Annotated in this window: 415 protein-coding genes, 10 tRNA genes, 8 pseudogenes and 2 riboswitches (2 of these 435 only partly in view); of the genes and pseudogenes, 270 read left to right on the plus strand and 163 right to left on the minus strand. The window is 60.1% G+C overall.

Annotated features, from left to right (window positions below; all coding sequences use genetic code 11):
- From dnaX to QMK52_RS14935, 5 genes are all read left to right on the plus strand, one after another.
- On the plus strand, positions 1 to 774 hold the 3' end of the coding sequence (gene dnaX, locus QMK52_RS14915) for a DNA polymerase III subunit gamma/tau (protein WP_194438914.1). 1293 nt of this gene lie to the left of the window's left edge; 774 of the gene's 2067 nt are visible here — the last part of the coding sequence; the start codon falls outside the window, past its left edge; it ends in the stop codon at positions 772 to 774.
- Positions 775 to 817: 43 nt separating this feature from the next.
- Entirely contained in the window at positions 818 to 1156 is a 339-nt protein-coding gene (locus tag QMK52_RS14920; protein ID WP_003193199.1) for a YbaB/EbfC family nucleoid-associated protein, read from the plus strand.
- Positions 1157 to 1295: 139 nt separating this feature from the next.
- Positions 1296 to 2330, plus strand: a complete 1035-nt coding sequence (locus QMK52_RS14925) for an NADP-dependent oxidoreductase (protein ID WP_194438913.1) — start codon at positions 1296 to 1298, stop codon at positions 2328 to 2330.
- 66 nt (positions 2331 to 2396) lie between these two features.
- A complete protein-coding gene (gene recR, locus QMK52_RS14930; protein ID WP_005790294.1) occupies positions 2397 to 2999 on the plus strand; it encodes a recombination mediator RecR in 603 nt (200 codons plus the stop codon).
- Positions 3000 to 3197: 198 nt separating this feature from the next.
- Positions 3198 to 4346 carry an acyl-CoA dehydrogenase family protein gene (locus tag QMK52_RS14935; protein WP_228308824.1) on the plus strand — a complete coding sequence of 383 codons (1149 nt, stop codon included), beginning with the start codon at positions 3198 to 3200 and terminating at the stop codon, positions 4344 to 4346.
- A gap of 109 nt (positions 4347 to 4455) precedes the next feature.
- Here QMK52_RS14935 and QMK52_RS14940 read toward each other — a convergent pair whose 3' ends face one another.
- Both QMK52_RS14940 and fnr read right to left on the minus strand, forming a co-directional pair.
- The gene (locus QMK52_RS14940) at positions 4456 to 5004 is read right to left on the minus strand and encodes an adenine phosphoribosyltransferase (RefSeq protein ID WP_320403020.1); all 549 of its coding nucleotides are present in this window, start codon (positions 5002 to 5004) and stop codon (positions 4456 to 4458) included.
- 78 nt (positions 5005 to 5082) lie between these two features.
- Positions 5083 to 5817, minus strand: coding sequence for a fumarate/nitrate reduction transcriptional regulator Fnr (gene fnr / locus QMK52_RS14945; RefSeq protein WP_005790290.1), 735 nt, complete (start codon positions 5815 to 5817; stop codon positions 5083 to 5085).
- A gap of 155 nt (positions 5818 to 5972) precedes the next feature.
- Here fnr and QMK52_RS14950 point away from each other — a divergent pair, with 155 nt between their 5' ends.
- Complete coding sequence (locus tag QMK52_RS14950) at positions 5973 to 6434, plus strand: hypothetical protein (protein ID WP_005790288.1); 462 nt, start codon at positions 5973 to 5975, stop codon at positions 6432 to 6434.
- 6 nt (positions 6435 to 6440) lie between these two features.
- Here the strand turns inward: QMK52_RS14950 and hemN are convergent, their stop codons facing one another.
- The 6 genes from hemN to ccoG form a co-directional block, all read right to left on the minus strand.
- The gene (gene hemN, locus QMK52_RS14955; RefSeq protein ID WP_005790287.1) at positions 6441 to 7823 is read right to left on the minus strand and encodes an oxygen-independent coproporphyrinogen III oxidase; all 1383 of its coding nucleotides are present in this window, start codon (positions 7821 to 7823) and stop codon (positions 6441 to 6443) included.
- A gap of 103 nt (positions 7824 to 7926) precedes the next feature.
- Positions 7927 to 8610: a sulfite exporter TauE/SafE family protein gene (locus QMK52_RS14960; RefSeq protein ID WP_122732174.1), complete on the minus strand. Its 684-nt coding sequence runs from the start codon at positions 8608 to 8610 to the stop codon at positions 7927 to 7929.
- Complete coding sequence (gene ccoS, locus QMK52_RS14965; RefSeq protein ID WP_320403021.1) at positions 8603 to 8815, minus strand: cbb3-type cytochrome oxidase assembly protein CcoS; 213 nt, start codon at positions 8813 to 8815, stop codon at positions 8603 to 8605. The genes QMK52_RS14960 and ccoS overlap by 8 nt, the downstream gene beginning before the upstream one ends.
- Before the next feature lie 22 nt (positions 8816 to 8837).
- Positions 8838 to 11288 carry a heavy metal translocating P-type ATPase gene (locus QMK52_RS14970; protein ID WP_320403022.1) on the minus strand — a complete coding sequence of 817 codons (2451 nt, stop codon included), beginning with the start codon at positions 11286 to 11288 and terminating at the stop codon, positions 8838 to 8840.
- A gap of 8 nt (positions 11289 to 11296) precedes the next feature.
- Positions 11297 to 11836, minus strand: a complete 540-nt coding sequence (locus QMK52_RS14975) for a FixH family protein (RefSeq protein WP_005790281.1) — start codon at positions 11834 to 11836, stop codon at positions 11297 to 11299.
- Between the two features lie 15 nt (positions 11837 to 11851).
- A complete protein-coding gene (gene ccoG / locus QMK52_RS14980; protein ID WP_005790280.1) occupies positions 11852 to 13267 on the minus strand; it encodes a cytochrome c oxidase accessory protein CcoG in 1416 nt (471 codons plus the stop codon).
- A 569-nt stretch (positions 13268 to 13836) separates the two neighbouring features.
- Between ccoG and QMK52_RS14985 the strand changes: the two genes are divergently transcribed.
- Positions 13837 to 14334 carry a hypothetical protein gene (locus QMK52_RS14985; protein WP_005790277.1) on the plus strand — a complete coding sequence of 166 codons (498 nt, stop codon included), beginning with the start codon at positions 13837 to 13839 and terminating at the stop codon, positions 14332 to 14334.
- Positions 14335 to 14429: 95 nt separating this feature from the next.
- Here QMK52_RS14985 and QMK52_RS14990 read toward each other — a convergent pair.
- The 9 genes and pseudogenes from QMK52_RS14990 to ccoN (QMK52_RS15030) all read right to left on the minus strand — a co-directional run.
- Positions 14430 to 14542, minus strand: a pseudogene (locus tag QMK52_RS14990) (VapC toxin family PIN domain ribonuclease); the annotation flags it as partial.
- Between the two features lie 65 nt (positions 14543 to 14607).
- Positions 14608 to 15585, minus strand: a complete 978-nt coding sequence (ccoP, locus tag QMK52_RS14995) for a cytochrome-c oxidase, cbb3-type subunit III (protein ID WP_005790276.1) — start codon at positions 15583 to 15585, stop codon at positions 14608 to 14610.
- Positions 15582 to 15767: a CcoQ/FixQ family Cbb3-type cytochrome c oxidase assembly chaperone gene (locus tag QMK52_RS15000; RefSeq protein WP_005790274.1), complete on the minus strand. Its 186-nt coding sequence runs from the start codon at positions 15765 to 15767 to the stop codon at positions 15582 to 15584. Before QMK52_RS15000 ends, ccoP (QMK52_RS14995) begins: the two co-directional genes overlap by 4 nt.
- A gap of 5 nt (positions 15768 to 15772) precedes the next feature.
- Positions 15773 to 16381, minus strand: a complete 609-nt coding sequence (gene ccoO / locus QMK52_RS15005; RefSeq protein ID WP_003193167.1) for a cytochrome-c oxidase, cbb3-type subunit II — start codon at positions 16379 to 16381, stop codon at positions 15773 to 15775.
- Positions 16381 to 17823: a cytochrome-c oxidase, cbb3-type subunit I gene (gene ccoN / locus QMK52_RS15010; RefSeq protein ID WP_005790273.1), complete on the minus strand. Its 1443-nt coding sequence runs from the start codon at positions 17821 to 17823 to the stop codon at positions 16381 to 16383. The genes ccoO (QMK52_RS15005) and ccoN (QMK52_RS15010) overlap by 1 nt, the downstream gene beginning before the upstream one ends.
- A 417-nt stretch (positions 17824 to 18240) precedes the next feature.
- On the minus strand, positions 18241 to 19188 hold the full coding sequence (gene ccoP / locus QMK52_RS15015) for a cytochrome-c oxidase, cbb3-type subunit III (RefSeq protein ID WP_005790271.1): 948 nt from the start codon (positions 19186 to 19188) through the stop codon (positions 18241 to 18243).
- The gene (locus tag QMK52_RS15020) at positions 19185 to 19385 is read right to left on the minus strand and encodes a CcoQ/FixQ family Cbb3-type cytochrome c oxidase assembly chaperone (RefSeq protein ID WP_005790270.1); all 201 of its coding nucleotides are present in this window, start codon (positions 19383 to 19385) and stop codon (positions 19185 to 19187) included. The genes ccoP (QMK52_RS15015) and QMK52_RS15020 overlap by 4 nt, the downstream gene beginning before the upstream one ends.
- Before the next feature lie 3 nt (positions 19386 to 19388).
- Positions 19389 to 19997 carry a cytochrome-c oxidase, cbb3-type subunit II gene (gene ccoO / locus QMK52_RS15025; RefSeq protein WP_003193159.1) on the minus strand — a complete coding sequence of 203 codons (609 nt, stop codon included), beginning with the start codon at positions 19995 to 19997 and terminating at the stop codon, positions 19389 to 19391.
- 10 nt (positions 19998 to 20007) lie between these two features.
- A complete protein-coding gene (gene ccoN / locus QMK52_RS15030; RefSeq protein WP_005790268.1) occupies positions 20008 to 21432 on the minus strand; it encodes a cytochrome-c oxidase, cbb3-type subunit I in 1425 nt (474 codons plus the stop codon).
- Positions 21433 to 21511: 79 nt separating this feature from the next.
- On the opposite strand from ccoN (QMK52_RS15030), the gene QMK52_RS15035 reads away from it, so the two are divergent.
- Positions 21512 to 22198, plus strand: a complete 687-nt coding sequence (locus QMK52_RS15035; protein WP_194438907.1) for an alpha/beta family hydrolase — start codon at positions 21512 to 21514, stop codon at positions 22196 to 22198.
- Positions 22199 to 22259: 61 nt separating this feature from the next.
- Here the strand turns inward: QMK52_RS15035 and QMK52_RS15040 are convergent, their stop codons facing one another.
- Positions 22260 to 22712, minus strand: a complete 453-nt coding sequence (locus QMK52_RS15040; protein WP_032803668.1) for a hypothetical protein — start codon at positions 22710 to 22712, stop codon at positions 22260 to 22262.
- A gap of 49 nt (positions 22713 to 22761) precedes the next feature.
- Positions 22762 to 23583: a hypothetical protein gene (locus QMK52_RS15045; protein ID WP_194438906.1), complete on the minus strand. Its 822-nt coding sequence runs from the start codon at positions 23581 to 23583 to the stop codon at positions 22762 to 22764.
- 140 nt (positions 23584 to 23723) lie between these two features.
- Here QMK52_RS15045 and QMK52_RS15050 point away from each other — a divergent pair.
- Positions 23724 to 23819, plus strand: a pseudogene (locus QMK52_RS15050) (alpha/beta hydrolase); the annotation flags it as partial.
- A 306-nt stretch (positions 23820 to 24125) separates the two neighbouring features.
- Here the strand turns inward: QMK52_RS15050 and QMK52_RS15055 are convergent.
- Both QMK52_RS15055 and QMK52_RS15060 read right to left on the minus strand, forming a co-directional pair.
- Complete coding sequence (locus QMK52_RS15055; protein ID WP_005790260.1) at positions 24126 to 25691, minus strand: methyl-accepting chemotaxis protein; 1566 nt, start codon at positions 25689 to 25691, stop codon at positions 24126 to 24128.
- Positions 25692 to 25842: 151 nt separating this feature from the next.
- Positions 25843 to 26634: a CPBP family intramembrane glutamic endopeptidase gene (locus tag QMK52_RS15060; RefSeq protein WP_005790258.1), complete on the minus strand. Its 792-nt coding sequence runs from the start codon at positions 26632 to 26634 to the stop codon at positions 25843 to 25845.
- 420 nt (positions 26635 to 27054) lie between these two features.
- Here QMK52_RS15060 and QMK52_RS15065 point away from each other — a divergent pair, with 420 nt between their 5' ends.
- Positions 27055 to 27915, plus strand: coding sequence for a DMT family transporter (locus tag QMK52_RS15065; protein ID WP_320403023.1), 861 nt, complete (start codon positions 27055 to 27057; stop codon positions 27913 to 27915).
- 83 nt (positions 27916 to 27998) lie between these two features.
- Here the strand turns inward: QMK52_RS15065 and QMK52_RS15070 are convergent, their stop codons facing one another.
- The gene (locus tag QMK52_RS15070; RefSeq protein ID WP_320403024.1) at positions 27999 to 28883 is read right to left on the minus strand and encodes a DMT family transporter; all 885 of its coding nucleotides are present in this window, start codon (positions 28881 to 28883) and stop codon (positions 27999 to 28001) included.
- A gap of 153 nt (positions 28884 to 29036) precedes the next feature.
- Here QMK52_RS15070 and aceK point away from each other — a divergent pair, with 153 nt between their 5' ends.
- The 5 genes from aceK to QMK52_RS15095 all read left to right on the plus strand — a co-directional run bounded on the left by aceK (position 29037) and on the right by QMK52_RS15095 (position 37107).
- Entirely contained in the window at positions 29037 to 30746 is a 1710-nt protein-coding gene (gene aceK / locus QMK52_RS15075) for a bifunctional isocitrate dehydrogenase kinase/phosphatase (RefSeq protein WP_005790253.1), read from the plus strand.
- Positions 30747 to 30856: 110 nt separating this feature from the next.
- Complete coding sequence (gene hrpA, locus QMK52_RS15080; RefSeq protein WP_005790251.1) at positions 30857 to 34768, plus strand: ATP-dependent RNA helicase HrpA; 3912 nt, start codon at positions 30857 to 30859, stop codon at positions 34766 to 34768.
- 252 nt (positions 34769 to 35020) lie between these two features.
- Positions 35021 to 36142: a beta-ketoacyl-ACP synthase III gene (locus QMK52_RS15085; protein WP_005790250.1), complete on the plus strand. Its 1122-nt coding sequence runs from the start codon at positions 35021 to 35023 to the stop codon at positions 36140 to 36142.
- A gap of 123 nt (positions 36143 to 36265) precedes the next feature.
- Positions 36266 to 36880: an RNA polymerase sigma factor gene (locus tag QMK52_RS15090; protein ID WP_005790248.1), complete on the plus strand. Its 615-nt coding sequence runs from the start codon at positions 36266 to 36268 to the stop codon at positions 36878 to 36880.
- Positions 36874 to 37107 carry an anti-sigma factor family protein gene (locus QMK52_RS15095; protein ID WP_005790246.1) on the plus strand — a complete coding sequence of 78 codons (234 nt, stop codon included), beginning with the start codon at positions 36874 to 36876 and terminating at the stop codon, positions 37105 to 37107. The genes QMK52_RS15090 and QMK52_RS15095 overlap by 7 nt, the downstream gene beginning before the upstream one ends.
- Before the next feature lie 40 nt (positions 37108 to 37147).
- On the opposite strand, the gene QMK52_RS15100 is transcribed toward QMK52_RS15095, so the two are convergent.
- Positions 37148 to 38470, minus strand: a complete 1323-nt coding sequence (locus QMK52_RS15100; RefSeq protein WP_320403025.1) for a putative porin — start codon at positions 38468 to 38470, stop codon at positions 37148 to 37150.
- Between the two features lie 284 nt (positions 38471 to 38754).
- Here QMK52_RS15100 and QMK52_RS15105 point away from each other — a divergent pair, with 284 nt between their 5' ends.
- Entirely contained in the window at positions 38755 to 39888 is a 1134-nt protein-coding gene (locus tag QMK52_RS15105; RefSeq protein WP_194438902.1) for a GNAT family N-acetyltransferase, read from the plus strand.
- Positions 39889 to 40006: 118 nt separating this feature from the next.
- On the opposite strand, the gene aqpZ (QMK52_RS15110) is transcribed toward QMK52_RS15105, so the two are convergent.
- From aqpZ (QMK52_RS15110) to QMK52_RS15130, 5 genes are all read right to left on the minus strand, one after another.
- A complete protein-coding gene (gene aqpZ, locus QMK52_RS15110; RefSeq protein WP_005790241.1) occupies positions 40007 to 40708 on the minus strand; it encodes an aquaporin Z in 702 nt (233 codons plus the stop codon).
- Positions 40709 to 40882: 174 nt separating this feature from the next.
- The gene (locus QMK52_RS15115) at positions 40883 to 42715 is read right to left on the minus strand and encodes an ABC transporter ATP-binding protein (RefSeq protein ID WP_320403026.1); all 1833 of its coding nucleotides are present in this window, start codon (positions 42713 to 42715) and stop codon (positions 40883 to 40885) included.
- Positions 42716 to 42797: 82 nt separating this feature from the next.
- Positions 42798 to 43394, minus strand: coding sequence for a peptidylprolyl isomerase A (locus QMK52_RS15120; protein ID WP_005790238.1), 597 nt, complete (start codon positions 43392 to 43394; stop codon positions 42798 to 42800).
- A 3-nt stretch (positions 43395 to 43397) separates the two neighbouring features.
- A complete protein-coding gene (locus QMK52_RS15125; protein WP_248161955.1) occupies positions 43398 to 44201 on the minus strand; it encodes an alpha/beta fold hydrolase in 804 nt (267 codons plus the stop codon).
- Positions 44202 to 44215: 14 nt separating this feature from the next.
- Positions 44216 to 45139, minus strand: a complete 924-nt coding sequence (locus tag QMK52_RS15130; RefSeq protein ID WP_005790234.1) for a LysR family transcriptional regulator — start codon at positions 45137 to 45139, stop codon at positions 44216 to 44218.
- A 49-nt stretch (positions 45140 to 45188) separates the two neighbouring features.
- On the opposite strand from QMK52_RS15130, the gene QMK52_RS15135 reads away from it, so the two are divergent.
- From QMK52_RS15135 to QMK52_RS15145, 3 genes are all read left to right on the plus strand, one after another.
- On the plus strand, positions 45189 to 45503 hold the full coding sequence (locus QMK52_RS15135; protein WP_032803666.1) for a hypothetical protein: 315 nt from the start codon (positions 45189 to 45191) through the stop codon (positions 45501 to 45503).
- A 151-nt stretch (positions 45504 to 45654) separates the two neighbouring features.
- Entirely contained in the window at positions 45655 to 46254 is a 600-nt protein-coding gene (locus tag QMK52_RS15140) for an FMN-dependent NADH-azoreductase (protein WP_103733652.1), read from the plus strand.
- 203 nt (positions 46255 to 46457) lie between these two features.
- Positions 46458 to 47321 carry a carboxylate/amino acid/amine transporter gene (locus QMK52_RS15145; protein ID WP_320403027.1) on the plus strand — a complete coding sequence of 288 codons (864 nt, stop codon included), beginning with the start codon at positions 46458 to 46460 and terminating at the stop codon, positions 47319 to 47321.
- Here QMK52_RS15145 and QMK52_RS15150 read toward each other — a convergent pair.
- On the minus strand, positions 47284 to 48306 hold the full coding sequence (locus QMK52_RS15150) for an NADP-dependent oxidoreductase (protein ID WP_320403028.1): 1023 nt from the start codon (positions 48304 to 48306) through the stop codon (positions 47284 to 47286). The genes QMK52_RS15145 and QMK52_RS15150 overlap by 38 nt on opposite strands.
- Before the next feature lie 63 nt (positions 48307 to 48369).
- The gene (locus tag QMK52_RS15155) at positions 48370 to 49158 is read right to left on the minus strand and encodes an SDR family oxidoreductase (protein WP_320403029.1); all 789 of its coding nucleotides are present in this window, start codon (positions 49156 to 49158) and stop codon (positions 48370 to 48372) included.
- Between the two features lie 127 nt (positions 49159 to 49285).
- Between QMK52_RS15155 and QMK52_RS15160 the strand changes: the two genes are divergently transcribed.
- Positions 49286 to 49852, plus strand: a complete 567-nt coding sequence (locus tag QMK52_RS15160; RefSeq protein WP_005790224.1) for a TetR/AcrR family transcriptional regulator — start codon at positions 49286 to 49288, stop codon at positions 49850 to 49852.
- Between the two features lie 16 nt (positions 49853 to 49868).
- Here QMK52_RS15160 and QMK52_RS15165 read toward each other — a convergent pair whose 3' ends face one another.
- Complete coding sequence (locus QMK52_RS15165) at positions 49869 to 51161, minus strand: mechanosensitive ion channel family protein (RefSeq protein ID WP_005790221.1); 1293 nt, start codon at positions 51159 to 51161, stop codon at positions 49869 to 49871.
- A 192-nt stretch (positions 51162 to 51353) separates the two neighbouring features.
- On the opposite strand from QMK52_RS15165, the gene QMK52_RS15170 reads away from it, so the two are divergent.
- Positions 51354 to 52700: a DEAD/DEAH box helicase gene (locus QMK52_RS15170; RefSeq protein ID WP_005790219.1), complete on the plus strand. Its 1347-nt coding sequence runs from the start codon at positions 51354 to 51356 to the stop codon at positions 52698 to 52700.
- Between the two features lie 47 nt (positions 52701 to 52747).
- Here the strand turns inward: QMK52_RS15170 and QMK52_RS15175 are convergent, their stop codons facing one another.
- Positions 52748 to 53023, minus strand: a complete 276-nt coding sequence (locus tag QMK52_RS15175; protein ID WP_005790217.1) for a hypothetical protein — start codon at positions 53021 to 53023, stop codon at positions 52748 to 52750.
- A gap of 154 nt (positions 53024 to 53177) precedes the next feature.
- On the opposite strand from QMK52_RS15175, the gene QMK52_RS15180 reads away from it, so the two are divergent.
- On the plus strand, positions 53178 to 53579 hold the full coding sequence (locus QMK52_RS15180) for a hypothetical protein (RefSeq protein ID WP_005790216.1): 402 nt from the start codon (positions 53178 to 53180) through the stop codon (positions 53577 to 53579).
- Between the two features lie 39 nt (positions 53580 to 53618).
- Here QMK52_RS15180 and QMK52_RS15185 read toward each other — a convergent pair whose 3' ends face one another.
- The 3 genes from QMK52_RS15185 to QMK52_RS15195 all read right to left on the minus strand — a co-directional run bounded on the left by QMK52_RS15185 (position 53619) and on the right by QMK52_RS15195 (position 55670).
- Positions 53619 to 54488 carry a DUF6279 family lipoprotein gene (locus QMK52_RS15185; RefSeq protein WP_005790214.1) on the minus strand — a complete coding sequence of 290 codons (870 nt, stop codon included), beginning with the start codon at positions 54486 to 54488 and terminating at the stop codon, positions 53619 to 53621.
- 66 nt (positions 54489 to 54554) lie between these two features.
- Positions 54555 to 55277 carry a TorF family putative porin gene (locus QMK52_RS15190; RefSeq protein ID WP_005790212.1) on the minus strand — a complete coding sequence of 241 codons (723 nt, stop codon included), beginning with the start codon at positions 55275 to 55277 and terminating at the stop codon, positions 54555 to 54557.
- Between the two features lie 213 nt (positions 55278 to 55490).
- Positions 55491 to 55670: a hypothetical protein gene (locus tag QMK52_RS15195; protein ID WP_003193095.1), complete on the minus strand. Its 180-nt coding sequence runs from the start codon at positions 55668 to 55670 to the stop codon at positions 55491 to 55493.
- A 322-nt stretch (positions 55671 to 55992) separates the two neighbouring features.
- Between QMK52_RS15195 and QMK52_RS15200 the strand changes: the two genes are divergently transcribed.
- Positions 55993 to 56829 (plus strand): S1 RNA-binding domain-containing protein, encoded by an 837-nt coding sequence (locus tag QMK52_RS15200; RefSeq protein WP_019820451.1) that lies wholly within the window; start codon positions 55993 to 55995, stop codon positions 56827 to 56829.
- Positions 56830 to 56898: 69 nt separating this feature from the next.
- Entirely contained in the window at positions 56899 to 57297 is a 399-nt protein-coding gene (locus QMK52_RS15205; RefSeq protein WP_032803665.1) for a DUF2177 family protein, read from the plus strand.
- On the opposite strand, the gene QMK52_RS15210 is transcribed toward QMK52_RS15205, so the two are convergent.
- Positions 57241 to 58419: an MFS transporter gene (locus QMK52_RS15210; RefSeq protein WP_005790208.1), complete on the minus strand. Its 1179-nt coding sequence runs from the start codon at positions 58417 to 58419 to the stop codon at positions 57241 to 57243. The genes QMK52_RS15205 and QMK52_RS15210 overlap by 57 nt on opposite strands.
- 104 nt (positions 58420 to 58523) lie before the next feature.
- On the opposite strand from QMK52_RS15210, the gene ptrR (QMK52_RS15215) reads away from it, so the two are divergent.
- Both ptrR (QMK52_RS15215) and QMK52_RS15220 read left to right on the plus strand, forming a co-directional pair.
- Positions 58524 to 59417: a putrescine utilization regulator PtrR gene (ptrR, locus tag QMK52_RS15215; protein WP_320403030.1), complete on the plus strand. Its 894-nt coding sequence runs from the start codon at positions 58524 to 58526 to the stop codon at positions 59415 to 59417.
- A gap of 142 nt (positions 59418 to 59559) precedes the next feature.
- Positions 59560 to 59682, plus strand: coding sequence for a PA1414 family protein (locus tag QMK52_RS15220; protein ID WP_003193089.1), 123 nt, complete (start codon positions 59560 to 59562; stop codon positions 59680 to 59682).
- Positions 59683 to 59778: 96 nt separating this feature from the next.
- Here the strand turns inward: QMK52_RS15220 and QMK52_RS15225 are convergent, their stop codons facing one another.
- Complete coding sequence (locus tag QMK52_RS15225; RefSeq protein WP_320403031.1) at positions 59779 to 61161, minus strand: sodium:solute symporter; 1383 nt, start codon at positions 61159 to 61161, stop codon at positions 59779 to 59781.
- Between the two features lie 131 nt (positions 61162 to 61292).
- Positions 61293 to 62243: an agmatinase gene (gene speB, locus QMK52_RS15230; RefSeq protein WP_005790202.1), complete on the minus strand. Its 951-nt coding sequence runs from the start codon at positions 62241 to 62243 to the stop codon at positions 61293 to 61295.
- 149 nt (positions 62244 to 62392) lie between these two features.
- Between speB and QMK52_RS15235 the strand changes: the two genes are divergently transcribed.
- From QMK52_RS15235 to QMK52_RS15265, 7 genes are all read left to right on the plus strand, one after another.
- Entirely contained in the window at positions 62393 to 63286 is an 894-nt protein-coding gene (locus tag QMK52_RS15235; protein ID WP_320403032.1) for a LysR family transcriptional regulator, read from the plus strand.
- A 7-nt stretch (positions 63287 to 63293) separates the two neighbouring features.
- Entirely contained in the window at positions 63294 to 63899 is a 606-nt protein-coding gene (locus tag QMK52_RS15240; protein ID WP_320403033.1) for a tRNA-uridine aminocarboxypropyltransferase, read from the plus strand.
- A gap of 231 nt (positions 63900 to 64130) precedes the next feature.
- On the plus strand, positions 64131 to 65033 hold the full coding sequence (gene cysM / locus QMK52_RS15245) for a cysteine synthase CysM (protein WP_320403034.1): 903 nt from the start codon (positions 64131 to 64133) through the stop codon (positions 65031 to 65033).
- Positions 65033 to 66385: a 23S rRNA (uracil(1939)-C(5))-methyltransferase RlmD gene (gene rlmD, locus QMK52_RS15250; protein ID WP_320403035.1), complete on the plus strand. Its 1353-nt coding sequence runs from the start codon at positions 65033 to 65035 to the stop codon at positions 66383 to 66385. The genes cysM and rlmD overlap by 1 nt, the downstream gene beginning before the upstream one ends.
- Positions 66386 to 66506: 121 nt before the next feature.
- Positions 66507 to 68750 carry a GTP diphosphokinase gene (gene relA / locus QMK52_RS15255; RefSeq protein WP_005790193.1) on the plus strand — a complete coding sequence of 748 codons (2244 nt, stop codon included), beginning with the start codon at positions 66507 to 66509 and terminating at the stop codon, positions 68748 to 68750.
- A gap of 140 nt (positions 68751 to 68890) precedes the next feature.
- Entirely contained in the window at positions 68891 to 69724 is an 834-nt protein-coding gene (mazG, locus tag QMK52_RS15260; RefSeq protein WP_005790191.1) for a nucleoside triphosphate pyrophosphohydrolase, read from the plus strand.
- Positions 69725 to 69749: 25 nt separating this feature from the next.
- Positions 69750 to 70295 (plus strand): DUF2058 domain-containing protein, encoded by a 546-nt coding sequence (locus QMK52_RS15265; RefSeq protein WP_005790189.1) that lies wholly within the window; start codon positions 69750 to 69752, stop codon positions 70293 to 70295.
- Between the two features lie 93 nt (positions 70296 to 70388).
- Here QMK52_RS15265 and QMK52_RS15270 read toward each other — a convergent pair whose 3' ends face one another.
- The 4 genes from QMK52_RS15270 to purM all read right to left on the minus strand — a co-directional run bounded on the left by QMK52_RS15270 (position 70389) and on the right by purM (position 73384).
- Positions 70389 to 70577 carry a hypothetical protein gene (locus tag QMK52_RS15270; RefSeq protein ID WP_003193064.1) on the minus strand — a complete coding sequence of 63 codons (189 nt, stop codon included), beginning with the start codon at positions 70575 to 70577 and terminating at the stop codon, positions 70389 to 70391.
- Between the two features lie 376 nt (positions 70578 to 70953).
- Positions 70954 to 71667, minus strand: a complete 714-nt coding sequence (locus QMK52_RS15275) for a DUF3108 domain-containing protein (protein ID WP_122732135.1) — start codon at positions 71665 to 71667, stop codon at positions 70954 to 70956.
- Between the two features lie 8 nt (positions 71668 to 71675).
- A complete protein-coding gene (gene purN, locus QMK52_RS15280) occupies positions 71676 to 72326 on the minus strand; it encodes a phosphoribosylglycinamide formyltransferase (protein ID WP_005790184.1) in 651 nt (216 codons plus the stop codon).
- On the minus strand, positions 72326 to 73384 hold the full coding sequence (gene purM / locus QMK52_RS15285; protein ID WP_005790182.1) for a phosphoribosylformylglycinamidine cyclo-ligase: 1059 nt from the start codon (positions 73382 to 73384) through the stop codon (positions 72326 to 72328). Before purM ends, purN begins: the two co-directional genes overlap by 1 nt.
- Before the next feature lie 355 nt (positions 73385 to 73739).
- On the opposite strand from purM, the gene QMK52_RS15290 reads away from it, so the two are divergent.
- The 5 genes from QMK52_RS15290 to QMK52_RS15310 all read left to right on the plus strand — a co-directional run bounded on the left by QMK52_RS15290 (position 73740) and on the right by QMK52_RS15310 (position 78341).
- Positions 73740 to 74780, plus strand: coding sequence for a DUF2066 domain-containing protein (locus tag QMK52_RS15290; protein ID WP_005790181.1), 1041 nt, complete (start codon positions 73740 to 73742; stop codon positions 74778 to 74780).
- Positions 74781 to 74835: 55 nt separating this feature from the next.
- Positions 74836 to 75909 (plus strand): AI-2E family transporter, encoded by a 1074-nt coding sequence (locus QMK52_RS15295; RefSeq protein ID WP_005790179.1) that lies wholly within the window; start codon positions 74836 to 74838, stop codon positions 75907 to 75909.
- Positions 75910 to 76113: 204 nt separating this feature from the next.
- On the plus strand, positions 76114 to 76818 hold the full coding sequence (gene hda / locus QMK52_RS15300) for a DnaA regulatory inactivator Hda (RefSeq protein WP_005790177.1): 705 nt from the start codon (positions 76114 to 76116) through the stop codon (positions 76816 to 76818).
- 209 nt (positions 76819 to 77027) lie between these two features.
- A complete protein-coding gene (locus tag QMK52_RS15305) occupies positions 77028 to 77657 on the plus strand; it encodes a C40 family peptidase (protein WP_005790175.1) in 630 nt (209 codons plus the stop codon).
- Between the two features lie 144 nt (positions 77658 to 77801).
- Positions 77802 to 78341, plus strand: a complete 540-nt coding sequence (locus QMK52_RS15310) for a C40 family peptidase (RefSeq protein WP_005790173.1) — start codon at positions 77802 to 77804, stop codon at positions 78339 to 78341.
- A gap of 68 nt (positions 78342 to 78409) precedes the next feature.
- On the opposite strand, the gene QMK52_RS15315 is transcribed toward QMK52_RS15310, so the two are convergent.
- Positions 78410 to 79723, minus strand: coding sequence for a PQQ-dependent sugar dehydrogenase (locus QMK52_RS15315; RefSeq protein ID WP_005790171.1), 1314 nt, complete (start codon positions 79721 to 79723; stop codon positions 78410 to 78412).
- Positions 79724 to 79822: 99 nt separating this feature from the next.
- Positions 79823 to 80069, plus strand: a riboswitch (cobalamin riboswitch).
- Positions 80070 to 80147: 78 nt separating this feature from the next.
- Here QMK52_RS15315 and cobO point away from each other — a divergent pair.
- The 13 genes from cobO to QMK52_RS15380 all read left to right on the plus strand — a co-directional run bounded on the left by cobO (position 80148) and on the right by QMK52_RS15380 (position 91632).
- Positions 80148 to 80759, plus strand: coding sequence for a cob(I)yrinic acid a,c-diamide adenosyltransferase (gene cobO / locus QMK52_RS15320; protein WP_005790169.1), 612 nt, complete (start codon positions 80148 to 80150; stop codon positions 80757 to 80759).
- Entirely contained in the window at positions 80756 to 82147 is a 1392-nt protein-coding gene (locus QMK52_RS15325; protein ID WP_320403036.1) for a cobyrinate a,c-diamide synthase, read from the plus strand. Before cobO ends, QMK52_RS15325 begins: the two co-directional genes overlap by 4 nt.
- The gene (gene bluB / locus QMK52_RS15330) at positions 82144 to 82794 is read left to right on the plus strand and encodes a 5,6-dimethylbenzimidazole synthase (RefSeq protein WP_320403037.1); all 651 of its coding nucleotides are present in this window, start codon (positions 82144 to 82146) and stop codon (positions 82792 to 82794) included. Before QMK52_RS15325 ends, bluB begins: the two co-directional genes overlap by 4 nt.
- The gene (gene cbiB, locus QMK52_RS15335) at positions 82791 to 83699 is read left to right on the plus strand and encodes an adenosylcobinamide-phosphate synthase CbiB (RefSeq protein ID WP_320403038.1); all 909 of its coding nucleotides are present in this window, start codon (positions 82791 to 82793) and stop codon (positions 83697 to 83699) included. The genes bluB and cbiB overlap by 4 nt, the downstream gene beginning before the upstream one ends.
- Positions 83692 to 84681 (plus strand): threonine-phosphate decarboxylase CobD, encoded by a 990-nt coding sequence (gene cobD / locus QMK52_RS15340; protein ID WP_320403039.1) that lies wholly within the window; start codon positions 83692 to 83694, stop codon positions 84679 to 84681. The genes cbiB and cobD overlap by 8 nt, the downstream gene beginning before the upstream one ends.
- Positions 84678 to 86129 (plus strand): cobyric acid synthase, encoded by a 1452-nt coding sequence (locus tag QMK52_RS15345; RefSeq protein WP_320403040.1) that lies wholly within the window; start codon positions 84678 to 84680, stop codon positions 86127 to 86129. Before cobD ends, QMK52_RS15345 begins: the two co-directional genes overlap by 4 nt.
- A gap of 214 nt (positions 86130 to 86343) precedes the next feature.
- On the plus strand, positions 86344 to 86865 hold the full coding sequence (gene cobU / locus QMK52_RS15350) for a bifunctional adenosylcobinamide kinase/adenosylcobinamide-phosphate guanylyltransferase (RefSeq protein ID WP_005790157.1): 522 nt from the start codon (positions 86344 to 86346) through the stop codon (positions 86863 to 86865).
- Complete coding sequence (gene cobT / locus QMK52_RS15355) at positions 86862 to 87917, plus strand: nicotinate-nucleotide--dimethylbenzimidazole phosphoribosyltransferase (protein ID WP_320403041.1); 1056 nt, start codon at positions 86862 to 86864, stop codon at positions 87915 to 87917. Before cobU ends, cobT begins: the two co-directional genes overlap by 4 nt.
- Positions 87914 to 88489 carry an alpha-ribazole phosphatase family protein gene (cobC, locus tag QMK52_RS15360; RefSeq protein WP_103733674.1) on the plus strand — a complete coding sequence of 192 codons (576 nt, stop codon included), beginning with the start codon at positions 87914 to 87916 and terminating at the stop codon, positions 88487 to 88489. Before cobT ends, cobC begins: the two co-directional genes overlap by 4 nt.
- 2 nt (positions 88490 to 88491) lie before the next feature.
- A complete protein-coding gene (locus QMK52_RS15365; RefSeq protein WP_320403042.1) occupies positions 88492 to 89220 on the plus strand; it encodes an adenosylcobinamide-GDP ribazoletransferase in 729 nt (242 codons plus the stop codon).
- A gap of 42 nt (positions 89221 to 89262) precedes the next feature.
- Positions 89263 to 89667, plus strand: coding sequence for a MarR family winged helix-turn-helix transcriptional regulator (locus QMK52_RS15370; protein WP_005790150.1), 405 nt, complete (start codon positions 89263 to 89265; stop codon positions 89665 to 89667).
- Between the two features lie 63 nt (positions 89668 to 89730).
- A complete protein-coding gene (locus tag QMK52_RS15375; RefSeq protein ID WP_320404198.1) occupies positions 89731 to 90930 on the plus strand; it encodes an MFS transporter in 1200 nt (399 codons plus the stop codon).
- A gap of 150 nt (positions 90931 to 91080) precedes the next feature.
- The gene (locus QMK52_RS15380; RefSeq protein ID WP_005790144.1) at positions 91081 to 91632 is read left to right on the plus strand and encodes a glutathione peroxidase; all 552 of its coding nucleotides are present in this window, start codon (positions 91081 to 91083) and stop codon (positions 91630 to 91632) included.
- Positions 91633 to 91697: 65 nt separating this feature from the next.
- Here QMK52_RS15380 and QMK52_RS15385 read toward each other — a convergent pair whose 3' ends face one another.
- From QMK52_RS15385 to QMK52_RS15400, 4 genes are all read right to left on the minus strand, one after another.
- Positions 91698 to 92975, minus strand: a complete 1278-nt coding sequence (locus QMK52_RS15385) for an OmpP1/FadL family transporter (RefSeq protein ID WP_005790143.1) — start codon at positions 92973 to 92975, stop codon at positions 91698 to 91700.
- Positions 92976 to 93121: 146 nt separating this feature from the next.
- Positions 93122 to 93604 carry a hypothetical protein gene (locus QMK52_RS15390; RefSeq protein WP_320403043.1) on the minus strand — a complete coding sequence of 161 codons (483 nt, stop codon included), beginning with the start codon at positions 93602 to 93604 and terminating at the stop codon, positions 93122 to 93124.
- A 275-nt stretch (positions 93605 to 93879) separates the two neighbouring features.
- Positions 93880 to 94104, minus strand: coding sequence for a hypothetical protein (locus QMK52_RS15395; protein ID WP_005790139.1), 225 nt, complete (start codon positions 94102 to 94104; stop codon positions 93880 to 93882).
- 442 nt (positions 94105 to 94546) lie between these two features.
- Positions 94547 to 94852, minus strand: coding sequence for a hypothetical protein (locus QMK52_RS15400; protein ID WP_032803664.1), 306 nt, complete (start codon positions 94850 to 94852; stop codon positions 94547 to 94549).
- A 457-nt stretch (positions 94853 to 95309) separates the two neighbouring features.
- Between QMK52_RS15400 and QMK52_RS15405 the strand changes: the two genes are divergently transcribed.
- Positions 95310 to 95633, plus strand: coding sequence for a hypothetical protein (locus tag QMK52_RS15405; protein ID WP_005790136.1), 324 nt, complete (start codon positions 95310 to 95312; stop codon positions 95631 to 95633).
- 175 nt (positions 95634 to 95808) lie between these two features.
- Positions 95809 to 97173 carry a DNA recombination protein RmuC gene (gene rmuC / locus QMK52_RS15410; RefSeq protein WP_177464428.1) on the plus strand — a complete coding sequence of 455 codons (1365 nt, stop codon included), beginning with the start codon at positions 95809 to 95811 and terminating at the stop codon, positions 97171 to 97173.
- 61 nt (positions 97174 to 97234) lie between these two features.
- On the opposite strand, the gene QMK52_RS15415 is transcribed toward rmuC, so the two are convergent.
- The 3 genes from QMK52_RS15415 to QMK52_RS15425 form a co-directional block, all read right to left on the minus strand.
- Positions 97235 to 100705, minus strand: a complete 3471-nt coding sequence (locus QMK52_RS15415; RefSeq protein ID WP_005790132.1) for a PAS domain-containing hybrid sensor histidine kinase/response regulator — start codon at positions 100703 to 100705, stop codon at positions 97235 to 97237.
- 118 nt (positions 100706 to 100823) lie between these two features.
- Positions 100824 to 101207: a YbaN family protein gene (locus tag QMK52_RS15420; RefSeq protein WP_032803663.1), complete on the minus strand. Its 384-nt coding sequence runs from the start codon at positions 101205 to 101207 to the stop codon at positions 100824 to 100826.
- Positions 101208 to 101227: 20 nt separating this feature from the next.
- The gene (locus QMK52_RS15425) at positions 101228 to 101815 is read right to left on the minus strand and encodes a YecA family protein (protein WP_005790129.1); all 588 of its coding nucleotides are present in this window, start codon (positions 101813 to 101815) and stop codon (positions 101228 to 101230) included.
- Between the two features lie 275 nt (positions 101816 to 102090).
- Here QMK52_RS15425 and recQ point away from each other — a divergent pair, with 275 nt between their 5' ends.
- Together recQ and QMK52_RS15435 are read left to right on the plus strand one after the other, a co-directional pair.
- Positions 102091 to 104220: a DNA helicase RecQ gene (recQ, locus tag QMK52_RS15430; RefSeq protein WP_320403044.1), complete on the plus strand. Its 2130-nt coding sequence runs from the start codon at positions 102091 to 102093 to the stop codon at positions 104218 to 104220.
- Positions 104221 to 104341: 121 nt separating this feature from the next.
- Positions 104342 to 104776 (plus strand): MarR family transcriptional regulator, encoded by a 435-nt coding sequence (locus QMK52_RS15435; protein WP_003193007.1) that lies wholly within the window; start codon positions 104342 to 104344, stop codon positions 104774 to 104776.
- Between the two features lie 127 nt (positions 104777 to 104903).
- Here the strand turns inward: QMK52_RS15435 and QMK52_RS15440 are convergent, their stop codons facing one another.
- Positions 104904 to 107093: a patatin-like phospholipase family protein gene (locus QMK52_RS15440; protein ID WP_320403045.1), complete on the minus strand. Its 2190-nt coding sequence runs from the start codon at positions 107091 to 107093 to the stop codon at positions 104904 to 104906.
- Between the two features lie 84 nt (positions 107094 to 107177).
- Between QMK52_RS15440 and QMK52_RS15445 the strand changes: the two genes are divergently transcribed.
- Positions 107178 to 107465: a SelT/SelW/SelH family protein gene (locus QMK52_RS15445; protein ID WP_005790123.1), complete on the plus strand. Its 288-nt coding sequence runs from the start codon at positions 107178 to 107180 to the stop codon at positions 107463 to 107465.
- 34 nt (positions 107466 to 107499) lie between these two features.
- Here QMK52_RS15445 and QMK52_RS15450 read toward each other — a convergent pair whose 3' ends face one another.
- From QMK52_RS15450 to QMK52_RS15460, 3 genes are all read right to left on the minus strand, one after another.
- Positions 107500 to 107781 (minus strand): hypothetical protein, encoded by a 282-nt coding sequence (locus QMK52_RS15450; RefSeq protein WP_005790122.1) that lies wholly within the window; start codon positions 107779 to 107781, stop codon positions 107500 to 107502.
- Positions 107782 to 107911: 130 nt separating this feature from the next.
- Positions 107912 to 108796 (minus strand): DMT family transporter, encoded by an 885-nt coding sequence (locus QMK52_RS15455; RefSeq protein WP_005790120.1) that lies wholly within the window; start codon positions 108794 to 108796, stop codon positions 107912 to 107914.
- Between the two features lie 99 nt (positions 108797 to 108895).
- Entirely contained in the window at positions 108896 to 109645 is a 750-nt protein-coding gene (locus tag QMK52_RS15460) for an AraC family transcriptional regulator (RefSeq protein ID WP_005790118.1), read from the minus strand.
- A gap of 138 nt (positions 109646 to 109783) precedes the next feature.
- Here QMK52_RS15460 and QMK52_RS15465 point away from each other — a divergent pair, with 138 nt between their 5' ends.
- Complete coding sequence (locus tag QMK52_RS15465) at positions 109784 to 110593, plus strand: UDP-2,3-diacylglucosamine diphosphatase (RefSeq protein WP_005790116.1); 810 nt, start codon at positions 109784 to 109786, stop codon at positions 110591 to 110593.
- A gap of 64 nt (positions 110594 to 110657) precedes the next feature.
- Here QMK52_RS15465 and QMK52_RS15470 read toward each other — a convergent pair whose 3' ends face one another.
- The 3 genes from QMK52_RS15470 to phhA form a co-directional block, all read right to left on the minus strand.
- Entirely contained in the window at positions 110658 to 111851 is a 1194-nt protein-coding gene (locus QMK52_RS15470) for an amino acid aminotransferase (RefSeq protein ID WP_194438872.1), read from the minus strand.
- Positions 111851 to 112207, minus strand: a complete 357-nt coding sequence (locus QMK52_RS15475; protein ID WP_005790113.1) for a 4a-hydroxytetrahydrobiopterin dehydratase — start codon at positions 112205 to 112207, stop codon at positions 111851 to 111853. The genes QMK52_RS15470 and QMK52_RS15475 overlap by 1 nt, the downstream gene beginning before the upstream one ends.
- Positions 112208 to 112305: 98 nt before the next feature.
- Entirely contained in the window at positions 112306 to 113097 is a 792-nt protein-coding gene (gene phhA / locus QMK52_RS15480) for a phenylalanine 4-monooxygenase (protein ID WP_043049667.1), read from the minus strand.
- A gap of 257 nt (positions 113098 to 113354) precedes the next feature.
- On the opposite strand from phhA, the gene QMK52_RS15485 reads away from it, so the two are divergent.
- Positions 113355 to 114908 carry a sigma-54-dependent phenylalanine hydroxylase transcriptional regulator PhhR gene (locus tag QMK52_RS15485; RefSeq protein ID WP_005790109.1) on the plus strand — a complete coding sequence of 518 codons (1554 nt, stop codon included), beginning with the start codon at positions 113355 to 113357 and terminating at the stop codon, positions 114906 to 114908.
- A 66-nt stretch (positions 114909 to 114974) separates the two neighbouring features.
- Here the strand turns inward: QMK52_RS15485 and QMK52_RS15490 are convergent, their stop codons facing one another.
- Complete coding sequence (locus tag QMK52_RS15490; RefSeq protein WP_320403046.1) at positions 114975 to 115952, minus strand: hypothetical protein; 978 nt, start codon at positions 115950 to 115952, stop codon at positions 114975 to 114977.
- 586 nt (positions 115953 to 116538) lie between these two features.
- Here QMK52_RS15490 and QMK52_RS15495 point away from each other — a divergent pair.
- From QMK52_RS15495 to QMK52_RS15670, 36 genes are all read left to right on the plus strand, one after another.
- Positions 116539 to 117279, plus strand: coding sequence for a flagellar basal body rod protein FlgF (locus QMK52_RS15495; protein ID WP_032880052.1), 741 nt, complete (start codon positions 116539 to 116541; stop codon positions 117277 to 117279).
- A gap of 62 nt (positions 117280 to 117341) precedes the next feature.
- Positions 117342 to 118127: a flagellar basal-body rod protein FlgG gene (gene flgG / locus QMK52_RS15500; RefSeq protein WP_005790105.1), complete on the plus strand. Its 786-nt coding sequence runs from the start codon at positions 117342 to 117344 to the stop codon at positions 118125 to 118127.
- 53 nt (positions 118128 to 118180) lie between these two features.
- The gene (flgH, locus tag QMK52_RS15505; RefSeq protein WP_005790104.1) at positions 118181 to 118876 is read left to right on the plus strand and encodes a flagellar basal body L-ring protein FlgH; all 696 of its coding nucleotides are present in this window, start codon (positions 118181 to 118183) and stop codon (positions 118874 to 118876) included.
- 6 nt (positions 118877 to 118882) lie between these two features.
- Entirely contained in the window at positions 118883 to 119992 is a 1110-nt protein-coding gene (locus QMK52_RS15510; RefSeq protein ID WP_413817847.1) for a flagellar basal body P-ring protein FlgI, read from the plus strand.
- A gap of 4 nt (positions 119993 to 119996) precedes the next feature.
- A complete protein-coding gene (flgJ, locus tag QMK52_RS15515) occupies positions 119997 to 121262 on the plus strand; it encodes a flagellar assembly peptidoglycan hydrolase FlgJ (RefSeq protein WP_320403047.1) in 1266 nt (421 codons plus the stop codon).
- 10 nt (positions 121263 to 121272) lie between these two features.
- Positions 121273 to 123318 carry a flagellar hook-associated protein FlgK gene (gene flgK, locus QMK52_RS15520; RefSeq protein WP_005790099.1) on the plus strand — a complete coding sequence of 682 codons (2046 nt, stop codon included), beginning with the start codon at positions 121273 to 121275 and terminating at the stop codon, positions 123316 to 123318.
- A gap of 14 nt (positions 123319 to 123332) precedes the next feature.
- A complete protein-coding gene (locus QMK52_RS15525; protein WP_320403048.1) occupies positions 123333 to 124943 on the plus strand; it encodes a flagellar hook-associated protein 3 in 1611 nt (536 codons plus the stop codon).
- A 276-nt stretch (positions 124944 to 125219) separates the two neighbouring features.
- The gene (locus QMK52_RS15530) at positions 125220 to 126149 is read left to right on the plus strand and encodes a ketoacyl-ACP synthase III (protein WP_320403049.1); all 930 of its coding nucleotides are present in this window, start codon (positions 125220 to 125222) and stop codon (positions 126147 to 126149) included.
- A gap of 398 nt (positions 126150 to 126547) precedes the next feature.
- On the plus strand, positions 126548 to 128230 hold the full coding sequence (locus QMK52_RS15535; protein ID WP_102666518.1) for a flagellin: 1683 nt from the start codon (positions 126548 to 126550) through the stop codon (positions 128228 to 128230).
- Positions 128231 to 128302: 72 nt separating this feature from the next.
- A complete protein-coding gene (locus QMK52_RS15540; protein ID WP_282399263.1) occupies positions 128303 to 128647 on the plus strand; it encodes a flagellar protein FlaG in 345 nt (114 codons plus the stop codon).
- Positions 128648 to 128730: 83 nt separating this feature from the next.
- Entirely contained in the window at positions 128731 to 130101 is a 1371-nt protein-coding gene (fliD, locus tag QMK52_RS15545; RefSeq protein WP_102666520.1) for a flagellar filament capping protein FliD, read from the plus strand.
- A 121-nt stretch (positions 130102 to 130222) separates the two neighbouring features.
- On the plus strand, positions 130223 to 130612 hold the full coding sequence (fliS, locus tag QMK52_RS15550) for a flagellar export chaperone FliS (protein ID WP_102666521.1): 390 nt from the start codon (positions 130223 to 130225) through the stop codon (positions 130610 to 130612).
- A 25-nt stretch (positions 130613 to 130637) separates the two neighbouring features.
- Positions 130638 to 130934: a flagellar protein FliT gene (locus tag QMK52_RS15555; protein WP_194438870.1), complete on the plus strand. Its 297-nt coding sequence runs from the start codon at positions 130638 to 130640 to the stop codon at positions 130932 to 130934.
- A gap of 169 nt (positions 130935 to 131103) precedes the next feature.
- The gene (locus tag QMK52_RS15560) at positions 131104 to 132576 is read left to right on the plus strand and encodes a sigma-54 dependent transcriptional regulator (RefSeq protein ID WP_005790087.1); all 1473 of its coding nucleotides are present in this window, start codon (positions 131104 to 131106) and stop codon (positions 132574 to 132576) included.
- A 110-nt stretch (positions 132577 to 132686) separates the two neighbouring features.
- The gene (locus QMK52_RS15565; protein WP_005790086.1) at positions 132687 to 133898 is read left to right on the plus strand and encodes a sensor histidine kinase; all 1212 of its coding nucleotides are present in this window, start codon (positions 132687 to 132689) and stop codon (positions 133896 to 133898) included.
- Between the two features lie 7 nt (positions 133899 to 133905).
- Positions 133906 to 135282, plus strand: a complete 1377-nt coding sequence (locus tag QMK52_RS15570; protein WP_005790084.1) for a sigma-54-dependent transcriptional regulator — start codon at positions 133906 to 133908, stop codon at positions 135280 to 135282.
- Between the two features lie 131 nt (positions 135283 to 135413).
- Positions 135414 to 135743 (plus strand): flagellar hook-basal body complex protein FliE, encoded by a 330-nt coding sequence (gene fliE, locus QMK52_RS15575; RefSeq protein WP_005790083.1) that lies wholly within the window; start codon positions 135414 to 135416, stop codon positions 135741 to 135743.
- Positions 135744 to 135759: 16 nt separating this feature from the next.
- A complete protein-coding gene (gene fliF, locus QMK52_RS15580) occupies positions 135760 to 137535 on the plus strand; it encodes a flagellar basal-body MS-ring/collar protein FliF (protein ID WP_005790081.1) in 1776 nt (591 codons plus the stop codon).
- Complete coding sequence (gene fliG / locus QMK52_RS15585) at positions 137528 to 138544, plus strand: flagellar motor switch protein FliG (RefSeq protein WP_003192957.1); 1017 nt, start codon at positions 137528 to 137530, stop codon at positions 138542 to 138544. The genes fliF and fliG overlap by 8 nt, the downstream gene beginning before the upstream one ends.
- 10 nt (positions 138545 to 138554) lie before the next feature.
- On the plus strand, positions 138555 to 139319 hold the full coding sequence (gene fliH, locus QMK52_RS15590) for a flagellar assembly protein FliH (protein ID WP_194438868.1): 765 nt from the start codon (positions 138555 to 138557) through the stop codon (positions 139317 to 139319).
- Positions 139309 to 140667 (plus strand): flagellar protein export ATPase FliI, encoded by a 1359-nt coding sequence (gene fliI / locus QMK52_RS15595; protein WP_122732104.1) that lies wholly within the window; start codon positions 139309 to 139311, stop codon positions 140665 to 140667. The genes fliH and fliI overlap by 11 nt, the downstream gene beginning before the upstream one ends.
- A 3-nt stretch (positions 140668 to 140670) precedes the next feature.
- Positions 140671 to 141120, plus strand: a complete 450-nt coding sequence (gene fliJ / locus QMK52_RS15600) for a flagellar export protein FliJ (RefSeq protein ID WP_005790077.1) — start codon at positions 140671 to 140673, stop codon at positions 141118 to 141120.
- A gap of 86 nt (positions 141121 to 141206) precedes the next feature.
- Positions 141207 to 141512 carry an STAS domain-containing protein gene (locus QMK52_RS15605; protein WP_005790075.1) on the plus strand — a complete coding sequence of 102 codons (306 nt, stop codon included), beginning with the start codon at positions 141207 to 141209 and terminating at the stop codon, positions 141510 to 141512.
- Positions 141509 to 143227: a fused response regulator/phosphatase gene (locus tag QMK52_RS15610; RefSeq protein WP_320403050.1), complete on the plus strand. Its 1719-nt coding sequence runs from the start codon at positions 141509 to 141511 to the stop codon at positions 143225 to 143227. Before QMK52_RS15605 ends, QMK52_RS15610 begins: the two co-directional genes overlap by 4 nt.
- Before the next feature lie 30 nt (positions 143228 to 143257).
- Positions 143258 to 143614, plus strand: a complete 357-nt coding sequence (locus QMK52_RS15615; protein ID WP_005790072.1) for an Hpt domain-containing protein — start codon at positions 143258 to 143260, stop codon at positions 143612 to 143614.
- Between the two features lie 69 nt (positions 143615 to 143683).
- Positions 143684 to 144982: a flagellar hook-length control protein FliK gene (locus QMK52_RS15620; RefSeq protein WP_228308795.1), complete on the plus strand. Its 1299-nt coding sequence runs from the start codon at positions 143684 to 143686 to the stop codon at positions 144980 to 144982.
- Positions 144983 to 145192: 210 nt separating this feature from the next.
- Positions 145193 to 145696 (plus strand): flagellar basal body-associated protein FliL, encoded by a 504-nt coding sequence (gene fliL, locus QMK52_RS15625; RefSeq protein ID WP_005790069.1) that lies wholly within the window; start codon positions 145193 to 145195, stop codon positions 145694 to 145696.
- A 9-nt stretch (positions 145697 to 145705) separates the two neighbouring features.
- A complete protein-coding gene (gene fliM, locus QMK52_RS15630) occupies positions 145706 to 146674 on the plus strand; it encodes a flagellar motor switch protein FliM (RefSeq protein WP_005790068.1) in 969 nt (322 codons plus the stop codon).
- Positions 146675 to 146717: 43 nt separating this feature from the next.
- On the plus strand, positions 146718 to 147185 hold the full coding sequence (gene fliN, locus QMK52_RS15635; protein WP_005790067.1) for a flagellar motor switch protein FliN: 468 nt from the start codon (positions 146718 to 146720) through the stop codon (positions 147183 to 147185).
- A 1-nt stretch (position 147186) separates the two neighbouring features.
- Positions 147187 to 147621 (plus strand): flagellar biosynthetic protein FliO, encoded by a 435-nt coding sequence (gene fliO, locus QMK52_RS15640; RefSeq protein ID WP_320403051.1) that lies wholly within the window; start codon positions 147187 to 147189, stop codon positions 147619 to 147621.
- Positions 147621 to 148364: a flagellar type III secretion system pore protein FliP gene (fliP, locus tag QMK52_RS15645; protein WP_103733688.1), complete on the plus strand. Its 744-nt coding sequence runs from the start codon at positions 147621 to 147623 to the stop codon at positions 148362 to 148364. Before fliO ends, fliP begins: the two co-directional genes overlap by 1 nt.
- A gap of 4 nt (positions 148365 to 148368) precedes the next feature.
- Complete coding sequence (fliQ, locus tag QMK52_RS15650; protein WP_003192936.1) at positions 148369 to 148638, plus strand: flagellar biosynthesis protein FliQ; 270 nt, start codon at positions 148369 to 148371, stop codon at positions 148636 to 148638.
- Positions 148639 to 148642: 4 nt separating this feature from the next.
- Positions 148643 to 149428, plus strand: a complete 786-nt coding sequence (fliR, locus tag QMK52_RS15655; protein ID WP_005790062.1) for a flagellar biosynthetic protein FliR — start codon at positions 148643 to 148645, stop codon at positions 149426 to 149428.
- 3 nt (positions 149429 to 149431) lie between these two features.
- Positions 149432 to 150568, plus strand: a complete 1137-nt coding sequence (gene flhB, locus QMK52_RS15660) for a flagellar biosynthesis protein FlhB (RefSeq protein ID WP_228308792.1) — start codon at positions 149432 to 149434, stop codon at positions 150566 to 150568.
- Positions 150569 to 150987: 419 nt separating this feature from the next.
- Positions 150988 to 151212, plus strand: coding sequence for a hypothetical protein (locus QMK52_RS15665; RefSeq protein WP_032880067.1), 225 nt, complete (start codon positions 150988 to 150990; stop codon positions 151210 to 151212).
- Positions 151213 to 151230: 18 nt separating this feature from the next.
- Positions 151231 to 151434: a cold-shock protein gene (locus QMK52_RS15670; RefSeq protein WP_032880068.1), complete on the plus strand. Its 204-nt coding sequence runs from the start codon at positions 151231 to 151233 to the stop codon at positions 151432 to 151434.
- Positions 151435 to 151546: 112 nt separating this feature from the next.
- Here the strand turns inward: QMK52_RS15670 and QMK52_RS15675 are convergent, their stop codons facing one another.
- Positions 151547 to 151801 (minus strand): DUF6124 family protein, encoded by a 255-nt coding sequence (locus QMK52_RS15675; protein ID WP_005790053.1) that lies wholly within the window; start codon positions 151799 to 151801, stop codon positions 151547 to 151549.
- A gap of 404 nt (positions 151802 to 152205) precedes the next feature.
- Between QMK52_RS15675 and flhA the strand changes: the two genes are divergently transcribed.
- From flhA to yegS, 15 genes are all read left to right on the plus strand, one after another.
- Positions 152206 to 154320, plus strand: a complete 2115-nt coding sequence (gene flhA, locus QMK52_RS15680; RefSeq protein ID WP_032803656.1) for a flagellar biosynthesis protein FlhA — start codon at positions 152206 to 152208, stop codon at positions 154318 to 154320.
- 11 nt (positions 154321 to 154331) lie between these two features.
- Positions 154332 to 155648, plus strand: a complete 1317-nt coding sequence (flhF, locus tag QMK52_RS15685; RefSeq protein ID WP_005790047.1) for a flagellar biosynthesis protein FlhF — start codon at positions 154332 to 154334, stop codon at positions 155646 to 155648.
- Positions 155649 to 155753: 105 nt separating this feature from the next.
- Positions 155754 to 156587, plus strand: a complete 834-nt coding sequence (gene fleN, locus QMK52_RS15690) for a flagellar synthesis regulator FleN (RefSeq protein ID WP_003192912.1) — start codon at positions 155754 to 155756, stop codon at positions 156585 to 156587.
- Positions 156584 to 157324 carry an RNA polymerase sigma factor FliA gene (gene fliA / locus QMK52_RS15695; protein ID WP_005790042.1) on the plus strand — a complete coding sequence of 247 codons (741 nt, stop codon included), beginning with the start codon at positions 156584 to 156586 and terminating at the stop codon, positions 157322 to 157324. The genes fleN and fliA overlap by 4 nt, the downstream gene beginning before the upstream one ends.
- A gap of 167 nt (positions 157325 to 157491) precedes the next feature.
- Positions 157492 to 157866, plus strand: a complete 375-nt coding sequence (locus tag QMK52_RS15700) for a chemotaxis response regulator CheY (protein ID WP_005790040.1) — start codon at positions 157492 to 157494, stop codon at positions 157864 to 157866.
- Between the two features lie 18 nt (positions 157867 to 157884).
- Positions 157885 to 158673 (plus strand): protein phosphatase CheZ, encoded by a 789-nt coding sequence (locus QMK52_RS15705; RefSeq protein WP_005790038.1) that lies wholly within the window; start codon positions 157885 to 157887, stop codon positions 158671 to 158673.
- A gap of 11 nt (positions 158674 to 158684) precedes the next feature.
- Positions 158685 to 160862 carry a chemotaxis protein CheA gene (locus tag QMK52_RS15710; protein ID WP_005790037.1) on the plus strand — a complete coding sequence of 726 codons (2178 nt, stop codon included), beginning with the start codon at positions 158685 to 158687 and terminating at the stop codon, positions 160860 to 160862.
- 48 nt (positions 160863 to 160910) lie between these two features.
- Entirely contained in the window at positions 160911 to 162041 is a 1131-nt protein-coding gene (locus QMK52_RS15715; RefSeq protein ID WP_194438859.1) for a protein-glutamate methylesterase/protein-glutamine glutaminase, read from the plus strand.
- Positions 162041 to 162781, plus strand: a complete 741-nt coding sequence (locus tag QMK52_RS15720; protein ID WP_005790033.1) for a flagellar motor protein — start codon at positions 162041 to 162043, stop codon at positions 162779 to 162781. Before QMK52_RS15715 ends, QMK52_RS15720 begins: the two co-directional genes overlap by 1 nt.
- A 15-nt stretch (positions 162782 to 162796) precedes the next feature.
- Positions 162797 to 163684: a flagellar motor protein MotD gene (gene motD, locus QMK52_RS15725; protein WP_005790031.1), complete on the plus strand. Its 888-nt coding sequence runs from the start codon at positions 162797 to 162799 to the stop codon at positions 163682 to 163684.
- Positions 163685 to 163735: 51 nt separating this feature from the next.
- The gene (locus QMK52_RS15730; protein WP_005790028.1) at positions 163736 to 164524 is read left to right on the plus strand and encodes a ParA family protein; all 789 of its coding nucleotides are present in this window, start codon (positions 163736 to 163738) and stop codon (positions 164522 to 164524) included.
- On the plus strand, positions 164524 to 165315 hold the full coding sequence (locus tag QMK52_RS15735; RefSeq protein ID WP_005790027.1) for a CheW domain-containing protein: 792 nt from the start codon (positions 164524 to 164526) through the stop codon (positions 165313 to 165315). Before QMK52_RS15730 ends, QMK52_RS15735 begins: the two co-directional genes overlap by 1 nt.
- A 79-nt stretch (positions 165316 to 165394) precedes the next feature.
- A complete protein-coding gene (locus QMK52_RS15740; RefSeq protein ID WP_005790025.1) occupies positions 165395 to 165877 on the plus strand; it encodes a chemotaxis protein CheW in 483 nt (160 codons plus the stop codon).
- Positions 165878 to 166270: a DUF2802 domain-containing protein gene (locus tag QMK52_RS15745; protein ID WP_320403052.1), complete on the plus strand. Its 393-nt coding sequence runs from the start codon at positions 165878 to 165880 to the stop codon at positions 166268 to 166270. It begins immediately after the preceding gene.
- A gap of 643 nt (positions 166271 to 166913) precedes the next feature.
- Complete coding sequence (yegS, locus tag QMK52_RS15750) at positions 166914 to 167834, plus strand: lipid kinase YegS (RefSeq protein ID WP_005790021.1); 921 nt, start codon at positions 166914 to 166916, stop codon at positions 167832 to 167834.
- On the opposite strand, the gene QMK52_RS15755 is transcribed toward yegS, so the two are convergent.
- From QMK52_RS15755 to QMK52_RS15765, 3 genes are all read right to left on the minus strand, one after another.
- A complete protein-coding gene (locus tag QMK52_RS15755) occupies positions 167793 to 168452 on the minus strand; it encodes a response regulator transcription factor (RefSeq protein WP_005790019.1) in 660 nt (219 codons plus the stop codon). The two genes, yegS and QMK52_RS15755, sit on opposite strands and share 42 nt — an antisense overlap.
- Positions 168449 to 169342: a sensor histidine kinase gene (locus QMK52_RS15760; protein ID WP_005790017.1), complete on the minus strand. Its 894-nt coding sequence runs from the start codon at positions 169340 to 169342 to the stop codon at positions 168449 to 168451. The genes QMK52_RS15755 and QMK52_RS15760 overlap by 4 nt, the downstream gene beginning before the upstream one ends.
- Before the next feature lie 324 nt (positions 169343 to 169666).
- A complete protein-coding gene (locus tag QMK52_RS15765) occupies positions 169667 to 170116 on the minus strand; it encodes a hypothetical protein (protein ID WP_194438857.1) in 450 nt (149 codons plus the stop codon).
- Between the two features lie 548 nt (positions 170117 to 170664).
- On the opposite strand from QMK52_RS15765, the gene QMK52_RS15770 reads away from it, so the two are divergent.
- Entirely contained in the window at positions 170665 to 171600 is a 936-nt protein-coding gene (locus QMK52_RS15770) for a chemotaxis protein CheV (protein WP_005790014.1), read from the plus strand.
- A gap of 38 nt (positions 171601 to 171638) precedes the next feature.
- Positions 171639 to 172445 carry an MOSC domain-containing protein gene (locus QMK52_RS15775; RefSeq protein ID WP_005790011.1) on the plus strand — a complete coding sequence of 269 codons (807 nt, stop codon included), beginning with the start codon at positions 171639 to 171641 and terminating at the stop codon, positions 172443 to 172445.
- A 48-nt stretch (positions 172446 to 172493) separates the two neighbouring features.
- Here the strand turns inward: QMK52_RS15775 and QMK52_RS15780 are convergent, their stop codons facing one another.
- The 8 genes from QMK52_RS15780 to QMK52_RS15815 form a co-directional block, all read right to left on the minus strand.
- Positions 172494 to 172775: a pyrimidine/purine nucleoside phosphorylase gene (locus tag QMK52_RS15780; protein ID WP_005790009.1), complete on the minus strand. Its 282-nt coding sequence runs from the start codon at positions 172773 to 172775 to the stop codon at positions 172494 to 172496.
- A gap of 64 nt (positions 172776 to 172839) precedes the next feature.
- Positions 172840 to 173382: an exonuclease domain-containing protein gene (locus QMK52_RS15785; RefSeq protein ID WP_005790007.1), complete on the minus strand. Its 543-nt coding sequence runs from the start codon at positions 173380 to 173382 to the stop codon at positions 172840 to 172842.
- A gap of 75 nt (positions 173383 to 173457) precedes the next feature.
- On the minus strand, positions 173458 to 175341 hold the full coding sequence (locus tag QMK52_RS15790; RefSeq protein WP_320403053.1) for an acetyl/propionyl/methylcrotonyl-CoA carboxylase subunit alpha: 1884 nt from the start codon (positions 175339 to 175341) through the stop codon (positions 173458 to 173460).
- A 109-nt stretch (positions 175342 to 175450) separates the two neighbouring features.
- Positions 175451 to 176212: an enoyl-CoA hydratase/isomerase family protein gene (locus QMK52_RS15795; RefSeq protein WP_320403054.1), complete on the minus strand. Its 762-nt coding sequence runs from the start codon at positions 176210 to 176212 to the stop codon at positions 175451 to 175453.
- Entirely contained in the window at positions 176209 to 177366 is a 1158-nt protein-coding gene (gene atuD, locus QMK52_RS15800; RefSeq protein WP_320403055.1) for a citronellyl-CoA dehydrogenase, read from the minus strand. The genes QMK52_RS15795 and atuD overlap by 4 nt, the downstream gene beginning before the upstream one ends.
- A gap of 17 nt (positions 177367 to 177383) precedes the next feature.
- Positions 177384 to 179000: a geranyl-CoA carboxylase subunit beta gene (atuC, locus tag QMK52_RS15805; RefSeq protein ID WP_320403056.1), complete on the minus strand. Its 1617-nt coding sequence runs from the start codon at positions 178998 to 179000 to the stop codon at positions 177384 to 177386.
- 4 nt (positions 179001 to 179004) lie between these two features.
- The gene (locus tag QMK52_RS15810; RefSeq protein WP_320403057.1) at positions 179005 to 179877 is read right to left on the minus strand and encodes an SDR family oxidoreductase; all 873 of its coding nucleotides are present in this window, start codon (positions 179875 to 179877) and stop codon (positions 179005 to 179007) included.
- Between the two features lie 12 nt (positions 179878 to 179889).
- Complete coding sequence (locus QMK52_RS15815; RefSeq protein ID WP_005789996.1) at positions 179890 to 181668, minus strand: acyclic terpene utilization AtuA family protein; 1779 nt, start codon at positions 181666 to 181668, stop codon at positions 179890 to 179892.
- A gap of 153 nt (positions 181669 to 181821) precedes the next feature.
- On the opposite strand from QMK52_RS15815, the gene QMK52_RS15820 reads away from it, so the two are divergent.
- The 3 genes and pseudogenes from QMK52_RS15820 to QMK52_RS27415 all read left to right on the plus strand — a co-directional run.
- On the plus strand, positions 181822 to 182445 hold the full coding sequence (locus QMK52_RS15820; RefSeq protein WP_005789994.1) for a TetR/AcrR family transcriptional regulator: 624 nt from the start codon (positions 181822 to 181824) through the stop codon (positions 182443 to 182445).
- 92 nt (positions 182446 to 182537) lie between these two features.
- The gene (locus tag QMK52_RS15825) at positions 182538 to 183326 is read left to right on the plus strand and encodes a substrate-binding periplasmic protein (protein ID WP_005789993.1); all 789 of its coding nucleotides are present in this window, start codon (positions 182538 to 182540) and stop codon (positions 183324 to 183326) included.
- Between the two features lie 40 nt (positions 183327 to 183366).
- Positions 183367 to 183456 (plus strand): annotated as a pseudogene (locus QMK52_RS27415) (outer membrane lipoprotein carrier protein LolA); the annotation flags it as partial.
- 14 nt (positions 183457 to 183470) lie between these two features.
- Here the strand turns inward: QMK52_RS27415 and QMK52_RS15830 are convergent.
- Complete coding sequence (locus QMK52_RS15830) at positions 183471 to 184022, minus strand: RNA polymerase factor sigma-70 (protein WP_005789991.1); 552 nt, start codon at positions 184020 to 184022, stop codon at positions 183471 to 183473.
- A 301-nt stretch (positions 184023 to 184323) separates the two neighbouring features.
- On the opposite strand from QMK52_RS15830, the gene QMK52_RS15835 reads away from it, so the two are divergent.
- A complete protein-coding gene (locus QMK52_RS15835; protein ID WP_194438851.1) occupies positions 184324 to 185076 on the plus strand; it encodes a thioesterase II family protein in 753 nt (250 codons plus the stop codon).
- A gap of 51 nt (positions 185077 to 185127) precedes the next feature.
- On the plus strand, positions 185128 to 198024 hold the full coding sequence (locus QMK52_RS15840; RefSeq protein WP_320403058.1) for a non-ribosomal peptide synthetase: 12897 nt from the start codon (positions 185128 to 185130) through the stop codon (positions 198022 to 198024).
- A 115-nt stretch (positions 198025 to 198139) separates the two neighbouring features.
- Here QMK52_RS15840 and dsbG read toward each other — a convergent pair whose 3' ends face one another.
- The 3 genes from dsbG to dsbD are packed head-to-tail and all read right to left on the minus strand — an operon-like array spanning position 198140 to position 201449.
- Entirely contained in the window at positions 198140 to 198901 is a 762-nt protein-coding gene (gene dsbG, locus QMK52_RS15845; RefSeq protein WP_032880097.1) for a thiol:disulfide interchange protein DsbG, read from the minus strand.
- On the minus strand, positions 198877 to 199722 hold the full coding sequence (locus tag QMK52_RS15850; RefSeq protein WP_005789983.1) for a TlpA disulfide reductase family protein: 846 nt from the start codon (positions 199720 to 199722) through the stop codon (positions 198877 to 198879). The genes dsbG and QMK52_RS15850 overlap by 25 nt, the downstream gene beginning before the upstream one ends.
- Positions 199722 to 201449: a protein-disulfide reductase DsbD gene (gene dsbD, locus QMK52_RS15855; protein ID WP_005789981.1), complete on the minus strand. Its 1728-nt coding sequence runs from the start codon at positions 201447 to 201449 to the stop codon at positions 199722 to 199724. Before dsbD ends, QMK52_RS15850 begins: the two co-directional genes overlap by 1 nt.
- A gap of 176 nt (positions 201450 to 201625) precedes the next feature.
- On the opposite strand from dsbD, the gene QMK52_RS15860 reads away from it, so the two are divergent.
- From QMK52_RS15860 to QMK52_RS15880, 5 genes are all read left to right on the plus strand, one after another.
- On the plus strand, positions 201626 to 202306 hold the full coding sequence (locus QMK52_RS15860; protein ID WP_005789979.1) for a response regulator: 681 nt from the start codon (positions 201626 to 201628) through the stop codon (positions 202304 to 202306).
- Positions 202306 to 203625 (plus strand): ATP-binding protein, encoded by a 1320-nt coding sequence (locus QMK52_RS15865; RefSeq protein WP_005789977.1) that lies wholly within the window; start codon positions 202306 to 202308, stop codon positions 203623 to 203625. The genes QMK52_RS15860 and QMK52_RS15865 overlap by 1 nt, the downstream gene beginning before the upstream one ends.
- A 123-nt stretch (positions 203626 to 203748) precedes the next feature.
- Complete coding sequence (locus QMK52_RS15870; protein ID WP_005789975.1) at positions 203749 to 204516, plus strand: N-acetylmuramoyl-L-alanine amidase; 768 nt, start codon at positions 203749 to 203751, stop codon at positions 204514 to 204516.
- 179 nt (positions 204517 to 204695) lie between these two features.
- Positions 204696 to 206093 (plus strand): aspartate aminotransferase family protein, encoded by a 1398-nt coding sequence (locus QMK52_RS15875; RefSeq protein ID WP_005789974.1) that lies wholly within the window; start codon positions 204696 to 204698, stop codon positions 206091 to 206093.
- 82 nt (positions 206094 to 206175) lie between these two features.
- Positions 206176 to 206400, plus strand: a complete 225-nt coding sequence (locus tag QMK52_RS15880) for an MbtH family protein (protein WP_005789972.1) — start codon at positions 206176 to 206178, stop codon at positions 206398 to 206400.
- Between the two features lie 410 nt (positions 206401 to 206810).
- Here the strand turns inward: QMK52_RS15880 and QMK52_RS15885 are convergent, their stop codons facing one another.
- The 7 genes from QMK52_RS15885 to minC all read right to left on the minus strand — a co-directional run bounded on the left by QMK52_RS15885 (position 206811) and on the right by minC (position 213588).
- The gene (locus QMK52_RS15885) at positions 206811 to 208988 is read right to left on the minus strand and encodes a mechanosensitive ion channel family protein (protein WP_320403059.1); all 2178 of its coding nucleotides are present in this window, start codon (positions 208986 to 208988) and stop codon (positions 206811 to 206813) included.
- A gap of 72 nt (positions 208989 to 209060) precedes the next feature.
- A complete protein-coding gene (locus tag QMK52_RS15890; protein ID WP_005789968.1) occupies positions 209061 to 209237 on the minus strand; it encodes a hypothetical protein in 177 nt (58 codons plus the stop codon).
- 153 nt (positions 209238 to 209390) lie between these two features.
- Complete coding sequence (locus QMK52_RS15895) at positions 209391 to 210680, minus strand: M18 family aminopeptidase (protein ID WP_005789967.1); 1290 nt, start codon at positions 210678 to 210680, stop codon at positions 209391 to 209393.
- Positions 210681 to 210851: 171 nt separating this feature from the next.
- On the minus strand, positions 210852 to 211487 hold the full coding sequence (locus QMK52_RS15900) for an RluA family pseudouridine synthase (protein ID WP_005789965.1): 636 nt from the start codon (positions 211485 to 211487) through the stop codon (positions 210852 to 210854).
- A 93-nt stretch (positions 211488 to 211580) separates the two neighbouring features.
- The gene (minE, locus tag QMK52_RS15905; protein WP_003175252.1) at positions 211581 to 211835 is read right to left on the minus strand and encodes a cell division topological specificity factor MinE; all 255 of its coding nucleotides are present in this window, start codon (positions 211833 to 211835) and stop codon (positions 211581 to 211583) included.
- Between the two features lie 3 nt (positions 211836 to 211838).
- Positions 211839 to 212651, minus strand: a complete 813-nt coding sequence (minD, locus tag QMK52_RS15910; RefSeq protein ID WP_003192835.1) for a septum site-determining protein MinD — start codon at positions 212649 to 212651, stop codon at positions 211839 to 211841.
- Between the two features lie 199 nt (positions 212652 to 212850).
- Positions 212851 to 213588 (minus strand): septum site-determining protein MinC, encoded by a 738-nt coding sequence (gene minC, locus QMK52_RS15915; RefSeq protein WP_005789962.1) that lies wholly within the window; start codon positions 213586 to 213588, stop codon positions 212851 to 212853.
- 119 nt (positions 213589 to 213707) lie between these two features.
- On the opposite strand from minC, the gene QMK52_RS15920 reads away from it, so the two are divergent.
- Positions 213708 to 214643, plus strand: coding sequence for a lipid A biosynthesis lauroyl acyltransferase (locus QMK52_RS15920; protein ID WP_005789961.1), 936 nt, complete (start codon positions 213708 to 213710; stop codon positions 214641 to 214643).
- Between the two features lie 29 nt (positions 214644 to 214672).
- Positions 214673 to 215821 (plus strand): patatin-like phospholipase family protein, encoded by a 1149-nt coding sequence (locus QMK52_RS15925; protein ID WP_320403060.1) that lies wholly within the window; start codon positions 214673 to 214675, stop codon positions 215819 to 215821.
- A 111-nt stretch (positions 215822 to 215932) separates the two neighbouring features.
- Here QMK52_RS15925 and QMK52_RS15930 read toward each other — a convergent pair whose 3' ends face one another.
- The 8 genes from QMK52_RS15930 to puuE all read right to left on the minus strand — a co-directional run bounded on the left by QMK52_RS15930 (position 215933) and on the right by puuE (position 223050).
- On the minus strand, positions 215933 to 216718 hold the full coding sequence (locus QMK52_RS15930) for an outer membrane protein OmpK (RefSeq protein ID WP_005789957.1): 786 nt from the start codon (positions 216716 to 216718) through the stop codon (positions 215933 to 215935).
- 23 nt (positions 216719 to 216741) lie between these two features.
- The gene (locus QMK52_RS15935) at positions 216742 to 217113 is read right to left on the minus strand and encodes a hypothetical protein (RefSeq protein ID WP_143508472.1); all 372 of its coding nucleotides are present in this window, start codon (positions 217111 to 217113) and stop codon (positions 216742 to 216744) included.
- 44 nt (positions 217114 to 217157) lie between these two features.
- On the minus strand, positions 217158 to 218501 hold the full coding sequence (locus QMK52_RS15940; RefSeq protein WP_005789955.1) for a nucleobase:cation symporter-2 family protein: 1344 nt from the start codon (positions 218499 to 218501) through the stop codon (positions 217158 to 217160).
- A gap of 116 nt (positions 218502 to 218617) precedes the next feature.
- Positions 218618 to 219901 carry a urate hydroxylase PuuD gene (locus QMK52_RS15945; RefSeq protein WP_003192825.1) on the minus strand — a complete coding sequence of 428 codons (1284 nt, stop codon included), beginning with the start codon at positions 219899 to 219901 and terminating at the stop codon, positions 218618 to 218620.
- Positions 219902 to 219952: 51 nt separating this feature from the next.
- On the minus strand, positions 219953 to 220456 hold the full coding sequence (locus tag QMK52_RS15950) for an ureidoglycolate lyase (RefSeq protein WP_005789953.1): 504 nt from the start codon (positions 220454 to 220456) through the stop codon (positions 219953 to 219955).
- A 118-nt stretch (positions 220457 to 220574) separates the two neighbouring features.
- Positions 220575 to 221570, minus strand: a complete 996-nt coding sequence (alc, locus tag QMK52_RS15955; protein ID WP_005789952.1) for an allantoicase — start codon at positions 221568 to 221570, stop codon at positions 220575 to 220577.
- Positions 221571 to 221611: 41 nt separating this feature from the next.
- Positions 221612 to 222127 (minus strand): 2-oxo-4-hydroxy-4-carboxy-5-ureidoimidazoline decarboxylase, encoded by a 516-nt coding sequence (gene uraD / locus QMK52_RS15960; protein WP_005789950.1) that lies wholly within the window; start codon positions 222125 to 222127, stop codon positions 221612 to 221614.
- Positions 222124 to 223050, minus strand: a complete 927-nt coding sequence (gene puuE, locus QMK52_RS15965) for an allantoinase PuuE (RefSeq protein ID WP_005789948.1) — start codon at positions 223048 to 223050, stop codon at positions 222124 to 222126. Before puuE ends, uraD begins: the two co-directional genes overlap by 4 nt.
- 441 nt (positions 223051 to 223491) lie before the next feature.
- Between puuE and uraH the strand changes: the two genes are divergently transcribed.
- Positions 223492 to 223845 carry a hydroxyisourate hydrolase gene (gene uraH / locus QMK52_RS15970; protein WP_005789947.1) on the plus strand — a complete coding sequence of 118 codons (354 nt, stop codon included), beginning with the start codon at positions 223492 to 223494 and terminating at the stop codon, positions 223843 to 223845.
- Between the two features lie 154 nt (positions 223846 to 223999).
- Positions 224000 to 229234: a dermonecrotic toxin domain-containing protein gene (locus QMK52_RS15975; protein ID WP_320403061.1), complete on the plus strand. Its 5235-nt coding sequence runs from the start codon at positions 224000 to 224002 to the stop codon at positions 229232 to 229234.
- Here the strand turns inward: QMK52_RS15975 and QMK52_RS15980 are convergent.
- Together QMK52_RS15980 and QMK52_RS15985 are read right to left on the minus strand one after the other, a co-directional pair.
- Positions 229218 to 229856 carry a LysE family translocator gene (locus QMK52_RS15980; protein ID WP_005789943.1) on the minus strand — a complete coding sequence of 213 codons (639 nt, stop codon included), beginning with the start codon at positions 229854 to 229856 and terminating at the stop codon, positions 229218 to 229220. The two genes, QMK52_RS15975 and QMK52_RS15980, sit on opposite strands and share 17 nt — an antisense overlap.
- Before the next feature lie 12 nt (positions 229857 to 229868).
- The gene (locus QMK52_RS15985; RefSeq protein ID WP_005789942.1) at positions 229869 to 231215 is read right to left on the minus strand and encodes an NCS2 family permease; all 1347 of its coding nucleotides are present in this window, start codon (positions 231213 to 231215) and stop codon (positions 229869 to 229871) included.
- Positions 231216 to 231522: 307 nt separating this feature from the next.
- Between QMK52_RS15985 and QMK52_RS15990 the strand changes: the two genes are divergently transcribed.
- A complete protein-coding gene (locus QMK52_RS15990; RefSeq protein WP_005789940.1) occupies positions 231523 to 232125 on the plus strand; it encodes a glutathione S-transferase family protein in 603 nt (200 codons plus the stop codon).
- A gap of 42 nt (positions 232126 to 232167) precedes the next feature.
- On the opposite strand, the gene QMK52_RS15995 is transcribed toward QMK52_RS15990, so the two are convergent.
- A complete protein-coding gene (locus tag QMK52_RS15995; protein WP_005789938.1) occupies positions 232168 to 233064 on the minus strand; it encodes a LysR family transcriptional regulator in 897 nt (298 codons plus the stop codon).
- A 110-nt stretch (positions 233065 to 233174) separates the two neighbouring features.
- Here QMK52_RS15995 and QMK52_RS16000 point away from each other — a divergent pair, with 110 nt between their 5' ends.
- The 3 genes from QMK52_RS16000 to QMK52_RS16010 are packed head-to-tail and all read left to right on the plus strand — an operon-like array spanning position 233175 to position 236111.
- Positions 233175 to 234467 (plus strand): citrate:proton symporter, encoded by a 1293-nt coding sequence (locus QMK52_RS16000; protein ID WP_320403062.1) that lies wholly within the window; start codon positions 233175 to 233177, stop codon positions 234465 to 234467.
- 1 nt (position 234468) lies between these two features.
- Positions 234469 to 235794, plus strand: a complete 1326-nt coding sequence (locus tag QMK52_RS16005) for an acyclic terpene utilization AtuA family protein (protein WP_194438841.1) — start codon at positions 234469 to 234471, stop codon at positions 235792 to 235794.
- Entirely contained in the window at positions 235791 to 236111 is a 321-nt protein-coding gene (locus QMK52_RS16010) for a hypothetical protein (RefSeq protein ID WP_005789932.1), read from the plus strand. The genes QMK52_RS16005 and QMK52_RS16010 overlap by 4 nt, the downstream gene beginning before the upstream one ends.
- 61 nt (positions 236112 to 236172) lie before the next feature.
- Here QMK52_RS16010 and QMK52_RS16015 read toward each other — a convergent pair whose 3' ends face one another.
- The 5 genes from QMK52_RS16015 to QMK52_RS16035 form a co-directional block, all read right to left on the minus strand.
- Positions 236173 to 236544: a glutaredoxin family protein gene (locus QMK52_RS16015; RefSeq protein WP_320403063.1), complete on the minus strand. Its 372-nt coding sequence runs from the start codon at positions 236542 to 236544 to the stop codon at positions 236173 to 236175.
- A gap of 101 nt (positions 236545 to 236645) precedes the next feature.
- On the minus strand, positions 236646 to 237191 hold the full coding sequence (gene folE, locus QMK52_RS16020; RefSeq protein ID WP_005789928.1) for a GTP cyclohydrolase I FolE: 546 nt from the start codon (positions 237189 to 237191) through the stop codon (positions 236646 to 236648).
- 76 nt (positions 237192 to 237267) lie between these two features.
- Positions 237268 to 237825, minus strand: a complete 558-nt coding sequence (locus tag QMK52_RS16025; RefSeq protein WP_005789925.1) for a Smr/MutS family protein — start codon at positions 237823 to 237825, stop codon at positions 237268 to 237270.
- Positions 237826 to 237900: 75 nt separating this feature from the next.
- The gene (locus QMK52_RS16030) at positions 237901 to 238221 is read right to left on the minus strand and encodes a hypothetical protein (RefSeq protein WP_005789923.1); all 321 of its coding nucleotides are present in this window, start codon (positions 238219 to 238221) and stop codon (positions 237901 to 237903) included.
- A 136-nt stretch (positions 238222 to 238357) separates the two neighbouring features.
- Positions 238358 to 238948, minus strand: a complete 591-nt coding sequence (locus QMK52_RS16035) for a cysteine hydrolase family protein (RefSeq protein ID WP_032880134.1) — start codon at positions 238946 to 238948, stop codon at positions 238358 to 238360.
- A 239-nt stretch (positions 238949 to 239187) separates the two neighbouring features.
- On the opposite strand from QMK52_RS16035, the gene prmB reads away from it, so the two are divergent.
- Positions 239188 to 240096, plus strand: a complete 909-nt coding sequence (prmB, locus tag QMK52_RS16040) for a 50S ribosomal protein L3 N(5)-glutamine methyltransferase (protein ID WP_005789919.1) — start codon at positions 239188 to 239190, stop codon at positions 240094 to 240096.
- A 59-nt stretch (positions 240097 to 240155) separates the two neighbouring features.
- On the opposite strand, the gene QMK52_RS16045 is transcribed toward prmB, so the two are convergent.
- Entirely contained in the window at positions 240156 to 240959 is an 804-nt protein-coding gene (locus tag QMK52_RS16045; protein ID WP_005789918.1) for a hypothetical protein, read from the minus strand.
- A gap of 99 nt (positions 240960 to 241058) precedes the next feature.
- Entirely contained in the window at positions 241059 to 242021 is a 963-nt protein-coding gene (locus QMK52_RS16050; protein WP_005789916.1) for an alpha/beta hydrolase, read from the minus strand.
- A gap of 143 nt (positions 242022 to 242164) precedes the next feature.
- Here QMK52_RS16050 and aroC point away from each other — a divergent pair, with 143 nt between their 5' ends.
- The 4 genes from aroC to QMK52_RS16070 all read left to right on the plus strand — a co-directional run bounded on the left by aroC (position 242165) and on the right by QMK52_RS16070 (position 245501).
- Positions 242165 to 243256 (plus strand): chorismate synthase, encoded by a 1092-nt coding sequence (aroC, locus tag QMK52_RS16055; protein WP_005789914.1) that lies wholly within the window; start codon positions 242165 to 242167, stop codon positions 243254 to 243256.
- A gap of 75 nt (positions 243257 to 243331) precedes the next feature.
- Positions 243332 to 244495, plus strand: a complete 1164-nt coding sequence (locus tag QMK52_RS16060) for an MFS transporter (protein ID WP_005789912.1) — start codon at positions 243332 to 243334, stop codon at positions 244493 to 244495.
- A complete protein-coding gene (locus tag QMK52_RS16065) occupies positions 244492 to 245022 on the plus strand; it encodes a 1,2-dihydroxy-3-keto-5-methylthiopentene dioxygenase (RefSeq protein WP_005789910.1) in 531 nt (176 codons plus the stop codon). Before QMK52_RS16060 ends, QMK52_RS16065 begins: the two co-directional genes overlap by 4 nt.
- A gap of 209 nt (positions 245023 to 245231) precedes the next feature.
- The gene (locus tag QMK52_RS16070; RefSeq protein ID WP_005789909.1) at positions 245232 to 245501 is read left to right on the plus strand and encodes a response regulator transcription factor; all 270 of its coding nucleotides are present in this window, start codon (positions 245232 to 245234) and stop codon (positions 245499 to 245501) included.
- Positions 245502 to 245559: 58 nt separating this feature from the next.
- Here QMK52_RS16070 and QMK52_RS16075 read toward each other — a convergent pair whose 3' ends face one another.
- Positions 245560 to 245838 carry a DUF3509 domain-containing protein gene (locus tag QMK52_RS16075; protein WP_003172952.1) on the minus strand — a complete coding sequence of 93 codons (279 nt, stop codon included), beginning with the start codon at positions 245836 to 245838 and terminating at the stop codon, positions 245560 to 245562.
- A 405-nt stretch (positions 245839 to 246243) separates the two neighbouring features.
- Here QMK52_RS16075 and QMK52_RS16080 point away from each other — a divergent pair, with 405 nt between their 5' ends.
- The 5 genes from QMK52_RS16080 (at position 246244) to QMK52_RS16100 (ending at position 252038) form a co-directional block, all read left to right on the plus strand.
- A complete protein-coding gene (locus QMK52_RS16080) occupies positions 246244 to 248070 on the plus strand; it encodes a long-chain-acyl-CoA synthetase (protein ID WP_194438835.1) in 1827 nt (608 codons plus the stop codon).
- Positions 248071 to 248176: 106 nt separating this feature from the next.
- Positions 248177 to 248692 (plus strand): ankyrin repeat domain-containing protein, encoded by a 516-nt coding sequence (locus QMK52_RS16085; RefSeq protein WP_005789906.1) that lies wholly within the window; start codon positions 248177 to 248179, stop codon positions 248690 to 248692.
- Positions 248693 to 248732: 40 nt separating this feature from the next.
- Positions 248733 to 249263: a hypothetical protein gene (locus QMK52_RS16090; protein ID WP_005789905.1), complete on the plus strand. Its 531-nt coding sequence runs from the start codon at positions 248733 to 248735 to the stop codon at positions 249261 to 249263.
- A 68-nt stretch (positions 249264 to 249331) separates the two neighbouring features.
- Positions 249332 to 249523 (plus strand): PLDc N-terminal domain-containing protein, encoded by a 192-nt coding sequence (locus tag QMK52_RS16095; RefSeq protein ID WP_003172956.1) that lies wholly within the window; start codon positions 249332 to 249334, stop codon positions 249521 to 249523.
- Between the two features lie 427 nt (positions 249524 to 249950).
- The gene (locus QMK52_RS16100; protein ID WP_320403064.1) at positions 249951 to 252038 is read left to right on the plus strand and encodes an LTA synthase family protein; all 2088 of its coding nucleotides are present in this window, start codon (positions 249951 to 249953) and stop codon (positions 252036 to 252038) included.
- A 56-nt stretch (positions 252039 to 252094) separates the two neighbouring features.
- On the opposite strand, the gene QMK52_RS16105 is transcribed toward QMK52_RS16100, so the two are convergent.
- The gene (locus QMK52_RS16105; RefSeq protein WP_003192767.1) at positions 252095 to 252247 is read right to left on the minus strand and encodes a DUF3309 family protein; all 153 of its coding nucleotides are present in this window, start codon (positions 252245 to 252247) and stop codon (positions 252095 to 252097) included.
- A 596-nt stretch (positions 252248 to 252843) separates the two neighbouring features.
- On the opposite strand from QMK52_RS16105, the gene QMK52_RS16110 reads away from it, so the two are divergent.
- Complete coding sequence (locus tag QMK52_RS16110) at positions 252844 to 253659, plus strand: SDR family oxidoreductase (RefSeq protein ID WP_194438833.1); 816 nt, start codon at positions 252844 to 252846, stop codon at positions 253657 to 253659.
- A 127-nt stretch (positions 253660 to 253786) separates the two neighbouring features.
- A complete protein-coding gene (gene csrA / locus QMK52_RS16115; protein ID WP_005789902.1) occupies positions 253787 to 253990 on the plus strand; it encodes a carbon storage regulator CsrA in 204 nt (67 codons plus the stop codon).
- A 9-nt stretch (positions 253991 to 253999) separates the two neighbouring features.
- On the opposite strand, the gene QMK52_RS16120 is transcribed toward csrA (QMK52_RS16115), so the two are convergent.
- The 5 genes from QMK52_RS16120 to mnmC all read right to left on the minus strand — a co-directional run bounded on the left by QMK52_RS16120 (position 254000) and on the right by mnmC (position 261247).
- Positions 254000 to 254227 carry a YheU family protein gene (locus QMK52_RS16120; RefSeq protein WP_194438832.1) on the minus strand — a complete coding sequence of 76 codons (228 nt, stop codon included), beginning with the start codon at positions 254225 to 254227 and terminating at the stop codon, positions 254000 to 254002.
- Positions 254228 to 254302: 75 nt separating this feature from the next.
- A complete protein-coding gene (locus tag QMK52_RS16125; RefSeq protein ID WP_005789901.1) occupies positions 254303 to 255487 on the minus strand; it encodes an osmoprotectant NAGGN system M42 family peptidase in 1185 nt (394 codons plus the stop codon).
- A gap of 103 nt (positions 255488 to 255590) precedes the next feature.
- Positions 255591 to 257336 carry an N-acetylglutaminylglutamine synthetase gene (gene ngg / locus QMK52_RS16130; protein WP_005789900.1) on the minus strand — a complete coding sequence of 582 codons (1746 nt, stop codon included), beginning with the start codon at positions 257334 to 257336 and terminating at the stop codon, positions 255591 to 255593.
- 3 nt (positions 257337 to 257339) lie between these two features.
- Entirely contained in the window at positions 257340 to 259112 is a 1773-nt protein-coding gene (locus tag QMK52_RS16135) for an N-acetylglutaminylglutamine amidotransferase (protein ID WP_194438831.1), read from the minus strand.
- A gap of 134 nt (positions 259113 to 259246) precedes the next feature.
- Entirely contained in the window at positions 259247 to 261247 is a 2001-nt protein-coding gene (gene mnmC / locus QMK52_RS16140) for a bifunctional tRNA (5-methylaminomethyl-2-thiouridine)(34)-methyltransferase MnmD/FAD-dependent 5-carboxymethylaminomethyl-2-thiouridine(34) oxidoreductase MnmC (protein WP_320403065.1), read from the minus strand.
- A gap of 212 nt (positions 261248 to 261459) precedes the next feature.
- On the opposite strand from mnmC, the gene QMK52_RS16145 reads away from it, so the two are divergent.
- From QMK52_RS16145 to QMK52_RS16160, 4 genes are all read left to right on the plus strand, one after another.
- A complete protein-coding gene (locus tag QMK52_RS16145) occupies positions 261460 to 266295 on the plus strand; it encodes an NEL-type E3 ubiquitin ligase domain-containing protein (protein ID WP_320403066.1) in 4836 nt (1611 codons plus the stop codon).
- Between the two features lie 101 nt (positions 266296 to 266396).
- A complete protein-coding gene (gene pap / locus QMK52_RS16150; RefSeq protein WP_005789896.1) occupies positions 266397 to 267911 on the plus strand; it encodes a polyphosphate:AMP phosphotransferase in 1515 nt (504 codons plus the stop codon).
- Between the two features lie 108 nt (positions 267912 to 268019).
- Positions 268020 to 269204: a thiolase family protein gene (locus QMK52_RS16155; RefSeq protein WP_005789895.1), complete on the plus strand. Its 1185-nt coding sequence runs from the start codon at positions 268020 to 268022 to the stop codon at positions 269202 to 269204.
- Positions 269205 to 269927: 723 nt separating this feature from the next.
- Positions 269928 to 270884, plus strand: coding sequence for a DMT family transporter (locus QMK52_RS16160; protein ID WP_005789894.1), 957 nt, complete (start codon positions 269928 to 269930; stop codon positions 270882 to 270884).
- Here the strand turns inward: QMK52_RS16160 and QMK52_RS16165 are convergent.
- Entirely contained in the window at positions 270881 to 272263 is a 1383-nt protein-coding gene (locus QMK52_RS16165; protein ID WP_032880155.1) for a class II fumarate hydratase, read from the minus strand. The two genes, QMK52_RS16160 and QMK52_RS16165, sit on opposite strands and share 4 nt — an antisense overlap.
- A gap of 195 nt (positions 272264 to 272458) precedes the next feature.
- On the opposite strand from QMK52_RS16165, the gene QMK52_RS16170 reads away from it, so the two are divergent.
- The 4 genes from QMK52_RS16170 (at position 272459) to QMK52_RS16185 (ending at position 279287) form a co-directional block, all read left to right on the plus strand.
- Positions 272459 to 272977, plus strand: coding sequence for a DUF2059 domain-containing protein (locus QMK52_RS16170; protein ID WP_003175221.1), 519 nt, complete (start codon positions 272459 to 272461; stop codon positions 272975 to 272977).
- Between the two features lie 6 nt (positions 272978 to 272983).
- The gene (locus QMK52_RS16175) at positions 272984 to 273277 is read left to right on the plus strand and encodes a BolA family protein (protein WP_005789892.1); all 294 of its coding nucleotides are present in this window, start codon (positions 272984 to 272986) and stop codon (positions 273275 to 273277) included.
- A gap of 147 nt (positions 273278 to 273424) precedes the next feature.
- Positions 273425 to 276175, plus strand: coding sequence for an RHS repeat-associated core domain-containing protein (locus QMK52_RS16180; protein ID WP_320403067.1), 2751 nt, complete (start codon positions 273425 to 273427; stop codon positions 276173 to 276175).
- Between the two features lie 124 nt (positions 276176 to 276299).
- Complete coding sequence (locus QMK52_RS16185; RefSeq protein WP_320403068.1) at positions 276300 to 279287, plus strand: RHS repeat-associated core domain-containing protein; 2988 nt, start codon at positions 276300 to 276302, stop codon at positions 279285 to 279287.
- Positions 279288 to 279448: 161 nt separating this feature from the next.
- Here QMK52_RS16185 and QMK52_RS16190 read toward each other — a convergent pair whose 3' ends face one another.
- From QMK52_RS16190 to QMK52_RS16205, 4 genes are read right to left on the minus strand one after another with little or no spacing between them, the layout of a single operon-like run.
- Complete coding sequence (locus tag QMK52_RS16190) at positions 279449 to 284032, minus strand: SpvB/TcaC N-terminal domain-containing protein (RefSeq protein WP_320403069.1); 4584 nt, start codon at positions 284030 to 284032, stop codon at positions 279449 to 279451.
- Entirely contained in the window at positions 284029 to 284436 is a 408-nt protein-coding gene (locus QMK52_RS16195) for a hypothetical protein (protein ID WP_413817810.1), read from the minus strand. Before QMK52_RS16195 ends, QMK52_RS16190 begins: the two co-directional genes overlap by 4 nt.
- 37 nt (positions 284437 to 284473) lie before the next feature.
- Complete coding sequence (locus tag QMK52_RS16200) at positions 284474 to 288865, minus strand: neuraminidase-like domain-containing protein (RefSeq protein WP_320403070.1); 4392 nt, start codon at positions 288863 to 288865, stop codon at positions 284474 to 284476.
- 44 nt (positions 288866 to 288909) lie between these two features.
- Positions 288910 to 291699 carry a Tc toxin subunit A gene (locus tag QMK52_RS16205; protein WP_320403071.1) on the minus strand — a complete coding sequence of 930 codons (2790 nt, stop codon included), beginning with the start codon at positions 291697 to 291699 and terminating at the stop codon, positions 288910 to 288912.
- Between the two features lie 200 nt (positions 291700 to 291899).
- Between QMK52_RS16205 and QMK52_RS16210 the strand changes: the two genes are divergently transcribed.
- From QMK52_RS16210 to QMK52_RS16235, 6 genes are all read left to right on the plus strand, one after another.
- The gene (locus QMK52_RS16210; RefSeq protein WP_320403072.1) at positions 291900 to 294806 is read left to right on the plus strand and encodes an RHS repeat-associated core domain-containing protein; all 2907 of its coding nucleotides are present in this window, start codon (positions 291900 to 291902) and stop codon (positions 294804 to 294806) included.
- Between the two features lie 131 nt (positions 294807 to 294937).
- Entirely contained in the window at positions 294938 to 295879 is a 942-nt protein-coding gene (locus QMK52_RS16215; protein ID WP_005789885.1) for a rhodanese-related sulfurtransferase, read from the plus strand.
- Positions 295880 to 295882: 3 nt separating this feature from the next.
- Positions 295883 to 296518, plus strand: coding sequence for a DsbA family protein (locus tag QMK52_RS16220; RefSeq protein ID WP_005789884.1), 636 nt, complete (start codon positions 295883 to 295885; stop codon positions 296516 to 296518).
- Entirely contained in the window at positions 296511 to 298313 is a 1803-nt protein-coding gene (locus QMK52_RS16225; protein WP_005789883.1) for an ABC transporter ATP-binding protein, read from the plus strand. The genes QMK52_RS16220 and QMK52_RS16225 overlap by 8 nt, the downstream gene beginning before the upstream one ends.
- Positions 298314 to 298384: 71 nt before the next feature.
- Entirely contained in the window at positions 298385 to 300847 is a 2463-nt protein-coding gene (locus QMK52_RS16230; RefSeq protein WP_005789882.1) for an EAL domain-containing protein, read from the plus strand.
- 78 nt (positions 300848 to 300925) lie between these two features.
- Positions 300926 to 301705, plus strand: a complete 780-nt coding sequence (locus tag QMK52_RS16235; RefSeq protein ID WP_413817848.1) for a TenA family transcriptional regulator — start codon at positions 300926 to 300928, stop codon at positions 301703 to 301705.
- A 21-nt stretch (positions 301706 to 301726) separates the two neighbouring features.
- Here the strand turns inward: QMK52_RS16235 and QMK52_RS16240 are convergent, their stop codons facing one another.
- Positions 301727 to 302653 carry a GGDEF domain-containing protein gene (locus QMK52_RS16240; protein ID WP_005789880.1) on the minus strand — a complete coding sequence of 309 codons (927 nt, stop codon included), beginning with the start codon at positions 302651 to 302653 and terminating at the stop codon, positions 301727 to 301729.
- Between the two features lie 408 nt (positions 302654 to 303061).
- A complete protein-coding gene (gene lldD / locus QMK52_RS16245; protein ID WP_194438814.1) occupies positions 303062 to 304198 on the minus strand; it encodes an FMN-dependent L-lactate dehydrogenase LldD in 1137 nt (378 codons plus the stop codon).
- 100 nt (positions 304199 to 304298) lie between these two features.
- Here lldD and QMK52_RS16250 point away from each other — a divergent pair, with 100 nt between their 5' ends.
- Positions 304299 to 305195, plus strand: coding sequence for a LysR family transcriptional regulator (locus tag QMK52_RS16250; RefSeq protein WP_320403073.1), 897 nt, complete (start codon positions 304299 to 304301; stop codon positions 305193 to 305195).
- 60 nt (positions 305196 to 305255) lie between these two features.
- Positions 305256 to 305331: transfer RNA gene (locus tag QMK52_RS16255), tRNA-Asn, on the plus strand.
- A 106-nt stretch (positions 305332 to 305437) separates the two neighbouring features.
- Here the strand turns inward: QMK52_RS16255 and QMK52_RS16260 are convergent.
- From QMK52_RS16260 to QMK52_RS16270, 3 genes are all read right to left on the minus strand, one after another.
- The gene (locus QMK52_RS16260) at positions 305438 to 305803 is read right to left on the minus strand and encodes a BrnA antitoxin family protein (protein WP_122734455.1); all 366 of its coding nucleotides are present in this window, start codon (positions 305801 to 305803) and stop codon (positions 305438 to 305440) included.
- A gap of 3 nt (positions 305804 to 305806) precedes the next feature.
- Positions 305807 to 306088: a BrnT family toxin gene (locus QMK52_RS16265; protein WP_194438812.1), complete on the minus strand. Its 282-nt coding sequence runs from the start codon at positions 306086 to 306088 to the stop codon at positions 305807 to 305809.
- A 382-nt stretch (positions 306089 to 306470) separates the two neighbouring features.
- Positions 306471 to 307355: a LysR family transcriptional regulator gene (locus QMK52_RS16270; RefSeq protein ID WP_005789877.1), complete on the minus strand. Its 885-nt coding sequence runs from the start codon at positions 307353 to 307355 to the stop codon at positions 306471 to 306473.
- 273 nt (positions 307356 to 307628) lie between these two features.
- Between QMK52_RS16270 and QMK52_RS16275 the strand changes: the two genes are divergently transcribed.
- Positions 307629 to 308834 (plus strand): MFS transporter, encoded by a 1206-nt coding sequence (locus QMK52_RS16275; RefSeq protein ID WP_005789876.1) that lies wholly within the window; start codon positions 307629 to 307631, stop codon positions 308832 to 308834.
- Between the two features lie 277 nt (positions 308835 to 309111).
- Here QMK52_RS16275 and QMK52_RS16280 read toward each other — a convergent pair whose 3' ends face one another.
- Positions 309112 to 309285, minus strand: coding sequence for a hypothetical protein (locus tag QMK52_RS16280; RefSeq protein WP_194438810.1), 174 nt, complete (start codon positions 309283 to 309285; stop codon positions 309112 to 309114).
- 136 nt (positions 309286 to 309421) lie between these two features.
- Here QMK52_RS16280 and QMK52_RS16285 point away from each other — a divergent pair, with 136 nt between their 5' ends.
- Both QMK52_RS16285 and QMK52_RS16290 read left to right on the plus strand, forming a co-directional pair.
- Positions 309422 to 310096 carry a response regulator transcription factor gene (locus QMK52_RS16285; RefSeq protein WP_078821902.1) on the plus strand — a complete coding sequence of 225 codons (675 nt, stop codon included), beginning with the start codon at positions 309422 to 309424 and terminating at the stop codon, positions 310094 to 310096.
- Positions 310089 to 311399, plus strand: a complete 1311-nt coding sequence (locus tag QMK52_RS16290) for a HAMP domain-containing sensor histidine kinase (RefSeq protein ID WP_320403074.1) — start codon at positions 310089 to 310091, stop codon at positions 311397 to 311399. Before QMK52_RS16285 ends, QMK52_RS16290 begins: the two co-directional genes overlap by 8 nt.
- Positions 311400 to 311527: 128 nt before the next feature.
- On the opposite strand, the gene QMK52_RS16295 is transcribed toward QMK52_RS16290, so the two are convergent.
- Entirely contained in the window at positions 311528 to 313390 is a 1863-nt protein-coding gene (locus QMK52_RS16295; protein ID WP_320403075.1) for a DUF3857 and transglutaminase domain-containing protein, read from the minus strand.
- Between the two features lie 435 nt (positions 313391 to 313825).
- Here QMK52_RS16295 and QMK52_RS16300 point away from each other — a divergent pair, with 435 nt between their 5' ends.
- On the plus strand, positions 313826 to 314887 hold the full coding sequence (locus tag QMK52_RS16300; RefSeq protein ID WP_320403076.1) for an NAD(P)-dependent oxidoreductase: 1062 nt from the start codon (positions 313826 to 313828) through the stop codon (positions 314885 to 314887).
- 23 nt (positions 314888 to 314910) lie between these two features.
- Here QMK52_RS16300 and QMK52_RS16305 read toward each other — a convergent pair whose 3' ends face one another.
- Positions 314911 to 315351, minus strand: coding sequence for a hotdog fold domain-containing protein (locus tag QMK52_RS16305; protein ID WP_005789870.1), 441 nt, complete (start codon positions 315349 to 315351; stop codon positions 314911 to 314913).
- 135 nt (positions 315352 to 315486) lie between these two features.
- Between QMK52_RS16305 and QMK52_RS16310 the strand changes: the two genes are divergently transcribed.
- From QMK52_RS16310 to QMK52_RS16330, 5 genes are all read left to right on the plus strand, one after another.
- Complete coding sequence (locus tag QMK52_RS16310) at positions 315487 to 316104, plus strand: TetR/AcrR family transcriptional regulator (RefSeq protein WP_320403077.1); 618 nt, start codon at positions 315487 to 315489, stop codon at positions 316102 to 316104.
- A 719-nt stretch (positions 316105 to 316823) separates the two neighbouring features.
- On the plus strand, positions 316824 to 318035 hold the full coding sequence (locus tag QMK52_RS16315; protein ID WP_005789868.1) for a YeeE/YedE family protein: 1212 nt from the start codon (positions 316824 to 316826) through the stop codon (positions 318033 to 318035).
- On the plus strand, positions 318025 to 318558 hold the full coding sequence (locus tag QMK52_RS16320) for a GNAT family N-acetyltransferase (RefSeq protein WP_005789867.1): 534 nt from the start codon (positions 318025 to 318027) through the stop codon (positions 318556 to 318558). The genes QMK52_RS16315 and QMK52_RS16320 overlap by 11 nt, the downstream gene beginning before the upstream one ends.
- 91 nt (positions 318559 to 318649) lie before the next feature.
- Entirely contained in the window at positions 318650 to 319192 is a 543-nt protein-coding gene (locus QMK52_RS16325) for a cysteine hydrolase family protein (RefSeq protein WP_005789866.1), read from the plus strand.
- A gap of 4 nt (positions 319193 to 319196) precedes the next feature.
- A complete protein-coding gene (locus QMK52_RS16330; RefSeq protein ID WP_005789865.1) occupies positions 319197 to 320192 on the plus strand; it encodes a GlxA family transcriptional regulator in 996 nt (331 codons plus the stop codon).
- Here QMK52_RS16330 and QMK52_RS16335 read toward each other — a convergent pair.
- Positions 320164 to 320334 carry a DUF2986 domain-containing protein gene (locus tag QMK52_RS16335; RefSeq protein WP_005789864.1) on the minus strand — a complete coding sequence of 57 codons (171 nt, stop codon included), beginning with the start codon at positions 320332 to 320334 and terminating at the stop codon, positions 320164 to 320166. The two genes, QMK52_RS16330 and QMK52_RS16335, sit on opposite strands and share 29 nt — an antisense overlap.
- A gap of 154 nt (positions 320335 to 320488) precedes the next feature.
- On the opposite strand from QMK52_RS16335, the gene panB reads away from it, so the two are divergent.
- The gene (gene panB, locus QMK52_RS16340) at positions 320489 to 321304 is read left to right on the plus strand and encodes a 3-methyl-2-oxobutanoate hydroxymethyltransferase (RefSeq protein ID WP_005789863.1); all 816 of its coding nucleotides are present in this window, start codon (positions 320489 to 320491) and stop codon (positions 321302 to 321304) included.
- Here the strand turns inward: panB and QMK52_RS16345 are convergent.
- Entirely contained in the window at positions 321292 to 322686 is a 1395-nt protein-coding gene (locus QMK52_RS16345) for a PLP-dependent aminotransferase family protein (RefSeq protein ID WP_320403078.1), read from the minus strand. The genes panB and QMK52_RS16345 overlap by 13 nt on opposite strands.
- A 23-nt stretch (positions 322687 to 322709) precedes the next feature.
- Entirely contained in the window at positions 322710 to 323738 is a 1029-nt protein-coding gene (locus QMK52_RS16350) for an alpha/beta hydrolase family protein (protein WP_194438800.1), read from the minus strand.
- Between the two features lie 232 nt (positions 323739 to 323970).
- On the opposite strand from QMK52_RS16350, the gene QMK52_RS16355 reads away from it, so the two are divergent.
- Together QMK52_RS16355 and QMK52_RS16360 are read left to right on the plus strand one after the other, a co-directional pair.
- Positions 323971 to 325305 carry a hypothetical protein gene (locus QMK52_RS16355; RefSeq protein ID WP_320403079.1) on the plus strand — a complete coding sequence of 445 codons (1335 nt, stop codon included), beginning with the start codon at positions 323971 to 323973 and terminating at the stop codon, positions 325303 to 325305.
- A 73-nt stretch (positions 325306 to 325378) separates the two neighbouring features.
- Positions 325379 to 325502 (plus strand): annotated as a pseudogene (locus QMK52_RS16360) (MerR family transcriptional regulator); the annotation flags it as partial.
- A 74-nt stretch (positions 325503 to 325576) separates the two neighbouring features.
- On the opposite strand, the gene QMK52_RS16365 reads toward QMK52_RS16360, so the two are convergent.
- Positions 325577 to 325882, minus strand: coding sequence for a DUF6124 family protein (locus QMK52_RS16365; RefSeq protein WP_194438796.1), 306 nt, complete (start codon positions 325880 to 325882; stop codon positions 325577 to 325579).
- Between the two features lie 611 nt (positions 325883 to 326493).
- Here QMK52_RS16365 and QMK52_RS16370 point away from each other — a divergent pair.
- The 3 genes and pseudogenes from QMK52_RS16370 to QMK52_RS16380 all read left to right on the plus strand — a co-directional run.
- Positions 326494 to 326868 carry an addiction module antidote protein gene (locus QMK52_RS16370; RefSeq protein WP_032803654.1) on the plus strand — a complete coding sequence of 125 codons (375 nt, stop codon included), beginning with the start codon at positions 326494 to 326496 and terminating at the stop codon, positions 326866 to 326868.
- Positions 326869 to 327190: 322 nt separating this feature from the next.
- Positions 327191 to 327826: a lytic polysaccharide monooxygenase auxiliary activity family 9 protein gene (locus QMK52_RS16375; protein WP_005789853.1), complete on the plus strand. Its 636-nt coding sequence runs from the start codon at positions 327191 to 327193 to the stop codon at positions 327824 to 327826.
- A 40-nt stretch (positions 327827 to 327866) separates the two neighbouring features.
- Positions 327867 to 328868: pseudogene (locus QMK52_RS16380) on the plus strand (chitinase); the annotation flags it as partial.
- A 196-nt stretch (positions 328869 to 329064) separates the two neighbouring features.
- Here QMK52_RS16380 and gudD read toward each other — a convergent pair.
- Together gudD and QMK52_RS16390 are read right to left on the minus strand one after the other, a co-directional pair.
- The gene (gudD, locus tag QMK52_RS16385) at positions 329065 to 330390 is read right to left on the minus strand and encodes a glucarate dehydratase (protein ID WP_194438789.1); all 1326 of its coding nucleotides are present in this window, start codon (positions 330388 to 330390) and stop codon (positions 329065 to 329067) included.
- A gap of 20 nt (positions 330391 to 330410) precedes the next feature.
- Positions 330411 to 331772 (minus strand): MFS transporter, encoded by a 1362-nt coding sequence (locus tag QMK52_RS16390; RefSeq protein ID WP_005789849.1) that lies wholly within the window; start codon positions 331770 to 331772, stop codon positions 330411 to 330413.
- 327 nt (positions 331773 to 332099) lie between these two features.
- On the opposite strand from QMK52_RS16390, the gene QMK52_RS16395 reads away from it, so the two are divergent.
- The 7 genes from QMK52_RS16395 to QMK52_RS16425 all read left to right on the plus strand — a co-directional run bounded on the left by QMK52_RS16395 (position 332100) and on the right by QMK52_RS16425 (position 339649).
- Complete coding sequence (locus tag QMK52_RS16395; RefSeq protein WP_320403080.1) at positions 332100 to 332813, plus strand: FadR/GntR family transcriptional regulator; 714 nt, start codon at positions 332100 to 332102, stop codon at positions 332811 to 332813.
- Between the two features lie 10 nt (positions 332814 to 332823).
- On the plus strand, positions 332824 to 333519 hold the full coding sequence (locus QMK52_RS16400) for a tRNA (adenine(22)-N(1))-methyltransferase (protein WP_005789844.1): 696 nt from the start codon (positions 332824 to 332826) through the stop codon (positions 333517 to 333519).
- Between the two features lie 67 nt (positions 333520 to 333586).
- Positions 333587 to 334213 (plus strand): glutathione S-transferase, encoded by a 627-nt coding sequence (locus QMK52_RS16405; protein ID WP_320403081.1) that lies wholly within the window; start codon positions 333587 to 333589, stop codon positions 334211 to 334213.
- 201 nt (positions 334214 to 334414) lie between these two features.
- On the plus strand, positions 334415 to 336145 hold the full coding sequence (locus tag QMK52_RS16410) for an OPT family oligopeptide transporter (RefSeq protein ID WP_005789840.1): 1731 nt from the start codon (positions 334415 to 334417) through the stop codon (positions 336143 to 336145).
- A 110-nt stretch (positions 336146 to 336255) separates the two neighbouring features.
- Entirely contained in the window at positions 336256 to 336996 is a 741-nt protein-coding gene (locus QMK52_RS16415; RefSeq protein WP_005789839.1) for a BPL-N domain-containing protein, read from the plus strand.
- 138 nt (positions 336997 to 337134) lie between these two features.
- Complete coding sequence (locus QMK52_RS16420) at positions 337135 to 338541, plus strand: amino acid permease (RefSeq protein WP_032880200.1); 1407 nt, start codon at positions 337135 to 337137, stop codon at positions 338539 to 338541.
- Between the two features lie 22 nt (positions 338542 to 338563).
- Positions 338564 to 339649 (plus strand): GlxA family transcriptional regulator, encoded by a 1086-nt coding sequence (locus tag QMK52_RS16425; protein ID WP_194438786.1) that lies wholly within the window; start codon positions 338564 to 338566, stop codon positions 339647 to 339649.
- 70 nt (positions 339650 to 339719) lie between these two features.
- On the opposite strand, the gene QMK52_RS16430 is transcribed toward QMK52_RS16425, so the two are convergent.
- Positions 339720 to 340088: a cupin domain-containing protein gene (locus tag QMK52_RS16430; RefSeq protein ID WP_005789834.1), complete on the minus strand. Its 369-nt coding sequence runs from the start codon at positions 340086 to 340088 to the stop codon at positions 339720 to 339722.
- A 184-nt stretch (positions 340089 to 340272) separates the two neighbouring features.
- On the opposite strand from QMK52_RS16430, the gene QMK52_RS16435 reads away from it, so the two are divergent.
- Positions 340273 to 340992 carry a class I SAM-dependent methyltransferase gene (locus tag QMK52_RS16435; protein WP_005789832.1) on the plus strand — a complete coding sequence of 240 codons (720 nt, stop codon included), beginning with the start codon at positions 340273 to 340275 and terminating at the stop codon, positions 340990 to 340992.
- A 10-nt stretch (positions 340993 to 341002) separates the two neighbouring features.
- Here the strand turns inward: QMK52_RS16435 and QMK52_RS16440 are convergent, their stop codons facing one another.
- The 3 genes from QMK52_RS16440 to QMK52_RS16450 form a co-directional block, all read right to left on the minus strand.
- On the minus strand, positions 341003 to 341368 hold the full coding sequence (locus tag QMK52_RS16440; RefSeq protein WP_005789830.1) for a hypothetical protein: 366 nt from the start codon (positions 341366 to 341368) through the stop codon (positions 341003 to 341005).
- A 741-nt stretch (positions 341369 to 342109) separates the two neighbouring features.
- The gene (locus QMK52_RS16445; protein WP_320403082.1) at positions 342110 to 342364 is read right to left on the minus strand and encodes a hypothetical protein; all 255 of its coding nucleotides are present in this window, start codon (positions 342362 to 342364) and stop codon (positions 342110 to 342112) included.
- 32 nt (positions 342365 to 342396) lie between these two features.
- On the minus strand, positions 342397 to 342939 hold the full coding sequence (locus QMK52_RS16450) for a GNAT family N-acetyltransferase (protein ID WP_320404200.1): 543 nt from the start codon (positions 342937 to 342939) through the stop codon (positions 342397 to 342399).
- A gap of 165 nt (positions 342940 to 343104) precedes the next feature.
- Between QMK52_RS16450 and QMK52_RS16455 the strand changes: the two genes are divergently transcribed.
- Positions 343105 to 343338 carry a hypothetical protein gene (locus QMK52_RS16455; protein ID WP_003192651.1) on the plus strand — a complete coding sequence of 78 codons (234 nt, stop codon included), beginning with the start codon at positions 343105 to 343107 and terminating at the stop codon, positions 343336 to 343338.
- 6 nt (positions 343339 to 343344) lie between these two features.
- Here the strand turns inward: QMK52_RS16455 and QMK52_RS16460 are convergent, their stop codons facing one another.
- Entirely contained in the window at positions 343345 to 343839 is a 495-nt protein-coding gene (locus QMK52_RS16460; RefSeq protein ID WP_320403083.1) for a GNAT family N-acetyltransferase, read from the minus strand.
- Positions 343840 to 343958: 119 nt separating this feature from the next.
- On the opposite strand from QMK52_RS16460, the gene QMK52_RS16465 reads away from it, so the two are divergent.
- Positions 343959 to 344474, plus strand: a complete 516-nt coding sequence (locus QMK52_RS16465; protein ID WP_320403084.1) for a GNAT family N-acetyltransferase — start codon at positions 343959 to 343961, stop codon at positions 344472 to 344474.
- A 159-nt stretch (positions 344475 to 344633) separates the two neighbouring features.
- Positions 344634 to 345626 carry a DUF4238 domain-containing protein gene (locus tag QMK52_RS16470; protein WP_320403085.1) on the plus strand — a complete coding sequence of 331 codons (993 nt, stop codon included), beginning with the start codon at positions 344634 to 344636 and terminating at the stop codon, positions 345624 to 345626.
- 285 nt (positions 345627 to 345911) lie between these two features.
- On the opposite strand, the gene QMK52_RS16475 is transcribed toward QMK52_RS16470, so the two are convergent.
- From QMK52_RS16475 to QMK52_RS16485, 3 genes are all read right to left on the minus strand, one after another.
- Positions 345912 to 346547 carry a hypothetical protein gene (locus tag QMK52_RS16475; protein ID WP_320403086.1) on the minus strand — a complete coding sequence of 212 codons (636 nt, stop codon included), beginning with the start codon at positions 346545 to 346547 and terminating at the stop codon, positions 345912 to 345914.
- Complete coding sequence (locus QMK52_RS16480) at positions 346544 to 348577, minus strand: DEAD/DEAH box helicase (protein ID WP_320403087.1); 2034 nt, start codon at positions 348575 to 348577, stop codon at positions 346544 to 346546. The genes QMK52_RS16475 and QMK52_RS16480 overlap by 4 nt, the downstream gene beginning before the upstream one ends.
- A gap of 437 nt (positions 348578 to 349014) precedes the next feature.
- Complete coding sequence (locus tag QMK52_RS16485) at positions 349015 to 349248, minus strand: DUF6124 family protein (protein WP_320403088.1); 234 nt, start codon at positions 349246 to 349248, stop codon at positions 349015 to 349017.
- A 525-nt stretch (positions 349249 to 349773) separates the two neighbouring features.
- Here QMK52_RS16485 and QMK52_RS16490 point away from each other — a divergent pair.
- Together QMK52_RS16490 and QMK52_RS16495 are read left to right on the plus strand one after the other, a co-directional pair.
- Positions 349774 to 350376, plus strand: coding sequence for a hypothetical protein (locus tag QMK52_RS16490; RefSeq protein WP_057024612.1), 603 nt, complete (start codon positions 349774 to 349776; stop codon positions 350374 to 350376).
- A gap of 63 nt (positions 350377 to 350439) precedes the next feature.
- Positions 350440 to 350961: a DUF2846 domain-containing protein gene (locus QMK52_RS16495; RefSeq protein ID WP_124412728.1), complete on the plus strand. Its 522-nt coding sequence runs from the start codon at positions 350440 to 350442 to the stop codon at positions 350959 to 350961.
- Between the two features lie 87 nt (positions 350962 to 351048).
- On the opposite strand, the gene QMK52_RS16500 is transcribed toward QMK52_RS16495, so the two are convergent.
- From QMK52_RS16500 to QMK52_RS16510, 3 genes are read right to left on the minus strand one after another with little or no spacing between them, the layout of a single operon-like run.
- Positions 351049 to 353277 carry a GMC family oxidoreductase gene (locus QMK52_RS16500; RefSeq protein WP_320403089.1) on the minus strand — a complete coding sequence of 743 codons (2229 nt, stop codon included), beginning with the start codon at positions 353275 to 353277 and terminating at the stop codon, positions 351049 to 351051.
- Entirely contained in the window at positions 353274 to 353765 is a 492-nt protein-coding gene (locus tag QMK52_RS16505) for a hypothetical protein (protein ID WP_005789806.1), read from the minus strand. Before QMK52_RS16505 ends, QMK52_RS16500 begins: the two co-directional genes overlap by 4 nt.
- Before the next feature lie 4 nt (positions 353766 to 353769).
- Complete coding sequence (locus QMK52_RS16510; protein ID WP_005789805.1) at positions 353770 to 355110, minus strand: hypothetical protein; 1341 nt, start codon at positions 355108 to 355110, stop codon at positions 353770 to 353772.
- A 324-nt stretch (positions 355111 to 355434) separates the two neighbouring features.
- Between QMK52_RS16510 and QMK52_RS16515 the strand changes: the two genes are divergently transcribed.
- On the plus strand, positions 355435 to 355998 hold the full coding sequence (locus tag QMK52_RS16515) for a nucleotidyltransferase family protein (protein WP_005789804.1): 564 nt from the start codon (positions 355435 to 355437) through the stop codon (positions 355996 to 355998).
- A 67-nt stretch (positions 355999 to 356065) separates the two neighbouring features.
- Here the strand turns inward: QMK52_RS16515 and chrA are convergent, their stop codons facing one another.
- Positions 356066 to 357262: a chromate efflux transporter gene (chrA, locus tag QMK52_RS16520; protein ID WP_320403090.1), complete on the minus strand. Its 1197-nt coding sequence runs from the start codon at positions 357260 to 357262 to the stop codon at positions 356066 to 356068.
- 164 nt (positions 357263 to 357426) lie between these two features.
- On the opposite strand from chrA, the gene tspO reads away from it, so the two are divergent.
- Genes tspO through QMK52_RS16535 form a run of 3 tightly spaced genes read left to right on the plus strand, consistent with a single transcriptional unit; the run spans position 357427 to position 359277 of the window.
- Positions 357427 to 357867 (plus strand): tryptophan-rich sensory protein TspO, encoded by a 441-nt coding sequence (tspO, locus tag QMK52_RS16525; RefSeq protein WP_003192600.1) that lies wholly within the window; start codon positions 357427 to 357429, stop codon positions 357865 to 357867.
- Positions 357867 to 358796 (plus strand): alpha/beta hydrolase, encoded by a 930-nt coding sequence (locus QMK52_RS16530; RefSeq protein ID WP_194438780.1) that lies wholly within the window; start codon positions 357867 to 357869, stop codon positions 358794 to 358796. The genes tspO and QMK52_RS16530 overlap by 1 nt, the downstream gene beginning before the upstream one ends.
- A complete protein-coding gene (locus QMK52_RS16535) occupies positions 358786 to 359277 on the plus strand; it encodes a GNAT family N-acetyltransferase (RefSeq protein ID WP_005789801.1) in 492 nt (163 codons plus the stop codon). The genes QMK52_RS16530 and QMK52_RS16535 overlap by 11 nt, the downstream gene beginning before the upstream one ends.
- Positions 359278 to 359860: 583 nt before the next feature.
- Here QMK52_RS16535 and QMK52_RS16540 read toward each other — a convergent pair.
- From QMK52_RS16540 to QMK52_RS16555, 4 genes are all read right to left on the minus strand, one after another.
- Complete coding sequence (locus tag QMK52_RS16540) at positions 359861 to 360625, minus strand: ABC transporter ATP-binding protein (protein WP_005789799.1); 765 nt, start codon at positions 360623 to 360625, stop codon at positions 359861 to 359863.
- Positions 360622 to 361626: a FecCD family ABC transporter permease gene (locus QMK52_RS16545; RefSeq protein WP_005789798.1), complete on the minus strand. Its 1005-nt coding sequence runs from the start codon at positions 361624 to 361626 to the stop codon at positions 360622 to 360624. Before QMK52_RS16545 ends, QMK52_RS16540 begins: the two co-directional genes overlap by 4 nt.
- The gene (locus QMK52_RS16550; RefSeq protein WP_005789796.1) at positions 361623 to 362633 is read right to left on the minus strand and encodes an ABC transporter substrate-binding protein; all 1011 of its coding nucleotides are present in this window, start codon (positions 362631 to 362633) and stop codon (positions 361623 to 361625) included. The genes QMK52_RS16545 and QMK52_RS16550 overlap by 4 nt, the downstream gene beginning before the upstream one ends.
- A gap of 114 nt (positions 362634 to 362747) precedes the next feature.
- Positions 362748 to 362942: riboswitch (cobalamin riboswitch) on the minus strand.
- Between the two features lie 22 nt (positions 362943 to 362964).
- Entirely contained in the window at positions 362965 to 363894 is a 930-nt protein-coding gene (locus QMK52_RS16555; protein WP_032803649.1) for a DNA/RNA non-specific endonuclease, read from the minus strand.
- A gap of 136 nt (positions 363895 to 364030) precedes the next feature.
- Between QMK52_RS16555 and QMK52_RS16560 the strand changes: the two genes are divergently transcribed.
- A complete protein-coding gene (locus QMK52_RS16560) occupies positions 364031 to 365092 on the plus strand; it encodes a M4 family metallopeptidase (RefSeq protein ID WP_005789792.1) in 1062 nt (353 codons plus the stop codon).
- A 29-nt stretch (positions 365093 to 365121) separates the two neighbouring features.
- A complete protein-coding gene (locus tag QMK52_RS16565; RefSeq protein WP_005789790.1) occupies positions 365122 to 365427 on the plus strand; it encodes a protealysin inhibitor emfourin in 306 nt (101 codons plus the stop codon).
- Between the two features lie 17 nt (positions 365428 to 365444).
- Here the strand turns inward: QMK52_RS16565 and QMK52_RS16570 are convergent, their stop codons facing one another.
- Positions 365445 to 366839 (minus strand): aldehyde dehydrogenase family protein, encoded by a 1395-nt coding sequence (locus QMK52_RS16570; RefSeq protein ID WP_320403091.1) that lies wholly within the window; start codon positions 366837 to 366839, stop codon positions 365445 to 365447.
- 103 nt (positions 366840 to 366942) lie between these two features.
- Between QMK52_RS16570 and ptrR (QMK52_RS16575) the strand changes: the two genes are divergently transcribed.
- Complete coding sequence (gene ptrR / locus QMK52_RS16575) at positions 366943 to 367815, plus strand: putrescine utilization regulator PtrR (RefSeq protein ID WP_194438778.1); 873 nt, start codon at positions 366943 to 366945, stop codon at positions 367813 to 367815.
- Between the two features lie 106 nt (positions 367816 to 367921).
- On the opposite strand, the gene QMK52_RS16580 is transcribed toward ptrR (QMK52_RS16575), so the two are convergent.
- Both QMK52_RS16580 and QMK52_RS16585 read right to left on the minus strand, forming a co-directional pair.
- Entirely contained in the window at positions 367922 to 368131 is a 210-nt protein-coding gene (locus QMK52_RS16580) for a hypothetical protein (protein WP_005789784.1), read from the minus strand.
- A gap of 101 nt (positions 368132 to 368232) precedes the next feature.
- Complete coding sequence (locus QMK52_RS16585) at positions 368233 to 369429, minus strand: amino acid aminotransferase (RefSeq protein WP_194438777.1); 1197 nt, start codon at positions 369427 to 369429, stop codon at positions 368233 to 368235.
- 343 nt (positions 369430 to 369772) lie between these two features.
- On the opposite strand from QMK52_RS16585, the gene uvrB reads away from it, so the two are divergent.
- From uvrB to QMK52_RS16630, 9 genes are all read left to right on the plus strand, one after another.
- On the plus strand, positions 369773 to 371788 hold the full coding sequence (gene uvrB / locus QMK52_RS16590) for an excinuclease ABC subunit UvrB (RefSeq protein WP_005789781.1): 2016 nt from the start codon (positions 369773 to 369775) through the stop codon (positions 371786 to 371788).
- A 186-nt stretch (positions 371789 to 371974) separates the two neighbouring features.
- Positions 371975 to 373456: a glutamate--tRNA ligase gene (gene gltX, locus QMK52_RS16595; protein WP_005789780.1), complete on the plus strand. Its 1482-nt coding sequence runs from the start codon at positions 371975 to 371977 to the stop codon at positions 373454 to 373456.
- 147 nt (positions 373457 to 373603) lie between these two features.
- Positions 373604 to 373679: transfer RNA gene (locus tag QMK52_RS16600), tRNA-Ala, on the plus strand.
- Positions 373680 to 373758: 79 nt separating this feature from the next.
- Positions 373759 to 373834: transfer RNA gene (locus tag QMK52_RS16605), tRNA-Glu, on the plus strand.
- 50 nt (positions 373835 to 373884) lie between these two features.
- Positions 373885 to 373960 (plus strand) — tRNA-Ala (locus tag QMK52_RS16610).
- 80 nt (positions 373961 to 374040) lie between these two features.
- Positions 374041 to 374116: transfer RNA gene (locus QMK52_RS16615), tRNA-Glu, on the plus strand.
- 182 nt (positions 374117 to 374298) lie between these two features.
- The gene (locus QMK52_RS16620) at positions 374299 to 374838 is read left to right on the plus strand and encodes a TetR/AcrR family transcriptional regulator (protein WP_005789779.1); all 540 of its coding nucleotides are present in this window, start codon (positions 374299 to 374301) and stop codon (positions 374836 to 374838) included.
- Between the two features lie 87 nt (positions 374839 to 374925).
- Positions 374926 to 375360: an acyl-CoA thioesterase gene (locus QMK52_RS16625; protein WP_005789778.1), complete on the plus strand. Its 435-nt coding sequence runs from the start codon at positions 374926 to 374928 to the stop codon at positions 375358 to 375360.
- Between the two features lie 55 nt (positions 375361 to 375415).
- The gene (locus tag QMK52_RS16630; protein ID WP_005789777.1) at positions 375416 to 376396 is read left to right on the plus strand and encodes a tRNA dihydrouridine synthase; all 981 of its coding nucleotides are present in this window, start codon (positions 375416 to 375418) and stop codon (positions 376394 to 376396) included.
- Here the strand turns inward: QMK52_RS16630 and QMK52_RS16635 are convergent.
- Together QMK52_RS16635 and QMK52_RS16640 are read right to left on the minus strand one after the other, a co-directional pair.
- Positions 376335 to 379655: an EAL domain-containing protein gene (locus tag QMK52_RS16635; RefSeq protein WP_005789776.1), complete on the minus strand. Its 3321-nt coding sequence runs from the start codon at positions 379653 to 379655 to the stop codon at positions 376335 to 376337. The genes QMK52_RS16630 and QMK52_RS16635 overlap by 62 nt on opposite strands.
- Positions 379656 to 379721: 66 nt before the next feature.
- On the minus strand, positions 379722 to 380612 hold the full coding sequence (locus tag QMK52_RS16640; protein ID WP_005789775.1) for a LysR family transcriptional regulator: 891 nt from the start codon (positions 380610 to 380612) through the stop codon (positions 379722 to 379724).
- Positions 380613 to 380752: 140 nt separating this feature from the next.
- On the opposite strand from QMK52_RS16640, the gene leuC reads away from it, so the two are divergent.
- From leuC to QMK52_RS16750, 22 genes are all read left to right on the plus strand, one after another.
- Positions 380753 to 382171, plus strand: coding sequence for a 3-isopropylmalate dehydratase large subunit (leuC, locus tag QMK52_RS16645; RefSeq protein ID WP_005789773.1), 1419 nt, complete (start codon positions 380753 to 380755; stop codon positions 382169 to 382171).
- A gap of 10 nt (positions 382172 to 382181) precedes the next feature.
- Positions 382182 to 382826, plus strand: a complete 645-nt coding sequence (gene leuD / locus QMK52_RS16650) for a 3-isopropylmalate dehydratase small subunit (RefSeq protein ID WP_005789771.1) — start codon at positions 382182 to 382184, stop codon at positions 382824 to 382826.
- Positions 382827 to 382970: 144 nt separating this feature from the next.
- A complete protein-coding gene (locus QMK52_RS16655) occupies positions 382971 to 383792 on the plus strand; it encodes a class I SAM-dependent methyltransferase (RefSeq protein WP_413817811.1) in 822 nt (273 codons plus the stop codon).
- Positions 383789 to 384871: a 3-isopropylmalate dehydrogenase gene (gene leuB, locus QMK52_RS16660; protein ID WP_005789768.1), complete on the plus strand. Its 1083-nt coding sequence runs from the start codon at positions 383789 to 383791 to the stop codon at positions 384869 to 384871. Before QMK52_RS16655 ends, leuB begins: the two co-directional genes overlap by 4 nt.
- 64 nt (positions 384872 to 384935) lie before the next feature.
- Entirely contained in the window at positions 384936 to 386048 is a 1113-nt protein-coding gene (asd, locus tag QMK52_RS16665; RefSeq protein ID WP_005789767.1) for an aspartate-semialdehyde dehydrogenase, read from the plus strand.
- A gap of 251 nt (positions 386049 to 386299) precedes the next feature.
- Positions 386300 to 387310, plus strand: coding sequence for an aspartate-semialdehyde dehydrogenase (locus tag QMK52_RS16670; RefSeq protein ID WP_005789764.1), 1011 nt, complete (start codon positions 386300 to 386302; stop codon positions 387308 to 387310).
- A gap of 161 nt (positions 387311 to 387471) precedes the next feature.
- Positions 387472 to 389979 (plus strand): FimV family protein, encoded by a 2508-nt coding sequence (locus QMK52_RS16675; RefSeq protein WP_194438774.1) that lies wholly within the window; start codon positions 387472 to 387474, stop codon positions 389977 to 389979.
- A gap of 183 nt (positions 389980 to 390162) precedes the next feature.
- A complete protein-coding gene (gene truA / locus QMK52_RS16680; protein ID WP_005789756.1) occupies positions 390163 to 390987 on the plus strand; it encodes a tRNA pseudouridine(38-40) synthase TruA in 825 nt (274 codons plus the stop codon).
- A gap of 63 nt (positions 390988 to 391050) precedes the next feature.
- Positions 391051 to 391683 (plus strand): phosphoribosylanthranilate isomerase, encoded by a 633-nt coding sequence (locus tag QMK52_RS16685; protein WP_005789755.1) that lies wholly within the window; start codon positions 391051 to 391053, stop codon positions 391681 to 391683.
- A 244-nt stretch (positions 391684 to 391927) separates the two neighbouring features.
- Positions 391928 to 392848, plus strand: a complete 921-nt coding sequence (gene accD, locus QMK52_RS16690) for an acetyl-CoA carboxylase, carboxyltransferase subunit beta (protein WP_005789754.1) — start codon at positions 391928 to 391930, stop codon at positions 392846 to 392848.
- Positions 392845 to 394152, plus strand: coding sequence for a bifunctional tetrahydrofolate synthase/dihydrofolate synthase (gene folC / locus QMK52_RS16695; protein ID WP_005789753.1), 1308 nt, complete (start codon positions 392845 to 392847; stop codon positions 394150 to 394152). Before accD ends, folC begins: the two co-directional genes overlap by 4 nt.
- Positions 394136 to 394792, plus strand: a complete 657-nt coding sequence (locus QMK52_RS16700) for an SPOR domain-containing protein (protein WP_005789752.1) — start codon at positions 394136 to 394138, stop codon at positions 394790 to 394792. Before folC ends, QMK52_RS16700 begins: the two co-directional genes overlap by 17 nt.
- A gap of 249 nt (positions 394793 to 395041) precedes the next feature.
- Positions 395042 to 395599: a CvpA family protein gene (locus QMK52_RS16705; protein ID WP_005789751.1), complete on the plus strand. Its 558-nt coding sequence runs from the start codon at positions 395042 to 395044 to the stop codon at positions 395597 to 395599.
- Positions 395600 to 395640: 41 nt separating this feature from the next.
- Positions 395641 to 397146: an amidophosphoribosyltransferase gene (purF, locus tag QMK52_RS16710; RefSeq protein WP_005789750.1), complete on the plus strand. Its 1506-nt coding sequence runs from the start codon at positions 395641 to 395643 to the stop codon at positions 397144 to 397146.
- 65 nt (positions 397147 to 397211) lie between these two features.
- Positions 397212 to 398423, plus strand: a complete 1212-nt coding sequence (locus QMK52_RS16715; RefSeq protein WP_005789748.1) for an O-succinylhomoserine sulfhydrylase — start codon at positions 397212 to 397214, stop codon at positions 398421 to 398423.
- A gap of 11 nt (positions 398424 to 398434) precedes the next feature.
- The gene (locus QMK52_RS16720) at positions 398435 to 399199 is read left to right on the plus strand and encodes an SDR family oxidoreductase (RefSeq protein ID WP_005789747.1); all 765 of its coding nucleotides are present in this window, start codon (positions 398435 to 398437) and stop codon (positions 399197 to 399199) included.
- Positions 399200 to 399299: 100 nt separating this feature from the next.
- Positions 399300 to 399375 (plus strand) — tRNA-Val (locus QMK52_RS16725).
- Between the two features lie 55 nt (positions 399376 to 399430).
- A tRNA-Asp gene (locus QMK52_RS16730) sits at positions 399431 to 399507 on the plus strand.
- Between the two features lie 105 nt (positions 399508 to 399612).
- Positions 399613 to 399689: transfer RNA gene (locus QMK52_RS16735), tRNA-Asp, on the plus strand.
- A gap of 384 nt (positions 399690 to 400073) precedes the next feature.
- Entirely contained in the window at positions 400074 to 402905 is a 2832-nt protein-coding gene (locus QMK52_RS16740; RefSeq protein WP_005789746.1) for a xanthine dehydrogenase family protein molybdopterin-binding subunit, read from the plus strand.
- A complete protein-coding gene (locus tag QMK52_RS16745) occupies positions 402898 to 403437 on the plus strand; it encodes a (2Fe-2S)-binding protein (RefSeq protein ID WP_005789732.1) in 540 nt (179 codons plus the stop codon). The genes QMK52_RS16740 and QMK52_RS16745 overlap by 8 nt, the downstream gene beginning before the upstream one ends.
- Positions 403438 to 403439: 2 nt before the next feature.
- Complete coding sequence (locus QMK52_RS16750; protein WP_005789730.1) at positions 403440 to 404675, plus strand: c-type cytochrome; 1236 nt, start codon at positions 403440 to 403442, stop codon at positions 404673 to 404675.
- A 63-nt stretch (positions 404676 to 404738) separates the two neighbouring features.
- On the opposite strand, the gene QMK52_RS16755 is transcribed toward QMK52_RS16750, so the two are convergent.
- Positions 404739 to 406022 (minus strand): NAD(P)/FAD-dependent oxidoreductase, encoded by a 1284-nt coding sequence (locus tag QMK52_RS16755; protein ID WP_248090329.1) that lies wholly within the window; start codon positions 406020 to 406022, stop codon positions 404739 to 404741.
- 184 nt (positions 406023 to 406206) lie between these two features.
- Between QMK52_RS16755 and QMK52_RS16760 the strand changes: the two genes are divergently transcribed.
- The 5 genes from QMK52_RS16760 to QMK52_RS16780 all read left to right on the plus strand — a co-directional run bounded on the left by QMK52_RS16760 (position 406207) and on the right by QMK52_RS16780 (position 409783).
- Positions 406207 to 406283 (plus strand) — tRNA-Val (locus tag QMK52_RS16760).
- A gap of 638 nt (positions 406284 to 406921) precedes the next feature.
- Positions 406922 to 407638 (plus strand): DUF969 domain-containing protein, encoded by a 717-nt coding sequence (locus QMK52_RS16765; RefSeq protein WP_320403092.1) that lies wholly within the window; start codon positions 406922 to 406924, stop codon positions 407636 to 407638.
- Positions 407635 to 408585 carry a DUF979 domain-containing protein gene (locus QMK52_RS16770; protein ID WP_320403093.1) on the plus strand — a complete coding sequence of 317 codons (951 nt, stop codon included), beginning with the start codon at positions 407635 to 407637 and terminating at the stop codon, positions 408583 to 408585. The genes QMK52_RS16765 and QMK52_RS16770 overlap by 4 nt, the downstream gene beginning before the upstream one ends.
- A gap of 7 nt (positions 408586 to 408592) precedes the next feature.
- Positions 408593 to 409207 carry a pyroglutamyl-peptidase I gene (gene pcp / locus QMK52_RS16775; protein ID WP_005789720.1) on the plus strand — a complete coding sequence of 205 codons (615 nt, stop codon included), beginning with the start codon at positions 408593 to 408595 and terminating at the stop codon, positions 409205 to 409207.
- 78 nt (positions 409208 to 409285) lie between these two features.
- A complete protein-coding gene (locus tag QMK52_RS16780; protein ID WP_005789718.1) occupies positions 409286 to 409783 on the plus strand; it encodes an anti-virulence regulator CigR family protein in 498 nt (165 codons plus the stop codon).
- Positions 409784 to 409795: 12 nt separating this feature from the next.
- On the opposite strand, the gene QMK52_RS16785 is transcribed toward QMK52_RS16780, so the two are convergent.
- From QMK52_RS16785 to QMK52_RS16795, 3 genes are read right to left on the minus strand one after another with little or no spacing between them, the layout of a single operon-like run.
- Entirely contained in the window at positions 409796 to 411196 is a 1401-nt protein-coding gene (locus tag QMK52_RS16785; RefSeq protein ID WP_320403094.1) for a heavy metal sensor histidine kinase, read from the minus strand.
- Positions 411193 to 411864 carry a heavy metal response regulator transcription factor gene (locus QMK52_RS16790; RefSeq protein ID WP_122734617.1) on the minus strand — a complete coding sequence of 224 codons (672 nt, stop codon included), beginning with the start codon at positions 411862 to 411864 and terminating at the stop codon, positions 411193 to 411195. Before QMK52_RS16790 ends, QMK52_RS16785 begins: the two co-directional genes overlap by 4 nt.
- A 42-nt stretch (positions 411865 to 411906) precedes the next feature.
- Complete coding sequence (locus QMK52_RS16795) at positions 411907 to 412167, minus strand: DUF2790 domain-containing protein (RefSeq protein ID WP_320403095.1); 261 nt, start codon at positions 412165 to 412167, stop codon at positions 411907 to 411909.
- Positions 412168 to 412383: 216 nt separating this feature from the next.
- On the opposite strand from QMK52_RS16795, the gene QMK52_RS16800 reads away from it, so the two are divergent.
- On the plus strand, positions 412384 to 413061 hold the full coding sequence (locus tag QMK52_RS16800) for an HAD-IA family hydrolase (RefSeq protein ID WP_320403096.1): 678 nt from the start codon (positions 412384 to 412386) through the stop codon (positions 413059 to 413061).
- A gap of 14 nt (positions 413062 to 413075) precedes the next feature.
- Here QMK52_RS16800 and QMK52_RS16805 read toward each other — a convergent pair whose 3' ends face one another.
- A complete protein-coding gene (locus tag QMK52_RS16805; protein ID WP_078821843.1) occupies positions 413076 to 413336 on the minus strand; it encodes a hypothetical protein in 261 nt (86 codons plus the stop codon).
- Positions 413337 to 413555: 219 nt separating this feature from the next.
- Positions 413556 to 413741, minus strand: coding sequence for a carbon storage regulator CsrA (gene csrA, locus QMK52_RS16810; protein ID WP_320403097.1), 186 nt, complete (start codon positions 413739 to 413741; stop codon positions 413556 to 413558).
- Between the two features lie 261 nt (positions 413742 to 414002).
- On the opposite strand from csrA (QMK52_RS16810), the gene QMK52_RS16815 reads away from it, so the two are divergent.
- A complete protein-coding gene (locus QMK52_RS16815) occupies positions 414003 to 414368 on the plus strand; it encodes an SPOR domain-containing protein (RefSeq protein WP_320404201.1) in 366 nt (121 codons plus the stop codon).
- A gap of 31 nt (positions 414369 to 414399) precedes the next feature.
- On the opposite strand, the gene QMK52_RS16820 is transcribed toward QMK52_RS16815, so the two are convergent.
- The 3 genes from QMK52_RS16820 to QMK52_RS16830 all read right to left on the minus strand — a co-directional run bounded on the left by QMK52_RS16820 (position 414400) and on the right by QMK52_RS16830 (position 416600).
- Positions 414400 to 415089 (minus strand): endonuclease, encoded by a 690-nt coding sequence (locus QMK52_RS16820; RefSeq protein WP_005789706.1) that lies wholly within the window; start codon positions 415087 to 415089, stop codon positions 414400 to 414402.
- Positions 415090 to 415091: 2 nt separating this feature from the next.
- Positions 415092 to 415343, minus strand: coding sequence for a DUF1654 domain-containing protein (locus QMK52_RS16825; protein WP_005789704.1), 252 nt, complete (start codon positions 415341 to 415343; stop codon positions 415092 to 415094).
- 168 nt (positions 415344 to 415511) lie between these two features.
- Entirely contained in the window at positions 415512 to 416600 is a 1089-nt protein-coding gene (locus QMK52_RS16830; protein ID WP_005789702.1) for an asparaginase, read from the minus strand.
- A 554-nt stretch (positions 416601 to 417154) separates the two neighbouring features.
- On the opposite strand from QMK52_RS16830, the gene QMK52_RS16835 reads away from it, so the two are divergent.
- Genes QMK52_RS16835 through QMK52_RS16865 form a run of 7 tightly spaced genes read left to right on the plus strand, consistent with a single transcriptional unit; the run spans position 417155 to position 424120 of the window.
- On the plus strand, positions 417155 to 418111 hold the full coding sequence (locus QMK52_RS16835; RefSeq protein ID WP_005789700.1) for a sugar ABC transporter substrate-binding protein: 957 nt from the start codon (positions 417155 to 417157) through the stop codon (positions 418109 to 418111).
- A 57-nt stretch (positions 418112 to 418168) separates the two neighbouring features.
- Positions 418169 to 419722: a sugar ABC transporter ATP-binding protein gene (locus QMK52_RS16840; RefSeq protein WP_005789698.1), complete on the plus strand. Its 1554-nt coding sequence runs from the start codon at positions 418169 to 418171 to the stop codon at positions 419720 to 419722.
- A complete protein-coding gene (locus QMK52_RS16845) occupies positions 419719 to 420696 on the plus strand; it encodes an ABC transporter permease (protein ID WP_003192502.1) in 978 nt (325 codons plus the stop codon). The genes QMK52_RS16840 and QMK52_RS16845 overlap by 4 nt, the downstream gene beginning before the upstream one ends.
- Positions 420697 to 420699: 3 nt before the next feature.
- Positions 420700 to 421722, plus strand: a complete 1023-nt coding sequence (locus QMK52_RS16850; RefSeq protein ID WP_005789696.1) for a LacI family DNA-binding transcriptional regulator — start codon at positions 420700 to 420702, stop codon at positions 421720 to 421722.
- Positions 421723 to 421745: 23 nt separating this feature from the next.
- A complete protein-coding gene (gene rbsK / locus QMK52_RS16855) occupies positions 421746 to 422663 on the plus strand; it encodes a ribokinase (protein ID WP_005789694.1) in 918 nt (305 codons plus the stop codon).
- The gene (gene rbsD, locus QMK52_RS16860) at positions 422660 to 423064 is read left to right on the plus strand and encodes a D-ribose pyranase (protein ID WP_005789692.1); all 405 of its coding nucleotides are present in this window, start codon (positions 422660 to 422662) and stop codon (positions 423062 to 423064) included. The genes rbsK and rbsD overlap by 4 nt, the downstream gene beginning before the upstream one ends.
- A 27-nt stretch (positions 423065 to 423091) precedes the next feature.
- Entirely contained in the window at positions 423092 to 424120 is a 1029-nt protein-coding gene (locus QMK52_RS16865) for a nucleoside hydrolase (protein ID WP_005789691.1), read from the plus strand.
- A 34-nt stretch (positions 424121 to 424154) separates the two neighbouring features.
- Here QMK52_RS16865 and QMK52_RS16870 read toward each other — a convergent pair whose 3' ends face one another.
- Positions 424155 to 424355 carry a hypothetical protein gene (locus QMK52_RS16870; RefSeq protein ID WP_005789689.1) on the minus strand — a complete coding sequence of 67 codons (201 nt, stop codon included), beginning with the start codon at positions 424353 to 424355 and terminating at the stop codon, positions 424155 to 424157.
- 152 nt (positions 424356 to 424507) lie between these two features.
- On the opposite strand from QMK52_RS16870, the gene QMK52_RS16875 reads away from it, so the two are divergent.
- Positions 424508 to 424813: a hypothetical protein gene (locus tag QMK52_RS16875; protein ID WP_005789687.1), complete on the plus strand. Its 306-nt coding sequence runs from the start codon at positions 424508 to 424510 to the stop codon at positions 424811 to 424813.
- Positions 424814 to 424957: 144 nt separating this feature from the next.
- Positions 424958 to 425278: an I78 family peptidase inhibitor gene (locus QMK52_RS16880; protein WP_005789685.1), complete on the plus strand. Its 321-nt coding sequence runs from the start codon at positions 424958 to 424960 to the stop codon at positions 425276 to 425278.
- A 72-nt stretch (positions 425279 to 425350) separates the two neighbouring features.
- Here QMK52_RS16880 and QMK52_RS16885 read toward each other — a convergent pair whose 3' ends face one another.
- Positions 425351 to 425563, minus strand: a complete 213-nt coding sequence (locus QMK52_RS16885) for a cold-shock protein (RefSeq protein WP_003234260.1) — start codon at positions 425561 to 425563, stop codon at positions 425351 to 425353.
- Positions 425564 to 425852: 289 nt separating this feature from the next.
- Entirely contained in the window at positions 425853 to 426191 is a 339-nt protein-coding gene (locus tag QMK52_RS16890) for a hypothetical protein (RefSeq protein WP_087945258.1), read from the minus strand.
- A gap of 366 nt (positions 426192 to 426557) precedes the next feature.
- Between QMK52_RS16890 and thrS the strand changes: the two genes are divergently transcribed.
- The 15 genes and pseudogenes from thrS to QMK52_RS16965 all read left to right on the plus strand — a co-directional run bounded on the left by thrS (position 426558) and on the right by QMK52_RS16965 (position 438972).
- Positions 426558 to 428480, plus strand: coding sequence for a threonine--tRNA ligase (gene thrS / locus QMK52_RS16895; protein WP_005789682.1), 1923 nt, complete (start codon positions 426558 to 426560; stop codon positions 428478 to 428480).
- Positions 428480 to 429031 (plus strand): translation initiation factor IF-3, encoded by a 552-nt coding sequence (gene infC, locus QMK52_RS16900; protein ID WP_169851780.1) that lies wholly within the window; start codon positions 428480 to 428482, stop codon positions 429029 to 429031. Before thrS ends, infC begins: the two co-directional genes overlap by 1 nt.
- Positions 429032 to 429091: 60 nt before the next feature.
- On the plus strand, positions 429092 to 429286 hold the full coding sequence (gene rpmI / locus QMK52_RS16905; protein ID WP_002553160.1) for a 50S ribosomal protein L35: 195 nt from the start codon (positions 429092 to 429094) through the stop codon (positions 429284 to 429286).
- Positions 429287 to 429316: 30 nt separating this feature from the next.
- Positions 429317 to 429673: a 50S ribosomal protein L20 gene (rplT, locus tag QMK52_RS16910; protein WP_005789679.1), complete on the plus strand. Its 357-nt coding sequence runs from the start codon at positions 429317 to 429319 to the stop codon at positions 429671 to 429673.
- Positions 429674 to 429782: 109 nt separating this feature from the next.
- Positions 429783 to 430799 carry a phenylalanine--tRNA ligase subunit alpha gene (pheS, locus tag QMK52_RS16915; RefSeq protein ID WP_003192486.1) on the plus strand — a complete coding sequence of 339 codons (1017 nt, stop codon included), beginning with the start codon at positions 429783 to 429785 and terminating at the stop codon, positions 430797 to 430799.
- A gap of 26 nt (positions 430800 to 430825) precedes the next feature.
- On the plus strand, positions 430826 to 433204 hold the full coding sequence (gene pheT / locus QMK52_RS16920) for a phenylalanine--tRNA ligase subunit beta (RefSeq protein WP_320403098.1): 2379 nt from the start codon (positions 430826 to 430828) through the stop codon (positions 433202 to 433204).
- 3 nt (positions 433205 to 433207) lie between these two features.
- Entirely contained in the window at positions 433208 to 433510 is a 303-nt protein-coding gene (gene ihfA, locus QMK52_RS16925) for an integration host factor subunit alpha (protein WP_002553164.1), read from the plus strand.
- Positions 433491 to 433847: a MerR family transcriptional regulator gene (locus QMK52_RS16930; RefSeq protein WP_003174972.1), complete on the plus strand. Its 357-nt coding sequence runs from the start codon at positions 433491 to 433493 to the stop codon at positions 433845 to 433847. Before ihfA ends, QMK52_RS16930 begins: the two co-directional genes overlap by 20 nt.
- A gap of 90 nt (positions 433848 to 433937) precedes the next feature.
- Positions 433938 to 434014: transfer RNA gene (locus QMK52_RS16935), tRNA-Pro, on the plus strand.
- A gap of 309 nt (positions 434015 to 434323) precedes the next feature.
- A complete protein-coding gene (locus QMK52_RS16940) occupies positions 434324 to 435073 on the plus strand; it encodes a zeta toxin family protein (protein WP_320403099.1) in 750 nt (249 codons plus the stop codon).
- Positions 435074 to 435342: 269 nt separating this feature from the next.
- A pseudogene (locus QMK52_RS16945) lies at positions 435343 to 435601 on the plus strand (helix-turn-helix domain-containing protein).
- A gap of 71 nt (positions 435602 to 435672) precedes the next feature.
- Positions 435673 to 435798: pseudogene (locus QMK52_RS16950) on the plus strand (transposase domain-containing protein); the annotation flags it as partial.
- A 613-nt stretch (positions 435799 to 436411) separates the two neighbouring features.
- On the plus strand, positions 436412 to 436891 hold the full coding sequence (locus tag QMK52_RS16955) for a hypothetical protein (RefSeq protein ID WP_320403100.1): 480 nt from the start codon (positions 436412 to 436414) through the stop codon (positions 436889 to 436891).
- Between the two features lie 11 nt (positions 436892 to 436902).
- Entirely contained in the window at positions 436903 to 438288 is a 1386-nt protein-coding gene (locus QMK52_RS16960; protein WP_194438762.1) for a hypothetical protein, read from the plus strand.
- 39 nt (positions 438289 to 438327) lie between these two features.
- On the plus strand, positions 438328 to 438972 hold the full coding sequence (locus QMK52_RS16965) for a 2OG-Fe(II) oxygenase (protein WP_194438760.1): 645 nt from the start codon (positions 438328 to 438330) through the stop codon (positions 438970 to 438972).
- 58 nt (positions 438973 to 439030) lie between these two features.
- On the opposite strand, the gene QMK52_RS16970 is transcribed toward QMK52_RS16965, so the two are convergent.
- Positions 439031 to 439564, minus strand: coding sequence for a GNAT family N-acetyltransferase (locus QMK52_RS16970; protein WP_194438758.1), 534 nt, complete (start codon positions 439562 to 439564; stop codon positions 439031 to 439033).
- Positions 439565 to 440077: 513 nt separating this feature from the next.
- The gene (locus QMK52_RS16975; protein WP_242462619.1) at positions 440078 to 440461 is read right to left on the minus strand and encodes a hypothetical protein; all 384 of its coding nucleotides are present in this window, start codon (positions 440459 to 440461) and stop codon (positions 440078 to 440080) included.
- A gap of 190 nt (positions 440462 to 440651) precedes the next feature.
- Between QMK52_RS16975 and QMK52_RS16980 the strand changes: the two genes are divergently transcribed.
- The 4 genes from QMK52_RS16980 to aqpZ (QMK52_RS16995) all read left to right on the plus strand — a co-directional run bounded on the left by QMK52_RS16980 (position 440652) and on the right by aqpZ (QMK52_RS16995) (position 443016).
- Complete coding sequence (locus tag QMK52_RS16980) at positions 440652 to 441011, plus strand: hypothetical protein (protein ID WP_242462618.1); 360 nt, start codon at positions 440652 to 440654, stop codon at positions 441009 to 441011.
- Positions 441012 to 441496: 485 nt separating this feature from the next.
- Entirely contained in the window at positions 441497 to 441694 is a 198-nt protein-coding gene (locus QMK52_RS16985; RefSeq protein WP_032880294.1) for a hypothetical protein, read from the plus strand.
- 129 nt (positions 441695 to 441823) lie between these two features.
- The gene (locus tag QMK52_RS16990; RefSeq protein WP_194438756.1) at positions 441824 to 442087 is read left to right on the plus strand and encodes a hypothetical protein; all 264 of its coding nucleotides are present in this window, start codon (positions 441824 to 441826) and stop codon (positions 442085 to 442087) included.
- 236 nt (positions 442088 to 442323) lie between these two features.
- On the plus strand, positions 442324 to 443016 hold the full coding sequence (aqpZ, locus tag QMK52_RS16995; protein ID WP_005789647.1) for an aquaporin Z: 693 nt from the start codon (positions 442324 to 442326) through the stop codon (positions 443014 to 443016).
- A 143-nt stretch (positions 443017 to 443159) separates the two neighbouring features.
- On the opposite strand, the pseudogene QMK52_RS17000 reads toward aqpZ (QMK52_RS16995), so the two are convergent.
- The 3 genes and pseudogenes from QMK52_RS17000 to QMK52_RS17010 all read right to left on the minus strand — a co-directional run.
- Positions 443160 to 443429 (minus strand): annotated as a pseudogene (locus QMK52_RS17000) (aliphatic sulfonate ABC transporter substrate-binding protein); the annotation flags it as partial.
- A complete protein-coding gene (locus QMK52_RS17005; protein ID WP_320403101.1) occupies positions 443426 to 444757 on the minus strand; it encodes an LLM class flavin-dependent oxidoreductase in 1332 nt (443 codons plus the stop codon). The gene QMK52_RS17005 and the pseudogene QMK52_RS17000, both read right to left, overlap by 4 nt.
- A 1-nt stretch (position 444758) precedes the next feature.
- Complete coding sequence (locus QMK52_RS17010) at positions 444759 to 446951, minus strand: TonB-dependent receptor (protein ID WP_320403102.1); 2193 nt, start codon at positions 446949 to 446951, stop codon at positions 444759 to 444761.
- Positions 446952 to 447151: 200 nt separating this feature from the next.
- Between QMK52_RS17010 and QMK52_RS17015 the strand changes: the two genes are divergently transcribed.
- The 12 genes from QMK52_RS17015 to gspD all read left to right on the plus strand — a co-directional run.
- Complete coding sequence (locus QMK52_RS17015) at positions 447152 to 448192, plus strand: LacI family DNA-binding transcriptional regulator (RefSeq protein ID WP_320403103.1); 1041 nt, start codon at positions 447152 to 447154, stop codon at positions 448190 to 448192.
- Positions 448193 to 448447: 255 nt separating this feature from the next.
- Positions 448448 to 450115, plus strand: coding sequence for a GspE/PulE family protein (locus tag QMK52_RS17020; RefSeq protein ID WP_320403104.1), 1668 nt, complete (start codon positions 448448 to 448450; stop codon positions 450113 to 450115).
- Complete coding sequence (gene gspF, locus QMK52_RS17025; protein WP_320403105.1) at positions 450112 to 451308, plus strand: type II secretion system inner membrane protein GspF; 1197 nt, start codon at positions 450112 to 450114, stop codon at positions 451306 to 451308. Before QMK52_RS17020 ends, gspF begins: the two co-directional genes overlap by 4 nt.
- A 20-nt stretch (positions 451309 to 451328) precedes the next feature.
- Positions 451329 to 451739, plus strand: a complete 411-nt coding sequence (gspG, locus tag QMK52_RS17030; protein ID WP_087945255.1) for a type II secretion system major pseudopilin GspG — start codon at positions 451329 to 451331, stop codon at positions 451737 to 451739.
- 7 nt (positions 451740 to 451746) lie between these two features.
- The gene (locus tag QMK52_RS17035) at positions 451747 to 452172 is read left to right on the plus strand and encodes a type II secretion system protein (protein ID WP_320403106.1); all 426 of its coding nucleotides are present in this window, start codon (positions 451747 to 451749) and stop codon (positions 452170 to 452172) included.
- Positions 452169 to 452501: a prepilin-type N-terminal cleavage/methylation domain-containing protein gene (locus QMK52_RS17040; protein WP_320403107.1), complete on the plus strand. Its 333-nt coding sequence runs from the start codon at positions 452169 to 452171 to the stop codon at positions 452499 to 452501. The genes QMK52_RS17035 and QMK52_RS17040 overlap by 4 nt, the downstream gene beginning before the upstream one ends.
- The gene (locus QMK52_RS17045; RefSeq protein ID WP_320403108.1) at positions 452498 to 453106 is read left to right on the plus strand and encodes a prepilin-type N-terminal cleavage/methylation domain-containing protein; all 609 of its coding nucleotides are present in this window, start codon (positions 452498 to 452500) and stop codon (positions 453104 to 453106) included. The genes QMK52_RS17040 and QMK52_RS17045 overlap by 4 nt, the downstream gene beginning before the upstream one ends.
- Positions 453103 to 453804: a type II secretion system minor pseudopilin GspK gene (locus QMK52_RS17050; RefSeq protein WP_320403109.1), complete on the plus strand. Its 702-nt coding sequence runs from the start codon at positions 453103 to 453105 to the stop codon at positions 453802 to 453804. Before QMK52_RS17045 ends, QMK52_RS17050 begins: the two co-directional genes overlap by 4 nt.
- Entirely contained in the window at positions 453801 to 454793 is a 993-nt protein-coding gene (locus QMK52_RS17055; RefSeq protein ID WP_320403110.1) for a PilN domain-containing protein, read from the plus strand. The genes QMK52_RS17050 and QMK52_RS17055 overlap by 4 nt, the downstream gene beginning before the upstream one ends.
- Positions 454768 to 455370 carry a type II secretion system protein GspM gene (gspM, locus tag QMK52_RS17060; protein WP_005789622.1) on the plus strand — a complete coding sequence of 201 codons (603 nt, stop codon included), beginning with the start codon at positions 454768 to 454770 and terminating at the stop codon, positions 455368 to 455370. Before QMK52_RS17055 ends, gspM begins: the two co-directional genes overlap by 26 nt.
- Positions 455367 to 455867, plus strand: coding sequence for a hypothetical protein (locus QMK52_RS17065; protein ID WP_320403111.1), 501 nt, complete (start codon positions 455367 to 455369; stop codon positions 455865 to 455867). The genes gspM and QMK52_RS17065 overlap by 4 nt, the downstream gene beginning before the upstream one ends.
- Before the next feature lie 5 nt (positions 455868 to 455872).
- A protein-coding gene (gene gspD, locus QMK52_RS17070) for a type II secretion system secretin GspD (protein ID WP_320403112.1) crosses the window boundary here: on the plus strand, positions 455873 to 456377 show its beginning. Its footprint extends 1622 nt past the window's final position; 505 of the gene's 2127 nt are visible here — the first part of the coding sequence; the start codon lies at positions 455873 to 455875; its stop codon lies off the right edge, out of view.

The following is a 456377-nucleotide window of genomic DNA, read 5'->3' on the forward strand; positions in this document are numbered from 1 at the left end:
GTCGACCTGCCCTGGAACGATCCGGTCGAAGCAGAGGCTGAGCCCGAGCCTGAGCAACAGCCCGCCGTGGAACCCGTACTGGAAACTGCCGGCGAGCAGCCCGAGCTGACGCCGATGCCTGCGCCGACCCCGGACAGCGTGGTGCCGGATGCCCCTGAGTGGGTATCGGCGCCGGTTCCCGAGCCGACGGTAGCCCAGGTCGAGGCCGCGACCCCCGGCATCGACCTGGACGACGAACCGCCGCTGGACGAAGACTACATCGAGCCGGACATGGATTCGGCCTACAGCTACCTGGACGAATTGGCCAGCGAGCACACCGCCGAACCGGCACCCGAGCCCGAAGCCGAACCGGCTGCGGCGCCGGCTACCGGCCTGGCCCTGCAATGGCTGGAATTGTTTCCGAAATTGCCGATCTCCGGCATGACCGGGAGTATCGCCGCCAACTGCACACTGATCTCCATCGAGGGCGACCATTGGCTGCTGCACCTGGACCCGGCCCACAGCGCCTTGTTCAATGCGACCCAGCAGCGTCGGCTCAACGATGCGCTCAACCAATACCATGGGCGCACGCTGACCATCGCCATCGAACTGATCAAGCCGGAGCAGGAAACCCCGGCCCAGGCCGCGACCCGTCGGCGTCTGAACCGCCAGCGCGAGGCTGAGGATTCGATCCACGCTGATCCGCTTATCCAACAAATGATGCAACAGTTCGGTGCGGTCGTCCGCCACGATACTATTGAACCTGTCGAAGCCCCGGTGCCCCAAGCGTCATGACACCGGGCTATTTATTGATCCACGTACTTTTGAGGTGATTCCCATGATGAAAGGTGGCATGGCCGGCCTGATGAAGCAGGCACAGCAGATGCAGGAAAAAATGGCCAAGATGCAGGAAGAACTGGCCAACGCCGAAGTCACCGGTAAAGCCGGTGGCGATATGGTCAGCGTGGTGATGACCGGTCGCCACGATATCAAGCGTGTCAGCATCGACCCGAGCGTGTTGCCTGGCGTGGGCGAAGATGACCTGGAAATGCTCGAAGCGTTGTTCGCCGCAGCCGTCAACGATGCTGTGCGCAAGATCGAAGCCAATAGCCAGGACAAAATGTCCGGCGTGACGGCTGGCATGCAACTGCCACCGGGCATGAAACTGCCGTTCTGATACAAACCTTGGCTAGACTCAAATGCCGGGCATTGCGCCCGGCATTTTTTTTGCGCGCACGAAACATCGAACCCCGGCCCGTTGCTCATGGTCTGCACCCTATACCGCTGAATTCTCATCGATAAAAGGAGCCCCGCTGATGCCTCAAGACATGACGCTCAACCAACGCATCGTTCTGGTCTCACGCCCTCAAGGCGCACCCACGCCGGAAAACTTCCGCCTGGAACGTGTAAGCCTGCCCGATCTGGCAGACGGTCAGGTGCTGCTCAAGACGCTGTACCTGTCTTTGGACCCCTACATGCGTGGACGCATGAGTGACGCGCCGTCCTACGCCGCGCCTGTGGAAATCGGCGAAGTGATGACCGGTGGTGCTGTCAGCCGTGTCGAGCAATCACGCAACCCGAAATTCGAGGTAGGTGATCTGGTGGTCGGTGCCACCGGCTGGCAGAGCCACAGTATCTGCGACGGCAAGAACCTGATGCCTTTGCCCAAGGGGCTTGCGAGCCCGTCGATGGCCCTGGGCGTGTTGGGTATGCCAGGCATGACCGCTTACATGGGCCTGATGGATATCGGTCAGCCGAAGGCCGGGGAAACCCTGGTGGTGGCGGCTGCGTCCGGCGCGGTGGGCTCGGTGGTGGGGCAGGTGGCCAAGCTCAAGGGCTTGCGCGTGGTAGGGATTGCTGGCGGTGCCGACAAGTGCCGCTATGTGGTGGATGAGCTGGGCTTTGACGCCTGTATCGACCACAAGAGCGCGGACTTTGCCAACGAATTGGCCCTGGCGTGTTTCAAAGGCGTGGACATCTACTTCGAAAACGTTGGCGGTAAGGTCTTCGATGCGGTGCTGCCGCTGCTCAACGCCAAGGCGCGCGTGCCGCTGTGCGGGTTGATCGCCGGTTATAACGCCCATGAAACCCCCAGCGGCCCTGATCGCCTGCCGGCACTGCAGCGCACCTTGCTGACCAAGCGTGTGCGTATCCAGGGCTTTATCGTGTTCGACGACTATGGCGACCGCCAGCCGGAATTCCTCAGCGCTATGGCGCCGTGGGTGCGCGATGGCAAGATCAAGTTCCGCGAGGATGTGGTCGATGGCCTGGAGCAAGCGCCTGAAGCCTTTATCGGCTTGCTGGAGGGACGCAACTTCGGCAAGTTGGTGGTGCGCGTCGCGCAAGATTGAGTATTTGACGCTAATCCGGGGCGCGGGTATAAACCGCGTCTCGTTGTTTTGTCGGACCCTTCGCCCATGAGCTTCAGCCCCCTGATTCGCCAACTGATCGACGCCCTGCGTACCTTGCCAGGTGTTGGCCAGAAAACTGCCCAGCGCATGGCGCTGCAACTGCTGGAGCGTGATCGCAGTGGCGGCACCCGCCTGGCCCAGGCTCTGAGCCAGGCCATGGAAGGCGTGGGCCACTGCCGTCAGTGCCGCACCCTCACCGAAGAAGAACTTTGCCCGCAATGCGCCGACCCCCGTCGCGACGACACGTTGCTCTGCGTGGTGGAGGGGCCGATGGATGTGTATGCAGTGGAGCAGACCGGTTATCGCGGCCGCTACTTTGTGCTCAAGGGCCACCTGTCGCCGCTCGACGGTTTGGGGCCGGAAGCCATCGGTATCCCGCAACTGGTCGCGCGCATTGAAGAACAGGGCACCTTTAGCGAAGTGATCCTGGCGACCAACCCGACGGTGGAAGGTGAAGCCACGGCGCATTACATCGCCCAACTGCTGACCAATAAAGGCTTGATCACTTCAAGGATCGCCCACGGCGTGCCGTTGGGTGGCGAGCTGGAATTGGTGGACGGCGGTACCTTGGCGCACTCGTTCGCAGGCCGCAAGCCGATCGCCCTCTAACGCCCATTGCAGCCCCCAATGTGGGAGCTGGCTTGCCTGCGATAGCATCACCACGGTGTAACTGAAAAACCGAGGCGCTTGCATCGCGGGCAAGCCCGGCTCCCACATTGGTTTTGTGGTGTCGGTGAAAATCGTGTACAGCTTGAAAACCAAGCAAGCGCTTGGTAAGTTCGCTCCATCTCGCCATGGAGCTTGCCGATGTCTGCCTATCAGGAATACTTCGACCCCAGCCACCAATTGGTCCGCGACAGCGTGCGCCGGTTTGTCGAGCGTGAGATGTTGCCGGGCATCGAGCACTGGGAGGAGGCTGAGAGCTTTCCTCGTGAGCTTTACCTCAAAGCCGGAGCGGCGGGCATTCTCGGGATCGGTTACCCCGAGGCATTGGGTGGAAGCCACGAAGGCGATCTGTTCGCCAAGGTCGCCGCCAGCGAAGAACTGATGCGTTGCGGTTCCGGTGGTGTGGTGGCCGGGCTCGGCTCCCTGGATATCGGCCTGCCGCCCATCGTCAAATGGGCCCGGCCTGACGTGCGGGAGCGTATAGCGCCCCTGGTGCTGGCCGGCGAGAAGATCATCGCCCTGGCGGTTACCGAACCGAGTGGCGGCTCGGATGTCGCCAACCTGCACACCCGCGCCGTGCGTGACGGTGAGCACTACCGTGTGAGCGGTGCCAAGACCTTTATCACCAGCGGCATTCGGGCGGATTTCTATACTGTGGCGGTGCGCACCGGCGGGCCGGGCTTCGGCGGTATCAGCCTGTTGCTGATTGAAAAAGACACCCCCGGTTTCACCGTTGGCCAGCCGTTGAAGAAGATGGGCTGGTGGGCGTCGGACACGGCCGAGTTATTTTTCGACGACTGCCACGTGCCCGTCGGCAACCTCATCGGCGCTGAAAACATGGGGTTTGCCTGCATCATGGGCAACTTCCAGAGCGAGCGCCTGGCGCTGGCGCTGATGGCCAACATGACCGCGCAACTGGCCCTGGAAGAAAGCCTCAAGTGGGCCGCCCAGCGCGAAGCGTTCGGTAAACCCATCGGCAAGTTCCAAGTGCTCAAGCATCGCCTGGCGGAAATGGCCACCGCCGTGGAAGTGTCCCGCGAGTTCACTTACCGTCAGGCGGCGAAGATGGCCGCTGGCAAGAGCGTGATCAAGGAGATTTCCATGGCCAAGAACCTGGCCACGGATACAGCTGACCGGGTGACCTATGACGCGGTGCAGATGTTGGGCGGGCAGGGGTACATGCGGGGTAGCCTGGTGGAGCGGCTGTATCGGGATAATCGCATTCTGTCGATCGGGGGCGGGACGCGCGAGGTGATGAATGAAATCATCAGTAAGCAGATGGGGTTATGAACCGGGGTGTTCTCTCGGGCCTCATCGCGGGCAAGCCCGGCTCCCACAGGGGAATGCATTCCAAGGTGGGAGCCGGGCTTGCCCGCGATGACGGCAGTACTGACGACCCTTACCTTTCGGTCAGCCCAAACTGCGTCAGGCAAAACGTGGGAATCCCCATGTCTTCCAACCGCTGCGAACCACCCAGTTCCGGTAAATCAATAATCGCCGCCGCTTCAAAGATCTGCGCGCCCATGCGCCGTACCAGGTTGGCCGCAGCAATCAGGGTGCCACCCGTGGCGATCAGGTCATCGAATATCAGCACCGAATCACCTTCGCAGAGGCTGTCGGCGTGTACTTCCAGTAAGGCTTCGCCGTACTCGGTCTGGTAACCCTCGGCCAGCACATCCGCCGGCAGCTTGCCTTGCTTGCGAAACAGGATCAGCGGCTTGTTGAGCTGGTAGGCGATGATCGAACCTATCAGGAAACCGCGGGCATCCATCGCACCGATATGCGTGAAATCGGCTTCGACATAGCGCTGGGCAAAGCTGTCGGCTACCAGGCGCAGGGCGCGGGGTGATTGGAACAGCGGGGTGATGTCACGAAAGATAACCCCAGGCTTGGGGAAGTCGATGACAGGGCGAATCAGGGATTTGATGTCGAACGAATCGAAGGTCATCGTCGCAGAGTCCTGGGCGGAAAACGGACTCGAAGTATACCTGCGGCCTTGCCGATTGGCGCGGCCGCAGTGTCTGGATCAGACCTCCAGTGAGCCACCGGCCAATGCGCACAGCTGGATCGGGTCGAGGATATGCACTTCCTTGCCCTCGGCAGCAATCAACTGGTTCTGCTGGAAGCGGGTAAACACGCGGGACACAGTCTCAACCGCCAGGCCCAGGTAATTGCCGATTTCATTGCGCGACATGCTCAGGCGGAACTGGTTGGCCGAGAAGCCACGGGCACGGAAGCGCGCCGACAGGTTGACCAGGAACGTTGCGATGCGCTCGTCGGCGGTTTTCTTCGACAGCAGCAGCATCATTTGTTGATCGTCACGAATCTCGCGGCTCATCACGCGCATCAACTGGCGGCGCAGTTGTGGCAATTGCAGGGCCAATTCGTCCAGGCGCTCGAAAGGAATTTCGCACACCGACGTCGTCTCCAGGGCCTGGGCCGACACCGGGTGAATCTCGGTGTCCATTCCCGACAGCCCGACCAACTCGCTGGGCAGGTGGAAGCCGGTGATTTGTTCTTCGCCGCCGTCGCTGAGGCTGAACGTCTTCAATGCGCCCGAACGTACTGCATAGACGGAATCAAACTTGTCGCCCTGGCGAAACAAAAACTCGCCTTTTTTCAGTGGGCGGCCGCGTTTGACGATGTCGTCCAGCGCATCCATGTCTTCCAGATTCAACGAAAGTGGCAGGCAGAGGGGAGCCAGGCTGCAATCCTTGCAATGGGCCTGGCTGTGAGCGCGCAGTTTAACTGGCTCGGACATTTCTTAAATCCTTGTGGGAAAACACACATAAGACGTAAGGGTAACGCACTGGGGGGTATGGAGGCCAGCGTGTACAAAAAACCTGCCGGTATATAAAGATCTGGCTAAAACCGCCGATAGTACTGCCATCGACTACAAACACGGTGGCTCAAACCATGTTAGCCCTCAGTACCCAACTCGCTTCGCGTACTCAGATCCAGGCACAACCCGAAACCAAGAAAGCTGCCGATTCCGATGTCGCCGCGATTCCGACGGCGGATGAAGCCAAGCCTGCCGTTTCGGTGACCATTTCCGGCGCCGCGATGAAAGCTGCCGCGGCGGAAAAAACCTCAAACAGTGACATCGACGAAAGCGGCCTGGCGGACAACGTCAAGAATCTGCTCAAGATGATTCGTGAGATCAAAAAGCAGATTGCCGAGAAACAGGCTGAGATGGCAGCGGTAATGGCCGACAGAAGTCTCAGCCCTGAACAGGCCCGTGCCCGGCTTTCCGGGCTGCAATCGGCCTTGGGTGCGCTGCAAGCCAGCTTGACCAGCGCCCAGGCGTCTCTCACCAAGGCGATGAAAGACATGAGCGCGGGTGATGCAGCCAAGGCCGCGACCCTGGCCATGAAGTAAGACCGTCTAGATGACCCGCGAAAATCGTTGCCTGTTCTGGTGCTCCAGATAGGCATCGAACACCATGCACACTGAACGCACCAGCAAGCGCCCGGCCGGCAGCACACGAATGCCCTGGGCGTCCAACTCGATCAGGCCGTCGGTGGCCATCGTCTCCAACTGCGACCATAAATCGGCAAAGTAGCCACGAAAATCGATGTTGTACGCCTGTTCGATCGTCTCGAAGCCCAGGCTGAAATTGCAGATCAACTGCTGGATCACTTCCCGTCGCAGGCGATCGTCGGTGGTGCAGACCAAACCACGGCTGGTCGCCAGTTGTGCGCCCGCCAAGGCGTTCTGGTATTGGGTGAGGTCGCTGCTGTTCTGGCAATACAAGTCGCCAATCTGGCTGATCGCTGAAACGCCCAACCCAATCAGATCGCAATGCCCGTGGGTGGTATAGCCCTGGAAGTTGCGCTGCAGCTTGCCTTCCTCCTGGGCGATGGCCAGTTCGTCGTCCGGCAGGGCAAAGTGATCCATGCCGATATAGCGGTAGCCGGCCTGGGTCAGTTGTTCAATGGTGGTTTGCAGCATCAGCAGTTTTTCGGCCGGCGAGGGCAGCTCGTCGGTGTTGATCCGCCGTTGGGGCATGAAACGTTCCGGCAGATGGGCGTAGTTGAATACGGACAAGCGGTCCGGCTGCAAGCGGATGACTTCTTCCACAGTACGCGCGAAGTTCAGCGGTGATTGCTTGGGCAAGCCGTAGATCAAATCGATATTGATCGAGCGAAATTGCAGGGTACGCGCCGCATCGATCACTGCGCGGGTCTCTTCCAGGCTTTGCAGGCGATTGACCGCTCGTTGCACCTCGGGGTCAAGGTCTTGCAGGCCGATGCTTACGCGGTTGAAACCCAGCTCGCGCAGCAGGCCCATGGTGGCCCAGTCGGCTTCGCGAGGGTCGATTTCAATGCCATAGTCGCCCGAATCATCATCGAGCAAATTGAAATGCTGGCGCAGGCAATTCATCACCTGGCGCAGTTCATCGTGGCTGAGAAAAGTCGGTGTGCCGCCGCCAAAGTGCAATTGCTCCACTGGCTGCTTCGGATCGAGGTGGCAGGCCACCAGCTGGATTTCCTGCTGCAGGCGTTGCAAGTAGGCCTGGGCGCGACCACGGTCCTTGGTGACCACCTTGTTGCAGGCGCAGTAGTAGCAAATGTTGGCGCAGAACGGTACGTGCACATACACCGATAACGGCCGTACCGCCTTGCGGCTTTCGCGCAGGGCGTGGAGCAGGTCGAAGGTGCCGACCTGGCTGTCCAACTGGACGGCGGTAGGGTAGGACGTGTAGCGCGGCCCCGCCAAGTCGTAGCGGTGAATCAGATCTGTGTCCCAACGAATGGCGTCGAGCATGCGGGCGGTCCCCCGGATTGGCTAGTGGGCCGAGTCTAGGGGCAGGGCTGGCAAGGCATGTTGATTTGCATCAACGGGGAGCGGCGCTATGCCACAGGGGCTTTCAATGACCCATGAGCCAGTGCTGATGCGGGCCCGGCAAGGTCCAGATACCGAAGATGATCACCAACAGGCCGCCGGCCATGCGCACGCTGCGTTTACGCAAGAGCGCGGTGACACGCTCCGCCGCCAGCCCGGTGGCCAGCAGCACCGGCCAGGTGCCGAGGCCGAATGCGAGCATCAGCAACGCGCTGTCCAGCGCATTGCCCTGGCTCGCGGCCCACAGCAGGGTGCTGTAGACCAACCCGCACGGCAACCAGCCCCACAGCGCGCCCAGCAGCAAGGCGCGCGGCAGGCTCGACACCGGCAGCAAACGGTTGGCCAGCGGCTGGATATGCCGCCACAGGCCGCGTCCGAGGCTTTCGATGCGGGTCAGGCCGCTCCACCAACCGGCCAGGTACAGGCCCATGCAAATCAGCAGTAACCCGGCGAGCACGCGCATGAACATCGCCGCCGGGCTGTTGGCCACCGCCCAGCCGGCCAGGCCGATCAGCAGCCCTGCCGTGGCATAGCTGAGGATGCGCCCCAGGTTGTACGCCAGCAGCAGGCGAAAGCGGCGGCTGCGTTGCTCCTTGGGGATCGCCAGGGTCAGCGCGCCCATCAACCCGCCGCACATGCCCAGGCAATGGCCGCCGCCGAGCAGGCCCAGAATCAATGCCGAAACCAGCAGGGGCGCCAGCTCAAGCATGAGGTGGGTCCTTGGGCGGTTGTTCGGGGCCGTTGGCTTCGTCAATGGCGGCCAGGTGGTTAGGGTCCTGGTCGTCAAACAGCGCGCTGTGGGCCGGGCCATCGAGATCTTCGTACTGGCCGCTGTCCACGGCCCAGAAGAAGATATAGATGGCCACACCCACTAACAGCAGCGCCGCTGGAATCATTACGTATAAGGCTGGCATCTGCACTCCATGCCCACGCGGCTCAGGCCGGCAGCGGGCGGGTTACTGGGGCGGTACCTTTAGCGTGTGCGCTCGGCAGGCGAGTCAGGCGCAATGCGTTAAGTACCACGGTCAACGAACTGAGGGACATACCGATGGCTGCCCAGATTGGTGTGATCCAGCCCAGGGCCGCAAACGGCAGCATAAGGCCATTGTACAGCCCGGCCCACAGCAGGTTTTCAATGATCACTCGACGGGTGCGCCGCGCCAGGCTGAAGGCTTGCACCAGTGCCTCCAGGCGGTTGGACAACAGCACTGCGTCGGCGCTGGTTTTCGCCAGATCAGTGGCCGAGCCCATGGCCACGCTGATATCGGCGGCGGCCAGCACCGGCACATCATTGACGCCATCGCCCAGCATCAGCACCTTGTGGCCTTGCCTATGCAGGTTTTGCAGCACCTGCAACTTGTCATCAGGGCGCAGGCCGCCGTGGGCTTCGTCGATGCCCAGCTCAAGGGCCACACTGGCGACCATCGGTGAGCTGTCGCCCGAGAGCAGCAGCGTACGCCAGCCGCGTGCCTTGCACGCTGCGAGCAGGGCAGGGGCGTCGCTGCGCAGGCGGTCGTCGAGTACGAACCAGGCGAGGGCGCCGCTGTTGTCACCCAACAGCAGCCATTGCCCGGCGTCGTCCGGTGAGGCGGGAATCGCGCAGCCACTGAGTTCGCAGACAAAACCCGGTTGGCCGATACGCAACAGGCGGTCCCCCACCCGACCCTCCAGGCCCAGGCCAGGGGTGCTCAACACTTCATCAGCGGCCAGTGGCGCACGCCCAAAGGCTCGAGCAATCGGGTGTTCCGAGCGGTTCTCCAGGGCGGCAGCGAGACCCAGGCACTGGTCGCTGTCCAGCGCGCCCAGGAGGCGGATGGCGCGCAACGCCAGGCGCCCTTCGGTGAGGGTGCCGGTCTTGTCGAAAATTACTGTGTCGATCTGGTTCAGGCCTTCAAGCACATGGCCACGGGTCAGTAGCAACCCCAGGGTGTGCAAGGTGCCGGTGGCAGCGGTCAGGGCGGTTGGGGTGGCCAGGGACAGTGCACACGGGCACGTCGCCACCAGCATCGCCAACACAATCCAGAATGCGCGTGACGGGTCCAGTTCCCACCACAGCAGGCCGATCAGCACGGCGGCGATCAGCGAGCACAGCAGGAACCACTGCGCGGCACGGTCGGCGATTTGCGCCAGGCGTGGTTTCTCGGCCTGGGCGCGCTCCAGCAGGCGCACAATGGCGGACAGGCGCGTGTCGTGGCCCAGGGCGCGCACCTCGACGGTCAGTGCGCCCTCGACATTCAGCGTGCCAGCCGTAACGCTGTCGCCGACCCGCCGCGGTTGTGGCAGGTACTCGCCGGTCAGCAGGGATTCATCGATGCTGGATTGGCCGTCGAGGATCACGCCATCCGCCGGCAGCACCGCGCCGGGATGCACCAGTACACGATCACCCAATGCCAGTTCACTGAGCAGGATGCGTTCGCTCTGGCCATCGTCTTTGAGGCGCAAGCAGGAGGCGGGCAACAGGTTGACCAATTGAGCGGTGGCTGCGGCGGTGCGCTCCCGGGCACGGCGCTCAAGGTAACGCCCGGCCAGCAGGAACAGCGCAAACATGCCCACGGCATCGAAATACAATTCGCCCACGCCGGTGATCGCGGTCCAGATGCCCGCCAGGTACGCACCGCCAATTGCCAGGGATACCGATACGTCCATGGTCAGGTGTCGCGTGCGTATGTCACGCAGCGCCCCTTTGAAGAACGGCGCGCAGCTGTAGAACACGATGGGTGTGGTGAGAAACATCGCAACCCAGCGCAGGATCACGTGCAACTCCGGGCTCAGGTCGATATTGAATTCCGGCCAGGTCGCCATGGTTGCCATCATCGCCTGGAACCACAGCAAGCCGGCAACCCCCAGTTGACGCAGGGCCAGGCGGTTTTCGCCGGCCAATTGTTCGGCGGCCCGGTCGGCCTGGTAGGGATGGGCGGCGTAACCGATATGGCGCAGTTCGCTGAGCAGTTGGCTCAACGGCAATTGCCCATCGGCCCAGCGCACATGCAGGCGATGGTTGGACAGGTTCAGCCGCGCCTCGGCCACCGCGGGCAGGCTGCGCAGGTGTTTCTCGATCAACCAGCCGCAGGCGGCGCAGCTGATGCCTTCCATCAACAGGGTGGTTTCGGCCAAGTCGCCTTGATGGCGCACAAAGGGTTTTTGCACATCGGCGCGGTCGTACAGCGCCAGCTCATCCACCAGTTGCACCGGGAGCGCCTCGGGGTTGGCCGAGGCTTCGCTGCGGTGCTGGTAATAGCTTTCCAGCCCACCGGCCACAATCGCTTCAGCCACGGCCTGGCAGCCGGGGCAGCAGAGTTCGCGGCGTTCGCCGAGGATCCGGGCGGTGAACCGGCTGCCGGGCGGGACGGGCAGGGCGCAGTGGTAGCAGGGGATTGGGCTGGTCATGGGCGCTGCTATTTTTTCAGGTCTTCGGCACCCTGCAATGGTTCGTCACCCAACAGCAAGTCTTTGTCGTGGCTGACCTCTTCTTCCTCGAACATCCTCCAGGTGTTGCTGCCTTCCACGCCAAGCAGTTCCACGAAACGCCGGCCCTCGACCTTGTCGGTGACCTGGCCGATGTAGCGGCCCTGCTCGCTATCACTGCGGGCCAGGACGATCTTGCGATCCTTCTCCGGCTGGGTCGGGGAAATCAGGTTCAGTTCCAGGGTTGCAGGGCCGCTGTTGCCGGTCAGGTGCAACTCGACTTCGCCGGTCAGTTCATCCAGGTGCAACCTGGCACGCAGTTGCAGGGTCTGGGCCAGGCGTTCACGGTCCAGGGAGCGGTTGATGCCTTTGCCGGCCTCGTAGTAATTGTCGTTGACCAGGTTGTCCGGGTTGTTGACCGCGATGGTCACCATGGACAGGGTCAGCGTCACCGAGCAGGCCAGGATCGCGATGATGATCCAGGGCCAGAGGTGCTTGTACCAAGGGCTTGCAGCAGTGGTTGCGGGCATTCTTGTGTTCCCTGTTTAACGAACTTGTGGGCCGATGAATCGGCTCTTGGCTTCAATATGAACGCTGGTGTCATCGGCATCTTTGAGGATGAACGTCACCTCGTTGGTGCTCGACGGCAGTTGCTCCGGCGCACTCGACAACTCCACCGGCATACTGACGATATCGCCGGCGGCCACCTTGATTTCGCGTCGCCCCTGCAACTTGAGGTCCGGCAGGCCGGCGGCGTCGAGCACGTAGGTGTGGTCGTGCTGGTCCTTGTTCATGATCTTCAGGCTGTAGACGTTTTCGATGCGCCCTTCGGCGTTTTCCCGGTACAGCACGCGGTCCTTGCTGACATCGAAACCCACCAGCGAGCGCATGAAGAATGCGCCGACCAGCAAGCCGATCATCGCCAGCAGCACCAGCGCGTAGCCGATCAGCCGTGGGCGCAACTTGTGGGTCTTCTGTCCGGACAGGTTGTGCTCGGTGGTGTAGCTGATCAGGCCGCGTGGGTAGTCCATCTTGTCCATGATGTTATCGCAGGCATCGATACAGGCGGCGCAGCCGATGCACTCGATTTGCAGGCCGTCGCGGATATCGATGCCGGTCGGGCACACCTGCACGCACATGGTGCAATCGATGCAGTCGCCCAGGCCCTGGGCCTTGTAGTCGACGCCCTTTTTACGCGGGCCGCGCACTTCGCCACGGCGCGGGTCATAGGAAACGATCAGGGTGTCTTTGTCGAACATTACGCTCTGGAAGCGCGCGTAAGGGCACATATAGATACACACCTGCTCGCGCAGCCAGCCGGCGTTGCCGTAGGTGGCGAGGGTGAAGAAGCCGACCCAGAAATACGACCAGCCGTCGGCCTGGCCGGTGAAGAAATCGAACACCAGCTCGCGGATCGGCGAAAAGTAGCCGACGAAGGTCATGCCGGTGGCGAAACCGATCAACAGCCACAGCGTGTGTTTGCTGAACTTGCGCAGGAACTTGTTGGCGCCCATGGGCGCCTTGTCCAGCTTGATGCGCTGGTTGCGGTCGCCTTCGGTGACCTTCTCGCACCACATGAAAATCCACGTCCACACGCTTTGCGGGCAGGTATAGCCGCACCACACCCGTCCGGCGTACACGGTGATAAAGAACAGGCCAAAGGCCGCAACAATGAGAATGCCCGAGAGCAGGATGAAATCCTGGGGCCAGAAGGTGGCGCCAAAAATGAAGAACTTACGCTCCGGCAGGTTCCACCACACCGCCTGGTGGCCGCCCCAGTTCAGCCACACGGTGCCGAAGTAAAGCAGGAACAGGCCGGCGCCACCGAGCATGCGCAAATTGCGGAACAGGCCGGTGAAGGCACGGGTATAGATTTTCTCTCGCGAGGCGTAGAGGTCGACGCTGTTGCTCGCGTTTTTGGCAGGCGGGGTAACGTCATGTACCGGTATCTGGTTGCTCATCATTGCATCCCACGGCGGTGGAGATTTGCCTCGGCCAGTACGTGCCAGCCAGGGTCAAATGGGGGGTGTTGCAGTGGCCTAATGATACGCCCCCGATGTTGTGCAAAGGGTGCGACCTTTGGTCGCGTTGGGAGAAATCAAATGATGGTGTACGTGACCTGGATCAATTGACTTGTGAAGTATGGACGGTTTTGGTTGGTGTGCCGGTCATTCGTCCCTCGGGTCAATCAGTGGCGCGCCGCTGGGCCAGAAGTCGCTGATGTGGCGTGAGCAGGGTGAGTCACGGAAAAGCGCAGATCAAGTTTGGCAATATTTTTATATTGCCGTGTCAGGCTGGCTCGGCTGTTTTATAGCCATGGCATAAATTGTAAATATATAGGCAAGCATCAAGTGCGATTGGTTGCTTACTATTTGCTCCGCTTGAAGTTTCCACTGATGGCCAGTCGCCAAGCATGTATACATGCATTTACATGTTTTTGCTCTGCGGATTGAACTGTTTGGTAAGTGGTATTCACTAATGGGTGTGTGGTTTGTTTTTTTCTGGTCTTATCTGCTTTTTGAGGTGTTAGATGATAAGTGATAATGTTTTTACTGCTCCAAGTTCCGGGGTTTTTAATCTGCGCTCTATCTTGGGGCTGCCAACTTCAGATCATGCTGTACCCGCGAGCGCGATGACGTTGCGTAGTTTTGCCGTTCAACCATCCTTTGCTGGCAATCGAGTGCCTGATGACTCGAAGGTGATAGAGGGCGAGGTGGTGGAACGACTGCTGCAAAACTTCAACGTGTTTGAAGATCCAGGCTCTCCAGGACGCATTACGGTTGGGAGTTTGGTTGAAGTGCTTTGCGGGTTTAAGCCTGAGGTGTCGGAAAGGAACGTCGAGTTGGTTAAGATGATTTTTCTAATGCCCGGACTTTTGAATAAGCTTTGTAGTGCCCAGGGTGTTGATAAAGTAGGTGCTCCCTCATCGGATGGCAGTATTGATAAGTTTGATTTGGAACGGCTGGATAATTTTCATGCGCCGTTGCGTAATCGCCGACGGGAATTTAATAAGATGGTTATGTATTAATCTCAGCGAGCAGAGCGAATGATCTGTTGCAGTTGGTGTACGTTGTCTCGATCAATTGACTTGTGAAGTACGGACGGTTTTTGCTCGCAAGACGGTCATTCGCCCCATGGATTGATCAGCGCAACGCCGCTGGACTTGAAGTCGCTGACGTTGCGTGTGACCACGGTAAGCCATGAACCAGAGCGGTTGCGGCAATCGACGAGTCACTCGGAAGCCAGAAACAAAAAAGCCCCGCCAGTTTTCGCTGGGCGGGGCTTTTTTGTGTGCGAGGATTTATTGCTCTTCTGCCTTCTTATCCCCATGGGACAGGCTGTACACATACGCCGCCAGCAAGTGCACTTTGTCATTGCCTTGCAGCAACTCCTGCGCAGGCATCTGGCCTTGACGGCCGTAACGAATGGTCTGCTGCAGTTGCGCGAAGCTTGAACCGTAGATGAATGCGCCCGGGTGCGTCAGGTCGGGGGCGCCCATGGCTGGCGTGCCTTTACCGGCCGGGCCGTGGCACGCCACGCAGTTGGCGGCGAAAAGTTTCTCGCCGTTGGCAACGTCGGCCTTGGCGCCTTCGGGCAGTTTGCGGCCATCGAGGTTGGTCACCACAAAGCCTGCTACGTCAGCCACGCCTTGCTCGCCGATGACTTCGGCCCAGCCTGGCATTACTGCGTGGCGGCCTTGCATGATGGTTTGCTTGATGGTCTCTGGCTCGCCGCCCCAGCGCCAGTCAGCGTCGGTCAGGTTAGGGAAACCGTAGGCGCCTTTGGCGTCGGAGCCGTGGCACACCGAGCAGTTGGAGGCAAACAGGCGGCCTCCCATCTTCAGGGCTTGCGGGTCCTTGGCCACCTCTTCAATGGGCATCGATGCGAATTTGGCGAAGATCGGCCCGAACTTGGCTTCCGATCTGGCCATTTCCTTTTCCCATTCGTGCACGCCGGTCCAGCCGGTCTGGCCGTTGGCAAAGGCGGTTTGCTTGTCGTTGTCCAGGTAGTTATAGCCCGGCAGCAGGCCCTTCCAGTTACCCAGGCCGGGGTAGAGCACCAGGTAGCCGAGGGCGAAGACGATGGTGCCGACAAACAGCATGAACCACCATTTGGGCAGTGGGTTGTCGTACTCCTCGATGCCATCGAACGAGTGGCCGACGGTCTCGTCCGTCTGCTCGGTGCGCTGGCCCTTGCGGGTCGACAGCAGCAGCCAGGTCAGGGCGAAGATGGTACCCAGACTGAGGACTGTGACGTACAGACTCCAGAACGTAGTCATTCTTTGTTACTCCTAGAAGCTTGCTCGACGTGCTTGATGGCTTCGGGATCATCTGCAAAGGGCAGCATGGTCGCGTCGTCAAACTCCGACTTGCGCCGCGGGCTGAACACCCACAGCGCCAGGCCGACAAAGGCCACCATCACCACAACGGTGCCCAGGCCACGAATCATCCCGATATCCATGTAGGTCACCGTTTGCTTTTGATGATGGTGCCAAGGCCTTGCAGGTAGGCCACCAATGCGTCCATTTCGGTCTTGCCCTTCACAGCGGCCGCTGCACCGGCGATGTCTTCGTCGGTGTAGGGCACGCCCAGGGTGCGCAAGACTTCCATCTTCTTCGCGGTGTCCTTGCCGTCGAGCTTGTTTTCCACGAGGAACGGGTACGCCGGCATTTTCGACTCCGGCACCACGTTGCGCGGGTTGTACAAGTGCGCACGCTGCCAGTCATCGGAGTAACGCCCGCCCACACGGGCCAGGTCCGGGCCGGTGCGCTTGGAGCCCCACAGGAACGGGTGGTCCCACACGCTTTCACCGGCGACCGAATAGTGGCCGTAGCGTTCGGTTTCGGCGCGGAACGGGCGAATCATCTGCGAATGACAGCCCACGCAACCGTTGGCGATGTAGACGTCACGGCCCTCCAGTTCAAGGGCGGTGCGCGGCTTCATGCCTTCGACCGGCTTGTTGGTCACGTCCTGGAAAAACAGCGGGACGATCTGGGTCAGGCCGCCGATACTCACGGCAATGACCATGAAGAAGGCCAGCAGGCCGATATTCTTCTCGACTACTTCATGCTTCATCAGTGGGCTCCCACAACGGCGATCTTGGCGGCGGCTTCGGCTTCTACAGGGTCAGAGGCACGCACGGTGCGCCAGACGTTGTAGGCCATCAGCAGCATGCCGCTGGCAAAGAACGCTCCGCCCAGGGCTCGCACGATAAAGCCCGGGTGGCTGGCTTGCAGCGCTTCGACGAAGGAGTAGGTGAGGGTGCCGTCATCATTGATCGCACGCCACATCAGGCCCTGGGTGATGCCGTTGACCCACATCGAAGCGATGTAGAGCACGGTGCCGATGGTCGCCAGCCAGAAGTGCGCATTGATCAGCCCGACGCTGTGCATCTGAGCGCGGCCGAACAGTTTGGGGATCATGTGGTACAGCGCGCCGATGGAGATCATCGCTACCCAGCCCAGTGCGCCGGCATGTACGTGGCCGATGGTCCAGTCGGTGTAGTGGGACAGCGAGTTGACGGTCTTGATCGCCATCATCGGCCCTTCAAAGGTCGACATGCCGTAGAACGCCAGCGACACCACCAGAAAGCGCAGGATCGGGTCGGTGCGCAGCTTATGCCAGGCGCCCGACAGGGTCATCATGCCGTTGATCATGCCGCCCCAGCTTGGTGCCAGCAGGATGATCGACATCGCCATGCCCAGGGACTGTGCCCAATCCGGCAAGGCGGTGTAGTGCAGGTGGTGGGGGCCGGCCCAGATGTACAGGGTGATCAGCGCCCAGAAGTGCACGATGGACAGGCGATAGGAGTAGATCGGGCGCTCGGCCTGCTTGGGCACGAAGTAATACATCATCCCCAGGAAGCCGGTGGTGAGGAAGAACCCGACGGCGTTGTGGCCGTACCACCATTGGATCATCGCATCCGTCGCGCCCGAGTAGGCCGAATAGGACTTGAACAGGCTGACCGGCAACGAGGCGTGGTTGACGATGTGCAGCATCGCCGTGACCAGGATAAACGCACCGTAGAACCAGTTACCCACATAGATGTGCTTGGTCTTGCGCTTGACGATGGTGCCGAAGAACACCACCGCGTAGGTCACCCAGACGATGGCGAGCAGAATCGCGATCGGCCATTCCAGCTCGGCGTATTCCTTGGTGGTGGTGTAGCCCAGCGGCAGGCTGATGATGGCGCCGACGATAACCGCCTGCCAACCCCAGAAAGTGAACGCGGCCAGGCCATCGGAGATCAATCGCGTCTGGCAGGTGCGTTGCACCACGTAGTAGGAGGTGGCAAACAGTGCACAGCCACCGAAGGCGAAGATCACCAGGTTGGTGTGCAGCGGGCGCAAACGACCGAAGGTCGTCCAGGGCAGGTCGAAATTCAATTGCGGCCAGACCAGTTGCGAGGCGATGAACACCCCGAGCCCCATGCCAAGGATCCCCCAGACCACCGTCATGATGGCGAACTGGCGGACTACCTTATAGTTATAAGCAGTCGGACTGATTGCTGTGCTCATTCTAAGGTTCCACGGTTTAGGTTTTTTTATAGGTAAAATCGGTCGCAAGTATGTAGAAAGCGAGGGGCCATTGCAACGCAATGGCTGACCTGTATCAATGCGTTCCACGCCAGATTCTGCGCCCTTTCCATGTTTGGCGTAAGGATTAAATCCGAAATAGAAAGCTGATCAAGTGGACAGGAATTTTAGGGGGCGCAACGGATACCGTCGCCTACGCCAGAATTGCTCCACTGTGGGAACAAGCGTAGACCCGAATATGAGGGGGGGAAAGTTGGGTGTCGCGAGGGTGCGACACTTGGTCGCGACTTATGCCTGTGGCGAGGGAGCTTGCTCCCGCTGGGCTTCGCAGCGGCCCCAAGATCTTGGGAGCGCTTCGCACTCCAGCGGGAGCAAGCTCCCTCGCCACAGGTAGAGCTTTTACTGCGGTTGGCTGTCTGGCGTTGCACCATCAGCATTATGGGACAGGCTATACACGTACGCCGCCAGCAGATGCACCTTGTCATTACCCTGCAGCACTTCCTGGGCCGGCATCTGGCCCTGGCGACCATGGCGGATGGTCTGCTGCAACTGCGCCAGGCTGGTGCCGTAGATAAACCCGCTTGGTTCGGTCAGGTTCGGCGCGCCCATGGCTTCCACGCCGTGGCCTTGTGGGCCGTGGCAAGCCACGCAGGTGGTGCTGAATGCGGCTTGGCCCGCGGCCAGGTCAGCGGTGTTGTCCGCCGGCAAGGGCAGCTTGGCCAGGTCGTGGCGCACATAGGCGGCGACGTTTTTCACCCCGTCCTCACCCAGCACTTCACCCCAGGCCGGCATGGCCGCGTGGCGACCGGCCATGATGGTAGCCTTGATCGCTTCGGCCGAACCACCCCAGCGCCAGTTGCTGTCTGCCAGGTTCGGGAAGCCATAGGCGCCCTTGGCATCCGAGCCGTGGCACACCGCGCAGTTGGAGGCGAACAGGCGACCGCCCATCTTCAACGCTTGTGGGTCCTTGGCGACTTCTTCCACGGGCATCGCCGCGAACTTGGCGAAGATCGGCCCGAACCTGGCGTCGGCTTTGGCCATTTCCTTGTCCCATTCCTTGGTCTGGGTCCAGCCATCTTCATAGCCCGGCAGCACGCCTTTCCAGTTGCCCAGGCCCGGGTAGAGAATCAGGTAGCCGACGGCAAATACCAGCGTGCCGGCGAACAGCATGAACCACCACTGGGGCAGCGGGTTGTCGTACTCCTCGATACCGTCGAAGGCATGGCCCATGGTCTGGTCGACGCTACCCTTGGTTTCGCCCTTGCGGGTGCCGACCAACAGCCAGGTCAGGCCGATCAGGCTGCCGAGGGTCAATACGCAGATCCATGTACTCCAAAAAGTAGTCATGGCCGAGTGCTCCTTGTTGCTGGCTCTGCTTGAGCGTCGGTTGGGGAGGGTTCATCGGCAAACGGCAGCATGGTCGCATCCTCAAACTCCGACTTGCGCCGTGGGCTGAACACCCACAGCGACAGGCCGATAAAGGCGATGGCGACCACCAGCGTGCCGAGGCCGCGGATGGTGCCCGCATCGAATTCAAATCCCATGGCTCACCTCTTGCTCTTGATGGCAGTGCCGAGCACTTGCAGGTAGGAAACCAGCGCGTCCATCTCGGTCTTGCCCTTGAGGCTGGCGACCGCGCCGTTGATGTCGTCGTCGGTGTACGGCACGCCGAGGGTGCGCATCACTTTCAATTTGGTCTCGGTGTGGCTGCTGTCGACGGCGGCGGTGACCAACCACGGATAGGCCGGCATTTTCGACTCCGGCACCACGTTGCGCGGGTTGTACAAATGCGCGCGGTGCCAGTCGTCCGAGTAGCGCGCGCCGACGCGGGCCAGGTCCGGCCCGGTGCGCTTGGAGCCCCACAGGAACGGATGGTCCCACACGCTTTCGCCGGCCACCGAGTAGTGACCGTAGCGCTCGGTCTCGGCGCGGAACGGGCGGATCATCTGCGAGTGGCACTGCACGCAGCCTTCGCGGATGTAGATGTCGCGGCCCTCCAGCTGCAGCGCGGTGTAGGGCTTCATGCCTTCCACCGGCTTGTTGGTCACGTCCTGGAAGAACAGCGGGACGATCTGGGTCAGGCCGCCGATGCTCACGGCGAGCACCATCAGCAGCATCAGCAGGCCGACGTTTTTTTCAATCGTTTCGTGTTTCATCATCGACTCCTCAGGCCATCTGCGCTGCGGCGCTGATTTCGGCTGGCTGCGCCGAACGCACGGTGCGCCACGTGTTGTAAGCCATCAGCAACATGCCGGTGAGGAAGATCGCACCGCCCACCAGCCGCACGATGAAGCCAGGGTGGCTGGCCACCAGGGTTTCGACGAAGGAGTAGGTCAAGGTGCCGTCTTCGTTGACCGCACGCCACATCAGGCCCTGGGCGATGCCGTTGACCCACATCGAGGCGATGTAGAGCACGGTGCCGATGGTGGCCAGCCAGAAGTGCGCGTTGATCAGGCCGAGGCTGTACATCTGCTCGCGACCGAAGACTTTCGGGATCATGTGGTACAGCGCGCCGATGGAGATCATCGCCACCCAGCCCAGCGCCCCGGCGTGTACGTGGCCGATGGTCCAGTCGGTGTAGTGGGAGAGAGCGTTGACGGTCTTGATCGCCATCATCGGACCTTCGAAGGTCGACATGCCGTAGAAGGCCAGGGACACAACGAGGAAGCGCAGGATCGGGTCGCTGCGCAACTTATGCCAGGCACCCGAGAGGGTCATCATGCCGTTGATCATGCCGCCCCAGCTTGGCGCCAGCAGCACCAGTGACATCACCATGCCCAGGGACTGCGCCCAGTCCGGCAAGGCGGTGTAGTGCAAGTGGTGAGGGCCGGCCCAGATGTACAGGGTGATCAGCGCCCAGAAGTGCACGATGGACAAGCGATAGGAATACACCGGACGCTCGGCCTGCTTGGGTACGAAGTAGTACATCATCCCCAGGAAGCCTGCGGTGAGGAAAAAGCCTACCGCGTTATGCCCATACCACCACTGCACCATGGCATCCGTCGCACCGCCGTACAGCGAGTAGGACTTGGTCAGGCTGACCGGGATTTCCAGGTTATTGACGATATGCAGGATGGCCACGGTGATGATGAACGCACCGAAGAACCAGTTACCGACGTAGATGTGCTTGGTCTTGCGCTTCATGATCGTGCCGAAGAACACGATGGCATAGGCGACCCAGACGATGGTGATCAGGATATCGATCGGCCATTCCAGCTCGGCGTATTCCTTGGAACTGGTGTAGCCCAGCGGCAGGCTGATTGCGGCCAGCAAAATTACCAGCTGCCAGCCCCAGAAGCAGAACGCAGCCACTTTTGGTGCGAACAGCTGAGTCTGGCAGGTACGTTGTACCGAGTAGAAGGAGCTGGCGAACAGCGCGCAGCCACCGAAGGCGAAAATCACCGCATTGGTGTGCAACGGGCGCAGGCGGCCGAAGCTGGTCCAGGGTAAATCGAAGTTGAGCGCAGGCCAAACCAATTGGGCGGCGAGAAAAACCCCGAGCCCCATGCCGACGATGCCCCACACCACCGTCATAATGGCGAATTGGCGGACCACCTTGTAGTTATAGGCGGTACTTAAAGTAGTGTTCATGGTTCCCCATCCACGGTTCAACCCAAGCAAGTGCGGCACTTGGGCTGGAGTTATAGGCAGACTAAAAAGCGAGGCAAGCATGGGCAAAGAGCACAAGGCCAGTATTGACGGGGATCAATGGGCGCAGTGTGTGCGTGAACGCGGCTGGCTGTGGGATGTCGCCACGGGCACGGCTTCGGGCGAGCCGGTCACGCTGATCCTGGCCCACGGCGCCGGGGCACCGATGGACTCGGCGTTCATGAACGACATGGCGGCACGCCTTGCCGGGCATGGCGTGAGCGTGTTGCGCTTCGAGTTCCCGTACATGGCCCAGCGCCGTGTGGATGGCGGCAAGCGCCCGCCGAATCCGGCGCCGAAACTGCTGGAGGCGTGGCGTGAGGTGTATGGCGAGGTGCGACGTCATGTCGCTGGGAAACTGGCAGTTGGCGGCAAGTCCATGGGCGGGCGGATGGCGAGTCTTTTGGCCGATGAGTTGGGTGCTGACGGGCTGGTGTGCCTGGGTTATCCCTTCTATGCAGTGGGTAAACCGGAGAAACCACGGGTCGAGCATCTGGCCGGGTTGAAGACGCCGACGTTGATTGTGCAGGGTGAGCGCGATGCGCTAGGCAATCGAGCGGCGGTTGAGGGGTATGACTTGTCGCCGAACATCGAGCTGATGTGGCTGGTGGCGGGGGATCATGATTTGAAGCCGTTGAAGGCGTCGGGCTTCAGTCATGAGCAGCATTTGGAGACTGCGGCCGTCAAAGCGTCAGGATTTCTAGGCTGACGCTTCGCGGCGCTCTGTGGTCTAGGGGCATCCGGGGAGCACTTCTTGTGAGGTGCACACCTTAGCGATCCTTGATTAATGTGAAGCTTCCCTGTGGATGGAGAGCGCTGTACTCGCCGCTGAAAGTGGCATTGAAGGTGCCGCTGGCGGTGCCTTCAGCCGGATTAAGCTTGATGGCAAGTTCTGCGCGGACTGCGCTGACAACTCTGATTCCAGGTTGCCCAGCAGGGCCCGCGATGCTGTGGTGATACTTGAACAGGCTGCCCAGTTCATAGATCGTGTCTATCGGGTTTTCATCTATATAGGGAATGAAAAATTGAAACGCAAATAAGTTTCTTTGACTGGTATGTCCTACTGATCCCATGAATAACCATAATTTCTCATGTGTTAAATGGCCAAATACAGTTTGTTCCGCAGTTATGACGACGGGGGAACCGTTCACTGTCCAATTAAATTCATTGTCAGTGTTTTGGCGTTTGGCAGCATCAGGGAAGAAAATATATTCTCCGTTCATCGTCTAGTCCTTCTCATAGAAGTTGAGGGATTGATTTTTAAATCGGTTTTCAGTTTTCGGAGGGCGCAGTATAAAAATTACCATGAGTCATACTTACAACGTCCCTGATTGTGTGCTGGAAGACGGCTTTACATTGCAGAGGATCTTGAGTCAATGTGAGGGTGATGTTGTATTCACCTTCGTAACCACCTCCAAAATAGGGGAAGTAGAAAAAGTTTGACTTTCCGTCAAGGTGCACAAAGGTTTTATCAGTGATCGTTGCGTTTTCATCGTTGCTATAAATTATGATTGCCCAATCACGGTAATCATGTGTGTCCGGTTGTCCCTCTTCGCCGACTAGATACCATGCGCCACCTCCGTTGGGCTGCTCACTGTAGAATAGCCAACCTTCTGATTCATATTGGATGTCTCCCTCTTTCCAGCGGAAAACTGCAGAAATTTGCGATGTGGTAGTTTCTCCACTCCACTCGCAGCGGCCTTTGATTTCACGTAATCCTGATTGTTTCTCGATGATGCTGCATACGAAGTCTAGCGTTGTCCGGCCAGTCATTTCGTCAATGTTTATCTTGAATTCGCCTGGCAGTCCCAAGTGCTCCTCAGTCTCCGCGCAATTATTATTTGTGTGCAGGATGTGGATGTATTCGAAGCGGTCAGGATTTTGCTTGAGTGTTTGAGGGGGAAAGGGGCTTTTCAATAGTAATGAGTGTCGGGTGTCTGGACCCTGAAGTGTTATCTTCATGCAATATTGATTGTCGTGTGACTGATGTATTGGCATGGCCCAACCTTTCAGTGGGGTTGTTCCGTGTTGTTTTTCTCTCAATTGTACGTGGCCGATTGTCCTAGAGAGTGGTTTCAGTGACGACTGAGACATGGGCTTTTACTCTTTTTGGCGTGATGCCGTAGAGTAAGAGCGCAGAGAGGGGGCGGTAACCTGTGAATAATGACAGTTTGATAGACTGTTTGGTGATAGGTCGTTCGAGTGTATATGGCCGTTGATAATATGCGCTTCAGGATCATGACTTGAAGCCATTGAAGGCGTTCGGGTTCAGTCATGAGCAGCATTTGGAGGCTGCGGCGGTGCAAGTGGCTGGGTTTCTCGGCGCCTGTTCCATGGCGGATTACGGGCACACCGAGCCTAAGCGAGGTGCCGAGTGGTGGGGCAAGAGCGTTTGCTTACTTTGGCCTGGGCCGGCATCCCGGCTTTTGCAAAGTGAGCCGCCGTCAGGGCGGAACCAATAGCTTCCGTTGCCGCAGGAATGGCTATGTACTCGGTCGGATCCGAAATCCTGGTCGGCCCTGAGGCCGCCATCGGGAGCAAGTCGAATCGTCGCACCGCCCCTCCCACAGGTACAGCGCCATACCAGAAGTTGTGTAGATACCTATGTCTATCGGGGGCTTGCCCCGATAGCGGGTCTACCGGTTAAAACGCTCCACCAGCGAGTACTGAGTATTCGCCGTATGAGTCAGCTCTTCACTCAACTGCGCCGAGTTCATGGCCTGCTCTGAAGTCTGATCCGCCAACAGCGCAATGGTGCTGATATTGCGGCTGATCTCCTCGGCCACGGCGCTTTGCTCTTCGGTAGCAGCGGCAATCTGGGTGGTCATGTCGGTGATATTGGCCACCGCCTCACTGATGCCCACCAACGCCTGATCCGCTTCCATCACCCGCGCTACACCCTCTTCAGCCTGGCGATGCCCAGCGTCCATGGTTTGCACAGCTGCAGCCGCCGTGTGTTGCAGCTTGGCGATCAGGGTATGGATCTGCCCGGTGGATTCGGCCGTACGCTGTGCCAGTTGGCGCACTTCATCGGCGACCACTGCAAATCCACGGCCCATCTCACCGGCCCGCGCGGCTTCGATAGCGGCATTGAGCGCCAGCAGGTTGGTCTGGTCGGCGATGCCTTTGATCACATCGACCACGCCGCCGATTTCATCGCTGTCCTTGGCCAGTTGGGTGACGGTCACACCCGTCTCGCCCACCGCAACCGACAGCCGCTGAATCGCCTCGCGGGTTTCCCCGGCGATATCGCGGCCGCGACCGGTCAGGCGGTTGGCTTCCTGGGTGGCATCGGCGGTGCGCTGCACATGGCTGGCGACTTCCTGGGTGGTCGCGGCCATCTGGTTGACCGCAGTGGCCACCTGTTCGGTCTCCACGCGCTGGCGTTCCAGGCCGCTGGAGCTGTTGTGCGCCAGGGTGTTGGAGCGCGCCGCCTGGTCGTTGAGGTGTTCGGCGGTGTCCTGCAAGCGTGTAAGACAGGTCTTCAGACGCGCTTCCTGGCTGAGGATCGACATTTCCAGTCGGGCCTGGGCGCCACGGCTGTCGGTGTACATCTGCGCGATCAACGGATCGGAGGTGGTCTGCTCGGCCAGGCGCAGCAAGCGCTTGAGGCCGCGCTGCTGCCAGCTCAGGCCCAGCAGGCCCAACGGCACCGACAGCGCTGCCGCCAGGGCAAAGCCCCACTGGGAGGTGAGGGTGGCGCCGATCATAAAGCTCAGTTGGCTGACCAGGATAAACGGCAGCCAGTCCTGTAGCACCGGCAGCCATTTGTCGCGCTGGGGGATGGCCGACTTGCCCTGGTTGATGCGTTGATAGAGCGCCTCGGCCCGGCGGATCTGCTCGGCGGTGGGCTTGATGCGCACCGATTCGTAGCCGATCACCTGGTTGCCGTCGAACACCGGAGTCACATAGGCGTTAACCCAGTAATGGTCACCGGTCTTGCAGCGATTCTTGACAATGCCCATCCATGGCAAGCCTTGTTTGAGCGTGGACCACATGTGCGCGAACACGGCCGAGGGCACATCCGGGTGGCGCACCAGGTTGTGCGGGGCACGGATCAGTTCGTCGCGGGTGAACCCACTGATTTCGACAAACGCGTCGTTGCAGTAGGTAATGACACCCTTGGCATCTGTGGTGGAGATCAACCGTTGCTGAGCGGGGAAGGTACGTTCGCGCTGGGTAACGGGTTGGTTATTACGCATGATTGTTCAATCCGCAAGGCTTTCAGGGGGTATCGGCCATGGCGGGCATTTATTTAACTTATTTTTGCAACAATCCTGGGAGCAGTGGGCTGGCTGTGGCGAGGGAGCAAGCTCCCTCGCCACAACAGCTCGCTCCTACAGTAAGAAAGGCTCAGCCGGCCAGCATCGGGTAGGTGAACAGCCCGAAGTGCAGCAGATTCAAGCCAAAGTGCGTGGCAATCGCTGCGCCCAGCCCGCCAAAGCGATACGCCAGGCCGTAACCGACCCCGGCAATACTCGCCAGCATTACCCACTGCCAACCCGCACCAAAATGCGCCAGGCCGAATAACAGCGAGGCCAGCAGCAGCGCGAGGTTCTCGCCGTAGGGCAGGTGTTTGAAACGCTGGCTCAGGCCACCCTGAACATAGCCACGAAACAGCGCTTCCTCCACCAGCGTCACCAGCAGCAGGTTATTGAGCACCCACAGCCATGCCTGGTCCGGCCATTTGGGGGCCCAACTGATCATCCCCATCAGGGCCGCGCCACCCAGGGCAGCGATGGCGGTCAGGGTCAGTGCCAGGGTGGTGACGCAGATCGACAGGCGCAATGAGCGTCGCGCCACAATCCACGGGCAGGCCAGCAACAGCCAGAAGCCGATCAGGGGTTTGTCCTGGTTCAGGTACATCGAGAAGGGCACCGAGTCCGGAGTGAAACGCTGGGGCGCAATACCTCGGCCATTGTAGAAACCCGGCAGCCAGTGCATCGCCAGCCCCAGGGCCAGGACGATAAACAAGCCGTGGCCCAGGTAGCGTGCCCAAGGAGTGCGTTGCTGGCGTACGGCGTAGCCGGCCACCAGCAACAGTGCTACTGACACCGCCGCCAGTATGCCCAGTTGGCCGTAGATCAAGGCCGTGACATAGCCAATGCAAAGTAGTGTGAGGTACAGCCAGGGCAGAGCAATCATGTGAAATCCTTAACAAAAACAGGGCGGCATTATAGCGAGTGGTCTGGTTCGAGGGCATGAAAACGCCTCCACGTACGAGGCAAGGGGGAAAGGATTGCAAAGTATGTTTGCGGCTGGTTATAGTCGTCGCGTCTTTCTCCCTTCAAAAGATCAGCACATGCCAGCTTCCCAGCGCATAGCGGTAGTCGATTCAGCGGTCAACGCTGTGGTCGTGCCGTGCGGCGCAAAGCAGCCTGCGCAGATCAGTCACTACCCCCCACCTGTCAGTAGCACGCCGGTGTACGCAGTCGTATCACCGCCGGGCGTTGGCATTTCGGGCTGATCAGCTGTTTGCTGTTGCCCTGTGCCTGCCTGAAAAAAACCTACTGAAATTCAGTCCTTACTGAATCGGCTTTTTTGCCTGATAACAGGTGGTAACTCATGTCTGTTCTTTCGAAACAATCCGTGGCCGCGGCGGCCTCGACGAGCTTGTTTGTCTTGCTGTGGAGCAGCGGGGCGATCTTCTCCAAGTTGGGCCTGGCCCATGCTTCGCCCTTTGCCTTTCTGCTGATCCGCTTTGCCATCGCCCTGGTGGGGTTGGTGGTGCTGGTGCCGATCCTCAAGTTGAAGCTGCCACGTCCCGGCAAGCCCATGCTGTATGCGGCGGCGACGGGCATGGTGTTGTTGGGGGCCTACCAGATTTTCTATCTGCTGGCCCTGGACCTCAAAGTCACCCCCGGAGTGATGGCGACCATCATGGGCGTCCAGCCGATCCTCACCGTGGTGCTGATGGAGCGTCAGCGCTCGTTACGCCGGCTGTTCGGCCTGGGGTTGGGCCTGGCCGGGTTGATCATGGTGGTGTACCAGGGCATCGGGCTGGCGGGCATGTCCCTGGCCGGGATGCTCTTCGGGCTGCTGGCGCTGGCGAGCATGACGTTCGGCTCGATCATGCAAAAGCGCATCACCGACAACCCCTTGGGCACATTGCCGCTGCAATACCTGGCCGGGATGCTGTTGTGTGCGGTGTTCGTGCCGTTCCAGCCCTTCCATTTCGAGCACAATTGGGGCTTTTACCTGCCGGTGCTGTGGATGGGGTTGGTGGTATCAGTACTGGCGACGCTGTTGCTGTATCGGCTGATCGCCCGCGGCAACCTGGTGAATGTCACCAGTTTGTTCTATCTGGTGCCGGCGGTGACGGCGGTGATGGACTACCTGATCTTCGGCAACCGCCTGGCGCTGTTGAGCCTGTTGGGCATGGCGCTGATCATCGTCGGTTTGGTGTTTGTATTCCGTAAACACTAACCCCCTGTAGGAGCAAGCTTGCCGTGGCGAGCAAGCTTGCTTGCGCTGGGGGGCGAAGCATCCCCGGGAGCAGGGGGACGCTCCTATAGTTTTTGCGGGCGCAGCACCAACCACAACGCCCCGGCAATCAACACCCCGCCATACAGGTGAGCCATGGACAGTGGCTCATCCAGCAGCAACGCCCCCCACAATACGCCGAACGGCGGGATCATGAAGGTCACGGTCATCGACTTGACCGGGCCGATGGATGACAGCAGGCGGAAGTACAAAATGTAGGCGAACGCCGTACACACCAGCCCCAGGCCCAGCAGCGACGCCCACACCTGCCAGCCGCCCCAACTTGCCGGTGGATGGCTGATGGCGCTGTAGGCAAAGAGCGGCAATAGAAACAAGGTAGCGCCGAGCATACTGCCCAAGGCCGACAGGCGACTGTCCAGCCCGCCGCGCTGATCCAGCCAGCGTCGTGCCAGGAAACCGGCAAACCCGTAGCAGGTGGTTGCCAGCAGGCACGCCAGCGCGCCCATCAACAATTGCAGATCAAAGGCCACTGGCCCCGCACGCGTGAGCACGGCGACGCCAAACAGCCCCGAGGCAACGCCCGCTATTTTCGACGGTGTCAGGCGCTCGCTGAAAAACAACCCGCCAATCAGCACGCCCATCAGCGGCGTGGTGGCGTTGAAAATTGCCGAATAACCCGCCGGCAGTACCTGGGCCGCCACCGAGTACATGGTCGCTGGGATCCCGGAGTTGATCACCCCCAACAGCAAAACGGTCTTGAACTTGCCCTGGAAATCCCAGCTCACGCGCAGCATCGCCAGAATCGCCAGCAACCCGGCGGCGGCGATCGACACGCGGAAAAATGCGGTCGGCACGGTGCCGATTTCCGGCGCGATGATGCGCATAAACAGGAAACTCGCGCCCCAGATGGCAGCCAATCCCAGCAAGTAGAGGGTGTCAACAGGTCTCACGGAAAACTCCTACGCCAATCAGGCGGGGAGTGTTGCCCAGCGCTCAGGCCGACACAATCGCTAACTACGACTGCCCCTTAAAAATCCTCCTTCTCCTGCCAGCGTTCACTGGCTAAGCTCTGAGCTTCCCGCTACCCGTTCGAGGTTTTCCGCATGTCGCAGCCCGCCCTCGCTATCGCCCGGATGATCCTCGACGGTTTCGACGATTACCGTGAGCACTTTCGCCAGATCACCGATGGGGCCCGCGAGCGTTTCGAGAAGGCCCAATGGCAGCAAGGGCAGGCGGCGTCTGCGGCACGCATCAACCTGTATGAAGAGAAAGTTGCCGAGGTCACTGCCCGCCTGCGCGCCGGTTTCGAAGCGGGTGCGCTGCAGGACATCGAGCTGTGGCCCCTGGTGAAAAGCGCGTATATCGGCCTGATCGACCTGCGCTTTGACGATGAATTGTCCGAGACCTGGTACAACTCGATCTTCTGCGGCCTGTTCAGCCATGACCTGATCAGCGACGGCTGCATGTTCATCCACACCACCCGGCCGAGCCTGCGCCGGGCGCGGGCGGCGCAAACCCGGGTCTACACGCCGGCCGGTAAAATATCAGACATGCTGGCGCAGATTTTCTCTGACTACAGCTTCAGCGAGCCTTACGCCGACCTTCCTGCCGACCTGCGTCGCCTCGAAGCCCAACTGCGGGAAAACCTGCCGGATTGGGTGTGCAAGGACCCGGACCTCAAGGTCGAGCTGTTTTCCTCCGTGCTCTACCGCAACAAAGGCGCCTATCTCGTGGGGCGCATTTATACCCGCGACGAACAGTGGCCGTTGGTCATCCCGCTGCTGCACCGCGAAGGGCGCGGCATCCAGATCGATGCGTTGATCACCGACGAAGCCGACGTGTCGATCATCTTTTCGTTCACCCGCTCCTATTTCATGGTCGACGTACCGGTACCTGCCGAATTCATCGGTTTTCTCAAGCGCATCCTGCCGGGCAAGCACATTGCCGAGCTGTACACCTCCATTGGTTTCTACAAGCACGGCAAGTCCGAATTCTACCGCGCACTCATCAACCACCTGGCCACCACCGACGATCAGTTCATCATGGCCCCCGGCGTGCGCGGCATGGTCATGAGCGTGTTCACGCTGCCGGGATTCAACACCGTGTTCAAGATCATCAAGGACCGTTTTTCACCGTCGAAAAACGTCAACCGCGCCACGGTGATCGAGAAGTACCGGCTGGTTAAAAGTGTCGACCGGGTAGGGCGCATGGCTGACACCCAGGAATTCGCCGACTTCCGTTTCCCCTTGAGCAAGTTCGAGCCCGAGTGCCTGGCCGAGCTGCTGGAAGTCGCGGCCGGCACGGTCGAAGTGGAAGGCGACAGCGTGCTGATCCGCCACTGCTGGACCGAGCGGCGCATGATCCCGCTCAACCTCTACCTCGACAACGCCAACCCCGCCCAGGTGCGCGAAGCCCTGGAAGACTACGGCCTGGCAATCAAGCAACTGGCGGCGGCGAATATCTTCCCCGGCGACATGCTGCTGAAAAACTTCGGCGTCACCCGTCATGGCCGCGTGGTGTTCTACGACTACGATGAAATCTGCTTTCTGACCGAAGCCAACTTCCGCCATATTCCCGCACCGCGCACCCCCGAGGACGAAATGGCCTCAGAGCCCTGGTACTCAATCGGCCCGCTGGATGTGTTCCCCGAAGAGTTCCCGCCGTTCCTGTTTGCCGACGCCGGGCAACGCAGGTTGTTCGATGAGCTGCATGGCGAGCTGTACAACGCCGATTACTGGAAGGGCCTGCAGGACGCGATTCGCGCCGGCAAGGTTATCGACGTATTCCCCTATCGCCGAAAAGACCCGCTGTAAGGCTTTCTCTTGTGGGAGGGCTTGCTCCCACATGTTTGACCTGCCAGATAAGTCGATTTTCTGCCACACTTGCCGGCCGCGCATAACATAGATGACCGTCGAAGTAGCTGATGACTGACCAAGCACCCACCATCGACCAACTGCTCAAAACCCTCGATCACGCCATGCTCGCCGACCGCCACCGCTTGCGCCGGCAGTTGCTTGAGCTGCGCAAGAAACCCGATGAGGACAAGCTGGCGCAGTGGGTGGCGCGGATGCAGGCATCCTGTGCCCAGGTCACGGCGCGGCGCGCCAGCCTGCCGGTGATTCGCTACGACGACAGCCTGCCGATTGCCGCCAAGCGCGATGAGATCAAGGACGCGCTGCTCAAACACCAGGTGTTGATCATTGCCGGCGAGACCGGCTCGGGCAAGACCACCCAGTTGCCGAAAATCTGCCTGGAAATCGGCCGCGGCCAGTACGGCCTGATCGGCCACACCCAGCCGCGCCGGATCGCAGCGCGCAGCGTCGCCAGCCGTGTCGCTGAAGAGCTGACCACGCCATTGGGCGCCTTGGTCGGCTATCAGGTGCGTTTCGAAGACCAGAGTGATTCCAACACCCTGATCAAGCTGATGACCGACGGCATCCTGCTGGCCGAAACCCAGAACGACCGTTATCTGGAACGCTACGACACGATCATCGTCGACGAAGCCCACGAACGCAGCCTGAACATCGACTTCCTGCTCGGCTACCTCAAGACCCTGTTGCCGCGTCGCCCCGACCTGAAAGTCATCATCACCTCGGCGACCATCGACCTGGAGCGCTTTTCCAAGCACTTCGACGATGCGCCGATTGTCGAGGTCTCGGGCCGTACCTTCCCGGTGGACACCTGGTATCGCCCACTGACCCTGGAACAGGACGAAGAGGGCAACCGCGTCGAGGATGACTTGACCGTCGACCAGGCGATCCTCGCCACTCTCGATGAAATCGCCGCCTATGAGCGCAGCGAGCGACGCAGCCCCGGCGATGTGCTGGTGTTTCTGCCCGGTGAGCGCGAGATCCGTGATGCCGCCGACATGCTGCGCAAGGCCCAGCTCAAGCACACCGAGATTTTGCCGTTGTACGCACGGCTGTCACCGGCCGAGCAACAGCGCATTTTCCAATCCCACCCAGGCCGGCGCGTGGTACTGGCGACCAACGTTGCGGAAACCTCGCTGACGGTGCCGGGCATTCGCTATGTGATCGACAGCGGCACGGCGCGCATCAGCCGCTACAGCTACCGCGCCAAGGTGCAGCGCCTGCCGATCGAGGCGATCTCCCAGGCCAGCGCCAACCAGCGTAAAGGCCGTTGCGGCCGAGTTGAGCCGGGTATTTGCGTGCGCCTGTACAGCGAAGAAGATTTTATCGGGCGCCCGGAATTCACCGACCCGGAAATCCTGCGTACCAACCTCGCCGCCGTGATCCTGCAGATGCTGCACCTGCGCCTGGGCGAAATCACTGATTTCCCGTTTATCGAACCGCCAGATGGCAAGGCGATCAGCGACGGTTTCAACCTGCTGCAGGAACTCTCGGCGGTGGACCGTAACAGCCAACTCACGCCGTTGGGTCGCCAGCTTGCACGCTTGCCGGTGGACCCGCGCATGGGCCGCATGTTGCTCGAAGCGGCCAAGCTGGGCAGCTTGCAGGAAGTGCTGATCGTCGCGAGCGCCATGTCTATCCAGGACCCGCGCGAGCGGCCACCGGAGCGTCAACAAGCCGCCGACCAGGCCCACGCTCAGTGGAAGGATCCGGATTCGGACTTCGCCGGGCTGGTCAACCTGTGGCGTGGCTTTGAAGAGCAGCGCCAGGAACTGACCGCCAGCCCGCTGCGCAACTGGTGTCGCAAGAACTTCCTCAACTACCTGCGCCTGCGCGAGTGGCGCGACTCCCATCGCCAGTTGAGCCTGATCTGCCGCGACATGCAGCTGAACATCAATAAAGAGCCGGCGGACTTCCCCAAACTGCACAAGGCGGTGCTGTCCGGCCTGCTCAGCCAGATCGGCCAGAAGACCGAAGACGGCGATTACCTCGGTGCGCGGCAGCGGCGTTTCTGGATCCACCCCTCCTCCGGTATCGGCAAGAAGCGCCCGCAATGGCTGATGACCGCCGAACTGGTGGAAACCACCAAGCTCTATGCGCGCATGGTGGCGAAGATCGATGCCGACTGGATCGAGCCGCTGGCCGGGCACCTGATCAAGAAAAACCACTTCGAACCCCATTGGGAGAAGAAGCGCGGCCAGGTGGTGGCGTTTGAGCAGATCACCCTGTTCGGGCTGATTGTGGTCGGGCGCCGGCCGGTGCATTACGGGCCGATTGACCCGGTGGTGTCCCGCGAGTTGTTTATCCGGGAAGGCCTGGTACGCGGTGAGATTCAGTCCCGCGCCAAGTGCCTGACAGCCAACCAGCGCCTGCTGGAGCAACTCGACGAATTGGAAGCCAAGGCCCGCCGTCGCGACATCCTCGCCGACGAAGAAACCCTCTACGCGTTCTACGATGCGCGCCTGCCAGCGGAGATTCACCAGACCGCCACGTTCGACAGCTGGTACAAGGTCAACAGCCAGAAAGACCCGCACCTGCTGATCATGCGCGAAGAAGATGTGCTGGCCCGCGAGGCCAGTGAGGTTACCGCTGCGCATTATCCGGACACCTTGCACCTGGGTGACCTGGCGTTGGCCTTGAGCTACCACTTCGAACCCAACCACCCTCGCGATGGCGTCACCCTGCGTGTACCTGCGCCGTTGCTGCCGGCGTTGCCGGCCGAGCGCCTGGAGTGGCTGGTGCCGGGCGTGATCGAAGCCAAATGCATCGCGTTGGTACGCAACCTGCCCAAGGCATTGCGCAAGAACTTCGTGCCGGTGCCGGACTTCGTCAAGGCGGCGCTGCAACGCATCGAATTCGGCCAGGGCTCGCTGCCCCAGGCGCTGGGGCGCGAGTTGCTGCGCATGACCGGTGCGCGGGTCAGCGATGAAGCCTGGGCTGAAGCGGCGCAGCAGGTAGAAAGCCACCTGAAGATGAACCTGGAAGTGGTCGACGGCCAAGGCAAGTTCCTTGGCGAAGGCCGCGACCTGGCCGAACTGACCGCACGTTTTGCAGAGGCCAGCCAGGCCGCGTTGGCCGTACCGCAAACCGCGAAAAGCCAACAGCCGGTAGAAGCCAAGGTGTTCGCGGCGGTGGCTGAAAAGACCCAGCAAAACATCGCCGGCCTGTCGATGACGGTGTACCCGGCGCTGGTGGAAGAGAACGGCACGGTCAAGGAAGGGCGTTTCTCCACCGCCGCCGAAGCCGAGTTCCAGCATCGCCGCGCGTTGCAGCGCCTGCTGATGCAACAACTGGCGGAACCGGCGAAATTCCTGCGCGGCAAATTGCCGGGCCTGACCGAGCTGGGCTTGATGTACCGCGAACTGGGGCGTATCGACGCGTTGGTGGAAGACATTCTGCTGGCCAGCCTCGACACCTGTGTACTTGAGGGCGAAGAAAGCCTGCCGCGTGATGGCGCGGGCCTGGCTGCCCTGGCCGAGCGCAAGCGTGGCGGTTGGACCGAACACGCCGAGCGCCTGGCACGCCTGACCCTGGAGGTGCTGAAACTCTGGCACGGCCTGCAAAAGCGCTTCAAGGGCAAGATCGACCTGGCCCAGGCGGTGGCCTTGAATGATATCAAGCAGCAACTGAGCAACCTGGTGTACCCAGGTTTTGTGCGCGAAACCCCGGCGCAATGGTTCAAGGAGCTGCCGCGCTATCTCAAGGCAATCGAACTGCGCCTGGAAAAACTGCCGAGCCAGGTGCAAAAGGATCGCGTGTGGAGCAGCGAATTGGGCGGCCTGTGGGCGCAATACCAGAACCGCTTGAACAAACACGCCCAGGAAGGCAAGCGTGACCCACAGTTGGAGCTTTACCGCTGGTGGCTGGAGGAATACCGGGTGTCGTTGTTTGCCCAGCAGTTGGGCACCAAGGTACCGATTTCCGATAAACGCTTGAGCAAGCAGTGGAGCCAGGTAGAGCCCTGAACCTTTCCCGGTTTCCCGATCCGGGCAGGGCCAAATGTGGGAGGGAGCAAGTCGAATCGTCGCACCGCCCCTCCCACATTCAAGGTGTTTGTCTAGCCTATAGCGCCAAATCTCCAGGGTTGTGGCAAACTTCGCGGTTACAAGATTGAATAAAGCATCGCCAGTTTGATGCCTGCTGGACGGAATCAAACGACTTTAAGTTTGGTACGACGGTACCAATATCTTCTGCCTGACAGATTTAGAGGAACGACCGTGCATAACGTCGTCATCAGCGGCACTGGCCTGTACACCCCGGCCAACAGCATCTCCAACGAAGAGCTGGTGCAGTCTTTCAATGCCTATGTGCAACAGTTCAACGCAGACAACGCCGCCGCCATCGAGCGTGGCGAGGTGCAGGCGCTGACGGAGTCGAGCGCGGCATTCATCGAAAAGGCATCCGGCATCAAGAGCCGTTTTGTGATGGACAAGGACGGCATCCTCGATCCGCAGCGCATGGCGCCACGCCTGCCCGAACGTAGCAACGACGAATGGTCGGTGCTCTGCCAGATGGCGGTCGGTGCCGCCGAACAAGCCCTGCAACGTGCCGGCAAGACCGCCGCCGACATTGATGGCGTAATCGTTGCCTGTTCCAACCTGCAACGTGCCTACCCGGCGATTGCCATTGAAGTCCAGGAAGCCTTGGGTATCCAGGGCTTCGGTTTTGACATGAACGTGGCGTGTTCTTCGGCCACCTTCGGCATCCAGAACGCGGCCAACAGCATCCAGTTGGGCCAGGCCCGGGCGATCCTGATGGTCAACCCGGAAGTCTGCACCGGCCACCTGAACTTCCGCGATCGCGACAGCCACTTCATCTTCGGTGACGCCGCCACTGCGGTGATCCTGGAGCGCGCTGACCTGGCGACGTCCGAGCACCAGTTCGATGTGGTGAGCACAAAGCTGCTGACCAAATTCTCCAACAACATCCGCAATAATTTCGGCTTCCTCAACCGCACGGCGGAAGAAGGTGTCGGTGCCCCCGACAAGCTGTTCGTGCAGGAAGGCCGCAAGGTGTTTCGCGATGTCTGCCCGATGGTGGCCGAATTGATCGGCGCGCACCTGGCGGAAAATCAGTTGAGTGTGACCGATGTGAAGCGCTTCTGGCTGCACCAGGCCAACCTGAGCATGAACCACCTGATCGTGAAAAAGCTGCTGGGGCGCGACGCGTCGGTGGAAGAAGCGCCAGTGATCCTCGATACTTACGCCAATACCAGCTCGGCCGGCTCGGTGATTGCGTTTCACACTTACCAGGATGACTTGCCCAAGGGCTCGGTTGCCGTACTCAGCTCCTTTGGCGCCGGGTATTCGATTGGCAGTGTGATCCTGCGCAAACGCTGATTGTGTGGGGGCTGGCTTGCCTGTGATGGCATCACTGTGGTGTGACTGATACACCGAGGTGTCTGCATCGCAGGCAAGCCAGCTCCCACAGGACCGGGTGTGCACTTTTAAATAGAGGTTTGAATGGCAGCAGCGGACGACGCGCACCTGCTTGAACGCCTGCTCAAGGGTGAGCAGCGGGCCTATAAGGAATTGGTCACCACTTACCAGAGCGCAATGCGGGCGGTGGCCTACGCCATCGTCGGTCAGCGCCACGCCGACGAAATCGTGCAAGACGCCTGGGTTTCGGTCGTACGCAACCTGGCCAGATTCGAAGGGCGATCGAGTCTCAAGACATGGTTATTGACCATTACCGCCAACGCCGCCAAGGGACGTTACAAACAGAATCGTCGGGAAGTGCTGCTCGACGATTTGCCTTCGCCCCACGGCACCATTGGTGATGATCGCTTCAGCCCGGATGATGGCCATTGGGCTGTCGCACCGTATGCCTGGCACCAGGACACCCCTGAAGCGCTGCTGACCGAAGATGAACTGCGCAAATGCCTGGAGCATACGATTCTGAGTTTGTCCGAACTGCAAAGCAGCGTGCTGGTGTTGCGTGAACGCCAGGGTCTGGAACTGGAGGAAATCTGTAATCTTCTGAGCCTTTCGCTCTCCAACGTTCGTGTGCTCCTGCATCGAGCACGGCTTAAAGTCTTTGCTACGGTGGAGCATTTTGAGGAGACGGGCGAATGTTGACCTGTAAAGAGCAAGTAGCGCGCTCCAGTGACTATCTGGATGGTCAATTGACCTTCCGTGAACGTCTGATGGTGCGTCATCACTTGATGTTCTGCCCGAACTGCCGACGGTTTATCCGGCAGATGCGCCTGTTGCAGGCGACGCTCAAGCGTATGCCGCAGGAGCCGGTGGACGGTGCTGATGCGCTGGCTGAACAGTTGGTGGCCGAGCGCCGTAAGGATATGTAGGAGCGAGCTCACCATCGCAAGCTCGCTCCTACAGTAACGGTTAGAACTTGGCTTCAGCATCCAGCTGCAGGGTGTTGGTGTTGGCATCCCGCTGGGTACGGCTGGCGTAGTCCGCCTTGGTCAGGAAGTAGGTGGCGCCCAGGGCGAAGTTCTTGTCGATGTCGTAGCTGACCTTCATCTTGTGGCCGCGCGAACCGGTGGTACCGTTGGCGAAGTCCGAATCGGTGAACGCGCCTACGACGGCATTACGCTGAACATCGCGGTAGTTGTAGTCCAGGTTGAAACCGAACACCTTGGACTTGGCACCCAGCAACCACGCGGTGTCCTGGTCGGTCACGGCATCGTTGTTTTTCACGTATTGGCCGTAGAACGACAGTGGCACTGCCAGGCCGCCGATGTCTGCCTGGGCAAAACCTTCATACAGGCGGAACTCGTTGTTGGCCGAGTTGCCGTTGACCGCCAACGCGCAAGGCGTGGTGGTGGTTGTGCAGCGGCTGTCCTCGTCATTTTTGTAGGCGTAGACGCTGCCGCCCACGGTCATTTTCAGGTTGTCGGTGACCGAGAAACGCGTACCCAACTGGCCGGACGTCAGGCGCAGGTCGTGGCGGAACTGCACGCCGTCGCCGTCGACGTTGTCCTTGAGGTTGTAGTTACCCAGGCTGCCGAACAGTTCGGCGCTGCTGCCCAGTGGGTATTTGTAGGTGACGGCCAGGCCTTCAGGGTTGATATCGCTATCCCAGATCACGTCGCCCATGTTTACCCAAGGCTGAAGCATCTTGCCGCCGATCACGTGCAGGTTCTTGATCTGGTCCGGGTGGTAGTCGATGTAACCGAGGTCCAGCCAGATCGATTTTTTATCGAAGTAGCCGTCCTGATCCTGGTTGGTAGAACGCGCATCGTCACCACCGCCGGTGGCGATACGGATACCGGTGTCCACCTGCGGGTTGATTTCGGTGTAGGCACCCAGGCGGGCGCGGATACGTTGACGGTCTTTGTCACGCCCACCGTTGTTGGGTTCGCCATCGATCTTGATGGTTTCCTGGCGGAAGCGTACATCACCCTTGAATTGAGTCTTGGCGGCCCAGGCCAGCTTTTGGTCGAAGCTGCTCAGCTCGTTGGTTTTTTTCGCAGTGGCTGCGATCTGCTCGTTGGTCTCTTGTTGAGCTTGGCGTGCGATCTGCTGTTCTTTCTGGTCCTTGGCCAGTTCCGCTTGCAGTTCGGTGTACTGCGACGCGGTGATCTGGCCGTTGGCCTTGAGCATGTCGAGCAATTTAGCGTCGACTGCAGCGCTGGCCGGTACGCTCAGGGCCAGCAACAGGCCGCCGCACAGGAGCGCCGCAGTTTTAGTGGAAGCAAGACGCATATCAATCTCCGAAAGTGAGGAGGGATGGCAAACCATCCAGGACACAACCGACCCATGACGGACGGAAAAAATGTCGCCCGGTAGATCCGGACGCTCTAAAAACTGGCGTCAGTATCGCGACCGTTTATGACGGAGTAGTGGCTAAGTGATTTCATGTAGATGACAGCTTGTAACGGGAAGGAACTAACGCTTGCGCGGTCTGTCGGCGCGTTTTGCAGATGTACGCCAGGCTGCGATAAGCGATACTGCCCAGGCTTTCATGCCGTGAAACAATGAGGATGTCGATGCCACTGCAACGCCTGGACAGCCTGTCCGCAATCGCTGCTCACACTTGGGATGCCCTGGTGCCGCAGGCCCAGCCTTTTGTGCGGCATGGGTTCTTGAGCGCGCTGGAAGACAGCGCCAGCCTGGGCCCGCATACAGGCTGGCAGCCGGAACATCTGCTGCACTGGGAAGGCCCGCGCTTGGTGGCGGCATTACCCAGTTACCGCAAGTGGCACTCTTATGGCGAGTACGTGTTCGACCATGGCTGGGCCGACGCCTGCGAGCGTGCCGGCATTGATTACTATCCGAAGCTGCTGACAGCCGTGCCGTTCAGTCCGGTCAGCGGGCCGCGTTTACTGGCCGCCAGTGCCGAAGACGGCTTTGAGTTGCTCAAAAGTTTGCCGGGTTACCTGGAAATCGAAGGGCTCTCCAGCGCCCATATCAATTTCACCGACGCTTTGGCCGATGATGCCTTGGCCCGGCAGCCCGACTGGATGCAACGCCTGGGCTGCCAGTTTCATTGGCAGAACCGTGGCTATCGCGACTTCCAGGACTTCCTTGATGCCTTGAGTTCACGCAAGCGCAAGCAGATGCGCAAAGAGCGTGAACAAGTGGCCGGGCAGGGCATCGAGTTCGAGTGGCTGCAAGGTCATCAATTGAGCGAGGCCCAATGGGATTTTGTTTATGCCTGCTATGCCAACACCTATGCGGTGCGCCGCCAAGCGCCCTACCTGACGCGGGCGTTTTTCAGCCTGTTGGCCGAACGTATGCCCGAGGCGATCCGCGTGGTGTTGGCCAAGCAGGGCCAGCGTCCGGTGGCCATGGCGTTCAGCCTGATCGGTGGCGACAGCTTCTACGGCCGCTACTGGGGCTGCCTGGGGGCGTTCGACCGGCTGCATTTCGAAACCTGTTTCTACCAGGGCATGGACTATGCCATCGCCCACGGCCTGCAACGCTTTGATGCCGGGGCCCAGGGCGAGCACAAATTGATTCGCGGGTTTGAGCCGGTGATCACGCGGTCCTGGCACTACCTGCGCCATCCGGGGCTCAAGAGTGCCGTGCACGACTTTCTTGAACGTGAACGGGTGGGGATTCTGGCGTATGCCGAAGAGGCGAGGGCGGCTTTGCCTTATCGGCAACCTGACAGCAAGTGAAACACCTTGTAGGAGCGAGCTTGCTCGCGAAGAACGCGTAGGCGAAGCTGGCTGCATCTGGATGCCTGCGTCATCGTTGACGTTTTTCGCGAGCAAGCTCGCTCCTACAGGGATTGGGTCAGGCAGGCTTTTCTGCGCCCAACCATCGGTACGTAATGCCACCGATCACCGCGCCCAGGATCGGCGCAAGCCAGAACAGCCACAACTGTTCGAGCGCCCAGCCGCCGACAATCAACGCGGGCCCCGTGCTGCGGGCCGGGTTGACCGAGGTGTTGGTGACCGGGATCGAGATCAGGTGGATCAGCGTCAGCCCCAGGCCAATGGCGATGGGGGCAAAGCCCGCGGGGGCACGGCGGTCGGTGGCGCCCAGGATGATCAGCACGAACATCGCCGTCATCACCAGTTCACAGACCAACCCTGCTGCCATCGAGTAACCACCGGGTGAGTGTTCTCCATAGCCGTTGGAGGCCAGGCCGCTCGCCAGTTCAAAGCCGGGTTTGCCGCTGGCAATAAAGTACAGCAGCGCAGCGGCGATGGTGGCACCGATCACCTGAGACACGATGTAGGCCGGCAACTCTCTGGCTGGAAATCTTCCGCCCACCACCAACCCCACCGAAACGGCCGGGTTAAGATGACAGCCGCTGATGTGTCCGATGGCAAACGCCATGGTCAGCACTGTGAGCCCGAAGGCCAGGGCCACGCCGAGCAGGCCGATTCCGACATTGGGGAACGCTGCGGCCAGCACCGCACTCCCGCAACCGCCCAACACCAGCCAAAACGTACCCAGCCCTTCCGTTACGGAACGTTTGAACAGTGACATGAACACTTCCTTAGATTGCTCTATCTGATTAACGGTCTGTGAAGCTTCCCTGCCGCCTAAATCAGAGCCCTCCTGGGGCCTGATTGCAGTACAGCAGGATTGTGTCGCAAGACCAGTTCGATAGAGAAAACTGTCAGAATTGTTCGGAATTGCCCGGGCACCTATCCAATGAAATCAGTCTATTCCGACGAATCCGCCGGTCTGGTGCTGCCATAACCGCGAATAAAGCCCGCCCTGCGCCAGCAACTCGGCATGGCTGCCGCTTTCGGCAATCTGGCCTTTCTCCAGCACTACCAAGCGGTCCATTCGTGCGATGGTCGACAACCGGTGGGCGATCGCAATCACGGTCTTGCCCTGCATCAGGGTTTCCAGGCTCTCCTGGATTGCCGCTTCCACTTCCGAGTCCAATGCCGAGGTGGCTTCGTCCATGATCAGGATCGGCGCGTCCTTGAGCAGCACGCGGGCGATGGCGATACGTTGCCGCTGACCGCCAGAGAGTTTCACCCCGCGCTCACCGACATGGGCGTCCAGCCCGGTGCGGCCCTCGGAATCCGACAACAGCGGGATGAACTCATCGGCGCGAGCCTTGTGCACCGCAGCCCAGAGTTCGTCCTCAGTTGCGTCGGGCTTGCCATACAGCAGGTTGTCACGGATCGAACGGTGCAGAAGCGATGTGTCCTGGGTGATCATGCCGATCTGTGCGCGCAGGCTTTCCTGGGCCACTTCGGCGATGTTCTGGCCGTCGATCAGGATGCGGCCGCCTTGCAGGTCGTAGAGGCGCAGCAGCAGGTTGACCAGGGTCGACTTGCCCGCGCCGGACGGGCCGATCAAACCGATCTTTTCCCCGGCCTTGATGTTGAGGTTGAGGCCGCCAATGATCCCGCTCTTCTTGCCGTAGTGGAAATCCACCTGCTCAAAGTGCACTTGGGCATTGGGGACTTTCAGGCGCGGGGCGTTTTCACGGTCGGTCACGGCCAGTGGCTGGGCGATGGTTTTCAGGCCGTCCTGCACGATGCCGATATTTTCGAAGATGCCATTGACCACCCACATGATCCAACCGGACATGTTGACGATGCGGATAACCAAGCCGGTAGCCAGGGCAATCGCACCGACGGAAATCAGCGACTGCGTCCACAACCACAGGGCCAGGCCGGTGGTGGTCACAATCAGCAGACCGTTCAAGATACAGATCACGGTGTCCATGCTGGTGAGCACACGGGCGGCCAGTTGGGTTTTTTCGGTCTGCTCGATGATCGCTTGCTTGGCGTATTCCTGTTCATTCTGCGTATGGGCGAACAGCTTCAAGGTGGTGATATTGGTATAGCCGTCGACAATGCGGCCCATCAATTTGGAGCGCGCCTCCGAGGAAATCACCGAGCGCTCCTTCACGCGCGGTACGAAGTAACGCAGGGCCAGGCTGTAGCAGACGATCCAGGTGATCAGCGGGATCATCAGCCGCCAGTCGGCCTCGGCAAACAGCACCAGGGCGCTGATGGCATAGATCGACACGTGCCAGATGGCTTCTGCCGTCGCCACTGCCGAATCACGCAAGGAGTTGCCGGTTTGCATGATCCGCTGGGCGATGCGCCCGGCGAAATCGTTCTGGAAAAAGTTCAGGCTCTGCTTGAGCACGTAGCTGTGGTTCTGCCAGCGAATCAGGCTGGTCATGCCGGGGTTGATGGTCTGGTGCACCAGCAAGTCATGCAGGCCGTTGAAAACCGGGCGCAGCAGCAGGGCGACCACGGCCATCCAGATCAGCTCGGCGCTGTGGATCTGGAAGAAATTCGCCGGTGGTGTGCCCTGGGCCAGGTCGATGATGCGGCTCAGATAGCTGAACAGCGCCACTTCGATAAGCGCACCGACCAGCCCCACCACCAGCAGTGCGGCGAAGCAGGGCCAGACCTGGCGCAGGTAATAGAGATAGAAGGGCAGGACTTTTTCGGGAGGGGCCGCGCTGGGAGCGTCGCGGAAAATATCGATCAGTTGTTCAAAGCGACGATAGAGCATTGGGTTTGACGCCCGCCGGGCGGGCTCTCCTTTCAAATGCGCGCGGTGCCGTGTGGGCACCACGCGAAGCTACCTGCAGACCTCAGTCGATGCGCTTGGCCGACTTGATCAACACAGGATCGATTGGCACGTTCTGCATGCCTTGTTTGGTGGTGGTCTGGGAGTTGACGATGATGTCGACCACATCCATGCCCTTGACCACTTTGGCGAACACGGCGTAACCGGCATCGCGGCCCGGGTCGAGGAAGGCATTGTCGGCTACGTTGATGAAGAACTGGCTGGTGGCCGAGTTCGGGTCATTGGTGCGGGCCATCGACAGCGTGCCGCGCACGTTATGCAGGCCATTGCTGGCTTCGTTCTTGATCGGTGCTTCAGTCGGTTTTTGCGACATCTGCTGGGTGAACCCGCCGCCCTGGACCATGAAGCCCGGGATCACGCGGTGGAAAATCGTGTTGGTGTAGAAACCCTTGTCGACATAGGCGAGGAAGTTCTTGGTGCTGATCGGCGCCTTGACCGGGTCCAGTTCGATTTCAATGTCGCCATTGGTGGTGCTGATCAGCACGTGAGGCGCGGCGGACTTGGCCGGTGCGGCAGGTTTCACCGGTGCAGCAGCGGTGGCGGCCATCAGGTTGGCGGCAAACAGAAAGGAGCCGGCAAAGAAGGCGATTTTTTTCAGCATGGGTCAGTGATCCTGGGTAGTGGTTTCGACTGTCTTTAGAAAATCGAGCAAGGTCGCGTTAAAGACTTCGGGTTGATCCAAGGGCGTGGCATGGCGGGAATCTTCGATCACCACCAGTCGCGCATCGGGCAGCAGTTTTACATAGATTTCTTTCTGCGCCACGGGGGTGTAGTCGTGGTCGGCGCTGATGACCAGGGTTGGACAGGTAATTCGCGAAAGTTGTTCCTGCACGCCCCAGCCCACAATCGCGTCGAAGCTGGCGAGATAAGCACGTTTGTCGTTGCTTGCCCAGCGTTCGGCCATCTTGCGGCGCAGGTCGGCCTGGGCAGGTTTGGGAAACAGTCGTTCGCCCAGGGCGTTGCCGATGGTGCGCAGGCTGAGTACGCGGGCCAGGGTCCAGCGTTTGGCCCACTGCCAATAGTCACTTGCGCTGTGCACCTTGACTTCGGGCGCGCTGTTGACGATGCACAGGCTTCTGACTCGCGCAGGGTCGTCCACCGCCAGTTGGAAGGCGATCATGCCGCCCATGGATAAACCCACAACGTGGGCGGGCGGCAGGTCCAGGTGCTCGATCAGGGCGAGCAGGTCGAACGTGAAGCCCTGGATGCTGTAGCGCTCGCGGGGCTTATCGGAGCGGCCATGCCCACGCACGTCGACCACGATCAGGCGATAGTGCCGAGCCAGTACCGGCACTTGCAGCTCCCAATCCTGGCTACTGGAGCCCAGGCCGTGGATCAGGATCAGCGGCGCGCCGTGGCCGTATTCCTCGTAGTGCAGGCTGCAGCCTTCGTGGTCGAACCAGGCCATGGATGAACTCCGTTTCAGGCTTGTCGGGGAGCGGCGAAAGGCGCGTCCAGGGGAGCGGTGTCAAACGTGCGCAGCAGCTCCACGAGAATCTGCGTCGCCGGCCCCAGGGGTTTGTCTTTGTTGGAGTAGAGATAGAACGTCGGGTGACGGCTGCCGCCTTGTTCCAGGGGCAGTTGCTTGAGTACACCTTCGGCCAGTTCGCGCTCGATCATGTGCCGTGGCAGCCAGGCAAAGCCCAGGCCGCTGCCCACGAAGGCGGCGGCGGTAGCCAGGCTGCCGACGGTCCAGCGCTGTTCGGCGCCCAGCCAACCCACGTCGCGCGGTTGCTGGCGGCCGGAGTCGCGGATAACCACCTGCATCTGGCTTTCCAGGTCCTGGAAACTCAGCTCGCGATTCATGCGGTGCAACGCATGTTCGGGGTGGGCCACGGCGATAAATTCCACATCGCTCATTTCGGTGCCCAGGTAACCGGGGATACTGAAACCGCAAATTGCCAGGTCGGCTACGCCTTCGATCAGCAGCTCTTCGACGCCGGACAACACCTCTTCACGCAAGCGCACGCGGCAGCCGCGACTCTGCGGCATAAACGCAGTCAGGGCGCGCACCAGGCGCGCATTGGGATAGGCCGCATCCACTACCAGGCGCACTTCGGCCTCCCATCCCTGTTCCATATGATGGGCAAGGTCCTCAAGTTGACTGGCGTTCTTCACCAACTGCCGGGAGCGACGCAGCAGCACTTCACCTGCCTCGGTCAGCACCGCCTTGCGCCCGTCGATGCGCAGCAGCGGCACACCGAGTTGATCCTGCATACGAGCCACGGTGTAGCTCACCGAGGATTGCGAACGGTGCAGCGCTTCAGCCGCCTGGGCGAAGCCGCCATGGTCAACCACAGCCTGCAACGTGCGCCATTGATCGAGGGTAACGCGGGGCGCTTTCAAGATGAGCTCCTCTTGTCCTAAGCTGGCGGTCCTTATTGGAGACTGCCGAATGAGAAAATTGTGTTGTGTGTTGCTGGCGCTGCTGCCGATGAGCGTATTTGCCTACCCTATCGACGTGACGAAAAAGATCGATGGCGTCAGCATTGATTACACCGCCTCCGACGTGGACGCAGACATCAGCTCGATTCAGCTGAACAACTACGGCACCCAGGATGCTGTGTGTTCGGTAATCTTCACCAACGGCCCGGAATCGCCGCGCCGTCGCACCGTGAGCGTGCCAGCAGGCAAAAGCACCAACACCACGGTCAAGTTCAACCGCGCCATCATCAAGATGCGCATTGCCTTGAACTGCAGCCCCAAATAAAGCGATAGCGGAGCCTGTCCACAGGAGTACTCCGCTTATAAACAAATTTATAGATGGGTTATAGCAGTTTTTTGCGCTTTTTTATCGAATGAGCCCTGGTTAATCTTTTCTCCATCGACTTACAACATTCACCGATGGAGCCTACATAGCCATGTCCAACGTTCTGATCATCGAAAGCAGTGCGCGCCAGCAGGATTCTATCTCTCGCCAGCTCACCCAACAGTTCATCAGCCAATGGCGGGCTGCCCACCCAGCCGATCAGATCACCGTGCGCGACGTGGCGCTCAACCCGGTTCCACACCTGGACGCCAATTTGCTTGGCGGCTGGATGAAACCTGAAGATCAGCGTAACGACAGCGAACAGGTATCCCTGGAGCGTTCCAACGCATTGACCGACGAATTGCTCGCCGCCGATGTGTTGGTAATGGCTGCACCGATGTACAACTTCGCCATCCCCAGCACCCTCAAAGCCTGGCTGGATCACGTACTGCGCGCCGGCGTAACGTTCAAGTACACCGCCACCGGGCCGCAAGGCTTGCTGACCGGCAAACGTGCCATTGTGCTGACCGCCCGTGGCGGCATTCACACCGGGGCCACCTCGGACCACCAGGAACCCTACCTGCGCCAGGTGATGGCCTTTATCGGCATTCACGATGTGACGTTCATTCACGCCGAAGGGGTGAACCTGAGCAGCGACTTTCAGGAAAAAGGCATCAACCATGCCAAAGCCCTGCTCGCACAGGTGGCGTGATCCGTTAATCGCCAGATAATCGCGGGCTGTTTATATAACGCCACGCCAACCCTTCAAGTACGCGTATCGAACCTCCCTTTGCACTTGTTGCTCCTGAGTGCTCCTGCCCGACTGCCGCTTTAGCGAGGTCGGGTTTTTTTTGCCCCGTGTTTCTTCAAGGCTGGAAAAGCTTTAATGTCGCGCCCATTCGAAACGAGGCGCGCATGGGCTATTTACTGGTTGTCACCCTGATTCAGGCATTTTCCTTCAGCTTGATCGGCGAATACCTCGCCGGTCACGTCGACAGCTACTTCGCAGTGCTGGTGCGCGTGGTGCTGGCCGGGCTGATCTTTATCCCACTGACGCGCTGGCGCTCGGTGGAGCCTGCGTTCATGCGCGGCATGTTGATGATCGGTGCATTGCAGTTCGGCGTGACCTACGTATGCCTGTACTTGAGCTTTCGCGTGCTGACGGTGCCGGAAGTGCTGCTGTTCACCATCCTCACACCGCTGCATGTGACCCTGATCGAGGACGCGCTTAATCGGCGCTTCAATCCTTGGGCACTGGTCGCGGCCCTGGTGGCGGTGGGCGGTGCGGCGGTGATTCGTTTCGATCAGATCACCCCGCACTTCCTGATGGGATTCTTGCTGCTGCAATTGGCCAACTTCACCTACGCCGCCGGGCAAGTCATGTACAAGCATCTGGTGGCGCGTTATCCCAGTGACCAACCGCACTTCCGGCGTTTCGGCTATTTCTACCTGGGCGCCTTGTTGGTGGTGTTACCGGCGTTCCTGCTGTTCGGCAAGGCTGACTTCTTGCCGCAAGCGCCGCTGCAATGGGGCGTGCTGGTGTTCCTTGGTTTGGTCAGCACCGCGCTGGGTATGTACTGGTGGAACAAGGGCGCCTGTCTGGTCAATGGTGGCACCCTGGCGGTGATGAACAACCTGCATGTACCGGTGGGGCTGCTGTTGAACCTGCTGATCTGGAATCAGCATGAGCCGCTGGGCCGTCTGGCCCTGGGCGGCCTGGTGATTCTGGGCGCGGTGTGGATCAGTCGGCTCGGCGCGCGCCAGGCGGCGTCATCGTGATCACCACTTTGCCTTTGGCGCGGCCTTGTTCGACATAGCTCAGGGCTTGGGCTGTGAACTCGAAAGGGAAGGTGCGGTCGATCACCGGCTTGATAATGCCGGCTTCCACCAGCGCGGTCAGTTCATCCAACTGGGCGCCGCTGGCGCGCATGAAGAGGAAGTCATAACGCACGCCTCGTTTGCGCGCTTTGCGGCGTATACCGCTGCTCAACACACCCATGACCAGGCCCAATAGCCACGACAGCTGCTGCTCGCGAGCAAACGCCTGGGTCGGTGGCCCGGAGATGGAGATGAGTTGACCGCCCGGTTTGAGAATGTCGAGTGACTTTGCCAGTGCGTCCGGACCGAGACTGTTCAAGACGACGTCATAATCATTGAGCAGGGTTTCGAAGTTTTGCTGCTTGTAGTCGATCACTAGATCGGCACCCAGTGCCTTGACCCACTCGACATTGGCGGTGCTGGTCGTCGTTGCGACAAATGCGCCCAAATGCTTGGCAAGCTGGATGGCGATACTGCCGACTCCGCCGGAACCGGCATGAATGAAGACCTTCTGGCCTTTTTTCAGCCTCGCTGTTTCAACCAGTACTTGCCATGCCGTCAATGCGACCAGAGGCAGGGCGGCGGCTTGCTCCATCGTGATGTTTGCAGGTTTGCGTGCCAGTGCGTCCTCGCGTACCGCAATCAGCTCGGCGAACGTGCCGATACGCTGCTGTGGAGGGCGGCCATACACTTCGTCACCCGGCTTGAAGCGTCGCACCGCGGCCCCGACGCTGAGTACCACGCCAGCCAGGTCATTGCCCAGTATCAACGGCAACGCATACGGCAGAATCAGTTTGAATTCGCCCTTGGCGATTTTTGCATCCAGCACGTTGACGCTGCTGGCATGTACTTGAACCAGCACGTCATGCTCACCCACCACTGGTGTTGGCGCTTCGGTGATGCGACCGGCCTGTTTGCCGTAACGTTCGATGGAAAATGCCTTCATGGTTCAACGCTCATCGCTTCGAGAGGAAGGGCAGGCGCATAGTGCGCGCCTGCAACAGGTTGATCAGGCTTCGGTCAGGTACCGCTCCGCAACCTCGGACTGCCTGATCTGCGAGAGCAAGCCTTGTCGGGCTGCCTGCAAGGCATCCCAGCGTGCGCCGTCCTGCAAGGGCGGGATGGTCACGGGCTCACGACGGTCGAAACCGACCAGCGCCGCATCCACCAGGTCACCTACTTCCATCACGTCCGTGAGGGTGTTGATGTCAATGCCCGCCCGGTCCCAGATCTCGGTACGCGTAGCGGCCGGTAGCACGGCTTGCACATAGACACCTTTGGCGCCCAACTCCAGGCTCATGCCCTGGGACAGGAACAGTACGAATGCCTTGGTCGCGCCATATACGGTCATGCCGAACTCCGGCGCCAGGCCCACTACCGAGCCAATGTTGATGATAGCGCCATTGCCTGCTGCCGCCAGGCGTGGGGCAATGGCGCTGGCAAGCCGTACCAGCGCCGTGGTGTTGAGCGCGACCAATTGAGCGACGCTGTCGGTGGACTGTTCGATGAAGCTGCCGGACTGTGCGGCACCGGCATTGTTGACCAGCATACCGATGCTGGAATCTTCGCGCAGGCGTGCTTCGACCGCTGCCAGGTCAGCGATCTGGGTCAGGTCAGCGGGGAGGATATCAACAGTGATGGCGTGCTCTTCACGCAGACGTGCAGCGAGCGCTTCCAGGCGCTTGGTATCGCGGGCGACCAGAACCAGGTCGTGACCACGCTGGGCAAAACGTTCGGCGTAGGCGGCACCAATGCCGGTCGAGGCGCCAGTGATGAGAACGGTCTTGGAAGTGCTCATGGTGTGATGCTCAGTGAGTGCAGGGAGGTTTTATGATGTCGATCATAATCAAAGCTGTCAACGGTTTTGATTATGATCGACATCATAGTAAGATCCCTCTATCGCAGGGCAGCAGGAGCGCATAGAAATGAAGATCACCAAGACGCAATCACAGAACAATCGGGCGCATATCGTCGCGACGGCTTCCGCGCTGTTTCGTGAACGCGGTTTCGATGGGGTAGGTGTGGCCGAACTGATGGCTGCCGCTGGTTTTACCCAGGGCGGCTTCTACAAGCACTTCGGCTCCAAGGCGGATTTGATGGCAGAAGCGGCCGCCAATGGCCTGGCGCAGTCGCTCGCCAGCAGCGTGGAGATGGAGGCGGGGGAGTTTTTCGAGGTTTACCTGTCCAGGCAGCACCGCGATCATCGCGGCGGCGGGTGCACGTTGGCGGCGTTGTGTGCAGACGCTGCGCGTCAATCAGGGACCCTCAAGGAAACCTTTGCCAACGGCTTGGAAAACACGCTGCAAGCGCTGGAGGCAAAGTACAACACGACGCAGGACGAGCCACAGCAAGACGTGCGCGCGAAAATGCTCAACAGGATGGCCCATGCCATTGGCGCAATCATGTTATCGCGGGCGTGCCCGGATGATTCCGCTTTGGCTGATGAAGTGCTTGAGGTTTGCCGCCAGGAGATTACGGCATCACTGCCGTAATCCCGTTCGGATCACTTCACGCCGTTTCGATGGCGGGTAGTTGCGCGGCCCCGGCCAACGCCGGCAATACGCCGGCGCGCAGGTCGTTGCCACTCGGCTGCTGATACAGGCTCAATCCGAACTCCGGCAACACTGCCAGTAGATAATCGAAAATATCCCCCTGGATCCGCTCGTAATCCGCCCACGCGGTGGTGCGGGTAAAGCAGTAGATCTCCAGCGGTACGCCCTGGGCGGTGGTTTGCATCTGGCGCACCATGCAGGTCATGTTCGGCTGGATGTCCGGGTGGCTTTGCAGATACGCCAGGGCATAGGCGCGGAACGTGCCGAGGTTGGTCATGCGCCGGCGGTTGGCCGACAATTGCGCGCTGTGGCCCTGGGCCTCGTTCCAGGCCTTGAGTTCGGCCTGTTTGCGACTGATGTAGCCGGTGAGCAGGTGCACCTGGGTCATGCGCACTTCTTCGTCATCGCGCAAAAAGCGCACGCCGCTGGCATCAATGTACAGGCTGCGCTTGATGCGCCGCCCGCCGGAGGCCTGCATACCGCGCCAGTTCTTGAACGACTCGGACATCAAGCGCCAGGTCGGGATGGAGACGATGGTCTTGTCGAAATTCTGCACCTTGACCGTATGCAGGGTGATGTCCACCACATCGCCGTCGGCGCCGACCTGGGGCATTTCGATCCAGTCACCAACCCGCAGCATGTCGTTGCTGGTCAATTGCACACTGGCGACGAACGACAGCAGCGTGTCCTTGTACACCAACAGAATCACCGCCGACATCGCACCCAGGCCCGACAGCAGCAGCAGCGGCGAACGGTCGATCAGGGTGGCGACGATGATGATTGCGCCAAACACGAACAACACCATTTTTGCCAACTGCACATAACCCTTGATCGAGCGGGTGCGTGCGTGTTCGGTGCGTGCGTAGATATCCAGCAGCGCATTGAGCAGGGCACTCATGGCCAGCACCATAAACAGAATGGTGATCGCCAGGGCCACATTGCCGATAAACAGAATGGCGGTCTTGCTCAGGTCAGGTACCAGGTACAGGCCGAACTGGATCACCAGGGACGGTGTCATTTGCGCCAGCCGATGGAAGACTTTGTTATGTCGCAGATCGTTCAGCCAGTGCAGGGCCGGTTGCCGGCCAAGCAATTTGACTGCGTGCAGGATGAGGTAACGCGCTACCCGTCCAACCAGCAATGCCACCACCAGCAGCACCAGCAAGCCGAGGCTGGAATGCAGGACCGGGTGTTCATCGAGGGCGCCCCAAAGGTCTTGGACGTTGAGCCAGAGCTGTTTGATATCCATGAGTGAACCGATTCTTCTGTAAGACAACACGGGGCGATTAGAGCATTTAAGTGCAACAAAGTTGACGCTCTGGACAAAATCGCTCACAAAAAAGCAGCTGATTAACCCTGTTCGCGTAAAGAAACTCGGTTTGGCCGCCCGAAACCGGTAACCTATGGCGCTGATATTTTGTATTTCTTCGAGGTAGCACCCGTGTTTTCCCAATTCGCCCTGCACGAACGCCTGCTCAAAGCCGTGGCCGAGCTTAAATTTGTCGAGCCTACGCCTGTGCAAGCCGCGGCCATCCCGCTCGCGCTCCAGGGGCGTGACCTGCGGGTGACGGCTCAAACCGGCAGCGGCAAGACCGCCGCTTTCGTCTTGCCGGTTCTGAATCGTCTGATTGGCCCGGCCAAGGTCCGCGTCAGCATCAAGACCCTGATCCTGCTGCCGACCCGTGAGCTGGCCCAGCAGACCCTCAAGGAAGTCGAGCGCTTCTCGCAGTTCACCTTCATCAAGTCCGGCATCATTACCGGCGGCGAAGACTTCAAGGTCCAGGCTGCCATGCTGCGCAAGGTGCCGGACATCCTGATCGGTACCCCGGGGCGCATGATCGAGCAACTCAATGCCGGCAACCTCGACCTCAAGGAAGTCGAAGTACTGGTGCTCGACGAAGCCGACCGTATGCTCGACATGGGCTTTGCCGATGACGTGCAGCGCCTGGTCGCTGAATGCGTCAATCGCCAGCAGACCATGCTGTTCTCCGCCACCACCGGCGGTTCAACCCTGCGCGACATGGTTGCCAAGGTGCTGAACAATCCTGAGCACTTGCAGGTCAACAACGTCAGTGACCTGAACGCCACCACGCGTCAGCAGATCGTGACCGCTGACCATAACGTGCACAAAGAACAGATCCTCAACTGGTTGCTGGCCAACGAGACCTACCAGAAGGCCATCGTGTTCACCAACACCCGTGCCGCCGCCGACCGCATTTACGGGCGTCTGGTCGCGCAGGAATACAAGGCGTTCGTGCTACACGGCGAGAAAGACCAGAAGGACCGCAAGCTGGCCATCGACCGCCTCAAGGCAGGCGGCGTGAAGATCCTGGTAGCCACCGACGTCGCTGCCCGTGGCCTGGACGTTGATGGCCTGGACCTGGTGATCAACTTCGACATGCCCCGCAGCGGCGACGAATACGTGCACCGTATCGGCCGTACCGGGCGTGCCGGCAACGATGGCCTGGCCATCTCGCTGATCTGCCACGGCGACTGGAACCTGATGTCGAGCATCGAGCGCTACCTCAAGCAATCGTTCGAGCGCCGTACCATCAAGGAAGTCAAAGGTACTTACACCGGGCCGAAGAAGGTCAAGGCGTCGGGCAAGGCCGTTGGCGTGAAGAAGAAAAAGACCGACGCCAAGGGCGACAAAAAGAAAACCGGCGCCAAATCGCCGACCAAGCGCAAGATCGCCAACCGGCCGAAGACCGACAACCTGTCGCTCGTCAGCAAGGATGGCATGGCGCCACTCAAGCGCCGCAAGCCAGAAGCGCCTGCTGCCGAATAAGCAGCCAGGCAGAAAAAAACCGGACATTGTCCGGTTTTTTTTCGCCATCAGTTTTTGACTTTGGAGGCGGCTTCTTTCAGTTCTTTGAGCCTTGCGTCGATCAGCTGGCATTTGTCGGGAAACTCGGCGCTTTCGGTGTCCAGGTCCATTTTCTGCAATTGGGCATTCATCTCCTTGGCCTTCTGCGGATTCTGCTCCGTTAGCTGGGTCACTTGCCTGGCCAGTTCTTCGCGTTTGGCCGTGGCCTCTTCAGGCGTGCAAGCCCAGGCGGGCAGGGCGCTCAACAGTGTGGCGGCAATCGCCAGGTTCATCAGGGTTTTCATGGTCGGACCTCCTTGGCGGTATAGGCAGTTGAGGCGGCGAACGTCTGGAAAGTTCAGAGAAATGACGCCCGTCTATCCGGGTGAACGGCCAGTGCCCCCACGTGTCACTACCTATGACGGGCTAATTTTCCATCGGCCTGCAGGAGGAATCAGGATGACGACTTACAACTGGGATCTGATCGAACGTCTGCTGCATGAAGTGCAGAACGGCGAGGGCAGCTTCGCCCCGCGTAAATACGCCGAGCAGGAAGCCGCTGATAAGGCGACGGCTGGCGAGGACACCGGGAACCTGGATACGCTGAAAAGAACCGCTGCGGATTACGAGGCGTTGTTGTTCAAGCGCGGGTTTATTGAGTCGCGCCCCGAAGAGGAAGGCGGCAATGGTGAAAACTTCATCTTGACCGCGCGCGGTGCAAGCCTGCTGGCGTTGATTGACAGTTCGATTCCTGGCCATGAGCACCCCCGTCAAGTGATGGACGAGCAGGAGGACGCGCTGGAGAAGGCGACCTTCGATCAAGTCTCTTCCAAAGCTGCGATTGCCGGTGGCACTATCTAACCCCTGAATCCAATGTGGGTGGGAGCCCTGCTCCCCTCCCTATTGATTTGCGCCGGCTTTGAGGCATTTAAGCGCTTTGAAATCGCCTCGTACGCCGTCGATTTTTTGCCTCAGCTTCTTACGCTGTTGCTCGGTGCTCTCAGCCATCAGGTCCACGATCAGACTGCGCGCCGCCGCTTCGGTCTGGGCATAGGCAGCGCGGTATTCAGGCGTCCATAGGCTCTCTCTGTCCACCAGCAAACGTTGCATTTTCTGCGGGAAGTCGGCGTCGTGGCGGTGCTCGACGGCCTCGATAAACTGCGCCTGCCAATGGGCGCGGTTGCCGATCCACGCCTGGTTCTGTTCGCCCAAAGCGTTGGACCACGCCGTTACGCGGTTTTGCTGGCTGGCGCTCAGCGGGCCGATCCAGGCATCCAGGCGCTTGCTCATGCGCTCGGCGCGTTCCTTGATCTGCTGGGCCAGCGGCGGCTTGAGGTATTCATCCTGGCGTTTGCGCAGGTCCTTGGCCAGGGCGTCGCTCATGTCCTTGACCTGCTGATCGTCCAGGCCTTGCAGCAATTGCACGGCGGAGGGGGTGATTTCCCGCGCAATCTCGGCAATTGCCTGTTTGGCTTCGACAGTACGGGTTTGCAATGCGGCGTCGGTGACCTGGTTACTGTCGACCATCTGCTGCAGGCGGTCGAGCCAGTCCAGGTAGCCCGGCAATTGCGTGGTGCAATGCCAGGCCAGGTGTTCCTTGAGGGTGTCGTTGAACCAGCTCTTCTGCCCGGCATTCATGTCCAGGTAGTCGTTGAGGGTCCAGGGGATGATCACGTCGAGATTACGGTAGGCCAGGCCCACGCGATTGCAGCCGGCGAGCACCAGGCTCAGGGTCAGCAGTACCATCAGGAGTTTGAGCCGGCGCAACATGGGCGAGTCCTTGCACGGATGGGGTTAATGCATGTGAACCTGCGCGGGGTGCGACAGTTCAGCCCATCAATAAAACGGCCGGACGGCCTTCAAGGTCAACAGGCCGTCGCATTGCGAGTTGTGTCCGGAGTAGGCCGAGCAGTCACCGCCGCTGAGGCTGGAGTCGCTGTAGATCAGATCCAGGTCGATGCCTTTCCAGGCCCGGGAGAATTGCACCGACCAGTCGCTGAAACTGCTGATGGCGCCGTTTTCTACCGACACCGGTGTGCCCAATTGGTGGGTGGTGTATTTCATGCTGACGCCGATACCGAACGGCTGGGTGCCGCCGAGGTCGGCGAACAGGGTGCTGTCCTGGCGGTCGGGGTCGTTGCTGAAGGACACGCCGAAGCGGTTGCCCAACAGGTTCAGGCCGCCGTAGAACTCCTGGCTGTCGAGGGGGCTGACCTTGGGGTAGCTGTAGTGAATCAAGCCCACTTCATAGCCCAGGGTCTGGTCGAAAGGGCGTTTGAAACCCAGGTAGGAGTCAACTTCGAGATTGTTGGCCGACGACAGGCCCATATTCGGTGAAAACTGGCCGAAATACAGGCCGCTGTCGTGGGTAAGGTCCAGGCCACCGTGGAACGAGTCACTGCCAGGAGAGGTGGGCTTGACCAGACCCTGGGCCATGCTACGGCTGGGGGTGGTGCCCAATTTCAGGTCGAAGTCGCCCAGTTCACGCTGAAAAATCTGCGCTTCGGCCAAAGGGCTGGCGATCAGAATGCTGACCAGGAAAATACAGCGTTTAAGCATGCTTCACTCCATGAAAAGCGAGGAGCAGTAACGGACGGGTTCGAGCAGATGCCCGTGCTAGACGTGTGCAAGGATACCGGCGAATGCCAGGCATTGAGGCCCGTTCGTCGATTAGCTTGATATTGAAGGGGGTACGAGGGTGTTTCCAACTCTAGTCCTAGCGCCTTGAAGGCAAGACGCTTAGGGACCAGATGCAGTGCGCAGGCAGGACGATTACTTCTTGCCCAGGCTGATCTGCTTGGACGGGCCGAAAGTCTGGCCGCTCACGCCCTTGGCAATTTGCTGGATTTCGCCGCCGGACTTGAGGAAAGCAGCAATCTGGCTATTGATCGATTCGCTGGTTTCAACGGCGGGAGCTGGCTTTGCTTTGCTGTTGGATGCTTTTACACGCATGGCGGCCACTAACCTGTAGAGAATTAACTTGGCCAGGCATCGTACAGGAAATACTTGACAATTGCTTGGCAAATATCCCCTGAGAATATAGACCAGGCTGGGAAAGAGCCCAGGTTTAATGATGAAATAAGCCGCTAACTTACTGTTTTAGCTCGAAACCATGGGCGTATGCGAGGTTGGCGGCCCGGAAAAATTCAACCGATTGATCAGACGAGCGGGGCGATGCTAGTAGAACGCCATGCCAGCCCGCGATTTTTCAGGCGCGCGCGCGTGCAGGGCCCAACTCGGGTAGAATGCCGCCCACGCAATGAGGGTATTGGAAATGGCTTTAGTCGGGCGCTACAACAGCTTGCAAGTGGTCAAGCACACTAACTTTGGTTTGTACCTCGATGGTGCGCAAGATGGCGAAATCCTCTTGCCTAATCGGTATATCCCTAAAGATATTCCCAGTGAAGATGAAGACTGGCTCAATGTTTTCATTTACTTGGACAGCGATGACAAACTTATCGCCACCACTGAAAAACCCAAAGTTCAAGTCGGCGAATTTGCCAGTTTGAAAGTTGTGGAAGTCAACAGTATCGGGGTGTTCCTCGACTGGGGCCTGCCAAAGGATCTGCTGCTGCCGTATTCGGAAGAAAAGCGCCAGCTGACAGCGGGTGAATATTGCGTGGTGCACGTCTACCTCGACAAGCACACCAAGCGCATCACCGCCACCGCACGCCTTGACCGTTACCTGGACAAGACGCCGGCCAACTATCAGGTGGGCCAGGAAGTCGATCTGCTGGTGGCTGAAGCCACGGACATGGGCTTCAAGGCAATCATCAACAACAAGCACTGGGGCCTGATCCACAAGAACGAAGTGTTCAAGTTCCTGCGCCCGGGCAAGGAAGAAAAAGGCTTCATCAAGGAGATTCGCGCCGATGGCAACATCAGCCTGAGCCTGCAACCGGTCGGCCAGGAAGCGGCCTCCAGCCTCAACTCCAAGATCCTCGCCAAGTTGCGTGACAACAACGGCACCCTGCCGGTCAGCGACAAAAGCGATCCGGCGGTGATCAGCAACTTGTTCGGCGTCAGCAAAGGCAACTTTAAAAAGGCCATTGGTGCGCTCTACAAGCAAGGCCAGATCGTGATTCACGCCGACCGCATTGAACTAAGCTGATCGCGCCTGGCTCTCTGTAGGAGCGAGCTTGCTCGCCACAACAAGCTCGCTCCTACAAAGGCTCGTGTCATGTCCAAGAGACCGCTCTTCGCCTACCTCGGCACCTTGCTCGCCTTCCTGCTCCTCGACGGCCTCTGGCTCGGCGTGCTGATGGGCCCCACCTACAAATCCCTGCTCGGCCCGCTGATGCTTGATCAGCCGCGCCTGTTGCCTGCGGTGTTGTTTTATCTGCTGTATGTCCTCGGTTGTGTGGTGTTCGTGGTCTTGCCCAGTGCCAGTTGGCAACGTGCTGCGCGGTTGGGCGCACTGCTGGGCCTGGTGGCCTATGGCACTTATGATTTGAGCAATTGGGCCACGCTTCAGGGCTGGTCCGCCGGGCTCGCGGTGATGGACATGGCGTGGGGCACCTGTTTAACCGCCCTGTGCTGCACCGTCGGCCACCTGTGTGCACGGCGTGTGCATCGGTAGTTGGCGGTTGATCAAGACCGAGCCTGCCACCAACAACCCGGCACCGGCGACGATCAACGCCGGGTGCAGACCACCACCGAGGTGACTGCTCATCGAGGCCAGTAGCGGACCGCTCAGTTGGCCGATGGCAAAGCTGGCGGTCAGTAGCCCTGTGCTGCGTTGGTAGCCGTTGGGTGCAACCTCGCGCAGGCGCGCCATTACCAGTTGCATGCAGGCCAGGAAGGGCGCGCCGCACAACAACACGCCCAGCGCCAGGCCCCAACCGTTACCGAGCAGGCAGGCGAAGACCCCGGCCGCTTGCAGCCACAAGGTCACGATCAGCCAGCGGCGCGTGGTGTCCGGGCTCTTGCGGCGCAGGCTTGCCACCACCACACCTACAGCGGCAGCCAGGCCGAAGCAGGGCCAGAACAGATCGGCCTGCCAGGCTCCGTTGAACTGTGCGTTGGCCATCTGCGACAGAAAGGTCGCGGGGATGATGTAGCCCAGGCCGAACAGGAAATAGATCCAGCACAGATGCGCGATGCTGCCGTTGTTGCTTGCACGGGTTTCAGCAGGCGCCGTGAGGGTTGGCTTGGGTAAAAAGGGCAGGATCGCCAGCAGCATCACCAGGGCAACGATGCCGTAGACCAGCCACAGCATGGCGGAGCCTTGCCCCAGCAAGTTCGAGCCCAGCGCCAGCAGCCCCGTCAGCGCAATCCCCAGTCCCGGCCCGGCAAATACCAGCGCACCCAGACGCGGCCGGCCGGCGGCGATCGCCAGCGGCTGGCTCAGGCTGGTAATCATCACCAGGGCCCAGGCGCTGGCCACGCCGGTTCCGAAGCGCAACAGCAAGTGCGGCCAGAACCCATGGGCCCAGTACGACGCGAGCGTCAGCAGTACGCAGAGCCACAACCCGCCATAAAGGCGGCCGCGTACATGATGATGGCTGCGAGCAAAGATCGAATCCACCGCGCCCACAAAGTAGCCCAAGTAATTGGCGGCCGCGATCAGCCCGGCATCCGCCAGGTCGACCTGACCTTCGCTGAGCAAATGCGGCATTTGCGGGGTCAGGGCGAAGCGGCCAATGCCCATGGCCATCATCAGGGCGATAAAGCTGGCAAGTAAACGAATCTGCGGTGACATGCTTAGGTTTCCTACAGGAAAGCGAATGACTTGTAGGCTAAGGCGGATTGACTTTCTGTAAAATTGAATAATAGTGAGTAACTTGTTCAGTTTTGGAGAAAGGTATGGAGTTCAGTCAATTGCGGATTTTCCAGGCCGTGGCGGAAGAGGGCTCCATCACCCGCGCCGCCGAACGTTTGCACCGCGTGCCATCGAACTTGTCGACCCGCCTCAAGCAGATGGAGGAGCAGCTGGGGGTCGAGCTGTTTGTGCGTGAGCGCCAGCGGTTGCAGCTTTCTCCTGCGGGTAAAGTGCTGCTGGACTACAGCACCCGGCTGCTGGCGCTGCATGACGAAGCTCACGGCGCCGTACAAGGCGGTCAACCGGCTGGTGATTTTGTGCTGGGCAGCATGTACAGCACCGCCGCGGTTCACTTGCCCAAGCTGCTGGCGCGCTATCACAGGACTTACCCCATGGTGAACCTGCAAGTACAGTCGGCGCCCAGCGGGGAGTTGCTGGAAGGTTTGATTACCGGGCGGCTGGATGCAGCGTTTGTGGACGGTCCGCTGACCATCGCGACTCTGGATGGCGTACCGCTGTGCGAAGAGCGCCTGGTATTGATTTGCGAAGCCGATCACCCACCGGTGCGCGGGCCCCGGGACGTTGCCGGGCGACCGGTGTTCACGTTCCGACGCAGTTGCGCCTATCGCACGCGCCTGGAAACCTGGTTTTCCCACGAGCATGTGGCCATGGGGCGGGCTATCGAGATCGAGTCCTATCAAGGGATGCTCGCGTGTGTGATCGCCGGTTCGGGGGTGGCGTTGATGTCGCAATCGATGCTCGACAGCCTGCCAGGCAAGGACAGCGTGTCCGTTCATCCGCTGACCGGGCCTTTTGCCACTGCGACCACCTGGCTGATGTGGCGAAAGGGTATGCTCGGCGCTAACCTTAATGCATGGATCGACCTGCAGCACGAGGACAGCCCGGCAAGCCTGGCAGATACGCGCGCCATCGCTTGAGCGATCCGTCAGGATTTGGATCAATCCAGTAATAGTTAGTTGTGGTTTCGTTCAAGCATTACCCAGGACTTAGGGCTACTATCTCTGTAGGAAACGGCGACAAAACTCACGCCGACCAGCACTACCCTCAAAGGGGGCAACCATGAAAGAGAAAATCCAAAACTGGCTCCACGATCTTGGCGTTGCGCTGGGCTTGATCGAGCCACCGCTGCAACCGGTGCCGATCCGTACGGATGATGAGCAGCGTCGGCCCCGTCGCCGCTAATTACTCGCTCTCGCACTTGTTTGTTCAAGGCGAAAAAAACGGGCGCGACCTCCGACGTCGTGCCCGCTGAAGAAACTCGCTAAATCCTTTTATAGCTCAAACTGTCCGAGCCGCCACTGTATCCGGTCGGCGCGACGCTAAGCTCACCAGCACAAAACTCACCAGGGCTACCGCCAGGCTGCAGTAAATCGGTGTGTTTGCATCCAACCCATCCTTGAACATAAACACCAGCGCGGTTACGAAACCCAGCGCCATGGACGTGATCGCGCCCGAGGTGGTGGCTCGCTTCCAGAATATCGCGCCAATCAGAGGTACCAACATACCGCCCACCAACAGGTTATAGGCCAGGGTCAGGGCGCTGATCACGTCATTCACCACCAGCGCGATGCCCAATACGGCAACACCGGTCATCAGGGTGAACAAGCGGTTGATGCCCAGGCTCGATTGCCTGCCACCGCGCAGCCGTGGTAGCAGGTCTTCGGTCAACACGGTGGACGCAGCGAGCAGGCCGGCGCTGGCGGTGGACATCATCGCCGCCAGGGCAGCCGCAATCACCAGGCCACGAATACCGTCCGGTAACGAGGCTTTGACGATGGCGGCAAAGGCATTGTTGACGTTATCCAGATCCGGGATCAGCACGTGAGCCGCCATGCCAATCAGGGCGCACGCCAGGCCGTAGAGAATGCAGTAGACGCCGGCGAAAGTGCCCGCGTACTGGGCGACCTTTTCATCACGGGCGGTGAACACTCGTTGCCAGATATCCTGGCCGATCAGGATGCCGAAGAAGTAGATCATGAAGTAAGTGATGATCGTGTCCCAGCCGATCGCGGTAAAGCTGAAGTTCGACGCCGGCAGCTTGGCCACCAGTTCATCCCAGCCGCCGACGCGGTACAGGCAGATCGGCAGCAGGATGAACATCAGGCCGACGGTCTTGATCACAAATTGCACGATATCGGTCAGGGTCAGCGACCACATGCCACCGATGGTTGAATACACCACCACCACACCGCCGCCTACCAGCACCGACATCCAGAAGGGCAAGTCGAACAGCACTTGCAACACGGTGCCGATGGCCAGGATCGAGGTCACGCCGATCATCAGTGCATAGGCCAGCATGATCACCGCGCTGGCCTGTCGCGCCATGGGGTTGTAGCGTTTTTCCAGGACCTGGGTCACGGTAAAGATTTTCAGCTTCAGCAGCGGCTTGGCCAGGAACAGGTTCAGCGCAATGATCCCGGCGCCCAGCGCGGCGCACAGCCAGAAACCTGAAATGCCGTGCACATAACCCAGGCGCACGGTGCCGACGGTGGAGGCGCCGCCCAATACCGTGGCGGCCATGGTGCCCATGTACAGCGACGGGCCGAGGTTACGGCCCGCCACCAGATAGTCTTCGTGGGTTTTGGCGCGGCGCATACCGTAGTAGCCGAGCACGAGCATACCGGCGGCGTAGATGAGTACGACGAATAAATCCAAAGCCATGACGGTGATTCTCCGATTATCTTTTTTATGGGCGATCAGGCGGCAGCCGGCTCGGTCAATACGCGAGCGAAGGTCAGGTACATCGTTGGATGGGGATCTGCGCGATCCCCTTGATTGTTATCGTGAAGGCATCAGCGATGCGCGACGCCAGGCAATACGCAGAGCATCTCGTACAGCAAGTTGGCGCCCAGCAGCGAGGTGTTGCCGGTGGTGTCGTAGGGCGGCGAAACTTCCACCAGATCACAACCAATCAGATCCAGGCCCTGGCAGCCACGGATGATCTCGATCGCCTGGATGGTGGTCAGCCCGCCGATTTCCGGGGTGCCGGTGCCGGGTGCCCAGGCGGGATCGATGCCGTCGATGTCGAAGCTGAGGTACACCGGGCCGCCGCCGACTTTTTCCCGCACTTGGGCCATCAACGGCGCCAGGGATTGGTGCCAGCATTCTTCGGCCTGGACTACGCGAAAGCCTTGCTTGCGGCTCCAGTTGAAATCTTCGGCGGTGTAGCCCTGGGCACGCAGGCCGATCTGCACCACGCGGTCGCAATCGAGCAAACCTTCTTCCACGGCGCGGCGGAAGGTGGTGCCGTGGGCGATTTTTTCGCCGAACATATGGTCGTTGACGTCGGCATGGGCATCGATGTGCACCAGCCCGACCTTGCCGTGTTTCTTGTGGATCGCCCGCAGGATCGGCAGGGTGATGGTGTGGTCGCCGCCCAGGGTCAGGGGGATCACGTCATGCTCAAGAATTTCATCGTAGGCTTCTTCGATGATGCGCACGGCGTCGAGCAGGTTGAAGGTATTGATCGCCACGTCGCCGATGTCGGCCACTGACAGTGAGTCGAACGGTGCAGCGCCGGTGGCCATGTTGTAGGGGCGGATCATCACCGACTCGGCGCGGATTTCCCGAGGCCCGAAGCGTGTGCCGGCGCGCAGCGAGGTGCCGATATCCAGGGGCACGCCGATAAAGGCAGCGTCCAGACCCTTGGCCGTTTGCAGGTGGGGAAGGCGCATCATGGTGGCGATGCCGGCGAAGCGCGGCATTTCGTTGCCGCCCAGTGGTTGGTGGAAAATCTTGTCCACGGGATTGCCTCATCGTTGTTTTGTTTATTGATGGCCGATTCTGCGAAAAGCCTGGGGCAGGAAGAATCGGCAGGGGCAAATACTTAGTTCAGATTTTTCTAAACTAATGCAGGGAGGTAGACTGCACGCATCCCTGTCCGGAGCCGACCATGGCCAACGCCTTGCCCGACCTGAAACTCCTGCGCATCTTCGTCAGCGTCGTGCGCCACCAGGGGTTCGCCAATGCCCAGCACGAACTCAACCTGTCGACGTCGGCCATCAGCACGTATATGAGCCAACTCGAATCCGCGCTGGGCCTGGTGCTGTGCCATCGAGGACGTGGCGGCTTCAGCCTGACCAGCAAAGGCGAGCTGTTTCATCAGGAAACCCTGCGCCTGTTGGGCGAGCTCGAGGGCTTCGAGCAATACGCTGCCGCGCTCAAAGGCGAGTTGCGCGGTACGCTCAAGCTGGGCGTGCTTGATTCCACCGTCAGCGACAAGGCCCTGCCGTTCGCCGAAGTGATTGGCGCCTACAGCCTGGAACATCCGGCGGTTCACCTGAATCTGTCGGTGATGAGCCCCTACGAACTGCAACTGGGCGTACAGGACAACCGCCTGGACCTGGCAATCGGTGCGTTCTCCAACCGTATGAGCGGGCTGATCTATATGCCGCTGTACCGCGAACAGCACTGGCTGTATTGCAGCAACCGGCACCCGCTGTTCAGCGAGCGGCGTATTCCCGAACAGGTCATCACTCAGCAACGTATGGTCGGCCGCGGCTACTGGAGCCAGGCCGAGCTGGCGCGCCAGGGCTTCAAACACAGCGCCGCGACCGTGGAAAGTATGGAAGCGCAGTTGATCCTGGTATTGTCCGGCGCCTACATCGGTTACCTGCCCGAACACTACGCCCAGGCCTGGGCCGACAAGGGTGACCTGCGCGTGTTACTGCCGGCGACCTTCGGCTACCAGGCGCCGTTCTCGATGATCATGCGCCGTGGCCGTAGCCGTGAACCGCTGATCCAGACCTTCCGCGACTTGCTCAAGACCCAGCTCAACCAGGCCTGAAAAAACCATGCCCAGACCCCAATGCCCGCAATGCTTGCGGCCGACCACTCATTGCCTCTGTGCACTGATCCCGACCCTCGACAGCCGCACCCGCGTGTTGCTGTTGCAGCACCCGAGCGAGGTCGGCCATGCGCTCAATACCGCGAGGTTGGCGGCGTTGGGCTTGAATAATGCGCAGTTGGTGGTGGGGGAGGTGTTTGATGATCTGGCGACGTTATTAAACCCGCCTGGTTATCGGGCGCGATTGTTGTTTCCGGCCGATGATGCCGAGCCGCTGCACGCTTACGCACCTGACGATCAGCCATTGTTATTGGTGGTTCCCGATGGCACCTGGCGCAAGGCGCGCAAGCTGTTGCACCTCAACCCTTTGCTGGCGGCGTTGCCCCGGGTGAGATTGGCCCTAGGCGGCGTTTCCCGCTATCGCTTGCGCAAGGCGCCGGGGCCTGGCGCCTTGTCAACGGTCGAAGCAATCGTGCAAGCGCTGCAGGTACTGGAAGCGCCGGTATCGTTCGAGCCGCTGCTCAAACCCTTTGAAGCACTGATCGAAGGGCAGATTGCGGCGATGGGGGAGAAGGTTTTTCAGAAAAATCATGGCGGCGGGCGGCGGGAGTAGCAGGTTTATCGAGGTGCGGCCATCGGGAGCAAGCCCCCTCCCACAGTCGACCGTATTCTCATGTTGGAACGCGATCAACTGTGGGAGGGGGCTTGCTCCCGATGGCGTCCCAACCGGCGCCACTTTATTAGCTTATTCCTATAAGCCATAAGCACCACACTTTGCGTGATATGGCCCGCCGGCCTTTCCCGGTATGATGTCCGCCCCCGCAGTCTGGATTGCGAATACGCCATGACCTTGCAGTACCCAACAATCGCCGATTGCGTCGGCAACACGCCCCTGGTCCGCTTGCAACGCATGGCGGGTGAAACCAGCAATACCCTGTTGCTCAAACTCGAAGGCAACAACCCGGCCGGCTCGGTCAAGGACCGCCCGGCGCTGTCGATGATCGCCCGCGCCGAGTTGCGCGGGCAGATCAAGCCAGGCGACACCCTGATCGAAGCCACCTCGGGTAACACCGGCATCGCCCTGGCCATGGCCGCGGCGATCAAGGGCTACAAGATGGTGTTGATCATGCCCGACAACGGCAGTGCCGAGCGCAAGGCGGCGATGACCGCTTACGGTGCCCAGCTTATTCTGGTGAGCCAGGAAGAAGGCATGGAAGGCGCCCGTGACCTCGCCGAGCGTATGGCCGCCGAAGGCCGTGGCGTGGTGCTGGACCAGTTCGCCAACGGTGACAATCCCGAAGCGCACTACACCAGCACCGGCCCGGAAATCTGGCACCAGACCCAGGGCACCATTACCCATTTCGTCAGTTCCATGGGCACCACCGGCACCATCATGGGCAACTCGCGCTACCTGAAGGAGCAGAACCCTGCGATCCAGATCGTCGGTCTGCAACCGATGGAAGGCGCGGCCATCCCCGGTATCCGCCGCTGGCCCGAAGAGTACTTGCCGAAGATCTACAACGCGACGCGCGTAGACCGCATCATCGACATGGCCCAGCGCGAAGCCGAAGACACTACGCGCCGTCTGGCCCGTGAAGAAGGCATCTTCTGCGGCGTGTCCTCCGGCGGCGCCGTGGCCGGTATGTTGCGCTTGTCCAAAGAAGTGGAAAACGCGGTGATCGTCGCGATCATCTGTGACCGAGGCGACCGCTACCTGTCGACCGGCATCTTCGACGAACCCAACTGATGGCCAAGCACGAGAGAGGCCTGCGCTTCCAGCCGACAGGCGGCAGCCGGGCCCCGCAGATCCCGGTGGGCAAGAAACAGCGCCTGACCATCGAACGCCTGGCCAATGATGGCCGTGGCATTGTGTTCTTTGAAGGCCGCACCTGGTTTGTGAATGGCGCGCTGGCCGGCGAAGAAGTCGAAGCGCGGGTGTTGGGCGCCCACGGCAAAGTGGTTGAGGCCCGCACCGAGCGGGTGTTCAAGGCCAGTGAGCTACGGCGCCCGGCACCCTGCGCCCACGTTGGCCGCTGCGGCGGTTGCAGCGTGCAGCATCTGCCCCATGACCAGCAACTTGCCCTGAAACAGCGCATGCTCGCCGAACAACTGTCGCGGGTGGCAGGTGTCGAACCGCAAGAGTGGGCGCCGCCGTTGAGCGGGCCGGAGTTCGGTTACCGGCGTCGCGCCCGTGTGGCCGTACGTTGGGACGCCAAGGCGAAGAAACTCGAAGTGGGTTTTCGCGCCGTGGCCAGTCAGGACATCGTCGCTATCAACGACTGCCCGGTGCTGGTACAAGCCTTGCAACCGATCATGCAGCGCTTGCCGAATATGCTGCGTCGCCTGAGCAAACCGCAGGCGCTGGGGCATGTGGAGCTGTTCAGTGGTTCGTCCATCGCTGTGTTGCTGCGGCATATGGCACCGCTGTCCGAAGCAGACCTGCTGATCCTGAAAGAATTCTGCACCTTCCATGAAGCCCAATTATGGCTGCATGGCGAGGGTCAGCCGGAACCTGTCGAGCCCGACCAGGCCCTGGGGTTTCGCCTGGATGCCTGGAATCTGGAACTGGCTTACCGGCCGGGAGATTTTGTGCAGGTCAACGCCGGGGTCAATCAGGCGATGGTTGCCCAGGCATTGGAGTGGCTCGCGCCACAAGCCGACGAACGGGTGCTGGACCTGTTTTGCGGCCTTGGCAACTTCGCCTTGCCGCTGGCGCGCCAGGTGCGCGAAGTGGTGGCGGTAGAGGGTGTGCAGACCATGGTGGACCGTGCGGCACTCAATGCCGCGAGCAACCATTTGCCTAACGTGCAGTTCTTTCAGGCCGACCTGTCTCAACCTTTGACTGACGCACCATGGGCCAAACAGGGCTTTTCTGCGGTACTCTTGGACCCACCCCGCGATGGTGCCCAAGAGGTTGTGCGCAAGCTCGCCACCCTTGGAGCCAAGCGCCTGGTGTATGTGTCCTGTAACCCAGCCACGCTGGCGCGGGACACGGTTGAGTTGGTCAAGCAAGGCTACCGGCTAAAGCGTGCCGGGATTCTCGACATGTTTCCGCAGACTGCGCATGTCGAGGCCATGGCGTTATTTGAAGCGGGCTAGGATGCCCGTTTAATCCGACTGGCCTGCGTTCTCCAAGGCCTTGGTACTGCTACGGAGCTCGCAGTAAAAGTCGGCGATGATTTTGGCGCATCAAAGGTGCGTCGTAGGGAAGGTAAGCAAGATGGTACAGGTGAGAGCACACCAGCCGATCAACACCGACGGCAGTATCAATCTCGAGGCATGGCTGGATCATGCCGTCAGTGTCGACCCGGCACTGGACCGTGAAGCCTTGAAAGCAGCCTGCGAGTTCGCTCGTGAGTCTGAGCAGCAAGACAATGCGGCCAAGAACCTGTGGGCCGAAGGCACTTCAAGCTTTCGCACCGGGTTGGAAATCGCCGAGATCCTCGCCGATCTCAAGCTGGACCAGGATTCGCTGATCGCCGCCGTGCTGTATCGCGGCGTGCGCGAAGGGCATATTCCGTTGGCCACGGTTGGCCAGCGTTTCGGTTCGGTGGTGGCCAAACTGATTGACGGCGTGCTGCGCATGGCGGCCATCAGTGCCAGCCTCAGCCCACGCCAGTCGATGGTGCTGGGCACCCAGGGCCAGGTGGAAAACCTGCGCAAGATGCTGGTGGCGATGGTCGACGACGTGCGCGTCGCCTTGATCAAGCTGGCCGAGCGTACCTGCGCGATCCGTGCGGTGAAGACCGCCGACGACGAAAAGCGCAACCGCGTCGCCCGCGAAGTCTTCGACATCTACGCGCCGCTGGCCCACCGCCTGGGCATCGGCCACATCAAGTGGGAGCTGGAGGACCTGTCCTTTCGCTACCTGGAGCCGGACCAATACAAACAGATCGCCACGTTGCTGCACGAGCGGCGCCTGGATCGCGAGCGCTTTATCAGCGACGTGATGGGCCAACTGCGTTCCGAGCTGCAGGCAACCGGCGTAGACGCCGACATCAGCGGCCGCGCCAAGCACATCTATTCCATCTGGCGCAAAATGCAGCGCAAGGGCCTTGCCTTCAGCCAGATCTACGACGTGCGGGCGGTGCGCGTGCTGGTGCCGGAAATGCGCGACTGTTACACCGCGCTGGGGATCGTCCACACCCTGTGGCGCCACATCCCCAAGGAGTTCGACGACTACATCGCCAACCCCAAGGAAAACGGCTACCGCTCGCTGCACACTGCGGTGATCGGCCCTGAAGGCAAGGTGCTGGAAGTGCAGATCCGCACCCACGCGATGCACGAAGAGGCCGAGCTGGGCGTGTGCGCGCACTGGCGCTACAAGGGCACCGACGTCAAGGCCGGGTCCAACCAGTACGAAGAGAAAATCTCCTGGCTGCGCCAAGTGCTGGAATGGCACGAAGAACTCGGCGACATCGGCGGGCTGGCCGAACAGCTGCGGGTGGATATCGAGCCGGACCGGGTCTATATCTTCACCCCTGACGGCCATGCCATTGACTTGCCCAAGGGCGCCACGCCGCTGGATTTTGCCTACCGCGTGCACACCGAAATCGGCCATAACTGCCGGGGCGCCAAGATCAACGGGCGCATCGTTCCGCTCAACTACAGCCTGCAAACCGGTGAACAGGTCGAGATCATCACCAGCAAGCACGGCACGCCGAGCCGCGACTGGCTGAACCCGAACCTGGGCTATATCACCACCTCGCGGGCGCGGGCGAAGATCGTCCACTGGTTCAAACTGCAAGCGCGCGACCAGAACGTCGCCGCCGGCAAGACCCTGCTCGAACGCGAACTGGCGCGCCTGGGCCTGCCTCAGGTGGACTTCGACAAGCTGGCCGAAAAGGCCAACATGAAGATCGCCGAAGACATGTTCGCCGCCCTCGGTGCCGGTGACCTGCGCCTGGCGCAACTGGTCAACCTGGCCCAGCAACTGGTCGAGCCCGAGCGCGGCAACGAACAGCTGGAACTGATCCCACGCAAGGCCACCGGCTACAAACCGGGCAAGCGTGGCGATATCCAGATCCAGGGCGTGGGCAACCTGATGACGCAAATGGCCGGCTGCTGCCAGCCGTTGCCGGGCGACGCCATCGTCGGCTATATCACCCAGGGCCGTGGCGTGAGCATTCACCGCCAGGACTGCGCCTCGGTGCTGCAGCTGGGCGGGCGCGAGCCGGAGCGGATTATCCAGGTCAGTTGGGGGCCGGTGCCGGTGCTCACTTACCCGGTGGACATCATCATCCGTGCCTACGATCGTTCCGGCTTGCTGCGTGACGTCTCGCAAGTGCTGCTCAACGAGCGGATCAACGTGCTGGCGGTCAACACCCGCTCGAACAAAGAGGACAACACGGCGTTGATGTCCCTGACCATCGAGATTCCGGGCCTGGATGCGCTGGGGCGGTTGCTTGGGAGGATTTCCCAGTTGCCGAACATCATCGAGACGCGGCGTAACCGTACCCCATGAGTAACTGGGTGAACGCCGTTTAAAGTGTGGGAGGGGGCTTGCTCCCGATAGCTGCCTATCAGTTGATACATCTGGTGACTGAAACACCGCTATCGGGAGCAAGCCCCCTCCCACATTGGATCTTCAGTGGAAAGAGATTGATGTATTCACTAGATGACCTGCTGCACCTGATGAACCGCCTGCGCGACCCGCAATACGGCTGCCCGTGGGACATCAAGCAAACCTACGCAACAATCGTCCCGCATACCCTCGAAGAAGCCTACGAAGTGGCCGACGCCATCGAGCGTGGCGATTTCGATCACCTGCAAGGCGAGTTGGGCGACCTGTTATTCCAGGTGGTGTATTACAGCCAGTTGGCCCGAGAAGAAGGGCGCTTCGAATTTGCCGGGGTGATCGACAGCATCACGCGCAAGCTGATTCGACGCCATCCCCATGTGTTTCCCACTGGCGATCTGTATGCACCGCTGGATATTCCGCAATTGAGCGAAGAACAGGTCAAGGAGCGCTGGGAGCAGATCAAGGCCGAGGAGCGTGCGGAAAAATCCGACGCACCTGAGCAACTTTCCCTTCTGGATGATGTGCCAACGGCCTTGCCTTCACTGTCCCGTGCGGCCAAATTGCAAAAGCGCGCCAGCCAGGTCGGTTTCGACTGGCCAGCCGCCTTGCCGGTGGTGGACAACGTGCGTGAAGAGTTGGATGAAGTGCTCGAAGCCATGGCCGATAACGATCCGCAGGCCATTGCCGATGAAGTCGGTGACCTGCTGTTTGCCGCCGTCAACCTGGCCCGTCACCTCAAGGTTGACCCGGAAACCGCACTGCGCGATGCCAATGCCAAGTTCGAACGACGTTTCCGATTTATCGAACAGGCATTGCGCGATACGCACCAACCCATAGAAGATTGCACCCTCGAAGAGTTGGACGCCCTGTGGGGCGAAGCCAAACGCCAGGAAAAGAATGTGTCCAGCTGCGGTTGAGCAGCTGCCTAAGTGAGTAAGCACCATGAGCCTTTCCCTTCGCGACCAGTTGCTCAAAGCAGGTCTGGTCAACCAAAAGCAGGCCAAGCAGGTCGGCAAAGAGAAGCAGAAGCAGCAGCGTCTGGTCCACAAGGGCCAGGCCGAAGTCGATGATACCCAGGCACGCCTGGCCGCTGAGGCACACGCCGAGAAGGTCAAGCGTGACCAGGAGCTCAACCGCCAGCAGCAGGAAAAAGCCGAGGCCAAGGCGCGTACTGCCCAGGTCAAGCAGTTGATCGAAACCTCGCGCTTGCCCAAGTTGACCACCGAGGACTACTACAACTTTGTCGATGACAAGAAGGTCAAGCGCCTGTCGGTCAACACCTTGATGCGCAACAAGCTGAGCAACGGCTCCTTGGCGATCGTGCACCACGGTGGCGGCTATGAGGTGATCCCGCGTGAAGCGGCGCTGAAGATCCAGGAGCGGGCGCCGGAACGTATCGTGCAGATGAACATCCTCACCGAAAGCCAGGTGCCGGATGAGGATGATCCGTACGCCGCGTACCAGATCCCGGATGATCTGATGTGGTAAGGCTGTAGAAACAACAAACCCCGCTCAAAGGCGGGGTTTTTGTGTGTAGACGGCCCGGCTGCGTGGGCCGGGCGTCCACATGATTTCAGTGTTTCAGGAGCTTTTTGCCTGGCGTTGCAGTTCGAGAGTCTCGAGCTCGTTTTTATAATTGTGGGCGTCGCTCTCGTTGTGGAACATGCCGACCAATACGTCTTGCTGATGGACATCCCAGATGTGAATCCCGTGGCCTACTGCTTCATGGGACATATGCTCATCGTCGCGTTCAGTTACTTTTACAGTCATCTGCTTGCTCCAATCTCTGGTTGATCTGCGGCAAGTCGTCGCAGGCCTTTGTTATATAATTTGTTAGCTTGCTAAGTAAATGGGTTTTGCGCGCAACAATTCATTGCAGGAAACGCAACAATCGCGCAGGCCGCTAAACCCGTGGCATTCGGTCGCAGGGGCATGAGTTTTATGACAAAAGTTTCATGTTTGCTTCTAGCAATAAGACCTTTGTCGGCCCTACCACCGCTATCGGGAGCAAGCCCCCTCCCACATTTGAAATGCATTCCACTGTGGGAGGGGGCTTGCTCCCGATAGCGTCATAAGCTTCACAGTAAAATTTCCAGGCAAAAAAAAGCCCCGCATTCAGCGAGGCTCTTTTCCAGCACATCTGCAATCAGCTGCCCTTGACGGCCTGGCCATCAACGGTGCCATCCTGCAGCATGATGTTGTATTCCTTGCCATCGGTCTCAACCTGGCGCAGGGCAACCAGAATGCCGCCCTGGTCCTTGGCAAACCACATCTGCGTGATGCGCTTGCTCTGGGAGGGATCACGTACGCGTTCAACTTTGATCGCGTCAATGGAGCCTACCTTGGTCTGAACCTTTTCCGGGCCAATCACACGGAAGTCATAGGTATCGACATCAGTGCCTTCGGCCACTCGGTAGCTCATGCTCTTCTTGCCGGCAGCCACGTCGCGCTGAAGGGCGAGCTGATACGTGGACTTGTCGAGCATGCCGCTTTCGAGGGTGACGTTGACCGGATCCTTGTTTTCAAAGCCGGTGATTTTCTTGTTCGCCTGGTCGAAATCCAGGTTGATCTTCTTGGCCTTGCCCAAACCGCCGCGCTCGAAGCTGTAGCTCTTGGGTTGCAGGGTGTCCTTGTCGAACAGGATCACACTGGTTTCGGTCAGGCTGGCAATCATCATCGAGGCCTTGAAGTTCAAGGTCCAGGTGCCGTCGCCGTTTTTGGTCAGGCTGCGTTCAGCCGAACCACTCATGGGCAGTTGCTTCCAGTCGGCGGTGTAGCTGACGGAGAAAGGGTGAAGGTCTGCCGCTTGTACGGCAGGCAAAGCGAACAGCGCAAAAGCGAAGAGCAGGGCGCGACGCATAAAATCTCCTAGGTTCGAATCAAGTGGCCGCTGGCCGCGAGTAACTGACCGTCCAATAATGCACCCTGGTCGCCAAGAATCAACCGTCCCTCGGCAAACCAGCGAACAGCCAGCGGGTAAATCCTGTGTTCCTGGGTATGAACCCGTTGCGCAAGCGTCTGCGCTGAGTCGCCTGACTCTACCGGAACCACTGCCTGTACGACCAGAGGCCCGCCATCGAGTTCCTCGGTGACAAAGTGCACGCTGCAGCCATGCTCGCTGTCGCCGGCGTCGAGGGCGCGCTGATGGGTGTGCATGCCTTTGTACTTGGGCAGCAGGGAAGGGTGGATATTGAGCAGGCGCCCTTCGTAGTGCCGCACGAAATCAGCACTGAGGATGCGCATGAAGCCGGCAAGCACGACGAGCTTGGGATTGAAGGCGTCGATCAGTTCGACCAGGGCGCGGTCGAAGGCCTCGCGGCCGTCGAACGCCTTGTGATCCAGCGAGCGGGTGTCGATACCCGCGTCCCTGGCGCGTTGCAGGCCGTAGGCGTCGCTGCGGTTGGAAATCACCGCAGCGATGCGCACCGGGCTGTCGCCGCTGCGCGTGCTATCGATCAGGGCCTGCAAGTTACTGCCGGTGCCGGAGAGCAGCACCACGACATCACAGGTTGCAGGCATCAGTGCGCCTTAAGGTTCTTCAGTTCAACCTGGGCTGCGCCTTCCGGAGCAGTGGCGATCTGGCCGATGACCCAAGGTTGCTCGCCGGCTTCACGCAATACGTTCAGCGCGGTTTCAACGTGCTCTTGCGCCACGCAGATGACCATGCCCACACCGCAGTTCAGCACGCGGTGCATCTCGGTTTCGTTGACGTTGCCTTTCTCTTGCAGCCAATCGAAGACTGCCGGGCGCTGCCAGCTGGCCACGTCGACAATCGCCTGGGCGCCTTTTGGCAGGACGCGCGGGATGTTGTCCAGCAGGCCGCCGCCAGTGATGTGGGCCATGGCCTTGACGGCACCGGTGTCCTTGATCAGCTTGAGCAGTGGCTTGACGTAAATGCGGGTCGGGGCCATCAGCAGGTCGGTCAGAGGCTTGCCGTCGAGCTGGATGTTCTCGATGTCGGCGCCGGACACTTCGATGATCTTGCGGATCAGCGAGTAACCGTTGGAGTGCGGGCCGGACGATGGCAGGGCGAGCAGGGCGTCGCCGGCAGCCACTTTGGAGCCGTCGATGATCTCGGCCTTTTCCACGACGCCGACGCAGAAACCGGCCAGGTCGTAGTCTTCGCCTTCGTACATGCCTGGCATTTCAGCGGTTTCGCCGCCGACCAGCGAGCACCCCGACAGTTCGCAGCCGGCGCCGATGCCGGTGACCACCTGGGTTGCGGTTTCGACATTGAGCTTGCCGGTGGCGTAGTAGTCGAGGAAGAACAACGGCTCGGCGCCGCACACCACCAAGTCGTTGACGCACATGGCAACCAGGTCGATGCCGATGCTGTCGTGCTTGTTCAGGTTCAGGGCCAGGCGCAGCTTGGTGCCTACGCCGTCGGTGCCGGACACCAGTACAGGCTGCTTGTAGCCGGCCGGGATTTCGCAGAGGGCGCCAAAACCGCCCAGGCCGCCCATGACTTCAGGGCGCGCAGTGCGCTTGGCGACGCTCTTGATGCGTTCGACCAATGCTTCACCGGCGTCGATGTCTACACCGGCGTCCTTGTAGCTCAGGGAGGGTTGCTTGCTCATGATCCAGGCCTTTAGGGGGGGATTCAGGGGTAACGACCGAGCGGGCGGGCGCTTTTTAAAAAGGCCGCTGCCGTTGACGGTCTGCGAAGGCGCGCGATTTTATCAGGCTTGAAGGGCAGCGGCCATCCTCGGGCCGACGGGCAGGGCCATATAGATTAAAAAAGCCGGTTAAAAAATGCTGATCGGCTCTGCCAAGCGGCGTATTAAGGTATAGCCTTGAACCCGCTATCGTTATGACAGTACAAAAACTTACCGAGGCCCTGTGAATGTTTTGCCGGGTGCTGTGGTCACAGCCTGGCTAAACCGATTCACGCGGTCTGTTCCAGCCGCTAAATTTGTCGTTCGGGAATCTTCCATGCGTCTGTGTAAATTCTTCTTTGTGGGCTGTTTGTCGTTGGTCAGCCTGGCGAGTCATGCCGAAACCCTCAATGGCCTCTATCAAGTGCTCGAACCGGTCAGCAGCCAGTCGCCCCAGGAGCGTGACCAGGCCACCCAGCGCGCCGTGCAGACCCTGGTGATCCGCCTCACCGGCGACGCCAAGGCCGCCGACGGCCCGGGCCTGGCGGCAATCCGCAAGGACCCGCAACAAATCATCACCCAATATGGCTACGACGCGGGCCCGCCCGAGAGCCTGCAAGTGGACTTCGACCCGGTCAGCACCGACCGCGCCTTGCGTGATGCCGGCCTGTCGATCTGGGGCAGTAATCGGCCGTCGATTCTCGGTTGGTGGCTGAACGATTCCACCGAAGGCAGCAGCCTGGTCGGCGATGGCCAGGCGGTTGCCCAGACACTGCGCCGCGCCGCGCAACACCGTGGCTTGCCGTTGCGCCTGCCGCTGGGCGACCTGGATGAGCAAGTGGTTGCCACTGCGCCGAATCTGGAAAGCGCGGACGCTGCGCCCTTGCGTGCAGCCTCCGAGCGCTACGGAGCCGATGCGTTGCTGGCTGTGCATGCGCGCCAGGAAGGTAATCAGTGGCAGGCCAAATGGCGTCTGTGGCTGGGCGATAAGTCTGAGCAAGGTACCGTCCAAGGCGCTGATACTGCCGCACTGGCAGATGCTGTATTGCTGGAGGTCAGCCAAAAGCTGGCGCCGCGCTTTGCGGTCAAGCCCGGCGTGAGCAGCGAGCAGCTGCTTGAAGTGCAAGGCATGAACCTGGAGCGATACGCCGCCCTGGGCCGGTTGCTGGAACCCTTTGGCGGTCAGCCGCAGTTGGTGGATGGCAATCGCATTGTGTATCGCGTCAACGGTAGTGCTGAGCAGTTGCGTACCCAATTGAGCCTGGCCAAGTTGCAGGAAGTTCCCGCAGGTGAAGTCCCGGCCCAGCAACCTGTGGTCGATGGCACGCAACCGGCTGCTGTACCTGAGCCTCAGGCGCAACTGCGTTTTCGTTGGTAAATAGTGTTCCTTCTTCTATATAGAAGAAGGGCGTCGATAATAGATGGAGTGGTTTATGGCGGATACGCGTCGTTGGGTGTGGCTTGGCGGGATAGTCCTGCTGTGCGGTTTTGTGTTCTTGCTGCATTCGATCCTGACGCCGTTTCTGGTGGCGCTGTTGCTCGCCTATCTGTTCGATCCCGTGGTGGATCGCCTGGAAAAAGCCGGTATGTCGCGTACTTTGGGCGTGGTCACGGTGTTCGCACTGTTCACGCTGATTATCACCGCGCTGGTGTTGATACTGGTGCCGATGCTGGCCAAGCAGCTGTTTCGCCTCTACGAGCTGGCGCCGCAGATGCTCGACTGGTTGCAGCACACGGCAATGCCGTGGGCTCAGTCCAAGTTCGGGTTGGCGGATGGGTTCTGGAAGTTCGACAAGGTCAAGGCGGCCATCAGCGAGCATATGGACAAGACCACCGATATCGTTACGGTGGTGCTCAGCCAGGCAACCGCTTCGAGCCTGGCACTGATCGGCTGGTTGACCAACCTGGTGCTGATCCCGGTGGTGGCGTTTTACCTGCTGCGTGATTGGGACATCATGATGGCCAAGATCCGCAGCCTGCTGCCCCGTGACCGTGAAGAACGCATCGTCTCCCTTGCTGCAGAATGCCATGAAGTACTGGGGGCATTCGTTCGCGGTCAGTTGCTGGTGATGCTGGCGCTGGGGGTGATCTACGCAGCTGGCTTGATGGCCATCGGCCTGGAGCTGGGGCTGTTGATCGGCTTGATCGCAGGCCTGGCAGCCATCGTGCCGTATATGGGCTTTGTGATTGGTATCGGTGCGGCGCTGGTGGCCGGTCTGTTCCAGTTTGGCGGCGACCTCTACCCAATGCTGGGGATTGTCGCGGTGTTCATGGTCGGCCAGGCATTGGAAGGCATGGTGCTGACGCCGTTGCTGGTAGGCGATCGGATTGGCCTGCACCCGGTGGCGGTGATCTTTGCGATCCTGGCGGGTGGCGAGTTGTTCGGGTTTACCGGCATTCTGCTGGCGCTGCCGGTGGCGGCGGTGATCATGGTGCTGGTGCGTCATGTTCACGACTTGTACAAGGATTCGGACGTGTATACGGGCGTTGATGAGCCCGAGTTGTAATCGCAATGTCACAAACCCGGCCAAGGCCGGGTTTGTTGTTTGTGGGGCAGGGGGCGTCAAACAATCCGCGTAAAACCGCCAGGTTAACGCAAACCTTTGATTTTGCTTGTGGTCTGCTGCATTGTGCACCCGGCGTCACGGGTATAAACTTTGCAAACTTTACACAGAGGCCACTAACGGTTCGATGGGAGCCGTTCAGTCAGCATGAAACCGATTCAGCTGCCCCTAGGTGTGCGTCTGCGTGATGACGCTACCTTTATCAATTACTACCCAGGCGCCAATGCCGCTGCACTCGGCTATGTGGAGCGGCTTTGCGAAGCCGACGCCGGGTGGACTGAAAGCCTGATCTATCTGTGGGGCAAGCATGGCGTGGGGCGTACCCACCTGTTGCAGGCCGCGTGCCTGCGTTTCGAACAGATGGGCGAGCCGGCAGTGTATTTGCCCCTGGCCGAGTTGATGGACCGCGGTGTCGGCATCTTCGACAACCTTGAGCAATACGAACTGGTGTGCCTGGACGACTTGCAGGCGGTGGCCGGCAAGGCGGATTGGGAAGAAGCGCTGTTTCACCTGTTCAACCGCCTGCGCGACAGCGGTCGTCGTTTGCTGATCGCCGCTTCCACATCGCCTCGTGAGCTGCCGGTGAAGCTGGCCGACCTCAAGTCGCGCCTGACCCTGGCGCTGATCTTCCAGATGCGCCCGTTGTCCGATGAGGACAAGTTGCGTGCCCTGCAGCTGCGTGCTTCCCGACGTGGCCTGCACCTGACCGACGAAGTCGGGCACTTTATCCTGACTCGTGGCACCCGCAGCATGAGCGCGCTGTTCGATTTGCTTGAGCAGCTTGACCAGGCCTCCTTGCAGGCGCAAAGAAAATTGACGATTCCTTTCCTCAAAGAAACACTGGGTTGGTAAGGCGTTGATTTGCCAGCAATCGGCAATTTACGGGCGCCAGAAAACCTGCGTTTGAGCCCAGCGGGCCACGCAAGTGCAGTGATAAATGGAATTACGGCTTAGATGGCATAGTCCAAACAATAAGTCACATAGATCACGATTGAATTTGCAAATCGATGTGATAGAGGGCATAGTCTCGGCTTCTTTACACATCAGCCACGGTCGTGCCCATGCTAAATCGCTTCGCACCCCTCGTGCCTCTCGCACTCGTTACCCTATTGTTTGGTTGCGCCTCCCACCCTCAACAGGTGGCAGAACAGCCCAAACCACAGGTTCAAAATCAGGCCAAGTTCGTTGCTGCACAGTCTGCTTCTGTTTATGAAGAAGAGATGGCAACCGAAAAAGAACTCGCCGAGTTTTCAGACAGCAAGCCTTACCAGCTGCCCCTTCTGGCCGACAGCATTCTTGAACGCGGCAAGTCCCTGATCGGTACTCGTTACCGTTTTGGCGGCACCTCTGAAGCCGGTTTCGATTGCAGCGGTTTCATCGGTTATCTGTTTCGTGAAGAAGCTGGCATGAACCTGCCTCGCTCCACCCGCGAAATGATCAACGTGGATGCACCGTTGGTCGCACGCAACAACCTCAAGCCGGGCGATCTGCTTTTCTTTAGTACCAGTGGCCGTGGTCGTGTCAGCCACGCCGGTATCTACCTGGGCGATAATCAGTTTATCCACTCCAGCAGCCGCCGCAGCGGTGGTGTTCGGGTCGATAACCTGGGCGACAGCTACTGGAGCAAAACCTTCATCGAAGCCAAGCGCGCACTCGCCATGGCCCCGACTACGGTTACCGCTAGTAAGTAAAGTTAAAGTGATACTTGAAGTTTGACGTGTAAGCGCTAGAATCCCTGGACATTGTTGTTATCCGTTCGCGCGAGCTTTGCTTGCGCGTTCTGGTTTTCAACGTTCGGCAGCGAAAGCCGCATCCAGACCAGGATTGTTCTGCACATGTCGACCTCGGCCCGCCTGATGCTCATTGTTTGCGCCGCGCTGCTCAGCGCCTGCGCCAGCCGCCCACCGCCGCCCGCGCCTGTAGCGGTCAAGCCCAAGCCGGTATTCAACTACGCCACCCAGAATTTTTCGCCGGCTGCCGAAGACGTGCTCTTCCGTGCGTTGGGCCTGGTCGGCACGCCTTATCGCTGGGGCGGCAACACACCGGATTCGGGGTTTGATTGCAGTGGCCTGATCGGCTTTGTGTTCCGCGACGCCGCCGGCATTTCCCTGCCGCGCACCACCCGCGAACTGATCGTGATGCGTGGCCAGGACGTCAGCGAGCAGAACCTGCAAACCGGTGACTTGCTGTTCTTCGCCACAGGCGGTGGTTCACGGGTCAGCCATGCGGGAATCTATGTCGGGGAAGGGCGCTTTGTGCATGCGCCGCAAACCGGCGGTACGGTTAAGCTCGACACGCTATCCAAAGCGTATTGGCAGAATGCCTACCTGAGTGCGAAACGGGTTTTACCGGGGAATCTGGCACGCAACCCTTGAGTCGTACATAGATCCAAATGTGGGAGGGGGCTTGCTCCCACATTATTTTGTGGTGTGTTTGAGGTGAGTTATTTGGCTGCCGACACCTGCCACACCTTATTGCCCACATCATCAGCCACCAGCAAATCCCCTTGCTGGTCGATCACCACGCCCACCGGCCGGCCCATGGCTTTCTCGTCGCTGTTGAGAAACCCCGTCAGCACATCCACCGGCTGTCCTTTCGGCTGGCCTCCTTCAAACGGCACAAAAATCACCTTGTAACCACTGTGCGGCTTGCGATTCCACGAACCATGCTGGCCGATAAACGCGCCGTTGCTGAATTGCGCAGGCAACTTGCTGCCCTCGGCGAAGGTCAGCCCCAGTGAAGCGGTGTGCGGGCCTACCGCGTAGTCTGGCGTGATGGCTTTGGCAACCAAATCCAGGTTTTGCGGCGTGACGCGCACATCCACATGCTGGCCGTAATAGCTGAAGGGCCAGCCATAGAAGCCGCCATCCTTGACTGAGGTGATGTAGTCCGGCACCAGGTCGCTGCCGATTTCATCGCGCTCGTTCACCGCAGTCCACAGTTTGCCGCTCTGTGGCTCCCAGGCCATGCCGTTGGGGTTGCGCAGGCCGGAGGCGAAAATGCGGTGTTGGCCGGTGGCGCGATCAACTTCCCAGATGGCCGCGCGGCCTTGTTCGGCGTCCAGGCCATTTTCACCGACGTTGCTGTTGGAGCCGACGCTCACATACAACTTGCTGCCATCCTTGCTGGCCACCACATTTTTCGTCCAGTGGTGGTTCAAGGGGCCACCTGGCAACTCCACGACTGTTGTGCCTGGGGATGTGATTGCGGTTTCACCTGGCTGATAAGGAAAACGCAGCAACTTGTCCGAGTCCGCCACGTACAGGTCGTTGCCCACCAGTGTCATGCCAAACGGCGAATTCAGATTTTGCAGAAATACCGTACGCGTTTCGGCCACGCCGTCATGATCGGCATCGCGCAACAACGTAATGCGGTTCGGGCTCGGCACACCGGCACCGGCGCGGCCCATGACTTTTTCCATCACCCAACCCCGCACGCCTTTGGTGTCGTCTGGCTTGGGTGGCGCATTGGTCTCGGCCACCAACACGTCGCCGTTGGGCAGTACGTAGAGCCAGCGTGGATGCTCCAGGCCCTCGGCGAATGCGGCCACTTGGGTGCCGGCGGCAGCCGTTGGCTTGGCGCCTTCAGGCCAACCGATCGCCGGGGCGATGTTGACGGTGGGAATCAGCGTCTTGTTCGGCTCCGGCAGTTTGGGCGAGGGCCCGGTGCCATCGGAGACTTGCAAGGTGGAGCTTTCGCCGCAGGCGGCGAGGCTGCCGGTGAGCATGATCAGTAAGGCCAGTCGGGTTTTAGGCATGGTTTTCTCCTTGATACCTGTAAGGGTAGAGAAGCACGCTGTACGGATGGTTCAAGTACAAGGCCAGCTTTAATTGACGCTCCACCCCCAACCCACTAACCTTCGCGGCTTGTTCCAGGTGCTCTGTGGCGTGCGCGTCGACAGGGTGAAACAGGGAAGCCGGTGAGCGAGCGCACTTGTACACAGTGCTGCCGCGATTCCGGCGCTGCCCCCGCAACGGTAAATGAGTCAAGACGGTGCTGTTTGCCACTGTATCGCCCGCGATATGGGAAGGCGCGCCCTCGGCTGCTTCGACAAGACGCGCCACTCATGAGTCCGGAGACCGGCCTTGAACATTCAACAGCATCACGGTGGGCGATGCTTGGCTGTCTGTTTTTTCTTTTTCCTGCCCGCCGTTTTTGTCCAGCCCCAACGGAGAGCTGCCATGACCGATTCCCCCGACCGCGACGAACGCCACCTGGCGCGCATGTTGCGCAAAAAAGCCGTGATCGACGAGCGCATCGCCAATTCGCCGAATGAGTGCGGCTTGTTGCTGGTATTGACCGGCAACGGCAAAGGCAAGAGCAGTTCGGCCTTCGGCATGTTGGCCCGCGCCATGGGCCACGGCATGCAGTGCGGTGTGGTGCAGTTCATCAAGGGCCGCAACAGCACAGGCGAAGAGCTGTTCTTCCGGCGCTTCCCCGAGCAAGTTCGCTTCCACGTCATGGGCGAAGGCTTCACCTGGGAAACCCAGGATCGTCAACGCGATATCGCCGCCGCCGAAGCAGCCTGGGCGGTGTCGCGGGCAATGCTCAATGACCCTTCCATTGGCCTGGTGGTGCTGGATGAACTGAACATCGCTCTCAAGCACGGCTACCTCGACCTGGACCAGGTGCTAAGCGACCTGCAAGCCCGCCCGCCGATGCAGCATGTGGTGGTCACTGGCCGTGGTGCCAAGCCTGAATTGATCGAAATGGGCGACACCGTCACCGAAATGGGCATGCTCAAGCACGCGTTCCAGGCCGGTATCAAGGCACAGAAGGGCGTTGAACTTTGAATCAGCCCCGCCAATGCCCAGCCGTCTTGATCGCCGCTCCGGCGTCCGGCCAAGGCAAAACCACGGTCACCGCTGCGCTGGCCCGTTTGCATCGCAACCTGGGGCGCAAGGTGCGCGTGTTCAAATGCGGGCCGGACTTTCTCGACCCGATGATCCACGAGCGTGCCAGCGGTGCGCCGGTGTATCAATTGGACATGTGGATGGTGGGCGAGCAGGAAAGTCGTCGTCTGCTGTGGGAAGCGGCCGGGGAGGCCGACTTGATCCTGATCGAAGGCGTGATGGGGCTGTTCGACGGCACCCCCTCCAGCGCCGACCTGGCGCGGCACTTCGGCGTGCCAGTGCTGGGGGTGATCGACGGGACTGCCATGGCCCAGACCTTTGGTGCCCTGGCCCTGGGCCTGGCGCGCTATCAGCCCGACCTGCCGTTCGCCGGCGTGCTGGCCAACCGTGTCGGCACCTTGCGCCATGCCCAGTTGCTCGAAGGCAGCCTCACCGAGGGCTTGCGTTGGTACGGCGCGTTATCCCGCGAGACCGGTATCGAACTGCCGAGCCGCCACCTGGGCCTGGTGCAAGCCAGCGAACTCAATGACCTCGATGTACGCCTGGATGCTGCTGCCCAGGCATTGGGCAGTAGCTGCGAAGTGGCCCTGCCGCCGCCCGTGACCTTTGCCGCGCCCGAAGTGATCAAGGCTGAACCGTTACTTGCCGGTGTGCGTATCGCCGTCGCCCGTGACGAAGCCTTTGCCTTTACCTATGGCGCCAGCCTGGATTTGCTGCGGGCCATGGGCGCAGAGCTGACATTCTTCTCACCTATTCATGATCGCCAACTGCCGCAGGCAGACAGCCTTTACCTGCCAGGCGGATATCCGGAACTGCACCACCAGGCGCTGTCGGCAAACACCTCGATGCTGGAGGCCATCCGTGCTCATCACGCCGCCGGCAAGCCACTGCTCGCCGAATGTGGCGGCATGCTCTATCTGCTCGATTCGCTGACGGATGTAGAGGGCGACAGAGCCGAACTGGTTGGCGTGCTGCCAGGCGATGCGGTGATGCAAAAGAAACTCGCGGCCCTGGCCCTGCAAAGTGTCGAATTGCCGGAAGGCACGTTGCGCGGGCACACCTACCACCACTCCTTGACCAGCACCGCATTGGCGCCGATCGCCCGTGGCCTGAGCCCTAACGGCGGGCGCGGGGCTGAAGCGGTTTACCGACAAGGGCGGCTGACCGCTTCCTACGTGCACTTTTATTTTCCGTCGAATCCTGGCGCGGTGGCCGCGTTGTTCGCGCCAGACCTTGAGACCGCTATCGCAGGCAAGTCAGCTCCCACAGTTGACCGAGTTGAAACCCAATCCAATGTGGGAGGGGGCTTGCCCCCGATGAGGCCATGACTGACAACGCCTTCCCCGAGGCCGACCGCCAGGCCGTTTACCGCGCCATCGCCGAACGCCGCGACATGCGCCACTTCACCGCCGGCAGCGTTGCTCCGGAACTGTTGCACCGCTTGCTCCAGGCCGCGCACCAGGCACCCAGTGTAGGTCTGATGCAGCCATGGCGTTTTATCCGTATCAGCGACCGCCGGTTGCGCAGCCAGATCCAGCAGTTGGTGGAAGAAGAGCGCGTGCGCACCGCGCAGGCCCTGGGCGAGCGCTCCGATGACTTCATGAAGCTCAAGGTCGAAGGCATCAACGACTGCGCCGAGGTACTGGTGGCTGCACTGATGGATGATCGCGAGCGCCACATCTTCGGGCGCCGCACCTTGCCGGAAATGGACATGGCGTCTCTATCTTGCGCAATCCAGAACCTGTGGCTGGCGGCGCGCGTGGAAGGCCTGGGCATGGGCTGGGTGTCGCTGTTCGAACCCCAGGCGTTGGCCGAACTGCTGGGTCTGCCACCCGGCGCGAAACCCCTGGCCGTACTGTGCCTGGGGCCGGTGGCTGAGTTCTACCCGGCACCGATGTTGCAGCTCGAAGGCTGGACCGAGCCGCGGCCGCTGAGTGACATGCTGTATGAAAACACGTGGGGAGTGAGTCAATGAGTGTGGCCTTGCTGTGTGTCGCTGCGGTGGCGCTGGATGCGCTGCTGGGTGAGCCCAGGCGCTGGCATCCGCTGGTGGCGTTCGGCAACTTCGCCGGGCGCATCGAGCAGCGTTTCAATAGCGGTGGGCGTGGCTGGCGCAGCCATGGCGTGACCGCGTGGTTTATCGCAGTGGTGCCTCTGACCTTGCTGGCCACCGCGTTATCGTGGGCGCCTTATATCGGCTGGCTCCTGGAAATCCTGGCGTTGTACTGCGCCTTGGGCATGCGCAGCCTGGGCGAGCATGTGACGCCGGTGGCCCAGGCCCTGCGCAGCGATGATCTGGATGAGGCACGCAAACGCGTGAGTTACCTGGTCAGCCGCCAGACCAGCGAACTGGACCGCACCGAAGTTGCGCGCGCCGCAACCGAGTCGGTGCTGGAGAACGGCAGCGATGCGGTATTCGCCGCGTTGTTCTGGTTTGTGGTGGCAGGCGTGCCAGGCGTGGTGCTTTATCGCCTGAGCAACACCCTCGACGCCATGTGGGGCTATCGCAACGAGCGCTTTGAGCGTTTTGGCTGGGCGGCTGCAAAGATCGACGATGTGCTCAACTACATTCCTGCGCGACTGGTGGCCTTGACCTACGCGCTATTGGGCAAAACCCGCCTGGCCCTCAAATGCTGGCGCACCCAGGGCCCGACGTGGGACAGCCCTAACGCCGGTCCGGTGATGGCTGCCGGTGCCGGTGCGTTGGGCGTCGAACTCGGTGGCGCAGCGATTTATCACGGCGAGGTGCATCAGCGCCCGCAGTTGGGCGAAGGCCCGCCGGCCGATGCCGCCTCCATTGATCGTGGCTGGCAACTGGTGCAGCGCGGCGTATGGTTGTGGCTGCTGGTCTTGTGCGTAGGGGCGCAAATCTATGCTTGAACACGGTGGCCGGCTGCGAAAGGCCGCGATTGAATACGGGATTGCCGAAGCGGATTGGCTTGATCTGTCCAGTGGCCTGGCGCCCTGGCCGTGGCCGATTCCCGAGATCCCGCTGCGTGCCTGGGCCCGCTTGCCGGAAACCGATGATGGCCTGGAGAAGGCCGCCTGCGAGTATTACGGCGCCGCCCAGTTGTTGCCGGTGCCGGGCTCCCAGGCCGCGATCCAGTTGCTGCCGCGTCTGCGCCGCTCCGGCAAGGTCGGCGTGCTTTCGCCTTGCTATGCCGAGCACGCCGAAGCCTGGCGCCGCGCCGGTTATGTGGTGCGTGAAGTGCAGGAGCAGGAGGTCGACTTCTTTCTCGACAGCCTCGACGTGCTGGTGGTGGTCAACCCCAACAACCCCACGGGCCTGAGCCTGCCCCCGCAACGCTTGCTGGACTGGCACGCGCGGCTGGTCCAGCGCGGGGGCTGGCTGGTGGTGGACGAAGCGTTCATGGACGTGACCCCCGATTCAAGCCTGGCGAGCCATGCCGATCAGGTCGGTTTGATCGTACTGCGTTCGTTCGGCAAGTTTTTCGGCCTGGCCGGTGTACGCCTGGGCTTTGTGCTGGCCGAACGCAAGTTGCTCAAGTTGCTGGCCGAACAGGTCGGGCCCTGGGCAGTCAGCGGGCCGACGCGGGTATTGGGCCAAGCGTGCCTGCGCGATACGGATGGGCACACCCGCCAGCGCAATCGATGCATCGAAGCGGGCCAGCGCTTGTTCGAACTGCTTGAGCGCAGAGGCTTTCAACCCCACGGCGGCTGCGCATTGTTCCAGTGGCTGATCACGCCTCATGCCGAGCGCCTGCACGAATTCATGGCCCAGCGCGGCATCCTGCTGCGCCTGTTTGTGCACGACAGCAGCGTGCGTTTCGGCTTGCCCGACACCGAAGCCGACTGGTTGCGGCTGGACGAGGCTTTGGCCGCTTACAAGGAAGCCACATGAGTACGCTGATGGTGCAGGGCACTACCTCCGACGCCGGCAAGAGTACCCTGGTGACCGCGTTGTGCCGTTGGCTGGTGCGCCAGGGTGTCGCGGTGGCGCCGTTCAAGCCGCAGAACATGGCGCTCAACAGCGCGGTGACGGCCGAAGGCGGCGAGATCGGCCGCGCCCAGGCGGTGCAGGCCCAGGCCGCCAACCTGGCACCCCACACCGATATGAACCCGGTGCTGCTCAAGCCCAACAGCGACACCGGCTCGCAAGTGATCATCCACGGTCGCGCCGTGACCAGCATGAATGCCGTGGCCTATCACGACTACAAAGCCATTGCGATGCAGGCGGTGTTGGCTTCCCACGCACGTTTGAGCCAAGCCTACCCGGTGGTGATGGTCGAAGGTGCGGGCTCCCCGGCCGAGATCAACCTGCGCGCCAATGACATCGCCAACATGGGCTTCGCCGAAGCGGCGGATTGCCCGGTGCTGTTGATCGCCGATATCAATCGCGGCGGCGTGTTTGCCCATCTGGTCGGTACCCTGGAATTGCTGTCGCCCAGCGAGCAGGCACGGGTCAAGGGCTTCATCATCAACCGTTTTCGCGGTGATATCGCGCTGTTGCAGCCTGGCCTGGATTGGCTGGAGGCGCGCACCGGCAAGCCGGTTGTCGGCGTGTTGCCCTATGTGATGGACCTGCACCTGGAGGCGGAAGACGGCATCGACCAGCGCCAGATCGACAAGGCCGCCCACGTGCTCAAGGTGGTGGTGCCGGTGTTGCCGCGGATCAGCAATCACACTGACTTTGACCCGCTGCGCCTGCATCCTCAGGTGGATTTGCAGTTTGTCGGGCCGGGCCAGGCGATGCCTGCGGCTGACCTGGTCATCCTGCCTGGCTCCAAAAGCGTACGCAGCGATCTGGCCTTCTTGCGCGCCAATGGCTGGGATGCGGCCGTGGCGCGGCATCTGCGTTATGGCGGCAAGGTGCTGGGGATTTGCGGCGGTTTGCAGATGCTGGGTGAGCAGGTGCATGACCCGCTTGGGCTGGAGGGGGTGGCCGGGTCCAGTGCCGGCCTCGGGCTGCTGGCGTTTACTACAACGCTGGAGGAGCAGAAACAGCTGCGCAATGTGCGCGGACGCTTGGTGCTCGAAGATGCTGAAGTGAGTGGGTATGAGATTCACGCGGGTGTGACATCAGGCGATGCCCTGCTCAGCGCTGCGGTGCTGCTGGACGATGGTCGCAGCGATGGCGCGCTGAGTGCTGACGGGCAGATTCTCGGCACCTACCTGCACGGGCTGTTCGAAACACCGGCGGCGTGCAGTGCCTTGCTGCGGTGGGCCGGATTGCAGGAGGTGCAAGAGGTGGATTATCACGGGTTGCGCGAGCGTGATATCGAACGGTTGGCGGATCTGGTTGAACACCATTTGGACACCGATTTGTTGCGCAACCTATGTGGGATTTAACAGTGTGTACGCGATGCAAATGTGGGAGGGGGCTTGCTCCCGATGGCGGCCTGTCGGTGTACATATCCATTGCTGCGTTCGGCCAGCGTGGTTTAACGGGGCGCCTGAGATCAAAAGCAAAATCAAGAGCGGCTCGCTGCGCATCGTGGTTACGTAAAGCGCCGCATTCATTCTGGTTTTGCGCTCCACCTTTGACTTTTACAGGGCTAATTCCATGCTCCAACTGATCTTGGGTGGTGCCCGCTCGGGCAAGAGTCGCCTGGCTGAAAAGCTCGCCTGCGACAGCGCTTTGCCGGTCACTTATATCGCCACCAGCCAGCCGCTGGATGGTGAAATGAATCAGCGGGTGGCGCTGCATCGCGAACGTCGCCCGGATCATTGGGGGCTGATTGAAGAACCCATCGAGCTGGCGCATGTGCTGCGTGAAAACGCCGCTACCGACCGCTGCCTGTTGGTGGATTGCCTGACGTTATGGCTGACCAATCTGCTGATGCTCGACGATAGCGATCGTCTGGTGTTCGAGCGCGATCAACTGCTGCAAACCCTGGCCTCGCTGCCAGGTGAAATCATTTTTGTCAGCAACGAGACCGGTCTGGGTGTCGTGCCGCTGGGCGAATTGACTCGCCGCTATGTGGATGAAGCCGGTTGGCTGCATCAAGCCTTGGCCGAGCGGTGTCAGCGTGTGGTGTTGACGGTTGCCGGCCTGCCCCTGACTTTGAAAGGTACTGCGTTATGACGGACTCCTGGTGGCTCAACCCCTGCAAGGCCATTGATGCCGCTGCTCATGAGCAGGCGCTGGCGCGTCAGCAACAATTGACCAAGCCCGCCGGTTCCCTCGGCCAGCTGGAAGCGCTGGCGGTGCAACTGGCGGGTTTGCAGGGCCAGGTCAAGCCGTCGGTGGAGCAACTGTGGATCGCGATTTTTGCCGGTGATCACGGTGTGGTCGCCGAAGGCGTGTCGGCATTTCCCCAGGAAGTGACCGGGCAGATGCTGCAAAACTTCGTCAGTGGTGGTGCGGCGATCAGCGTGTTGGCGCGGCAACTGGATGCGCAACTGGAAGTGATTGATCTTGGCACAGTGACGCCCTCGCTGAACTTGCCCGGCGTGCGTCATGTGAATATCGGCGCGGGCACGGCCAACTTTGTTGATGGCCCGGCGATGACCCAGGCTCAGGGGCTGTTGGCATTGCAAGCCGGCCGAGACAGCGCGCACCGCGCTCTGGAACGCGGTGCGCAGGTGTTTATCGGCGGCGAGATGGGTATCGGCAATACCACCGCGGCCAGCGCGTTGGCCTGTGCATTGCTGGATTGCCAGGTGAGCGACCTGACTGGCCCGGGCACAGGTTTGAATGCAGCGGGCGTCAGCCACAAGGTCGCGGTCATCGAGCGCGCTTTGGCGCTGCATGCCGGGCAACGGGGTGATGCGTTGCAAACGCTGTTCAATCTCGGCGGTTTTGAAATTGCCGGGTTGGTTGGCGCTTACCTGGCCTGTGCGCAGGCAGGTATCGTGGTGCTGGTGGATGGGTTTATCTGCAGCGTTGCGGCGCTGGTGGCGGTGCGCTTGAACCCGGCGTGCCGCGAATGGCTGGTGTTCGGGCATCGCGGTGCCGAGCCGGGCCATCGCCATGTGTTGCACAGCCTGGATGCCGAACCGCTACTGGAACTGGGCTTGCGCCTGGGCGAAGGCAGCGGCGCGGCGCTGGCGGTGCCGTTGTTGCGTTTGGCCTGTGCGTTGCACGGGCAGATGGCAACCTTCGCCGAAGCGGCCGTGGCAGATCGCCCCGCATGACCTTGCACCTGGACCTGCTGCGCCACGGCGAAACCGAGCTGGGCGGCGGCCTGCGCGGCAGCCTGGACGATGCCTTGACCGCCAGGGGCTGGGCGCAGATGCGAGCCGCGGTGGTGGGGCAGGGGCCATGGGATCGGTTGATCGGCTCACCGTTGCAACGCTGCGCCTTGTTTGCCCAGGAGCTGGGAGCACAGCTCGGCCTGCCGGTCAGCCTTGAGCCGGCTTTGCAAGAACTCCACTTCGGTGCCTGGGAAGGCCAGAGCGCCGCGGCGCTGATGGAGACCGATGCCGAAGGGCTGGGTTTGTTCTGGGCCGATCCCTATGCGTTCACGCCGCCCCAAGGCGAGCCTGTCAGTGCATTTTCCGAGCGGGTGCTCGGCGCGGTGTCACGCCTGCATCAGGCTTACGCCGGCCAGCGCGTGTTGTTGGTCAGCCATGGCGGCGTGATGCGCCTGCTGCTGGCCCGGGCGCGTGGGATGCCGCGCGAGCAACTGCTGAACGTCGAGGTCGGCCACGGCGCGCTTTTCAGCCTGCAGGTCGGTGCCGACGGCGTACTGAAAGAAGGATCGTGACGATGTTGCCGTTCTGGATTGCCCTGCAATTTCTCAGCTGCCTGCCGATCCGCTTGCCGGGTATGCCGCAGCCTCAGGAGCTAGGCCGTTCGTTACTGTTTTATCCGCTGGTGGGACTGCTGTTCGGTCTATTGCTGTGGGGGTTGAACCTGGTATTGATGGGCGCGCCCTTGCTGCTGCACGCCGCGCTGTTGCTGACGGCCTGGGTGCTGCTCAGCGGTGGCCTGCACCTGGATGGCCTGGCGGACAGCGCCGATGCCTGGTTGGGTGGCTTTGGTGATCGCGAACGCACGCTCAGTATCATGAAAGATCCGCGCAGCGGGCCGATTGCGGTGGTTACCCTGGGCTTGGTGCTATTGCTCAAGTTCAGCGCGTTGGTGGCCTTGATCGAGCAGCATAATGGCGCCGCCCTGATCCTGGCGCCGTTGATCGGACGGGCTTCGATGCTGGCGCTGTTTCTTACCACGCGCTATGTGCGGGCAGGAGGGTTGGGCCAGGCCTTGTCGGACTACTTACCGCGGATTGTCGGCCAGCAGGTGCTGATCCTCAGCGGATTGACCTGCATCCTGATCGGTGGTTTCAACGGTGGCATTGCGGTATTGCTGGCGGTGCTGTGCTTTGTGTGGCTGCGTCACTTGATGATCAGGCGCCTTGGCGGTACCACGGGCGACACGGCAGGCGCGCTATTGGAACTACTGGAAGTCGCTGTCCTGGTCGGGTTGGCGCTGTAACGCTTTCTTGCAATTCCTTAACTCCGGGTATATACACGCTCTATGCTTGCTTCCCAATGTTTATGCACCAACCTGCGACGCGCCGCCCGTGGCGTCAGCAGGCATTACGACGGCGCTCTCGACGGCTTCGGGATCAACGTCGCCCAGTATTCTTTGCTGTGTAACCTGCAGCGCCTCGACCAACCGAGCATTTCCAGCTTGGCCGAAGCCATGGGCCTGGATCGCAGCACCCTGGGGCGCAACCTGCGTGTCCTGGAAGGCGAGGGGTTGGTGCAATTGGTCGAGGGCGATGACCTGCGAAACCGCCTTGTGCTGTTGACTGAAAGTGGCCAGCAGCGATTGGCCGCCGCGTTGCCGGCATGGGAAGCGGCGCAACAGAAGCTGATTGATAAGCTCGGCGCTGAAAAGCGCGAAACCTTGTTGGCCTTGCTGGATGAACTCGCCTGAACGGCGGTTTGTTCGACTACAAGCGGGTATATACCCGCGAGCGGAGAATAAAAAATGACCTCGATGTGGCGCACCAGCGGTTGGATCCTTGTGGGGAGTGCGCTGATCCTGGCGTTGTCCTTGGGCGTACGGCATGGCTTCGGCCTGTTTCTGGCGCCGATGAGCAGCGAATTCGGCTGGGGGCGTGAGACCTTCGCCTTCGCCATTGCCTTGCAGAACTTGATCTGGGGCCTGGCGCAGCCGTTTACCGGCGCCTTGGCCGACCGTTTCGGCGCAACCAGAGCGGTGTTTGTCGGCGGCGTGTTGTACGCCGTGGGCCTGGTGCTGATGGGGATGTCCGACTCCGCGTGGTCACTGTCCCTGAGTGCAGGCTTGCTGATTGGCATCGGCCTGTCCGGTACCTCGTTTTCAGTGATTCTCGGTGTGGTCGGTCGCGCCGTACCGCCGGAAAAACGCAGCATGGCCATGGGCATTGCCAGCGCCGCCGGGTCCTTCGGCCAGTTCGCCATGGTGCCCGGCACCCTCGGCTTGATCGGTTGGCTGGGCTGGTCCGCAGCGTTGCTGGCGTTGGGCTTGATGGTGGCGTTGATCCTGCCGCTGGTTGCCATGCTCAAGGACCGGCCGTTGCCGGTCACGGTCGGTCAGCAAACCCTGCGCGAAGCGTTGAAGGAAGCCTGCTCTCACTCCGGGTTCTGGCTGCTGTCTTTTGGTTTTTTTGTGTGCGGGTTCCAGGTTGTGTTTATCGGTGTGCACTTGCCGGCGTACCTGGTCGACCAACATCTGCCGGCCACGGTGGGCACCACGGTGCTGGCCTTGATCGGTCTGTTCAATGTGTTTGGCACCTATACCGCTGGCTGGCTGGGCGGGCGCATGTCCAAGCCGCGCTTGCTGACTGGTCTGTACCTGCTGCGGGCGGTGGTGATTGTGTTGTTCCTGTGGGCGCCAGTCACTGAAGTGACGGCCTATCTGTTTGGCATGGCGATGGGGTTTCTGTGGTTGTCCACCGTGCCGCTGACCAACGGCACCGTCGCGACGTTGTTTGGTGTACGCAACCTCTCGATGCTCGGTGGGATTGTGTTCCTGTTCCATCAACTCGGCTCGTTCCTAGGCGGCTGGCTGGGCGGGGTGGTCTATGATCGAACCGGCAACTACGATTTGATCTGGCAGGTGGCGATTCTGCTCAGCCTGCTCGCCGCGGCCTTGAACTGGCCGGTGCGTGAGCGGCCAGTGGCGCGTGTGCAGGCGCAGATGGAGGTGGCATGAGGGTAGCGGTGCGCTTGATGGTGATGGCGGCAGGGTTGCTTCTGTTGCTACTGGCCTGGTGGGGTTGGCAGCAAGGTGGCCTGGCGTTGATGCAACTGGGCATGGCGATCTGTTAAGTTCAATGCCTGAACTGACTCAAGGACTTTGATCATGTTGATGCGCTGGCTCGCTGTACCCGTCCTCATGGCTGTTGGCAGCGTGGCCATGGCCGCCAGCTGCCCGTCGCTGCTTACGGGCCAATTGCCCAAACTGCGGGCCAAGGAATCCATTGACCTGTGCCAGCAATTCGCTGGCAAACCCTTGGTGATCGTCAATACGGCGAGCTTCTGCGGCTTTGCCCCGCAGTTCAAGGGCCTGGAAGGCTTATATCAACGCTATAAGGGCGAAGGCCTGGAAGTGATTGGCGTGCCGTCCGATGACTTCAAGCAGGAAGCCAAGACCGGGGAGGAGACCGCCAAGGTCTGTTACGTGAATTATGGCGTGACCTTCACCATGACCGAGCCGCAGAAGGTCAAGGGGCCGGATGCGGTGCATCTGTTCAAGGTCCTTGCCGAGCAGGCCGACGCGGCGCCGAAGTGGAACTTCTACAAGTATGTGGTTGACCGCCAGGGCAATGTTGTCGCCAGCTTTTCCAGCCTGACCAAGCCGGACAGCCCGGAGTTGATCAAGGCGGTCGAGCAGGCGATAGCATCCAAACCCTGATAACCAGCCACTGAAAAGCCCCGCCTCCTTCACAGGAGAGCGGGGCTTTTTTATACGGTCGCGGTTTAGAACTTGTAGGTCATGCCCAGGCCGAAACCGTTGGCACTGTTTTCATACTTGGCGTTGTAGCTGGCCAATTGGTTAGAGCGCGAAACCTTGACGTCTTCTTCCTTCAGGTAGGAGTAGGCCAGGTCGATGGTCATGTTCGGCATGACCTCGTAGCCCAGGCCCAGGCTGAAGATCGTGCGGTCGCCGGTCGGGATGCGTGGCGAACGATCCGTGTTGTTGGTAGGCGACTGGTCGAAAGTCAGGCCGGTACGCAACACCACTTGCTTGGTGAGCTGATACGAAGTACCCACGGCATAGGCCCAGGTATCGTGCCAGTTCTGGTCTTCCTTGATAGTGCCTACCAAGGCAGGGGCGAGCGCGCCGCCTGTTGCGCCGGACACGCCGTCGTTCTTGACGGTGATGTCTTTCAAGCGGCTCCAGCGTGTCCAGGTTGCACCTGCATAGAGTTTCCAGGCGTCGGTCAGGTCTTGGGTCACCGACAGGTCGTAGGACTCAGGCGTATCGATCTTCAGCGACGCATCGTAGCGATTGCTGCGCAGGGCGGCAGCGGTCGCGGCTGGTGCGGTGACTTCGGTGTGGCCGTCCAGCTTGTAGCTGACCTTGGAGTGATAGGTCAGGCCGACGCGGGTGGTATCGGTGGCTTGTACCAGCACGCCGATGTTGAAGCCCAGCGCGGTGTCGTCACCCTTGATCTTGATGTTGGTGTCTGGCGCGAGAGCGTTCAGCGTCAGGTCTGATTCCAGGGTGCCGGCGATGCGGTTGATGGTCGGGCCAAAACCAACGGAAACACGGTCGTTGAAGGCGTAGCTGACCGTTGGCTGGAAGGTGATGACTTTCACTTCACTCTTGCTGCCAAAGCCACGGCCCTGGAAGCCGCTTTCGTAGTCGGTTACCAGGCCGAACGGTGCATAGACACCGAAGCCGACAGCCCACTGATCGTTGAGTTTATTGGTGTAGAAACCGAAAGGGACGGCGGTGAATGGCACCATGTCACCTTTGTTGCTGCCGCGGGAGCGGCCGCTGACGTCGCTGATATCAGTAGAAGCATCAATGGCTGCAACGCCGCCGGTGATCTGTTGACCTTCCAGGCGTGCCATACCGGCAGGGTTACCGAACACAGTGCTTGCATCATCGGCAGAAGAAGATCGACCTGCAAAACCAGTACCCATCCCGCTGACGCTCTGTTCGTTCAGGGCAAAGCCGCTGGCGAATAGTTGGGAGGATGCCATGGCAACGGCGAGGCTAAGTGTGGTCTTGAGCATTACTTTTTTCATTATTAGAACTCCGAGGTGATCACCGCAGCGGAAAGTAACAATAAATTTGCGATCGCGCTATAGGGTGTAATGCAGGAGATAGAGCGGTTTTGTAGGACAATCCGACCAGATTCGCTGTTTTTTGCCGAATCTTGCAATTTGCCCGGTCAGCAGATCACCTGTTTTATGGATGGGGCGCAGCTTTGCCAGGCTTGGGTAAAATCCCGCAGCCTCCCTTGAGGGTGGAATATTTCTTTCCAGATACGCGCCATGGCCAATACGTCGCCTGGGGCGGGCAGTGCCGGGCGGTGTTGTTCTACCAGCAACCAGGCGATTGCCGTGGCGTATCGCAGGTTTACCGTCAACTCCACCTGGGGCGCACTCAGAAACGCATGTTGGCTGGCCAGCCCGCGCACCAGGCTTGCGCGTTCCGGGTCCAGCGCCAGGTATTCGTCCCAGAGGGCACGGTGGCGGGGTTCAGTGATGCTATAGAGGCCATGGCCGCGCCGATCATGCAGGGCCGACCCCAGTTCCGACTGGCTGGCGGCGATGCCCAGTAACAAGGACTCGGCTGTTGGGTTATGGCAGCCGAGGTAGGTCAAGGTCGGCCTGATCACATAACGACACAATTCGCTGGCGGCAATACCCATACAAGCCTCAGTCCATAAATGGGGTGGACGAGCCTGAGAAGGAGGGCTTGGCAGCGGTGAATCGGATCTCAGGCCCGTCGCAAGCGGACGATGCCGCTTGAGTTGAAGTGTAGTGTCATATTCATGATGTAAAGGACTGTTTTTAAAACATCTTGTCTATTCAGTTATAACGTTTATATCTATCGGTGCTTAGTAAATACAGGCCCGCGCCAAATTTCAGGCAATAAAAAACCCTGTTTTTCAGACAGGGTTTTTGTTTTCAGCGACTCGGTCGATCAGGCAGTCAGTGCCTGACGGGTACGCTCGATCACGGCCTGCAGCGGTTCTGCGCTGGAGTATTGATCGGGGTACAGGCGTTCGCTGTGACGAGCGATACCGTGTTCATTGACCAGGGTGAAGCTGAAGCAGCCTTTGCGAGCGGCCATGATCAGGCAGTTCATTGGGGCAAAAGCGTTAGTGAGGGTGCGAATGGCATCCTGAGTGTGGATTTGAGCGTTCATATTATTGGTGTTCCTACAAATGACACGGATAAGAACCGTGCAACGTTAAAACGTTCCAGTAACGCTGATCACCATTGATCAAGCGAAGAACCTGACTGGAACAAAGCAGCCAGTTTGAAGCGCTAATAATTTAGGCGCGCTTGGGCTGGCAGGTAGGTACTTAGGAGGGCAGGCAACACAACAGGGGCAAAGGTTCTGAGCCCGGGGTGAAGATCCTGATCAATTTGCAGGTTGGTTCGGTCAGAGTATGTAAACTTCGCGACACCCTTTGCTTGTTCAAAGGCAGTGTCGTCGCAAGCGATACCTGGAAACCATCGAGGTGGTCGATCCCGTGTGGTTCAGGGGACTTGTTCGACCAGAATTGACTTTCAGCTTGGTACTAACGCCGCGGATAGTAACGGAATGAAACAGGAAAGGGAAGGGGGGTGGCAAAAAACTTTAATCAGCCGCCGAGCAATCCACGATAGACCAGTACGGTCACAGACGCAGCCAGGGCGCAGCCCAGTGCGTAGGCGGCGAGCGTCAGGCGCAAGGACTGGCCGGTCTCGATCAGTTGCATGACCTCGTGCAGATCATTGATCCGGCCGTCACTCAGTTCGATGCACAGGCTCGCGGCGGTAAAGGCGGCCGAGAGCAAAATCGCGATGGCAAACAACGCGCCGTCCGGAGAGGGTAGCGCGGCATTGATTCCCAACGATGTCGCGCAGATGGCCAACAGCAGCATGGCGAAAAGCAGAATTCCTTTCATCGGCCCTACAGAGTTGCGTTGACGGTGGCGCAGTGTGGCGAGCCGGGGCAGATTTGAAAAGCCCTCGGGTTTGTCCGCTCAGTAACATGTTTAACGCGTGTTGAATCAAAAAACGCCGGCGTTATAACCCGCGAATAGGTACTTGTGCACATTAGTTGCGGCGTGTGTAACCCTCCTTTCACTCACCGTGAAGCGCATCCGTTTGCCTGTAATCAAAATTTAAGTCAATGAAAAATCTGGCTTTTTTTTATTGGTGAAAAAATCGTCAGTTTGACCGGGGGCCCCGTTCCATGGGCCTTTGCGCGAGTTCAAGGAGGGTTGTCCACTGAGTTATCCACAGCTTCTGTGGATTGTCCCAAGCGCTTGCTCTAGGACGGGCGTGCAGGTTTTTTTCAGCTTTACCTGTACGAAAAAAAGAGTAGAGTGGCGCGCCTTCCGTTCTGTCCCACAGTGCTTTATGAAGTTTCGCTCAGTATCACCTTCTGTTACCGACACTACTCAAACTGTTACCGCACCCAAGCGTTTTTCCTTGAAGGTCGCTCTGTGGCTGCTCGACAGCCCGCGTCTGGGCCAGAGCAGCAACGTCAAGCACTTCGCCGGGCGCTTGCTCAAGCAGCCTGCCCGGGAAGGCGTGGTGGCCGCACAGAGTCGTCTCGGCCAACTGATGTGCCGTGAGTGCGGAAACGCCCGTGATCGGCGCATTGGTCATGATCTATTACGCTCGGCCGCTCGCGCCGGCGATCGTCGCGCCCAGCGTGAACTGGGCCAGGTCGAAGACTGAGCTGTCTTCGCGCCCTGTGCTTGGTTACCCTTGATCTTTTTTGGTGATGGCAGAAATGGCTATGGTTTTTGACTGGACCAGTATTGCCTTGGGGCTCGTTGGCGCAGCCGTACCGTTACTGGCGCTGTGCTGGCAGATTCAGCGGCGCTTGAACGCGCGTAACACCGGCTGGGAACTGCTGGAAGAACGCCTGGCAAACGCGCAACTGGCCCAGGAAGGGCTCGCCGCCCAACTGGACGCCAGTCGCGATGAAATCAGCGACCTGAGCCAGGCCAACGCCGCCAAACAAGCCGACCTGGCGGCACTGGGCCGCGAAGTCGAACTGTTGCAGATCGACCGCGATAACGCCCGCGATGCCGCCCATGCCTGGAACCTCGATCGCAGCGCCAAGGAAACCGAACTGCGCCGTCTCGATGCCTTGGCCGCAGCCCTGAGCGCGGAATTGCGCGAGCAGCAGGAGAGCCATCAGCAGCGCCTCACTGACCTGCAAGGCTCACGGGACGAGCTGCGTGCTCAGTTCGCCGAGCTTGCCGGTAAAATCTTCGACGAGCGTGAACAGCGCTTCGCCGAAACCAGCCAGGAACGCCTGGGCCAGTTGCTCGACCCGCTCAAGGAGCGCATCCAGTCCTTCGAGAAACGCGTTGAAGAAAGCTATCAAAACGAAGCCCGTGAGCGGTTCTCCCTGGCCAAGGAGCTTGAGCGCCTGCAGCAACTGAACCTGCGCCTGTCGGACGAAGCCACCAACCTGACCCGCGCCCTCAAGGGGCAGAAAACCCAGGGCAACTGGGGGGAACTGATTCTTGAGCGGGTGCTGGAACACGCAGGCCTGGAAAAAGGCCGCGAATACCAGACCCAGGTCAGCCTCAAGGGCCCGGATGGCGAGCGCTTCCAGCCGGACGTGCTGATCATGTTGCCGGGCGACAAGCAGGTGGTGGTCGACTCCAAGGTCAGCTTGACCGCCTATCAACAGTACGTCGCGGCAGATGACGAAGTGATTGGCCAGGCGGCGTTGAAGCAGCATGTGCTGTCTTTGCGCAATCACGTCAAGGGCTTGGCCGGCAAGGACTACAAGCGCCTGGAAGGTTTGCACAGCCTGGATTTCGTTCTGCTGTTCGTACCGATCGAGGCGGCTTTTTCCGCGGCCTTGCAGGCTGAACCGAATTTGTTCCAGGAAGCCTTCGATCGCCATATCGTGATTGTCAGCCCCACCACCTTGCTCGCCACCCTGCGGGTGATCGACAGCCTGTGGAAGCAGGAGCGTCAGAGCCAGAACGCCCGGGAAATCGCCGAGCGTGCCGGTTGGCTGTACGACAAGTTCGTGTTGTTTATCCAGGACCTGGACGAAGTGGGCAACCGGCTGCAGCAGTTGGACAAGGCTTACAGCGCGGCGCGCAACAAATTGACGGACGGGCGTGGGAATCTGGTCAGCCGTACCGAGCAGTTAAGGTTGCTCGGCGCCCGAGCCAGCAAGAGCCTTCCGGCGGATTTACTGGAGCGAGCGATGACAGATTCGGATGGCGTGGCGCATCTCCCCGAATAGAGGTGGGGCCAAATGCGGGAGTGGGCAAGCCCCTCCCACATTTTGACCACGCACGACCCTTTTACAAGGGCAGGTGCCTGCTCAACAGTGCCCTCAACGCCGCCGGCTTCACCGGCTTGGCCAGGTAGTCCAGCCCCGCCCCATGCACCTGCGCCACCATCTCCGGGCGCCCGTCGGCACTGATCACCACGCCGGGAATAGGCTCGGCCAATTGCGCTCGCAGCCAGCCCATCAGTTCGGTGCCGGTTTCGCCGTGGTCCAGGTGATAATCCACCAGCGCCAGTTGCGGTCGCATACCGTCGGCCAGCAGCGCTGCGCACTCGGCCTGGTCGGTGGCGGTCCAGACTTCGCAGCCCCAGCGTGTCAGCAGGCTGCGCATACCGATCAGGATGCTTTCCTCATTATCCACGCACAGCACCCGCGCACCGCTCAGGGGCAGGCCGTTCTCCACGGCGGCTTTTGGCTGCGGGCTGGTCTGGTTGCGCGCCAGCGGCACGCATACGCTAAACACGCTGCCCTTGCCCGGCCACGAGCGCACGCTCAGGCGATGGCCCAACACGCGGCACAGGCCGTCGGCAATCGCCAAGCCCAGGCCCAGGCCCTTCTCGGCGCGGGTCTGGTGGCTGTCCAGGCGCTTGAATTCTTCGAAGATCACTTTTTGCTTGTCCGGCGGAATGCCCGGGCCGCGGTCCCATACTTCCAGGCACAGTTCGCCCTGACGTCGACGTACGCCCAGCAGCACGGGCCCGTCGGCATAACGGAAGGCATTGGTCAGAAAGTTCTGCAACACCCGCCGCAGCAACTTGATGTCGCTGTCCACTCGCAGGCGGCTGCCGCGCCAACGGAAGCGCAAACCTTGCTCATGGGCCAGCGCCTTGAATTCTGCGCCCAGGGTGTCAAATAGCTCATTGAGTACAAAGGGCTGGCGTTGTGGGTTGATCTTGCCGTTTTCCAGGCGCGAGATATCCAGCAAGTCGCTGATCAGGTCTTCGGCTGAGCGCAACGAGCTATCCAGATGCTGCACCAGTTGCCGCGCCTCGTCGGACAGGCCGTCGTGCTGGTGGGAGAGGGCGGCGGAGAACAGCCGCGCCGCGTTCAAGGGTTGCATCAGGTCATGACTGACTGCCGCCAGGAAGCGGGTCTTCGACTGGCTGGCAGATTCGGCCACGCCTTTGGCGTCGGTCAGCGCCACGTTGAGCTGCGACAACTCATGGGTGCGCTCGGTCACTCGTTGTTCCAGGCCTTCGTTTGCCTCGGTCAGTGCCTGTTCGGCTTCGCGGAACGCGGTGATGTCGGTGAAACTCATGACAAAACCGCCACCGGGCATCGGGTTGCCGATCAACTCGATCACCCGGCCATTGGGGAACAGGCGCTCGGAGGTGTGCGCGCGGCCCTGGCGCATCCAGTGCAAGCGTCGCGCCACATGTACTTCGGCTTCACCCGGCCCGCACAGGCCGCGCTCGGCGTTGTAGCGAATAATGTCGGCAATCGGCCGGCCAACGCTGATCAAACCGTCCGGGTAGTTGAACAGCTCCAGGTAGCGTCGGTTCCAGGCCACCAGCTTGAGCGACTGGTCCACCACGCTGATGCCCTGGGTAATGTTCTCGATAGCGCCTTGCAGCAGGGCGCGGTTGAATTGCAGCACCTCGGAGGCTTCGTCGGCGATGCGTACTACGTCCTCCAGCTGCATTTCCCGCCCTTCGATCGCGGCTTTCACCACTGCCCGCGTCGAGGAGGCGCCGAGCACGCCGGCCAACAAACGCTCGGTATGGGCAATCCAATCGTTGTCGGCATTCTGGTTGGGGTTGAAGCCTTTACCCTGGCGATAGGCAAAGCGAATGAAGCTCTGCTGGGCACGTTCTTCGCCGACGAAACGTGCAGCCAGGCTGAGCAGGTCGCTGATCTGCACCGACAACATGGAACGAGCATTGGCGCGCTGGTTGATTTCCTGGCCGATAAACCGGCCGGCCTGCCAGTGCTCGGAAACCCGCGTGCGCGACAGCATCGATACCCAGACGAAGAGGGTGAAGTTACCCGCCAGGGAGAACACTGTACCCAAGGTCAGCGACGTCACCGACAGCCCGAATGGGTGGGAGTGCATCCAGGTCAGGCCGGGGAAAAGGCTGAGCGACCAGCCAAGGCTTTTCGCCGTCACCGGTAGGACCAAGGTGTAGAACCACAGGAATGTACCGGCAGCCAGGCCGGCAAATACACCGCGTCGGTTGGCCTGCTTCCAGTAGAGCGCACCGAGCATCGCCGGGGCCAGTTGGGTCACGGCGGCAAAAGCGATCTGGCCGATGGTGGCCAGGCTGGCAGTCGAGCCGAGCAGACGGTAGCTCACATACGCCAGCAGCAGAATGATCACAATGCTCACCCGGCGTACCGAGAGCATCCAGTGGCGGAATACTTCGAACGGCCGCTCGGCGCTGGAGCGGCGCAGCAACCAGGGCAACAGCATGTCGTTGGAGACCATGGTCGACAACGCGATGCTGGCCACGATGACCATGCCGGTGGCTGCCGAAGCCCCGCCGATGAACGCCAGCACGGCGAGGGCCGGGTGGGCCTGGGCCATCGGCAGGCTGATCACGTAGGAGTCGGGCAGCACCGAACCGGGCAACAGCATTTTGCCGCCCAGGGCGATCGGTACCACGAACAACGCGGCGAGGATCAAGTACGCCGGGAATACCCACTTGGCCAGGCGCAGGTCCTGCGGGTCAATGTTCTCAACGACGGTCACATGGAATTGCCGGGGCAGGCAGATGATCGCCATCATGGCGACGCCAGTCTGCACCACCATTGATGGCCAGTTGATCGTTTCTTTCCAGTATTCCTCCAGGCGCGGTGCGAGCATGGCCTGGCTGAACAGATCGCCGAAACCGTCGTACAAGCCGTAGGTCACAAACGCACCGACCGCGAGGAATGCGAACAGCTTGACCAAAGACTCAAAGGCAATCGCCAGCACCATGCCCCGGTGGTGTTCGGTGGCATCGAGGTTGCGCGTACCAAACACGATAGTGAACAGCGCCAGCACCAGCGATACGATCAAGGCCGTGTCCTGAGCCCGGGTACCGGTGGTGTCGGGGCCGGCGCCGATCAACAGGTTTACGCCCAGCACGATGCCTTTGAGTTGCAGCGCGATATAGGGCAGCACGCCGACCAGACAGATCAGCGCGACCACCACCGCCAGGGATTGGGATTTGCCATAGCGAGCGGCGATAAAGTCGGCGATGGAGGTGATGTTTTCCTGCTTGCTGATCAGGATCATCTTCTGCAGCACCCAAGGCGCCAACACCAGTAACAGCACCGGCCCCAGGTAGATCGGTAAAAATGCCCACAACTGCTCGGCGGCTTGGCCTACCGCTCCAAAGAACGTCCAACTGGTGCAGTACACCGCCAGCGACAAGCTATAGACCCACGCACGCACCCGGGGTGGCAGCGGCGCATGGCGGCGGTCACCGTAAAAGGCGATGGCAAACATAATGGCCATATAGGCCAGGGCAACGGCGGCGATCAGCCCGCTGGACAGCGTCATGGTAACTCCGAGCATAAGAACACCCGGGCATTCCGGGCCCGGTTGGACAGTCTCGCATGATGCCTGTTGTTAGTCAGTGTCGACCAAGGTCGCGTGGGATCTAATGTCGCAGGTGCATTCAGCGCGGGGGCAGGGTTTTCTGGCGCAGGATGTAGATCGTCACCAGCACGGCGCTGGTCAGCATGAAGCCGCGAGCCCACGGCAACGGCACCAGGTAACAGGACAGCGCGATGCTCAGCCACATCAGGCCGATGGCGTAGACCTTACCCTTGAGTGGAATGCCGTTGCCATCCAGGTAATCACGAATCCATGGGCCCAGCCGTGGGTGTTCCACCAGCCAGTGATAGAACCGCGGGGAGCTTCGAGCGAAGCAGGCGGCGGCCAGCAGTAGAAAGGGCGTGGTCGGTAATACCGGCAGGAAAATGCCAATCACTCCCAGCGCTACGCTCAGCCAGCCGATGGCCAGTAGTACGTAGCGCAGGAGCAGTGAGCGGTTGCCCATGGGTGCCACGGGCAAGCGACTCAGTGGTGACGTGGCTTGAGGATCGCCGGTTTTTCGTCAGGCGCGTTGCACAGCAGGTACAGCGCGGTCAGGGCTTCCGGGATCTGCACGATCATGTCGTCCATCAGGTTGGCATCGGCGGCGATGTCGGAGAACTCTGCTTCTTCTTCGAACAGGCCCGAACCAACCATGATCGGCAGGAGCATTTCGCTGACTTCTTCTTCGGCGGTTTCGAACCAGGCGGCTTCACGCAGGAACACGCCTTCCATGAAACCGATGCACCAGCCGCGCAGGTCGGAGTCATCCGGGTCGTCGCCCAGGTCGAGGTCGCATGGCAGCTCGAACTCTTCGTCGGAGGCCAGTTGGCGCGCAATGTGGGCCTTGAGGGCGATCAGGGTGGATTCGATTTCTTCGCGCTGGGCGGCGTCGCTGTAATGAGGCTCTTCAGCGAACAGCGCGTCGATCCATTCACGGTCCGGGACGGTTTCGGAGCAGATCGACAGGGCGGTCAGGTAGCCGTGGGCGGCCACGTAGTCCAGCGCCTCGTCATGCAGCTCATCGGCGTCGAGGAAGGCTTGCAGGCGGGTTAGTTGCTCAGCGAAGGACATTGAAGGGCTACCTTGGGAATAAACGATGCTGAATTCTAGGCTTTCTTGAGCGCCCAGGCCAGCCGCACGGCATATTTGCCCGGTTTTAGAGCGGGCGTCTATTCGTCAGTCGCGCCCTTTGGCCGATGACGGTCGGGTATACTGCCGCGTTTTGTGATGCCCCTGCAGGCTTAGCGCCAATCCGGGAAAACTTCGCTTACGGATTATTTTCCGTGAAAGCGTATTTTTTCGGCCAGCCTGTACAGAGGGATTTCGGCACCATTTTGGAGTTTTACATGCTCGAGCAGGCTCAACGCGTCCTCAAGGACATCTTCGGCTACGACAGTTTTCGTGGCCGCCAGGGTGCGATCATTGAGCGTGTGGCCAGCGGCGGCGATGCCCTGGTGCTGATGCCTACCGGTGGCGGCAAGTCGCTGTGCTTCCAGGTACCTGCGCTGTTGCGCAACGGCCTGGCGGTGGTGGTGTCGCCGCTGATCGCGTTGATGGACGATCAGGTTGCCACCCTCGAAGAGCTGGGCGTCGCCGCCGCTTCCCTGAACTCCACTCTCAGCGCCGAGCAGCAGCGCGACCTGGCCGCACGAATCAAGCGCGGTGAAGTGAAGATGTTGTACCTGGCGCCGGAGCGTCTGGTGCAGCCACGCATGTTGGCCTTTTTGCAGAGCCTGGAAATCGCCCTGTTCGCCATCGACGAAGCCCACTGTGTATCGCAGTGGGGCCACGATTTCCGCCGCGAATACCTGCAGCTTGGTCAATTGGCGGAGCTGTTCCCCGACGTGCCGCGCATCGCCCTGACCGCCACCGCCGACAAACGTACCCGTGAAGAGATCGTCGAGCGCCTGCATTTGCAGAATGCCGAGCGCTTCCTGTCCAGCTTTGACCGGCCGAATATCTTCTATCGCATCGTACCCAAGGAGCAGCCACGCAAGCAGTTGCTCGCGTTCCTGTCCGAGCGGCGCAGCGATGCGGGTATTGTCTACTGCCTGTCACGCAAGAAGGTCGATGAAGTCGCTGCGTTCCTGTGCGAGCAAGGCTACCCGGCGCTGCCTTACCACGCCGGCCTGCCCAATGAAACGCGCTCTGCGCACCAGAAACGCTTCCTCAACGAGGAAGGCCTGATCATGGTGGCGACCATCGCCTTCGGCATGGGCATCGACAAATCCAACGTGCGTTTCGTGGCGCACATGGACCTGCCCAAGTCCCTTGAGGCCTATTACCAGGAAACCGGTCGTGCCGGCCGAGATGGCCTGCCGGCGGATGCCTGGATGGTCTACGGCCTGCAGGACGTGGTGATGCTCAAACAGATGCTGCAGAACTCCGAAGGTGACGAGCGCCACAAGCGTCTGGAGCAGCACAAGCTCGACGCCATGCTTTCGTTGTGCGAAGAAACCCGCTGCCGCCGTCAGACGCTGCTGGCGTATTTCGACGAAGACATGCCGCAACCCTGCGGCCACTGCGACAACTGCATCGACGGCGTGCAAACCTGGGACGCTACCGAGCCTGCGCGCCAGGCGTTGTCGACGATCTATCGCACTGGCCAGCGCTATGGCGTGGGCCATCTGGTGGATGTGTTGCTCGGCAAGGACAATGAAAAAGTGCGCAGCTTCGGCCACGAAAAACTGTCGGTCTATGGCGTCGGCAAGGCCCGTGCCGAGGGCGAATGGCGTTCGCTGTTTCGCCAGATGGTTGCCCGTGGCCTCGTCGACATTGATATCGAAGGCTATGGCGGGCTGCGCCTGAACGACAGTTGCCGGCCGTTGCTCAAGGGTGAAGTCAGCCTGGAACTGCGCCGCGACCTCAAGCCGCAGGCCAGCGCCAAAAGCAGCAGCACCAGCCAGGCCAGCCAGTTGGTGCGGGGCGAGGAGCGCGAGCAGTGGGAGGCGTTGCGTACCCTGCGGCGCAAATTGGCGCAGGAACACAGCGTGCCGCCCTACGTTATCTTCCCAGACTCCACCTTGCTGGAAATGCTCCGCGAGCAACCGACCACCATGGCCGAGATGGCTCGGGTCAGTGGCGTGGGTGCGCGCAAGCTGGAGCGTTATGGCCAGGCCTTCCTCGAAGTGCTCGGCGGCCAGGCAGAAGCGCCGAAGGAAATCGCCGATATTCGCCACGAACTGATCAGCCTGGCCCGCGCTGGCATGACCCCGATCCAGATCGCCGGCCAACTGCAATGCTCGGAAAAAAATGTGTATACCCTGCTCGCCGAAGCCATTGGCAAGCAACAGTTGTCGCTGGATCAGGCCCTTGATTTGCCTGAGGATTTACTTGGCGAAATCCAGGATGCCTTCCTCGACGGAGAAGGCGAATTGCCACCTGTGGTGGAGATCGCTCCGTTGTTCACCGGGCGTGTTCCCGAGGGTGTTTTGTACTGCGTGCGGGCCGCTTTGCAGTCGGAATTCGAAATTTAGTGTGGCAATTACGACAATGTAACGAATCAGTACATACCGGGCCTTGCCTACTGGCATGGCTCATGCTTAGCTGACTAATAATTAGCCACACTTTATTTTCAGTCTTAAACATGAGTTTTTTATGCCGTTAACCGATCAACACCGTTTTGGCATGCAGTTGGCGCAAATGTCCCGAGGTTGGCGCGCCGAGCTGGACCGTCGTTTGGCGGGGCTAGGGTTGTCCCAGGCGCGCTGGCTGGTGTTGCTGCATCTGGCCCGTTTTGTCGAAGCACCTACCCAACGTGAACTGGCACAAAGTGTCGGCGTCGAAGGGCCGACCCTGGCGCGCCTGCTCGACAGCCTGGAAGGCCAGGGCCTGGTGCAACGCCAAGCCGTGGTGGAAGACCGCCGTGCCAAACGCATTTTGTTGTGTGATACCGCTCAACCGCTGATCGACCAGATCGAGACCATCGCCACGGCCTTGCGGCATGAGCTGTTCGTTGGGGTGAATGAAGAGGATCTGCGCGTGTGCATGCGTGTGCATGAGCACATCCTGGCGAACCTGGAAAAGTCCTGACTCCTGATTCGCCGAGAACCAAATGTGGGAGGGGGCTGCTCCCGATTGCGGTGGGCCAGCTACAGAGTTGTTGACTGACACCCCGCCATCGGGAGCAAGCCCACTCCCACATTAGTTCTGTGTTGTGTCAGAAGGTCTGGCCTAGATTCAAGTACACAGCCTTCTGATTATCATCATTGAACCCATAGCTGAAATTCAGCGGCCCCAGTGGCGTATCAAATCCCAGGAAAATACTCGCGGCATTGATATACCCGCTGTCGAATTCGTTGTCGTTGTTCCACGCCCGGCCCCGTTCCAGTGAGGCACCCAGGTACAACGGGAAGTCCAGTGGCAGGTACGAGCGAGGGGTCAGCCGGCGGAAGTACACCGCGCGCATCAGGCTGACGTTCTGGCCCGAAATCGCATCCTGGCGAAAGCCCGACAATTGCCGCGCCCCACCCAGCAGGAAGCTGGAGATCACCACGTCGGAATTATCCAGCGTGCGTCCATAGCGACCGCCGAGTATCAAAGTGTCCGGGCCATGGCTCATGGCCTTGTCCAGTTTGAACTCCCACTGACGGTAGCGCTGGTCCGAACCCAGTCCGGGTTCGAATTCGCGAAAGGCCAGGCCTATGTCTTCGCCGCTGTGTGGGAAGTAGACGTTGTCGAGGGAGTCGAAGGAATATTTAAGCTCATAGAACCCTTCGCTGAAACTCACGCTCGGCAGGTCGCGCTCGCCGATACGCACGTCCGCCTTGCCCCACGCCTCACCTACGCCGAAGCGGATCTCGCCGCTGTTGCCGATCTGGCGTCCTAAGTTCAAGCCAAAGCCATAGCGTTCCAGGCGGTATTCGGAGATGGGGTCGTTGTCCAGGATCAGCTCAACGTTCTGCGCCTCGGCTCTGATATAAGGCGCGACGAAGTAGCGTGAGCCGGTGTCCATCGGTTGGTAGAACTCGCTGTACAACTCCTGTCGATCACCGATCTGCACCCGCGTCAGCCATTCCGCGCCGAGGCGGTTGATGCCGTTCACTCGATAGCTGGCGCCAAGGTTGAACGCGCTGTCCCCGCGCATGTCATCCGACAGGTTCAAGCCCAGGCGCAGGTAGTCGGTGCCGCTGCGCTTGCCCCGCGCGCTGATCACCAGGGTGTTGTCCTGGCCCTTTTTGACCACGCGGTATTGCACCTGCTCGAAGTAATCCAGACCGTACAACGTGCCCATGTCCGACTGCAGGCGGCCCAGGTTCAACGGTTCTCCCAGCCCCTGGCGGATGTAATAGCGGATCACGTCGTCGCTGACTTTGGAGTCGTTCTCCACCTTGATAGCGGTGATCACCGGGGTGCGCTCGCCCGGCGTGCGTGCAGCCACCAGTTGCGCGTCGATGGGCTCGACCGGACGCAGGTTCGCCAGGCGCACATCCAGGGCGCGGGTGGCGCGGTAACCGGCGTCGATCATGTCTTTGGCGCGGCCGAAGTCGGTCACGCCATAGGCGGCCAGAGGCGGTTGGATCAGCACATCCTTGGGGTTCAGAGCCTTGAGTTGCTCCTCGGAATTGCGCCGGGTCATCAGGGTGATGGACTGGTTGAGCACGTCCACCACGGTCGCCAATTGCTTGCGCGAGCGCAGCGGGGTGCCGATGTCGACCACGATGGCAATATCGACGCCCATCTCCCGCGCCACATCCAGCGGGATGTTGTCGGTCATACCGCCGTCCACCAGCAGGCGGCCGTCCAGTTCCACCGGGGCGAACACGGCGGGGATCGACATGCTGGCGCGTATCACCTGGGGCAGGTGGCCCTTGCTGAACACGACTTTTTCGCCGGTGGTAATGTCGGTGGCCACTGCGCGGAACGGGATCGGCAGCTTGTCGAAGTTACGCGTGTTGCTGCTGTGGGCAAACATGCTTTCCAGCAGCAGCGCCAGGTTCTGGCCCTGGATCACACCCAGTGGCAGGCCCAGGCTGCCGTCGTCGCGGAAACTGAGTTTCTGCTTGACCAGGAAATCCCGGTCGTCCTGTTTGCGCCGAAACGGTACGTCTTCGCGTGGTGGGGCGTCCGACAGGGCCTGTTGCCAGTCGATGCCCAGCGCCAGCTTCTCCAGTTCGTCGATCTTGTAGCCCGATGCGTACAGCCCGCCAATTACCGCACCCATGCTGGTGCCGGCAATCGCATCAATATGGATGCCCTGTTCCTCAAGGGCCTTGAGCACACCGATATGCGCCAGGCCACGGGCGGCACCACCGGACAACACCAGGCCGATTTTAGGGCGGGGTGCTTCCAAGGCTTCGGCAAGCAGGGGGACCAGGCACAGGAACAGGCAAGACAGCAGGCGGCGCATCATCAATCTCGAGGCTGGGCGATAAAGGCCGCTATTATAGCCACTCGATTCGCTGGGCCCGTCATGTCAGGAGCCGCTTAAATTATGTCTGCAAGCAAACCCGAGATCGTTATCACTTATTGCACCCAGTGCCAGTGGTTGCTGCGCGCCGCGTGGCTGGCCCAGGAGTTGCTCAGTACATTTGCCGATGACCTGGGGCGCGTGGCGCTGGAGCCGGCCACCGGTGGCGTCTTTCGCATCACCTGTGATGGCGGGCAGATTTGGGAACGCAAAGCCGACGGCGGCTTTCCCGAGGCCAAGGTACTAAAACAGCGGGTACGCGATCAGATCGACCCGCAGCGCGATCTGGGCCATAACGATCGTACGCAATGAAAGTCACCGCCACAGAGGGGCGGTGACCCTACCGCTACTTGGCAGCGAGCTTTTGTTTGATAAAACCGACGGCCCACGTCAATACCAACCCACCGACGCCACCGCCGACAATATTGCTGCCGACCGCGGCAACATCCAGCGCTTCGCCGCTGGTGGTGCCCGTGAGTGCGGCGACAATCTGGCCCAGCACCAAGCCGCCGACTCCGCCGAGAAAGGTATTGAGCCCTGTCCCCAGGCTCTGTTTGGTCATGCCGGCGATGTTGCCACCGACGGCACCGCTGATGATCTGGACCAGCAAGCTGATGAGCATTTCCATGATGAAACTCCTGCATCGCATTGAGGGATGACCACTCGCTTGCAGCAACTTCAGAAAGCACCATGGCTGTCGTCGAGGAGTCTTTATCCGTTGAACGACTACAGACTGTTGCGGACGTTTAAAGTATAGATCAGGCTGTGGCTGCCGGTTGTTTGGCCTGGCCGGCGCTGCCCATCAGGCCGGAAAGCACGATGGCGAGGATGATCAAGGCGCCGCCCAGCAACATGCGCAAGGTCGGGGTTTCGGCAAACAACAGCCAGGCCACGGTGATGCCGTAGACAGGTTCCATGGCAAACACCACCGAGGCGGTGCGCGCCTTGATCACGGCAAGGCTGGCGACAAACAGGCTATGGGCAAGACCAGTACAAAACACTCCCAGCAACCCGATCCACAGCCAGTCAATCCCACGTACATCCGCCAGCCCTGGTGCGGCCACCGGCAGCAGGCAGGCCGCGACCACCACGTTCTGGCACAGCGCGGCCTGTACCGCAGGAATGCGCCCGGAGCTGGCGCGATTGTTCAGCGATAGCAACGAGAACAACAGCCCCGAGGCGATCCCCCACAGTAGGCCGCCCGTGGCCTCGCTGGCGAGGTTGAAATCCGGGGTCACCAGCACCAGGCCAACGGTGACCAGGGCCACTAGCAGCACTTCATTGGCGCGAATGCGCTCGCGGAAGATCAACCCTTCAAGGATCACGGTAAAGGCCGGAAAGGCGGTAAACCCCAGGGTCGCCACGGCCACGCCGGCGACTTTGACGGCAATAAAGAACGTCACCCAATGCGCGGCCAGCAACACACCGCTGACCAGCAGGCGGCGCCAGTCGCGCATCTCCAATGTCTTCCAGGGCGCGTTGCTGGCAAAGCGGGCAAATACCGCCAGGGCGAGCACAGCAAACGCGGCGCGACCAAACACGATGATGGCAGGGGAGGCCGCCGCCAGCTTGCCGAATACGCCGGTGAGGCCAAACATCAATGCGCCGATATGCAGGGCGCCAAGGGCTGAACGGGGAGTCATTGCGATCCTTGAAGCAACGGGGGTAACAGCCTCGCAGTCTAGAGACTTGGTTCGCGGGCGTCTGTCGCCGGCCTCGCGATTTTTAGCGTGGGACTCTTGTCAGTCGGCCTGACGCAGGGCGCTGGGCGTGGCGCCAAACTCGCGCAACATGGCGGCACTGAATGCGCTTTGCGAGGCGTAGCCGACGCGCTCGGCAACCTCACCAATGGCAAGCGGTGTGCCGCGCAAAAGCCCCAGCGCCATGTGCAAGCGACGACTGCGAAGATAATCCATCGGCGTTTGCCCGCATTCGGCCATGAAGCGTGCATGCAGGCGCGCCACGGAAAGCCCGGCGATGCGCGCCAGGTCGGCCACCTGCAAAGGGCGCGCAGCATGGCGCTGGATATGGGCATTGAACGCTGCATAAGGCAGGCGCCGGCCTGGCTGCGGTTTAGCCTGGAGATGATTGAGGCTGGCCAGTAACAGCACCGCACCTTGCTGGACGATCAGCGGATCGTCCACCGGGCTGTGCGCCAGCCACTGCACCAGTTGGCTTTGCCGCGGATCCAGCGTCAGTCGCGCCGGTTGCCCCAGCAAGCGGCGACTGGCATCGGCATGCTCGCCCAAAGATTGCACCACCCAATGTTCGGTCGGCACATCCAGCACCAGGCAGCGGCTGCCATCGCGGCTGCCACAGGCATGGTGGGTGGAGAAGGGCAGCACCATCACACTGCTCTCGCGCACTTGGCTGCCACGGCCATCGACTTCCAGCTCCAGGTGCCCGGACAGGCCGAACACCAACTGCGCATGATCATGGCTATGGGCGATGGGGGCTTCGAGGTAGTGGCGTAGCGTGAGGCTCGGGCTCATCGCGGTCTCCAGTGGCAGCAGGCCGCCAGTCTACAACGCTTCATACGCAATGAGCGCTGTCATCAGACTGACGCACAGCTGTCATGGGCTATTAATCGCCAAGGCGCAAGCTCGCGAAAACAGCGTCGAGGGATGCCCATGACCCATGCCGAGTTCACCAAGCCCAGCCGCAAGCAACGGGTGCGAACCCTGTGGATTTCCGACGTGCATCTAGGCACCCGGGATTGCCAGGCCGAGCACTTGTCGCAGTTTCTCAAGGGCTACCACGCCGACAAGGTCTACCTGGTGGGCGATATTATCGATGGTTGGAAAATGCGCGGCGGCATGTATTGGCCCCAGGCCCACACCAACGTGATCCGTCGCTTGCTGACCATGGCCAAGCGCGGTACCGAGGTGATCTACGTCACTGGCAACCATGATGAATTTTTACGACGCTATTCCAAGCTGATCCTGGGCAATATCCAGTTGGTCGATGAGGCGGTGCATGTGACTGCCGATGGTCGGCATCTATTGGTGATCCATGGCGACCAGTTCGATGTGATCACCCGCTATCACCGTTGGCTGGCGTTCCTCGGCGACTCGGCTTACGAATTCACCCTCACGCTTAACCGCTGGCTCAACCATTGGCGCGCGCGCTACGGTTATGGCTACTGGTCGCTGTCGGCGTACCTGAAGCACAAGGTGAAAACCGCCGTGAGCTTTATCAGCGATTTCGAAGAAGCGATTGCCCACGAAGTCACCAGGCGCGAACTGCATGGGGTGGTGTGCGGGCATATCCACCATGCCGAGATTCGCAAGGTGGGGGAGGTGGATTACCTCAATTGCGGAGATTGGGTGGAATCGTGCACCGCGCTGATCGAGCACTGGGATGGGCATATCGAGTTGTATCGGTTGGCGGATGTGCAGGCCAGGGAGGCGCAGCTCAAGGCTGAAATGGTCACTGGCTAAAAACCTTGCCTCGGTAAAAATGTGGGAGGGGGCATGCTCCCTCCCACATTTAGTCCCGGGGTTTTCAGTTGGAAACGTCGGCGATAGCTTCGGCCAGCAGCGTCAAACGTGTCGCATCCACCCCGGCCACGTTGGCCCGGCCTGAACTGACCATATACACGCTGTGCTTCTCGCGCAGTAGCTTGACCTGCTCGGCACTCAAACCGGTATAGGAAAACATCCCGCGCTGCGCGCCGATATGGGCAAACTTCTCGGCCAAGCCATGGGGCTTCAAGGCTTCCACCAACCCGGAACGCAAGTGCGCGATCCGCGAGCGCATGGCCTCGACTTCCTCGCTCCACAGTTTTTTCAGCTCGGTATCACCGAGGATGGTCGCCACCACGGCAGCGCCATGATCCGGCGGCGTCGACCACAGGTTGCGGGCGATGTTCGCCAGTTGGCTGCGCACATCGGTGAGCTTTTCGGCATCCGCAGCACACAGGATCAGTGCGCCGACCCGGTCGCGATACAGACCGAAGTTCTTCGAGCAGGAACTGGTGACCAGCACTTCCGGCAACTCGGCTGCAAACAGGCGCACCGCCCACGCGTCCTGCTCCAGGCCATCACCAAAGCCCTGGTAAGCAAAGTCGATCAGCGGCAGCAACTGGCGTTCCCGCACGATCTGCAACACCTGGCGCCAGTCATCCTGGGTCAGGTCGAAGCCGGTCGGGTTATGGCAGCAGGCATGCAGCAGCACCACGTCACCCTTGGGTATCGTGGACAGGGTCGCAAGCATCGCCGCCACATCCAGGCGATTGTCGCTGCCTACGTAAGGGTAGTGACTGACCTTAAGCCCGGCCTTGGCAAAAATGGTCTCGTGGATCGGCCAGGTCGGGTTGCTCAACCACACGCCACGGCCAGGCAGGCTCTGGGCGATAAAGTCAGCGCTCAGGCGCAGGGCGCCGGTACCGCCTGGGGTCTGGGTGGCGCCGGCGCGGCGTTCGCGCAACAAGGCCGAATCGGCACCGAGCACCAGCTCACTGATCAGGGTGCCGAAAGCCGCGTCACCATGACCACCGATGTAGGTCTTGGTCACCTGGGTATCAACCAGGCGCTGTTCCGCCAGCTTCACCGAGTGGGGAATCGGGGTCAGGCCCTGGTCGTCCTTATACACGCCCACGCCCAGGTCGAACTTGTTCGGGTTGGCATCCTGGGCATACAGGTCCATCAGCCCGAGGATCGGGTCACCGGGCACGCGGCCAATCGCATCGAAGTGCATTACTTGCGGCCCTCGGCAGTCTTGGCCACTTCGTCGGTGCGCGCAGCCATGATGAAGTCGTTGCGGTGCAGGCCCTTGATGGAGTGGCTCCACCAGGTCACGGTGACTTTGCCCCATTCAGTGAGCAGGCCAGGGTGATGGCCTTCGGCTTCGGAGATTTCACCCATGGCGTTGGTGAAGGCCAGGGCGAACTTGAAGTTCTTGAACAGGAAGACCTTTTCCAGCTGCATGACGCCGTCGCGCACTTCGATGTTCCAGTCAGGGATCTGCTTGAGCAGCACCGGCAGTTCTTCATCGCTGACTTGCGGGGCATCGGCGCGGCAGGCTTCGCAGTGGGCTTGGTTCAAGGTGGTCATGGGAGGTGTCCTGAATTCGAATGTTTGAAGGTCAGTGGCGTTACCCTAAAGCAACGCGCGGCCAGGGAACAGACTCACCTGGCCTAAAAAGGCACAGCTCAAGCAGCCTTGGGCTTTGGCGGGAATTTCGGTGCGTGCAAGCCCAATTCCATACCGCGCTCGACCATGCCCATGATGTCTTCCTGCGCCACGTCGAACAGGCGCTTGAGTTCGGGCAATACGAAGTACAGCGGTTGCAGGATGTCGATACGATAAGGGGTGCGCATCGCTTCCAGCGGATCGAAGGCTTGGTGCTCGGGCTCATCCGACAAGCAATACACGCTTTCTTTAGGCGAAGACAGAATGCCGCCACCGTAGATGCGCCGCCCTTGGGGTGTGTCCACGAGGCCGAACTCGATGGTCATCCAGTACAGGCGCGCCAGGTACACCCGTTGCTCCTTGGTAGCCGCCAGGCCGAGCTTGCCGTAGGTGTGGGTGAATTCGGCGAACCAGGGGTTGGTCAGCAGCGGGCAGTGGCCAAAGATCTCGTGGAAAATATCCGGTTCTTGCAGGTAGTCCAGCTCTTCACGGGTACGAATAAAGGTCGCCACCGGAAATTGCTTGCTGGCGAGCAATTCAAAAAAGGTCTGGAAGGGAATCAGTGCGGGTACCCGCGCGACTTGCCAGCCGGTGGTTTCGGCCAGCACCTTGTTGATTTCGCCCAACTGAGGGATGCGGTCCAACGGCAGGCCGAGCTTGTCGATGCCGTCCAGGTATTCCTGGCAGGCACGGCCTTCGATCACTTTGAGTTGGCGAGTGATCAGCGTGTTCCATACCGCGTGTTCTTCTGGCGGGTAATGGATAAAACCTTGCGCATCGGGCTCGCGGGCCACGTAGTGCGTCTGCTTCATACGGCTCTCCTGCTAGGCATTCGTTCTTGTTATGTCCTGCGATGTACCTATTGATAACCCGAACAGGCCTGGATTCCGTCGCTGTCTTGTCTGGGTGCGTAGGAAAAATTACCGGTTTTTGTAAAGTATTCGTTACGGGTGTAGCCCTTATCCGTGTCTTGGGCTGTGAAAAGGTGACGCGCTGTCACATAATCTTGACGACTATCTGCGCCCAGCGGCAAAAAGACGCGGCGCCTCTCTACTTTTCGAGCCTTTCCATGCGTATCAAAGTGCATTGCCAGAACCGCATCGGCATCCTGCGGGACATCCTCAACCTGTTGGTGGAGTACGGCGTCAACGTCGCCAAGGGCGAGGTCGGCGGTGAGCATGGCAATGCCATCTACCTGTTTTGCCCGAACCTGGTGAACATGCAATTCCAGGCATTGCGCCCGCAGTTCGAGGCGATTGCCGGCGTATTCGGCGTCAAAAGGGTAGGGCTGATGCCGAGCGAGCGGCGGCATATGGAACTCAATGCGCTGCTTGGCGCCCTGGAATTTCCGGTGCTGTCCATCGACATGGGCGGTTCCATCGTCGCTGCCAATCGCGCAGCGGCACAGTTACTCGGCGTGCGGGTGGATGAGGTGCCGGGTATTCCACTGTCGCGCTATGCCGAGGACTTCGATTTGCCGGAACTGGTGCGTGCCAGCAAATCGCGGATCAACGGCTTGCGGGTCAAGGTCAAAGGTGACGTGTTTTTGGCGGATATCGCCCCACTGCAATCCAGTGAGCATGACGACAGTGAGGCCATGGCCGGTGCCGTGCTGACCTTGCATCGCGCTGACCGTGTGGGTGAGCGCATCTACAACGTGCGCAAGCAAGAGCTGCGCGGCTTTGACAGCATCTTTCAAAGCTCCAAAGTGATGGCTGCGGTGGTCCGCGAAGCACGGCGCATGGCACCGCTGGATGCGCCGCTATTAATAGAAGGCGAAACCGGCACCGGTAAAGAACTGCTGGCCCGTGCGTGTCACCTGGCCAGCCCGCGAGGGCAGTCGCCTTTGATGGCCCTCAATTGTGCGGGCTTGCCCGAGTCGATGGCCGAAACTGAACTATTCGGCTACGGCCCCGGTGCCTTTGAAGGGGCGCGAGCGGAGGGCAAGCTCGGGCTGCTGGAGTTGACGGCGGGCGGTACCTTGTTTCTTGATGGCGTTGGCGAAATGAGCGCGAGATTGCAGGTGAAATTGCTGCGTTTCTTGCAGGATGGGTGTTTTCGTCGGGTCGGCAGTGATGAAGAGGTGTATCTGGATGTGCGGGTGATCTGTGCGACCCAGGTGGACTTGTCGGAACTCTGCGCCCGGGGTGAGTTTCGCCAGGATCTCTATCACCGACTGAACGTGCTGTCGCTGCACATTCCACCCTTGCGCGAATGCCTGGACGGCCTGGCGCCCTTGGTCGAGCATTTTCTTGACCAAGCCAGTCGGCAGATCGGTTGCCCGCTGCCCAAGTTGGCGCCCGCTGCCATGGAGCGTCTTAGCCACTACCACTGGCCAGGCAATGTGCGGCAGTTGGAAAACGTGTTATTTCAGGCTGTATCCTTGTGTGAGGGCGGCACGGTCAAGGTCGAGCATATTCGTCTGCCGGATTACGGCGTGCGTCAACCGCTTGGGGATTTTTCGTTGGAAGGCGGTTTGGAGGATATCGTGGGGCGGTTCGAAAAGGCCGTGTTGGAAAGCCTGTACGCCGAGCACCCAAGCAGCCGGCAGCTGGGTAAGCGTTTGGGTGTATCGCACACCACCATTGCGAATAAGTTGCGCGACTATAAGGTGATCAAGTAAGGGTATCGCGATGCTGGACACTGCGTCTTGTGAACGCAGTGTCCGATCTGACAACGGTCCAGTGTGTCAGCCGTAGACACTGTTGTACTGGCCTATTTCTTCAATCTTGCCTGTACTTTTGTCCATCCAGGCCAGCGTTGTGTTTTCGTTGTCAATTTTAAAGAACTCAATCAGGCTGTAGTTCTTGTCATGTTCCAAGTTGCGCAAACTTTTTTGAATCTCGGGAGAGAGTTTTCCGTACTTGCCGTCTTTCAGGTCCTTGGCGGTTACGCCGTAATCCTTGAATTGTTGGGCTTCGGAATTCGAATTCAACAGCTTTAATAAATCCGTACAGCTCGTTGGCGTCATATAGCCGTTTTCTGGCTGTTCAATAAATACAGGCCTGCCACCGTCGACGGGTGCCCAGAGGTAGGTCAATGCGTGTCCGTTAAACTGAGACACCATCCGGTAGTCCCTATGTTCATCCAGTTTCCCCAGTTCCTTGGTAATACTGGGGGAGAGTGGTCCATATTTGCCGCCAAGCAGATCCTTGGTTGTGATATCCATGTCCATACGGATCATGGCCTGTGGCAGTGTGTCGATAAGTTTATCCAGCGCCTTTACGGCCGGGTTCCAATGTTGATTTATTGGTGCGAACTCGTCTGCGAGCCTTGGAGAGACGAGATAAATTGGCCGCTGATCAACGTACCTTTCAGTAGGGTAGTTCCAGTCACGGCGCATGTCTGGTACGCGCCGCTCGGGAAGGTAGTCCCAGTTGCGGCGCATTTGCGGAAAATCCCGGGCAGGGCGATAGTCCCAGTCTGGTTGCATGTCCGAGATGCGTCGGTCGGGGTAATAGTCCCTGGCACGGTGCACCTCTGGAAAGTATCGGTCAGGACGATAGTCTGAAACTTCGGCCCTGTGCTCGTGGGTGCACGCGTGATAATGGGGCGCGGCCGATGGGTAGTTAGGTCGATATATATCATGGTCCGGCCTGCCACCCGCTCTTGTAGGGAAGTAGGGAACACTGAAGGGCAGGGTGGGTACTTGTGGGGTAGTGAACATGATACTGGTCCTGTAGTTAGTGATAGGTGTGTCGCAAGAATGCAACTTTAAATACTCAGGGTGGTGATGTTGCGATGGACAGAATTTACGCAGGCAGTAGGGTGTGTTCAAGTTGTCGTTGTTTAGTAATTGTAAGCGTGTGTCGAGACGGTTTAATTTGGTGTAAGTGTCGTGAGATGTCCGAGAAAGCAAGCGTAAACACATGTATTAACTAAATGCTCAAGTACCTGATAACGATGGGTTTCACTCGCTGTACGTGAATTTGAAATGATAAGTCTGGTAGTCACCGCGTGTGTATTAATAACCCCTTGCAACATTTCCCTCGATAAGAGCGGCCCAGGAAGCTGAAATGGCGACGCACCGGCGTAATTCAGGCATGGGGAGGGCTTCGGGCGTCATGTCTTGCCGCAAGCGGCATAAGTCCGCCGTTTTTTCGACTCTTGGGCAGTGGGTCTGCCCGACGCTCCAGCGCTCAACCCCCGGATTCAGGGGGCTCCTTCGTTTTTTTTAAAGTTGGTTCGCAAATTGCTTAAGCCTCCTCAGTACAGCGGTGGGCGGCAAGCGTCCGTCAGAAAGAGGAAAGAGCGTGGACAAATACCTTTATGTGGCAATGACCGGCGCCAGCCAGAACGCACTGGCGCAGAAGGCCCATGCCAACAATCTGGCGAACATTTCCACCAATGGTTTCCAGCGCGACCTGGAGCAGGCGCGTTCGATGCCGGTGTTCGGCGACAGCTTTCCGGCGCGGGCATTTGCCATGACCGAGCGGCCGGCCACTGACTTCTCCCCGGGCGCGATGATCGAGACCGGTCGTGACCTGGATGTGGCCGTCAGCGGCGACGGCTGGATGGCCGTGCAAACCCCCGATGGCGGCGAAGCCTACGTGCGCAGCGCGAGCATGAACGTGGATGCGCTCGGTGTGCTGCGTGCCGGCAACGGGATGCCGATCATGGGTAACGGTGGCCCGATTGCCGTGCCGCCCCAGCAGAAAATCGAAGTCGGTGCCGACGGCACCATCAGCATCCGCGCCATGGGCGAAGGCCCGCGGGTGATGGCGGAAGTGGACCGGATCAAGATGGTCCAGCCCGACCTCAAGAACATGACCAAGGGCCTGGACGGCACCATCCACACCAAGGATGGCCAGCCAGCCCAGGCCGATGCGAACGTCAAGCTGACTTCGGGCTTCCTGCAGGCGAGCAACGTCAACGCCGTGGAAGAAATGACCGCGGTGCTGGCGCTTTCCAAGCAGTTCGAGCTGCACATCAAGATGATGAACAGCGCTAAAGAAGACGACCAGGCCATGACGCGCGTCATGCAGATGAGCTGATTCAAGCCCATTAACTAATTTGCAACGTAGCGCCCACTACCCGGCGCACGAAGGAGAACAGCATGCTTCCGGCTCTATGGGTTGCCAAGACAGGCCTGTCCGCCCAGGACACCAACCTGACGACCATTTCCAACAACCTGGCGAACGTGTCGACCACGGGCTTCAAACGTGACCGCGCCGAGTTCCAGGACCTGCTCTATCAGATCAAGAAGCAGCCAGGTGCCCAATCGACCCAGGACAGCGAATTGCCCTCGGGCCTGCAATTGGGTACCGGTGTGCAGATCGTCGGCACCCAGAAAAACTTCAGCGCCGGTAACCTGCAGCAAACCGGCCAGCCGCTGGACATGGCCATCAATGGCCGTGGCTTCTTCCAGATCCTGCAACCGGATGGGACTACCTCCTACACCCGCGACGGTACTTTCCACCTGGACTCCAACGGCCAGATCGTCACCGCCAACGGTTTCGCTCTGGAACCGGCCGTGGTGGTTCCGGCGGATGCCAAGACCTTTACCGTGGGCAACGACGGCACCGTGTCCATCACTGTGGCCGGCAACCCGGCGTCGCAAGTGATCGGCAACCTGCAAACCGCCGACTTCATAAACCCGGCCGGCTTGCAAGCGATGGGCAATAACCTGTTCCTGGAAACCGCCTCCAGCGGCGCGCCTCAAATCGGCACCCCGGGCCTGAACGGGTTTGGCACCACGCTGCAAAGCACCCTGGAAACCTCCAACGTCAGCACCGTTGAGGAGATGGTCAACATGATCACCACCCAGCGCGCCTACGAGATGAACTCCAAGGTGATTTCCACCGCCGACCAGATGCTCTCGTTCGTCACGCAGAATCTGTAATCACGTCTATGGGGCGCCCTTGACGGCGCCTGCAACACCATGAGGTAAGGGTCATGAATCGCTATGTTTCCGTTTTGGCATTGAGTGGGATCGCCGTGCTCGCGGGCTGTGTCGCCCCAACGCCAAAGCCCAATGACCCGTACTACGCGCCGGTGTTGCCACGCACGCCGCTGCCGGCGGCGGCCAATAACGGCTCGATCTACCAGGCTGGTTTCGAACAGAACCTTTACAGCGACCGCAAGGCCTTCCGGGTCGGTGACATCATCACCATCACCCTCAACGAGAAGACCCAGGCCAGCAAGAACGCCAACTCGCAGATCGGCAAGAACAGCAAGACCAGCATCGGCCTGACGTCGCTGTTCGGCGGTGGCCTGAACACCAACAACCCGCTGGGCGGTGGTGACCTGAGCCTGGACGCCGGCTACAGCGGCGACCGTGCCACCAACGGCAAGAGTGCGGCGGGGCAGGGCAACAGCCTGACCGGCTCGATCACCGTGACCGTGGCCGACGTATTGCCCAACGGCATCATCGCCATACGCGGTGAAAAGTGGATGACCCTCAACACCGGCGACGAGCTGGTGCGCATCGCCGGCATGGTCCGTGCCGATGATATTTCCACCGACAATACCGTGCCGTCGACGCGCATTGCCGATGCGCGCATCACCTACTCGGGGACGGGTTCGTTTGCTGATGCAAGCCAGCCGGGCTGGTTCGATCGTTTCTTCCTTAGCCCGCTGTTCCCTTTCTAGGTGGCCATTTTGAATTTCAAACAGCTGATGGCGACGGCGCTCTTGCTGGCCTTGAGTGCTGTGGCCCAGGCCGAGCGGCTCAAAGACATCGCCAGTATTTCCGGCGTGCGCTCCAACCAGTTGATCGGCTACGGCCTGGTGGTGGGGCTCAATGGCACGGGTGACCAGACCACCCAGACGCCGTTCACCCTGCAGACCTTCAACAACATGCTGTCCCAGTTCGGTATCAAGGTGCCGCCAGGCTCGGGCAACGTGCAATTGAAGAACGTTGCCGCGGTGTCGATCAGTGCCGATTTGCCGCCATTCGCCAAGCCGGGCCAGGTGGTGGACATCACCGTTTCGTCCATGGGCAACTCCAAAAGCCTGCGTGGCGGCACCTTGCTGATGACGCCGCTCAAAGGTATCGACGGCAACGTCTACGCCATTGCCCAGGGCAACCTGGTGGTCGGCGGGTTTGACGCTGAAGGCCGCGATGGTTCGAAGATCACTGTCAACGTACCGTCGGCCGGGCGCATTCCCGGTGGCGCGACGGTTGAACGCACCGTGCCGAGCGGTTTCAACCAGGGCAACAGCCTGACCCTGAACCTCAATCGCTCCGACTTCACCACTGCCAAGCGCGTGGTCGACAAGATCAACGACATGCTCGGCCCAGGTGTGGCCCAGGCCATCGACGGCGGTTCGATTCGCGTCACCGCACCACTGGACCCCAGCCAGCGTGTGGACTACCTGTCGATCCTGGAAAACCTGGAGGTCGACCCTGGCCAGGCGGTGGCAAAAGTCATCATCAACTCACGTACCGGCACTATCGTGATCGGCCAGAACGTCAAGGTCTCGCCGGCAGCGGTGACCCACGGCAGCTTGACGGTGACCATCACCGAAGACCCGATCGTCAGCCAGCCGGGCCCGCTGTCCAACGGCCAGACCGCCGTGGTCCCGCGCTCGCGGGTCAATGCCCAGCAAGAAGCCAAGCCGATGTTCAAGTTCGGCCCCGGCACCACCCTGGACGAGATTGTCCGCGCGGTGAACCAGGTGGGCGCAGCGCCCGGCGACTTGATGGCCATCCTCGAAGCTTTGAAACAGGCCGGCGCCTTGCAAGCCGACCTGATCGTGATCTGAGGCCATGGCCATGGATATGCGCAAGAGCGGCATCAGCAGCACGGCGGACTCGGGGTCTTACTCCGACCTGAATCGGCTTAACCAGCTGAAGGTCGGTGATGACAAGAACAGCGAAGGCAACATGCGCAAGGTGGCGCAGGAGTTCGAGTCGCTGTTTTTGAACGAGATGCTCAAGTCCATGCGCTCGGCTACCGACGCTCTGGGCAAGGACAACCCGCTGAATACCCCGGCGGCCAAGCAGTATCAGGAAATGTACGACCAGCAACTGGCGGTCTCGATGTCCCGCGAGGGCGGTGGTATCGGCCTGGCCGACGTGCTGATGCGCCAGATGCAAAAGAACAAACCGGTGGAGGCCCAGGCCGCCACCTTGCAAGGCCCGGCGGCGGATGGGCCGGTGAAGAAAGTTGATGTGCCGACTGAGATTGCTGCCGGTACCCAGGCTGAGGGCCCGTTGGGGCGCTCCAATGGGCAGCGTCCATTGTGGGCCTATCGCGTGGCTGAGCCGCAGGCTGGGGCCGTTGCGTCTCACAGCAACGACATGGAGCTGATGAACCAGCGCCGTATCGCCTTGCCCAGCAAGCTGACTGACCGTTTGCTTGCCGGCATCGTGCCCAGTACCCAGGTCGTGGCCAACGCCGCGCCGCTGCGTAACAGTGCCGCCGATGACAACGTCATCAACAGCAGTGCGCGCACCTTTGCCGTACCGAGCGGGCGCATGCAGGTGTATGGCCGCGCCATTGCCCAGCCACCGCTGGCACCGGCGAAGAAAGCCTTCAGCTCCCAGGATGAATTCGTCGCCACCATGCTGCCGATGGCCAAGGCCGCCGCCGCACGGATTGGCATCGATCCCAAGTACCTGGTGGCCCAGGCAGCGCTGGAAACCGGTTGGGGCAAATCGGTCATGCGTGCCGAAGACGGCAGCAGCAGCCACAACCTGTTCGGCATCAAGGCCGGCCAGAGTTGGCAGGGCGGCCAGGCCCGTGCGATCACCAGCGAGTTTCGCGATGGTGCGATGGTCAAGGAAACGGCGCAGTTCCGTTCCTACAGCTCCTACCAGGACAGCTTCCACGACCTCGTGACCCTGCTGCAAAGCCATGATCGCTATAAAGAAGTTGTGAAATCAGCCGACAACCCGGAACAGTTTGTACGCGAGTTGCAAAAAGCCGGTTATGCAACCGACCCGGATTACGCCAGCAAGATTTCGCAGATCGCAAAAACCATGAACAGTTACCAGAACTACGCTGCCGCTGGCGCAACCACACATTTATAAGGTCTGAACCATGAGTTTGCTCAGTATCGGGATGTCAGGGCTCAACGCCGCTCAAGGATCGTTGTCGGTCTTGAGTAATAACATCGCCAACGTTAATACCCCAGGGTACTCGCGTCAGCAGACCACGCAGAATACTAACGCGTCGAACCCGTTCGGCGGTGTGTTCATCGGCACTGGTACCACCCTGGCCGACGTGCGCCGGGTGTACAACGAATACCTGGACACTGCCTACCAGAACAGCACGGCCCTGAACAACGATGCCAAGGCGTATCTGGATCAGGTCGGCGCCGTCGACAAAGTGCTGTCGGACAAGACCACCGGTCTGTCATCGGTGCTCAGCTCGTTCTTCGCTACCCTGCAAACCGCAGCGTCCAACCCCAGCGACCTGTCGGCCCGCCAACTGCTGGTGACCAACGCCCAGACCCTGAGCAGCCGTTTCAACGCGATCTCGACGCAATTGACCCAGCAGAAAGAGACTATCAACAACCAACTGAGCAGCATGAGTGAGCAGGTCAATCAATTGACCGCCTCCATTGCCTCGCTCAACAAGCAGATCTCCCAAGTGCAAGGCGCGTCGGGCAATGCGCCGGCCAACCTGCTGGACTCGCGTAACGAGGCGGTACGCTCGCTCAATGAGCTGATCGGCGTAACGGCCACCGAGAAGAACGGCCAGTTCAGCGTGACCACCGGCAGCGGCCAGTCCCTGGTGGAGGGCGGGATCTCCAATACGATTTCCGCAGTGCCGAGCAAAACCGATAACAGCCAGTACACCATTCAGCTGGACATGAACGGCACCACCATGGACCTGGGCGGCGTCATCAGTGGCGGCAGCATCGGTGGCCTGTTGCGTTATCGCAGTGATGCCTTGATGCCGGCTATCAACGACCTGGGCCGTATCGCCATCGCAACCGCAGACACCATCAATAACCAGCTGGGCCAAGGCCTGGACCTCAATGGTGACTTTGGCGTTTCGCTGTTCAAAGACATCAACAGTGCCGCCGCCATTGCGTCGCGCAGCCAGGGCGCCTCGGGCAACAGTGCCGGGGCCGGCAACCTGAACGTGACGATCAAGGACAGCAGTAAGTTGTCCACGTTTGACTACACCGTGACCTTCAGCGACAAGACCGACCCCAACAAGGTCACCGTGTTGCGCTCGGACGGCAAGGCCATGGGCACCTTTGACATGGGCTCCACACCGCCGCCGACCATGGATGGCTTTACCCTGGCGCTGGACGGCAAGGGCGCCATGGCGTTTGGCGACAGCTTCAAAGTCAGCCCGACCGCCACCGGCGCAAGCGGTATGGGTGTAGCACTCACCGATGCCAACAAGCTGGCGTTTGCCGGCCCGCTGGCGGGTACCAGCAGCAAGACCAACAGCGGCACAGGCACATTTACCCAGCCGTCGTTGACGGTGCCGCTGGACATCCATGGCGGCACCGACACCGCACAGTTGCGCGCCGGTATTGAAAACTCGATGCCGGTGAAGATGGTGTTCGGCAAACCCGCCGCCGACGGTACGCAGTCGTATACGATCAGCGACTCCAAGGGCAACCCGATTGGCACTGGCTCAATCATCCCGGGGCAGGGCAACAAGATCACCGTCGACGTACCGATGCGCGACGCCAGCGGTGCAGCCATCCCCGGCAAGAGCTTCAAGTTCGACACCACTGTCAATGGCTCCCCGGCAGACGGCGACAGCACCACCTTCGCCTTCAACAGCGGCGGCAAATCCGATGGCCGAAACGCCCAGGAACTGCTGAACCTGCAAACCAAGGCCACCGTTGGCATGGGCGAGGGCAACGGGGGCACCAGCCTGGTGGGGGCCAACAGCAAGCTGGTCTCCACTGTCGGCGCCAAGGCCAGCCAGGCCGGGGTCGACAGCGCCGCCACCGGTGCGTTGCTGAGCGCCAATAAAGATGCGCGCAACTCGGTGTCCGGGGTCAACCTGGATGACGAAGCCGGCGACATGATCAAGTTCCAGCAGTACTACACCGCGTCGTCGCAGATCATCAAGGCTGCGCAGGAAACCTTCACCACACTGATGAATGCTCTTTAAGGGAGGCTGGGACGATGCGTATTTCTACACAGCAGTATTTCGAGACCAGCTCTGCCAAGTACCAGAGCAACTATTCCAGCGTGGTCAAGGCCCAGGACCAGGCCAGCACCGGTGTCCGTGTGCAAACCGCCGCGGATGATCCGGTAGCGGCGGCGCGGTTGCTGATGCTGCAACAGCAGAAAGATATGCTGGCGCAATTCAACGGCAATATCGACACGTTGAAGAACTCGCTGACCACTCAGGACGGCGTGCTGGAAAACATCAATATCGCGATTCAGCGGGCCAGTGAGCTGGCGTTGAAGGCGGGTAACGTTGGTATCAGCGACGCTGACCGCAAATCGACTGCCGCCGAGATCGGCGCCATTGAAGATCAGGTCCTGGGCCTGCTCAATACCAAGGACGCCAGCGGTAATTACCTGTTCTCCGGGAGCAAGACCGACACGCCTCCCTACACCCGCAACAATGACGGCACCTACAGCTACCAGGGCGATGACACGCCGCTGAGCCTGAAGGTGGCGGAGAACCTGTCGGTCGCCATGGGCAATACCGCCAAGAGCATGCTTGAAAGCTCTGCGAATACGGGCCGTACGCAAACAGCACCGATCCTCGTGCCGCCAGCGGTCGATGATGGCAAGGTCACCGTGTCTGCCGGGTTGATCGCGGCCAACACCAGCTATAACAGCAGTTTTTCCGACGGCCAGCCGTACAAGCTGACCTTCACCAGCAGCACCCAATATGTCGTAACGGACAATGCCGGCAAGGACATCACCTCGGAGATTCCGGGCAACGGCACTTTCGATGCCACCAAGGAAGGCGGTTCGAGTATCAATCTGCGCGGGGTCAAGTTTGACATCGGCTTGAACCTGGGCAAGGACGCACTGGGCAAAGACATATTGCCCGGCGCGCCATCGGACGCCATCGTCAAGGATCGCCAGTTCAGCTTGTCGGTCAAGCCGGACACCTTCAGTGTTTCACGCACCCCGAGCAATCCGTCCACTGCGCAACTGAGCGGCGGCACGGTGAGCGATCCGGCGGCATACGCCAGCACCTTTCCCAACTCGGGTGTCGTCGTCAAGTTTGGCGCGGCCGGTGTCTATGATCTGTATGCGCAGCCGTATACCGCAGACAGCAAATCCATCGCCAGTGGCACCCTGGCAGCTGGTGCAACGTCAATCACGGCGGCGGGCGTGACCTTCGATGTCACCACCGCACCGGCGCCGGCAGCCGGCGACCAGTTTTCGATCAGTGCCACCAGCAACAAGAACGAGAACGTCCTCGACACCCTGAGCCATTTGCGCAAAATCCTGGAAACGCCGTCAGACGGCAACCCGGCGGCGCAGAAGGAGCTCAAGGATGTGGTGGCCAAGTCCATTGGCAACTTGACCAATGCCTACAGCCAGATCGACCAGGCGCGCGGCTCCCTGGGTGCGCGCCTCAATGGCCTGGATATTCAGTCCAAGGAAAACGTCAGCCTGGACCTGGCCAATACCACCACCATGAATGCCCTGGGCAATGTCGACTTCGCCGAAGCCGCCATCAACCTGAGCTTGCAGCAAACCATGTTGCAGGCTTCGCAACTGGCCTTCGTGAAAATCTCGCAGTTGAGCCTGTTCAACAAGATGTAAACGGCGTTCAGTCAAGCGGCCCGCTCTGGAAACAGGGCGGGCCGTTATCGTTTCTGGGGCTAAATTGTTGAAACGTTTTGCATAAACCACGCAAAATTGAGTGACCTGTGAGTCATAAAGCGCATCTTCACTGTATCGTGTGAAAAGGATAAGTCGTCACAGGGCCTTCATCGGGCGGCTTTCACCGGGATTTTTATGGGGTTATCCCCTTTATTGTCAGCACTTCCGGCGTAGCCCGAGGGGTGTTCTCCAGCTATTTAGTATTGGGAAGCCACAATGATTGGCATAAAAAGCATCGCCAGTTACGTGCCGGCGGACGGGATCGATAACTACGCCCAGGGTGCCAAGTTCGCCAAGGATGAAGAATTCATCATCGGCAAGATCGGCTCGGCGTTCCTGCCGCGCAAGGAAGCTGCACAGGAGACTTCCGATCTGTGTGTCGAGGCAGTCAACGCCTTGTTTGCCAACAACCCGCAATTGAAGCGCGAGTCCATCGACGCGCTGATCGTCGTCACCCAGAACGGCGATGAAGAGGGCCTGCCTCACACCGCTGCCATCGTCCAGGACAAACTGGGCCTGCCTACCCACGTTGCCGCCTTCGATATTTCCCTGGGCTGCTCCGGCTACGTCTACGGCATCTACGCGATGAAGGGCTTCATGGAAGCCGCCGGCCTGAAAAACGGTCTGCTGATCACCGCAGACCCGTATTCCAAGATCGTCGACCCGGAAGACCGCAACACCACCATGCTGTTCGGCGATGCCGCCACCGCCACCTGGATGGGCGAGGAGGCGCCATGGCTGCTGGGCAAATCCAAGTTCGGCACCGACGGTTCCGGTGCACCGCACTTGAAAGTCAGCGATGGGGTGTTCTTCATGAACGGCCGCCAGGTGTTCAACTTCGCCTTGCTCAAAGTGCCGGCGCACTTGCACGAGCTGCTCAATGAATCGGACCTCAAGGCCGATGACATTGATGCGTTCTGCATCCACCAGGGCAGCGCGGCCATCGTCGACGCCGTGGCGCGCCGCTTTGAAGAAGCGCCAGTGGACAAGTTCATCAAGGACATGGTCGAGACCGGCAACACCGTGTCGTCGAGCATTCCGCTGCTGCTCGAGAAGCACGTGATGGACGCCACCTGGAAGCGCGTGGCCATCAGCGGCTTTGGCGTGGGCCTGTCGTGGGGCTCGGCGATTCTCTATCGTCCGTGATGCTTTAACCGCTGCATAAAAAACGCCGATGATCCCACGATCATCGGCGTTTTTTTTTGCGCCCTCTGTAGGAGCGAGCTTGCTCGCGAAGAACCTGAGAGCGCCGCGTGCATCCTGAATGCCCGCGTCATCGTTAACGTTCTTCGCGAGCAAGCTCGCTCCTACAAGGGTGGATGTCTTGAAGGCGAAGTTTTGGCGCCAGTAACCCGTGATTGCTGGCGTTTCATGCCTCTATAAGGCCTTGAAATACAAGGGCTGGCACAGGGCTACTAAAAAAAATCAAAAAAATCCTCAAGCAACCGGCTACCACGACGATAACTATTACGTAGGTTCTCTAGGCCACACCCGGCGGTCGCCAGGGCCGGAAGCCGCAGTATCCAAATCACGAGGATTTCGTCATGGCATTATCAGTAAACACCAACATCACCTCCCTGGGTGTCCAGAAGAACCTGAACAAAGCTTCCGACGCTCTGAGCACTGCGATGAACCGTCTGTCGACCGGCAAGAAAATCAACAGCGCCAAAGATGACGCTGCCGGCATGCAGATCGCTAACCGTCTGGGCAACCAGGTTAAAGGCTTGAACGTTGCAATCGCCAACGCCGCCAACGGTACTTCGATCGCACAGACTGCTGAAGGCGCGATGCAAGAATCCACCAACACCCTGCAGCGTCTGCGTGAACTCGCTCTGCAAGCGGCCAACGGTGATAAAAGCGACGCTGACCGTGTTTCCCTGCAGCAAGAATTCACCGCGAAAGTGGGTGAGCTGACCCGTATCGCCAACACCACTACCTTTGGTGGTCGTAACCTGCTGGACGGTTCGTTCAACAACGTTGCTTTCCAAATTGGTGCCAACGCTAACGAAACCATCTCGTTCGGTATGACCGACATCAGCGCTACTGCTCTGAAAGGTAGCTACAGCGAGGCAAGCGTTAACGGTGCGGCCTTGGCTGGTATCAGCGCTACCGCTACCGGTGCTTCTCTTTCGGGTGCTAAAGCCACTGGTGCTGCGACTGCAGCATTGAACTCTGCTGATCCAACCGGCCTTGCCGCAGCCTCTACCTTGACCATTAACGGTAAAGATGTGGCGCTTGCGGTGGGTAACAAGGGTGCAGATGTTGTAACTTCCATCAACGCTGCTAATGCCGGTGTAACAGCCTCGTGGGATGATGTTGGCAACAAGCTGACCCTCAGCTCCAACTCTGCAATTACTGTTGCTGGCGGCGGTCCGGTTGGCCTTGGCAACGTGACTACTCCAGCAGCACCTGCGACTGGCGCTACGACTTTGGCCGCCGCTGGTGCAATCAAGGTCAACGGCCAAGACGTGGCTTGGGCTGCAAACGCAGCTATCAGTACTGTGCTGACCAGCATCAAAACTGCTGTAGGCGCTGGTGGCGACGCTACTATCGGTTCTGATGGCCGTATCCAAGTTAAGTCCGCTGGCGGCGCTGATGTAGCCCTGTCCAACACGACTGCTGGTTCGCTGTCTGCTCTGGGTCTGTCGGCTGGTACTTCCCAGGCCAAACTGACCGCTGACACTTCGATCAGCCTGAATGGCGTTGAAGTGAAGTTCAAGGCAGGTGACACCACTGATGCGATCGTTTCCTCGATTAACAGTGCAAGCACCGGTGCCACTGCCAGCAAAAACTCGGACGGCAGTCTGGCTCTGTTCTCGAAGAAAGACATCGTTATCGCTGACGGTAGCGCAGGTACCGGTCTGGCCGCACTGGGTCTGACTGCTGGCTCAAGCAAAGCCACTACTCTGGAAACCACCGTTTCCAACCTGAGCATCCTGACTGCGGCCAGCTCGCAACAGGCTATCCAGGCCCTGGACGGCGCGATGCAGCAGATCGACAGCCAGCGTTCGCAGCTGGGTGCCGTACAAAACCGCTTCGACAGCACCACTGCTAACCTGCAAAGCATTTCGCAGAACTCCAGCGCTGCCAAAGGCCGCGTAGAAGATGCTGACTTCTCTGCCGAAGCTGCCGAGCTGACCAAGCAACAAACCCTGCAACAGGCTTCCACTGCGATCCTGGCACAGGCCAACCAGCTGCCATCCGCTGTACTGAAGCTGCTTCAGTAACATCGGTAACGGTTGAATAACGGAAGGGTGCGTTTACGTACCCTTTCGTTTTTTCAGTTATGAGGTGATGACATGGACATGAGCATTAAGCTGAACGCGTCTTACCCGTCTGGTGCAACCCCGGCCACTGGCACGCCTGCTAGCGTGGCCAAACCTGTGGCGCAGGCTGAATCAGCTCCTGCCGATGAACCCAAGCGTGCGGCATTGGAACAAGCTGTAACCGATATTCGTGAGTTTGTTCAGGCAAGCCAACGCAACCTGGACTTCTCCATTGATGACACGACCCATAGAGTCGTCGTCAAAGTGATCGCCACCGATAGCGGTGAAGTGATCCGACAGATTCCCTCGGAAACTGCGCTGAAGCTGGCCCAGGATCTGAGCAAGGCTAGCAGCCTGTTGTTTGATACCAAGGCGTGAGTTGGCACGAAACATGTTTCTGATTACTGTCTGAGCGTTAATGCGCCAAAAAAGCAGCAGCCGCAGGACAAGGAGAATTGCAAATGGCAAGTTCAACGATTTCCGGCCCAGGTTCGGGCTACGACACGCAATCCATCGTCAAGGCACTGGTAGGTGCTGAAAGGGCGCCGAAGCAGACCCAAATTACCGATCAACAGAAAGATGCGACCGTCAAACTGTCGGCTGTTGGCACGGTGAAGACTGCGTTGGAAGCCTACCGGACGGCAATCACCAAGTTGAACAACATTTCCTCGTTCAACGGTCTAGCGGCTACCAGCTCAGAAGAGAAGAACGTTAAAGTGACCCTGGGTGATGGTGCATCCAGCGGCAAGTACACCCTTGTGGTTAACAACTTGGCAACGACGTCGAAAGTGACGAGCAAGGTGTTTGAAGGCGGTACCTCCGCCAAAGCGAACAGCTCCGATGACAATCAGATACTTACTATCAATCAATCGGGTAAAAGTTACGATGTAACCATCCCCGGTGGTGCGACTCTGCAGCAGGTTCGGGACTCCATCAACACCCAGTTGTCGGCGCAAGGCATCAGCGCCAACGTGCTGAGTGACTCAAAGGGCTCGCGTCTGGTTATCGGTTCCAGCAACAGCGGTGAAGGCACGGCGATTACTCTCAGTGGTAACTCGGAGCTGGCCACCGGTTATGATCCGGGCCAAGTGCCGAAGAACGCCAATTACTCGATCGATGGTGTTGCGATGGAGTCCACCACCAACAAGATCAGTTCGGCGATCAGTGGTGTGAGTCTGGAATTGTTGACTGAAGACCCGACCAAGCCGGTTACCACGACTATCACCGTTGGCAGCAGCACGGACACTCTGAAAACGTCGGTGCAATCATTTGTCACTGCCTACAATGCGCTGATGACCACAATCAATGCTCAGACCAAAGTCACGGCTACTGGTGATGCCTCTACCACTACCGCGGCGGCCCTGACTGGGGACTCGTCGATGCGCCAACTGGTAAACAGTTTACGTGCTGAGTTGGTCAACGGTTCGGGCGGGGGCACCATCAGCAGCCTGGCCCAGATGGGGATCACCACCGACCAGAAGACTGGCCTGCTCAGCCTTGATGACAAGACCTGGGACAAGGCTGTGGTCACCGGAGCTGGTGATATCGCCAAGATGTTCACCGGTGACAAAGGCTTGATCAGCCGCATGAACAGTGCGACTTCAGCCTACGTCGGTACCACTGGTACGTTGGCCACTCGTGCCACGGACCTGAACAACAAATTGACTGAACTGACCACTGAGCAAAGTGCGTTGGATCGCCGGATGGAGGCTCTGCAGACATCTCTCACTGCTAAGTACACGGCAATGGATACCATGATTGCACAGCTCAACAACACCAGCTCCAGCATCATGACCACGCTCAATGCTTTGAATAATCCTAAGTCGAACTGATTGAAAGTGGGGCGCGCTCTGCGCCCCCTGGCTTGGGTTCTGGATTAAAGTTTTCGCCGGTGCAGTCGAAAGACTGGATAGAGCAACCCTATTCGCCCGTGGCCTGTTTTGAGGTAGCAACATGAACCCTATGAGAGCCCTTCGCCAATACCAGAAGGTCAATTCCCACGCTCAAGTATCCGAGGCCAGCCCTCATCGTCTTATTCAGATGCTGATGGAAGGTGGGCTTGAGCGCATGGCCCAAGCCAAGGGTGCAATGGCGCGTGGGGATATTCCGCAAAAAGGTTTGTTGCTCACCAAGGCCATCGACATTATCACCGGATTGCGTCAGGGCTTGGATGAAACAAAGGCCGAGGACCCTGCCACCATTCAGCGTCTGGCTGCGTTGTACGACTACATGAACGTGCGCCTTCTGAAAGCAAACGCCAGCAATGATCCGGAAATTATCGATGAAGTTGCCCGCTTGCTGATAACTGTCAAAGAAGGCTGGGATGCCATCGCTCCACAATAAGGCCGATCGCCTTGAGGGACACATCATGAGCCATGCACTGCAACGCATCGACGAAACCCGCGAAGCCCTTCTCGGCGCGCTGGCCGAGCGCAATTGGGAAGCCGTGGGCGAGTTGGACCTGGGTTGCCGCGCGGTGATTGATGAGGTGCTCAGTCAGGCACCGGTAGACGAGGGCGCGTTGCGCGAGAAGCTGGAAAGTTTGTTGGTGGTGTACCAGCAGTTGCTGGAGGTGACGACCGGCGAGCGCCAGGCGATTTTCGAAGAGATGTCGCAGATCAACCAAGCGAAAAATGCGTCAAAGGTTTACCATCTCTTCGGTTGAACGGGCGCAGTTAATCCGCACGGCGCGTCATATATTTGACTGTGCCAGCATTTTTGACTTAACTAGTGCTGTTTTCAGATTTCAGACGTCTAGTAGGTAACAAATCTTACAGGCGTCTTGATTGCCCTCATTCCGGGGCAGGAAGTTTTACTAGGGAAGTTGCTATTGCATGTGGCGTGAAACCAAAATTCTGCTGATCGATGACGATAGCGTCCGCCGCCGCGATTTAGCGGTGATTTTAAATTTTCTCGGTGAAGAAAATTTACCCTGCGCCAGCCACGATTGGCAGCAGGCGGTCAGCTCGTTGGCGTCGAGCCGTGAAGTCATCTGTGTGTTGATCGGGACGGTAAACGCTCCTGGCGCAGTTCTGGGCCTGTTAAAGACACTGTCAACCTGGGATGAGTTCCTTCCGGTGTTGCTGATGGGCGATATTTCTTCTGTGGACCTGCCGGAAGACCAGCGCCGCCGCGTGCTTTCCACCCTGGAAATGCCGCCCAGCTACAGCAAATTGCTCGATTCGCTGCACCGCGCCCAGGTCTATCGCGAGATGTACGACCAGGCCCGCGAGCGCGGCCGTCACCGTGAACCCAACCTGTTTCGCAGCCTCGTCGGCACCAGCCGTGCGATCCAGCACGTGCGCCAGATGATGCAGCAAGTGGCCGACACCGACGCCAGTGTGCTGATCCTCGGCGAGTCGGGCACCGGCAAGGAAGTGGTCGCACGCAACCTGCACTATCACTCCAAGCGTCGCGACGGGCCTTTTGTGCCGGTCAACTGCGGGGCGATCCCGGCAGAGCTGCTGGAAAGCGAACTGTTCGGCCACGAGAAGGGCGCCTTTACCGGGGCGATCACCAGTCGTGCCGGGCGTTTCGAGCTGGCCAATGGCGGCACGCTGTTCCTTGACGAAATCGGCGACATGCCGCTGCCGATGCAGGTCAAGTTGCTGCGTGTGTTGCAGGAGCGCACCTTCGAGCGCGTGGGCAGCAACAAGACCCAGAGCGTGGACGTGCGCATCATTGCCGCCACCCACAAGAACCTCGAAAGCATGATCGAGGTTGGCAGCTTCCGCGAAGACCTGTACTACCGCCTCAACGTATTCCCCATCGAGATGGCCCCGCTGCGCGAGCGCGTGGAAGACATTCCGTTGCTGATGAACGAGCTGATCTCGCGCATGGAGCACGAAAAGCGCGGCTCCATTCGTTTCAACTCTGCCGCGATCATGTCGCTGTGCCGTCACGGCTGGCCGGGCAACGTGCGCGAGCTGGCGAACCTGGTGGAACGCATGGCGATCATGCATCCGTACGGGGTGATCGGCGTGGTCGAGCTGCCGAAGAAATTTCGCTACGTCGACGATGAAGACGAGCAGATGGACAGCCTGCGCAGTGACATGGAAGAGCGCGTGGCCATTAACGGTCATGCCCCGGACTTCGGTGCCACCGCCATGCTGCCGCCCGAAGGTCTTGACCTCAAGGACTACCTCGGCAACCTGGAACAAGGGTTGATCCAGCAGGCTCTGGACGACGCGCATGGCATCGTTGCCCGCGCCGCCGAGCGTCTGCGCATCCGCCGTACCACCCTGGTGGAGAAGATGCGCAAGTACGGTATGAGCCGCAAAGAAGGTGATGAACAGGCGGATGATTGACGCCTGTTTTTCAACTAGCTGATTTATAGGTAGATTTTTTTCGGCACGGGTATTGCTACAGCCCTCGCAACGTTCCGTTTAACTGACGGTCAGCCAAGCGAGAGAGCATCATGCCCCACGCCGCCCAACTATCTTCGGCCCCTGCCATCCAGGGGCTGGTTTCGCCTGTAGAACCGCCGACCCGCCAGGGCCTGGAACAAGCGTTCTCGCAGTTCAACCAGATGTCGAGCCAACTGACTGACTCCTACAGTCTGCTTGAGGCGCGGGTGTCCGAGCTTAAAGGCGAGCTGGCGGTGGTCAGTGCCCAGCGCATGCAGGAGCTGGCGGAAAAAGAACGCCTGGCCAACCGTCTGCAAAATCTTCTGGACCTGTTGCCCGGTGGCGTGATCGTCATCGACGACCAGGGCCGTGTGCGCGAAGCCAACCCGGCGGCCTGCGACCTGCTGGGCCTGCCGCTGGAAGGCGAGCTGTGGCGCCATGTCATCACCCGCTGCTTTGCGCCGCGAGAAGACGACGGCCACGAAGTCTCCCTCAAGGACGGGCGTCGCCTGTCTATCGCCACTCGCTCCCTGGACGCCGAGCCGGGCCAATTGGTGCTGCTCAATGACCTGACGCAAACCCGTCACCTGCAAGACCAGTTGGCCCGTCATGAGCGGCTGTCGTCGTTGGGCAGGATGGTCGCCTCGTTGGCGCATCAGATCCGCACCCCCTTGTCGGCGGCGTTGATCTACGCCAGTCATTTGACTGATGAGCAATTGCCTGTAGCTACTCAGCAACGATTTGCCGGGCGCCTCAAGGAGCGCTTGCATGAATTGGAGCACCAGGTGCGCGACATGCTGGTGTTTGCCCGCGGCGAATTGCCGCTGACCGACCGTGTCACGCCTGCCGGGTTGATGCAGGCCTTGCAAGCAGCGGCGGCGACCCATGTACAGGGCGCCAACCTGCGTTGGCAATGTGACAGCCACCAGGGCGAGTTGCTGTGCAACCGCGACACCCTGGTCGGCGCCTTGCTCAACCTGATCGAAAACGCCACCCAGGCCAGCGGCCCGGATGCACGCCTCAAAGTGCACCTCTACGCCCGCGAACAAACCCTGCGCCTGTGTATCAGCGACAGCGGCAGCGGCATCGACCCCCAGGTGCTGCAACGCCTGGGCGAGCCGTTTTTTACCACCAAGACCAACGGCACTGGCCTGGGCCTGACCGTGGTCAAGGCAGTGGCACGCGCCCATCAGGGAGAATTGCAGTTGCGCTCCCGCTTGGGGCGCGGCACCTGTGCATTGATGACCTTGCCGCTGTTTTCCAGCGCGGCGAGCGCGGAGTAAAAGGATTATGGCTATCAAGGTTTTATTGGTGGAAGACGATCGCGCCCTGCGTGAAGCATTGGCTGACACGCTGCTGTTGGCGGGCCATGACTACCGTGCGGTCGGCTCTGCCGAGGAGGCCTTGGCGGCGGTCGAGCAGGAAGCCTTCAGCCTGGTGGTCAGCGATGTGAACATGCCCGGCATGGACGGCCACCAGTTGCTCGGCCTGCTGCGTGCGCGCCAGCCGCAGCTGCCGGTGCTGCTGATGACTGCTCATGGCGCCGTGGAGCGGGCGGTGGACGCCATGCGCCAGGGCGCGGCGGATTACCTGGTCAAACCGTTCGAGCCCAAGGCGCTGATCGAGCTGGTCGCCCGACATGCCCTGGGCGTGATGTCGGCGGGCGAGGGCGACGGCCCGATAGCCTTTGAACCGGCCAGCGCGCAATTGCTGGAACTGGCAGCGCGGGTGGCGCGCAGTGATTCCACTGTGCTGATTTCCGGCGAATCCGGCACCGGTAAAGAAGTGTTGGCACGCTACATCCACCAGCAGTCCAGCCGTGCCCAGCAACCGTTCATTGCGATCAACTGTGCGGCGATCCCCGACAACATGCTCGAAGCCACGTTGTTCGGCCATGAAAAGGGCTCGTTCACCGGCGCCATCGCGGCCCAGGCCGGCAAGTTCGAACAGGCCGACGGCGGTACCATCCTGCTCGACGAAATCTCGGAAATGCCCCTGGGCCTGCAAGCCAAGTTGCTGCGTGTGTTGCAGGAGCGTGAAGTGGAGCGCGTGGGGGCACGCAAGCCGATCCAGCTGGATATCCGCGTGGTTGCCACCACCAACCGCGACCTGGCCGGCGAAGTGGCGGCGGGGCGCTTCCGGGAAGACCTGTTCTACCGGCTCTCGGTGTTCCCCCTGGCCTGGCGCCCGTTGCGCGAGCGCCCGGCGGATATCATTCCGTTGGCCGAGCGCCTGCTGAACAACCACGTCAAAAAAATGAAGCATGCCCAGGCGCGGTTATCGCCGCAGGCTCAGGCGTGCCTGGTCAGCTATCCGTGGCCGGGCAACGTGCGCGAGCTGGACAATGCCATCCAGCGTGCGCTGATTTTGCAGCAGGGCGGGTTGATCCAGCCGCAGGATTTCTGCCTGGCCATGGGCAATGGTGCTGCGCCGTTGCCGAGCCTGGCCCCGGCTCCAGTGGTCGCCGAGGTTGAATCAGCTGGCGCCCTGGGTGATGACCTGCGTCGTCGCGAATTCCAGATGATCATCGACACCCTGCGCGCTGAGCGTGGCCGCCGCAAAGAAGCGGCCGAGCGCCTGGGCATCAGCCCGCGCACCTTGCGCTACAAGCTGGCGCAGATGCGCGATGCTGGTATGGATGTGGAAGCTTATCTTTTCGCCACATGACCGGTAACAAGTTCTACAAGCTTTGTCGCCTTTTCTTACGAGTTGCTCCAGAGCTGGCACCCTTGTTGCTACCACCCCTAGTAACCGCTGCGTAGTGTCAAAAAATTGCGGGTCGTCGGAGAGAGAAGGTCATGAGCCAGGGTATTGAGTTCAATCGGTTGATGTTGGATATGCGCGCCATGCAAATGGATGCCATGGCTCAACCGAAATCCGTCGCGCCAGCGCCGGAATTGGGCCAAAGCAGTTTTGCCGACATGCTCGGTCAGGCAATCAATAAAGTCAGTGATACCCAGCAGGCGTCCAGCCAGTTGGCCACTGCGTTCGAGATCGGTAAAAGCGGCGTGGACCTCACCGATGTGATGGTCGCCTCGCAAAAGGCCAGTGTGTCCTTCCAGGCCTTGACTCAAGTGCGTAACAAGCTGGTTCAGGCTTATCAAGACATCATGCAGATGCCGGTTTAAGGACGAGATTTAAGTCATGGCAGAAGCACTCTCCGACAACCTCCCCGCCAAGGCAGACGGCAAGCCGCCGTTGTTTGGCCTGTCGTTCCTGGAAAACCTCTCGCAAATGACCATGCTGCGTCAGGTAGGCCTGATGGTTGGCCTGGCGGCCAGCGTGGCGATTGGTTTTGCCGTGGTGTTGTGGTCGCAACAACCCGATTACCGCCCACTGTACGGCAGCCTGTCGGGCATGGATTCCAAGCAGATCATGGAAACCCTCGCCGCTGCCGACATCGCTTACACCGTGGAGCCCAACTCCGGCGCCTTGCTGGTCAAGTCTGATGACGTGGCCCGCGCACGGATGAAACTGGCCGCCGCTGGCGTTGCGCCGTCCGACAGCAATATCGGTTTCGAGATTCTCGACAAGGACCAGGGCCTGGGCACCAGCCAGTTCATGGAAGCCACCCGTTATCGCCGTGGCCTGGAAGGCGAACTGGCGCGCACCATCTCCAGCCTGAATAACGTCAAGGCTGCCCGTGTGCACCTGGCGATTCCGAAAAGCTCGGTGTTCGTGCGTGACGAACGCAAGCCCAGCGCTTCGGTACTGGTCGAACTGTTTGCCGGCCGCTCCCTGGAGCCTGGCCAGGTGCTGGCGATCGTCAACCTGGTGGCCACCAGCGTTCCCGAATTGAGCAAGTCGCAAATCACGGTGGTTGACCAGAAGGGCAACCTGCTCTCCGACATGGCCGAAAACTCCGCGCTGACCCAGGCCGGCAAGCAATTCGACTACAGCCGCCGCATGGAAAGCATGCTCACCCAGCGCGTGCACAACATTCTGCAACCGGTGCTGGGTAACGACCGCTACAAGGCTGAAGTGTCCGCCGACGTGGACTTCAGCGCTGTCGAATCGACCTCCGAGCAGTTCAACCCTGACCAGCCGGCGCTGCGCAGCGAGCAGTCCACCAGCGAGCAGCGCACCGCCGCCAATGGCCCGCAAGGTGTGCCGGGGGCCTTGAGCAACCAACCACCGTCGGCCGCCTCGGCACCGCAGACCACCGGTGGCGCCGCTGCCACCGCTGGCGCGATCCAGCCTGGCCAGCCATTGCTGGATGCCAACGGCCAGCAGATCATGGACCCGGCCACCGGCCAGCCGATGCTTGCACCGTACCCGGCGGACAAGCGTAACCAGTCCACCAAGAACTTCGAACTCGATCGCTCTATCAGCCATACCAAACAGCAACAGGGCAAGATCAATCGCCTGTCGGTGTCGGTGGTGGTCGATGACCAGGTCAAGGTCAACCCAGCCGATGGCGCCGTGACCCGCGCGCCCTGGACCGCCGACGAATTGGCGCGCTTCACCCGCCTGGTACAGGACGCCGTCGGTTTCGACGCCAGCCGTGGCGACAGCGTCAGCGTGATCAACATGCCGTTCTCCGCCGAGCGCGCTGAAGTGATCAGCGACCCTGCGTTCTACACCCAGCCGTGGTTCTGGGACATCGTCAAGCAAGTGCTGGGGGTGTTGTTCATCCTGGTGCTGGTATTTGGCGTGTTGCGCCCGGTGCTCAACAACATCACCGGCGGCGGCAAGAAACAGCTTGCGCTCGCAGGTGGCGACGTCGAGTTGGGTGGCATGGGCGGCCTGGATGGCGAACTGGCCAACGACCGCGTCAGCCTTGGCGGCCCGCAAAGTATCCTGTTGCCAAGCCCTAGCGAAGGCTATGACGCTCAGTTGAACGCAATCAAGAGTCTGGTGGCAGAAGACCCGGGCCGTGTGGCCCAGGTCGTGAAAGAGTGGATTAACGCTGATGAATGATCGAGCCGCTGTGGCCAAGCTCTCCCGGGTCGACAAAGCCGCCGTGTTGCTGCTGTCCCTGGGTGAAACCGACGCTGCCCAAGTGCTGCGCCACATGGGCCCCAAAGAGGTCCAGCGTGTCGGCGTGGCGATGGCGCAGATGCGCAATGTGCACCGCGAGCAAGTCGAGCAGGTGATGAGCGAGTTCGTCGAGATCGTCGGCGACCAGACCAGCCTGGGCGTCGGTTCCGACAGCTACATTCGCAAGATGCTCACCTCGGCGCTGGGCGAAGACAAGGCCAACGGCCTGATCGACCGCATCCTGCTGGGCGGCAACACCAGTGGCCTGGACAGCCTCAAGTGGATGGAACCCCGTGCGGTCGCCGACGTGATCCGCTACGAGCACCCGCAGATCCAGGCGATCGTGGTGGCCTACCTGGACCCGGACCAGGCCGGTGAAGTGCTCGGCCACTTCGACCACAAAGTGCGCCTGGACATCATCCTGCGCGTGTCATCGCTGAACACCGTACAACCGGCGGCCCTCAAGGAACTCAACACGATTCTGGAGAAGCAGTTCTCCGGCAACTCGAATGCCTCGCGCACCACCCTGGGTGGCATCAAGCGCGCGGCCGACATCATGAACTTCCTCGACAGCTCGGTCGAAGGCCAGTTGATGGACTCGATCCGCGAGATCGACGACACCCTGTCCGGCCAGATCGAAGACCTGATGTTCGTCTTCAACAACCTTGCCGATGTCGACGACCGTGGCATCCAGGCGCTGTTGCGCGAAGTCTCCTCCGACGTGTTGGTGCTGGCCCTCAAGGGCTCGGACGAAAACGTCAAAGAGAAAATCTTCAAGAACATGTCCAAGCGTGCATCCGAGCTGTTGCGCGACGACCTGGAAGCCAAGGGCCCGGTGCGCGTCAGCGATGTGGAAACCGCGCAGAAGGAAATCCTCACCATTGCCCGCCGTATGGCCGAAGCCGGAGAAATCGTTCTCGGCGGGAAGGGCGGCGAAGAAATGATCTAAGGCGCCTTGCATGTCGAACAAAGATGAGACGCCCAGCGATCTGATTCGCGCGCGGGATGTCGGCGGGTTCGACATCTGGTCGTTGCCCAGCTTCGACCCCCATGTGCCGGAGCCCGAGCCTGAGCCGGTCGAAGAGCTTCCGGTGGAAATGGAAGAAGTGCCGCTGGATGAAGTCCAGCCACTGACCCTCGAAGAGCTTGAAGCCATTCGCCAGGAAGCCTACAACGAAGGCTTTGCGGCGGGTGAGAAAGACGGTTTTCGCAGCACCACTCTCAAGGTCCGCCAGGAAGCCGAGGCAGCGCTGGGCACCCAGCTGGCCAGCCTGGAACGCCTGATGGGCAACCTGTTCGACCCGATTGCCGAACAGGACACGCAGTTGGAAAAGTCCATGGTCGGCCTGGTGCAGCACATTGCCCGCCAGGTGATCCAACGTGAGCTGGTGCTGGACTCCAGCCAGATCGAAAGCGTGATGCGCGAAGCCCTCAAGCTGCTGCCCCTGGGTGTCGGCAATGTGCGGTTGTACATCAACCCGCAGGATTTCGAGCAGGTCAAAGCCCTGCGCGAGCGCCATGAAGAAACCTGGCGCATCGTCGAGGATGCGGCGTTGTTGCCCGGTGGTTGCCGTGTCGAAACCGAACACAGCCGCATCGATGCCACGGTGGAAACCCGCATCAGCCAGATCATGGCCAAATTGTTGGATCAACTGCATGAGCAAGCTCTGCATCCGGCAGCGCCTGATGTGAGCGTTGACCTGGACGCCCCCGATGCGCCTTGATCGCACCAGCTTCGCCAAGCGCCTGAGCAGCTACGCCGAGGTGACCGAGTTGCCCGGCCAGCCTATCCTTGAAGGGCGCTTGTTGCGCATGGTCGGCCTGACCCTTGAAGCCGAGGGCTTGCGCGCTGCCATGGGCAGCCGCTGCCTGGTGATCAATGACGACAGCTACCACCCGGTGCAGGTCGAAGCCGAAGTGATGGGTTTTTCCGGCAGCAAGATTTTCCTGATGCCGGTGGGCAGCCTGGCCGGTATCGCCCCGGGTGCTCGCGTGGTACCGCTGGCCGACACTGGCCGCCTGCCCATGGGCATGAGTATGCTCGGCCGCGTACTCGACGGCGCCGGGCGTGCGCTGGATGGCAAGGGCGGCATGAAGGCCGAAGACTGGGTGCCGATGGACGGCCCCACCATCAACCCGCTCAACCGCAACCCCATCAGCGTGCCGCTGGACGTGGGCATTCGCAGCATCAACGGTTTATTGACGGTCGGACGCGGCCAGCGCCTGGGCCTGTTCGCCGGTACCGGCGTGGGTAAGTCGGTGTTGCTGGGCATGATGACGCGCTTTACCGAGGCCGACATCATCGTGGTCGGGCTGATCGGTGAGCGGGGCCGTGAGGTCAAGGAATTCATCGAGCACAGCCTCGGTGAAGAAGGGCTCAAGCGCTCGGTGGTGGTGGCCTCGCCTGCGGATGATGCGCCACTGATGCGCCTGCGCGCAGCCATGTACTGCACACGCATCGCCGAGTATTTCCGAGACAAGGGCAAGAATGTGCTGCTGCTGATGGATTCGCTCACGCGTTTCGCCCAGGCCCAGCGGGAAATCGCCTTGGCCATTGGTGAGCCGCCGGCCACCAAAGGCTATCCGCCGTCGGTCTTCGCCAAACTGCCCAAGCTGGTGGAGCGCGCCGGTAATGCCGAGGCCGGCGGTGGCTCGATCACTGCGTTTTATACCGTGTTGTCCGAAGGCGACGACCAGCAAGATCCGATTGCCGACTCGGCGCGGGGCGTGCTCGACGGCCACATTGTGCTGTCGCGACGCCTGGCAGAAGAAGGGCACTACCCGGCCATCGACATCGAAGCGTCCATCAGCCGGGTGATGCCGGCGGTGGTCACCCCTGAGCATATGGCCCGTGCGCAGCAGTTCAAGCAACTGTGGTCGCGTTACCAGCAGAGCCGCGACCTGATCAGCGTCGGCGCCTATGTGGCCGGCGGCGATCGCGACACCGACCTGGCCATTGCCTTGCAACCACAGCTGGTGAACTACCTGCGCCAGGGCCTCAACGACAAGATCAGCATGGGCGAAAGCGAAGCGCATCTGCAGTCCATCTTCGCCCCCGCGCCAGGCGGTTAAGCCATGGCCAACAGCCGCGCCGCGCGCCTGGCCCCGGTGGTGGAAATGGCCGAAAAGGCCGAGAAAACCGCCGTGCAACGCCTGGGTTACTTTCAAGGCCAGGTGCGCCTGGCAGAGAGCAAGCTGGGCGACCTGGAGCGCTTTCGCCTGGAGTACCAACAACAGTGGATCGAGCGCGGCAGCAAGGGCGTGTCGGGCCAGTGGTTGATGGGGTATCAGGGCTTTCTCAATCAGCTTGAAACAGCCGTCGGCCAACAGCGCCAGAGCCTGGCCTGGCACCAGAACAACCTCGATAAAGCCCGGGAAAGCTGGCAGCAGGCGTTTGCCCGCGTGGAAGGTTTGCGCAAGCTGGTGCAGCGCTATATCGACGAAGCGCGGGCGATTGAAGATAAGCGCGAGCAAAAGCTGCTTGATGAATTGTCCCAACGCCTGCCCCGCCAGGAACAATTCTAACTAACGACGCAGGATAGATGTGTTGCTCAGATCCGGTTCGCCTGCTAAACCTTGTTGCACAGTGCCAATGACAAGGAAGCAGTCACATGTCAATCGAGTCCGATGTATCCCTGGATGGGAAGAAGTTGACGATCGCAATCAAGGGCCGGTTCGATTTCGGCAGCCACCAGGCGTTTCGGGACGCCTATGAGCGTTTCTACAAGGTGCCCGAGACCTATATTGTCGATCTCAAGGAGGCCACCTACATGGACAGTTCAGCCCTGGGTATGCTCCTGTTGCTACGTGATCATGCTGGCGGTGATGACGCCGAGGTCCGTGTGACGAACAGCAACCCCGACGTGCGCAAGATCCTCGCCATTTCCAACTTCGACAAACTGTTCGATATCAGTTGAGCGCCTTGGCCCCGGTCCTTGAGGCGCTGACTATCCTGATCGCCGAAGACAGCGCCGCCGATCGGCTGTTGCTGTCGACCATCATCCGTCGCCAGGGCCATCAGGTGCTGACTGCCAGCAACGGTGCCGAGGCGGTGGAGATCTTCCGTCATGAGCGCCCGCAACTGGTGCTGATGGATGCGCTGATGCCGGTGATGGACGGCTTTGAAGCCGCCCGGCAGATCAAGCAGTTGGCGGGGGAGGCGCTGGTGCCGATCATCTTCCTCACCTCCCTGCGCGAAAGCGAAGCGCTGGCCCAATGCCTGGATGCCGGCGGCGACGACTTCTTGCCCAAACCTTACAACCCCCTGATATTGGCAGCGAAGATCAACGCCATGGATCGCCTGCGCCGCCTGCAGGCCACGGTCTTGCAACAACGCGACCTGATCGCCAGGCACCACGAGCACCTGATGCATGAGCAGCGGGCAGCCAAGGCGGTGTTCGACAAGGTTGCCCACTCCGGCTGTATCAATGCCGCACCCAATATCCGCTACCTGCAATCGCCCTATGCCTTGTTCAACGGTGATTTGCTGCTGGCGGCCTACACGCCGTCCGGTGACATGCACGTGCTGCTCGGCGATTTCACCGGCCATGGCTTGCCGGCCGCCATTGGCGCCATGCCGTTGGCCGAAGTGTTCTACGGCATGACCGCCAAGGGCTACGGCCTTACGCAGACCTTGCGGGAGATGAACGCCAAGCTCAAGCGCATCCTGCCGGTGGACATGTTCTGTTGCGCCACCTTGTTGTGCCTGAGCGCCCAGCGGCGTGCGGTCGAGGTGTGGAACGGCGGTATGCCCGAAGGCTATGTGCATGAAGTCGCCACTGGCAAGCGCACGCCGCTGATGTCGCGGCATCTGCCCCTGGGCGTGCTATCGGCGGAAAGCTTCGATGACAGCACCGAGGTCTGGCCCATGGCCTTGGGCGATCGGGTGTTCCTGCTCTCCGATGGCGTGCTGGATACGGCTGACGCCAATGATCAACTGTTCGGCGCCGAGCGGTTGCAACAGGTGTTCGCTGCCAACCGCGAGCCTGACCGCCTGTTTGAGGATATCGAGCACGCCCTGGCTGCATTTCGGGGGCTGGCGCGCGATGACGTCAGCATGGTCGAGATCACCCTGCTGTCCGGCCAGGCGCTGCGAGTGGCCGAGCCGATGTATGCCGACAGCGGCCAGTCGTGCCCGCTGGATTGGTCGGTGGGTTTCGAGTTTCGCGCCCAGACGCTGCAGCGCTACAACCCGCTGCCGTACCTGCTGCAACTGCTGCTGGAGATCCATGGGTTGCGCGAGCAGAGCGGCGCGCTCTACAGCGTGATGGTGGAGTTGTATTCCAATGCCCTGGAACATGGTGTGCTGGGCCTGGACTCACGGCTCAAGCGCGATGCGCAAGGGTTTGCGCAGTATTATCATCAGCGCAATGAGCGTCTGGCGCAGCTGAGCAGTGGCTACGTGCGCGTGCATGTGCAGGTGGTACCGACCGACAAGGGCGGCAAGATGACCCTGTGCATTGAAGACAGCGGGCCGGGTTTTGATGTCGAACAGGAGCTGGCGCGGCCCTTGGAAGTTGACCGTCTGTCTGGCCGAGGGCTGAACCTGGTGCGTCAACTGAGCAGCGCTGTACGCTGGTCCGAGGGCGGGCGCCGTGTCTGCGTGGAGTTTTGCTGGGAAGCTCTGGCATAATCCGCTGATTCTTGATCAAGGAGCGAGCAAGTGGCTGAGATTCATCTGGACCCCGACGTGTTGTCGGGTTTGCAGGACGTCATGGAGGGTGAGTATCCCAAACTGCTCGACACCTTCCTCGATGACTCGCAAAAGCGCATCAAAGCGCTGCGCGACGCGCGCGACGATGCCAAGGCATTGGGACAGATTGCGCACAGTTTCAAAGGCAGCAGTGGCAACCTTGGGGCGGTGCGGCTGGCGCAGCTGTGTCAGCGCCTGGAGGCTGAGTCCGTCAAGCCATCATCGGATCTGGGCGAATTGGTTGACCAGATCGATCATGAGTTCGCGTTGGTCCGGCCGCTGTATGAGTCGGAGCGCCAACGTTCAGTTTCTGAATCATCGCGCTAAACCTGGCCCGACTCTTGCTCTATCTCCACAGACTGCATCCCCGACCCCATGCAGTGGAGAACCTTACCCATGCCAGTCGCCCCCAATTCGCTCCTTCAGGCTGCCCCTGCGGCCAAGCCGTCAGCGCCTGCCGCTAACCCGCCGGTAGCGGTTGCGGCCCCGCGAGACAAGGGCGCAGGCTTTGCTCAAGTGTTTGCCAACCAGGGCGCCAAGCCGACGCTGAAGGGCGACGACACCCCCAATAAGGTCACGCGTGACAAGCCTTCCGATACCGGCGCCAAACCGGCTGCCGGCAGCGACAAGCCTGCCGCCAGCAAGCCGGCGGTTGCCGATAGCGGCAATCCCTTGCCTGCCAAGCCGTCGGCCAAGCCCGATGACAGCGCCGGCACCGAGGGCGATAAACCCAGCGATCCAGTTCTGGCGCAGTCACCTGCGGTAGACCCTGTTGTCGACCCTGCGGTAATCGCCGCCGCGACGCCGGTGGCGGTGCCTGTACAAGTGTCGGCGGTTGACGAGGACGCCAAGGCCCAGCCGGTGGTCGCTGTGGTCGAGGAGGCCTTCGACCCGCAGGCTGATCCCCTGGATGCGATGCCGGCCGTACGCCTGGCGATGGAGCAGGGCGGTCATGTGTCGGCCAGCAGCCAGACGCCGCAGAAAAGCGCAGCCGCCCCTACGGATCAACCGACCGCCGCGCAGAGCTTTGCCGCTGGCCTGGCCACGATGGTCGACCAGCAAGCCACCAAGGACAGCACCGACCAGGGTGGCGACAAGGCGTTTGGCGCGTTGATCGATGACGGCCTCAAGGACCTCAAGAACGCCAGCAGCGACACCCGCGTGGACGATTTCGCCAACCGCCTCGCCGCGCTGACCCAGGCCGCCACGCCCAAAACCGCCAACGCCTTGCCGCCGGTTGCCAATGCACCGCTGGCCATGCACCAGAGCGGCTGGACCGAAGAGGTCGTCAACCGCGTGATGTACCTCTCCAGCGCCAACCTCAAGTCGGCCGAGATCCAGTTGCAGCCGGCTGAGCTGGGACGTCTGGATATCAAGGTCAACATGACGGCGGACCAGCAGGCCCAGGTCAATTTCATGAGCGGCCATGCGGTGGTGCGTGAAGCGCTGGAAAGCCAGTCTGGCCGCTTGCGTGAGATGTTTGCCCAGCAGGGGATGGGGCAGGTGGATGTGAATGTGTCCGACCAGTCCCGTGGGCAGGACCAGCAGCAACAGCAGGGCCAGGCGCGGGGGGTGAGCGGCAGCGGCAGGCGTGCTGACAGCGGCGACGCTGGTGGCCCTGTGGACTTGGCCGAAGTGGCGGGGCCCGTGAGCCAGAGCGTGATCGGCTCCAGCGCGGTCGACTACTACGCCTGACTTCCTGTCCAAACCCGGTCAGTGTGGGAGCTGGCTTGCCTGCGATGGCGGTGTATCAGTGACACATATGTGAACTGACCCACCGCCATCGCAGGCAAGCCAGCTCCCACATTTGATTTGGGTTGCCTTCGCGCCAGACAACTCTGGCATAACACTTGCTCTTGCCTTCCCGTAGATCTATGAATTCCCGAATAGTGACGGATTATTGGCATGGCGAAGAGCGACGACGCAGCAACTCCCCCCGCAGCAGGCAAAGGCAAGCTCAAGCTGATCCTGTTGATTGTGCTGGGCCTGCTTTTGGCTATCGGTGCCTCGATTGGCGGCACCTGGTACATCATGCACAGCAGTGCAAGCAAGCCGGCACCCGCCGCCGATGCCGCCACCAACGTCAAGCAACCGGCAATCTTCGAGCAGATGCTCCCGGCGTTTGTTGCCAATTACAACGTCAACGGTCGCCAGCGCTACCTGCAAGTGAGCATTACCTTGCTGGCGCGCAACCAGGCGGACCTGGATGCCCTCAAGGTGCATATGCCGGTGATCCGCAACAACCTGGTGATGCTGTTCTCCGGGCAGGCCTTCGACAGCCTGGCCACCCCGGTCGGCCAGGAAATGCTACGCCAGAAGGTCACTGCCAGCGTGCAGGAAGTGGCCCAGAAAGAACTCGGCAAAGTCGTGGTCGAGCAGGCGCTCTTCACTAACTTCGTATTGCAGTAGGATCACGACATGGCCGTGCAAGACCTGCTGTCCCAGGATGAAATCGACGCGCTGTTGCACGGCGTGGACGATGGTCTGGTACAGACCGAAATGGCTGCCGAACCCGGCAGCGTCAAAAGTTATGACCTGACCAGCCAGGATCGCATCGTCCGTGGACGTATGCCGACCCTGGAAATGATCAATGAACGTTTCGCCCGCTACACCCGTATCAGCATGTTCAACATGCTGCGCCGTTCGGCGGACGTGGCGGTGGGCGGCGTGCAGGTGATGAAGTTCGGTGAATACGTGCACTCGCTGTACGTGCCCACCAGCCTCAACCTGGTCAAGATCAAGCCGCTGCGCGGCACCGCGCTGTTCATCCTCGACGCCAAACTGGTGTTCAAGCTGGTGGACAACTTCTTCGGCGGCGACGGCCGTCACGCCAAGATCGAAGGGCGTGAATTCACCCCCACCGAACTGCGTGTCGTGCGCATGGTGCTGGAGCAAGCCTTCATCGACTTGAAGGAAGCCTGGCAGGCGATCATGGAAGTCAATTTCGAGTACATCAATTCGGAAGTGAACCCGGCCATGGCCAACATCGTCGGCCCCAGCGAGGCGATTGTGGTGTCGACCTTCCACATCGAACTCGATGGCGGTGGCGGTGACCTGCACGTGACCATGCCGTACTCGATGATCGAGCCGGTGCGCGAAATGCTCGACGCCGGTTTCCAGTCCGACCTCGACGATCAGGACGAGCGCTGGGTCAAGGCCCTGCGCGAAGACCTGCTGGATGTCGACGTGCCCCTGAGCGCCACCGTGGCCCGTCGGCAGTTGCGCCTGCGCGATATTTTGCACATGCAGCCCGGGGATGTGATCCCTGTCGACCTGCCGGAAGAACTGATCATGCGCGCCAATGGCGTGCCGTCGTTCAAGGTCAAGCTCGGTTCCCACAAAGGCAACCTGGCGTTGCAAGTGGTTGAGCCGATCAACCGACGCTGATTCAACCCTAATTCATGATTGTTTGCTGCGCCGAGGACATGTAATGGCTACCGAACACGAAAACACTTCCGCCGAAGACCAGGCCCTGGCTGACGAGTGGGCCGCGGCCCTGGAAGAAACCGGCGATGTCGGCCAGGACGACATCGACGCACTGCTGGCCGCCGACGCAGCCACTGCGCCTGCCGGCAAGCGCCTGCCGATGGAAGAATTTGGCAGCGTGCCGAAGAACAACGAGCCGGTGACCCTCGACGGTCCGAACCTGGATGTGATTCTTGACATCCCCGTGTCGATTTCCATGGAAGTGGGCAGCACCGAAATCAATATCCGCAACTTGCTGCAACTCAACCAGGGCTCGGTGATCGAGTTGGACCGCCTGGCCGGTGAGCCACTGGACGTGCTGGTCAACGGCACGCTGATCGCCCACGGCGAAGTGGTGGTGGTCAATGAGAAGTTCGGCATCCGCCTGACGGACGTGATCAGCCCGAGCGAACGCATCAAGAAGTTGCGCTGAGATGAAGTACTCGATGGCGGGACTGTTGCTGGCGCTGCCATTGAGCGCCCGGGCGGTGGAGCCGGTCGCGCAAGCGGCTTCGGCACCGGTGGTCGGCAGCGTCGGCGGGCAATTGACGCAGCTGGTGCTGGGCCTGTTGCTGGTGATCGGCTTGATCTTTGTGCTGGCCTGGCTGATGCGCCGCGTACAGCGCATCGGCCCGGGCAATGGCCAGGTGATCGAGCTGGTCGGTTCGCGCGCCCTCGGCCCGCGTGATCGGCTGGTGCTGGTGCAAGTCGGCGAGGAGCAGATCCTGCTTGGCATCACCCCCGGACGCATCACCCCGCTGCATGTACTCAAGACTCCGGTGGACGCGGCCAAGACCGAGACCGCCACGCCAGAATTCGCCCAGCGCCTGATGGAGTTGCTGGGCAAGGATCAGAAGGATAAGAAGTAATGCGCGTTTTGCTGACGCTCATGCTGTTGCTGGCCGCGCCGCTGGCCCTGGGCGCCGACCCGTTGTCGATCCCGGCGATCACCCTGGGCACCAACGCGGCCGGCGCGCAGGAATATTCGGTCAGTTTGCAGATCCTGCTGATCATGACCGCGCTGAGTTTTATCCCGGCCTTCGTGATGTTGATGACCAGCTTTACGCGGATCATCATCGTGTTCTCGATCCTGCGCCAGGCCCTGGGCCTGCAACAGACGCCGTCGAACCAGATCCTCACCGGCATGGCCTTGTTCCTGACGCTGTTCATCATGGCGCCGGTGTTCGACAAGGTGAACCAGCAAGCCCTGCAACCTTACCTCGCGGAAAAACTCAACGCCCAGGACGCCATCGACAAAGCCCAGGGCCCGATCAAAGACTTCATGTTGTCGCAAACCCGCTCCAGCGACCTTGAACTGTTCATGCGCCTGTCCAAGCGTACCGACATCGCCACTCCGGACCAGGCACCGTTGACCATTCTGGTGCCGGCGTTCGTCACCTCCGAATTGAAGACCGCGTTCCAGATCGGCTTCATGATCTTTATCCCGTTTTTGATCATCGACCTGGTGGTGGCGAGCGTGCTGATGGCCATGGGTATGATGATGCTGTCGCCGTTGATCATCTCGTTGCCGTTCAAGATCATGCTGTTTGTGCTGGTGGACGGTTGGGCGCTGATTATTGGCACCCTGGCCGGCAGTTTCGGAGGGATATAGGGCCATGACCCCAGAAGTCGCCGTCGACCTGTTCCGAGAAGCGCTGTGGCTGACCACCCTGATGGTCGCCGTGCTGGTGGTGCCGAGCCTGTTGGTCGGCCTGCTGGTGGCGATGTTCCAGGCGGCCACCCAGATCAACGAACAAACCCTGAGCTTCCTGCCGCGTCTGCTGGTGATGCTGGTGACCCTGATCGTCGCCGGCCCTTGGCTGGTGCAAACCTTCATGGAATACATCCTGCAGTTGTACGGCAGTATTCCGCAGTTGATCGGCTGAGCCGATGCAGTCCTTGCTGGCGTTGACCGACACTCAGATCAGCACCTGGGTGGCCTCGTTTATCCTGCCGTTGTTCCGCGTCACGGCGATGTTGATGGCCATGCCGGTGTTCGGCACCACCCTGGTTCCGCGTCGCGTGCGTTTGTACTTTGCCGTGGCGATCACCGTGGTGATTGTGCCGGGCCTGCCACCGATGCCGCCGGTCAACGCGCTGGACCTCAGCGCCTTGCTGTTGATCGCCGAACAGATCCTGATCGGCGCCATGCTCGGGTTTTCCCTGACCCTGTTTTTCCAGGCTTTCGTGGTGGCCGGGCAAATCATCTCGATCCAGATGGGCATGGGCTTCGCGTCCATGGTCGACCCCACCAACGGCGTGTCGGCGGCAGTGATCGGGCAATTTCTGACCATGCTGGTGACCTTGCTGTTCTTGGCCATGAACGGACACCTGGTGGCGTTCGAGGTGCTGACCGAGAGTTTCACCACCTTGCCGGTGGGCGCAGGCTTGGTGGTCAACCACTTCTGGGAACTGGTGGGGCGCCTCGGTTGGGTACTCGGCGCGGCGCTGTTGCTGGTGTTACCGGCGATCACGGCGCTGCTGGTGGTCAATATCGCGTTTGGGGTGATGACCCGTGCGGCGCCGCAACTGAACATCTTCTCGATTGGTTTCCCCCTGACCCTGGTGTTGGGCATGGGGATTTTCTGGGTCGGCCTGGCCGACATTCTCAATCAGTATCAACCGCTGGCTACCGACGCCTTGCAGTTCTTACGTGATCTGGCACGGGCGCGCTGAGCCATGGCCGAGAGCGAGAGTGGTCAGGACAAAACAGAAGACCCCACGGAGAAACGTAAAAAGGACTCCAGGGAAAAGGGCGAAATCGCCCGCTCCAAAGAGCTCAACACCTTTGCCACCATGATCGCCGGTGCCGGTGCCTTGCTGATCTACGGCGGGGGCCTGGCGCTGGACTTGCTGGAGATGATGAAACACAACTTCAGCTTGCCTCGCGAAGTGTTGCTCAACCCCGACGCCATGGGCCAGTACCTGCTGCACTCAGGCAAAATCGCCCTATTGGCGGTGCAACCGATCTTGATCACCTTGCTGCTCGCCGCGCTGATCGGCCCCGTTGCCCTCGGCGGCTGGTTGTTCGCTGCGGGCAGCATGGCGCCCAAGTTCAGCCGCATGAACCCGGGCGCGGGGCTCAAGCGCATGTTCTCCGCCAAGGCCTTGATTGAATTGCTCAAGGCCCTGGCCAAGTTTTTCCTGATTCTGTTCGTGGCGCTGGCGGTGTTGTCGTCTGACATCGACGATTTGCAGCGCATTGCCCATGAGCCACTGGAGTCGGCGATCATCCACAGTGTGCAGGTGGTGGGCTGGAGCGCCTTGTGGATGGCCCTCGGCCTGATCCTGATTGCCGCCGTGGATGCGCCGATCCAGCTGTGGGAAAGCCACAAGAAACTGCTGATGACCAAGCAGGAAGTGCGTGACGAACACAAGGATCAAGAAGGGCGCCCAGAGGTCAAGCAACGCATTCGCCAACTGCAGCGCGAAATGTCCCAGCGCAAGATGATGGCTTCGGTACCCGACGCCGACGTGATCATCACCAACCCGACCCACTACGCCGTGGCCCTCAAGTACGACCCGGAGAAGGGTGGCGCACCGATGCTGTTGGCCAAGGGCAGCGACTTCACCGCCCTGAAAATCCGCGAAATCGCCGTGGCCAACGACATTCTGCTGCTGGAATCGCCGGCGCTGGCGCGCTCGATTTTCTATTCCACCGACCTCGACCAGGAAATCCCCGCCGGGTTGTACCTGGCCGTTGCACAGGTACTGGCCTACGTTTACCAGATCCGCCAATACCGCGCCGGCAAGGGCAAGCGGCCTGATCCGCTCAAGGATTTGCCGATACCACCGGATTTGCGTCGCGACACCTGATTCTTCTCTGACCTGTCAACTTTGACAGTAGCCATTACGCCGCCTTCACTGTTTGATACAGCGATGAGGCGCGCAGCCATGCGCGGCTCGGGAGGCGGTGATGGATAGGGGCACGGTCAGGTGGTTCGATGCGGTCAAGGGCATTGGTTTTATTGCTCGGGATCGCGATGGCAATGCGGTTGCCGTCCAATCGACGAATGTCAAATGCGCCGAACCCCCGCAAGCGCCTGCCGAGCAGCGCAAACCCCGCAAACGCAAAAAGTCAGGGGATGCATGATCCGCAACATTGCCATGCCTACACTCACTGGAAGCCCGCGTCTACCTGTCAACTTTGACAGTAGCCAAAGGGCGTTGCCCGCTGTTTTATTACCCTCCATGCACTGCGCGTATGTAGTAAACGAGATGCAGGGAGAGCGGTTGTGAAGGTGGTTACGGGTACGGTCAGGTATTACGTCTGGCTCAGAGGCGATTGGTTGATCAAGCCCGATGGCGGGGGAGAGGATGTGTTTATCAATGGCAGAGACTGGCGTTGCACTGCGCTGTGGTTTGGCAAGCGCATGGAGTTCCAAATGGTCCATCGACCCGAGGGTATTTATGCGTTGCCCGTCAAACTGTGCAACCCAGGTGAACCGGGTCTCAAGTGAAGTGTAGGGAGAATGGCAATGGCAACTGGCACGGTGAAGTGGTTTAACGCGGAGAAGGGGTTTGGTTTTATTACCCAAGATGATGGAGGGCCCGATGTGTTTGCCCATTACTCGGCAATTGCGACGGCTGGGTACAAAAGCCTGGAGGAGAATCAAAAAGTAGAGTTTGACATCACGCAAGGTCCAAAAGGCCCACAGGCTGAGAATATACGGCCAGTTTAGAAACTGAATCACAGGTGGGAGCTGGCTTGCCTGCGATGGCTGACTCACAGCCAATATCCCAGTGGCTGACACACCGCAATCGCAGGCAAGCCAGCTCCCACCCTTGTCCGTATTATCCGCTGCTTGCTTTGCCCGCCATTGCGGCGCCAAGGTGCACACGATCAGCCAGTAACTGCGCCAGTTCGATCAACTGCGCAACACCGAGCAATTCCTCTCGTTTCGAACCTTCCAGGTCAAAGGCCAGGTCGCAGCTCAAGGCATTGGCCGAGGCGAGGGTTTCGCTGAGGTTGACCAACTGGCCTTCGGTGCTGATGCCGTCGGCTACGGTAAACAGCCGGACGGGGGGATTTGGGGTGGGTTTGATCACTGTGAAGCTCCTTTTACTGAAAGGGAGATGGTGCTTTTGCTCCTAGGTAATCCGGGCCGCGACGCCCGTCCGCTGCGTTTGCAGCGGTGTACGGAGACTAGAGAGCGCATTTCCTAGGGGCAACCCCAAATCCTTGTCAGAAATTTCCTCAGCAATACTGGTTGCACACAAATCCAAATGTGGGAGCTGGCTTGCCTGCGATGGCTGACTCACAGCCAATATCTGCGTGACTGACACACCGCAATCGCAGGCAAGCCAGCTCCCACACTTGAATCGGTTACCACTCGAAAATCGCCCCAAAAGCAAAGTTGGAAGGCTTCTTGCAACCCCGCCTCCAAGTCGCCTCCCAGCGTCAAAACTTTGCTTCAAGGACCCGAGGAATACCGGTGGTAGATCGCTCTCAAATGCTCAACACGGCCCGTGGCACCCTGACTGACCTGTCGCGGGGCAATCTGGGTGTGCCGTTGTTGTTGCTGGTGATGCTGGCAATGATGATGTTGCCGATGCCGCCGTTCCTGCTCGATGTGTTCTTTACCTTCAACATTGCCCTGTCCGTCGTCGTGTTGCTGGTGTGCGTGTACGCCCTGCGGCCGCTGGATTTCGCGGTATTCCCGACGATTCTGCTGGTGGCGACCCTGCTGCGCCTGGCGCTGAACGTGGCGTCCACGCGGGTGGTGATGCTCCACGGCCAGGACGGCCACGCCGCTGCCGGTAAGGTGATCCAGGCCTTCGGTGAGGTGGTGATCGGCGGTAACTACGTGGTCGGTATCGTGGTGTTCGCGATCCTGATGATCATCAACTTCGTGGTGGTGACCAAGGGCGCCGGGCGGATTTCCGAGGTGAGTGCGCGGTTTACTCTCGACGCCATGCCCGGCAAGCAGATGGCCATCGACGCCGACCTCAATGCTGGCCTGATTGACCAGAACCAGGCCAAGTCGCGCCGTGCGGAAGTCGCCCAGGAAGCCGAGTTCTACGGCTCCATGGACGGCGCCAGTAAATTTGTGCGCGGCGACGCCATCGCCGGCCTGTTGATTCTGTTTATCAACCTGATTGGCGGCATGGCGGTCGGTATCTTCCAGCACGGCATGACCTTCGGCGATGCCGGCAAGGTGTACGCCTTGCTGACCATCGGTGACGGTTTAGTGGCGCAATTGCCATCACTGTTGTTATCCACAGCGGCGGCCATCATGGTCACCCGTGCTTCGGGCTCCGAAGACATGGGCAAGCAGATCAGCCGCCAGATGTTCGCCTCGCCCAAGGCCCTGGCCGTGGCGGCGGGCATCATGGCGATCATGGGTATCGTGCCGGGCATGCCGCACTTCTCGTTCCTGAGCATGGCGGCCCTGGCAGGTGGCGCGGCCTACCTGTTCTGGAAAAAGCAGAACGCGGTCAAGGTCCAGGCCGAGCAAGAGATTGCCCGCCAGCAGGATCTGCTGCCATCCCCGGCCCGCGCCCAAGAAACCAAGGAGCTGGGCTGGGACGATGTGACCCCGATCGACATGATCGGCCTGGAAGTCGGCTACCGCCTGATCCCGCTGGTGGACCGCAACCAGGGTGGGCAATTGCTGGCGCGGATCAAGGGCGTGCGCAAGAAGCTGTCCCAGGACCTGGGCTTTTTGATGCCCACCGTGCATATCCGCGACAACCTCGACCTGGCCCCCAGTGCCTACCGCCTGACCCTGATGGGCGTGATCCTGGCCGAAGCCGAGATCTACCCGGACCGCGAGCTGGCGATCAACCCCGGGCAGGTGTTCGGCACGCTCAACGGCATTACCGCCAAAGATCCGGCTTTTGGCCTGGAAGCGGTGTGGATCGAAGTCAGCCAGCGCAGCCAGGCGCAATCGCTGGGTTACACCGTGGTGGATGCCAGCACCGTGGTTGCCACGCACCTCAACCAGATTCTCTACAAGCACTCCCACGAGCTGATCGGTCACGAGGAAGTCCAGCAATTGATGGGCTTGCTGGCCAAATCCTCACCGAAACTGGCCGAAGAGCTGGTGCCGGGTGTCCTGACACTGTCGCAGTTGCTCAAGGTGCTGCAAGCGCTGTTGGCCGAGCAGGTGCCGGTACGTGACATTCGCAGCATTGCCGAGGCCATCGCCAACAATGCCGCCAAGAGTCAAGATACTGCCGCTCTGGTGGCGGCGGTGCGCGTCGGATTGTCCCGTGCAATCGTGCAAAGCATTGTAGGCATTGAGTCCGAGCTGCCTGTGATCACCCTGGAACCCAGGTTGGAACAAATATTGCTCAATAGTATTCAGAAGGCAGGGCAAGGCCAGGAAGAGGGCGTTTTGCTGGAGCCGAGCATGGCTGAAAAGCTGCAGCGTTCGTTGATCGACGCCGCACAGCGCCAGGAAATGCAAGGCAACCCGGTGATCCTGCTGGTGGCCGGCCCGGTTCGGGCGATGTTGTCGCGGTTTGGACGCCTGGCTGTACCGAATTTGCACGTGTTGGCTTACCAGGAAATTCCTGACAATAAGCAAGTGACTATCGTCGCGACAGTTGGGCCCAATGGCTGAGGTAGTGGGTTATGCAAGTTAAGCGTTTTTTCGCCGCCGATATGCGTCAGGCCATGAAACTGGTCCGTGATGAGCTGGGCGCCGATGCCGCGATTATCGGTAACCGTCGGATTGCCGGCGGTGTCGAGCTGACGGCTGCCCTGGATTACACCCCCCAGGCGCTGGCCCCGCGCGTGCCGAACATGGAACTCGAAGACGAGCTGCGCAAGACCGCCTCGCGCATTGTGTCGGCCCAGGCTGAACTGAGTATGCGTGGCGACAGCGATGCCAGCACCAATCGCCAATTGTTCGCCGGCCTGCCGTTGACCGCCGCCGAGCCGCTGGTAGAGCCGACATTTGTCGAACCGCCGCGTCCAGCCGCGCCCGCCCCGGCTGCTGCTGTCGACCAGCGTGTGTTCGATTCGATGCGCTTTGAACTCAATGGCCTGCGTGAACTGCTGGAAGTGCAGCTGGGCTCGTTGGCCTGGACGCAACTGCAAGGCAGCAAGCCCCAGCAAGCCAACCTGTGGCGCCGCCTGCAACGCATCGGCTTGTCCGGCCCTTTGTCCCGCGACCTGCTGGCCTTGACCGCCGAAGTCGAAGAGCCGCGTCAGGCCTGGCGCATGTTGCTGGCGCACTTGGCGCGCATGATCGCCACCCCGGAAATCGAACCCCTGGAAGAGGGCGGTGTGATTGCCATGGTCGGCCCCGCCGGCATGGGCAAGACCACCACCCTGGCCAAGCTGGCCGCACGCTACGTACTCAAGTACGGCGCACAGAATATCGCCCTGGTGAGCATGGACAGCTACCGCATCGGCGCCCAGGAGCAGCTCAAGACCCTGGGCCGCATCCTCAATGTGCCGGTGACGCACGTCGACCCGGGCCAGTCCCTGGCCAATGCCCTCGACCCGCTGCTGCGCAAGCGCGTGGTGCTGATCGATACCGCCGGCCTGCAAGCCAGCGACCCGGCCCTGCGTATGCAGCTCGAAAGCCTGGCCGGGCGTGGCATCAAGTCGAAAAATTACCTGGTGCTTGCAACCACCAGCCAGAAACAGGTTCTTACCGCCGCGTACCATAGTTACAAACGCTGCGGTCTGGCCGGCTGCATCCTCACCAAGCTCGACGAAACCGCGAGCCTGGGCGAAGTGTTGAGCCTGGCCATCAGTCATGAATTACCGGTCGCCTACCTGACCGACGGGCCGCGGATCCCGGATGATCTGCATCTGCCGCGCCGTCATCAGTTGGTCAGCCGTGCCGTCAGTGTGCAAATGCAAGAAGAGCCTAGCGAGGAAGCGATGGCCGATATGTTCGCCGACCTTTACCACCACCCGGCAAAACGGGTCGGTTGAGGCAGGATGAACACCGTGAAATGTACCTACATCGATGGTCTGCAAGCGTTTCAAGCGGCCAAGCCATGTAGCCTGCGTCTAAGCAAGACAAGGTAAAGAAATAAAATGGGCAGCATGCATCCCGTACAGGTGATCGCGGTGACCGGCGGCAAAGGTGGCGTCGGCAAAACTAACGTGTCAGTGAATTTGTCCCTGGCCCTGGCAGAGCTTGGCCGTCGCGTCATGCTGCTGGATGCTGATTTGGGCTTGGCGAACGTGGACGTTCTGCTGGGGCTGACACCCAAACATACCCTTGCCGATGTGATCGAGGGCCGCTGTGAGCTGCGCGATGTGCTGCTCCAGGGGCCCGGTGGCATTCGTATCGTGCCGGCTGCCTCGGGCACCCAGAGCATGGTGCACCTGAGCCCCGCGCAACATGCCGGGCTGATCCAGGCCTTCAGTGATATCGGCGACAACCTCGACGTGCTGGTGATCGACACCGCCGCCGGGATCGGCGAATCGGTGGTCAGCTTTGTGCGCGCCGCGCAGGAGGTGCTGCTGGTGGTGTGCGACGAACCTACTTCCATCACCGACGCCTACGCGCTGATCAAACTGCTTAACCGTGACTACGGCATGAACCGCTTTCGCGTGCTGGCCAACATGGCCCAGAGCCCGCAGGAAGGGCGCAACCTGTTCGCCAAGTTGACCAAGGTCACGGATCGCTTCCTCGATGTGGCTTTACAATACGTCGGCGCAGTTCCCTATGACGAGTGTGTGCGCAAGGCCGTGCAAAAGCAGCGTGCGGTCTACGAAGCGTTCCCTCGTTCGAAGTGCGCACTGGCGTTCAAGGCCATTGCCCAGAAGGTCGATACCTGGCCGTTGCCCGCCAATCCGCGGGGGCATCTGGAGTTTTTCGTCGAGCGTTTGGTGCATCAGACGAGTGCGGGACCGGTGCTATGACATCCAGCGGCTACAACCTTTACAAAAAGTCGGCACGTGACAGCCAGGGCGAATTGATCGAGCGCTATGCGCCTCTGGTCAAGCGCATTGCCTATCACCTGTTGGCGCGCCTGCCGGCGAGCGTGCAGGTCGAAGACTTGATCCAGGCCGGTATGATCGGCCTGCTTGAAGTGTCGACCAAATACGACGCGAGCAAGGGTGCCAGTTTCGAGACGTATGCGGGTATCCGTATCCGTGGCGCAATGCTCGACGAGGTGCGTAAAGGCGATTGGGCGCCGCGTTCGGTACACCGCAATACCCGCATGGTCAGTGATGCAATTCGTGCAATTGAAGCAAAAACCGGTCGTGACGCTAAAGATCATGAAGTTGCGGCCGAACTCCAATTGAGTCTCGACGATTACTACGGGATTTTGAACGATACCTTGGGCAGCCGCCTGTTCAGTTTCGACGACCTTTTACAGGACGGCGAACACGAAGGGCTGCACGAGGACGGCGCGAGTGCACATCTTGAACCGTCGCGCGATCTGGAGGACGAACGTTTCCAGAAAGCGTTGGCGGACGCGATTGCCAACTTGCCCGAGCGTGAGCGCCTGGTGCTGGCGCTGTACTACGACGAAGAGCTGAACCTCAAGGAAATCGGTGAGGTCCTGGGGGTCAGCGAGTCGCGTGTCAGCCAGTTGCATAGCCAGTGCGCCGCCCGCTTGCGGGGGCGATTGGGAGAGTGGCGCGCGCGCTGACAGGCAGTGTGGGGACACTGCAGACGCTACCGCGAAACCGCAGGGTTTTGCGGGTGAGTACCGTGGTGCCCTGGGCAGTCCTTTTTGTGTAACGCCTGTTGATTGAAATGGCGCGTCCAGGTGCTGGGCGCGTTTAAGACTGCTTGGAGGTCGAATTGGACAAGAACATGAAAATCCTCATCGTTGATGACTTCTCAACGATGCGGCGGATCATTAAAAACCTGTTGCGTGACCTTGGGTTCACCAACACGGTCGAGGCGGATGACGGCATTACGGCGATTCCGATCCTCAACAGCGGCAGCATCGACTTTCTGGTAACTGACTGGAACATGCCGGGCATGACCGGTATCGACCTGCTGCGCCACGTGCGCGCCGATGAAAAGCTGCGCAGCCTGCCTGTGCTGATGGTGACCGCCGAAGCCAAGCGTGAACAGATCATCGAAGCCGCCCAAGCCGGGGTCAACGGTTACGTGGTCAAGCCATTCACAGCGCTGGCCTTGAAAGAGAAGATTGAAAAAATCTTCGAACGCATCGGTCATTGATGTCGCCACGGGGGAGCTATGGAGCATAACGAAACGTCACAGGGCGACTTTGAGTCGACCCTGAAAAAACATGCTCACCAGTTGGTCGACAGCCTGGAAAAAGGCCAGTTCGCCGATGCGGTGCAGTTGATCCATGAGCTTAACCAGACCCGTGACCGCGGCCTGTACCAGGAAGTGGGCAAGCTCACACGCGAGCTGCACAGTGCGATCGTCAATTTCCAGATTGACCCGCGCATGCCCCAGGCCGAAGAAATTTCACAGATCACCGACGCCACTGAGCGCCTGTCGTATGTGGTCAGGCTGACCGAGGCCGCTGCCAACCGCACCATGGACCTGGTGGAAAACGCCACGCCTCTGGTCAACGGCATGGCCAGCGAAGCCCAGGCCCTGAGCGTTGACTGGGGCCGCTTCATGCGCCGTGAAGTGGGCGCTGAGGAATTTCGTGAGTTGGCGCGTCGGGTCGACGGTTTCCTGTCGCGCAGCGAGCAAGAGAACCGCACGGTGGCCAGCAATCTCAACGACATCCTGCTGGCCCAGGATTATCAGGACCTCACCGGCCAGGTGATCAAGCGCGTGACCCAATTGGTCACCGAAGTGGAAAGCAACTTGCTCAAATTGGTGCTGATGGCCGGCCAGGTCGACCGTTTTGCCGGCATCGAACACGACCGCGAAGCGATCCTCTCGGAAAAAGATCCACAAAAACATCTCGCCAAGGGTGAAGGTCCGCAGATTCATGCCGATAAACGTGAAGACGTTGTGTCAGGTCAGGATGACGTAGATGACCTGTTATCCAGTTTAGGCTTCTAAGGAGCACCCACATGAGCTTCGGCGCCGATGAAGAAATCCTTCAGGATTTCCTTGTAGAGGCCGGCGAAATTCTAGAGCAACTGTCCGAACAACTGGTCGAGCTGGAAAGCCGACCGGATGATGCGAACCTGCTCAATGCAATTTTTCGCGGTTTTCACACTGTAAAAGGGGGCGCCGGCTTCCTCCAGCTCCATGAGCTGGTGGAGTGCTGCCACATCGCCGAGAACGTGTTCGACATCCTTCGCAAGGGTGAGCGTCACGTTGATTCGGAATTGATGGACGTGATTCTCGAAGCACTGGATGCAGTCAACGGCATGTTCAGCCAGGTGCGTGAACGTGCGCCGATCACGGCGGCTACCCCGGAACTGCTGGCCGCCCTGGCGCGCCTGGCTGAACCGGCTGCCGCTGCGCCGGTTGTGCAAGCGGCGCCTGAGCCGGTGGTAGAAGCCGAACCGGACGTGACCGACAGCGAGTTCGAACAGCTGCTCGACTCGCTCAATGCGGTCAAGGCCGAGGCTGAAGCGCCGGCTGCACCTGTCGCCACGCCGACCAGCGAAGACATTACCGACGCAGAATTCGAATCCTTGCTCGACCAGTTGCATGGCAAGGGCCAGTTCGCGGCCGATGCCGTGGCCCCTGTGGCGCCGCCGCAAGTGCCGGATGCCAATGCCAGCACCGACATTACCGACGATGAGTTCGAAGCACTGCTCGACCAACTGCATGGCAAAGGCACCTTTGTGGCCGAAGCCCTGCCGGAAGTCGCGGCCACAGCTGCCGCCCCGGCCACCAAGGCTGTGCCTGCCGACGACGGGTTGATCTCCGATCACGAGTTCGAAGCGCTGCTGGACGAGCTGCACGGTAAAGGCAAGTTCACCGAAGTGGCGCCAGCTGCCGCCGCAGCGGTCGCCACTGCCGCACCGGCGGCCGCCAAAGCGTCGGCGCCGGTCGCCAAGCCGGCACCCGCGCCGGCACCTGCCCGTGCAGCGGCACCGGCCGCGGCGGAAAAGCCCGCCAGTGAAGCCGAAACCACCGTGCGCGTCGATACCGCACGCCTGGACGACATCATGAACATGGTCGGCGAACTGGTGCTGGTGCGTAACCGCCTGGTGCGCCTGGGCCTGAACAGCGGCGACGAAGCCATGCAAAAGGCCGTGTCGAACCTCGATGTGGTCACCGCCGACTTGCAAACTGCCGTGATGAAAACGCGGATGCAGCCGATCAAGAAAGTCTTTGGCCGCTTCCCGCGCCTGGTCCGCGATCTGGCGCGCCAGCTCAAGAAAGAAATCAACCTGGAACTGGTGGGTGAAGAAACCGACCTGGATAAAAACCTGGTCGAGGCCCTCGCCGACCCGCTGGTCCACTTGGTGCGCAACGCGGTCGACCACGGGGTAGAAACCCCGGAAGAACGCGAAGCCGCCGGCAAGTCGCGTAACGGCAAGGTGATCCTGGCCGCAGAGCAAGAGGGCGACCACATCCTGCTGTCGATCACCGATGACGGCAAAGGCATGGACCCGACCATCTTGCGCAATATCGCGGTCAAGCGCGGCGTGATGGACAAGGACGCCGCCGACCGCCTGACCGACACCGAGTGCTACAACCTGATCTTCGCCCCGGGCTTCTCGACCAAGACCGAGATTTCCGACGTATCCGGCCGTGGCGTCGGCATGGACGTGGTGAAAACCAAGATCAGCCAGCTCAACGGCTCGATCAACATCTACTCGACCAAGGGCCAGGGCTCCAAGATCGTCATCAAGGTGCCGTTGACCCTGGCGATCATGCCGACGCTGATGGTGATGCTGGGCAACCAGGCGTTCGCTTTCCCGCTGGTCAACGTCAACGAAATTTTCCACCTCGACCTGTCGCGCACCAACGTGGTGGACGGCCAGGAAGTGGTGATCGTGCGCGACAAGGCATTGCCATTGTTCTACCTCAAGCGTTGGCTGGTGGCGTCGGCCAAGCATGAAGAGCAGCGTGAAGGCCATGTGGTGATTCTGTCCGTGGGCACCCAGCGCATCGGCTTTGTGGTCGATCAACTGGTGGGCCAGGAAGAAGTGGTGATCAAGCCTTTGGGCAAGATGCTGCAGGGCACCCCGGGCATGTCGGGCGCGACTATTACCGGTGACGGTCGGATCGCGTTGATTCTCGATGTTCCAAGCATGCTCAAGCGTTACGCCGCACGGCGTATTTGATTCTGGTGGGGCAGGGCGGTCATGCCCGCCCCACCTAACGGAGTGTTTATGGCAGTCAAGGTCCTGGTGGTGGACGATTCGGGTTTCTTCCGCCGCCGCGTCTCGGAAATTCTTTCCGCCGATCCAACGATCCAGGTGGTCGGCACGGCCACCAACGGTAAAGAGGCGATCGATCAGGCCATCGCGTTGAAGCCGGACGTGATCACCATGGACTACGAGATGCCAATGATGGACGGCATTACCGCCGTGCGTCACATCATGCAGCGCTGCCCCACCCCGGTATTGATGTTCTCGTCGCTGACTCACGAAGGCGCACGGGTGACCCTCGACGCGCTGGATGCCGGCGCGGTGGATTTTCTGCCGAAGAATTTCGAAGACATCTCGCGCAACCCCGACAAGGTCAAGCAGATGCTGTGCGAGAAGGTGCACAGCATCTCACGCAGTAACCGTCGTAGCCTGTTCAGTGCACCTGCGCCGGCACCTACGCCTGCGCCCGTAGCGGCTGCACCAACCTCATCGTTTGCACGCCCGGCCCCTGCGCCGGTGGCTCGGCCTGCGGTGGCGCCGGTACGTGCCGCCGCTGCACCGAGTGCCCATTCGCCAGCGCCCAAGCGCAAGGCTTACAAGCTGGTTGCCATCGGTACCTCCACCGGTGGCCCGGTGGCCTTGCAGCGGGTGTTGACCCAGCTGCCGGCCAACTTCCCGGCGCCGATTGTGCTGGTGCAGCACATGCCCGCGGCGTTCACCAAGGCGTTCGCCGAGCGCCTGGACAAGCTGTGCCGGATCACCGTCAAGGAAGCCGAGGATGGCGACATCCTGCGTCCTGGCCTGGCGCTGCTGGCGCCGGGTGGCAAGCAGATGATGGTGGACGGCCGTGGTGCGATCAAAATCCTGCCGGGCGACGAGCGCTTGAACTACAAGCCGTGTGTGGATATCACCTTCGGTTCGGCGGCCAAGTCCTACGGTGACAAAGTTCTGGCGGTGGTGCTCACCGGCATGGGCGCCGACGGCCGTGAAGGCGCACGCCTGCTCAAGCAAGGTGGCAGCGCCATCTGGGCCCAGGACGAAGCCAGCTGCGTGATCTATGGCATGCCCATGGCCATCGTCAAGGCTGACCTGGCTGACGCGGTCTACAGCCTGGACGACATCGGCAAGCATCTGGTGGAGGCCTGCCTCTGATGGATGTCTTGAGCCTGATCGGGATCACCATGGCGTTTGTCGCCATCATCGGCGGCAACTACCTCGAAGGCGGCCACCTCGGCGCCCTGGCCAATGGCCCGGCGGCGCTGATCGTGATTGGTGGCACCGTGGGCGCGGCGCTGTTGCAGTCGCCGCTGAGCTCGTTCAAGCGGGCCATGCAGATCCTGGTGTGGATCATTTTCCCGCCACGGGTCGACCTGCCCGGCGGCATCGACCGCGTGGTCAACTGGAGCCTCACTGCCCGCAAGGAAGGTTTGCTGGGCCTGGAAGGCGTGGCCGATGCCGAGCCCGACAGCTACGCACGCAAGGGCCTGCAGTTGCTGGTGGACGGCGCTGAGCCGGAAGCGATCCGCAGCATCCTGGAGGTGGATTTCTACACCCAGGAAAGCCGTGACATCAATGCGGCCAAAGTCTTTGAAAGCATGGGCGGCTACGCGCCGACCATCGGCATCATCGGTGCGGTGATGGGCCTGATCCACGTGATGGGCAACCTGGCTGATCCTTCGCAGCTGGGCAGCGGTATTGCCGTGGCGTTTGTGGCGACCATCTACGGCGTGGCCAGTGCCAACCTGGTGCTGTTGCCGGTGGCCAGCAAGCTCAAGTCGATTGCCATGCGCCAGTCGCGTTATCGCGAAATGCTGCTTGAAGGCATCCTGTCGATTGCCGAAGGTGAGAACCCGCGCTCCATCGAATTGAAGCTCCAGGGCTTCATGGATTGATGGGAGGAACCGCCTGTGAGCCGTCGCCGTCGCGAGCCTGAAGAACATGTCAACCACGAGCGCTGGCTGGTGTCCTACGCGGACTTCATCACCTTGTTGTTTGCGTTTTTCGTGGTGATGTATTCGATTTCGTCGGTCAACGAAGGCAAGTACAAGATCATTTCCCAGGCACTGGTGGGCGTGTTCAACGATACCGAGCGTGCGCTCAAGCCGATTCCCATCGGTGACGAGCGGCCCAAGACCGTCACCCCGGCCAAGCCGCTGGTTAACGACAGCGATGAGATCGCTGCCGGTGTCGGCGGCACCAGTGACCCGCTCAAAAGCATCGCCGATGACATCAGTGCCGCCTTTGGCGACCTGATCAGCTCCAATCAGATGACCGTACGCGGCAACGAGTTGTGGGTGGAGATCGAACTCAACTCCAGCCTGTTGTTTGCCAGTGCCGATGCGTTGCCCAGTGACCAGGCGTTCACCATCATCGACAAGGTGGCGGCAATCCTCAAACCGTTTGAAAACCCGATCCACGTGGAAGGCTTCACCGACAATTTTCCCATCAGCACCGCGCAGTACCCGACCAACTGGGAACTGTCATCTGCCCGTGCATCGAGCATCGTGCGCATGTTGGCCATGCAGGGTGTGAACCCTCAGCGACTGGCGTCGGTGGGCTATGGTGAATTCCAGCCCGTGGCCAATAACGCCACGGTGGAAGGGCGGGCACGCAACCGTCGGGTGGTGCTGGTGGTGTCGCGCAACCTGGATGTACGTCGCAGCCTGACCGGCACTGGCACGGCCAATGCAACACCGGATGCGGCGTTGAAGCGCGCTGGCACACAAACTGCACCGACCCCTGCAAAGTCGCCGGTTCGGGCAAGCGCCGTCAATTCTCCGTCACCGGCTCAATAACCTTATGCCATGTCTCGGTCGCGCCTGTGCCTGCCGGGAGGAACCAACCGAATGAGAGTCTGGGCAGTTGCCAATCAAAAGGGTGGAGTCGGCAAGACCACCACCTCCATCGCCTTAGCCGGCTTGCTGGCCGAAGCGGGCAAGCGTGTGGTCGTGGTCGACCTCGACCCCCACGGTTCCATGACCAGCTATTTCGGCTACGACCCGGATGCGCTGGAACACAGCTGCTATGACCTGTTCCTGCACAAGGGCAGCGTGCCGGCGGATTTGCCCGGGCAATTGCTGCTGCCCACCAGCAACGAGAGCATTTCGCTGTTGCCGTCGAGCACCGCGCTGGCCACCCTTGAGCGCCAGTCGCCGGGGCAGAGCGGCCTGGGCCTGGTGATCGCCAAGACCCTGGCGCAGTTGTGGCAGGATTTCGACTACGCGATCATCGACAGCCCGCCGTTGCTGGGCGTGCTGATGGTCAACGCCCTGGCGGCCAGCCAGCAATTGGTGATCCCGGTACAAACCGAGCACCTGGCGGTCAAGGGCCTGGAGCGTATGGTCAGCACCCTTGCGATGATCAACCGTTCGCGCAAACAGGCGCTGCCGTTCAGCATCGTGCCGACCTTGTTCGACCGCCGTACCCAGGCATCCCTCAGCACTTTGCGCGTATTGCGCGATGCCTACCCGGACACCATCTGGAACGGCTACATCCCGGTGGATACGCGCCTGCGCGATGCCAGCCGTGCGGGGCTCACGCCGTCGCAGTTCGATGGCAAGAGCCGTGGCGTGCTGGCCTACCGTGCGTTGCTCAAGCATCTGCTGTCGCAGCAGCTTGTGGCGCAGGTGGCGTGATGAACCGTCCTGTCGAATTCAAGACCCGGCCGCAACTCGCGCTGGAATCCTACCTGGATGCCCTGCTGCAGGAGGCGACTGACGAAGAGCTGCCGGAACCGATTCTGGTACTTGAGCCTGCTGTCGAGCCTGACACTACGCTGGACGAGTTCCAGCAGGCCGTCATGGAAGAACAGGCGCGTGATGCGCAGGTGGTGGAGGCTCCAGTCGTGGTGCCGATCACCCCTGCGGTGTTGGCGCCGATGGTGGTCGAACCGGTGGTGGACGTGCACCTGCCGCCGAGTATCACGCCACCGCCGGTAACCGGTGACGGCCGCCCGGCGTGGGCGGCCGAGCCGTTCGAGTGCCTGCTGTTCGACGTCGCCGGCTTGACCCTGGCAGTGCCGCTGGTGTGCCTGGGCTCGATCTATTCTTTGGAAGGCCAGGAGCTGACACCGTTGTTCGGCCAGCCGGAGTGGTTTCTCGGCATCTTGCCCAGCCAGGCCGGCAACCTCAAGGTGCTGGACACCGCGCGCTGGGTGATGCCCGACCGCTACCGCGACGATTTCCGCCAGGGCTTGCAATACGTGATTTCGGTGCAGGGCTACGAATGGGGGCTGGCGGTGCATCAAGTCAGCCGCTCGTTGCGCCTGGACCCCAATGAAATCAAATGGCGCAGCCACCGTGGCCAGCGCCCCTGGCTGGCGGGCACCGTGATTGAACACATGTGCGCATTGCTGGACGTCGCTGAACTGGCCGAGTTGATTGCCAGCGGTGCGGTCAAGGCGATGCCACAGAACAAACGTAGTTGATTGAACAATAAGGGCCGTGCGGTTGCGCGGCGCAATAGCACACACGCCGTCGATAGCGGCATTTGAAGGGGTTACACGAATGAACAAGTCAGCGTCCGCACAAGGTTTGGATGATCCGATCCTGCAATGGGTTACCTTCAAACTCGACAACGAGACCTACGGCATCAACGTGATGCGCGTGCAGGAAGTGCTGCGCTACACCGAGATCGCTCCGGTACCGGGTGCACCGAGCTATGTGCTGGGCATCATCAACCTGCGGGGCAATGTGGTGACGGTTATCGACACCCGCCAGCGTTTTGGCCTGGACACGGTCGAAGTCAGCGACAACACCCGTATCGTGATCATCGAAGCCGACAAGCAAGTGGTCGGGATCATGGTCGACAGCGTGGCCGAAGTGGTTTACCTGCGCCAATCGGAAGTGGAAACCGCACCGAACGTCGGTAACGAAGAGTCGGCCAAGTTCATCCAGGGCGTGTGCAACAAGAACAACGAACTGCTGATCCTGGTTGAGCTGGACAAAATGATGAGCGAAGAAGAGTGGTCGGAACTGGAGAGCATCTGATTGTTCCTTGAGGCGGCGGTGATTGTCCTGGCCCTGTTGTGGGCCGGGACCTTGGCGTTTGTACTGCGCTATATGCGTCAACAACGGGAGTTGGCCCTGCAACAGGCCGAACGCGATGCCGTGCGTGATCGGCGCATTCTGGAGCTGGTCAAGCGCGTGGATCATTACCAGCAGAGTGCGGTGCGGGTCGGCGATGAAGTGCATGAACTGCGCGCGATTCTTGCGCCGTTGCCGGATAAGCTGGTGCAATTGGAACAGCGCGACCCTTCGAACCTGTCCTTTGCCCAGGCGGCCAAGCTGGTGGGGATGGGGGCGACGGTGGACGAACTGACCCAGTCGTGCGGCTTGACCCAGGCCGAGGCGCAGTTGATGAGCAAGTTGCACAAGAGCTGATTCGGCTGCGCTTGCTGGGTTCATGTGGGAGGGGATTGCCCTCGATAGCGGCCTGGCAACCGACGCTTCTCTGCCTGACACCCTGCGACCAAACTGTGGGAGCTGGCTTGCCTGCGATGACGGCCTTACAGCTGACACAGTTATACCGAGTACATATCCATTCCTGCGGTAACGGCCACTTAGGGTTCCGCTTTTACAGCGGGTCACTTTTGGAAAAAAGCCCGGAATGCCGGCCCAGCCAAAAGTAACCAAAAAGGCTCTTGCCCCACCACTCGGCACCTCGCTTAGGCTCGGTGTGCCCGTAATCCGCCATGGATTTGGGGGGCCGCCGCCACGCGCCATCCATGGCGCGGGGCGGCTAAACCGGCATCCCTGCCGGTTTACCCCCCAAATCCCTGTCGAATTCCGGCCAGCGTGGTTTAACGGGGCGCCTAAGATCAAGAGCAAGAGCGGCTCGCTTCGCATCGTGGTTACCGTAGGGGGGCTGCGAACTGAAGTTGTGTAGATACCTATGGCCATCGCAGGCAAGCCAGCTCCCACAGTTTGATCTGCGTACATCAATCAATTTTCTCCAGCCACAGACTTTTCCTGTTCTCCAAGGGTCAACATCCTTCAAGCACCTTGACCCAGGAGATACCTTCAAATGACCACCCCCAAAGCCCTGTTGATCCTTCACGGCAAACAAGCCCTGAACGAGGACGTGCGTGCCGCCGTGCTGGCCCGGCGTGAGCAGGGTTGGGAGTTGGCGGTGCGGGTGACGTGGGAGGGTGGTGATGCCCAGCGGCTGGTCGATGAAGCCCTGGCTGACGGCTACACCCACATCATCGCCGGCGGCGGCGACGGTACGCTGCGCGATGTGGCCGAGGCCATGGCGCTGGCCAAGGCCGACGCCAGCCTGGTGCTGATGCCCCTGGGCACCGCCAATGACTTTGCCAAGGCCGCGGGCGTGCCGTTGGAACCGGCCGGCGCCCTGGCGTTGCTGGACGTCCAGCCCAGGGCCATCGACCTCGGCCAGGTGGGCGGGCAGATCTTCCTGAACATGGCCACCGGCGGTTTCGGTAGCCAGGTCACGGCCAACACCTCCGAAGACTTGAAGAAAGTCCTCGGCGGCGCCGCCTACCTGTTCACCGGTTTATCGCGCTTCAGCGAATTGAAGGCCGCCTACGGGGAGCTGGAAGGCCCGGATTTCCACTGGAAAGGCGAGCTGCTCGCGCTGGGTATCGGCAACGGTCGCCAGGCCGGTGGCGGGCATGTGCTGTGCCCCGGCGCATTGGCCGATGATGGATTGCTCGACGTCAGCATCCTGCCAGCCCCCCAGGAAGTGGTCGGCACCCTGCGTGAATTGATGAGCAATGGCTGGGGCCTGGACACCATGTTCGTTCGCGCACGCCTGCCATGGGTCAATATCAAGGTCGCCCAAGGCTTGTACATCAACCTCGATGGCGAGCCGCTGGAAGGCGACGACCTGCATTTCGAAGCGTTGCCCAAGGCGCTTCGCGTGCATCTGCCGCTGGGTTCGCCGTTAGTCGTCCAGGCTGATGATTTGCTCACGCACGGCAAATAACACCAGGCCCGCCACGTCGAAAATCTGCAAGCGCTTCATGATCTGCGAGCGATGGGCCTCCACAGTCTTGATGCTCAAGCCCAGGCCATGGGCGATCTCCCGGGTGGACTTGCCACGTACGATCAGACGCAAAATCTCCAGTTGCCGCGCCGTCAGGTTATGGCTGTGGGCAACGGGAGCGCTGGGGCTCTGGCTGCGGATCAGCGCCTGGTTGATCACCGTGTGGGCGATGGCGGGGCTCAGGTAGCGTTCGTTGTTACGCAGGGCCAGCAGGGCATGTTCCAGCTCGTTGGCGGTGGTGTCCTTGAGCAGGTAGCCGTGGGCTCCGGACTCCAGTGCGCGCATGATCAGGTCTGGTTCGGTGTGCATCGACAGAATCAGCACCTTGCAATTGGGGTAAAAGCGCTTGAGTTGCTGCAAGGCATCCAGCCCACCGGTGTGCCGCATCGACAGATCGAGCAGCACGATATCCGGCTGCAAGGCGCTGTATTGCGCCAGCAGTTGTGCGCCATCGCTGGCTTCGCCGATGACGCTGTAGCCGGGAATATCCAGAATCAGCGCACGCACACCGGCGCGAATCAGTGCGTGGTCATCCACCAGGAGTAAATTGCAGGTCACTCGAGAACCTTAGGGGCGCTGGCCCGTTCGAGAGCGCGGGGCGCCCAGGGGAAAAGTGCGTTGATACGGGTGCCGTTGCCAGGCTGGCTGCTGATGGAAAAGGTGCCCCCCAGCTGGTGGGTTCGTTCGCACATACCGGCCAAGCCCCGTTGGCCTTCCCGGCCCGGGTCGGGGGCAGGCGAGAACCCCTGGCCGTCATCGCAGATCATCAGCGACAGGCCTTCAGGCAGGCGTTGCAGGCGCACCAGCAGGTTGCGCGCCTTTGCATGGCGAAGCATGTTGGTCACCGCTTCCTGGGTGATGCGAAAGGCCGCCACGGCCATTTCTTCGGGGATGCCGGTGAGCCGTTGCTGGCACTCCAGGCTCCAGCACACCTGGGTGTTTTCCAGGGTCTTGAGCAGGTGTGCGCGCAGGCTGGCTTCCAGACCCAGGCTGGTCAGTTGGCGCGGGTTGAGGATGGCGCAGACGTCGCGCACCTTGGCCAGGGTTTCATTGAGCGTATTGCACAGCACCGTGCAATGGGTGTTCAGGTCCGGGGGCAGGCGGCGCTGCAACCATTCGCTTTGCAGTTTGGCGGCGGTCAGCAGTTGGCCGATATCGTCATGCAGTTCGCGGCTGAGCCGGTGGCGTTCGTTCTCCTGCACTTGCAGCAAGCGGTCGGCCAGTTCCTGGGGCTCGAACTTGATGGCTTTGCGCGAATTCCACTGTTGCAGCCCCACCACCACCAGCGTGGCGAAGTTGAGCAGCAGGATCAGCAACGGCAGCGGCGCGTCCTGCAGATAGGCCCACAGGCTGGCCAGCAATGAGCACAGGCACAGCGCAAGGGTGAGGCGGCGCACATGGCTGCGGGACACGGACCTGGCGATAAGTGACTTGAAACTGGCGTACATAGCGGATGGAGCCAATGAGGGTTCACTGCGGTGAGGCCGGTTGACCGGGCTCTGTTTGGAGTGCGCTGCCAAATCGTCTTTAAGCATGTTGAAGTTAAATCACTTCGAGCGGGGCATAGTACCACCCCGCTTACCGTTGGTCGCCTGATTGGTTTATGGCCCACACAAATACTCTGGGCGTTAATCCCAGAGTTGAAAGTGGAAAGTTGTATTAACGAAGTTGGTTTGTATAATTATTACATTGACGGCTAATTGATATTTTCCCATTGCGTCAAAGCCGGTCGTTTTTAGATAACTCGACAGTTAAATACGACCTGCACGACGCTACGACCCCTGATGCAGATGCTGCGGCGGTGTACGGCTCAAATTCTTTTGCGGGATCTGCAAGGCAACCGTTGCGATCAATGAAGTTTGCTCGCTTTCATCCAGGCTCAGTTCACCGGTGCGGGTGTCGATCAGTTCCAGTTGCCAGGCCAGCAGGGTCAGGCAGTCATGCAGCGCGTCCAGCGCCTCGTCATGCAACTGCAGAGGGCTTTGGGCATTGGCGATCAGATTTTGCAGATGCCCCGAGAACTCGCTGATCGCCTGCAGCGCCAGGCCATCGGCTTTTTCAGCCAGTTTAGCCAGGCTGGCTTTCATGCAGTCGATGGCGTCGCTGTCGTTGCGGATCAAATGCAGATGGCTCAAACACTCTTCGGATTTGCCCAGAAGCAGTTGAGCCTCGCCCAGAAACGCGAGAAGTGCTGTTTGCCATTCGTTTGCGCTATTCATCATGCAAGTCTCCGCAACGTAAGGTCGGGTGATGAGATGTCGCACCGGGTGAATGGCTTAAAACTAGCGCTGAAATACGACTTGGACTTGTAGGTCGCTTCCGATGTTTCAGTAGGACGTTTATTGAAATGCTCACGAAAGTCGTATGTAGCCCTTGGGGTGCGGGATGACACGACTTCAGTTGCCGATACGTGAGTGCCTGAAAGGCCCGTGGGCCAAGGGCTGGGGATGGCAAACAAAAGCCTGACTCCATTCATGCAATGAGAATGGCGTCACATTAATGGCTATTAGATATCGCGAATATCAGGTTGGGCCTGATTGCGTATAGGGGAACCCCCTATATGGTGGAACTGCACGTCAGTTCGACTGTCGCGCAAGACGCCTTGAAACAGTATCGAGGGCCGAAGCAGTAAAGCATGATGTCAGTGTGACATCAATGAATTTACATGGCATTTTATTGGGGTCAAGGTCCGGCGCTTGCCGCCGATAATGTACCTATACGACTGCACACCCTCTCAACGCGCCTGCGGCGTGTACACCAGGAGCTTTTAATGGCCGGCATTCTCGACACGGTAGATCAACGCACGCAATTGGTGGGTGAGAATCGCCTGGAAATTCTCATGTTCCGCCTCTTCGGTCGGCAGTTGTTCGCGATCAACGTGTTCAAAGTGCAGGAAGTGCTGCAGTTACCCAAGCTGACCCTGATGCCCCAGCGCCACCCATTCGTGTGCGGGGTGGTCAACCTGCGTGGCCAGACCTTGCCGGTGATCGACTTGTCCCAGGCCATCGGTATGCGCCCTTTGGTGCCGGGGCCCAACAGCACCATCATCGTCACCGAATACAACCGTTCGGTGCAGGCGTTTCTGGTGGGCGGCGTTGACCGCATCGTCAACATGAACTGGGAAGCCATCCTGCCGCCGCCGACCAGCGCCGGTCGCCAGCACTACCTCACGGCCATCAGCAAGGTCGACGACCAGTTGGTGGAAATCATCGACGTGGAAAAAGTCCTCGCCGAGATCGTGCCCTATAACGCCAAGGTCTCGCGGGAAAAACTCGAAGACCCGGTGCTCGAACGTGCCCGTGGTCGCGAAGTGCTGCTGGTGGACGACTCCAACGTGGCCCTGTCGCAGTTGCGCGATACCCTGGGACAGTTGGGGGTGAAGATGCACATCGCCAGCGACGGTCTCAAGGCGTTGAACATGCTCAAAGCCTGGGCCGACAGCGGCCAGGTGATGACCGACAAGCTGCTGATGATCTTCACCGACGCCGAAATGCCCGAGATGGACGGCTACCGCCTCACCACCGAAATCCGCAACGACCCGCGCCTGCGCGGCCTCTATGTGGTGCTGCACACTTCGCTGTCGGGCAGCTTCAATGAGTCAATGGTGAAGAAGGTCGGCTGCGACAATTTCCTCTCCAAATTCCAGCCGGACAAGCTGGTGGATGTGGTGCGCGAGCGACTGATGTTGGACGAAGTGCCCGCCTGACTTTAGGATGACACTTTGTTTCCCAGGAAGGCAGGCCCATGCTTCGTCTCAGCGCGTTGTACCGTTACCCCCTCAAATCCGGCAAGGCCGAAGCCTTGCAGCACATAGGCCTGGATAAACTCGGCCTGCAAGGGGATCGACGTTGGATGCTGGTGGACGAAGCCAGTGGGCGGTTCCTGACGCAGCGGGCGGTGGCGAAGATGAGCCAACTGTCGGCGCTGTGGAACGACGCGGGGGGCCTGACCTTGAGTTCGCCGGGCTACTCATCGTTGGAGGTGGCGTTGCCGGAGGGTGCCAGTGAACTGCGCGGCGTGACCATCTGGCGCGACACCCTGCGCGTACCCGATGCTGGCGATGAGGCGGCCGCCTGGGTCAGCGAGTTTATCGGCAAGCCTACGCGCCTGGTACAGCTTCCCCTGGAACGTGCGCGCACCACCGAAGCCGGCTACGGCAAGGATGACGACAAGGTCGGCTTTGCCGACGGCTACCCGCTGTTACTGATCGGCCAAGGCTCCCTGGATGACTTGTGTGAGAAGATCGGCCGCCCGATGGAGATGCTGCGTTTTCGTCCCAACCTGGTGATCGAAGGCGCCCAAGCCTTTGCCGAGGATGGCTGGAAGCGCTTGCGCATCGGCGATGTGGAGTTCCGGGTGGTCAAGCCGTGCTCGCGTTGCATCCTCACCACCATTGATCCCCGCACCGGCGAGCGCAGCCCCGACCGCGAACCCTTCGCGACGCTGGAGACCTATCGCAAGACCGAGAAGGGCGCGATGTTCGGCCAGAACCTGGTCAACGATGGCATCGGCCACTTGGAAGTCGGGATGCCGGTGACGGTCCTGGAATAAAAAATGCCCGTCTCGCTGGAGACGGGCATTTTTGTTTACCGGTGATACTTAGCCGCGGTATTCACACAGGTAAGCGGTGTCTACGGCGACCTTCAACTGGAACTTGCTGTTGGCCGGTACGTTGAACTGGCTGCCGGCGGCGAAGGTTTCCCACTCGGCGTTGGGCAGTTTGACGATCAGGGCGCCGCAGACCACATGCATGATTTCACGCTGGGCGGTACCGAATTCGTATTCACCCGGAGCCATCACGCCGATGGTCGCCGGACCTTCTGCAGTGCCGAAAGCGATCGACTTGACGGTGCCGTCGAAGTACTCGTTGACTTTGAACATGGGTGAATCCTCGGAAAAAGGGTCTGGAAAGGTCGGCCAGTATGCCCAAGCCCACGGGAGCTGCCTAGACCGGCAAAATCAACGGTAACAGGCGTGCGGTGTTACGCGCGTCTTCCAGGGCGCGATGCTGTTGGCCATTGAACTGCATCCCCGCCAATTGCAGCGCACCATTGAGCCCCAGTGGTTTGTCCAGGCGCCGGGCCTTGGCAAAGCGTTGCTTGAGGTTCACATGGGGCGTTTGCCCCAGGGCGCTGGACAGGCCATGGCGCTGCCATTCGAGTTCAAGTTGCACGCGATCGTAATCACCCCAGCTGGCCCAGCCTTCCAGGCGTGCCTGGTGCTGGCCCAGCCAGCGCTCGAACAGCGGCCACACTTCGGTGATCGGTGTGGCTGCGTCGATATTGGCTTGGGTGATATGGGTCAGCTTGCGGCAAAAGGGCGTCAGCAAAGGCCGTCGCAGTGGCCGCACAAAGCGCTGAAAGTGATCCAGTTCGCGGCCCTGGCGGTTGACCAGGCTGGCGCCGATCTCGATGACTTCCATCTCTGTCACGGGCCAACCGCCGTCATCCGTTGTGGCTTCAAGGTCAATAATCAGCCAATGAGGCATGGTGCAGGTTCCCGTACTCGTCCCTTTCTGATGGGGATAGAGCGTAGCCCGGCCCTGTAGTTCCGCCTAGGGGCGTTATTCGATCTGTAGCAAAACCTGACGATTGCGCACCTGATCGCCCGCCATGACCTGCACCGCCTTGACGATGCCGTCGATCCCGGCCTTCAACGGGTGCTCCATTTTCATCGCTTCGAGCACCAGCAACAGTTGGCCTTTGGTGACTGTGTCGCCGACGCTGACCTGGATATCGACAATGGCGCCATCCATCGGCGCCTTGACCGTGCCACTGCTGGCATCCACCTGGCGGCTGGCGACCTGCTGGGTGCGGTTGGTCACCTTCACGCCGGGTAGCCACAGTTGGTTATCGTCGATGTAGTAGGCGGTACGCCGGCGGATGCCATTGAGCACCCAGGTGGCCCAGCGACCGTCGGTGGTGAGTTGCAGGTCGTCGGCACTCACGGTGTGGGTTTGGCCATTGACCTCCAGGCGGTAGGTGCACGGCACATTGGCGGTGTTGCGCCATCCCGCCAGGCCTTGGGGATGCTGGCCGGCGCTGTGCCGGTAAAACAGCGCTGCGGCCAGGCTGAGCTGTTCAGTCGATGGCGCCTGGGGCGATAGCTGGCCGAAGTGTTCGGCGATAAAGGCGGTGCTAAAATCGCCGGCGATAAAACCCGGCTGCTTGAGCAAATCAACCAAAAACCGCTGATTGGTGGTGACACCCAGTAGCACGGTGTCTTCCACGGCCCGCAGCAACTTTCGGCGAGCTTCTTCGCGAGTGGCGCCGTGGGCGATGATCTTGCCCAGCATCGGGTCGTAGAACGGGCTGATGGTTTCGTCTTCGCGTAGGCCATGGTCGATGCGCACGCAGGCGGCAGGCTCCCAGCGCAGCACCTCACCGGTTTGCGGCAGGAAGCCCTGGGCCGGGTCTTCGGCGTACAGGCGCACTTCCATGGCGTGGCCGCTCAGCACCACATCGGCTTGTGCCAGCGGCAGCGGCTGGCCGGCGGCGATGTGCAGTTGCCAGGCCACCAGGTCGAGGCCGGTGGTCAGCTCGGTCACCGGGTGTTCGACTTGCAGGCGCGTGTTCATTTCCAGGAAATAAAACCGGCCATTGCGGTCGAGCAGAAACTCCACGGTACCGGCGCCGACGTAGCTCACCGCCCGCCCGGCCTTGAGCGCCGCGTCGCCCATGGCCTGGCGCAGTTCGGGCGTCATCACGGGGCAGGGCGCTTCTTCGATGACTTTCTGATGGCGGCGCTGGATCGAGCAGTCGCGCTCGCCCAGGTAGATCAGGTTGCCATGGCGATCGCCGAACACTTGCACCTCAACGTGGCGCGGGTCGATCAGGGCCTGCTCAAGAATCAGTTCGTCGCTGCCAAAAGCGTTCATTGCCTCGGAGCGCGCAGTGCGCAGTTGCTCCAGCAGCTGTTCAGGTTGGTGTACCAGGCGCATGCCACGCCCGCCGCCACCGGCGCTGGCCTTGATCATCAGCGGGAAGCCGATGCGCTCGGCTTCCTGTTGCAGCGTGGCGTCGTCCTGGGCGCTGCCTTGGTAACCGGCGATACAGGGCACACCGGCGTCGAGCATGGCGATCTTCGACAGGCGCTTGCTGCCCATCAGCTCGATGGCTTCGCTGCTGGGGCCGATGAAAACGATATGGGCGTTCTGGCAGGCGCGGGCGAAGTCGGGGTTTTCCGAAAGGAAGCCGTAGCCTGGGTGGATGGCGTCGGCGCCGGTGCGTCGGGCGGCGTCGAGGATGGCGGTGATGTTCAGGTATGACTGTTGTACGGGAGCCGGGCCGATATTCACGGCTTCGTCGGCCATCTGCACGTGCAGGGCATGGGTGTCGGCGTCGCTGTACACGGCCACGGTGCGGTAGCCCAAGGCTTGGGCAGTGCGCTGGATACGGCAGGCGATTTCGCCGCGGTTGGCGATCAGGATTTTAGTGAAGGCGGGCATTGGGTTATCCCTTACTGGATGTGGCGTGTGTTGGGGCCTCTTCGCAGGCAAGCCAGCTCCCACATTTGAAATGTGTTCCCCTGTGGGAGCTGGCTTGCCTGCGATGGCGTCATCGAGACCAACCCGGCTTTCGCTTCTGCACAAACGCCTGCGTCCCCTCAATCCCTTCATCGCTTCTCACCGCCTCGGCAAACCACTGCGCCCCGCGGTCCAGTACTGCATCAAGCGGCTCATCCACGCTTGCCAGCAACAGGGATTTGGTTCGCGCATTGGCCCCCGGCGCGCACTGCAATACCTGCCCCAACACTTCATCCAGCCGCTGCGCCAGTGCCTGGGCATCGTGCTCGACAAAATGCACCACGCCCAAACGGCCAGCCTCGATCCCATCAAACCGCGCCGCCGTCAGCGCCAGCCGCCGTGCCTGGGTCAAGCCGATGCGCTTGACCACAAACGGCGCTATCTGCGCCGGCAACAACCCCAGGCTGGTCTCCGGCAAGCCGAACTGCGCCTTGTGTTCGGCGATCGCAATATCACTCACACAGGCCAACCCAAACCCACCGCCCAGCACCGCGCCTTGCAGCACTGCGATCACCACCTGCGGCAGCGCTTGCACCTCTTGCAGCAAGGTGCCAAACGCGCGGTTCAACGCGTGTAACTGATCCCCCGCGCCGACCAGGTCCTTCACATCGGCACCGGCGCAGAAATGTCCCCCCGCACCGCTGATCACCACGGCGCGTACCTGGCTGTCCAATTGCGCCAGTACTGCATGCAGTTCCTTGACCATGGCCAGGCTCATTGCATTGCGGCATTCGGGCCGGTTGAGGGTGATATGCAGCACGCCGTTATGGGCTTCCAGCAGCAGGGTACTCATGGCTTTTTACCTGGCAGGGTGCCCATCAGTTTGCAGATGATGCCCAGCATGATTTCGTCGGCACCGCCGCCAATCGATACCAGGCGCACGTCGCGGTAGGCGCGGGCCACCGGGTTGTCCCACATGAAGCCCATGCCGCCCCAATATTGCAGGCAACTGTCGCTGACCTCACGGCCCAGGCGTCCGGCCTTGAGCTTGGCCATGGACGCCAGGCGAGTCACATCCTGGCCCTTGATGTACTGCTCGGTAGCCTGGTAGACCAACGCACGCAGACACTCGATTTCGGTGGCCAGTTCGGCCAGGCGGAAGTGGATCACCTGGTTGTCGATCAGCGCCTTGCCGAAGGTCTGGCGCTCTTTGCAGTATTCGATGGTGCTGTCGATGCAGTACTCCAGGCCCTTGATCATATTGGCCGCGCCAAACAGACGTTCTTCCTGGAACTGCAACATCTGCATCATGAAGCCTGCGCCTTCATGGCCGATGCGGTTGCGCTGCGGCACACGCACGCCGTCGAAGAACACCTGGGCGGTTTCGGAGCTGTGCATGCCGAGCTTTTCCAGGGGCGGGCTGACGCTGATGCCCGGCGTGTTCATCGGCACCATGATCAGCGACTTGTTGATATGCGGCTTGTCATCGGAGGTGTTGGCGAGCAGGCAGATAAAGTCGGCGCTGGGCGAGTTGGTGATCCACATCTTGCTGCCGTTGATCACATAGTCGTTGCCGTCTTTACGCGCATGGGTCTTGAGCCCGGCCACGTCGGAGCCGGCGCCGGTTTCCGACACGCCGATGCAGCCGACCTGTTCACCGCTGATGGCCGGGCGCAGGAACTCCTCGCGCAATTCATCGGAGCCGAAGCGGGCCAGGGCCGGGGTGCACATGTCGGTCTGCACGCCGATGGACATGGGGATGCCGCCACAGCGGATGCTGCCGAATTCTTCGGCGGCGACGATGGAGTAGCTGTAATCCAGGCCCATGCCGCCGAACTGCTCCGGCTTGGAAATGCCCAGCAGGCCCAGCTCGCCGGCCTTGCGGAAGATTTCGTGGATGGGAAAGCGCCCGGCTTTTTCCCACTCGTCGACATGGGGGTTGATCTCGCGGTCGACGAAGGCGCGCACGGTGCGGCGCAGTTCCTGATGTTCCTGGGTGAAGATCATTTTTATTGTTCTCCTGATTAGAATCGCGCCACACCAAAGCTGTTCGGTTGCAGTTGCCTTAGTTCAGCCTCATGGCAAATATCCAGCAGGAACCCAAGCAAGGTGCGGGTATCCCGTGGATCGATCAACCCGTCATCCCACAGATTGGCGCTGCCGTAGAGCGCGGTGGACTGGCTGTCGAGCTTCTGCGCGGTGACCTGTTCGAGCATGTCCAGCACCTTTGGGTCGGGCACCAAGCCGTCCTTCAACTGCTTGGCCTCGGTGACGATGCGCAGCACCTTGCCGGCTTGCGCGCCACCCATGACCGCTGTGCGGCTGTTGGGCCAGGCGAAGATAAAGCGGGGGTCAAGGCCGCGCCCGCACATCGCATAGTTACCGGCACCGTAGGAGCCACCGACCACCACCGTGAGTTTAGGCACGCGGGCGTTGGCCACCGCCTGAATCATCTTTGCACCGTGCTTGATCACCCCTTGCTGTTCGGACTCGGTGCCGACCATGAAACCGGTGGTGTTGTGCAGGAACAGCAGCGGCGTACGGCTCTGATCACACAGCTGGATAAACTGCGCGGCCTTGCTTGCGCCCTTCGGCGTGATGGGGCCGTTGTTGCCGATCACACCAACGGCGCGGCCCTGGATATGCAGATGGCCGCAGACGGTATGGGCGTCGAACTCGTTTTTGAACTCCAGGAAATGAGAGGCGTCGGCCAGGCGCGCGAGGATTTCGCGCACGTCGTAGGGCTTTTTCGGATCATCGGGGATCAGCCCCAGCAACTCGTCGATGGGGTACAGCGGCTCGGCATAGGCGTTTTTTACCGCCGGCGGCTGCCGGTCATTCCACGGCAGCAGGCCGACAATTTCTCGCACGATACGCACGCCATCGGCATCATTTTCCGCCAGGTATTCAGCGGTGCCGGCGGTTTGCGCGTGCATCTGCGCACCGCCCAAATCTTCGTCGCTGGCGACTTCGCCGGTGGCGGCCTTGAGCAGTGGTGGCCCGGCAAGGAACAGCTTGGCCTTGCCGCGTACCACCACCACGTAATCCGACAAGCCCGGCTGATACGCACCGCCTGCCGTGGCCGAGCCATGCACCACGGTGATTTGCGGCAGGCCCATCGCCGACATGCGCGCCTGGTTGGCAAAGCTGCGCGCACCTTCGACGAAAATCTCGGCGGCATAATTGAGGTTGGCGCCGCCGCTTTCGGCGAGGGTCACCACCGGCAGTTTGTTCTCCATGGCGATCTGTTGCAGGCGCAGGGATTTCTTCAGGCCCGAGGGGGAAATGGTGCCGCCCTTGATCGCGCTGTTGTTGGCCACCACCAACATGCGCACGCCGCTGACATAGCCGATGCCGGCGATCAGCCCGCCACCGGCGGCGCTGCCGTCCTTGTCGTCGTGGAGTTTGTAGCCGGCCAGGCTGGCCAGTTCCAGAAACGGCGCGCCCGGGTCGAGCAGCAGGTTGAGGCGCTCGCGGGGCAGCAATTGGCCGCGCTTGTCGAACTTGGGCCTGGCCTCCTCAGCCTTGGCCAGCAGGTTGTGTTCCAGTTGATGTAACTGGGCGATGGCGGCCAGCATCGCGGCGCGATTCTGTGCGAACTGTGGGCTGTGGGGATCGACCAGGGTTTCAATCGTCGGCATCGCGTTATTGCTCCGTCTTGAGCACATCCGGCAGATAGGCACGGTGGAACCCATTGAAGGGTTGGCTCGGCGCCTGTGCCTTGTGCAGCGGCCATGCCCGACTGCCCAGGCTGGCGGCACCGTCGATGCGCAGCGTGCTGCCGCTGACAAAGGCCGCGGCCGGGCTGAGTAGAAAAACGATGGCCGCGCTGACTTCCGACTCGGTGCCGATGCGTTTGAGCGGCACATGCTCGCGCAAGGTGGGGATCACGGCCTTGAACGCGCCTTCATAGGTGTCCATGCCGCTGGAGGCGATCCAGCCGGGCGCCACGGCGTTGACGCGCACCCCGGCATAGCCCCATTCAAACGCGGCGGTCTTGGTGAAATTATCCATGCCCGCGCGCGCTGCGCCGGAATGGCCCATGCCGGGCATACCGCCCCACATGTCGGCGAGCATGTTGACGATTGATCCACCGTGCTTGCTCATCGACTGGTTGAACACTTCCCGCGCCACCAGGAAACCACCCACCAGGTTGGTGCGCAGTACGGTTTCAAAGCCCTTTTGGTTGATGGCGGCCAGGGGCGAGGGGTATTGGCCGCCGGCATTATTGACCAGGCCATGGATGGGGCCATGGTCGTGCAGGATCTGCGTGACCAGCGCTTTCACCGCTTCTTCATCACGAATATCACAGACATGCCAATGGGCGACGCCGCCATCTTCGGCAATTTCCGCTGCGACCTTCTGCAGCTTTTCCGCCTTGCGGCCCACCAGGATCACGCGAGCGCCCAGGGCCGCCAGCTCATGGGCGGTGCAGCGGCCAATGCCACTGCCGCCTCCGGTGACAATCACGGTTTGCCCCTGGAACAGGTCGGCTTTGAAGATCGAGTCGAAGGCCACGGCAACGGTCCTTTAGGTGAGTTGGTCGGCAATGTGTTGCGGCACGGCGATGGGGATTTCCAGCAGTTGCTGGGCAAAGGCTTTGCCTTGCGGGTCGATGCGCAGGCTGGCGATACCGCCGCCGCCCAGGGCATTTTCCAGCAGGAAATTCAGGCTGTGGCTGCCGGGCAGATACCAGCGCTCGACGCGGCCGTGAAGGGGGTCGAGCACGTGGCTCATCCAGTCGACGATCACCTCCCGGGTCAGCGTTTCGGCGATCCATGGCAGGTAGTCGGGGTGGCGGGCGATCACGCCGATATTGCTGTGGTTGCCCTTGTCACCGGAGCGCGCCACGGCGAGTTTTACCAGGGGCACGCTGGCGTCGGCGCGGCCTTGGGGTTTGGGCGGTTCGATGGGGGCAGCGGGCGTGCGTAGGGGGAGCGCGGCGGGCAGCTCGACGGCGTGGCGTTGGCCTTGATAATCGACGCTCACTGCACAGGCCGCCTTGTCGATCAGGAACGAAAACAGCCGAATCAACGGGTAGACCGTCGGCCGCCCGCCGACGATGCCGGTGAGCCCCGGTGCCATGCCCGTGGCCGCTTGCGCGATCTCGCGGGCGAACAGCACCAGGGCCTGTTTGCTCGGGTGCCTCACGGCCAGTTTCATCACCACTTCGCGGCAATCCTCACGCCGGGCATGGGCGCCGTAGGTGGCTTCGCTGCCCAGCAGCTCAATGTTCACGTCGGTGTAGGGCGCCCAACCGCGTTGGTTGAACAGTTGCTCGGTCTTGTTGATGATCGCCTGGCTGACCCGCTCGGCCTTGGCCACCGCGTCGATCCCGGCAAGCAGACAACTGGCGGTACAGCGGAAACCATCAGGATAGGTGGCGCTGACCTTGTACCGATCGGTGGGTGGTAGCCCCTTGGCGCCGTGCACACGCACTGAATGCTTGCCTTGCTGCTGCAACTTGACCTGGCTGAAATCGCAGATCACATCCGGCAGCAGATAGGCGCGCGGATCAGCGATTTCATACAGCAGCTGTTCGGCCACGCTGAGTTCACTGATCAGGCCGCCGCTGCCTTCGACTTTGTTGACGGTGAACTGGCCGTCGGCGCTGACTTCGACGATGGGGAAGCCGATGTGCTCGTAGTCCGGTACGTCGCGCCAATCGGTGAAGTTGCCGCCGGTGCACTGGGCACCGCATTCGATGATATGCCCGGCCAGGGCGGCCTGGGCCAGATGATCGTAGTCCTGCCATGACCAGTTGAACTCATGCACCAGGGCCGCGCTGACCACCGCGCTGTCGACTACCCGGCCGGTGATGACGATATCGGCGCCGAGCCCCAGGGCCTGGGCAATCCCCGGCGCGCCGAGGTAGGCATTGGCGGACACGCACAAAGGTGGCAGCGGGGCGCCATTGAACATGTCGGTGACGTTGGGCAGGTGTTTGAGTTGGGGGTGCAGGTCATCGCCGAGCAGCACCGCGATTTTCAGCGCAATGCCGGCCTGGTCGCAGGCCGCTTGCAGGGCGGCGGCGCAGGCCTGGGGGTTGATGCCGCCGGCATTGCTGATCACGCGGATGCCCTGGCGTTGGAGATCCGCCAGCAAGGGCGTGAGGACCTCGACAAAGTCCGTGGCGTAACCGGCTTTGGGGTCTTTCATGCGTGCTCCGGCGAGAATCGACATGGTGACTTCCGCCAGGTAGTCGAACACCAGGTAATCCAGGGCGCCGCCGTGCACTAATTGAGCGGCCGCCGTGCAGGTGTCGCCCCAGAAGGCGCTGGCGCAGCCGATACGAACCGTTTTGCTCATGAGAAATCCGTCCTCCAGGGGCTGGTGTCGAGACTACCAAGCAAGCGCTTGGTTTGTAAACTGTGCGCACAAGTTTTACCCAAGCGCTTGCTTGGGTGGCGGCCACGGCCTAAATTGCCGCCCAAGATGTCAGCACAAGTGAAGGAGAGCAGCATGGATGAGCACAAAGCCCTGGGGGTGATGCGCGCCATGGTCGCCGGTGGCCGATTGACCGACCCCGAGAGCGCCCGGGGCAAATTGCTGCAAACCGCGGCTCACCTGTTTCGCAACAAGGGTTTTGAGCGCACTACCGTGCGTGACCTTGCCAGCGCCGTGGGCATACAGTCGGGCAGCATCTTTCATCATTTCAAGAGCAAGGACGAGATTCTGCGGGCGGTGATGGAAGAAACCATCCACTACAACACCGCAATGATGCGCGCCGCGCTGGAAGAGGCGAGCACTGTACGCGAGCGTGTGCTGGCGCTGATTCGCTGCGAGTTGCAGTCGATCATGGGCGGCAGCGGCGAGGCCATGGCGGTGCTGGTCTACGAATGGCGTTCGCTGTCGGCCGAGGGCCAGGCCCAGGTGCTGGCCTTGCGCGACGTTTATGAAGATATCTGGTTGCAGGTATTGGGTGAGGCCAAGACCGCCGGGTATATCCGCGGTGACGTGTTTATTACTCGGCGTTTCCTGACGGGCGCGTTGTCCTGGACCACTACCTGGTTCCGTACCCAGGGCAGCCTGACCCTTGAAGAATTGGCCGAAGAGGCCCTGCTGATGGTGTTAAAGGCGGATTGAGGTGCACGCTATTAATTTGAGGGCGAACGTTGTCTCCCCCGATAAAAACGCCTAGCTTAGCGCCATCAGAATATTCAACGGTGTGTGCCTCGATGTTTTCGCCATGGCGGCTGGCTGCAGGACTTGCATTATGGGCACTGGGCAGCGCCGTGTGGACGCAGGCGGGCGCTGCGCAATTGGTGAGGATCGGCGCGGCGCACTTTCCGCCTTACACCGTACGTCCTGAACAAGGTGCCGACACCGGTTTGCTGCCGCAATTGATCGAGGCCCTGAACGCTGCGCAAACCGACTACCAGTTTGTATTGGTACCCACATCTATTCCCCGGCGTTTCCGTGATTTCGAGCAAGGCCGGGTCGACATGGCAATTTTCGAGAATCCGTCCTGGGGCTGGCGGGATATTGCCCATACCAGCGTCGACATGGGCCTGGAAGACGCAGAAATCTTCGTCGCCCAACGCCAGCCCGGTCGCGACGAAAGCTATTTTGCCGACCTTGCCGGCAAGCGCCTGGCAGTCTTCAGCGGCTATCACTACGCGTTTGCGGGCTTCAACCCTGACCCCAGGAACATGGCCCAGCACTTCAACGCCACCTTGACCTATTCCCATGACAGCAACCTGCTGATGGTTGCGCGTGGGCGGGCCGATATTGCCTTGGTGACGCGTTCGTACCTGAGTGATTTTCTGGTGCGCAATGTGGACATGGCCAGGCAATTTCTGGTGTCCGAGCGCATTGACCAGGTGTATCACCATTACGCGTTGCTGCGGCCCAAGGCACCGATCACGGCTGAGGCGTTTTCCGCACTGCTCAAGGGCTTGCGGGACAATGGGCAGATGCTGAAGATTTTCGAGCCGTATCGTATTGATCTGACGCCAGTGCCTTGAGACCGAAGAGGCAAAATAAACTGCCTGTGTAGGAGCGAGCTTGCTCGCGAAAAACGTCAACGATAACGCAGGCTTCCTGAATGAACGCGGCGCCTGTGTGTTTTTCGCGAGCAAGCTCGCTCCTACAGTTTGTTTCTGCCGCGCTCAAACCCTGCGTGCAAACGTATCGCTGTGGCTGCCCGACACCTTGCGGCAATGCACCAGCGCATCGCGAATCATGAAGTTCACCAATGTCGGCGAAACCCCCAATTCCTTGGCGATATCCTTTTGCGGCACGCCATGCAGGCGGTACATCTCGAACGCATAGCGGGTGCGCTGGGGCAGTTCCGTCAGGGCGTCGGCGATGTTTTCCAGGGTGTTGAAATTGATATGGGAGGTTTCCGGTGAAGCGCCGTGAATGACCACATTCAAGCCTTCCTCTTCGGTCCCCGAGTATTTGAGCTCCAGGGCCTGCTTGCGGTAATGATCGATCGCCAGGTTGCGCACGATCTGGAACAGGTAACTCAGTTGGGCCTTGAACGATGAAGTGATCGTCGGCGCTGACTGCAATCGGAAGTAGGCGTCCTGTACCACGTCTTCGGCACGGGAACGGCACCCGGTAATGCGAGCGGCGATCTTCACCAATATCAGTCGATTATCGACGAACGCCTGCAGAAGGGGTGAGTCGCACCTGCCTGTGGATACTTGTTCCGTCATGGAAATCACCTTGTCGCAAAAGAGGTTAGGGGAGGGCGTCCTTGCTGAGGCCTCCTACACATCGGGCAACAAATTATGCTGAATGATAATGATTGTCAAATGAGAAGGCGAACTAATCTTATGCCTTTGTGGAAGGTGTGAACCACGTCTCGCTCGCCCCCTGCGACTAATTATTTGCCGGGGCCGTCCGTTCTTCTGGGTGACAGGCTTGTTAACAAACGGCCAAGGATCAGCACCCGCAGGAGGAGCAGATGGGTTTTTATCGTGCATTGGGCATGTGTCAGTTTGGAGTGCTTGCGTGATGAATACGCCTGCCCGGCTGCGTCTGTTTTGCCTGCCCCACTCAGGCGCCAGCGCCTCGGTCTATGCTCGCTGGCGCCGCGTCCTGCCGGATTGGTTGCAGGTATGCCCGCTGGAATTACCCGGGCGCGGCAGGCGCATGGACGAGCCGTTGCAGCGCGATATCAAGGCTCTGGCGGCGCAATTGGCTGAGGAAATCAGCCGTGATCTCGACGGCCCTTATGCCTTGTTCGGCCACAGCCTGGGTGGGCTGTTGGCGTTTGAGTTGGCCCATGCCTTGAGCGCGCGCAATGTGCCTGCGCCCCTGGCGTTATTTGCTTCAGGCACGGCTGGCCCGGCGCGGCGCGATGTCAGCGAATACGCCATCGAGAAGTCCGATGCCCAACTGATCGCCCGCCTGCGCGAATTGCAGGGCACTACCGAAGAAGCCCTGGCTAGCCCCGAGTTGATGCAGTTGATGTTGCCGATCCTGCGCGCCGACTTCCTGCTGTGCGGCAGCTTCATCTACGGCGAGCGCGAGCCGCTTGGCCTGCCAATCCATGTGTTTGGCGGCAAGCAGGACAGCGTACGCGCCGACCAGTTGCTCGACTGGCAACTCGACGCCGCCAGCGGTTTCTCCCTGGACATGTTCGACGGCCATCACTTCTTTCTCGTACAGCACGAAAGCGCCGTATTGCGCTGCCTGCGGCGCTATGCCGACGAGCATCTGGCGCGCTGGCGCATTGGCGCGGCACGGCAACTTGCCGCCGGCTGAACCTCACCGACTTCCCGAATTTCCCGTAAGCCGATCTCAGGCAGGAACCCCATGATGGACGCCTTCGAACTCCCCCGCACCCTGGTCCAGTCCCTTCAACGCCGCGCTGCGCAGGCACCGGATCAGGTCGCGTTGCGCTTCCTCGCCGACAGCGCCGAGCACAGTGTGGTACTCAGCTACCGCGACCTGGACCAACGCGCCCGCACCATCGCCGCCGCCTTGCAAGCCAATGCCGGCCTGGGCGAACGGGCGGTGCTGCTGTTCCCCAGCGGCCCGGACTACGTCGCAGCGTTCTTTGGGTGCCTGTACGCCGGGGTGATCGCGGTGCCGGCGTATCCGCCGGAGTCCACGCGCCGCCATCATCAGGAGCGCCTGCTGTCGATCATCAGCGATGCCGAGCCGCGCCTGTTGTTGACGATTGCCAGCCTCAGCGAGGACCTGGCGCAGATTGAAAACGCGCCGCCGGTGCTGAGCGTGGACACCCTGGAGGCGCAGCTTGCCGAGCACTGGGTCGAGCCCCAGTTGCAGGCCGACGACATCGCCTTCCTGCAATACACCTCGGGCTCCACCGCCTTGCCCAAGGGCGTGCAAGTCAGCCATGGCAACCTGGTGGCCAACGAAGTGCTGATCCGTCGTGGCTTCGGTATCGACCTCAACCCCGATGACGTGATTGTCAGCTGGTTGCCGCTGTATCACGACATGGGCCTGATCGGTGGTCTGCTGCAACCGATTTTCAGCGGCGTGCCCTGTGTGTTGATGTCGCCGGCCTATTTTCTCGGCCGACCGTTGCGTTGGCTGCAAGCGATCAGCGAATACGGCGGCACCATCAGTGGCGGCCCGGATTTCGCCTACCGCCTGTGCAGCGAGCGGGTCAGCGAGTCGGCCCTTGAACGCCTGGATTTGAGCCGCTGGCGCGTGGCCTATTCCGGCTCCGAGCCGATTCGCCTCGATACCCTGGAGCGCTTCGCGGAAAAATTCGCCGCCTGCGGTTTTACTCCGAACAACTTCTTCGCCTCCTACGGTTTGGCCGAAGCGACCCTGTTTGTTGCCGGCGGCACCCGTGGTTGCGGGATTCCCGCGATGCACATGGATGAGCAAGCGCTGGCCGCCAACCGTGCCGAACCGGGTCAGGGCAGTGCGATCATGAGTTGCGGCACCAGCCAGCCGGACCACGCTGTGCTGATCGCCGACCCGCATACCCTCACCGAGCTTGCCGACAACTGTGTCGGCGAACTCTGGGCCACGGGGCCGAGTATCGCCCACGGTTACTGGCGCAACCCCGAAGCCAGCGCCAAGACCTTCGTTCAGCACGCCGGCCGCACCTGGTTGCGCACCGGTGACCTGGGTTTCATCCGCGACGGCGAGGTGTATATCACCGGTCGCCTCAAAGACCTGCTGATCGTGCGCGGCCACAACCTCTACCCCCAGGACATTGAACAGACCATCGAGCGTGAAGTTGAGGTGGTGCGCAAAGGTCGCGTCGCCGCCTTTGCCGTGAATGACCAGGGCCTGGAGGGCATCGGCATTGCTGCGGAAATCAGCCGCAGCGTGCAGAAAATCCTGCCGCCAGAAGCACTGATCAAAGCGATCCGCCAAGCGGTGGCCGAGTCCTGCCAGCAAGCCCCGAGCGTGGTGGTGCTGCTTAACCCCGGTGCGCTGCCGAAAACCTCCAGCGGTAAGGTACAGCGCGCAGCCTGTGCGATTCGCCACGCCGATGGCAGCCTCGATAGCTATGCGCAATTCCCCGGAGTACAAGAGGCTGCGAGCGGGGCGGCGCTGGCGTCTGATGTGCAACAACAGATCGCGGCGATCTGGTGCGAGCAACTGCAACTGCCCAGCGTGGCCGCCGATGACCATTTCTTCCTGCTGGGTGGCAACTCCATCAGCGCCACCCAAGTGGTCGCCCGCCTGCGTGAAACCCTGGGCCTGGAACTGAACCTGCGCCTGCTGTTCGAAGCACCGACGCTGTCTGCCTTTGCGGCGGGCGTGGCGCAATTGCAACAGGACGGCGGCGTCGCGCAGGGCGTGATTCACGCGTTGCCGCGCCAGGAAGAGCTGCCCCAGTCGCTGGCACAGAACCGCCTGTGGATCACCTGGCAGTTGGACCCGCACAGCAGCGCCTACACCATTCCCGGCGCCTTGCACCTGCGTGGCGAGCTGGATGAAGAGGCGTTGCGCGCAAGCTTCCAGCAACTGATCCAACGCCACGAAGCCCTGCGTACGCGCTTTTACGAGCGCGAGGGTCAGGGCTTTCAGCGTGTCGAGGCCGCGACGGATTTTGCGCTGCAAGTCATCGACCTCAGTGACTTGCCCGCTGCCGAGCGCGAAGCGCGTGCGCAGCAGATTCGCGAAGATGAAGCGCGTACCCAATTCGACCTGGAGAAAGGCCCGCTGCTGTGGGTCACCCTGGTGCGCCTGGACGATGAAGACCACCAACTGCTGGTGACGCTGCACCACATCATTGCCGACGGCTGGTCGCTGAATATCCTGATCGACGAGTTCTCGCGCCTATACGCCGCTGCTGTCCAAGGGCAGCCCCTTGAGCTGCCACCGCTGGCCCTGCACTACGCCGACTACGGCAGCTGGCAGCGCCAATGGCTGGCCGAAGGCGAAGGCTCGCGCCAGTTGGCTTACTGGACGGCGCAGTTGGGTGACGAGCATCCGGCCTTGAACCTGGCCACCGATCATCCGCGTTCGGCCCAGCATCGGCACAGCGCCTCGCGGCATAGCCTGCGTCTGGATACACGCCTCAGCGCCGCGATTCGCCAAACCGCCCAGGCTCATGAGTCGACCCCGTTCATGCTGTTGCTTGCGGCGTTCCAGACCTTGCTTCATCGCTACAGCGGCCAGCGCGATATTCGCATCGGCGTGCCCAATGCCAACCGCCCGCGCCAAGAAACCCAGGGTCTGATCGGTTTCTTTATCAACACCCTGGTACTACGTGCCGAGCTGGACGGACGCCTGCCGTTCGACCAACTGTTGGCCGCCACCCGCCACAGTGCGTTGGGGGCCCAGGCCCATCAGGACTTGCCCTTCGAACAATTACTGGAAGCCTTCCCCCAGGCCCGTGAACAGGGCCTGTTCCAGGTGATGTTCAACCACCAGCAACGTGACCTGAGTGCCTTGCGCCGCTTGCCGGGCCTGTTGGCTGATGAACTGCCATGGCACAGCCGCGAAGCCAAGTTCGACCTGCAACTGCATAGCGAAGAAGACCGCAACGGGCGCTTCAGCCTGTCGTTCGACTACGCCGATGAGCTGTTCGAAAGCGCGACTATCCAGCGCCTGGCCGAGCACTACGTCAGCGTGTTGCAAGCGGTCTGCGAGCAACCGCAACAGGCCATCGACGACCTGCCGTTGATGCCGCCCGGCCAGCAGCAACCCTGGGGCGAAGCGCCCTGCGAGCCGGCCCGGCAGTGGTTGCCTGAGTTGCTCAGCCAACAGACTTCGGACGCCACTGCGCTGGTCTGGCAGCACGGCAGCCTGACCTTCGCCCAACTGCATACCCAGGCCAACCGCCTGGCTCACTACCTGCGCGACAAAGGCGTCGGCCCGGACGTGTGTGTGGCCATCGCCGCCGAGCGTTCGCCGCAACTGCTGATCGGCCTGCTGGCCATCATCAAGGCCGGTGGCGCCTACGTGCCGCTCGATCCGGATTACCCTGCCGAGCGCCTGGCCTACATGCTCAAGGACAGTGGCGTACACCTGCTGCTGACCCAAACCGCGTTGCTGGAGCAGTTGCCGACTGCCGAAGGCGTGTGCGTGATTGCCATGGACAGCCTGCACCTCGACAGCTGGCCGACCCAAGCGCCAGGCTTGCACCTGCATGGCGATAACCTCGCCTATGTGATCTACACCTCTGGATCCACCGGCCTGCCCAAAGGCGTGGGCAACACCCATGGCGCGCTGGCCGAGCGTTTGCAGTGGATGCAGGCCACCTATCAATTGAATGAAACCGATGTGCTGATGCAAAAGGCGCCGATCAGTTTCGACGTGTCGGTGTGGGAGTGTTTCTGGCCGCTGATCACCGGTTGCCGCCTGGTGCTCGCGGGGCCGGGTGAACACCGCGACCCGCACCGCATCGCGCAGTTGGTGCAGGAACATGGCGTGACCACGCTGCACTTCGTGCCACCGTTGTTACAGCTGTTTATCGATGAACCGCTGGCAGCTGAATGCACCAGCCTGCGCCGTATGTTCTCCGGCGGCGAAGCCTTGCCCGCCGAGTTGCGCAACCGCGTGTTGGCGCAGTTGCCGGCAGTGCAACTGCACAACCGTTATGGCCCGACCGAAACCGCAATCAACGTTACTCATTGGCATTGCTCCGCCACCGATGGTGAGCGCTCGCCGATTGGTCGGCCGTTGGGCAATGTGATCTGCCGCGTGCTCGACGAGCAGCTCAACCCGCTGCCGGTCGGGGTGCCGGGCGAGTTGTGCATCGGCGGCATCGGCCTGGCGCGTGGTTATCTTGGTCGTGCCGGGCTGACGGCCGAACGCTTTGTCGCCGACCCCTTGGGTGAGGCGGGCGCACGCCTGTATCGCACCGGTGACCGGGCGCGCTGGAGTGCCGATGGCGTGCTTGAATACCTCGGGCGCCTGGACCAGCAGGTCAAACTGCGTGGGTTCCGGGTGGAACCGGAAGAAATCGAAGCACGCCTGCTGGCCCAGGACGGTATCGCCCAAGCCGTGGTGCTGGTGCGCGACGCGCAGTTGATCGGCTATTACACCGCCCACACCGAACTGGATGAGCAACAGGTCAAAACCGCCCTGGCCGCCCAATTGCCGGAATACATGGTGCCCGCGCTGCTGATGCGCCTGGACGCCATGCCCCTGAGCCCCAGCGGCAAGCTCGACCGGCGCGCCTTGCCCGAGCCGGTCTGGCAAACCCGCGAACACGTCGAACCGCACACACCGTTGCAGCTGCAAATCGCCGCGATCTGGCGCGAGGTCTTGGGCCTGCCGCGCATTGGCCTGCGCGATGACTTCTTCGCCTTGGGCGGGCACTCGTTGCTGGCCACGCAAATCATCTCGCGCACCCGCCAGGCGTGTGACGTAGAGCTGCCGTTGCGCACCCTGTTCGAAGCCAGTGAGTTGGGCGCCTTTGTCGAGCAGGTCGGGCTGATCCAGGCGGCGGGGCAGCGCAATCAACAAAGCGCAATCGCCAAGGTCGACCGCAGCGCGCCGGTGCCGTTGTCCTATTCCCAGCAGCGCATGTGGTTCCTCTGGCAGATGGAACCGGACAGCCCGGCCTACAACGTCGGCGGCATGGCGCGCCTGCGCGGCGTGCTGGATGTGCAACGTTTCGAGGCGGCGTTGCAGGCATTGATCATGCGTCACGAAACCCTGCGTACCACCTTCCCGAGCGTTGACGGCGTGGCATACCAGAAGGTTTCGCCGCAGACCGCTGTACGCATGGACTGGCAGGACTTCTGCGCACTGAACGAAACCGAGCGCCAACAGCGCTTGCAGCAACTGGCTGATCAGGAAGCGCACACGCCATTCAACCTGGAAACCGGGCCGCTGTTGCGAGCCTGCCTGGTCAAGGCCGACGAGCAGGAACACTACCTGGTGCTGACCCTGCACCATATCGTCACCGAAGGCTGGGCCATGGACATCTTCGCCCGTGAACTCAGCGCCTTGTACGAAGCTTTTATCGACGAACGCGATTCGCCGCTGGCGCCGCTGCCGGTGCAGTACCTCGACTACAGCGTGTGGCAGCGCCAGTGGCTGGAGTCCGGTGAGCGCCAACGCCAGCTGGATTACTGGACCGCGCAACTGGGCACTGAACATCCTCTGCTGGAGCTGCCCGGCGACCGCCCACGGCCTGCGGTACAAAGCCACCAGGGCGAGCTGTACCGCTTTGACCTGAGCGATGAGTTGGCGGCCCGCGTGCGCGCCTTCAATGCCGAGCGCGGCCTCACGCTGTTCATGACCATGACCGCCACCCTGGCCGTGTTGCTCTACCGCTACAGCGGCCAGACCGACCTGCGCATCGGCGCGCCGGTCGCCAACCGCATTCGTCCGGAAAGCGAAGGGCTGATCGGCGCGTTCCTCAACACCCAGGTGCTGCGTTGCCAGCTCGATGGGCAGATGAGTGTCGCCCAGCTGTTCGAGCAAGTCCGTCATACGGTGATCGAGGGCCAGTCTCATCAGGACCTGCCGTTCGATCATCTGGTCGAAGCCCTGCAACCGCCGCGCAGCGCGGCGTACAACCCGCTGTTCCAGGTGATGTGCAACGTGCAGCGCTGGGAGTTCCAGCAGAGCCGCCAACTGGCGGGCATGACCGTCGAGTACCTGGCCAACGATGCGCGGGCGACCAAGTTCGACCTTAACCTGGAAGTCACCGACCTCGACCATCGCCTGGGTTGCTGCCTGACCTACAGCACCGACCTGTTCGATGAACCGCGCATTGCGCGCATGGCCGAACATTGGCGCAACCTGTTGCAAGCCTTGATTGCCAACCCGCAGCAGCGTCTCAGCGAATTGCCGTTGCTGAGCGCAGATGAACAGCGCGCATTGCAGGACAGTCTCGGGGTTGAGAAGGGCGAGCATCGCCTCGACCAATGCATCCATCAGCTGTTCAGCCATCAAGCCAGCCAGCGTGCCGATGCCCCAGCGCTGACCTTTGCCGGTGTGACGCTCACTTATGCTGAGCTGGACGCCCGCGCCAACCGCCTGGCCTGGATGCTGCGCGAGCGCGGGGTGGGCCCGCAGGTACGGGTCGGCCTGGCACTGCAGCGCTCGCTGGAAATGGTCGTCGGCCTGCTGGCGATCCTCAAGTCCGGTGGCGCCTACGTGCCGCTGGACCCGGAATACCCGCTGGACCGCCTGCATTACATGATCGAGGACAGCGACATCGGCTTGCTGCTCAGCGATGCGGCGATGTTCGAAGCCCTCGGCGAATTACCGACGACCGTGGCGTGCTGGTGCCTGGAAGACGACCTGCCGGTGCTGGAGAATTACCCTGCCGATGCGCTGCCGTTTGTGAGCCTGGCGCAACACCAGGCGTACCTGATCTATACCTCCGGCTCCACCGGAAAGCCGAAAGGCGTGGTGGTGTCCCACGGTGAAATCGCCATGCATTGCCAGGCGGTGATCGAACGGTTCGGTATGCGCCCGGATGACTGCGAGCTGCACTTTTATTCGATCAACTTCGACGCCGCCACCGAGCGTTTGTTGGTGCCGCTGCTCAGCGGTGCCCAGGTGGTATTGCGCGCCCAGGGCCAGTGGGATGCCGAAGAAATCTGCGCGCTGATTCGTACCCATCGCATCAATATCCTTGGCTTTACCCCCAGCTATGGCAGCCAGTTGGCGCAGTGGCTGGCGACCCGGCAGCAGACCTTGCCGGTGCGCATGTGCATCACCGGTGGCGAAGCCTTGACCGGCGAGCACCTGCAACGTATTCGTGCGGCGTTCATGCCTGAGGTGTTCTTCAACGCCTATGGCCCCACCGAAACCGTGGTGATGCCGCTGGCCAGCCTGGCGCCGCAGCAGTTGGAAGAGGGCGCCGGCAGCGTGCCGATCGGCAGCATCATCGGTGCGCGCGTGGCCTACATTCTCGACGCCGACCTGGCGCTGGTGCCCCAAGGCGCCAGTGGTGAGTTGTATATCGGCGGTGCCGGCCTGGCCCAGGGTTACCACCGCCGGCCAGGGATGACGGCGGAGCGGTTTGTCGCCGATCCGTTTGCCGCCAAGGGCGGGCGCCTGTACCGCACCGGCGACCTGGTGCGCCAACGCGCCGATGGCCTGGTGGAATACCTGGGGCGTATCGACCACCAGGTGAAGATTCGTGGTTTCCGTATCGAGTTGGGCGAGATTGAAACGCGCTTGCTCGAACATGCCGCCGTGCGCGAGGCGGTGGTGCTGGCCCTGGATGCACCGAGCGGCAAGCAACTGGTGGCGTACCTGGTCAGCGATGCCGAGCCTGTCGCCTTGCGCGAGGCGCTGAAGGCGCACCTCAAGGCGCAACTGCCGGACTACATGGTGCCTGCGCATTTGATCGTGCTGGACAGTATGCCGCTGACCGCCAACGGCAAGCTCGACCGCCGCGCTTTGCCTGAGCCGGACCCTGAGGCCAATCGCCAAGCCTACGTAGCGCCCCGCAGTGAGCTGGAACACAGCCTGGCCGCCATCTGGTGCGCGGTGTTGAATGTGCAGCAAGTCGGCCTCGACGATAACTTCTTTGAGCTGGGCGGTGACTCGATCCTGTCGATCCAGGTGGTCAGCCGGGCGCGCCAGGCCGGGATCCATTTCAGCCCCCGTGACCTGTTCCAGCACCAGACCGTGCAAACCCTGGCCGCTGTCGCCACCCATTCGCAGCAGGTCACCGCCGAGCAAGGTGTATTGACCGGCAGCTCTGGGCTTACGCCGATCCAGCATTGGTTCTTCGACACCGATATTGCGGCACGCCAGCACTGGAACCAGGCGCTGGTGCTCAAGCCGTTGCAATTGCTCGACCCCCATCGCCTGGAGCAAGCGTTGCTGGCGGTGCTGGAACATCACGACGCGCTGCGCCTGAGCTTCACCCGGCGCGACGCGCAGTGGCATGCCGAACACCTGGCCGTGCCGGAAGGCGGCATGCTGATGCAGGCGCAGGTGCGCGACATGGAGCAATGCACCGCGCTGTTCACCGATACCCAGCGCAGCCTCGACCTTGAGCACGGGCCGCTGTTGCGTGCGTTGCTGGTGGACGGGCCGCAGGGCCAGCAGCGCTTGCTGATCGCGATCCATCACCTGGTGGTCGATGGCGTGTCGTGGCGTGTATTGCTGGAGGATCTGCAAAACGTTTATCGCCAACTCAGTGACGGCCAGTCTGTCAGCCTGCCGGCCAAGACCAGCGCGTTGCGCGACTGGGCCGCGCGTTTGCAGGCGTACGCCGGCAGCGAATCCCTGCGCGAAGAGTTAAGCCTGTGGCAGGACCAGTTGGCCGGCCCGGCGGTGACACTGCCGGTGGCACGTGCGCAAGGCAGCTTGCGCAATCGTGACGCCGAGACGATCAGCGTGCGCCTGGACGCAGAGACCACGCGCCAACTGTTGCAGCAAGCGCCGAGCGCCTACCGCACCCAGGTCAACGACTTGTTGTTGACGGCCCTGGCCCGTGTGCTGTGCCGCTGGAGCGGCCACGACTCGGCGTTGATTCAGCTGGAAGGCCACGGCCGCGAACCGTTGTTCGATGAGATCGACCTGACGCGCAGCGTCGGTTGGTTCACCAGCGCCTACCCGTTGCGTCTGACCCCGCTGGCCGAGCAGGGCGCCTCGATCAAGGCGATCAAGGAGCAACTGCGCGGCGTGCCGCACAAGGGCTTGGGTTACGGCGTGCTGCGCTACCTGGCGGACGATCTGTGCAAACGCAGCATGGCGGCATTGCCAGGCGCCGACATCACCTTCAACTACCTCGGGCAGTTCGACCAGAGCTTTGGCGCCGAGGCGCTGTTCCACCCGCTGGATGAGTCCGCCGGCCTGGCCCATGATCCGGACGCACCGCTGCCCAATGAGCTGAGTGTCGACAGCCAGGTCTACGGCGGTGAGCTGGTGCTGCGCTGGACCTTCAGCCGTGAGCGCCACGATGCGCACACCATCGGCAACCTGGCCGACGCCTACCTGGCCGAACTGCGCAGCCTGATCGCCCATTGCCTGCAGGACGACGCCGGTGGCCTCACGCCGTCCGATTTCCCCTTGGCGCACCTGACCCAGGCGCAACTGGATGCCTTGCCGGTTCCGGCCAGCGCCATCGAAGACGTCTATCCGCTGACCCCGATGCAAGAGGGCCTGTTGCTGCATACCTTGCTGGAACCGGGCACCGGCCTGTATTACATGCAGGACCGTTACCGCATCAACAGTGCCCTGGACCCCGAGCGTTTCGCCCAGGCCTGGCAAGCGGTGATCGCCCGCCATGAAGCCTTGCGCGCTTCGTTCTGCTGGAACGTCGGCGAAGACATGCTGCAAGTGATCCACAAGCCCGGCAGCACGCCGATTGAATACCTGGACTGGAGCGCTGTCCCCGAGACCGAGCAGGAACCGCGCCTGCAAGCATTGCTCAAGGCCGAGCGCGAAGCCGGTTTCGACCTGCTCAACCAGGCTCCGTTCCACTTGCGCCTGATCCGCGTGGGGGAGGCACGTTACTGGTTCATGATGAGCAACCACCACATCCTCATCGATGCATGGTGCCGTTCGCTGTTGATGAATGATTTCTTTGATATCTACATGGCCCTGGGCGAGGGTCGCGACGCGCAACTGGCGACGCCGCCGCGCTACCGCGATTACATTGCCTGGCTGCAACGCCAGAACCTCAATGAAGCGCGCCAGTGGTGGCAACAAAACCTGCAAGGCTTCGAACGCACCACGCCGATCCCGAGCGATCGCCCGTTCCTGCGCGAACATGCCGGCGGTAGCGGCGGCATGGTGGTGGGCGACTGCTACACCCGCCTCGATGCCCGCGACGGTGCGCAACTGCGTGAACTGGCGCAGGCGCACCAGCTCACCGTCAACACCTTTGCCCAGGCGGCATGGGCATTGGTGCTGCGTCGCTTGAGTGGCGATCGCGATGTGGTGTTCGGTGTCACGGTGGCCGGGCGCCCGGTAGAGATGCCCGAGATGCAACGTACCGTCGGCCTGTTTATCAACAGCATCGCACTGCGGGTGAAACTGCCCGAGGACGGCCAGCGCTGCAGCGTACGCCAGTGGTTAAGCGCCTTGCTCGACAGCAATATGCAGCTGCGCGAGTACGAATACCTGCCGCTGGTGACGATCCAGGAGCACAGCGAATTGCCCAAGGGCCAGCCGTTGTTCGACAGCCTGTTTGTGTTCGAAAACGCCCCGGTGGAAGTCTCGGTGCTGGACCGTGCGCAAAGCCTGAATGCCACCTCGGATTCCGGGCGTACCCACACCAACTTCCCGCTGACTGCCGTGTGCTATCCGGGGAATGACCTTGGTTTGCACCTGTCCTACGACCAGCGCTACTTCGACGAAAGCACCGTGCAAGGCATGCTCAGTGAGTTCAAGCGCCTGCTGCTGGCGCTGGTGCAAGGCTTCCATGGCGACATGGCTGATTTGCCGCTGATTGGCGAGCAGGAACGTGAATTCCTGGTGGAAGGCTGTAACCAGAGCGCACATGCCTACCCGCTGGAGCGCAGCTACATCGAGTTGTTCGAGCAACAGGTGGCGCAACATCCGCAGCGTATCGCCGCCAGTTGCCTCGACCAGCAATGGAGCTATGACGAGCTGAACCGCCGCAGCAATGGCCTGGGCCACGCGCTCATTGCGGCGGGTGTGGGCCTGGACCAACCGGTGGCGTTGCTGGCTGAACGTGGGTTGGACCTGCTGGGCATGATCATCGGCAGCTTCAAGGCCGGTGCCGGCTACCTGCCGCTGGATCCGGGCCTGCCGGGTCCGCGCCTGAGCCGCATCATCGACCTGAGCCGCACGCCCTTGCTGGTGTGCACCGAAGCGTGCCGGGAACAGGCCATCGAGCTGCTCGAAGGCGTCGACTGCCAACTGCTGGTGTGGGAGGAAATCCCTGCCCGTGGCGAAAACCCAGGCTTCTATAGCGGCCCGGACAACCTCGCTTACGTGATCTATACCTCGGGCTCCACCGGCTTGCCCAAGGGCGTGATGGTCGAACAGCGCGGGATGCTCAACAACCAGTTGAGCAAGGTGCCGTATCTGGGGCTGAGCGACGCGGATGTGATCGCCCAGACCGCTTCGCAAAGCTTTGATATTTCCGTCTGGCAGTTCCTCGCCGCGCCGCTGTTTGGTGCGCGGGTAGATATTGTGCCGAACACCATTGCCCATGATCCGCAGGGGTTGCTGGCGCACGTTCAAGCACAGGGCATCACTGTGCTGGAGAGTGTGCCGTCGCTGATCCAGGGCATGTTGGCCCAGGAGCGTATCGGCCTGGATGGTTTGCGCTGGATGTTGCCGACGGGTGAGGCAATGCCTCCGGAACTGGCGCACCAGTGGTTGCTGCGCTATCCGCAGATTGGTCTGGTTAACGCTTATGGCCCGGCGGAATGTTCGGATGATGTGGCGTTCTTCCGCGTCGACCTGGCCTCGACCCGTGGCACTTACCTGCCGATTGGTACGCCGACCGACAACAACCGTTTGTACCTGCTCGACGGTGCGCTCGACTTGGTGCCCCAGGGCGCAATCGGTGAATTGTGTGTCGCCGGCACCGGTGTCGGTCGCGGTTATGTCAGCGATCCGCTGCGCACCGTCCAGGTATTCGTGCCCAACCCATTTGGTGCACCGGGCGAACGTCTCTACCGCACCGGCGATCTGGCGCGGCGCCGCAGCGATGGTGTGCTGGAGTACGTCGGGCGGATCGACCATCAGGTGAAGATTCGCGGCTACCGCATCGAACTGGGTGAAATCGAAGCGCGCCTGCATGAACAACCTGACGTCCGCGACGCGGCGGTCGGCGTTCAGGAGGGCGTTAACGGCAAGCATCTGGTTGGCTACCTGGTGGCAACTGATGACGCATTGAACGTCAACGAACGCCTGGACCGCATCAAGCAACGCCTGCGTGCCGAACTGCCGGAGTACATGGTGCCGCTGCACTGGCTTTGGCTTGAGCGCCTGCCACTCAACGGCAACGGCAAACTCGACCGCAAGGCCCTACCGGCCCTGGAGATCGGCCAACTGCACAGCCAGGACTACCTGGCGCCGCGTAATGAACTGGAAACCACCCTGGCCGGAATTTGGGCCGAGGTGTTGAAGGTTGAAAGGGTCGGGGTGCAGGACAACTTCTTCGAACTGGGCGGGCACTCCTTGCTGGCTACGCAGATCGCCTCGCGGGTGCAGAAAACGTTGCAGCGCGATGTGCCGCTGCGGGCGATGTTCGAGTGCAGCACGGTGGCGGAGTTGGCTGAGTATATCGACGGGTTGGCGGCCAATGAGATCAGTGCCGAGAAGGTGGATCGGTTGAGTGATTTGATGGCGGAGTTGGAGGGACTTTAATCGTCGTTGCCTGTCAGGGCCTCATCGCAGGCAAGCCAGCTCCCACATGTTGAGTTGTGAATACATTCAAATGTGGGAGCTGGCTTGCCTGCGATGGCACCTGCGAGGGCGGCGCTTATTTTGGCCCGAGAATCTTCACTAACTTCTCCGGCGAAGGCGCCCCCTGTTGTTGCTGCAACCCGCCTTTATCATCCAGATAGAAAATCGCCGGCGTCGCCGACAACTCCAGTTCATCCATCAACTTCATATTGGCATCGAGCTTGGCCTCGACCTCGGCCGGGATCTTTTCCAGCGCCTTGAGTTTGCTGCCCTTGCCGGCGGCTTCGTGTTCTTGCAGGGCTTTTTGCGGGTCTTTGGCGGCGAGCAGGGCGGCGGATTTGCCTGGGCTGTCTTCGCGGATGATGCCGACCATGATGTGGCGCAGCTGCACCTTGCCGGCCTTGACCCACGGGCGCGCCTGTTCCCAGAACATGTTGCAGTAGGGGCAGTTGGGGTCGCTGAACAGGTAGACGGTGCGCGGGGCGTTTTTGTCGCCGTCCTGGATCCAGCTGCTTTTTTCCATCTTGGCCCAGACTTCCTTGGCCATGGGTGCGTACACCAGTTTTTCCAGAGGCGCGGTGCTCAGGTCATTGCCCTGGGCGTCGTACAGGTTGCCGGCGATCACGTTTTTGCCGTCGGCGGTCAGGTACAGGGCCATGCCACGGTTCTGGTACTGGGCGGCGTAGCCGGTGAGGCCGCTGGGGGCATCGAATTTACCGATGATCCTGGCGCCCTTGGCTTCGATCTGTTTGATCGGCGCCGGCCAGTCTTCGGCCTGGGCCAGGGAGGCGGCGAGCGTCAAGGGCAGCAGGGTCAGCAGGTGGCGGAGGCGAGGCATGTCGGTTTCCTTGTCGTGGTGTCATCGAAGGGTTCCATGGCGCGGGCCAGGCTGGCTTCGGAGAGTTCGCCCAGGTGGCTGTTGATCAGGCGCCCATCGGCTTGGTAGAACAGCGTGGTCGGCAGGGCCATGGAGCCCACGGCTTGGCCGAGGCGGCCGCTGGCGTCGAACAGCATGTTGTCCAGGTTCAGGCCCTGGGTGGCCAGGTAGGTGCTGACGCTTTGCATGCTCTCGGCCTGGTTGACGAACAGAAAGGTCACGTCGGGGCGCATACGCTGGGCGTTTTCCAGCACGGGCATTTCGCGCCGGCACGGCGGGCACCAGGTGGCCCACAGGTTGATCACCAGCGGGCCACCCTGGTAATCCGCCAGTTGCACCACCTCGCCATTGGCGTTGCGCAGGGTGATGTCCGGCAGGCGCGTGCCTTTTTCATACAGGCTGAGGGAAAGGCTGGCCATGCCCCAGAACAACAGACCGGTGATCACCCCGGCGCTGAGCGGCTTGCGCAGGGCCGGGCGACGCCAGCCATACGCCAGCGCGCCGAGGATCAGCACAATAATCCCGGGCCAGGCGAGGAAACCACCGTCACGCAAGTCGACCATCTCCACCCAGTCGTTGCTGTAATAACTCCAGTACATCAGCACGAAGCTGACGCGGGCGGCCAACATGCCCAGCAGGAACAGGCTGAACAGCACCGATTCGGGGTTCTCACCGCCACGCTTGGCCACGCGCCAGCCCACCAGGGTGGCGAGAATCAGCGCGCTGATCAGCAGGATGTGATTCAGGGCGATGGCGAATGTGCCGATGGTCAGGGTCAACATCAGCGCGCGTCTCGGGTTTGCGTCCAGCGTTGCAGGAAGGCGGCGGCATCCACTTCGCCGGTGATGCGTTGGGCGCGACGTTCATCACCGTCCGGGCCGATCCACACGAAGCTCGGTGGCCCCGGCACCTTGTAGCGGCCCAGCAGTTCGCGGCTGGCAGCGTTGTCGGCGGTGACGTCCAGGCGTAGCAGGCGCACGTCTTTGAGCGCGTCCATCACCTCGGGTTTGCCGAACACCTGTTTTTCCATGATCTTGCACGACACGCACCAGTCAGCGTAATAGTCCAGCAGCACCCATTGGCCCTGGGCCTTGGCGCTGTCGAGCTGGCTTTGCAGCACCGCCGGGTCATTGATGGTGGTGAAGGCATCGTGAGCGCTCGGTGCACCGGCGACCTTTGAGCCGCTGTAAACCTTCAACGGTTGCCACAGCTCATCGCTGCCTCCGGCTGCGCCCACCACCAGTATCGCGCCCCACAGGCCCAGCACCAGGGAACCTGCGCCGAACACCTTGGCGGCCAGGCCGAACTCACGGGCCAGTGTCCAGCCGCAGTACGCCATCACCAGCGCCAACGCACCCCACAGGCCGATCCACAGGCTGTCGCCGACCACTGGGCGAATCATCAGCACGGCGGTGCCCAGGAACAGGAAGCCGAAGATACCCTTGAGCACGTTCATCCAGGTGCCCGGCTTGGGCAGGAAGCGATTGCCCACGGTCACCAGCAGCAACAGCGGAATGCCGATACCGATGCCCATGGCGAACAGGATCAGGCCACCGTGCAGCGCATTGCCGCTCTGGGCGATATACAGCAGGGCGCCGGCCAGGGGCGCGGTCATGCACGGGCCCACCAGCAGGCCGGACAGCGCGCCGAGCACACCAGCACCCACCAGGCTGCCACCGCTTTGCTGGCGGCTGACGTTATCGAGACGGTCGCGCAGGAAGGCGGGCAACTGCAATTCAAAGAAGCCGAACATCGGCAGGGCAAGCAGCACGAACAGCGCGGCAAAACTGCCGAGGATCCACGGGGTTTGCAGCAGCGCGGCGAGGTTGGCGCCAAGCAGCGCGGCCATCACACCCAGGCCCGCATACACCAGTGCCATGCACACCACGTAGCTACCGGCCAGGGCAAAACCACGGCGCGGGCTGGCGCCACTGCCCACCACCAGGCCGGCGAGAATCGGCAGCATCGGCAGCGAGCAGGGCGCAAACGCCAACAACAGGCCCAGGCCAAAGAATATCAGCAGGCTCCAGCCCAGGCTGCGTTGTTGCAGGCCGCTGGCCAGGCTTTGGTCCTGGGCCTGCGCGGTAGCGGCTACGGCCGGGTTGCCGCCCAGGTCCACGGTAATCGACTGCGGTGGATAACACAGGCCTGCATCGGCACAGCCCTGCCAGCCCAGCTTGACCTTGCCGGTGGCGCCGGCCGGGATCTTCACTTCCAGGCCCTGGCGATACACTTGCTGTTCGCCGAAGAACTCATCGCTATGGGCTTCACCCTGGGGCAGCACGGGTTGTTCGGCCAAACCGTCGAACTTCATGCGTTGCTGGTACAGGTAGTAACCGTCGGCTATCTGCCAATACAGTTGGGTTTCGCCACTTTCAAGACGTTCGGAGGTAAAGGTGAAGGCTTTGCCCACCGGGAGAAAGTCGGGTTTGGTTTCGAAGGGGTTGCCCGGCGCTGCCTGGGCGAATCCCGCGAACAACACCAGCAGAAAGGTAAACAGATGCCGCATGGTCAAGCCTTAGTTCGATGCAAGTGAGGCACACAATGTGTGGCGCTGATTAACCGATGATTAACCGGCGCTATTCTAGAGTGTAGGGATAATCTGATGTTGTTAACTTTAGCGGCATAATGCGCGCTTAATCTGGCACTTTTCTAATCACCCCCATCTTTCATGAAGGGTTCAGCATGCACGTACTGGTCTGTGAAGACGACGAACTGATCGCCAGCGGTATCGTGGCCGGCCTCGGTGCCCAGGGCTTTACGGTCGAGCGCGTGGCCACGGCCGCAGCCGCCAGGGCGATGCTCAAGGCCGCAGCGTTCGACATCATGGTGCTCGACCTCGGCCTGCCTGACGAAGATGGCCTCAAGCTGCTGCAACAACAGCGCAGCCAGGGCCTGGAAATTCCCGTGCTGATCCTCACCGCGCGGGACTCGGTGACCAACCGCGTCGACGGCCTGCAAGCGGGCGCCGATGACTACCTGCTCAAGCCCTTCGACCTGCGCGAACTCGCCGCCCGCCTGCAAACCCTGTTGCGCCGGGTGGCGGGGCGCAGTGTCAATCTCATCGAGCACGGCCGCCTGGCCTACGACCCCAGCAGCCGCGAGACCTTCCTGGATGGCCAGCCGGTGGACCTGTCCCGTCGCGAACAGGCGCTGTTGCAGGCGCTGCTGCACAACAAGGGCCGTGTGTTGTCCAGCGAGCAGCTCAAGGACAGCATCTACGGATTCAGCGATGAGCTGGAAAGCAACGCGCTCAACGTGCATATCCATCACCTGCGGCGCAAGTTGGGCAATGGCATCGTCGAGACCGTCAGGGGCTTGGGCTATCGCCTGGGGCCGGCTGATGCAGGAGAGAACACTCAGTGATGAGCTTGCGCCTGCGCCTGACGTTCAAGCTGGGCGCCGCTTTTGTGCTGATCTGGGTGCTGGCGGCCGCCTGGATGCTCAATGACTTGCGCAACCAGATGATGTTTTCCCTCGACCAGCGCCTGGTGGCCTCGGCGCGCATGGTTGCCGGGCTCACCGAGCAGATGCCGGGTCTGGCCAGCGTCAGCGGTGGTGCACATTTGCGCACCGAGCAATTGAATGTGCCGGGGGGCATGGCCTGCCAGGTCAGTTCCTTGCGCGGCGAGATCCTGGCACGCAGCCACACGACCCCGGATGAAGGTCTGGAGTCGCGCAGGAGTGGTTTTCGTGACCAGATGATCGATGGTGTGGGTTGGCGCAGTTTCACCCTGTCCCGGGGTGACCTGCTGATCACCACCGCAGACCGCCAGGTGGAGCGTGAGGCACTCAACCTGTCGATCCTGCTGGCGGCATCGGTACCGGTCGGCGTGGCATTGCTCGGTTGCCTGTGCCTGTTGTGGCTGGGCATCGGCCAGAGCCTGGTGCCGCTCAATCGTATGCGCGACGCCTTGATGCGCCGCAGCGCCGACTCTCTCGAACCCTTGCAGATTCACCCGTTGCCCAGCGAGCTCAAGCCGTTGCTCGACACCCAGAACCAACTGTTGCAGCGCATCGCCAAGACCATTGAGCGCGAGCGCCGCCTGACCGGTGACGCGGCCCATGAACTGCGCAGCCCGTTGACGGCAATCAAGACCCACCTGCAAGTGGCGCGCATGACCGAAGGCGCGGCGCGCGATCAGTCGCTGGCGCACGCCGAGGAGGGCGCCGACCGCTTGCATCGCACGCTGGAGCAGTTGTTGCTGTTGGCGCGGGTGGAGGGCAGCTTGTCGTTTGACGATGGCTTGCAGTCCAGTGCCGAAGAAGTCGCCAGGTTGGCGATCCAGGACGCCAATGCCGGTGACAATTCCCGTATCGATCTTATTCTTGCGCCGGACCTCTCCCACGTTCCGGTAGAAATGCCCGTAGGCCTCGCCGTCGCGGCCTTGCGTAACCTGCTGGACAACGCCTTGCGCCATACGCCCGCCGATACCCGCGTGGAACTGCACGTGTTTTCTACCCCGGATAACGTGGTGTTCCGCGTGCGTGACCATGGCAAGCAGATCTCCAGCGAAGACCTGCAATACCTTACCCAGCGCTTCTGGCGTAATGGCAACAGCGAAGGCTGCGGCCTGGGCCTGGCGATCGTGCAGGCGATTGTGCAGCGCTGCGCCTGCTCGCTTGCGTTCGACAGCCAGCCGGACGGCTTGCGGGTTGAGCTGGGTATGCCGCTGCGCCGCTGAACCTTGCTTTTCATGTGTCAAGTAATTACCGCCCGCCTGACATTCAACCCTTCAGGATGGCGGTAATTTTTTTGCGCTTGAACGGGCCGAATGATTCGGCCTGAAATGAAAAGGATGGCTCTTATGTTGGTTATCGACACCAGTTTCCCTGCCAGGGATTTCAACGACCGCCAAGGCGAATCCGTGCAGCAGGTTATCCTGCACTACACCGCGGCGCCTTTTGCTTCGTCCCTGCGTACCCTTACGCAACATGGCGTCAGCGCCCACTATCTGCTGCCCGACCCCGATGAATCCAGCTACCGCGCTGCTGGTTATGAAGAGTTGCGCGTGTTTCGCCTGGTGGATGAGGACAAACGCGCCTGGCACGCAGGGGTGAGCCATTGGGCGGGGAGGGACGACCTCAATAGCCGCTCGATTGGCGTTGAAATCGTCAACCTGGCGCGGGATGACGCGGGGGTATTTACCTTTCCCGAATACCCCGAAGCACAGATCGATGTACTGATTGCATTGGTTCGCGACGTGCTTGCACGTTATCCGCAGGTCGGCCCGACTGACCTGCTCGGGCATTCGGATGTGGCCTATTGGCGCAAGAGTGATCCGGGGCCGCGGCTGCCCTGGCGTGTTCTGCATGAGGCCGGTATTGGGGCCTGGTTTGATGAGCCCACACGGGCGATGTACCAGCGCCGCTTTTGTGTCGGCTTGCCGCCAGAGGTTGAGGTGGAGCGGGCGTTTCAGCGTTTTGGCTACAAGCCCGCGCAGAATCGCCGAGCCTTTGAACAGCGCACCCGGGCGTTCCAGATGCACTTTCGGGCCAGGGATTATTGCGGGTTCCTGGATGCAGAGAGCTGCGCGATCTTGTATGCACTGAACGACAAATATCGCGGGCTATGAAGTGTGGGAGGGGGCTTGCTCCCACATTTGCATCTTCATTCATCAGTTATCGATCACCGCCCCCTAAATCCTGTTCTAGCTGATGCGTTTCCAGAACAGGAAATCCGTGCGCATGCCCTTGGGCCAGCCGCCAACGGATCGGCAGTTTGGTCATCATCAGCGTATTGAGGGATCGAGAGATGTCAGTCGCTACCAGCCGTATCGAAGACGCCCTGGCGCCTGCGGAAACGCTCTACCAGTTTGACGAAACCCCGCTGCTGGCCCGCCAGCGCCAGCAGGAGTCCAACGCCCGCAGCTACCCGCGGCGTATCCCCCTGGCGCTCAAACGCGCCAAGGGCCTGTATGTGGAAGACGTCGAGGGGCGGCGTTTCATCGACTGCCTGGCCGGTGCCGGCACCCTGGCGCTGGGGCATAACCACCCGGTGGTGATCCAGGCGATCCAGCAAGTCTTGAGCGACGAGCTGCCACTGCACACCCTGGACCTGACCACACCGGTCAAGGATCAGTTCGTGCAGGACCTGTTCGGCTTGCTGCCATCGGAACTGGCGCGGGAAGCGAAAATCCAGTTCTGCGGCCCCACCGGCACTGATGCGGTGGAAGCCGCGTTGAAGCTGGTGCGCACCGCCACCGGGCGCAGCACTGTGCTGTCGTTCCAGGGCGCTTATCACGGCATGAGCCAGGGGGCGTTGAGTTTGATGGGCAGCCTGGGGCCGAAGAGGCCGCTGGGGGCGTTGCTGGGCAATGGTGTGCAGTTCCTGCCATTCCCGTATGACTACCGCTGCCCGTTCGGGCTGGGCGGCGCCCAGGGTGTGCGGGCCAACCTGCACTACCTGGAAAACCTGCTCAACGATCCCGAAGCCGGGGTGGTGCTGCCGGCGGCGGTGATTGTCGAAGTGATTCAGGGTGAAGGCGGCGTGATCCCTGCCGATCTCGATTGGTTGCGTGGCTTAAGGCGTATCACCGCGCAAGCGGGGGTGGCGCTGATCGTCGATGAAATCCAGAGCGGCTTTGGGCGTACCGGCAAGATGTTTGCCTTCGAACACGCCGGCATCATTCCGGATGTGGTGGTGATGTCCAAGGCCATTGGCGGCAGCCTGCCGCTGGCGGTGGTGGTGTATCGCGACTGGCTCGACACCTGGCTGCCGGGTGCCCATGCCGGGACGTTCCGCGGCAACCAGATGGCGATGGCGGCGGGCTCGGCGGTGATGCGCTACCTCAAGGATCACGACTTGGCCAGTCATGCGGCGGCCATGGGCGAGCGTCTGTGCGAGCATCTGCGCATCCTGCAGCGCGACTTCCCGCAGCTGGGGGATATCCGTGGCCGTGGGCTGATGCTGGGGGTGGAGCTGGTGGATCCGACGGGCCCGCTTGATAGCCTGGGGCACCCGCCGGTGCATCGCCTGCTGGCACCGCTGGTGCAGCGTGAGTGCCTCAAGCGCGGGCTGATCCTGGAGATGGGCGGGCGCCATGGCGGCGTGGTGCGCTTTCTGCCACCGCTGGTGATCACCGCGGCCGAAGTCGACCAGGTGGCCGAGATCTTCGGGCGCGCCTTGGCGGCGGCGGTTGCCGGCGTGTAATTTTTGCGGTGCCTGGTACGTTTCTACAGATATCAGCGCTGCGCGTGGTGCGCAGCCAGCCTTTGAGCGATGGAGAACAGCAATGACCTCAGTATTTGACCGCGACGACATCCTGTTTCAGGTAGTGGTCAACCACGAAGAGCAGTATTCGATCTGGCCTGACTACAAGGCTGTGCCTGAAGGCTGGCGTACTGTGGGCAAGAGTGGCATGAAGAAGGAGTGCCTGGCGTATATCGAGGAAGTGTGGACGGACATGCGTCCGTTGAGCTTGCGCCAGAAGATGGACGCTGTTGCACTGACTAACTGATTCACCATTGATCCAATGTGGGAGGGGCGGTGCGACGATTCGATTTGCCCCCGATGGCGGCCTCAGGGCCGACCAGGATGTTGGATCATACCGAGTACATATCCGTTGTTTGGGTAACGGCCACTGTTGGTTCCGCTCTTACAGCGGCTCACTTTTGAAAAGAGCGCAAAAGTAAGCAAAACGCTCTTGCCCCACCACTCGGCACCTCGCTAATGCTCGGTGTGCCCTCACTCCGGCTTGAATCCGTGGGCCGCCGCCACGCGCCATCCATGGCGCGGGGCGGCTAACCCGGCGTCCTGCCGGGTTACCCACGGATTCAAGCCTGCGTTCGGCCAGCGTGGTTTAACGGGGCGCCTCAGATCAAAAGCAGATCAAGAGCGGCTCGCTTCGCATTGTGGTTACCTGTGGGGCTACAGCGTTGTGTTGGGTTGCGGGTCCTTTTCCTGCACGCTGCCTGCCGTCACTACCTGCACACTCAAGCGCGGCGTTGCCAGGTCGAGCCCGGCTTCATCCAGGTGCCGCTTGAGCGAGAGGTTGAACGCTCGCGAGACTTCCCACTGCTTGATCGGCGCGGTCTTGAAGCGTGCGCGCAGGATCGCGCTGCCGGACTCGAAACTCTCCACGCCCTGGATCTCCAGTGGCGACCAGATATTGCGGCGTTGCAGCGGGTCGTTGCGCATGGCGTGGCCGACATCGCGCATCAGCTTGATCGCGTCGTCGATTTCCATGTTGTAGGGGATTGCCACCCGGAAGATCGCGTAGCCGAACTCTCGGGAGTAGTTCTTGATGCTCTTGATCTCGCTGAACGGGATGGTGTGCACGATGCCGTCGATATCGCGCAGGCGCACGGTGCGGATGGTCAGGCCCTCCACCGTACCCAGGTGGCCGCCGACGTCCACGTAGTCGTCGATGGCCAGGGAGTCTTCGATGATGATGAACAAGCCGGTGATCAAGTCCGCTACCAGCGACTGCGCACCAAAGCCGATGGCGATACCGATCACACCCGCACCGGCCAGCAATGGGGTGACGTTCATGCCCATGTTCGCCAGGGCCACGATGGCGGCGATGATGAAGATGGTCACGAACAGCACGTTGCGGATCAGCGGCATCATGGTTTGCGCACGCGCGTTGGCCAGGCCCTTGCGTGAGCGGGTCAGAGCGTGGTGGATTGCGGTGTCGCTGAGGATCCAGATCAGCCAGGCGAACAGCAAGGTGCCACCGAGGCCGAACAGCTTCACGGCTATTTCATGGCCGTCACCCTCGGTAAAGCGAATCATCGACAGGCCCCACACCCGCAGCCCCAACTCGATAAACGCCAGCCACACCACCAGGTGCACCAGGGTGTAGACAAACCCTTTGAGGCGTTCGGAGTACAGCGCATGGCGTTTGTGCCCGCGCTGCGGCTTGAGGGCGTGGCGGCGCACCAGGCCGTTGATCACCATGCACAACACCAGCAGCACCGTGCACAGCAGCGACTGGCGCAGCGCAGTGCTGGTGTCGCCGGCCGACAGGAAGGTCGCGAACAGTGAAATACCTACCAGCAGCAAGGCCGGGATGTACCAGAAGGTACCGATGATCGACAGGGTGTCGGTGAGGGCGCGGCGGGTCAGGCGGCGCGACAGCGGCTGGTTGCGGATCAGGTGTGCAATCGGTCGGCGGAAACGCAGGATAAATACGCCGGTGGACAGCGCCGCCATTACATTGGCCACGGTTGCGGCGGTGTGGGCCAGGTGCTGGCCGAGCGCCTCGACCAGGCGCGGATCGCTCAAGGCTTCACCGAAGGCGGCGAAGCTGCCGATCCACCACAGCGGGCGGAACGCCTGATGACGCAGGATATACAGGGCGCGGTGGCGGTGCGGGCCGTCGAGTACGGAGAAGGCAATTACGCAGATTGCCGAAAAACAGGTGCCGACCACCAAGGCATAAGCCAGCACCATCGCCAGGGATTTGCCCAGGGAGGAAGGCAGGGCGTAGCTCAGGTAAACCGTGATCACCAGGGCGATCAACCAGGGGCCCAGCTTGCGCAGGGCAAAGCGCAGCATGTCCCAGGTGCGCGGGTGTTGCGGCAACTCTTCGGGCAGGCCGAAACGCTCGCGTACCCGGTGGCTGAGCCAGATCAGCGCGGCGGCCAGCAGGCTCCACACTGCCAGGATCACGGCAAAGCCAAAGATGATCGGCAGCCATTCGTTGGTCGGCAGCATCAGCGCGCCCAGTTCATCCTTGGCCAGGTCGACTTCATTGGACCAGCGCCCCAATGGGCTGTCGGCGCCGGAAAACTGCTGTTCAAAGCCCGACAGCGTGCTGCCGATCAACCCGAGCACACCTTGCTCTGTCGCGGGTTGGGCCTTTTGCGTGGCGGCGCGCAGCTTTTTCAGGTCGCTCAGCAGCTGGGTGCGCTGTTGGTCGTTTTCGAGGGTCTTGATCACCTCGTCCAGCGACTGCCCCAGGGGCACTTCAGCCTGGGGTTGGGTCTTGCTGGAACCACCCAGCATTCCGGGCAAGCCTACGGCTTGGGCGGATGACAGCGGCAGCAGCGTGAGCAGGGCGATCAGCAGGTAGCAGGGCAGGGCAAACAGACGGGAAAGCACGAGGCGGTCAACCTTCAAAGCAACGAATTGACCGAGTGTACGAGGCCGCTATCCCCAATGCGAGCGCATTTGTCATTGCGCCAGTTTGGCGAGGATCTTGTAGACCACGGTGCCCAGGATCAGCAGCATACCAATCCACATGCCGAACACGCCGAGGGGCTTATCGCGAAAGTTGAAGCCGACCGCGAGCATGATCATGCCGATCACGATGGGGATAAGCATGGCGTGGAACGAGGACATTGAAATCATGGGAGCAATAGCCTTGTCGCAGTGGAAGTTTTGACAAGTCTAGGCGCGATTGCAGGAAGTGCAGGTGATACAAGTCAGTTTGGCAGTACATCTAACCAAATGTGGGAGGGAGCAAGCCCCCTCCCACATTTCGATCACATTTTGCCGGTCAAATCAGGGCAGGTCGCGGCTCGCATAAAACGCCCCCAGCACCTTCACCAGATGCGCCAGGTCATGGCTGCCGCACAGCTCTCGAATGGAGTGCATGGCAAACGTCGGCAAGCCGATATCCACGGTGCGTACACCCAGGTGGCTGGCGGTGATCGGGCCGATGGTCGAGCCGCAGCCCATGTCACTGCGCACCACAAAGCTTTGTACCGGCACTTCTTCGGCCATGCACAGGTGGCGGAAGAACCCGGCAGTTTCGCTGTTGGTGGCGTAGCGCTGGTTGCTGTTGACCTTGATCACCGGGCCGGCATTGAGTTTCGGGCCGTGGTTGGCGTCATGCTTCTCGGCGTAGTTGGGGTGCACGCCGTGGGCGTTGTCCGCCGATACCAGCAGTGATTTCTGAATGGTGCGTACGAACTCATCACCTTCAGGCAACAGGCGCCGCAAGGTCTGCTCCAGCATCGGGCCATCGGCGCCGCAGGCTGAGCAGGAGCCGACTTCTTCGTGATCGTTGCATACCAGCACGCAGGTTTCGTCGGTCTCGCTGGTCAGCAAGGCTTGCAGGCCGGCGTAGCACGACAGCAGGTTGTCCAGGCGCGCACCGGCGATGAAATCGCCATTGAGGCCGATGACCGCCGCGCTTTGGGTGTCGTAGAAGCTCAGCTCGTAGTCGAGCACCACGTCAGCGTTCAGCCCATGCTCGCGGGCCAACTGCTCGGTGAGCACGGCGCGAAAGTCCACGCGTTCGTCACCGGCAAATTGCGCAAGGATCGGCGGCAGCTCGGTCTGGGCATTGATCGCCCAACCCTGGTTGGCCTCACGGTTCAGGTGAATGGCCAGGTTGGGAATGATGGCGATCGGCAGCTTGAAGTCGATCAGTTGGCTTTCGACCTTGCCGTCGCGGCGGAAGGTGACGCGGCCTGCCAGGGACAGGTCGCGGTCGAACCACGGCGCCAGCAGCGCACCGCCGTAGACTTCCACGCCCAACTGCCAGAAGCCCTGGCGTTGCAGCTCAGGCTGGGGCTTGACCCGCAGGCACGGGCTGTCGGTGTGGGCGCCGACCAGGCGGATGCCACCCTGCAACGGCGAGTGGCGGCCGAGCTTGAAGGCGATGATCGAGGAGTCGTTGCGGGTCACGTAATAGCGACCATTGGCCTCGGTGGCCCAGGTGTCGCGCTCGTCGAGACGCTGGTAACCGGCCGCTTCCAGGCGCTGGGCGAGGGCCGCAGTGGCATGAAAAGGAGTAGGGGAGGCCTTGAGGAAGTCGATCAGGCCTTGATTCAACGCTTCGCGCATAAATAGCTCCAGACAGCAATGCGCGGAGTTTACCGTTCGATGGCCAGAAGTGCACAGAACAAATGTGGGAGGGGGCTTGCTCCCGATTGCGGTGTGTCAGTGAGCAAATACAGTGACTGACACTCCGCCATCGGGGGCAAGCCCCCTCCCACATTTACCCGTGTTCGCAGCTTAAAAGGGGGCAGGGCACTCGAAGCGCAAGCGCTCGCCGCTTTGTGGATGGGTGAAACTGAGCATGCTTGCGTGCAGGCACAGCCGCGGCCAGGCAGCCAACGCTTGTTCATGGGCATACAAGCCATCACCCAGTAACGGATGCCCGATGGACAGCATATGCACACGCAACTGATGCGAGCGCCCGGTGATCGGCGTCAGTTCCACGCGGCACCAGTCGCCACAACGCTCCAGCACTTTCCAGAAGGTCAGGGCGTGCTTGCCGAACTCGTGGTCGACCACATGGCGGGGCTTGGTCGGCGGGTCGTAGCGCAACGGCAGGTCGATGCTGCCGCTGTCCAGTTCCGGTTGGCCCCAGGCCAGGGCGGTGTAGGCTTTTTCGGTTTCACGGTCGTGAAACTGGCGGGACAGCTCGCGATGGGTGTCGGCGTCCCGGGCCAGCAGGATGATCCCCGAGGTTTCCCAGTCCAGGCGATGGACGATACGGGCTTCGGGGTAGCCGTTTTCCTGCAGGCGGGTGATCAGGCAGTCCTTGTTGTCGTCGGCGCGGCCAGGCACCGAGAGCAGCAGGGTTGGCTTGTTCACCACCAGGACAGCGTCGTCCTGATGCAGGATATGTATATTGGACAGCGGCATTAAACAGCCTCGTAACAAACGCCAACGGCGGCTCGCCCACCTGGTTCCCGAAGGATCAAGGTGATCGAGCCGCCGTGGCGACCGCCCTTTCGATCAACGATCGGGCAGGGTGATATTGAGTTCCAGAATCGAGCAGCTGCCGTCATTTTCCAGAGCGACATGCACGTCATCGTTGCCGATATTGACGTACTTGCGGATCACCTCGACCAGTTCCTTCTGCAAGGCTGGCAGGTAATCCGGCGTGCTGCGTTGGCCGCGTTCGTGCGCCACGATGATCTGTAGACGCTCTTTCGCTACCGACGCGGTACTTGGCTTTTTGTTGGCGCGAAAGAAGTCGAGAAATTTCATTGTTTAGTTGCCTCCAAAGATACGCTCGAAGAATCCCTTCTTCTTGACATCGAGGAAGCGGTGTTCCACGGTCTTGCCCAGCAAGCGATCGACGGCATCGCTGTACGCCTGGCCGGCGTCGCTCTGGTCGTCAAGAATCACCGGCACGCCCTGGTTGGATGCCTTCAGCACGGCCTGGGATTCCGGAATCACGCCCAGCAGGGTCACGGCGAGGATTTCCTTCACGTCTTCAACGCCGAGCATCTCGCCATTGTTGACGCGTTCCGGGTTGTAGCGGGTGAGCAACAGGTGCTCCTTGATCGGGTCCTGGCCTTCTTCGGCGCGCTTGGACTTGCTGGCCAAGAGGCCCAGCATACGGTCCGAGTCACGTACCGAGGAAACTTCCGGGTTGGTCACCACGATGGCTTCATCGGCGAAGTACATCGCCAGGTGAGCACCGGTTTCGATACCGGCCGGGGAATCGCACACCACGTATTCGAAGGTTTCCTTGAGCTCGGCGAGAACCTTGCCCACGCCTTCCTTGGTCAGCGCGTCTTTGTCGCGGGTCTGGCTGGCGGCCAGTACATACAGGTTCTCAAGGCGCTTGTCCTTGATCAGGGCCTGTTGCAGGTTGGCTTCGCCGTTCACCACGTTGACGAAGTCGTACACCACGCGGCGTTCGCAGCCCATGATCAGGTCGAGGTTACGCAAACCGACGTCGAAGTCGACGATGACTGTCTTGTGGCCGCGCAGTGCGAGGCCGGTACCGATAGCGGCGCTGGTGGTGGTCTTACCCACACCACCCTTGCCGGATGTAACCACGAGAATCTTGGCCAAGGTGTTTCACCCCTAAGGAAAAAGGACTTTCGGTCCCTGAAAAACATCTCTTGAAACTCGCTGCAGGCGGACAGCCTTTGTAGGAAAAAGATGGTGTTTCCGTAGGGAGACACCAACTTCCAAATATTCCTACACAAGTCTTGCCGGTTTCGCTTTGCTATCAGAGTCTAGAGATGCTTGGAAAATGCGGCAGTATCCGTTAAAGCCGGATGATGTTCAACACATCGCCCGACAGGTTGACCTGTACCGAAGCCCCCCACAGTGGATCGCGGCGCAAATCTTCGGAAACCTTGTACTGACCCGCGATGGAAACCAGCTCAGCGGTCAACTGCTGGCAGAAAATCCGTGCTCTGGTATCACCCTTGATGCCGGCGAGGGCACGTCCGCGCATCGGGCCGTATACATGGATGTTGCCATCGGCGAGAAGTTCCGCCCCGGGGCTGACCGAGGAGATCACCACCAGGTCGCCGCCCTGGGCGTAAATCTGCTGCCCGCCGCGTACCGGCGAGGTGATGATCTTTGTCGGCTTGATCGCAGGCTCGGGTGGTTTTTCCGGTTTTTTCTTCTCTTCACCGACCAGCGGTTCCAAGGGACGCTCGCGGGCACCGGACGGAGGCAGTACTGGCAGTTCAATGGCGATGGCGGCGGCAATGTCTTCGATGCGGCTGGCACGAATCGCCAGGGTGCGCAGGCCATGGGAGCGGCACACGCGCATCAGCCCGGGCAAATCAATCACGCCCTGGCCGGCCGGCAGCTTGTCCAGCGCCAGCACCAGCGGGGCGTTGTTGAAAAAGTTCGGCGCCAGGGCAACCTTGGCGGCCAGTTGGCGGTCCAGGGCATCAAGGTCATTGCGCGCCAGTTCCAGCACGGTAATGGCGAGCATGCTGCCTTTTAGCTGGAACACGGGATCTTGGTCTAGCGGTTCGGTTTGGCTCATGGTCGGCGAAAGCGGCTTGTCACGAAAAGTGTCGAGACTTATAACGAGAACACTCACCCGCCGCAAGCCGAGTCGAACCGTTGTAGAATGCGCGGCCCTTGTCTTTACCGGAATCTGTAATGGATCGCCCGCGTTTTCGAGCTGTATTTCTTCACCCGCGTTTTTGGCTGCTATGGCTGGGGCTCGGCCTGCTGTGGCTGGTCACCCAGTTGCCGTACCGGGCGTTGTTGACCATTGGTCGCCTGCTGGGTGCGGGCATGTACCGCGTGGCTGGCGATCGCCGCCGTATCGCGGCGCGTAACCTTGAGCTGTGCTTCCCGGAAAAATCCGTGCAGGAGCGCAAACGCTTGCTCAAGGAAAACTTTGCCTCCACCGGTATCGCCTTTTTTGAAATGGCCATGAGTTGGTGGTGGCCCAAGCCGCGCCTGGCGCGACTGGCCCATGTCGAAGGGCTGGAGCACCTCAAGCAGGCACACTTGGAAGGCAAGGGCGTGATCCTGATGGCCCTGCACTTCACCACCCTGGAAATCGGCGCGGCGCTGCTGGGGCAGAAACACACCATCGATGGCATGTACCGCGAGCATGGCAACCCGCTGTTCGATTTTATCCAGCGCCGTGGTCGTGAGCGCCATAACCTCGATTCCCTGGCCGTGGAGCGCGACGACGTGCGCGGTATGCTCAAGCTGCTGCGTGCCGGGCGGGCCATCTGGTACGCACCGGACCAGGATTACGGCGCCAAGCAAAGCATCTTCGTGCCGCTGTTCGGTATCCAGGCAGCTACCGTCACCGCTACCAGCAAGTTCGCACGCCTGGGCAAGGCGTTGGTGGTGCCGTTCACCCAGGAGCGCCTGGCCGATGGCAGCGGTTACCGATTGGTGATCCATCCACCGTTGACCGATTTTCCGGGTGAAACCGACGAAATCGACTGCCTGCGCATCAACCAATGGGTCGAAGCCTCGGTACGCGATTGCCCCGAGCAATACCTGTGGACCCATCGCCGTTTCAAGAGCCGGCCGCCGGGTGAGCCCAAACTGTATGAAAAGCGCCGTCGATAACGCTGACTTTTCCCACACGGAGTGACGCAATGCGCTCAGTTGAACCGGTCACAGGCTTGATTCTTTCCGGCGGCGGGGCGCGAGCGGCGTATCAGGTGGGGGTATTGGCGGCGATTGCCGAGTTGCTGCCGCCGGGGGCGCCGAATCCATTTCCGGTGATTGTCGGCACCTCCGCCGGCGCGATCAATGCGGTGAGCCTGGCCAGTGGCGCTACCGATTTCTCGGCAGCGATCCAACGGCTGACGGCATTCTGGCAGGGCTTTCGCAGCCACCAGGTGCTGCGCAGCGACTGGCCTGGGGTAATGCGCCAGGCCAGCCGTTTCCTCATCCACAGCCTATTGGGCCTGGGCGCCCAGGTGCCCGTGGCGCTGCTCAACAGCTCGCCACTGCGCGACTTGCTGCAAGAACGCTTGAACCTGGACGGCATCGACGAGGCTATTCGCCGCAAGCACTTGCAGGCAGTGGCGGTGACGGCGTTTGGCTATGAGTCCGGGCAAGCGGTGACTTTCTACCAGGGCGGCGGCACCATCGATGCCTGGCTGCGCCATCGGCGTATCGGCGTGCCGACCCAACTGACGGTGGAGCACTTGCTGGCGAGTTCGGCGATTCCGCTGTTGTTTGCTCCGGTCAAACTCGACGAAGAGTACTTTGGCGATGGCGCGGTGCGGCAGTCAGCGCCCATCAGCCCGGCTTTGCACCTGGGAGCCAGCCGCGTGTTGGTCGTCGGCGTGAGCGGCAACCCCAGGGGCAATGAAGCGTCGACGCAACGTACCTACACCGGCCAGCAACCGACCCTGGCGCAAATCGGTGGGCATATGCTCAACAGCACCTTCATTGACAGCCTGGAAAGCGATATCGAACTGCTGGAGCGCTTGAACCAGTTTAGTCGGGTTGTCCCTGCCGATGCCGCGGTGCAGGGCCTGGCACCGGTGGACGTGCTGGTGATTGCGCCCAGCCAGCCTATCGATGAAATCGCGGCGCGACATCGCCAGGAATTACCGGCGGCGTTGCGCTTGTTCTTGCGCGGGCCGGGGGCGACCAAGACCAGTGGGGCGGGGGTGTTGAGTTATTTGCTGTTCGAGGCGGGGTATTGCAGCGAGTTGATCGAGTTGGGGCGCAAGGATGCGCTGGCCAAACGTGAGGAGTTGTCGCGATTCCTCGGCCTGACGCAGAGCTGAAAATGTGGGAGGGGGCTTGCTCCCGATGGCGGCGATTCAGTCACAGATACTTTGAATGACACACCGCTATCGGGAGCAAGCCCCCTCCCACATTTTGTCCAGCAGTGTTTATTAGAAGTGGTACTTGACCAGGAAGCTTGCGGTGTCCTGAGTCGTCTTGAACGCGCCGCTGTCTTCAATCCCGTACTTGTTCTTCCAGTAGTCGTATTCAAAACCCACATACAACTGCTTGTCGCCCCAATGCAGCGCCTTGCCCAAGTCATATTTGACCTGCGGGTTGAAGTGCAGGTTGGCGTGATAAGTGCCACGGGCGTTCTTGTCGTTATCCACCACCCAGTCCATGAAACCGTCGATCAGCACGTCGGAATTGCCCACGGGGATGGTGTACGACCACACCGGAGTGATCTGCCACACACCGTCACCCGGGCGATTGCCCTCGGTCTGGCGCTGGTAGAAATTCAACTGGAAGTAGTCAAAACCGGGGATGTTCAAGTCGAATGCCGGGCCCAGCAGGTAGGACTCGTTATCGCCCTCGCCGAACTCGTAGGTGAAGGCCAGCAGCACGTCCTTGATCGGGCCGAACGACAGGTCCTTGTCGAAAATCTTGCCGAACGACAAACGCGGGCTGAACTCGCCGTAGTAAGTGTTCGGGCCGACATTGCCGTCTTCCTTGCCGTTGTAAAAGATACGGTCGAGGAAGAAGAAGTTGTCGCCGTACTTCCATGCGTCGGCATGTTCGAAGGTGACGGTTTGCTGGATCTGCGGGTTGACGGTAAAGCTCTTGCCCCACAGGTAAGTCAGGCTGTTGTTCTGCCACTGCAACAAGTCACCGGCTACGGCCTGGCCACCAGCCAGCAGGGATCCCGCCAGCATCAGGCCTTTGAACATGGGTTTCATTCGGTTGCTCCCGAGTTAAAGTTTTATGGTTTTTTTTCTTCTACGCAGGCGCTCTGGTATGGCGCCTTTTGGTTCGCTGCAAAAATCGTCTGTTCGGTCAGCTTTAATGCTGTTAGCAAGAGCTGCGCCAAGGTGTTTGAAAAGCCAAAAAATCCCCGTCGGCTGCAGCGGATGCAGTCGAATTCAGAGGACTTTTGCGCACTTTGGCAGCCAACATCAGGCCGGGATAAGTTGGCCTTGAAGTCAGCTTTTACATTCGCTGTTTTTTTTTGAGTCGATTCGAGCGGGCGCGGAGAATACTGGCTCCCAGGCCTGGGCTCAAGTGCGCTGTAACAGAGCGCGAGGGGCGAGAATGGGGCGCGGCGTGTGGCCGGCCCTGGTTGAAGGCTGTGCATGTGGGTGTTCCCTGTTTGTTGTTATTTTTGTACTAACAAAGGAATCAATGCGTATGGGCGACTTCGGGGCGTTCAGCGCCGCCGAGGATGTTGAACAGGATGTTCAGCGACAACGCGCTGAGTGTGGCCATGGCGATCCCGCTGTGGGTAATCGGGCTCATCCACAGTGGCAGTTGCGCGAAGAACTCCGGCCGTACCACGGGGATCAGGCCCATGCCGATGCTCACCGCTACCAATAGCTGGTTGCGACGGTCGGCGATGTCGGCTTCCTGCAGGATCTTGATCCCGGTCGCCGCCACCATGCCGAACATGGCTATCGCCGCGCCACCGAGTACTGCCGGCGGAATCGACGCCACCAGATAGGCGGCCTTGGGCAACAGGCTCAGCACAATCAGAAAGGCCCCGGCGATGATCGTGACCGAGCGGCAGCGCACGCCGGTCATTTGTACCAGGCCGATATTCTGCGCGAAGGAGGAGTGGGTAAAGGTGTTGAAGAAACCGGCAAAGAACGACGCGCCTGCGTCACACAACAGGCCGCGGCGCAGCATTTTCGGGGTGACCTCCTGGCCGGTGATCTTGCCCAGGGCGAGGAACATGCCGGTGGACTCGACAAAGATGATCACCACCACCAGGCACATCGACAGGATCGGCGCCAACTCGAACTTGGGCATACCGAAGTGCAACGGCGTGACCACCTGCACCCAGGGCGCCTGGGCCAGGCCACTGAGGTCGACCATGCCGATAACGCCGCACAACCCGTAACCCAGGCCCATGCCGATCAGCACCGAGATATTCACCCAGAAGCCGCGCATGAAGCGGTTGATCAGCAGGATGGTCGCCAGCACCAGGGCAGCAATCGCCAGATACACCGGCGAGCCGAACGTGGCGGCAGCGCTGCCGCCACCGGCCCAGTTCACGGCCACGGGAAACAGCGAGAGGCCGATGGCGGTAATGACGGTACCGGTTACCAGCGGCGGGAAAAAGCGCACAACCTTGGACATGAATGGCGCGATCAGCATGCCGAAGAACCCGGCGGCGATAGTCGCGCCGAAGATGCCTTGCAAACCGATACCGGGCATACCGGCCATGGCGACCATGCTGCCGACAGCGGCGAAGCTGGCACCCATCATCACCGGCATACGGATACCCACCGGGCCGATGCCGAACGACTGCACCATGGTGGCGATACCGGCCACCAGCAGGTCGGCGTTGATCAGGAAGGCGATTTCTTCACGGCTCAAGCCTGCGGCCTGGCCAATGATCAGGGGGACGGCGACGGCGCCGCCGTACATCAGCAAGACGTGTTGCAAGCCAACCAGAATCAGTTGCAAGAGGGGCAGCCGCACCATGGCGGGCGCGGCAGGAGTCTGCGTTTCTAACTGGGACATGCAACACCTCGAATCTTTTTATTTTTGTGTTGTTTGCAAAGCAATTTTCAAAACACGGCAGATCTCAATTGTGGGAGCTGGCAAGCCAGCTCCCACATTGGTCCCGTGTGAAACAGTCAGTTGGTGCGGGCCCCCTGATTGATCCAGGTGCCGATCAGGTCTCTTTCCTGCTGGGTCATCTGGGTAATATTGCCCAGCGGCATGATCTGGCTGGCCACGGCCTGCGCTTGAATACGCGCGGCCTGCTGCTGGATCTGTGCCGGTGTGTCGAACATCACCCCTGCCGGTGCGGTGCTGAACAACGGGCTGGTGGGCTTGGCCGAATGGCACACGGTGCAGCGTTGTTCGATCACATGGTGCACCTGGCCGAAGTCGGTCGTGGCCTGGGCTGGTGCCGGTTCAGCGGCGGGGGCGGCAGGCGCCGCGGGTTTCAAGCCACCGCCCAGGGCGGTTTCCGGCAGCGGCTGGTACTCGATCGCAGCAGGTGCCTTGGCAATCGGTTCTGCAGGCTTGGGCCCGGTTACATACGCCAGGCTGATCATCGCCAACGCGCCCACCGGCAAGGTCCACGCATACTTCTGGCTGTCATGCCGGGTGTTGAAGTAGTGCCTTACCAGCACCGCCGCCACTGCGATCCCGGCCAGGATCAGCCAGTTGTATTGGCTGCCGTAGGTACTCGGGAAGTGGTTGCTGATCATGATGAACAGCACCGGCAAGGTGAAGTAGTTGTTGTGGCGAGAACGCAGCAAGCCCTTGGCCGGCAGCGCCGGATCCGGTGTGCGGTTCTCGGCGATGGCTGCCACCAGTGCACGCTGGGCGGGCATGATGATGCGGAACACGTTACCGACCATGATCGTACCGATCACCGCACCCACGTGCAGGTAGGCGCCACGGCCGCTGAACACCTTGCTGAAGCCATAGGCCGCCGCAATCAGCAGCACGAACAGGATCAAGCCGAGCAGGGCAGGGCGCTTGCCCAGGGCCGAGTCGCAGAGGAAGGAGTAGATGAACCAGCCGGCGAACAGTGAGCCGATGCCCAGCAATACGCCTTCGGTGCCGCTGAGGCTGCTGCCGGGGGCGAGCAGGTACAGCGTCGGGTTGAGGTAGAACACTACGCAGAGCAGCGCGACGCCCGACATCCAGGTGAAGTAGGCTTCCCATTTGAACCAGTGCAGGTTGTCCGGCATGGTCGGCGGGGCCAGTTTGTATTTTTCCAGGTGGTAGATACCGCCACCGTGGATCGCCCACAAGTCACCGGCCAGGCCGTTCTTGGGGTTGACGCGATTGAGGTTGTTTTCCAGCCAGACAAAGTAGAACGAAGCGCCGATCCAGGCGACGCCAGTGATCATGTGAACCCAGCGCACGCTCAGGTTCAGCCATTCCAACAGATGTGCTTCCACAGTCTTTACCTCTCGCCTGTCACCCTTGTTGTCGGGTGATCCGGCCTTCTCTTATTGGTGGGGGGCGAGGATCAACCGCTCATCCTCTTTGAAAAAATGCTCATCGCAGTTATTGCCTGTGCCACTGCGATCAACCACCAGGAAGTCATCCCGCTTTTCGATCGTCAGCACCGGGTGGTGCCAGACGCCGCGATGGTAATTGATGCCCTGCCTGCCGTTGGTAACGAAGGCGCGGACCAAGCCTGATACAGGTGCATCGCCAAGTGGCGCGACCACGATCAGAAAGGGGTTGCCGAGCAGCGGTATGAACGCCTGGCTGCCCAGCGGGTGTCTCTCCAGCATGCACACGGTCAGCGGCATGTCCTGCGCGTCGGCGCGGAAGATGCTGATGATGGCGTGGTCTTCAGGCTGTGCTGTTTCGACCGTTGCCAGTTTGTGAAAGCGCATGGTCGACCCGTTGTTGATCATGAAGTGATCGCTGCCATCGGTTTCGATAACGTCTCCGAAAGGGGCGAAGGCTTCTTTGGTCAGGGGTTCGATCATCAGTGTGCGCATGGCTGTCTCTTATCCGAATACTGTGTTGTTTGGTCTATTGCTATCGCGGGCAAGCCCGCTCCCACATTTGGAATGCATTCCCCTGTGGGAGCTGGCTTGCCTGCGATGGCATCACCGCTTATTTCGACACTTTGCCCAAGACGCGCAGGCGACTCACACCACCATCCGGGAACACATTCAGGCGGATATGGGTAATAGGCCCCAGCGCCTTGATCTGCTCGGCGAAGGTGTGTTCAGCGTGCATTTCCAGTTTCTGCGCCGGCAACAGTTCACGCCAGAACAGCGATTGGGTTTCGATCTGGCTGTCGGTGCCGCCTTTGACGAAGGCGCCCTGGATCGAGCAGGTGTCCGGGTAGTTGCCCTTGAAGTGCAGGGTGTCGACGATGATCTTTTCGATCTCGCCCGGGTGGCCCAACGCGACGATCACCCAGTCATTGCCCGGTGTACGACGACGCGCGGTTTCCCAGCCATCACCCATGTTGATGCCACGGCCCGGGTTGAGGATGTTGCTCATGCGGCCAAAGTGTTCATCGGAGCAGGCCAGGGCACGACCGCCATTGAGCGCGGCAGCCAGGTCGACCTGTTCGTTGTCGCCCACCGAAGACCAATCGCGGAACGGCACGCCATACACACGCAGACGGGCGACGCCGCCATCCGGGTAGATGTTGAAGCGCAGGTGGCTGAACGCCTGGTCGTTGTTGATCTCGTGGTAGTGGTGGCTGTTGCCTTGCAACTCTACCGCCGACAGCACTTCAACCCATTGGGTGTTGGCATCCGGCTCGCCCGAGGCCAGGAAGCAGGCTTCCAGGGAGGCCGACGGCGGGAAGTTGCCGGTAAAGAATGAAGTGTCGATGTCCACGCCTTTGATCGAACCGGGCACGCCCAGGCGGATCACCGCGCTGTCGTAGCCTTCGAAGCGCTTGCGGCGTGACTCCCAGCCGTCCATCCACTTGCCGTTGTCATCGAAAACGCCCTCCTTCCACACGGCCGGGGTCGGCTGGAACAGGCGGTTGGCGTCGGCGAACCAGTCATCGGTCACCGAGATGATCTTGGTGCCCAGGCGGGCGTCGGCCAGGTTGACGAACTTTTCGAAAGGTACGGCGTAAGCTTTCATTCTTCTTGTCTGCCTTGGATAGAGTGGCTGGGGATGGTCGTTTAGAGGGTCAATAAACGGAACAACGCGATCTTGTTGATCTCGTCCAGCGCGCACTTGAACTCGGTGTCTGTCGAGTTATGGATGCGCGTTTCGAACGCGGCGAGAATCTGGTGCCGGTTGCTGCCTTTTACCGCCATGATGAAGGGAAACTTGAACTTGGCCTTGTAGGCGTCATTCAGCTCGGTGAAGCGAGAAAACTCTTCGGCCGTGCATTGGTGAATCCCCGCGCCAGCTTGCTCATCGGTGCTGGCTTGGGTGAGTTGGCCCTGGACGGCGGCTTTACCGGCCAGGTCCGGGTGGGCGTTGATCAGGGCCAACTGGCTTTGATGATCAGCGCTCAACAGGATATCGCTCATGCGCTGGTGCAGGGTTTCGATCTGGTCGATCGACGCATCCTGGCCCAGCTCGAAGGCCTTTTCGGCTACCCATGGCGAATGTTCGTAGATGTCGGCGAAGGCAGCGACGAAGGCGTCGCGGCTCAGGGTCGACGGTTGCAAGGTCTGGAACGCAGTCATTTCGCCGCTCCCGTGCAGGGGTGGGTTTGGTGCCAGTGACGGGCGATGTCCACGCGGCGGGTGAACCACACCTGATCATGGCCTTTGACGTATTCAATGAAGCGCTTGAGCGAGGCCAGGCGTGCCGGGCGGCCGATCAGGCGGCAATGCAGGCCGATCGAAAGCATCTTCGGCGCTTCGGCGCCTTCGGCATACAGCACGTCGAAGGCATCCTTGAGGTACTCGAAAAAGTCGTCACCCTTGTTGAAACCCTGCACCTGGGTGAAGCGCATGTCGTTGGTGTCCAGGGTGTAGGGGATCACCAGGTGCGGCTTGCCGTTAGGGGTATTGGGTTCCCAGTAGGGCAGGTCGTCGTCGTAGGTGTCGCAGTCATACAGGAAACCGCCTTCCTCCATCACCAGGCGGCGGGTGTTGGGGCCGGTACGACCGGTGTACCAACCCAGCGGGCGTTCGCCGGTCAGCTCGGTGAGGATGCGGATGGCTTCGAGCATGTGCTCGCGCTCCTGGGCCTCGTCCATGTACTGGTAGTCGATCCAGCGGTAGCCGTGGCTGCAAATCTCGTGGCCGGCGGCGACCATGGCGCGGATTACATCCGGATGACGCTGGGCAGCCATGGCCACGGCGAAGATGGTCAGCGGTATGTCGAATTCTTTGAACAACTTGAGGATGCGCCACACCCCGGCACGGCTGCCGTATTCGTACAGCGACTCCATGCTCATGTTGCGCTCGCCTTGCAGCGGCTGGGCCGAGACCATTTCCGAAAGGAAGGCTTCGGACTCTTTGTCGCCATGCAGGATATTGCGCTCGCCGCCTTCTTCGTAGTTGAGTACGAACGACAGCGCAATGCGTGCGTTGCCCGGCCAGTGGGGGTGAGGAGGGTTACTGCCGTAACCGATCAGGTCGCGTGGGTAGTCAGCGCTCACTGCAGTCTTCCTTCTTGTTCGTGGTAGCTAGGTGTGTGGCGGCCGGGCAGTGGAAAGACTGGGTGGCGTCACAGCGATGAGTGATTGTATACAACTTATCGCAAACTTTGTAAGCCTGCATTTCTGCATTTTTTCTGAACGGTCTCTCTAAAGGTCTCTGCAAGAAACTTGCCTGAGTGGTCAGGTTAAAATGAAAAAGCCCACTGCAGGAGCGAGCTTGCTCGCGAAAAACCTGAGCGCGCCACTTTTCATTCTGAGAGCTCGCGTCATCGTTGGCGTTTTTCGCGAGCAAGCTCGCTCCTACAGGAGGGTGGAAGCGCTGTGAAATTTATTGTGTACAATTTTTTATAAAAGTGTCTTAATCGGCCATCGCCGGCTTTTTCACTGCCCTGAAAGAGTGCGGGTTTCTCTATGACTGACTTCGGGAGGCGCATAAAAGCCATGGGACGTTTGACCACACACGTTTTGGACGCCGCACACGGCTGCCCCGGCAGCGCGATCAAGGTCGAGTTGTATCGCGTCGAGGGCGCGCAGCTTGAACTGGTGGGTAGCGCCGTGACTAATAGCGACGGCCGTTGCGACGCGCCGTTGCTGCAAGGCGATGACTACCGCAGCGGTGTCTACCAATTGCAATTCAGTGCTGGCGACTACTACCGTGCCCGCGGTGTGCAACTGCCAGAGCAGGCTTTTCTCGACGTGGTGGTATTGCGTTTCGGCATCAGCGCCGAACAAGAGCATTACCATGTGCCGCTGCTGATTTCGCCTTACAGCTACTCCACCTATCGCGGTAGCTGAGTCGTCACCTCGCTTCACATCCCCAAATGCTCTTCGTTGGTTTCGCCCGCGCACACTGCGGGCTTTTTTTCGACCGTGCTGCGTTCAACTATCTAAAGCCTCAAGCGCCTGTGCGTTGCCTAGGCTCGGTGTTTTCCTCAATCAAGAAAACACCATGGCCTTACTCAACGACATACCCGACCCAGAAGATCCGGAGGTCGCTGCCCAAGCAACGCTTCAGGGTATACGCAGCCAGCTGACCCGGCGAATCAACGCTCACGCCCATCCAAGCCGTTTGATTAATCAGATTGCTTTTGCCGAACTGCGCTGCGCTGAGGTAATAAAGGTGCTTGCAAGGCTGATAGCGCGCGTGCCCAAAGTTTTGTGGGTGATCCGCAACGAGCTGCGCAAAGAGTTTGAAATAGACCCGGACAGCCTGCTGTTCACCGTGCCAAAACCACCTGCAGAGCCGCAGAAAGTCGACAGCCTGACTGATCGTGCGCTGCTGTCACTGGTCTTGCCCGCAGTGCCGATCAACCTGAATCAGTTCACTGCCCTGAGCGTCAAGGGTGACCCGACTCGGCAGTTGCCTTATACGCCGTTGCAAGTGCTGCAGCGAGTTATCGCCATGAAGCTGCAAGACAGAATTGCCTTGTCGGCCACACCTTATTGGGACGCCCTGCAGCCCGGTTCCGTGCAAACACGCAGGGGGCATTGGGCAGAGCTGCACGCCGAACTCTTCGCTGGCCGGGCTTTTATAGCGCGGCAATTGGACGAACTGTCGAGTGCCGGGATGGCACTGCTGCAGGCCCTGATCGACGCACCGAGTGCTGAGGCACGCCAGCGAGCAGGGGGCGATTGGGCCAATGTGCGAGCGAGTTCGCTGATGTGGCCGGGTACGCCTGCGGTTGCAATTCCCGGTGCCTTGCATATCTACCGTGAAGGCGATCCTGATGGTGCACCGCATGTGATTTACCTACCGGGTGTGGTGCGCAATTTCTACGAGTACTCGTCCTTCTTCGGCCTGCAATGTGGCCTTCTGAAGTTGGTCAGTGAGTCACTGTTCGACGAACTCTGGCAATGCCTGCCGTTAAAGCGCCGCCATGAGCTATGTCGGCCTACGGACCTGACCCCCCCGTCAAGCGTGAGTCGCGGCTCGACAATCTCCGGTGATGCGCTGGCGATGAGCGCGCAAGCGTTGCTGGAAGGTCAATGGGAAAACGAGCTGGCCTGTGCGCTGGCGATCAATCACGCACACGTGTTTTCTCCACAACAGCCGCCACCTCAACCGCTGGCCGCTGTGCCATTTCTGCGTTTTATCGAGCGTGCAAGGAAGGCACTGGTCGGTAAAATCCGACTTGGGGCTCTAGTCGATCAATTGCTCAAGTGGGACGAACAACGACGACGCGCAGAAATTATCTTTGCCAGCACGGCGCCCGGTCTGGCCCTGCTCACCGCGGAACAACAGGTCAAACGCTACGGAAAAGGTCTGCTCGCACTATTCAACGCCGATGATCTAAGCGTCGAGACTGCAGCGCTTGAGGAATTTGTGGTGCTTGAGAACCAACTCAAAGCACATAAAGGCGCGTTGAATTCGCTGATTAAAGATGCGCAGCAGCGGCTCTACGATGTGCCTTTTTGGATTGAGCGCCCAACGGGTGCGCACAAACGCTATGCCTTGTTCCTGCGTGCCCATGTCGAGGCTCTGCGCTGTGAGGTTCAGTTGCAACACCGGCTCAAGCTGATACCCACTGCGCATCTGGATTTGGTGATGGAGGTGGTGGAGCGGCTGTCGGCATCCAAATACGTGGGCGGAAAAGCCCAGGTGTTTTCGGTCTCTGTGGGCAGCGCGCAGGCTGCCTTCTACCCGCTTCATAACGTTTGGGTGGTGGCTCGGGCGACGGCGATGAAGCACCCGTCCCGTGGGGTTCCGGTCGCGCTGTATGCATTCGGGCAATATGGCGGGCTGAAGGCTTTTTCCGGCCTGGATGCTTTAACCCGCGGTCTGAAAGCCAGCCTCGGGAGCTGTGATGATTCGGTCCTGTGGGGCTGTATAGAGCACGATAAGCGTCACGACTTACGTGACCATGCCCGGCGTGAAACCCTGACGGTGCGCTATGAACCCATTGAGGGGAACCCTGCGACGGTTTCTTTCAAACACTTGATGACCTACTACTTTGGCTTGAACAAGCGTATTGAGGGGACTGCCGGTCTGTTCAATGAGGTAAAAGATGCCGAGCTGAGCCGTGTGCTGCTATTGGCTGAGCTGGACGCTCACTTGAAGATTCCAGACAGTCCCGCCTTGGCCCAGGCTCAGGCCAACGTTGATCTTCTGCGCGAGGCTGCGCTTGAGGCAAAAAAACTGCCGCAGTGGTTAGCGGGCGCAACATCTGCCCAGCTTAAGCACTTCAAGCGCTTGCAGCGCCGGTACCTGAGCAGCGCCTTTGCCTCTGAAAACCTGCTTGAACGCTCTCTGACTGACTTGGAAACGTTCGCCCGCCGCAAGTTGATCGCCCGTTTAACCGAGGATGGTTTCTACCCGGAGCTGGACATCGACAAGCCCCTGATCACGATGCCGGATGATGTCAGAGGCAGCTTCTGCGGTAATCAAAGCCACTGCACGCCGGGTGATCGCGGGGAGGTCCTGACCCCAAGTACTCAAACCACAACTTTCAGCATGTTGCAGCTGGCGTTGCATAATCTTGATCCGAAAGCACCCTGGGTGTCTTGGCGATTGAATCGAGCACGCTATCTGCAGCCGCAGTGGAAACAACGGCTGAACAAGGACTATTTGATCAAGACAGTCTCCTCGCTGGATATCGGCGGAAACTACAACACGCAGATCAACCATACCTTCTACCCCACGGTTAAAGCCAACCCGAGTCTGGACGCAGGTCGCATTCCTGCGCTGATCAATCGCACGCTGGATGAATGCGCGCACATGCAGCTTTTTTCGGCGGTTCAACAAGGGCTAAGCACCTTTGCACAGAGCCTGTTCAGCACGGCGATGGCGGCGCGAACGCCTGAGGACCTGCTGAAAAATGGGTATGATTTGAAGTTGCACGTCGTTCATCTGGCGGCGCACACGATGCAGCATGATCGCTATATCTCAGGGATCGTGGTCATGCAGGATCAGGGCAGTGGGCGCTGCGTAGTTTACTGGCCTGCTGCGCCGCACGCCTTGATCATCACCGAGTACATCAGTGTGGCGATGGCGCGGGTAGAACTCAGTCGCATTGCCGCTTCGGTTGACCTTGTAAAGTTACTTGCGCGGCAGGTAGCGCCCGGTTGGGCATTTGACGCAATCATTCATGACCCCGATGAAGCAGGAGAGCCTGGATGGCTTTCTGTCATGCCGGATGCTTATTATTTCGAAGGTAAGTGGAGGCTTCCTGGCTTTGTTCGCTCCTTCAGCATTACACATCTGCAACCGACGCCAGTGCTCGATGAGATCGAAAAACTGATCCACGAGCAAATTGCCAGCAGCCCTTCAAGCTGGCTGGTGATCGTTCCTATGTCCCACAGCGAACCCAGGGCATTGCTGTATTACGCCAATGTGCTGGATTTGCAACGCCGCACTCAAGCGGCGAGTAATTCTGGCAGGAGCCTGGATGAGTATCGTGTCCGCCGCCTTGCGGAGCAGACTGATAGCAGCATGCGAGCGCTCATATCGTTTTTCTTTCCATTATTTGCGCTGGCTAACTCCTTTTATGAATTGCTGGTGGTGGCACGACGTTTTCACCGGTTCGCAGACCCCAATGATGTCGTGGATATTGTGTTTATGACCCTGTATCTGGCGTTCGATTTGTGGCAGACCTTTACCCCCGGCCCCAAGGTCAGAGGCGCAGTGGCGGGTATCGTGCGGCGCCCGCTGGGGGCTGTGTTGAATCGGATACATCGTTCGCATTTCAGTCATGGCCGGGTGCTGCGTCAGGCTGCGCCTTCTGCGGCCGCGTTAAAACCCTTGGAACGTTTCAAAGTCAAGGGCGTGCCGCCGGATGCTGTGGCGCTCAAAGGGCGTGGCAGGGAGGGCGTCTATGTGAAAGATGGTCAGCAATTTGTAACGGATGACACTCACCATTATCCCGTTTACCAACGTGATAGCGAGTCGGCGTTTCGGCTGAGAAACATGCTCAAAAGCGGTGAGGATGAGTTGGTCCTGAATATCCATCAGCCCAAGGAGTGGTTGCTGGAGACCAATAATCTTCAATCTGGGGGCAACTCCGCAGCGCATGACCCATGGCGCGCTCCCCGGCCGCCATTGTCGGATTGGCAACCCCCTCGTGAGCGCATGGCGACTGTGAACCGGATTCTTCAGTCACGTACAACGGACACCCAGTGGCTGAGTTGGCGTACTCAAGTTCACTCCAGTCAAGTTGTGGACTTCCCTGCGCCTCAAGTGTTTGAGGTTGGCACGGCTCCCAGAGGTTCTTCGCTCAATGCCAGGTTTTTGCGCGTGGCTCCTCCATATACCACCTTCGAGGATCCGAACAGCGGTTTTTACCGGATGCTCCCACAGGGCGATCATGCACCGTTGACCGACCTGGTGTTTATCACCCGAAATGAGCCACCGGGGCCATCCGCGCGAGCCGATATCATGCGCTGGACAAGCACTGATATTCGCGACCAACCCATTCCCGTATCACGCCTGCCTACAGGTGAATGGCAACATCATTCGGCACTGTTCGACAGTACGTTGGAGGACTCTGTGGGCAGGGCCTTTCCCTCCATGACGATTGCAGCTCGAAAGTTTACCGTCAGACGGATGATTGAATTGTCAGATCCTTCCCCCTCTGCCACGGCAAGCCATTTGCTCGGCATCCGCGCGACGCTGGACGAATGGCTACCCCCGCTCCCTGCGAGCAGCGGCCAAACGGATGATTTACTACGGATGTTGCGGACTAATGAACGGCGCAACCAATACCTATACGTCGGTTTTGAAGGCAAGGCGCCCGGCTTCACGCGCGTTGATTTCACGCCGCCTCATACGTTAGACCCGAGCCTGCACTATGGTGTCAGACCGGTCAGGACGCAGAGGCTTGAAGCGGAGCGCGCCGCCGTCAGGACCGTGCTGGAGCGCCAGGGTTTCCGCGTCGATGACTTGTCTGTGCGGCGCCCAGGGATGCGTGGCGGAGAACCCAGTATTGAATCAGTCGTTACTCATCCCCGTTCGAGCACAATTTACTACGTGGCCTACCAATGGCTTGAACTGGGGCGAATGACCTTGAGAGGGAAGCTTTCCGATAAGTGGATTCGGATAGCCATCAACTCACACCCCGACTCTCTTTTATTAAGGGGGGTTGACAGCGCGATGCGAGAACAGCGCTTGGTGCGGATTGTCGCCGGCATCCAATGGCCCACAAAGGGGCGGCTCGATCCAACTGTTTATTTCGTCAAATTGAACCCTTAGCGTTGATGAGTGCCATCGCACCGGCGCCGCCGAACAGCGCGGCGCTGGTGCGGTTGAACCAGCTCTGGCCCGAACCGCTGCGCAAATACCGTGCAGCGCCATGGGCACCCAAGCCGTAAGCCAACTTGCACAGCAGGTCGAGCATCGTCCAGGTGGCAATCATGATCAGCAATTGCGGCAGGAACGGCTGTTGGCTGCTGAGAAATTGCGGCAGGAAGGCGGCGAAGAACAGGATGTCCTTGGGATTGCTGGCACCCAGCACGAATGCTCGCCCAAACAACGCACGAAAGCGCGGTACAGACGGCGTTTGTGGGACTTCGGCGCCTTCGCTCGGCAGACGCGATTGCTGCCAGCTCTGCCAGGCCAGGTAGAACAGGTACAGCGCACCGGCGATTTTCAAGGCGCTGAACAGCTGTTCCGAGGCCAGCAACAATGCCCCCAGACCCAAGGCCGAAGCGCTCAACAGGCAGATCGACGCAAACACTCCACCCAAAAACGCCGGGTACGAGCGGCGCAGGCCGTAGTTGAGACTGTTGCTGATCATCAGCAGCGACAGTGGCCCTGGAATCAGGATCACGATCAATGCAGCCCCACTGAACAGCAGCCAGGTATCCAGGTTCATCATTTGCTCCTTTTATAAAAATATGAATTTCGCAATGAAAATCGCGCACAACACCCACAGGCTGACAGAAATCTCGCGGTACTTGCCGGTGCCGGCCTTCAGCGCTACATAGGTGATAAAGCCCAGAGCGATCCCGTCGGCGACCGAGAACGTCAGCGGCATCATGATGGCAGTGACGATCGCCGGAATGCTGTCGGTAGCTTCATCCCAATTGATATGGGCCATGCTCGCCATCATCAGCATCGCTACGTAGATCAACGCGCCAGCGGTGGCATAGGCGGGAATCATGCCGGCCAGCGGTGCGAAGAACATCGCCGCCACGAACAGTACGCCCACCGTTACAGCGGTCAACCCGGTGCGGCCACCGGCTGCCACACCTGCGGCGCTTTCCACGTAGCTGGTCACTGGCGGCACGCCAACCATGGCGCCGAACACACTGGAAGCACTGTCGGCCTTCAATGCGCGGGACAGGTTGTCGATCTTGCCATCGGCCTTCACTAGCCCGGCCCGTTGGGCAACGCCCATCAGTGTACCGGCAGTGTCAAACATGTGTACAAAAAGAAAGGCAAATACCACGCTGATCATGCTCACATTGAACACACCCATCACGTCCATCGCCATCCAGGTCGGTGCCAGGCTCGGTGGGGTGGAGAGAATGCCGTTGTAATGCACCAGGCCCAGGCCCCAGCCGGCGAGGGTCACGGCGATGATGCTGATCAGAATTGCGCCGAATACACGGTGATAACTGAGGATGGCGATCAGCAGGAAGCACACCGCCGCCAGCAGTGGGGCGGGTTCATGCAGGGAGCCGAGCTTGATCAGGGTGGCTGGGCTGTCGACGATGATGCCGGCGGTCTTCAGGCCGATCACCCCGAGGAACAGACCCACACCCGCGCCCATGGCATGACGCAGGCTGACCGGAATACTGTTGAGCAGCCATTCTCGGATGCGTGACAGCGTCAGAATCATGAACAGCACGCCCGAGACAAATACCGCGCCGAGGGCCGTCTCCCAGTTGTAGCCCATGGTGCCGACCACGGTGTAGGTGAAAAACGCATTCAGCCCCATACCCGGCGCCAGGCCCACTGGCCAGTTGGCATACAGACCCATCAACAGGCACCCCAGGGCTGCGGCGATGCAGGTGGCGACAAAGGCCGCACCGTGATCAATACCGGCGTCGGCCATGATGTTGGGGTTGACGAAGATGATGTAGGCCATGGTGATGAAGGTGGTGAGGCCGGCGATCAGCTCGGTCTTCACTGTGGTGCCATGCAAGCGCAGTTTGAACAGGCGTTCCAGCCAACCGCCTTGCGGCGTGGCCAGGTCCAACGTAGGGGCTTCGGTTTTACGGCTATCCACAGCGAGTACTCCTCAATCGTTTTATTGTTATGTCCAGCGCCGGTCACACGAGTGGGCAACAGCGCTTTGAGGTACTGGCGGGTTTGTTGACCAAAAGGTCAGGAACTCGCACGAAGCGAATTATGCTTTTGTATACAAATAAAGCAAATAATGTTTTCGAATGTTTGGGCTAAAGTGGATGAAAGGCTGACTCCCAGGGGGACAGGCAGATTTATTCCGCCCGCCGCCTTGAAACATTGCTGCAATACCCGCACTTTGAGGGCGCAAGCATTCGCTCGGAATGCGCACAGCGGCATAAGGGGAGCCCATGTACAAGGTTTATGGCGATTACAAGTCGGGCAACTGCTACAAGATCAAATTGATGCTTAGCTTGTTGGGGATCCCGTTTCAGTGGATCGATATCGACATCCTCAAGGGCGACACCCAGACCCCTGAGTTCCTGGCGAAGAACCCCAACGGCAAGATCCCGGTGCTGGAGCTGGAAGACGGCACCTGCCTATGGGAGTCCAATGCGATTCTCAATTTCCTCGCCGATGGCAGCGAGTTCCTGCCCACGGAACCGCGCCTGCGCACCCAGGTATTGCAGTGGCAGTTTTTCGAGCAGTACAGCCATGAGCCGTATATAGCAGTGGCGCGGTTTATCCAGTTCTATCTGGGGCTGCCGGAGGATCGCTTGGAGGAATACAAGAAATTGCACAAAGGCGGCTACAAGGCCCTTAAGGTCATGGATCGCCAACTGCAGTTGACCCCGTATCTGGTGGGCGACCAATTCTCCATCGCTGATGTGGCGTTATATGCCTACACCCATGTGGCCCAAGAGGGCGGGTTTGATTTGGACGCTTATCCGGCGGTACAAGCGTGGTTGCAGCGGGTGGCCAGCCATCCTCGGTATGTGCCGATGTTGGACTGATAATGCAATCAAAAGGTGGGAGGGGCACAGCCCCTCCCACATTTAGCTCAATAGTGAGTCAGATAATTCGTGATTTAGCAGTTCAAAGCAGCGCTGCGCCGCCGGGCTCAATGCCATCGCGCTGCGTGTGATCAAGCCGATCTCCCGGTTCACGCCGGGATGATCGATGTCGATTCGCTTCAACCCCTCCAGGCTGTCCGCCGCCGATTCCGGCAGCACGCTGATCCCCAACCCCTGGCGCACCAGCGCCAATACCGTCGACATGTAGTTGGCCTCCATGCCCGCATTCAGCGTCAGCCGTGTCTGGTCAAACAGTGCGTCGACCTGTTCGCGCACGCTGCTGTCACGTCCGGTAAGGATAATTGGCTGGTCGGCCAGTTGCGCCAGGGTCAGTGACCGATAGCGCGTCAGTGCATGATCCAGCGGCACAAACGCGCACAAGCGATCATTGAGCACCGGCTGAAATTGCAGGCCATGGCTCAGGCGCGCCCGTACGCCGATGCCGAAATCCACCTCGCCGTTGCGGACCTGGGCATGAATGCGATGGGCCACCAGGTCATGCAGGCGCACCTCGATCCCGGCAAAGCGCTGGCGAAACAGGCGCAAGGCCGGGGGCAGGGCGCCGGCGCAAACTGACGGCAGGGCGGCGATGGTCACCACGCCGCGACGCAAGGCTGCGAGGTCGCGTGAGCCGGTGACGATGTTGTCCAGGTCCAGCAGCAGTTTTTCCATGGGCCCGCGCGCATCCTGGCCGGCAGCGGTGATGCTCACATGGCGCGGGCTGCGGTCGAGCAGGGCGACGCCGAGCCAGTCTTCCAATTGCTGTACTTGCACGGTCAGGGCCGAAGGCGACAGGTGCAATTCGTTGGCCGCCTTGGTGAAACTGCCGGTGCGGGCCACCGCGAGGAAGGCCTGGATGTGCTGTATCGAGTTCTTCATTTTGTTTCCCGAACATGCTAGGCCGAATATTCCAATTTACAAAGACTAACCCGCTTCCAATACTCCGGGAAAACAATAACCGGCCAAAAACGGCCACCCTGGAGTTATCCATGCTCGCAACCCTGGGCGTCATCACCATTCTCAGCCTGCTTGTCGCTGTCATGAGCAAGCGTCTCTCGCCACTGGTGGCCCTGATCGCCTTGCCGATCATCGCCGCTCTGGTCGGTGGGTTCGGCCTGCAAACCAGTGCCTTCATTATCACCGGAATCAAGAACGTCGCCCCCGTGGTCGGCATGTTTGTGTTCGCGATCCTGTTTTTCGGGATCATGACCGATGCCGGGATGCTCGACCCCATCATTGATCGCATCCTGCGCACGGTAGGGACGCGTCCTACACGAATTGTGGTTGGCACCGCGACGCTGGCGTTGCTGGTGCATCTGGACGGCTCCGGCGCGGTGACCTTTCTGGTGACGGTGCCGGCGATGCTGCCGTTGTATACGCGGCTGGGCATCGACAAGCGCATTCTCGCCTGCGTCTGCGCGATGGCGGCGGGGGTCAACTTTCTGCCCTGGACCGGCCCGGTGCTGCGCTCGTCGGCGGCGCTGCATGTGCCGGTGGCCGATCTGTTCCAGCCGCTGATCCCGGTGCAGATCGTCGGGCTGATCTTCGTCTTCGCGTGCGCCTGGTGGTTGGGCCATCGTGAAGAAAAGCGCCTCGGCCTGGGCGCCGGTTCCAACGTGCAGGCGGTGCCGCAACGGGTGCTCAGCGACGACGACATCAAGCTGCGCCGCCCACGGTTGTTCTGGGTCAACCTGATCCTGACCGTGCTGGTGATGGTGGTGATGATTGCCGGTTGGGTCGACCCCGTGGTGATGTTCATGCTCGGCACCGTGGTTGCGCTGTGCATCAACTACCCCAACGTGGACGCCCAGCGTGCGCGCATCGACGCCCATGCGAAAACCGCCCTGACCATGGCCAGTATCCTGCTCGCCGCCGGGGTGTTCACCGGCATCATGCAAGGCTCCGGCATGCTCAAGGCCATCGCCGAAGTGGCGGTGGCGCAGATTCCGGCGGGCCACGGCAAGTTGATCCCGGCGGTCGTGGGGTTCCTGTCGATGCCCCTGAGCATGTTGTTTGACCCCGACTCCTACTACTTCGGCGTGATGCCGGTGATCGCCGAAGTCGGCAAGGCGCTGGGCGTCGACCCCCTGCAAGTGGCCCAAGCCTCGTTGCTGGGCGTGCACACCACCGGTTTTCCGGTCAGCCCGCTGACGCCCGCGACCTTCCTGTTGGTGGGCCTGTGCAAGATCGAGTTGGCCGATCACCAGCGATTCACGATTCCTTTTCTGTTTGCCGCCTCGGTGTTGATGACCCTGACGGCGTTGCTCCTGGGAGTGATTTGAGATGAACACCTTGCGCATTGGCTCCGGCGCCGGCTATTCCGGTGACCGTATCGAACCTGCCGTGGAACTGGCCGAACATGGCGACCTGGATTACCTGGTCTTCGAATGCCTGGCCGAACGCACCATTGCCCTGGCACAACAGGCGCGCATCGGCGACCCGCAGGGCGGTTATGACCCGTTGCTGAGTGAACGCATGCGCCGAGTATTGCCCTGCGTGGGCCAGCCCGGCGGTCGCCGTCGCTTACGGGTGATCACCAACATGGGCGCGGCCAACCCTGTGTCGGCGGCCATTGAAGTGCGGCGCATTGCTGCCGAGCTGGGCCTGGGTCTGAAGGTTGTGGCGGTGGTGGGGGATGATGTACTGCACGCTTTGCCTGCCGAGCAGTTGCTGGATAACGGCCAGACCGTTGGCTCCCTTGGTGAGCGGTTGATCTCCGCGAATGCCTACCTGGGTGTGGACGGCATTCTTGAGGCACTGCGCGCCGACGCCGATGTGGTCATCACCGGGCGGGTGGCCGACCCTTCGTTGTTCCTGGCGCCGCAGATGTTTGAGTTTGGCTGGGCCGCTGATGATTGGCAGCGCCTGGGGCGCGGCACTTTGGTTGGGCATTTGCTCGAATGTGCCGGGCAGGTCAGTGGCGGTTACTTCGCGGATCCTGGCTTCAAGGACGTCGATGACCTGGCGCGCCTGGGCTTTCCGCTGGCTGAAGTCGATGCGGATGGCCACGCCGTGATCACCAAGGTTGCAGGTTCTGGTGGCCGTGTCAGCCGTGCCACGTGCATCGAACAATTGATCTACGAAGTGCACGACCCAGCGGCGTACCTGACTCCGGATGTGACGGCCGATTTTTCCCAGGTGGGGTTTGTCGAGGAGGGCGTTGATCGGGTTCGCGCCCACGGTGCCGAAGGGCGTGCACGGCCCGAACAGCTGAAAGTCAGCGTCGGTTATCTGGACGGCTGGATCGGTGAGGGGCAGATGTCCTACGGTGGCCCGGGGGCTGTCGCACGCGCGCAGTTGGCGCGAGATGTAGTGCTCAAACGCCTGGAATTGATCGGCGTAAAGATGCAGGAGGTGCGCGCCGAATTGATCGGCATGGATTCATTACATGGTCCACGCAGTACTGTCGAGCCTTGGGAAGTGCGGCTGAGGGTTGCCGCCCGTTGTGACGAACGCAGCGACGCCGTGCGGGTCGGCAATGAAGTGGAGACCCTCTATACCAACGGCCCAGCCGGAGGCGGTGGGGCTAGCAAGAGTGTGCGCCAGGTCGTGGCGGTGGCATCGTTGTTGCTGCCCCGTGAAGCGGTCAAACCGAGGATTGAAGAATGAAACTGCATGCGCTGGCCCATTCCCGCACCGGGGATAAGGGCGACACGTCGAACATCTCGATCATTGCCTATCGCGCGCAAGACTACCCGTTGCTGTGCGAACAGCTTACGGCGGAGCGCGTCACAGAGTTTTTCAAGGATTTGCTGGACCCGTTAGCGGCCCCCGTTCGACGTTATGAATTGCCGAATGTGCAGGCGCTGAACTTCGTGTTGCCGGGTATCTTGCGTGGGGGCGTGACCCGCTCACTGGCGCTGGATGCCCACGGCAAGTGCCTGGGCTCGGCACTGCTGGATCTGGACCTGACAACACTGACTTAACAACACCGCACCGCAAATGTGGGAGCTGGCCAGCCAGCTCCCACATTGACCGCAGCGTGCTTCAGATCGCAGCGAAGCGCTTGTCCAGGTAGTCGATGATCACCTTGGAGTCGTACATCCAGATGGTCTGGCCATTCTCTTCGATGCGCAGGCACGGCACCTTGATCTTGCCGCCTTGCTCCAGCAGGGTCTGGCGGTCCTGCTCGTTGTTCTTTGCGTCCTTCAGGGCTACCGGCACGTTCAGGCGATGCAGGGTGCGGCGGGTTTTCACACAAAACGGGCAGGCGTGGAACTGGTACAGCGTCAGCGCCTTGGCCGCGTCGTTCACCCGCGCCTGTTGTTCGGCGGGGCGCTGCTTTTTGCGTGGGCGGGTCAGAAAATCGCCCGCGATGATGATCTGGCCGAGGCCCACTCGAAGTGCTTTGACGAACATGGCTGTTACCTCTTGCCCATAACTGAGGGGGCGCAGCTTACCTGATTTCTGCAGGCGAAAAAAAACCGGCGATGAACGCCGGTTCTTTCCTACCCAGCCGGTTACTTGATCAGGCTGAGAAATTCGCTGCGAGTGGCCGCGTTATCGCGGAACTCACCGAGCATCACTGAGGTGATCATCGACGAATTCTGTTTTTCCACACCGCGCATCATCATGCACATGTGCTTGGCTTCGATTACCACGGCCACGCCCAGGGCGCCGGTCACTTGCAGCACCGCATCAGCGATCTGGCGGCTGAGGTTTTCCTGGATCTGCAGGCGGCGCGCATACATGTCGACGATTCGTGCAACCTTCGACAGGCCCAGCACTTTGCCGCTTGGAATGTAGGCCACATGGGCCTTGCCGATAAACGGCAGCAGATGGTGTTCGCACAACGAGTACAGCTCGATGTCCTTGACCAGCACCATTTCGCTGTTATCGGAGCTGAACAAGGCACCGTTGGTGACTTCTTCGAGCGTCTGTTCATAACCGCGGCAAAGGTACTGCATCGCCTTGGCGGCACGCTTTGGCGTGTCGAGCAGACCCTCGCGGGAGACGTCCTCGCCGAGTTGGCCGAGAATCTCTGTGTAATTCTGTTCCAGGGACATGAAACTACCTGTGGGATTTTCGCAAAGCGCAAGGTTACGGTGGCGGGCACATCGCTGCAAGCCTGACGATGGCACTTTACTCGTCGCGGCCTTCGAGCATGGTGCGCTTGAGCATCACATACACCGCACCGGCACCGCCGTGGCGGGCCTGGCAGGAAGTAAAGCCGAGCACCTGGGCATGTTGACGCAGCCAGGTGTTAACGTGGCTCTTGATCATTGGCCGCTTGCCATCCAGCCGCACAGCCTTGCCGTGGGTGACGCGCACGCAGCGGATTTCGAATTTAGTCGCTTCGGCGAGGAAGGCCCACAGGGTTTCCCGGGCCTTTTCCACGTTCATGCCGTGCAGGTCGAGGCTGCCTTCGAACGGGACCTGGCCGGCCTTGAGCTTGCGCATCTGGCTTTCCTGCACACCGTCGCGAGCCCACATCAGCTCGTCTTCGGGGCCGACGTCAATCACGAACTGATCCGACAGGCCATCCACGGTAGTGGCATCGCTGCGCACGGTCGCGGCCTGGCGCAGCTTGGCGATCTGTGCCCGGTCGGTCTTGGGTTTGCCGGTGTCGGCGCGGTCGTGCTTGATCGGCTTGACGCCGCGCAGCTCGTTTTTGAACAGGGAAAAATCGTCGTCTTGCATGTCAGCCTCCGCGAAGGGCGGGCAGTTTACCTAAATCGCGGCGGCCAGGGCGCAGCAAACGCTATCCAAGCGCCATCAGTCGTGCTTTTTCATCAGGTGCGAGGCGATATTCAACGACAAAGGCTGACGCATCCGCCGACGGCTGCGGCGCCATAACCATACGCCTAACCACAGCACCAGCAGGCCGATCCCCAACAGGATCGCCGAGCCGCCCGGGCTGGCATTCAACTCGCCCAGTGCCGGCGAATGCCCAAACAAGCCGGCGCCACCAGCGCCGGCCAACAACAAGCCTATGATCGCCAGCAGCGCGGCAATGCCCGCCACCAGGCGCAGACGCCAGTTGCTCGGGCCCTTGGGGCGCAAGCGACGAGCATCAAAACCATCGGATATCTTCATTCCGACCTTTCCTCCAGGGTATCGGCCCTTCGACCGGACAATACACAGGTTGTTCCGGAGGGAGGGGTAAATGCGCCAAATGAAAGGGCTTTGCGGATGAGCGGAGCAATAAACACGCCGCTCAACGCCAGAATGATCAGATCAGATCTTTAGTCAGTGCGAGGGTGGCGAAGTTGTCGGCCATGATCGCCATTTCGGTGTGCTGCACATGTTCGGCGCTCAGGATGCCGCCCTTGTAGGGCAGGTCGCGAGTGGCGCAGGCGTCTTCCACCAGGGTGCAGCGAAAGCCCAGGTTCTTGGCCGCACGCACGGTGGTGCTGACGCTGGAGTGGCTCATGAAGCCGCAGACGATCAGGTCCAGGGAGCCAAGGTCTTGCAAGTGTTTTTCCAGGCCGGTGCCGTGGAAGGCGCTTGGCAGCAGCTTGCCGATGATGGTTTCGTCACCCTCTGGCTCAAGCCCCGGGATGAATTCGCCACGCTCGCCCTGTGGATCAAACAGACCGCCTACGGTGCCCAAGTGGCGCACATGCACAATCGGGCGTCCGGCATTACGCGCGGCGCTGACCAGTTGTTTGATATTAGCGACAGCTGCGTCCATGCCCGAGAGGGCGAGCGGGCCGCTGAGGTATTCCTTCTGGGCGTCGATGATCACGAGGGTCGCATGACTGAGGTTGGCTGCTGCGTAACCGCGACCGCTGAGTTGAAACATCGTCTTTGGAACGGACATTCTGGGGCTCCTGTGAGTGGGGCTTTTGCGACATTGTCCACTGGCTGAGCGCTTCTGTGAATCGCTACTATCGTAAGGTACGCCGTTGCTGGCGTGCAGCCATGTCAAGAGGTGGGCTTGTTTAACACAATGCGGGTCAATTGGATGAAATCCGACGTACGGCGCCAGGGTTTTCGTACATCGTCGGTACAGGTGAAGGCTGTTAGAATTGCCAGTCGTTTTTTCCAGGAGCTTGCCCCGTGATCACTTCCCGCCTGCGCACTTTGCGCGACCATATCCGTTGGGCTGTCAGCCGTTTCCATGGGGAAGACCTGTTTTTTGGCCATGGCACCGACAATGCCTGGGACGAAGCCCGGCAATTGGTGCTCGGCGCCTTGCACCTGCCGTGGGAAATTGCCGACAGCTACCTGGATTGCAACCTCGAAGAAGAGGAAATCTCCCATGTGCAGCGTTTACTGCATCGCCGTATTCACGAGCGTGTGCCCACCGCCTACCTGTTGAAAGAGGCGTGGTTCTGCGGCATGTCGTTTATTGTCGATGAGCGCGTGTTGATCCCGCGCTCACCGATTGGCGAACTGATCGAAAACCGCTTCGAACCCTGGTTGGCGCAGCCGCCGGCGCGCATCCTCGACCTGTGCACCGGCTCCGGTTGCATCGGCATTGCCTGTGCGTACGAGTTCCAGGAGGCTGAAGTTGTACTGGGTGACCTGTCCTTCGAAGCCCTTGAAGTGGCAAACCAGAATATCGAGCGCCACGGCGTCGATGAGCGGGTCTATACCGTGCAGGGCGATGGTTTTGACGGCTTGCCCGGCCAGCGATTCGACCTGATCGTGTCAAACCCACCGTATGTGGATGCCGAAGATTTTGCCGACATGCCGGATGAATACCAGCACGAGCCGGAACTGGGCCTGGCCTGTGGTGACGACGGCCTGAACCTGGTACGCCGGATGCTGGCCGAAGCGGCGGACCATCTGACCGAGAAGGGTTTGCTGATTGTCGAAGTGGGCAACAGCCAGGTGCATGTTGACGCGCTGTATCCGGAAGTCGACTTTGCCTGGCTGGACTTCAAGCGGGGTGGGCATGGGGTGTTCATGCTGACGGCTGAGCAGTGTCGCCAACACCAGGCCGTTTTCGCTGCCCGGATATAACTGCAGAAACTCGGTCAATGTGGGAGCCAGCTCCCACATTTTGATTGCATTTCAATCTATCAGCGGTGCGTGGCAATCCAGATCAACAACCCTGCCTGAAACACCGTAAACGCCACCAGGCACGTGATGGTAAAGCGCAGCCCGCTGTCCTCGCGCTTGAACTTGATGACTTTTTCCTCTTCCTTGCGCAGCTTCACTTCCTGTTCCGCCAGGTTCTGATCGGCCTGTTGCAGCATCTGCGCGGCTTCGAGGATCTCCACGAACTGCACCTTCTCAGTGTTCCAACTGTCCAGCACGTCGCCGACCTTGCCCGGCTGCACATTGCCTTTGAGGTGCTGCACGTCGGCATAGGCCACATCAAATCCCTGGATACGCAGGAAGTGATCACGACGCAGGCGCGTGGCTTCGTTGAGGGCGTCCTTGTTGGCCAGGTCCACGCCGTCGACGCGGTAGTGGGACCACTTCTTCTTCGCCCAGGCGGCGGCCTGAGCGACCAGGAAACGGCCGATCCCCCGGTTGGCCGGTTCGATTTCCAGGCTGTTGCCTGGGCCGAAATGCACGCGATGTTTATCATGGTCCACCCAGATATCCAGGTGGTTCTGCTCGCGGCGTACCCGCTGGCCGGGCAGTTGGATAACCATGCGCAACAGGCTGTGGTGCTTGTCGTGGCGCTCGGCATAGCCGAACTGCACAAAGCGCAACGGCCGTGCGCCAGTGGCACGGTCGGTGGTCAGCGGAGCCAGGCGCAGCATCTTGAAGTGTTCGGCGTGGACGTCCGCCCACGGCAGGGCCGCCGCCTCGACGGCCGCGGTTGCAGTCGAGGTGTCGGCGGTAGATTCGGGTGTTGCTTCGGTGGTTGTCATGCGGCGCGATCCTGTCCAAGCCCAGCAAGCCGACAGTCTTTTTACTGTCGACTCTGGACTTATCGGCCGGTTTGCCCAGGACTGGAGGCAAATTGTCGCTTAACGGGGTTGAAGTCCGTCGATAAACGCGACGATACGCTGGCCCAGTTCCGCAGCCAGGGGCAGTTTCGGGTCATTGTAGGACGCCAGTTGCTGCTTCACGTTGTTGGGCACGATGCGCATCACGTGGTTCATGCCTTCTATGACCGTCAACTGCGCGTCGGGCTTGGCTTTTTTCAACTGCTGGGCATCCGCGATACCGACCTGGATATCGTTGGTGCCTTGGATGATCAACGCCGGCATGTTCAGCCTGGCGAAGGCGGCCGATGGGTCGGCGCGGAACAGGCTGATCAGATAAGGCTGCACGCTTGGTCGGAAGATGCCTTCGAGTGGGCGCGGCACGTCGGCATCCACTTGGCCGGCCTTGAGGTGGTCGAGGATTTCATTGCTGCGCAACAACAGGGCAGGGGGCAAGTGATCGGCCAGTTGCTGGCGAATCACCTGGTCTACCGGGCGCGCGCTGCCCGACAGGGAAATCACCCCGGCCGGCGCCAGTTGCGGCGCGGCGAGGGCGGCTACCAGCGCGCCTTCGCTATGGCCCAGCACTATCAGCGGGCCCATGCGCTTGTCGGCCTTGAGCAGCTTGCCCCAGGCCACCGCATCGGACACATAGGCGTCCAGGGTGAGGTTGCGTTCATCCGGCGTGGCGGCCAGGCTGGCGGCGACCCCGCGCTTGTCGTAGCGCACGCTGGCGATGTTATGCCGGGCGAGCACCCAGGCCAGGCGCTTGAGGCTGTCATTGCGGGCGCCGTCGGCGCTGTTGCCATTGCGGTCGGTGGGGCCGGAGCCGGCGATGATCAGCACCACCGGCACCGGTTGGTCGGACTGCGGCAACAATAATGAGCCAAACAGTTGGCCGCTGCCGGTGTCCAGGCTGATAGGGCGTTGCAGTACCACAGGGGAGGCGGCCTGGACCGCGGCGGTAAACAGGGTGAGGGTGAACAGCAGAACTCGCAGCATCATCGCGCCATCATCAGTGAGGTGCCGGTTGGACCAATGTCTACCGGTAAGGTTTCGAGGATGAACTAGTCGGTTAGCCTGCGTATACTGGCCGCCTTAAGTTATTACGGTTGACTTGATTCAACTGATTTCACGGAGCGCCCTGCATGTCCGGCAATACCTTCGGCAAGCTGTTCACTGTCACCACCGCGGGCGAAAGCCATGGCCCGGCGTTGGTCGCCATTGTCGACGGCTGCCCACCAGGCCTGGAGCTGTCCCTGGAAGACCTGCAGCGTGACCTCGACCGCCGCAAGCCCGGCACCAGCCGCCACACCACCCAGCGCCAGGAGCCGGACGAAGTCGAAATCCTCTCCGGGGTGTTCGAGGGCCGCACCACCGGCTGCGCCATTGGCTTGTTGATTCGCAACACCGACCAGAAGTCCAAGGACTACTCGGCAATCAAGGATGTGTTCCGCCCGTCCCATGCCGACTACACCTACCATCACAAATACGGCGAGCGCGACTACCGTGGCGGTGGCCGCAGCTCGGCGCGGGAAACTGCGATGCGCGTGGCCGCCGGTGCCATCGCCAAGAAATACCTGGCCACCCAGGGCATCGTCATCCGTGGCTACATGAGCCAGTTGGGCCCGATCGAGATCCCGTTCAAGAGCTGGGACAGCGTGCAAGACAACGCCTTCTTCTGTCCCGACCCGGACAAGGTGCCGGAGCTGGAGGCCTATATGGACCAGTTGCGCCGTGACCAGGACTCCGTCGGTGCCAAGATCACCGTGGTGGCCGAAGGCGTCAAGCCGGGCCTGGGCGAGCCGATCTTCGACCGCCTCGACGCCGAACTGGCCCACGCGCTGATGAGCATCAACGCGGTCAAAGGCGTGGAAATCGGTGCAGGTTTTGCCTGTGTTGCCCAGCGCGGCACCGAACATCGCGATGAGCTGACGCCTGAAGGTTTCCTCAGCAACAATGCGGGTGGCATCCTTGGCGGTATTTCCTCCGGCCAACCGATTGTTGCGCACCTGGCGCTCAAGGCGACCTCAAGCATTACCACGCCGGGCCGTTCGATCGATGTACACGGCAACCCGGTGGACGTGATCACCAAGGGCCGTCATGACCCGTGCGTCGGCATCCGCGCCACACCGATTGCCGAAGCCATGATGGCCATCGTGTTGATGGACCACCTGCTGCGCAACCGTGGGCAAAATGCCGATGTGCGCGTGACCACACCGGTACTGGGCCAACTGTGATCGCCGCCGGCAAGCGAGCTTGTTGTTGTGGCGAGCGAGCTTGCTCGCGCTGGGCTGCGAAGCAGCCCCAATAAAATGACCCCACCGCTCCCATACTGGCGCCTCTCCAGCTTCTACCTGTTCTACTTCGCCCTGCTCGGAGCGACCGCGCCGTTCCTGGCGCTGTACTTCGATCACCTGGGCTTTTCCAGCGCGCGTATCGGCGAACTGGTGGCCATCCCCATGCTGATGCGCTGCGTGGCGCCGAACCTGTGGGGCTGGATCGGCGACTTCACCGGCCGGCGCCTGGCCATCGTGCGATTTGGCGCGGTCTGTACCCTGGCCAGTTTCTGCCTGATCTTCGTCAGCAAGACCTACGCCTGGCTGGCGATGGTCATGGCCCTGCACGCATTCTTCTGGCACGCGGTGCTGCCGCAGTTCGAGGTCATCACCCTGGCCCATCTGCACAAGCAAACCTCGCGCTACAGCCAGATCCGTCTGTGGGGCTCCATCGGCTTTATCCTCACTGTAGTGATCATGGGGCGCCTGTTCGACTGGCTGAGCCTGGATATCTACCCGGTCGTGGTGGTAGTGATCATGGCCGGCATCATCGGCGCCAGCCTGTGGGTGCCCAATGCCCAGCCTGCCAACCACGGCAATCGCTTGGCCGGTGACGGTTTCCTCAAGCAATTGCGCAGTCCCGGGGTGCTGGCGTTCTATGCCTGCGTGGCATTGATGCAAATGAGCCATGGCCCGTATTACACCTTCCTCACCCTGCACCTGGAACACTTGGGCTACAGCCGTGGCGTGATCGGGATGTTGTGGGCCCTGGGGGTGGTGGCGGAGGTCCTGATGTTCCTGGCCATGAGCCGTATCCTGGCGCGTTTTTCGGTGCGCCGGGTGCTGCTGGCCAGCTTTGTGCTGGCGGCGCTGCGCTGGTTGCTGCTGGGCGCCTTTGCCGAATTTTTCTGGGTGTTGCTGTTTGCGCAGCTCATGCACGCAGCCACATTCGGCAGTTTTCACGCGGCGGCGATTGCCTTTGTGCAGCGCAGCTTCGGTGACCGTCAGCAAGGCCAGGGCCAAGCCCTGTACGCTGCCTTGGCCGGTACTGGCGGTGCCCTCGGCGCCCTGTATTCCGGTTATAGCTGGAACCTGCTGGGCCCGACCCTGACGTTCAGTATCGCCAGCGTCGCGGCGCTGGCCGCCGCCATTATCATTGGCCTTAGATTGCAAGAGCCGAACCAAGGAACCGTGCAATGAGTTACGTAGCCGTTTATCACATCGCCACCGCAGATACCCCCAACAAGGTGCTGACCCATTTCGACGACATCCAGTCGACCTTGGCCGAACACGGCATAGGCTTTGAACGCTGGCAGCCCGGCATTATCGAGAAAGGCGCCAGTGAGGCGCAAATGATCGCGGCGTACCGTCCGCAGATCGATGCGCTCGGCTATGCCACGGCGAAGGTGATCAGCGTGATGGGCGACCATCCCCAGAAGCATGAATTGCGTGACCCGTTCCTGGTAGAGCGCACCTGCCGTGAAAATAACGCGTATTTCTTTATCGCCGGCCAAGGCCTGTTCATGCTGCATGTGGGTGATTACGTGTACGGCGTGCGCGCCGAGAAAAATGACCTGTTGGTTATCCCGGCGGGAATGTCGCACTGGCTCGACATCGGCGAGAACCCGCACTTGGTGGCGCTGCGCTTGTTCAACACCGCCGAAGGCGAGGTGCCGACGTTCAGCGCAGATAACATTGCCGCGCGTTTTCCAGGGTTGGACGACTAAGCATAAATATCTAAATATTCAACCCGGGCAAGTTGGAACTTGTTGTGGGAAAACGCCTGAATATTCGTAGGGCGAAGCTGTTTGTTCTGTGTTGTACGCTTTCACTCCGCTGGTTATGTAACTCTCTGTGCGGCGCCAATGTTTATGTCATCTGTCAATAGGAGGAGTCCGAAAGGCGGTGCCGCATCAGCAGATATAAGGAGAGAGCGATGAGCAGCCCAGAGCAGACGTGTCCCCCGATCGATAGCGTGCCGACGGCTATCAGAAAACGCCTGAACTTGTCCGGCAAGCCCCTGACCCCGACGGAGCTGGAAATCCTGCGGTGGGCTTCCGAGGGCAAGACCATCTGGGAGATCAGCCAGATTCGCGGCACCTCCGAAGCGGCAGTGAAGTTTCATCTGCGCAATATCTACGGCAAGCTGGACGTGACCAACCGGGTACAGGCGAAAAACGAAGCCACTCGCCAAGGCTTATGCTGAAGGCACAAAAAAGGGCCGCGACGCTCAACGGCGTCGCGGCCCTTTTTATATCTGTTACTTATGCCGAATGGTAGGTCGGCAGCGCAAAGCGGTTCTGGCTTTGCAGCATGGAAATCTGCGGCAGCTCGCTGGCTTGTTCGGCCAGGTCACGGCGAATGGCACTGATCACCCAGGTCAACTGATCGGCGGTGTGCAATTGCTGGTACGAGATCGAGCGCTTGACCTGTTTGCCTTCGCTGTTGCGCAGGGTCAACAGGATGCCACCGTCAGGACGTGGCTGGGTGGTGACGTCGTAGTTGGAGAATACCGAAGCGAATTTATCTTGGATCAGGCTCATGTCTATCAGCTCCATTGGCTCAAGTTGGCAAGCATGGAGTGATAGGTGCAGTGATTGTGCCAGTATTGGTTAAATAAAAAATCCTTTAAAAATCAGCTGGTTGCAAAATTTTCTAATTTTCGTTTTCGTGCAATTTGCATGAAAGGCCATCGTGCATCCTGCATTTTGCGTTATTTACTCGGCGCCTTTGCGAAGGTGTCCGGCTTGCCTTACAGCTATTGACCACCTTTTTTGCCGGAAAATTCCGCTGCCCGCGGCGGCTGCCCTTTGGGATACAAAACTTTTCAAATCCCGCGTGTACAGCCAAAGAAGGGCTGACGTATTTTCCTGTAACGCATTGGCGAGTGCCTACTAGCTCGTCATGTCCCTGGACTCGACCAAAAATAAGAAAAAGGACGTCCCGCCATGAGCCATCGGCAAAACGACATGATTACCTGGGGCATGATGCTGCGAAAGGTGCCTGCCATCGTTCGGGCGCTCCCGCGTGTGGTTCGCGGTATGCGCGCGGCCAATGTCACCGACCCCAGCCAACCCTGCGGCCTGGGCTGGCATTTCGAGCAAGCGACCTTGCGTAATCCTGACGGTGCCGCGCTGCTTTACGCTGACCAGGTGATCAGCTACCGCGACGCCAATCAGCAGGCCAATCGCATCGCCCATCACCTGCATGACCAAGGCATTCGCAAAGGCGACGTGGTAGCGCTGTTAATTGAAAATCGCCCCGAGTTGCTGCTCAACGTGTTGGCCGTGGCCAAGCTGGGCGGCGTCTGCGCCATGCTCAATACATCGCAAACCCAAGGGACGCTGGTGCACAGCCTGACGCTGGTCGACCCGGTTGCCATTGTGGTGGGGGCGGAGTTGCTGAGCTCCTACGCAGCGGTGCGCGATCAGGTGCAGATTCCGGCCGAGCGCACCTGGTGTGTGGCGGATCAACCCGATGGCGCAGTTCCCGAGGGCTACATCGACCTGATGGCGGCCAGTGCCGGGCACCCGGTGGACAACCTTGCGATCTGCGCGCAGATTTCCTACAACGATCCCTGCTTCTATATCTACACCTCCGGCACCACCGGCTTGCCCAAGGCCGGCATCATGAAGCATGGGCGTTGGACCAAAACCGCTGTGAGCTTCGGCAGGATTGCCCTGGACATGGCACCGCACGACGTTCTCTATTGCACCTTGCCGCTGTACCACGGCACCGGTTTGTGTGTGTGCTGGGGCTCGGCCATTATCGGCGCGTCCGGCTTCGCCATTCGGCGCAAGTTCAGCGCCAGCCAGTTCTGGGAGGATGCGCGCAAGTTCAACGCGACCACCCTCGGCTATGTCGGTGAGTTATGCCGCTATTTGCTCGACCAGCCCCCCAGCGAACAGGATCGCGATAACCGCGTGACCAAGATGGTCGGCAATGGCCTGCGCCCCGGTGTGTGGGCGCAGTTCAAACAGCGCTATGAGGTGGAGCATATTTGCGAACTGTATGCGGCCAGTGACGGCAATATCGGTTTTACCAACGTGCTGAATTTTGACAACACCATCGGCTTTTGCCTGCAGCATTGGGCGTTGGTGGATTACGTCCCTGACACAGGTGAACCGTTGCGCGGCAGTGATGGGTTCATGCACAAGGTCTCAACGGGCGGGCAGGGCTTGTTGCTGGCGAAGATCGATGAAAAGTCACCGTTCGATGGCTACACCGACCCGCAAAAAAATCGCAAGGTGGTGATCAGCGACGTGTTCGAGAAGGGCGACCGGTATTTCAATACTGGTGACCTGGTGCGTAGCATCGGCTTTGGTCATGCGCAATTTGTCGATCGCCTGGGCGACACCTACCGGTGGAAGGGTGAAAACGTCTCGACCACCGAAGTGGAAAACGTGCTGCTGCAACACCCGCAAATCGCCGAAGTGGTGGCTTATGGCGTCGAGATCGCGAACACCAATGGCCGTGCTGGCATGGTCGCCATCACCCCGAGTGAGTCTCTGGCTGCCCTGGACATGCGCGAACTGCTGCAATTTGCCCACGGCCAGTTGCCGCACTATGCGGTGCCGCTGTTCCTGCGGATCAAGGTAAAAATGGAAACCACCGGCACCTTCAAGTACCAGAAAATGAAACTCAAAGAGGAAGCATTCGACCCCGCCAAGGCCGGCAATGACCCGGTGTACGCCTGGCTGCCAGGTTCGCAGAGCTACGTGCCGGTTACCGGGCAATTATTGGCGCAGATCCAGGGCGGGCACTTTCGTTATTGATTCTGGCTATGGCGGCTTTTGACAAAAAAGCCATGACAGGGGGGAACTCCATCGCGACACTGGGCGCCTTATTCAGTTACACAAGCCGCCTCAGCAAGGAGCCCCCATGTCAGACCAGCCTAAACAAATGACCGAAGACGAAGCCGCCGAATTTGCCGAGCAGGTCTTCGACGTGGCCCGCCGCGGCGATGCAGCCATGCTTGCTGCGTTATTGGCCAAGGGCTTGCCAGCCAACTTTCGTAATCACAATGGCGACACCTTATTGATGCTCGCGGCCTACCACGGCCACCCCGAGGCGGTAAAAGTACTGCTGGAATTCAAGGCCGACCCCTTGATCGCCAATGACAAGAACCAGTTGCCGATTGCCGGCGCGGCGTTCAAAGGCAACCTGCCTGTGGTTCAGGCCCTGATCGAAGGCGGCACGCCGGTTGAGGCGGCCTCATCGGATGGGCGTACGGCGTTGATGATGGCGGCGATGTTCAACCGCGTTGAAATGGTCGAATACCTGCTAGGTCAAGGCGCCAATCCCAAGGCTACCGACGCTCAAGGTGCCACGGCACTGGCTGCGGCACAGACCATGGGCGCGGTGGATACGGCGGCGCAGTTGCAGAAACTGGTGTAGGCTACGCGCCCTCGAAAACCCGCTCGCTACAGGATCGCCCATGAAAACCGCCCTCGTCGAACTCATCAGCAAAATCAGCGCCGGCGTCATGGCTGAGGACGAGGTGGCACGTATTGCCGACGAAGCGGCGCAAGCCTACGCAGACCCGGCCGCTTTCCTGGCGGCAAACCCGGATATCAACTACGACGACAGCTTCCCGATACCGCTGGGGGAGTGGGTGGTGGTCGGCAGCCTGCCCGACACGGTGTTGTTTCAGGCTGATACCTACGGCGACCTGTTCGCGCAGATCGTCGCCTCGTTTGGTCCGGGCGTGGCGTTCAATCTCAAGCCCAAGCAATTGACCAAGACTGAAGACCTGACCGCGTTGAACCGCATCCAGATTCAGATGAGCGCCCTGAGCCCGGAAGACGGCGGTTATGTGCTGATGAACTTCAGTCAGTTGCTCGATGATGAGATCCAGGCCGTATTGGTGTTCGGCAACGACCTGCCGCGCGTGCTGCAACTGTGCGCTGAAGTCGGCATCAAGGCTGAACCGTCGCTTGAGGCATTGAAGATCGCCGTGCACGTCTGAAATTAAAACGGAACCCCCGCCAAGGCTGACTATCCTACAAGTGCATGCCCTCACTTAGGAGCGACACCATGGGTTCCACTTTCAACGGCCTGATTGGCCTGATCATCCTCGCGCTGGATATCTGGGCGATCATCAACGTGTTCAAAAGCGGCGCAAGCACGGGCGCCAAAGTGCTGTGGATCCTGTTGATCCTGCTGTTGCCGGTACTGGGTCTGATTATCTGGGCTATCGCCGGGCCACGCGGTAACGTGCGGATCTAAGCGCCTCACTCCTCCTGGAGTCGGCGCAGTCAATGTGGGAGGGGCGGTGCGACGATTCGACTTGCTCCCGATAGCGGTGGATCAGTGACAAATAAGCTCACTGACACACCGCTATCGGGAGCAAGTCGAATCGTCGCACCGCCCCTCCCACATTTGTTCGAAAAATTTGTGTATCGAAATATTCGCTGTACAGAATTTTCACATTCCATCCAAGACAATTCGCCGGCTTTATTCGCCTGCCAGGGCTCTATCCCTGGGGCCTTTAAAGACACGGCAAGGTTGTACGTTCAGTAATTAATAGCCTTGCCGGCCTTGATCGGGCACCATTTGTGCCACCGCGTAAACCGCTTACCCCAGCCAGCCTGGGCGAGGGCGGACGCCACTGCATTATTTCGCCACTTAAACTTCCAATGGGTCCTAAAACGACATGGCAAACCCGGACGCCCTGAATCAGCAGCGAGCTTCAAATCGCCTGCTGCAACCGACCGTCAAATCCCATCTGGCGTACACGCTGCTCTGCGCACTGGTCATGATGGTGATGTTCTCCCTGCTGCGCCTGGCGTTGCTGGTCTACAACCGCGAGATGATCCTGGACACGCCGGCCTCGACGTTCCTGGAAGCGTTCGCCAATGGCCTGCGCCTGGATATCCGCCTGGTGATGTACCTGCTGATCCCGTTGCTGCTGGCGTTGTTCAGTGTACGGGCCATGGCGGCACGGGGTTTCTTCCGTTTGTGGCTGACCGTCGTGTCCAGCATCGCCTTGTTCCTGGGCCTGATGGAAATGGACTTCTACCGTGAATTCCACCAGCGCCTCAACGGCCTGGTCTTCCAGTATGTGAAGGAAGACCCGAAAACCGTGATGAGCATGCTCTGGTACGGTTTCCCGGTGGTGCGCTACCTGCTGGCCTGGGCCGTGGGCACGCTGATCCTGAGCATGGCCTTCAAGGGCGCCGACCGTGCAACGCGCCCGCGTGGCCCGTTCAGCGGCGGTACGATCAGCACGCGCCAGGTGGCTCCATGGTACAGCCGCATCGCTGTATTCGTGGTTTGCCTGCTGGTCGCCGTGGTCGCCATTCGCGGCACCCTGCGTCAGGGCCCGCCATTGCGTTGGGGGGATGTCTACACCACCGATTCGAACTTCGCCAACCAGTTGGGCCTCAATGGCACCCTGTCGCTGATCGCGGCGGCCAAGGCGCGGTTCGGTGAAGACCGTGCCAACATCTGGAAAGCCACCCTCGAACAACCGCTGGCCACCCAGACCGTGCGCGACATGCTGGTGTTGCCGAGCGAAAAACTGGTGGATACCGACACCGCTGCCGTGCGCCGTGATTTCACGCCGCCGGCCGAGAAGACCCTGCCGATCAAGAACGTCGTAGTGATCCTGATGGAAAGCTTTGCCGGTCACTCGGTGGGCGCATTGGGCCGTCCGGGCAATATCACGCCGTACTTCGACAAGCTGACCAAGGAAGGCTTGCTGTTCGACCGCTTCTTCTCCAACGGTACCCACACCCACCAGGGTATGTTCGCCACCATGGCCTGCTTCCCGAACCTGCCGGGCTTCGAGTACCTGATGCAGACCCCGGAAGGCAGCCACAAGTTGTCGGGCCTGCCGCAGTTGCTCAGTGCGCGTGATTTCGACGATGTGTATGTCTACAACGGCGATTTCGCCTGGGACAACCAGTCGGGCTTCTTCAGCAACCAGGGCATGACCAACTTCATCGGCCGCAATGACTTTGTCGACCCGGTGTTCTCCGACCCGACATGGGGCGTGTCCGACCAGGACATGTTCAACCGTGGCCTGGAGGAGCTCAAAGCCCGTGAAGGCGGCAAGCCGTTCTACGCATTGCTGCAAACCTTGTCCAACCACACCCCGTACGCGTTGCCGACGCCATTGCCGGTTGAAAAAGTCACCGACCGTGGCAGCCTCAACGAGCATTTGACGGCCATGCGCTACTCTGACTGGGCCCTGGGCCAGTTCTTTGAAAAGGCCCGCAAGGAGCCGTACTTCAAGGAAACGCTGTTCGTGATCGTGGGCGACCACGGTTTCGGCAACGAGCAACAGATCACCGAAATGGACCTGGGCCGCTTCAACGTGCCGATGCTGATGATCGCACCTGGCATGCAGGAAAAGTTCGGCGTACGTGACCACACCGTGGGCACCCAGATCGACATCGTGCCGACCATCATGGGCCGCCTGGGTGGCGACACGTTGCACCAGTGCTGGGGGCGTGACCTGTTGAACCTGCCGGAAGGCGACAAGGGCTTCGGCGTGATCAAGCCATCGGGCAGCGACCAGACCGTGGCCTTGCTTACCGCTGACCGCGTACTGGTATTGCCCAAGGAAATGCCACCCAAGTTGTGGGAATACACCCTTGGCGCCGAACCGACTGGCAAGGTGACCCCTGAGTCGCCGGACGAAGCTGCGCTCAAGCAGAAACTTGAGTCGTTCCTGCAGACCGCTACCAAGAGCCTGCTGGATAACACCGCAGGTGTTGTAGATGGTAAGCCGGACTAACTGACCGGCAATAAAAAAAGAGGCCTCGATCGAGGCCTCTTTTTTTGTCCCGGCTTTTATATCTTGCCGAGCAACAACAGCACCAGCAGGACGACCAGCACCACACCCAGGATACCCGACGGTCCATAACCCCAGTTACGCGAGTGCGGGAACACTGGCAGGCCGCCGACCAACAGAAGGATCAGGATAATGATTAGAATGAGGCTCATGGTTTTATTCCTTATAGGTTCTGTGCAAAAACCGGCTGTTTGACCGTTATCTCGTCCATGTGCATCGGGACGTCTTAACCATTGGGACTCATGTACTTCGCAGAAAATTCATTGTTTTTCTAAAACATTTTGATTAGTTGCTTATTTCTTTTAACGCGTGCGCAACTTGAACTAATCAGTTGAAAAAAATTGAACTTGGGCTATACGCACACCTGCAACCCAGCCCAGGGTTTGCCTAGGGGGCGTTCTCAATTAGTTTCCCCGTCGCGCCGGGTCTGCTGTTGTGCAGGGCAAGGCGCGAGAAGCGTGGTTTGGTCATTCCAAATAAGCTTCGAGCAACGCAGCCCTGCACAACAGCAGGCCCGGCCCTTCGGGTTGTGCCTTAAAGCGGGCCAGCCTGCGTTGCAGGCCTTGGAAAGGGAACAACCATTCCCTGCGGCCTGCGCCTTGCCTGGCCCGCTTTAAGGCGACAACGCGGCGGGGAAACTAATTGAGAACGCCCCCTAGGCATTCATCAATCTGATGGTGCGTGGGTGCGGGAAAAACCTTCGCTACACTGCCGGTCACTTCTTCGGTAAACCACAAGGCTACTTCCTATGCAAAACCGCATGATGATCACTGGCGCCGGGTCCGGCCTGGGACGTGAAATCGCTCTGCGCTGGGCCCGTGAGGGCTGGCAGTTGGCGTTGTCGGATGTCAGTGAGCCCGGTTTGCAGGAGACCCTCAAACTTGTGCGCGAGGCGGGGGGGGAAGGGTTTATCCAGCGCTGCGACGTGCGCGACTACAGCCAGCTCACCGCGTTTGCCCAGGCGTGCGAGGTCAAGCTCGGCGGCATTGATGTGATCGTCAACAACGCAGGCGTGGCCTCGGGTGGGTTCTTCGCCGAATTGTCCCTGGAGGACTGGGACTGGCAGATCGCAATCAATCTGATGGGCGTGGTCAAGGGCTGCAAGGCGTTCCTGCCGCTGTTGGAGAAGAGCAAGGGCCGGATCATCAACATCGCGTCGATGGCTGCATTGATGCAGGGGCCGGCCATGAGCAACTACAACGTGGCCAAGGCCGGCGTGGTGGCGTTGTCGGAAAGCCTGCTGGTCGAGCTCAAGCAGCAGGAAGTGGGCGTGCACGTGGTGTGCCCATCGTTTTTCCAGACCAACCTGCTCGACTCCTTCCGCGGGCCGACCCCGGCCATGAAGGCGCAGGTGGGCAAGTTGCTTGAAAGTTCACCTATTTCGGCGACCGATATCGCCGATTACATCTACCAGCGCGTGGCCGCGGGCGAGTTCATGATCCTGCCCCATGAGCAAGGGCGCATGGCCTGGGCACTGAAGCAGAAAAACCCGCAGTTGCTGTATGACGAGATGACGCTGATGGCCGACAAGATGCGCGCCAAGGCGCAGGCCGTTAAGGGCTGATTTGGATGGAGTCTGTCAGGCAAATTACCTACCTGTGTAGGTAATACCTGATTTTCCAGCAAGCCATTGCCGGTCCATTTCCAAGAGCGCATGGTCCAGGTCCTGCTATTTGAAAAGGACACACGCCATGCTGGTCTTAAGCCGCACCATAGGCGAAGCCATCGCTATTGGCGATGACATCACCGTCTATATTCTCGAAGTGAACGGCACCCACGTGAAATTCGGTATCGAAGCCCCCGTGGGTGTCAATGTGCACCGTGCCGAGGTTTATCAGAAGATCCGCGAACGCCAGGGGCCCGTCACGCACCCCGTGTCGGTACCCAATCCTTAGGCGGGGTTTTCAGTCGAACAGATGCTTGGGCACATCGTGCTTGAGCATCAGTTGGCATTGCTCGCTCTCGGCGTCGAAGACGATCAGCGCCTGGCCCTTGGTCAGTGCCTGGCGTACGCGCAGCACGCGGGTTTCCAGCGGCGTGTCGTCGCCATTGTCGGTGCCGTCGCGGGTTACGAAGTCTTCGATGAGGCGGGTCAGGGTGTCGACTTCAAGTGCATCGTAGGGAATCAGCATACAAGCCTCAGGTGTCAGGTCCCGGCGATGCTACTGCGCCGGGACCTATGTTGCCAGTAGCAGCTGTCGCCGGCGTCAGGACTTGTTTCCGACCAGGCTGTCCACCGACGGCACGCGGGTGTCGCTCTCCATTTGCGTTTCATGCTCGATCTGATGACTGAACCGATCCAGGGAACCCTGGGCCGGTTGCGCATCGCTGGCAAAGACCGGCGGGCTGAGGATATAGGCGCCCAGCAAGCGACTCAGGGCGGCCAGGCTGTCGATATGGGTACGCTCGTAGCCGTGGGTGGCATCGCAACCGAAGGCCAGCAGGGCGGTGCGAATGTCATGGCCGGCGGTAACCGCTGAGTGCGCATCGCTGAAGTAATAGCGGAACAGATCGCGGCGCACCGGCAGGTCGTTATCGGCGGCCAGGCGCAGCAAGTGCCGCGACAGGTGATAGTCGTACGGCCCGCCGGAATCCTGCATCGCCACGCTCACCGCGTGTTCGCTGGAGTGCTGGCCCGGGGCGACCGGGGCGATGTCGATGCCGACAAACTCGCTGACATCCCAGGGCAGGGCGGCCGCTGCGCCACTGCCGGTTTCCTCGGTGATGGTGAACAGCGGGTGGCAGTCGATCAGCAGCGGTTCGCCACTGTCGACGATCGCTTTGAGCGCGGCGAGCAGGGCGGCGACCCCAGCTTTGTCGTCCAGGTGGCGGGCGCTGATATGCCCGCTTTCGGTGAACTCCGGCAGTGGGTCGAACGCTACATAGTCACCGACGCTGATGCCCAGGGAGTCACAGTCGGCACGAGTGGCGCAGTAGGCGTCCAGGCGCAGTTCCACATGGTCCCAGCTCACCGGCATTTCATCCACGGCAGTGTTGAACGCGTGCCCGGACGCCATCAACGGCAATACGCTGCCGCGGATGACACCGTTATCGGTGAACAGGCTGACCCGGCTGCCTTCGGCAAAGCGGCTCGACCAGCAGCCCACCGGTGCCAGGGTCAGGCGGCCGTTGTCCTTGATTGCTCGCACGGCGGCGCCGATGGTGTCCAGGTGCGCAGAGACGGCACGGTCAGGGCTGTTTTTCTGGCCCTTGAGGGTGGCGCGAATAGTGCCGCGCCGGGTCATTTCAAACGGGATGCCAAGTTCTTCCAGGCGTTCGGCGACGTAGCGCACGATGGTGTCGGTAAATCCGGTGGGGCTGGGAATGGCGAGCATCTCCAGCAGCACTTTTTGCAGGTAGGCGAGATCGGGTTCTGGGATGGTTCTGGTCATGGAAACTCCTGATGAGTTGAGGGCATCGATGGTTTCGATGAAGGGGCTGGAGCGTCGTCGCCTGGGCTTGCCCGCGATAGCGCCGGAACAGGCGATACATCGTTCAAGCCGTCGGCTGACTGTGTGGGAACAACAAATCCACAAACTTCTCTGCAGTTGGTTGCGGTTCATGGTTGGCCAGCCCGGCTCGTTCATTGGCTTCGATAAATACGTACTCCGGCTGGTCGGCCGCCGGTACCATCAGGTCCAGGCCGACCATGGGAATATCCAGGGCGCGGGCGGCGCGCACGGCGGCGTCCACCAGCGTCGGGTGCAGGATGGCGGTGACGTCTTCCAGACAACCGCCGGTATGCAGGTTGGCGGTGCGCCGCACGGCCAGGGTCTGGCCCCGGGGCAGGATGCTGTCGTAGTCGTAGCCGGCGGCCTTCAGCGTGCGCTCGGTCTCGCCGTCCAGGGGGATCTTGCTTTCGCCATCGGTGGCGGCCTGACGACGTCGGCTTTGCGCTTGGATCAATGCACGAATCGAATGCTGACCGTCGCCGATCACTTCGGCGGGGCGGCGAATCGCGGCGGCGACGACGTCGAAACCGATCACCAGGATGCGCAGGTCCAGGCCCTCGTGAAAGCTTTCGAGCAGTACGCGGCTGTCGAACTGGCGTGCCGTTTCGATGGCTTGCTGCACCTCCTCGATCGTTCGCAGGTCCACCGCCACGCCCTGGCCTTGTTCGCCATCCAACGGCTTGACCACCACGCGCTGGTGCTCGTCCAGAAACTCGAGGTTGTCGTCGGCACTGCCTGCCAACTGTTGCGCAGGCAACTTCAGGCCAGCGGCCTTGAGCACCTTGTGGGTCAGGCTCTTGTCCTGGCACAGGGTCATGCTGATGGCGCTGGTCAAATCGCTCAGCGACTCGCGGCACCGCACACGGCGCCCGCCGTGGCTGAGGGTGAACAGCCCGGCATCGGCGTCATCCACCTGCACATCGATACCGCGCCGATGGGCTTCTTCGACAATGATTCGCGCATACGGATTGAACCCCGCCTGCGGCCCCGGACCGAGAAACAGCGGCTGGTTGATGCCGTTCTTGTGCTTGATCGCAAAGGTGGTCAGTGCGCGAAAACCCAGCTTGGCGTAAAGGCTCTTGGCCTGGCGGTTATCGTGCAGCACCGACAGGTCCAGGTAGCTCAAGCCACGGCTCATGAAGTGTTCCACCAGGTGGCGCACCAGCACTTCACCGACGCCTGGGCGGGTGCACTGTGGGTCTACCGCCAGGCACCACAGGCTGCAACCGTTTTCCGGGTCGTGAAAGGCTTTCTGATGGTTGAGGCCCATCACGCTGCCGATCACGGCGCCGCTGTCTTCGTCTTCCGCCAGCCAATACACCGGGCCGCCTTGATGGCGCGGTGTGAGGCGTTCGACGTCGACGGGCAACATGCCGCGGCCCTGATACAGCAAGTTGACGGCGTGCCAGTCGGCTTCGCTCTGTACCCGACGGATCCGAAAACCGCGAAACACACGGGTGGCGGGGCGGTAGTCACTGAACCACAGGCGCAAGGTGTCTGACGGGTCGAGGAATAACTGCTGCGGGTCGATACCGAGGATTTGCTGGGGCGCGGCCACATACAGGGCGATATCGCGTTCGCCGGGCTGTTCGTTGAGCAGCTCCAGGGCGAGGCTGGCAGGGTCGGGAAACGTATGCCCGATCAACAAGCGCCCCCAACCGCAATGCACGGCAATCGGTTCGGGGCCTTGCGGGCTGCCGTCTTCGGCAAGACGGGCCTGCAGGCGCTCGTAGGTCGGCGCCTGGCCTTTGATCAAGCGTTGGCTATACGCCGCGGCGTTAGGTTTCATGGATCAGATTCCTTGTTCGCTGAGCCACAGGTTCAGCGCCGCCAGTTGCCACAGCTTGGAACCGCGCAATGGGGTCAGTTGACCCTGAGGGTCCGTCAGCAGGCGATCGAGCATGGCCGGGTTGAACAGGCCACGATCCTGGCTCGGGTCCAGCAGCAGCTCGCGTACCCAGTTCAGGGTGTCGCCTTGTAAATGCTTGAGGCCGGGGACCGGGAAGTAGCCTTTTTTACGGTCGATGACTTCGCTGGGGATCACCCGGCGCGCGGCCTCTTTGAGCACCTGTTTGCCGCCATCGGGCAGTTTGAACTTGCCCGGTACGCGGGCCGAGAGTTCTACCAGGCGGTAGTCGAGGAACGGTGTCCGGGCTTCCAGGCCCCAGGCCATAGTCATGTTGTCGACGCGTTTGACCGGGTCGTCCACCAGCATCACCGTGCTGTCCAGGCGCAGGGCCTTGTCCACGGCGGCGTCCGCGCCCGGCATGGCAAAATGTTCGCGCACAAAGTCGCCGGCAGCGTCGTTGGCGGTCAACCATTTCGGTGCGACGGTGGCTGCGTAGTCGTCGTAGCTGCGGTCGAAGAAGGCATCGCGATAGGCCGCATAGGGATCGCTGGCGCCATCGACCTGCGGGTACCAGTGGTAGCCTGCGAACAATTCGTCAGCACCCTGGCCGCTCTGTACAACCTTGCAATGCTTGGCCACTTCACGCGATAGCAGGTAGAACGCGATGCAGTCATGGCTGACCATCGGCTCGCTCATGGCGCGGAACGCCGCCGGCAGTTGCTCGATGATCTCGCTTTCGGCGATGCGCAGTTGGTGGTGGCGAGTGCCGTAATGCTTGGCGATCAGGTCCGAGTACTGGAATTCGTCGCCGCGCTCGCCACCGGCGTCTTCAAAACCGATGGAGAACGTGGACAGGTCCTGCACACCGACTTCACGCAGCAGGCCGACGAGCATGCTCGAGTCGACGCCACCGGAGAGCAGCACGCCCACATCCACGGCGGCGCGTTGGCGGATGGCCACGGCTTCGCGGGTGCTGTCGAGCACGCGGTCGGTCCAGTCTTGCAGGGTCAGGTGTTTTTCATCCTCATGGGGCCCGTAGGGCAGGGTCCACCAGGTTTTCTGTTCGGTCTTGCCGCTTGCGTCGATGCGCATCCAGCTGGCGGGCGGCAGCTTTTCAATGCCCGCCAACAGCGTGCGCGGTGCGGGGACCACGGCGTGGAAATTCAGGTAGTGGTTCAACGCAACCGGATCGAGGATCGGGTTGATATCACCGCCCTTGAGTAGTGCCGGCAAGGCTGAAGCAAAGCGCAGGCGCTGGCCGGTGCGCGACAGGTACAAAGGTTTTACGCCCAAGCGGTCACGGGCGATGAACAGACGTTGGGCGTCACGTTCCCAGATGGCGAAGGCAAACATGCCGTTGAGCTTGGGCAGCAGTGCTTCGCCCCAGGCGTGGTAGCCCTTGAGCAGCACCTCGGTATCACCGCCGGAATAGAAGGCGTAGCCCAAGGCTTCCAGCTCTTCTCGTAGTTCCGGGAAGTTATAGATCGCGCCATTGAACGCCAGGGACAACCCCAGTTGGGCGTCAACCATCGGCTGTGCGGAGCCATCCGACAGGTCCATGATTTTCAGGCGGCGGTGGCCCAGGGCAATCGGCCCTTGGGCGTGGAAGCCCCATGCGTCGGGGCCACGGGGGGCGAGGTGATGGGTGATGCGTTCTACGGCTGCCAGGTCGGCAGGTTGATGATCAAAGCGTAACTCGCCAGCTAATCCACACATAAGTTCCTTACCGGTTTTTCCGTTGGGGAGGGGTCAATACTCAATACGCCAAACGGCGCGTACCCAGAAACTGACCCAGTGCTATGCGTGGAGTTTTAGACCGATAAGTTATAAGGCAGATGGCCGCCTAGCCATCAATCCTGCTCTTTACGGGCTGCGGCCTGGCCTCGAACCAGAGCGCGCAGGGTAAACCGGTTGGGGTGGCAGGCCGCGGCCACGCTTGCCGGTACCGGCAGCGGTTCGTCATTCAGCCAGGCGGCCAGGAGTTCGCCGCACAGTGGTGCAGTGATCAGGCCGCGGGAGCCATGGCCACTGTTAAGGTACAGTCCGGGCAGCCAGGGGCACGGCGTATCCGGTACTTGCCGGGCGTCTTTGCCTAGCACGGCATAAGCCTGCTGGAACGCTTCACGGTCGGCCAGCGGCCCGACGATCGGCAGGTAATCGGGGCTGGTGCACCGAAACGCGGCACGCCCTTCCAACTGTTCGGCCGCCAGGCGGTCGGCGCCCAAGCGCTGCAGCAGGTCTGTGGAGATCTCGCGCAGCATCTCCAGGTTGCCGCTATGTTCAGCGAGCGTGGGTGTGAGGTCTTGGTTGTTGAAGTCAAAACTGGCGCCCAGGGTATGTTCACCAAGGCGGGCTGGTGCGACGTAACCCTCGGCACAGACCACAGTAGCAAGGGCCTCACTGGCCGGGGTTTGTGCGAGCCGGGTGATCTGCCCGCGAATGCGCTTGAGCGGCATGTCTGCGCTCAAGGGGAAACGCTTGATCTCGGCCGCCCCGGCGAGCACCACCACGCTGGCGCTGGCCAGCACGCGATCGCCTGCGCGGGCGTGCCACTGGTCGTCTCGCCGGTCCAGCTCAAGCGCCTCATGGTGGCTGAGCACCTCAATCAGCGGATGCGTCGCCTGCCACTGGCACAGTGCGGGTGGATGTACCCAGCCGCCCTCGGGGAAAAACAGGCCGCCGTGGGCCAGTTGGATTCCAGCCTGTTGTTGCGCCTGCTCGCGGTCGAGCAGGTGCAGCAGGCTCGGTGCGAAGGCGTCGGCGAGTTGGGCCTGGCGCTGGCCTTCCTTGGCGTCGAACGCCAGCTGCAACACACCACAGCCATCCCAATCCACGCCACGGTGCAAGTGCTCCAGCAGGCGGCGGGTGTGGCCGAAACCGCTGAGTATCAGTTGGGACAATGCGGTGCCATGGGCCGACAGCTTGAGGTACAGCACGCCCTGAGGGTTGCCCGAGGCTTCCTGCGCCAGGCCGGCGTGGCGTTCCAGCAAGCTGACGCGCCAACCGCGGGCGGCCAGGCTGGCAGCCGTTGCGCAACCGGCCAGGCCACCGCCAATAACCATGGCGTGGCGTTTACCGTCGATGGCTGGGGGGCGAGCGAACCAGGGTTTGCTTTTGGCGGGCGGCGGCGTCTCGTCGGGCCAGCCGAGAAACTCGCCGCGCAGGATCTCCCACTTATGCCCGATGCCCGGCGTGCGCTTCATCTTGAAGCCCGCGGCGTTGATCAGGCGCCGTACCCAACCGGTGCTGGTGAAGGTGCTGATGGTCGAGCCCGGTGCCGCCAGGCGCGCCAGTTCGGCAAACAGTTCGGCGGTCCACATGTCCGGGTTTTTTGCCGGGGCAAAACCGTCGAGAAACCAGGCGTCGATCTGTGCATCCAGTTGCGGCAATTGCTCCAGGGCGTCGCCGATCAACAGGGTCAGGACCACGCGGCCGTTATCCAGCACCAGGCGTTGGAAGCCTTGGTGAATGGCGATGTATTGCGCCAAGAGTTGTTCGGCCAAAGGTTGCAGTTCAGGCCAGAGGGCGAGGGCGCGTTGCAGGTCGGCATGACTCAGCGGATATTTTTCTACGCTGACAAAATGCAGGCGCGCGCCGGCCGGTGCGTATTGCTCAAACAATTGCCAGGCGCAGAGAAAATTCAACCCCGTGCCGAAGCCGGTTTCGCCGATCACCAGTCGCCCGCCCGCTGGCAAGCCAGCAAAGCGCTCCTGCAAGCGGTTCTGCTCCAGGAACACATAGCGGGTTTCTTCAAGGCCCGACTGGTCGGAGAAGTACACGTCGTCGAACACCCGCGAATGCGGGCGACCTTGGTCATCCCAGTCGAGCTGGGCGTGGGTGATGGGGGTCATGGGCGGCTCATAGACATACAGCAGGCAAAGACAAGGCGGCCATTCTAGCCGATCGCGGCGCGCAGGGCCGATTCCAGGTGGTAGCCCCATAGGTTTTGCATGGAAATAGCTGCTGCGTCCGGCCTTCAATCCATCAACTATCAGCGTTAATTCTGTGCAAGTTGCTGCGGTATCGTAATGGCTTGATTTATAGGCAATAAAGGACATTGCTGATGCGCCCACAGGACGATTTGAACAGCAAACTGAACCAATTGACCCAGCGGCAACTGCAGTCCGCCTTACTGGAAATGACGGGTGATTTGGACAAGGCCCAGGTGTTGCAAAAGCAACTGCCGGGCTGGATGGTCAACGCACCGCCTGGCGTGTTGGACGCACTGACCAGGGATGCCGCACGGGTTGCAGATGCCCAGGCAGTTGTCGCCGAGCAATTGAAGCCTTTGCAAGCACTGGATGAATTTTGCAGTGAGCGGCTCAAGGCTTACTGTCAGACCCGATGGCAACTGACCGTGGAGCCGAAAAAAGATCTTTTGGTGCGTGCTGTAAACGAGTACGAGAAAGAAGTCTTGCCATTGAAATATGTGAAAACGGTGAGGCTGGTGCAGGACAGTTTGCTGCATGTGGCGATGCAGAATTTTTCCGAGGATGAAGTGCGAGCGCAGCACTTTCCGACGGGCTCGCTGCTGCGCTTGGGGGCTGCCGCTCGCGGGGCCATTGGCATAACCCCCCTGGAGTTTGCCCAGGGGTGCCGTGCCCTGGATCTGGGTGGCCTGTATCAGCAGCACATCAGCGAAGTATTCAAGCTGGGGAGTGATCAGCCCAACCTCAATAATGTCGCAACCGATATCGGCCAGATGAAAACCCTGGATATAAAAATCGACGCCCACATTGCCCTGATGCGCGCAGATATTTCCCAAGGTGTCTACGAGGTGTTGTGCAAATTGCTGGACCGCAAGCTGACAGCGTCTCAGGCTCAGGCGGCAGGGATTTTGTTTGAATGGCGCCCCGTCACATGGCAATGGCTGAATGTACAGGGCAGTTGCCTGTGGAGCATCCTGGTGTTCTCCGGCCGCTCGGTTGCGCAATACCCGCAAGAACCCTGTGTGGTGTACATGCCCAATGAGCCGGAGCGGCCATTGTTCGAGTATTCCTCGTTTGATGACTTTCAGGTCTACCTCAAGGGCAAGCTTGAAGTGCCGGCTTATCGTAGTTTCTTTACCCGGTACCTGAGCCAGGATGACCGGGTTGGCTTCTTCAGCCATTTCGCTCAATCCCGTACCTTGGGGGCGCTGGAGGCAAATCCCATTACGGTTAGCCTGGCGGGGCATTTTTTCGCAACTTACGCCGCCAAACTGCAAGCCGACGCGCGGACCCTGGCGGTACCGGTGGCCGACGTGGATGAGGTGGCCCGCGAGCAGCGCTTGCAAGCGTACCTGGATGCCGGTTTGACAGTGCTCAACCTCGCCGGGTTTGTTGTGCCGGAGTTGGGACTATTGATGACTGGCGTGGCGGTGGGCCAGATGCTCGGCGAGCTGTATGAGGGCATTGAGGACTGGCGCCGTGGCGATAAAGAAGAGGCGTTCAAGCAGTTGGCAGCGGTAGCGCAAAACATCACCTCGATGGTGCTGTTCGCGGCGGGGAGCAAGGTTGTCGGTTCGGCGATGAAACGCAGCGGTCTCAACCTGGATAACTTTTTTCGCCAGTTTGAAGTGGTACGCCCCACAGATGGCAATCTGCGGCTGTGGCGGGCAAATGTCACGCCGTACTTCCATGATCAGCGTCTTGTCGACGACGAGGTTGCGGACGCTACGGGAATTTACAAAGTCGGAGGGCATTCATACGTCAAGGTCAATGATTGCGTACATCGGGTTGCGTTTGACTCGAAACTGGATCGATGGCGGGCCAGTCACCCGCTGCGGCAGACGGCTTATCGCCCGCTGTTGCTGCACAACGGCGAAGGACGCTGGCGATTTGCGTTCGAAACGCCCGACGAATGGGAGGATCAGGAGTATCTCTTTTCACGCCTGAACCCGGCAGGCCCAGGTGCTTCGCTGCATCCCAGGAAACTTGTGCAGATCAAGGCCATTATGGATATGCCCCATGAATGGGGCGTCTATCAGGCCGAAGAGTGCCTGCCCCTTCCCGCACGTTTTCGTGATTTGTATGAGCGTTTCAAGCTGGACCAGTCCATTCGTGATCTGATCTGGCAGTTGGAAAGCGGTGCCTCCCCCAGTGCAGAAAACTTGACCTTGCAGATGCATGCCCTGCCCTTGTTGGACGGGTGGCCGGTGGGGCGCTATTTTGAGGTGCTGGATGCACAGGGCAGCGTCAAGGCGCGTTACCCCACCGGTGGGCCGTTTGACAATGTAGGCCTGCGTTTGACGCTCACTGAGCAGATGCTTCGTGAGGGCAAAGTGTTTGATGTGCTGTTGGCCGAGCTGGACGAGGCACAAAAAATCGACCTGCTTGGAGAGGGGGTTGCTGCTGATCAGGAGCGCGGCGTATTGGAGCGTCAGTTGCTCGCACACCTCAAGGCTGACTGCAGGCCGTTGTTCGAGCAGTTGTATCAGGCCCATGACGGACCTGTACCGCCCGAATGGGCGTTGCTCAGGCGTACCTATCCGCAGCTGCCCTGTACGCTGATGCGCGAATTGATGGCCCAGACCTCAACGGTGCAGCGCGAGACCCTGCGCGATAATCAACGTATCCCCATGGCATTGGCCGAGTCAGTCCAGCGTGCCCTCGGGGAGCAACGCCTGGACCGCGCGCTGATGGGGTTTGAGCAGCCTGAGCTGGCCAGCCTTGATACGGCGTGTGTGGCGGTTCGGTCGATGCCGCATCTGGCAGGGTGGGGCAGGGAGGTGCGGCTTGAGTTGCGCCAGGGGTCGCCACAGGGCGACTTGTTGGCCCTGGGCGCGCGCAATGGCGCCGGTGTGCGACGAATAATGGTCAGCTCGGACGCAGGGTTTGCAACGTTCGACGACAACGGCCTGAGTCTAGGTGGGCCTTACTCCGGACCTGACGGCTTGTTTCAGGCGATTGACTGCGCGCTGAACGACAGCCAGCGCGTAGCAATGGGGTTGCCGCTCAACGAGGCCAACAATCTCTGGCGCCTGCGCTACATGAGCGCTTCCCAGGCCAAGGGGGAACGGGAGCTGGCCGCTGAGGCTTTTTCCAGCAGGGGCAGCGAACCGGTGCTGGACGCGATGCCCTGTGAAATGGCTGATTCGCCGACGGGGCCATTGGCGCACCCTCCCGCGTTAGTGCGCAAGGTGAAGCGTCTGTACCCCATGTTCAGCGATGCACAAGTGTCTTCGCTGCTGATGGCCTTGGGTGCTGACCATCTTGCCCGAGCCAGGGCGGTAAAGCGCTTGAAGGCAGAGCTCACTCGTCTGCGAGCGCTGCTCAAACACTGGAAGACCGATATCCAGGGCATGGAAAAACAGCCGGGCCTGAGTGACATTCGTACCAGCCGCGAGCAGGTGGCCGAGCGCATTGAAGCCTGTTGGCGGCGTCAAAGCTCTGCTCTGGATGAACATCAGATGTCGGTTCCCAGTTTGAACCTGGACGGAATGCGCGTCGGATCGTTGCCGACGCTGCCTGCCGACATTCGTTTCGACCATGTCCGTCAGGTGTCACTCAAGAATATGCGATTGGGCGATGACGTCGCGTATTTCCTCAAGTGTTTCAAAGGCATTCGGCATCTGGCGCTGGACCGTAACCGCCTGACCCGCTTGCCGGAAATATTCTCGCGGATGCTCGACCTCGAAAGCTTGTCGATGCCCCATAACCGTCTTGCACTGACCGAATATACCCAGCTGAAACTGGCTGATCTGAATACGCTGCGCCTGCTGGACCTGAGCCATAACCCACTGGATAAGCTGGTGGATGTCAGCAGCATGCGTGACTTGCAGACCCTCTTGCTGCGCGACAGCAAAATCGTCGATCTGCCGCCAGGTCTCGCAGGGTTGGCCCACCTGGAGCAGGTGGATTTGCGCGATAACCTGATCACGGTATTGCCCGATTGGTTGTTCAGGGTGCCGCGTATTTTCAGCCAATCGATTGACGTGGGTGGCAATCCGTTATCCGAGACGACAGTAGAGGCACTCGAGCGTTACCGCGCCGAAGTCGGTATTGGCATGGGGTATGTAGGCGACGATCAGCCCCGTATGACCGAACTGAAGGCCAGGGCACGGTGGTTGCCGGACGAGGTGTCCGCCCGCGATGCCAACAAGCGTAACGTCTGGGCCAACCTGCGGGACGATCCGGAATCGACAGAGTTGTTCCTGTTGCTGGCTGAATTGACCAGTACTGCTGACAGTCGCCGTGTGCGCGAGGATATGACGCAACGTGTCTGGGACGTATTGCAGGCGACCCATGACAATGTCGGGCTGCGCGAGCAGGTCTTCCAACTGGCAGCCCATCCGACTGGTTGTGAGGATGGGGCGGCGCAGATGTTCAGCCAGATTGAGGTTCTCAAGGAAGTCGAGAAGGCAACGCTGCAGGCGGGTCGTGCACAGAGCAACTCCGGGGCGCTGTTGAACTTGAGTCGAGGTTTGTTTCGCCTCAGCGAGCTGGAGAAAATTGCGGCGACATATGCGGTTGAAAAAGCCTCCTCGGATCCGCTGGAAATCAACCTGGCATTTCGGGTCGGGTTGGCCAAGGACCTGCAACTGCCGGGGCAGCCCGAACATATGGTCTATGACTCGTTTTTCGAGGTGCCCAGCAGCGATTTGGCGATGGCGCAAGCCCAGGTGCGAACAGCTGAGCTGTCGCCCGCCTTCTTGCGTTTTATTACCCAGTTGACGTTCTGGAAAACCCATCTCAAACACCAGTTTCCTGCTGAGTTCCTATCGGTGACTGAGCCCTTCGATACGCAGCAGCAAACACTCTTTGAGAATCGCCAGGACCTTACCGACGGGGAGTATTTCAAACAAATGGAAGCCCTGCGCGCACCGCGACGGCAGGCAATAACCGCAGTGATGGAGCGCTTGACCCAGCAGATGTTGAAGCATCAGGACCTGGGCATTTGCCATGTGCCTGGGCATTAACCATCGGCGCGGTGATTGATCCACGGCAAGCCGAGTGAAATTCCTTGCCTGCCGTGGGGCCCAATCCGCTAGTCTTGAGCCATCTTGAAACGGAGCTGCCCATGTTCGAATCCGCCGAAATCGGTCACGCCATCGACAAAGACACCTATGACGCCGAAGTGCCGGCCCTGCGTGAAGCCTTGCTGGAGGTGCAGTACGAGCTGCAGCAGCAGAAGCGCTTCCCGGTGATCATCCTGATCAACGGCATCGAAGGCGCGGGCAAGGGCGAAACCGTCAAGCTGCTCAATGAATGGATGGACCCGCGCCTGATCGAAGTGCGCACCTTCGACCAGCAGACCGACGAAGAACTGGCGCGCCCGCCGGCCTGGCGCTACTGGCGGCAATTGCCGGCCAAGGGCCGCATGGGGATCTTTTTCGGCAATTGGTACAGCCAGATGCTGCAAGGCCGGGTGCATGGGCAGATCAAGGACGCGCGCCTGGACCAGGCTATCGCCGGTGCCGAGCGCCTGGAAAAGATGCTCTGCGATGAAGGCGCACTGATTTTCAAGTTCTGGTTCCACCTGTCCAAAAAACAGATGAAGGCGCGTCTCAAGGCCTTGGCCGATGACCCGTTGCACAGCTGGCGCATCAGCCCGCTGGATTGGCAGCAGTCCAAGACCTACGACAAGTTCGTGCATTTCGGTGAGCGCGTGCTGCGTCGCACCAGCCGCGACTATGCGCCCTGGCATGTAATCGAGGGTGTCGACCCGCATTACCGTGGGCTGACCGTGGGCAAGATCCTGCTGGATGGGCTGCAAAGTGCCTTGAAGCAGGCCAAGGTCAAGGCCAGCGGCATGAACCCGGCGCCGTTGCTTGCCTCGGTTGACCGCAAGAGCCTGCTCGACAGCCTCGACATGACCCTGCGCCTGGACAAGGACGATTACGAAGAACAGCTGATCACCGAGCAGGCGCGCTTCTCTGGCCTGATGCGCGACAAACGCATGCGCAAGCACGCGCTGGTGAGCGTATTCGAAGGCAACGACGCAGCCGGCAAGGGCGGGGCGATCCGTCGTGTGGCGGCAGCACTGGACCCGCGCCAGTACCACATCGTGCCGATTGCCGCGCCCAGTGAAGACGAGCGCGCCCAGCCTTATCTATGGCGGTTCTGGCAGAAGATCCCTGCGCGTGGCATGTTCACCGTGTTCGACCGCTCCTGGTACGGCCGCGTGCTGGTGGAACGCATCGAAGGCTTTTGCACCCCGGCGGACTGGATGCGCGCCTATGGCGAGATCAATGACTTTGAAGAGCAACTGCGCGATGCGGGGGTGATCGTGGTCAAGTTCTGGCTGGCCATCGACAAGGACACTCAGCTGGAGCGCTTCCAGGCCCGTGAAGAAATCCCTTTCAAACGCTTCAAGATCACCGAAGACGACTGGCGCAATCGCGACAAGTGGGACGACTACCGCGCGGCAGTGGGCGACATGGTTGATCGCACCAGCACCGAGGTGGCGCCCTGGACCCTGGTAGAAGCCAACGACAAGCGCTGGGCGCGGGTCAAGGTGTTGCGCACCATCAACCGGGCGCTGGAGGATGCGTTCGCTAAAACCGACAAGCACGACAAGAAGAAAAAGAAATAGCCCGGTCTTCCCGACCTCCATGCTTTTGCATCCATGCAGTGAATGATCATCGCGGTCGGCCAGGCCTGGATCTATCCTCGATCTACAACCACAAGATCGAGGTGCCCCATGCGTGAAGTAGTGATCGTCGACAGCGTGCGAACCGGCCTGGCCAAGTCCTTTCGTGGCAAATTCAACCAGACCCGGCCCGATGACATGGCGGCTCATTGCGTCAATGCACTGTTGGCCCGTAACGGCATTGACCCGGCCACAGTGGAAGATTGCATCGTCGGTGCCGGGTCCAACGAGGGTGCCCAGGGCTACAACATCGGGCGCAATGTGGCGGTGCTGTCGCAACTTGGCACCGGTACGGCAGGCATGACCCTCAACCGTTTCTGTTCGTCAGGCTTGCAGGCCATTGCCATCGCCGCCAACCAGATCGCTTCGGGCTGCAGCGACATCATTGTCGCCGGCGGTGTCGAGTCCATCAGCCTGACCCTGAAAAGCGTCAACACCGATAACCTGATCAACCCGCTGCTTAAAGAGCAGGTGCCAGGCATTTACTTTCCCATGGGCCAGACCGCCGAAATCGTTGCCCGTCGCTATCACGTCAGCCGCCAGGAGCAGGATCTTTACGCCCTGCAAAGCCAGCAGCGCACGGCCCAGGCCCAGGCCGATGGCTTGTTCAATGACGAAATTGTGCCGATGGCGGTCCAGTACAAGGTCGAGGACAAGCATACCGGCGAGGTGCAGATCCTCGATGGCGTGGTAGATCGGGATGACTGCAATCGTGCGGACACCAGCCTGGACAGTCTTGCCGGGCTCAAGCCCGTGTTTGCCGAGGACGGCTCGGTGACTGCGGGTAATTCCTCGCAGCTCTCCGATGGTGCTTCGATGACGCTGGTGATGAGCCTGGAAAAAGCCCTCGCGTTGGGGCTCAAGCCCAAGGCGTTTTTCCGTGGTTTTACCGTGGCCGGTTGTGAGCCGGACGAGATGGGCATCGGCCCGGTGTTTTCGGTGCCCAAGTTGCTCAAGGCCAAAGGCTTGCAGGTGGCGGATATCGACCTGTGGGAACTCAATGAGGCCTTTGCTTCCCAGTGTCTTTACGCGCGCAATCGACTGGAGATTGATAACGCCAGGTACAACGTCAACGGCGGCTCGATCTCCATCGGTCACCCGTTCGGCATGACGGGCTCGCGACAGGTGGGGCACCTGGTGCGCGAACTGCAACGGCGCAATCTGCGTTATGGGATTGTCACCATGTGCGTGGGCGGCGGGATGGGCGCTACCGGACTTTTCGAAGCCGTACGCTGAGTCAGGTTGGAATACGGCCAATGTGGGAGCTGGCTTGCCTGCGATAGCCATGGGTATCTACACAACTTTGGTACGCTGCTGCTCCTTTGCAAGGGAGCTTGCTGCCTGTCAGCTTATAGCTATCTAGCTGATGCACCGCGATCCAAATGTGGGAGGGGGCTTGCTCCCGATGGCGGCCTCAGGGCCGACCAGGATGTTGGATTAGACCGAGTACATATCCATTGCTGCGGTAGCGGCTGCTATTGGTTCCGCTTTTACAGCGGGTCACTTTTGGAAAAGAGCCCCAAAAGTAACCAAAAGGGCTCTTGCCCCACCACTCGGCACCTCGCTCAGGCTCGGTGTGCCCGTAATCCGCCAGTGATTTGGGGGGCCGCCGCCACGCGCCATCCATGGCGCGGGGCGGCTAAACCGGCATCCCTGCCGGTTTACCCCCCAAATCCCTGTCGAATTCCGGCCAGCGTGGTTTAACGGGGCGCCTCAGATCAAAAGCAGATCAAGAGCAAGATCAAGAGCGGCTTGCTTCGCATCGTGGTTACTGATGGTTGCTACGTCAGAGTTGTGTAGATACCCATGCTGCGATAGCGGTGGGTCAGCGACAGATTGGGTACAGATAAACCGCCATCGCAGGCAAGCCAGCTCCCACATTCAAGACTGTGACGTATCCGAACTCAGTGACTTGCCCCTAGAATGCCTGCTCCACTTCCTCTGGCATCTGGGGCACTCATGCACATCTCCTCCGGCCGCTGGGTCTACGGCTTTTTCCTGACCCTGCTGACCGCGTTTCTGTGGGGCATCCTTCCGGTCAAGCTCAAGCAAGTGCTGCAAGTGATGGACCCGATCACCGTCACCTGGTTTCGCCTCACGGTGGCCGGCACTTGCCTGTTTGTCTATCTGGCTGCCACCAAGCGCTTGCCCAGCCGTAAAGTGCTCGGCCCCAGGGGCGGCTGGCTGGTGGGCATGGCGGTGTGCGGGCTGGTCGGCAACTACGTGCTGTATCTGGTTGGGCTGAGAATGCTCAGCCCGGGCACCGCGCAGTTGGTGGTGCAGATGGGCCCGATCTTTCTGATGGTAGCCAGTGTGTTTGTGTTCAAGGAGCGCTTCAGCCTGGGGCAGGGTGTGGGGCTGGTGGTGCTGATTATCGGCTTTGGTTTGTTCTTCAACCAACGCCTGGTGGAGTTGCTGACGTCCATGGGCACCTACACCGCCGGTGTGCTGACGATCCTGCTCGCCACCACCATCTGGGTGTTCTATGCATTGGGGCAGAAGCAGTTGCTGACAGTGTGGAATTCGTTGCAGGTGATGATGGTGATCTACCTGTCGTGCGCAGTGTTGCTCACGCCGTGGGCGCATCCGCTGGAGGCGTTGCAGTTGAGCCCGCTGCAAGGGTGGCTGCTGCTGGCGTGCTGCATGAATACGCTGGTGGCCTACGGCGCATTTGCCGAAGCCCTGGCGCATTGGGAAGCCTCGCGGGTCAGTGCGACCCTGGCGTTGACGCCGTTGGTGACCTTTGTGGCGGTGGCCTTGGCGGCCTGGCTGTGGCCTGACTATGTGCAGGCTGAGGAGATCAATGCCCTGGGGTATGTGGGGGCGCTGGTGGTGGTGACGGGGTCGGCGATGGTTGCGTTGGCGCCTTCGCTGCTCGCCGGGCTCAGGGCCCGGCGGCTGCGGATGTCGGTTTAAGCGCCGAGCATGTTTTCCGGGCGGACCCACTGGTCAAACTCGGCGTCGGTGAGGTAGCCGAGCTCCAGCGCGGCTTCGCGCAGTGTCAGCCCTTCGGCGTAAGCCTTCTTGGCGATCTCTGCCGACTTGTCGTAGCCGATATGCGGGTTGAGCGCGGTGACCAGCATCAGCCCGCGTTCCAGGTGTTCGGCCATTTGCGCGGCGTCGGGCTCAAGACCCGCGATGCAATGCTCCTGGAAGTTGTTGCAGCCATCGGCCAGCAGGCGGATCGACTCCAGCAGGTTGTGAATAATCACCGGTTTGTACACGTTCAACTGCAAGTGCCCTTGGCTGGCGGCCATGCCGATGGTCACGTCATTGCCCAATACCTGGCAGGCCAGCATCGACAGCGCTTCGCACTGGGTGGGGTTGACCTTGCCGGGCATGATCGAACTGCCCGGTTCGTTGGCCGGCAACTTCACTTCGGCCAGCCCTGTGCGTGGGCCGGAACCCAGCAGGCGCAGGTCGTTGGCGATTTTCATGAGGGCCACGGCCAGGGTTTTCAGCGCGCCGTGCAAGGTGACCAGCGGCTCATGGCCGGAGAGGGCGGCGAATTTGTTCGGTGCGGTCACGAAGGGCAAGCCCGACAGCGCCGCCAGTTCCGAGGCAATCGCCTCGCCGAAGCCATGGGGTGCGTTGAGCCCGGTGCCGACGGCAGTGCCGCCCTGTGCCAGCTCGCACACGGCGGGCAGGGCGCTGCGGATCGCGCGCTCGGCGTAATCGAGCTGGGCGATAAACGCCGACAGCTCCTGGCCGAAGGTGATCGGCGTGGCGTCCATCATGTGGGTGCGCCCGGTCTTGACCAGCTTCATATGCCGCGCGGCCAATTCCGCCAGGCCACCGGACAGCGTCGCGATAGCAGGCAGCAGTTGCTGGTGCACTGCTTGCACCGCAGCAATGCTCATGGCGGTTGGGAAGCAGTCGTTGGAGCTTTGGGAGCGGTTCACATGGTCGTTGGGGTGTACCGGGCTTTTGCCGCCCCGGTTGTTGCCGGCCAGTTCGTTGGCGCGGCCGGCGATCACTTCGTTGGCGTTCATGTTGCTCTGGGTGCCACTGCCGGTCTGCCAGACCACCAGCGGGAACTGGTCGTCATGCTGGCCGTCGAGGATTTCGTCGGCAGCCTGTTCGATCAGCCGGGCGATATCGGCGGGCAGGTCGCCGTTGCGGTCATTGACCCGGGCGGCGGCCTTCTTGATCAGGGCCAGGGCATGCAATACCGCCAGCGGCATACGCTGCTCGCCAATCGCAAAATTGACCAGCGAGCGCTGGGTTTGCGCGCCCCAATAGGCATCATCAGGGACCTGTACTTCTCCCAGGCTGTCGGTTTCGATACGGCTCATCGGGCACCCTCCTTATCCAGTCGTGATTGGTCAGTTTAGGCCCTGGCGGCTGCCGTGGGTTCCCTAAATCCGCATTTGTGCCATTGCGCCCCGCAAAACCAGGGCCTGCGTGGGGTGGGGTTGAGCCGCGAGGTTTTTTAGGCGCAGAATGGGCGCCCTTGGGGTCTTACCTCGCCTGCTAGAAAAGGAAACTCGATGACTCGTCTTCGTGCCATCTGTACCGCGGTTGCTCTGGTTTGCGCCAGCGGCCAGGTTTTTGCCGATACCGCCAGCCACAACGCCAGTGCCGAAGCCTTCCTTACCCTGGCCCACGCTGACAAGCTGGGGACCCCGGTGTACATGCAAGTGCAGCAAATGTTCGCCCAGCGTTTCGAACAGACCAAGGCGCCTGCCGCCAAGCAGTCCGTACTGGACAGCTACCAGGCCAAGGCCAACGCCGCCCTGGACCAGGCCATCGGCTGGCCGAAGCTCAAGCCTGATATGGTCAAGCTCTACACCACCAACTTCAGCGAATCCGAGCTCAAGGACCTGGTAGCGTTCTACCAGTCGCCACTTGGCAAGAAGGTCCTGGAAAAAATGCCGCAGCTGACCCAGCAATCGGCCCAGATGACCCAGGCCAAACTGGAAAGCGCCGTACCGGTGGTGAACAAGCTGTTGGAAGACATGACCAATGAGCTGGCGCCAAAAGCCGCCGCACCGGCCAAGAAGAAGTAAGCAGCAATGACCATGCAACAGCGTATCGAAACGGCGCTCGCCGCCCTGGGCCCGCAACACTTGAGTGTGCTGGATGAAAGCCACATGCACAGCCGTGGGTTGCAGACCCACTTCAAGGCCGTGCTGGTCAGCCCGCAGTTCGAAGGGCTCAACCGCGTCAAGCGCCACCAGAAGGTCTACGCCACCCTCGGTGACCTGATGAGCGAATTTCATGCGTTGGCGCTGCATACCTACACGCCTGAGGAATGGGCGAAAATCGACGCAGCCCCGGCCTCGCCGACCTGCGCCGGCGGGCACTGAAAACCTTTGAGGCCAGCAGGTGCCAAGCCTGCTGGCCTCGATAGGTGGTGTCAGGATCTGGTTACACACGGCTTCTTTTTATACCCCTTTATCGAGGCCGGTACCTCTAGGATTTGTTGACCTTAGTGCAAAACAGGTCATGAATTCATGTCTAACGCCCTTCATCGAAATACGCCTACCTTGACGGCCATTGACCCTCGCGGGTTAGCCGTGCGCACTGTGCAGTATCATCGTGCAACGCTCGCGGACTCCCCTCAGCCGCGGGTCAATCGCCAGGTGTTGAGTGCCAGTGGTTTTTTACTTGAACAGTGGGACCCACGTCAGTTCGCTCTTGGCTCGACCGGGGTGGCGGCGCAATCGAACCTTTACAGCCTGTCCGGTGAAACCGTGCGAACCCAGAGTATGGATGCCGGCTGGCGCTTGGTCTTGTACGGTACAGCTCGGCAGCGGTTGCACAGCTGGGACTCGCGCGGCGCCCTCCAGGCGTTTCACTATGACCGTTTGCTGCGCCCTGTGACGGTGTTCGAACAATCTGCAGAGGACCCGACACCCCGTTGTGTCGAGCGTATGACGTACGCGCCCGCCATCCCGGCCGAGGTCGTCGGCAATCGCTGTGGACGGCTGATTCGCCATGCGGACCCGGCGGGTGTGCTGCTGGCGGAGGCGTACGCGATCGATCAGCGCCTCATCAAGCAAACCAGACGGTTTCGCACCGATATCGCTCTGGTCGACTGGCCACACAGCGATGAGGCACAGGATCTGCTAACGGAACGCCAGGCCTATACCACCACCTGGCGATACGATGCGCTGGGTGCAATGCTGGAGCAGACCGATGCCAAGGACAACCGCCTACAGTGGCGCTATGGGCAACAGGGCTGGCTGCTGGAAATGCTGCTGATCTTCAAGACCGGCGAGCGCCAAGTGTTGATGAATCAGCGGGTGTACAACTCCAGTGGCCAAGCCGTGTCCGAGCGGGCGGGCAATAACGTTACCAAAGTCGCCCGTTACGCCGAGCACGACGGTCGTTTGCAGCAACTTGAGGTGTACCGCCAAGGGCAGGCCGGCACGCCGCTGCAGCAACTGGTATATGAGTACGACCCGGCCGGCAACATCCTCAGCCTCAGCGACCAGGCGCAACCGACTCAATGGCACAGCAACACCCGGATTGATGCGGTTAATCGATACCAGTACGACACGCTTTATCAGTTGATCCAGGCCAGCGGTCGGGAAAACAGCGCCAATGCCGGGGGCCGGGCTTTGCCGACGCAGGTGCAGTTCGGGGCGACGGATCAGGGGCTCTGGCGCAATTACACCCAGCATTATGTCTATGATGAGGCGGGCAATCTGACGCGCCTTCGACACGTGCCCTCCAGCGGCACAGGCTATACCCGCGAAATGCAAGTGGCGGCGCTCACGAACCGCGCTGTGCCCGTAGTGCAAGGGCGGCAGGTGCAATGGAATGGGGCGTTCGATGCCAATGGCAATCAGCTGTCGCTCGACGGCACGCAGCAGGCGGCCTGGAATGTGCGCAACCAATTGACCTACGCCACCCAGGTACAGCGTGAGAGCGGTGACCCTGATGTGGAAAGTTACCTGTATGACAGCCAGGGTCTGCGCGCACTCAAGGTTCGCAGCCGTGAAGCCAGTGCAAAACCTTACACCCAGGAAACCTATTACCTGCCAGGCCTGCAAGTACACAAGCAAACAGCGCAGCGCTTCAATGTGCTGGACATCGATACGGGCGGTGGGCGAGTCAGCGTGGTGCAATGGGAGTCGGGCAAGCCCAGCGAGATGAGTACCCACTCACTGCGATTCAGCATTTTGGATCACCTCAAGAGCTGTGCGCTGGAACTGGACGAGCAGGCTCGCTTGTTGAGCCAGGAGCATTACTTTCCTTATGGCGCAACGGCGTGGTGGGCAACCAGCAATATCGTTCGGGGGCACCCTAAGATTCGCCGTTACTCCGACAAGGAGCGCGACGCCACGGGCCTGTACTACTACGGTGCGCGTTATTACGCACCGTGGTTGCAGCGCTGGATAAGCCCGGACCCGATGGGCGATGTGGACGGCTTGAACCTGTATGCGATGGCCCGGGGCAATCCCGTAGGGTTCAGGGATGCCGATGGCACGCAAACGACGTTTGGCGAGCAATTCCAACCCGGTCGAGGCGATATTCTCTTTGGCTTGGCCGCGACGGTTGCTGCCTACAGGAGTTTCTGGTCGAAGCTGAGTGCACGCGGGGATGCGATGGTGGCCTATTTCTCAGGCGCGGAACTGCAGCGCTGGACTGCCGGGCTGGCGCCTCCCGTTCGCGCCTTCTCTGCATTTCGTAACACGAATGCGGAGCTATTCAGCGACTTGACGCAAGATCCACATGATCCAGCGAAAGCTAACGAACTCAAGGCCGAGCTCATTGAGCAGCTTTCGGTCGGCGTCCGGCCGTTTTACGAGGGCATTGTTTCGAAGTATTCAGGTTGTACGTCAACTTCCTGCAACCAGCAATTCGCGAGGAGGTTTGTCAGTGATCTTGCCGCAGGCAGGTATTCACTCGAGGCCACGGCTCGCCAACACATTGGCACAGACCTATTGGCCATCCAGCAAAAAATCGTCACGCGAAGCAGCAAATCGGCTTTGGAAACCTTGACTAGCCCGCAAAGTGCGGCGATGGTCCATTTCGCTCTCGACAATTTGAATATAGAAGCCGTCGTCAGCAAGCAGCGGGTATCTGCCACGGCCTCCGAGCTGCGCTGGCTTTATCGGCATCGTCTGCAACTGGCAGGTCGCGTGACGTTCTATCAAAACCAACAGCGGGTCGACGCGCCTTGGGAGTCAAACGCGTCCGCTTGGCGTCGCTACAAACCCAGCCGTCCGAGGGTGTCAGGGCGGGCGGCACGCTGACACGTGAGCGGGTCGGGGCGATGCCAGTAACTGGATACACAAAAGCATCCTCCAGCACCACCTTTCTGATCCCCTCATCCCTAGGCTCTCAGGACTACTTGTTCAGCAATAAGGTCCTGAGGTCATGTCTGATTCCATCCATCGAAATACGCCGTCCCTGGCCGCAGTCGACCCGCGTGGGTTAATTGTTCGTAACATTGATTACTTCCGCTCAAGAGCGGAAGTTGAACCGCAAGTGCGCATTCATCGTCAGGTATTTGGCAGTACGGGCTTGATGATTGAACAGTGGGACCCACGTTTGTTGCAGTTGTCACGCTCACAGCCTGACACCGCGCCCAATCAACGCACGGTCTATAGCCTTGGCGGACAGGCGTTGCGCACCGACAGCGTGGATGCCGGCTGGCGACTGACACTGATGGGGCAAGCCGGGCAGTTACTGGAAGAGTGGGATGGACGGGGCGCTCACCAGGCTCATCACTACGATCAATATCTGCGGCCGGTCGCAGTCTTCGAACAGGCGGCCAGTGACGGGCAGGCGCTGTGCGTCGAGCGTCTTGCCTATGCTGCATCTTCGAATGAAGAGGCTGCGCGCAACCGCTGTGGCCGTGTGGTTCGCCACGATGACGGCGGCGGCTCGTTGTTCCACGAGCGGTATGGGGTGCACGCAGAAGTTGCTCAGCAGACCCGACGCTTCCGGAAGGCGGATGCCGCGCTGGATTGGCCGCAGCCCGATGCACAACGCGAGCTGCGCCTGGAGCCCGAGAGGTTCCAGACTTCCATTGGGTTCAACGCGCTGGGTGAGCGCCTGCATCACACGGACGCCAAGGGCAATCGCTTCGACTACGCCTACGGCATTGACGGCCAACCGGCGAGTATCTTTGTGACGCCCAAGGGCGGCGTGCGTACGCAGGTGTTGGGCCAGCGGCACTACAGCGCAGCGGGTCAAGTGCTCAGCGAACGCGCCGGCAATGGCGTTGTGCGTGCCATGCACTACCGTGAATTCGATGGTCGCTTGCGGCAAATGACTGCCCATCTGCCCGCGCAACCGGGCGCAGCGCTGCAAGACCTGCGCTACGAGTATGACGGCGTTGGCAACGTCGTGCGGATCGATGACCTTGCCCAGCCGACGCAATGGTCCAGCAACACCCGAATCAGTTCGGCCAGCCTTTATGAGTACGACACGTTATCGCAACTGACCAAGGCTTGCGGCCGCGAAACCGCCGGCAACCCTGGAGGCTCGGCGTTACCAGCGAGGGTGGCGTTTGGCTCGGCTGACGACAGCGTATGGCGTCGCTACACCCAGCAGTTCAGCTATGACGCCGCCGGAAATATGCTTGAGTTGCAACATGTGCCCAGCAGCGGCACGGGCTTCACGCGGCAGATGAGCGTGGCCGCGGGCAGCAATCATTTTCTGCCGCAGGCCGAGGGCAAGAGCGCGCCGGGGTTGGGCCAGGGCTTTGACCGCAACGGCAATCTGCAAGCATTGGCAGGCGATCACAAGATGGACTGGGATGTGCGCAACCAACTGGTGCGCCTCACGCAGGTGCGGCGCGAGGGCGGCAACGACGATGAAGAGCGCTACGCCTACGATGCCACGGGCCAGCGCATCTTCAAACGCAGGGTCTACCAGGCCAGGAGCGTGGTGCATACGGCCGAGGTACGCTACTTGCCGGGACTGGAAATTCGCCATGACAGCGCAACGGGTGAGCAACTGAATGTACTCAACCTTGATGCCGGTACGACCACGGTGCGCGTCCTGCTGTGGGATCGCCACCCTTCGGGAGGGCGTCAGCAGGCGCAGATCCGTTACGGCTTGTCGGACCACTTGGGTAGCAGCAGCCTGGAACTGGGCGAGCAGGCGCAACTGCTCAGCCAGGAAAGTTATTATCCCTACGGCGGGACTGCGTGGTGGGCGGCCAAGAATGCCAGCGAGGCGAGTTACAGGTTCATCCGTTACTCGGGCAAGGAGCGCGATGCCAGCGGGTTGTCTTACTACGGCTTCAGGTATTACGCGCCGTGGTTATGCCGATGGATCAGCCCGGACCCGATCGGCGATGCCGATGGCTTGAATCTGTACGCCATGGTTGGCGGTAATCCGGTTAGCAAGGTCGATGCGCAAGGGCTGGCTGCCACATCGGCTTTGGAGGAGTCGCAGGATAAACAAATACGCAGGCTTTCCATCAGCCGCAGGCTCGCGAATATAGGCAGGGTTATGCGCCCGAGGATACAACCGGCCTCGTCGGCAGCGATTCGCGATGGTTTATCCACCTATATCGCCAATGCAATCGCGACGGGCGTCGATCTGGCGGTCTTCAGTACCGTCCAGCCCACGGCACAACGCAACCAAATCTTGCGCCTTACCGTTGCGGTGCTGGATGCAGTGTCCACGGCACATATGAGCACCGGTATTGCCGGTAACTGGACGCGATATGCGCCACAGATCGGTGCTATTTTTGCAGGTGCCGCGGGTATGGGGTATGCCATGCATGGCGACTCGATAGGTGATCAAGCCGAGCACAGCTGGGACCCGGTGGCGGTCCAGCGGTTGGGCGGACATGTGCGCGCGCTCTCCAGAGAACTGGTGCAGCAGGTCCTTCGTGGGCACGGTACCGGCATCTCCTGGGGCAGCACGCCCCTGCGCGGCAGGGTCACGCGCACCGCCGGAGCGACGGCCGCCTATGCCCTTGCTACCGTGGCCAACGCTGTTTATGGCGGGGAAGTGCCTGCGCTGATGCAACCCAATGTCTCACCTGCAATAGAAGCCTACGATGGGGCGATGGGAACGATGATGCGTGGCGGTCACCGGACCGCCGTCCACGATCCCCATGGCCAAACCGTACAGCTGCCGGATCCTGTCGCGACGGCGCACGGTGGGCTGAGCAGAATGTTCAATCAGGTGTGGACGCACTGGGCCGCGTCCGGTGTCGAGGCATTGGCCGTTGCGCTGACGGGCCTGCCCCAGGCCGCTCAAGGCCGGACCACTCGAACAATTGTCATGGCGGCCCGCGGCGTGATTGCATCATTGACCGAATGGCGCGGCTTTTTCGTAACGTTTGCCAGGCGCGGGTATACAACCTTGGCGTCGCGATGGGGCGCAGCCCGGCGATCCTGACAAGAACATGAATGGGTCGTCGCTGCGGCCCATTCAACATCCCAGTCGGCTTCAAGGCTGCCTTTGCAGGCAAGCCACACACATTTGAACGGCTCACGCTGGAGGGGCCAGACCGCTACAGGTCTGGCGCAGGAGCAAAAGTTCTGTAGATACCCAGGTCTTTAGGGGGTATCAGTCAGTATGTTGTCGGAGTTCAGCTCTGCATAAGTGTCGTTTTCGTCCTCATTGACGGTGTACCAGGCCCAATAGGTGTTACGCCGCATAAATCCTCCTGCGGTCAATGTCTTTGTCGGGCGCCCGAGGGGGTCGTAGAACTGTCGGTCGCTGTGGCCCAGCTCGCGCATGGATTGATCATTGACGTAGGTGTGCTTGTCGGCGAAGTAGGGGCGGTAGACGCGAATGACCAGGCCCTTGTTGTTGTATTCGACACGCTCGCTGACGCGCCAGCGGGGGTTGGCTTGCACTTGGCGTAGCTGCTTCTTCAAGGTGGCGTTTGCATCCGGTAGTTCGTCGACCAGCAGATTGCCCTTGTCGTCGACCGCATGGGCCGGGCCTGGTTCGGTCTTCTGCTTGGTCTGCAATGAGCGGCCGAAGCCATCCCAGCAGGTCAGGGTCATGCGAACCTGTTGTTCGGTATCGCCGGGGTAGCGGTCGGCTTGCAACATGAGCCCATGTACCGGCGTACGGCTGGCCTTGTCGATCAACGCCTTGAGCTGTTTTGCACTGTCACTGAGGGGCTGGCGACCACCACGCAGGAGCGATCGCGCGTTCATGCGGATATGCCCGCTGGGGAGCAGATAGCCCTTGGTGATCCACTCTGGCTTGACCAGGGCCAAGTCGATGCTACCCATCCAACTGAACGGGGCGTAGCAGTGCGCGCTGGCCATGTCTTGCAGCACGCTTTGCGCCTGTTCGATGGCCAATGCGGGCGTTATATTTTTGAGCGGGCGGTAGCTATCCAGGGCGGCGAAGCCCACTCTGAGGCTTTGTTCGTGGCCGTAAAAGGTGTTGGCGAGTAACTGCCCAAAACCGTCATAAAGCGCTTCTTGAACAGTGCCATTGGGGTCGACGATTTTTGTCGGCAGCAGCAATCGATAGTCGTATTCGGCCTTGGTCACACAACCGTCGGGCATTTTTACGCGCACGGTTTGCAACGTGTAGGGGTCATAGGTGAGCGTTGTTTCGCCATGGGCCTCCGTGGCCCGCAGCGCCCTTATCCGATAAAACTGGGTGGCCTTGCCATAGCGGGGAAAGTGCCGGCGAATCGACCACAGGCGGTTTTCCTTGGGCGGCACCTCGCCGTCAAATAGAAAAAACAGCTCCATGGCGTGATAGCCGCTGTCGGTGAGCTTTTGCACCAGGTCCACCTTGGGTTGGTTGAGCATGGCTGGAATGTCGTTGTAGGCACTCATGGCCTGGTCATCCAGCTCGGCGGTTTCCAGGTAGTCAGTCAATGCCTGGGCAGTGGCGACCCCAGGTTCCAGGGTTTTACCCAAAGCGCCGGCCTGCCGGTAGTACTGGCGCGACAAGCCGCTCAGTGCGCGGCTGGCCCCTGCGGCCAACGGCCCGACGCTGGTATCGATGAACACCTCATAGGCGATACGCGCAGTGTCCAGCCCGCCAGGCGCTGGCGTCTTGCCGAGCACCAGGGCGTTGTCTCGTTGACGGTAGGGCAAGGCCAGGCACCACTGCTGTGCGTCGTCCAGATGAATGGGCTGGGCCAGCGTTTCGTTCAGGTAATAGAATTGTTGCGCGTTGTCATGGGTATCGCGCCACCAGCGCTGCTGGTGCTCATCCACCAGCACGGCGGGTGGCGGGCTGTCGGTGGTGGTACGGCGGGCATAATGCAGGGTCACGCTATGCACCAAATAACCATAGGCATCCCAGCGCAGATTGATCTGGTGCTGGCAGACGGGATCGTTTTCCACGCCTTCATATTGATAGCTGATCGACTCCAGCGCTAATGGCAGCAACCGGGGGTAGAGCGTATGAGCACTGGCCGGTGCCAGTTCACGGACCAGATACCGCTGTTGCGTGACGGCATAGGGCACGGTGCCTTGCGCCGGGTCCGCTGCTGCCACTTCCACCCGTAGCACTCTGCCGCTGAGTGCGCGTGCCACTTCGCGTGCCAGCAGTGGTGCAGGATCGCTGATCAAGTCGTCGTGGTGATCCAGTGGCTGTGCCCCGGGCGTCGCCCTGTGTCGGCTAACCAGTGTGCGGCCCATGGCTTTGGCCTGTGGGTCGTGACTGCTATGGCCGAGGGTGGGCATGTCGATGTATTGCCCGGTATGAAACCAGGTTTTGGTGCGCATGGGGGAGCTGAAACCCTGGCTGTGTTGCGTGTCTTTGCTGCTCTCGGTGTCGGTTTGCAGCAACAGCCCAAAGCCACGAAACTCACGGTCCACGCGGTCGTAATAAGCCTGACGATAGCTCACGCGCTGGGTCAGCTGGTTGCCGGTAATCTCGTCCCGTTGGGCCTGTTGGCTGACCAGCAGCAGCGCAAAGGGCAACTGGCTGATCGCAGACTGGCCCTTGGCAAGCAGCTCGCGTTTTTCGTCCAGCCACTCCTGGGTACTGCTGCGATATTTGATCGAAGCCTGGGCGCCCATGTTGTTGTCGGTGCGCATGAGCAGCCATGGCTTGTGAGTGAAAAAATCGTAGCGCCAGTGAATGGGGGTCTGATGGGCGGCGGTCAGGATCAGGCTGGGGCAGCCCCGGCCGCTCACGTCGACGATGTTGACCTGACAGTGGTCGTCATACCGCACGCCCTCTGGCCACGGGACTTTGATCGCATCCGCCTCGAAGCCGTTGCCGCCTTTATTGAGGAAAATACACAGGTGGGCGGCGCTCAAATACAGCAAGTCCGTAGCGCCACCTCCATTGAGGTCGACGAGCAGTACATTGGACGCTTTGAACACTTCATAACGGAACGGCAACGTGGCCAACACAAACCCTTGGCCAAAACGTCCTCGACCCAGGTTCGGCCAACATTTCACTTCGTTATGCCGGATACGCACCAGATGCTGCTGGTCCGTGGCAAGTACATCGCTGAACGCCACCAGCTCGTTGGACGAGGCGGAAACGATCGGCAAGACGTCATCGAGCTTATGAGGCACCTCAATGGCGGGTTCGAAGCCTTTTCGCCGGCGATTGGCATACAGGCGCACGCTACGGGGGCCGATCATGGCAACGTCAGGACGTCCCGTCCCCATCAAGTCGGCGAGTATTCCCGCGGGATGGAAAAATTCCGACGGGAACGCATCGAACGGCGTGAAGGTTGACCAGTTGCGCTGTTCGTCCAGGCTGAAAAAGCCGCTCATCCCCGGTTGGGCAACCAGCCAGTCCAGACGGCCATCGCCGTTCACATCGGCCAGCGCCTGGTGGATGGGCCGGGTACTGTCGGCGACCGGCACCCGCGCCAACTCCTGGGCCGCGCCGTAAATCACCTCGTCGCCGGTTTTCGTGTGCTGCGGCCTGAGCGGTTCACGGTAGTACCAACTCTTGTCAGCGCGATACAACACACCCGGTATGCCTTCGCCATACAGATCGACCAATTGATAGCGATCGCTGTCATGCAGCCCGGGCAGCGAACTGAAGGGCTTATAGCCGCTCTTGTCCACCTTGAGCTGGCTCGATTGGTAAAAACACTCCAGTGGCGGGCGGCTCACGCTATTGCCTGCGCTGTCGAAGGCCTGCTCATGGATCCCGCTCAACAGGCTGACATGGCTGGATGTGCGGTATTCCAGCAGCAGACGTTTGACCAGCACCGGGTCGGTGCCCATTTGCGCTTCTTTGGGGAAGTGGTGAAACATCAGAATCTGGTTGCAACAGCGCAGGGTGCGTAGCTCGAAGCCGAACGAAAAATCCGAGCAGGGATCGGGTCGTGTCGGCCACTCCCGGGTTTTCTGATACGTCGGCCGCTTATCCAGCTCAAGGTCACGTTCGCCATAGTCAAAGAGCAACTGAAAGTGCCAGCCCATGCCCGGCTCATCGTCGGTCTGCCAGAGGTAGAGCTGTTCCTGCTCCTTGGCGGTGAAGTTGCCGTAGCAGACGCGCTCCAGGTAACACTGGGCTCGACAGTCCCTCGGGTAGCGCGAGGGATCGGTTTCTTTGTTGTAGTGATAATAAATGTGTTCGCCGTGGGTATTCAGGCTTTCCTGCAACAACCATTGCGCCACATGGTGCGGGTGGTCCGGATCGGCAATTCGCGCCAATGGGGTCTTCCCGTAAAAGTGCTGACTGCCATCGGCACTTTGTATCAACCAGAAGCCTGCCGTATCGGTTGCCGAGTGCCAGTGCTCGATACGGTCGAACTGGCTCTCGATCCTGGGAAAGTACCGGGTGGCCGTGTAGGCGATGGTCAGTGGCAAACCATTGAAAGCGGTCGTGGAACGGCTGACGATCGCACCTTCGGCGTCGCGTTCGGGTAGCCATATTTGCGCGTCGGGGCCCACCAGTACGTCGTGCCCCGTGTAGGCCGGCACGCCGTGGGAGGTACGCCGGCTGACGGCCGGCAAGGGTACCCTCCAACCCAATCCGAAGGGGCCGTTACCGGCGCCGCTGTGGTAGGTCAGCGACATGGCCGGCGCGTAGCCGCGCGCCGGAGAGATCGGCAAGGGAATTTCAAAGCTTGCCGTACCACTGGAGCCGACATCGCCCCAGCCTTTGCCGGTGCCTTGAATGGCGCCGCCGCCTTTGGGCAGGGCGGGGGTATTGACCTGGAGGTTGAGCGTATCGTCGTTCATGCCTTGACCTCGCTGGCTGCTGGCACCCTGGCGGTGTAACGCAGGTGAATGACGATATCGTTGATCGATTTGAGTACGGCTTCTTGCTGGGCAGGGTTGGGGAATTCCAGGGTCCAGTTGGAGATGGCCCCGGTGTATTCGAAGGGCAAGTAGCGATCTTGGCTCTCGAAGTTGAGGGTGAACAGGCCATTGTCATCCAGGCCGGTGGACAGTGCGACTTGCTGATGGGCGCGCATGTCGCGGCGCCGCTCGCCTGAGGGCAATACGATTTCGTTATGGGTCTGGGTCAGTATCGCCTTGATGTCCTCATAGGGGCCTAGCGTCGCGGGCAACGACACGCTGATACCTTTTATTCGCCGCAGGATGTGGTGGGGGTAATCCTCTTCAAACAGAGCCTCGGGCAACTTGAAGCACAGCGCGCCGTTATCGACCAGTTGTCGTTTATGCTCGGCCCATGTGTTTTGTGTACTCGATGATTGAGTGCCGGTTGTGTCTGTTGTGGGGGGGGGTGACTTTGCAATCGATCATGCGATGACGCAGGGAGATGGTCTTGACGATTTCCAGGTCCCGAACGTTATGGTTCACATAGGCCGCATTCATCTTCAATAGCGACAGCTTCAGGGCCTCACCCGCCAGGTAGCCGCGGTAGTTGTTGTTCCAGGCACCGGGCTGGATAAACGTGCTCGCATAGTCTGCGACTTCGTACTGCCAGCACGCTTGCGCGGTGCGGCACAGGGAAAGGCTCAGGTCATAGACTTGGTAATAGAACTTGCTCAGTTGTACATTGAGCCAGTCATACAGTTGTGCCCTGGTAAAGCGCTTGGCCAGCAATTGATAGTTCGACCAGGCCTGGGCCAGGGAGGTCTCGGCCAGGCGTAATTGCAGGCGCGTGGCTTTTTCCTGCTCGGCATAAGCTTGTAATTGGGCATCGACCTGGGCCAGTTCGAGTCGGGCCTGATCCTGGGCATGCGCCCATTCTTGCTCCCGACGGTTGAATTGCTCGGAACGGTCCAGGTCTGCGGCAGTGCCGCGCAACACCGTCGCGGTGCCTTGAGCCAAGGCTTGGGCTGCATAAAACGGGCCCTCCCAGCGTGCCCCGCCGGTACTCGTACCGAAGATGTTCGGCGCTATCATCGCGATGCCGGCCCCTGCGGCGGCGGTGGATCCTGCGGTCTCGAATCCGCTACTGAGCAGGTAGAGTTGGCCTGCGTGCGCTTCTGCGGGGCTGATGCCTTCGGTGAGCAGGCGTTCGTAGTGGCGCATCCGGGATTCGATCATGCTCCGACTGGCGCCGAGTGCCTGGCGGTTTTTCTCGTCGAGCAACAATGCCTGGTGTTGTTGGGTTACGACGATATTGGCCAAGTCCCAGGCTTGTTGTTGCTGCAACTCCAGGTATTCAGCCTGTTCCTTGCGCTCAATCAGGCTCAGCACCGTGTTGCCGAATTGAATCACCGCCTCGGTTGCCGTGAGCGCGTGGCCCAGCATGACCTGGAAGCGATAATGGCCGACTTGCGCGTCAATGAACGACGCTACGCCTCCTTCGCCGAAGGCACCGCTGCTGCGGCTGGCCAACAGTTTCAGAGGTGAGAGCGGGGTTGCGTACAGCGACAGGCGCAAGGGTTTGCCAGTGATGTCGAGATTGTACCGCAGGTTATGCAGGCGACTTTCGAGCTTGTCCCAGCGCGCTACCAGCTCGGTATTGAAGGGTAGGCACAGATTATCGGTGTCCGTGAGCGAAGCCAGTGCGATGCCTTCGGTCGCAGGGTTGATAGTGATTGGTGGGTTTGTTTGCTCCAGTTCTACCAGGGCTTTAGAGCGGTTCGTCGTCAAACTTTCGAGGGTGATTTTATCCCACGGTTCAGTGGTGATGACGCGGGGGCGTGGCCCGAGAAAGTGGTTGGCTCGCGTGTACCAGAGTTTGGCCTGGGTCAGGCTGTCGGGGGTAAGCTGCCGATAGGCTGCATCGCCACGATTGAGCAATATATCGAGATAAAGCAGATAGATTGCTTTGCGAAAATGCACCGGTGAGCGAATCGCCAGTTTGTGTGGGTCGTGAGTGACTGAACCGGGGAGCGGGCCCGTACGAACGAGCTCGTTGAACCCCCAAAATTCAGGGCGTTCGCTGTCCGTATCGGCCAACCGCGCTGGGTCGAAGATGTGTTTGAGCCAGGCTTGGGCTTCGACATACTGCTGCTCCTGATTCAGGCGGTGGGCAACCAACCAGGGTACGTACAGGAACAGCTCCCAGAAGTACTTGCTGTGAGCCCCGTTAAAGTCGATGTCCTCTGCTGCTCCATCTGGTGTGAGTGGAGGTTCTTGCCACGTTTTCGGTGTTAACGAAAACAAATGCTCAAGGCTGACATTGGCCGCCTTGACCAGATTGCCGGCAAAACAGGTATTCATGCGAAGGCGGGGGGGCGTGTCGGCAGGCGGGGTTGAGGTGCTCGTTGGGAAATCAATAAATTCGGCGGTGCCGAGTTTTTCCGACGTCTGTCTTTTGATCATCGGCACCAGGTGTTGACTGAGCGATGTGTCAGAGGTGGAAGGGGCCAACTTCAAGGTAGTTGCTTTCAGGGTATAGCCGAGAATTGTCGAGTCGTCTTCTTTGGCAGGCTCAAGCGTCACCACCCCGTGTATCAGGGTGATGCCCGACGTTATTTCCTCCGTGGTCACTGGAATACGCGCCGTGACCCGATGCCCGCTGGGTAATTCGGGATTTGACCCGGTGAGGCTTTCGTGGGCAGTGTCCTGATAGTTGATGATTTGATGTGAGTTGGCATTGATTTTTTCGGTGAATGGATAGTCTTTAAAATTGGCTCTCATAATGATGTGCTTATAGGCACGTAACTTAGATGTGCTCACGGCGGGTTTTTTTATAATCAACGTATTTTGTGCGTGCAGCGACGTCTTTTTGTTCGCGTCTGGGTATTTGCTGTAGCGGTTAAGGGCGACCTGGATGGAGTTTTCTGTACTTGTGTATAAACTGATGAAAGCATTCTTGTCTATATAATGATTTTTCAGCGAGACGGTGTTCCCGTCTTTGGACTTGGGCTTGAGTTTAATGAGTAACCCGCTCTCGGTATGTACAGCATTGGGGAACTCGTCATGCGTGGCCGTGTTTTTAAAATAAAGAGCGTAAAAATCAGTCTGGAGCGCGTTGGTTGGATCGTCAATTTTAGAATCACTGGTCAGTTTAAGTTGAGTGGCTTTCGGATCATCCAGTGCGTCGTCTACTGTCAGTGTGATGTTAATATCCTCACCGCTTGTTTTTTTTATTAGTGTGACGCCGTACGTTTGCTGGAAACTGTCAGTGAGTGTGGAAGTAAATACGAGTTCATTGGTGTTTGAATCAACAGAGACGTCGCTTGCTGTTGGTGTTTTTATTTTTGTTCGATTGTTTTCGAAGTCCCAATGGTCGTTGTTTTCGGTAATCGTTTGCTCCGTGGGGGAAATCGAGTGCTTGTTTGGGGGTGTTACCTTGAACTGCAAGTTTCCTTGGTTTTTATGAGCAAAGAATGTTAGGTATTGCCGAGCGGTGTCAGGCAGCAATTCACTGTAGTACCCGCTCACGCTTTGATCTTTGCCCTGAACTACAGTTTGCACTTTTGTCTTCTGCGATGGATCGAAGTGTTCCAGGAGTCGGTTTATCTCTTCGTCCACCTGTGAGCCGGGCAGCACGCTATAGCGCTCGGGGCTGCCGCCATCGGCGATGGTGGTAATGTTGAAGGACTGGTCGACGTGGACAGCCTGGAAAAACTTTCCAATAAAGTTCTCCTGCTGTTTGGGGTCTTTACGGCTGGTGGCAAGCACACTTAAAAACAGTACCGGGGGGCCGTTACTGTCGACGATAGCCACCGTCTGCGTAATGGTTTTCAGAAAGGCAGGGGGCAATGCGTTGACGTCTTCAGTGGCACAGTACTCCTCAATGCAGGCTTTGGGTGCGCTCCAACTGCCATCGTGCTTTTTATAAGAAAAATTGAGGCGAAACTTGACGTAGCGGCTGTTGATCCATTCGGCCAGCTGTTTTTTTTTCTCTGAGTTTTTTTTCGTCGGTGGGACGGAACTGGTCGGGGAGGGGGGGATGCATTCGGCCCAGATGAAAAATAGCCGATTATTGAAATACACCGGCCGGATACTTTGCTCGGCGGTGGCGTCGGAGACCGACAAGTTGATTTTCTCCCAGCCTGACCAGGCATCCTGAAAAAGTACCGACCCTGCGCGCCTGGACAGGTCGAGGGAGCGCCAGTAATAGGTGTTTGCGGAGCTCGATTTCCCGACGAAGTAATAGGTGCCGCTATACAGGTTGCTCAAGTCGGCGTCGATATAACCGTTGATCGTGCGTATGTTGGCGGTTTCCTCGAATCTGGCCAGGTAATTGTGAACCGCCGTGGTAACGGTATCCGCTTGAATTCGATACTGGCTCAGGTCGTTTTCCAACTGCTCAAAGCTGTCGGTCTTGTCACGCCGTAATGTCGGGTCCAAATAGTTGGCGGGGTGATAGCGCAACTGCTGGTTGGCGTTCCAGAGTGCGTAGGTGTGCAACTGTTCACGCCATAACGTGTCCTGTTGCGTGGTCATGCCCTGCTTTTCATAGCCCGGTTCCAGGCCCAGCTGGATGCGTGTGATGTACTGCTGCAGGCTGGAGATGGCACAGGCTACCGGGCTGGTCGGTACTGCTTGGCTGACTTGTACGTCGAGCAGCCAGTATTCGTAAAGATCGTCGGCCTGGGTGATCTTTTCCTTTAGTTCGGGAGGTACTTTGTAGGTCAGGTAGTACGCGAGCATGGCGTCGCGCAGGCTTTCATTGAGCTGTTGATTAAGCGAGTGAGACATGATCAATCCTTGAGCGGGTCGAATGTGAGTAGGGTGTGAGTGGGTTATGGATACGCACTTGTGACCGCCTCACCGACGCTCTTCCAGTCAGCCAATGCAGAGTCGGCTTTCAGTTCGCTGGCTTTGATCAGCATGTTGGCAGGCAGGCCTGTGTCGATGCTGGCTTGGCGGCAGCGCAGCACCCAGTCCAGGCGGTTCATTGAGGTAATGCGTGGAGGTTTCAGTTGGCTGCTGAAGACATCGATTTCACTGGCACTCCAACCTAAAAGTTGAGCGAGACGCTCGTTCGTTTCTTCACTGGTGTTTTGCGTAGCGCCGTTGGGCAGGGTATTGGCGTGTTCGAAGTAGTTGAGCAGCTGCTCTTCCGTTAGGCCGCAGTGGTGTATGCAATGTTTGAACTGCTGCATGAGGTAGAGGTTGTACGGGGTCAGTTCGAGCAGCGAAGACGCCCTGTACTTACTCGCGAGCCAGTGCGGATTGACCAGAAACTGGTGAAGTGCTTGTGGGCTGAGGGGCAGTTGCAGAATATCGGCGGCGTGAGGTAACCGCAGTATCAGATAACTGAGCGTTTGCAGCGGCGTAGCAGCGGGGGCGTATAAACGCAGGAAATGGTAGTCATTGTCGTATTTTTGATAGCCGTTGGCATTGTTTGGCGCATGGAGGACGGCTTGGGTGATTTCTTTAAGGCGTAGATATAAAGTCCACAACTCATCCCGCGCATTGCTCAGCAGTGTGTTGAACTTAGGCTTCGCTCGGTCGATCAACGTTGTCGTACGTGCGGGCATCGTGCTGATTTGAACGGAAGAGAGCACTTGATCGAGCGCCATCTCGATGCTGTTATTGGGACGCATCCGTTGCAGCGCCGCATAGGCCAAGGACTCCCAGTCAACGGCGGGTAAACGATCTTTTTCGTCACCGGGTTGCTGAGGAAGATCAAGCAGTTGCAACGCTTTGGAAAGAGACGCTTGGTCATAGCTGGCGAACTCCTTCAATAGCTGATTGATGATCGGGTCCTGGACCTGGCTATCCAGCAATAGCTGGCGTCTGAGCAGCGTCAGGCTGCTGCCGTTTTCTTTAAACCAACGGCTCGCCCATTCCAGGTGCATGAGCATGTCGAGGAAGTCAGTCGTGCCCTTGGGTTTGTTGCGTAACGTTGGGTTGCGCAACTGCATGAGAAAGTTCGCATTCCCGAGCATTTGCACCAATTGTCGGCATTCCACGACCGATAGCCCGAACAGGCGAGCGATTCTCGCTTGCCGATAGATCTTGCTGATCGTCTCGATCGTACGGGTTGCAGGCTGGTCGGGAGGGATCAGTAGTTGAAGCGAATCCTGGGTGTCTTGCAGGCCCAACCCGGCGCAGAGTTGTTGCCGGGTGGTATCGTCGAACGTAGCGCTGTCCAGGTACAGGGGAGGCAGGGCGGAACCCGTGCGATTGAACACCTGGTCGAACAATGACATGCGGTCGCCTGAGGCATGGACGGGTAACTGATGAAGCAGGGCGGCAAATTCTTCGGCTTGCAACGTGTAGCGTTTGCTCAAATAGCAAAAGACCCCCAGCGCCCGGAGGGTGTTATGGGTGATCTGCAGCGTGCTGTTGCGATGGCCTTCGCAGCGCATGGCGCTGACTATCAGGGTGTCCAATTGCGCGAAAGGCAGGCCGAGCCAGCGCTGTAGACGAATCATGCGTTGCAGTCTGTCGAAGCGCTCAAGGCTAACGTGGGTCAGCTTGGCGTTGTCCAGGCTGATAGCGGGTGTGGTCGTGCCGTTGATATAGCACGCACCGTAGGCGAGGCCGGGGTTTTGCTTGCAGTTAGGTGATTGGCGTGGTGACTGAGTCTGTTGTGCAAGCAGCGCCTGAAGTTGGTCGGCATCCAGTTGTGTATGGTTCAGAAAGTCAGTGAGCTTCTCTGGTCCTGTTTGATCTATCGTCCAGTTGTAAAACTGGAGATGGAACTTTTTCACCTTTTCCTCTTTTTCCACCTCTGTTTCGGTGACCCATTTAGCTTTCAGCATTGTCTGTTGGTTAGGGCTCAACCCTGATAACTGACATTGGACTTCGTTGTTCTGTTCGCCGACCTGCCCGTAAGTGCTGGTTTCTCCTGCCAAAGGCAACTGGCGACTGATGCGATAGTTCAACTCACCCAACGCCGGCTTGTCGCCCGACAGGCCCTGTTGGCATTGCTGATGGTGCAAATGATAGGGCAGAGAAAACGGATACCAGGTTTCACTCAGCACCCTATAGGTATCTTCCTCTTTGGCCGGCGCGATATTTTTGAGCAAGATCTGGTTGACGATCGACAACATGGGAACCTGGCTCGAAACGCTATGTTGGTTGATCACCTGGTCTTTGAGTTCCGGGCGTCGCTGCGACAGCTTGAGCGCGTTTGTGTCCTTGGTATTTTCTTCCAGCTGCAGGGCGAACAAATAGAGCGCACGCAGGTAGGCAGTCGGTGAATCGAGCGCTGCGATAGACGAACTGGAGCAGAACTGGTCCCACTTTTCCTTGAACAAGGCCTGGTAGGTTGCGCTGGTCTCGGGGGGGAGACTGCGTTTATTGCGCGGTGAAGAAGGAGGGGACGAGACTTGCTGTTCGCGAAATAACGTTTCCAGTTGCGCGGCGGCGCTCTGGGCCTTGAGGTACACCGTGTGGGCATCGTCATCGTTGTACGTTGCCAGTTGCTCGGCAAAGGCTCTTTCGGACAATCGTACGATGTCCAATACCGAGTTGAGGTTGAGGCGCCGCAGGGCGGTCTTGAAATCGTCCCGACCTGGAGCGGGAGGCCGTGAGTGATCAATCAGCTTGGCGAGCAAGGGGCTGCTGTCGGTTTGCATATTCATACGTTCCTTCACGCCCGCCGGGGGGGCCGGCAGGCAATGAAAAACGCTATCACGCAGGTTAACGGGGCCAGGTATAGGTATTTACAGGCGTCTTCGGCGCACGCCGGTTGAGGTGCCCATACACCGATACCACCTCTGTGCAAGACATGAACCCTAGGCTTTTCTGACCATTGTGCAACTCAGGTCATGTGATCATGTCTGCTTCACTTCATCGAAATACGCCCTCGCTTGCGGCATTCGACCCCCGTGGGTTGACGGTCCGCAGTGTCGCTTATCTGCGCGCTACCCCCCAGGCTGAGCCGACGGCCCGTGTCAGGCGTCAAGTCTATGGGGCCAGCGGCCTGATGCTTGAGCAGTGGGACCCTCGTCTGCATACCCTTAAATCGCGTGAACCATTGATCGAGGCGAATCAGGTGTCGGTGTACAGCCTGTCCGGTACGCTGATCCGCAACCACGATGTGGACGCCGGCATGCGGCTGATGCTGGCGGCGCCATCCGGGCAACTGTTGCAGGCCTGGGACGGTAGGGGGGCCTATCAGCGCCACGACTACGATGACTTGCAGCGTCCGGTGGCGGTGTTCGAACAAGCGGCCGACGAAGAGCGACCCCGCTGTGTCGAACGCCTGGTATATGCCACCCCAACATCTGAGCACCGTGCCCTTAACCGCAGTGGCCGTCTGGTGTGCCATGCCGACCCGGCTGGCGCCCAGGTGTTCGAAGCCTATGGGATGACCGGGCGAGTGCTTCGGCAGACGCGGCGATTTCGCGAGGCGCCGGGCGATGTTGACTGGCCGCTTGCTCAGGCCGATCAGGACCAGCAGTTGGACGGCGAGCGTTACACCACACGTTGGACATTTGATGCACTCGGCGGCACGTTGGAACAGGTCGACGCCAAGGGTAATGGTCGGCACTTTGCCTATGGGTTGGACGGACAGACGAAACATATTCACCTCGCCTTGAAAAGTGGCGCGCGCAAGACCGTGATAGAGCGCTACGACTACAATGCTGCCGGTCAGGTGGAGGCGGCCCTGCTGGGCAATGGCGTGAGCAGCCTCGCCGCCTATCGGGCCGAGGATGGCCGTATGCACCGGCTGATGGCGTACCGCAAAAATGAGCGGGCGACGCCATTACAGGATTTGAATTACGGATATGACCCGGTGGGAAATATTTCAGCCCTGCAGGATCAGTCGCAACCGACGAAATGGAGCCACAACACGCAAGTGGAGGCTTCATGCCGCTATGAATACGACTCGCTGTACCAACTGACTCAGGCGACGGGCCGGGAAAGTGCCGCCGCCCCCATCGGCCCGGCGCTGCCTGCACGTATTTTGTTCGGTTCCACCGATGCCGGTTTATGGCGCAACTACACCCAGCACTACGCCTATGACGAGGGGGGCAACCTGACCCGGTTGCGCCATGTGCCGTCCAGTGGCGTCGGTTACACGCGCGATATGCAGGTCGCCATTGGCAGTAACCGCGCGTTGTCTAGCGAGCATCTGGCTGGCGAGTTGGCGCAGGGTTTTGACGCCAATGGCAATCAGCAACGGCTGGGGCGTGGTGTACCGATGGTGTGGAACGTGCGTAATCAGTTGTCCAGGGTCACGTCAGTTGTGCGTGACGGCGCTGACTCGGATGAGGAAACTTATGTGTATGCAGGCGACGGCCAGCGTGCGCTCAAGCTCACGCACCAGCAGGTTGCCGGCAGTCGACAAACAGCGCGTGTCTATTACCTGCCAGGCCTGGAAATTCGCCAGCGGCCATTGCGTCGATTGAATGTATTGCGCCTTGACGTAGCGCGCTGCGCGGTGGAGATCTTGCAATGGGAGCTGGGACTTGATGAGGGGGCTGACGATGAAGCCCTGCGTTTTTGCCTGACCGATCAGCAGTCGAGCCATGGGTTGGAGTTGGGCGAACAGGCCGAGTTATTGAGTCAGGAGAGTTATTTCCCGTATGGGGGGACAGCGTGGTGGGCATCGCGCAACGCGGTGGAGGGCAGTTACAAAACCCGTCGATATTCAGGCAAGGAGCGTGACGGCAGCGGTTTGTATTACTACGGTTTCCGCTATTACGCCCCATGGTTGCAGCGCTGGATAAGCCCCGACCCTGTTGGGGGAGGGACGCAGCTGAATCCTTATCTCATGGCGTTCAACAACCCGGTCACGTTCGTTGATTCAATGGGGTTGCAGCCTACCGACATGGAAAACCCTCAGATACAGGACGAGATCATACTCATCCTGGTTCTGGCCTTGCTGGGCCTGGGGGCGGGAGCGTTGCTGGGCGATGCGAGGGTGGGGGCTGCCGTGGGGGCTCTGGTGGGAGGCCTGCTGGTTGGTACCGACCGCTTCATTACCTATCAAAGCATGCAGCCGCAGGCCCTGGCCAGCGCAGCGCAACAACTGGAAGAAAATTTCGCCAGGGCCGTTTCGGAGACGGCGATTGCTGCGGCGGAGGATGCGGGGCTGAGTCACGAAGAAACGGAGCGGCTGGTGAATTTTGCCTACGCGCGCCGTCATGGTGAAGAAGGCATTACCCTTATGGTCCATCGGCGTCAGGGGACCCTCCGTGGCTACGTGGGGCCTGTGGACGAGGCGGGAGACCTGGAACGCGCACTGGGGGGGAATCGTAACCCGATGCCGGAGTTGAAACGCATGGGCTATGGCGTGATAGTGCTGCGAAGTCCGGCACGTGAGCCCGCTGCCGCGAGCGGTCAGCAGGCGGGGCCGAGCGCGTTCGAGGTTGGGGTGACCACCCAGGTAGCTGGCTCAAGTCGCGCACGCGGTGGTCGGCAAGCACAGGCGCAGGTGCCGTTGGTGGCGCCGGCGGCAGCGAGAGCCACTGCCCCGCAAATGGAGTTCGATACCGCGAGGCTTGTAGATACCCAACTATCGGGCCGCGAGCGCCGCAGTATTGCCCTTACCCTCAGCCACTTGCGTGAAGGGCGTTTTGGCGCGGTTCATTGGCATGCTCACAGAGACCAACTATGGTCCGCTGATTTGCACGGCTACGCCGCTGCTCGTGGACGCGGTGCCTATCGTTTGATGTTCAGCCATCTCGGCGGCCAGCGGTACCGAGTGGAAGGGGTACGTAACCCACATCGCTGAGGACCTATCAGCGGCTGCGTGCCGATGCGATGGCGCCGCACTTTTGTTAGAATGCGCGCCGCGTCGCCTGACCGACGCGTTTTTGAATCCGGTTCACCCCTTACGAGGGTAGCCACCTGGAGAGAACACCCATGACTCAACCGATTGTTGTGGCGGCACTGTATAAGTTCGTCACCCTCGAAGATTACGTCGCCCTGCGCGAGCCACTGCTGCAGGCGATGGTCGACAACGGCATCAAAGGCACCTTGCTGATCGCCGAAGAAGGCATCAACGGTACCGTTTCCGGCAGCCGCGAAGGTATCGATGGCCTGATGGCCTGGCTGAAAAAAGACCCGCGCATGGTCGACATCGACCACAAGGAATCCTACTGCGACGACCAGCCGTTCTACCGCACCAAGGTCAAACTCAAGAAAGAGATCGTGACCCTGGGCGTCGAAGGGGTTGATCCGAACAAAAAGGTCGGCACTTACGTCAACCCGCAAGACTGGAACGCATTGATCAGCGATCCTGAAGTGCTGTTGATCGACACCCGTAACGATTATGAGGTGTCAATCGGTACCTTTGAGGGCGCAATCGACCCAAAGACCACCAGTTTTCGCGAATTTCCCGACTATATCAAAGCCAACTTCGACCCGGCCAAGCACAAGAAAGTCGCCATGTTCTGCACCGGCGGCATTCGCTGCGAGAAGGCGTCGAGCTATATGCTCAGCGAAGGCTTTGATGAGGTTTATCACCTCAAGGGCGGGATCCTGAAGTACCTCGAAGAGGTGCCCCAGGAAGAAACCAAATGGCAGGGCGACTGCTTTGTGTTCGACAATCGCGTGACCGTGCGCCACGACTTGAGCGAAGGCGACTACGATCAATGTCATGCCTGCCGCACACCGGTCAGCGTAGAAGATCGCGCCTCTGAGCATTATGTGGCTGGCATCAGTTGCCCCCATTGCTGGGATAAGCTGCCGGAGAAGACCCGTCGCAGCGCGATCGACCGGCAGAAGCAGATCGAGCTGGCCAAGGCCCGCAATATGCCGCACCCGATTGGTTTCAACTACAAGCAAACTCCTTCCGAGGCCTGAGCCATGTCTGCGCGCCTGCTCTATGTAATGGATCCGATGTGTTCCTGGTGCTGGGGCTTCGCCCCGGTCGCGCAGGCGCTGGTTGAGCAGGCCCAGGCGGCCGGCGTAGACGTGCACCTGGTGGTGGGCGGCTTGCGTACCGGCAGCGGTGCAGCGCTGGAGCCGACCACCCGGCGCTACATCCTTGAACACTGGCAAGCGGTCACCGAGGCCACCGGCCAGCCATTCAAGCGTGAGGGCGCATTGCCTGAGGGGTTTGTCTACGACACCGAGCCTGCCTGCCGTGCCATCGTCACTGCGCGCAGCCTGGCGCCGGATTGCGCCTGGACGCTGCTGGGGCTGATCCAGCGCGCATTCTATGTCGAGGGACAGGACGTGACCCTCGCCCATGTGCTGGTGGAGCTGGCCGAGCAGGCCGGCATTCCGCGTATCGAGTTTGCAGGCGAGTTCGACCGCGCCGAGCAGCATGCTGCCACGGCCGCCGATTTCACCTGGGTGCAGGATCTGGGGATCGCCGGTTTCCCGACGTTGCTCGCAGAGCGCAATGGCCAGTTGGCCTTGCTGACCAATGGTTACCAGCCGCTGTCCGAGCTGTCGCCGTTATTGGGTCGATGGCTGGAGCGAGCTGCCTGTGTATGAGCAACCTCAACGCACTGACCGCCTGACCTGGGCAGAGATTCGCCGTCTGGCGCTGCGTCACAAGAAAGCCCTGTGGATCGCCAATGGCGTGGCCGTGCTGGCGACGCTGTGCAGTGTGCCGATCCCCCTGCTGTTGCCATTGCTGGTGGACGAAGTGCTGCTGGGCCACGGCGATGCCGCGCTCAAGGTGATGAACCACGCGTTGCCCCTGGGTTGGCAGAAAGCCGCCGGCTACATCGGCCTGATGCTATTGGTAACGCTGGCCCTGCGCTGTGGTGCGTTGGTGTTCAACGTGGTGCAGGCGCGGCTGTTTGCGCGTCTGGCCAAGGACATCGTCTATCGCATCCGCGTGCGCCTGATCGAACGCCTCAAGCGGATCTCCCTGGGTGAGTACGAAAGCCTGGGTAGCGGTACGGTCACTACCCACCTGGTCACCGACCTGGACACCCTGGACAAATTCGTCGGCGAAACCCTCAGCCGTTTCCTGGTGGCGATGCTCACCCTGGTCGGCACGTCGGCAATCCTGGTGTGGATGCATTGGCAGCTGGCGCTATTGATCCTGTTGTTCAACCCGTTGGTGATCTACGCCACCGTGCAATTGGGCAAGCGCGTCAAGCATCTGAAGAAGTTGGAGAACGACAGCACCTCGCGCTTTACCCAGGCATTGACCGAAACCCTCGATGCCATCCAGGAAGTGCGCGCCGGCAATCGCCAGGGCTTTTTCCTCGGGCGCCTGGGCCAGCGTGCCCAGGAAGTGCGCGACTATGCGATTCATTCCCAATGGAAAACCGATGCTTCCAGCCGCGCCAGTGGGTTGCTGTTCCAGTTCGGTATCGACATTTTCCGTGCGGCAGCCATGCTTACGGTGCTGTTCTCCGACCTGTCCATCGGCCAGATGCTTGCCGTGTTCAGCTACCTGTGGTTCATGATCGGCCCGGTGGAGCAACTGCTGAACCTGCAATACGCCTACTACGCAGCGGGCGGCGCGCTGACGCGGATCAACGAGCTGTTGGCACGTGCCGATGAGCCGCAGTACGCCGGTGGTGCAGACCCGTTTACCGGGCATGAGACTGTTGGTATCGAGGTGCGTGGCCTGGAGTTCGGCTACGGCGAGGACCTGGTGCTCGACCAATTGAACCTGGCGATCGCGCCGGGGGAGAAGGTGGCGATTGTCGGCGCCAGCGGCGGCGGCAAAAGTACCCTGGTGCAGTTGCTGCTGGGGCTCTACACACCACAGGCCGGCAGCATTCGTTTTGGGGGGGCCACCCAGCAGGAGATCGGCCTGGAAACCATTCGTGAAAACGTCGCCGTAGTCCTGCAACACCCGGCGCTGTTCAACGACACCGTGCGCGCCAATTTGACCATGGGCCGCACTCGCTCCGATCAAGCCTGCTGGCAGGCGCTGGAAATCGCCCAGCTGGATGCTACTGTCAGGGCGCTGCCCATGGGCCTGGACAGTGTGGTGGGGCGCTCGGGTGTGCGCTTCTCCGGTGGTCAACGGCAGCGCCTGGCCATCGCCCGCATGGTGCTCGCCGAGCCCAAAGTGGTGATTCTGGACGAAGCCACCTCGGCACTGGATGCGGCGACCGAGTACAACCTGCATCAGGCATTGGCGCGGTTTCTCAGCGGGCGTACTACACTGATCATCGCCCACCGGCTGTCCGCGGTGAAACAGGCTGACCGAGTACTGGTGTTCGATGGCGGGCACATCGCCGAGGATGGTGATCATCAGCAATTGATTGCCGACGGCGGGCTCTACGCCAAACTTTACGGACACCTGCAACAAGTGCGTTGATTTAGCTTAGGCTGTGCTATCGGAAGCGGATTTTCGCGTGCGTATCAAGCTGTGCATGTGTAAGGGACTTCATGAAGCAAAAGCGGACTCTCGGAACGCCACGGTTGTTGGGTATCGTCTGGCCCTTTATTGCCGTTGTCTTGTTCCAGGCATTGTTAGGCTGTGGCAGTCTCTACGTGCTTTCTGCGGTGCGTGGCTATGTGGCTGGCGAAAGCTTGTGGTCCAAGGGCCAGAAGGATGCCATCTATTACCTGACGCTGTATGCCGATAGTCGCGACGACGCCACCTATCTCAAATACCAGCATGCCATTGCCGTACCTCAAGGCGGGCATGAGCTGCGTGTGGCTCTGGATCGTGCCACGCCAAACCTGGCTGCCGCGCGCCTGGGCATCCTCAAGGGTGGCAATCACCCGGACGACGTCCCCAGCCTGATCTGGCTGTACCTCAACTTCCGCCATTTCAGCTACCTGGAAAAAGCCATTGAACTGTGGACGGTCGGCGATGACTACCTTGAGCAACTGGATGAACTGGCCCAACAGATGCACAGCGCCATCAGCACCGATCAGGTCACCGAGCAGGATGTGCGCGCCTGGAAAGCGCGCATCATTGCCATCAACGAGGGTGTAACGCCGGCCGCCAAGGCGTTCAGTGATGCGCTGGGCGAAGGTTCGCGAATGATCCTGCGCCTGTTGTTGATCACCAACCTGGCCACCGCCCTGGGGCTGATCGTCCTGGCGCTGTTGCGTACCCACAAGTTGCTGGCCCAGCGCCACGCCTTCGCTGACGCGCTGCAAGCGGAGAAGGAGCGGGCGCAGATCACGTTGGAGTCGATTGGTGACGGGGTGATCACCACCGACGTCGACGGCGCCATTGCCTATATGAACCCAGCGGCCGAAGCGCTGACCCACTGGAAGTCCGAACAGGCCCAGGGCTTGCCGTTGGCGGCGTTATTCAAGTTGCTGGATGAAAACGCCGAGCCCGACGGCTTCGCCTTGATTGAACACATCATCAAGGGCCAACTCAGTGGCGGCAGCGAGCATTCCAAGCTGATCCAGCGCCTGGACGGCAGCACCGTCTCGGTCACGCTGGTGGGCGCGCCGATCCGCAGTGCCGGCAAGGTCAGCGGTGCGGTGCTGGTGCTGCACGACATGACCCAGGAGCGCCAGTACATCGCCAACCTTTCGTGGCAGGCGACCCATGATGCCTTGACTGGCCTGGCCAACCGCCGCGAATTCGAGTTCCGTCTTGAGCAGGTACTGCAACAGGTGGCACGCCAGCAAAATGGGCGACATGCCTTGATGTTTCTCGATCTCGACCAGTTCAAGCTGGTCAACGACACCTGCGGCCATGCGGCAGGCGACGAACTCCTGCGCCACATCTGCGCGCTGTTGCAATCTGACTTGCGCGAGGGTGATACGTTGGCACGCCTGGGGGGCGACGAGTTCGGCATTCTGCTGGAGAACTGCCCGGCGCCGGTGGCGGAAAAGATCGCCGAGAGCTTGCGCCATACGGTGCAAAGTCTGCACTTTGTGTGGAAAGGCCGACCGTTCATGACCACCGTCAGCATCGGCCTGGTGCATATCTCGCAAACCCCAACCACCCTGGAAACCTCCCTGCGGGCGGCCGACATGGCCTGCTACATGGCTAAGGAAAAAGGGCGCAACCGCATACAGGTCTATCACGCCGATGATTCCGAGTTGTCGCTGCGCTTTGGCGAAATGGCCTGGGTGCAGCGCCTGCACATTGCCCTTGAGGAGGATCGGTTTTGCCTCTACGCGCAGGAAATCTCGCCGTTGGGCCACACCGAAGCCGGCAATGGACACATCGAAATTCTTCTACGCCTGCATGACGAAGCCGGGCGCATCATTTTGCCCGACAGTTTTATTCCGGCAGCCGAACGATACGGTTTGATGACGTCGCTGGATCGTTGGGTGGTTGAAAACGTATTCAAGATCATTGCTCGATGCATGACTGAACGTCCGGGCCGTCCTATGGCCATGTGTGCGATTAATCTGTCAGGAATAACTATCGGTGATGACGATTTTCTAGGTTTTTTACGTGAGAAATTCGGCGCTTACAACATTCCACCGGAAATGATTTGTTTTGAAATAACTGAAACCAGCGCTATAGCCAATTTGGGTAGTGCCATTCGATTTATTAATGAACTCAAAGCGTTAGGTTGCCACTTCTCACTCGACGACTTTTGCGCCGGAATGTCCTCATTCGCATATTTGAAACATTTACCTGTAGACTTCCTGAAGATCGATGGAAGTTTCGTAAAGGATATGCTGGACGACCCGATTAACCGCGCCATGGTCGAAGTGATCAACCACATCGGCCACGTCATGGGTAAGCGCACAATTGCCGAATTTGTTGAAACACCCCAGATCGAACAAGCGTTGCTTGAGATCGGTGTGGATTACGCTCAGGGCTACCTGATTGAACGCCCGCAATTGTTTACCTTTGATAGCTTGCAGTGTCGACCCGTGCGGCCTCAGCCCCTGGTGTTCAAGGCGCCCGGCACATTCCGCTGAAACATTTGCTGGTCTGTAAAATCACACTTAAAAAGGAGCCCTACAGTGATCGACACATTCAACAGAACCGGGCCGCTTATGGAAGCCTCGAGTTACCCAGCCTGGGCGCAGCAATTGATCCAGGCCTGTAGCGAGAGCAAGCGTCGGGTTGTCGAGCACGAACTGTATCAGCGTATGCGCGACAACGCCCTCAGCGCCAGGACCATGCGCCACTACCTCATTGGTGGTTGGCCGGTGGTGGAACAGTTTGCCTTGTACATGGCGCAAAACCTGACCAAGACCAAGTTCGCCCGCCACCCGGGTGAGGATATGGCGCGACGTTGGCTGATGCGCAACATTCGCGTGGAACTCAACCATGCGGATTATTGGGTGAATTGGGCGCGTGCCCATGGTGTCAGCCTTGAAGAGCTGCAAGCCCAGGACGTGCCGCCGGAATTGCATGCACTGAGTCATTGGTGCTGGCACACCAGCTCGGCGGATTCGTTGATCGTCGCGATTGCCGCCACCAACTATGCGATCGAGGGTGCGACAGGGGAGTGGTCTGCCGTGGTCTGCTCTACCGGTGTGTATGCCGACGCCTTCCCCGAGGAAGATCGCAAGCGGGCGATGAAGTGGCTGAAGATGCACGCCCAGTACGACGACGCCCACCCGTGGGAAGCCCTGGAAATCATCTGCACCCTGGCCGGGAACAACCCTGGCAAGGCACTGCAGGAAGAGTTGCGCCAGGCAGTATGCAAAAGCTACGACTACATGTACCTGTTCCTGGAAAGCTGCATGCGCCTGGAGAACGTAGAGAAAGACAAAGAGAAGGCGCCAGCCATTCGCGAGCGCCCGGTGCGCGTTGCCAGCGAGGCGTAATGTAAACGTGATGGCGGGGAATTACCCCGCCATCGCCAAGCGATTGCGGCCTTCGCGCTTGGCCACGTACAGCGCGTTGTCTGCCCGGCGCAGCAGGCTTTCAGCCGATTCGGCCGCCAGCAGTGTCGAGCAACCCAGGCTCACCGTCAATTCGACCCGCGTGCCTTCCACCCAATAGTCCTGGGCTTGTGCCGCCTGGCGCAAACGCTCACCGACCATCTTCGCTGCATCGCGTCCGGTGTTGGACAGCAGGATCAGAAACTCTTCCCCGCCAAACCGAAATACCATGTCGACGTTACGCAGCTGGTGTTTGATCGCCCCCGCCACGGTGCGCAGCACGCTATCGCCGGCGGCGTGACCATGGGTGTCATTGATTCTCTTGAAGTGGTCGATGTCCAGCATCAGCACGGACAAGGGGTGCAGATGCCGCCTGGCCATGTCGATTTCCCGTTGCAGCGTCTGATCCATGGCCACGCGGTTACCGGTTTCGGTCAGCGAATCGCGCAGGGCGCTGCGGGTGGCTGCACGGTAGAGCAGGGCGTTACGCATTGGATACAGCAACGTCACCAGCAGGGATTCAAGCTGGCTCAATTCCTCGTCGATCAACCGTTGGTTGCGGCGAAACACCAGTTCCCCAAGGTGCTCGCCTTCGTGGCTCAAGGTGTAGCTCACCGAATGGTGGCCACGATGACCGAACTCGAGGCGCAGGTCGCTGGCGGCATGGCGATACTGCAACGCGTCCAGCGGCACCAGGCGTTGTATTTCGCGAAAGAACAGGCCGAGGATGCGCTCCGGCTCCAGGCTGGTTTGCAACTGTTGGCTCAGTTGCTGGCAAAGTTCGCTCAGGGTTGCGGGGCGGCGTGGACGCAGGGAAGGTTGACCAAATCCCAGGCGCTGCAATTTGGCAGTGTCGAAGTCAATCGCGTTGGTCTGGGTGGGTGTTTTCATAAGCGGATGGCCTCTAAGCACTTGGCTGTCTTACAGGCGGGATGAGGGCGGCAAGTGCCAGGCGTCTTACTGTTCCTTCAGTTCCGTAAAACATGGGGAGCAGTTTAAACCGCTTTGCATTGAGTTATAACCCCGAGGCACGTGCCGCACGTCTTGTCATCACTTAACCTGCGTGGGAAGTGTTACAGCGAGATTCGTGCCAAAGCCGTTTTGTTTTAAAAAGTTCTTATAAATCAAAAGACTGTAATTAAAATAAAAATTATCTTTTAATTAATGGCGCCAGTTATTTGGCTGGTAGGGGCCGGCGTTGCAGCCGACCCGTTCAACTTTAATGTCACGGTGGTTCGCGTTGTTTGTCGCGAACAAACAACGTCTCAAATAAACCTCACATAAATGACACCGCCTTCATCACGGCTGGACCAGCGTCGTGCGGTCGATTTGCGCGATGGAAGTGACGCCGGTCAGCGTCATGGCCACGCGCATTTCCTTGGCGAAGATATCCAGCACGTTCTCTACCCCACGTTGGCCTTCGGCGGCCAGTGCATAGGTGGTCGCGCGCCCCAGCAGGCACGCCTTCGCACCCAGGGCGAGCATACGCACCACGTCGAGCCCGGAACGAATGCCGGAGTCCACCAGCACGGTCAAGTCATCGCCCACCGCGTCGGCAATCGGCGGCAACGCCTTGGCGGTGGACAGCACGCCGTCGAGTTGGCGGCCGCCATGGTTGGACACCACGATACCGTCGGCACCGAAACTCACCGCATCCCTGGCATCCTGGGGGTCGAGAATGCCCTTGATGATCATCGGGCCTTTCCAGAATTCGCGGATCCACTCCAGGTCTTTCCAGCTGATCGACGGGTCGAAGTTGTTGGCAAGCCAGCCAATGTAGTCCTCCAGATGGGTGGGTTTGCCCAGGTACTTGGAGATATTGCCCAAGTCGTGGGGGCGGCCCATCAAGCCCACATCGAATGCCCATTGCGGCTTGGTGACCGCCTGCAACATGCGCCGCTGCGCTGCGTACGGCCCGGACATGCCCGAGTGTGCATCGCGGTAGCGTGCGCCGGGTGTGGGCATATCCACCGTGAACACCAGCGTGGTCACGCCTGCCGCCTGCGCTCGCTCCAGCGCATTGCGCATAAAGCCGCGATCCTTGAGCACATAGAGCTGGAACCAGATCGACTGCGGGCTCTGCGAGGCCACTTCCTCAATTGAACACACCGACACCGTCGACAGGCAGAAGGGGATGTTTTTGTTGGCAGCTGCCTTGGCCGCTTGCACTTCGCCGCGCCGCGCGTACATGCCGGTCAGGCCGACCGGGCTAAGAATGACCGGCATCGCCAGTTCCGTGCCGAACAAGTGGGTGCTCAGGCTCAGGCTGTCGACATTGCGCAGGATGCGTTGGCGCAGGCTGATCTCGGCCAGGTCCGAACTGTTGGCGCGCAACGTGTGCTCGGCGTAGGCGCCGCCGTCGATGTAGTCGAACAGAAAGCGCGGCAACTTGCGCTTGGCCGCAGCGCGGTAGTCGGAAGCGGACGAGATGATCATCGACGGTGTCTCCACAGGGCAAAGTGCTACACGATAAGCAAAGTTGTGACATGATAAAAACAACTTTTATCACTGCTATCCAGTCGCAAAAGGAATACTGATGAACCTGCGAACATTGCGTGCGTTTGTCGAAGTGGTGCGCCAGGGCGGGTTCTCCCAGGCGGCCGACGTGGTGGCGCTGACCCAGTCCACCGTCAGCAAGGCGGTCAAGACCCTGGAGGATGAGTTGGGCACGCCGTTGCTCAATCGCCTCGGCCACAAGAACGAGCTGACCGCCGCCGGCGAAATCGCCTACCGCCGCGCCTTGGTGATGCTCGCCGAACGCAACGACCTGCTGGCTGAAATCAACGACCTGCGCGGTCTTACACGTGGCGTGCTACGCATCGGCCTGCCGCCGGTGGGGTGCGGCGTGCTGTTTGCCGCCATGTTCGCCACGTACCGCAGCCGTTACCCGGACATCGACATTGAACTGACCGAGTACGGCAGTAAAAAACTGCGTGAATGCCTGGAGGCAGGGGAGGTCGATCTGGCCGCACTGCTGCTGCCGGTTGATGAGGGCTTTGACTACCAGCCGGTTCGCAACGAACCCCTGATCGCGGTACTGCCCATCAGCCACCCGCTGGCCCGACGCAAGCGCATCGACTTCACCGACCTGGCGGACTCGCCGTTCATCCTGTTCGAAGCCGGTTTCGCCCTCAACGCCAAGATTCTCAGCGCGTGTGAGCGCAAAGGCGTGACCCCGAAAGTCACCGCCCGTAGCGGGCAGATCGACTTTATCGTCGACCTGGTCACCGCCGGCCTGGGCGTCGCCTTCCTGCCGCGGATGCTGGCGCACAAACACCAACACACCGGCATCGCCCTGATCCCCCTAGACGAACCCCAGACTGACTGGCACATCGCCCTGGCCTGGCGCGCCAGCGCCCACCTGCCACCGGCGGCGCGGGCCTGGCTGGATCTGGCGGCGGAACCGGCGTTTTCAACAGGTCATGGCGGTTAATTGAAACGAATGTAACGCAAAGCTTGACTTCTTCTTTTTAATCAGTAACATACGGCGCATTCCGCGATAGCTCAGTTGGTAGAGCAAATGACTGTTAATCATTGGGTCCCTGGTTCGAGTCCAGGTCGTGGAGCCAGATAGAGAAAAGCCTGTAGAAATACAGGCTTTTTTTTGCTTGGGATTTGACCCAGCAAACCAAACGCTTAGCGCGCTTCCCATGACGCCATCGCTAATCCTTCGGCTCAGATAGATTTGCTTTTTGATTTGGTAGGTTTTGGGCTGGCAAGCATTCGATCTAATTCTCCAGCGAGCGCTATCAACTGCTGTTCCAAGGCTTTGACCTCCGAGACGCTGATTCCATTGTTGATGACCTGCAGGGTTTTGGCTTGTTTCTTCGAGGCAGGCGCGAGGTTATGTGCATCCTGGGAAACCAACGCCTGTCGCAGCAGGTTGTTGATCACAGTTTGATAGCCGGTGCCGGCATTTTCCGCACGTTCACGGGCAGCTGAGATCACTGCATCGTCCAGCATGATCGTAATGCGGGTTTTGCCTTTATTCTGCGCGATAGCGCCGCGCTTGGCGTTGCTGAAGTCGTATTCGTCTTTCATGGTTCAAACCTCCAGGTACTGGCGCCGTTCATTTCTGGATGCAAGCCGGGCACTGATGATGCGTACGAAATTGGGATCGCGATAGGTGTAGGCCACCACCAATACGCGTCCCTTTGCATCTGTGCCCATGATCACCCAGCGTTCTTCTCCGTGATCGTGGTCTTGCATGGTTAGGGCTGCCTCGTCGTAAAACACCGGTTCTGCATCAGCAAGGCTTACGCCTCTGTGCTTGCGCTGGTTGGAGATGCTTTTTGCGTTATCGAATTGAACCATGAATGTTTTCATTATGCATATTTTATATGTATTGAAATCGATTGAATGGATCGACAATCAAGGAAAGATCAGCCCGGACGGCTTTGTTGTGGATACGCTATTTCCCACTCGATCAGTTGGAGTGTGATCTTGCAGAGATTGCCCAGGAATGTACGTGCGCCACGGGAGACACGTTGCGTAGCCGGATTCCGTTTCCATTGCCGGAAGGTAGGATTAGGTCGTGGAGCCAGATAGAGAAAAGCCTGCAGGGATGCAGGCTTTTTTGTCTGGATTTGGACGCCATCTCTAATCCTCTGATTCAGAGGTAAGCCAATGAACGTCGCAGCAGTCGTTTCAGTCAGCGTCGAGCCGGACAAACCCTGGTTGGCGCATAGCGTGTACAGCTTCTGTTTATTTATAGAGGAAAGAGGTTATCTACCATATAGTCGATGAACACTCTTGATTTAGGCGACAAGAGACGGCTCGAAGGCCATAAAACCCGAAAGGTAGTAACGTCCTCATTGAAGTCCTCCAATACCGATATCAACGTTCCCTCGGCCAACTGACGTTTGATCGCAATATCAGGCACGCACGCTATCCCGAGGCCATGTTCAACAAACGTGACCAGGGGCTCCAAGGTGTTGGTTATCATGCTGATGGGCAGCTCGAGGTTGCCCGGGAAGCTGGGACCTAGCGGCCAGGTGGCCAACTTCCCGGTACTGCGGTAGCGATACAACATGCACTTGTGCTGCCTCAGGTCTTCCGGCTTATGAGGCACTCCCGCGTGCTTGAAGTATGCGCTGGATCCGACAATGACACGTCGGTAGGTGCCGACTTCACGTGCCATCAACCGGCAATCTGTCGGATCGCCTGTGCGGATAACCGCATCGAAACCTTCCTCGATTACATCTACCAATCGATCCGTGCAGTCAATATCCAGTTCGATATCTGGATAACGCTGTTTAAATTTTGCGAATGCCGGCATGAACAGCATGCCCACAGACGGCACACTGACTCTTAACTTTCCATAGGGGGTGGCTTGCGATTGAGATAATTCATTTTCTGCCGCTTCGACCTCGTGGAGGATTCGCCTGCAGCGCTCCAGGAACTGCGCCCCTTCAGGCGTCAGATTGACCGTACGGGTTGACCGATGAAATAGCCGTACACGCAGTCGTTCTTCCAGGCGGCCGATTGCCTTGCTCACTGCCGATGCCGATATGCCGAGCTGTTTCCCGGCAGCGGTAAAACTTCGCGTTTCACCGACCCGCACAAACACATCCAGAACACCCAAGCTTTCCATAAACCCTGCCTATTATTGACTTACCTGTCATAGATGTTCGGAACCTTACCCTGTTTTTCATTTCCGCGAGGTAGGCCACACTCATATTTGCCAAATAGGATGCAGGTGGCCGGCAAATGGGGCCATCACGGAGTCTTCAACCGTTAGAAGGAAATCCCGATGGATTATGTACATTTAGACGGGGCGGCGGCGCAGGCTTGCGGCTGTACCCGCGTCACACAGCGACTGTCGGGAAATGGGTGTGGTTTGGGTGAATAAAGGAGTGATATCTGAATGACGTCTAACAATACGGCTGGTTTTTCCAGACCTGACACTCTGAGCCCAGGGCTACCCCTTGCCGGCCTTTTGGCGTTGGCGATGGCAGCCTTTATCACGCTTCTGACGGAGATCATGCCTGCCGGGTTGCTCTCCTCGATTTCGCAAGGGCTGAGCGTATCGGAAAGCCTGGCGGGGCAGTTCATCACCGTGTATGCGGTGGGCGCGTTGATCGCCGCTATTCCATTGACGCTTTTGACACAGGGCATGCGTCGTCGCCCGCTGCTGTTGACTGCAATCGCTGGCTTTGCCGTGGTGAATTTGGTCACTGCGCTGTCTGACGATTACATGGTTTCGCTGGTGGCGCGTTTCTTTGCGGGGGTATTTGGCGGCGTTGTATGGTCGCTGCTGGCAGGCTATGCGGTGCGCATGACGCCCAGTCACTTGAGTGGACGGGCAATCGCTATTTCCGGTGCTGGGGCTACGATCGCGCTCGTGTTGGGGGTTCCACTGGGAGCCCTGCTGGGGCGAGCAATTGGCTGGCAAGGCGCCTTTGGCCTGATGACCGTATTGGCGTTATCGCTCATCGTATGGGTGATGGCCACCGTGCCGGATTTTCCTGGGCAGACCAAGGAGCAACGGCAGTCCCTTGTTAATGTGTTCCTGAAGTCGGGTATTCGCTCAGTTCTCTTCGTGGTGTTCACTTTCGTTGTCGCTCACAACGTTCTCTATATCTACATTGAGCCATTCCTGGACGCTTCGGGCCTGGCTAGAGAGTTGGATGTTGTGCTGTTTGTCTTCGGGCTAGGTTCCATCGTTGGTCTATGGCTTGTAGGCGCGACAATTGATCGCCGGTTGCAATTTCTCATCATCGCCAGTGTTCTTGTCTTTGGGTTAGCGTCGCTGTCGCTAGGGCTTTGGGGCAGTATCCCGGCAATGATCTACCCTTCGGTTGCAGTGTGGGGGCTGGCTGTCGGAGGATTTGCAACGATTACCCAGACGGCATTGTCTCGCTTGGCTGGCGATTCTGTTGATGTCGCCCAGTCGATGTACACCACGGCCTGGAATACCGCGGTTGCCGGTGGTGGAGTAGTGGGGGGCGTTTTGCTGGCGCAGGCTGGATCGACGTCATTTCCATGGGTCATTATCGCTATTTTGGCGGTTTCGTTGGCAGGTGTGATCTTCTCGATGAACAAGGCGCTGCCCGCACCTCGTCGCGCTTGAGAGCCCCGTGCGAGCCTGTAGATTCTGCGCCTCGTCGATGCGTGTTGGTTCCCCTTCATCGGCTCTATAACAACTGTCACCGCTGCGCCTGCCATCCGGGTAGACAATAAAGCCCCCGCGACCTCCGGGGCAGGCGTGCAGATACACCGGCGACAGCTCTCGTTGCTTATCGACGTGGGCATTTAAGCGAGCAATGTAGATACCCACCGAAACCGACACGCCAACAATCAGCACCACGCACGCGACCAACTGGGCGGCATAACTGGCGCCGATGTCATCAGGACGCGCTGGTGACATAACTCGATCCTGTGCGCTCGGCATTCTGGCCAATCGGAAACCAGCCGCTGCCGCCCATGCGTCCCCGCTGAGCGTCCGGCGGCAGGAAACCCACCAGCAGGGCGAGGAAAATCAAGGCTAGCAGGGCACCTTTGATCATCGAAGACAGGTTCATGGCGAGGGCGAGCTCTGGATAAGAGAAGCCTTAGCTTAAGCAGCAGTGGGTTAACGTCAGGTAAACGTCAGCAGAAAGCAGCTCGAGTTCCGTTATCCTGCAAACCTCTGCGCACTCCCTGTTCGAGGTTTTCCCCGTGCATATCCACTTGCTGCTGGTCGAGGACAACCTTGATCTGGCCACCACCGTCATCGAGTATCTGGAGATCAGCGGCATTGTCTGCGACCACGTCAGTAATGGTCAGACCGGGCTTAACCTGGCGCTCAATCAGCATTACGACGTCATCCTCCTGGACATCATGCTGCCGCGACTGAACGGCCAGCAGGTATGTGATCGGTTGCGCCAGCAGGGCATCCAGACGCCCATCCTGATGTTGACCTCGCTGGACGCGCTGTCGGACAAGCTCGCCAGTTTCGCTGCCGGAGCCGACGACTACCTGGTCAAGCCGTTCGAGCTGGCCGAGCTGGTCGCCAGGATTCGCGCCCTGAGCCTGCGCCGCAGCGGCCAGACCAGTCGCCTGCAAGTGGATGACCTGGTAATGGAGCTGACCACCCGCAAAGTCAGCCGCGCAGGGCAGGAGCTGCATTTGTCGCCCATCTGCTGGACCTTGTTGGAAAACCTGATGCGCGCAAGCCCACAGCCGGTCTCTCGGGAGCGCCTGGAAGCGAAGATCTGGGGCGATGAGCCACCCGACACTGATACGCTCAAGGTGCATATGCATCGGTTGCGCAAGGCCGTGGACAAGCCTTTTGGCCGGCCGTTGATCCATACCCTGGCGGGTGTCGGCATTCAGGTAAAACCCCATGCGTAACGGCCTGAGTCTGAAGTGGGTAATCAGCGGCAGTTTCCTGTGTCTGATTGCGGTGGTGCTGGTGATCTACAGCAAGCTGCTGCCTGAATTTACCGTGCGCGGCCTGTTCTATACCGCCAGCGCGATGATGGAGGAGGAAGCCCAATATTTTCTCCGGCACTACAAACAGGACCCGACCACGCCGACGCCGCACAATTACTTCTATACCAGCGTCATCGGCAAGCAGGCATTGCCGCAGGACGTGCGTGAGTTGCTCGATACCCCACCGAGCCTGTCCTTCGGTGCGGTGAATATCTTCGGCGATCTCTATTCCGATGACGACGACGAGCCTTTCCAGATCATCCTCGAACAGCCCCTGGGTGACGGCAAAACCCTCTACATGTACGACATCGACCACGATAACGAAGCCGGGGGTGAGGTCGAGACGCCGTTGTCTGACGCCTATTTCGATCAGGTCATAGAGAGTGTCAAGTTCATCAGCCTGGCGGTATTCGTGCCGGCGCTGATCATCATTGCCTTGCTGGTCTGGTGGCTGGTTCGGCCGCTGGGGCGTCTGGTGCAATGGTCCGGCACACTCAAAGACCCTGATGCCCTGGCCAGCACACGACCTGGTTTCAGCTTCAAGGAGTTCAATATGCTGGCCGATGCCCTGGCCAAAAGTGTTGAGCAGGTGCAGGCCGCCAGCCAGCGTGAAGGCCGCCTGTTGCGCTACACCAGCCATGAACTGCGCACGCCACTGGCGGTGCTCAAGGCCAATATCGAATTGTTGGCCCTGCAATCGGGCGGTGTGCTGCCGCCTTCCTTGCAACGCATAGAACGCTCTGTGATGAACATGCAACTGATCGCCGAGACATTGCTATGGATGAGCCGCGAGCGTTCCGAATCGCTGCCCGAGCAAGACGTTAATCTGAGCGAGGTAGTCGGCGAACTGATTGAGAAGCACCGCTACCTGATCGGTAATCGGGATATCAAGCTAAGCATCGACATCCACAACGAACCTTGCCGACTGCCCCCTACGGCGTGTCGTATCGTGATCGGCAACTTCTTGCGCAATGCGCTGCAATACGCAGAAGAGGGCACGGTAGACATCCGTTTCAAATACCCGCGGCTGATGATTGCCAATCACGTCCGCGAGGCCAAGCCGCGACAGGAGTCCGACGATTTTGGGTATGGGCTAGGGTTGCAGTTGATGCGGCAATTGTGCGCAAAGCTGGGCTGGCAGATTGAAGTGATCCGTGAGCAACAGAGGTTTACGGTCATTCTTGATTTTACGAGCGTGCGGGCTGTCGAGTCAGAACATTAAAGGCAGATAGCGCCTCACAATAGCGACGGCTGGGTGGGGAGCGGTTTTTATACCCGCGCCTCAGCATCACAGCCTACGATTCCCGCGCGCCAGTGCTTCAGCACTGCCACGCAAGAACCGCGAGGGCGTTACAACGTCTGCACAATGACCTGGCTTTTCAAGTCGTTGACCATACTTTCAACCGCCGGTTGCATGGCTGCAAAATCCTCTGGGGTGCAGAGAATCTCTGGCTTGCTAAACACATACTGACGGGTGATCAGCACCGTATTGGCCTTCTTCACATAGGTCGAGCGATAGTCGAAGCCTGCCTGTTTCACCGATACTGCCTTGGGCACCGCGAGGATCTTCACCTTGGCGGGGAACTCCAGGCGCGCAACTTCTGAGATCTCACTCGAAAGGCAGGTGAAGGCCTGGGTGCGTTCCTTTTCGACGATCAAGGAAAACACGCTCTGGCCAATACCGCCGGCCAGGCTGGAGAGGGTAGGTACCCCGGTCGGTCCAGGGAGGTTCACCAGATTGCTGGTGTGGCCTTTAATCGCGAATTTGAAGGTATTGGCAGTGCCGTCCAAGGCGTCAGTTTCGATCAACCCGCTGCCGGATTGCCCATACATGCTCAGAATCTGCTGCACCAGCTGATTACGGTCGGCCGGCTGCATGGCCTTGAGCATGAAGCGGTTAAACTCCGCGCCCCAACCGTCGATGGTGGAGTCATTGGTAAAGTCTGCAGCGCCTTTGGCGTTGACCTTGAAGGCTATGGTTGTGTTCACTTTGCCAGGTTGGCCGGACGGCGTTTCTGTGCGTTCACCGGTCTGTGTCAGCAACACCGGTTTGCCGAGTTCGGGCAGAGGCAGGTAGCCAGCGGCGATGGGTGTCGCGGTGGAGTCCAGGTACAGATCGAGGCTGGGTACATAAGTGATCACATGGTTGAGCACCCCCAGGGTTGGCACCTTGGGCAGTACGTGGGCGTTGCCGGCGTTGATCAGGGCGGGCGAGCTTTCAATGGCGACGGCTTTGAGCAGCGCTTCAAGCAGGGCCACATGGTCCTTGCAGTCGCCATAGCGGTTATCCAGCACCGCTTGCGCTGAATGCGGCACCACGCCGCCGGCACCGACGTACACGGCCACATAACGAATGTTCTTGCGTACCCAATCACTTAGCACAAGGGCCTTGCTGCGTGGGTTGTCGAGGTTGGCGGTGAGTTCCTTGGCCAGTTGGGTCATGGCCGGGGTCACTTCTACCTGTGCGCGCGCGGCGTAGGCTTGGGCAAACTGTTTGTAGTCGGTGAACGTCGATACGGCCAGCAGTTGCCCGTAGTCGGTGTAGGCAACGGAGCCTTCTTCCACACGGTTTTTCTTGGTTTGTTCCAAGTCCCAGCGGTACACCGTTCGCCCGTTGGCGTTGGCTGGCGTGGACGCCTTGAAACCCCGTGAGTCGGCGTACAGCTTCATTTCGGCGGGCATGTCGTAGCTCAGGCGCACCTGTTCATTCTGGTAGAAATCCGGCGAGAAAAGGTCTTCGAACTGCCCTGCAAACAACGGCGTATTGCGATGGCGCTGGTACCGCAGCACCATCCGATCGCCCACTTGCAGCTCCGGGAAGATCACCACCTTGACCCGCGAGTCCTGGAACATCGGCGCCTGGGCAGACTCAAGCTCCTGCTGCTCCTTGATCCGGTCGGGTGTTACCACGACTTTGCGGCCATCGGGTTTGAGGGTGTAGGCCTCGACGATATCCAGGGTTTCGAGGGTGCGATTGTAGGTGACCGAGCGCTGGGCGTTGGAGGTGATCGCGCGCTCTTCATTGATCCGCATGACCCGTTCGACATCCAGTACAAAGCTGCCGTCGGCATTCACGACGTAGGACTGAATATTTTTTTCATGGGCCAGGGAAAGGTCGGTGTAATCGGCACGGGCTTGCGTCGTCAACAGCGCGCAGACCATGACTGCCAGCACACCGAACAGGCGTAACGCAGAGAACGGGAGGCTTTGCATAGAGATCCTTCTGAGCTAGGGGCGCGCCGTTTCACCGGGGCGTATGTTCCTGAATATGCCGATGGACAGGACTCGCAAGCGCTTCGCCTATTCATTTGGCTGACGTTCAAGGGTTATGAAGATTTTTTCAGGTTTCTCTCGCACGCAATGGGTGCCGAGATTTTCCTTTGAGTAAGACGTTTTCGAACGATTTTATTTAGCCCTGATTAATCAAAAAGTTAAGCGCCTCGATTATGGCCTTGGAGCACATGCGTGTTTTTTTTGACGGGCCGATGATTTTTTCCCGTTCGTTTTATTCCAAACAGGTCTTTTACCGAAAAATCAGGCCCATGCTTTATTGGTCGAAGCGGGCGGCGACCTTGGGCAATGCGGTCTTCGAAGCGGCAATCAAGCAACCATTGTTTGAGTTAGCGGTGCCTTCAAAAGGATCAACCCATGGCATTCACCACTCTGATACTCGACGCGCCCGACCCGCCGCTGCTCTATGAGGAAATCGATCGATTCCTTGAACTGGGCTTGGCGGTCGTCCTTAGCCTCTATTATTTCACCGATAAACACAGCATCCAGCAGCGCTACGGCGCACGCATCGGGTATGCCGATATCAACGGCCATGATGAGCGGGGTTTTATCGCCGCGGTGGATCAGGCTGGGGGTTACAGCGTGTTCAAGACGCGCTTGAATATTCCGCTGGGCGGCGAACTGATTCGCGCCGCCAGCTCACCCGGGTTGCCCACACCGCTGCGCGCCATCGCTCAGGCCGGGACCGGCCTCAACCATATCGACCGACAGGCTTGCGAGCAGGCGGGAGTGACGGTTCTGCATACGCCGGGTTCCAACGCGACCGCTGTCGCTGAATACGTGTTGGCCCAGGCGTTGTTTCTGTCTCGGGATCTGGACCACTACAACGCGCAAACCCACCAAGGCCACTGGTCAAAAGGCACCTTGGCGCCTGCTGCTGAATACGCCGAACTCACCCTCGGGCTGGTGGGCACCGGCAGCATTGCCCAGCAGGTGGCGTGCAAAGCCAGCGCCTTGGGGATCAAGGTGATTGCCACCGGGTCCGAGCGCTTTACCGAGCAGGAGGCGCGCCGCCTCGGGCTGCAACGCAGGCAAACCCTGGAACAGTTGCTGGATGAGGCCAATATCGTTTCGATCCATGTGCCGCTCACCCCGCACACTCGCGGCTTATTCGGCAGCGCCGAGTTCAAGCGGATGCGCCAGGGTTCGATACTGATCAATACCGCTCGCGGTGGCATCGTCGACGAGCAGCAACTGGCCGCCTTCATGACCCGGTTTCCCCGGCATATCAAGGCGGTCGCCATTGACACCTTCGCCCTGGAAAAAGACCGTTTCAGCTCGCCTTTGGCGGGCATTGCCGGTGCGCAATTGACGCCGCATATCGCCGGCAATACCACCACCGCAATCCGCACCGCTTCGCAGCGCATCGTCGACCACATCCACGCGTTCAGTCACGCCTTGCAGATGCCGTGTCGCTGATACCGCCTGTAACGGCTGAGGTTCTAAGCGAGCTTCACATTCATGGTGATGTGGGCAGTGAATACCTTGACGCCGCCTGCATCGAAGATCTCTACCGGCACGATCTTGTCGCCCGCGGTCTGCCAATCGATAGCGCTGCCATCGGCGACGGCGCGGATATCGGTTTTCGCCTTGGCCAGGTATTCCACGCTCATGCCCTTGGGAATCCAGCGTGCGCCAGCGGGGATCGATGCATCGGTCATCATGCCACCGGCCAGTTCGGCGGCGTTGCACAGCGCAATGGCATGCACCGAAGCCAGGTGGTTGGTGATTTCCTTGCGAAACGGCACGGTGACCACTGCATGGTTGGGCTTGAGTTCCGCGATCTCGGGAGTGATGGTGCTGAAGTAGGGTGCCATCTGGCACGCCAGGTTACTGAATGCGGCAGGGCCTACGCTATTGAACATGCTCAGTGCTTGGCTCATACGAATATCCTCAAGGTTTGATTACGGAATAATATTCCGTAACAGAACAATATTCTGTAGATTCCATGCCTGTCAACCCGAGCTTTCTCTGGCGGTCGCTCAGCCTATAAACTGTTTTGATTTGGCGTTCCCCCCATGCACTCCATCGATCTCATCGAGCGCACCTTCCCCGGCAGGCGCAGCGACCTCAAGCGCACCATCCTGCGTGAGGCGCTGGCCTGTTTTAACGAGGCAGGCATCGAGGCGACCAACATCGAGACCATCCGTGCGCGCTGCGACACCAGCGTGGGCGCTATCTATCACCACTTCGGCAACAAGGAAGGGCTGGTCGCCGCGCTGTTCTTTGCTGCGCTGGAAGACCAGGCCAGCCTGCGTGACCACTACCTGCAAGCGGCGGATACGGCCCACGCCGGTGTGGTTGGCCTGGTGTACAGCTACGTTGAGTGGGTCACCGCCCAGCCGGACTGGGCGCGGTTTGTTTTCCAAAGCCGTTTTGCCGTGTCCAACGGCCCGTTCAAGGACGAGTTGATTGCGCGCAACAAGCAGCGCAACCAGCAGTTGAAGGAGTGGATGGGCGGGGAAGGGCGCAAGGAACACTTCAGCCATTTGCCCGCAGAACTTATTCCTTCGTTGATCATTGGCGCGGCGGAAAGCTATTCGCGTGCGTGGCTGTCGGCGAAGGTCAAAAAGAGTCCCTTCGAGTACCGTGAGCTGCTGGCTGAAGCGGCGTGGAGATCGATCAGCCAGCGTTAGTCATTCCTCCTCATCCCCCTGTGGGAGCTGTCGAGCTTTGGCGAGGCTGCGATAGCGATGGTTCAGGCGATGAAGATGTTGACTGTGCCGCCGCCTTCGCAGCCTCGCTGGGGCTCGACAGCTCCCACATTAGGGCGGTGCTGTTGTCGGGAGTTGTGTTTGTCGCAATGGCCCTGCCAACCGAGATCACCCCAGCACTGCCAATCTCCTGTGGGAGCTGTCGAGCTTTGGCGAGGCTGCGATAGCGATGGTTCTGGCGATGAAGATGTTGACTGTGCTGCCGCCTTCGCAGCCTCGCTGGGGCTCGACAGCTCCCACATTAGGGCGGTGCTGTTGTCGGGAGTTGTGTTTGTCGCAATGGCCCTGCCAACCGAGATCACCCCAGCACTGCCAATCCCCTGTGGGAGCTGTCGAGCTTTGGCGAGGCTGCGATAGCGATGGTTCTGGCGATGAAGATGTTGACTGTGCTGCCGCCTTCGCAGCCTCGCTGGGGCTCGACAGCTCCCACATTAGGGCGGTGCTGTTGTCGGGAGTTGTGTTTGTCGCAATGGCCCTGCCAATCGAGATCAACTCAGCACCGCTAATCCCTGTGGGAGCTGTCGAGCTTTAGCGAGGCTGCGAAGGCGGTGGTTCAAACGATGAGCCTCTGGGCAATGCCTGCGCCTGATCAAATTCCGTCTGGGGCTATACTGGCCTCCTTCCAACCCATCGAGATCCCCATGAGCACCTCCCTTTCCCTGGCGCCTGCACGCAAGCCTGCCGCGCCACTGATAGCCTTTATCATCCTGGTGGCGGGCGCCCTGTTCCTGCAAAACACCGTTGGCGCACGCCAAGTGTTGTTGCTGGTGGTCGGCGCCGCGCTGGGCCTGACGCTCTACCACGCTGCCTTCGGTTTTACCTCGGCCTGGCGCGTGTTTATCAATGATCGGCGTGGCGCCGGCTTGCGTGCGCAGATGGTGATGCTGGCGGTGGCGGTGCTGCTGTTTTTCCCGGCACTGGGTGCGGGCACTTTGTTCGGCCAGCCGGTCGTGGGGCTGGTGGCGCCGGCCGGTGTGTCGGTGGTGTTCGGGGCGTTTATCTTCGGGATCGGCATGCAACTGGGTGGCGGCTGTGCATCGGGCACCTTGTTCACCGTGGGCGGCGGTAATGCGCGCATGTTGGTGACGCTGCTGTTCTTTATCTGTGGCTCGTTGATCGCCACCCACCACGTCGACTGGTGGTTTGCGTTGCCGTCGTTCCCGGCGGTTTCCATCGTCAACAGTTTCGGTGTGCTGCCGGCGCTGGTCCTGAGCCTGGCGGTGTTCGCGCTGATTGCGGTGGTGACCGTGCGCCTGGAAAAGCGCCGTCACGGCCAGCTTGAACAAGGCGTGCACAGCGAGCATCAAGGGCTGCGTCGTTTTCTGCGTGGGCCCTGGCCGCTGGTGTGGGGCGCGATTGGCCTGGCGCTGCTCAACTACGCCACCCTGGCTCTGGCTGGGCGGCCGTGGGGCATCACCTCGGCGTTCGCGCTGTGGGGCGCCAAAGTGGCGAGCGGGCTGGGTGTGGATGTGGCGAGTTGGGCGTTCTGGCAGATGCCGGGCAATGCCAAGGCCCTGGCCGCGCCGGTCTGGGAAGACATCACCAGCGTCATGGATATCGGCATTGTCCTTGGCGCGCTGCTGGCCGCTGGCTTGGCCGGGCGTTTCGCTCCCAGCCTGAATATTCCGGCACGCTCGTTGATCGCCGCCGTGATCGGCGGCCTGCTGCTCGGCTACGGTTCGCGCCTGGCCTATGGCTGTAATATCGGCGCCTATTTCAGTGGCATCGCCTCGGGCAGCCTGCATGGCTGGGTGTGGCTGGTGGCGGCCTTTATCGGCAACGGCGTGGGCGTGCGCCTGCGGCCCTTCTTCTTTACCGGCGAACGGCCCCAGGTGGCCTTGAGTGGTTGCTGAGCAGTCCGCCCACATTCGCCTGGCGCGCACGCAAGACGCCGGTTTATTGCCCGCCATCGAGCAGTGCGCGGCCCAGGCGTTTCGCGCAATCGAAGGGCTGGCCTGGCTGGCGGATGCCGCGTCGATTGGCGTCGAGTGCCATCGGCAGTGGATCGCGCTATCGACCTGTTGGGTGGTGGTTGATCACCACGACCAACCCCAGGGTTTCCTCAGCGCAGAACGCTTTGGCGACGATCTGCATATCCATGAAGTGTCCGTGGCCCGGCCGCTGCAAGGCCAGGGCTGGGGGCGCAGGCTGGTGGAAACGGCGATGAACCACGCCCGCGCCCAGCAACTGCATGCAGTGACCCTGACCACCTTTGTGCATGTACCGTGGAATGCACCGTTCTACCGGCGCCTGGGCTTCGCTACTCACAGTGATCCGCGTCTGGAAACGATCCTGGCAGATGAATACGCCCATGGCTTCGAACCCGGCAGCCGTTGTGCCATGGTGTGTCCGATGACATGTCCGAATCCGTCCTGAAGTAGTCTGCCTTGCGCCTGTCGTGCGCTGTGGGTTGTCCTTACCATGGCTTGCATCGTTCACCCACTGATGCAAGCCAAAAGGACTGTCCATGAGCCGTAAAGCCCTGATCGTGATCGACGCCCAGCACTCGTTCCGTCATTCAACCTATTGGTCCGAAAATGACCTGCCCGACTATCTGGAAAAACAGCAGGCCCTCATCGACGGTTGTGTTCAGCGGGGCATCCCGGTGGTACAAGTCTTCCATGTTGAAGACCAGGGGCATTTCTCCATGCAATCGGGCAACGTCAGGGCACTGAGCGAGCTGTCGATCAATCCGCAGTTGGTCATCCACAAGCGCTACCACAGTGCCTTGGCCGGCACGCCACTGGCCGCTCGTCTGGTAGAGATGGGCGTTACCACGCTGATCATCAGCGGCATCCGCACCGAGCAATGCTGCGAGACCACCACGCGGCAGGCTTGCGACAGCGGCTTCACGGTGGATTTTGTCAGCGAGGCGACGCTGACCTTCCCGATGACCCACGCGCGTAGCGGCCGGGTCTATACGCCGGCCGAGATTCGCGAACGCACGGAGCTGGTCCTCGATGACCGCTTCGCCCGCATCGTGACGGTCGCCCAGGCCCTGGCGGAGTGAATCGATGAGTGTGCCGGTGCTGTTTGTGCTGTTGCCAAACGTACTGATGCTCGACCTGGCCGGGCCTGCCGAAGTGCTGCGCCTGGCCGCCCAGGTCGATGACCCGGCGGCGGTGGATTTCGACTTGCAGTACGTCAGCCCGGTGGCAACGCTGCACACCTCCATCGGGTTGCCGCTGACGGGGCTGGCGCCACTGCCACCGACCTTGGCCCCCGGCACCCTGGTGGTCTTGGTGGGCTCCACGATGAAGGTCAGCAAGACGCACCAGCAGGCGTTCGACTCGGCCAGCAAGCGGCTGACCCACTGGTTGCAAAACGTCTTCGCACCCTCGGCTGAACGCCTTATCTGCGTATGCGCCGGCGCGTTGAGTGCCGCCAGCGCCGGATTGCTGGATGGCCGCCAATGCACCACGCACCACTCGTTGTGCGCCACCTTGCAAGCCATGGCGCCCAAGGCTCGCGTCCTGGAAAACCGCTTGTACGTGACCGATGGCCCGGTCAGTTGCAGCGCCGGTGTCACGGCCGGTATCGACCTGATGCTGCACCTGGTCGCCGAGCTGGCCGGGCCACGGCTGGCGTGCGCGGTAGCGCGGGACATGGTGGTGTACCTGCGCCGCAGCGGCAGCGACCCGCAGTTGTCGCCGTGGATAACCGGGCGTAATCACCTGCACCCGGCGGTGCATCGGGTGCAGGACGCCATCGCCGCAGCCCCCTGTGAAGCCTGGACCGTGACCCGCATGGCGGCCCTGGCCTGTACCGGCAGCCGCCACCTGGGGCGCTTGTTCCAGGAGCATGTCGGTATCAGCCCGCTGGACTACCTGCACCGCCTGCGCCTGGCTGTGGCCCGTGAACTGCTGGCCGAGTCGGACCTGGGCATTGAAACCGTCGCCGAGCGCGCAGGCTTTGGTTCGGCGCGGCATCTGCGGCGCATCTGGGGCAAGTATGAAGCGGCCACCCCTTCAGCCATGCGTCTTACTCAGCAGGTGTCTCGGGGGACGTAACCGGGTCCTGGCCAGCTTCGGTTTCCAGCTTCAAACGGTCGGCCTTGCTGATGTATTTGTCTTTGCTTTTGGGCGCCAGTTTGGCGCTGGCCTTTTTGGCTTTGGCCTTGAAGAGCTGCTGGAGTTTTTTCTGGCGGTTCATGTCGCGGAGCCTGAGAGGGAAAGGCGCGGATGATACCAGTTTCAGCAAGTGTGACCGGGCGCTGGGTCGCTTTTTAGCGCTGATCTGTGCATTGAATCGTCCTTCGTTTCGCCAATAATCGGGCCGAGTATCCAGCGCAAACGGAAAAGCCCCGATGAGCATTCACACCCGTACCAAACGCATGACTGTCCCTCAATTGGTCGCCATGAAGGGGCAGCAGAAAATCGTCTCCCTGACCGCCTACTCCAGCGCTATCGCCAAGCTGATCGATCCGATCGTCGACTTCATCCTGGTCGGTGACTCCACCGCCATGGTCGGCTATGGCCGGGCGTCGACCCTGAGCATGCAACTGGAAGAAATCATCGGCCACACCCGTGCGGTGGTCGACAGTACGCGCTTGGCCTGTGTGATCGCCGACATGCCGTTTGGCAGTTACCAGGAGTCGTATGAGCAGGCTTTTCGCAACTGTGCCCAAGTATTGGCGCGTACCGGTTGCGATGCGGTCAAGCTGGAGGCCAATCAGGCCCTGGCCGGCACCGTGGAGTTCCTGGTTGCACGAGGTGTACCGGTGATGGCCCACGTGGGGCTGATGCCGCAATTCGTCAACGTCATGGGCGGGTTCAAGGCTCAGGGCCTGAGCGCTGAAACCGCTGCGGTGATTGTCGCCGATGCTCGCGCCAACCTGGAAGCGGGGGCCTTCAGTCTGCTGCTGGAAGGGGTGGCCGAAGGTGTGGCCCGGCAGATCACCCTGGACTCAAGCAAACCCACCATCGGCATCGGCGCATCGCCTGCGTGTGACGGCCAGGTGTTGGTCACCGAGGATGTGCTGGGCCTGGGCGGCGGCTCGATGCCGCGCTTCGTCAAGCAATACGCTGATGTGGGGGCGGTGATTCGCGATGCCTGCGAGCGTTTCGCCGACGATGTGCGCCAGGGTCGTTTTCCCGAAGACCGGCACTGCTACGGGCTTTGACGCAGCGCCTGGGCCAGTAGTTGGACGGCCTGGGCAATGTCCTTGCTCCAGTCGAGTGTGTAGCTCAGGCGCAGGTGATCTGGCCAGGCGCCTTGCTGGCTGAACAGTTCGCCGGGGGCGATGACGATGCGCTGGCTTAGCAAGTGCGCGAACACCTGGCGCATATCCACCGGGCGGCTGGCCCGGAGCCAGAAGCTTGCGCCGCCATGGGGTTCGACCACCTGCCATTGGCCATTGCCGTGGGTTAACAGCAGGGCTTTGAGCTGCGTCATGCGCGCCAGTAACCGTGCGCGCAACGCCTTCAGATGGGCGTCGATACGCTTGGACGCAAACAGCTTGGCGATGGCTTTCTGACGGATCGGCGAGAGGCGAAAGCCGCGCTCCAGGAACAGCTGCTGCAACGGCGCCCCAGCACCGCGACACAGCACATAGCCGTAGGGTGCTTCCGAGCCGATGACTTTGTCGAAGGTCGAAAACACCAGCAGTTTGTGCGGGGCGGCGTAGTCGCGATAACGCGCCGGTTGCGGGCCAAAGTACAGCTCGCCGTAGGTGTCGTTTTCGAACAGCCAGATATCCCGCTCGGCCAACCACTGGCAAATCTGCTGTTTATCCTGCGCGGGCATCACACCGCCCTGTGGCATATTCACCGTCGATGACAGCACCGCCAGGCGGATCGGCTCACGCTTGAGCAGCGTGTTCAGAGCGTCCAGGTCAAAACGCCCATCTGCGCCGAGGGGCATCTCGATCACACGGATTTTCGCCGCCTGCAATTGCCGCAGGATCGCCCACGAACAGGGTGACTCCACCAACGCGAGTGTGCCGGCCAGTTCCAAGGCATTGAGCGAGACCTCTAACACGCTTTGCAAATCCGAGCCGATATACACCTGGTCGGCTTGCCAGTAATGGTCAGTAGAGCGGCTATAGCGTTCGGCCAAGGCCGCGCGCAACTCGGGCTCGCCCATTGGCAGATACAGTGGTGCCAGCGAGCGCGGGTACTGCCGGGTCAGTTCACGTTCCAGCATCAACAAAGGCTGCTCCAGCGACAGCAGCATCGCCGGCGCGTCGCTGCTCAGGGCCAGCATGCCGGGTTGGCGTGCGTTGGCGAAGACCTGGTCGAGCAGGGGAGATGAGCTTGGGTTGATGGTGGCAGCCAAGCCTGGGACGATGAAAAAACCGAGCTTGGGCCTGGCCTGGATCCGCCCTTGTTCCTCAAGCAATGCATACGCGTACTTGGTGGTCGACACCGACACGCCCAGGCACAGGGCCAGTTGGCGCAGGGACGGCAATTTGCGTTCGCCGTCGGCAGGGCAGGCCTCGATCAGCTCGATGAGGTAGCGGTACACCGCTTGATAGGCGAAGGTGTCTTTTTTGCCGCTATTCATCGCCGTGGTCCTGGATTAATGGTTCAGCGTGCCAGGAACTCGCTGATCAACGTGATCACCTGCTGCTGGATCACCGGGCGTGGCCGCGCATCCTTGCCGTCCTGGCAAATAATGCCATCGCCGGGCACATCGGCGTCGAGTATCGCCGCCGCGCCCGGTTTGCATTGGGACATAAAACTGAAATGGCTGGCGTCGCGGATCTCCACGTACTGCGTCGAGGCTTTTGGCAACCGCTTGGCCATGTCGGCCGATTCCATCTGCGCCGGCAAATCCGCTGACGGCACACCGGCGGCGATCACCAAGGCCCGCACCGGAAGCGCCGCCAGGCTTGCATCGGTAAACCCGCGCGACAGGCCCAGGTCCAAAGACACCACGGCGCTGACGCGTTTGTCGCTCAAGTCCGCGGCCAATTGCTCCTTCCCGTTCGCAGTGCCCTCAGGATTCATCTCGCGGTAGGCGGTACACGCGACCAGCGTCGGATGGGCGCTGCAGTCCCGGGCAAACAGCGCCGGGTCAAAACGCGCACCGGCCGTCTCCATCACCGTCCAGCCCCCCAGGGAATGCCCCACCACCGCGATCCGGTCGCTATCCACCGCACCGAATGGCGCCGGCTGCGCCAGCAACGCATCAATGGCCCGACTCAAATCCCTCGGCCGTTGCCATAACTGCGCAGCCGCCTGCGCGCTGCGATCCTGGCTGGTAGTGCCCGGGTGGTTGACCGCTGCCACGATATAACCCTGCCGGGCCAGAGCACTGGCCAGCCACGCCTGTTTGCCCCAATTGCCACCGTAGCCGTGGGAGAGCACCACCAAAGGATGCTTGCCGGGCGTCGGCGCCGCATCCGGAACGGCCAGCACGCCGATGAACACCACATTGTCGGCGATCAGCCTGGGGTTGGCATTGGTGGTGGCGGGGTACCACACAGCCATTTCCAGCGGGCGGTTGTTGTGGGTGTCTGGCAGGGTGGTGGTTTGAAAGCCGACGGGGCTGTCGCTGGCGAATGCGGGAGCGCTCAGGCACATCAGCAGCAGAGCGGCGAGGGGGGCTTTCATGCTTTTTTCGTCCTTGAAAGGGAGGGCGCAGCATGACCCGAAACGGTCGGTTCAGGTAGAGGGGAGGCGGGACTACGAAGTGGCTGACAGAGTCCTACTGCTTGGTATTACAGATGCGGACTTCACGTTTTTAGGAAGTAGCTGGCTTACTTGAAGCTGTAAATCATGCAGTGTTGGAGCGTGAATCCTATTGGATGTGTCGACACTGACCTTTAATTAAAGGGTGATGATTATGGAGCTTATAGGTGCATCATTTGGTCCTGTTGTCCGTGACTTGAGCCCAGCCTCGGTGTTGCCTCTTCGAGACCCTATCGGCGCGCCTGCCGTTGTTGAAGCCGATGCTGACAACACCTTATCGATCCTGGCGAGGCAACTAAGTGACGCTGCCAACCATGACGCCGGCATGCGTCAAGAAGACCCAGGCAACAACCTCTCCAACCCGCTCGATGCGATCAGCGACGAAAGATATTTCGCTGACAAAGCTCAGCATGATGCTGAGGTTCCCGATACTCACGTTCTGGAATTGCTTGAGCGCGCCAAGCAAGCCACCGCCTTTGCCAACGGTTTGGCCAGTAACCCTTTCAAAGGACTCGCGGTCGATCAATTGACGCTGATTGCTCGCGACGAAAGCGGTACGTTCACCGTCAACGAACGGCGCGCAGCCTGGCAGGAGGTTCGCCTGAATGAACAGCGGGTCAGCGCCTCTTCAGGTTCCGCCATTGGGCGTGAACTCATGATTTCTCGGCTCTTCCTGGGGTATGAACCTGCGGTGGCCGAAGGCACCCTGACCTCTAGCAATATGGCCCAAAGCAGTTACGACTTCCTGACTCGTGATGATCGCAGCCTGTTGTCGGACATGTACGCCTATGCGCAGGAGCAAGGAGCCGACTTGGCATATGTCGACATGCTGGCCTACGACCTCGGCAACTACCGCCATCACGACAATGGTCGCCAGCTCTTGAGCGGTAACAATGGCTACAACCAGGAGGGGCGCCGGGTGACGTTCAACTTCAAGGAGCATGATGTAGCTGCGGCATCACGCATTCTGAACGGCTCGGCCATTGACTCTACCCGCCTCGAACAGGGTTTTTTGCGTCATGTCCTGAACCCGGACTTCGGTGCGCTGAGCAATATGGGCAGCATCGCTTTTCTTGAGCAGATGGTGCTGAAATTTTCCAGTGCAGGTGCCACGCAAGCTTTGCTGGGCAGGGAGTTCGCGACTTATACACCGATAAGTATCAACGACAATATGGTGGTCACAGTAGCCGAAGAGGTAACGCTCACATTTGATGAGCCCGTGCTTATCAACACCGATGGCATCTGGACCATCACCGAAAAAGGTAAGGCCGCGGGTTACACCATGGATCCGGCCACCGGAAAACCGCGTCGGGCGGCTGCGCCTTCAGTCGACGACAGGCAGCCGCACAGCGTCGTCGGTGAGGCCGTAGCCGACCCTTTGAAGACGCGCTCACTGGTAGACATCCTTGCAGGCACCCCCGATCAGTCCACCCCGCGATGGCGCTGGCCTGGGTATTTATTAAAATTGATGAAAAATCCAAAACCATGAGGAGGGGTGCAATCACACGCCTTGGCCACCCACTGACTTAGGTTTAAAGCCAACTTTAAGGTCAATGGTTTTCGAAGGTAAACCCGAGGGTGTGGCATGTGCAGAATGCGCAGCTGCTGATTAATCGTCTGCGCGAGGAAGGGGTGGCTCCAGCGTCTTCCAAGAGAAAGAGCGCCCGCCAGGCCCCGAAGGCCTGACCGGCGCAAAGGTGCTGCCGAGTCGTCGTTAAGTCGATCATGACGACGCGGCGGTCTATCGGGTGGCTGCAAGACTAGCTAACCGTTGAAGCACTTTCCCTCGCCATCAATTTGTCCACCAACAAAACCCCCAATTCACTCAGCTGATGAATCGCCAGCGCGACATCGCGCTGTTTGCCTGACAGTTCATCCGACAGGTCAAGCAATAACGCTGTCACCGAGGAAAAGGTTTCGTAGCTGTTGGCGATGAGCATTTCGTTGCTGGCGTCGTCGGCAACGTTGAACAGCGGTGAGGGAGGTGGTTCGGCGTGGGTGTTAAGGGATGCCTGATCAAGCTTGAGGTTTGGATCGTTTGGAGGGTTAGGCGTGATTTTGTACATATGCGTAATTCCTGAGTGGGGCCGACACCGTTTCGCTACTAAACGAAAGGGTGGCAGCTGTACGCAGGTTAGTAGACCGGGGAATTACACAAAGCCGGCGCACCCGAAGGTGCCCTACGCACAGCCACCATCAGGCACAGACAGGAACGTCTGATAGATGAAGCTCATGCACTAAGTGTAATTGACCCTCGGGCTACTAAACCCGATCACTGAGTTGTCAGCGACCGAGCCACCTTAGAGACGCCCACCCAAGCGCACAAGCCGGCGGATTCTGACGCAACTGTAGGCAATGGAGCAAGGTGGTGAAGCTTGCTGTAGGACATGTCTACAGGGTGCCGTCATCGTTACTTCGATACCCCGAAGGCGACGTTCCCGGTGGTGCGGCAAAATGCTGCCTCGACAACAACGCAGCGCAAAATGTGGGAGGGGGCTTGCTCCCGATAGCGGTAGGTCAGCCAACCTTTCAGTGACAGATACACCGCAATCGGGAGCAAGCCCCCTCCCACATTGGATGTGTGTTGCTGGTATTAAAAAAGCAATGGCATATGCAAGATGTAGCCAGTAGGCTACAGGCGGACAAAAGATTCTCGATGCCCTGAGAGGTCAATGACATGAGTCAGTCAACATTCAAACCAGAGGACATGCCGATCCTCGAGCTGGATACATCCGGCACCAGCGCCTATGAGGCTTCTCGCTTTCTCGATAGCCCGCAAGCCATCAGCGCTTATCTTGCGCAAAGCATGGCGTGCCATGATCCGCAAGTCCTTATGAAAGCGCTGGCCGAGGTTGCCAAGGCCCAGGGTGTGAACAAGGTTGCCGAAGCGGCGGGGGTGAATCGGGAGAGCTTGTATAAAACCCTGAAAGGCGGCTCAAAGACGCGTTATGAGACGGTCCAGAAGCTGATGTTGGCATTGGGGGTGGAACTGACGGTGCAACCGATTGCCGCGACCACAATTAAAAAAACGGCCGTCACCGGCAAAACCTGATGGACCCAAAAGGGGGACGGTTTATTTGATTGAAAATAGAGACGTCCCTTTTTGTCCACAGAGGGCTATCTCTTACGAAGGGATGATGCGATTTACGAAAGAAGCTGAGTTGATGTGCGCCTGGTCTTGTAGGAAATCCACCTCTAGCAGCGTAAGGTTATTCCCATAACACTGGTTATATATCCAGTATTTTCGAGTCGGCGCGCTCATGAAACGAAAATGAGTGAAAAATGGGCCAGTGGCAAAAAAAAGCGACTCCGTTAGGTTGAGGTCCTCTCCTTCAAGAAAGGAGAGTTCTTAATCAAATCAATGGAGTCACAAAATGAACAAACCACAAACCCAGACACCGCTTCGCCATGGTCGTGTCACATCCCCTTCCAGCCGTGGTGCAGTCGCCGTGGATCTGGGCCTGCTGGAGACCTGGCAGGTCAATGAAATGGAAGGCGGCAAAAACTTCCCGGCACTGATGGCCGGTCCGTTCCCGGCGCCTTATCAAACCGACAGTGACAGCGTCACTCCACCAGCCGACGGCTTCATCCTCAGCGGTGGCAAGACCGATGCGCGTGACTGCGTCAACTTCACCCACGAGGAAATGGCCAAGAAACTCGGCCGCGCCTTCACCTGGCCGTTGCTCAATGTCGAGCCGGGTCAGACCTTCAAGGTCACCTGGGCATACACCGCGCCGCACACCACCCGTGGCTATCGCTGGCTGATCACCAAGGATGGCTGGGATCCGAAACAACGCATCACCCGCGCACAACTGGAAACCCAGCCGTTCGCTGAAGACTTCTATACCCAGGTGCCGTACTACAGCCATGCAGGCGAACTGAAGGCCAAGGTCAATCATGAAGTGAAACTGCCGGCCAACAAAAAGGGCCAGCATGTGATCGTATTGATGTGGATCGTCGCCAACACCGGCAACGCCTTCTATCAAGCCTTCGACGTGGACTTCAAATAAGCCCGCGCCGTTAAACCCACACGTTCTGAAGGATTAGAACATGTCAAATATTGACTTTACCTCACTGCAATCGCCGCTCAACGACGCCGCTTCGCTGATGCCGAGCATTGCCGGCAAAAAGATCCTCATGGGCTTCTGGCACAACTGGCCTGCCGGCCCGAGCGATGGCTACCAGCGTGGCCAGTTCGCCAATATGAGCCTGGCGGACGTACCAAGGGATTACAACGTGGTGGCCGTGGCCTTCATGAAGGGCAACGGTATCCCGACCTTCAAACCGTACAACCTGTCCGACGCCGAGTTCCGTCGCCAGGTGGGCGTGCTGAACAGCCAGGGCAGGGCGGTGCTGATTTCCCTTGGCGGCGCCGATGCACACATCGAACTGCATAAAGGCAACGAACAGCCACTGGCCAACGAGATTATCCGCCTGGTGGAAACCTATGGCTTTGATGGCCTGGATATCGATCTTGAACAGAGCGCGATTGATTTCGCCGACAACAAGACTGTCCTGCCCGCCGCGTTGAAATTGGTCAAGGACCACTACGCCGGTCAAGGCAAACACTTCATTATCAGCATGGCGCCGGAGTTTCCCTACCTCACCACCGCCGGCAAATACGTCGGGTACATCCAGGCGCTGGAAGGCTATTACGACTTCATCGCCCCACAGTATTACAACCAGGGTGGCGACGGGATCTGGGTGCAGGAGGTCAACAACGGCAACGGTGCCTGGATTGCCCAGAACAACGACGCGATGAAGGAGGACTTCCTGTTTTACCTGACCGAAAGCCTGGTGAGCGGAACGCGCGGGTTTACCAAAATCCCGGCAGACAAGTTCGTGATTGGCCTGCCTGCGAACGTCGATGCGGCTGCCACCGGTTATGTGACCAACCCAGCAGCTGTGACCCATGCTTTCAAGCGTTTGTACGACAAAGGATTGTCGATCAAGGGCCTGATGACCTGGTCGGTGAATTGGGACAACGGGATCAGCAAAGACCACGTGCCCTACAACTGGGAATTCAGCCGCCGTTATGGTCCGCTGATCAATGGCACTGCTCTTTCTGGCCTGGAGCAGGACGCAGCGGGTCTGGAGGTCGCCAGTCAGCAATAGCGCAAAGAGACCTCTGGCAGACGTGCCAGAGGTCAAACAGCTAAGCTTCTGATCTGACTAAAATCCGATGCCTGTTTGGGCATCGGATTTTTTGCGTCACGCTCAAATTGCGCTGAGCGCTCCTAAAGCCGATTCACCGCACCAAGCAAGGCCGCTTGTTATCAAAGCCCCAACCCGGAATCAAGAACTGCATCGCCACACTGTCATCTCGTGCCCCAAGGCCCATGCCTTTGTACAGTTCATGAGCCTTGGCCACCGCGTCCATATCGATATCCACACCCAGGCCCGGCTTGGCCGGCACCTTTACGTAACCCCCTTCAATCTTCAGCGGTTCGCTGGTCAGGCGCTGGCCGTCCTGCCAGATCCAGTGGGTGTCGATGGCGGTGATCTCACCCGGGGCGGCCGCAGCCACCTGGGTGAACATCGCCAGGGAAATATCGAAGTGGTTGTTGGAGTGCGAGCCCCAGGTCAGGCCCCACTCGTTGCACATTTGTGCGACGCGCACCGAGCCTTGCATTGTCCAGAAGTGCGGGTCGGCGAGGGGGATGTCCACTGATTGCAGCTGGATGGCGTGGCCCATTTCACGCCAGTCGGTGGCGATCATGTTGGTAGCGGTTTTAAGGCCCGTGGCGCGGCGGAATTCGGCCATGACTTCGCGGCCCGAGTAGCCGTTTTCTGCGCCGCAGGGGTCTTCGGCGTAGGCCAGCACATGATGCTGGTCGCGGCACAGGCGGATGGCTTCTTTCAACGACCAGGCACCGTTTGGGTCAAGGGTGATGCGCGCGTCGGGAAAGCGTTCGGCCAGCGCGGTGACGGCTTCTATTTCGGCGTCGCCACTCAATACGCCGCCCTTGAGCTTGAAATCGTTGAAACCATATTTGGCCTTGGCCGCTTCGGCCAGGCGCACCACCGCGTCGGCGGTCAGAGCTTTTTCATGACGCAGGCGGAACCACTCATCATCGGCGTCGGCCTCGTTGCGGTAAGCCAGGTCGGTGGCGTTGCGATCCCCCACATAGAACAGGTAGCCGAGCATCTTCACCGCGTCGCGTTGCTGGCCTTCGCCAAGCAAGGCGGCCACCGGCACTTCGAGGAACTGGCCCAGCAGGTCGAGCAGAGCGGCCTCCATAGCAGTGACGGCGTGAATGGTAATGCGCAGGTCGAAGGTTTGCAGGCCGCGCCCGGCGGCGTCCCGCGATGCGAAGGTGCTGCGCATCTGGTTAAGCACGCGCTGGTACTGGCCAATCGGCTGACCGATCACCAGGCTGCGTGCATCTTCAAGGGTTTCACGAATGCGCTCGCCGCCGGGCACTTCGCCCACGCCGGTGTTGCCGCTGCTGTCCTTGAGGATGACGATATTGCGCGTGAAGTAGGGGCCGTGGGCACCGCTGAGGTTCAGCAACATGCTGTCGTGGCCGGCGACCGGGATGACCTGGAAATGGGTGACTACAGGGGTATTCATGGCAAGGTCCTTATATACGCTCAAAGGGATTTGCTGATGGCGGCGCCTGAGGGGGCAGCGCTATGTGAGGTCTGCACGACAGAGGGCGACGTCTTGGCGAAAAACACCAGAATGGCCGCAAGCACCGAGGTGCCGGCCAGGCCATACAGCCCGCCCTGGATCGAGCCGGTGGTTTGTTCCAGAAAGCCGAAGGTGGTTGGCGCGACAAAGCCGCCCAGGTTGCCGATGGAGTTGATCAGTGCGATCACGGCGGCGGCGATGCGCACGTCGAGGTAGCCCTGGGGGATCGGCCAGAACAGCGACGACGCGGACTTGAACCCGATGGCCGCAAAGCAGATCGCGACGAAGGCGAATATCGGCCCGCCGGTGGTGGACATGAACATGCCGGCCGCCGCGATCAGCAGGGCCGCCGCGACCCAGGCTTGCTGGAACTTGAACTTGCCCGACAGCGACGCAAAGGCGTACATGGCAATGATGGAGATCAGCCAGGGGATCGAGTTGAAGAAACCCACCTGCACATCACTCAGGTCGCCCATTTTCTTGATGATGCTCGGCAGCCAGAAGGTGGCGGCATAGATCGTCAGTTGAATGCAGAAGTACAGAGCGCAGAACAGCAGGATCTGGCGGTCCTTGAGCAACTTGCCGATGGTCGGTTTCACCGTGGTCAGGGCTTCACGTTCGCGCTGTTCCTGGTCGATGGCGTCAACCAGGGCGTCCTGTTCTTCGCGGGTCATCCACTTGGCATCATGGGGCTTGGAGTCCAGCCAGAACCACACAAAAAAGCCCAGTGCCACCGAAGCCAGGCCCTCGATACCGAACATCCATTGCCAGCCGTGCAAGCCAAAACCTTCGATCTGCAACAACGCGCCCGACAACGGCCCGGAGATCAACGACGCCACCGCCGAGCCACTGAGGAAAATAGCGATGGCCTTGCCGCGCTCCACGCCGGGCAACCAACGCGTGAAGTAATAGATCACGCCGGGGAAGAACCCGGCTTCCGCCACGCCCAGCAAGAAACGCAGGATGTAGAAGTGGGTTTCGTTCTGGATAAACGCCATCAGCGTGGCGACGATGCCCCAGGTGAACATGATGCGGGTCAGCCAGATACGGGCGCCGACCTTTTGCAGCAGCATGTTGGACGGCACTTCGAACAGCGCATAACCGATGAAGAACAGCCCGGCGCCGAAGCCGTAGGCCGCTGCGCCGATCCCCAGGTCATGCTCCATGTGCGTGCGCACAAAGCCGATATTGACCCGGTCGATGTAGTTGAGGATGAACATGACCACGAACAGTGGCAGCACATGGCGCTTCACTTTGCTCACGGCGCGGGCGAGCACTGAATCACTTTCGGGTACGGCCGATGCTGGGCTTGAATGGCTCACCATTTGAAACTTCCCCCTGATTGTTTTTATGCGGGTTTGGCTGTTTTGTTGACAGACATCATACAAGTGATTTTCCGTGAATCGCAATGCGCCGAGGAGTGAATTTGTTTTTATAAGTACTGTGACGGACCAGTTGGTTCGGTTATTTAACCGTTTTCATTGGTTGTCGTAGCGGGGCTTGTCTGGAGTGTTTTGAGCAGATCAGCAATGCAGTTGGTGAACATTTGATGTGTTGTCATACAAGTTAAAGGTTTTTTGCAGCAAAAGGGCAGTGCTTCCGGGCAGGGTGATAAGCTTGCTCCTGCCCAACCCTGCGGACCTGTAGTCATGCCCATTGAAAGCCCAACGCCTGTGCGTAAACGCTCCACCAACCTGGCCCAGGGCGTGGTTGAGGCGCTGACCCAGCGCATCCTGCTCGGGCAACTCAAACCCGGTGAAAAACTGCCGTCTGAATCCACCATCGTGCTTGAGCACGGAGTGAGCCGCACCGTGGTGCGTGAAGCCTTGTCCAAGTTGCAGGCGTCGGGGCTGGTGGAGACGCGTCACGGCATCGGCACCTTTGTGCTGGAGCAACACACGCAGCCGGGCCTGCGCCTGCATGTGGACACGGTCGCCAGCGTGCGCAACATGCTCGAATTACGCCTGGGCCTTGAGGTGCAGGCCGTGGCGTTGGCCGCGCTGCGCAGGAGCGACGTGCAGCTGGCCCGTATGCGCCAGGCGCTGGACGACTACCAGGCCTCGCTGGCCAACAACGACAGTTGCGTGGAGGAAGACAAACGCTTTCATCAGCTGATCGCCGAGGCCACCGGCAATACCTTTTTTACCGACATCATGTTGCACCTGGGCAGTGCGATGATCCCGCGCACCCAGGTCAAGGACGCCGAACGCGGCGGCGCAGACTTTGCCCAGCTGGGGCAGTTGGCGAACCTGGAGCACGAGGCGATCTACAACGCCATCAAGCGCGAGGATCCGGACGCCGCACGGGCGGCCATGGTGCTGCACTTGACCAACAGCCGGGATCGATTTTCCGGGCACTCATAAGGAACCACCGTTGAACCAACACACCTTGTCCATGCGCCTTGAGCGTGTGGCGGCGCACGTGCCAGCCGGCGCACGCCTGGCCGATATCGGCTCGGACCACGCCTACCTGCCGGTGGCCTTGATGCACCGAGGCGCTATTGCGGCGGCCGTGGCGGGGGAAGTGGCCGCTACACCGTTTCACGCAGCCAACCGTACCGTGAACGATAACGGCCTGGCGCAGCACATCACCGTGCGCCTGGCTGATGGCTTGGCAGCAATCGAAGCGGGCGATGATATTACTGTCGTCAGCCTGTGCGGCATGGGCGGCGAGACCATCCGCGACATTCTCGACAGCGGCAAGGCGCACCTCAATGGCCGCGAACGCCTGATCCTGCAACCCAACGGCGGCGAGCAACCCCTGCGCCAATGGCTGATGGAGAACGGCTACCAGATCCTGCATGAGGAGCTGCTGCGGGAAAACCGCTTCTACTATGAAATCATCGTCGCCGAACGCGCCGAGGCGGTCACCTATACCGCCGAGCAGCTGTACTTCGGCCCGTTGCAAATGCAGGCGCGTAGCGAGGAGTTCCTGGCGAAGTGGCAGCGTATAGTGCGCGAAAAACGCAAGACACTGGCCAGCCTCGAACAGGCGCGGCAGGCCGTGCCCGAGCAGAAAGTGCAGGAGATCGTGCAGCAGGTGAAGTGGATCGATCAGTTGCTCGCCTGAGCCACATTCACGGCACTTCACCGCTACCCTGTAGTCTTCTCCTAAATCCCCCAAGGTGTTGCCCGCTATGATCACTGTTCACCACCTCAACAATTCCCGCTCACAACGTATCCTGTGGGTGCTTGAAGAACTGGGCCTGCCCTACGACATCAAACGCTACCAGCGCGACGCCAAGACCAACCTGGCGCCACCTGAACTCAAGGCCATTCACCCCCTGGGCAAATCCCCGGTGATCGAAGACGGTTCCCGCGTGCTGATCGAATCTGCCGCAATCATCGACTACCTGATCCGCCGCCACGGCAACGGCCAACTGCAACCCGACCCGGCCACCGACGCCTACGACAGCTATGTGCAATGGCTGCATTTTGCCGAAGGCTCGGCCATGCTGCCGTTGATGCTCAACCTCTATGTGGGGCGGCTGGGTGAAGCGGGCGCACCGTTGCATCCACGGATTGAATCGGAACTGGTCAACTACCTCGGCTACCTGAATGACGTGCTGGGGCGCACGCCGTACCTGATGGGCGACGAACTCAGTGGCGCAGATATCCAGATGAGCTTTATCGGTGAAGTGGCCCAGGCCCAGGGTAAATTGCAGGCTTACCCGAACCTGGCGGCGTGGGTCAAAAAGCTCCAGGCGCGCCCGGCTTACCGCAAGGCGGTGGAGCGGGGCGGGGAATATGCGTTCGCCAAATAGCCAGGCGTGAGGAGGACCAATGTGGGAGGGGGCTTGCTCCCGATAGCGGTGGGTCAGCAACAAAAATGCTGACTGACAGACTGCTATCGGGAGCAAGCCCCCTCCCACATTTGGAACCAGTCCCGTGTACGGTAGGTGAACCTTCGAGTTCTCCAGCGCTCACTTAAGAGGTGGCACTGGCTTTTCTCGAAAGGAATCTGCATGCACTCCACCTCGGCAACCGTCCCCGTAGAACGCGAATTGAGCCTGCGGGCAGTCATCACCGGGATCGTGCTGGGTATCCTGCTGACCCCTTCCAACGTGTACGCGGGCTTGAAGATCGGCTGGTCGTTCAACATGTCGATCATCGCCTTGCTGATCGGCTATGGCATCTGGCAGGGCCTGGCCCGGCGTGCCGGCGAGCACCTGCCGTGGACCCTGCACGAGAGCAATATCAACCAGACCGTGGCCTCTGCCGCGGCGTCGATCATTTCCGGCGGGCTGGTCGCGCCCATCCCGGCCTATACCCTGCTCACGGGCAACCAGCTGGCGGCGCTGCCGATGATCGCCTGGGTGTTTTCGGTGAGTTTCCTGGGGGTCTGGATCGCGTGGTACCTGCGGCCTTCATTGCTCAATGACAAGGCGCTGAAGTTTCCCGAAGGCATGGCCACCCTGGAAACCCTGCTGCACATCTACAACCATGGCCGCGAAGCCGCCACGCGCTTGAAAGTGCTGCTCGGCGCGGCGCTGTTGTCCGGATCGGTCAAGTGGGTAGATACCTTTATGTGGGCCTTCCCGCGCTGGTCGCCGAGCCCCGCGTTGGAGCGCCTGACCTTCACCGCCGACCCTTCGCTGCTGTTGCTGGGGTTCGGCGGCATTATCGGCATTCGCGTAGGCCTGACCCTGCTGCTCGGTGCCTTGCTGGCCTGGGGCGGGCTGGGGCCGTGGCTGTTGGCCAACGACCTGGTGAGCCTGCCCGCCGACAGCAACGGTCCGCAATTTGCCGCGCTGGTGGAATGGCTGCTGTGGCCCGGGGTGAGCCTGATGGTGTGTTCCACCTTGGCGTCCCTGGCGATTCGCCTGTGGGCATTGCATCGCTCGACCCGGGCGTCTGGCGGCACGCCGTGGGCGGTTCCCAAGCCCGGGCCTGCCGTGGGGTTTGCCTTGGCGATCGCGCTGGTGGTGAGCCTGCAAGCGCTGTTGTTCGGTATCAACCTTGGGATGGCGCTGCTGACCATTCCCTTGGCGATCTGCCTGGCCGCTGTGGCGGCGCGGGTGGTGGGTGCGACCGGTATTCCGCCGATTGGCGCCATCGGGCAACTGTCCCAGCTGAGCTTTGGCATCGTTGCGCCGGGCCAGGTGCCGATCAACCTGATGAGCGCCAACACCGCCGGCGGTTCGGCGGGGCAGTGCACGGACCTGATGAACGACTTCAAGGTGGGCAAAGCGATTGGCGCGACGCCGCACAAGCAAGTGATCGCCCAGATCCTCGGGATTTTCGTTGGCAGCATCGTCGGCGTGTTCGCGTACCTGGCGCTGATCCCTGACCCTCAAACCATGCTGCTCACCGAACAATGGCCGGCCCCGGCCGTCGCCACCTGGAAAGCCGTGGCGCAAACCCTGACCCACGGTTTGGATTCACTGTCCCCCAGCATCCGCTGGGCCATCGGCATTGCAAGCTTGTTCGGTGTGCTGCTGGGCATACTCGACAGCACATTACCCACCCATCGCGCCCGCTATCTGCCCAGTGCGGCAGCCTTGGGACTGGCGTTTGTGTTGCCCGCGTCGGTGTCGCTGATGATGGCCCTGGGGGCGATCATGACCTGGGCGGTGAGCTGTCGCTGGCCGAGCGTGACGCAGCGCTTTGCGATCACGGCAGCGGCGGGGCTGATCGCCGGTGAGAGCATTACCGGCGTGGGCGCGTCGTTGTGGCAGATGCTGGGGAGTGGATGAATGGCCCACGTGGATTTACAACTCTTCACGAATTAAAAAGGCTCATCGTTATAGGCTTGGCGCTGCGATCACTGGATCAAACCCATTCAACTGCGCGTTGAGCCTGCCCCATGAAACTGCCTGCCCTCGCTGCCACGTTTCTCGCCGTTGCTACGCTGCACCCTTTACCCGTGCACGGCGCAGGCCCCATCACCCATGTCGCCATCTACCGTGGCCCGGCAGGTTGCCCGGACTGCTCGGAAAACGTGAAAACCGCCCTGCAGCGTCTCAACCCCAATTACCAGATTGACTTCGTCGGTGCCGACGAACCCATCGACATCACGCCAAAAAACCTGGCGCACTATGACCTCTACGTGCAACCCGGTGGCGGCCAGGACATCCCGGCCGCGCTCGACAGCCTGGGCGATGCACGCGCCGAAGCCATCCGTGGTTACGTCGCCAACGGCGGCCGCTACCTGGGCCTGTGCATGGGCGCCTACCTGGCCGACGACAACAACCTCGGCCTGATCCCCCAGGCGCTCGACACCGAAGCCGGCCGCCCCGGTTTTGAAGTGGCCGGTATCGATGACGCCGCCGTGCGGGTGACGTGGGACGGGCAGCCTGACCATGTGTTTTACCAGGACGGCCCTTACTTTCCCAAAGCCAGCGCCGCGGCGCCCTACAAGGTCATCGCGACCTACCACAATGGTGACGTGGCGGCGGCGCGGTATACCTATGAACGTGGGGTAGTGGTGTTAAGCGGGCCTCACCCGGAAGCCGGACGGGAATGGTTTGAAAATGCCGATATCGAGCTGAGCAAGATGCCGCGTGGAGAGCTGTTCGGGTCGTTGATACGCAGCGCGCAAGAGTAGGGCGCCACGCTCGTCACTTCAGGGGGCCACCCTCACAAATGTCGATATCAGACACGATGGTGGCGTAACCAGGCTACTTGCGCTTGGCCTCGGGCACTTAAGGTGAGGGTCATTGGCCGCCCGAGAACAACAAAAACAATGACTAGCCTCAACTGCAACGATTCCAACGGTCAGCTGGCGCAGGGCTTCAAGCCGCGTCACGTGACCATGTTGTCCATCGCCGGCATCATCGGTGCGGGGTTGTTTGTCGGCTCCGGACACGCCATCGCCGCCGCGGGACCGGCGGTTTTACTGGCTTATCTGTTTTCCGGCCTGCTGGTGGTGCTGGTCATGCGTATGCTGGGGGAGATGGCGGTGGCACGCCCCGACACCGGCTCGTTTTCCACCTACGCCGACCAGGCCATTGGCCCCTGGGCCGGGTTCACCATCGGCTGGTTGTACTGGTGGTTCTGGGTGCTGGTCATTCCCATCGAAGCCTTGGCCGCCGGGCACGTGCTCAACCAGTGGTTCCCTCAGGTCGATGCGTGGCTGTTCGCCTTGGTTTCAATCGTGTTGCTGGTGATCACCAATCTGTTCAGCGTGGCCAAATACGGCGAGTTCGAGTTCTGGTTCGCCATGGCCAAGGTGATTGCCATCGTCGGCTTTATCGGCCTGGGTTTCAGCGTGCTCATGGGCTGGATCCCGGATCGTGAAGCCAGCGGCTTGAGCCGCTTGATGGAAGAACACGGCGGTTTTGCCCCCAACGGCCTTTCGGCGGTGGTGGGCGCGTTCATTACCATCATGTTCAGTTTCATTGGTACCGAAGCGGTGACCATCGCCGCAGCCGAATCGAGCAACCCGGCGCAGAACATCGCCAAGGCCACCCGCTCGGTGATCTGGCGCATCGGCGTGTTCTACCTGCTGTCGATCTCCATCGTGATTTCCGTGGTGCCCTGGAACGACCCGCTACTGGCGTCCGTGGGTTCCTATCAGCGCGCACTGGAACTGATGAATATCCCCAACGCCAAATTCATGGTCGATGTGGTGGTACTGATTGCGGTAGCCAGTTGCATGAACTCCTCGATCTACATTTCCTCGCGCATGTTGTTTTCCCTGGGCAAACGCGGCGATGCGCCATCGGCCCTTAAAATCACCTCGAAGGCGGGCGTGCCCCGGGCGGCGGTGATCGCCAGCACCATCATCGGTGCGGGCGTCACGTTGCTGAGCTACTTCATGCCAGCCGGTCTGTTCCAGTTCCTGCTCGCCAGCTCCGGCGCCATCGCGTTGTTGGTGTACCTGGTGATCGCGATCTCGCAACTGCGTATGCGTCGCTTGCTGCTTCGGCAAAACGTCGAGTTGACCTTTCGCATGTGGCTGTTTCCGTGGCTGACTTACCTGGTGATCGTGTTCATCTGCCTGGCCCTGGGGGTGATGATGGTGACGCCCGAGCACCGCACCGAAGTGTCCTCGACCATTGGCCTGGCGCTGGTGATTTCCTTCATCGGCCTGGTCACGTCGCGCCAGCACAACCGGGCACCCAAGCCGGTGGCGCTGGAACATTCCTGATCACGCCTGCGGGGTAGCGGTGATGGAAACCGAGGCACCTGCTTGCCAGACCATCGGCTTTTTGCTGCTGGACCAGTTCACCCTGATATCGCTGTCGTGTGCGGTCGAGCCGCTGCGCATGGCCAACCAATTGGCGGGCGAAGAACTCTACCGCTGGCAAACCCTGAGCCTGAACGGGCAGCCGGTGTGGGCCAGCGATGGCGTGTCGGTGACCCCGGATGCGTGCGCGCAGGACCAGCGCGGCTTCGATGCAGTCATTGTGTGCGGCGGCGTCGGCATTCAACAGGCTATCAACCCTGCGCTCATCGCCTGGCTGCGCAGCCAGGCGCGCTTGTACTGCAAACGCCTCGGCGCGGTGTGCACCGGCAGTTGGGCACTGGCCCAGGCGGGGTTGCTCGATGGCTTCCAATGCAGCGTGCATTGGGAGCTGATGGCGTCGATGCAGGAGGCGTTTACCCGCGTCAAGGTCAGCTCCAGCGTGTTCACGCTCGATGGCAACCGCTTCACCAGCTCCGGCGGCACTGCGCCGCTGGACATGATGCTGCACCTGATCGGCCGCGATCACGGGCATACGCTGTCGGCGGCAATTTCCCAGATGTTCGTGTACGAGCGCATTCGCAATGAGCGCGACCACCAACGCGTGCCGCTCAAGCACCTGCTCGGCACGCAACAGCCCAAGCTGCAGGAAGTGGTCGCCCTGATGGAATCCAACCTGGAAGAACCCATCGACCTCGACCAACTGGCCGCCTATGTGCACGTATCCCGCCGCCAGTTGGAGCGCATGTTCCAGAAGCACCTGTACTGCACGCCATCGCGCTATTACCTCAAACTGCGCCTGACCCGTGCGCGTCAGTTGTTGATGCAGACGCCGATTTCGATTGTCGAGCTGGCGGTGATTTGCGGCTTTGTGTCCACGCCGCATTTTTCCAAGTGCTACCGGGATTTCTTCGGCGTAGCGCCCAGCGATGAGCGCTCGGACATGCGCCTGCATCCGCCCGCCGCAGTGCGACCGGTGACGCCTGCCCCAGTATCGGAACGGCCCAAGAACACGTTGGAGCAGGCGCGTGACGAGCCGACATTTGCGAGTGTGCAGGTTCAAAGGAGATAAGGCCGCGGTGATAGGTATCGACACAACTTTGCGTACGCCCCCTCCCACACAGATCTATGCGCCTCAACGTTCAAATCCACTGGTCATTCAACGCCGTACGCTCACCACCTTCATGCCCGGTATTCAGGATACCCCGCGGCTCGATCATCATCAGCCTGGCTTCTCCCTCGGCCGCCGTCCTGTGCTCAATGCCACGCGGCACCACATACAACTCACCCGGCTTCACATACACCGGGCCGTCCGGCAGGTCGATACGCAGCGTGCCTTCGAGCACCAGGAACGCTTCATCGGTTTCCGGGTGTGAGTGCCAAATGAACTCGCCCTCGATGCGCACCACCTTGAACTGGTAGTCGTTCATTTCGGCCACCACCCTTGGGCTCCATTGCTGGTCGATGAGCGAGGCTTTTTGCGCAAGGTTTACGGGCTGTGCTTGAGTCATGCGGGATCTTCCTGTCGATGAGAAGGCCAGACTATCCGGGCGACAGGTCAGAGGCTTGTACGATCCTGCAACCCCTCCACTCGCACGCCCCCGCATTCCCCATGGGAATGCAGCACATAACATTAATGAATTTTTCTTGCTGCCACGGTTAACGTAATTTGCGTCAAGGCCACGGAGAACCGCCTTGAACTCATCCTCACCCAACCCTGCTGACAAATTCGATACCTCAAGAGCCAACGAGTACGCACGACAAAGCCGTATCGCGCTGGCGGGCTATGACGCGTGCCAGGACCTGGCAGCGTGCATGCTCGCGGCGAGCCTTGGCGATGCCCCTTCGGCCAAGGTACTTGTGGTCGGCGCCGGCGGTACGGCGCAGGAGATCATCGCCATGGCCAGCCTTGAACCAGAATGGCGCTTTATGGCGGTTGATCCCTCCCAGCCGATGCTCGACGCGGCAAGGCAGCAGTTGGAGGCCAACCACTTGCTTGATAGAACAACCCTGCATCTCGGGCCGCTTGAAGACCTGGCAGCAGACGCGTCATACGACGCCGCCACCTTGATCGGTGTGCTTCACCACCTGGAGGGTGATGACGCCAAGGGCCGGATGCTGCAATCGATTCGGGCGCACCTGAAACCGGGTGCACCGCTGATCGTCGCGGGCAATCACTATGCGTATGCCAGCCAGCCGTTGCTGCTGGCGGCGTGGGGCCAACGGTGGCGTCAGCATGGAGCCAGCCCGGACGAAGTGAAGGCCAAGCTCGGCAAAATCCTTCAAGGCGCTGACCCGCCCCATTCCGAAGCGGCGGTTCAGAAACTGTTGCACGACGCCGGGTTTGGCGACGCGACGCGTTTCTTCAGCAGCCTTTTCTGGGGGGCCTGGTTGACGTGTAAAGCGGGGGCGTGAAAGATCGACTTCAGATCGCCCGTAGATTGGCTAATCGTCGACGCCAATCGCCGCCATGCCGAAGGTGGCATTCCTCTTCGGAGTCGAAACTGACGCAGCGGGCGACATTCGGGACGTGCACGTCAGCGTCAACCAGCGCGGCGGTAGTCAGCTCGCGCATACGGGCGTCCGCGCCGGTCGCGAGGGCGTGAGCCTTGCTCGCGACACTGTCGAACACCCAGATCACCCGCAGGCTTTGGGGGAAGGCGCGGTAGTCGACGGTGTGGGTCAACCAGTCGAAGCCCGGGATTTCGACCTTTGCGATCTCGCAGGCGTCGGTCAGGGCTGCAATGAGACGGCGTTCGATACGGGCGTGGTCGCGTGTGGCAGGCGGCATAAAAAAGGAGGTCCGTGAATCCTGGGAGTGGGGTGGGGCGTCAGCCGATAGGCTGATCAGAGCATAGGTATCTACGCAACTTCGGCACGACGCTAAATCTGTGGCGAGGGAGCTTGCTCCCGTAACGGCCTGACAGCCGGCGCATATCCATCTGACGCTCCGAAATCCAAATGTGGGAGCTGGCTTGCCTGCGAAGACGGCCTGCCAGCCGATGCCAATCTACCTGCCCCCCCACGATCAACTGTGGGAGCTGGCTTGCCTGCGATGGCGGCCTGCCAGCCGACGCCAATCTACCGGACACCCCGCAATCAAACTGTGGGAGCGGGCTTGCTCGCGAAGGCGGCCTTATAGGCGACACAGCTATACCGTGTACATATCCATTCCTGCGGTAACGGCCACCTAGGGTTCCGCCCTGACGGCGGCTCACTTTTGAAAAGCCGGAATGCCGGCCCAGGCAAAAGTAAGCAAAACGCTCTTGCCCCACCACTCGGCACCTCGCTTAGGCTCGGTGTGCCCGAACACAGTCTTGAATCCGTGGGCCGCCGCCACGCGCCATCCATGGCGCGGGGCGGCTAACCCGGCGTCCTGCCGGGTTACCCACGAATTCAAGCCTGCGTTCGGCCAGCGTGGTTTAACGGGGCGCCTGAGATCAAGATCAAAAGCAGATCAAGATCAAGAGCGGCTCGCTTCGCATCGTGGTTACCGTTGAGCGCTACAGAGTTGTCTGGATACCTATGCTGATCAGAGCGGGCGCGATTGAAGCGCGGTACGCAAGCGTTGCCACTCATTCCAGCAATCCTCGGCAACGATATCCGGGTAACCCCGTTCTTGTTCCATCGACAACGCGGTGGAGAAGGTTACCGCAATGCAAGTGGCCTGGTCGCGGAGATCGCAGACTTCGACTTCGTTTAGGGGGGCGCCTTTTTTCGATTCGGCGGCCGTCAGCACGGCGGCAAGGGCGGGGACAAAAACCAGGCAGAGGGGCTCGGTAGACATCAGCTTTTTCCTGAGTAGGGTGGGTGGTGCGCTTATTCTTCAGGGTTGATCAACGACCTCAACGTATGGTCCTCCCAAACGCCAGCAATCTTCAGATAGGCTCGCGCATGTCCTTCCTTTTCAAACCCCAGCGACTCCAGAAGGCGTTCACTTCGCACATTGCGGGGTAAATGATTGGCCATGATCCGGTGAAGACCCAACTGCTCAAAGCAATGACGGTTAGTGACCTGAAGTGTTTTTTTCATCAGGCCGCGACCCTGGGCAGATTCCGCCAGCGAGAAGCCGAGATGACAGGCCTGAAAAACGCCTCTCACAATGTTCGTGTAGTTACACCGCGCTAGAACCTCTCCGCTCTTGGGTTCAAGCAAGAGGAAACACAGAGCGTTGCCAGCGTGCATATTGTTTACCTGCTGCTCGACCCTGGCCCTGGCGTTGCCAGTGGTGAAGTATTCCTCGTCCCTGAGCGGCTCCCAGGGTTGCAGATGCCTGCGGTTGACGCTTTCGTAACGGCTGATCCTCTCGAAATCGTCGCGCCACAATGGCCGAAGGCAGTAGCCCTCAACGCAATACTCCATAAGCCCCTCCAGATTGATCAATGGCCCCACCTCACTGCGTAGCCGCAAAGAAAAGAATAGCGCCGCTGCGCGTAAAGCGACCCCTTTCATGGCAAACAGGTCTACCATGCCAGCCCCGGCAGTGGTTCCACTCGCTCCCGAACTCCATTTTTCAAGGTAGCGATAATGTCCATCGACCAGATCTCCCTCCCCAAAGGCGTCGGCCCCCACGCCGCCAAGCTGCTTGACGCCATTACTGGCGCCTCCACCCATGAAGAACTTAACCGCGCTGGCGGTAAAGCCGAGGGTTTTGTGCTGGGGCTGGAGGCCACCAAGGCGATCAAAAGCCAAATTGCAGAGTCGCTGTACGTGGCGTATGACGACGCGGCGAGCAATCGGGCAGGTGAACTGAAGGGCTAGTGCAAGTCAGCCCATGGTTCCGGAATGAGCGCCAATCGCCGGAATAGGCTGACGAACATAATAATTGTCGAATTCACTGCTTTCGATGAACTGGAAGCCATGGCGGGTATAAAAGCGATTCGAAGCGCTTTCTTTGAGAGCACCCACTTTTAAAGGAAGCGCCGCCGCATCCGCCTCTTTGAAAACCTGAGTGAGAACAGCAGACCCTACCCCTGACCCTTGCGCGCTCGGCCTTACATACAAGTGGTCGAGCAAGAGTTCATTGGGGTGATGTTTGACCACTACGAAACCCACCCGCTCTCCAGCTGCCTCGATGTAGCGTGTATTGCGAGGTTCAAAGCCGCCAAGAAACCGCTCCCGCGCACGCACTGGGTCAAATCGCCCAACACGCTCCAGACTTTCGCGCATGGCCTCAATTCGAATGGCTACCAGATTATCCAAGTCGCTTTGTTGAACTGGGACCAAAATGATGCGGGAGTTTTGATTGGGTGCGACGGGCATATTGTGTGCTCCAACTACCATCCTGGGGGCCCAGTATAGAGAGCCTGATACTGATGAAGCGACCCGCATGGTATGTTCACGGCATACATGGAGTAACGGCCCCCAGGAAGGAAATTGCGATGCCAGTAGACACCCACCCAATCCGCATTCTCTCGCCACGCCTGAGCATCGAGCCCTTCTGCGAGCACGACGCTGTTGAGTCCTTCCCTTGTATCACTGCGTCTCTGACTCGCTACATGTCCTGGGAACCGCCTGCCTCGCTGGAAGAGTACGCACACGTCTGGGGGCGGTGGCTGCCTGCGATAGCGGATGGCAGCGACATTGTGTTCACGGTCAGGGAACTGGTGAATGCTCGTTTTGCGGGCTTGGTTGGGCTGCACCATACCGGCAGCGAAACACCGGAATTGGGTATCTGGATCCGTGAAGATAAACATGGGTTGGGGTTTGGTGGTGAAGCGGTGCGGGCGGTTGTTCAGTGGGCTAGCCAGTGGGTGGTGGCAGAGAGCTTCATCTATCCTGTTGCGACGCAGAATCGTGCGAGTCGACGTATTGCCGAAGCTTTGGGGGGAGTTGTCATAGAGAGGCGGATGGGGGAGAAATATGATTCGGTTGTGTACCGAATACCGGGGGGTTAGCTCTGGTTTTCAGGTTGGTCGAATGCCTGCTCTTGGCCGAGGGAGGTCTCTCGTGACAGGCTGGGATCGGCCAGAAGCAGCCGGACGATGCAATAGAAATGCGGCATTCTGCATCGTTGATGGGATAAATTGAATTTTGGACGCGAGGCAGTTTGCAGAGTGAATCAGAAAAAACGGCACCACTTCATTCCTAAAGCGTACATGAGTTCTTTCTGTAATGAGGCAGGGCGCGTGCTTGTTTATCGTAAAGATGGCGACGGGCTACCCCTGTCAGTGATACCGGATGCTACTCAATTTCAAGGGTACTATTATTCACAGCCTAAGCCGGATGGGGGCATAGATAATAATAAACTAGAAGATTTTTTCTGCGAGTTTGAAAGGGAATGGCCACCGATAGTGAAGAGGCTTGAGGCACGAGAAAACATTAATGATAGCCTTGAATCCCTGTTCAATTTTATGGCTTTGCAACGCGCTCGAGTCCCCGCTTGCCGAGACGCTGTCGAACTCGTACTAGCTGCAACGGTTAAAAATGTGGCGAAAAAGATGTATCGAGACGGTAAGTTGCCAGCTCTACCAAAGAGAAGCGAGAGTTTAATAGATGAAATGCAAATATCTATCGATCCGCATCAAAGTATCCATGCGATGGTTTCCATAATCAAAGGTATTGGTAAAGTTATCGACAGTGTTGGTTGGGTCGTTTTTCACAATAATACAAGTAGGCCTTTCCTAACTAGTGACAATCCGGTGGTTTGGTTCGACTCTTCGTTACCTTTTTCTCAACAAAAACCGTATACGATTAATCCTCTCGGCCCTATATTAGTACAGTTTCCAATCAGTCCAAAAATTTTGTTGGTGGGTGCCTCAGAATATAGAGAAAATTTTCTTCATCATGGTTTAGTGCACGCTGATACGAGTTCTGATGAATGGGTAGAGCATGTCAATGCGCAGACTTGTAGGTTCGGTTATGAAGCGGTTATTTCTAATACAGAGTCTCAGGCGGAGTTGATAGCGGGATTTTCTGAAATTTCGCCAGTACACGCATCAAGCTCTGTAATGATCAATAACGAAAGTGCTATATTTCACTCGTTCGAATTTGGTAGTCGTGGAAAGAAGTCAAAATGGAAAGAAAAGAAACCTAAGTCAGCAATGTAAAGATAGCTTTTTCGCGTGTGATAAATTTTTAGCAGCACATATTACAATGAAGGAAGAAATATGCTTCTAATAAATACCTGCCCATTGAGACGGTTTTGTACCTATGTAAAGACCTGCAGTGAGTATGGCTTTTCGTTTTGGCTCCATGCTTAGCTCTTTGCTCTGCGCGTATTGCATATACTCGGGGGGACAGTCCTCGGTATTGTCGGACTTCCAGCTCACGGGCAAAGCGGGAAAAGGGGGGGATTTATTTCTAGGAAATAAATCCGCCCCCCTTTTCGGTTCTTAAAAATTCAGCGTCACATATGAACAGTTTGTACTTGGTTCAAGAGCATCTATCAAGGAAGCCGCTGTTAAAGGCTTTTTTAAACCCAATTTAAAAGCCGGACTAGAAGAGTAGCAAACATCCAAGTGATGAAGTGGGTGCAAATCTTTATCTTCATTTTCGGCATCATGATCATAACGAATATAACCATCCTCGAAAATTAATAACTCACGGAAAACCGACCAAAAATCCGGAATCGCTTCATAGATTTCTATGATCGGTGCGGTAAAATCCCACATGTTTCCCGACGTCATTAATGTATCAGACTCTAAAACACTGAGAACCTGCGAGGTCAACATGCTTGTCATTTCAGTATCGCATTTGGAGTAAAGCTTAATTTCATTGCTCTCCGAAAATTTCACTTTAAACGGTAAGCATATTGAAAAGTGTTTTTTTGGAGATATAAAAAATATCCGACTCATCTTGGTCACAACAAGAACTGCCTTGTCACCTTCGATCTCTTCAAATGAAAGCTTGGAAATCAGTATGAGCTTTATAACTCTCATTAAAAATCGAATTATATCTGGTTTATTCCTTATAGGACTAAAGATCCACTCCATATCAACGTCTTCAAGCTCGAACTCGATCCTCTTCATTGTGCTTGTTCCCTAAGCATAATCCTGTAGTTGAATTCAATGACTTCCCTTACGTTGTCTCTAGCAAACTTCTCGCCAACTGTACGCTTTACGGTCTCATACAGATCAGGTCTAAATAACGGATATATTTCTAGTTCGTCAAAGATTTGATAAACAAAATCGTAGAACGATATATCTGCTTTGCTGTGGGTAATCGTGGTGCGTATTTTAACTATCTCTTCTTTGCTAGGGGCCTGAACCTCAATGCAATTTCTCACATTGATTATTTCCAATCCCGTACTAATCTGGTCATATAGCTCTTGATTATACTCGCCGGGCATAATCAAATATGTTTGTAAGAAGGACCTGGTAATCATCATGTATAAGGAGTTTCGAATGCCATATGCAGAACTTATCCTGCTAGCTACACAAATAACAAATGGGAACTCGAGCCCTTTTACATGGTTGCGATGACTAATAAACAATCTATCCTTTATCTTTTTCTTCGTCTCATAAGCCTTATTTACCGTCCAGCCGAAATTCTGGGGAATTGATCGTTCCAAACGGTCTGCCATTTGAAAGCTTGAATTTTTATTATCTAGAAAAATGATTCCAATATCTTCTGCAAGTACAGTTGGGTTATTGGCCTTGATGGTGTTTATCGATTCAAGAATCCTGCTTTCTGTATCTTGACCTTGCACCTCATTGGTCAGAACAAGCACAGTGCTTTTTATATCCTCATTTGCTAGATCTTCAAATCTTCGAAGCGGCTCTCGTTTTAGCCGATATAAGCTATCACCTGCGCTTTTCTCAACGAGGTATCCACAAGCGCGCCATTCATCATCTTCCAACCATTGAAGCTTTTGTCGCTCAAATAAGCCCATGCCTAAGGAATGAGCAAACATTAATGTTCTTGGATCGGTCCTATAACACTTACTCAACAAGAAGTCAGGCGTGATATTGCTAATTATTTCTGTTGCAAAGATACTTTGAAATATGTCACCGGCAATATAAACCGTTTCTTTCGTCACTTTTTCGCACAAATCAAAAAACGACTGTGGGAAATCTTGACTTTCATCAACCAACATATAATCAAAGATAGGGCTTATCGGTGATATAGTTTCAAGCTCATTGAGCTGCTTTAAAGCAAATCTGCACGCATGGTCAAAATTCATGGCTCCGAAACTGTGAAACGTTAGGCCGTAGTGCGCGCAAATAAAGGCATAGGCCCCGGAGTTTTTAACTCCGCCAGAGCCCCACGCATTAGTGCACCATAGACGCTCATCCCATTCAATCTGTTGCTCGACCTTCATGAAGTTAAAAAATTCAGGAATGCGCTTTTTTAAATTATCTGCAAGAATTTTATTGTGACAAGTAAAAAATATCCTATCTGATTCTGAATTTATATAAAGCTCTTTTAACTTGTGAAGTAACAGTTCTGTTTTTCCCGTGCCAGACAAGCCCTGTATTCGAATTATCTTCTTGTTATTTTTCTGATATACAAAACGAGTTTGATCTCCATCAAACAGCAGAATTTTCTGTTTGACTTTGTCAAGGAGATTGTCTGGAATGGATGACTTGACTTTGTCAATGTCATTGATACTACCCGTTAGGAGCGAGATCAGAAGCTCGCAAACTTTCTGCTTTCCATCGCCAACAATTTTATTTTCGGCTAATAAGTCTTCAAGATTGAAGTCTGAAGGGTCGACATCTACAGTTGCTATGAGGTCTGCCCACGATCTTGGACGGCCGATGATATCACGATAGCGATACTTATCAGCTATAGAGCCTAAATCTTCTAAAAAGTCGTCTCTGAACGCCTCAAAATCCTTATCTACATATCCTGAGAAATTGAAAAACATTATTTTGAATTTTGGCATTAACAAAACAAATGCTTCTGAATAATCATAGCTATATTTATTATCGCCCAGTGGGCGATCAATAATATACGCTTGGGAGTTATGAATATCCGTAAACCTTACAACCTCATCAACAATATTGTGGTTTACGTCGCTTTTCTCGCGACTCATGTAAAAAAAACTAGTAGACATGCCGTACTCCCTGCACTCAAATTTTAAGTAATCTAAGGAGTAAATCAGAGAAAGTAAAATGCAAATTACGGCAGGTTTGATTCGCTGGCGTTCTTTTGGTAGCCAACAGACGCGCTGCTGACCTCATCTGAGGGACGGTATTGAATGATTACCTATCTGGCGAGGGAAAATTTTGCATCTGCTTCAAGGCCGGATACCAGGAATATCAGCAAGCGCGGCCTCCATACCCCAATAGTCATATCGAACGTTACTTTGGTCGAGACGAGTCGCTCGAGCCTCCGCTATTGGCCGGAAGCAGTCGCAGCTCTCGTCATCGCAGAGGGCTTTGTGTCGAGGCTGAATCCACCAAAGCCATCGAGCGCCAAATCGCCGAGTCGTTGTCTGTGGCCTACAACGACGCGGCGAATCATCGGGCCAATGAGTTGAAGAGCTGATCATCAGCCAGAGCAGGGCGCTTCGCGGTCGAGCAGTCTGGCGGTGAGGAGTACGCCCAGTTCGCTCAGTTGGTGGATGGCGAGGGCGATGTCGCGGTGTTTGCCGTTGAGGTCTTCGGACAGGTCGAGCAGCAGGGTGCTGACGCTGGTGAAGGTTTCGTAGCTGTTGGTGATGAGGCTTTCGTTGCTGGCGTTGGGGGCAACGTTGAAGAGGGTACTTGAATCTGCTTTTGACATGAGTAGACATCCTGAGTGATGCCACCACCTTTCCGCTACTAAACGGTGGGTGGCAGCTGTACGCAGGTTAGTAGACCGGTGGATATCTAAAGCCGGCGCGCCCGAAGACGCCCTACGCACAGCCACCATCAAGCACAGACGCACTGTCTGATTGGTGACGCTCATGCACTTATAGATACCCAAAATCAGGCTACTAAACCCGAATCACTGAACAATTCAGCGACCGAGCCACCTTAGAGACGGCCACCCCAGTGCACAAGCCGGCGGATTCTGACGCACGCGTAGGCAATGGAGCAAGGTGCGGCAGGGGAATCGGATTTTGCCTTCAGGCGCTGCGTTATCGTTTGGGTTTTTCGCGAGCAAGCTCGCTCCTACAGGAGTGGGTCAAGAGTGGGTTGTTATCAAGGTGCGGGTAGCTGGACAATAGATGCCGACGAGCCAGCAACGAAGCACCAGATGTGCGAACGTTTGGTTCGCTCGGCTGGGCTCTACGAACTGCAAGATTACTGATCGGAAAAAAGACCAATGCTAGGGAAAGTCAGCAGTAAATATCTCGTCTGGGCTGCAGTCGCACTTTGCGCGACGCTTCTGTCCGGGTGCGCGGCGTCACGCTACGACGGCAAGCACGCACCGGACCCGAGTAAGGCGATCATCGTGGGTTCGATTGGTGAGAGCTTTCCGATGATGCAGGCCCATGGGCTGGTGGTTGAAATCGACCAACAGGGCGCACCCGGCACCGCAATACGGCTGACGACCTTGGGCAATGAAGATGATCAGCCATCACCCTCTGTGCTGGGCCATTACTTCATGTATGAAGTGCCGCCGGGTGAGTATGAGTACACGCAGTGGCATTACGTATATTACGCGGGAAAGTCGATGGCGCGCCCTGTGCCTGCGGTTTTCTCGGTGAAGGCCGGGGAAACCCTCTATATCGGCGATCTGCGCGCCGATGCCCTGCGTTTTTGCTTGTCCAACGTCAACAATGCCGAGGACACGGTGCAGGCGCTCAAGCGCAAGTACCCGATGCTCAAGGACCGCAACATCGTGAATCTGACGCCGAAGAGTGGTTTTGCGCCTTGGCCGAGTTCTGATGCCACTGACTTCGGTAAAGGGCTGTGCACGATCTGAATCCGGTAACGGTGACAGTCATCGAACCCGACGCCCATTGATCCACGTTCAAGGAATTCATGCATGAAGCGCTCTACGCTACTCTGGGTCGGCCTGTTCGCAGCCCTGGCCTCACTGACCGGCTGCATCAGCGGTCCGGACCTCAAAGGCCAACCATTCTTCACATCACCGGCAGAGCCCCGTGCGGATGAGGCCACGGTGTACTTCTATCGCACGGCGGCCAGCATCGGTGACGGGGTGGCCCCGACCATTCAGGTCGATGGCCGCGCTGTCGGCAGCTTGCCTTCCGGTAGTTTTTTCAAGGCCGGCATGCCCGCCGGCAAGCACAGCATCGCCTCCACCTCGCCACCGATCATCAGCGGTATGGTGAACAAGCGTTTCGATATCAACGTCGAGAATGGAAAGGTGTATTACATCGCCGACCAACTCAGCATCTCTGCCTACAAGGACGGGCAGACCTTGGGTGAAGTCGACGAGGGTAGTTTCGGTGGAACAATGTTTTACTCGCGCTACGCGCTTGTGCCTGCCGAGGAAGCGCTGCGTTCTATCAAGTGGTGCCAGGAGTTGCCGGCAACCGCACGGTAACCGGGCGTCCCACTTCGTCAAAAGCCAACTTGCCGACAGAGAGCAGCCCCACAATACCGCAGCACTGTGGGGTTGCTATGCCAGCGCTTACACCGTCCCGAAACGCACCTCCACCGACAGGCTGCCCCTGTTATCGCTCAGGCCAGCCCCGTAGCGCCCGGCCAGGTCGTCGTTGATGCACAATTGCAGCTCTCCCTGCTGGCCACGCGGCAATTGCGCCTGGTTGCCCACCAGGAACGGCGCGCCGCTGGGGCCGATACGCCCGATCAACGCGCCTTCCGGTTGACCGGGCAAGGTATAGCCGGGTTTGGCGGTCAGGCCTGGGTGGCCCGCCGCGCCGACCATGCCGGTGCCCGGGTTGGCCGTCCACTGCCCACCGGTGCACACCGCCATTTGCCAGCTATGCCCGTTGACCTGCACGCCGGTGCCCTGCCAGGCCTGGTTGGCCTGCACCTGCACGGTACGCTTGAGCAGATCGCTGGCGACCACGTCGGCGGCCTGGAAGGTCAGCGCAGTGATGGTCAGGGTCGGGTTGGCGGTGCCGGTGGAGGGGAACACGCCGTCGCCGACCAGGAACAGGTTGGGGTGGTCCCAACTGCGCTGGTCCTTGTCCACCACCGAATATCTGCGGTCCGAGCCCATGCGGTAGGTGCCCATCAGGTGGCCAGCACCGTAAAACGCGTAGTTCTGGTGGTCGTATTCGAACACCGTTTGTGCGCCGGCCTTTGGGTCGAGCTTGGGGTTCAGGTTGGTCAGTTCGGTGGCGCCCATCAGCTTGGTGATGATATGCGTGGCGGCCAGGCGCGCCTGCTTGAAACCCTCCTTGGTGTAGTCGGACAGTTCGTAGGCGATCTGCGGCCTGGTCAGGCCCAAGCCGTCGGTGAACCCCTTGGCTCTCTCTACCCGGCACAGCGCTTTGTCGGGGTCTTTCTCGACCTGCTCGATCAAGAAGGCCAGACGGAACTGGCGGGTCAGCACGCTGTTGAGCTGGCGCACCAGCTCCACGCCGGACAACGTCTTTTTATCAGGGTTGGCGCCACCTTTGTTGGTGCCGTCGATGAAATCGCAGACCGTGGCGTACGGATCATTCGCCGACCAATTCCAGCCCTCGTTGCCGATCTCGATACGCCAGGCGGCACGCTGGCTGCGGAACGGGCCATCGCGCATGTCTTCGATCCCCGAGGTGGACAACGGCCCACGGAACGGGAACAGCGGCTTGCCTTCGGGCATCAGGCCCCAGGCCAGGTACACCGGGTGGTCGGCCAACGACTTGCCGACCTGGCCGCTGCTGTTGGCCACGCCGTTGGGTCTGTCCGGGCTGGTCGAGTTGAGCAGAAGCTTCGGCGTTTCGATCGCATGGGCGGCGATCACGTAGCGCTTGCCCTGAGCCGTGCCGTTCTGTTGCGTGCCGTTGTTCTGGTACTGGATGAAATCGATCCCCGTGACCCCATGGGCATCGACCTGCACCTTGCTCGCCACGCACTGGTAGAGGATCCGCACGTTGCCGGTATCCAGTGCCTTGGCCATGGTCACGGTAGCGTCGTACTTGGCCTGGATCGGGCAGATCGGCGTGCAGCTGGTGTTGCCGGCGCATACCCGGCGACCGTTGTCGTTCTGCGAGTTGCGCCCGGCTGGAGTTTGCCGCACTTTTAGGGTGATGCCCTGGTACTGGGTGCCATCGACGGCTTTGCCCACGCCCTGGTCGACCAACGACGGCGGGATGCCGTGCATGCTGTATTGATAGCCCTGCGGGAAGGTCACGCCCAGGTAGCTCTGCGACGCCACATCGGCGGAAACGCCCATCTCTTCCTCGGCGCGGCAGTAGGCGGTTTGCAGGTCGTCGTAGCTGATCGGCCAGTCGACCCCGACCTTGTACACGCTCTGCATACGAAAGTCGTTGGGCAACAGGCGCAGGGCCGTGCCCATCCAGTGCCACATGGTACCGCCGCCTACCCGCTCGTAGGTGCTGGCGAACAGTTGCGGCCCGTTCTGTACCAGGTAGCTCTTCTGCACCTTGTCCTTGTCGTCGCTGCCGGCGGTGATCAAGTCCTGGATAGTCGCTCGCGGGGCGAACTGTTTGGCCGGGGTCTGCTCGGACTGCTCCGGAGGGTAGGGCGACTCGGGCGCCTTGAGCACGGCCGTGTAGAAGCGCTCCAGGTACTCGCTGCGGTTAGGCGGTATCGCCGGGCCCGATTCGAGCACCAGCACTTTCAAGCCGGCCAGGCCCAACTGATAGGCCATGACGCTGCCGGCCATGCCGGCGCCCACGACGATTACATCGGCGGTTTCGATGTTCTGGGTGTTTAGAGTGCTCATGGCTGCTGCCCTGCCTTGGCGTCGACACCGGTGAATTGCTTGAGGGTCGGTGGCTGCTCGTTCCAGTAGCCGAAGTGGTACTGGCTGTAGCCCATAGGGTGAGATTGGGCGATCTTCCACGCCCAGCTTTCCTTGTAGGCCTGGTCAGAGACCACGCGAACGTCACCCTTGTGGGCGTTGCCCTGGTCATAAGGCTGGTACCAGCTGCCAAGCAGCCACAGCTTCATGATCGAGCGGGCACCCTGGGCGATCTGCGCGTCCGAACTGCCGAGTACGGCGCTGGCGATTTGCGCAGGCGTTTGGTCCTTGACGCTGGCGTACAGCGTCAGCAGGTTGCTGAACGCTGCGGTACCCATGCCTTGCTGGGCAGTGGCCAAGAACAGCGGCGGCAGGTTGATCGGGTCCACCGAAGGCGCCAGCAGTTTGGCTGACAGGCCAGTGAGCACAGCGGACAGGTCGATGAAGTTCTTCAGGTTCGGGTCGCTCATGGCATCACTCCTTGGCACCGGTGGATTGGGCACGTTCAAGCAGGAAGGTGAAATCGGCGAAACTGGTGCGCGGGGACTGGGTCACCCGGGTGGTCGCGTTGTTGTGGCACTCCATGCAACTGGATGAAGCTTGCGGCGTAGTGCCCTGGTTGTAGGTTTCCAGCGTGGCGTTGGCCAGGAAGTTCGGCGCAGGCGTGCCCAGCGGGTTGGTCGGCGACGGTACTTTGCAGTCATCGGCGGGGGCGGTTGGCCACTGGGTGCTGATCAACTGGTAGTTGGCCCAGACCGTGCCCTGGAGCGCGCCTTGCCACTGCGCGTTGAGCTGGTGGGTCGCGGCGGTGAGCGGGATTTCCCGTACGATCTGCGATGGTGCGGCCTTCTTCGACGGGTCCCACGGCCGCGCTGGCGGCTCATTCACCGGGCGGTTGCTGGCCTGGGCGTCGTAGAACAGGTAGGGGCCCTTGCGCTCGTTCATCGGTGTGGTCTCTTCCGGCACGTTGCGCACGTGCTCGAAGCTCGACCATACCCACTGCGGCGCTTCTTTGGTCTTGTGCACGATGTGCAGGCCGACCAGCCCGACCTTCTGCGCGCTGCACGACTCGGGGATCACCGCGCCTGTGTTCGGGTCGGTGTTGCCGGGGGTGTAGACCAGGGCGTCGACGGCGTGGAATTCCTGTGGATTGTCGTTGCCGCCAAGTACCTTCCAGGCCGACTTGACCATGATCGCGCCGACCTGCTTGTCATTTTGCGAGCCGCAGGAGAAGGCGATGCGGTTGTCGGCCTTGCTCAGGAACGCTTGCTGACCTTCCTTGCTGTAGAGACCCTTGCTGACGATGTCGTCGAACATCGGCTGGTTGACCATGATCGCGTTGCGCGTGTAGGTGCCGTTCTGGTCCACCAGCGGGCCGGTCTTGAACGGCTGGATGAATTCGTCGAGCACACCGGCGACCTTGCCCATCTGTTGCAGCACGGGCAGGTTCCCCTTGCCTTGGCAGGCGGCGGGTGGCGGCGTGTGCTGGTCCCAGGCGAGCGGCTTCTGGCCTTGGGGTAGGAAAATCGCGTAGCTCTCTTTCCACGACTCCCAAACCGTCTGCCCCGGCGCGCCGATTTTCGCCGAGGTGTTGGCGCTGCCGTCGGCGTTGGCGGGCCAGTTCAGGGCGACGAAAGTCTGCCACGACAGCACGTCGAAATCGTGTTGCAGGCTGTCCAGGGTGATGGGGGAGTTGGTCGTGACGTCGAAGGGAATCGCAGGTGACAGCACGGGTGGTGTGGCCGCATCGGCCATGGCGAGCGCGCTGGTGAAGCTTGCACCCAGGCACGCCAACCGTTTCAGGGTTATTTTCATTATCGTCTCCTCAGCAGGTAACGCGTCGGGACGATGAGGCGTACTGGCCCTTCATGGACCGAATATTCAGCGTTATCCCTGACGCTAGGCTGAAGGCTAGCCGTTGCGTCAGGCCCCTCAGGAATATCCGACTAAAGGTAGGGATAAGCAGGATCGTCGCACGGCGGCAGATGCACGCGCAGGCGATGGAGCAAGGTGCGGCAGGGGAATCGGATTTTGCCTTCAGGCGCTGCGTTATCGTTTGGGGTTTTCGCGAGCAAGCTCGCTCCTACAGAAGTGACATGTTGGGGTGGTATTGTTGCGGCCGACGATGGAGGACTGAACATGACATTGACTGTCGACACCTTGCTCGAATTGGCCATGGCTAACCCGATCAATGCGCAAATCACCGCGCGCCTGCCGGATCTGGGTGTGCAGCAGTGCATGCTCACGGCGGGCTGCCTGTTCCAGGCGGTGTGGAACCATCAGGCGAATCTGCCGGCTGCTCAGGGCGTGAAGGACTACGACGTTTTTTACTTTGATGAGGATGTGTCCTACGAGGCGGAGGACGCGGTGATTCGCCGAGCACAGGCGCTATTTGAGGACCTGGGCGTGAATGTAGAGGTCAAGAATCAGGCGCGGGTGCACCTTTGGTATGGGCAGCGGTTTGGCCGGCCTTATCCGCAGTTGTATTCGGCTCGGCAGGGGGTTGACCGTTACCTGGTGGCGGGTACGTGCATTGCGTTGGATATTGCCTCGGGCGAGGTGTATGCGCCTTATGGCTTGGAGGATGTGGAGCAGGGTGTCTTGCGCATCAACCCTTTGCATCCGGAGCCGGAGCTGTTTTTGCACAAGGCCAGGAGTTATCAGGCGCGTTGGCCGTGGCTCAAGATTGTCGAGCCTGGCTGAGCCCCAATGCCGGTCAGTTAAGACGCTGCGCTGTCCTGTGGCGAGGGAGCTGATTGTCTGCGCTATCTTAGGCCAGTAACCCGCCCAGTACACCGCAACCTATTACTACCAGCCATGGCGGCAGCTTCCACACCATCAACGCGACCAGTGCGAGTAGCGCCAACGCCACGTCATACACATTGAAAATCGCGCTGGTCCACACCGGCTGGTACAGCGCCGCCAACAACAGGCCAACCACCGCCGCGTTCACCCCGGCCAGCGCCGCCTGGGTGCGCGGGCTGCTGCGCAGGTTGGCCCAGAAGGGCAAGGCGCCGAACATCAGCAGGAACGACGGTGCGAAGATCGCCAGCAGGGCGATCACGCCGCCAAGCCAGCCGCTCGGGGCATGGGTCATGGAGGCGCCGAGGAAGGCGGCGAAGGTGAACAGCGGGCCGGGCACGGCCTGGGTGGCGCCGTAGCCGGCGAGGAATACATCGTTACTGACCCAGTGGCTGGGCACCACTTCGGCTTGCAGTAGCGGCAACACTACGTGGCCGCCGCCGAATACCAGCGCGCCGCTGCGGTAGAAGGCGTCCACCAGCGCCAGCGTGGGGTTGAGCGCCCACGCGGCGAGGAGTGGCAAGGCCAGCAGCAACAACAAAAACAGCATCAACCACAGCGCTCCGGTGCGGCGGCTGATGGCGATGGGCAGCGCGTCGGGCTCGGCACTGCTCTCGGGTTTGAACAGCAACAGGCCGGCCACGCCTGCGACCACCATGACTCCGACTTGAGCCCAGGCGGAGGGTTGCAGCAGCACCACGCACGCGGCGCTCAACATCAACGCCCCCCGTAAAACGCCTCGGCACAGGTTGCGTGCCATGCCCCATACGGCCTGGGCCACCACCGCTACGGCGACGACCTTGAGGCCGTGCAGCGCGCCATGGGGGAGGGCGCCGTCGTAGTGGGCCAGCCCCAGGGCAAACAGGATCAGGGCGATGGCCGACGGCAAGGTGAACCCCGCCCAGGCTGCCGCCGCGCCCCGGTAACCTGCGCGGGACAGGCCCAGCGCGATACCGACCTGGCTGCTGGCCGGGCCGGGGAGGAATTGGCACAGGGCGACCAGTTCGGCATAGCTGCGCTCGCTGAGCCAGCGGCGGCGGCTGACGAACTCTTGGCGAAAATAGCCCAGGTGCGCAATCGGCCCGCCGAAGGAGGTGAGGCCCAGGCGCAGGAAGATCAGGAACACTGACCAGGGGCTGCTGCGGTGATCGGCAAGCTTGGGCAAGGGGGCGTCTCGGGCAACGATGCTGGATGTTGGCGACCATAACCAATTTTCATGACGCGCAGAAGAGCGGGTATTTTGCTGCTCCCATTGAATTTATCCGCGGTTGCTTGAGTCACTCAAAGCAGTGCATTGTTTTTCCATCCACAGGACCTCAAGGACCGACCATGACCTTTTTCATCTTCCTGCTCGCCTGCGCCGCCGCCGCCAGTACCGGTGTGATCTTCAAACCCGGTGCCTGGTACGAATCCCTGGTCAAGCCCAGCTTTACCCCGCCCAATTGGCTGTTCCCGGTGGCATGGACGATCATCTACCTGCTGTTGGCCTGGGCCGGTTACCGCTTGACCCTGATCCCCGGCAGCGAAATGGTGTTGGCCTTGTGGGCGGCGCAGATTGCATTGAACACGCTGTGGACGCCGGTGTTCTTCGGTGCTCATCGGTTGTTCGCCGGGATGGTGATTATCGTGCTCTTGTGGCTCACCGTGGCAGCGATGGTGGTGCTGGCCGTGCGCCTGGATTTGATTACCGGGCTGATCCTGTTCCCGTATCTGGCGTGGCTATGCGTGGCTGCGGCGTTGAACTTCTCGATCCTGCGTAATAATCGCTGATGGCTTACCAGCATTGGCCCGCCAGCGAGCCCGAACTGGCCCAGATGCGCCGCTTCAATCAGAAACTGGCGTGGATGCCGCGCTTTAAAGTCCGCAACCGCGTGACGCCGCGCATGATCCAGGCACTGCTACGCGCCAGCCAGACGTTCAAGAAGGCGCCCGTGGTTGAGCTGAAAAGGCTGGGCACGGTGCCCGTGCGCATCTTGCGCCCCAGTGGCAAGCCCAAAGGCGTGGTGCTGGATATCCACGGCGGTGGCTGGGTGATCGGCAATGCGCAAATGGATGACGACCTTAACCTCGGCATGGTCAACGCGTGCGACGTGGCGGTGGTGTCGGTGGATTATCGGCTGGCGGTGGATACGCCGATCGAAGGGTTGCTGGACGACTGCCTGACGGCTGCGCGCTGGCTCCTGGCGGACTGCCCGGAGTTTGCCGGCCTGCCGGTGTTTTTCGTCGGTGAATCGGCCGGCGGGCACCTGGCGGCGGCCACCTTGTTGGCGCTCAAGCAATGGCCCGAGTTGCTCCAGCGGGTAAGCGGCGCGGTGTTGTATTACGGCGTCTACGATTTGACCGGCACGCCCAGTGTGCGCATGGCCGGGCCGGGCACCTTGTTGCTGGATGGTCCGGGCATGGTCCAGGCGCTGCGCCTGCTGACGCCGGGGATCAGCGACGAGGCGCGCCGGCAGCCACCGTTGTCGCCCTTGTATGGGGACTTTGAGGGGCTGCCGCCAGCGCTGATGTTCGTGGGCGAATTGGACCCGCTCAAGGATGACACCCTGCTTATCGCCGAGCGATGGGCGGCGGTTGAGGCCCATCTACTGCCGGAAGCGGCCCATGGGTTTATTCATTTTCCGGTGGCGATGGCCGATCGCGTGTTGGCTTACGCTCGCCAGTGGATAACGGCTCGGATCCTTGGCGATGAGCGTTAGTATCGAGGCGGTGCAGGCCGCTGACATTCCCCAGGTGCTGAGTTTCGCTTTGCAGGCGCGGGATGAACTGTTTCCAACGCTCAGTGCCACCGGAGTACCCCAGGATCTGGCGCAGTTTGAAGCCATCTACCTTGAGGGCGGCGGGCGGTTTTTGATTGCCCGTGCCGAAGGTCGAATCGTTGCCGCAGTGGCTTATCGGCCCTACGACGGCCGCTTCCCACAGTTGAACTACCAGGGGCGCAAGACGGTGGAAGTGGTGCGCCTGTATGTGCTCCCGGCAGTGCGCCGCCTGGGCCTGGCGGGCCGGTTGTACCGCTCGCTGGAGGCGCTGGCGCGGGCGGATGGCGTGGAGGTGATGTACTTGCACACCCATCCGTTTCTGCCCGGCGCGATTGATTTCTGGCGGCGGCAGGGGTTCGAAGTGGTGGATGTCGAGGCCGACCCGATATGGCAGACAACCCATATGCACCGACTTCTGTAGAACCAATGTGGGAGGGGGCTTGCCCCCGATGGCAGTGGGCCAGTCACCGATGTATTTGCTGACACTCCCTCATCGGGGCATAGGTATCTACACAACTTTGGTGCGACGCTGGACCTGTGGCGAGGGAGCTTGCTCCCGTGACGACCGGATAGCCGGCGCTGTTCTAACTGACGCAGCGCGATCCAAATGTGGGAGCTGGCTTGCCTGCGAAGACGGCCTGACAGCCGACCGGGATGTTGGATTTGACCGCGTACATATCCGTTATTTAGGTAACGGCCACTTAGGGTTCCGCCCTGACGGCGGCTCACTTTTGAAAAGCGCAAAAGTAAGCAAAACGCTCTTGCCCCACCACTCGGCACCTCGCTTAGGCTCGGTGTGCCCGTAATCCGACAGGGATTTGGGGGGCCGCCGCCACGCGCCATCCATGGCGCGGGGCGGCTAAACCGGCATCCCTGCCGGTTTACCCCCCAAATCCCTGTCGAATTCCGGCCAGCGTGGTTTAACGGGGCGCCTAAGATCAAAAGCAGATCAAGAGCGACTCGCTTCGCATCGTGGTTACCGTCCGCTGTTACAACCCACGGTTTCAGTTGGAGCGCAGGCGCAGGATCTGCGCACCGTCGAACGGGTCCGTCAGGTAATGCCCCTGCACCCCGAATGTCTCCTGCAAGCGCTGTGGCGTCAGCACCTCCAGCGGTGCGCCCAGCGCCACCAGTTCTCCGCGATCCAGTACGGCCAGGCGATCACAGGTCAGCGCCTGATTCAGATCATGCAGGGCAATCAAGGTCGTCACCGGCAAGCCTTGCACGCCTTTGAGGATCGCCAGTTGATGCTGGATATCAAGGTGATTGGTCGGCTCGTCCAGCAACAAAATCTGCGGCCGTTGCGCCAGGGCGCGGGCGATGTGTACGCGCTGGCGTTCGCCGCCAGAGAGGCTGCGCCAGGCGCGTTGGCTCAGGTGGGTAGCATCTACGTCGTGCAGGGCCTGGTGCACGATGGCATCGTCTTCACGCGACCACGGGCTCAACGCAGACAGCCACGGCGTGCGGCCCAGGGCCACGGCGTCGAACACGCGGATGGCGTCGTCGGTGTCGGCCTGTTGCTCCACCACCGCCAGCTGTTGCGCGATGGTGCGGCGCGACAACTCACCGAGCGGCTTGCCACCCAGGCGAACATCGCCGCTGGCCGGCACACGTAATCCAGCCAGCAATTTGAGCAGGGTGGATTTGCCTGAACCATTGGGCCCGACGATCCCGAGGGTTTCACCCAACTGCACGTCCAGGTCAATGTCGCGCAGCAACTGCGCCTCACGCACTTTGAAGCCCAGGCCGCTGCAACTGAGCACGCTCATCGCGCATTCCTCCGGCCAATCAGGATCAGCGCAAACACCGGCGCGCCCACCAATGCGGTCACCACACCTACCGGAATCACCTGGCCCTTGATCAGGGTGCGCGACAGCACGTCCGCAGCGATCAAAAACAGCGCGCCACCCAAGGCGCTGGCCGGCAACAAGCGCGAATGCCCGGTGCCAAGCAACAGGCGCACCGCATGGGGAATCACCAAGCCGACAAACCCGATGGAGCCGACGATGGACACCATCACCGCCGTCACCAGCGCAGCGCAGGCCACCAGCACAAATTGCACGCGGCGTACGGGGATGCCGAGGGAGGCCGCCGAGTCGCTGCCGAAGGTAAACGCATCCAGTGCGCGCCGGTGCCACAGGCACACCGCGAGCCCCACGACCGCCACCGGCACCGCCAACCACACCGACGGCCAGCGCACGCCGCTGAGGTTGCCCAGCAGCCAGAACATAATGCCGCGGGCCTGTTCGGAGCTGGCCGACTTGGTGATCAGGAACGCGGTCAAAGCATTGAACAACTGCGAGCCGGCGATGCCTGCGAGGATGATCTGCCCGGTACCGCTGGACGAACCGCTGGCCCGCGCCAGCAGCGTCACCAGCGCAAACGCCGCCATCGCCCCCACAAACGCGCCGGCCGATAACGACACCAGGCCACCGCCCACGCCAATCAAGGCAACGAGTACCGCGCCGGTTGACGCGCCGGCGCTGATGCCCAGCAGGTACGGATCGGCCAGCGGGTTACGCAGCAGCGATTGCAGGATCACGCCGCACGTTGCCAACCCTGCGCCGCAGGCTGCGGCCACCAGGGCCCGGGTGAGCCGATAGTTCCACACCACGCCTTCGTCGATGGGGTCCAGCACGAAGCCCGCGCCCCAGAGTTTATTGGCGAGCACCTGCAGCACCACCTGCGGTTCGATGGCGGTTTCACCGATGGCGACGCCAGCGAGCAGGGCGAGCAGCAGCAACGCCAGGGCGAGTAGGCTGCGCATCATTGGCCCAGGTCGTAGCCGTCGATGGCGGCGGCCAGTTGTTCAAGGCCTTCGAAGGTGCGCAGGCTCGCCTGCAACGCCAGGGCGTCGAGGATGATGATACGGTTGTTCTTGACCGCGTCCATGTTGCGGGTCACGGGGTCGCTGCGCAGGAAGGCGAGTTTCTTTTCATGGTCGTCGGCCGGGTAGCGGCGGCGGTCCATGCGAGCGATCACCAGGAAGGTGGGGTTGGCCTTGGCGATGGTTTCCCAGCCCACGGCGGGCCACTCTTCATCGGACTGCACGACGTTACGCAGGCCTAGGGTTTGCAGCATGAATTGCGGCACGCCCTTATGGCCGGCTACGTAAGGGTCGCTGGCCATTTCGGCGCTGGAGAACCACACCAGTGCGCTGGCCTGCTTCAAGCCTTTGCCCTGCGCCGTAGCGACGGATTTGGCCAGGCGCGCCTTGAGTTCGTCGGCCAGTTGTTGGCCGCGATCCTGTACGTCGAATATCTGTGCCAGTTGCTGGAGGCTCTGGTAGATCGTCTCGATGCGAAAGGGCTCCAACCGGGTGCCATCGGCGCCCACCAGGTTGTCCTTGCCTTCGCAGTCGGACGGCAACAGGTAGGTGGGGATCTTCAGTTCATGAAACTGCTCACGGGTGCCGACCACGCCTTGGGGGCCCACCACCCATTCCAGCTCGGCGGCCACCAGTTGCGGGCGCTTGGCGAGTACGGCTTCGAAGCTTGGCTCGTTGTTGGCCAGGCGCTCGATGCGGTCGTCCTGGGCCTTGTACTGCGCCGCCACGTTGTTGAACCACAGCGAAGTGCCGACCACCTTGTCGCCCACGCCCAGGGCGTAGAGCATCTCGGTGGCAGCCTGGCCGATGGTCACGCTGCGGGCGGGGGCGTGCTGGAAGGTCAGGGTGCTGCCGCAGTTTTGCACGGTCAACGGGTACTGAGTGGGCGCGGCTTGCGCCAGGGCACACATACCCAAGCCTGCGATCAGGGCGGTAACGCGTGGCAGCATGAGGCGATCTCCTTGTGAACCGTAGGTGCAGCAGGGGAGGTACGGCTCGGAAATACGCCCATGGACGCTGCTGATGGGCAGGGCCAGGATGTCCTTCCCGGACACCCCGCCGGTTAGTGAATTAGCTGGGCCGGCAGGTCTCCTGACTGATGCGTCGTCGCCTTGCTCCCGCCTTCCCGGACGCGGTCCAGTGGCAGTGGGGAGCAGGCTCGGCATCTACAGTTGCGGGGGCAGTTTCGGTTCACGTCGCGTGCGGCGTTTCGAATTCCCTGTTAGTCCCATACGGGAACCGGCGGCGATATGGTAAGCGATCACACCCTGTAGGCGCGAATCAGAGTCGAATATCTTGCGGCCCGCGGATCAGCGCTTCGATCCGGGTGCCTGTGGCGCGCTCTTCGTTGCTGAACCCGTCGTAGTCGGCCAGGTTGGCGAAGCGGATGCCGGTCAGTTGTTCGATCGCAATCACACTGCGCTGGTAGGTGCGAAGCGGGCCGAATACCAGGTCGAGTTGGCCCAGCTCGCGGCTTTGGTCAATCATGTAGGCGCTGGCGGACGGTTTGCCATCGTCGCTGAGGTAGGCCACTACTTTCCAGAACGCCCTGGGGATTTTTACGCCACGGTAAAGTCGGTCGTCATCGGCGAACACTGGCCCGGTAAATACCGTGGCGCGGGCTTTCCAGCGCTGGGTGTTGTCGAGAATGTAGTCTTCGAGTTCCAGCCAGGTCTTCTGGTTGAAGCCGCTCATCTGGGGCGAGCAGTTGGTGAAGTGAAAGGTGTCGAAGTTGGCGGTGTTCGCCTCGTCGCCCCAGTTGGGGTCCTGGCGCCGTACCAGGTGGCCGCGGTCCAGGCCATTGCCGGCATAGAGGTCTTCACCTGCTTGGGCGTCCAGAGGCAGGCGGCCATCGTAGGCCCAGGCGTCGTTGCTGCGCGTGATGTCCACATGCTTGGCGCCGTCGATATTGACCCCCACGTAGAGCGCCAATCGCCGGGAGCGCGACATGGTGATGGAGAAATGCGTGTAGTCCAGACGCTTGGGTTGCACGTCGCTTGCCAGCGGCTCGCCAACCGTGGGCCATGGCACCACGAAGTCGCTGAGGAAATCGTCGGCATAGCCCGCGCGGTTTTTGAAGTCCTTGGCCGCTGTGACACGCGGCGTCGCGGTTCTGGCTTCCAGCAGGCTGGGGCTGGCTGCGACCAATGGGCGCAGGTCGGCGAGCCTTGGGCGGTGGGAAAGGTCGATTTTGGCTGTGCGGGCGGGCATGGGCATGTTCCTTATGGGCCTCGGATAAACACCACTGAAACACAAACTCATGACAATTTGGCCCAGGTGGCGAACACAGGGCTATCCTGAAAACCGTTACCCGGACGTTCATCACACGCCAAAAAGGAGCCAGCTCATGTGTGTTCGCCAACCGCGCAACCCGATTTTCTGCCTGATCCCACCGTACATGCTCGACCAGATCGCCCGCCACGGGGATAAAGCCCAGCGGGAGGTCGCATTACGCACGCGCGCCAAGGACAGCACGTTCCGCTCGTTGCGTATGGTCGCGGTACCCGCCAAGGGCCCGGCCCGCATGGCGCTGGCCGTGGGCGCCGAGAAACAGCGCTCGATCTACAGCGCCGAAAACACCGACAGCCTGCCTGGCAAGCTGATTCGCGGCGAAGGGCAGCCCGCCAGTGGCGATGCCGCAGTAGACGAAGCCTATGACGGCCTGGGCGCCACCTTCGATTTTTTTGACCAGGTATTCGACCGCAACTCCATCGACGATGCGGGCATGGCGCTGGACGCCACGGTGCACTTCGGCCAGGACTACAACAACGCGTTCTGGAATTCGACCCAGATGGTGTTCGGCGATGGCGACCAGCAGTTGTTCAACCGCTTCACCGTGGCGCTCGACGTCATTGGCCATGAGTTGGCCCATGGCGTGACCGAGGATGAGGCCAAGCTGATGTACTTCAACCAGTCCGGCGCGCTGAACGAGTCGCTGTCGGATGTATTCGGTTCGTTGATCAAGCAGTACGCGCTGAAGCAAACGGCCGAGGACGCCGACTGGTTGATCGGCAAGGGGCTGTTTACCAAAAAGATCAAAGGCACCGCTCTGCGTTCGATGAAAGCCCCGGGCACCGCCTTTGATGACAAGCTGCTGGGCAAAGACCCGCAGCCGGGGCATATGGATGATTTTGTGCAAACCTACGAGGACAATGGTGGCGTGCATATCAATTCCGGCATTCCCAACCACGCGTTCTATCAGGTGGCCACCAAGATTGGCGGGTTCGCCTGGGAGCGTGCAGGGCGGATCTGGTATGACGCACTGCGCGATTCGCGGCTGCGGCCCAATTCCGGCTTTTTGCGTTTTGCGCGTATCACCCATGATATTGCCGGTCAGCTTTATGGCGTAAACAAGGATGAGCAGAAGGCGGTCAAGGCAGGCTGGAAAGCGGTGGGCATTAACGTTTGACGAAGCCGCCTGTGCGGCGAGGAACAGCCATGCGAATTTCAATCAAGGAAAGCGGCGGGGCGGCGTTTTTTCCAGGGTTGGCCAAACCGCGCAGCGTCGAACTGGACGCGTTGCCCGAGCAGGACCAGCAGGAGCTGCGGCAACTGATCGAAGACTCGGGTTTCTTTCGGTTGCCGCAAAGCACTCGCCCTGAACCAGGCAACCCCGGCCAGGTGCATTACACCCTGACAGTGACGGAGGGAGCGCGCGAGCACACGGTCTGTGTGCTCGCGCCGGTAAAACCCCAGGCCCTGGATGGTTTGGTGCAGTGCGTGCGACGACATATTAATTGTTGAGCGCCAAGGCTGGCAGGCTACTTACGATCCAGCCACACCGTCTGGGCATTGCAGAACTCGCGTACACCGAAGTGCGACAGCTCGCGGCCGAACCCGCTTTTTTTCACGCCGCCAAACGCCACCCGAGGGTCCGACACGCTGAACGCGTTGACGAAGACCCCGCCGGTTTCCAGCTGGTCGGCAATCGCTCGCGCCTTTGCCGCGTCGGCCGTGAAGATGCTGGCCGTCAGGCCGAACTCGCTGTCGTTGGCCAGGGCCACGGCGTGCTCGGCGTCGCGGGCGGTGATGATCGACGCCACGGGGCCGAACAGTTCCTGTTTGAACGACGTCATTTGGTCGGTGACGTCGGCCAGGACGGTCGGTTCGTAGTAATTGCTCGCGCCCGCGACTTTATGGCCACCCAACAGCAGCCTGGCGCCTTCTTCCAGGGTCGCCTGGACCTGGCCGTGCAGTTCGTCACGCAGATCAAAACGCGCCATGGGGCCGATATAGGTGGCGGTCGAGGTGGGTTCGCCCATCACCAGGGCGCGGCTGGCTTCCAGGAATTTGGCAGTGAAGGCTTCAACCACGCCCGCTTCGATGATCAAGCGCTTGGCGGCGGCGCAGACCTGGCCGCTGTTCTGGAAGCGGCCGATGACGGCAGCTTGTACGGCGGCGTCGAGGTCGGCGTCGTTGAGCACGATAAACGGGTCGGAGCCGCCCAGTTCCAGCACGCATTTTTTCAACGCGGCCCCGGCCTGTGAGCCGATGGCGATACCGGCGCGCACGCTGCCGGTGAGCGTCACGGCGGCGATGCGCGGGTCGGCGATGGCGGTGGACACGCCGTCCTGGGTCACGTTGATCACTTCAAACACGCCTTCGGCAAAACCGGCTTTGCGCAGCGCTTGCTGGATCAGGTAGGCGCTGCCCATTACGTTGGGCGCATGTTTGAGTACATAGGTGTTGCCGGCGAGCAGGGTCGGCACGGCGCCGCGCAGCACTTGCCACACCGGGAAGTTCCACGGCATCACCGCGAGAATCGGGCCCAGTGGGCGGTATTCGATCCGGGCGCTGCCGTTGTCCACCAAGGTAGGTTCCGGGGCGAGCATGGCCGGGCCGTGGGCGGCGTACCACTCGCTGAGCTGGGCGCATTTTTCAATCTCGGCGCGGGCCTGGGCGATAGGCTTGCCCATTTCCAGGGTGATCATCTGCGCCATGTCTTCAGCTTGCTCACGCAGGGCGGCAGCCAGGGCTAGCAGATAGTCGGCACGCTGGTTCACCGGGGTGTGGCGCCAGGTACGGAAGGCATCGGTCGCGCGGGTGAGGGCGGCATCCAGTTGTGCTGCGCTTTCATAGGGGTAGCTGGCAACGGTTTCACCGTTGGCGGGGTTGATCGACAAGGCGTGGGTCTGGTGGGAAATAGCGTTGTTCATGGCACCGTCCGGCTGAAAGAGTGAATGATGGCCAGCGTACGGGGCTGTATCTTTTCTGGAAACTGAATAATATTAAGCAATACGTTCATGAATGGAGAATGACTTGGATCTGGTGCAGCTGGAAATCTTCAAGGCCGTTGCCGAACAAGGCAGCATCAGCGCCGCCGCGCAGTTGATTCATCGGGTGCCGTCGAACCTCACCACGCGCATCAAGCAACTGGAGCAGGATTTGGGCGTGGAGTTATTCATCCGTGAGAAGAGTCGCTTGCGTTTGTCCCCCGCCGGGTGGAATTTCCTCGGCTATACGCGGCGCATTCTCGACCTGGTGCAAGAAGCCCGCGCCACGGTGGCGGGGGAGGAGCCCCAAGGTGCGTTTGCCCTGGGCTCGCTGGAGAGCACGGCGGCGGTGCGTATCCCGGCGTTACTAGCGGCGTATAACCAGCAATACACCAAGGTGGAGTTGGACCTGAGTACGGGCCCCTCGGGCACCATGATCGAAGGCGTACTGTCGGGCCGGCTGACGGCGGCCTTTGTCGATGGCCCGGTGCTGCACTCCACGCTGGAGGGTGTGGCGGTGTTTGAGGAGGAGATGGTGGTGATCGCGCCGCTGCATCACGCGCCGATCAGCCGGGGGCAGGATGTGAATGGCGAGAACATTTATACGTTTCGCTCGAACTGCTCGTACCGGCATCACTTTGAACGCTGGTTTTCACAGGATGGCGCGGTGCCGGGCAAGATCTTCGAGATCGAGTCGTACCATGGCATGTTGGCCTGTGTCAGCGCCGGGGCCGGGCTGGCGCTGATGCCGCGCAGTATGCTGGAGAGTATGCCGGGGTGTGCGGCGGTGAGCGTGTGGCCGCTGCCCGACACATTCCGTATCTTGAATACCTGGCTGATCTGGCGGCGGGGCACGGTATCGCAGAGTTTGAACAGCTTTGTAAAACTGCTGGAAGAACGCAATCTACCAGCACCGTAGATCAAATGTGGGAGCTGGCTTGCCTGCGATAGCGGCGGTTCAGTTAAAGATTCATTGAATGACACACCGCTATCGCAGGCAAGCCAGCTCCCACAGGTGTCTTACATCAGCCGCCAAATTGCAGGGTGCCCATCGCCAGTTTGGCCATGATCGCCGTTGCACCCAGTTGCACCAGCCATAAAGCCAACCCTCCAAGAAATACACCTAACGCCACTTGCAGCACCAAACTTTTCTGGCGCTTGGCTTGCGGTGCGCGTGGGGCGTAGTCGTGCAATTCGTCGCGGTCGGCGCGCAGGTCCAGGTCATCGTTTCTCATAGGGTTCTCGCAGCAAGGAGGCAGTCGGCGTTCAGTCTAGTGTGTTCGCCAATAAAAAGGGGGAAGCCAATGGCTTCCCCCTTCGTCTAACGCTTGCCGGCTTACAGCACCTCGACAATCGCCTTGGTCACCGCACCAATGTTCGACTGGTTCAGCGCCGCCACACAGATACGCCCGGTGTCCAGTGCATAGATGCCAAACTCGGTACGCAGGCGTGTGACTTGCTCAATTGTCAGGCCGGAGTAGGAGAACATCCCGCGCTGGCGACCGACGAAGCTGAAGTCGTGACCTGGCGCAGCCTTGGCCAGCTCGGCCACCATCTGCTCGCGCATACCGCGGATGCGCAGGCGCATTTCGGCCAACTCGGCTTCCCACTGAGCGCGCAGCTCAGGGTTGTTCAACACTGCGGCAACGATGGCTGCGCCGTGGGTGGGCGGGTTGGAGTAGTTGGTGCGGATCACACGCTTGACCTGGGACAGGATGCGCGCGCTTTCTTCCTTGGACTCGCTGACGATCGACAGCGCGCCTACTCGCTCGCCATACAGCGAGAACGACTTGGAGAACGAGCTGGACACAAAGAAGGTCAGGCCCGACTCAGCGAACAGGCGCACTGCGGCGGCGTCTTCGTCGATACCGTCGCCAAAGCCCTGGTAGGCCATGTCGAGGAACGGCACCAGGTTTTTCGCCTTGACCACCTCCAGCACGTCTTGCCAGTCGGCCGGACTCAGGTCGACGCCGGTCGGGTTGTGGCAGCAGGCGTGCAGCACCACGATGGACTGTGGCGGCAGGGCGTTGAGGTCTTCGAGCAGGCCGGCACGGTTCACGTCGTGGGTGGCCGCGTCGTAGTAACGGTAGGTCTGCACCGGGAAACCGGCTTTTTCGAACAGGGCCTGGTGGTTTTCCCAGCTCGGATCACTGATGGCGACGACGGCATTGGGCAGCAGTTGCTTGAGGAAGTCAGCGCCGATTTTCAGTGCGCCGGTACCGCCCACGGCTTGCGCGGTGATGACTCGGCCAGCGCTCAGCAGCGGGGACTCAGCGCCGAACAACAGCTTTTGCACCGCTTGGTCGTAGGCCACGATACCGTCGATCGGCAAGTAGCCACGGGCGGCGTGTTGCGCCACGCGAATGGCTTCCGCTTCGGCAACGGCACGCAAGAGTGGAATTTTCCCCTCCTCGTTGCAGTAAACGCCCACGCCAAGGTTGACCTTGGTGGTTCGTGTATCGGCGTTGAATGCTTCGTTGAGGCCCAGGATAGGATCGCGTGGTGCCATTTCGACAGCGGAGAACAGGCTCATTTTTGCGGCAGCTCTATGGGGGAAGGGAGGGACGTGTCGCGCTCCAGCCGAATGCACTAGAGCGGTGCACAAACGGGGAGCTAGTATAGAGGCCATCACCGCGCAGGGCGACAGCCGAAATGGCTTTTCGGCCAAGTTTTTCGGTTTATTTGCTGACCGTTAGTCTTATTGCAACCTTGAAGGGAAAGGACATGTAGGACGTCAGCCTTGAAACCCGTCACATTCGCCACCACTTCTACAGCTATCATGGTTTTTTCCTGCAACCTGCGATGATTATTCGCGGGTTGCTGAGCTATTTCGTCCCTGGCGGTGTCGAGTCTGGGGTGACTTCACGAGGTACGTTATGTCGGATTTCCAGCTCGTTACCCGTTTTGAACCCGCCGGCGATCAACCGGAAGCCATTCGCCAGATGGTCGAAGGCATCGAAGCCGGCCTGGCGCACCAGACGCTGCTTGGGGTGACCGGTTCCGGCAAGACCTTCAGCATCGCCAACGTGATCGCCCAGACCAACCGCCCGACCCTGGTGCTGGCGCCGAACAAAACCCTGGCCGCGCAGCTTTACGGCGAGTTCAAGGCGTTCTTCCCCAACAACGCGGTTGAGTACTTCGTTTCCTACTACGACTACTACCAGCCCGAAGCCTACGTGCCGTCCTCCGATACCTTTATCGAGAAGGATGCATCGATCAACGACCATATCGAACAGATGCGCCTGTCGGCGACCAAGGCGTTGCTGGAGCGCAAGGACGCGATCATCGTCACCACGGTGTCGTGCATCTACGGCCTGGGCAGCCCCGAAACCTACCTGAAAATGGTGCTGCACGTTGACCGTGGCGACAAACTCGACCAGCGCGAACTGCTGCGCCGCCTGGCGAGCCTGCAGTACACCCGTAACGACATGGACTTCGCCCGCGCCACCTTCCGGGTGCGCGGCGATGTGATCGACATCTACCCGGCCGAATCCGACCTGGAAGCGATCCGCATCGAGCTGTTCGATGACGAAGTCGAAAGCCTGTCGGCCTTCGACCCGTTGACCGGAGAGGTGATCCGCAAGCTGCCACGCTTTACCTTCTACCCGAAAAGCCACTACGTGACCCCGCGTGAAACCCTGATGGGCGCCATCGAGGGTATCAAGGTCGAGTTGGCCGAGCGTCTGGAGTACCTGCGTTCCAACAACAAGCTGGTGGAAGCCCAGCGCCTTGAGCAGCGCACCCGTTTTGACCTGGAAATGATCCTGGAGCTGGGCTACTGCAACGGCATCGAAAACTACTCGCGCTACCTGTCGGGTCGCGAATCCGGTGCGCCGCCACCGACCCTCTATGATTACCTGCCGCCGGACGCCTTGCTGGTGATTGACGAATCCCACGTCAGCGTGCCGCAGGTGGGGGCCATGTATAAGGGCGACCGCTCGCGTAAGGAAACCCTGGTGGAGTACGGCTTCCGCCTGCCGTCGGCGCTGGACAACCGGCCAATGCGCTTTGACGAGTGGGAGGCCATCAGCCCTCAGACCATCTTCGTATCGGCGACGCCCGGCAACTATGAAGCCGAGCACGCTGGTCGCGTGATCGAGCAGTTGGTGCGACCTACTGGCCTGGTGGACCCGGAGATTGAAATCCGCCCGGCGCTGACCCAGGTTGACGATCTGCTGTCGGAGATCAACAAGCGTGTGGCCCTGGAAGAGCGGGTGCTGGTTACCACATTGACCAAGCGCATGTCCGAAGACTTGACCGACTACCTGGCCGACCACGGCGTGCGCGTACGCTACCTGCACTCGGACATCGACACTGTGGAGCGGGTAGAGATCATCCGCGACCTGCGCCTGGGGACCTTCGATGTGCTGGTGGGGATCAACCTGCTGCGTGAGGGCCTGGACATGCCCGAAGTGTCGCTGGTGGCTATCCTGGATGCGGACAAGGAGGGCTTCCTGCGCTCCGAGCGCTCGTTGATCCAGACCATCGGCCGGGCGGCGCGTAACCTCAATGGCCGGGCGATCCTGTATGCGGACCGCATCACCGGTTCCATGGAGCGGGCGATTGGCGAGACCCAGCGGCGTCGCGACAAACAGATTGCGTTCAACCTGGAACACGGCATCACCCCCAAGGGCGTGTTCAAGGATGTTGCCGACATCATGGAAGGCGCTACCGTGCCCGGCTCGCGCAGCAAGAAGCGCAAGGGCATGGCCAAGGCTGCCGAGGAAAGTGCCAAGTACGAGAACGAACTGCGCTCGCCGAGTGAGATCACCAAGCGGATTCGGCAGTTGGAAGAGAAGATGTACCAACTGGCGCGGGACCTGGAGTTCGAGGCGGCGGCGCAGACGCGGGATGAGATTGGCAAGTTGCGCGAGCGCCTGTTGGCTGTTTGATTTGCGTTGATTGGGCTGGCCTCATCGCGGGCAAGCCTGGCTCCCACATTGATCTGTGAACGCGGTCAAAATGTGGGAGCTGGCTTGCCTGCGATGGCCGCGCCTCGGTTTTCCAGAAATCACCCAGGCTGTTACCATTCGCCCCTTGTTTCAATTTTCAGTTTTATCGCCCATTCGAGACCTGCCATGACCACCGTCCGCACGCGCATTGCGCCATCGCCTACTGGGGATCCCCACGTCGGTACTGCTTACATCGCCTTGTTCAACTACTGCTTTGCCAAGCAGCATGGTGGCGAATTCATCCTGCGGATCGAAGATACCGATCAACTGCGCTCCACCCGTGAGTCGGAACAGCAGATTTTCGATGCCTTGCGCTGGCTGGGCATTACCTGGGCTGAAGGTCCGGACGTCGGCGGCCCGCATGGCCCGTATCGCCAGAGCGAGCGCAGCGACATCTACAAGCAATACACCCAGCAACTGGTCGACATGGGCCACGCCTTCCCGTGCTTCTGCACCGCCGAAGAGCTGGACCAGATGCGCGCCGAGCAACAGGCCCGTGGCGAGACCCCGCGCTACGATGGCCGGGCGCTGCTGCTGTCCAAGGAAGAAGTGGCCGCACGCCTGGCGGCTGGCGAACCCCACGTTATCCGCATGAAAGTGCCGAGCGAAGGCGTGTGCGTGGTGCCGGACATGCTGCGCGGTGACGTCGAAATCCCGTGGGACCGCATGGACATGCAAGTGTTGATGAAGACCGACGGCTTGCCGACGTACTTCCTGGCCAACGTGGTCGACGACCATCTGATGGGCATCACCCATGTGCTGCGCGGTGAAGAGTGGCTGCCATCGGCGCCGAAACTGATCCTGCTGTACGAATACTTCGGCTGGGAGCAACCGCAGCTGTGCTACATGCCGCTGCTGCGTAACCCGGACAAGAGCAAGCTGTCCAAGCGCAAGAACCCAACGTCGGTAACGTTCTACGAGCGCATGGGCTTTATGCCTGAGGCGATGCTCAACTACCTGGGCCGCATGGGCTGGTCGATGCCGGACGAGCGGGAGAAATTCTCGTTGCAGGAAATGGTCGACAACTTCGACCTGTCCCGTGTCTCCCTCGGCGGGCCGATCTTCGATATCGAGAAGCTGTCGTGGCTCAACGGCCAGTGGCTGCGTGACTTGCCCGTGGAAGAGTTTGCCAGCCGCGTGCAGCAATGGGCGTTGAACCCCGAGTACATGATGAAGATTGCGCCGTTGGTGCAGGGCAGGGTAGAGACATTCAGCCAGGTCGCACCCTTGGCCAGTTTCTTCTTTGCCGGCGGCGTGAATCCGGATGCCAAGCTGTTTGAATCCAAAAAGCTCTCCGGCGACCAGGTTCGCCAACTGATGCAGTTGATCCTGTGGAAGCTCGAAAGCCTGCGCCAGTGGGAAAAAGATGCGATCACGGCCACGATCCAGGCGGTAGTGGAATCCCTTGAGCTGAAACTGCGCGATGCCATGCCGCTGATGTTTGCCGCGATCACCGGGCAAGCGAGTTCGGTGTCGGTGCTCGATGCGATGGAAATCCTCGGCCCGGACCTGACCCGTTTCCGCCTGCGCCAAGCCCTTGATTTGCTTGGTGGTGTGTCGAAGAAAGAAAATAAGGAATGGGAAAAGCTGCTGGGCGCCATCGCTTAAGCAGGCCGTTGCAGTGACGAAACCCCGGTTTTCCGGGGTTTCGTCGGTAAGTGATTGTTATCCCGGCAAAAAATTTTGAAAATTGTTGAAAATAAATTTGACACGTTTCCAAACCGCCATTAAGATTCGCCCCGTCCTCACCGATGAGGGGCTATAGCTCAGCTGGGAGAGCGCTTGCATGGCATGCAAGAGGTCAACGGTTCGATCCCGTTTAGCTCCACCAATTTACAGGTTCAAGGTTCCGGCCACACCGTCCTTGAATTGATCAGGTCTCAGCTCTGATCAGATGTACAGAAGGTTTTGTCCCCTTCGTCTAGTGGCCTAGGACACCGCCCTTTCACGGCGGTAACAGGGGTTCGAGTCCCCTAGGGGACGCCAGTTTCAACAAGCAGCTCGAAAGGTCTGCTGCGTCGCGAGACGAAAAATCCGGGGCTATAGCTCAGCTGGGAGAGCGCTTGCATGGCATGCAAGAGGTCAACGGTTCGATCCCGTTTAGCTCCACCAATTTTACAGGTTCAAGGTTCCGGCCACACCGTCCTTGAATCGATCAGTTCTCAGCGCTGATCAGTGTATAGAAGGTTTGTGTCCCCTTCGTCTAGTGGCCTAGGACACCGCCCTTTCACGGCGGTAACAGGGGTTCGAGTCCCCTAGGGGACGCCACGATTACCCGCTTTGCGGGATTTTTAAGGGTCATTCAATTATTGAATGGCCCTTTTGTTTGTCTGGCGTTTGGCCATTTTCTCGATTGATTCCATTTTTTTGTTCTGACCGGCGGTCGTACCTTTCGCTTGCGCAATATTATTATGGTAATAATATCCAACCCATGAAAGACGGAGGCCTTGATGAGCGATAAAAAAGCGCAAACCCGCGAACGTATTTTGCAGGCTGCCAGCGCGGCATTGATCCAGCGCGGCCCGGCTGAGCCGAGTGTGGGGGAGGTCATGGGGGCGGCAGGGCTGACCGTCGGTGGTTTCTACGCGCACTTTGAAAGCAAGGACGCGTTGATGCTGGAGGCGTTCAGCCAGTTGCTGGCGCAGCGCCGGGCCTCTATCGACGATCTGGACACGCAACTCACCGGCGAAGAGCGTCGTGCGCTGGTGGCGGCCTTCTATCTGTCACGCAAGCATCGTGATTCAACCTCCCAGGCCTGCCCCTTGCCGGCCACAGTTGGCGAGATGGGTCGCTTGCCCGACGCATTTCGCGAGGTCTTGAGCGAGCACGTGGAACTGATGACTGCGCAGCTGGCCGACAGCCCTGAAGACATCGACAAGGCACTGGCGGACATGGCCTTGATGGTGGGTGGCCTGACGCTGGCTCGCGCACTGGGGCCTGGTGAGTTGTCGGACCGTGTAATCCGTGCGGCCAAGTCGGCGGTGCGCTGAAGAGGCGCGCCTCGACTGTCGCCGTCTACAGCAGCGGCAAACCGCCTGATACACTGCCCCGCCGACATCAATCGACTGGAGCAAGGCATGGGCTGGGATTTGGCAACGCCGTTTATCATCGATCTGCAGGTTGCGCCTGAAGACATCGACGGCCTGGGGCACGCCAACAACGCGGTGTACGTGTCCTGGCTGGAGCGTTGCGCCTGGCGCCATTCCCAGCGCCTGGGGCTGGACCTCACGGAATACCGTCGCCTGGATCGCGCCATGGCGGTGGTACGCCATGAGATCGATTACCTGGCGGCAGGCTATGAGGGCGATGAGTTGCAACTGGCCACCTGGATCGTCGACTGGGATCAGCGCCTGAAGATGACCCGTCGTTTCCAACTGGTACGCCCCCGCGACGGCGCGACGCTGCTGCGCGCACAAACCACCTTTGTGTGCATCGAGTTGTCCAGCGGCAAACCCAAGCGCATGCCTGCCGAGTTTATTGAAGGTTACGGTCCCGCCCTGACAGGGGGTTAACGGTCGCCGCCGGAAACCCAGTAAACTGCGCCACGATTTTTGTTGAGTGTTTTCCATGCAAATTGCTTTGGCGCCCATGGAGGGGTTGGTCGACAACATCCTGCGGGACGTGTTGACCCACGTGGGCGGTATCGATTGGTGCGTGACCGAGTTCATCCGTGTCAACGACCGCCTGCTCACCCCGGCCTATTTCCACAAGCTCGCTCCGGAACTGCTGCACGGTGCCCATACCGCAGCGGGTGTGCCGCTGCGTGTGCAACTGCTCGGCTCCGACCCGGTGTGCCTGGCCGAAAACGCTGCCCTGGCCTGCGAGCTGGGGTCTGAGGTGATCGACCTGAACTTTGGTTGCCCGGCCAAGACCGTCAACAAGTCCCGGGGTGGCGCGGTGCTGCTCAAGGAGCCGGAGCTGCTCAACCAGATCGTCGAGCACGTGCGCCGTGCCGTGCCCGCCCACATTCCCGTGACCGCCAAGATGCGCCTGGGCTTCGATAGCCCGGATGGCGCGCTGGTATGCGCCACCGCGTTGGCCGAGGGCGGTGCTGCACATATCGTCGTCCACGCGCGCACCAAAGCCGATGGCTACAAGCCGCCGGCCCACTGGGAGTGGATCCCGCGGGTGCAGGACGTGGTCAAGGTGCCAGTATTTGCCAATGGTGATATCTGGAGCGTCGAAGATTGGAAGCGTTGCCGTGAAATCAGTGGCGCCGAAGACATCATGCTCGGCCGTGGCCTGGTGGCGCGTCCTGACCTGGCAAGGCAGATTGTGGCGGCCAAGGCCGGTGAGGAAGTGGTCGAGATGACCTGGGCGCAGATGCAGCCGATGCTTCAGGAGTTCTGGCGCCAGTCGGTGGCGCAACTGACTGAAAAACAGGCACCCGGCCGCTTGAAGCAATGGCTGGCGATGCTGACGCGCAACTACCCGCAGGCAGTGGAGCTGTTCACCGCGCTGCGCCGCGAGACCGACCTGCAATGTGTCAGCCGTCTGCTGGGCATGCAGCATCCGGTCCCGCTCGACCCTGTTCCAGCAACCGCCTGAAGCCTTCTATCGGCAACGGACGGCTGTGCAGATAACCCTGGAATAAATGGCAGCCCAGCTTTTGCAGGAACGCCAGTTGCTCCGGGGTTTCCACGCCCTCGGCGATCACGTCCAGGTTCAAGCTGCGCGCCATGGCTACGATGGCGCGGATGATCTCCGCGTCATTAGGGTCGTGGGTGGCATCGCGTACGAATGACTGATCGATTTTCAATGCATCCACCGGCAGGCGCTTGAGGTAGGTCAGGGATGAGTAGCCGGTGCCGAAGTCATCCATTGCGAAGCTCACGCCGAGCTTTTTCAGGCGACGCATCTTCGCCACGGTATCGTCCAGGTTCTGGATCACGATGCCTTCGGTGATCTCCAGTTTCAGCAGGCTGGAGGGCAGTTGATGCTGCTTGAGGCTGTGTTCTACCCGTTCCACAAAGTCGTTTTGGCGAAACTGCCGCGGGCTGATATTCACGCACAGGCTGAAATTGAGCGGGTCTACCAGGCCGTCGGCAATCAACTGGGCAAAGGCGCCGCAGGCTTCATCGAGAATCCAGGTACCGACTTCCAGGATCAGGCCGCTGTCTTCCAATACCTTGATAAATTCCGTCGGCGACTGCGCGCCCAGTTGCGGATGTTGCCAGCGCACCAGGGCCTCGGCCCCCACAATCCGGTTGCCACGCGCATCCACCTGGGGCTGGTAATGCACGCTGAACTCGCCGCGTGACAAGGCCAGGCGCAGATCGGTCTCCATGCGCAGTCGCTCGCTGGCGGTTTTTTGCATGCTGTTGTGGAACATTTGTGTGGTATTACGCCCTGAATCCTTGGCGCGATACAGGGCGATGTCGGCACGCTTGAGCAAATCGGCTGGCGTGGTGCCGTGGTCGGGAATCAGCGCTACGCCGATGCTGGGCGTGACCTGCAAACGATGGCCGTCAAGGAACATCGGCTCCGACAGCAACTCGCGCAATGTATCGGCCAGGCTTTGCACCTGGTCGCTGACCTCCTGGCGCTTGCCCTCAAGACCGCTGAGCAGCACCACAAACTCATCGCCGCCCAGGCGTGCCACGGTGTCCTCCATGCGCACGCTGGCTTCCAGGCGTGCGGTGACGATTTTCAACACGGTATCGCCCACCGGGTGGCCGAGGGAATCGTTGATGTGCTTGAAGTGGTCGAGGTCGAGGAACAGCAGGGCGCCGCGCAGGTTGTGGCGCTTGAGCAGGGCGATCTGCTGGCTCAGGCGGTCCATCAGCAGTGCGCGATTGGGCAGGTTGGTGAGCGGGTCGTGATAGGCCAGGTGGCGGATCTGCGCCTGGGCGTTTTTCAGCAGGCTGACGTCTCGTGCGGTCAGCAGCAGGCAGGGGGTTTCATTCAGGGTGATCGGCTCGACCGAGACCTCCACCGCCAGCACCTCGCCTCGTTTGTTGTGCCAGAGCATTTCCAGATGATGGATGCGGCCCTTGATCTGCAACTCGGCCAATAATGCCGCGCGCTGGTTTTCATCGGCCCAGATACCGATCTGGTACAGGGTCAGGCCGATGGCTTCTTCGGTGCGGTAACCGGTCAGGCGGCAAAAACCGTCATTGACCTCCACATAACGGCCGGTGTCGCGTTCGGTGATGGAAATCGCGTCAGGGCTGGAGTGAAACGCCTTGGCGAACTTCTCTTCACTGGCCTTGAGGGCGGCTTCCGAGCGTTGCTGCTGGGTGATGTCCCGAAGAGTGGTGACGATACAGGGCTGGTCGCTGACCTTGATCAAGCGGCTGGAAATGACGCAGGTCAGGCTTTGGCCGTCCTTGTGATGCACCACGATGGCCACATTACTCAGGGCCTGTTCGCGAATCACCTGCTCGATGCGTTGCAGGCGCTTGCTGGAGTCGTCCCACAGGCCGATTTGTTCGGCGCTTTTGTCCAGTACTTCGGCGGCTGTCCAGCCAAAGGTCTGGGTAAACGCCGGGTTGATCTCGATAAACGCGCCGCTCTCCAGGCAGGTCACGCAGATCGGGTCGGGGCTGGCCTGGAACAAGCTGGCAAATTTTTCCTCGGAGGCGGTGAGGCGTTGTTCGCGTTCGACCTGGTCGGTGATATCCAGCAAGGTGCCCGCCATGCGCAGGGGTTTGCCTGCTTCGTCGCGGTACAGGCGCGCACGGCTTTCCAGATAGCGTGGGCTGCCGTCCTCCAACTGCACGCGGTAGGTCAATTGGTAGTTGCCGTCCGGGCCTTCACGCAAGCTGCGGTAGGCATTGCGCATGCCCTCGCGATCCTGGTCGGACATCCCTTCGAAAAACGCATCGAAGGATTCATGAAAGGGCGCCGGTTCGAGCCCGTGCAGTTGGGCGGCGCGGGCCGAGCCGTAGAGCATGCCGCTGGGGATGTGCCAATCCCAGGTGCCCAGTTGCGCGGAATCCAGGGCCAGGTCGAGGCGTTCCTGGCTGTCCTTGAGCGCTTGCTCGGCATTTTTGCGCTCGGTGGTGTCCAGGAACGTGCTGATCAGGTAAGCCTCACCGTCCAGTTCCACCTTCTGGGCGCTGAGGGTGCCGTCGTGGATCTGGCCGTTGCTGGCGCAGAACTGCACCTCCATGGTGATGGGCTCGCCTTTGCGCTGAGTGGCCTTGACCAGCAGTGCACGCTGCTCCGGATGGCGCCACAGGCCCAGTTCCAGGGTAGTACGGCCGATGGCATCGGCCACCGGCCAGCCGAACAGCATTTCGAAATACTGGTTGGCTTCGCTGATCAAGCCATCGGCCTGGCGGGTCAGTAGCACCATGTTCGGGCATAAATGGAACAATGTGGCGAAGCGCTTTTCGGAGTGGCTGAGGGCGTGTTCGCGGTCGCGCTGATGGGTGATCTCGCGGATCACTCCGATCATGCGGCGCCGTCCGGCTTTTTCCGGCGCGAGGCTGCCGCTGATTTCCAGCCAGTGCAGGCTGCCATCGGGCCACTGGATGCGATGGTGCATGGCACGTTCGAACGGCTCTCCTGCCAGGACCGCGTGAAAACCACGCACCACCCGTGCGCTGTCTTGCGGGGCCAGCAAGTCAAGGTAGTCGAGGTCCTTGGGCAAGGGTTGATGCGGGTCAAAGCCGAATAACGCTTGAGTACCCCGTGACCAACTGATTCTTCCCGTGTCGATTTCCCAGCACCAGGCGCCCAGCCGGGCGGCATTCAGGGCTGCCAGCAATTGCGGGGCACTGTCCCAGCTTTGCTCCGCCGCTTGGGGGTCCAGGGCGTAGATGCGGGGCAGGGGAGGTACGGGGTCGCCGGGGTTGCGCATTGTCAATGGGCCTTGGCTCGGTGAGAAGACAGCGCGGTTTTCCTTGAAACCCGAGGCCGCACAGTGTCATGCCGGTAACCCTGGCAGATCGACCTGTGCATCCAGCAGGCTCATGAAAGCCCGCGCAGCGTTCGATAGCGTCCTTTCTGTATGCACGATATAGCCTAGCTGGCGACTGAGTTGTATGCCCGGCAAAGCGATACTTGCCACTTGATCATCGAGCATGGTGCGCGGCAACACGCTCCAGGCCAGGCCGATGGACACCATCATCTTGATGGTTTCCAGGTAGTTGGTGCTCATCGCAATATTTGGCGCAAGTCCCTGGGCTTCGAACAGGCGGCTGACAATATGGTGCGTAAAGGTGTTGCCGCCGGGAAACACCGCCGGGTGCCTGGCGATATCGGCCAGGCTGATGGAACCGTTGCTGATCAGGCTGTGTTCCGGCGCTACCACAAAGTCCAGCGGGTCATCCCATACCGGCGAGGCGCGCACCAGATGGTGGGGCTCGGGCGCCAGGGTGATTACCGCCACTTCGGCGCGACCATGGAGTATTTCTTCGTAGGCCACTTCTGAATCCAAAAACTGAATATCCAGTGCCACGTTTGGGTATTGCCGTGTGAAGGTGCGCAGGATCGGTGGCAGGCGGTGCAGGCCTATATGGTGGCTGGTGGCCAGAGTGAGGCGCCCGCTGACTTCCCCTGTAAGGTTGGTCAGGGCGCGGCGGGTGTCGTCCAGCACGTTGAGGATTTGATAAGCGCGCGGCAGCAAGGCCCGGCCGGCTTCGGTCAAGCCGACTTCACGGCCCAAGCGATCAAACAAACGCACCTTCAATTGCTGCTCCAGGCCCGCGATGCGTTTGCTGATGGCGGGCTGCGTCAGGTGCAGGCGTTCGCCGGCCCCCGAGAAGCTGCCGGTCTCGGCGATGGCGATAAAAGCGTTGAGGTTGGCCAGATCCATGGTGCTATTCCAGTTGGTAATCCAAAGCATAAAAAATATGAATTTGAGTTATTTAATGTAGCGCCATACCATCAGCCTCACAAGCCAAAGGGTTATTGAAAAGCCCGGCGTATAGAAACACCGCTGATGAGGACCGACTGATGGCCGGCAAAACGCTTTACGACAAGCTTTGGGATTCCCATGAAGTGAAACGTCGCGATGATGGATCGTCGCTGATCTATATCGACCGTCACATCATCCATGAAGTGACCTCGCCCCAAGCGTTCGAAGGCCTGCGACTGGCCGGGCGCAAGCCATGGCGCGTCGACTCCATCATCGCCACGCCGGACCACAACGTGCCGACCACGCCTGAGCGCAAGGGCGGTATCGAAGCCATTGCCGATCAGGTTTCGCGTCTGCAGGTGCAAACCCTCGACGACTATTGCGACGAATACGGCATCACCGAATTCAAGATGAATGACGTGCGCCAGGGCATCGTCCATGTGATCGGCCCGGAGCAGGGGGCGACCTTGCCGGGCATGACCGTGGTCTGCGGCGACTCCCACACCTCCACCCACGGCGCGTTCGGCGCCCTGGCCCACGGCATCGGCACCTCCGAGGTGGAACATGTGTTCGCCACCCAGTGCCTGGTCGCCAAGAAAATGAAGAACATGCTGGTACGCGTCGAAGGCCAATTGCCGTTTGGCGTGACCGCCAAAGACATCGTGCTCGCCGTGATCGGCAAGATCGGCACCGCCGGCGGTAACGGCCATGCCATCGAATTCGCCGGCAGCGCCATTCGTGACTTGTCCATCGAAGGCCGCATGACCATCTGCAACATGTCCATCGAAGCCGGTGCCCGTGTGGGCATGGTGGCGGCGGATGAGAAAACCGTGGAGTACGTCAAAGGTCGCCCGTTTGCCCCGCAAGGCGCCGATTGGGACGCCGCCGTCGAAGCCTGGAAAGACCTGGTGTCTGACGCCGATGCGGTGTTTGACACCGTGGTCGAACTCGACGCTGCGCAGATCAAGCCGCAAGTCAGCTGGGGCACTTCGCCGGAAATGGTCCTGGCCGTTGACCAGAACGTACCGGACCCGGCCAAAGAGGCCGACCTGGTCAAGCGCGGCTCCATCGAGCGCGCCCTGAAGTACATGGGCTTGAAAGCCAACCAGGCGATCACCGACATCCAGTTGGATCGCGTGTTCATCGGCTCCTGCACCAACTCGCGGATCGAAGACCTGCGCGCCGCGGCGGTGATCGCCAAGGGCCGCAAGGTTGCCTCGACCATCAAGCAAGCCATTGTGGTACCAGGTTCGGGCCTGGTGAAGGCGCAAGCCGAAGCTGAAGGCCTGGACAAGATCTTCCTCGAAGCCGGTTTTGAATGGCGTGAACCAGGCTGTTCGATGTGCCTTGCGATGAACCCGGATCGTTTGGAGTCGGGCGAGCATTGCGCGTCCACCTCCAACCGTAACTTTGAAGGGCGTCAGGGCGCCGGTGGCCGCACCCACCTGGTCAGCCCGGCCATGGCCGCCGCCGCTGCCGTCAACGGTCGTTTCATCGACGTTCGCGAATTGATCTGAGGAATACCCGATGAGAGCTTTTACCCAGCACACAGGTCTTGTAGCGCCGTTGGACCGTGCCAACGTGGACACTGACCAGATCATCCCCAAGCAGTTCTTGAAGTCGATCAAGCGCACCGGTTTTGGCCCCAACCTGTTCGATGAGTGGCGCTATCTGGACGTGGGCTACGCCTACCAGGACAACTCCAAGCGCCCGCTGAACAAAGACTTTGTGCTCAATGCCGAGCGCTACCAGGGCGCCAGTGTGTTGCTGGCCCGGGAAAACTTCGGTTGCGGCTCCAGCCGTGAACACGCGCCGTGGGCCCTGGAAGAGTACGGCTTTCGCAGCATCATCGCGCCCAGCTATGCCGACATCTTCTTCAACAACAGCTTCAAGAACGGCCTGTTGCCGATCATCTTGAGCGATGCCGAAGTGGATGAGCTGTTCCAGCAAGTGGAAGCGAATGTGGGCTATCAGCTGACCGTGGACCTGGCCGCGCAGACCGTCACCCGTCCGGACGGCAAGGTGTATCACTTTGAAGTGGATGCGTTTCGCAAGCACTGCCTGATCAACGGCCTGGACGATATCGGCCTGACCTTGCAGGACGGCGATGCGATTGCCGCGTTTGAAGCCAGGCACCGGGCGAGCCAGCCTTGGTTGTTTCGCGATGCCTGATTTGCGGTAACCGTGCGGGCCCCATCGCGGGCAAGCCCGCTCCCACATGGATCGATGTTCGCCTGAACACCTCGGTCAACTGTGGGAGCTGGCTTGCCTGCGATAGCGCCAGTGCAACCACCACAAACCCCAAGGAAAGCCACCATGACCACCACTGCCCATACCCAAGTCGTGCAAAAGCAATTCGGCGAGCAAGCCTCGGCCTACCTGAGCAGTGCCGTGCACGCCCAGGGCAGCGAATTCGCACTGCTGCAGGCCGAGCTGGCCGGGCAGGGCGCTGCACGGCTGCTGGACCTGGGCTGTGGGGCGGGTCATGTGAGTTTCCAGGTGGCGCCTCTGGTTAACGAAGTGGTGGCCTACGACCTGTCTCGGCAGATGCTCGACGTGGTCACCGCCGCCGCGAAAGATCGCGGCCTGGACAATATCCGCACCGTCCACGGCGCCGCCGAGCGTCTGCCGTTCGCCGATGGCGAGTTCGACTTCGTGTTCAGCCGTTATTCGGCCCACCACTGGAGTGACCTGGGCCTGGCCCTGCGGGAAGTGCGCCGCGTGCTCAAGCCAGGCGGGGTGGCGGCGTTTGTGGATGTCTTGTCACCGGGTAGCCCATTGCTGGACACTTACCTGCAAACCGTCGAAGTGCTGCGCGACACCAGCCACGTGCGAGATTACGCCGCCGCCGAGTGGATGCAGCAACTCAGCGAGTCTGGCCTGCATGTGCGTAACAGCCTGCGTCAGCGCCTGCGCCTGGAATACACCTCGTGGGTCGAGCGCATGCGCACGCCAGAGGTGCTGCGTGCGGCAATCCTTGAGCTGCAAAAGGCGATGGGCCAGGAAGTGCGCGATTATTACGAAATTCAGGCCGACGGCACCTTCAGCACCGACGTGCTGGTGGTCTTTGCCCAACGCTTATTGATTTTTCCCGACCTGCCCACGGGCGGGTCGCCTGATGAAATGAGGAACCCATGAGCAAGCAGATTCTGATTCTCCCTGGCGACGGTATTGGTCCGGAAATCATGGCCGAAGCGGTCAAGGTGCTGGAGCTTGCCAACGCCAAGTACAGTCTGGGCTTCGAGCTGAGCCACGACGTGATCGGCGGCGCGGCCATCGACAAGCACGGCGTGCCCCTGGCCGACGAAACCCTGGACCGCGCCCGTGCGGCCGACGCCGTGTTGCTCGGCGCGGTGGGTGGCCCGAAGTGGGACAAGATCGAGCGTGACATCCGCCCGGAGCGCGGCCTGTTGAAAATCCGCGCGCAACTGGGCCTGTTCGGCAACCTGCGCCCGGCAATCCTCTACCCGCAACTCGCCGATGCCTCAAGCCTCAAGCCGGAAGTGGTGGCGGGCCTGGATATCCTGATCGTGCGTGAGCTGACCGGCGGTATCTATTTCGGTTCGCCACGGGGCGTGCGCGAGTTGGAAAATGGCGAGCGCCAGGCCTACGACACGCTGCCGTACAGCGAGAGCGAAATCCGCCGTATCGCCCGGGTCGGTTTCGATATGGCCCGTGTGCGTGGCAAAAAGGTGTGCTCGGTGGATAAAGCCAACGTGCTGGCCTCCAGCCAACTGTGGCGCGAAATCGTTGAGGAAGTGGCCAAGGACTACCCGGACGTCGAACTGAGCCACATGTACGTCGACAACGCCGCGATGCAGCTGGTGCGTGCGCCCAAGCAGTTCGACGTGATCGTCACCGACAACCTGTTCGGCGACATCCTGTCCGACCAGGCGTCGATGCTCACAGGTTCGATCGGCATGTTGCCGTCGGCGTCCCTGGACACCCACAACAAGGGCATGTACGAGCCGTGTCACGGTTCGGCGCCGGACATCGCAGGCCAGGGCATTGCCAACCCGCTGGCGACCATTTTGTCGGTGTCGATGATGCTGCGTTACACCTTCAACCTGAGTGAAGCGGCCGACGCGATCGAGAAAGCCGTCAGCCTGGTACTGGACCAGGGCTTGCGCACCGGGGACATCTGGTCCCAGGGCTGCACCAAGGTCGGAACGCAAGAAATGGGCGACGCAGTAGTCGCCGCGCTGCGGAATCTGTAATCTCTCGGGCCCGCTTGCAGTTGTTGCTGCAAGGCGGCCCACTTTTTAACAAGGTGTAGTTGCGATGAAACGTGTAGGTCTGATCGGTTGGCGCGGTATGGTCGGTTCCGTGCTCATGCAGCGGATGCTGGAAGAGCAGGATTTCGATCTTATTGAGCCGGTGTTTTTCACCACTTCGAACGTAGGTGGCCAAGGGCCGTCCGTGGGCAAGGATATTGCCCCGCTCAAGGACGCCTACAGCATTGAAGAGTTGAAGACCCTCGACGTGATCCTGACGTGCCAGGGTGGCGACTACACCAGCGAAGTCTTCCCCAAGCTGCGCGAAGCCGGCTGGCAGGGTTACTGGATCGACGCCGCTTCCAGCCTGCGTATGCAGGATGACGCGGTGATCATCCTTGATCCGGTCAACCGTAAGGTCATCGACCAGCAACTGGATGCCGGCACCAAGAACTACGTGGGCGGCAACTGCACCGTCAGCCTGATGCTGATGGGGCTGGGTGGCCTGTTCGAAGCCGGCCTGGTCGAGTGGATGAGTGCCATGACCTATCAGGCTGCCTCTGGTGCCGGTGCGCAGAACATGCGCGAGCTGATCAAGCAGATGGGCGCGACCCATGCCGCTGTCGCCGATCAACTGGCAGACCCGGCCAGCGCGATTCTCGACATCGACCGTCGTGTAGCCGAAGCCATGCGCAGCGACGCTTACCCGACCGAGAACTTCGGCGTGCCATTGGCTGGTAGCTTGATCCCGTGGATCGACAAGGAACTGCCCAACGGTCAGAGCCGCGAGGAGTGGAAGGCCCAGGCCGAGACCAACAAGATCCTCGGTCGCTTCAAGAACCCGATTCCGGTGGACGGCATCTGCGTGCGCATTGGCGCCATGCGTTGCCACAGCCAGGCGTTGACCATCAAGCTGAACAAAGACGTGCCGATCGCTGATATCGAAGGCTTGATCAGCCAGCACAACCCTTGGGTCAAGCTGGTGCCGAACAACCGCGATATCAGCATGCAGGAGCTGAGCCCGACCAAGGTCACCGGCACCCTGAATGTACCGGTGGGCCGTTTGCGCAAGCTGAACATGGGGAGCCAGTTCCTCGGTGCGTTCACCGTCGGCGACCAGCTGCTGTGGGGCGCGGCTGAACCGCTGCGTCGCATGTTGCGGATTTTGCTGGAGCGTTGATCGCTTTCTTGCATTGAAGAACCCCGCGCTCTGGTGACAGGCGCGGGGTTTTTTATTGTTCTGTCGGGCGCTATCGGGAGCAAGCTCCCTCCCACACTTGCCCTCCATTTCAAGGTTGGAGCTGGGTCGAATGTGGGAGGGGCTTGCTCTCAATAGCGCCATCAGCCACACCACAAGGCCCAGGCTAATTGCCTCACCCCCAGCCACCCGGTAAAGTGCCGCTCCCCCCTGCAATGCCCGAGGCAGCCCCCATGACCCAGACCTTCGAAATCGCCGTGATCGGTGCCACCGGCACTGTGGGTGAAACACTGGTGCAGATCCTCGAAGAGCTGGATTTCCCGGTAGGCACCCTGTATTTGCTGGCGGGCAGCAACTCGGCGGGGGCCTCGGTGCCGTTTCGTGGCAAGAACGTGCGGGTCAAAGAGGTCGACGAGTTCGATTTCAGCAAGGCGCAGTTGGCGTTCTTCGCAGCAGGCCCGGCGGTGACTCTGAGTTTCGCCTCGCGCGCCACGGCCGCTGGCTGTTCGGTAATCGACTTGTCCGGCGCATTGCCTGCCGAACAGGCGCCGCCAGTGGTGCCGCAGGCCAACGCCCAGGTGTTGAACGGTTTGAAAAAACCATTCCAGCTCGGCAGCCCAAGCCCGTCTGCCACCTACCTGGCGGTAGTGCTCGCGCCGTTGCGGGGTTTGGTGGATATCCAGCGCGTGAATGTCACCGCCAACCTGGCGGTCTCTGCCCAGGGCCGGGAGGCCGTCAGCGAGTTGGCGCGGCAGACCGCTGAGTTATTGAACGTGCGTCCACTGGAACCGAAGTTCTTCGACCGGCAAATGGCGTTCAACCTGCTGGCTCAAGTCGGTACGCCAGACGCCCAAGGTCATACAGCCCTGGAGAAACGCCTCGTACACGAGCTGCGTGCCGTGCTGGAAACACCTTTGCTAAAGATTTCCGCAACCTGCGTTCAAGCCCCGGTGTTTTTCGGCGATAGCCTGACAGTGTCGTTGCAATTGGCCGCGCCGGTCGATCTGGCCGCAGTCAACCGTGCACTCGATGCTGCGCCGGGTATCGAGCTGGTTGAGGAGGGCGATTACCCAACGGCTGTAGGCGATGCGGTCGGCCAGGATGTGGTTTACGTAGGACGCGTACGTGCAGGTGTTGACGACCCCGCGGAACTAAATCTGTGGTTGACGTCAGATAACGTACGCAAGGGCTCGGCCCTGAACGCTGTGGAACTGGCGCAGTTGTTGATAAAAGGCCTTGTGTAAAAGATACTTGGCGGCAATTTGTAGATTGATTCTAGCCAGGCGCTATGCTTGGTCCCAAGTGAAACACAAGCGCGTCGGTGACCTATCGGCTCGCCATGCCTTATGGCAGCGGTTACCAACCTTCTCGCAGGGCGGGGAGCGTTCAGACAAAGGATGAGGCTATGGTTCAAGTTCGCAAACTGGTGTTAGCAATAGCGGCCGCCTCGGCGCTGTCCTCCGGTATGGCGCAGGCGCTGCAACTTGGGGAGATGACCCTCAAGTCGAAGTTGAACCAGCCGCTGTCGGTGGAAATCGAATTGCGTGATGTGGGTGGCCTCACGGCGGCCGAGATCACTCCGAGCCTGGCTTCTGCCCAGGCCTTTGTGGATGCGGGCGTTGACCGCCAGGCGTTTCTCGATGACCTGACGTTCACCCCGGTGATCAACCCCGAAGGTCGCAGCGTGGTGCGCGTGACCTCCAGCAAGCCGCTGCCCGATTCCTATGTGCGCTTCCTGCTGCAGGTGCAATGGCCCAATGGCCGTTTGATGCGTGACTACAGCGTGCTGCTCGACCCGGCCAAGTTCGACCAGCCGGCACCGACTGCCGGCGCGCCGGCCAGTGCCGCACCTGCCGCCGGCACGCCCGCCCAGCACACCACCACGTCCCGCGACACCTTGTGGGAAATCGCCGCGAAGAATCGTAACGGCGCCTCGGTCCAGCAGACGATGCTGGCGATCCAGGCGCTCAACCCTGACGCTTTTATCGATGGCAATATCAATCGCCTGAAAACCGGCCAGGTCCTGCGCCTGCCGGATGCCACGCAAAGTACGGCGCTGGCGCAGCCTCAAGCGATCGCCGAAGTCAGCGCGCAGAACGCCGCCTGGCGTCAGGGCCGTCGTACCCCCAAGGGGCAAGTGGCCGGCAAGGCGCAGTTGGATGCGACCAAGCGCACCCAGGCCGGCAATGCGCCGACGAGCACCCAGGCCAAGGACAACTTGAGCCTGGTCTCGGCCGAGGCCGCCAAGCAAGGCACGAAGGGCAAGGCCGGTGATAACCGCGCGTTGAGCGATAAGCTGGCGATGACCCAGGAAGAGCTGGACACCACCCGCCGCGATAACGAAGAACTGAAGAGCCGCGCCGCCGACTTGCAAAGCCAGTTGGACAAGTTGCAAAAGCTGATTCAGTTGAAGAATGACCAGTTGGCTCGCTTGCAGGCGCAAAACGGTGAGCCGGCTACGGCTGCAATCCCTGCGCAGCTGGCAGGTGAGCCCGCAGCAGAGCCTGCGGCGCCCGTTGCAACCCCTGCACCCGCCGCTGAACCGCCCAAGCCGGTCGCGGCACCTGCTACCACCGAAGGCAAGTTCAATGACTTGCTGACCAACCCTATTATCCTCGGCATCATTGGCGGGGCAGGCATCCTGGTGGTGCTGCTGCTTCTGTTGCTGTGGGCGCGCCATCGCAATGCCCGCCGCGAAGAGGAAAAGCATCTGCGCATGGCGCGGGCGCTGGCCGAAGAGCCTGAGTTCACGCCCAATATTGACCAGGACCTGCCGCCTGACAGTTTTGAAGGCCTTGAAGTGCCGCCGCCGAGCGTCAAGCTGGGCGCCGCGCCAGCGCCTGCCCCGGTGGCTGAGCCGGTTGTCGTGCCGACTGTCGCTTCCGTGCTCGCACCCCTGGCCGTCGCTGTTGCCCAGGAGAACTCCAGCGATGCATTGGCTCAGGCCCAGTCCCATATCGACCGCGGCCACCTGAACCAGGCGGCTGATGTGCTTGAACAAGCCATCAAACATGAGCCCAAGCGCAGCGACCTGCGTTTGAAGCTGATGGAAGTCTACGGCCTGCAGAACGACAAGGACGGTTTCGTCACCCAGGAGCGCCAATTGGTCGCCAACGGTGAGAACCACGCCCAGGTCGAGCAGCTCAAGAGCCGCTTCCCGGCCATGGCCGTGCTGGCAGCGGGCGTCAGCGCCGCCGTGGCTGCTGCGGCTCTCGATGCGCAGTACGTCAAGGATTTGCTCGATGACAAGCCGGCGGCGGCTGAGCCGGCGGACACCTTCGACAACGATTTTGACCTTAGCCTGGATGAGCTGGAAGCTGCCTCGCCGGCCGAGATCGCCCGGGACCAGCAAACCTTTGAAGCGCTGCTGCAACAACAGACTGAGGCCAAGGCCGATGCGCAGGATCTCTCGGACTTTGACCTGGACCTGCAACTGGATCCGCCAGCGTCGAAATCCGATGACGACTTTCTCTCGGGACTTGAGGAGCAGATGAAGGACGTGCCGCCTGTCGAGCCGCCCACCCTGACACCTGCCGCGCTGGACGAATTCGAGTTGCCGGAAGACTTTGACCTGTCCCTGGCTGATGAGCCGACGGCCCCGGCAGCCAAGCCCGATGCGTTTGCCTCGGAACTGGACGACGTCAATGCCGAGTTGGACCGATTGTCCCAGAGCCTGGAGCACCCGCCGATCGAGCCGACTTTCACGGCCGAGGATGCCGCGCTGGGCGGTGATGATGAACCGGATTTCGATTTCCTCTCAGGCACGGATGAAGTCGCTACCAAGCTCGACCTGGCCCAGGCTTACATCGACATGGGTGATGCCGATGGCGCTAAAGACATCCTTGATGAAGTCTTGGTCGAAGGCAACGAAGACCAGCGTGGCGAAGCCAAGGAAATGCTCGGCCGAATCTAAAGCCAGGCGCTATAACAGTGCGGGAGGGGCGGTGCGACGATTCGACTTGCTCCCTCCCACATTTGTTTGGCATCGATCCATAACAAAACGCCCGTCAGGCATCCGACGCCTTTATAATGCCCGCCTTTGCGCAACTCATCAGGCTCTCAGTTCTTGGCAAATATAGATAACGCGGCCGCCGAAATGGCGGCCGCCGGCTTTTACCGCATCGCCCTGGGCGTGGAATACAAAGGCTCGCGCTATCGCGGCTGGCAGCGTCAGGCCTCCGGCGTGCTGACGGTGCAGGAAACCCTCGAAAATGCCCTGTCCAAAGTGGCCGACTCGCCGGTGTCGCTGATGTGTGCCGGGCGTACCGACGCTGGCGTACACGCGTGTGGCCAGGTGGTGCACTTCGACACCCAGGCCGAGCGGTCGATGAAGGCGTGGGTGATGGGGGCGAATATCAATTTGCCCCACGACGTGAGTGTGAGCTGGGCCAAGGTCATGCCGGCGCATTTTCATGCACGCTTCAAGGCCATCGCCCGGCGTTACCGTTACGTGATCTACAACGATCAGATCCGCCCCGCGCATCTCAATGAAGAAATTACCTGGAACCACCGCCCGCTGGACGCCGAGCGTATGGCCGAGGCCGCGCAGCACCTGGTGGGCGTGCATGACTTCAGCGCCTTCCGCGCCGGCCAGTGCCAGGCCAAGTCGCCGATCAAGGAAGTTCATCACCTGCGAGTCACCCGTCACGGCAAGATGATCGTGCTGGATATTCGCGCCGGGGCGTTCCTGCATCACATGGTGCGCAACATTGCCGGCGTGCTGATGACCATCGGTACGGGCGAGCGCCCGGTTGAGTGGGCCAGGGAAGTGCTGGAAAGCCGCATCCGTCGCACGGGCGGCGTCACGGCGCACCCGTTTGGCCTGTATTTGGTGGATGTGGAGTACCGCGACGAGTTCCAGTTGCCGGAACGCTTTATCGGGCCGCACTTCCTCACAGGTTTCAGTGAACTTGGCGGCTGACGCCCGGAAAAGCTTTTGTTAACATCCGGGACTTTCTCGGTCCAACCCTGAGGTTCCTACGACATGTCAGCCGTTCGCAGCAAGATTTGCGGGATTACCCGCATAGAAGACGCGCTGGCGGCAGTAGAGGCAGGGGCCGATGCCATCGGTCTGGTGTTTTATGCCAAAAGCCCGCGCGCGGTGAATGTGCTGCAGGCGCGGGCCATCATTGCGGCGCTGCCGCCTTTCGTGACCACCGTGGGCTTGTTCGTCAACGCCAGTCGCTGCGAACTCAATGAAACCCTGGATGCGGTGCCGCTGGACATGCTGCAGTTCCATGGCGATGAAACGCCTGATGAGTGTGAAAGTTATCAGCGCCCGTACATCAAGGCGTTGCGGGTCAAGACGGGCGACGATATCGCCGCGGCGTGTGCCGCGTATATCGGCGCTCGCGGGATCCTGCTCGACACCTACGTCGAAGGCGTACCGGGTGGTACGGGTGAGGCGTTCGATTGGTCGCTGATTCCCGAGGGGTTGAGCAAGCCGATCATCCTGGCCGGTGGGCTCAACCCTGCGAACGTCGGGGCTGCCATCGAGCAGGTGCGGCCGTATGCCGTGGACGTCAGCGGTGGGGTGGAGCAGGGCAAGGGCATCAAGGATCACAACAGGATTCGCGCATTCATGCAGGCCGTGCGCAACAGCAGTGGCGGGATGTGACGGCTGGCAGTCTGCCGCCGTCCATAACTACCACTGTGTAAAACAGCCCGGCGCCGCCTGTGGGTGGCCCGGAAATGAAGTGGCAACCCTGCGCTGGCAGGTTGTCTGGAAGGCTGAGGATGCAGGCGGGAAATGGCAGGTCCAACGTCTGACCCCGTCCCGCAGGCATCATCGCCACATATGAATTTAGCTCAAGGGCATACGCGGGGCTGTGTTCAAGCCACCGGTACTGGAGAAAGAAAGCATGAGCAACTGGTTAGTAGACAAACTGATCCCTTCGATCATGCGTTCCGAGGTGAAGAAAAGCTCGGTTCCTGAAGGTCTGTGGCACAAGTGCCCGTCCTGCGACGCGGTGCTGTACCGCCCGGAGCTGGAAAAGACCCTGGATGTTTGCCCCAAGTGCAATCACCACATGCGTATCGGCGCGCGCGCGCGCATCGACATCTTCCTGGATGCCGATGGCCGCAACGAACTGGGCGCTGACCTGGAGCCGGTCGACCGTCTCAAGTTCCGCGACAGCAAGAAGTACAAGGACCGTCTGGTCGGTGCGCAGAAGCAGACAGGCGAGAAGGACGCGCTGATCTCGGTCAGCGGCAAGCTGCTGGGCATGCCCGTGGTGGTCTCGGCCTTCGAGTTTTCCTTCATGGGCGGTTCCATGGGCGCCATCGTCGGTGAGCGCTTTGTGCGTGCTGCCAACTACGCCCTGGAAAACCGTTGCCCGATGATCTGCTTCGCCGCCTCCGGTGGTGCGCGTATGCAGGAAGCGCTGATTTCCCTGATGCAAATGGCCAAGACCTCGGCGGTACTGGCGCGTCTGCGCGAAGAAGGCATTCCGTTCATCTCGGTACTGACCGACCCGGTCTACGGCGGCGTTTCCGCCAGCCTGGCGATGCTCGGCGATGTGATCGTCGGCGAGCCCAAGGCGCTGATCGGTTTTGCCGGCCCGCGTGTGATCGAGCAAACCGTGCGCGAGAAGCTGCCGGAAGGCTTCCAGCGCAGCGAGTTCCTGCTGGAGCACGGCGCTATTGACCTGATCATCCCGCGTGGCGAGCTGCGTCCACGTCTGGGTAACCTGCTGGCGCAAATGATGGGCCTGCCGACGCCTGTGTACGTCGCGCCTAAAGTCGAGCCAATCGTCGTGCCGCCGGTGCCTGCAAACCTATGACCCAACGTACCCTGGGCGAATGGCTCGCCTACCTTGAGCAGTTGCATCCGTCCGCCATCGACATGGGCCTGGAGCGCTCGCAACAGGTAGCGGCCCGCCTCGGGTTGGGCCAGCCGGCACCGCGTGTGATCACGGTGACCGGCACCAATGGCAAGGGCTCCACCTGTGCCTTTGTCGCGGCGCTGTTGCAGGCCCAGGGCCTGAAGGTCGGTGTGTACAGCTCGCCGCACCTGCTGCGCTACAACGAGCGGGTACAGCTCAATGGCGTCGAAGCCACGGACGAGCAGTTGTGCGCAGCCTTCGCTGCCCTGGATGCCGGGCGTGGCGATATTTCCCTGACCTATTTCGAGATGGGCACCCTGGCGGCGTTCTGGCTGTTCGAGCGTGCGCAACTGGATGTGGTCGTACTGGAAGTCGGCCTCGGTGGGCGCCTGGATACGGTCAATGTGGTGGATGCCGACCTGGCGCTGGTCACCAGCATCGGGGTTGATCATGCCGACTACCTGGGCAATACCCGCGAGTCCGTGTCCTATGAAAAGGCCGGGATTTTCCGCCAGGGCAGGCCGGCGCTGTGTGGCGACCTGGATCCGCCGCAACCTTTGCTGGACAAGGTACGCGAGCTGGATTGCCCGTTCTACCTGCGCGGTCGTGAATTCAATCTCGACATCGGTGCGACCCATTGGCAATGGCGCGGGCGTGATGCCCGTGGCAAGGTGGTCGAGCTGCTTGATTTGCCGCTGCTGAACCTGCCGATGGAAAACGCTGCACTCGCGCTGCAAGCCTATTTGCTGCTGGATCTGCCGTGGGATGCCGAGCAGATCGGCGCAACCCTGCGGGCGACGAAAGTGGTGGGGCGCCTGGATCGTCGGGTGCTCGACTGGCAAGGCAAGCGCCTGAACCTGTTGTTGGATGTGGGTCACAATCCCCATGCGGCTCACTATTTGGCGCAGCGCCTGGCGCGCACGCCACCGGCCGGCCGTCGCCTGGCGGTGTTCGGGCTGTTGGCCGACAAGGATCTGGAAGGCGTGGTTGCGCCGTTGCTTGGCAGTGTTCAGTCTTGGGCTGTTGCGCCGTTGGATACACCGCGTAGCCGGCCGGCGGCTGAGCTGCAAACCGCCTTGCAGAACCTTGGCGCGCCCGTGACGTCGTATGCAAGCATCATTGCCGCCCTGGAGGCGCAGTGTGCGGTGGCTACGGCCGAGGACGAGATCCTGTTGTTCGGATCATTTTATTGTGTTGCCGAGGCGCTCGAATGGCTGGCCCGGCGCTCCACGGAGGAAGCTGCACATGGCATTACTGGATAGCGCATACAAGCAGCGAATGGTTGGAGCCCTGGTGTTGGTGGCGTTGGCAGTCATCTTCCTGCCGATGCTGTTTTCCCGTCAGGACGAGCAGCGCCAGGTGGTGGTTGAAGCACCCGCTGCGCCCCAGGCGCCGGTGGTGCCCCAGGTTCAGGTCGAGCCGGTGGTGGTGCCCGAGCCTCAGGCGTTGCCGGAAGAACCTGTACCTGTCGAGGAGGAGGTCGCTACGCAACAGGCTCCTTCGATGCCGGTGCAGCCAAGTGTGCCGGTGGTCAAGCCAGCGCCGGCACCCGCTGTCGCTGCCAAACCGCCGGCACCGGCGCCAACGCCCAAGCCTGTGGCGCCGCAGCCTGCTGCGCCGGGTAAACCGGATGTGGGCCAGAGCCGCATTGATCCCAATGGCCTGCCGATCAGTTGGTCGATCCAGCTCGCCAGCCTGGCCAATCGCGAAAGTGCCGACGCCTTGCAGAAAAAGCTGCGTGCCCAGGGTTATAACGCCTATATCCGCAGTGCCGATGGCAAGAATCGGGTGTTTGTCGGGCCGCTGATCGAGCGCGCCGAGGCGGATCGCCTGCGCGATTTGCTGGGCCGCCAGCAGAACCTCAATGGGTTTGTGGTGCGTTTCCAGCCCGAGCGCGGCTGATTCAAGCAGGCATTAACGCAATCTAAGTGTGGGAGGGGGCTTGCTCCCGATAGCGGTGGGTCAGTCAGTACATCTGATACTGACACACTTCAATCGGGAGCAAGCCCCCTCCCACATTGGTTTATGGTGGGCTTGAAATGGCGTTCACACCGCCCAATCTATTGATTTGCAAAGCAGCCGCAATCACCGCTTACCGATAGCCCGGCGCTCTGCTAAAATGCGCCGCCTTATCCGTACGTAGGCTGCACTGTGCCATTTACCTGGGTTGATTGGGCGATCGTTGCAATCGTCGCCATCTCCGCTTTGATCAGTCTGAGCCGCGGCTTTGTAAAAGAAGCACTGTCGTTGCTGACCTGGATCATCGCAGGAGTCGTAGCCTGGATGTTCGGTGGTTCACTGTCGGTCTACCTGGCCGGGTACATAGAGACACCTTCGGCTCGCGTCATCGCGGGCTGCGCCATCATGTTCATCGCCACGCTGCTGGTGGGGGCAATGGTCAATTATCTTATTGGCGAGTTGATACGTGTCACCGGCCTCTCCGGGACCGATCGATTTCTCGGCATGGCCTTCGGTGCCGCGCGTGGCGCGTTGCTGGTGGTTGTGGCGGTCGGGCTGTTGAGCCTGGGGCCGGTACAGCAGGATTCGTGGTGGCAGGAGTCGGTACTCGTGCCAAAATTTCTATTGGTTGCAGATTGGTCCAAGAACCTCATATTGGGGTGGAGCAGTCAGTGGCTGGCCAGCGGAATCAGCGTACCCGCTGATCTTCCGTTCAAGGAACACCTCTTGCCGGCGCAAACGCCTCAGTAAGCTGTGTTCAGTCAAGATTCATTAAGTAGGGGTTGCGTCGCATGTGTGGCATCGTCGGTATCGTCGGTAAGTCGAACGTCAATCAGGCGCTGTATGACGCGCTAACCGTCCTCCAGCACCGCGGCCAGGACGCTGCCGGTATTGTGACCAGCCACGACGGCCGGTTATTCCTGCGCAAGGACAATGGCCTGGTGCGTGACGTGTTCCATCAGCGTCACATGCAGCGCCTCGTCGGGCACATGGGTATTGGCCATGTGCGTTACCCGACTGCCGGTAGCTCGACTTCGGCCGAAGCTCAACCGTTCTACGTCAACTCGCCTTACGGCATCACCCTGGCGCACAACGGTAACCTGACCAACGTTGAACAGCTGGCCAAGGAGATCTACGAATCTGACCTGCGCCACGTCAACACCAGTTCCGACTCGGAAGTGCTGCTCAACGTGTTCGCCCACGAACTGGCCCAGCGCGGCAAGCTGCAGCCGACCGAAGAAGACGTGTTTGCTGCCGTGATCGACGTGCACAACCGTTGCGTCGGTGGTTATGCCGTGGTGGCGATGATCACCGGGTACGGCATCGTCGGTTTCCGCGACCCCCACGGCATCCGCCCGATCGTGTTCGGCCAGCGTCACACCGACGAAGGCGTCGAGTACATGATCGCGTCCGAAAGCGTGTCCCTGGATGTACTGGGCTTTACCCTGATCCGCGACCTGGCGCCGGGCGAGGCTGTCTACATCACCGAAGACGGCAAGCTGCATACCCGCCAGTGCGCCGTTGCGCCGACGCTGACCCCGTGCATCTTCGAACACGTCTACCTGGCGCGTCCGGACTCGATCATCGACGGTGTGTCGGTCTACAAGGCGCGTCTGCGCATGGGCGAGAAGCTGGCCGAGAAGATCCTGCGCGAGCGTCCTGAGCACGACATCGATGTGGTTATCCCGATTCCGGACACCAGCCGTACCGCTGCGCTGGAGCTGGCCAACCACCTGGGCGTCAAGTTCCGCGAAGGCTTCGTCAAGAACCGCTACATCGGCCGTACGTTCATCATGCCCGGCCAGGCTGCGCGCAAGAAATCGGTGCGTCAGAAGCTCAACGCCATCGAGCTTGAGTTTCGCGGCAAGAACGTGATGCTGGTGGACGACTCCATCGTACGCGGCACCACCTGCAAGCAGATCATCCAGATGGCCCGCGAAGCCGGTGCGAAGAACGTGTACTTCTGCTCTGCGGCGCCTGCGGTGCGTTACCCGAACGTGTACGGTATCGACATGCCGAGCGCCCACGAGCTGATTGCACATAATCGTTCGACCCAGGACGTGGCCGACCTGATCGGCGCCGACTGGCTGATCTACCAGGACCTGCCGGACCTGATCGAAGCGGTTGGCGGGGGCAAGATCAAGATCGAGCAGTTCGACTGTGCCGTGTTCGACGGCAAGTACGTGACCGGAGATGTCGACGAGGCTTACCTGAACAAGATCGAGCAGGCGCGTAACGACTCGTCCAAGATCAAGACCCAGGCGGTCAGCGCGATCATCGACCTGTACAACAACTGAGTAGACACCGGCCCTGAGGGGCCGGTTTTGTATCTTAAATAACGTATTGAGTAAGGAGTCGCAGCATGAGTCAGGAATGGGATGCCGGTCGGTTGGACAGCGACCTCGATGGCGTAGCTTTCGATACCCTGGCTGTGCGCGCCGGCCAGCATCGTACCCCGGAAGGTGAGCACGGCGACCCGATGTTCTTCACCTCAAGCTACGTGTTCCGCACGGCGGCCGACGCTGCGGCGCGTTTTTCCGGTGAGGTGCCGGGCAACGTGTACTCGCGTTACACCAACCCGACCGTGCGCGCGTTCGAAGAGCGTATCGCGGCCCTGGAGGGCGCTGAGCAGGCTGTGGCGACCGCGACCGGCATGGCGGCCATCCTGGCGGTGGTGATGAGCCTGTGCAGCGCTGGCGACCATGTGCTGGTGTCGCGCAGCGTGTTCGGCTCGACCATCAGCCTGTTCGAGAAGTACTTCAAGCGCTTCGGTATCGAAGTGGATTACGTGCCCCTGGCGGATTTGTCCGGCTGGGATGCGGCGATCAAGGCCAATACCAAGCTGCTGTTCGTCGAATCGCCGTCGAACCCGCTGGCCGAGTTGGTCGACATTGCTGCGCTGTCCGAAGTCGCCCACGCCAAGGGTGCGATGCTGGTGGTGGATAACTGCTTCTGCACCCCGGCCTTGCAGCAACCGCTGAAGCTGGGTGCGGACATCGTGGTGCATTCGGCAACCAAGTTCATCGACGGCCAGGGCCGTTGCATGGGCGGCGTGGTGGCTGGACGCAGCGAGCAGATGAAGGAAGTGGTGGGCTTCCTGCGTACCGCCGGCCCGACCCTGAGCCCGTTCAATGCCTGGATCTTCCTCAAGGGGCTGGAAACCCTCAGCCTGCGCATGAAAGCCCATTGCGCCAACGCCCAGGCCCTGGCCGAGTGGCTGGAGCAGCAGGACGGTATCGAGAAAGTGCACTACGCTGGCCTCAAGAGCCACCCGCAACACGCCTTGGCCCAGCGCCAGCAGCGTGGTTTTGGTGCGGTGGTGAGTTTCGAAGTGAAGGGCGGCAAAGACGGCGCCTGGCGCTTTATCGATGCGACGCGCCTGATTTCCATCACTGCCAACCTGGGCGACAGCAAGACCACCATCACTCACCCGAGCACCACCTCCCACGGGCGCCTGGCGCCGCAGGAGCGTGAAGCCGCCGGTATCCGTGACAGCCTGATCCGCATCGCGGTGGGCCTGGAAGATGTCGCTGACTTGCAGGCAGACCTGGCCCGCGGGTTGGCGGCCTTGTGATCGAGTGGTCTATGGAGGCTACAGCGGCCACTAACGGGCGCGTCGCGCTGGTAACGGGGGCGGCGCGGGGCATTGGCCTCGGTATTGCCGCGTGGCTGATCAGCGAAGGCTGGCAGGTGGTATTGACTGACCTGGACCGCGAGCGCGGTTCCAAGGTGTCCAAGGTGCTGGGCGAGAATGCCTGGTTCATCACCATGGATGTGGCCGACGAGAAGCAAGTCGCCCAGGGTGTCGCCGAGGTGCTGGGGCAGTTCGGGCGACTCGACGCGCTGGTCTGCAATGCCGCCGTGGCTGACCCGCGCAATATCACCCTGGAAAGCCTCGATCTGGCGTACTGGAATCGCGTGCTGGCGGTGAACCTCGGCGGGCCGATGCTGTTGGCCAAGCATTGCGCGCCGTACCTGCGCGCCCACGGCGGTGCGATCGTCAACCTGGCCTCGACCCGGGCCCGTCAATCGGAGCCGGACACCGAAGCCTATGCGGCGAGCAAGGGTGGCCTGCTGGCCCTGACCCACGCCTTGGCCATGAGCCTGGGCCCGGAAGTGCGGGTCAATGCGGTCAGCCCCGGCTGGATCGATGCGCGTGATCCTGCTGCGCGCCGTGCCGAGCCGCTCACAGACGCCGATCATGCCCAGCACCCTGCGGGCAGGGTGGGCACGGTAGAGGACGTGGCGGCGATGGTAGCCTGGTTGCTGTCGCGTCAGGCCGGGTTTGTCACCGGGCAAGAGTTTGTGGTGGACGGTGGCATGAGCAAGAAGATGATTTACAGCGAGTAGGGCGGTCTTGAAGCAATTTTGTCTTTTTCAGAAAAACTTCAAGCAGGCTATTGACTTAGGTCCGTTACCTGCGTAAATTTCGCGGCCTCAACGAAGCAAAGGGTGATTAGCTCAGCTGGGAGAGCATCTGCCTTACAAGCAGAGGGTCGGCGGTTCGATCCCGTCATCACCCACCACTTCTTGAGAGTCTTGCCCCAGGGCAAGACGCAACGTTAAAGGTTGCACCGACGCGCAGCGGTAGTTCAGTCGGTTAGAATACCGGCCTGTCACGCCGGGGGTCGCGGGTTCGAGTCCCGTCCGCTGCGCCATATTTTCCAGGTTCGATGTATCGGGCTTGAGATTGAACAACCCAGGTTGATCGATCAGATGTTTAAAGGTGGTTGAGGCTTTACGCTCAATCAGCCAAGCGATACGCAGCGGTAGTTCAGTCGGTTAGAATACCGGCCTGTCACGCCGGGGGTCGCGGGTTCGAGTCCCGTCCGCTGCGCCATATCTGCCTCAAGGTCCACTGAACGCCTTGAAGCACAAGAAAGCCACCGGCTGACTTGATCCGATAGCAAAGACCCTGGTCGAAAGACCGGGGTTTTTTGTGTCTGGCGTTTGAAAAAACGTCATGGTGTTTGTGACATCGTCCTCATTCATAGGCAAGCGGCTGACAGATCGTCTCGATCTTGTCGGCCGTTTTGCGTCGTTGTGTCAAAAAATTTCAATGTGGTTATTTGCCGCAGGCGCAGAAACCTTTAAAGTTAACCCTTCGGTCAACTTTGCACTGTCATCATGGCCTTTTGATTCGTCGCAAAAAGGCTTCTGCAAGTCTCGATATTCGGTGTACTTAACCATAAGGGCGGATTTATAACCGCTCAGAGGATGATCCATGTCCAACCGTGAAATAACCCGGCGCTCGTTCCTCCAGGGCGGCCTGGTGGCGGGTGTGAGCGTCACGCTGACACCGCTGAGCACCCAGGCGCTGGCTGCCCTGATGGAAAACAGCGTTACCGTGCCGTCCGAAAAATGGCTGGGCAATAACGGCAAGGCGCGCCAGCGTAACGATGCGTTGTCCAAAGTGTGCGGCAGCAAAGTCTTCGCCCGCGACATCCGCTCCAAGGACATGCCCGGCTGGCCCGTGCAGCAAGGTCACGCCATGCTGCTGAAAACCATCAAGGCCGACCATATTTATGCGGGCTACGACCTGGCGTGGCTCGGCGCCGATCTGCAGCCGGATCGTATCGTCACCGCTGCCGATCTGGACAAGGACGGTATCGTTTTCCCCGAGGAACATGCTCCGGATCCGCTGCTGCCTGAAGGCAAGGTGCCGATGTTTATCGGTCACCCGGTGGCGATCCTGATCTGGAACGATTTCGAGCGTTTCCGCCAGGCCAAGAACAAACTCAAATTCAACGACAAGGCGATTCGTTACGGCGCCAAAGTGCCGTACTACGAAGGCGACCCTTACGGTAGCTTCCGCTATGTGCGCGTTGGCGGCCCCACCTCGGCCGATGAAGACGAATTTGCCAGCCTCAAGGATTCGATTCTGTTTCCGATGCTGAAAAACCGTCGCCCGGTATGGAATTCACAACCGAATCTGCACGGCAACCTGACCGAGCGCGGTCTGTTCTACGCCGACCGCATGAAGAGCCAGATCAACACGCCGCCGGACAACTGGCTGGTGTTCGACGAGCGCTACAAGACTCCGTCAATCGAGCCGGCCGCCATGGAGCCGGACAACGGCAACGGTTGGTACGATCCGGCAACCAAGACCCTGCACTTCGTGGTGGCCACCCAGTGCCCATTGGAGGTTGCCACCGAGACGGCGAAAATGATCTCGCCGTCGCGCTTCGGCCTGGCCAACCTGAACATGCACCCCGGTTACACCGTGGGGTACGGCTCCAAAGACCACAACATCTTTGTCTACTACGCCGCCCTCGCGGCGTTGTACGGTGCCGGCGTGCCGGTGCGTCTGGCCAATGACCGTTACGAGCAGTTCCAGAGCGGCATCAAGCGTCATCCGTTCGACATTCGTTATCAATTGGCTGTCGACAAGAACGATCACAGCTTCAAGATCTTCCTCGCCGACATGAGCGTCGACGGCGGTGGCCGGATCAACTACAGCCCCTCGGTAGCCGCAGTAGGCGCCACGGCCGCACAGTCGATCTACTACATGCCGCAGAACGACCTGCAAGTCACCGCGTATCACTCGCGGGGCGTTGAAGCCGGTTCGATGCGTGGGTACGGCACCCTGCAGAGCATGGCCGCGACGGAAATGATGGTCGACGAAATCGCCGGTCGTCTCGGTGTGGATGCTATCGAGTTGCGCCGCAAGAACGCACTGCGTTCGGGCATGAAAAACACCCAGGGCGCTATTCCTGCCGGTGCGTTGCGCCTGCACGAAATTCTCGACAAAGCCTCTGTTCACGAGGTCTGGAAAAACCGCGACGCGATCAAGCAACAACGCGAAGCCGCAGACCCGGATAACTGGTACGGCGTGGGTTTCGCTATCTGCCAGAAAGACTTTGGCACTGGTTCCGAAGCACCGATGGCCAGTATCGAATTCAGCGCTGACGGTCGCATCAGTCTGCGTCATATCGGTATCGAAATCGGCACCGGTATGTCTACCTCGCAATCGCTGGTCGTTGCCGATTTCCTTGGCAGCCCGGCCCACGAAGTGAAGACTGGCGAAACAGAGTGGAAGGAAATGCAGCTGATCACCAGCGGCAACCCTTACATCATGAGCCAGGCCGAGCAGGACAACCTGCTGCGCAACCCGCGCTGGGTGGGCAAGCTCGCTTCGGCATCTTCGGCCACCAACTCGGCGTACTACTTCAGCCACGCCACCCGTGAAGCGGCGCGCGTGCTGTTCAACCATGGTTTGTGGCCAGCGGCGCTGGAGATCTGGCGTCAGGGCCCGTTCGGCGGTCAGGCCAACCCCTATGTGGTGCGCCGCGAAGATGCGCATTGGGTCGACGGCAAGCTCACCGCCAACGGCATGCAGCCGCTCAGTTTTGAAGAATTGGCCAAGCGTGCCCACGAGCGCGGCCTGGTCACGGCGGCCACTGTGCACGGTTTCAACCGCTGGAGTTGGGCCGAGGCTGAATACAGCATCGACGGCGTGCGCGAGCGCCTGCCGCTCGACGGCCTGGCCGTGAAGTACGGCGACGGCGCGCCAAAAGCCAAGCAGGCGCTGATGAGCACTGCCGGCTTCCATCTGCTGGATCGCCAGAACATCAGCTACCCCGCGACGCAGTTGAACAACGCTGCCGTGACTTACTACAGCCCGGTGGCCACATTGGTCGAGTTGAAGGTCAACAAGGGCTCGGCGCAGGTCGAAGTGCTCAATCACCATTCGTGGATCGAGTGCGGCCGCGTGTTGGTTGAGGAGTTGGTCAAAGGTCAGCTTGAGGGCGGTGTCGCCATGGGCATCGGCCACGCATTGATGGAGGAAATGCCGCTGTATGAAGGCGGGCCGGGGGAGGGTGACTGGAACTTCAACCGTTACCGTCTGCCGATGGCGCGTCACGTTGCCGTGTGGAAGCAGACCTCGGAGATTTTGCCGGCGCTGTCGCCGAGCGATCCATCCAAGGGTATCGCTGAAGTGGTGATGATCCCGATTGTCGGGGCCATCGGTAATGCCGTGGCGCACGCCATCGGTAAACGTGTTCGCGACCTGCCAATCACTGCTGCGCGCATCAAGGAAGCCCTCAATGCCTAATCGTCCGCTTCAACTGACCCTCAATGGTCAATCCGTCGGCCCAGTGGACATCCCTGATGACCTGCCGATGATCGATTACCTGCACGAATACAAAAACCTCACCGGTTCGCGTCTTGGCTGCGGCCAGGGTATTTGCCACGCTTGCGTGGTCATCGTCGACAACCCGGACGGCACCAGCGAAGAAGTGCGCACGTGCATCACCGGCGCGCATTACTTTGAAGGCAAGCGAGTGCGCACCATTGAATCCCACGCCAAGCGCGATGAGTCGGGGCAGGTCATCGAACTGAACCCGATCCAGCAGCGCTTCGTGGATGAGTTTGCGTTCCAGTGCAGCTACTGCGCGCCGGGCTTCGTCAACGCGGCGACCGTGCTGGTGGAAAAGCTGCAACGTCAGCCGACCGTGCACAGCAAACTGGAACAAGTCATCGAGGACAGCCTTGGGCATCACGTCTGCCGTTGCACTGGGTACGTGCGTTATTACAACGCTACCCGCAACGTGCTGACCGATCTCGGCCTGGTCAAGGAGGGTTGAGCATGAAGCTTTTTCTGACCCGAATGACCCTGGCGGTCGGCCTGGCTGCGCCGATGCTGTTTGCCCATGCCGATGATCAGGTCAAGCGCGGCGAATACCTAGCCCGCGCCGCCGACTGCATGGCGTGCCACACTGCAGCGGGCGGCGCGCCGTTTGCGGGCGGGCTGCCGATTGTCTCGCCGTTCGGCACGATCTACGGCACCAACATCACGCCGAGCAAAGAGCACGGCATCGGCTTGTACAACGATGACGAGTTCTTCGCTGCGCTGACGCAAGGCAAGCGTCGCGACGGGGCGAATCTGTACCCGGCGATGCCGTATACCTCCTACCACCTGATGCCGCGCGAAGATTCGGATGCGATTCATGCGTACCTCAAAACCATCGAGCCGATCGAACGTGCAGCGCCGGTGACGAGCCTGAGTTTTCCGTTCAACGTGCGCCTGGGCCTGATGGGCTGGAATGCGTTGTACGGCAAAGCGCTGAAACTGGAGCCGGCCGAAGGTAAAAGCGAAGCCTGGAAACGCGGCCAGTACATGGTCGAAGTGCTTGGTCACTGCGGTGAGTGCCACACGCCACGCGGCCTGCCGGGCGCGATGGAGCTGGACAAGCGCCTGACCGGCGGCATCCTCAATGGTTACCTGGCGCCTAGCCTGCTCGCCACGGACCTGGCTGCCCGCGGCTGGAATGAACAGGACTTGGCCACATTCCTCAAGCACGGCATGAGCGCCCAAGGCACGATGTTCAACGAGATGTTCCCGGTGTTCCACAACAGCACCCAGGGCCTGAGCGATCAGGATCTGGCCGCGATGGCCACGTTCCTGCTGGGCGATAACCCGCCGGCCGCCAAAGCGCTGGTCGACGTGCCGGTGGATAAACTCAGCCAGAGCGCTCAGCGCGGCCGCCAGGAATACCTGAACGTCTGCGCCGGTTGCCACGCCGCGGGTGGCGAAGGCAAGCCGCACATCGCGGTGGCCATGCGCGGCAACACCACGCTGCGCCTGGAAGACCCGCGCAACCTGCTGCGCGTGATCGAGGACGGTATTGGCGAGCAGAAATTTTCCGGGTTCGAGCACATGCAACCGATGCCGGGGTTTTCCGAGAAGCTCAGTGCGCAACAGCTGACTGATCTGCTCAATTACCTGCGTCAAGGTTGGGGCGGCCAATCGGCTGAGCTGGCCGTAGGCGATGTGCAGAAGCTGCAAGCCGAGGCGCCTTCCGTCGAACACAAGGCGCATTGACGGCAGCGTGTGAAGCGCATAACTGGTGTGGGAGCGAGCAAGTCGCCCCCACACGGGTTGTGTTTACATTCCGAATTTATCGCGCAGCCCGTAGTACCAAGCCCCCAGCGCCGCAAACGGCGTACGCAACATCTGCCCGCCCGGGAACGGGTAGTGCGGCAAATCCGCAAACGCATCAAAACGCTCAGCCTGCCCGCGCAATGCCTCAGCCAGTACTTTGCCTGCCAGGTGCGTGTACGTCACGCCATGGCCGCTACAGCCTTGTGAGTAATAGATGTTGTCGCCAAGACGACCGACCTGGGGCAGGCGCGATAGGGTCAGCAGGAAATTGCCGGTCCAGGCGTAGTCGATCTTTACGTCTTTGAGTTGCGGGAATGCCTTGAGCATTTTCGGCCGGATGATTGCCTCGATATTCGCCGGGTCCCGCGCGCCATACACCACGCCGCCGCCGAAGATCAGGCGCTTGTCACTGGTGAGGCGGTAGTAGTCGAGCAGGTAGTTGCAGTCTTCGACACAGTAATCCTGCGGCAACAGCGTCTTGGCCAATTCATCGCCAAGGGGGGCGGTGGTGATCACTTGGGTCCCGCATGGCATCGACTTCGCCGCCAGCTCCGGCACCAAGTTGCCCAGGTAAGCGTTACCGGCAACGATAATGAATTTGGCCCGGACCCTGCCTTCGGCGGTGTGCACCACAGGGTTGGCGCCGCGCTCGATGCGCACCGCTGCCGATTGCTCATAAATCGTACCGCCCAGGGATTCCACGGCCGCCGCTTCGCCCAGTGCCAGGTTGAGCGGGTGGATATGCCCGCCGCTCATGTCCAGCAAACCGCCCACATAGTTGTCACAGGCCACCACTTCGCGGATGCGGCGCTCGTCGAGCAACTCAAGCTGCGTATGGCCGTAGCGCTCCCACAGGCGCTTCTGCGATTCCAGATGACCCATGTGCTTGCTGTTGAGTGCGGCAAATACACCGCCGTCCTTCAAGTCGCACTGGATCTGGTATTTAGCCACGCGCTCACGAATGATCTTGCCGCCTTCAAAGGCCATCTGCCCCAGCAACTGAGCCTGTTTGGGCCCGACACTGCGCTCGATCACATCGATATCACGGCTGTAGCTGTTGACGATCTGCCCGCCATTACGACCCGAGGCACCAAAACCCACCTTGGCGGCTTCCAGTACCGTGACGCGAAAGCCGTTCTCCAGCAAAAACAGCGCGCTGGAAAGCCCGGTATAGCCGGCACCAATCACACAGACATCGGTTTCGACCTCACCTTGCAGCGTCGGGCGAGGTGGGGCTGCATTCGCGGAAGCGGCGTAATAGGACTGGGGGTAGGGGGTGTTCGCCATCCTGGAACCTCTGTTTTATATTTTTTACGAGTGCGGCGATCCTACCTGAGTTGAAAATTGCCTGCCAGCCACCCGGAAATCCCAGGTGTACCCGGCATAAATAAAAAATTCGCATATTCATAGGCTTAGCTGCAAAAAAGATGTTGACACCCCTCCGGAATTCCGTAGAATGCCGCCTCACAGCAGGCACGTAGCTCAGTTGGTTAGAGCACCACCTTGACATGGTGGGGGTCGTTGGTTCGAGTCCAATCGCGCCTACCAAACAAAATCCGCTCTGCTGGGCGGTCTGGAAGGGCTCACCGAAAGGTGGGCCCTTTTTTGTTGTCTGGAATTTGGGCAATAGCCACCCCTACACGGCTCAAGGCGTGTATTCAGGTTTGAACGCTCGATCAGCAGAACAGCGTAGCCACCGACAGCAGGCAAATTATCTGGACGAACACCTGGCAGCGTATTTCGCCAAACGTGGTCGCCATATCACTCATTTGTCCGGCATACATAGCGCGAGCCCTCATTGTCGGTATAACACCGTGAACGAACTGCAGGTACACACAGCTGCATGATGGAGTATAGGTTCTGATTGAGAATCTACACGGTTGAACGATTTTGAGCTCCTCATCAGGTTGGCTGCGCGACGTTCCCCCCCTGAGGCCTGGACTCTTTCTCCTGACAGCGGCCGACCGTCGGCGCCATCCCCCCACAAAATTTATTGGTGTGCAGCAACAATTTTTCTTGTTGGACACCCCCGGTCTCCAGACAGCAAAGTTGCCGCCACTGACGCTCGACCTTCCGGGTCAACAATAAAAAAACCGAGCCGACTGCACGCCACTTCCAAGCTGTGAGCCCTTTGCCCACATCCTGCTGTTATGGCGCCGCAGCGCGCACTAAAGGACCTCTGTGCCATGCAAACAGTTGTGAACCTATGGCCGCTGATCGGCGTGCTTGTCATCGTGGTCGGCTTTGTATTGCGCTTCAATCCGCTGTTGGTGGTCACCGCTGCCGCCATCGCCACCGGGCTTGCCGCCCAGTTCCCGCTGGAAAAAATTCTCGCCACCATGGGCGATGGTTTCCTTCAGACTCGTGCCCTGCAATTGATTCTTTTACTGCCGCTGGCGGTAATTGGCCTGTTGGAGCGCCATGGCCTGCGCCTGCACGCGCAGAACTGGATCGCCCGCTTCGAGCGCGCCACGGTTGGGCGCTTGTTGATCATTTATCTGTTTGTACGTGAGTCTACGGCGGCCATGGGGCTGACCAGCCTGGGTGGGCATCCGCAAATGGTGCGCCCACTGTTGGCGCCGATGGCCGAAGGTGCTGCGGAAAAACGCTACGGCAAGCTGCCAGACAAGCTGCGCCACAAGGTCTTGGCCATGTGTGCGGCCACCGATAACGTTGGGCTGTTTTTTGGAGAAGATATTTTTGTCGCCTTCGGTGCCATTGCGTTGATGCATACCTTCCTGTTGGGCTCGGGCATTGATGTGGAGCCGTTGCACATTGCGGTATGGGGCATTCCCACGGCGATCTGTGCCTTCATCATTCACGCTATCCGCCTGCATCGTTTTGATCGACGCCTGACCCGAGAGATGAGCCCGGCCACCGCCCCGGTGGAGGCTGCGCAATGATCATTTCCATTCAATACCTGTACTGGCTGGCCGGTGTGCTGTTGCTGATCACCGCGGGCATGATCCTGCTCGATCGTTCCCATCCCAAGCGCTGGTCCAGCGCGCTGTTCTGGTTGTTGTTCGCCATTCCGTTCCTGGTGGGGGAGCGTCTGCCCTCGGTGGCCATCGGCATCGGTGTGGTGGTGATGGCGTTGATCGCCGGCTTGGGGGGCGTTGGTCGCGGCCAGCACGCCGAATTGCACGACAAGGCGTCCCGCGCCAGCGCCGGGCGTCTGGGACACAAGTTGTTTATCCCGGCCTTGGCGATTCCGTTGACCACGGTAATTGGCTCGGTATTGCTCAAGCACACCGAAATCGGCGGTGTACCGTTGCTGGACCCGAAGAACACCACCTTCGTCTCCCTCGGCATCGGCTGCCTGATTGCCCTGGGCCTGGCCTGCTGGCTGACCCGCGATACACCGGTACAAGCCCTGCGTGAATCCCGTCGCCTGACTGAAGCCCTGGGCTGGGCCATGGTGCTGCCGCAGATGCTGGCGATGCTTGGATTATTGTTCAACGAGGCCGGGGTGGGCACGGCAGTCGCCCACGTCACCACCACCTACATCAACCTGGACTACAAGCTGGTGGCGGTGATGGTCTATGTACTGGGCATGGCCCTGTTTACGGTGATCATGGGCAATGGTTTTGCGGCTTTCCCTGTGATGACTGGCGGCGTCGGCGTGCCGGTGCTGGTAGGGATTTATGGCGGCAACCCTGCGGTAATGGCGGCGATCGGTATGTTTTCCGGTTACTGCGGCACGTTGATGACGCCGATGGCGGCCAACTTCAATATCGTGCCGGCGGCGTTGCTGGAGTTGCCCGACAAGAACGCGGTGATCAAGGCGCAGATCCCCACCGCGCTGATGATGCTGGTGGTCAATATCGTGCTGCTTTACCTGTTGATGTGAGGTCACTATGCAAACTGTACTGCTGACGGGTTTCGAGCCCTTTGATAACGACCTGGTGAACCCGTCATGGGAGGCTGCACGCCAGTTGGATGGCGTGCAACTGGGCGAGGGTGCACGCATTGTCGCGCATTGCCTGCCCTGTGCATTTGCCACGGCGGGTGAACACCTGAGCCGATTGATCAGCGAGTTGAACCCGGCAATGGTGATTGCCACCGGCCTGGCGCCCGGGCGCAGCGAGATGTCTATCGAACGGGTAGCGATCAATATCAATGACGCACGCATCCCCGACAACCTCGGGCATCAGCCGATTGATACGCCAGTGGTAGCCGATGGCCCGGCCGCATACTTTTCGACATTGCCGATCAAGGCCATGGTCAAGGCGCTGCGTGACGCGGGGGTGGCGGCTGCCGTTTCGCAAACGGCGGGCACGTTCGTCTGCAACCAGGTGTTCTACCTTTTGCAGCACCGGCTGGTCGAGGCCGGGGTGCGCAGTGGGTTTATCCATGTGCCGAGCTCGCCGCCGGCCGATCAGCCGCCTTTGGTTGAGGCCTTGCGACTGGCGGTCTCGACGGCCTGGCTCACCCAAGCGGATGTGCGGGAAACAGGCGGGCAGGTGAGCTGACGGTCGGGCTGTGAATGGAGTTATTCGCGGGGCAACTTCGACTATAGTTCACGGGTGTATCCACCTTGGAAAACCATCATGATCAAGTACCCGAAGTTCGTGTCTGTCGCGTTGTCCCTCGCGCTGTTTGCGGGTAGCGGTCTTGCCCTGGCCGATCCCGGTAATGGCAAGGGGCAGGGTAATAACCAAGGGGGGCAGGGCCAGAGTAACAAGGGCGGTCAGGGGCAGGGCAATAACAAAGGCAATAACCCCGCAGGGCAGGCCTACGACAAGCCCAAGGGTAAGGGCGGCTCAGGTGGTCACGGCCCCAGCGTTGACCGAGGGAGCGTATTGAATGTGCTCGGCGGTTATCGCGATTACTGGAGCCCAGGGCCTGCATTGCCGCCGGGCATCCAGAAGAACCTGGCGCGTGGCAAGCCGCTGCCACCCGGTATCGCCAAGAAACTCGATGGTCGCCTGCTGGGGCGGCTGCCTCACTACGACGGTTATGAATGGCAGCAAGCGGGAACCGATTTGATTCTGGTCGCCATCGCCAGCGGCATCATCTACGAAGTACTCAATGGCGCCTTTGATTGAGCGGGATAACCCTCACGCCTCCTGTGCGGGGAAAAACAATTCAAAGCAGGTCACGCCGTCTTCACTGCTGACGCCATACCGACCGTTATGCAGCTGCATGATGGTCGCCACAATCGACAATCCCAGTCCATTGGACTGGGATGAACATTCACGGGACTCATCCACCCGGTAAAAGCGTTCGAACAGCCTGGGCAAATGCTCCGCGGCAATGGTTGCACCCTGGTTGCTGACCTTGATGCAAGTGCCCTCGATTGTCGGGATGGCCTGGATGCTCAGCTCGGTGTTCGGCGCACCATACTTGATGGCATTGGCACACAGGTTCGCCAGGGCACGGCGCAGCAGCATCGGTTCCGCCCAGATCACACCTTCTCCCACGCCAACGATGTGCATACCCACATCACCGGCCAAGCCCTCGAAATAATCGGCGATGCGCTCCACTTCATCGGCTGCGTCCAGCGCCTGGCGCTGACGCAGGGCGCTGGCCGGGTCGGTGCGGGCCAGGAACAGCATGTTGTCGAGCATCCGTGCCAGGCGTTCAAGCTCTTCAACGTTTGAGGCCAGCAGTTGCTGATAGTCTTCAATAGCGCGGCTCTGTTGCAGCGCGACCTGGGTTTCACCGAGCAAGTTATTGATGGGGGTGCGCAGTTCATGGGCCATATCGGTGGACACCTGGCCCAGTTGAATAAAACCTTTGGCCAGCCGTTCAAGCATGGTGTTGAAGGCGTCAATCATCGGCAGCAGCTCCTTGGGCGCGCCTTGGCTGCCCAGGCGCTCGGCCAGGTTGTTCACGCCGATGCCCTGTGCATGTCCGGCCAGGCGCCGCAAGGGCACCAGCCCACGGTGTACCAGCACATAACCAACCAAGGCGAGAATGACCGCCGCGATGCTGGCCAGGATAAAAACACTCAAGCGATAACTGGCAAGCATGGCTGTGCGTTCAGCCATCAGGCGCCCGACGGTGACTTGCAGGCTCCCCAGGTCACCGGTGTCGATGAAAGCCGCCACGGTGGCGAAGGGCACGCCATCTACGCCGGGCAAATGGTGTACGTCGGCGAGTCCAAGGGCGTGGTCTTTTGCCACGGCCGGCACGGCCGGTATTTGAATGTTGCCCGGGTTGACGAGCAATAACGGAGTCTGCCCAGGTGCAGCGATGCTCAGTACCGACTCACTGTTGCCCAGCATGTTCTGGAACAGCTGGGGCTTGGTCTTGATCAGTTCGCGGGTATTGCCGTCATTGAGCACGTTGCGCAGTTGGTTGGCGCGCGAGATCAGCGCGGCGTCGTCACGCTTGATCAGCTCACGCTCCAGCTCGTGGTAGAGCGTCACGCCCAGGGTGGCCAGCAGGGCGAAGGCGAGCAGGGCAAAGATCAATGCCAGGCGCAGGGTCAGGGAATAATGGCGATCGCGCTTCATGGTTGGGTATCGAAGCGGTAGCCAATGCCGCGCACGCTGTGGATCAGCTTGAGCTGGAACGGGTCGTCGATTTTCAGGCGCAGGCGGCGTACGGCAACATCGACCACATTGGTGTCGCTGTCGAAGTTCATGTCCCACACCCGTGATGCGATCAGCGAGCGGGACAGCACCTGGTCCTGGTGGGTGGCGAACAGGTGCAGCAACGCGAATTCCTTGTTGGTCAGGGTAATGCGCGTACCGGCGCGGGTCACACGGCGCTTGAGCACATCAATGTGCAGGTCGGCGATGTGCAGCTGTTCTTCTTCGCGGCTCGGGCCGCGTCGGTTGAGGGTGCGCAGGCGTGCAACCAGTTCGGCGAAGGAGAAGGGTTTGATCAGGTAGTCGTCGGCACCCAGTTCAAGGCCCTTGATGCGGTCGGCGATGTCATCGCGAGCGGTGAGGAACAGCACCGGTGTATCGGCCTCTTTGCGCAGGCGACGCAGCACTTCCCAACCATCCATTTTCGGCATCATCACGTCCAGCACGATCACGTCGTATGGTGTTTCCAGGGCCAGGTGCAAACCCTCTACGCCGTCGCGCGCCAGGCTCACCGAGTGGCCCAGCTCCTGCAAGCCATTGAGCAGGTAATTGCCGGCCTTGGGTTCGTCTTCGACTACGAGGATGTTCATGGAAAGTGTCCTGCTTCAATAAGTGGCGCAAGTGTAGCCCGATCAATTGTCACTGGCGCAACCGACGCCCTGGACCTGGTAATCGAGTAGGTGTTCGCGGCCCTGATGGTCCAGGTAGCGCAAGTGCGCCGGGACAATCCCGCATTGGCCAGAGATGTCGGTGCTCGATAGCACCTTGTCGACATCCAGGTGTAGGAAGAAGCCGGTTTTTTCGTGGATGACATCGCTGGCAGACGTTGCGTCGGCAGCGAAGGCAGTACCGGTGGCGAGCAAGGCGGCAAAGCCCAGGGCGAACAGTTTCATGGCGGTCTCTCTCGTGGCTGGGGGCTGCCGGGTTGGCAGTGAGTTCACAGTAACCAGGCGACCCCAACAGCCAACCAACAGGATCATGACAAGTTCGTCATTCTTGGTTCGAGCCTGGCGCGTGGGTAATGAGTGTCCGGTCGAGGAGGCTCTACGTTTACAAGCGCCGAGGTGATCCGTAGATTGCAGGGGTCCAGCTCATGAGGAAGCCGCGCAGTGTCCATCCCAACTTCATCCGTGTTCAACCGGCGTTACCGCGCTTTCCTGTTCGATATGGATGGGACCCTGCTCAACTCCATCGCTGCGGCCGAACGTGTATGGAGCATCTGGGCCGAGCGCCATGGTCTGGATGTGGAAGCGTTTCTGCCTAACATTCATGGCGCGCGTGCGATTGATACGATCACCCGCCAGGCGTTGCCGGGTGTCGATCCAGAAGTTGAAGCCCAGTGGATTACCGACGCGGAGCTCAACGATGTCGACGGCGTTGTAGCGATTCCCGGCGCAGTGGCGTTTTTGAAAGGCTTGCCTGCGGCTCAATGGGCGCTGGTCACGTCTGCTCCCAAGGCGCTGGCATTACGTCGACTGCAAGCGGCAGGCATTCCCTTGCCGACCGTGTGGGTGACGGCCGAAGACGTGGCCAACGGTAAGCCCGACCCTGCGTGCTATTTATTGGGCGCCAAACGCCTGGGGGTGTCGGTTGAGGACAGCCTGGTGTTCGAAGACGCCACGGTTGGCATTCGAGCGGGTGAAGCAGCGGGGGCGGATGTTGTGGTTGTCACCTCGGCACACTTGGAGCCCATGGTGACTGCACACGCTTGCATCAACGACTACGGCGATTTATGCACTGAGCATGGCGCTGATGGCTTGTTGTCTTTGCTCAAGCTGGCGCCGTGATACGCAGCAGGTCCTCAGCGTGTGGTTTTCTGATGGGCACGATGCGCTGCGCGCTGGCATAGCTTGCGCAAGATAACTTTTTGGATGGGTTTGAGGCAGAACACCAGCAGGTAGCCGCAGAGAAGAAGCGCCAGGTCTAGCCAGGAATGGGCGTCGGGATCGGCGCCCTCGACTTCGACTCTCAGCCCATACCCAAGCGCCAGGAAGGCCACCCCGATCAGCAGGGCGATCATCCAGGATCTGGAAACAAGAGGTGGCGTCGCGACTGGCCTCATCGACGTATTCCTGAATGCATTCGGATGGCAGGATAAAATGTCAGAAATTGGGCTGCGAATATTTCAACAAGTTCCAGATGCCCAGACAGTTTCATCTTGCAGCGAAGGGGCATGCTCAAAGCGCACTGGTCAGTCTGGAAGACGCGAGCAGGCCGATTGGGTTTTCGCCAGCCATTACAGTGAACGAAAGGGCTGGCTACTGGAGGCGTTTCAAGGCGTCTAGTTTTTGTCGGGTGCAGTCAGGCCGGCCTGGATGCGCTGGTAAATCTCCTCGCGATGCACGGCAACGTCCTTGGGTGCGTTGATGCCGATTCGTACTTGCTGGCCGCTAACGCCCAGAATGGTGATCGTAATGTCATCACCGATGTTTATGCTTTCACCAACTTTGCGGGTGAGTATAAGCATGGACTTCTCCTTGATTACTTTTAAGGACACATGTGTCAGACAGGGCAGGTGTCGGATGTGTGTAGCTTACTGCGAAGCGCTTCCCTGTGGCTGCCTCTTTTAGGACGCATAGAGGCGACATTAATTCCCATGGCGGCATCATACAGGTCGCGATACATCATTCGCATTGTTTAAGCCAACGTTTATGACGGCCAGAATAGACAGTGAATGGTAAAGTCGCCTCTTTATCCTCAAAGGAGCAGGGCAGTGCGTAAAGTAGCGATGGCAATTGTGGTGTTGGCGTTGGCCGGATGCGGTGAAGGTAAATCGGTCGATGCGCCCAAGGCCAAGCCTGCCGTGACCGAAAGCCTGCCACAAACCGGCGCGATTGCCGCTCAGGAATGGGATGTGCGCGTCGGCCCGCCAGACCACAAGCTGCAGGCGATCACCGACCTGACCGCCTGGTTGCTGGAGCATGGTTTCAATTTTTATATCGTGAAGGTCGACGGCAAGGATGAGGTGCTGTTGGGTCCGTTCGCAACCAAGGCCGAGGCCGAGGCCAAACAAGCCTTGCTCAACGAAAAGATGGCCCGCGCGAAGAAAACCGACACCGTGTCTGAAATTATCGAACACAACCCCGCGCAGTGACGTGCCAAGTGGGCGGCAACCCCGCCCACGTTCAACCGCAGGCTTTGAGATTCACCGGGCCGACAAACTCGTTGCCCCGCCCCATCACGCAGGCCACGGTCTGGTTGCGCTGGCGCTCCCAGGTTTGCACCGGGTAAGTCTTGTTCCAGGCTTCATAAAGTTGTCGATCCTGCTTCGACAGGCGCAGCCCGTATTGCTTGCTCATATAAAAATACGTGCGTGCGATCATGCCGCGAATGGACGGGCGTGGCATGACCTTCTTGGCCTTGAAATCCACTTGGGTCAGGCACGAGCCGTACTGCCCACTTTGCACGGGCAGCCAGCCAAAGCTGAAGTTGTTACGGTCGCCATTCACTTCGCCGATGCTCGGCACCAGATTGTGCAGGTCCGCCTCGGCGCGCTTGAACACATCGTCGTGGCGCGTGCAGTTCTTTCGCCCTCCGTTTTGCCAGCATTGGCGCTGATGCCCGATTTGCCAGGCCGGCACGATGTGTTCCCACTCGATGCGCGCGGCGCGATTGGCGTTTTTGCGCGGGATGTAACCGCAGGCTTTCAAATTCACGCGGTTACCGGTGTATTTGCAGCCGCAATAGAATTCGGTCGATTGGGGTGCGTAAAGCTTCCAGGCGATTTTCTTGGCTTCGCTGAAGGTGCGAGGGGCTTGGGCGTTGGCGGTTACGCTTAAAAACAGACAGCACACGGCAATAAAACGGGCACTCACAATCAATCTTCCTTCGGCACAACCCAAAAAATCTGCACGCCACCGTCATCCCGATAGGCGAGGGTGACGTTGTCGTTTTCTGCAATTTCTTCCAGTAGACGTTGCCACACGTCTTCCGGCTCATCGGGTAAACGGAAGAGCAAGGCTGCCTTGGCTTTCTGTGCGTTGGTCGAATTGATGATCTTTTGCACGCGAATAGCCAGGCGCTGGTAGGCGTCAGGCGCCGCAGGTGCTGCGGAAGAGGGCTTTGCCACGGAGCATTCCTTAATTTGCTGTACGCACATACAGTATTTAACTGTAGGCGATTTCGCAACTGCTTAAATTTCAAGAAGTTCGTCTGACAGCTATTCGGGAAGTTTGTTGAGAAGGGGGAGCAATTGTGGGAGCGAGCAAGCTCGCTCCCACAGGTCGATCAGCAGTAATCAGTATTCCCAGAACATGCGTTGCAGCTCTTTGCTGTCCTGGGTCTTGGTCAGGGCTACCATGGCCAGGATGCGAGCTTTCTGCGGGTTCAGGTCCAGAGCCGCAACCCAGTCGTATTTGTCGTCTGGTTGTTCAGCGTTACGCAGAACCATACCGCCGGCGTTGACGTGGGAGGAGCGAATGATCTGTACGCCTTGCTTGCGCAATTCGACCAGCGCGGGAACGACTTTCGAGGATACCGAACCGTTACCGGTACCGGCGTGGATGATGGCCTTGGCGCCAGCTTGGGCCAGTGCTTTGTAGGCAGTGTCGCTCACGTTGCCATAGCCGTAGGCAATTTCAACGTCAGGCAGGCTCTTGATGGTCTTGATGTCGAATTCCGAATCCATGGTGTGACGCTTGGCCGGCAGGCGGAACCAGTAGGATTTGCCTTCAACGACCATGCCCAGCGGGCCCCACGGGCTCTTGAATGCCTCGGTCTTGATGTTGATCATCTTGCTGACGTCACGACCCGATTGGATTTCGTCGTTCATGGTCACCAGCACGCCTTTGCCCCGTGCATCCTTGCTACCTGCAACAGCGACTGCGTTATACAGGTTGAGCATACCGTCAGCCGACATGGCCGTACCCGGACGCATGGAGCCGACCACGACGATAGGCTTGTCGGTTTTTTCTACCAGGTTCAGGAAGTAGGCAGTTTCTTCAAGGGTGTCGGTGCCGTGAGTGATCACGATGCCATCCACGTCCTTGCTGTCAGCCAGTTCGGCGACGCGGCGACCCAGTTGCAGCAGGTTTTCGTTGTTGATGCTTTCAGAAGCAATTTGCATCACTTGTTCGCCGCGTACGTTGGCGATCTGGCTAAGCTCAGGAACGCCGGCGATCAGTTGTTCGATGCCGACTTTGGCTGCCTGGTACGTAGCACTGTTGGCCGCACTGGCACCGGCGCCAGCAATGGTGCCGCCTGTGGCAAGGATCACTACGTTGGACAGTTTGGTTTTGTTTTCGACTTCTTTTGCCTGTGCGGCAAGGGGGAACAGCAGCAGCAGGGCCATGGCGCCCGGGACAAAGTTCTTCAATGCAGATTTCATTATTTTTCTCTCTGGTTTTTGATGAGTGCTGTAGCCGGTTCATCTAGAACACCCGGGCGGTTCTGAACGCCGCGAGGTGCAGGGGAAAAGCAGGATTTGTACCAGGCCGAGTGTGTGGTTCTTCTTAAATTAACGTATTGATTTAAAACAACTTATGAGAATTTTCAAGCTTGTTTTGAGTGAGTGGCGTCCGGCTTTCCGAACGGTGGAGGGGTAGTGTGTTCGGTAGTCCGACAGTCCTGTCATAAGATTCGAGTGCGATTAGCGTCAACACCTGTCGTTTTAGAGAGTGCGAGAAAGAGGTTGCCTTAAACGTTTCAGTCCCCAAGGCAGGTTGAACCAGGCCGCGGGCATGGGATTGAAAGGCCAGTTTCTACCGTTGACAAATCCCGACAAGGTTCTCATAGTTTGCTCAACGCAAACGTTTGCGAGATGTTTCACGAGCACTCCAGGAGTTTCGTGACAGCTCGTATCAGCCGCCCGGGTGGGAGGGCCGCCGAAGAGGTCTTCGGTGCAAGCGTTGCTCACAATAATCATAAGATCGGAGTGAACCCATGAAGCTGCCATTCGCTGGACGTCTTCTTGCTGTCGCTGTGCTTGCCGCATCCGCTGCTTTGCCTCTCTCTTCTGCACTTGCTGATGACGCTGCCAAAACACCTACTGTTGGTTTGGTCATGAAGTCCCTGGCCAATGAGTTCTTCGTCACCATGACCGACGGTGCCAAGGACTACCAGAAAGCGCACCCAGCAGAGTTCAAGCTGATCTCCAACGGGATCAAGAACGAAACAGACACCAGTGCGCAGATCGCCATCGTCAACGAGATGATCAACTCCAAGGTAGACGCGCTTGTCATTGCTCCCGCCGACTCCAAGGCACTCGCCAGTGTGCTGAAGAAGGCTTCTGATGCCGGTATCAAGGTCGTCAACATCGACAATCGCCTGGATCCGGAGGTACTCAAAAGCAAAAACCTCGATATCCCGTTCGTAGGTCCGGACAACCGCAAAGGCTCCAAGCTGGTGGGCGACTACCTGGCCAAGCAACTGGCCGCGGGTGACAAGGTTGGCATCATCGAAGGTGTACCTACCACGACTAACGCCCAGCAGCGCACCGCAGGCTTCAAGGATGCGATGGACGCTGCAGGCATGAAGATTGTTTCCACCCAATCCGGCAACTGGGAAATCGACCAGGGCAACAAGATTGCTGCAGCGATGCTGAGCGAAACGCCGGATATCAAGGCGCTGCTGGCCGGTAACGACAACATGGCCCTGGGCGCTGTCTCCGCCGTGCGTGCGGCAGGCAAGGCCGGCAAGGTATTGGTGGTGGGCTACGACAACATTGATGCGATCAAGCCAATGCTCAAGGATGGTCGTGTGTTGGCCACCGCTGACCAGGCTGCCGCGCAACAAGCAGTATTCGGTATCCAGAACGCATTGAAGCTGGTCAAGGGTGAGAAGGTCGATGCCAAAGATGGCGTGATCGAAACCCCGGTCGAACTCGTCATCAAGCAGTAATCCCGGCAGTACCCAACAGCGCTCGCTCGTCCTGAGCGGGCGCCTGGAGATTTTCCTATGTCATCTTCCGCCCCGAACGCTGTCCTCTCGGTCAGCGGTATCGGCAAGACCTATGCCCAGCCGGTTCTGTCCGACATCACCCTGACGCTCAATCGCGGGGAAGTGCTCGCGCTGACCGGTGAGAACGGCGCAGGCAAAAGTACCTTGTCGAAGATCATCGGCGGCCTGGTCACACCGACTACCGGGCACATGCAGTTCAACGGTCAGGAATACTGCCCCGCCAGCCGCACCCAGGCCGAAGCCTTGGGCGTGCGCATGGTCATGCAGGAACTCAACCTGCTGCCGACCCTGACGGTGGCTGAAAACCTGTTTCTGGATAACCTGCCGAGCAACTGTGGCTGGATCAGCCGCAAGCAACTGCGCAAAGCCGCGATCGAGGCCATGGCTCAAGTTGGCCTGGATGCGATCGACCCCGACACCTTGGTTGGCAGCCTGGGCATTGGCCACCAGCAAATGGTCGAGATTGCGCGCAACCTGATCGGCGACTGCCACGTCCTGATTCTCGACGAACCCACGGCCATGCTCACCGCCCGTGAAGTCGAGATGCTGTTTGAGCAAATCACCCGTCTGCAGGCCCGGGGCGTGGCGATCATTTATATTTCACACCGGCTGGAAGAGCTGGCCCGTGTCGCCCAGCGCATTGCGGTACTGCGCGACGGCAAGCTGGTCTGCGTCGAGCCGATGGCCAATTACAACAGTGAGCAACTGGTGACCTTGATGGTCGGTCGCGAGCTGGGCGAACACATTGACCTGGGCCCGCGCACCATCGGCGAACCGGCCTTGACGGTGAAGGGCCTGAGCCGTTCGGACAAGGTTCGCGACGTGTCCTTCGAAGTGCGCGCCGGTGAGATCTACGGTATTTCCGGACTGATCGGCGCCGGCCGCACTGAGTTGCTGCGCCTGATCTTCGGTGCCGACCAGGCCGACAGCGGCACCGTGGCCCTGGGGTCGCCGGCCAGGGTGGTCAGTATTCGCTCGCCAGTGGATGCGGTTGGTCATGGTATCGCCCTGATCACCGAAGACCGCAAGGGCGAGGGCCTGCTGCTGACCCAATCGATCAGCGCCAATATCGCCTTGGGCAACATGCCGGAAATTTCCGGTGGTGGCGTCGTCAATAGCCGCAACGAAACCGCCCTGGCCAAACGCCAGATCGACGCTATGCGTATCCGCAGTTCCAGCCCGGGGCAGTTGGTTTCCGAGCTGTCGGGCGGCAACCAGCAAAAAGTAGTGATTGGCCGCTGGCTGGAGCGCGATTGCGCAGTAATGCTGTTCGATGAGCCCACTCGAGGTATCGACGTCGGCGCCAAGTTCGACATCTATGCGTTGCTTGGCGAACTGACTCGCCAGGGCAAGGCCTTGGTGGTGGTGTCCAGCGACCTGCGTGAACTGATGCTGATCTGTGATCGCATCGGGGTGTTGTCCGCGGGGCGCCTGATCGAGACCTTCGAGCGTGACAGCTGGACCCAGGACGAATTGCTCGCCGCCGCCTTTGCCGGCTATCAGAAACGTGATGCGCTGCTCAATGAGGCAGCGCCTAGGAATACCCCATGAAAACAAGCATTTCCCCCGGTAAAACTGGCGGCAACTTCTATGGCCTGGGTACTTACCTGGGGCTGGCGGGTGCCTTGCTGGCGATGATTGCGCTGTTCTCGGTACTCAGCGACCACTTCCTGTCCTACGACACCTTCAGCACCCTGGCCAACCAGATTCCGGACCTGATGGTGCTGGCGGTGGGCATGACCTTCATCCTGATCATCGGCGGCATCGACCTGTCGGTAGGTTCGGTGCTGGCATTGGCGGCATCGGCGGTCAGCGTGGCAATCCTGGGCTGGGGCTGGAGCGTGTTGCCGGCTGCGCTACTGGGCATGGGCTGCGCTGCATTGGCCGGGACCATCACCGGCTCCATCACCGTGGCCTGGCGTATCCCGTCATTTATCGTGTCTTTGGGTGTGCTGGAGATGGCCCGGGGCGTGGCCTATCAAATGACGGGCTCGCGCACCGCTTATATCGGTGACTCGTTTGCCTGGCTGTCCAACCCGATTGCTTTCGGTATTTCCCCGTCGTTCATCATTGCGCTGCTGGTGATCATTGCGGCTCAGTTGGTGCTGACCCGCACTGTCTTCGGGCGTTACCTGATCGGCATCGGCACTAACGAAGAAGCAGTGCGCCTGGCTGGCATTAATCCCAAGCCATACAAGATTCTGGTGTTCAGCCTGATGGGCCTGTTGGCCGGTGTAGCTGCGCTGTTCCAGATCTCGCGCCTGGAGGCGGCAGACCCGAATGCTGGTTCAGGCCTGGAGCTGCAGGTAATCGCCGCGGTGGTAATCGGCGGCACCAGCCTGATGGGCGGGCGCGGTTCGGTCATCAGTACGTTCTTCGGTGTATTGATCATTTCGGTATTGGCGGCAGGGCTTGCGCAGATCGGCGCTACGGAACCCACCAAACGCATCATTACCGGTGCTGTGATCGTGATCGCCGTGGTCCTCGATACTTACCGCAGCCAGCGCGCCAGTCGGCGGGGCTGAGTCATGGCAACGATCAAGGATGTGGCAGCGCTTGCAGGTATTTCCTACACCACCGTGTCCCATGTGGTGAACAAGACGCGCCCGGTCAGCGAGCCGGTCCGCATCAAGGTCGAGGCGGCGATCAAACAGCTGGACTACGTACCCAGCGCCGTGGCGCGTTCGCTCAAGGCCAAGACCACGGCCACCATTGGCCTGTTGGTGCCCAATAGCCTCAACCCGTATTTTGCCGAGCTTGCGCGGGGCATCGAGGATTACTGCGAGCGTAATGGCTACTGCGTGATCCTCTGCAACTCCGACGACGACGCGGAAAAACAGCGCAGTTATTTGCGCGTGTTGCTCGAAAAACGCGTCGACGGCTTGATCGTGACGTCGGTGGGCGGCGATGACAGCGGCCTGGCGGCGGGCTTGAGTGCAGTGCGCACGCCCATGGTGATTGTCGACAGGGCCCTGGATGGCATCGATGTCGACCTGGTGCGCATCGACCACGAACAGGGCGCCTACCTCGCGACCCGGCACTTGCTGGAGTTGGGCCATCGGGATATTGCCTGTATCGGCGGCCCGGGGCATACCCGCGTGGCACAAATGCGCCTGGCGGGTTACCAGCGTGCATTGCGCGAAGCGGGTGTCGAGGTGTTGGCTAGCCGGATCCTGGAAAGCGATTTCACCAGCACGGGGGGGTATGCCGCAGCCGTGCAATTGTTAGCGCAAAACCCGCCCAGCGCGATTTTCGCCAGCAACGATATGATTGGTTTCGGCGTGCTGCGCGCAGCCGCAGAACGCAGCATCCGCGTGCCGGCCGAGTTGTCGGTGATCGGTTTCGATGACATTCAGATGGGACGCTACGTCTATCCTGCGCTGACCACGGTCGGGCAGTCGATCCTGCAATTGGGCGAGACGGCGGCCGAATTATTATTGCAACGAATAGCAACACCCCAACGGTCGATCGATCAACGCATCGTGACGCCAAGTATCGTTTTGCGTGAGTCGACGGCGCCATTGGCCGGTGTGTTCGCCCAATACCGCTGAACCGAATTGATGAGTACTGATGTATGCCAGCAAAAGTAGTGGTAGTAGGCAGCTTGAACATGGATCTGGTCACCCGGGCCAGTCGCTTGCCGCGTGCCGGTGAAACCCTGATCGGCCAGAGCTTTTCCACCGTTGCGGGTGGCAAGGGCGCCAACCAGGCGGTGGCATCGGCGCGGCTGGGGGCCAGTGTTGCGATGATCGGATGCGTGGGCACCGATGCCTATGGCAGTCAGTTGCGTGATGCACTGCTGGTGGAAGGGATCGATTGCCAGGCGGTCAGCACCGTAGAGGGCTCCAGTGGTGTGGCATTGATCGTGGTGGATGACAGCAGCCAGAATGCGATTGTCATTGTGGCCGGCAGCAACGGTGAGTTGACGCCCGCGTCTCTGCAAGCCTGCGACGCTGTGCTGCAGGCGGCAGACGTGATCATCTGCCAGCTTGAAGTGCCGATGGACACTGTTGGTCATGCGCTCAAGCGCGGCCGCGAACTGGGCAAGACAGTCATCCTCAATCCGGCTCCCGCGAGTGGGCCTTTGCCCGCTCAGTGGTATGCCTCGATCGATTACCTGATCCCCAATGAAAGTGAAGCCACCGCCCTGAGCGGCGTCACCGTCGACTCGCTCGACAGCGCCAAGGTCGCCGCGACAGCGCTGATCAAGGCGGGGGCGGGTAAAGTCATCATTACGCTTGGCGCCCAGGGGGCACTGTTTGCCGACGGTAGCAGCTTCGAGCATCTGTTGGCGCCGAAGGTCAAGGCGGTGGACACCACAGCCGCAGGCGATACTTTCGTCGGTGGCTTTGCCGCTGCACTGGCCGCGGGCAAGAGCGAAGCCGAGGCGATCCGTTTTGGCCAGGTAGCGGCGGCGTTGTCTGTGACCCGCGCCGGCGCTCAGCCTTCCATTCCTACGCTGCACGACGTACAAGGTTTTGTGCCCTCATGAAAAAGACACCTTTGCTCAATATCGCCCTGTCACGCGTGATCGCATCCCTGGGCCATGGTGACGTGCTGGTCATCGGCGATGCCGGCCTGCCGGTACCGCCCGGCGTGGAGTTGATCGACCTGGCACTGACCCAGGGCATTCCGGATTTCATCAGCACGTTGCGCATTGTGCTCAGTGAGATGCAGGTTGAAAGCCACGTGCTCGCGGAGGAAATCCTGCTCAAGCAACCGCCGGCGCTGAGCGCGCTCAATGCGCTGACAGAGCAGGCAGCGCTGGGTGAGAGGCGGCTGCTCAGCCATGAAGAATTCAAGCAACTGAGCCGCACGGCACGCGCGGTTGTGCGTACCGGCGAGTGCCAGCCTTACTGCAATATCGCGCTGGTATCCGGCGTAACGTTTTAGCGTCCCCCCAATGACAAGGAGTGCTTTATGCAACGTGGTCTACCCATCCTGAAAAACCTGTTCCGGAGTGTTCTGCTTTTGTCCGCACTCACAGCTGCAAGCGCCCAGGCGGCGGAAAAAATCGACCTGATCATCGATACCGACCCTGGGGCCGATGACGTGGTGGCGCTGCTGTTCGCCATGGCCTCGCCGGAGGAGCTGAGCATTCGTGCGCTGACCACCGTCGCCGGTAATGTGCGCCTGGACAAGACCTCCCGCAATGCGCGTCTGGCGCGCGAGTGGGCAGGGCGTGAGGACATTCCGGTGTACGCCGGTGCGCCGGCGCCTATGCTGCGCAAGCCGATCTACGCCGAGAATATCCATGGCAAAGAGGGTATCTCCGGCGTCACCGTGCACGAGCCGAAAAAAGGCCTGGCCGAAGGTAATGCCGTTGACTACCTGATCAAGACGCTGAGCACCGCCAAACCGCACAGCATCACCATCGCCATGCTCGGTCCACAGACCAACCTGGCGCTGGCACTGACCCAGGCGCCCGAAATCACCCAGGGCATCAAGGAAGTGGTGGTGATGGGTGGTGCGCACTTCAATGGCGGCAATATCACGCCCGTGGCCGAGTTCAACCTGTTCGCCGATCCGGTGGCGGCTGAGATCGTGCTCAAAAGTGGAGTGAAGTTGACCTACCTGCCGTTGGACGTGACCCATAAAGTCCTCACCAGCGACGCCCGCCTGAAGAAGATTGCGGACCTGAACAACAACGCGAGCAAGGTCGTCAGCAGTATTCTGAATGAGTACGTCAAAGGCGACATGGAGCATTACGGCATTCCGGGTGGCCCGGTCCACGACGCTACCGTGGTTGCCTACCTGCTCAAACCATCGCTGTTCAGCGGTCGTCAGGCCAATATGGTCGTCGACAGCCGCGAAGGCCCAACCTTTGGCCAGACCATCGTCGATTGGTACGACGGCCTCAAGCAAGAGAAGAATGTGTTCTGGGTCGAGAACGGCGACGCCCAGGGCTTCTTCGATCTGCTGACCGAGCGTCTGGCGCGTTTGAAGTAATACGTTTTACCGGTCGGCGTTCGTCGACCGGTTCTTATTCTTGTGCGCCCATGTGGTCGGCCGGGTATTTCTCGAATACCTGGCCGATGAACGCTTGTGCCGCCTGGGTTCCCAGTTCCTTGACCAACAGATCGATACCAATGATCGCCAGTTCTTCGGTGCTGCCGGGGCTATAGGAGCTTTGCCCCTGGGGCCACTTGGCTTTGATATCGGCTTGGAGCGTTACGGTGGTCATGGAAATCTCACGGCTGAAGTACTGGGCAATGCGCTGGAACGCGGTTCCAGCGGCGCAGTTAACCATTTTGCGCGGCTTTTGGCACTGCTACTTAGGCATGAAGGAGGGGGTATGCGACACTGTCAGCTTGTTTAACAGCCGGGAAACACCGCGTGCAGATCGATCTGAACAAGCCTGAGAACCTGACGCTGGATGCCGTGCGCCAACTGCTTGCCCACGCCAGTGACGACGAACATACCCAGCTTCGGGTAACCAGGGCTGGTATTGCCTATATTTCTTCCGGCGTAGTCGGTGGGGCGCAGATTGATGGCCTGCTGTTTCGTCTGGAGACCTGGGCCAAGGGTTCTGGTTATGTCGGCATTGTGGCGGCCAGCGATGAGGTCTGGGTCATGCAGATTTTCAATGCGCTGAAACAGAACTGGCCACACCCACAATCTGACTACATTGACATCTACTGAGTGCGTTCATATCTAGTCACGATTGACTGGGCGATTGCCCCGCGCGAGTCAGGCAGACTTGCGCGCAGGCGATTAACGTCTTGAAACCAATCGTTCATATCGCTGTCGCACGATCTCTGTCCATTTTTAATCATAGGAGGCTTCATGCCTTGGAAGCTCGCTTCATTCGGTACTTTGTTGGCAGCACTCGCATTGGCGGGTTGCAGCACCCCGGGTGCCTCTGAGCCAGGCAAAGACGCCACCGTGACCGATGCTGGTCATAGCCGCTGTGAGTCGAAGGCCGCCGAGTTCGCAATCGGCCAGAAAGCCTCGCCACAGTTGCTGGAGCAGGCTCGTAGCCGTGCTGGCGCGCAGAATGCACGCATCCTCAAGCCCAACGATATGATTACCCTGGAATATCGTTCTGACCGCCTGAACCTCAACACTGACAACAACCTGGTGATCACGCGGGTCAATTGCGGCTGATAGCTTCGGCTTTTGCATCGCCCATAAAAAACCCCGTCACATGGACGGGGTTTTTTTTAGCTCAGCGGAGAATTACTCGCCGCGAACCTGTGCAGCTTGCATACCCTTTTGGCCTTTCTCAGCCACGAAGGAAACGGTTTGGCCTTCTTTCAGGCTTTTGAAACCGTCGCTTTCGATAGCTTTGAAGTGTACGAACAGGTCGTCACCGCCACCTTGAGGAGTGATGAAGCCGAAGCCTTTTTCATCGTTGAACCATTTAACGGTGCCGGTTTGGCGATTAGACATGGTGTATCTCCAAGAAACATATATTTTCAGTAGTGCTGTGCTGCTCAGGCCAACTGGGCACACTGGGCTATCATAGTCGAAATGTTCGACTTGGGAGCCCCCCCAAGGCATTGTTTGCTAATCAATCGCGTTGCATCTGATCCCTGGCTCGGCGCAAAGCCCCGATCTACGGGGCTTTGCGCTGAAATATCAACTGTTAAAAAAAGCCGTAAAACCTGCGTAATTTGTGTGAAATGGCAGTTTTCAGGGCGTTTTTTCAGCGATATGGCCGTCAGATCAGTGGTCAATCTTACTTTTTCTTCACGACTCTGCAGGAATCAATAGCTGCGACGGCTTTGGTTTCGAGCGCCGAGCGAGCGGCGATTGCTTTATCGCCCACTGGTGGCTTGCCTGCCATGAGTTCTGTGATTTCCGCGCTAGTCAATTCGGCATTGATCTTGTCAGCACCACATTCGCAGTGAGCTTTGGCAGTTTTGGCGTCTACGTTCTGACTCGCGGCGGCACTGCAGTCGCTCACAAAGCTGTCACGGGCGCCGGCTGGCCAGTTGGAAGGGGCTGCAGCCTGCGCGCCGAGGGAAAGGAGGCTCAGGGTAGCGGCGACAGCGAGGGTAGAGGTGAAACGCATCATGGGATGCTCCTTTGGGTCGAGGACGAACGGCGATTCTCAGTGGGTTGGAGGCCCGACGTACAGCTCAAGTTCACTTTGCAGCTATAAAGCCTTGAATTGCGCTATCCACAAAGCTTCGTCGGCGCGATGACCGTTCATCTGTGCTAGGATCGTGGGCTTGGCTAGTTTCAGGCGCGTCAATTACCGCCTTGCCATGTTTCTTTTTAGCTCAATCCAGTCACTCTGGTTCGATTATCGGTTGGCCGAAAGGCTCCTGCCGCTGTAAGGCAGGCGTTCATCACTGAACGGCCTGGTGTTGGATCTTGTACTGGCTCATCCCAACCCACGTGACCTTTGGTAGGGGTCACCACTAGGAGAGGAGGCGCCATGCCAACTATTACTCTACCCGACGGCAGTCAACGTTCATTCGATCATTCGGTTTCCGTAGCCGAAGTCGCCGCATCCATTGGTGCAGGCTTGGCCAAGGCGACCGTGGCCGGCAAGGTCGACGGCAAACTGGTCGACGCCAGTGACCTGATCACTTGCGATGCCAGCCTGCAAATCATCACGCCCAAGGATCAAGAGGGGCTGGAGATCATTCGCCACTCTTGCGCGCACCTGATTGGCCATGCGGTCAAGCAGCTGTACCCAACCGCCAAGATGGTGATCGGCCCGGTAATCGAAGAAGGCTTCTATTACGACATCGCCTATGAGCGTCCTTTTACACCGGACGACCTGGCGGCCATCGAGCAGCGAATGCACGCGCTGATTGAAAAAGATTACGACGTCATCAAGAAAGTCACCCCGCGTGCCGAAGTGATCGACGTGTTTACCGCGCGCGGTGAAGATTACAAGCTGCGTCTGGTGGAAGACATGCCGGACGAGCAGGCCATGGGTCTGTACTACCACGAAGAATACGTCGACATGTGCCGTGGCCCACACGTGCCGAACACGCGTTTCCTCAAGTCGTTCAAGCTGACCAAGCTGTCCGGTGCCTACTGGCGCGGTGATGCCAAGAACGAACAGCTGCAACGGATCTACGGCACGGCCTGGGCTGACAAGAAACAGCTGGCCGCCTACATCCAGCGCATTGAAGAAGCTGAAAAGCGCGACCACCGCAAGATCGGCAAGCGCCTGAACCTGTTCCACCTTCAGGAAGAAGCGCCGGGCATGGTGTTCTGGCACCCGAATGGCTGGACCCTGTACCAGGTGCTTGAGCAGTACATGCGCAAGGTTCAGCGCGACAACGGTTACCTGGAGATCAAGACCCCGCAGGTCGTTGATCGCAGCCTGTGGGAGAAATCCGGGCACTGGGCCAACTACGCCGACAACATGTTCACCACCCAGTCGGAAAACCGCGACTACGCCATCAAGCCGATGAACTGCCCATGCCACGTGCAGGTGTTCAACCAAGGCCTGAAGAGCTACCGCGAGTTGCCGATGCGCCTGGCCGAGTTCGGTGCCTGCCACCGCAACGAGCCATCCGGTGCACTGCACGGCATCATGCGTGTGCGCGGTTTCACCCAGGACGACGCCCACATCTTCTGCACCGAAGAGCAGATGCAGGCTGAATCCGCCGCGTTCATCAAGCTGACCATGGACGTTTATCGCGATTTCGGGTTCACCGAAGTTGAAATGAAGCTGTCCACTCGTCCGGAAAAGCGCGTTGGTTCCGACGAGCTGTGGGATCGCGCCGAAGCTGCACTGGCCGCAGCACTCGACAGTGCGGGCCTTGCGTACGACCTGCAGCCGGGGGAGGGCGCGTTCTACGGTCCGAAGATCGAGTTCTCGCTCAAAGATTGCCTTGGCCGTGTCTGGCAGTGTGGTACCCTGCAGCTCGATTTTAACCTGCCAATCCGTCTGGGAGCCGAATACGTCTCCGAAGACAACAGCCGTAAACACCCGGTTATGCTGCACCGGGCGATCCTCGGTTCGTTCGAGCGGTTCGTCGGTATCCTGATCGAGCACTACGAGGGCGCGTTCCCTGCGTGGCTGGCTCCGACCCAGGCAGTGATCATGAATATCACTGATAAACAGGCAGATTTTGCCGCCGAAGTTGAAAAAACTCTCAACGAAAGCGGATTTCGTGCCAAGTCCGACTTGAGAAATGAAAAGATCGGCTTTAAAATCCGCGAGCATACTTTGCTCAAGGTTCCCTATCTTTTGGTTATCGGAGATCGGGAAGTCGAGATGCAGACTGTCGCTGTGCGTACTCGTGAAGGTGCTGACCTGGGCTCGATGCCCGTCGCCCAGTTCGCTGAGTTCCTCGCGCAAGCGGTTTCCCGGCGTGGTCGCCCAGATTCGGAGTAATTATTATTAAGCGTGAAATGAGACAAGATAAACGAGCTGCACCGAAAGCCCCGATCAACGAGAATATCTCGGCACGCGAGGTTCGGTTAATTGGGGCTGAGGGTGAGCAGCTTGGGATTGTGTCAATTGAAGACGCGCTTCTTAAGGCTGAAGAAGCCAAGCTCGATTTGGTGGAAATTTCCGCCGATGCTGTACCACCTGTCTGCAAGCTGATGGACTACGGCAAATCGATCTTCGAGAAGAAGAAGCAGATTGCCGCAGCCAAGAAAAACCAGAAGCAGATTCAGGTTAAAGAAATCAAGTTTCGTCCAGGGACGGAGGAAGGGGATTACCAGGTAAAACTGCGCAACCTGGTACGTTTCCTGAGTGATGGGGACAGGGCCAAGGTATCCTTGCGATTCCGCGGCCGTGAGATGGCCCACCAGGAGCTGGGGATGGAACTCCTCAAGCGGGTTGAAGCTGACCTGCTCGAGTACGGTTCGGTCGAACAGCATCCTAAGATGGAAGGACGCCAACTGATCATGGTCATCGCCCCGAAAAAGAAGAAGTAATCAACAGGGCACGGCAGGCCTTCTGATTATGTTTATCAACTGAATGCGGAGTATCCGAACATGCCAAAGATGAAGACTAAAAGTGGTGCTGCTAAGCGGTTTCTGAAAACTGCTAACGGTATCAAGCACAAGCACGCTTTCAAGAGCCACATCCTGACCAAAATGTCGACCAAGCGTAAGCGTCAACTGCGCGGTAGCAGCTTGCTGCATCCGTCTGACGTGGCAAAAGTCGAGCGCATGCTGCGCCTTCGTTAATTTTTGGATCAAGACTAGAGGAAGTAACTCATGGCTCGTGTAAAGCGTGGCGTCATTGCCCGTAAACGTCACAAAAAAATTCTGAAACTTGCTAAAGGCTACTACGGCGCGCGTTCACGCGTATTCCGTGTTGCCAAGCAAGCGGTAATCAAGGCAGGCCAGTACGCCTACCGTGACCGTCGTCAGAAAAAACGTCAGTTCCGCGCTCTGTGGATCGCTCGTATCAACGCTGGTGCACGTGTTAACGGTCTGTCCTACAGCCGTTTCATCGCTGGCCTGAAGAAAGCGTCCATCGAAATCGACCGTAAGGTTCTGGCTGAACTGGCCGTGAACGAAAAAGCGGTGTTTGCTGCGATTGTCGAGAAAGCTAAAGCCTCCTTGGCTTAAGTACCCCCGACAGTCATCCTGGGTTACTCCTGTAGCCCAAGGTGGTAAACGTCATAAATAGGGGAAGAGCCTTCAAGCTCTTCCCCTATTTTGTATCTGGAGTCTGTACATGGAAAACCTGGACGCGCTCGTTGCCCAAGCCCTTGAGGCCGTGCAAAGCGCTGAAGATGTAAATGCCCTGGAGCAAATCCGGGTTCACTACCTTGGCAAGAAAGGTGAATTGACTCAGGTGATGAAGACCCTGGGAAATTTGCCGGCTGAAGAACGTCCGCAAGTCGGTGCGTTGATCAACGTTGCCAAGGAACGTGTCACAGAGGTGCTCAATGCGCGCAAGGCGTCGCTCGAGGAGGCCGATCTAGCGGCCAAGCTCGCCGCCGAGTCCATTGACGTGACCTTGCCTGGCCGTGGTCAGGCCTCGGGCGGCCTGCATCCGATTACCCGGACTCTGGAACGTATCGAGCAGTTCTTCACCCACATCGGCTACGGCATTGCCGAAGGCCCTGAGGTAGAAGACGATTATCACAACTTCGAGGCGCTCAACATCCCAGGCCATCACCCGGCCCGGTCGATGCACGACACCTTCTATTTCAACGCGAACATGCTGTTGCGCACCCATACCTCGCCGGTACAGGTCCGCACCATGGAAGCGAACAAGCCGCCGATCCGCATTGTCTGCCCAGGCCGTGTGTACCGTAGCGACTCGGATATCACCCACTCGCCGATGTTCCACCAGGTCGAAGGCCTGCTGGTGGATCGCGATATCAACTTCGCCGACCTCAAGGGCACCATCGAAGAGTTCCTGCGGGTGTTCTTCGAGAAAGAGTTGGCCGTGCGTTTCCGTCCTTCGTTCTTCCCGTTCACCGAGCCGTCCGCTGAAGTCGACATGGAATGCGTGATGTGTAGCGGTAAAGGTTGCCGCGTCTGCAAGCAGACCGGCTGGCTGGAAGTCATGGGCTGCGGCATGGTCCACCCTAACGTGCTGCGCATGTCCGGGATCGATCCGGAAGAGTTCTCGGGCTTTGCCTTCGGCATGGGCGTTGAGCGTCTGGCCATGCTGCGTTACGGCGTGAACGACTTGCGTCTGTTCTTCGACAACGACTTGCGGTTCCTCGCGCAATTTCGCTAGTCGTAACGAATCTTTAGGAGAGCAGGATGAAATTCAGTGAACAATGGCTGCGTGGCTGGGTAAGCCCGCAGGTAGATCGCGACGAGTTGGTTGCTCGTCTGTCGATGGCCGGTCTTGAGGTCGATAGCGTTACGCCGGCCGCCGGTGTTTTCAGTGGCGTGGTAGTGGGCGAAGTGCTGAGCACCGAGCAACACCCTGATGCCGATAAATTGCGTGTGTGCCAGGTCAGCAACGGTTCGGAAACCTTTCAGGTCGTGTGCGGAGCGCCTAATGTGCGCCCGGGCCTGAAGATCCCGTTTGCCATGATCGGTGCTCAACTGCCTGGCGACTTCAAGATCAAGAAGGCCAAGCTGCGTGGTGTTGAGTCCAACGGCATGTTGTGCTCTCAGGCTGAGTTGCAGGTAGGCGAGGGCAATGATGGCCTGATGGAGCTGCCGGCCGACGCGCCTGTGGGTCAGGACATCCGGGTTTACCTGGAGCTGGAAGACGCCAGCATCGAGGTCGACCTGACCCCGAACCGCGGCGACTGCCTGTCCCTGGCCGGTCTGGCTCGTGAAGTGGGCGCGCTGTACAACGCTCCCGTCACCCGTCCGGCGGTTGCTGTTGTGCCGCCGGTGCATGACGAAGTTCGCTCCATCGAAGTGCTCGCGCCGAACGCCTGCCCACGTTACCTGGGGCGTGTGGTCCGTAACGTCGACCTGTCCAAGCCGACCCCGCTGTGGATGGTCGAGCGCCTGCGTCGCGCCGACGTGCGCAGCATCGACGCCGCCGTCGACATCACCAACTATGTGATGTTGGAGCTGGGTCAGCCGCTGCACGCCTTCGATCTCGCCGAAATCAACGGTGGCATCCGCGTGCGCATGGCCGAGGAAGGCGAAAAGCTGGTGCTGCTCGACGGTCAGGAAGTCAGCCTGCGTGCCGACACCCTGGTTATCGCCGACCACTCTCGCGCCCTGGCAATTGCCGGCGTGATGGGGGGCGAGCACAGCGGTGTATCCGCGACCACTCGTGACGTATTCCTTGAAAGCGCGTTCTTCGACCAGATCGCCATCGCAGGCAAGGCCCGTTCCTATGGCCTGCACACCGATGCTTCGCACCGCTATGAGCGTGGCGTGGACTGGAATCTCGCCCGTGAAGCCATGGAGCGCGCCACCGGCCTGCTGCTGGAAATCACCGGTGGCGAAGCCGGCCCGATCACCGAAACCGTCAGCGAACAGCATCTGCCGTCGATTGCGCCGATCACCCTGCGTGCCAAAAGCGTTGAGCAAATGCTCGGGCTGGTCATTGAGCCGGCTGAAATCGAGCAACTGCTGTCCGCCCTCGGCCTGGGTATTTCCTCGAATGGGGAAGGGCAGTGGCAGGTTGCAGTACCTAGCCATCGCTTCGACATCAGCCTGGAAGTTGACCTGATCGAAGAACTGGCACGTCTGTATGGCTACAACCGCCTGCCGGTTCGCTACCCGCAAGCGCGCCTCGCGCCGCAACCCAAGGCCGAAGCGCGTGCGCAACTGCCTGAGCTGCGCCGCCTGCTGGTTGCTCGTGGTTACCAGGAAGCCGTGACGTATAGCTTCATCGATCCAAAACAATTTGAGCTGTTCAACCCGGGTGTTGAGCCGCTGTTATTGGCCAACCCGATCTCCAACGACATGGCCGCCATGCGTTCGTCGCTGTGGCCGGGTCTGGTGAAAGCGCTTTCCCACAACTTGAACCGCCAGCAAGACCGCGTGCGCCTGTTCGAAAGCGGCCTGCGTTTCGTGGGTCAGCTCGATGGTCTTAAACAGGAGCCGATGCTGGCTGGCGTGGTATGCGGTAGCCGCCTGCCGGAAGGCTGGGCGCAAGGTCGCGACGTCGTAGACTTCTTCGACGTCAAGGCTGACGTGGAAGCGGTACTGGGCTTTGCCGGCGCGCTGGATGCCTTTACGTTTGTGCCGGGCAGCCACCCAGCCTTGCATCCGGGCCAGACTGCGCGTATCGAGCGCGAAGGTCGCCTGGTAGGTTTTGTGGGCGCCATTCACCCGGAACTGTCGAAAACGTTGGGGCTGGACCGTCCAGTCTTCGTGTTTGAGCTAGTCTTGGCTGAAGTGGCATCGGGCAAGATGCCTAAATTCAGCGAGTTGTCGCGCTTTCCTGAAGTGCGTCGCGACCTGGCGCTGATCGCCGACCGTGACGTCGCCGCCACTGCCGTTCTGGATGTAATCCGTGAAAATGCAGGGGAATGGCTGACAGACCTCAGGCTATTTGACGTCTATCAGGGTAAAGGCATTGATCCGCATAGAAAAAGCCTCGCAGTCGGCTTGACCTGGCAGCATCCATCGCGCACTCTTAATGACGATGAGGTGAATACCACGACACAAAATATCCTCACCTCGCTCGAACAAAGGTTGAACGCCACGTTAAGGAAGTGACGTATGGGGGCTTTGACGAAAGCTGAGATGGCGGAACGTCTGTACGAAGAGTTGGGTCTGAATAAGCGCGAGGCCAAGGAATTGGTCGAGCTGTTTTTTGAAGAGATCCGCCACGCTCTGGAAGACAACGAACAGGTCAAATTGTCCGGTTTCGGCAATTTTGACCTGCGGGACAAACGCCAGCGGCCTGGCCGCAATCCAAAAACGGGAGAAGAAATCCCGATCACGGCTCGCCGTGTGGTCACCTTTCGTCCAGGGCAGAAGTTGAAGGCCCGAGTTGAGGCTTATGCTGGAACCAAGTCATAACGACGAACTACCCGTCATCCCAGGCAAACGCTACTTCACCATTGGTGAAGTCAGCGAGCTGTGTGCCGTAAAACCGCACGTGCTGCGCTATTGGGAGCAGGAGTTTCCTCAACTCAACCCCGTCAAACGCACCGGGAACCGTCGGTATTATCAGCGCCAGGACGTGCTGATGATCCGACAGATCCGTGCATTGCTGTACGACCAGGGGTTCACCATCAGCGGCGCACGCCAGCGTATGTCCGGTGATGAAGCCAAAGACGACACCACCCAATACAAGCAACTGATCCGCCAGATGATCTCCGAACTGGAAGATGTGCTGGTGGTGCTGAAGAAATGATTCAAGCTTTAAAAATACTTCCACATTTCAAAAGCTTGCGGTATATTCCGGTTCGCTTCGTTAAGAAGCGAACCCAGTAACACGCCTAGTCGGGGCGTAGCGCAGTCCGGTAGCGCACTAGCATGGGGTGCTAGGGGTCGAGTGTTCGAATCACTCCGTCCCGACCATTATTCCTGAGTAAAATCAGACACTTAAGCCGATCAGATAGATCGGCTTTTTTGTGCCTGCGCAAAACCCGCGCAAAACTACCCGGTGATTTCGCTGATATTCAGGTCCGGGATCGCCTCGGACCAGATGATTTCCTCGTGGTCTCGCTGGTAGTTTTTGGTCATGCCCTCGCTCGCATGGCCTCTACGCTATGAGTTTGACTTCCTCAGTTCCTCGATCAGGAAAATCGCCTCCCACTGATCCTCGAGGTTGCATGGTTTAAGGTCGAGCAAAGTGTTAGTTTTTGGAAAACGAATTTCGAGCCACTAATGACGCCTGAAGAAATAGAGCTAGAAGAGGCTGCTTTTCAGTTTGCCATCACACACCGCCGACCTCTGGCCAAGAAGATTGTCGACACCGAGATTTTTATTCCAGAGTGCGCTCCGCTCACCGTCTTTATGGCGGGCTCTCCTGGTGCTGGCAAAACGGAGATTTCCAAGGCAATGGTGGAGGCTCTGGAGAAAGGACACCCAGAGGGCGAGGAGCGTCGAGTTCTCCGAATTGATCCGGATGATTTTCGAGAACTTATCCCTGGTTATTCCGGTGGGAACTCATACCTTTTCCAGCGAGCTGTGACAAAGATCCTCGAAAAAGTCTTGGACCGAGCCTTTGAGAAGCGCGTTTCGTTCATCCTTGACGGTACGATGTCGAATCTAGATGTTGCAAAACGAAATATTGATAGGGTTCTGAAAGGAAATAGGGCTGCCCAGATTATGTACGTCTATCAGCGCCCAGAGCTCTCTTGGGAGTTCGTGAAAGCACGAGAAATAACCGAGGGAAGAAATATTCCCATGGACAAATTTGCTCAGCAATACTTGGCAGTACGCCGGAATATTGTTGAGTTGAGGAGATCCTATGGACGGGGGCTGCACATAGATTTGCTTGTAAAGAACACAGATTGCTCTGAAGAATTCTATGAGGATGGGGTAACGGTGGAGCAGATTGACGCCCTAATTCCAGAGACCTATGATTACCAGCAGCTCATCGAGCTACTGACTGAGGCAGATCGTCATGCGTAAAACCAACACCGAAGACTCCAGCCTACTCGCGGATTTCTTCAGTAACGCCTCCCCTGAGACCAAACGTGAGGTTTTCCGGGAGGTGCTTCACAAGGCAAGCGCCTCCCAGCGTGAGGTGGTTGCGCACGCGGCAAAAATCAGATGCTCACTATCCGCTGGTGATTCTGTCAGGAATAAAACGTCTGACGCCTAGTTTTGAGTAACCACTAGAAGCCCGGCCTGCCTGCTGGGCTTTTTCATTTTTGCCATCCGCGACATAAAGCTGAAGAATGAGGTGGGAAGTGAAACGCAGTCTGTTTGCCGAGCTGATGCAGGGTGTGGAGGATATGAGCGAGCACCGGAAGGGAGATATTACTCTTCGTCAGTACGAAATGAGCAGAACGAGTGTTTGCCAGGCAGGTCAGGATGAATCTGGACGCGCTGAAGAACTGGGAGCAATCGAAATCCAAACCAGATGCCCAGGCAACACTACTGATTAAATTGGTTCAGCGCTTCCCTGACATGGTTGAGCAATTCAACGCCGTTTGAATTGATGATTACCTCGCAGCCCGGCCAAGCACCGGGCTTTCTGCATCAGGCTCGGATTGTCGCGCTGTATGTCGGCCGAACTCAATGATCTGAACCCGCAAGCTTATTTAACTTATGTTCTGGAGCGCATCGCCGACCACTCGGTTAACCGAGTGGACAAACTGCTGACCCCAATCATCCGGAATTCGAAGACATGATGGAATGGCACGGCGGTACGTTCGACTCAACGCTTTTTGAATGGGAGCGCGTCAATCAGTGGTTGAAGGAGATTAAGGTTTGAATTTCAAGGGGGATAGTTCGGACAGTTACGATTAAATGCAAGCACTACATCAAAAAGTAGTGCGGCATACGGATTTTCCCGCCGAGGGTCCAGCGCGCTTGTAGTCCCAATGATGGCTTTTGAGCTATGACGTCTGATGGTCAAGACCGGAGTGTCCAAGCCGATTGAGCTGCAGTGGGTGAGAATTAGAGAGGAGACCCTGTAGGACGGCTCCTGATTGCATCCTGGGAATTGCTGTTCGTCTTAGATGATTTATCGTTTTGGGATCTGAGGTCGTCATACGCATCTTTTCTCCGGGTGATTGAAGCAAGAGCGATTAAGACTTGAGCTAACGGCGAGCGTCGGAAAAGACCTGAACTGTGGTCAGGGCAAACATGTAACTGGGAACTGGTAGAAACGGTGCTGCTGAATCCGGATCGGGAACAGCAGACCGAACAAAAAGCGGCATAGCAGAACGGTTGAAGCGACAACTGCCTTGAAAAACGCCGTTATTGGGTGCAGAAATTGCCAAGAGCGAAGGAGTAACTACCATGTCCGTAATGCAACGCCTATGTGTTGGCTTGGCGTTTTTTGCCATTACTGCCTGCTCAACTTCGCCCCCGACTAAAAGTAGTGGCGTCAACGATATCCAGGTGGCGGCTCAGAAGCTCGTAGGCCAGCCCGCGGAAAGGGCTTTTGAAGTGTTTGGACCGCCTGACCAGGGCGTAGGGCCTTCGTCATATGGTAGTGGCGGCTTCTACGCCTGGAATCGGATCCGAACACGCGTCACTCCTGAGAAGGTGTTCATCCAGACGGGGGTTGAGTATGTGGGGCAGCAAGAGAGGTGGGTCGGAATTGGAGGTCGTGGGCTCAATGGCATCATGCCCGTCAGTAGTGAACCTATCTATCGCAAGGTCGGCTATGAAGAGAACAGGATTGTGATCGACTACTTCTGCAGCATCACCTTGTTGACTGATGGCAAGGATGTGATCACCGATGTGAGCGTGGTCAACTGCAACGATAAGAGGTAAAGCCAGCGGACGTGCTGATCGTTTATGGCGATACAACGGTGCATGCGGATTACACAGAAGGTATTCATGGAGGAAGAATGTTCAGCGAGTGGAGCCAGAAAACGATTCCGGTGATGGGGGAAATCCTCACTTCATTTAGGCAACCGTCCATCACTGAGGCCCTCGCGCGGTTCTCCGCTGACATCGGTGCCCCACGAATCCGTTTGATGCCGTATCCGCTTGTCTTTGATCGAACCGAACACGATAGGATTGCGGCAGCCGCCCTTCACATTGTTGCTGCGCAGGGCAGGCTTGCCAGCGCCCTGATGGCATGTTGTTCCCGTGCCGACGTTCTTCTTCAATTAGGTTTGCCGGTTGCCTGGGAACCTTATGTTGACTGGCGGCAGCTGGTCGATGCCCCGCATCGCGTCGCACGTGTGGATCTGGTGCCGTTACGTGATGGTCACGCGATCTGCGAGTTGAACTTCTCTGTCGCAGTCGGCGGCGGTGAACTGCACGACTACTATCGTATTTTCGCTGATTCGTTAGGATTTCCCGATTCGGATGCTGACGTGTCGCCCTTCCAAAACCTCGCTCATCTATACAGGGAGACGTGTGCACGCGTGCCGACCGAGCACCTGATTTTGCTCGACTGGAGTTCTCATGCAGCCTTGGGCTACCTAAATCAACACCTGGCACATAAACACCTGGCTCACAGCATTCCCAGCATGGATATCCAGATCCACGATGAAACCAGCCTGACCTCGAAATGGCGTGGTTGTCATGACCTGTCCAACGTCTTGATCCATCGCTGTTTTACTTTCGATGACGTCACAGTCAATACCGATATTTACGACGACCTTTTGCAGCGTGGCGCACGGTTTTCCAATGGCCTGGAAGCCGAGCTGCTGATGAGCAAGGGCTGGCTTGCAATGCTCTGGGACGCTCGCAACCACCACTTGTTCGAGCCCGAGCAAATCACGGCTATCCGTGACTTTCTGCTGCCAAGCTGGAGTGTGCTGGATGCAGATAGAGACTGGTTGCTGAGCAATAAGGACAGCCTGATCTTCAAGCAAAAGAACACCTACGGTGGCAAGGGAATCGTACTTGGAAGCAGTCTGCCGCCTGCAGTTCTCTGGAAACGTTTGCTTGATGTAGGCCTGGATGCATGGATCGCGCAGCGTTTTGTGGAGACGCCGACGCTGAGCCACGCTGTCGACCTCGACGGGGTGTATGCCGACCATCGGTTGGTGTTGGGCATGTACCTGCATGGCGAGAAGGCGAGCGGGATCTTGGTGCGCTCCGGCAGTCGCTCGGCGGTGATCAACGCTGGCAGCGGGGCACTTGCGGGCTGGGCGCCTGCGCTCACCTGCGACCAACGTGAGCAACTGTACGACTCGATCCTTTCAGGGGGTTGAGGTTGCGGTTTCCATATACCCGAAAAAAAGGAGCAGAAAATGAACGAAATAGCTGAAGCCGCCACTGCTTGCAATTACAGCCAGTATGCCGAGGAACTCCAGCGCACTGGTAGCACCTTGATTCCGGCTGGAGTAGTGTTCTCCGATCAAGAGATCACTCGCTTGGAGGGCCTGCAGGCGCAGATACCAGAGGAGACGGTCACCAATGGTGATGCGGGTGACAAGCATGCCATCTACGTGCGCAGGATTATGGTGGATCGCGCCGGTGAGCTGCCGAGCACTGTCAATCGGCCCTTCTCGGACGGCATCATTGATATCCTGTCCGGCGGGCAGCGTCCGGGATGTTTGGCTGCGCTTTTCCAGTCACAGGACCCGTTCCATATCCGCCGATGCCAGATGAACCGAATGATCGCCGGCTCTTTTGTTGGCGTTCATCTCGATGCTGCCAGCAATCCCGATTACGAATATTCGATGATTGTGCAGCTAGGACGCCATTTTGAAGGTGGGGCGTTCGTGGTATATGCCGACAACGGTCAACAGCGTTCTTACATGGCTTCGTATGGCTCGGTGCTTGTCACCACCTGTAAGTACCGTCATGAGGTGAGCAAGGTGCTGTCTGGCGAGCGCAATTCCTTGGTGTATTTCTATGCAAGGCATGCTGGTGTCAATCGTCGCAGCCAGTAGTCTATGCAGCGCCACTGGAGTGATCAAAGCGCGACAGACAGATCAGGCCTCCGCCAGGTCAATCTTCTGAACTCGGGTCTCGCAGATCGGATGTGTCGCGCTCCATCAAAGCGAAAGGGCGACCTTCGAATGGTATTGTCTGACGGTGCACATAACCCGCCGAGTGCCCAAGTGCAAGGGCGGCGCGGTTGGCTTCATCGGTAATCGCAATGGTGCGTCGCAACCCTTTGTGGTGATCCATCCACTCTAGCGCCGCTTCAGTGGCCTCTTGGGCAATATTGCGGCCCCACGACGACCGCGCCAGTGTGCATCCGAACTCCGGCAAGCCTTCAAAGCCGGTCGGCATCTCACGATGGGTGTAGGCAAAGCCAAGCTCTCCACAAAATTGGCTTTGCGCGCGAGTGCGGATAGTCCAATAGCCAAAACCGTGGAGCTCCCAGTGACCGACATAGCGCAGTAGGCGGTTCCAGGTTTCCCGCCTGTCAAATGGCGTGGCACGTATCAGTCGCACGACGAACGGATCCTGCCACATGGCTAGGCAATCTTCTAAGTCTTCTAGTTGATGACGATTCAGAGTCAGGCGATTCGTCACGATCGTCCAAGTCTTATCCACTCCAGGCAATGTCGTTCTCCGATGTTGGACTTGGGCGCGTGCCATTGAGTAGAAGTCTACTTAAGCCCAGTATTTGCCTGCAAGTTTACAGGTGCAGTCTGGTCAATATGCCATTAGCACACCTGCCCTAATTGATCCTCGCTCAAGCCCACTATTAAAGTTTGAAGCGCAAGCCAATGTATTAACGATGGGAAGGGGAGTGAAGATGACTATAAAAAAATACGTCTATATGACGGCTGCAGCCTGCCTGTTAGCGACCTCAAGCGCGCATGCGTCTTTCGCCACCAGTTGCCAGGATTCTCAGCCGTGGTACCACTTCAGCATGATTGAGGCGGCAACCTGTTTGCTCTCTGGTCAATGGTAATCGGGTCGCCCCCGCTGCGGTTCGGCGGGGGAGAGCCCCAGTGATCCCGCTCAAGTCGTGCCTTTCGGGCATTGCCCTTGCTTGCGCTGACTTGAGTCATCAACATTTGCTTAAAACATCTCCCTGCCTCACCTGGCCTGACGCTGCGAGCGAACCGTTGCGCCTGTGATCATGTCTGTGCGAATGGCCGACGGTTGCCCGGCGTTGTTGCGTGCATAACTGCATAACGTGACCGGCAGCTCTGCTATATCAAGGAATATGCCGTCCATGGCCAAGGTGTAGCGATCGTCGTCAATATCGCCGCAGATGGTGCTGATCGCCGAGTTCACGCTGTAGTAATAATGCTGGCTAAAACCGTCCTGCTGGTTTTCCCAGGCGATGTGATAGCGGTGCTTGAGCTGCGGTGCCGGTGCCGGGTTGGTCAGGAATACCGAATGGGTGAACGCATTGCGCAGCAGCGCTTCGGTCAGCGGCTGTTCGGCCGTTTGCACCCCCGAGTATGCATAACACATGCGGCCCCAGCACTGGGCCGATGGGTTGGTTGATGTAGGCTTCGTCAGAAGCGGCAGCGACTTGGTAGCCGTGTGTGCGTGCGCAATCGCTGATGTGATTCACGGCTTTGAATCGGTAGAACGGTTCCTGGATCGAGAACCTCAGGTTCCAAGTCGGACGGGTAATTTGGTCGGTGGTGTCACGTTTTAAATGCACATAGGGCTTCAGGTTCCATGGCTCATCCAGCGTGATTTCAACCGCCTTGAGCTGGCAGGTTGGGGTGTCGTTACGGAAAACACCGTCTACAAAGCAGTAGTACAAGTCGTTGACGGGGTAGCTGTAGTTGAATTTGGCGGCTTCGCACGCCGAGTTGTTCTGGCAGCTATTGAGAATGTCTTTCTGAATGGCAGACGCGACCTTGCTGATGATGCTGGTGATTTCATTGGTGTTCCGGTCCAGCATCGGGCTGCCGGAGCTGCCTGGGCGCAGACCGTTGCAGCGGTTGCGCAAGGCGCTGGGGAACACGCCGGGATGTTCGGCAAAACTGTTGAGGGTCGACTCCACGCATAAGCCGGCCCGATGGCCTTACCCTGGCGATTGCGCGTGTCGAGCAGAACGGCATTGCAGGTCTGGCCTAAGGCGTTTTCCAGTGAATCGATGCCGGTCCATTGCGGATAACGGTGGTTTTTATTTTCAAGGGCCACAGACGGTGACTGCTCGGTAAGGCCCTCGGCCAGATCTCTGGCATGGCTGGGCCAGATAGTGCTGAGCAACAGGAAATACAGGAAGATGCAGGCGGTGTGAGGAAGTGCCATAAGGGGCCTCGACAAGGAAGTGGCTGAAACTACTCAATCAGGCCAAGGCGGATGACATACAGGGCTACTGCGTGAGCCCTTGGCGGGATCCTCAGTCGCCGTTATGGCTGCTGGTGCTGGCGTCCTTACGCCCAACACCGTCTCGGGATTTTCCGTTCGTCCAAAGTTCGGCACTCCCTGTTACACGCCTGCTCCAATGTTTAAGTGCGTATTTGTCGCGCTTTAGAGCGGAGAGACAGCATGGAAATCAACGAGAACGCCCCAGGCAATATTTCACAGCAGGCAGTAACGCGTGGAACGGACAATGAGGCCGGTCATGATCCAAAGCGCGATGAGGATCATATCCCGCTGCCACCGGACGACGAGGCACCCCTCGAGGAAGATATGTCGGACGTGGACGCTGCCGATTCAGTAGCCAGTGAGCATCCTGACAACTGAGCATCAACGGACCCGGCCAAGCGCCGGGTTTTCATTTAAATGTCAGCGCAAGATAATTACGTTATTGTCGGCGTGATGCCCTTTTCCGAAAGGCCGATAAGTTAAAGCAACCCAACTGCGGAGACGGATATGCGTGCCGAAGACGTTCTTGCCGACGACACAAACGAAGCAACATTTGAGGGAGTGACCGTACGTAAAGGGACGGTGGGTGCCTTTTTGGCAAACGTACGAGTTTGGAGTAATCCAGGCGCGAGCATGGATGATCAACTGCTAGCTGAGCGAGAAATTATTCAATCTCTGCCCGCTCTTAAGGCGATCGGGCTCCTCGACGTGTTTGAGCCTAAGGATTCCCGATTGCGTGAGTTGATCGCCAAGGCGGGCGCGCCACGGTGAGGGTATCCAGAGGGGGGGCCACGCTGAGCAGCAAGAGGCCGGCTTTGCCTTGATGCGCCACTGTTGTTGCTGATTATGGCTTTTTCATGCCGGGAATAAATGCCTTCCCGCGTGAACAATCTTCACCGCGAATCACACCTGCTCATTAGTTACGCGCTAAGGAAATTTCCCACATCCAATGCCCGTACCCTGTTGTTAGGCTCCAACTTTTTGACCTGACTTCAAGGAGTTTCCTGATGACAAAACGTCTCGCCGCCGAGTTCTTCGGCACGTTCTGGCTGGTACTGGGCGGTTGCGGCAGTGCCGTGTTGGCGGCCGCATTCCCTGAGTTGGGCATTGGTTTTGCCGGTGTGGCATTGGCATTTGGCTTGACGGTATTAACCATGGCCTACGCGGCCGGGCATATTTCGGGTGGGCATTTCAATCCGGCGGTCACCTTGGGTTTGCTCGCCGCTGGGCGTATTGACGGCAAGGATGTGGTGCCCTACATCCTCACTCAGGTTCTGGGCGCGATTGCGGCGGCTGGCGTGCTGTACCTGATCGCCAGCGGCAAGGCCGGGTTCGATGTGACTGCGGGGTTTGCCACCAATGGTTATGGCGAGCATTCGCCCGGGGGCTTCTCGCTGCTTTCGGTAGTGGTCACCGAGTTTGTACTCACGGCGTTTTTCCTGTTGATCATCCTGGGCGTCACCGACAAAAAGGCGTCGGCCGGTTTTGCGCCGCTGGCCATCGGTTTTGCCCTGGTCTTGATTCACCTGATCAGTATTCCCGTGAGCAATACATCGGTTAACCCGGCGCGCAGTACTGGTGTGGCGTTGTTCCAGGGCGATTGGGCGATGGCTCAGTTGTGGGTGTTCTGGGTGGTGCCTTTGCTGGGTGGGCTGTTTGGCGGCCTCGTGCACCGTTTGGTGTTGGCGACGAAACCGTAGACAGTTTCACACTTCAGATCTCAACGGGCTTCGGGTCGCCATATCACCTTGCGCACCTCAATGGTCTTGGGCAGCAAGCGGTTCTGATAAAACAGATCCGCCGTGGCCTGTTGTGCGCCAATGATGCTGTCGTCAATCGGCAGCACTGGGCTATCGTTGCGTACCAGCAACGTTTCGGCGCTGGGCTTGGGCGGTTCGGCGCCGACGTTCAGCGCTTCAAGCATCTGCGGGCCGGCGGGGAATTCAATCCATTTCACCTCGGTTTGTGGGAAGCGTTTTTCCAGCAGGCCATGCTCCTTGGCGAGCACCAGGGCGATGGAGCCTTTCTGGTAGCCGATGCGCAAGGTTGATGGATCGGCCGCCCAGGCGGTCTGGGTCAGCAGCAGGGCCAGCAGCAGGGTGGGGAATTTCATGCACGGGTCTCCTTGAAGCGGTTGGCCGGGCGCGCCAGGCCGAGGTTTTCTCGCAGTGTGGTGCCGCTGTATTCGCGCCGAAACAGGCCACGCCGCTGTAACTCGGGAACGACCAGGCGGGCGAAATCCTCCAGCCCGCCCGGCAGGTGCGGCACCAGAATATTGAAGCCATCCGCCGCGCCTTCTTCGAACCAGCGCTGCAGCTCATCGGCGATCTGCACAGGCGTGCCGATCAGGCTGTAATGACCGCGTCCGCCGGCAATGCGTTGGCCCAGTTGCGCCAGTGTCAGCTGTTCGCGCTGGGCCAGTTCGCTCAGCAGTTGCTGGCGGCTGCGTTGACCGCTGTCGGTCAAGGGTAGCTCGGGCAGCGGCCCGTCCAGCGGGTAGCCGGACAGGTCGAAATTACCCAACATGCGCCCCAGCAACGCCACGCCTACCTTGGGTTCGACCAATGCTTGGAATCTTTCAAATTTTGCCTGGGCGCAGGCTTCGGTTTCCCCGACCACCACGAACACGCCCGGCATGATTTTCAGCGAATCGGCCTCGCGCCCGTATTGGCCCAGGCGCCCCTTGAGGTCACGGTAAAACGCTTGGGCGTCGGCCAGCGAAGTCTGCGCGGTAAACACCACCTCGGCAGTCTGTGCCGCCAGTTCCCGGCCGGTGTGCGAAGAGCCGGCCTGCACGATCACCGGCTGGCCCTGGGGCGAGCGCGCCACGTTCAGGGGGCCTTTGACCTGGAAGTGTTCGCCCACATGGTTCAGCACATGGCGTTTACTTGGCTCGTAATAGCGGCCGCTGGCCTTGTCGCGCACGAAAGCATCGTCGTCCCAGCTGTCCCATAACCCCGTCACCACCTGGTGAAACTCCCGCGCGCGGCTGTAGCGTTCGGCATGACCCAGGTGTGCGTCGCGGCCGAAATTCAGTGCCTCGGCGGCGTTGTCCGAGGTCACCAGGTTCCAGCCTGCACGGCCACCGGAAAGGTGATCCAGCGAAGCAAATTTGCGCGCCACATGGTAGGGCTCGTTGTAGCTGGTGGTGGCGGTCGCGATCAGGCCGATATGCTCGGTCACCGCACTGAGCGCCGAGAGCAGGGTGAGCGGCTCGAAATGATCCGAGCGCGCCATCTGGCTGGCGATCTCACCGGTGGCGGCGGCAATGCTGTCGGCCACGAACAGCGCGTCGAACCTGGCCGCTTCTGCTACCTGCGCCAAGTGCTTGTAGTGGGCGAAATCCAGCCCGGCATTCGCCGGTACATCGGGGTGGCGCCAGGCGGCCACATGGTGCCCGGTGGCCATCAGGAACGCGCCGAGTTTGAGTTGACGGCTCATGCTAGAAGTCCTTGCGCAGTTGCACGCCGAAGTAACGTTCATCGTCACGGGGTACGGCGCGGTAGATGTAGTTGCCGCCACTGGCCAACAGCGGTGAGTAGGATTTGTCGGCGAGGTTCTTCGCCAACAGCGCCACGCGCCAGCCATTGGTGTAGTCGGCCAGGGCCACGCTGGCGTTCCAGATGCCGTACGCGCCTTGCTTGGTGTCCAGGTTCTGGCTGATGTCGTACTGCACTTCGCTCTGCCAGCTGTAGTCGGTGCCCAGCTCGACATCCAGGCCGTTGTCCAGGGGGATGCTGTAGTCGGCACGCACGTAGCTTTTCCAGTCCGGGCTGAATGGCAATGGCTTGCCATTCACATTGCAGGTCGCCGCTGCGCCTGCCGGGCACGCGAACTGATCGATGCGCGCTCGGGTATAGGCCAGGGCGCCGGAGAGCTTGAGTTGCTGGGTGGCTTGCAACGCGTAATCGAGCTCGACGCCTTCGGTGCTGACGCTGCCGGCATTGATCAGGCGTGTCACTACCTGGCCGGCGACGGTGTCGAAAAAGTTGGCCTGGTAGTTGTCGTAGTCACTGTGGAACACCGCGAGGTTGGTGGTCAGGCGGTTGTGCCAGGCGGTGGCCTTGATCCCGGCTTCCCAGGTGTTGGAAGTCTCCGGCTTGAGCGCCTCGGTGTCGCGCGGCTGCATGTTGAAGAACACGTTGTAGGCCGGGCCTTTGTAGCCACGCGAGTAGGTGAGGTAGCTGGTGACGCTATCGCTGATGTCGTATTGCACGCCCAGCCGGCCGGACCAACCGTCCTCGTCTACCGAGCCGGAACTCGCCGTCGCCGGCTGGATGCCGCTGACCGTGGTGGCAGAGGTGGACACGCGGCGATGGTCGTACTTCAAGTCGTCATGGGTATAGCGCAAGCCGGCGATGCCACGAAAGCGCGAGGTGAAGTTGAGCGTGGTCTCGCCGAATGCCGCGTAGCTGTCGCTGGTGGTGCTGTAGTCGGCGATGCCACGGTCGACACGCGCAGTCGTCGTGAGGGTGCGTTGATAGGTTTCCTCATCCTTGCCATGCATGTAGAACAGGCCGCCGACATACTCCAGGAACTCACCTTTGGGCGAGGCCAGACGCAGCTCCTGGGAGTACTGGTCGAACGCCAGGTCGCCTTTGTCGGCGGTGCCGGGGAAGGCGGCGGTGACGGTGCCGAGACGGTCGCCGTCCTGGTATTGGGTGTTGTCCCAGCCGCGCCAGGCGGTGATCGAGGTCAGGGTGTAGTCGCCCAGGTTCCAGTCCAACTGCGCCGACAGGCCCTTGTTGATGTCTTGCACATGGCTGCGGGTATCGGTGTTGATATCGCGGTTGTCACTTGAGGCGCGCACTGGCCTCAAGGCATTGCTGAACGCCGGGCTCAGGGACTTGCTGACCACACCATTGGGCGCGTCATCGTGGGACTGCATGTAGTCGGCGATCAGGGTCAGCTTCACGTCGTCGTTGGGCGTGAACTCCAGCTTGCCGCGAATGCCCTTGTGGTTGTAACCGTTGACCTCCTGACCATTGTGGTGGTTGTCGACGTTGCCGTCGTAGCTGCCGAACAAGGTGCTGATCGAGCCCTTGAGCACCTCCGGCACCAGGCTGCCACCGATGCCGAACCGCGTACGGCTTTCATTGCCGCTGTAGAACGACTGATCGATAAAACCGTGTGTCTGGGCAGTCGGCGCCTTGCTGGTGATATTCAGCACGCCGGCGGACGCGTTCTTGCCGAACAGCGTGCCTTGCGGGCCGCGCAGTACCTCGATGCGCTCCAGGTCGAGCAGGTCGAGGGTGGCCTGGCCGGGGCGCGCATAAACCACGCCGTCGATCACCGTCGCCACGGTGGGCTCGACCCCCGGCGAGGTGGAAATGGTGCCCACGCCGCGTACGAACAGGGAGGTGTCCTTGTTCGACGCGTCGGTACGAAAGTTCAGTGACGGTACCTGCTGGGCGATGCTCGCCACACCGTTGCGGTTGTCGCGCTCCAGTTGTTCGCCATCGAGCACCGAGACGGCCACCGGGACTTTTTGCAGCGACTCTTCCCGTCGGGTAGCGGTGACCGTCACGGATTGAAGCGTGGGCTCTTGCTCCTCATCTGCGACAGCGCCGCAGACGGGCAGGGCGCTGAGTCCGGCCAGGAGTAATAAATGGGTGTGCCGTGGAAAGTTATGCATGCTGTGCCCGCTCGAAAAAATACCCTGGTCCGCTGCGGTTCTGCGACCGCCAGCGCCTGTGAAAATGTCCTGGGCATTCGCTCGAGCGAGTAGCAGACACTGCGCCTTGTTAGCGCTAACATCGGCATTATTGAAGGCACAGCTTAGAGCGTCAAATACTAATAAATTAGTTTTATATTCCTTTTTTACAGGGTTATTCCGTGGACGAACACACACCGCGCAAACGCCGGGGCGCCGGACGCGTCACACTGAGCACCGTGGCACGCCAGGCTGGGGTGTCGGCGATTACCGTGTCGCGTTACTTCAACCAGCCGGAGCAGGTCTCGCCCGAACGCCGTGAGCGTATCGCCGAGGTGGTGGCGCAATTGGGTTATGTGCCCAATCTGGTGGCCGGTGGCTTGGCCTCTGCGCGAGGCAGAATCGTCGCGATGGTGATTCCGAATATCTCGGGGCCGATCTTTGCCAATACCTTGCAGGGTTTCAGCGATACCCTCAGTCGCCACGGCTACCAGCTGTTGCTGGCGTCCAGCTATTTCAGCATCGAGCAAGAGGAAAGCGCGGTGCGCGCCTTTCTTGGTTGGTCGCCGGCCGCGCTGGTGCTGACCAGCCGCTTCCATAGCCCAGGCACCGAAAAGATGATCGCCGAGGTGGACATCCCGGTGGTGGAAACCTGGGACTACGTGCCGGAGCGCGAGCCGTTGCAAGTGGGGTTTTCCCATTATCAAGTCGGCGTCACTGCCGCGCGCTACCTGCATGGCAAGGGCTATCGGCGTATCGCCTTCGTGCAGAACAGCGCGGCGGGCGACTTCAGCGCGCTGGAGCGCCGTGATGGTTTTACTGCGACCCTCAGCGAGCTGGGTGTGCAGCCGTGGGTCTTTTTTCCCGACGCCGACCGTGCGCCTTTCGAGGCGGGCAAGCAGGCCATGGAGGCGCTGATGGGGGAGGTGACCAGGCCCGACGCGATTTTCTTTGCCAACGACAACCTGGCTGCCGGCGGTTTGTTGGCCGGTCAGCGTGCGGGGCTGAACATCCCGCAGGACTGCGCCGTCTTGGGCTTTGGCGACTACCCCTTCGCACAGATGTTGCTGCCCAGCCTCAGCACGATCCAGCCACCGGCCCTTGAGATTGGTGTATTAGCCGCCACCCGCGTTCTACAAAGTCTGGGTGTATTACCGATCGAGGGTGAAGTTGCACGCTTGAATCTTTTGCACTGTCAGTTAATTGAAAGGGAAAGTACCTAGTCATTACGGGGCATGGCTAAGTGCAACTAGTGGCTATTGGCTGCTAACGCTCTAAATCAGTGCATTTGGCAATGTTTTGTATTTAATTTCCCGCCAGCCGGAACTAGAGCTATAACTTCCAGTCGATACCCCCGGCTAACTCCTGCATGGGCTGTGGCGAACTAATGGCACTGTTCGGTAGTTCCAAATAGCCATACTTTTCGCAACGTTAGATATTCCTCAATGATGTCTTCAGCCCCCATCGATGCTTGCAAGATGCACATCCCGCACACCGACCAGGTGTGCGCGTGGCTGATGCAGCACGCCGGGCTTAAAACGCTGGATCTGGAACGCGCCCGGCGCTTATCCGATGACCCTCGCGACCTGCTGGGTTTACTCACGCGCCTGGGCCTGGTGTCCGAAATCGAACTGGCCCGCGCCTGGGCCGATCTGCTGGCTGCGCCATTGCTGGCGACCGACGCTGCGCCGCCGTTGCTTGACCCATTACCCGCCGTGACCGAGCGCTTCCTGCGTCATTACCACCTGGTGCCCATGGGCTGGGACGAGGGCGGCCTGCGCGTGCTGGCCGCCAACCCGACGCAGCGGTACCCGTTCCAGGCCCTGGCGTATGCCTGCCAAGTTCCTGTATGGCTGGCCATCGGCGCGCATACCGAAGTAGAGGGCCTGATCGAGCGTTACTACGGCCAGGGCCGGTCGGCCATGGGCACGCTGATCGAAAACCTCGATGAGCAGGGTGGTGCCCTCGAAGATATCGAGCATCTCAAGGACATGGCTTCCGAAGCGCCGGTGATTCGCCTGGTCAACCTGATCCTGCAACGCGCCGTGGAACAACGGGCGTCGGATATCCATATCGAACCCTTCGAAAACCAGCTCAAGGTGCGCTACCGCATCGACGGCCTACTGCACGACGCCGAAGCGCCGCCCGCCAGTTCGTCGGCGGCGGTGATCTCGCGGGTCAAGATCATGGCGCGCCTGGACATCGCCGAGCGGCGCCTGCCCCAGGATGGGCGCATCATGCTGCGCATCCAGGGCAAGGCGTTGGATTTGCGCGTGTCCACGGTGCCCACCAGCTTCGGCGAGTCGGTGGTGATGCGCCTGTTGGACCGGCAAACCGTGCAGTTCGACTTCCCAAGCCTGGGTTTTGATGGTCAGCGCCTGGCAGCCTTTCTTGATGTGCTTGAGCGGCCCCACGGCATCCTGCTGGTTACCGGGCCCACAGGCTCGGGTAAAACCACCACGCTGTACACCGCCCTGTCGCGGCTCAACACCGCCGAACGCAAGATCATCACCGTGGAAGACCCGGTGGAGTACCAGCTTGAAGGCATCAACCAGATCCAGGTCAAGCCCGCCATCGGCCTGGACTTTGCCGGAGCGCTGCGCGCCATCGTGCGCCAGGACCCGGACGTGATCATGATCGGTGAAATCCGCGACCTGGAAACCTGCCGCATCGCCGTCCAATCCTCACTCACCGGCCATCTGGTGCTCTCAACCCTGCACACCAACAGCGCCGCCGCCAGCATCACACGCTTGCTGGACATGGGCGTGGAAAGCTACCTGATCGCCTCCACCGTCAGCGGCATTCTCGCCCAGCGCCTGGTGCGGCGCCTGAACCCGGCCACACGGGTCGCGTTCCAGGCACCGCCGGCGTTGATCAAGGAACACGGCCTGGATCGCCTCACCGAGCAGCGCCCGATCCTGCTGTATCACGGCGACTACCACGGCCGCAGCGCCCTCACCGAATTGCTGGTGATGAATGACGAGTTGCGCAGCCTGCTGATGGCCCACGCCGACGCCGCCACCCTTGAGCAAGCCGCCCGCCGCGGCGGTTTGCGCACCTTGTATGAAGACGGCCTGCGTCAGGCACTGGCGGGCGTCACGTCCCTGGAAGAAGTGTTGCGCGTCACCCGTGGAGAGGATGCGTGAGCCTGTTCAAGTTCCGTGCCCTGGACAGCCAGGGCGCCGCCCAGAGCGGCACGCTGCAAGCTGCTGACCAGGCCGCCGCCGTCGCCATCTTGCACAAGCGTGGCTGGTTGCTGCTGCATATCGAAACGACGGGCAGTGCCTCGTTACGTCGTGTACGCGGGCCGTTGAAGGGTGCAGCGCTGGTGAGTTTCACCCAGCAACTGGCGACGCTGCTCGGCGCCGGTCAGCCCCTTGAACGCTCGTTGAACCTGCTGCTCAAACAACCCGGCCAACCCCAGGTGCGGGCCTTGATCGAGCGCATCCGTGACCAGGTCAAGGCCGGCAAACCGCTGTCGGCTGCGCTTGAGGAAGAGGGCGATACGTTTTCTGCGCTGTACCTGAGCATGGTGCGCGCGGGCGAGGCCGGTGGTGCGCTGGAAGACACCCTGCGCCAGCTCAGCGACTACCTGGAGCGCAGCCAGCGACTGCGTGGCGAGGTGATCAACGCGCTGATCTACCCGGCGTTCCTGGTGGTGGGCGTACTGGGTTCCCTGGCGCTGTTGCTGGCCTATGTGGTGCCGCAATTCGTGCCGATTTTTCAGGATCTGGGCGTGCCGATTCCGTTGATCACCCAAGTGATCCTGGGGCTTGGCGAGTTTTTGTCGGCCTATGGCCTGGTGCTGTTGGCCGGGTTGGCGATCAGTGCCGGGCTCCTGGTGACGCGCCTGCGCGACCCCAGCCGCCGCGAACGCTACGACCGTCACCTGCTGGGCATCCGTGTGGTCGGCCCGCTGCTGCAACGGGTGCAAGCCGCACGCCTGACCCGCACCCTCGGCACCTTGCTCAGCAATGGCGTGGCATTGCTGCCCGCGCTGGTGATCGCCCGGCAGGTCTGCAGCAACCATGCATTGCAGGCGCAAGTGGCGCTGGCGGCGCAACAGGTCAAAGGCGGCGGCACCCTGGCCGAGGCGTTTGGCAGTCAACCGCTGTTGCCGCAGTTGGCCCTGCAAATGATCGAGGTCGGCGAACACGCCGGTGAACTGCCCGGCATGTTGCTCAAGGTCGCCGACATCTTCGACGTCGAGGCCAAGCGTGCGATCGACCGTCTGCTCGCTGCGCTGGTGCCCTCGCTGACCGTGATCATGGCGGTGCTGGTGGCGGTAATCATGCTCGCAATCATGCTGCCGCTGATGAGCCTCACCAGCCATATATGAACCTTCATGGAGTGGAATCAATGAGAACCCGGCACCGCCAAAACGGCTTCACCCTGCTGGAAATGCTCGCGGTAATCGTGCTGCTGGGCATCGTCGCAACCATTGTCGTGCGCCAGGTCGGCGGCAATGTGGACAAGGGCAAATACGGTGCAGGCAAGGCGCAGTTGGCGAGCTTGAGCATGAAGATCGACAGCTACGCCCTGGATGTGGGCGCGCCGCCCAACACCCTGCAACAGCTGCTCGACAAGCCCGCCAATGCCTCCAGCTGGGCGGGTCCCTATGCGAAGCCTTCGGAGTTGAAGGACCCGTTCGGCCACGGGTTCGGTTATCGCTTCCCCGGGCAGCATGGCGCCTTCGACCTGATCTTCTACGGCCAGGACGGTCAACCGGGCGGCGAGGGCTACAGTGCCGATTTGGGTAACTGGGAGTAACCCGGCCATGGCCCAGCGCGGCTTTACCTTGCTGGAGATGCTGGTGGTCATTGTATTGATCGGCGTCGCGGCCGGGTTGCTGGGGCTGGGTGTGCGCCAGGGGCTGCAAGTGGCTCAGGAGCGGCGGGTGGTGGGGCAGATGGTCGAGGCACTGCGCGCCACGCGGGCGGGGGCGATCGTCAGCGGCCAGGCGGCGCGCACCGAATTCGACCTGCAACGTCTGACGTTCCGGGCTCCAGGGCGTGCCCCGCAACAGTGGCAGGCACCGTTGCAGGTGACGCTGCACAGTGCCGAGCAGGCGGGCGCCGCCGTGGTGTTCTACCCCGATGGCAGTTCCACCGGCGGCAACCTGCTGCTGGCCAGCGGCGCCTGGCGTTGGCGTATCGACATTGGTTGGCTCACCGGCAGCGTGCAGTCCAGGGCGCTGCCATGAAGCATCAGGCCGGTTTTACCCTGCTGGAAATGCTCGCGGCCCTGACGTTGATGGCGGTGTGCAGCAGCGTGTTGCTGGTTGCCTTCGGCCAGAGTGCGCGCTCGTTGGCCCAGGTTGCCCACAGCGACCGGCTAACCCAGGCCGCGCTCACGCTGCTGGACCAGGAAGCGGCCGGCCCGCTGAGCGAAGGCACCTTGCAAGGCGAACTTGATGGCATTCATTGGCAATTGACCAGTACCCGGCAGCAGCCCCATCTGTTTCGTCTCGACCTGAACCTGCGCGAAGGCGCGCATCAGGCCCGCTTCAGCACCTTGAAGGCCCGCCTGTGAAGCGCCGCGAGCAGGGCTTCACCTTGCTGGAGATCCTCGTGGTGCTCAGCCTGCTTTCGATATTGTTATTGCTGGTGGGCGCTGCGTTGCTGGGCGCCAATCGGGCGGTGGCCAAGGCCCAAAGTTACACCGTGAGCCTGGATGAAATGCGCACCGCCCAACAGTTTCTACGCACCGCGATCAGCGAGGCGTTGCCCTTGAATATCATTGAAGACGACAGCCAGGCCGACGGTTTTTTTATCGGCACGGCAGAGCGCTTGCAGTTTGTGGCGACCTTGCCCGGCGTGCTCGGCGGGGGCATCCAGCGCTTTACCCTGCAACGGGTAGAGCAGGATTTTCAGGTGGCGTTTTCGCAGTTGCAATCCGCTGCCAACACCCAGCGTGCTGAACCGCAGGTGCTGCTGCATAACGTCGAGGCGCTGCAATTGAGTTATCGCGGCGTATCGCCCTTGGGCCAGCCCACCGGCTGGTTGAACGCGTGGCCCTGGCCCCGGCGCTTGCCCGTCGCAGTACGCATCGACGCCAGCGTCAACGGGCCGGTGCCGTGGCTGACGCAAGTGATTGCCCTGCGCCTGAACCTCGGCAGCGCGAGCAGTGAACAATGAAGCGCCAGCGCGGAGCGGCGTTGCTGTTGATGCTGTGGGTGCTGGCTTTACTCAGCCTGTTGCTCGGCGGTTTGGCTGCCTGGGTGCAACTGCAAAGTCGCCAGGCGCTGTGGTACCGCCAGCACACCCAGACGCTGTTGGCCGCCGAAGCCGGTATTGCCCAGGTCATGGCTGATCGGCACTGGGTGGCGGATGGGCGTGCCATCGCGCTGACCTTCGACGACGCCCGCCTACAGGTCCGCCTGCGCAGTGAGCGCGGCAAGCTGTACCTGGTCAACGCCGACCCCGGTGACTTGCTGCACCTGGCCCTGGCCTGCGGCGCTACCCCGGCCCAGGCCCATCAGTTGGTCCAGGCGCTTGAGGCTCGGCGCCGTCAGGGCCTGGCGCCGTTTCGGGTGCTGGAAGAAGTGCGGCAACTGCCCGGTATGACCCAGGCGCTGTACAGCCAATTGCTGCCGGAAATGACCTTGTGGAGCGACCTGGATCGACCCGATCCGGCATTTGCCAGCCCCTTGATGCGCAAGGCATTGAACCTGCCACGCCAAAACGCCGAGGGCGCCGACCCCGGCCAGGTGCTGGAAATCGACAGCCGTGCCGAGCGCCCCGGCGGCTATCAGGCACGCCTGCAACTCACCGTCTTATTGAGCCCCGCGGAGGACCGTGCACAACCCTATCGGGTGGTGCGGTGGCAAGAATGAATCGACTTGAACCTATCGCCCGCCAGTGGCGCGGCAGCCTGTTGCAACAAGGCTGGCGCCTCTGGCTCACCGAACTGCGCGGCTGTGTGCCGAGCTGGCTGGCCCCACAAGAGCCGCCTGAGCAGGTCCATCACTGGCCGCTGACGGCGCCGGTTATCCCCGGCAACGCCTGCCAGGTGCTGATGCTCGACCCTGACGTGGTGCTGCAGCAACGCCTGCAATTGCCCCTGGCGGCCGCGCGCAACCTCACGGCGGTGGTCGGCTATGAACTGGACCGCTACACCCCGTTCGACCCCGAGCAGTTGTACTTCGTGGCGCGTCAGGAGCAGCGCACACCCACCCACCTTGAGGTCACGCTGGTGGCGATCCTGCGCGAGCGTCTGGATCGGATTCTCAGCGACTGCGCTGCCCTTGGTCTGCATCCCCATCGCGTCGATGTGGCGGGCCTGGGCATCGACCTGCTGCCGGCACCGTTACGCTCGCGCCAACGCCGAACGGGCAAGGATTTGCAGCGCAGCCTGCCATGGCTGTGTGGTGCCTTGCTGATCGCCGCCATGTTGCTGTGGCTCAACGACCGCCAGCGTGTACTCGACGCCATGCACGCCACCGTGCAGCAGCAAAAAGCCCAGGTCGCCCAGGTGCACGCCCTGCGCCAGCAACTGCTCAATACCCGCGGCGCAGCGCAGTACCTCACCCAGCGCAAACTGGCGCAACCGCCGCTGGCTGCGCTGCTCAATGACTTGACCACTTGCCTGCCCGCCGACACTTGGCTCGACCAATTGGATGTCAAGGACGCTGAGGTGACCTTCTCCGGGCAAAGTGCCAAGGCCAGTGGCCTGATCACCCGCATCAAAGGCTGCCGGCGGTTGGACAACGCCCAGTTCGAAGGGGTGATTCAACCCGATGCGCGCACCGGCAAGGACCAGTTTGCCTTGCGCGCCCACTTACGCCAGGAGGCCGCCGATGCGCCGACCCCTCACACCCCGTGAACGTCGTGGCGGTGCCTTGTTGCTCCTGGCCGTGGTACTCGGTGCGGCCTATTGGTTGCTGATCGACAGCTGGTTCGCCGGCCCGCTGCGTACCATGGGCGAGCAAGCCCAGCAGTTGCGTGAGCAGCAGCAACGCTACGCCGCCGTGTTGCGCCAGGGCGATGCATTGCGCGAGCAGCTTGAGCTGGCGCGGCAAGACCCGGCCAGCAGCGCCAGTCTGTTGCCAGGCGATGACCCCGATGTGGTCGCCGCCGACCTGATGCAGCGTCTGGCCGACCTGATCAACAGCCACGCCAACCTGGGCGGCGGCTGCAACCTCACCCAGCGCAAACCCATCACCACCGAACAGGACAGCAGCGAGCCCTATAGGCAGGTCAAGGTCAGCCTCACGCTCAACTGCGCCATCGAACCGCTGACCGCGATCCTGCACGCGCTGGAATACCAACCGCCGTTTCTGTTTGTCGATGAGTTGCGCATTCGCCGCAGCAAACAGGCACCGGCCACTGGCGGGGCGGGCAAGCTGGCGGTGCAACTGCTGGTGCGTGGCTACCTGCAACCGGCGCAGGTGGCGCCATGATCGGTGCACTGCGCCCCCTGGAGTGGGGCTTGCTCGGCTTGGCCGGGCTATTGGGCGTACTGATGGCGGTGATCCTCAGCAGCATCGGTGATCAACCGCGATGGTTGCCGCAGGCGCCTGCACCTGCTCAGCCCTCCGTCACTGTGCAGGCCGCACCGGCGCCGGCGTTGCAAGAACTCGCGAGCACCTGGCAGACGCCGCTGTTCAGCCCCGATCGACGCCCGGACAGCGTGGTCGGCAAGACCCAGGTGGCGAGCCTGGCCAACCTGACCCTCAGCGGCATCATGATCACCGGCAACCTGCAAATGGCCATGCTCAAGCAAGCCAGCGGCCCACCCCTGACGGTGCGCCTGGGCCAGACGCTGCCCAACGGCTGGCGCCTGGAGCACCTGACCCCGCAATACGCCCGTTTCGCCCTCAACGGGCGCACCCAGACCCTGAGCCTCTACGGCAAGCGGTTACCCCTGATTTCCCATCCCCGCGAGCCCCTCCCTTGATCGATATGCGCACTTCGCTGTTTTGCCTGGCCACTGCCGTCTCCCTGGGCGGTTGTGGATCCTTACCCGACCGCCTTGATCCGGACGACCAGCTGCTGAACGAGGCGCTGCAAGGCACCGGTTCGCAACGCCCGCCGAATGCGGCGCCTGCGATGCAAAGCGCTCTGCCCGAGGCGAAGTCGCCGCCGCAGCGCCAGCTGATTCGTGGCAATCAGACGTTCGTGCGTAAACCCACTGCGCCGGTAAAAGCCCAGGAGGAGGGCGGCGACATCGTCTTCAACTTTCAGGGCCAGCCCATCGAAGCGGTGATCAACAGCGTAATGGGCGACTTGCTGCACGAGAACTACAGCATCACCGAGGGCGTGAAGGGCAATGTCAGCTTCTCCACGTCAAAACCGGTGGACAAGCAGCAGGCGCTGTCGATCCTCGAAACCCTGCTGTCCTGGACCGACAACGCCATGATCAAACAGGGCAACCGCTACGTGATTCTGCCGGCCAGCCAGGCGGTGG

The sequence above is a fragment of the Pseudomonas sp. P9_2 genome (assembly GCF_034008255.1).
GTDB classification, from domain to species: domain Bacteria; phylum Pseudomonadota; class Gammaproteobacteria; order Pseudomonadales; family Pseudomonadaceae; genus Aquipseudomonas; species Aquipseudomonas synxantha_A.

What these genes read in the sequence shown, in the direction of transcription:
- cobU (WP_005790157.1), top strand. Translation starts at nt 86,344, where the DNA reads ATGCTCCAACTGATCTTGGGTGGTGCCCGCTCGGGCAAGAGTCGCCTG.
- QMK52_RS15710 (WP_005790037.1), top strand. Translation starts at nt 158,685, where the DNA reads ATGAGCTTCGGCGCCGATGAAGAAATCCTTCAGGATTTCCTTGTAGAG.
- QMK52_RS16475 (WP_320403086.1), bottom strand. Translation starts at nt 346,547, where the DNA reads ATGAAGAGGATCGAGTTCGAGCTTGAAGACGTTGATATGGAGTGGATC.
- QMK52_RS15765 (WP_194438857.1), bottom strand. Translation starts at nt 170,116, where the DNA reads ATGATGAATAGCGCAAACGAATGGCAAACAGCACTTCTCGCGTTTCTG.
- QMK52_RS16740 (WP_005789746.1), top strand. Translation starts at nt 400,074, where the DNA reads ATGTCCAACCGTGAAATAACCCGGCGCTCGTTCCTCCAGGGCGGCCTG.
- tspO (WP_003192600.1), top strand. Translation starts at nt 357,427, where the DNA reads ATGACCTTTTTCATCTTCCTGCTCGCCTGCGCCGCCGCCGCCAGTACC.
- QMK52_RS16415 (WP_005789839.1), top strand. Translation starts at nt 336,256, where the DNA reads ATGAAACTGCCTGCCCTCGCTGCCACGTTTCTCGCCGTTGCTACGCTG.
- QMK52_RS14985 (WP_005790277.1), top strand. Translation starts at nt 13,837, where the DNA reads ATGATAAGTGATAATGTTTTTACTGCTCCAAGTTCCGGGGTTTTTAAT.
- QMK52_RS16545 (WP_005789798.1), bottom strand. Translation starts at nt 361,626, where the DNA reads ATGATGCGCAGCCTACTCGCCCTGGCGTTGCTGCTGCTCGCCCTGCTC.
- QMK52_RS16490 (WP_057024612.1), top strand. Translation starts at nt 349,774, where the DNA reads ATGCTAGGGAAAGTCAGCAGTAAATATCTCGTCTGGGCTGCAGTCGCA.
- fliJ (WP_005790077.1), top strand. Translation starts at nt 140,671, where the DNA reads ATGGCCAACAGCCGCGCCGCGCGCCTGGCCCCGGTGGTGGAAATGGCC.
- QMK52_RS15395 (WP_005790139.1), bottom strand. Translation starts at nt 94,104, where the DNA reads ATGAACGCTCAAATCCACACTCAGGATGCCATTCGCACCCTCACTAAC.
- QMK52_RS15890 (WP_005789968.1), bottom strand. Translation starts at nt 209,237, where the DNA reads ATGATTTCAATGTCCTCGTTCCACGCCATGCTTATCCCCATCGTGATC.
- QMK52_RS15790 (WP_320403053.1), bottom strand. Translation starts at nt 175,341, where the DNA reads ATGCCCGCCTTCACTAAAATCCTGATCGCCAACCGCGGCGAAATCGCC.
- QMK52_RS16345 (WP_320403078.1), bottom strand. Translation starts at nt 322,686, where the DNA reads ATGAATAGCGGCAAAAAAGACACCTTCGCCTATCAAGCGGTGTACCGC.
- QMK52_RS16990 (WP_194438756.1), top strand. Translation starts at nt 441,824, where the DNA reads ATGCGTGCCGAAGACGTTCTTGCCGACGACACAAACGAAGCAACATTT.
- QMK52_RS15925 (WP_320403060.1), top strand. Translation starts at nt 214,673, where the DNA reads ATGCGCTCAGTTGAACCGGTCACAGGCTTGATTCTTTCCGGCGGCGGG.
- QMK52_RS16180 (WP_320403067.1), top strand. Translation starts at nt 273,425, where the DNA reads ATGTCTAACGCCCTTCATCGAAATACGCCTACCTTGACGGCCATTGAC.
- fliS (WP_102666521.1), top strand. Translation starts at nt 130,223, where the DNA reads ATGAACCCTATGAGAGCCCTTCGCCAATACCAGAAGGTCAATTCCCAC.
- flhA (WP_032803656.1), top strand. Translation starts at nt 152,206, where the DNA reads ATGCTCAACACGGCCCGTGGCACCCTGACTGACCTGTCGCGGGGCAAT.
- QMK52_RS16315 (WP_005789868.1), top strand. Translation starts at nt 316,824, where the DNA reads ATGAGCACCTCCCTTTCCCTGGCGCCTGCACGCAAGCCTGCCGCGCCA.
- QMK52_RS15185 (WP_005790214.1), bottom strand. Translation starts at nt 54,488, where the DNA reads ATGTTGCGCCGGCTCAAACTCCTGATGGTACTGCTGACCCTGAGCCTG.
- QMK52_RS15490 (WP_320403046.1), bottom strand. Translation starts at nt 115,952, where the DNA reads ATGTTCACTACCCCACAAGTACCCACCCTGCCCTTCAGTGTTCCCTAC.
- QMK52_RS15385 (WP_005790143.1), bottom strand. Translation starts at nt 92,975, where the DNA reads ATGAAAAAAGTAATGCTCAAGACCACACTTAGCCTCGCCGTTGCCATG.
- yegS (WP_005790021.1), top strand. Translation starts at nt 166,914, where the DNA reads ATGACCACCCCCAAAGCCCTGTTGATCCTTCACGGCAAACAAGCCCTG.
- QMK52_RS15815 (WP_005789996.1), bottom strand. Translation starts at nt 181,668, where the DNA reads ATGAGCAAAACGGTTCGTATCGGCTGCGCCAGCGCCTTCTGGGGCGAC.
- QMK52_RS16750 (WP_005789730.1), top strand. Translation starts at nt 403,440, where the DNA reads ATGAAGCTTTTTCTGACCCGAATGACCCTGGCGGTCGGCCTGGCTGCG.
- QMK52_RS16805 (WP_078821843.1), bottom strand. Translation starts at nt 413,336, where the DNA reads ATGAGGCCAGTCGCGACGCCACCTCTTGTTTCCAGATCCTGGATGATC.
- purM (WP_005790182.1), bottom strand. Translation starts at nt 73,384, where the DNA reads ATGAGCAAGCAACCCTCCCTGAGCTACAAGGACGCCGGTGTAGACATC.
- QMK52_RS16515 (WP_005789804.1), top strand. Translation starts at nt 355,435, where the DNA reads ATGACATTGACTGTCGACACCTTGCTCGAATTGGCCATGGCTAACCCG.
- QMK52_RS16625 (WP_005789778.1), top strand. Translation starts at nt 374,926, where the DNA reads ATGGGCTGGGATTTGGCAACGCCGTTTATCATCGATCTGCAGGTTGCG.
- QMK52_RS15235 (WP_320403032.1), top strand. Translation starts at nt 62,393, where the DNA reads ATGGCCAACGCCTTGCCCGACCTGAAACTCCTGCGCATCTTCGTCAGC.
- QMK52_RS15415 (WP_005790132.1), bottom strand. Translation starts at nt 100,705, where the DNA reads ATGACGCTGTCCAGCGGGCTGATCGCCGCCGTTGCCCTGGCCTATATG.
- QMK52_RS16835 (WP_005789700.1), top strand. Translation starts at nt 417,155, where the DNA reads ATGAAGCTGCCATTCGCTGGACGTCTTCTTGCTGTCGCTGTGCTTGCC.
- QMK52_RS15055 (WP_005790260.1), bottom strand. Translation starts at nt 25,691, where the DNA reads ATGCGTAATAACCAACCCGTTACCCAGCGCGAACGTACCTTCCCCGCT.
- alc (WP_005789952.1), bottom strand. Translation starts at nt 221,570, where the DNA reads ATGAAAGCTTACGCCGTACCTTTCGAAAAGTTCGTCAACCTGGCCGAC.
- QMK52_RS16495 (WP_124412728.1), top strand. Translation starts at nt 350,440, where the DNA reads ATGAAGCGCTCTACGCTACTCTGGGTCGGCCTGTTCGCAGCCCTGGCC.
- leuD (WP_005789771.1), top strand. Translation starts at nt 382,182, where the DNA reads ATGAGAGCTTTTACCCAGCACACAGGTCTTGTAGCGCCGTTGGACCGT.
- QMK52_RS15095 (WP_005790246.1), top strand. Translation starts at nt 36,874, where the DNA reads ATGTTGACCTGTAAAGAGCAAGTAGCGCGCTCCAGTGACTATCTGGAT.
- pap (WP_005789896.1), top strand. Translation starts at nt 266,397, where the DNA reads ATGTTCGAATCCGCCGAAATCGGTCACGCCATCGACAAAGACACCTAT.
- QMK52_RS16230 (WP_005789882.1), top strand. Translation starts at nt 298,385, where the DNA reads ATGAAGCAAAAGCGGACTCTCGGAACGCCACGGTTGTTGGGTATCGTC.
- QMK52_RS16215 (WP_005789885.1), top strand. Translation starts at nt 294,938, where the DNA reads ATGACTCAACCGATTGTTGTGGCGGCACTGTATAAGTTCGTCACCCTC.
- QMK52_RS16110 (WP_194438833.1), top strand. Translation starts at nt 252,844, where the DNA reads ATGCAAAACCGCATGATGATCACTGGCGCCGGGTCCGGCCTGGGACGT.
- QMK52_RS15425 (WP_005790129.1), bottom strand. Translation starts at nt 101,815, where the DNA reads ATGTCCTTCGCTGAGCAACTAACCCGCCTGCAAGCCTTCCTCGACGCC.
- QMK52_RS16700 (WP_005789752.1), top strand. Translation starts at nt 394,136, where the DNA reads ATGGCATTACTGGATAGCGCATACAAGCAGCGAATGGTTGGAGCCCTG.
- QMK52_RS15445 (WP_005790123.1), top strand. Translation starts at nt 107,178, where the DNA reads ATGTCTGCAAGCAAACCCGAGATCGTTATCACTTATTGCACCCAGTGC.
- panB (WP_005789863.1), top strand. Translation starts at nt 320,489, where the DNA reads ATGAGCATTCACACCCGTACCAAACGCATGACTGTCCCTCAATTGGTC.
- purN (WP_005790184.1), bottom strand. Translation starts at nt 72,326, where the DNA reads ATGCCTGCAACCTGTGATGTCGTGGTGCTGCTCTCCGGCACCGGCAGT.
- QMK52_RS16090 (WP_005789905.1), top strand. Translation starts at nt 248,733, where the DNA reads ATGAAAACCGCCCTCGTCGAACTCATCAGCAAAATCAGCGCCGGCGTC.
- QMK52_RS16395 (WP_320403080.1), top strand. Translation starts at nt 332,100, where the DNA reads ATGCCCATTGAAAGCCCAACGCCTGTGCGTAAACGCTCCACCAACCTG.
- QMK52_RS16930 (WP_003174972.1), top strand. Translation starts at nt 433,491, where the DNA reads ATGCTGGAACCAAGTCATAACGACGAACTACCCGTCATCCCAGGCAAA.
- QMK52_RS16845 (WP_003192502.1), top strand. Translation starts at nt 419,719, where the DNA reads ATGAAAACAAGCATTTCCCCCGGTAAAACTGGCGGCAACTTCTATGGC.
- QMK52_RS15240 (WP_320403033.1), top strand. Translation starts at nt 63,294, where the DNA reads ATGCCCAGACCCCAATGCCCGCAATGCTTGCGGCCGACCACTCATTGC.
- lldD (WP_194438814.1), bottom strand. Translation starts at nt 304,198, where the DNA reads ATGATCATCTCGTCCGCTTCCGACTACCGCGCTGCGGCCAAGCGCAAG.
- QMK52_RS16975 (WP_242462619.1), bottom strand. Translation starts at nt 440,461, where the DNA reads ATGTGTTATGCATACTCGGGGGTGCAAACGGCCGAACAGCCGCTGACC.
- QMK52_RS15470 (WP_194438872.1), bottom strand. Translation starts at nt 111,851, where the DNA reads ATGCACTTCGATGCGATTGGCCGCGTGCCCGGTGACCCGATCCTCGGG.
- QMK52_RS15225 (WP_320403031.1), bottom strand. Translation starts at nt 61,161, where the DNA reads ATGGCTTTGGATTTATTCGTCGTACTCATCTACGCCGCCGGTATGCTC.
- QMK52_RS15785 (WP_005790007.1), bottom strand. Translation starts at nt 173,382, where the DNA reads ATGCCTCATTGGCTGATTATTGACCTTGAAGCCACAACGGATGACGGC.
- QMK52_RS16405 (WP_320403081.1), top strand. Translation starts at nt 333,587, where the DNA reads ATGATCACTGTTCACCACCTCAACAATTCCCGCTCACAACGTATCCTG.
- QMK52_RS16260 (WP_122734455.1), bottom strand. Translation starts at nt 305,803, where the DNA reads ATGAAAGACGAATACGACTTCAGCAACGCCAAGCGCGGCGCTATCGCG.
- QMK52_RS15310 (WP_005790173.1), top strand. Translation starts at nt 77,802, where the DNA reads ATGTCGACCTCGGCCCGCCTGATGCTCATTGTTTGCGCCGCGCTGCTC.
- QMK52_RS16270 (WP_005789877.1), bottom strand. Translation starts at nt 307,355, where the DNA reads ATGGAAAGCTTGGGTGTTCTGGATGTGTTTGTGCGGGTCGGTGAAACG.
- QMK52_RS16535 (WP_005789801.1), top strand. Translation starts at nt 358,786, where the DNA reads ATGAGCGTTAGTATCGAGGCGGTGCAGGCCGCTGACATTCCCCAGGTG.
- cobC (WP_103733674.1), top strand. Translation starts at nt 87,914, where the DNA reads ATGACCTTGCACCTGGACCTGCTGCGCCACGGCGAAACCGAGCTGGGC.
- flgG (WP_005790105.1), top strand. Translation starts at nt 117,342, where the DNA reads ATGCTTCCGGCTCTATGGGTTGCCAAGACAGGCCTGTCCGCCCAGGAC.
- QMK52_RS16815 (WP_320404201.1), top strand. Translation starts at nt 414,003, where the DNA reads ATGGCAATTGTGGTGTTGGCGTTGGCCGGATGCGGTGAAGGTAAATCG.
- QMK52_RS15155 (WP_320403029.1), bottom strand. Translation starts at nt 49,158, where the DNA reads ATGAGCACTTCCAAGACCGTTCTCATCACTGGCGCCTCGACCGGCATT.
- QMK52_RS16530 (WP_194438780.1), top strand. Translation starts at nt 357,867, where the DNA reads ATGGCTTACCAGCATTGGCCCGCCAGCGAGCCCGAACTGGCCCAGATG.
- QMK52_RS16505 (WP_005789806.1), bottom strand. Translation starts at nt 353,765, where the DNA reads ATGAGCGACCCGAACCTGAAGAACTTCATCGACCTGTCCGCTGTGCTC.
- QMK52_RS16440 (WP_005789830.1), bottom strand. Translation starts at nt 341,368, where the DNA reads ATGCCGCCTGCCACACGCGACCACGCCCGTATCGAACGCCGTCTCATT.
- QMK52_RS15040 (WP_032803668.1), bottom strand. Translation starts at nt 22,712, where the DNA reads ATGAACGGAGAATATATTTTCTTCCCTGATGCTGCCAAACGCCAAAAC.
- QMK52_RS16045 (WP_005789918.1), bottom strand. Translation starts at nt 240,959, where the DNA reads ATGACAACCACCGAAGCAACACCCGAATCTACCGCCGACACCTCGACT.
- QMK52_RS15115 (WP_320403026.1), bottom strand. Translation starts at nt 42,715, where the DNA reads ATGCTCTATCGTCGCTTTGAACAACTGATCGATATTTTCCGCGACGCT.
- QMK52_RS15880 (WP_005789972.1), top strand. Translation starts at nt 206,176, where the DNA reads ATGACCTCAGTATTTGACCGCGACGACATCCTGTTTCAGGTAGTGGTC.
- QMK52_RS15605 (WP_005790075.1), top strand. Translation starts at nt 141,207, where the DNA reads ATGTCAATCGAGTCCGATGTATCCCTGGATGGGAAGAAGTTGACGATC.
- QMK52_RS15220 (WP_003193089.1), top strand. Translation starts at nt 59,560, where the DNA reads ATGAAAGAGAAAATCCAAAACTGGCTCCACGATCTTGGCGTTGCGCTG.
- mazG (WP_005790191.1), top strand. Translation starts at nt 68,891, where the DNA reads ATGTATTCACTAGATGACCTGCTGCACCTGATGAACCGCCTGCGCGAC.
- QMK52_RS16015 (WP_320403063.1), bottom strand. Translation starts at nt 236,544, where the DNA reads ATGTTCGTCAAAGCACTTCGAGTGGGCCTCGGCCAGATCATCATCGCG.
- uraH (WP_005789947.1), top strand. Translation starts at nt 223,492, where the DNA reads ATGGGACGTTTGACCACACACGTTTTGGACGCCGCACACGGCTGCCCC.
- QMK52_RS16790 (WP_122734617.1), bottom strand. Translation starts at nt 411,864, where the DNA reads ATGAACATCCTCGTAGTCGAAGACGAACCCAAGGCCGGCAATTACCTG.
- ccoP (WP_005790276.1), bottom strand. Translation starts at nt 15,585, where the DNA reads ATGACTACGTTCTGGAGTCTGTACGTCACAGTCCTCAGTCTGGGTACC.
- QMK52_RS15435 (WP_003193007.1), top strand. Translation starts at nt 104,342, where the DNA reads ATGCCGTTAACCGATCAACACCGTTTTGGCATGCAGTTGGCGCAAATG.
- QMK52_RS16785 (WP_320403094.1), bottom strand. Translation starts at nt 411,196, where the DNA reads ATGAAGCGCGATCGCCATTATTCCCTGACCCTGCGCCTGGCATTGATC.
- QMK52_RS16135 (WP_194438831.1), bottom strand. Translation starts at nt 259,112, where the DNA reads ATGTGTGGATTAGCTGGCGAGTTACGCTTTGATCATCAACCTGCCGAC.
- QMK52_RS15780 (WP_005790009.1), bottom strand. Translation starts at nt 172,775, where the DNA reads ATGTTCAAAGTCAACGAGTACTTCGACGGCACCGTCAAGTCGATCGCT.
- QMK52_RS16070 (WP_005789909.1), top strand. Translation starts at nt 245,232, where the DNA reads ATGAGCAGCCCAGAGCAGACGTGTCCCCCGATCGATAGCGTGCCGACG.
- QMK52_RS15065 (WP_320403023.1), top strand. Translation starts at nt 27,055, where the DNA reads ATGTCTGTTCTTTCGAAACAATCCGTGGCCGCGGCGGCCTCGACGAGC.
- minC (WP_005789962.1), bottom strand. Translation starts at nt 213,588, where the DNA reads ATGAGCCAAACCGAACCGCTAGACCAAGATCCCGTGTTCCAGCTAAAA.
- QMK52_RS16770 (WP_320403093.1), top strand. Translation starts at nt 407,635, where the DNA reads ATGATCATTTCCATTCAATACCTGTACTGGCTGGCCGGTGTGCTGTTG.
- QMK52_RS15950 (WP_005789953.1), bottom strand. Translation starts at nt 220,456, where the DNA reads ATGCGCACACTGATGATCGAACCCCTGACCAAAGAAGCCTTCGCCCCT.
- QMK52_RS16375 (WP_005789853.1), top strand. Translation starts at nt 327,191, where the DNA reads ATGAACAAACCACAAACCCAGACACCGCTTCGCCATGGTCGTGTCACA.
- rbsD (WP_005789692.1), top strand. Translation starts at nt 422,660, where the DNA reads ATGAAAAAGACACCTTTGCTCAATATCGCCCTGTCACGCGTGATCGCA.
- QMK52_RS16325 (WP_005789866.1), top strand. Translation starts at nt 318,650, where the DNA reads ATGAGCCGTAAAGCCCTGATCGTGATCGACGCCCAGCACTCGTTCCGT.
- QMK52_RS16240 (WP_005789880.1), bottom strand. Translation starts at nt 302,653, where the DNA reads ATGAAAACACCCACCCAGACCAACGCGATTGACTTCGACACTGCCAAA.
- ccoN (WP_005790268.1), bottom strand. Translation starts at nt 21,432, where the DNA reads ATGAACACTACTTTAAGTACCGCCTATAACTACAAGGTGGTCCGCCAA.
- fliF (WP_005790081.1), top strand. Translation starts at nt 135,760, where the DNA reads ATGGCAGAAGCACTCTCCGACAACCTCCCCGCCAAGGCAGACGGCAAG.
- QMK52_RS15705 (WP_005790038.1), top strand. Translation starts at nt 157,885, where the DNA reads ATGGAGCATAACGAAACGTCACAGGGCGACTTTGAGTCGACCCTGAAA.
- fliN (WP_005790067.1), top strand. Translation starts at nt 146,718, where the DNA reads ATGGCTACCGAACACGAAAACACTTCCGCCGAAGACCAGGCCCTGGCT.
- QMK52_RS15820 (WP_005789994.1), top strand. Translation starts at nt 181,822, where the DNA reads ATGGATGAGCACAAAGCCCTGGGGGTGATGCGCGCCATGGTCGCCGGT.
- QMK52_RS16880 (WP_005789685.1), top strand. Translation starts at nt 424,958, where the DNA reads ATGCCTTGGAAGCTCGCTTCATTCGGTACTTTGTTGGCAGCACTCGCA.
- QMK52_RS15530 (WP_320403049.1), top strand. Translation starts at nt 125,220, where the DNA reads ATGATTGGCATAAAAAGCATCGCCAGTTACGTGCCGGCGGACGGGATC.
- QMK52_RS16670 (WP_005789764.1), top strand. Translation starts at nt 386,300, where the DNA reads ATGACCCAGACCTTCGAAATCGCCGTGATCGGTGCCACCGGCACTGTG.
- QMK52_RS16430 (WP_005789834.1), bottom strand. Translation starts at nt 340,088, where the DNA reads ATGACTCAAGCACAGCCCGTAAACCTTGCGCAAAAAGCCTCGCTCATC.
- QMK52_RS16050 (WP_005789916.1), bottom strand. Translation starts at nt 242,021, where the DNA reads ATGATGCTGCGAGTTCTGCTGTTCACCCTCACCCTGTTTACCGCCGCG.
- QMK52_RS17010 (WP_320403102.1), bottom strand. Translation starts at nt 446,951, where the DNA reads ATGCATAACTTTCCACGGCACACCCATTTATTACTCCTGGCCGGACTC.
- QMK52_RS15275 (WP_122732135.1), bottom strand. Translation starts at nt 71,667, where the DNA reads ATGCGTCGCGCCCTGCTCTTCGCTTTTGCGCTGTTCGCTTTGCCTGCC.
- QMK52_RS15935 (WP_143508472.1), bottom strand. Translation starts at nt 217,113, where the DNA reads ATGCACAGCCTTCAACCAGGGCCGGCCACACGCCGCGCCCCATTCTCG.
- QMK52_RS15180 (WP_005790216.1), top strand. Translation starts at nt 53,178, where the DNA reads ATGACGACTTACAACTGGGATCTGATCGAACGTCTGCTGCATGAAGTG.
- QMK52_RS16275 (WP_005789876.1), top strand. Translation starts at nt 307,629, where the DNA reads ATGACGTCTAACAATACGGCTGGTTTTTCCAGACCTGACACTCTGAGC.
- QMK52_RS16940 (WP_320403099.1), top strand. Translation starts at nt 434,324, where the DNA reads ATGACGCCTGAAGAAATAGAGCTAGAAGAGGCTGCTTTTCAGTTTGCC.
- QMK52_RS15860 (WP_005789979.1), top strand. Translation starts at nt 201,626, where the DNA reads ATGCACGTACTGGTCTGTGAAGACGACGAACTGATCGCCAGCGGTATC.
- QMK52_RS15875 (WP_005789974.1), top strand. Translation starts at nt 204,696, where the DNA reads ATGTCAGTCGCTACCAGCCGTATCGAAGACGCCCTGGCGCCTGCGGAA.
- rpmI (WP_002553160.1), top strand. Translation starts at nt 429,092, where the DNA reads ATGCCAAAGATGAAGACTAAAAGTGGTGCTGCTAAGCGGTTTCTGAAA.
- cobD (WP_320403039.1), top strand. Translation starts at nt 83,692, where the DNA reads ATGCTTGAACACGGTGGCCGGCTGCGAAAGGCCGCGATTGAATACGGG.
- QMK52_RS16370 (WP_032803654.1), top strand. Translation starts at nt 326,494, where the DNA reads ATGAGTCAGTCAACATTCAAACCAGAGGACATGCCGATCCTCGAGCTG.
- QMK52_RS16120 (WP_194438832.1), bottom strand. Translation starts at nt 254,227, where the DNA reads ATGCTGATTCCCTACGATGCACTTGAAGTCGACACCCTGACCCGCCTC.
- fliO (WP_320403051.1), top strand. Translation starts at nt 147,187, where the DNA reads ATGAAGTACTCGATGGCGGGACTGTTGCTGGCGCTGCCATTGAGCGCC.
- pcp (WP_005789720.1), top strand. Translation starts at nt 408,593, where the DNA reads ATGCAAACTGTACTGCTGACGGGTTTCGAGCCCTTTGATAACGACCTG.
- aroC (WP_005789914.1), top strand. Translation starts at nt 242,165, where the DNA reads ATGTCCGGCAATACCTTCGGCAAGCTGTTCACTGTCACCACCGCGGGC.
- QMK52_RS16720 (WP_005789747.1), top strand. Translation starts at nt 398,435, where the DNA reads ATGGAGGCTACAGCGGCCACTAACGGGCGCGTCGCGCTGGTAACGGGG.
- QMK52_RS14940 (WP_320403020.1), bottom strand. Translation starts at nt 5,004, where the DNA reads ATGACCTTCGATTCGTTCGACATCAAATCCCTGATTCGCCCTGTCATC.
- ccoO (WP_003193167.1), bottom strand. Translation starts at nt 16,381, where the DNA reads ATGAAGCATGAAGTAGTCGAGAAGAATATCGGCCTGCTGGCCTTCTTC.
- fliE (WP_005790083.1), top strand. Translation starts at nt 135,414, where the DNA reads ATGAGCCAGGGTATTGAGTTCAATCGGTTGATGTTGGATATGCGCGCC.
- QMK52_RS16105 (WP_003192767.1), bottom strand. Translation starts at nt 252,247, where the DNA reads ATGAGCCTCATTCTAATCATTATCCTGATCCTTCTGTTGGTCGGCGGC.
- QMK52_RS15570 (WP_005790084.1), top strand. Translation starts at nt 133,906, where the DNA reads ATGGCTATCAAGGTTTTATTGGTGGAAGACGATCGCGCCCTGCGTGAA.
- QMK52_RS16675 (WP_194438774.1), top strand. Translation starts at nt 387,472, where the DNA reads ATGGTTCAAGTTCGCAAACTGGTGTTAGCAATAGCGGCCGCCTCGGCG.
- QMK52_RS16450 (WP_320404200.1), bottom strand. Translation starts at nt 342,939, where the DNA reads ATGGAGTATTGCGTTGAGGGCTACTGCCTTCGGCCATTGTGGCGCGAC.
- aqpZ (WP_005790241.1), bottom strand. Translation starts at nt 40,708, where the DNA reads ATGTCACTGTTCAAACGTTCCGTAACGGAAGGGCTGGGTACGTTTTGG.
- QMK52_RS15930 (WP_005789957.1), bottom strand. Translation starts at nt 216,718, where the DNA reads ATGAAACCCATGTTCAAAGGCCTGATGCTGGCGGGATCCCTGCTGGCT.
- QMK52_RS16635 (WP_005789776.1), bottom strand. Translation starts at nt 379,655, where the DNA reads ATGCGCAACCCCGGCGACCCCGTACCTCCCCTGCCCCGCATCTACGCC.
- fliQ (WP_003192936.1), top strand. Translation starts at nt 148,369, where the DNA reads ATGACCCCAGAAGTCGCCGTCGACCTGTTCCGAGAAGCGCTGTGGCTG.
- QMK52_RS16885 (WP_003234260.1), bottom strand. Translation starts at nt 425,563, where the DNA reads ATGTCTAATCGCCAAACCGGCACCGTTAAATGGTTCAACGATGAAAAA.
- QMK52_RS15760 (WP_005790017.1), bottom strand. Translation starts at nt 169,342, where the DNA reads ATGTACGCCAGTTTCAAGTCACTTATCGCCAGGTCCGTGTCCCGCAGC.
- QMK52_RS15995 (WP_005789938.1), bottom strand. Translation starts at nt 233,064, where the DNA reads ATGAAGAACTCGATACAGCACATCCAGGCCTTCCTCGCGGTGGCCCGC.
- QMK52_RS16540 (WP_005789799.1), bottom strand. Translation starts at nt 360,625, where the DNA reads ATGAGCGTGCTCAGTTGCAGCGGCCTGGGCTTCAAAGTGCGTGAGGCG.
- aceK (WP_005790253.1), top strand. Translation starts at nt 29,037, where the DNA reads ATGTCGCAGCCCGCCCTCGCTATCGCCCGGATGATCCTCGACGGTTTC.
- QMK52_RS15035 (WP_194438907.1), top strand. Translation starts at nt 21,512, where the DNA reads ATGGGCAAAGAGCACAAGGCCAGTATTGACGGGGATCAATGGGCGCAG.
- flhB (WP_228308792.1), top strand. Translation starts at nt 149,432, where the DNA reads ATGGCCGAGAGCGAGAGTGGTCAGGACAAAACAGAAGACCCCACGGAG.
- QMK52_RS15900 (WP_005789965.1), bottom strand. Translation starts at nt 211,487, where the DNA reads ATGCCGCTGTCCAATATACATATCCTGCATCAGGACGACGCTGTCCTG.
- QMK52_RS16205 (WP_320403071.1), bottom strand. Translation starts at nt 291,699, where the DNA reads ATGCAAACCGACAGCAGCCCCTTGCTCGCCAAGCTGATTGATCACTCA.
- QMK52_RS16085 (WP_005789906.1), top strand. Translation starts at nt 248,177, where the DNA reads ATGTCAGACCAGCCTAAACAAATGACCGAAGACGAAGCCGCCGAATTT.
- QMK52_RS16305 (WP_005789870.1), bottom strand. Translation starts at nt 315,351, where the DNA reads ATGAGCCAAGCACTGAGCATGTTCAATAGCGTAGGCCCTGCCGCATTC.
- fliP (WP_103733688.1), top strand. Translation starts at nt 147,621, where the DNA reads ATGCGCGTTTTGCTGACGCTCATGCTGTTGCTGGCCGCGCCGCTGGCC.
- thrS (WP_005789682.1), top strand. Translation starts at nt 426,558, where the DNA reads ATGCCAACTATTACTCTACCCGACGGCAGTCAACGTTCATTCGATCAT.
- QMK52_RS16095 (WP_003172956.1), top strand. Translation starts at nt 249,332, where the DNA reads ATGGGTTCCACTTTCAACGGCCTGATTGGCCTGATCATCCTCGCGCTG.
- QMK52_RS15145 (WP_320403027.1), top strand. Translation starts at nt 46,458, where the DNA reads ATGGGCTATTTACTGGTTGTCACCCTGATTCAGGCATTTTCCTTCAGC.
- QMK52_RS16065 (WP_005789910.1), top strand. Translation starts at nt 244,492, where the DNA reads ATGAGTTACGTAGCCGTTTATCACATCGCCACCGCAGATACCCCCAAC.
- QMK52_RS16765 (WP_320403092.1), top strand. Translation starts at nt 406,922, where the DNA reads ATGCAAACAGTTGTGAACCTATGGCCGCTGATCGGCGTGCTTGTCATC.
- QMK52_RS15195 (WP_003193095.1), bottom strand. Translation starts at nt 55,670, where the DNA reads ATGCGTGTAAAAGCATCCAACAGCAAAGCAAAGCCAGCTCCCGCCGTT.
- QMK52_RS16980 (WP_242462618.1), top strand. Translation starts at nt 440,652, where the DNA reads ATGCACATAGGGCTTCAGGTTCCATGGCTCATCCAGCGTGATTTCAAC.
- QMK52_RS16175 (WP_005789892.1), top strand. Translation starts at nt 272,984, where the DNA reads ATGACCATGCAACAGCGTATCGAAACGGCGCTCGCCGCCCTGGGCCCG.
- QMK52_RS15735 (WP_005790027.1), top strand. Translation starts at nt 164,524, where the DNA reads ATGAACCGTCCTGTCGAATTCAAGACCCGGCCGCAACTCGCGCTGGAA.
- QMK52_RS14925 (WP_194438913.1), top strand. Translation starts at nt 1,296, where the DNA reads ATGCCTCAAGACATGACGCTCAACCAACGCATCGTTCTGGTCTCACGC.
- QMK52_RS16250 (WP_320403073.1), top strand. Translation starts at nt 304,299, where the DNA reads ATGAACCTGCGAACATTGCGTGCGTTTGTCGAAGTGGTGCGCCAGGGC.
- fleN (WP_003192912.1), top strand. Translation starts at nt 155,754, where the DNA reads ATGGGCAGCATGCATCCCGTACAGGTGATCGCGGTGACCGGCGGCAAA.
- recQ (WP_320403044.1), top strand. Translation starts at nt 102,091, where the DNA reads ATGCTCGAGCAGGCTCAACGCGTCCTCAAGGACATCTTCGGCTACGAC.
- QMK52_RS15775 (WP_005790011.1), top strand. Translation starts at nt 171,639, where the DNA reads ATGCTTCGTCTCAGCGCGTTGTACCGTTACCCCCTCAAATCCGGCAAG.
- QMK52_RS14975 (WP_005790281.1), bottom strand. Translation starts at nt 11,836, where the DNA reads ATGCCCGCAACCACTGCTGCAAGCCCTTGGTACAAGCACCTCTGGCCC.
- ccoS (WP_320403021.1), bottom strand. Translation starts at nt 8,815, where the DNA reads ATGCCAGCCTTATACGTAATGATTCCAGCGGCGCTGCTGTTAGTGGGT.
- QMK52_RS16630 (WP_005789777.1), top strand. Translation starts at nt 375,416, where the DNA reads ATGCAAATTGCTTTGGCGCCCATGGAGGGGTTGGTCGACAACATCCTG.
- QMK52_RS16170 (WP_003175221.1), top strand. Translation starts at nt 272,459, where the DNA reads ATGACTCGTCTTCGTGCCATCTGTACCGCGGTTGCTCTGGTTTGCGCC.
- QMK52_RS15870 (WP_005789975.1), top strand. Translation starts at nt 203,749, where the DNA reads ATGTTGGTTATCGACACCAGTTTCCCTGCCAGGGATTTCAACGACCGC.
- QMK52_RS15345 (WP_320403040.1), top strand. Translation starts at nt 84,678, where the DNA reads ATGAGTACGCTGATGGTGCAGGGCACTACCTCCGACGCCGGCAAGAGT.
- fliL (WP_005790069.1), top strand. Translation starts at nt 145,193, where the DNA reads ATGGCGAAGAGCGACGACGCAGCAACTCCCCCCGCAGCAGGCAAAGGC.
- ccoO (WP_003193159.1), bottom strand. Translation starts at nt 19,997, where the DNA reads ATGAAACACGAAACGATTGAAAAAAACGTCGGCCTGCTGATGCTGCTG.
- QMK52_RS14920 (WP_003193199.1), top strand. Translation starts at nt 818, where the DNA reads ATGATGAAAGGTGGCATGGCCGGCCTGATGAAGCAGGCACAGCAGATG.
- QMK52_RS16755 (WP_248090329.1), bottom strand. Translation starts at nt 406,022, where the DNA reads ATGGCGAACACCCCCTACCCCCAGTCCTATTACGCCGCTTCCGCGAAT.
- QMK52_RS16155 (WP_005789895.1), top strand. Translation starts at nt 268,020, where the DNA reads ATGCGTGAAGTAGTGATCGTCGACAGCGTGCGAACCGGCCTGGCCAAG.
- leuB (WP_005789768.1), top strand. Translation starts at nt 383,789, where the DNA reads ATGAGCAAGCAGATTCTGATTCTCCCTGGCGACGGTATTGGTCCGGAA.
- QMK52_RS16060 (WP_005789912.1), top strand. Translation starts at nt 243,332, where the DNA reads ATGACCCCACCGCTCCCATACTGGCGCCTCTCCAGCTTCTACCTGTTC.
- rbsK (WP_005789694.1), top strand. Translation starts at nt 421,746, where the DNA reads ATGCCAGCAAAAGTAGTGGTAGTAGGCAGCTTGAACATGGATCTGGTC.
- QMK52_RS15525 (WP_320403048.1), top strand. Translation starts at nt 123,333, where the DNA reads ATGCGTATTTCTACACAGCAGTATTTCGAGACCAGCTCTGCCAAGTAC.
- QMK52_RS15555 (WP_194438870.1), top strand. Translation starts at nt 130,638, where the DNA reads ATGAGCCATGCACTGCAACGCATCGACGAAACCCGCGAAGCCCTTCTC.
- QMK52_RS15175 (WP_005790217.1), bottom strand. Translation starts at nt 53,023, where the DNA reads ATGAAAACCCTGATGAACCTGGCGATTGCCGCCACACTGTTGAGCGCC.
- QMK52_RS15265 (WP_005790189.1), top strand. Translation starts at nt 69,750, where the DNA reads ATGAGCCTTTCCCTTCGCGACCAGTTGCTCAAAGCAGGTCTGGTCAAC.
- QMK52_RS16780 (WP_005789718.1), top strand. Translation starts at nt 409,286, where the DNA reads ATGATCAAGTACCCGAAGTTCGTGTCTGTCGCGTTGTCCCTCGCGCTG.
- QMK52_RS15150 (WP_320403028.1), bottom strand. Translation starts at nt 48,306, where the DNA reads ATGAAGGCATTTTCCATCGAACGTTACGGCAAACAGGCCGGTCGCATC.
- QMK52_RS15940 (WP_005789955.1), bottom strand. Translation starts at nt 218,501, where the DNA reads ATGTCCCAGTTAGAAACGCAGACTCCTGCCGCGCCCGCCATGGTGCGG.
- QMK52_RS16145 (WP_320403066.1), top strand. Translation starts at nt 261,460, where the DNA reads ATGCGCCCACAGGACGATTTGAACAGCAAACTGAACCAATTGACCCAG.
- folC (WP_005789753.1), top strand. Translation starts at nt 392,845, where the DNA reads ATGACCCAACGTACCCTGGGCGAATGGCTCGCCTACCTTGAGCAGTTG.
- QMK52_RS15020 (WP_005790270.1), bottom strand. Translation starts at nt 19,385, where the DNA reads ATGGGATTTGAATTCGATGCGGGCACCATCCGCGGCCTCGGCACGCTG.
- QMK52_RS16460 (WP_320403083.1), bottom strand. Translation starts at nt 343,839, where the DNA reads ATGCCCGTCGCACCCAATCAAAACTCCCGCATCATTTTGGTCCCAGTT.
- flgH (WP_005790104.1), top strand. Translation starts at nt 118,181, where the DNA reads ATGAATCGCTATGTTTCCGTTTTGGCATTGAGTGGGATCGCCGTGCTC.
- QMK52_RS16365 (WP_194438796.1), bottom strand. Translation starts at nt 325,882, where the DNA reads ATGTACAAAATCACGCCTAACCCTCCAAACGATCCAAACCTCAAGCTT.
- gspM (WP_005789622.1), top strand. Translation starts at nt 454,768, where the DNA reads ATGCGCCGACCCCTCACACCCCGTGAACGTCGTGGCGGTGCCTTGTTG.
- fliI (WP_122732104.1), top strand. Translation starts at nt 139,309, where the DNA reads ATGCGCCTTGATCGCACCAGCTTCGCCAAGCGCCTGAGCAGCTACGCC.
- QMK52_RS15375 (WP_320404198.1), top strand. Translation starts at nt 89,731, where the DNA reads ATGTGGCGCACCAGCGGTTGGATCCTTGTGGGGAGTGCGCTGATCCTG.
- atuD (WP_320403055.1), bottom strand. Translation starts at nt 177,366, where the DNA reads ATGATCTTCACCCAGGAACATCAGGAACTGCGCCGCACCGTGCGCGCC.
- QMK52_RS15205 (WP_032803665.1), top strand. Translation starts at nt 56,899, where the DNA reads ATGTCCAAGAGACCGCTCTTCGCCTACCTCGGCACCTTGCTCGCCTTC.
- QMK52_RS14970 (WP_320403022.1), bottom strand. Translation starts at nt 11,288, where the DNA reads ATGACCAGCCCAATCCCCTGCTACCACTGCGCCCTGCCCGTCCCGCCC.
- QMK52_RS16985 (WP_032880294.1), top strand. Translation starts at nt 441,497, where the DNA reads ATGGAAATCAACGAGAACGCCCCAGGCAATATTTCACAGCAGGCAGTA.
- QMK52_RS15090 (WP_005790248.1), top strand. Translation starts at nt 36,266, where the DNA reads ATGGCAGCAGCGGACGACGCGCACCTGCTTGAACGCCTGCTCAAGGGT.
- QMK52_RS16425 (WP_194438786.1), top strand. Translation starts at nt 338,564, where the DNA reads ATGGAAACCGAGGCACCTGCTTGCCAGACCATCGGCTTTTTGCTGCTG.
- QMK52_RS15700 (WP_005790040.1), top strand. Translation starts at nt 157,492, where the DNA reads ATGAAAATCCTCATCGTTGATGACTTCTCAACGATGCGGCGGATCATT.
- rlmD (WP_320403035.1), top strand. Translation starts at nt 65,033, where the DNA reads ATGGCCAAGCACGAGAGAGGCCTGCGCTTCCAGCCGACAGGCGGCAGC.
- QMK52_RS15405 (WP_005790136.1), top strand. Translation starts at nt 95,310, where the DNA reads ATGAAGTTTCGCTCAGTATCACCTTCTGTTACCGACACTACTCAAACT.
- QMK52_RS16445 (WP_320403082.1), bottom strand. Translation starts at nt 342,364, where the DNA reads ATGTCTACCGAGCCCCTCTGCCTGGTTTTTGTCCCCGCCCTTGCCGCC.
- fliA (WP_005790042.1), top strand. Translation starts at nt 156,584, where the DNA reads ATGACATCCAGCGGCTACAACCTTTACAAAAAGTCGGCACGTGACAGC.
- QMK52_RS16280 (WP_194438810.1), bottom strand. Translation starts at nt 309,285, where the DNA reads ATGAACCTGTCTTCGATGATCAAAGGTGCCCTGCTAGCCTTGATTTTC.
- QMK52_RS15840 (WP_320403058.1), top strand. Translation starts at nt 185,128, where the DNA reads ATGATGGACGCCTTCGAACTCCCCCGCACCCTGGTCCAGTCCCTTCAA.
- QMK52_RS15125 (WP_248161955.1), bottom strand. Translation starts at nt 44,201, where the DNA reads ATGGCCTGGTTCGACCACGAAGGCTGCAGCCTGCACTACGAGGAATAC.
- QMK52_RS16580 (WP_005789784.1), bottom strand. Translation starts at nt 368,131, where the DNA reads ATGAGAAACGATGACCTGGACCTGCGCGCCGACCGCGACGAATTGCAC.
- ccoN (WP_005790273.1), bottom strand. Translation starts at nt 17,823, where the DNA reads ATGAGCACAGCAATCAGTCCGACTGCTTATAACTATAAGGTAGTCCGC.
- QMK52_RS16235 (WP_413817848.1), top strand. Translation starts at nt 300,926, where the DNA reads ATGGAAGCCTCGAGTTACCCAGCCTGGGCGCAGCAATTGATCCAGGCC.
- QMK52_RS15100 (WP_320403025.1), bottom strand. Translation starts at nt 38,470, where the DNA reads ATGCGTCTTGCTTCCACTAAAACTGCGGCGCTCCTGTGCGGCGGCCTG.
- QMK52_RS15865 (WP_005789977.1), top strand. Translation starts at nt 202,306, where the DNA reads ATGAGCTTGCGCCTGCGCCTGACGTTCAAGCTGGGCGCCGCTTTTGTG.
- ngg (WP_005789900.1), bottom strand. Translation starts at nt 257,336, where the DNA reads ATGAAACCTAACGCCGCGGCGTATAGCCAACGCTTGATCAAAGGCCAG.
- gltX (WP_005789780.1), top strand. Translation starts at nt 371,975, where the DNA reads ATGACCACCGTCCGCACGCGCATTGCGCCATCGCCTACTGGGGATCCC.
- QMK52_RS16190 (WP_320403069.1), bottom strand. Translation starts at nt 284,032, where the DNA reads ATGAACGACGATACGCTCAACCTCCAGGTCAATACCCCCGCCCTGCCC.
- QMK52_RS15465 (WP_005790116.1), top strand. Translation starts at nt 109,784, where the DNA reads ATGACCCATGCCGAGTTCACCAAGCCCAGCCGCAAGCAACGGGTGCGA.
- csrA (WP_320403097.1), bottom strand. Translation starts at nt 413,741, where the DNA reads ATGCTTATACTCACCCGCAAAGTTGGTGAAAGCATAAACATCGGTGAT.
- QMK52_RS15670 (WP_032880068.1), top strand. Translation starts at nt 151,231, where the DNA reads ATGGCAACTGGCACGGTGAAGTGGTTTAACGCGGAGAAGGGGTTTGGT.
- QMK52_RS15200 (WP_019820451.1), top strand. Translation starts at nt 55,993, where the DNA reads ATGGCTTTAGTCGGGCGCTACAACAGCTTGCAAGTGGTCAAGCACACT.
- QMK52_RS16030 (WP_005789923.1), bottom strand. Translation starts at nt 238,221, where the DNA reads ATGAAGATATCCGATGGTTTTGATGCTCGTCGCTTGCGCCCCAAGGGC.
- QMK52_RS16410 (WP_005789840.1), top strand. Translation starts at nt 334,415, where the DNA reads ATGCACTCCACCTCGGCAACCGTCCCCGTAGAACGCGAATTGAGCCTG.
- gudD (WP_194438789.1), bottom strand. Translation starts at nt 330,390, where the DNA reads ATGAATACCCCTGTAGTCACCCATTTCCAGGTCATCCCGGTCGCCGGC.
- QMK52_RS16500 (WP_320403089.1), bottom strand. Translation starts at nt 353,277, where the DNA reads ATGAGCACTCTAAACACCCAGAACATCGAAACCGCCGATGTAATCGTC.
- QMK52_RS15975 (WP_320403061.1), top strand. Translation starts at nt 224,000, where the DNA reads ATGGCCTTACTCAACGACATACCCGACCCAGAAGATCCGGAGGTCGCT.
- QMK52_RS15740 (WP_005790025.1), top strand. Translation starts at nt 165,395, where the DNA reads ATGAACAAGTCAGCGTCCGCACAAGGTTTGGATGATCCGATCCTGCAA.
- QMK52_RS16870 (WP_005789689.1), bottom strand. Translation starts at nt 424,355, where the DNA reads ATGACCACCGTAACGCTCCAAGCCGATATCAAAGCCAAGTGGCCCCAG.
- QMK52_RS16715 (WP_005789748.1), top strand. Translation starts at nt 397,212, where the DNA reads ATGAGTCAGGAATGGGATGCCGGTCGGTTGGACAGCGACCTCGATGGC.
- QMK52_RS16210 (WP_320403072.1), top strand. Translation starts at nt 291,900, where the DNA reads ATGTCTGCTTCACTTCATCGAAATACGCCCTCGCTTGCGGCATTCGAC.
- QMK52_RS16220 (WP_005789884.1), top strand. Translation starts at nt 295,883, where the DNA reads ATGTCTGCGCGCCTGCTCTATGTAATGGATCCGATGTGTTCCTGGTGC.
- QMK52_RS15380 (WP_005790144.1), top strand. Translation starts at nt 91,081, where the DNA reads ATGTTGATGCGCTGGCTCGCTGTACCCGTCCTCATGGCTGTTGGCAGC.
- recR (WP_005790294.1), top strand. Translation starts at nt 2,397, where the DNA reads ATGAGCTTCAGCCCCCTGATTCGCCAACTGATCGACGCCCTGCGTACC.
- pheT (WP_320403098.1), top strand. Translation starts at nt 430,826, where the DNA reads ATGAAATTCAGTGAACAATGGCTGCGTGGCTGGGTAAGCCCGCAGGTA.
- QMK52_RS15535 (WP_102666518.1), top strand. Translation starts at nt 126,548, where the DNA reads ATGGCATTATCAGTAAACACCAACATCACCTCCCTGGGTGTCCAGAAG.
- QMK52_RS17050 (WP_320403109.1), top strand. Translation starts at nt 453,103, where the DNA reads ATGAAGCGCCAGCGCGGAGCGGCGTTGCTGTTGATGCTGTGGGTGCTG.
- QMK52_RS17005 (WP_320403101.1), bottom strand. Translation starts at nt 444,757, where the DNA reads ATGAGCCGTCAACTCAAACTCGGCGCGTTCCTGATGGCCACCGGGCAC.
- QMK52_RS15825 (WP_005789993.1), top strand. Translation starts at nt 182,538, where the DNA reads ATGTTTTCGCCATGGCGGCTGGCTGCAGGACTTGCATTATGGGCACTG.
- accD (WP_005789754.1), top strand. Translation starts at nt 391,928, where the DNA reads ATGAGCAACTGGTTAGTAGACAAACTGATCCCTTCGATCATGCGTTCC.
- dsbG (WP_032880097.1), bottom strand. Translation starts at nt 198,901, where the DNA reads ATGCCTCGCCTCCGCCACCTGCTGACCCTGCTGCCCTTGACGCTCGCC.
- QMK52_RS16840 (WP_005789698.1), top strand. Translation starts at nt 418,169, where the DNA reads ATGTCATCTTCCGCCCCGAACGCTGTCCTCTCGGTCAGCGGTATCGGC.
- QMK52_RS16350 (WP_194438800.1), bottom strand. Translation starts at nt 323,738, where the DNA reads ATGAAAGCCCCCCTCGCCGCTCTGCTGCTGATGTGCCTGAGCGCTCCC.
- QMK52_RS16570 (WP_320403091.1), bottom strand. Translation starts at nt 366,839, where the DNA reads ATGAACAACGCTATTTCCCACCAGACCCACGCCTTGTCGATCAACCCC.
- fliM (WP_005790068.1), top strand. Translation starts at nt 145,706, where the DNA reads ATGGCCGTGCAAGACCTGCTGTCCCAGGATGAAATCGACGCGCTGTTG.
- QMK52_RS15365 (WP_320403042.1), top strand. Translation starts at nt 88,492, where the DNA reads ATGTTGCCGTTCTGGATTGCCCTGCAATTTCTCAGCTGCCTGCCGATC.
- hda (WP_005790177.1), top strand. Translation starts at nt 76,114, where the DNA reads ATGAAACCGATTCAGCTGCCCCTAGGTGTGCGTCTGCGTGATGACGCT.
- QMK52_RS16865 (WP_005789691.1), top strand. Translation starts at nt 423,092, where the DNA reads ATGCAACGTGGTCTACCCATCCTGAAAAACCTGTTCCGGAGTGTTCTG.
- QMK52_RS16620 (WP_005789779.1), top strand. Translation starts at nt 374,299, where the DNA reads ATGAGCGATAAAAAAGCGCAAACCCGCGAACGTATTTTGCAGGCTGCC.
- cysM (WP_320403034.1), top strand. Translation starts at nt 64,131, where the DNA reads ATGACCTTGCAGTACCCAACAATCGCCGATTGCGTCGGCAACACGCCC.
- QMK52_RS15060 (WP_005790258.1), bottom strand. Translation starts at nt 26,634, where the DNA reads ATGATTGCTCTGCCCTGGCTGTACCTCACACTACTTTGCATTGGCTAT.
- QMK52_RS15120 (WP_005790238.1), bottom strand. Translation starts at nt 43,394, where the DNA reads ATGCTGAAAAAAATCGCCTTCTTTGCCGGCTCCTTTCTGTTTGCCGCC.
- bluB (WP_320403037.1), top strand. Translation starts at nt 82,144, where the DNA reads ATGACTGACAACGCCTTCCCCGAGGCCGACCGCCAGGCCGTTTACCGC.
- QMK52_RS15440 (WP_320403045.1), bottom strand. Translation starts at nt 107,093, where the DNA reads ATGCGCCGCCTGCTGTCTTGCCTGTTCCTGTGCCTGGTCCCCCTGCTT.
- QMK52_RS16510 (WP_005789805.1), bottom strand. Translation starts at nt 355,110, where the DNA reads ATGAAAATAACCCTGAAACGGTTGGCGTGCCTGGGTGCAAGCTTCACC.
- QMK52_RS17020 (WP_320403104.1), top strand. Translation starts at nt 448,448, where the DNA reads ATGCACATCCCGCACACCGACCAGGTGTGCGCGTGGCTGATGCAGCAC.
- leuC (WP_005789773.1), top strand. Translation starts at nt 380,753, where the DNA reads ATGGCCGGCAAAACGCTTTACGACAAGCTTTGGGATTCCCATGAAGTG.
- QMK52_RS15730 (WP_005790028.1), top strand. Translation starts at nt 163,736, where the DNA reads ATGAGAGTCTGGGCAGTTGCCAATCAAAAGGGTGGAGTCGGCAAGACC.
- QMK52_RS16185 (WP_320403068.1), top strand. Translation starts at nt 276,300, where the DNA reads ATGTCTGATTCCATCCATCGAAATACGCCGTCCCTGGCCGCAGTCGAC.
- QMK52_RS17035 (WP_320403106.1), top strand. Translation starts at nt 451,747, where the DNA reads ATGGCCCAGCGCGGCTTTACCTTGCTGGAGATGCTGGTGGTCATTGTA.
- uraD (WP_005789950.1), bottom strand. Translation starts at nt 222,127, where the DNA reads ATGACTGCGTTCCAGACCTTGCAACCGTCGACCCTGAGCCGCGACGCC.
- ccoP (WP_005790271.1), bottom strand. Translation starts at nt 19,188, where the DNA reads ATGACTACTTTTTGGAGTACATGGATCTGCGTATTGACCCTCGGCAGC.
- QMK52_RS15830 (WP_005789991.1), bottom strand. Translation starts at nt 184,022, where the DNA reads ATGACGGAACAAGTATCCACAGGCAGGTGCGACTCACCCCTTCTGCAG.
- dsbD (WP_005789981.1), bottom strand. Translation starts at nt 201,449, where the DNA reads ATGCGGCATCTGTTTACCTTTCTGCTGGTGTTGTTCGCGGGATTCGCC.
- pheS (WP_003192486.1), top strand. Translation starts at nt 429,783, where the DNA reads ATGGAAAACCTGGACGCGCTCGTTGCCCAAGCCCTTGAGGCCGTGCAA.
- QMK52_RS16965 (WP_194438760.1), top strand. Translation starts at nt 438,328, where the DNA reads ATGAACGAAATAGCTGAAGCCGCCACTGCTTGCAATTACAGCCAGTAT.
- QMK52_RS15835 (WP_194438851.1), top strand. Translation starts at nt 184,324, where the DNA reads ATGAATACGCCTGCCCGGCTGCGTCTGTTTTGCCTGCCCCACTCAGGC.
- QMK52_RS14950 (WP_005790288.1), top strand. Translation starts at nt 5,973, where the DNA reads ATGTTAGCCCTCAGTACCCAACTCGCTTCGCGTACTCAGATCCAGGCA.
- fliG (WP_003192957.1), top strand. Translation starts at nt 137,528, where the DNA reads ATGAATGATCGAGCCGCTGTGGCCAAGCTCTCCCGGGTCGACAAAGCC.
- QMK52_RS15720 (WP_005790033.1), top strand. Translation starts at nt 162,041, where the DNA reads ATGGATGTCTTGAGCCTGATCGGGATCACCATGGCGTTTGTCGCCATC.
- hrpA (WP_005790251.1), top strand. Translation starts at nt 30,857, where the DNA reads ATGACTGACCAAGCACCCACCATCGACCAACTGCTCAAAACCCTCGAT.
- QMK52_RS16890 (WP_087945258.1), bottom strand. Translation starts at nt 426,191, where the DNA reads ATGATGCGTTTCACCTCTACCCTCGCTGTCGCCGCTACCCTGAGCCTC.
- aqpZ (WP_005789647.1), top strand. Translation starts at nt 442,324, where the DNA reads ATGACAAAACGTCTCGCCGCCGAGTTCTTCGGCACGTTCTGGCTGGTA.
- QMK52_RS15315 (WP_005790171.1), bottom strand. Translation starts at nt 79,723, where the DNA reads ATGCCTAAAACCCGACTGGCCTTACTGATCATGCTCACCGGCAGCCTC.
- QMK52_RS16125 (WP_005789901.1), bottom strand. Translation starts at nt 255,487, where the DNA reads ATGACCAGAACCATCCCAGAACCCGATCTCGCCTACCTGCAAAAAGTG.
- truA (WP_005789756.1), top strand. Translation starts at nt 390,163, where the DNA reads ATGGCGGCCGCCGGCTTTTACCGCATCGCCCTGGGCGTGGAATACAAA.
- QMK52_RS15795 (WP_320403054.1), bottom strand. Translation starts at nt 176,212, where the DNA reads ATGAGTACCCTGCTGCTGGAAGCCCATAACGGCGTGCTGCATATCACC.
- cobO (WP_005790169.1), top strand. Translation starts at nt 80,148, where the DNA reads ATGACCGATTCCCCCGACCGCGACGAACGCCACCTGGCGCGCATGTTG.
- QMK52_RS16455 (WP_003192651.1), top strand. Translation starts at nt 343,105, where the DNA reads ATGTCCATCGACCAGATCTCCCTCCCCAAAGGCGTCGGCCCCCACGCC.
- asd (WP_005789767.1), top strand. Translation starts at nt 384,936, where the DNA reads ATGAAACGTGTAGGTCTGATCGGTTGGCGCGGTATGGTCGGTTCCGTG.
- QMK52_RS16550 (WP_005789796.1), bottom strand. Translation starts at nt 362,633, where the DNA reads ATGCTGCCACGCGTTACCGCCCTGATCGCAGGCTTGGGTATGTGTGCC.
- hemN (WP_005790287.1), bottom strand. Translation starts at nt 7,823, where the DNA reads ATGCTCGACGCCATTCGTTGGGACACAGATCTGATTCACCGCTACGAC.
- QMK52_RS15000 (WP_005790274.1), bottom strand. Translation starts at nt 15,767, where the DNA reads ATGGATATCGGGATGATTCGTGGCCTGGGCACCGTTGTGGTGATGGTG.
- QMK52_RS15485 (WP_005790109.1), top strand. Translation starts at nt 113,355, where the DNA reads ATGCGTATCAAAGTGCATTGCCAGAACCGCATCGGCATCCTGCGGGAC.
- QMK52_RS15770 (WP_005790014.1), top strand. Translation starts at nt 170,665, where the DNA reads ATGGCCGGCATTCTCGACACGGTAGATCAACGCACGCAATTGGTGGGT.
- cbiB (WP_320403038.1), top strand. Translation starts at nt 82,791, where the DNA reads ATGAGTGTGGCCTTGCTGTGTGTCGCTGCGGTGGCGCTGGATGCGCTG.
- QMK52_RS16200 (WP_320403070.1), bottom strand. Translation starts at nt 288,865, where the DNA reads ATGTCTCACTCGCTTAATCAACAGCTCAATGAAAGCCTGCGCGACGCC.
- QMK52_RS15290 (WP_005790181.1), top strand. Translation starts at nt 73,740, where the DNA reads ATGCGTCTGTGTAAATTCTTCTTTGTGGGCTGTTTGTCGTTGGTCAGC.
- fliR (WP_005790062.1), top strand. Translation starts at nt 148,643, where the DNA reads ATGCAGTCCTTGCTGGCGTTGACCGACACTCAGATCAGCACCTGGGTG.
- QMK52_RS16330 (WP_005789865.1), top strand. Translation starts at nt 319,197, where the DNA reads ATGAGTGTGCCGGTGCTGTTTGTGCTGTTGCCAAACGTACTGATGCTC.
- QMK52_RS17055 (WP_320403110.1), top strand. Translation starts at nt 453,801, where the DNA reads ATGAATCGACTTGAACCTATCGCCCGCCAGTGGCGCGGCAGCCTGTTG.
- QMK52_RS16165 (WP_032880155.1), bottom strand. Translation starts at nt 272,263, where the DNA reads ATGAGCCGTATCGAAACCGACAGCCTGGGAGAAGTACAGGTCCCTGAT.
- QMK52_RS16335 (WP_005789864.1), bottom strand. Translation starts at nt 320,334, where the DNA reads ATGAACCGCCAGAAAAAACTCCAGCAGCTCTTCAAGGCCAAAGCCAAA.
- cobT (WP_320403041.1), top strand. Translation starts at nt 86,862, where the DNA reads ATGACGGACTCCTGGTGGCTCAACCCCTGCAAGGCCATTGATGCCGCT.
- QMK52_RS16010 (WP_005789932.1), top strand. Translation starts at nt 235,791, where the DNA reads ATGAAACTGCATGCGCTGGCCCATTCCCGCACCGGGGATAAGGGCGAC.
- QMK52_RS15045 (WP_194438906.1), bottom strand. Translation starts at nt 23,583, where the DNA reads ATGTCTCAGTCGTCACTGAAACCACTCTCTAGGACAATCGGCCACGTA.
- QMK52_RS16685 (WP_005789755.1), top strand. Translation starts at nt 391,051, where the DNA reads ATGTCAGCCGTTCGCAGCAAGATTTGCGGGATTACCCGCATAGAAGAC.
- QMK52_RS15895 (WP_005789967.1), bottom strand. Translation starts at nt 210,680, where the DNA reads ATGCGCGAAGCGTTGAATCAAGGCCTGATCGACTTCCTCAAGGCCTCC.
- QMK52_RS15450 (WP_005790122.1), bottom strand. Translation starts at nt 107,781, where the DNA reads ATGGAAATGCTCATCAGCTTGCTGGTCCAGATCATCAGCGGTGCCGTC.
- QMK52_RS16295 (WP_320403075.1), bottom strand. Translation starts at nt 313,390, where the DNA reads ATGCAAAGCCTCCCGTTCTCTGCGTTACGCCTGTTCGGTGTGCTGGCA.
- QMK52_RS15455 (WP_005790120.1), bottom strand. Translation starts at nt 108,796, where the DNA reads ATGACTCCCCGTTCAGCCCTTGGCGCCCTGCATATCGGCGCATTGATG.
- QMK52_RS15620 (WP_228308795.1), top strand. Translation starts at nt 143,684, where the DNA reads ATGCCAGTCGCCCCCAATTCGCTCCTTCAGGCTGCCCCTGCGGCCAAG.
- QMK52_RS16850 (WP_005789696.1), top strand. Translation starts at nt 420,700, where the DNA reads ATGGCAACGATCAAGGATGTGGCAGCGCTTGCAGGTATTTCCTACACC.
- QMK52_RS16745 (WP_005789732.1), top strand. Translation starts at nt 402,898, where the DNA reads ATGCCTAATCGTCCGCTTCAACTGACCCTCAATGGTCAATCCGTCGGC.
- minE (WP_003175252.1), bottom strand. Translation starts at nt 211,835, where the DNA reads ATGAAATTTCTCGACTTCTTTCGCGCCAACAAAAAGCCAAGTACCGCG.
- ccoG (WP_005790280.1), bottom strand. Translation starts at nt 13,267, where the DNA reads ATGAGCAACCAGATACCGGTACATGACGTTACCCCGCCTGCCAAAAAC.
- flhF (WP_005790047.1), top strand. Translation starts at nt 154,332, where the DNA reads ATGCAAGTTAAGCGTTTTTTCGCCGCCGATATGCGTCAGGCCATGAAA.
- QMK52_RS16160 (WP_005789894.1), top strand. Translation starts at nt 269,928, where the DNA reads ATGCACATCTCCTCCGGCCGCTGGGTCTACGGCTTTTTCCTGACCCTG.
- QMK52_RS15715 (WP_194438859.1), top strand. Translation starts at nt 160,911, where the DNA reads ATGGCAGTCAAGGTCCTGGTGGTGGACGATTCGGGTTTCTTCCGCCGC.
- QMK52_RS16655 (WP_413817811.1), top strand. Translation starts at nt 382,971, where the DNA reads ATGACCACCACTGCCCATACCCAAGTCGTGCAAAAGCAATTCGGCGAG.
- uvrB (WP_005789781.1), top strand. Translation starts at nt 369,773, where the DNA reads ATGTCGGATTTCCAGCTCGTTACCCGTTTTGAACCCGCCGGCGATCAA.
- QMK52_RS15305 (WP_005790175.1), top strand. Translation starts at nt 77,028, where the DNA reads ATGCTAAATCGCTTCGCACCCCTCGTGCCTCTCGCACTCGTTACCCTA.
- QMK52_RS16265 (WP_194438812.1), bottom strand. Translation starts at nt 306,088, where the DNA reads ATGAAAACATTCATGGTTCAATTCGATAACGCAAAAAGCATCTCCAAC.
- mnmC (WP_320403065.1), bottom strand. Translation starts at nt 261,247, where the DNA reads ATGACCCCCATCACCCACGCCCAGCTCGACTGGGATGACCAAGGTCGC.
- QMK52_RS16955 (WP_320403100.1), top strand. Translation starts at nt 436,412, where the DNA reads ATGTCCGTAATGCAACGCCTATGTGTTGGCTTGGCGTTTTTTGCCATT.
- QMK52_RS15105 (WP_194438902.1), top strand. Translation starts at nt 38,755, where the DNA reads ATGCCACTGCAACGCCTGGACAGCCTGTCCGCAATCGCTGCTCACACT.
- QMK52_RS17065 (WP_320403111.1), top strand. Translation starts at nt 455,367, where the DNA reads ATGATCGGTGCACTGCGCCCCCTGGAGTGGGGCTTGCTCGGCTTGGCC.
- QMK52_RS16795 (WP_320403095.1), bottom strand. Translation starts at nt 412,167, where the DNA reads ATGAAACTGTTCGCCCTGGGCTTTGCCGCCTTGCTCGCCACCGGTACT.
- QMK52_RS15165 (WP_005790221.1), bottom strand. Translation starts at nt 51,161, where the DNA reads ATGGATATCAAACAGCTCTGGCTCAACGTCCAAGACCTTTGGGGCGCC.
- QMK52_RS16100 (WP_320403064.1), top strand. Translation starts at nt 249,951, where the DNA reads ATGGCAAACCCGGACGCCCTGAATCAGCAGCGAGCTTCAAATCGCCTG.
- QMK52_RS16585 (WP_194438777.1), bottom strand. Translation starts at nt 369,429, where the DNA reads ATGAGCCTGTTCTCCGCTGTCGAAATGGCACCACGCGATCCTATCCTG.
- flgK (WP_005790099.1), top strand. Translation starts at nt 121,273, where the DNA reads ATGAGTTTGCTCAGTATCGGGATGTCAGGGCTCAACGCCGCTCAAGGA.
- QMK52_RS15135 (WP_032803666.1), top strand. Translation starts at nt 45,189, where the DNA reads ATGAGAAAATTGTGTTGTGTGTTGCTGGCGCTGCTGCCGATGAGCGTA.
- QMK52_RS16555 (WP_032803649.1), bottom strand. Translation starts at nt 363,894, where the DNA reads ATGCCCGCCCGCACAGCCAAAATCGACCTTTCCCACCGCCCAAGGCTC.
- QMK52_RS16000 (WP_320403062.1), top strand. Translation starts at nt 233,175, where the DNA reads ATGCTCGCAACCCTGGGCGTCATCACCATTCTCAGCCTGCTTGTCGCT.
- QMK52_RS15540 (WP_282399263.1), top strand. Translation starts at nt 128,303, where the DNA reads ATGGACATGAGCATTAAGCTGAACGCGTCTTACCCGTCTGGTGCAACC.
- QMK52_RS15560 (WP_005790087.1), top strand. Translation starts at nt 131,104, where the DNA reads ATGTGGCGTGAAACCAAAATTCTGCTGATCGATGACGATAGCGTCCGC.
- QMK52_RS15190 (WP_005790212.1), bottom strand. Translation starts at nt 55,277, where the DNA reads ATGCTTAAACGCTGTATTTTCCTGGTCAGCATTCTGATCGCCAGCCCT.
- QMK52_RS16025 (WP_005789925.1), bottom strand. Translation starts at nt 237,825, where the DNA reads ATGCAAGACGACGATTTTTCCCTGTTCAAAAACGAGCTGCGCGGCGTC.
- rplT (WP_005789679.1), top strand. Translation starts at nt 429,317, where the DNA reads ATGGCTCGTGTAAAGCGTGGCGTCATTGCCCGTAAACGTCACAAAAAA.
- ptrR (WP_320403030.1), top strand. Translation starts at nt 58,524, where the DNA reads ATGGAGTTCAGTCAATTGCGGATTTTCCAGGCCGTGGCGGAAGAGGGC.
- QMK52_RS16355 (WP_320403079.1), top strand. Translation starts at nt 323,971, where the DNA reads ATGGAGCTTATAGGTGCATCATTTGGTCCTGTTGTCCGTGACTTGAGC.
- purF (WP_005789750.1), top strand. Translation starts at nt 395,641, where the DNA reads ATGTGTGGCATCGTCGGTATCGTCGGTAAGTCGAACGTCAATCAGGCG.
- QMK52_RS15270 (WP_003193064.1), bottom strand. Translation starts at nt 70,577, where the DNA reads ATGACTGTAAAAGTAACTGAACGCGACGATGAGCATATGTCCCATGAA.
- QMK52_RS15420 (WP_032803663.1), bottom strand. Translation starts at nt 101,207, where the DNA reads ATGGGCAACCGCTCACTGCTCCTGCGCTACGTACTACTGGCCATCGGC.
- QMK52_RS16035 (WP_032880134.1), bottom strand. Translation starts at nt 238,948, where the DNA reads ATGTCCGTTCCAAAGACGATGTTTCAACTCAGCGGTCGCGGTTACGCA.
- QMK52_RS16005 (WP_194438841.1), top strand. Translation starts at nt 234,469, where the DNA reads ATGAACACCTTGCGCATTGGCTCCGGCGCCGGCTATTCCGGTGACCGT.
- QMK52_RS15460 (WP_005790118.1), bottom strand. Translation starts at nt 109,645, where the DNA reads ATGAGCCCGAGCCTCACGCTACGCCACTACCTCGAAGCCCCCATCGCC.
- QMK52_RS15140 (WP_103733652.1), top strand. Translation starts at nt 45,655, where the DNA reads ATGTCCAACGTTCTGATCATCGAAAGCAGTGCGCGCCAGCAGGATTCT.
- QMK52_RS16485 (WP_320403088.1), bottom strand. Translation starts at nt 349,248, where the DNA reads ATGTCAAAAGCAGATTCAAGTACCCTCTTCAACGTTGCCCCCAACGCC.
- folE (WP_005789928.1), bottom strand. Translation starts at nt 237,191, where the DNA reads ATGTCCCTGGAACAGAATTACACAGAGATTCTCGGCCAACTCGGCGAG.
- QMK52_RS16420 (WP_032880200.1), top strand. Translation starts at nt 337,135, where the DNA reads ATGACTAGCCTCAACTGCAACGATTCCAACGGTCAGCTGGCGCAGGGC.
- QMK52_RS15160 (WP_005790224.1), top strand. Translation starts at nt 49,286, where the DNA reads ATGAAGATCACCAAGACGCAATCACAGAACAATCGGGCGCATATCGTC.
- QMK52_RS15210 (WP_005790208.1), bottom strand. Translation starts at nt 58,419, where the DNA reads ATGTCACCGCAGATTCGTTTACTTGCCAGCTTTATCGCCCTGATGATG.
- fliD (WP_102666520.1), top strand. Translation starts at nt 128,731, where the DNA reads ATGGCAAGTTCAACGATTTCCGGCCCAGGTTCGGGCTACGACACGCAA.
- QMK52_RS16080 (WP_194438835.1), top strand. Translation starts at nt 246,244, where the DNA reads ATGAGCCATCGGCAAAACGACATGATTACCTGGGGCATGATGCTGCGA.
- phhA (WP_043049667.1), bottom strand. Translation starts at nt 113,097, where the DNA reads ATGAAGCAGACGCACTACGTGGCCCGCGAGCCCGATGCGCAAGGTTTT.
- QMK52_RS16830 (WP_005789702.1), bottom strand. Translation starts at nt 416,600, where the DNA reads ATGAAATCTGCATTGAAGAACTTTGTCCCGGGCGCCATGGCCCTGCTG.
- QMK52_RS15980 (WP_005789943.1), bottom strand. Translation starts at nt 229,856, where the DNA reads ATGAACCTGGATACCTGGCTGCTGTTCAGTGGGGCTGCATTGATCGTG.
- QMK52_RS15475 (WP_005790113.1), bottom strand. Translation starts at nt 112,207, where the DNA reads ATGACCACCTTGAACCAAGCCCACTGCGAAGCCTGCCGCGCCGATGCC.
- gspG (WP_087945255.1), top strand. Translation starts at nt 451,329, where the DNA reads ATGAGAACCCGGCACCGCCAAAACGGCTTCACCCTGCTGGAAATGCTC.
- QMK52_RS15920 (WP_005789961.1), top strand. Translation starts at nt 213,708, where the DNA reads ATGGATCGCCCGCGTTTTCGAGCTGTATTTCTTCACCCGCGTTTTTGG.
- QMK52_RS16310 (WP_320403077.1), top strand. Translation starts at nt 315,487, where the DNA reads ATGCACTCCATCGATCTCATCGAGCGCACCTTCCCCGGCAGGCGCAGC.
- flgJ (WP_320403047.1), top strand. Translation starts at nt 119,997, where the DNA reads ATGGCCATGGATATGCGCAAGAGCGGCATCAGCAGCACGGCGGACTCG.
- QMK52_RS16290 (WP_320403074.1), top strand. Translation starts at nt 310,089, where the DNA reads ATGCGTAACGGCCTGAGTCTGAAGTGGGTAATCAGCGGCAGTTTCCTG.
- QMK52_RS16465 (WP_320403084.1), top strand. Translation starts at nt 343,959, where the DNA reads ATGCCAGTAGACACCCACCCAATCCGCATTCTCTCGCCACGCCTGAGC.
- fliH (WP_194438868.1), top strand. Translation starts at nt 138,555, where the DNA reads ATGTCGAACAAAGATGAGACGCCCAGCGATCTGATTCGCGCGCGGGAT.
- relA (WP_005790193.1), top strand. Translation starts at nt 66,507, where the DNA reads ATGGTACAGGTGAGAGCACACCAGCCGATCAACACCGACGGCAGTATC.
- QMK52_RS16565 (WP_005789790.1), top strand. Translation starts at nt 365,122, where the DNA reads ATGCGAATTTCAATCAAGGAAAGCGGCGGGGCGGCGTTTTTTCCAGGG.
- csrA (WP_005789902.1), top strand. Translation starts at nt 253,787, where the DNA reads ATGCTGGTCTTAAGCCGCACCATAGGCGAAGCCATCGCTATTGGCGAT.
- QMK52_RS16640 (WP_005789775.1), bottom strand. Translation starts at nt 380,612, where the DNA reads ATGGATCTGGCCAACCTCAACGCTTTTATCGCCATCGCCGAGACCGGC.
- QMK52_RS14960 (WP_122732174.1), bottom strand. Translation starts at nt 8,610, where the DNA reads ATGCTTGAGCTGGCGCCCCTGCTGGTTTCGGCATTGATTCTGGGCCTG.
- QMK52_RS15370 (WP_005790150.1), top strand. Translation starts at nt 89,263, where the DNA reads ATGCTTGCTTCCCAATGTTTATGCACCAACCTGCGACGCGCCGCCCGT.
- QMK52_RS16480 (WP_320403087.1), bottom strand. Translation starts at nt 348,577, where the DNA reads ATGTCTACTAGTTTTTTTTACATGAGTCGCGAGAAAAGCGACGTAAAC.
- QMK52_RS17040 (WP_320403107.1), top strand. Translation starts at nt 452,169, where the DNA reads ATGAAGCATCAGGCCGGTTTTACCCTGCTGGAAATGCTCGCGGCCCTG.
- QMK52_RS15565 (WP_005790086.1), top strand. Translation starts at nt 132,687, where the DNA reads ATGCCCCACGCCGCCCAACTATCTTCGGCCCCTGCCATCCAGGGGCTG.
- QMK52_RS16300 (WP_320403076.1), top strand. Translation starts at nt 313,826, where the DNA reads ATGGCATTCACCACTCTGATACTCGACGCGCCCGACCCGCCGCTGCTC.
- QMK52_RS15850 (WP_005789983.1), bottom strand. Translation starts at nt 199,722, where the DNA reads ATGTTGACCCTGACCATCGGCACATTCGCCATCGCCCTGAATCACATC.
- fnr (WP_005790290.1), bottom strand. Translation starts at nt 5,817, where the DNA reads ATGTCCGAGCCAGTTAAACTGCGCGCTCACAGCCAGGCCCATTGCAAG.
- QMK52_RS15990 (WP_005789940.1), top strand. Translation starts at nt 231,523, where the DNA reads ATGTACAAGGTTTATGGCGATTACAAGTCGGGCAACTGCTACAAGATC.
- QMK52_RS15295 (WP_005790179.1), top strand. Translation starts at nt 74,836, where the DNA reads ATGGCGGATACGCGTCGTTGGGTGTGGCTTGGCGGGATAGTCCTGCTG.
- QMK52_RS15400 (WP_032803664.1), bottom strand. Translation starts at nt 94,852, where the DNA reads ATGAAAGGAATTCTGCTTTTCGCCATGCTGCTGTTGGCCATCTGCGCG.
- ihfA (WP_002553164.1), top strand. Translation starts at nt 433,208, where the DNA reads ATGGGGGCTTTGACGAAAGCTGAGATGGCGGAACGTCTGTACGAAGAG.
- QMK52_RS15390 (WP_320403043.1), bottom strand. Translation starts at nt 93,604, where the DNA reads ATGGGTATTGCCGCCAGCGAATTGTGTCGTTATGTGATCAGGCCGACC.
- atuC (WP_320403056.1), bottom strand. Translation starts at nt 179,000, where the DNA reads ATGCCGACGATTGAAACCCTGGTCGATCCCCACAGCCCACAGTTCGCA.
- QMK52_RS14935 (WP_228308824.1), top strand. Translation starts at nt 3,198, where the DNA reads ATGTCTGCCTATCAGGAATACTTCGACCCCAGCCACCAATTGGTCCGC.
- QMK52_RS16075 (WP_003172952.1), bottom strand. Translation starts at nt 245,838, where the DNA reads ATGAGCCTGATCCAAGATAAATTCGCTTCGGTATTCTCCAACTACGAC.
- QMK52_RS16560 (WP_005789792.1), top strand. Translation starts at nt 364,031, where the DNA reads ATGTGTGTTCGCCAACCGCGCAACCCGATTTTCTGCCTGATCCCACCG.